The 447,107-nt window shown below is 64.9% G+C and carries 417 protein-coding genes, 1 tRNA gene and 6 pseudogenes (1 of these 424 only partly in view); 243 read left to right on the top strand and 181 right to left on the bottom strand.

What is annotated here, in order from left to right; genetic code table 11:
- Positions 1–2: 2 nt before the first annotated feature.
- From AB4Y42_RS02380 to AB4Y42_RS02185, 40 genes are all read left to right on the top strand, one after another.
- Complete coding sequence (locus AB4Y42_RS02380; protein ID WP_368693280.1) at positions 3–227, top strand: hypothetical protein; 225 nt, start codon at positions 3–5, stop codon at positions 225–227.
- The gene (locus AB4Y42_RS02375; RefSeq protein WP_368693279.1) at positions 224–424 is read left to right on the top strand and encodes a hypothetical protein; all 201 of its coding nucleotides are present in this window, start codon (positions 224–226) and stop codon (positions 422–424) included. The genes AB4Y42_RS02380 and AB4Y42_RS02375 overlap by 4 nt, the downstream gene beginning before the upstream one ends.
- A gap of 123 nt (positions 425–547) precedes the next feature.
- Positions 548–856 carry a hypothetical protein gene (locus AB4Y42_RS02370; RefSeq protein WP_368693278.1) on the top strand — a complete coding sequence of 103 codons (309 nt, stop codon included), beginning with the start codon at positions 548–550 and terminating at the stop codon, positions 854–856.
- On the top strand, positions 853–1,113 hold the full coding sequence (locus AB4Y42_RS02365) for a helix-turn-helix domain-containing protein (protein WP_368693277.1): 261 nt from the start codon (positions 853–855) through the stop codon (positions 1,111–1,113). Before AB4Y42_RS02370 ends, AB4Y42_RS02365 begins: the two co-directional genes overlap by 4 nt.
- On the top strand, positions 1,110–2,117 hold the full coding sequence (locus AB4Y42_RS02360) for a helix-turn-helix domain-containing protein (protein ID WP_368693276.1): 1,008 nt from the start codon (positions 1,110–1,112) through the stop codon (positions 2,115–2,117). The genes AB4Y42_RS02365 and AB4Y42_RS02360 overlap by 4 nt, the downstream gene beginning before the upstream one ends.
- A complete protein-coding gene (locus AB4Y42_RS02355) occupies positions 2,114–2,617 on the top strand; it encodes a hypothetical protein (protein WP_368693275.1) in 504 nt (167 codons plus the stop codon). Before AB4Y42_RS02360 ends, AB4Y42_RS02355 begins: the two co-directional genes overlap by 4 nt.
- A complete protein-coding gene (locus AB4Y42_RS02350) occupies positions 2,614–2,820 on the top strand; it encodes a hypothetical protein (RefSeq protein ID WP_368693274.1) in 207 nt (68 codons plus the stop codon). The genes AB4Y42_RS02355 and AB4Y42_RS02350 overlap by 4 nt, the downstream gene beginning before the upstream one ends.
- Positions 2,817–3,287, top strand: coding sequence for a DUF1064 domain-containing protein (locus tag AB4Y42_RS02345; protein ID WP_368693273.1), 471 nt, complete (start codon positions 2,817–2,819; stop codon positions 3,285–3,287). Before AB4Y42_RS02350 ends, AB4Y42_RS02345 begins: the two co-directional genes overlap by 4 nt.
- Positions 3,284–3,688, top strand: coding sequence for a hypothetical protein (locus AB4Y42_RS02340; RefSeq protein ID WP_368693272.1), 405 nt, complete (start codon positions 3,284–3,286; stop codon positions 3,686–3,688). The genes AB4Y42_RS02345 and AB4Y42_RS02340 overlap by 4 nt, the downstream gene beginning before the upstream one ends.
- A complete protein-coding gene (locus AB4Y42_RS02335) occupies positions 3,685–4,056 on the top strand; it encodes a DUF4406 domain-containing protein (RefSeq protein ID WP_368693271.1) in 372 nt (123 codons plus the stop codon). The genes AB4Y42_RS02340 and AB4Y42_RS02335 overlap by 4 nt, the downstream gene beginning before the upstream one ends.
- 14 nt (positions 4,057–4,070) lie before the next feature.
- On the top strand, positions 4,071–4,496 hold the full coding sequence (locus AB4Y42_RS02330; RefSeq protein WP_368693403.1) for a nuclease domain-containing protein: 426 nt from the start codon (positions 4,071–4,073) through the stop codon (positions 4,494–4,496).
- On the top strand, positions 4,493–4,789 hold the full coding sequence (locus tag AB4Y42_RS02325; protein ID WP_368693270.1) for a hypothetical protein: 297 nt from the start codon (positions 4,493–4,495) through the stop codon (positions 4,787–4,789). Before AB4Y42_RS02330 ends, AB4Y42_RS02325 begins: the two co-directional genes overlap by 4 nt.
- The gene (locus tag AB4Y42_RS02320) at positions 4,786–5,037 is read left to right on the top strand and encodes a phage portal protein (protein WP_368693269.1); all 252 of its coding nucleotides are present in this window, start codon (positions 4,786–4,788) and stop codon (positions 5,035–5,037) included. Before AB4Y42_RS02325 ends, AB4Y42_RS02320 begins: the two co-directional genes overlap by 4 nt.
- On the top strand, positions 5,037–5,300 hold the full coding sequence (locus tag AB4Y42_RS02315; RefSeq protein ID WP_368693268.1) for a hypothetical protein: 264 nt from the start codon (positions 5,037–5,039) through the stop codon (positions 5,298–5,300). The genes AB4Y42_RS02320 and AB4Y42_RS02315 overlap by 1 nt, the downstream gene beginning before the upstream one ends.
- Positions 5,297–6,013 (top strand): hypothetical protein, encoded by a 717-nt coding sequence (locus AB4Y42_RS02310; protein WP_368693267.1) that lies wholly within the window; start codon positions 5,297–5,299, stop codon positions 6,011–6,013. The genes AB4Y42_RS02315 and AB4Y42_RS02310 overlap by 4 nt, the downstream gene beginning before the upstream one ends.
- 193 nt (positions 6,014–6,206) lie before the next feature.
- Positions 6,207–7,187, top strand: coding sequence for a tyrosine-type recombinase/integrase (locus AB4Y42_RS02305; protein WP_368693266.1), 981 nt, complete (start codon positions 6,207–6,209; stop codon positions 7,185–7,187).
- A 534-nt stretch (positions 7,188–7,721) separates the two neighbouring features.
- Positions 7,722–8,285: a hypothetical protein gene (locus tag AB4Y42_RS02300; RefSeq protein WP_368693265.1), complete on the top strand. Its 564-nt coding sequence runs from the start codon at positions 7,722–7,724 to the stop codon at positions 8,283–8,285.
- A 119-nt stretch (positions 8,286–8,404) separates the two neighbouring features.
- Entirely contained in the window at positions 8,405–8,983 is a 579-nt protein-coding gene (locus tag AB4Y42_RS02295; RefSeq protein ID WP_368693264.1) for a hypothetical protein, read from the top strand.
- A complete protein-coding gene (locus AB4Y42_RS02290) occupies positions 8,958–10,943 on the top strand; it encodes a phage terminase large subunit family protein (RefSeq protein ID WP_368693263.1) in 1,986 nt (661 codons plus the stop codon). The genes AB4Y42_RS02295 and AB4Y42_RS02290 overlap by 26 nt, the downstream gene beginning before the upstream one ends.
- Positions 10,944–10,951: 8 nt before the next feature.
- The gene (gene gpW, locus AB4Y42_RS02285; RefSeq protein WP_368693262.1) at positions 10,952–11,221 is read left to right on the top strand and encodes a gpW family head-tail joining protein; all 270 of its coding nucleotides are present in this window, start codon (positions 10,952–10,954) and stop codon (positions 11,219–11,221) included.
- Complete coding sequence (locus tag AB4Y42_RS02280) at positions 11,222–12,856, top strand: phage portal protein (RefSeq protein WP_368693261.1); 1,635 nt, start codon at positions 11,222–11,224, stop codon at positions 12,854–12,856.
- Positions 12,853–13,737 carry a S49 family peptidase gene (locus AB4Y42_RS02275; RefSeq protein ID WP_368693260.1) on the top strand — a complete coding sequence of 295 codons (885 nt, stop codon included), beginning with the start codon at positions 12,853–12,855 and terminating at the stop codon, positions 13,735–13,737. Before AB4Y42_RS02280 ends, AB4Y42_RS02275 begins: the two co-directional genes overlap by 4 nt.
- 24 nt (positions 13,738–13,761) lie before the next feature.
- Complete coding sequence (locus AB4Y42_RS02270; RefSeq protein ID WP_368693259.1) at positions 13,762–14,388, top strand: hypothetical protein; 627 nt, start codon at positions 13,762–13,764, stop codon at positions 14,386–14,388.
- 28 nt (positions 14,389–14,416) lie between these two features.
- Positions 14,417–15,106, top strand: coding sequence for a hypothetical protein (locus tag AB4Y42_RS02265; protein WP_368693258.1), 690 nt, complete (start codon positions 14,417–14,419; stop codon positions 15,104–15,106).
- 77 nt (positions 15,107–15,183) lie between these two features.
- Positions 15,184–16,239, top strand: a complete 1,056-nt coding sequence (locus AB4Y42_RS02260) for a major capsid protein (RefSeq protein WP_368693257.1) — start codon at positions 15,184–15,186, stop codon at positions 16,237–16,239.
- The gene (locus AB4Y42_RS02255) at positions 16,239–16,520 is read left to right on the top strand and encodes a hypothetical protein (protein ID WP_368693256.1); all 282 of its coding nucleotides are present in this window, start codon (positions 16,239–16,241) and stop codon (positions 16,518–16,520) included. Before AB4Y42_RS02260 ends, AB4Y42_RS02255 begins: the two co-directional genes overlap by 1 nt.
- Positions 16,521–16,853, top strand: coding sequence for a hypothetical protein (locus AB4Y42_RS02250; RefSeq protein WP_368693255.1), 333 nt, complete (start codon positions 16,521–16,523; stop codon positions 16,851–16,853).
- A complete protein-coding gene (locus AB4Y42_RS02245; protein ID WP_368693254.1) occupies positions 16,850–17,422 on the top strand; it encodes an ABC transporter permease in 573 nt (190 codons plus the stop codon). Before AB4Y42_RS02250 ends, AB4Y42_RS02245 begins: the two co-directional genes overlap by 4 nt.
- A gap of 9 nt (positions 17,423–17,431) precedes the next feature.
- Positions 17,432–17,611, top strand: a complete 180-nt coding sequence (locus AB4Y42_RS02240) for a DUF2635 domain-containing protein (RefSeq protein WP_368693253.1) — start codon at positions 17,432–17,434, stop codon at positions 17,609–17,611.
- Positions 17,608–19,092: a phage tail sheath subtilisin-like domain-containing protein gene (locus tag AB4Y42_RS02235; protein WP_368693252.1), complete on the top strand. Its 1,485-nt coding sequence runs from the start codon at positions 17,608–17,610 to the stop codon at positions 19,090–19,092. The genes AB4Y42_RS02240 and AB4Y42_RS02235 overlap by 4 nt, the downstream gene beginning before the upstream one ends.
- Before the next feature lie 64 nt (positions 19,093–19,156).
- A complete protein-coding gene (locus tag AB4Y42_RS02230; RefSeq protein WP_368693251.1) occupies positions 19,157–19,534 on the top strand; it encodes a phage tail tube protein in 378 nt (125 codons plus the stop codon).
- A 3-nt stretch (positions 19,535–19,537) separates the two neighbouring features.
- On the top strand, positions 19,538–19,882 hold the full coding sequence (locus AB4Y42_RS02225; protein WP_368693250.1) for a phage tail assembly protein: 345 nt from the start codon (positions 19,538–19,540) through the stop codon (positions 19,880–19,882).
- Between the two features lie 129 nt (positions 19,883–20,011).
- Entirely contained in the window at positions 20,012–21,883 is a 1,872-nt protein-coding gene (locus tag AB4Y42_RS02220) for a phage tail tip lysozyme (protein ID WP_368693249.1), read from the top strand.
- Between the two features lie 9 nt (positions 21,884–21,892).
- Positions 21,893–23,320, top strand: a complete 1,428-nt coding sequence (locus AB4Y42_RS02215) for a DNA circularization protein (RefSeq protein ID WP_368693248.1) — start codon at positions 21,893–21,895, stop codon at positions 23,318–23,320.
- Positions 23,320–24,471 (top strand): phage baseplate assembly protein, encoded by a 1,152-nt coding sequence (locus AB4Y42_RS02210; protein WP_368693247.1) that lies wholly within the window; start codon positions 23,320–23,322, stop codon positions 24,469–24,471. The genes AB4Y42_RS02215 and AB4Y42_RS02210 overlap by 1 nt, the downstream gene beginning before the upstream one ends.
- The gene (locus AB4Y42_RS02205; RefSeq protein WP_368693246.1) at positions 24,468–25,094 is read left to right on the top strand and encodes a phage baseplate assembly protein V; all 627 of its coding nucleotides are present in this window, start codon (positions 24,468–24,470) and stop codon (positions 25,092–25,094) included. The genes AB4Y42_RS02210 and AB4Y42_RS02205 overlap by 4 nt, the downstream gene beginning before the upstream one ends.
- 112 nt (positions 25,095–25,206) lie before the next feature.
- Entirely contained in the window at positions 25,207–25,596 is a 390-nt protein-coding gene (locus AB4Y42_RS02200) for a phage GP46 family protein (protein ID WP_368693245.1), read from the top strand.
- A 1-nt stretch (position 25,597) separates the two neighbouring features.
- Positions 25,598–26,770: a baseplate J/gp47 family protein gene (locus AB4Y42_RS02195; protein WP_368693244.1), complete on the top strand. Its 1,173-nt coding sequence runs from the start codon at positions 25,598–25,600 to the stop codon at positions 26,768–26,770.
- Entirely contained in the window at positions 26,771–27,367 is a 597-nt protein-coding gene (locus tag AB4Y42_RS02190) for a YmfQ family protein (protein WP_368693243.1), read from the top strand.
- Positions 27,368–27,375: 8 nt separating this feature from the next.
- Positions 27,376–28,566 (top strand): hypothetical protein, encoded by a 1,191-nt coding sequence (locus tag AB4Y42_RS02185; RefSeq protein WP_368693242.1) that lies wholly within the window; start codon positions 27,376–27,378, stop codon positions 28,564–28,566.
- Positions 28,567–28,767: 201 nt separating this feature from the next.
- Here AB4Y42_RS02185 and AB4Y42_RS02180 read toward each other — a convergent pair whose 3' ends face one another.
- The 3 genes from AB4Y42_RS02180 to AB4Y42_RS02170 all read right to left on the bottom strand — a co-directional run bounded on the left by AB4Y42_RS02180 (position 28,768) and on the right by AB4Y42_RS02170 (position 31,346).
- Positions 28,768–30,261, bottom strand: a complete 1,494-nt coding sequence (locus tag AB4Y42_RS02180; RefSeq protein ID WP_368693241.1) for a hypothetical protein — start codon at positions 30,259–30,261, stop codon at positions 28,768–28,770.
- Positions 30,262–30,351: 90 nt separating this feature from the next.
- Entirely contained in the window at positions 30,352–31,059 is a 708-nt protein-coding gene (locus tag AB4Y42_RS02175) for a hypothetical protein (RefSeq protein WP_368693240.1), read from the bottom strand.
- A gap of 2 nt (positions 31,060–31,061) precedes the next feature.
- Positions 31,062–31,346, bottom strand: coding sequence for an XRE family transcriptional regulator (locus AB4Y42_RS02170; protein ID WP_368693239.1), 285 nt, complete (start codon positions 31,344–31,346; stop codon positions 31,062–31,064).
- A gap of 270 nt (positions 31,347–31,616) precedes the next feature.
- Between AB4Y42_RS02170 and AB4Y42_RS02165 the strand changes: the two genes are divergently transcribed.
- From AB4Y42_RS02165 to AB4Y42_RS02130, 8 genes are all read left to right on the top strand, one after another.
- A complete protein-coding gene (locus AB4Y42_RS02165; RefSeq protein ID WP_368693238.1) occupies positions 31,617–32,147 on the top strand; it encodes a hypothetical protein in 531 nt (176 codons plus the stop codon).
- Positions 32,148–32,305: 158 nt separating this feature from the next.
- The gene (locus AB4Y42_RS02160) at positions 32,306–32,554 is read left to right on the top strand and encodes a hypothetical protein (RefSeq protein ID WP_368693237.1); all 249 of its coding nucleotides are present in this window, start codon (positions 32,306–32,308) and stop codon (positions 32,552–32,554) included.
- A complete protein-coding gene (locus AB4Y42_RS02155; protein WP_368693236.1) occupies positions 32,551–33,012 on the top strand; it encodes a glycoside hydrolase family protein in 462 nt (153 codons plus the stop codon). Before AB4Y42_RS02160 ends, AB4Y42_RS02155 begins: the two co-directional genes overlap by 4 nt.
- Before the next feature lie 61 nt (positions 33,013–33,073).
- A complete protein-coding gene (locus AB4Y42_RS02150; protein ID WP_368693235.1) occupies positions 33,074–33,622 on the top strand; it encodes a hypothetical protein in 549 nt (182 codons plus the stop codon).
- Positions 33,619–33,846 carry a hypothetical protein gene (locus tag AB4Y42_RS02145; RefSeq protein ID WP_368693234.1) on the top strand — a complete coding sequence of 76 codons (228 nt, stop codon included), beginning with the start codon at positions 33,619–33,621 and terminating at the stop codon, positions 33,844–33,846. Before AB4Y42_RS02150 ends, AB4Y42_RS02145 begins: the two co-directional genes overlap by 4 nt.
- Before the next feature lie 69 nt (positions 33,847–33,915).
- The gene (locus AB4Y42_RS02140; protein ID WP_368693233.1) at positions 33,916–34,437 is read left to right on the top strand and encodes a hypothetical protein; all 522 of its coding nucleotides are present in this window, start codon (positions 33,916–33,918) and stop codon (positions 34,435–34,437) included.
- Positions 34,437–35,156: a hypothetical protein gene (locus AB4Y42_RS02135; RefSeq protein ID WP_368693232.1), complete on the top strand. Its 720-nt coding sequence runs from the start codon at positions 34,437–34,439 to the stop codon at positions 35,154–35,156. The genes AB4Y42_RS02140 and AB4Y42_RS02135 overlap by 1 nt, the downstream gene beginning before the upstream one ends.
- A 164-nt stretch (positions 35,157–35,320) precedes the next feature.
- Positions 35,321–35,680 carry a hypothetical protein gene (locus AB4Y42_RS02130; protein WP_368693231.1) on the top strand — a complete coding sequence of 120 codons (360 nt, stop codon included), beginning with the start codon at positions 35,321–35,323 and terminating at the stop codon, positions 35,678–35,680.
- A 350-nt stretch (positions 35,681–36,030) separates the two neighbouring features.
- On the opposite strand, the gene AB4Y42_RS02125 is transcribed toward AB4Y42_RS02130, so the two are convergent.
- Both AB4Y42_RS02125 and AB4Y42_RS02120 read right to left on the bottom strand, forming a co-directional pair.
- A complete protein-coding gene (locus tag AB4Y42_RS02125; protein ID WP_368693230.1) occupies positions 36,031–36,279 on the bottom strand; it encodes a hypothetical protein in 249 nt (82 codons plus the stop codon).
- 784 nt (positions 36,280–37,063) lie between these two features.
- Complete coding sequence (locus AB4Y42_RS02120) at positions 37,064–37,531, bottom strand: hypothetical protein (protein ID WP_368693229.1); 468 nt, start codon at positions 37,529–37,531, stop codon at positions 37,064–37,066.
- A 697-nt stretch (positions 37,532–38,228) separates the two neighbouring features.
- Here AB4Y42_RS02120 and AB4Y42_RS02115 point away from each other — a divergent pair.
- The 4 genes from AB4Y42_RS02115 (at position 38,229) to AB4Y42_RS02100 (ending at position 42,830) form a co-directional block, all read left to right on the top strand.
- On the top strand, positions 38,229–39,386 hold the full coding sequence (locus AB4Y42_RS02115) for a CaiB/BaiF CoA transferase family protein (RefSeq protein ID WP_368693228.1): 1,158 nt from the start codon (positions 38,229–38,231) through the stop codon (positions 39,384–39,386).
- A gap of 119 nt (positions 39,387–39,505) precedes the next feature.
- Complete coding sequence (locus AB4Y42_RS02110) at positions 39,506–40,807, top strand: CitMHS family transporter (protein ID WP_368693227.1); 1,302 nt, start codon at positions 39,506–39,508, stop codon at positions 40,805–40,807.
- A 35-nt stretch (positions 40,808–40,842) separates the two neighbouring features.
- Positions 40,843–42,009, top strand: coding sequence for an acyl-CoA dehydrogenase family protein (locus AB4Y42_RS02105; protein ID WP_368688109.1), 1,167 nt, complete (start codon positions 40,843–40,845; stop codon positions 42,007–42,009).
- Between the two features lie 68 nt (positions 42,010–42,077).
- Positions 42,078–42,830: an IclR family transcriptional regulator gene (locus AB4Y42_RS02100; protein WP_368688110.1), complete on the top strand. Its 753-nt coding sequence runs from the start codon at positions 42,078–42,080 to the stop codon at positions 42,828–42,830.
- Between the two features lie 65 nt (positions 42,831–42,895).
- Here AB4Y42_RS02100 and AB4Y42_RS02095 read toward each other — a convergent pair whose 3' ends face one another.
- Positions 42,896–43,114: a hypothetical protein gene (locus AB4Y42_RS02095; RefSeq protein WP_069266156.1), complete on the bottom strand. Its 219-nt coding sequence runs from the start codon at positions 43,112–43,114 to the stop codon at positions 42,896–42,898.
- A 239-nt stretch (positions 43,115–43,353) separates the two neighbouring features.
- Between AB4Y42_RS02095 and AB4Y42_RS02090 the strand changes: the two genes are divergently transcribed.
- Together AB4Y42_RS02090 and AB4Y42_RS02085 are read left to right on the top strand one after the other, a co-directional pair.
- Positions 43,354–43,530: a hypothetical protein gene (locus tag AB4Y42_RS02090; RefSeq protein ID WP_368688111.1), complete on the top strand. Its 177-nt coding sequence runs from the start codon at positions 43,354–43,356 to the stop codon at positions 43,528–43,530.
- An 11-nt stretch (positions 43,531–43,541) separates the two neighbouring features.
- Positions 43,542–43,721 carry a hypothetical protein gene (locus tag AB4Y42_RS02085; protein WP_368688426.1) on the top strand — a complete coding sequence of 60 codons (180 nt, stop codon included), beginning with the start codon at positions 43,542–43,544 and terminating at the stop codon, positions 43,719–43,721.
- Positions 43,722–43,740: 19 nt separating this feature from the next.
- Here AB4Y42_RS02085 and AB4Y42_RS02080 read toward each other — a convergent pair whose 3' ends face one another.
- Entirely contained in the window at positions 43,741–43,953 is a 213-nt protein-coding gene (locus AB4Y42_RS02080) for a hypothetical protein (RefSeq protein WP_342918612.1), read from the bottom strand.
- Positions 43,954–44,302: 349 nt separating this feature from the next.
- Between AB4Y42_RS02080 and AB4Y42_RS02075 the strand changes: the two genes are divergently transcribed.
- Positions 44,303–44,839, top strand: a complete 537-nt coding sequence (locus AB4Y42_RS02075) for a Uma2 family endonuclease (protein WP_368688112.1) — start codon at positions 44,303–44,305, stop codon at positions 44,837–44,839.
- 49 nt (positions 44,840–44,888) lie between these two features.
- Here the strand turns inward: AB4Y42_RS02075 and AB4Y42_RS02070 are convergent, their stop codons facing one another.
- Complete coding sequence (locus tag AB4Y42_RS02070; RefSeq protein WP_368693226.1) at positions 44,889–46,181, bottom strand: D-amino acid dehydrogenase; 1,293 nt, start codon at positions 46,179–46,181, stop codon at positions 44,889–44,891.
- Between the two features lie 180 nt (positions 46,182–46,361).
- On the opposite strand from AB4Y42_RS02070, the pseudogene AB4Y42_RS02065 reads away from it, so the two are divergent.
- The 3 genes and pseudogenes from AB4Y42_RS02065 to AB4Y42_RS02055 all read left to right on the top strand — a co-directional run.
- Positions 46,362–46,586: pseudogene (locus AB4Y42_RS02065) on the top strand (alkene reductase); the annotation flags it as partial.
- 473 nt (positions 46,587–47,059) lie between these two features.
- The gene (locus AB4Y42_RS02060) at positions 47,060–47,530 is read left to right on the top strand and encodes a ribonuclease domain-containing protein (RefSeq protein WP_368688114.1); all 471 of its coding nucleotides are present in this window, start codon (positions 47,060–47,062) and stop codon (positions 47,528–47,530) included.
- Between the two features lie 206 nt (positions 47,531–47,736).
- On the top strand, positions 47,737–48,000 hold the full coding sequence (locus AB4Y42_RS02055) for a DUF4148 domain-containing protein (RefSeq protein ID WP_368693225.1): 264 nt from the start codon (positions 47,737–47,739) through the stop codon (positions 47,998–48,000).
- 284 nt (positions 48,001–48,284) lie between these two features.
- Here the strand turns inward: AB4Y42_RS02055 and AB4Y42_RS02050 are convergent, their stop codons facing one another.
- On the bottom strand, positions 48,285–48,470 hold the full coding sequence (locus tag AB4Y42_RS02050; RefSeq protein ID WP_368693224.1) for a hypothetical protein: 186 nt from the start codon (positions 48,468–48,470) through the stop codon (positions 48,285–48,287).
- Between the two features lie 166 nt (positions 48,471–48,636).
- Here AB4Y42_RS02050 and AB4Y42_RS02045 point away from each other — a divergent pair, with 166 nt between their 5' ends.
- Complete coding sequence (locus AB4Y42_RS02045; RefSeq protein ID WP_368693223.1) at positions 48,637–48,861, top strand: hypothetical protein; 225 nt, start codon at positions 48,637–48,639, stop codon at positions 48,859–48,861.
- A gap of 87 nt (positions 48,862–48,948) precedes the next feature.
- Here AB4Y42_RS02045 and AB4Y42_RS02040 read toward each other — a convergent pair whose 3' ends face one another.
- From AB4Y42_RS02040 to AB4Y42_RS02015, 6 genes are all read right to left on the bottom strand, one after another.
- The gene (locus AB4Y42_RS02040; RefSeq protein ID WP_368693222.1) at positions 48,949–49,311 is read right to left on the bottom strand and encodes a copper resistance protein CopC; all 363 of its coding nucleotides are present in this window, start codon (positions 49,309–49,311) and stop codon (positions 48,949–48,951) included.
- Between the two features lie 28 nt (positions 49,312–49,339).
- Positions 49,340–50,221: a hypothetical protein gene (locus tag AB4Y42_RS02035; protein ID WP_368693402.1), complete on the bottom strand. Its 882-nt coding sequence runs from the start codon at positions 50,219–50,221 to the stop codon at positions 49,340–49,342.
- A 133-nt stretch (positions 50,222–50,354) separates the two neighbouring features.
- On the bottom strand, positions 50,355–50,744 hold the full coding sequence (locus AB4Y42_RS02030) for a DUF2946 domain-containing protein (RefSeq protein ID WP_368693221.1): 390 nt from the start codon (positions 50,742–50,744) through the stop codon (positions 50,355–50,357).
- A 163-nt stretch (positions 50,745–50,907) separates the two neighbouring features.
- Complete coding sequence (locus AB4Y42_RS02025) at positions 50,908–52,407, bottom strand: aldehyde dehydrogenase family protein (RefSeq protein ID WP_368693220.1); 1,500 nt, start codon at positions 52,405–52,407, stop codon at positions 50,908–50,910.
- A gap of 18 nt (positions 52,408–52,425) precedes the next feature.
- On the bottom strand, positions 52,426–53,376 hold the full coding sequence (speB, locus tag AB4Y42_RS02020) for an agmatinase (protein WP_368688146.1): 951 nt from the start codon (positions 53,374–53,376) through the stop codon (positions 52,426–52,428).
- 151 nt (positions 53,377–53,527) lie between these two features.
- Positions 53,528–54,358, bottom strand: coding sequence for a helix-turn-helix transcriptional regulator (locus tag AB4Y42_RS02015; protein WP_368693219.1), 831 nt, complete (start codon positions 54,356–54,358; stop codon positions 53,528–53,530).
- A gap of 170 nt (positions 54,359–54,528) precedes the next feature.
- Between AB4Y42_RS02015 and AB4Y42_RS02010 the strand changes: the two genes are divergently transcribed.
- From AB4Y42_RS02010 to ampC, 5 genes are all read left to right on the top strand, one after another.
- Positions 54,529–54,873 carry a cupin domain-containing protein gene (locus AB4Y42_RS02010; protein ID WP_028203028.1) on the top strand — a complete coding sequence of 115 codons (345 nt, stop codon included), beginning with the start codon at positions 54,529–54,531 and terminating at the stop codon, positions 54,871–54,873.
- 68 nt (positions 54,874–54,941) lie between these two features.
- Entirely contained in the window at positions 54,942–56,375 is a 1,434-nt protein-coding gene (locus AB4Y42_RS02005; RefSeq protein WP_368693218.1) for an NAD(P)/FAD-dependent oxidoreductase, read from the top strand.
- Between the two features lie 12 nt (positions 56,376–56,387).
- Positions 56,388–57,377 (top strand): LysR family transcriptional regulator, encoded by a 990-nt coding sequence (locus AB4Y42_RS02000; protein ID WP_368688150.1) that lies wholly within the window; start codon positions 56,388–56,390, stop codon positions 57,375–57,377.
- 100 nt (positions 57,378–57,477) lie between these two features.
- On the top strand, positions 57,478–59,043 hold the full coding sequence (locus AB4Y42_RS01995) for a cytosine permease (RefSeq protein WP_368693217.1): 1,566 nt from the start codon (positions 57,478–57,480) through the stop codon (positions 59,041–59,043).
- 88 nt (positions 59,044–59,131) lie between these two features.
- Complete coding sequence (ampC, locus tag AB4Y42_RS01990) at positions 59,132–60,304, top strand: class C beta-lactamase (RefSeq protein ID WP_368693216.1); 1,173 nt, start codon at positions 59,132–59,134, stop codon at positions 60,302–60,304.
- Here ampC and AB4Y42_RS01985 read toward each other — a convergent pair.
- From AB4Y42_RS01985 to AB4Y42_RS01940, 10 genes are all read right to left on the bottom strand, one after another.
- Positions 60,301–61,701 carry an ATP-binding protein gene (locus AB4Y42_RS01985; protein ID WP_368693215.1) on the bottom strand — a complete coding sequence of 467 codons (1,401 nt, stop codon included), beginning with the start codon at positions 61,699–61,701 and terminating at the stop codon, positions 60,301–60,303. The genes ampC and AB4Y42_RS01985 overlap by 4 nt on opposite strands.
- On the bottom strand, positions 61,698–62,360 hold the full coding sequence (locus AB4Y42_RS01980; protein ID WP_028203032.1) for a response regulator: 663 nt from the start codon (positions 62,358–62,360) through the stop codon (positions 61,698–61,700). Before AB4Y42_RS01980 ends, AB4Y42_RS01985 begins: the two co-directional genes overlap by 4 nt.
- Positions 62,361–62,448: 88 nt before the next feature.
- Positions 62,449–63,462 carry an Ldh family oxidoreductase gene (locus tag AB4Y42_RS01975; RefSeq protein ID WP_368693214.1) on the bottom strand — a complete coding sequence of 338 codons (1,014 nt, stop codon included), beginning with the start codon at positions 63,460–63,462 and terminating at the stop codon, positions 62,449–62,451.
- Between the two features lie 94 nt (positions 63,463–63,556).
- Positions 63,557–64,471 carry a dihydrodipicolinate synthase family protein gene (locus AB4Y42_RS01970; protein ID WP_368688155.1) on the bottom strand — a complete coding sequence of 305 codons (915 nt, stop codon included), beginning with the start codon at positions 64,469–64,471 and terminating at the stop codon, positions 63,557–63,559.
- 172 nt (positions 64,472–64,643) lie between these two features.
- A complete protein-coding gene (locus tag AB4Y42_RS01965; protein WP_368688156.1) occupies positions 64,644–65,426 on the bottom strand; it encodes a helix-turn-helix domain-containing protein in 783 nt (260 codons plus the stop codon).
- Positions 65,427–65,515: 89 nt separating this feature from the next.
- Complete coding sequence (locus AB4Y42_RS01960; RefSeq protein ID WP_368693213.1) at positions 65,516–66,784, bottom strand: FAD-dependent oxidoreductase; 1,269 nt, start codon at positions 66,782–66,784, stop codon at positions 65,516–65,518.
- Entirely contained in the window at positions 66,781–67,056 is a 276-nt protein-coding gene (locus AB4Y42_RS01955; RefSeq protein WP_368688158.1) for a 2Fe-2S iron-sulfur cluster-binding protein, read from the bottom strand. Before AB4Y42_RS01955 ends, AB4Y42_RS01960 begins: the two co-directional genes overlap by 4 nt.
- Positions 67,049–68,206, bottom strand: a complete 1,158-nt coding sequence (locus AB4Y42_RS01950; RefSeq protein ID WP_368688409.1) for an NAD(P)/FAD-dependent oxidoreductase — start codon at positions 68,204–68,206, stop codon at positions 67,049–67,051. The genes AB4Y42_RS01955 and AB4Y42_RS01950 overlap by 8 nt, the downstream gene beginning before the upstream one ends.
- Positions 68,206–69,165, bottom strand: a complete 960-nt coding sequence (locus AB4Y42_RS01945; protein ID WP_368688410.1) for a 4-hydroxyproline epimerase — start codon at positions 69,163–69,165, stop codon at positions 68,206–68,208. The genes AB4Y42_RS01950 and AB4Y42_RS01945 overlap by 1 nt, the downstream gene beginning before the upstream one ends.
- A gap of 118 nt (positions 69,166–69,283) precedes the next feature.
- Positions 69,284–70,000, bottom strand: coding sequence for a TetR family transcriptional regulator (locus AB4Y42_RS01940; protein ID WP_368693212.1), 717 nt, complete (start codon positions 69,998–70,000; stop codon positions 69,284–69,286).
- Positions 70,001–70,064: 64 nt separating this feature from the next.
- Here AB4Y42_RS01940 and shc point away from each other — a divergent pair, with 64 nt between their 5' ends.
- Positions 70,065–72,101: a squalene--hopene cyclase gene (gene shc, locus AB4Y42_RS01935; protein ID WP_368693211.1), complete on the top strand. Its 2,037-nt coding sequence runs from the start codon at positions 70,065–70,067 to the stop codon at positions 72,099–72,101.
- Between the two features lie 36 nt (positions 72,102–72,137).
- On the opposite strand, the gene AB4Y42_RS01930 is transcribed toward shc, so the two are convergent.
- The 10 genes from AB4Y42_RS01930 to AB4Y42_RS01885 all read right to left on the bottom strand — a co-directional run bounded on the left by AB4Y42_RS01930 (position 72,138) and on the right by AB4Y42_RS01885 (position 81,509).
- Complete coding sequence (locus AB4Y42_RS01930) at positions 72,138–73,817, bottom strand: purple acid phosphatase family protein (protein WP_368693210.1); 1,680 nt, start codon at positions 73,815–73,817, stop codon at positions 72,138–72,140.
- Between the two features lie 203 nt (positions 73,818–74,020).
- A complete protein-coding gene (locus AB4Y42_RS01925) occupies positions 74,021–75,193 on the bottom strand; it encodes a porin (RefSeq protein ID WP_368693209.1) in 1,173 nt (390 codons plus the stop codon).
- A gap of 257 nt (positions 75,194–75,450) precedes the next feature.
- Positions 75,451–75,627, bottom strand: a complete 177-nt coding sequence (locus AB4Y42_RS01920; protein WP_028203043.1) for a DUF1328 family protein — start codon at positions 75,625–75,627, stop codon at positions 75,451–75,453.
- Positions 75,628–75,863: 236 nt separating this feature from the next.
- Positions 75,864–76,160 carry a YciI family protein gene (locus AB4Y42_RS01915; protein WP_368688163.1) on the bottom strand — a complete coding sequence of 99 codons (297 nt, stop codon included), beginning with the start codon at positions 76,158–76,160 and terminating at the stop codon, positions 75,864–75,866.
- 12 nt (positions 76,161–76,172) lie between these two features.
- Entirely contained in the window at positions 76,173–76,457 is a 285-nt protein-coding gene (catC, locus tag AB4Y42_RS01910) for a muconolactone Delta-isomerase (protein WP_069266126.1), read from the bottom strand.
- A gap of 52 nt (positions 76,458–76,509) precedes the next feature.
- Positions 76,510–77,841: a short-chain fatty acid transporter gene (locus tag AB4Y42_RS01905; RefSeq protein ID WP_368693208.1), complete on the bottom strand. Its 1,332-nt coding sequence runs from the start codon at positions 77,839–77,841 to the stop codon at positions 76,510–76,512.
- Between the two features lie 68 nt (positions 77,842–77,909).
- The gene (locus AB4Y42_RS01900) at positions 77,910–78,890 is read right to left on the bottom strand and encodes a 3-hydroxyacyl-CoA dehydrogenase (RefSeq protein WP_368688164.1); all 981 of its coding nucleotides are present in this window, start codon (positions 78,888–78,890) and stop codon (positions 77,910–77,912) included.
- A 2-nt stretch (positions 78,891–78,892) separates the two neighbouring features.
- On the bottom strand, positions 78,893–79,594 hold the full coding sequence (locus tag AB4Y42_RS01895) for an SDR family oxidoreductase (RefSeq protein ID WP_368693207.1): 702 nt from the start codon (positions 79,592–79,594) through the stop codon (positions 78,893–78,895).
- A 45-nt stretch (positions 79,595–79,639) separates the two neighbouring features.
- On the bottom strand, positions 79,640–80,692 hold the full coding sequence (locus AB4Y42_RS01890; protein WP_368693206.1) for a cyclase family protein: 1,053 nt from the start codon (positions 80,690–80,692) through the stop codon (positions 79,640–79,642).
- Positions 80,693–80,765: 73 nt separating this feature from the next.
- On the bottom strand, positions 80,766–81,509 hold the full coding sequence (locus tag AB4Y42_RS01885) for an IclR family transcriptional regulator (protein WP_368688167.1): 744 nt from the start codon (positions 81,507–81,509) through the stop codon (positions 80,766–80,768).
- Positions 81,510–81,676: 167 nt separating this feature from the next.
- On the opposite strand from AB4Y42_RS01885, the gene AB4Y42_RS01880 reads away from it, so the two are divergent.
- The gene (locus AB4Y42_RS01880) at positions 81,677–82,462 is read left to right on the top strand and encodes a DinB family protein (protein ID WP_368693205.1); all 786 of its coding nucleotides are present in this window, start codon (positions 81,677–81,679) and stop codon (positions 82,460–82,462) included.
- Here AB4Y42_RS01880 and AB4Y42_RS01875 read toward each other — a convergent pair.
- Positions 82,459–83,424, bottom strand: a complete 966-nt coding sequence (locus AB4Y42_RS01875) for a LysR family transcriptional regulator (protein WP_069266119.1) — start codon at positions 83,422–83,424, stop codon at positions 82,459–82,461. The two genes, AB4Y42_RS01880 and AB4Y42_RS01875, sit on opposite strands and share 4 nt — an antisense overlap.
- 140 nt (positions 83,425–83,564) lie before the next feature.
- Between AB4Y42_RS01875 and AB4Y42_RS01870 the strand changes: the two genes are divergently transcribed.
- On the top strand, positions 83,565–85,850 hold the full coding sequence (locus tag AB4Y42_RS01870; RefSeq protein WP_368688169.1) for an NADP-dependent malic enzyme: 2,286 nt from the start codon (positions 83,565–83,567) through the stop codon (positions 85,848–85,850).
- An 83-nt stretch (positions 85,851–85,933) separates the two neighbouring features.
- Here the strand turns inward: AB4Y42_RS01870 and AB4Y42_RS01865 are convergent, their stop codons facing one another.
- Entirely contained in the window at positions 85,934–86,203 is a 270-nt protein-coding gene (locus AB4Y42_RS01865; RefSeq protein WP_368688170.1) for a hypothetical protein, read from the bottom strand.
- 354 nt (positions 86,204–86,557) lie between these two features.
- Here AB4Y42_RS01865 and AB4Y42_RS01860 point away from each other — a divergent pair, with 354 nt between their 5' ends.
- Entirely contained in the window at positions 86,558–86,911 is a 354-nt protein-coding gene (locus tag AB4Y42_RS01860) for a hypothetical protein (protein WP_368693204.1), read from the top strand.
- A gap of 19 nt (positions 86,912–86,930) precedes the next feature.
- Here the strand turns inward: AB4Y42_RS01860 and AB4Y42_RS01855 are convergent, their stop codons facing one another.
- The 4 genes from AB4Y42_RS01855 to AB4Y42_RS01840 all read right to left on the bottom strand — a co-directional run bounded on the left by AB4Y42_RS01855 (position 86,931) and on the right by AB4Y42_RS01840 (position 90,176).
- Positions 86,931–87,479, bottom strand: a complete 549-nt coding sequence (locus tag AB4Y42_RS01855; protein ID WP_368693203.1) for an N-acetyltransferase family protein — start codon at positions 87,477–87,479, stop codon at positions 86,931–86,933.
- Positions 87,480–87,532: 53 nt separating this feature from the next.
- The gene (locus AB4Y42_RS01850) at positions 87,533–88,123 is read right to left on the bottom strand and encodes a helix-turn-helix domain-containing protein (RefSeq protein WP_368693202.1); all 591 of its coding nucleotides are present in this window, start codon (positions 88,121–88,123) and stop codon (positions 87,533–87,535) included.
- Positions 88,124–88,225: 102 nt separating this feature from the next.
- Positions 88,226–89,617 carry a uracil-xanthine permease family protein gene (locus tag AB4Y42_RS01845; RefSeq protein ID WP_368688174.1) on the bottom strand — a complete coding sequence of 464 codons (1,392 nt, stop codon included), beginning with the start codon at positions 89,615–89,617 and terminating at the stop codon, positions 88,226–88,228.
- 109 nt (positions 89,618–89,726) lie between these two features.
- A complete protein-coding gene (locus tag AB4Y42_RS01840; protein WP_368693201.1) occupies positions 89,727–90,176 on the bottom strand; it encodes a hypothetical protein in 450 nt (149 codons plus the stop codon).
- Between the two features lie 71 nt (positions 90,177–90,247).
- Here AB4Y42_RS01840 and AB4Y42_RS01835 point away from each other — a divergent pair, with 71 nt between their 5' ends.
- The 9 genes from AB4Y42_RS01835 (at position 90,248) to AB4Y42_RS01795 (ending at position 100,643) form a co-directional block, all read left to right on the top strand.
- A complete protein-coding gene (locus tag AB4Y42_RS01835; RefSeq protein ID WP_254316502.1) occupies positions 90,248–91,027 on the top strand; it encodes a DeoR/GlpR family DNA-binding transcription regulator in 780 nt (259 codons plus the stop codon).
- Between the two features lie 303 nt (positions 91,028–91,330).
- The gene (gene glpD / locus AB4Y42_RS01830) at positions 91,331–92,881 is read left to right on the top strand and encodes a glycerol-3-phosphate dehydrogenase (RefSeq protein WP_368693200.1); all 1,551 of its coding nucleotides are present in this window, start codon (positions 91,331–91,333) and stop codon (positions 92,879–92,881) included.
- Positions 92,882–92,974: 93 nt separating this feature from the next.
- Positions 92,975–94,477, top strand: a complete 1,503-nt coding sequence (glpK, locus tag AB4Y42_RS01825; RefSeq protein WP_368693199.1) for a glycerol kinase GlpK — start codon at positions 92,975–92,977, stop codon at positions 94,475–94,477.
- A gap of 113 nt (positions 94,478–94,590) precedes the next feature.
- Positions 94,591–95,307, top strand: a complete 717-nt coding sequence (locus tag AB4Y42_RS01820; protein ID WP_028203061.1) for an MIP/aquaporin family protein — start codon at positions 94,591–94,593, stop codon at positions 95,305–95,307.
- Between the two features lie 219 nt (positions 95,308–95,526).
- Complete coding sequence (locus AB4Y42_RS01815) at positions 95,527–96,390, top strand: fumarylacetoacetate hydrolase family protein (protein WP_368693198.1); 864 nt, start codon at positions 95,527–95,529, stop codon at positions 96,388–96,390.
- Positions 96,387–97,139 carry an SDR family NAD(P)-dependent oxidoreductase gene (locus AB4Y42_RS01810; protein ID WP_368693197.1) on the top strand — a complete coding sequence of 251 codons (753 nt, stop codon included), beginning with the start codon at positions 96,387–96,389 and terminating at the stop codon, positions 97,137–97,139. The genes AB4Y42_RS01815 and AB4Y42_RS01810 overlap by 4 nt, the downstream gene beginning before the upstream one ends.
- A gap of 166 nt (positions 97,140–97,305) precedes the next feature.
- Positions 97,306–98,604 (top strand): MFS transporter, encoded by a 1,299-nt coding sequence (locus AB4Y42_RS01805; RefSeq protein ID WP_368693401.1) that lies wholly within the window; start codon positions 97,306–97,308, stop codon positions 98,602–98,604.
- Positions 98,605–98,628: 24 nt separating this feature from the next.
- Positions 98,629–99,807 (top strand): L-rhamnonate dehydratase, encoded by a 1,179-nt coding sequence (gene rhmD, locus AB4Y42_RS01800; RefSeq protein ID WP_133180329.1) that lies wholly within the window; start codon positions 98,629–98,631, stop codon positions 99,805–99,807.
- 53 nt (positions 99,808–99,860) lie between these two features.
- On the top strand, positions 99,861–100,643 hold the full coding sequence (locus AB4Y42_RS01795; protein ID WP_069266104.1) for an SDR family NAD(P)-dependent oxidoreductase: 783 nt from the start codon (positions 99,861–99,863) through the stop codon (positions 100,641–100,643).
- Positions 100,644–100,659: 16 nt separating this feature from the next.
- Here the strand turns inward: AB4Y42_RS01795 and AB4Y42_RS01790 are convergent, their stop codons facing one another.
- A complete protein-coding gene (locus AB4Y42_RS01790) occupies positions 100,660–101,652 on the bottom strand; it encodes a LysR family transcriptional regulator (RefSeq protein ID WP_368688180.1) in 993 nt (330 codons plus the stop codon).
- A 213-nt stretch (positions 101,653–101,865) separates the two neighbouring features.
- Here AB4Y42_RS01790 and rhaM point away from each other — a divergent pair, with 213 nt between their 5' ends.
- The 6 genes from rhaM (at position 101,866) to rhaS (ending at position 107,828) form a co-directional block, all read left to right on the top strand.
- Positions 101,866–102,180, top strand: coding sequence for an L-rhamnose mutarotase (gene rhaM / locus AB4Y42_RS01785; protein WP_368693196.1), 315 nt, complete (start codon positions 101,866–101,868; stop codon positions 102,178–102,180).
- Between the two features lie 20 nt (positions 102,181–102,200).
- Positions 102,201–103,106 carry an amidohydrolase gene (locus AB4Y42_RS01780; RefSeq protein ID WP_368688182.1) on the top strand — a complete coding sequence of 302 codons (906 nt, stop codon included), beginning with the start codon at positions 102,201–102,203 and terminating at the stop codon, positions 103,104–103,106.
- 28 nt (positions 103,107–103,134) lie between these two features.
- Entirely contained in the window at positions 103,135–104,676 is a 1,542-nt protein-coding gene (locus AB4Y42_RS01775; protein WP_368693195.1) for a sugar ABC transporter ATP-binding protein, read from the top strand.
- Positions 104,673–105,728 (top strand): ABC transporter permease, encoded by a 1,056-nt coding sequence (locus AB4Y42_RS01770; RefSeq protein WP_368688184.1) that lies wholly within the window; start codon positions 104,673–104,675, stop codon positions 105,726–105,728. The genes AB4Y42_RS01775 and AB4Y42_RS01770 overlap by 4 nt, the downstream gene beginning before the upstream one ends.
- The gene (locus AB4Y42_RS01765) at positions 105,721–106,740 is read left to right on the top strand and encodes an ABC transporter permease (protein ID WP_368693194.1); all 1,020 of its coding nucleotides are present in this window, start codon (positions 105,721–105,723) and stop codon (positions 106,738–106,740) included. Before AB4Y42_RS01770 ends, AB4Y42_RS01765 begins: the two co-directional genes overlap by 8 nt.
- An 80-nt stretch (positions 106,741–106,820) precedes the next feature.
- Complete coding sequence (gene rhaS / locus AB4Y42_RS01760; protein WP_324156578.1) at positions 106,821–107,828, top strand: rhamnose ABC transporter substrate-binding protein; 1,008 nt, start codon at positions 106,821–106,823, stop codon at positions 107,826–107,828.
- Between the two features lie 61 nt (positions 107,829–107,889).
- On the opposite strand, the gene AB4Y42_RS01755 is transcribed toward rhaS, so the two are convergent.
- Positions 107,890–108,585 (bottom strand): SOS response-associated peptidase, encoded by a 696-nt coding sequence (locus AB4Y42_RS01755; protein WP_368688186.1) that lies wholly within the window; start codon positions 108,583–108,585, stop codon positions 107,890–107,892.
- Between the two features lie 80 nt (positions 108,586–108,665).
- Between AB4Y42_RS01755 and AB4Y42_RS01750 the strand changes: the two genes are divergently transcribed.
- From AB4Y42_RS01750 to AB4Y42_RS01740, 3 genes are all read left to right on the top strand, one after another.
- Entirely contained in the window at positions 108,666–108,992 is a 327-nt protein-coding gene (locus tag AB4Y42_RS01750) for a hypothetical protein (protein ID WP_342918658.1), read from the top strand.
- A 201-nt stretch (positions 108,993–109,193) separates the two neighbouring features.
- Positions 109,194–110,039 carry an alpha/beta hydrolase gene (locus tag AB4Y42_RS01745; protein WP_368693193.1) on the top strand — a complete coding sequence of 282 codons (846 nt, stop codon included), beginning with the start codon at positions 109,194–109,196 and terminating at the stop codon, positions 110,037–110,039.
- A 248-nt stretch (positions 110,040–110,287) separates the two neighbouring features.
- Positions 110,288–110,452: a DUF1328 family protein gene (locus AB4Y42_RS01740; RefSeq protein ID WP_028210724.1), complete on the top strand. Its 165-nt coding sequence runs from the start codon at positions 110,288–110,290 to the stop codon at positions 110,450–110,452.
- Between the two features lie 124 nt (positions 110,453–110,576).
- Here the strand turns inward: AB4Y42_RS01740 and AB4Y42_RS01735 are convergent, their stop codons facing one another.
- The 7 genes from AB4Y42_RS01735 to AB4Y42_RS01705 form a co-directional block, all read right to left on the bottom strand.
- Complete coding sequence (locus tag AB4Y42_RS01735; protein ID WP_368693192.1) at positions 110,577–111,371, bottom strand: SDR family NAD(P)-dependent oxidoreductase; 795 nt, start codon at positions 111,369–111,371, stop codon at positions 110,577–110,579.
- A gap of 146 nt (positions 111,372–111,517) precedes the next feature.
- Positions 111,518–113,650 (bottom strand): phosphocholine-specific phospholipase C, encoded by a 2,133-nt coding sequence (locus AB4Y42_RS01730; RefSeq protein WP_368688189.1) that lies wholly within the window; start codon positions 113,648–113,650, stop codon positions 111,518–111,520.
- A gap of 102 nt (positions 113,651–113,752) precedes the next feature.
- Positions 113,753–114,274, bottom strand: coding sequence for a PRC-barrel domain-containing protein (locus AB4Y42_RS01725; protein ID WP_368693191.1), 522 nt, complete (start codon positions 114,272–114,274; stop codon positions 113,753–113,755).
- Between the two features lie 135 nt (positions 114,275–114,409).
- Positions 114,410–114,616 (bottom strand): hypothetical protein, encoded by a 207-nt coding sequence (locus tag AB4Y42_RS01720; RefSeq protein ID WP_368688191.1) that lies wholly within the window; start codon positions 114,614–114,616, stop codon positions 114,410–114,412.
- A 272-nt stretch (positions 114,617–114,888) separates the two neighbouring features.
- Entirely contained in the window at positions 114,889–115,239 is a 351-nt protein-coding gene (locus tag AB4Y42_RS01715) for a response regulator (RefSeq protein WP_342918663.1), read from the bottom strand.
- A gap of 167 nt (positions 115,240–115,406) precedes the next feature.
- Positions 115,407–115,709 (bottom strand): DUF2795 domain-containing protein, encoded by a 303-nt coding sequence (locus AB4Y42_RS01710; RefSeq protein WP_368693190.1) that lies wholly within the window; start codon positions 115,707–115,709, stop codon positions 115,407–115,409.
- Between the two features lie 140 nt (positions 115,710–115,849).
- Entirely contained in the window at positions 115,850–116,152 is a 303-nt protein-coding gene (locus AB4Y42_RS01705) for a putative quinol monooxygenase (RefSeq protein ID WP_368688193.1), read from the bottom strand.
- A 292-nt stretch (positions 116,153–116,444) separates the two neighbouring features.
- Here AB4Y42_RS01705 and AB4Y42_RS01700 point away from each other — a divergent pair, with 292 nt between their 5' ends.
- Positions 116,445–117,614 carry a GGDEF domain-containing protein gene (locus tag AB4Y42_RS01700; RefSeq protein ID WP_368693189.1) on the top strand — a complete coding sequence of 390 codons (1,170 nt, stop codon included), beginning with the start codon at positions 116,445–116,447 and terminating at the stop codon, positions 117,612–117,614.
- Between the two features lie 588 nt (positions 117,615–118,202).
- Complete coding sequence (cqsA, locus tag AB4Y42_RS01695; protein ID WP_342918666.1) at positions 118,203–119,504, top strand: alpha-hydroxyketone-type quorum-sensing autoinducer synthase; 1,302 nt, start codon at positions 118,203–118,205, stop codon at positions 119,502–119,504.
- 60 nt (positions 119,505–119,564) lie between these two features.
- Here cqsA and AB4Y42_RS01690 read toward each other — a convergent pair whose 3' ends face one another.
- From AB4Y42_RS01690 to AB4Y42_RS01675, 4 genes are all read right to left on the bottom strand, one after another.
- Entirely contained in the window at positions 119,565–120,590 is a 1,026-nt protein-coding gene (locus AB4Y42_RS01690; RefSeq protein WP_368688195.1) for a response regulator, read from the bottom strand.
- Positions 120,587–121,948, bottom strand: a complete 1,362-nt coding sequence (locus AB4Y42_RS01685; RefSeq protein WP_368693188.1) for a sensor histidine kinase — start codon at positions 121,946–121,948, stop codon at positions 120,587–120,589. Before AB4Y42_RS01685 ends, AB4Y42_RS01690 begins: the two co-directional genes overlap by 4 nt.
- Positions 121,949–122,232: 284 nt before the next feature.
- Positions 122,233–123,054, bottom strand: a complete 822-nt coding sequence (locus tag AB4Y42_RS01680; RefSeq protein WP_368688197.1) for an alpha/beta fold hydrolase — start codon at positions 123,052–123,054, stop codon at positions 122,233–122,235.
- Positions 123,055–123,068: 14 nt separating this feature from the next.
- Entirely contained in the window at positions 123,069–124,682 is a 1,614-nt protein-coding gene (locus AB4Y42_RS01675; RefSeq protein ID WP_368693187.1) for a benzoate-CoA ligase family protein, read from the bottom strand.
- Positions 124,683–124,811: 129 nt separating this feature from the next.
- Between AB4Y42_RS01675 and AB4Y42_RS01670 the strand changes: the two genes are divergently transcribed.
- The 5 genes from AB4Y42_RS01670 (at position 124,812) to AB4Y42_RS01650 (ending at position 130,951) form a co-directional block, all read left to right on the top strand.
- Positions 124,812–125,768 (top strand): helix-turn-helix transcriptional regulator, encoded by a 957-nt coding sequence (locus AB4Y42_RS01670; RefSeq protein ID WP_133180285.1) that lies wholly within the window; start codon positions 124,812–124,814, stop codon positions 125,766–125,768.
- Positions 125,769–125,894: 126 nt separating this feature from the next.
- The gene (gene boxC, locus AB4Y42_RS01665) at positions 125,895–127,571 is read left to right on the top strand and encodes a 2,3-epoxybenzoyl-CoA dihydrolase (protein ID WP_368693186.1); all 1,677 of its coding nucleotides are present in this window, start codon (positions 125,895–125,897) and stop codon (positions 127,569–127,571) included.
- Positions 127,572–127,610: 39 nt separating this feature from the next.
- Positions 127,611–129,038 carry a benzoyl-CoA 2,3-epoxidase subunit BoxB gene (boxB, locus tag AB4Y42_RS01660; protein ID WP_368688201.1) on the top strand — a complete coding sequence of 476 codons (1,428 nt, stop codon included), beginning with the start codon at positions 127,611–127,613 and terminating at the stop codon, positions 129,036–129,038.
- A 52-nt stretch (positions 129,039–129,090) separates the two neighbouring features.
- Complete coding sequence (boxA, locus tag AB4Y42_RS01655; RefSeq protein WP_368693185.1) at positions 129,091–130,350, top strand: benzoyl-CoA 2,3-epoxidase subunit BoxA; 1,260 nt, start codon at positions 129,091–129,093, stop codon at positions 130,348–130,350.
- A gap of 151 nt (positions 130,351–130,501) precedes the next feature.
- Positions 130,502–130,951 carry a PaaI family thioesterase gene (locus tag AB4Y42_RS01650; RefSeq protein WP_368688203.1) on the top strand — a complete coding sequence of 150 codons (450 nt, stop codon included), beginning with the start codon at positions 130,502–130,504 and terminating at the stop codon, positions 130,949–130,951.
- A 31-nt stretch (positions 130,952–130,982) separates the two neighbouring features.
- Here AB4Y42_RS01650 and AB4Y42_RS01645 read toward each other — a convergent pair whose 3' ends face one another.
- Entirely contained in the window at positions 130,983–131,894 is a 912-nt protein-coding gene (locus AB4Y42_RS01645; RefSeq protein WP_368693184.1) for a ketopantoate reductase family protein, read from the bottom strand.
- Positions 131,895–131,955: 61 nt separating this feature from the next.
- On the bottom strand, positions 131,956–132,813 hold the full coding sequence (locus tag AB4Y42_RS01640; RefSeq protein ID WP_368688205.1) for an NADPH-dependent oxidoreductase: 858 nt from the start codon (positions 132,811–132,813) through the stop codon (positions 131,956–131,958).
- A 271-nt stretch (positions 132,814–133,084) separates the two neighbouring features.
- On the opposite strand from AB4Y42_RS01640, the gene AB4Y42_RS01635 reads away from it, so the two are divergent.
- Positions 133,085–133,627: an SDR family NAD(P)-dependent oxidoreductase gene (locus AB4Y42_RS01635; protein WP_368693183.1), complete on the top strand. Its 543-nt coding sequence runs from the start codon at positions 133,085–133,087 to the stop codon at positions 133,625–133,627.
- 631 nt (positions 133,628–134,258) lie between these two features.
- Here AB4Y42_RS01635 and AB4Y42_RS01630 read toward each other — a convergent pair.
- Complete coding sequence (locus AB4Y42_RS01630) at positions 134,259–134,735, bottom strand: phage terminase small subunit P27 family (RefSeq protein WP_368693182.1); 477 nt, start codon at positions 134,733–134,735, stop codon at positions 134,259–134,261.
- Between the two features lie 192 nt (positions 134,736–134,927).
- Between AB4Y42_RS01630 and AB4Y42_RS01625 the strand changes: the two genes are divergently transcribed.
- Positions 134,928–135,635 carry a DUF2971 domain-containing protein gene (locus AB4Y42_RS01625; protein ID WP_368693181.1) on the top strand — a complete coding sequence of 236 codons (708 nt, stop codon included), beginning with the start codon at positions 134,928–134,930 and terminating at the stop codon, positions 135,633–135,635.
- 118 nt (positions 135,636–135,753) lie between these two features.
- On the opposite strand, the gene AB4Y42_RS01620 is transcribed toward AB4Y42_RS01625, so the two are convergent.
- The 7 genes from AB4Y42_RS01620 to AB4Y42_RS01590 form a co-directional block, all read right to left on the bottom strand.
- A complete protein-coding gene (locus tag AB4Y42_RS01620; protein WP_368693180.1) occupies positions 135,754–136,866 on the bottom strand; it encodes a phage major capsid protein in 1,113 nt (370 codons plus the stop codon).
- 140 nt (positions 136,867–137,006) lie between these two features.
- Positions 137,007–137,288 carry a hypothetical protein gene (locus AB4Y42_RS01615; RefSeq protein WP_368693179.1) on the bottom strand — a complete coding sequence of 94 codons (282 nt, stop codon included), beginning with the start codon at positions 137,286–137,288 and terminating at the stop codon, positions 137,007–137,009.
- Positions 137,289–137,358: 70 nt separating this feature from the next.
- Positions 137,359–137,736 (bottom strand): hypothetical protein, encoded by a 378-nt coding sequence (locus tag AB4Y42_RS01610; protein WP_368693178.1) that lies wholly within the window; start codon positions 137,734–137,736, stop codon positions 137,359–137,361.
- Positions 137,737–137,907: 171 nt separating this feature from the next.
- Entirely contained in the window at positions 137,908–139,206 is a 1,299-nt protein-coding gene (locus AB4Y42_RS01605) for an AAA family ATPase (protein ID WP_368693177.1), read from the bottom strand.
- On the bottom strand, positions 139,203–139,460 hold the full coding sequence (locus AB4Y42_RS01600) for a hypothetical protein (RefSeq protein ID WP_368693176.1): 258 nt from the start codon (positions 139,458–139,460) through the stop codon (positions 139,203–139,205). The genes AB4Y42_RS01605 and AB4Y42_RS01600 overlap by 4 nt, the downstream gene beginning before the upstream one ends.
- A 12-nt stretch (positions 139,461–139,472) precedes the next feature.
- Entirely contained in the window at positions 139,473–139,742 is a 270-nt protein-coding gene (locus AB4Y42_RS01595) for a hypothetical protein (protein WP_368693175.1), read from the bottom strand.
- A 268-nt stretch (positions 139,743–140,010) separates the two neighbouring features.
- On the bottom strand, positions 140,011–141,771 hold the full coding sequence (locus AB4Y42_RS01590) for a recombinase family protein (protein ID WP_368693174.1): 1,761 nt from the start codon (positions 141,769–141,771) through the stop codon (positions 140,011–140,013).
- Positions 141,772–141,792: 21 nt separating this feature from the next.
- Here AB4Y42_RS01590 and AB4Y42_RS01585 point away from each other — a divergent pair, with 21 nt between their 5' ends.
- The gene (locus AB4Y42_RS01585) at positions 141,793–142,209 is read left to right on the top strand and encodes an SDR family NAD(P)-dependent oxidoreductase (RefSeq protein ID WP_368693400.1); all 417 of its coding nucleotides are present in this window, start codon (positions 141,793–141,795) and stop codon (positions 142,207–142,209) included.
- Between the two features lie 9 nt (positions 142,210–142,218).
- On the opposite strand, the gene AB4Y42_RS01580 is transcribed toward AB4Y42_RS01585, so the two are convergent.
- Together AB4Y42_RS01580 and AB4Y42_RS01575 are read right to left on the bottom strand one after the other, a co-directional pair.
- Complete coding sequence (locus tag AB4Y42_RS01580; RefSeq protein WP_368693173.1) at positions 142,219–142,860, bottom strand: hypothetical protein; 642 nt, start codon at positions 142,858–142,860, stop codon at positions 142,219–142,221.
- Between the two features lie 14 nt (positions 142,861–142,874).
- Positions 142,875–144,269: a selenium-binding family protein gene (locus AB4Y42_RS01575; protein ID WP_368688219.1), complete on the bottom strand. Its 1,395-nt coding sequence runs from the start codon at positions 144,267–144,269 to the stop codon at positions 142,875–142,877.
- Positions 144,270–144,519: 250 nt separating this feature from the next.
- Here AB4Y42_RS01575 and AB4Y42_RS01570 point away from each other — a divergent pair, with 250 nt between their 5' ends.
- The gene (locus tag AB4Y42_RS01570) at positions 144,520–144,855 is read left to right on the top strand and encodes a DUF4148 domain-containing protein (protein ID WP_368688220.1); all 336 of its coding nucleotides are present in this window, start codon (positions 144,520–144,522) and stop codon (positions 144,853–144,855) included.
- 131 nt (positions 144,856–144,986) lie between these two features.
- On the opposite strand, the gene AB4Y42_RS01565 is transcribed toward AB4Y42_RS01570, so the two are convergent.
- Positions 144,987–145,544: a TetR/AcrR family transcriptional regulator gene (locus AB4Y42_RS01565; protein ID WP_368688221.1), complete on the bottom strand. Its 558-nt coding sequence runs from the start codon at positions 145,542–145,544 to the stop codon at positions 144,987–144,989.
- Between the two features lie 110 nt (positions 145,545–145,654).
- On the opposite strand from AB4Y42_RS01565, the gene AB4Y42_RS01560 reads away from it, so the two are divergent.
- The 3 genes from AB4Y42_RS01560 to pbpC all read left to right on the top strand — a co-directional run bounded on the left by AB4Y42_RS01560 (position 145,655) and on the right by pbpC (position 155,110).
- Positions 145,655–146,443 carry an SDR family NAD(P)-dependent oxidoreductase gene (locus AB4Y42_RS01560; RefSeq protein ID WP_368688222.1) on the top strand — a complete coding sequence of 263 codons (789 nt, stop codon included), beginning with the start codon at positions 145,655–145,657 and terminating at the stop codon, positions 146,441–146,443.
- Between the two features lie 355 nt (positions 146,444–146,798).
- A complete protein-coding gene (locus AB4Y42_RS01555) occupies positions 146,799–152,837 on the top strand; it encodes an alpha-2-macroglobulin (RefSeq protein WP_368693172.1) in 6,039 nt (2,012 codons plus the stop codon).
- A complete protein-coding gene (pbpC, locus tag AB4Y42_RS01550) occupies positions 152,834–155,110 on the top strand; it encodes a penicillin-binding protein 1C (protein WP_368693171.1) in 2,277 nt (758 codons plus the stop codon). The genes AB4Y42_RS01555 and pbpC overlap by 4 nt, the downstream gene beginning before the upstream one ends.
- Before the next feature lie 13 nt (positions 155,111–155,123).
- Here pbpC and AB4Y42_RS01545 read toward each other — a convergent pair whose 3' ends face one another.
- The 6 genes from AB4Y42_RS01545 to AB4Y42_RS01520 form a co-directional block, all read right to left on the bottom strand.
- A complete protein-coding gene (locus tag AB4Y42_RS01545; RefSeq protein ID WP_368693170.1) occupies positions 155,124–156,653 on the bottom strand; it encodes an efflux transporter outer membrane subunit in 1,530 nt (509 codons plus the stop codon).
- The gene (locus tag AB4Y42_RS01540; protein WP_368693399.1) at positions 156,650–157,630 is read right to left on the bottom strand and encodes an efflux RND transporter periplasmic adaptor subunit; all 981 of its coding nucleotides are present in this window, start codon (positions 157,628–157,630) and stop codon (positions 156,650–156,652) included. The genes AB4Y42_RS01545 and AB4Y42_RS01540 overlap by 4 nt, the downstream gene beginning before the upstream one ends.
- Positions 157,631–157,637: 7 nt before the next feature.
- Positions 157,638–157,847 (bottom strand): DUF1656 domain-containing protein, encoded by a 210-nt coding sequence (locus tag AB4Y42_RS01535; RefSeq protein ID WP_027818583.1) that lies wholly within the window; start codon positions 157,845–157,847, stop codon positions 157,638–157,640.
- A 37-nt stretch (positions 157,848–157,884) separates the two neighbouring features.
- Positions 157,885–160,023 (bottom strand): FUSC family protein, encoded by a 2,139-nt coding sequence (locus AB4Y42_RS01530; protein WP_368693169.1) that lies wholly within the window; start codon positions 160,021–160,023, stop codon positions 157,885–157,887.
- A 17-nt stretch (positions 160,024–160,040) separates the two neighbouring features.
- Positions 160,041–160,505, bottom strand: a complete 465-nt coding sequence (locus AB4Y42_RS01525) for a MarR family winged helix-turn-helix transcriptional regulator (protein ID WP_069266182.1) — start codon at positions 160,503–160,505, stop codon at positions 160,041–160,043.
- Between the two features lie 173 nt (positions 160,506–160,678).
- Positions 160,679–161,365, bottom strand: a complete 687-nt coding sequence (locus AB4Y42_RS01520; RefSeq protein WP_368693168.1) for an HAD family hydrolase — start codon at positions 161,363–161,365, stop codon at positions 160,679–160,681.
- A 223-nt stretch (positions 161,366–161,588) separates the two neighbouring features.
- Here AB4Y42_RS01520 and AB4Y42_RS01515 point away from each other — a divergent pair, with 223 nt between their 5' ends.
- The gene (locus AB4Y42_RS01515; protein ID WP_368693167.1) at positions 161,589–162,335 is read left to right on the top strand and encodes a class I SAM-dependent methyltransferase; all 747 of its coding nucleotides are present in this window, start codon (positions 161,589–161,591) and stop codon (positions 162,333–162,335) included.
- 32 nt (positions 162,336–162,367) lie between these two features.
- Here the strand turns inward: AB4Y42_RS01515 and AB4Y42_RS01510 are convergent, their stop codons facing one another.
- Positions 162,368–163,513, bottom strand: coding sequence for an alanine--glyoxylate aminotransferase family protein (locus tag AB4Y42_RS01510; protein WP_368688413.1), 1,146 nt, complete (start codon positions 163,511–163,513; stop codon positions 162,368–162,370).
- A gap of 346 nt (positions 163,514–163,859) precedes the next feature.
- On the opposite strand from AB4Y42_RS01510, the gene AB4Y42_RS01505 reads away from it, so the two are divergent.
- Positions 163,860–164,261: a PaaI family thioesterase gene (locus AB4Y42_RS01505; protein ID WP_342918690.1), complete on the top strand. Its 402-nt coding sequence runs from the start codon at positions 163,860–163,862 to the stop codon at positions 164,259–164,261.
- Positions 164,262–164,367: 106 nt separating this feature from the next.
- On the opposite strand, the gene AB4Y42_RS01500 is transcribed toward AB4Y42_RS01505, so the two are convergent.
- The 3 genes from AB4Y42_RS01500 to AB4Y42_RS01490 form a co-directional block, all read right to left on the bottom strand.
- Positions 164,368–165,162: an ABC transporter ATP-binding protein gene (locus tag AB4Y42_RS01500; RefSeq protein ID WP_368688229.1), complete on the bottom strand. Its 795-nt coding sequence runs from the start codon at positions 165,160–165,162 to the stop codon at positions 164,368–164,370.
- 1 nt (position 165,163) lies between these two features.
- The gene (locus AB4Y42_RS01495; RefSeq protein WP_342918692.1) at positions 165,164–166,060 is read right to left on the bottom strand and encodes an ABC transporter permease; all 897 of its coding nucleotides are present in this window, start codon (positions 166,058–166,060) and stop codon (positions 165,164–165,166) included.
- A gap of 149 nt (positions 166,061–166,209) precedes the next feature.
- Positions 166,210–167,199, bottom strand: a complete 990-nt coding sequence (locus AB4Y42_RS01490) for an ABC transporter substrate-binding protein (protein ID WP_368693166.1) — start codon at positions 167,197–167,199, stop codon at positions 166,210–166,212.
- A 1,023-nt stretch (positions 167,200–168,222) separates the two neighbouring features.
- Between AB4Y42_RS01490 and AB4Y42_RS01485 the strand changes: the two genes are divergently transcribed.
- The 5 genes from AB4Y42_RS01485 (at position 168,223) to AB4Y42_RS01465 (ending at position 173,148) form a co-directional block, all read left to right on the top strand.
- Positions 168,223–169,338 (top strand): branched-chain amino acid ABC transporter substrate-binding protein, encoded by a 1,116-nt coding sequence (locus AB4Y42_RS01485; RefSeq protein ID WP_321927790.1) that lies wholly within the window; start codon positions 168,223–168,225, stop codon positions 169,336–169,338.
- A 136-nt stretch (positions 169,339–169,474) separates the two neighbouring features.
- Positions 169,475–170,401 carry a high-affinity branched-chain amino acid ABC transporter permease LivH gene (gene livH / locus AB4Y42_RS01480; RefSeq protein ID WP_069266061.1) on the top strand — a complete coding sequence of 309 codons (927 nt, stop codon included), beginning with the start codon at positions 169,475–169,477 and terminating at the stop codon, positions 170,399–170,401.
- 7 nt (positions 170,402–170,408) lie between these two features.
- The gene (locus AB4Y42_RS01475; RefSeq protein WP_368688232.1) at positions 170,409–171,680 is read left to right on the top strand and encodes a high-affinity branched-chain amino acid ABC transporter permease LivM; all 1,272 of its coding nucleotides are present in this window, start codon (positions 170,409–170,411) and stop codon (positions 171,678–171,680) included.
- Entirely contained in the window at positions 171,677–172,447 is a 771-nt protein-coding gene (gene livG / locus AB4Y42_RS01470) for a high-affinity branched-chain amino acid ABC transporter ATP-binding protein LivG (protein WP_368688233.1), read from the top strand. The genes AB4Y42_RS01475 and livG overlap by 4 nt, the downstream gene beginning before the upstream one ends.
- On the top strand, positions 172,447–173,148 hold the full coding sequence (locus AB4Y42_RS01465; protein WP_028203114.1) for an ABC transporter ATP-binding protein: 702 nt from the start codon (positions 172,447–172,449) through the stop codon (positions 173,146–173,148). Before livG ends, AB4Y42_RS01465 begins: the two co-directional genes overlap by 1 nt.
- Positions 173,149–173,243: 95 nt before the next feature.
- Here AB4Y42_RS01465 and AB4Y42_RS01460 read toward each other — a convergent pair whose 3' ends face one another.
- Complete coding sequence (locus AB4Y42_RS01460; protein WP_368688234.1) at positions 173,244–174,455, bottom strand: helix-turn-helix transcriptional regulator; 1,212 nt, start codon at positions 174,453–174,455, stop codon at positions 173,244–173,246.
- A gap of 363 nt (positions 174,456–174,818) precedes the next feature.
- Between AB4Y42_RS01460 and AB4Y42_RS01455 the strand changes: the two genes are divergently transcribed.
- Positions 174,819–175,421 carry a DUF4337 domain-containing protein gene (locus tag AB4Y42_RS01455; protein ID WP_342918696.1) on the top strand — a complete coding sequence of 201 codons (603 nt, stop codon included), beginning with the start codon at positions 174,819–174,821 and terminating at the stop codon, positions 175,419–175,421.
- A gap of 4 nt (positions 175,422–175,425) precedes the next feature.
- On the opposite strand, the gene AB4Y42_RS01450 is transcribed toward AB4Y42_RS01455, so the two are convergent.
- Both AB4Y42_RS01450 and AB4Y42_RS01445 read right to left on the bottom strand, forming a co-directional pair.
- Complete coding sequence (locus AB4Y42_RS01450) at positions 175,426–175,962, bottom strand: hypothetical protein (RefSeq protein WP_368688235.1); 537 nt, start codon at positions 175,960–175,962, stop codon at positions 175,426–175,428.
- 93 nt (positions 175,963–176,055) lie between these two features.
- Positions 176,056–176,487 carry a DUF2501 domain-containing protein gene (locus tag AB4Y42_RS01445; protein ID WP_368693398.1) on the bottom strand — a complete coding sequence of 144 codons (432 nt, stop codon included), beginning with the start codon at positions 176,485–176,487 and terminating at the stop codon, positions 176,056–176,058.
- A 708-nt stretch (positions 176,488–177,195) separates the two neighbouring features.
- On the opposite strand from AB4Y42_RS01445, the gene AB4Y42_RS01440 reads away from it, so the two are divergent.
- Complete coding sequence (locus tag AB4Y42_RS01440) at positions 177,196–178,431, top strand: transposase (protein WP_368688237.1); 1,236 nt, start codon at positions 177,196–177,198, stop codon at positions 178,429–178,431.
- A gap of 59 nt (positions 178,432–178,490) precedes the next feature.
- On the opposite strand, the gene AB4Y42_RS01435 is transcribed toward AB4Y42_RS01440, so the two are convergent.
- Entirely contained in the window at positions 178,491–180,011 is a 1,521-nt protein-coding gene (locus AB4Y42_RS01435) for a mannose-1-phosphate guanylyltransferase/mannose-6-phosphate isomerase (RefSeq protein ID WP_368693165.1), read from the bottom strand.
- A 498-nt stretch (positions 180,012–180,509) separates the two neighbouring features.
- Here AB4Y42_RS01435 and AB4Y42_RS01430 point away from each other — a divergent pair, with 498 nt between their 5' ends.
- The 10 genes from AB4Y42_RS01430 to AB4Y42_RS01385 all read left to right on the top strand — a co-directional run bounded on the left by AB4Y42_RS01430 (position 180,510) and on the right by AB4Y42_RS01385 (position 193,401).
- Positions 180,510–181,889, top strand: a complete 1,380-nt coding sequence (locus tag AB4Y42_RS01430) for an undecaprenyl-phosphate glucose phosphotransferase (protein ID WP_368693164.1) — start codon at positions 180,510–180,512, stop codon at positions 181,887–181,889.
- A 77-nt stretch (positions 181,890–181,966) separates the two neighbouring features.
- Complete coding sequence (locus tag AB4Y42_RS01425; protein ID WP_069266050.1) at positions 181,967–183,382, top strand: UDP-glucose/GDP-mannose dehydrogenase family protein; 1,416 nt, start codon at positions 181,967–181,969, stop codon at positions 183,380–183,382.
- A 53-nt stretch (positions 183,383–183,435) separates the two neighbouring features.
- A complete protein-coding gene (locus AB4Y42_RS01420; protein ID WP_368688240.1) occupies positions 183,436–183,885 on the top strand; it encodes a low molecular weight phosphotyrosine protein phosphatase in 450 nt (149 codons plus the stop codon).
- The gene (locus AB4Y42_RS01415) at positions 183,882–185,057 is read left to right on the top strand and encodes a polysaccharide biosynthesis/export family protein (RefSeq protein ID WP_368688241.1); all 1,176 of its coding nucleotides are present in this window, start codon (positions 183,882–183,884) and stop codon (positions 185,055–185,057) included. The genes AB4Y42_RS01420 and AB4Y42_RS01415 overlap by 4 nt, the downstream gene beginning before the upstream one ends.
- Before the next feature lie 60 nt (positions 185,058–185,117).
- Positions 185,118–187,364, top strand: coding sequence for a polysaccharide biosynthesis tyrosine autokinase (locus AB4Y42_RS01410; RefSeq protein ID WP_368688415.1), 2,247 nt, complete (start codon positions 185,118–185,120; stop codon positions 187,362–187,364).
- A 40-nt stretch (positions 187,365–187,404) separates the two neighbouring features.
- Positions 187,405–188,331, top strand: coding sequence for a glycosyltransferase family 2 protein (locus tag AB4Y42_RS01405; protein ID WP_368688242.1), 927 nt, complete (start codon positions 187,405–187,407; stop codon positions 188,329–188,331).
- A gap of 34 nt (positions 188,332–188,365) precedes the next feature.
- Positions 188,366–189,511 carry a glycosyltransferase gene (locus AB4Y42_RS01400; RefSeq protein ID WP_368693163.1) on the top strand — a complete coding sequence of 382 codons (1,146 nt, stop codon included), beginning with the start codon at positions 188,366–188,368 and terminating at the stop codon, positions 189,509–189,511.
- 2 nt (positions 189,512–189,513) lie between these two features.
- Positions 189,514–190,995 (top strand): glucose-6-phosphate isomerase, encoded by a 1,482-nt coding sequence (locus AB4Y42_RS01395; protein WP_368693162.1) that lies wholly within the window; start codon positions 189,514–189,516, stop codon positions 190,993–190,995.
- Entirely contained in the window at positions 190,992–192,212 is a 1,221-nt protein-coding gene (locus tag AB4Y42_RS01390; RefSeq protein ID WP_368688245.1) for a glycosyltransferase family 4 protein, read from the top strand. The genes AB4Y42_RS01395 and AB4Y42_RS01390 overlap by 4 nt, the downstream gene beginning before the upstream one ends.
- A 31-nt stretch (positions 192,213–192,243) precedes the next feature.
- Positions 192,244–193,401, top strand: a complete 1,158-nt coding sequence (locus AB4Y42_RS01385; RefSeq protein WP_368693161.1) for a glycosyltransferase family 4 protein — start codon at positions 192,244–192,246, stop codon at positions 193,399–193,401.
- Between the two features lie 81 nt (positions 193,402–193,482).
- Here AB4Y42_RS01385 and AB4Y42_RS01380 read toward each other — a convergent pair whose 3' ends face one another.
- The 3 genes from AB4Y42_RS01380 to AB4Y42_RS01370 are packed head-to-tail and all read right to left on the bottom strand — an operon-like array spanning position 193,483 to position 196,601.
- The gene (locus AB4Y42_RS01380) at positions 193,483–194,439 is read right to left on the bottom strand and encodes a GDP-mannose 4,6-dehydratase (RefSeq protein ID WP_368693160.1); all 957 of its coding nucleotides are present in this window, start codon (positions 194,437–194,439) and stop codon (positions 193,483–193,485) included.
- Positions 194,426–195,469, bottom strand: a complete 1,044-nt coding sequence (gene gmd / locus AB4Y42_RS01375; protein ID WP_342918708.1) for a GDP-mannose 4,6-dehydratase — start codon at positions 195,467–195,469, stop codon at positions 194,426–194,428. Before gmd ends, AB4Y42_RS01380 begins: the two co-directional genes overlap by 14 nt.
- Before the next feature lie 37 nt (positions 195,470–195,506).
- Positions 195,507–196,601 (bottom strand): acyltransferase family protein, encoded by a 1,095-nt coding sequence (locus AB4Y42_RS01370; protein WP_368688248.1) that lies wholly within the window; start codon positions 196,599–196,601, stop codon positions 195,507–195,509.
- A 411-nt stretch (positions 196,602–197,012) separates the two neighbouring features.
- Between AB4Y42_RS01370 and AB4Y42_RS01365 the strand changes: the two genes are divergently transcribed.
- Genes AB4Y42_RS01365 through AB4Y42_RS01355 form a run of 3 tightly spaced genes read left to right on the top strand, consistent with a single transcriptional unit; the run spans position 197,013 to position 203,164 of the window.
- Entirely contained in the window at positions 197,013–199,184 is a 2,172-nt protein-coding gene (locus AB4Y42_RS01365; RefSeq protein WP_368693397.1) for a hypothetical protein, read from the top strand.
- Positions 199,185–199,214: 30 nt separating this feature from the next.
- Positions 199,215–200,681, top strand: coding sequence for a flippase (locus tag AB4Y42_RS01360; protein WP_368693159.1), 1,467 nt, complete (start codon positions 199,215–199,217; stop codon positions 200,679–200,681).
- The gene (locus AB4Y42_RS01355) at positions 200,678–203,164 is read left to right on the top strand and encodes a glycosyltransferase family 4 protein (protein ID WP_368693158.1); all 2,487 of its coding nucleotides are present in this window, start codon (positions 200,678–200,680) and stop codon (positions 203,162–203,164) included. Before AB4Y42_RS01360 ends, AB4Y42_RS01355 begins: the two co-directional genes overlap by 4 nt.
- 169 nt (positions 203,165–203,333) lie before the next feature.
- Here AB4Y42_RS01355 and AB4Y42_RS01350 read toward each other — a convergent pair whose 3' ends face one another.
- Complete coding sequence (locus AB4Y42_RS01350) at positions 203,334–204,518, bottom strand: acyltransferase family protein (RefSeq protein WP_368693157.1); 1,185 nt, start codon at positions 204,516–204,518, stop codon at positions 203,334–203,336.
- A gap of 199 nt (positions 204,519–204,717) precedes the next feature.
- On the opposite strand from AB4Y42_RS01350, the gene AB4Y42_RS01345 reads away from it, so the two are divergent.
- The 4 genes from AB4Y42_RS01345 (at position 204,718) to AB4Y42_RS01330 (ending at position 209,828) form a co-directional block, all read left to right on the top strand.
- Positions 204,718–204,861, top strand: coding sequence for a hypothetical protein (locus tag AB4Y42_RS01345; protein WP_165979327.1), 144 nt, complete (start codon positions 204,718–204,720; stop codon positions 204,859–204,861).
- A gap of 265 nt (positions 204,862–205,126) precedes the next feature.
- Entirely contained in the window at positions 205,127–206,017 is an 891-nt protein-coding gene (galU, locus tag AB4Y42_RS01340) for a UTP--glucose-1-phosphate uridylyltransferase GalU (protein WP_368688252.1), read from the top strand.
- A 363-nt stretch (positions 206,018–206,380) separates the two neighbouring features.
- A complete protein-coding gene (locus AB4Y42_RS01335) occupies positions 206,381–208,018 on the top strand; it encodes a protease pro-enzyme activation domain-containing protein (RefSeq protein WP_368693156.1) in 1,638 nt (545 codons plus the stop codon).
- A 136-nt stretch (positions 208,019–208,154) separates the two neighbouring features.
- The gene (locus AB4Y42_RS01330; protein WP_368693155.1) at positions 208,155–209,828 is read left to right on the top strand and encodes a S10 family peptidase; all 1,674 of its coding nucleotides are present in this window, start codon (positions 208,155–208,157) and stop codon (positions 209,826–209,828) included.
- A 37-nt stretch (positions 209,829–209,865) separates the two neighbouring features.
- Here the strand turns inward: AB4Y42_RS01330 and AB4Y42_RS01325 are convergent, their stop codons facing one another.
- A complete protein-coding gene (locus AB4Y42_RS01325; RefSeq protein WP_368693154.1) occupies positions 209,866–210,390 on the bottom strand; it encodes a nucleoside 2-deoxyribosyltransferase in 525 nt (174 codons plus the stop codon).
- Positions 210,391–210,531: 141 nt separating this feature from the next.
- Here AB4Y42_RS01325 and AB4Y42_RS01320 point away from each other — a divergent pair, with 141 nt between their 5' ends.
- The 9 genes from AB4Y42_RS01320 to recD all read left to right on the top strand — a co-directional run bounded on the left by AB4Y42_RS01320 (position 210,532) and on the right by recD (position 226,832).
- Positions 210,532–211,293 (top strand): MFS transporter, encoded by a 762-nt coding sequence (locus AB4Y42_RS01320; RefSeq protein ID WP_368693153.1) that lies wholly within the window; start codon positions 210,532–210,534, stop codon positions 211,291–211,293.
- A gap of 203 nt (positions 211,294–211,496) precedes the next feature.
- Positions 211,497–212,405, top strand: coding sequence for a glutamate/aspartate ABC transporter substrate-binding protein (locus AB4Y42_RS01315; protein WP_368693152.1), 909 nt, complete (start codon positions 211,497–211,499; stop codon positions 212,403–212,405).
- A gap of 163 nt (positions 212,406–212,568) precedes the next feature.
- Positions 212,569–213,810: an NAD(P)/FAD-dependent oxidoreductase gene (locus AB4Y42_RS01310; RefSeq protein ID WP_368693151.1), complete on the top strand. Its 1,242-nt coding sequence runs from the start codon at positions 212,569–212,571 to the stop codon at positions 213,808–213,810.
- Between the two features lie 299 nt (positions 213,811–214,109).
- The gene (gene ugpA, locus AB4Y42_RS01305) at positions 214,110–214,991 is read left to right on the top strand and encodes a sn-glycerol-3-phosphate ABC transporter permease UgpA (RefSeq protein ID WP_368693150.1); all 882 of its coding nucleotides are present in this window, start codon (positions 214,110–214,112) and stop codon (positions 214,989–214,991) included.
- Complete coding sequence (gene ugpE / locus AB4Y42_RS01300) at positions 214,991–215,836, top strand: sn-glycerol-3-phosphate ABC transporter permease UgpE (RefSeq protein ID WP_368688261.1); 846 nt, start codon at positions 214,991–214,993, stop codon at positions 215,834–215,836. Before ugpA ends, ugpE begins: the two co-directional genes overlap by 1 nt.
- A 25-nt stretch (positions 215,837–215,861) precedes the next feature.
- The gene (locus AB4Y42_RS01295; protein WP_368693149.1) at positions 215,862–216,938 is read left to right on the top strand and encodes a sn-glycerol-3-phosphate import ATP-binding protein UgpC; all 1,077 of its coding nucleotides are present in this window, start codon (positions 215,862–215,864) and stop codon (positions 216,936–216,938) included.
- Positions 216,939–217,201: 263 nt separating this feature from the next.
- Positions 217,202–220,786: an exodeoxyribonuclease V subunit gamma gene (recC, locus tag AB4Y42_RS01290; RefSeq protein ID WP_368688263.1), complete on the top strand. Its 3,585-nt coding sequence runs from the start codon at positions 217,202–217,204 to the stop codon at positions 220,784–220,786.
- A complete protein-coding gene (gene recB / locus AB4Y42_RS01285) occupies positions 220,783–224,619 on the top strand; it encodes an exodeoxyribonuclease V subunit beta (RefSeq protein ID WP_368693148.1) in 3,837 nt (1,278 codons plus the stop codon). Before recC ends, recB begins: the two co-directional genes overlap by 4 nt.
- The gene (gene recD / locus AB4Y42_RS01280) at positions 224,616–226,832 is read left to right on the top strand and encodes an exodeoxyribonuclease V subunit alpha (protein ID WP_368693147.1); all 2,217 of its coding nucleotides are present in this window, start codon (positions 224,616–224,618) and stop codon (positions 226,830–226,832) included. The genes recB and recD overlap by 4 nt, the downstream gene beginning before the upstream one ends.
- 81 nt (positions 226,833–226,913) lie before the next feature.
- Here the strand turns inward: recD and AB4Y42_RS01275 are convergent, their stop codons facing one another.
- From AB4Y42_RS01275 to AB4Y42_RS01260, 4 genes are all read right to left on the bottom strand, one after another.
- Positions 226,914–227,339 (bottom strand): organic hydroperoxide resistance protein, encoded by a 426-nt coding sequence (locus AB4Y42_RS01275; protein ID WP_069266029.1) that lies wholly within the window; start codon positions 227,337–227,339, stop codon positions 226,914–226,916.
- Positions 227,340–227,618: 279 nt separating this feature from the next.
- On the bottom strand, positions 227,619–228,185 hold the full coding sequence (locus AB4Y42_RS01270; RefSeq protein WP_368688266.1) for a TetR/AcrR family transcriptional regulator: 567 nt from the start codon (positions 228,183–228,185) through the stop codon (positions 227,619–227,621).
- Positions 228,186–228,286: 101 nt separating this feature from the next.
- Complete coding sequence (locus tag AB4Y42_RS01265) at positions 228,287–228,922, bottom strand: LysE family translocator (protein WP_254356757.1); 636 nt, start codon at positions 228,920–228,922, stop codon at positions 228,287–228,289.
- A gap of 112 nt (positions 228,923–229,034) precedes the next feature.
- Complete coding sequence (locus tag AB4Y42_RS01260) at positions 229,035–229,757, bottom strand: CerR family C-terminal domain-containing protein (protein ID WP_368693146.1); 723 nt, start codon at positions 229,755–229,757, stop codon at positions 229,035–229,037.
- 95 nt (positions 229,758–229,852) lie between these two features.
- Between AB4Y42_RS01260 and AB4Y42_RS01255 the strand changes: the two genes are divergently transcribed.
- The 3 genes from AB4Y42_RS01255 to AB4Y42_RS01245 are packed head-to-tail and all read left to right on the top strand — an operon-like array spanning position 229,853 to position 234,096.
- Complete coding sequence (locus tag AB4Y42_RS01255; protein WP_368693145.1) at positions 229,853–230,989, top strand: HlyD family secretion protein; 1,137 nt, start codon at positions 229,853–229,855, stop codon at positions 230,987–230,989.
- Positions 230,982–232,571: an MDR family MFS transporter gene (locus AB4Y42_RS01250; RefSeq protein ID WP_368693144.1), complete on the top strand. Its 1,590-nt coding sequence runs from the start codon at positions 230,982–230,984 to the stop codon at positions 232,569–232,571. The genes AB4Y42_RS01255 and AB4Y42_RS01250 overlap by 8 nt, the downstream gene beginning before the upstream one ends.
- A gap of 16 nt (positions 232,572–232,587) precedes the next feature.
- Entirely contained in the window at positions 232,588–234,096 is a 1,509-nt protein-coding gene (locus AB4Y42_RS01245; RefSeq protein ID WP_368693143.1) for an efflux transporter outer membrane subunit, read from the top strand.
- On the opposite strand, the gene kdgR is transcribed toward AB4Y42_RS01245, so the two are convergent.
- The 3 genes from kdgR to kduI form a co-directional block, all read right to left on the bottom strand.
- Positions 234,093–234,914, bottom strand: coding sequence for a DNA-binding transcriptional regulator KdgR (gene kdgR, locus AB4Y42_RS01240; RefSeq protein ID WP_368688271.1), 822 nt, complete (start codon positions 234,912–234,914; stop codon positions 234,093–234,095). The genes AB4Y42_RS01245 and kdgR overlap by 4 nt on opposite strands.
- 127 nt (positions 234,915–235,041) lie before the next feature.
- Entirely contained in the window at positions 235,042–235,812 is a 771-nt protein-coding gene (kduD, locus tag AB4Y42_RS01235) for a 2-dehydro-3-deoxy-D-gluconate 5-dehydrogenase KduD (RefSeq protein ID WP_368688272.1), read from the bottom strand.
- A 43-nt stretch (positions 235,813–235,855) separates the two neighbouring features.
- Positions 235,856–236,692, bottom strand: coding sequence for a 5-dehydro-4-deoxy-D-glucuronate isomerase (gene kduI, locus AB4Y42_RS01230; RefSeq protein WP_368688273.1), 837 nt, complete (start codon positions 236,690–236,692; stop codon positions 235,856–235,858).
- Between the two features lie 289 nt (positions 236,693–236,981).
- Between kduI and kdgT the strand changes: the two genes are divergently transcribed.
- A complete protein-coding gene (gene kdgT / locus AB4Y42_RS01225; protein ID WP_133180150.1) occupies positions 236,982–237,998 on the top strand; it encodes a 2-keto-3-deoxygluconate transporter in 1,017 nt (338 codons plus the stop codon).
- Positions 237,999–238,045: 47 nt separating this feature from the next.
- Here the strand turns inward: kdgT and AB4Y42_RS01220 are convergent, their stop codons facing one another.
- Positions 238,046–238,591, bottom strand: a complete 546-nt coding sequence (locus AB4Y42_RS01220) for a cytochrome b (RefSeq protein ID WP_368693142.1) — start codon at positions 238,589–238,591, stop codon at positions 238,046–238,048.
- Positions 238,588–239,646: a catalase family peroxidase gene (locus AB4Y42_RS01215; RefSeq protein ID WP_368693141.1), complete on the bottom strand. Its 1,059-nt coding sequence runs from the start codon at positions 239,644–239,646 to the stop codon at positions 238,588–238,590. Before AB4Y42_RS01215 ends, AB4Y42_RS01220 begins: the two co-directional genes overlap by 4 nt.
- A 223-nt stretch (positions 239,647–239,869) precedes the next feature.
- On the opposite strand from AB4Y42_RS01215, the gene AB4Y42_RS01210 reads away from it, so the two are divergent.
- Positions 239,870–240,268, top strand: a complete 399-nt coding sequence (locus tag AB4Y42_RS01210) for a GFA family protein (RefSeq protein ID WP_368688277.1) — start codon at positions 239,870–239,872, stop codon at positions 240,266–240,268.
- Between the two features lie 35 nt (positions 240,269–240,303).
- On the opposite strand, the gene AB4Y42_RS01205 is transcribed toward AB4Y42_RS01210, so the two are convergent.
- The 4 genes from AB4Y42_RS01205 to AB4Y42_RS01190 form a co-directional block, all read right to left on the bottom strand.
- Positions 240,304–241,746 (bottom strand): NAD-dependent succinate-semialdehyde dehydrogenase, encoded by a 1,443-nt coding sequence (locus AB4Y42_RS01205; RefSeq protein WP_368693140.1) that lies wholly within the window; start codon positions 241,744–241,746, stop codon positions 240,304–240,306.
- Positions 241,747–242,012: 266 nt separating this feature from the next.
- Positions 242,013–244,145 carry a phosphocholine-specific phospholipase C gene (locus AB4Y42_RS01200; RefSeq protein WP_368693139.1) on the bottom strand — a complete coding sequence of 711 codons (2,133 nt, stop codon included), beginning with the start codon at positions 244,143–244,145 and terminating at the stop codon, positions 242,013–242,015.
- A gap of 79 nt (positions 244,146–244,224) precedes the next feature.
- Complete coding sequence (locus AB4Y42_RS01195; RefSeq protein ID WP_368693138.1) at positions 244,225–244,671, bottom strand: hypothetical protein; 447 nt, start codon at positions 244,669–244,671, stop codon at positions 244,225–244,227.
- A gap of 157 nt (positions 244,672–244,828) precedes the next feature.
- Positions 244,829–245,176: a DUF1330 domain-containing protein gene (locus AB4Y42_RS01190; RefSeq protein WP_368693137.1), complete on the bottom strand. Its 348-nt coding sequence runs from the start codon at positions 245,174–245,176 to the stop codon at positions 244,829–244,831.
- A gap of 188 nt (positions 245,177–245,364) precedes the next feature.
- Between AB4Y42_RS01190 and AB4Y42_RS01185 the strand changes: the two genes are divergently transcribed.
- Positions 245,365–245,583, top strand: coding sequence for a hypothetical protein (locus AB4Y42_RS01185; RefSeq protein ID WP_028206128.1), 219 nt, complete (start codon positions 245,365–245,367; stop codon positions 245,581–245,583).
- A 43-nt stretch (positions 245,584–245,626) separates the two neighbouring features.
- Here the strand turns inward: AB4Y42_RS01185 and AB4Y42_RS01180 are convergent, their stop codons facing one another.
- Together AB4Y42_RS01180 and AB4Y42_RS01175 are read right to left on the bottom strand one after the other, a co-directional pair.
- The gene (locus tag AB4Y42_RS01180) at positions 245,627–247,762 is read right to left on the bottom strand and encodes a tetratricopeptide repeat protein (protein ID WP_368693136.1); all 2,136 of its coding nucleotides are present in this window, start codon (positions 247,760–247,762) and stop codon (positions 245,627–245,629) included.
- A gap of 330 nt (positions 247,763–248,092) precedes the next feature.
- Positions 248,093–249,157: an alcohol dehydrogenase gene (locus AB4Y42_RS01175; protein ID WP_368693396.1), complete on the bottom strand. Its 1,065-nt coding sequence runs from the start codon at positions 249,155–249,157 to the stop codon at positions 248,093–248,095.
- A 203-nt stretch (positions 249,158–249,360) separates the two neighbouring features.
- On the opposite strand from AB4Y42_RS01175, the gene AB4Y42_RS01170 reads away from it, so the two are divergent.
- On the top strand, positions 249,361–249,777 hold the full coding sequence (locus tag AB4Y42_RS01170) for a MarR family winged helix-turn-helix transcriptional regulator (protein ID WP_368693135.1): 417 nt from the start codon (positions 249,361–249,363) through the stop codon (positions 249,775–249,777).
- A 77-nt stretch (positions 249,778–249,854) separates the two neighbouring features.
- Positions 249,855–250,004, top strand: a complete 150-nt coding sequence (locus AB4Y42_RS01165; RefSeq protein ID WP_368693134.1) for a hypothetical protein — start codon at positions 249,855–249,857, stop codon at positions 250,002–250,004.
- A gap of 57 nt (positions 250,005–250,061) precedes the next feature.
- Here AB4Y42_RS01165 and zwf read toward each other — a convergent pair whose 3' ends face one another.
- Positions 250,062–251,537 carry a glucose-6-phosphate dehydrogenase gene (gene zwf, locus AB4Y42_RS01160; protein WP_368688284.1) on the bottom strand — a complete coding sequence of 492 codons (1,476 nt, stop codon included), beginning with the start codon at positions 251,535–251,537 and terminating at the stop codon, positions 250,062–250,064.
- A 229-nt stretch (positions 251,538–251,766) separates the two neighbouring features.
- A complete protein-coding gene (locus tag AB4Y42_RS01155) occupies positions 251,767–253,092 on the bottom strand; it encodes an Nramp family divalent metal transporter (protein ID WP_368693133.1) in 1,326 nt (441 codons plus the stop codon).
- A gap of 237 nt (positions 253,093–253,329) precedes the next feature.
- Here AB4Y42_RS01155 and AB4Y42_RS01150 point away from each other — a divergent pair, with 237 nt between their 5' ends.
- The 3 genes from AB4Y42_RS01150 (at position 253,330) to AB4Y42_RS01140 (ending at position 256,626) form a co-directional block, all read left to right on the top strand.
- Positions 253,330–254,316 carry a beta-propeller fold lactonase family protein gene (locus AB4Y42_RS01150; protein ID WP_321927609.1) on the top strand — a complete coding sequence of 329 codons (987 nt, stop codon included), beginning with the start codon at positions 253,330–253,332 and terminating at the stop codon, positions 254,314–254,316.
- A 13-nt stretch (positions 254,317–254,329) separates the two neighbouring features.
- A complete protein-coding gene (locus AB4Y42_RS01145; RefSeq protein WP_368693132.1) occupies positions 254,330–255,337 on the top strand; it encodes a sterol desaturase family protein in 1,008 nt (335 codons plus the stop codon).
- A gap of 167 nt (positions 255,338–255,504) precedes the next feature.
- Positions 255,505–256,626, top strand: a complete 1,122-nt coding sequence (locus tag AB4Y42_RS01140) for a 3-deoxy-7-phosphoheptulonate synthase (RefSeq protein ID WP_368688287.1) — start codon at positions 255,505–255,507, stop codon at positions 256,624–256,626.
- 5 nt (positions 256,627–256,631) lie between these two features.
- Here the strand turns inward: AB4Y42_RS01140 and AB4Y42_RS01135 are convergent, their stop codons facing one another.
- The 6 genes from AB4Y42_RS01135 to dbpA form a co-directional block, all read right to left on the bottom strand.
- Positions 256,632–257,279 carry a DUF2894 domain-containing protein gene (locus AB4Y42_RS01135; protein ID WP_368693131.1) on the bottom strand — a complete coding sequence of 216 codons (648 nt, stop codon included), beginning with the start codon at positions 257,277–257,279 and terminating at the stop codon, positions 256,632–256,634.
- Positions 257,269–257,916 carry an OmpA family protein gene (locus tag AB4Y42_RS01130; protein ID WP_342918752.1) on the bottom strand — a complete coding sequence of 216 codons (648 nt, stop codon included), beginning with the start codon at positions 257,914–257,916 and terminating at the stop codon, positions 257,269–257,271. The genes AB4Y42_RS01135 and AB4Y42_RS01130 overlap by 11 nt, the downstream gene beginning before the upstream one ends.
- On the bottom strand, positions 257,913–260,531 hold the full coding sequence (locus AB4Y42_RS01125; RefSeq protein ID WP_368693130.1) for a DUF802 domain-containing protein: 2,619 nt from the start codon (positions 260,529–260,531) through the stop codon (positions 257,913–257,915). The genes AB4Y42_RS01130 and AB4Y42_RS01125 overlap by 4 nt, the downstream gene beginning before the upstream one ends.
- Positions 260,532–260,553: 22 nt before the next feature.
- Positions 260,554–261,270: a DUF3348 domain-containing protein gene (locus AB4Y42_RS01120; RefSeq protein ID WP_368688291.1), complete on the bottom strand. Its 717-nt coding sequence runs from the start codon at positions 261,268–261,270 to the stop codon at positions 260,554–260,556.
- A gap of 161 nt (positions 261,271–261,431) precedes the next feature.
- Positions 261,432–262,082 (bottom strand): DsbA family oxidoreductase, encoded by a 651-nt coding sequence (locus AB4Y42_RS01115; RefSeq protein WP_368693129.1) that lies wholly within the window; start codon positions 262,080–262,082, stop codon positions 261,432–261,434.
- A 95-nt stretch (positions 262,083–262,177) separates the two neighbouring features.
- On the bottom strand, positions 262,178–263,584 hold the full coding sequence (dbpA, locus tag AB4Y42_RS01110; RefSeq protein WP_368693128.1) for an ATP-dependent RNA helicase DbpA: 1,407 nt from the start codon (positions 263,582–263,584) through the stop codon (positions 262,178–262,180).
- Between the two features lie 595 nt (positions 263,585–264,179).
- On the opposite strand from dbpA, the gene AB4Y42_RS01105 reads away from it, so the two are divergent.
- Positions 264,180–265,334: a porin gene (locus AB4Y42_RS01105; RefSeq protein WP_368688295.1), complete on the top strand. Its 1,155-nt coding sequence runs from the start codon at positions 264,180–264,182 to the stop codon at positions 265,332–265,334.
- A 194-nt stretch (positions 265,335–265,528) separates the two neighbouring features.
- Here the strand turns inward: AB4Y42_RS01105 and AB4Y42_RS01100 are convergent, their stop codons facing one another.
- From AB4Y42_RS01100 to AB4Y42_RS01065, 8 genes are all read right to left on the bottom strand, one after another.
- Positions 265,529–266,815: an MFS transporter gene (locus AB4Y42_RS01100; protein ID WP_368693127.1), complete on the bottom strand. Its 1,287-nt coding sequence runs from the start codon at positions 266,813–266,815 to the stop codon at positions 265,529–265,531.
- Between the two features lie 61 nt (positions 266,816–266,876).
- On the bottom strand, positions 266,877–267,686 hold the full coding sequence (locus AB4Y42_RS01095; RefSeq protein WP_368688297.1) for a siderophore-interacting protein: 810 nt from the start codon (positions 267,684–267,686) through the stop codon (positions 266,877–266,879).
- A gap of 65 nt (positions 267,687–267,751) precedes the next feature.
- The gene (locus AB4Y42_RS01090; RefSeq protein WP_368693395.1) at positions 267,752–268,396 is read right to left on the bottom strand and encodes a PadR family transcriptional regulator; all 645 of its coding nucleotides are present in this window, start codon (positions 268,394–268,396) and stop codon (positions 267,752–267,754) included.
- 374 nt (positions 268,397–268,770) lie between these two features.
- Positions 268,771–269,190 (bottom strand): hypothetical protein, encoded by a 420-nt coding sequence (locus AB4Y42_RS01085; RefSeq protein ID WP_368693126.1) that lies wholly within the window; start codon positions 269,188–269,190, stop codon positions 268,771–268,773.
- Positions 269,191–269,243: 53 nt separating this feature from the next.
- Positions 269,244–269,504: a hypothetical protein gene (locus tag AB4Y42_RS01080; RefSeq protein WP_368688299.1), complete on the bottom strand. Its 261-nt coding sequence runs from the start codon at positions 269,502–269,504 to the stop codon at positions 269,244–269,246.
- 109 nt (positions 269,505–269,613) lie between these two features.
- Positions 269,614–271,236, bottom strand: coding sequence for a chaperonin GroEL (groL, locus tag AB4Y42_RS01075; RefSeq protein ID WP_368693125.1), 1,623 nt, complete (start codon positions 271,234–271,236; stop codon positions 269,614–269,616).
- Positions 271,237–271,311: 75 nt separating this feature from the next.
- The gene (gene groES / locus AB4Y42_RS01070; protein ID WP_368693124.1) at positions 271,312–271,629 is read right to left on the bottom strand and encodes a co-chaperone GroES; all 318 of its coding nucleotides are present in this window, start codon (positions 271,627–271,629) and stop codon (positions 271,312–271,314) included.
- A gap of 169 nt (positions 271,630–271,798) precedes the next feature.
- Positions 271,799–272,443 carry a diguanylate cyclase gene (locus AB4Y42_RS01065; protein WP_368693123.1) on the bottom strand — a complete coding sequence of 215 codons (645 nt, stop codon included), beginning with the start codon at positions 272,441–272,443 and terminating at the stop codon, positions 271,799–271,801.
- A gap of 214 nt (positions 272,444–272,657) precedes the next feature.
- On the opposite strand from AB4Y42_RS01065, the gene AB4Y42_RS01060 reads away from it, so the two are divergent.
- The 8 genes from AB4Y42_RS01060 to AB4Y42_RS01025 all read left to right on the top strand — a co-directional run bounded on the left by AB4Y42_RS01060 (position 272,658) and on the right by AB4Y42_RS01025 (position 276,048).
- Positions 272,658–273,230 carry an Hsp20/alpha crystallin family protein gene (locus AB4Y42_RS01060; RefSeq protein ID WP_368693122.1) on the top strand — a complete coding sequence of 191 codons (573 nt, stop codon included), beginning with the start codon at positions 272,658–272,660 and terminating at the stop codon, positions 273,228–273,230.
- Between the two features lie 45 nt (positions 273,231–273,275).
- Positions 273,276–273,348: transfer RNA gene (locus AB4Y42_RS01055), tRNA-Lys, on the top strand.
- Positions 273,349–273,635: 287 nt separating this feature from the next.
- Positions 273,636–274,076: an Hsp20/alpha crystallin family protein gene (locus tag AB4Y42_RS01050; RefSeq protein WP_368688303.1), complete on the top strand. Its 441-nt coding sequence runs from the start codon at positions 273,636–273,638 to the stop codon at positions 274,074–274,076.
- Between the two features lie 34 nt (positions 274,077–274,110).
- Positions 274,111–274,524 carry an Hsp20/alpha crystallin family protein gene (locus AB4Y42_RS01045; RefSeq protein ID WP_368688304.1) on the top strand — a complete coding sequence of 138 codons (414 nt, stop codon included), beginning with the start codon at positions 274,111–274,113 and terminating at the stop codon, positions 274,522–274,524.
- A gap of 79 nt (positions 274,525–274,603) precedes the next feature.
- Positions 274,604–274,879 (top strand): DUF6566 family protein, encoded by a 276-nt coding sequence (locus tag AB4Y42_RS01040; RefSeq protein ID WP_368688305.1) that lies wholly within the window; start codon positions 274,604–274,606, stop codon positions 274,877–274,879.
- A gap of 105 nt (positions 274,880–274,984) precedes the next feature.
- On the top strand, positions 274,985–275,251 hold the full coding sequence (locus tag AB4Y42_RS01035) for a hypothetical protein (RefSeq protein WP_368693121.1): 267 nt from the start codon (positions 274,985–274,987) through the stop codon (positions 275,249–275,251).
- An 81-nt stretch (positions 275,252–275,332) separates the two neighbouring features.
- Positions 275,333–275,647 carry a metalloregulator ArsR/SmtB family transcription factor gene (locus AB4Y42_RS01030; RefSeq protein WP_368693120.1) on the top strand — a complete coding sequence of 105 codons (315 nt, stop codon included), beginning with the start codon at positions 275,333–275,335 and terminating at the stop codon, positions 275,645–275,647.
- Positions 275,644–276,048, top strand: a complete 405-nt coding sequence (locus tag AB4Y42_RS01025; protein WP_368693119.1) for an SRPBCC domain-containing protein — start codon at positions 275,644–275,646, stop codon at positions 276,046–276,048. Before AB4Y42_RS01030 ends, AB4Y42_RS01025 begins: the two co-directional genes overlap by 4 nt.
- A 126-nt stretch (positions 276,049–276,174) precedes the next feature.
- On the opposite strand, the gene AB4Y42_RS01020 is transcribed toward AB4Y42_RS01025, so the two are convergent.
- The gene (locus AB4Y42_RS01020) at positions 276,175–276,519 is read right to left on the bottom strand and encodes a cupin domain-containing protein (RefSeq protein WP_368693118.1); all 345 of its coding nucleotides are present in this window, start codon (positions 276,517–276,519) and stop codon (positions 276,175–276,177) included.
- Between the two features lie 366 nt (positions 276,520–276,885).
- Between AB4Y42_RS01020 and AB4Y42_RS01015 the strand changes: the two genes are divergently transcribed.
- From AB4Y42_RS01015 to AB4Y42_RS00980, 8 genes are all read left to right on the top strand, one after another.
- Positions 276,886–279,825 carry a GH92 family glycosyl hydrolase gene (locus AB4Y42_RS01015; RefSeq protein WP_368693117.1) on the top strand — a complete coding sequence of 980 codons (2,940 nt, stop codon included), beginning with the start codon at positions 276,886–276,888 and terminating at the stop codon, positions 279,823–279,825.
- A 435-nt stretch (positions 279,826–280,260) separates the two neighbouring features.
- Complete coding sequence (locus AB4Y42_RS01010) at positions 280,261–280,584, top strand: ArsR/SmtB family transcription factor (RefSeq protein WP_368688311.1); 324 nt, start codon at positions 280,261–280,263, stop codon at positions 280,582–280,584.
- A 12-nt stretch (positions 280,585–280,596) separates the two neighbouring features.
- Positions 280,597–281,073 carry an ArsI/CadI family heavy metal resistance metalloenzyme gene (locus AB4Y42_RS01005; RefSeq protein ID WP_368688312.1) on the top strand — a complete coding sequence of 159 codons (477 nt, stop codon included), beginning with the start codon at positions 280,597–280,599 and terminating at the stop codon, positions 281,071–281,073.
- Positions 281,074–281,096: 23 nt separating this feature from the next.
- Complete coding sequence (locus tag AB4Y42_RS01000) at positions 281,097–281,591, top strand: arsenate reductase ArsC (RefSeq protein ID WP_368693116.1); 495 nt, start codon at positions 281,097–281,099, stop codon at positions 281,589–281,591.
- A gap of 22 nt (positions 281,592–281,613) precedes the next feature.
- Positions 281,614–282,684 carry an ACR3 family arsenite efflux transporter gene (gene arsB, locus AB4Y42_RS00995; RefSeq protein ID WP_368688314.1) on the top strand — a complete coding sequence of 357 codons (1,071 nt, stop codon included), beginning with the start codon at positions 281,614–281,616 and terminating at the stop codon, positions 282,682–282,684.
- 30 nt (positions 282,685–282,714) lie between these two features.
- Entirely contained in the window at positions 282,715–283,437 is a 723-nt protein-coding gene (arsH, locus tag AB4Y42_RS00990; protein WP_368693115.1) for an arsenical resistance protein ArsH, read from the top strand.
- 3 nt (positions 283,438–283,440) lie between these two features.
- Positions 283,441–284,685 carry an MFS transporter gene (locus AB4Y42_RS00985; protein WP_368693114.1) on the top strand — a complete coding sequence of 415 codons (1,245 nt, stop codon included), beginning with the start codon at positions 283,441–283,443 and terminating at the stop codon, positions 284,683–284,685.
- 440 nt (positions 284,686–285,125) lie between these two features.
- Positions 285,126–285,860 (top strand): response regulator receiver protein, encoded by a 735-nt coding sequence (locus AB4Y42_RS00980; RefSeq protein ID WP_368693113.1) that lies wholly within the window; start codon positions 285,126–285,128, stop codon positions 285,858–285,860.
- Positions 285,861–286,236: 376 nt separating this feature from the next.
- On the opposite strand, the gene AB4Y42_RS00975 is transcribed toward AB4Y42_RS00980, so the two are convergent.
- The 9 genes and pseudogenes from AB4Y42_RS00975 to AB4Y42_RS00935 form a co-directional block, all read right to left on the bottom strand.
- Positions 286,237–286,944, bottom strand: a complete 708-nt coding sequence (locus AB4Y42_RS00975) for a RibD family protein (protein ID WP_368693112.1) — start codon at positions 286,942–286,944, stop codon at positions 286,237–286,239.
- Positions 286,945–287,563: 619 nt separating this feature from the next.
- Positions 287,564–288,085 carry an SRPBCC domain-containing protein gene (locus AB4Y42_RS00970; protein WP_368693111.1) on the bottom strand — a complete coding sequence of 174 codons (522 nt, stop codon included), beginning with the start codon at positions 288,083–288,085 and terminating at the stop codon, positions 287,564–287,566.
- Complete coding sequence (locus AB4Y42_RS00965) at positions 288,078–288,491, bottom strand: ArsR/SmtB family transcription factor (protein ID WP_368693110.1); 414 nt, start codon at positions 288,489–288,491, stop codon at positions 288,078–288,080. The genes AB4Y42_RS00970 and AB4Y42_RS00965 overlap by 8 nt, the downstream gene beginning before the upstream one ends.
- Before the next feature lie 245 nt (positions 288,492–288,736).
- Positions 288,737–289,209 (bottom strand): annotated as a pseudogene (locus tag AB4Y42_RS00960) (helix-turn-helix domain-containing protein); the annotation flags it as partial.
- A gap of 264 nt (positions 289,210–289,473) precedes the next feature.
- The gene (locus tag AB4Y42_RS00955; RefSeq protein ID WP_342918781.1) at positions 289,474–289,761 is read right to left on the bottom strand and encodes a DUF1330 domain-containing protein; all 288 of its coding nucleotides are present in this window, start codon (positions 289,759–289,761) and stop codon (positions 289,474–289,476) included.
- Between the two features lie 216 nt (positions 289,762–289,977).
- On the bottom strand, positions 289,978–290,787 hold the full coding sequence (locus AB4Y42_RS00950) for a DUF4377 domain-containing protein (RefSeq protein ID WP_368688321.1): 810 nt from the start codon (positions 290,785–290,787) through the stop codon (positions 289,978–289,980).
- Between the two features lie 307 nt (positions 290,788–291,094).
- Positions 291,095–291,322 carry a hypothetical protein gene (locus AB4Y42_RS00945; protein ID WP_368688322.1) on the bottom strand — a complete coding sequence of 76 codons (228 nt, stop codon included), beginning with the start codon at positions 291,320–291,322 and terminating at the stop codon, positions 291,095–291,097.
- Between the two features lie 235 nt (positions 291,323–291,557).
- A complete protein-coding gene (locus AB4Y42_RS00940; RefSeq protein WP_368688323.1) occupies positions 291,558–292,064 on the bottom strand; it encodes a GNAT family N-acetyltransferase in 507 nt (168 codons plus the stop codon).
- 517 nt (positions 292,065–292,581) lie between these two features.
- Positions 292,582–293,535, bottom strand: a complete 954-nt coding sequence (locus AB4Y42_RS00935; protein ID WP_368688324.1) for a LysR substrate-binding domain-containing protein — start codon at positions 293,533–293,535, stop codon at positions 292,582–292,584.
- A gap of 179 nt (positions 293,536–293,714) precedes the next feature.
- Here AB4Y42_RS00935 and AB4Y42_RS00930 point away from each other — a divergent pair, with 179 nt between their 5' ends.
- The 3 genes from AB4Y42_RS00930 (at position 293,715) to AB4Y42_RS00920 (ending at position 296,979) form a co-directional block, all read left to right on the top strand.
- Positions 293,715–294,836 carry a M20 aminoacylase family protein gene (locus AB4Y42_RS00930; RefSeq protein WP_368693394.1) on the top strand — a complete coding sequence of 374 codons (1,122 nt, stop codon included), beginning with the start codon at positions 293,715–293,717 and terminating at the stop codon, positions 294,834–294,836.
- A gap of 39 nt (positions 294,837–294,875) precedes the next feature.
- Positions 294,876–295,670, top strand: coding sequence for an ABC transporter substrate-binding protein (locus AB4Y42_RS00925; RefSeq protein WP_368693109.1), 795 nt, complete (start codon positions 294,876–294,878; stop codon positions 295,668–295,670).
- A gap of 121 nt (positions 295,671–295,791) precedes the next feature.
- Complete coding sequence (locus tag AB4Y42_RS00920) at positions 295,792–296,979, top strand: porin (protein WP_368693108.1); 1,188 nt, start codon at positions 295,792–295,794, stop codon at positions 296,977–296,979.
- A gap of 71 nt (positions 296,980–297,050) precedes the next feature.
- On the opposite strand, the gene AB4Y42_RS00915 is transcribed toward AB4Y42_RS00920, so the two are convergent.
- Entirely contained in the window at positions 297,051–297,236 is a 186-nt protein-coding gene (locus AB4Y42_RS00915) for a hypothetical protein (RefSeq protein ID WP_368688327.1), read from the bottom strand.
- Between the two features lie 443 nt (positions 297,237–297,679).
- On the opposite strand from AB4Y42_RS00915, the gene AB4Y42_RS00910 reads away from it, so the two are divergent.
- The 5 genes from AB4Y42_RS00910 (at position 297,680) to AB4Y42_RS00890 (ending at position 303,821) form a co-directional block, all read left to right on the top strand.
- Entirely contained in the window at positions 297,680–298,747 is a 1,068-nt protein-coding gene (locus AB4Y42_RS00910; RefSeq protein ID WP_368693107.1) for an asparaginase, read from the top strand.
- A 238-nt stretch (positions 298,748–298,985) separates the two neighbouring features.
- The gene (locus AB4Y42_RS00905; protein ID WP_368693106.1) at positions 298,986–300,365 is read left to right on the top strand and encodes an MFS transporter; all 1,380 of its coding nucleotides are present in this window, start codon (positions 298,986–298,988) and stop codon (positions 300,363–300,365) included.
- 76 nt (positions 300,366–300,441) lie between these two features.
- Positions 300,442–301,443, top strand: a complete 1,002-nt coding sequence (locus tag AB4Y42_RS00900; RefSeq protein WP_368688329.1) for a LysR family transcriptional regulator — start codon at positions 300,442–300,444, stop codon at positions 301,441–301,443.
- Entirely contained in the window at positions 301,400–302,836 is a 1,437-nt protein-coding gene (locus AB4Y42_RS00895; RefSeq protein WP_368693393.1) for an aspartate ammonia-lyase, read from the top strand. The genes AB4Y42_RS00900 and AB4Y42_RS00895 overlap by 44 nt, the downstream gene beginning before the upstream one ends.
- Before the next feature lie 190 nt (positions 302,837–303,026).
- Positions 303,027–303,821: a DUF899 domain-containing protein gene (locus AB4Y42_RS00890; protein WP_368688330.1), complete on the top strand. Its 795-nt coding sequence runs from the start codon at positions 303,027–303,029 to the stop codon at positions 303,819–303,821.
- A 28-nt stretch (positions 303,822–303,849) separates the two neighbouring features.
- On the opposite strand, the gene AB4Y42_RS00885 is transcribed toward AB4Y42_RS00890, so the two are convergent.
- Positions 303,850–307,164, bottom strand: coding sequence for an adenylate/guanylate cyclase domain-containing protein (locus AB4Y42_RS00885; protein WP_368693105.1), 3,315 nt, complete (start codon positions 307,162–307,164; stop codon positions 303,850–303,852).
- Positions 307,165–307,349: 185 nt separating this feature from the next.
- Here AB4Y42_RS00885 and AB4Y42_RS00880 point away from each other — a divergent pair, with 185 nt between their 5' ends.
- Positions 307,350–309,578 (top strand): SulP family inorganic anion transporter, encoded by a 2,229-nt coding sequence (locus AB4Y42_RS00880; RefSeq protein WP_368688332.1) that lies wholly within the window; start codon positions 307,350–307,352, stop codon positions 309,576–309,578.
- A 19-nt stretch (positions 309,579–309,597) separates the two neighbouring features.
- Here AB4Y42_RS00880 and AB4Y42_RS00875 read toward each other — a convergent pair whose 3' ends face one another.
- The 3 genes from AB4Y42_RS00875 to AB4Y42_RS00865 form a co-directional block, all read right to left on the bottom strand.
- Positions 309,598–310,959 (bottom strand): MFS transporter, encoded by a 1,362-nt coding sequence (locus AB4Y42_RS00875; RefSeq protein WP_368688333.1) that lies wholly within the window; start codon positions 310,957–310,959, stop codon positions 309,598–309,600.
- A gap of 242 nt (positions 310,960–311,201) precedes the next feature.
- Complete coding sequence (locus AB4Y42_RS00870; protein WP_368693104.1) at positions 311,202–312,881, bottom strand: AMP-binding protein; 1,680 nt, start codon at positions 312,879–312,881, stop codon at positions 311,202–311,204.
- Between the two features lie 142 nt (positions 312,882–313,023).
- Positions 313,024–313,566: a hypothetical protein gene (locus tag AB4Y42_RS00865; protein WP_368688335.1), complete on the bottom strand. Its 543-nt coding sequence runs from the start codon at positions 313,564–313,566 to the stop codon at positions 313,024–313,026.
- Positions 313,567–313,899: 333 nt separating this feature from the next.
- Here AB4Y42_RS00865 and AB4Y42_RS00860 point away from each other — a divergent pair, with 333 nt between their 5' ends.
- A complete protein-coding gene (locus AB4Y42_RS00860) occupies positions 313,900–314,907 on the top strand; it encodes an alpha/beta fold hydrolase (RefSeq protein WP_368688336.1) in 1,008 nt (335 codons plus the stop codon).
- 48 nt (positions 314,908–314,955) lie between these two features.
- Here AB4Y42_RS00860 and AB4Y42_RS00855 read toward each other — a convergent pair whose 3' ends face one another.
- On the bottom strand, positions 314,956–315,144 hold the full coding sequence (locus AB4Y42_RS00855) for a hypothetical protein (protein ID WP_110386691.1): 189 nt from the start codon (positions 315,142–315,144) through the stop codon (positions 314,956–314,958).
- A gap of 249 nt (positions 315,145–315,393) precedes the next feature.
- Here AB4Y42_RS00855 and AB4Y42_RS00850 point away from each other — a divergent pair, with 249 nt between their 5' ends.
- Complete coding sequence (locus AB4Y42_RS00850) at positions 315,394–315,693, top strand: hypothetical protein (RefSeq protein WP_368693103.1); 300 nt, start codon at positions 315,394–315,396, stop codon at positions 315,691–315,693.
- Between the two features lie 203 nt (positions 315,694–315,896).
- The gene (locus AB4Y42_RS00845; protein ID WP_368688338.1) at positions 315,897–316,517 is read left to right on the top strand and encodes a glycine zipper 2TM domain-containing protein; all 621 of its coding nucleotides are present in this window, start codon (positions 315,897–315,899) and stop codon (positions 316,515–316,517) included.
- 111 nt (positions 316,518–316,628) lie between these two features.
- Here the strand turns inward: AB4Y42_RS00845 and AB4Y42_RS00840 are convergent, their stop codons facing one another.
- Positions 316,629–317,561 (bottom strand): hypothetical protein, encoded by a 933-nt coding sequence (locus AB4Y42_RS00840; RefSeq protein WP_368693102.1) that lies wholly within the window; start codon positions 317,559–317,561, stop codon positions 316,629–316,631.
- Positions 317,562–317,723: 162 nt separating this feature from the next.
- Here AB4Y42_RS00840 and AB4Y42_RS00835 point away from each other — a divergent pair, with 162 nt between their 5' ends.
- Positions 317,724–318,629 carry a S1C family serine protease gene (locus AB4Y42_RS00835; RefSeq protein ID WP_368693392.1) on the top strand — a complete coding sequence of 302 codons (906 nt, stop codon included), beginning with the start codon at positions 317,724–317,726 and terminating at the stop codon, positions 318,627–318,629.
- A gap of 18 nt (positions 318,630–318,647) precedes the next feature.
- Positions 318,648–319,316: a LuxR C-terminal-related transcriptional regulator gene (locus AB4Y42_RS00830; RefSeq protein WP_368693101.1), complete on the top strand. Its 669-nt coding sequence runs from the start codon at positions 318,648–318,650 to the stop codon at positions 319,314–319,316.
- A gap of 175 nt (positions 319,317–319,491) precedes the next feature.
- On the opposite strand, the gene AB4Y42_RS00825 is transcribed toward AB4Y42_RS00830, so the two are convergent.
- Positions 319,492–319,749 (bottom strand): hypothetical protein, encoded by a 258-nt coding sequence (locus tag AB4Y42_RS00825; protein ID WP_368693100.1) that lies wholly within the window; start codon positions 319,747–319,749, stop codon positions 319,492–319,494.
- On the opposite strand from AB4Y42_RS00825, the gene AB4Y42_RS00820 reads away from it, so the two are divergent.
- Both AB4Y42_RS00820 and yfcF read left to right on the top strand, forming a co-directional pair.
- Positions 319,736–320,005, top strand: coding sequence for a hypothetical protein (locus tag AB4Y42_RS00820; protein WP_324159220.1), 270 nt, complete (start codon positions 319,736–319,738; stop codon positions 320,003–320,005). The genes AB4Y42_RS00825 and AB4Y42_RS00820 overlap by 14 nt on opposite strands.
- A gap of 98 nt (positions 320,006–320,103) precedes the next feature.
- Complete coding sequence (yfcF, locus tag AB4Y42_RS00815) at positions 320,104–320,736, top strand: glutathione transferase (RefSeq protein WP_368693099.1); 633 nt, start codon at positions 320,104–320,106, stop codon at positions 320,734–320,736.
- A gap of 51 nt (positions 320,737–320,787) precedes the next feature.
- On the opposite strand, the gene AB4Y42_RS00810 is transcribed toward yfcF, so the two are convergent.
- On the bottom strand, positions 320,788–321,342 hold the full coding sequence (locus AB4Y42_RS00810) for a flavodoxin family protein (RefSeq protein WP_368693098.1): 555 nt from the start codon (positions 321,340–321,342) through the stop codon (positions 320,788–320,790).
- A gap of 135 nt (positions 321,343–321,477) precedes the next feature.
- Here AB4Y42_RS00810 and AB4Y42_RS00805 point away from each other — a divergent pair, with 135 nt between their 5' ends.
- Complete coding sequence (locus AB4Y42_RS00805; protein ID WP_368693097.1) at positions 321,478–322,452, top strand: LysR family transcriptional regulator; 975 nt, start codon at positions 321,478–321,480, stop codon at positions 322,450–322,452.
- A 179-nt stretch (positions 322,453–322,631) separates the two neighbouring features.
- Positions 322,632–323,339 carry a carboxymuconolactone decarboxylase family protein gene (locus AB4Y42_RS00800; RefSeq protein WP_368693096.1) on the top strand — a complete coding sequence of 236 codons (708 nt, stop codon included), beginning with the start codon at positions 322,632–322,634 and terminating at the stop codon, positions 323,337–323,339.
- A gap of 150 nt (positions 323,340–323,489) precedes the next feature.
- Here AB4Y42_RS00800 and AB4Y42_RS00795 read toward each other — a convergent pair whose 3' ends face one another.
- Both AB4Y42_RS00795 and AB4Y42_RS00790 read right to left on the bottom strand, forming a co-directional pair.
- Complete coding sequence (locus tag AB4Y42_RS00795; protein ID WP_368693095.1) at positions 323,490–324,416, bottom strand: glutaminase; 927 nt, start codon at positions 324,414–324,416, stop codon at positions 323,490–323,492.
- Between the two features lie 108 nt (positions 324,417–324,524).
- Positions 324,525–326,096 (bottom strand): DHA2 family efflux MFS transporter permease subunit, encoded by a 1,572-nt coding sequence (locus AB4Y42_RS00790; RefSeq protein ID WP_368693094.1) that lies wholly within the window; start codon positions 326,094–326,096, stop codon positions 324,525–324,527.
- Between the two features lie 274 nt (positions 326,097–326,370).
- Between AB4Y42_RS00790 and AB4Y42_RS00785 the strand changes: the two genes are divergently transcribed.
- From AB4Y42_RS00785 to AB4Y42_RS00775, 3 genes are all read left to right on the top strand, one after another.
- On the top strand, positions 326,371–327,021 hold the full coding sequence (locus AB4Y42_RS00785) for an alpha/beta hydrolase (RefSeq protein ID WP_368693093.1): 651 nt from the start codon (positions 326,371–326,373) through the stop codon (positions 327,019–327,021).
- 359 nt (positions 327,022–327,380) lie between these two features.
- The gene (locus AB4Y42_RS00780) at positions 327,381–328,436 is read left to right on the top strand and encodes a rod shape-determining protein (RefSeq protein WP_368688349.1); all 1,056 of its coding nucleotides are present in this window, start codon (positions 327,381–327,383) and stop codon (positions 328,434–328,436) included.
- A gap of 237 nt (positions 328,437–328,673) precedes the next feature.
- Positions 328,674–329,459, top strand: coding sequence for an alpha/beta fold hydrolase (locus AB4Y42_RS00775; RefSeq protein WP_368688423.1), 786 nt, complete (start codon positions 328,674–328,676; stop codon positions 329,457–329,459).
- 98 nt (positions 329,460–329,557) lie between these two features.
- Here the strand turns inward: AB4Y42_RS00775 and AB4Y42_RS00770 are convergent, their stop codons facing one another.
- Positions 329,558–329,959: a hypothetical protein gene (locus AB4Y42_RS00770; protein ID WP_368688350.1), complete on the bottom strand. Its 402-nt coding sequence runs from the start codon at positions 329,957–329,959 to the stop codon at positions 329,558–329,560.
- 372 nt (positions 329,960–330,331) lie between these two features.
- Here AB4Y42_RS00770 and gltA point away from each other — a divergent pair, with 372 nt between their 5' ends.
- Entirely contained in the window at positions 330,332–331,633 is a 1,302-nt protein-coding gene (gltA, locus tag AB4Y42_RS00765) for a citrate synthase (RefSeq protein WP_368688351.1), read from the top strand.
- Between the two features lie 249 nt (positions 331,634–331,882).
- Entirely contained in the window at positions 331,883–334,162 is a 2,280-nt protein-coding gene (locus AB4Y42_RS00760) for a glycogen debranching N-terminal domain-containing protein (RefSeq protein ID WP_368693092.1), read from the top strand.
- Positions 334,163–334,208: 46 nt separating this feature from the next.
- On the opposite strand, the gene AB4Y42_RS00755 is transcribed toward AB4Y42_RS00760, so the two are convergent.
- From AB4Y42_RS00755 to AB4Y42_RS00740, 4 genes are all read right to left on the bottom strand, one after another.
- On the bottom strand, positions 334,209–335,306 hold the full coding sequence (locus AB4Y42_RS00755) for an asparaginase (protein ID WP_368693091.1): 1,098 nt from the start codon (positions 335,304–335,306) through the stop codon (positions 334,209–334,211).
- A 72-nt stretch (positions 335,307–335,378) separates the two neighbouring features.
- Entirely contained in the window at positions 335,379–336,287 is a 909-nt protein-coding gene (gene lhpI / locus AB4Y42_RS00750; protein ID WP_368693090.1) for a bifunctional Delta(1)-pyrroline-2-carboxylate/Delta(1)-piperideine-2-carboxylate reductase, read from the bottom strand.
- A 61-nt stretch (positions 336,288–336,348) separates the two neighbouring features.
- Positions 336,349–337,590 carry an NAD(P)/FAD-dependent oxidoreductase gene (locus AB4Y42_RS00745; RefSeq protein ID WP_368693089.1) on the bottom strand — a complete coding sequence of 414 codons (1,242 nt, stop codon included), beginning with the start codon at positions 337,588–337,590 and terminating at the stop codon, positions 336,349–336,351.
- Between the two features lie 102 nt (positions 337,591–337,692).
- Positions 337,693–338,604, bottom strand: coding sequence for a LysR family transcriptional regulator (locus AB4Y42_RS00740; protein WP_368693088.1), 912 nt, complete (start codon positions 338,602–338,604; stop codon positions 337,693–337,695).
- Positions 338,605–338,759: 155 nt separating this feature from the next.
- On the opposite strand from AB4Y42_RS00740, the gene AB4Y42_RS00735 reads away from it, so the two are divergent.
- Positions 338,760–339,785, top strand: coding sequence for a DUF1338 domain-containing protein (locus tag AB4Y42_RS00735; protein WP_368688357.1), 1,026 nt, complete (start codon positions 338,760–338,762; stop codon positions 339,783–339,785).
- A gap of 10 nt (positions 339,786–339,795) precedes the next feature.
- Here AB4Y42_RS00735 and AB4Y42_RS00730 read toward each other — a convergent pair whose 3' ends face one another.
- Positions 339,796–340,419: a helix-turn-helix domain-containing protein gene (locus AB4Y42_RS00730; protein WP_368688358.1), complete on the bottom strand. Its 624-nt coding sequence runs from the start codon at positions 340,417–340,419 to the stop codon at positions 339,796–339,798.
- Between the two features lie 473 nt (positions 340,420–340,892).
- Here AB4Y42_RS00730 and AB4Y42_RS00725 point away from each other — a divergent pair, with 473 nt between their 5' ends.
- The 6 genes from AB4Y42_RS00725 to AB4Y42_RS00700 all read left to right on the top strand — a co-directional run bounded on the left by AB4Y42_RS00725 (position 340,893) and on the right by AB4Y42_RS00700 (position 348,135).
- On the top strand, positions 340,893–342,044 hold the full coding sequence (locus AB4Y42_RS00725) for a branched-chain amino acid ABC transporter substrate-binding protein (protein WP_324157221.1): 1,152 nt from the start codon (positions 340,893–340,895) through the stop codon (positions 342,042–342,044).
- A 251-nt stretch (positions 342,045–342,295) separates the two neighbouring features.
- Entirely contained in the window at positions 342,296–343,795 is a 1,500-nt protein-coding gene (locus AB4Y42_RS00720; RefSeq protein WP_368688360.1) for an aldehyde dehydrogenase family protein, read from the top strand.
- Positions 343,796–343,901: 106 nt separating this feature from the next.
- Entirely contained in the window at positions 343,902–345,074 is a 1,173-nt protein-coding gene (locus AB4Y42_RS00715; RefSeq protein WP_368693087.1) for an NAD(P)/FAD-dependent oxidoreductase, read from the top strand.
- A gap of 186 nt (positions 345,075–345,260) precedes the next feature.
- Complete coding sequence (locus tag AB4Y42_RS00710; protein WP_368693086.1) at positions 345,261–346,481, top strand: PLP-dependent aminotransferase family protein; 1,221 nt, start codon at positions 345,261–345,263, stop codon at positions 346,479–346,481.
- A 279-nt stretch (positions 346,482–346,760) separates the two neighbouring features.
- Positions 346,761–347,486, top strand: coding sequence for a haloacid dehalogenase type II (locus tag AB4Y42_RS00705; protein WP_368693085.1), 726 nt, complete (start codon positions 346,761–346,763; stop codon positions 347,484–347,486).
- Between the two features lie 10 nt (positions 347,487–347,496).
- Positions 347,497–348,135, top strand: a complete 639-nt coding sequence (locus tag AB4Y42_RS00700) for an NUDIX hydrolase (RefSeq protein WP_368688364.1) — start codon at positions 347,497–347,499, stop codon at positions 348,133–348,135.
- Between the two features lie 41 nt (positions 348,136–348,176).
- Here the strand turns inward: AB4Y42_RS00700 and AB4Y42_RS00695 are convergent, their stop codons facing one another.
- From AB4Y42_RS00695 to AB4Y42_RS00670, 6 genes and pseudogenes are all read right to left on the bottom strand, one after another.
- The gene (locus tag AB4Y42_RS00695) at positions 348,177–348,575 is read right to left on the bottom strand and encodes an H-NS family nucleoid-associated regulatory protein (protein WP_342918827.1); all 399 of its coding nucleotides are present in this window, start codon (positions 348,573–348,575) and stop codon (positions 348,177–348,179) included.
- A 71-nt stretch (positions 348,576–348,646) separates the two neighbouring features.
- Positions 348,647–348,874 carry a hypothetical protein gene (locus AB4Y42_RS00690; RefSeq protein WP_368693391.1) on the bottom strand — a complete coding sequence of 76 codons (228 nt, stop codon included), beginning with the start codon at positions 348,872–348,874 and terminating at the stop codon, positions 348,647–348,649.
- Between the two features lie 62 nt (positions 348,875–348,936).
- The gene (locus AB4Y42_RS00685) at positions 348,937–349,242 is read right to left on the bottom strand and encodes a hypothetical protein (RefSeq protein WP_368693084.1); all 306 of its coding nucleotides are present in this window, start codon (positions 349,240–349,242) and stop codon (positions 348,937–348,939) included.
- 193 nt (positions 349,243–349,435) lie between these two features.
- On the bottom strand, positions 349,436–350,443 hold the full coding sequence (gene lhpH / locus AB4Y42_RS00680) for a trans-3-hydroxy-L-proline dehydratase (protein ID WP_368693083.1): 1,008 nt from the start codon (positions 350,441–350,443) through the stop codon (positions 349,436–349,438).
- 20 nt (positions 350,444–350,463) lie between these two features.
- Positions 350,464–351,585, bottom strand: coding sequence for a branched-chain amino acid ABC transporter substrate-binding protein (locus AB4Y42_RS00675; RefSeq protein WP_368693082.1), 1,122 nt, complete (start codon positions 351,583–351,585; stop codon positions 350,464–350,466).
- 82 nt (positions 351,586–351,667) lie between these two features.
- Positions 351,668–352,220 (bottom strand): annotated as a pseudogene (locus tag AB4Y42_RS00670) (hypothetical protein).
- A 308-nt stretch (positions 352,221–352,528) separates the two neighbouring features.
- Here AB4Y42_RS00670 and AB4Y42_RS00665 point away from each other — a divergent pair.
- A complete protein-coding gene (locus AB4Y42_RS00665; RefSeq protein ID WP_342918831.1) occupies positions 352,529–353,272 on the top strand; it encodes a GntR family transcriptional regulator in 744 nt (247 codons plus the stop codon).
- Positions 353,273–353,394: 122 nt separating this feature from the next.
- The gene (locus AB4Y42_RS00660; RefSeq protein WP_368693081.1) at positions 353,395–355,170 is read left to right on the top strand and encodes a phospholipase D-like domain-containing protein; all 1,776 of its coding nucleotides are present in this window, start codon (positions 353,395–353,397) and stop codon (positions 355,168–355,170) included.
- Positions 355,171–355,239: 69 nt separating this feature from the next.
- Here AB4Y42_RS00660 and dinB read toward each other — a convergent pair whose 3' ends face one another.
- Positions 355,240–356,385 (bottom strand): DNA polymerase IV, encoded by a 1,146-nt coding sequence (gene dinB / locus AB4Y42_RS00655; protein ID WP_368693080.1) that lies wholly within the window; start codon positions 356,383–356,385, stop codon positions 355,240–355,242.
- A gap of 598 nt (positions 356,386–356,983) precedes the next feature.
- Here dinB and AB4Y42_RS00650 point away from each other — a divergent pair.
- The gene (locus AB4Y42_RS00650) at positions 356,984–357,760 is read left to right on the top strand and encodes an enoyl-CoA hydratase-related protein (RefSeq protein ID WP_368693079.1); all 777 of its coding nucleotides are present in this window, start codon (positions 356,984–356,986) and stop codon (positions 357,758–357,760) included.
- A 31-nt stretch (positions 357,761–357,791) separates the two neighbouring features.
- Here the strand turns inward: AB4Y42_RS00650 and AB4Y42_RS00645 are convergent, their stop codons facing one another.
- Both AB4Y42_RS00645 and AB4Y42_RS00640 read right to left on the bottom strand, forming a co-directional pair.
- Complete coding sequence (locus AB4Y42_RS00645; RefSeq protein ID WP_368693078.1) at positions 357,792–358,226, bottom strand: MarR family winged helix-turn-helix transcriptional regulator; 435 nt, start codon at positions 358,224–358,226, stop codon at positions 357,792–357,794.
- A gap of 101 nt (positions 358,227–358,327) precedes the next feature.
- Positions 358,328–358,924 (bottom strand): DJ-1/PfpI family protein, encoded by a 597-nt coding sequence (locus tag AB4Y42_RS00640; protein WP_368693077.1) that lies wholly within the window; start codon positions 358,922–358,924, stop codon positions 358,328–358,330.
- A 90-nt stretch (positions 358,925–359,014) separates the two neighbouring features.
- Between AB4Y42_RS00640 and AB4Y42_RS00635 the strand changes: the two genes are divergently transcribed.
- The 3 genes from AB4Y42_RS00635 (at position 359,015) to AB4Y42_RS00625 (ending at position 362,439) form a co-directional block, all read left to right on the top strand.
- Positions 359,015–360,346, top strand: coding sequence for a PLP-dependent aminotransferase family protein (locus tag AB4Y42_RS00635; protein WP_368693076.1), 1,332 nt, complete (start codon positions 359,015–359,017; stop codon positions 360,344–360,346).
- A gap of 226 nt (positions 360,347–360,572) precedes the next feature.
- Positions 360,573–360,800, top strand: a complete 228-nt coding sequence (locus tag AB4Y42_RS00630) for a hypothetical protein (protein ID WP_368693075.1) — start codon at positions 360,573–360,575, stop codon at positions 360,798–360,800.
- Between the two features lie 451 nt (positions 360,801–361,251).
- Entirely contained in the window at positions 361,252–362,439 is a 1,188-nt protein-coding gene (locus AB4Y42_RS00625) for a TIGR03118 family protein (protein ID WP_368693074.1), read from the top strand.
- 341 nt (positions 362,440–362,780) lie between these two features.
- Here AB4Y42_RS00625 and AB4Y42_RS00620 read toward each other — a convergent pair whose 3' ends face one another.
- Positions 362,781–363,965 (bottom strand): porin, encoded by a 1,185-nt coding sequence (locus AB4Y42_RS00620; RefSeq protein WP_368688377.1) that lies wholly within the window; start codon positions 363,963–363,965, stop codon positions 362,781–362,783.
- A 390-nt stretch (positions 363,966–364,355) separates the two neighbouring features.
- Positions 364,356–365,171, bottom strand: a complete 816-nt coding sequence (locus tag AB4Y42_RS00615) for a hypothetical protein (RefSeq protein ID WP_368693073.1) — start codon at positions 365,169–365,171, stop codon at positions 364,356–364,358.
- A gap of 492 nt (positions 365,172–365,663) precedes the next feature.
- On the opposite strand from AB4Y42_RS00615, the gene AB4Y42_RS00610 reads away from it, so the two are divergent.
- The 4 genes from AB4Y42_RS00610 (at position 365,664) to AB4Y42_RS00595 (ending at position 370,827) form a co-directional block, all read left to right on the top strand.
- Complete coding sequence (locus AB4Y42_RS00610; protein WP_368693072.1) at positions 365,664–366,038, top strand: hypothetical protein; 375 nt, start codon at positions 365,664–365,666, stop codon at positions 366,036–366,038.
- Positions 366,039–366,237: 199 nt separating this feature from the next.
- Positions 366,238–367,743 (top strand): class II fumarate hydratase, encoded by a 1,506-nt coding sequence (locus AB4Y42_RS00605; RefSeq protein WP_368693071.1) that lies wholly within the window; start codon positions 366,238–366,240, stop codon positions 367,741–367,743.
- A gap of 208 nt (positions 367,744–367,951) precedes the next feature.
- Complete coding sequence (locus AB4Y42_RS00600; protein ID WP_368693070.1) at positions 367,952–369,964, top strand: FUSC family protein; 2,013 nt, start codon at positions 367,952–367,954, stop codon at positions 369,962–369,964.
- Positions 369,965–370,074: 110 nt separating this feature from the next.
- Positions 370,075–370,827: a phosphate/phosphite/phosphonate ABC transporter substrate-binding protein gene (locus tag AB4Y42_RS00595; RefSeq protein WP_368693069.1), complete on the top strand. Its 753-nt coding sequence runs from the start codon at positions 370,075–370,077 to the stop codon at positions 370,825–370,827.
- Between the two features lie 43 nt (positions 370,828–370,870).
- Here AB4Y42_RS00595 and AB4Y42_RS00590 read toward each other — a convergent pair whose 3' ends face one another.
- Positions 370,871–371,593: an enoyl-CoA hydratase/isomerase family protein gene (locus AB4Y42_RS00590; protein WP_368693068.1), complete on the bottom strand. Its 723-nt coding sequence runs from the start codon at positions 371,591–371,593 to the stop codon at positions 370,871–370,873.
- Between the two features lie 505 nt (positions 371,594–372,098).
- Here AB4Y42_RS00590 and AB4Y42_RS00585 point away from each other — a divergent pair.
- From AB4Y42_RS00585 to AB4Y42_RS00555, 7 genes are all read left to right on the top strand, one after another.
- The gene (locus AB4Y42_RS00585; protein WP_368693067.1) at positions 372,099–373,982 is read left to right on the top strand and encodes an ABC transporter permease subunit; all 1,884 of its coding nucleotides are present in this window, start codon (positions 372,099–372,101) and stop codon (positions 373,980–373,982) included.
- A gap of 62 nt (positions 373,983–374,044) precedes the next feature.
- Positions 374,045–375,328, top strand: a complete 1,284-nt coding sequence (locus tag AB4Y42_RS00580) for a sugar ABC transporter substrate-binding protein (RefSeq protein ID WP_368687014.1) — start codon at positions 374,045–374,047, stop codon at positions 375,326–375,328.
- A 43-nt stretch (positions 375,329–375,371) separates the two neighbouring features.
- Positions 375,372–376,808 carry an alpha-glucosidase/alpha-galactosidase gene (locus AB4Y42_RS00575; RefSeq protein ID WP_368693066.1) on the top strand — a complete coding sequence of 479 codons (1,437 nt, stop codon included), beginning with the start codon at positions 375,372–375,374 and terminating at the stop codon, positions 376,806–376,808.
- Between the two features lie 64 nt (positions 376,809–376,872).
- Positions 376,873–377,940 (top strand): LacI family DNA-binding transcriptional regulator, encoded by a 1,068-nt coding sequence (locus AB4Y42_RS00570; protein ID WP_368693065.1) that lies wholly within the window; start codon positions 376,873–376,875, stop codon positions 377,938–377,940.
- A 532-nt stretch (positions 377,941–378,472) separates the two neighbouring features.
- Positions 378,473–379,240 carry an H-NS family nucleoid-associated regulatory protein gene (locus AB4Y42_RS00565; RefSeq protein WP_368693064.1) on the top strand — a complete coding sequence of 256 codons (768 nt, stop codon included), beginning with the start codon at positions 378,473–378,475 and terminating at the stop codon, positions 379,238–379,240.
- Between the two features lie 71 nt (positions 379,241–379,311).
- Positions 379,312–379,956 (top strand): DUF429 domain-containing protein, encoded by a 645-nt coding sequence (locus AB4Y42_RS00560; RefSeq protein ID WP_368693063.1) that lies wholly within the window; start codon positions 379,312–379,314, stop codon positions 379,954–379,956.
- 91 nt (positions 379,957–380,047) lie between these two features.
- A complete protein-coding gene (locus AB4Y42_RS00555; RefSeq protein WP_368687009.1) occupies positions 380,048–380,563 on the top strand; it encodes a gamma-glutamylcyclotransferase family protein in 516 nt (171 codons plus the stop codon).
- Positions 380,564–380,598: 35 nt separating this feature from the next.
- Here the strand turns inward: AB4Y42_RS00555 and AB4Y42_RS00550 are convergent, their stop codons facing one another.
- Positions 380,599–380,784 (bottom strand): hypothetical protein, encoded by a 186-nt coding sequence (locus tag AB4Y42_RS00550; RefSeq protein WP_368687008.1) that lies wholly within the window; start codon positions 380,782–380,784, stop codon positions 380,599–380,601.
- A 247-nt stretch (positions 380,785–381,031) separates the two neighbouring features.
- Positions 381,032–381,907, bottom strand: coding sequence for an IclR family transcriptional regulator (locus tag AB4Y42_RS00545; RefSeq protein WP_368693062.1), 876 nt, complete (start codon positions 381,905–381,907; stop codon positions 381,032–381,034).
- Here AB4Y42_RS00545 and AB4Y42_RS00540 point away from each other — a divergent pair.
- The 6 genes from AB4Y42_RS00540 to AB4Y42_RS00515 all read left to right on the top strand — a co-directional run bounded on the left by AB4Y42_RS00540 (position 381,897) and on the right by AB4Y42_RS00515 (position 387,574).
- Positions 381,897–382,343 (top strand): type II 3-dehydroquinate dehydratase, encoded by a 447-nt coding sequence (locus tag AB4Y42_RS00540; RefSeq protein WP_368693061.1) that lies wholly within the window; start codon positions 381,897–381,899, stop codon positions 382,341–382,343. The two genes, AB4Y42_RS00545 and AB4Y42_RS00540, sit on opposite strands and share 11 nt — an antisense overlap.
- 141 nt (positions 382,344–382,484) lie before the next feature.
- Entirely contained in the window at positions 382,485–383,345 is an 861-nt protein-coding gene (locus AB4Y42_RS00535; protein ID WP_368693060.1) for a MurR/RpiR family transcriptional regulator, read from the top strand.
- 201 nt (positions 383,346–383,546) lie between these two features.
- Positions 383,547–384,626: a C45 family autoproteolytic acyltransferase/hydolase gene (locus AB4Y42_RS00530; RefSeq protein WP_368693059.1), complete on the top strand. Its 1,080-nt coding sequence runs from the start codon at positions 383,547–383,549 to the stop codon at positions 384,624–384,626.
- A 28-nt stretch (positions 384,627–384,654) separates the two neighbouring features.
- A complete protein-coding gene (locus AB4Y42_RS00525; protein WP_368693058.1) occupies positions 384,655–386,001 on the top strand; it encodes an aspartate aminotransferase family protein in 1,347 nt (448 codons plus the stop codon).
- Positions 386,002–386,101: 100 nt separating this feature from the next.
- Positions 386,102–386,668, top strand: a complete 567-nt coding sequence (locus AB4Y42_RS00520; protein WP_368693057.1) for a carboxymuconolactone decarboxylase family protein — start codon at positions 386,102–386,104, stop codon at positions 386,666–386,668.
- Between the two features lie 618 nt (positions 386,669–387,286).
- Positions 387,287–387,574, top strand: coding sequence for a YodC family protein (locus AB4Y42_RS00515; protein WP_368687001.1), 288 nt, complete (start codon positions 387,287–387,289; stop codon positions 387,572–387,574).
- A 110-nt stretch (positions 387,575–387,684) separates the two neighbouring features.
- Here the strand turns inward: AB4Y42_RS00515 and AB4Y42_RS00510 are convergent, their stop codons facing one another.
- Complete coding sequence (locus AB4Y42_RS00510) at positions 387,685–388,317, bottom strand: LysE family translocator (RefSeq protein WP_368693056.1); 633 nt, start codon at positions 388,315–388,317, stop codon at positions 387,685–387,687.
- 201 nt (positions 388,318–388,518) lie between these two features.
- Entirely contained in the window at positions 388,519–388,839 is a 321-nt protein-coding gene (locus AB4Y42_RS00505; protein WP_342920880.1) for a superinfection immunity protein, read from the bottom strand.
- Positions 388,840–389,010: 171 nt separating this feature from the next.
- Between AB4Y42_RS00505 and AB4Y42_RS00500 the strand changes: the two genes are divergently transcribed.
- Complete coding sequence (locus tag AB4Y42_RS00500) at positions 389,011–390,471, top strand: M20 family metallopeptidase (protein ID WP_368686999.1); 1,461 nt, start codon at positions 389,011–389,013, stop codon at positions 390,469–390,471.
- Positions 390,472–390,486: 15 nt separating this feature from the next.
- Here AB4Y42_RS00500 and AB4Y42_RS00495 read toward each other — a convergent pair whose 3' ends face one another.
- A complete protein-coding gene (locus tag AB4Y42_RS00495; protein WP_342920878.1) occupies positions 390,487–390,972 on the bottom strand; it encodes a Cd(II)/Pb(II)-responsive transcriptional regulator in 486 nt (161 codons plus the stop codon).
- 82 nt (positions 390,973–391,054) lie between these two features.
- On the opposite strand from AB4Y42_RS00495, the gene AB4Y42_RS00490 reads away from it, so the two are divergent.
- The gene (locus AB4Y42_RS00490; RefSeq protein WP_368693055.1) at positions 391,055–393,628 is read left to right on the top strand and encodes a heavy metal translocating P-type ATPase; all 2,574 of its coding nucleotides are present in this window, start codon (positions 391,055–391,057) and stop codon (positions 393,626–393,628) included.
- 33 nt (positions 393,629–393,661) lie between these two features.
- On the opposite strand, the gene AB4Y42_RS00485 is transcribed toward AB4Y42_RS00490, so the two are convergent.
- Complete coding sequence (locus AB4Y42_RS00485) at positions 393,662–398,260, bottom strand: DEAD/DEAH box helicase (protein WP_368693054.1); 4,599 nt, start codon at positions 398,258–398,260, stop codon at positions 393,662–393,664.
- A gap of 242 nt (positions 398,261–398,502) precedes the next feature.
- On the opposite strand from AB4Y42_RS00485, the gene AB4Y42_RS00480 reads away from it, so the two are divergent.
- A complete protein-coding gene (locus AB4Y42_RS00480; RefSeq protein ID WP_368693053.1) occupies positions 398,503–399,555 on the top strand; it encodes an aldo/keto reductase in 1,053 nt (350 codons plus the stop codon).
- Positions 399,556–399,651: 96 nt separating this feature from the next.
- Here AB4Y42_RS00480 and AB4Y42_RS00475 read toward each other — a convergent pair whose 3' ends face one another.
- On the bottom strand, positions 399,652–399,999 hold the full coding sequence (locus AB4Y42_RS00475) for a BON domain-containing protein (RefSeq protein ID WP_368693052.1): 348 nt from the start codon (positions 399,997–399,999) through the stop codon (positions 399,652–399,654).
- A 337-nt stretch (positions 400,000–400,336) separates the two neighbouring features.
- On the opposite strand from AB4Y42_RS00475, the gene AB4Y42_RS00470 reads away from it, so the two are divergent.
- Together AB4Y42_RS00470 and AB4Y42_RS00465 are read left to right on the top strand one after the other, a co-directional pair.
- Complete coding sequence (locus AB4Y42_RS00470; RefSeq protein ID WP_368686994.1) at positions 400,337–401,869, top strand: RNA polymerase factor sigma-54; 1,533 nt, start codon at positions 400,337–400,339, stop codon at positions 401,867–401,869.
- A 183-nt stretch (positions 401,870–402,052) separates the two neighbouring features.
- Positions 402,053–402,580 (top strand): annotated as a pseudogene (locus AB4Y42_RS00465) (TetR/AcrR family transcriptional regulator); the annotation flags it as partial.
- Between the two features lie 41 nt (positions 402,581–402,621).
- On the opposite strand, the gene AB4Y42_RS00460 reads toward AB4Y42_RS00465, so the two are convergent.
- Together AB4Y42_RS00460 and AB4Y42_RS00455 are read right to left on the bottom strand one after the other, a co-directional pair.
- Positions 402,622–403,908 carry a cation:proton antiporter gene (locus AB4Y42_RS00460; RefSeq protein WP_368693051.1) on the bottom strand — a complete coding sequence of 429 codons (1,287 nt, stop codon included), beginning with the start codon at positions 403,906–403,908 and terminating at the stop codon, positions 402,622–402,624.
- Positions 403,909–404,084: 176 nt separating this feature from the next.
- Positions 404,085–404,912, bottom strand: a complete 828-nt coding sequence (locus AB4Y42_RS00455) for a DUF72 domain-containing protein (RefSeq protein WP_368686992.1) — start codon at positions 404,910–404,912, stop codon at positions 404,085–404,087.
- Between the two features lie 184 nt (positions 404,913–405,096).
- Here AB4Y42_RS00455 and AB4Y42_RS00450 point away from each other — a divergent pair, with 184 nt between their 5' ends.
- The gene (locus AB4Y42_RS00450) at positions 405,097–405,501 is read left to right on the top strand and encodes a transposase (protein WP_342920871.1); all 405 of its coding nucleotides are present in this window, start codon (positions 405,097–405,099) and stop codon (positions 405,499–405,501) included.
- A gap of 32 nt (positions 405,502–405,533) precedes the next feature.
- Here AB4Y42_RS00450 and AB4Y42_RS00445 read toward each other — a convergent pair whose 3' ends face one another.
- Entirely contained in the window at positions 405,534–407,222 is a 1,689-nt protein-coding gene (locus AB4Y42_RS00445; RefSeq protein ID WP_368693390.1) for an AAA family ATPase, read from the bottom strand.
- Between the two features lie 204 nt (positions 407,223–407,426).
- Here AB4Y42_RS00445 and AB4Y42_RS00440 point away from each other — a divergent pair, with 204 nt between their 5' ends.
- Positions 407,427–408,404 carry an acetyltransferase gene (locus AB4Y42_RS00440; RefSeq protein WP_368686991.1) on the top strand — a complete coding sequence of 326 codons (978 nt, stop codon included), beginning with the start codon at positions 407,427–407,429 and terminating at the stop codon, positions 408,402–408,404.
- Between the two features lie 16 nt (positions 408,405–408,420).
- Here AB4Y42_RS00440 and AB4Y42_RS00435 read toward each other — a convergent pair whose 3' ends face one another.
- Entirely contained in the window at positions 408,421–410,856 is a 2,436-nt protein-coding gene (locus tag AB4Y42_RS00435) for a phosphoketolase (RefSeq protein ID WP_368686990.1), read from the bottom strand.
- A gap of 326 nt (positions 410,857–411,182) precedes the next feature.
- On the opposite strand from AB4Y42_RS00435, the gene AB4Y42_RS00430 reads away from it, so the two are divergent.
- The 8 genes from AB4Y42_RS00430 to AB4Y42_RS00395 all read left to right on the top strand — a co-directional run bounded on the left by AB4Y42_RS00430 (position 411,183) and on the right by AB4Y42_RS00395 (position 417,148).
- Complete coding sequence (locus AB4Y42_RS00430; protein WP_368693050.1) at positions 411,183–412,169, top strand: zinc-dependent alcohol dehydrogenase family protein; 987 nt, start codon at positions 411,183–411,185, stop codon at positions 412,167–412,169.
- A 155-nt stretch (positions 412,170–412,324) separates the two neighbouring features.
- Entirely contained in the window at positions 412,325–412,786 is a 462-nt protein-coding gene (locus AB4Y42_RS00425; protein WP_368686988.1) for a universal stress protein, read from the top strand.
- Between the two features lie 389 nt (positions 412,787–413,175).
- Complete coding sequence (locus AB4Y42_RS00420; protein WP_368693049.1) at positions 413,176–413,727, top strand: hypothetical protein; 552 nt, start codon at positions 413,176–413,178, stop codon at positions 413,725–413,727.
- Positions 413,717–414,463, top strand: a complete 747-nt coding sequence (locus AB4Y42_RS00415; protein WP_368693048.1) for a beta-ketoacyl-ACP reductase — start codon at positions 413,717–413,719, stop codon at positions 414,461–414,463. The genes AB4Y42_RS00420 and AB4Y42_RS00415 overlap by 11 nt, the downstream gene beginning before the upstream one ends.
- Before the next feature lie 252 nt (positions 414,464–414,715).
- Positions 414,716–415,147 (top strand): Hsp20/alpha crystallin family protein, encoded by a 432-nt coding sequence (locus AB4Y42_RS00410; protein WP_368686985.1) that lies wholly within the window; start codon positions 414,716–414,718, stop codon positions 415,145–415,147.
- Positions 415,148–415,383: 236 nt separating this feature from the next.
- Positions 415,384–415,596 (top strand): hypothetical protein, encoded by a 213-nt coding sequence (locus AB4Y42_RS00405; RefSeq protein WP_368686984.1) that lies wholly within the window; start codon positions 415,384–415,386, stop codon positions 415,594–415,596.
- A 158-nt stretch (positions 415,597–415,754) separates the two neighbouring features.
- Entirely contained in the window at positions 415,755–415,916 is a 162-nt protein-coding gene (locus tag AB4Y42_RS00400; RefSeq protein ID WP_368686983.1) for a hypothetical protein, read from the top strand.
- A gap of 242 nt (positions 415,917–416,158) precedes the next feature.
- Positions 416,159–417,148 (top strand): hypothetical protein, encoded by a 990-nt coding sequence (locus AB4Y42_RS00395; RefSeq protein WP_368686982.1) that lies wholly within the window; start codon positions 416,159–416,161, stop codon positions 417,146–417,148.
- A 68-nt stretch (positions 417,149–417,216) separates the two neighbouring features.
- On the opposite strand, the gene AB4Y42_RS00390 is transcribed toward AB4Y42_RS00395, so the two are convergent.
- Positions 417,217–418,098, bottom strand: coding sequence for an SH3 domain-containing protein (locus AB4Y42_RS00390; protein ID WP_368693047.1), 882 nt, complete (start codon positions 418,096–418,098; stop codon positions 417,217–417,219).
- Positions 418,099–418,379: 281 nt separating this feature from the next.
- On the opposite strand from AB4Y42_RS00390, the gene AB4Y42_RS00385 reads away from it, so the two are divergent.
- Entirely contained in the window at positions 418,380–419,702 is a 1,323-nt protein-coding gene (locus AB4Y42_RS00385; RefSeq protein ID WP_133186864.1) for a TIGR00366 family protein, read from the top strand.
- Between the two features lie 40 nt (positions 419,703–419,742).
- Here AB4Y42_RS00385 and AB4Y42_RS00380 read toward each other — a convergent pair whose 3' ends face one another.
- Positions 419,743–420,114, bottom strand: coding sequence for a DUF488 domain-containing protein (locus AB4Y42_RS00380; protein WP_368693389.1), 372 nt, complete (start codon positions 420,112–420,114; stop codon positions 419,743–419,745).
- A 42-nt stretch (positions 420,115–420,156) separates the two neighbouring features.
- Positions 420,157–420,756, bottom strand: a pseudogene (locus tag AB4Y42_RS00375) (uracil-DNA glycosylase family protein); the annotation flags it as partial.
- A gap of 211 nt (positions 420,757–420,967) precedes the next feature.
- Here AB4Y42_RS00375 and AB4Y42_RS00370 point away from each other — a divergent pair.
- The 5 genes and pseudogenes from AB4Y42_RS00370 to dld all read left to right on the top strand — a co-directional run bounded on the left by AB4Y42_RS00370 (position 420,968) and on the right by dld (position 428,027).
- Positions 420,968–422,026 carry a patatin-like phospholipase family protein gene (locus tag AB4Y42_RS00370; RefSeq protein WP_368693046.1) on the top strand — a complete coding sequence of 353 codons (1,059 nt, stop codon included), beginning with the start codon at positions 420,968–420,970 and terminating at the stop codon, positions 422,024–422,026.
- Entirely contained in the window at positions 422,023–423,510 is a 1,488-nt protein-coding gene (locus AB4Y42_RS00365) for a GntP family permease (RefSeq protein WP_368686979.1), read from the top strand. Before AB4Y42_RS00370 ends, AB4Y42_RS00365 begins: the two co-directional genes overlap by 4 nt.
- A gap of 91 nt (positions 423,511–423,601) precedes the next feature.
- Positions 423,602–425,146 carry a hopanoid C-3 methylase HpnR gene (gene hpnR / locus AB4Y42_RS00360; protein ID WP_368693045.1) on the top strand — a complete coding sequence of 515 codons (1,545 nt, stop codon included), beginning with the start codon at positions 423,602–423,604 and terminating at the stop codon, positions 425,144–425,146.
- A 116-nt stretch (positions 425,147–425,262) separates the two neighbouring features.
- On the top strand, positions 425,263–426,162 hold the full coding sequence (locus AB4Y42_RS00355) for a LysR substrate-binding domain-containing protein (RefSeq protein WP_368693044.1): 900 nt from the start codon (positions 425,263–425,265) through the stop codon (positions 426,160–426,162).
- 124 nt (positions 426,163–426,286) lie between these two features.
- Positions 426,287–428,027, top strand: a pseudogene (gene dld / locus AB4Y42_RS00350) (D-lactate dehydrogenase).
- An 82-nt stretch (positions 428,028–428,109) separates the two neighbouring features.
- Here the strand turns inward: dld and AB4Y42_RS00345 are convergent.
- From AB4Y42_RS00345 to AB4Y42_RS00325, 5 genes are all read right to left on the bottom strand, one after another.
- The gene (locus AB4Y42_RS00345; RefSeq protein WP_368693043.1) at positions 428,110–428,877 is read right to left on the bottom strand and encodes a DUF4410 domain-containing protein; all 768 of its coding nucleotides are present in this window, start codon (positions 428,875–428,877) and stop codon (positions 428,110–428,112) included.
- Between the two features lie 185 nt (positions 428,878–429,062).
- Positions 429,063–430,460 (bottom strand): ATP-binding protein, encoded by a 1,398-nt coding sequence (locus AB4Y42_RS00340; RefSeq protein ID WP_368693042.1) that lies wholly within the window; start codon positions 430,458–430,460, stop codon positions 429,063–429,065.
- Positions 430,460–431,173, bottom strand: coding sequence for a response regulator (locus tag AB4Y42_RS00335; RefSeq protein WP_342920852.1), 714 nt, complete (start codon positions 431,171–431,173; stop codon positions 430,460–430,462). Before AB4Y42_RS00335 ends, AB4Y42_RS00340 begins: the two co-directional genes overlap by 1 nt.
- Positions 431,174–431,189: 16 nt before the next feature.
- Entirely contained in the window at positions 431,190–431,495 is a 306-nt protein-coding gene (locus tag AB4Y42_RS00330) for a hypothetical protein (protein ID WP_028203600.1), read from the bottom strand.
- A 101-nt stretch (positions 431,496–431,596) separates the two neighbouring features.
- Complete coding sequence (locus tag AB4Y42_RS00325) at positions 431,597–432,544, bottom strand: hypothetical protein (RefSeq protein WP_368693041.1); 948 nt, start codon at positions 432,542–432,544, stop codon at positions 431,597–431,599.
- A gap of 332 nt (positions 432,545–432,876) precedes the next feature.
- On the opposite strand from AB4Y42_RS00325, the gene AB4Y42_RS00320 reads away from it, so the two are divergent.
- The gene (locus AB4Y42_RS00320; protein ID WP_368686972.1) at positions 432,877–433,818 is read left to right on the top strand and encodes a sterol desaturase family protein; all 942 of its coding nucleotides are present in this window, start codon (positions 432,877–432,879) and stop codon (positions 433,816–433,818) included.
- A 101-nt stretch (positions 433,819–433,919) separates the two neighbouring features.
- Entirely contained in the window at positions 433,920–434,630 is a 711-nt protein-coding gene (locus AB4Y42_RS00315; protein ID WP_368686971.1) for an SDR family NAD(P)-dependent oxidoreductase, read from the top strand.
- A gap of 88 nt (positions 434,631–434,718) precedes the next feature.
- Here AB4Y42_RS00315 and AB4Y42_RS00310 read toward each other — a convergent pair whose 3' ends face one another.
- The 4 genes from AB4Y42_RS00310 to AB4Y42_RS00295 all read right to left on the bottom strand — a co-directional run bounded on the left by AB4Y42_RS00310 (position 434,719) and on the right by AB4Y42_RS00295 (position 439,694).
- Positions 434,719–435,090 carry a hypothetical protein gene (locus AB4Y42_RS00310; protein ID WP_368693040.1) on the bottom strand — a complete coding sequence of 124 codons (372 nt, stop codon included), beginning with the start codon at positions 435,088–435,090 and terminating at the stop codon, positions 434,719–434,721.
- Between the two features lie 115 nt (positions 435,091–435,205).
- Complete coding sequence (locus AB4Y42_RS00305) at positions 435,206–436,723, bottom strand: PepSY-associated TM helix domain-containing protein (RefSeq protein ID WP_368693039.1); 1,518 nt, start codon at positions 436,721–436,723, stop codon at positions 435,206–435,208.
- 101 nt (positions 436,724–436,824) lie between these two features.
- Positions 436,825–439,221, bottom strand: a complete 2,397-nt coding sequence (locus tag AB4Y42_RS00300; protein WP_368693038.1) for a TonB-dependent receptor — start codon at positions 439,219–439,221, stop codon at positions 436,825–436,827.
- A 101-nt stretch (positions 439,222–439,322) separates the two neighbouring features.
- Positions 439,323–439,694, bottom strand: coding sequence for a DUF2946 domain-containing protein (locus tag AB4Y42_RS00295; protein ID WP_368693037.1), 372 nt, complete (start codon positions 439,692–439,694; stop codon positions 439,323–439,325).
- Between the two features lie 374 nt (positions 439,695–440,068).
- Here AB4Y42_RS00295 and AB4Y42_RS00290 point away from each other — a divergent pair, with 374 nt between their 5' ends.
- On the top strand, positions 440,069–440,659 hold the full coding sequence (locus tag AB4Y42_RS00290; RefSeq protein ID WP_368686966.1) for a YSC84-related protein: 591 nt from the start codon (positions 440,069–440,071) through the stop codon (positions 440,657–440,659).
- A 48-nt stretch (positions 440,660–440,707) separates the two neighbouring features.
- Positions 440,708–441,145 carry an acyl-CoA thioesterase gene (locus tag AB4Y42_RS00285; RefSeq protein ID WP_368686965.1) on the top strand — a complete coding sequence of 146 codons (438 nt, stop codon included), beginning with the start codon at positions 440,708–440,710 and terminating at the stop codon, positions 441,143–441,145.
- Between the two features lie 24 nt (positions 441,146–441,169).
- Here the strand turns inward: AB4Y42_RS00285 and surE are convergent, their stop codons facing one another.
- Positions 441,170–441,958: a 5'/3'-nucleotidase SurE gene (gene surE / locus AB4Y42_RS00280; RefSeq protein ID WP_133186902.1), complete on the bottom strand. Its 789-nt coding sequence runs from the start codon at positions 441,956–441,958 to the stop codon at positions 441,170–441,172.
- Positions 441,959–442,132: 174 nt separating this feature from the next.
- Between surE and ydiK the strand changes: the two genes are divergently transcribed.
- Both ydiK and AB4Y42_RS00270 read left to right on the top strand, forming a co-directional pair.
- Positions 442,133–443,215, top strand: coding sequence for an AI-2E family transporter YdiK (gene ydiK / locus AB4Y42_RS00275; RefSeq protein WP_342920906.1), 1,083 nt, complete (start codon positions 442,133–442,135; stop codon positions 443,213–443,215).
- Between the two features lie 200 nt (positions 443,216–443,415).
- A complete protein-coding gene (locus AB4Y42_RS00270) occupies positions 443,416–446,106 on the top strand; it encodes an ATP-dependent Clp protease ATP-binding subunit (protein WP_368686963.1) in 2,691 nt (896 codons plus the stop codon).
- Between the two features lie 37 nt (positions 446,107–446,143).
- On the opposite strand, the gene AB4Y42_RS00265 is transcribed toward AB4Y42_RS00270, so the two are convergent.
- Positions 446,144–447,107: the 3' portion of a type II toxin-antitoxin system HipA family toxin gene (locus tag AB4Y42_RS00265; RefSeq protein ID WP_368686962.1), read on the bottom strand. Its footprint extends 272 nt past the window's final position; the window shows 964 of its 1,236 coding nt (coding positions 273–1,236); the start codon falls outside the window, past its right edge; it ends in the stop codon at positions 446,144–446,146.

The following is a 447,107-nucleotide window of genomic DNA, read 5'->3' as shown; positions in this document are numbered from 1 at the left end:
TCATGTCACGTCGCACGGAGTACCGCAATGAAGTCAAGACGCGGTTGTCGGACCGCGCGTACGAGGGAATGCAGGCATTCAAGGCGTTGCACGGGATCGAAAGCGATTCGGCTGCATTGGCTCGCATCACAGACCTTTTGTTGTTTGGCACGGTTGGCAATTTGCCAGCGAACCTGCTCGAGCGCAGTGCCGTTTCGGCCCAAAGCGGGACGATGGTGGCCGCATGACGGATCGCAAGACCAGCCTTTTTGTAGAGCTTCCGGCTCCGGAGGCGGCTGATCTGGCGGTGCGTGCAGCAGTTGAAGGCGTTTCGACGCCCGAATTGCTTGGTTATCACGTGCTGAAGGGCGCTTACGGTGCACTTCACCCCCTCGTTGTTGCGTTCGAATCGCGGCCCAAAAAGGGACAGGCAGGGAAAGGATAGGCCGCTGCTGGCGGCCGGCATCACTGGGATCGAAACTGATCCGCAACAAGAGACGGTTGGCACTCCAGCCTTTTCCTGTTTCAGATTAGTAGTCCTTAGCGGCCATATCCGCAGGAGATCTCAATGCAGAACGAAGCCTACAGCCCGCGATCGGGCCGCCGCGTCGCCGAGACGCAGAGCAGCGCTTACCACGCGATGAGCGCAAAGACCTTGAGCACGAAACAGCGCATGGTTCTCGACGCGCTCGAGCTTCGCGCGCCGCTGACGCGCGAGGACATCGCTGCAATCACGAACATGAAACTGTCGAGCGTCTGCGGTCGCGTGCGCGAGCTGCTCGACGCTGGCCGTTTGCACGTTGTTGGCAGCCGCAAGGATCTTGCGACGCAGACCAGCCAGCAGCTTCTTGGCCTTGAGCCGAAGGCGGCTGCGTGAGCTTCCATCTCGTCAATCTCGCTTGGCAGAAAGACCTCTCGCACGCGCCGAAGATCGTCCTGCTGGCGCTGGCTGACTTCGCCCAGCAATCGACTGGCGAGTGCTTTCCGTCCATCCGCGTGCTGTCGGCGAGGTGCGGCCTCTCCGAGTCCGCTGTGCGCTCCCAGATCGCGTTGCTGGAGCGCGCCGGGTTGCTCGACATCGAGAAGCAGCCGGGTCGCACCTTGTACCGCGTAAAGCTCGGGGCTGCTGCATGAGCATCAAGGTCATGGACAAGGTGTGGGACCGGTATCCCGAGGGCGGCGGCGAGCTCAATCTCGCGCTCAAGCTGGCCGACTACGCGGACGACGACGGCACCCACATCTTCCCGAGCATCGAGACGATGGCGGCCAAGACGCGTCAGTCTGAGCGCGCGGTGCAGTACCAGATCAAGCGCATGGTCAAGCGCGGCTGGCTGATCCTCGTTGCGAACGAGGGCGGTGGCCGCGGCCGAGCGCGCGAATACCGCATCAGCCCTGAATGGCTAAAGGGTGCAGACCTTGCACCCATTTCTGTTGGCCCAAAGGGTGAAGAATCTGCACCGAATGGAAAGGGTGCAAACGGCGACGCAAAGGGTGCAATTGGCGACGTAAAGGGTGCAAACGAGAGCGCTAAAGGGTGCAAAGCTTTTGCACCCGACTCGTCAGGAACCACCACTGAACCGTCAGAGAACCGTCAAGGCGCGCGGCAAGCGCCGCGAATTGCGTTGCATGTCGAACTTCGAGCGCTCGAACTTCCCGACTGGCTGCCAGCAGAAGCGTGGCTCGACTGGTGCGAGCACCGCGAAGCCAAGGAGCGGAAATCGGACATCCCTTGGACTCGTCCTGCCGCGAAGGTCACGCTTAAGAAACTCGCGAAGATCCGCGACGGTGGCCGCGACGTGGTCACGGCAATCGAGGAGTCGGTGTTTCGCGGCTGGACCGGCATCTGGGAAGCGAAGGACGAGACGACAGGCGACGCGGCAACGGGCGGCGCTCCGGATGGCTGGTGGGCTGACGAAGCTGGTTGGCGCGAGCAGGGCAAGCGTCTCGGCATCGATCCATCGCGTTTCCAGTACTTCGAGCAGTTCAAGGCGAAGGTGTGCAAGTCACTCGGCCCGGGCGCATGGATGGAGTACCTCCTTGCCGCGGTTAGCCGCGAGAGCGAAGCGCGCGGCGAGGCCCTGTACGCCTACTTCAACGACATTCCGCGCGATCAGGTCGCGCAAAGAGAGGCAGCGTGAGCGTGATTCCGGAACAGCTCGAGGCAGCGTCGTTCGCTAAGGAGTCCGTCGACCAGTGGTCGTGGACGCCCGAGGAACTCGCCCCCTTCAACGCAAAGCTCGATAAGCGCTTCGGCGAAGTCGATCTCTGTGATCAAGCGCTCGCTTTCGCGCTTTGGAAAACCGGCCATCCGATCCAGTACCGCGACGCCGACGGAATCTGGCACACGATGAAGCAGCCGCTTTGGGGTGCGTTGGCGGTTTATCGGCTGCTGGCCAAGGCCGAAGCGATGGCGATGCCGTCAATCGACTGGAGTGCGGTCTCGCCGCGCCTGAAATGGCTCACGCAGGATCTGAGCGGCGTGATGATCCTCTTCGAGAAGAAGCCGTACGCGAACACCCACAACGGCAGCTGGACGACGGGCTGCGTCGGCCACCTCACGCATGCGGACAACTTCGCATCGGCAAAGCAGGGCCGCGGCCATTGGCGCGATCTGATCGTGGAGCGGCCCGCGCAATGAAGGCGACGATCACAGCAAAGGGAACGCTCGTCGTTGAGCCAGAGAACGAGCTCGAGGCATACGCGCTCGGCAAATGGTCTTCGGCGAACCTCACCGATTGGTACTCAGCTATCCCCCAAGGCCAGTTGAACATCATGGTGAATTGTGAGCGTTGGCCTGCAGCGCTGGAGCCGGTTCGCGCTGTTGGAGCGTTCAAGCCATGAGCACCCGCAGCAAGGTCTCGACCGCACTCCGCTATCCCGAGGGAACGACTCGCGTCGGCACGGCGCGCGTGCGCGAAATGCGGCTCGCCCGTCCGGCGCGCCCGGCCACGATGAAGGCGCCGGCCGCGCCGCGCGCATCGAAGTATGGCAACGCCAAGATCGAGCACAACGGCATCAAATTCGACAGCAAGCGCGAATGGAAGCGCTATCTCGAGCTCGTCGCGATGCAAGAGCGCGGTGAGATCAGTGAGCTCGAGCGGCAAGTGGTGTTCGTGCTGGCGGGCCCAGTGGTGATCGCCGGTCGCAAGCGCCCGGCATTGCGCTATATCGCCGACTTTGTCTACGAGCGCGCCGGCGAGGAACGCCAGATCGTGGAAGACGTGAAGGGTCATGTGACGGCGGAATACCGCATCAAGCGCCACCTCATGAAGCACGTGCACGGCATCGACATCGTGGAGATCAGGTGAGCACGCTTCGAATGACGGTTGCGGAATTCGCCAAGTTCGTGGGAGCGAACGAGCCAATCTCGCCGAATCGAATGGTCGATATAAGCGGCTACATACGGCAGGACATCGATCGTTACGTCCGACGTGCTCGTGATGAAAAGCTGATCTTCGTCTCGGGATATGGCCCAAGTCCGGTTAGAAAGGGGCGCCGCGTGAAGCTCTATTCATGCGGTGTCGGGCCTGACGTAGTTGCCCCTCCAATCGCGAAGAAAAAGAAGGTCAGAAAGCGCACTGGAACGCGTACATCACAGATTGCAGTCAGAGCGTCCGAAGAAAGAAAGCTGCGCAGAAAACGGGAACTGAACTTCATCCCTAAGCGCGATCCCCTCACCGAAGCATTTTTTGGCCCTGCCCCGACATGAAGCTTTACATCGCTGGCCCGATGACCGGTTACGCCGAACTCAACTTCCCGGCATTCCACGCTGAAGCGGCGCGCCTGCGCGCGCTGGGCTTCGAGGTCGTCAATCCCGCTGAGCTGAACACTGGCAGTGATGGCGACTGGCTTACCTGCATGCGCGTAGACATCGCCGCAATGATGACCGAGAAGTGTGATGGCGTCGCCCTGCTGCCTGGTTGGGAGAACTCACGCGGCGCGCCGATCGAGCACAACCTCGCGCGCGACCTCGGCCTGCGTGTATTTCAGGCCGGTCACCTGATTGGGCTGGCGGGCGATCTGCCGGTCATTTCGCAAGCGGCGGTCGTCGCGCAGCTGGACGTGGAGGCGTCTTGAAGCGTTCGGCGCCGATGAAGCGGACCGGCCTCAAGCGCAAGCCGGGTTCGCCATTCAGCAGCTTCGCGAGTCGCGCCACTGCGCTGCGCCGTTCGAAGATCGAGAGCCGAATGAGGAAGCCGACGGTGTCGGAAGGCTCGAAGTATCTGACTGCATGCCGCGGTGAACCGTGCTATCTGCGCGTGCCCGGCGTGTGCCGGCTGAACCCGGACGACGAAACGGTTGTGCCATGCCATTCGAACCTCCTCGAGCACGGGAAGGGTAAGGGCATCAAGGCGGACAACCGGTTCACGTTTCCCGGCTGCGGCGCGTGTCACTTCTGGTTGGATCAGTCGACGGTGCCGACGAAGGAGCAGCGGCGCGCCGCAACGCTCTCTGCGCTCGCGCGCTGGGAGCCGGTCCGCGCACAAAAGATGGAATTGACGGAGATGATCGCTTGAGACTGCTGATTGATGTGGACGTCGAGACGCGCCGTGGCACGCAGGTCCAAACGTTCGAGACAAACGTATTCGTGATTCAGCGCTCTGTCACGGATGGCGTCGCGAGCGAGGACGTCGTGCTTGTGGATGCATATATCCCGACGCGCTATCGCAAAGGGATCTCTGGGATGTTGCACACGTGGAGATCCAGCAGCGTGCTGCGCTGCACGGCCCGTGTCCGTCTCAACCGCAAATCGCTCGCAGAGTTTATGGCGAGCGGTAAAAGCAAGTTCATCGTCCCGGGGAAGCCATGAGTGCATACGCCTACATCCAGTACTCCGACGTGCCCGAGGCGCTCACAAAGTCGAGTAGCCAGCATCTCGACAGTGCGACGAAACATAAGGTCATCGCGTTCGACGGCTGCCCGCTGTGCGGCCACCTCGATGTGCTAGCCGATGGCCGCATTCAGATCGAATTCCCGTTTCCGCGCAGCGCCGAACTGCGCACGGCGCTCGTCGACTGGCTGATGCATTGGGGCATTCACTTCACGGTGGTGATGTGATGAGCGAAATGAAACCCATGAAGGGTGGCGAACTCGCCAAGTTGGCCGGTAGATGGTCGAACGAGCAGTCGTTCTGCGACTGGGTCGAGGTGATTCAGGCGAATCCATGCAATGGCAAGGAAGGCGCGGCGGCATTCATCTATGCAGTGTGCGGGATCGAGAGCCGCGCGCAGCTCGATCACGACGCCGCTGCCCGCGCGAAGTTTGACCAACTCATCCGCAAGCCTTACGCGAAATATCGTGCGTCGGCGGGTTGCGTATGAGGCGCGGCGACTTCCGCGATCCAGCCATCGTGCTGGAGGAGAAGCAGGACCTCACGTGCCTCGGGTGCGAGCAGATCAAGAAGGACACATGGTGCGGGACAACGAAGTTTGTATGCCGCATTGGAATGCAGAAGGCGTCGATCGACGTCTATGAAATGCCCCGCTGTAAAAAATTCATCGAACAAGGGAGTCGGCTCATGGGTGTGAAGGACCAGGTGGTGAATGCAACGCAATCGAGCAACCTGCGCTGGGAGGCCGAGTTTGTTCGCGCGATCGACCGCCTGACCGCACTCGGGATGTCGGATCCGCTGGGTTCGGCACTCTGGCGTGCAAAGTTCTGTCAGGACATTGCATCTGGGCGGCGCGCGCTTCTATTGCTCACGAAGAAGGTCGAGGCACGGCTTCGCGTCGAGCGAAGCTATGCGCAGCGGCTATCTGTGGCCGCGCTCAAGGAATGGATGCTCGATGCGTGTGAGAAGTGCGATGGCTTGGGCACTGTCACCGAAGGGGCGCATGTTTCGACGTGCTCGAAATGCAATGGCAGCGGTGTGCGCCGTTTCAGCGACTCCGAGCGCGCACTGGCCGCGGGTCTGCCTGTCGAGTCGTGGCAGAAGCATGCGAAGAAGTTCGACGAGGCGTTGATTTGCCTCGCGGGTGCATCGTCGGCGACGGCAGGCAAGGTTCGTGACCTGCTGAAAGATTCCGAAGGCTGATCGTATGGGCTGCAAACTCTTTCGCTGCGGCCAGATTTGGCACTACCGGTTTCAGATCAACGGCGTCCGCGTGCAGCGCAGCACGCGCGAAACCGTCAAGTATCGGGCCGAGGAGGTTGCCTCTCGCGCCTATGAGCATGCGAAGCTCTGGGCGCGCGGCGAGGAACCCATACCGACGCTGCGCGAACTGTTCGTGCAGTGGCTCGCGGCGCACGAGCCGATCGTCAGCGCGGCGCACATCAAGGCCATCGGCACGGTGGGGCGACTACATCTCTACGACCTCGGCGACGTTTCCATTGCAGCGTTGACGACCGCCATGATCGAGAACGCTCGCCTTCGGCACCTCGAAACCCATTCGCGCTCGAGCACGAACCATTGGCTCAAGGCCATCCAGCTGGTGAACCACTGGGCTGTGCGTCGGAAGCTGATTCCGAAGGTCCCGTGGACGGTGAAAGAACTCAAGGTTCAGAAGCGCCCGCGCACGATCCTGCCGATCAGCGCGACGACTGCGTGGCTCGCGGCGCTCGATGAGGCCGCGGGGAATCATGTGGGAGTGAAGATTGCCGTGCGCCTGATGCTTGGCGTCGGCCTGCGCGAGTCCGAGACGAGAACGGCGCGGTGGGAGTGGCTCGACTGGGAGCGCGAGACATACACGCCTGGCATCACGAAAGGGCGCGAGGCCGATCCTGTCCCGCTGCCGGCGTGGCTGCTCGACTACCTGCGCCCAATGCGTCAGGGCGATGGGCTGATGGTGGTCAATTCGCGTGGGCAGGCATGTTCGGCGGCATTCACGCGGCGCTCAATCCAGTCAGCCAACGCGGCTTGCGACGTGGTCGGCCTGACGCCTCACCGATTGCGCGGCACCTTCGCCACGCAGCTCAGCGAACAGGGCGTGCCGGTGCAGACAATCAAGCGCGTGATGCGACACAAGGATGTGCGCACGACGATGTTCTACCTCGAGACGAACCTCGGCTCAGTCGTCGACGCCCAGAATCGCATCGGTCAGCAGATGGGGCTGAACCCGTCAAAAGCCGAAAATGAGTGGCGAGAATCTGGCAATGAACGCCGTGCGAGCCTTGAAGATACGGCATTCGCAAAAAATAGTGAGTCATCTGTCGCGGGAGTTGCGCCCGCTGCGACTGCACACATTCAAGAAATTTCCGGGTCAAATTAGTTGCGCACGCGCGCGAGCGCGTATATGATCCGCCCTGAGTCGTCGGCAATGCTGAGCATTGCAAATGTGGCGCGTAGACAACGAGCCGCATGACGGTAGTGTCCTAGACGACACCCCACATCCACCTTGATGGATGTGCTCGCCTCAAAAAAGCCTGCCAAGCGAAAGCGAAGCGGGCTTTTTGCATTTCTGCGCCCTGCGCGAAGCGGCAGACTGCCGGTGAGACTGGCTGAGCGCGCCCCCGCGGCGGACGGGTTGGCCGCTTCGCACAGCGCACATCTCTTCGGATCTGGGCCATGAACCTAAACTGCATCGTCGGGCAGTATCTGAATGAATGCGCGCGCGGCGCGTGGCTTTGGTCGCGCTGGCTCGACGATTGGGCGCTGTGGCTGATGAAGCTCTAAACGTGTCTCCTCCCTCGCGATTGAGCATCGCGAGTTCGCCCGTTCTCCGCGGGCGCTTTCTCTTCTGCGCAGCATGTTTACGCTTTCCGTCAAAGCCGACATTCGCTCGGCCGCCAAGGCGCTCGACGACATGGCGCGCAAGCAGCTGCCGTTTGCCACGGCGCAGGCTATCAATGCGACTGCCGAGAAAGTTCGGCTAGCGCAGCGTGACAACATGCGCGAGGTGCTCGACGGCCCGACTCCGTTCACGCTGAACTCTGTCGCGATCAAGCGCGCCACGAAGGCGAATCCGGTTGCGCTGGTGTATGTGAAGCCTGTCGCAGCCGCGTATCTGCTGCCATATGAGATCGGCGGCAAGAACAAGCTCAACAGCAAAGCCCTGTTGAAGCCGATCGAAGCAAAGGTCAACCAGTACGGCAACCTGCCGCGCAATCTCGTGAAACGGCTTGCATCAAAGCCGAATGCGTTCATCGGCAAGGTGAAGACAAAGAACGGCATTGTTGATGGGGTTTGGCAGCGCACGAAGAAGACGCACGGCAAACAAGGCGGATTGAAGCTGATGGTGAAGTTCACAGATGCGCACGACGTGACGCAGCGGCTTGATTATCGTGGCGTGGGACGTCGTGTGGTCGCCGCCGCGTTCCGCGTTGAGCTAGATCGCGCGGTGGCCAAAGCGCTCGCGACGGCCCGCTAGGGGCGGGGCTAGGGCGTCGGGGTCCCTCCTAGGGAAAGGAGGGTCGGGGGCAATTGCGCACCGCGATTTGCGTCTAGGTATGAACTTTTGAAATTGGGTAACAGGGTAACAAATCGCGCATGAAGCAAAGTGCATTTGCCGAACTTCACGGAGTGAGCCGGAAGACGGTCACGAAGTGGAAGGAGCGCGGCTGGCTTGTGTTTGCGGGCGATGAGGTCGACGTCGAGGCGTCGAATGCGTTGCTCAAAAAATACCGCCGCGACGGTATTCCGGCTGTTACCCAGGCTGTTACCCAAACTGCCCAGGGTAACAAACGCAAAACCGTTACCCAGGCGGCGAGCGAGGTAACGCTCGGCGCGGGTGAGAGCGCAGACGAGGCGGCCGAGCGGATCCTGACCGGCAACGTTCAGCTGCTCGACTTCGATGAAGCGCGTTGCTTCAAAGAGAACTATCTCGGGCTGAAGGCCCAGCTCGAGTACGACCGGGATTCCGGTCAGGTGATTGACGTAGCCGAGGTGGCGAAAGCCGTCGGCAGCGAATACGCCAAGGTCAGAACACGCCTGCTCTCCATCCCCGCGGAGCAGGCGCCACGTTTACATCGGTGCAAGACGCCGGCTGAATTGCAGGACATGCTGCAGGAGGTCATCACCGAAGCCCTGGAAGAACTAACCCGTGACGGAGCTGGCAACCCAACATAACACGCGCCGGTACGCGCGCGGGTTTGCTGCTCTTCATGCTGGGCTTCTGGCGGCACGCCGCGAGAACCTGCTTCCACCTCCGAAGTTGACGCTCAGCCAATGGGCCGAGCGGTATGCAGTACTGTCGCGCGAGACGAGTGCTCAGACGGGGCGCTTCCGTGCGTTCGGATACCAACGCGGCATGCTTGATGCCGTGACGGATCCCTCGGTCGAGAAGATCAGCGTCATGAAGTCGGCTCGGGTCGGCTACACGAAGCTGATGGACCATGCGGTCGGGTACTTCATCCATCAGGATCCGTCGCCGATTCTGGTTGTCCAGCCGCGCGTCGAGGACGCCGAGAGCTACTCGAAGACGGAAATCTCGCCCATGCTGCGGGATACACCGGTGCTCGCGTCGATCGCGGGCGACCAGAAGGCAAAGAGCAGCGACCAGACTATCCTGGCGAAGACCTTTCGCAATGGATCGAGCCTGACGCTCGTCGGCGCGAATAGCCCGGCCGGCTTCCGCCGTATCACGTCGCGCGTCGTGATGTTCGACGAGGTGGACGCTTACCCGGTTGACGGCGCCGGCAACGAAGGTGACCAGATCGCCCTTGGCACGAAGCGGTCGGAGACCTTCTGGAACCGCAAGATCGTGCTCGGCTCGACGCCGACGGTGAAGGGGTATAGCCGGATCGAAAAGAGCTGGGGCGAAAGCGACCAGCGGCGCTACTACGTGCCATGTCCGCACTGCGGCGAGTTTCAGGTACTTGAGTGGGGCGGCCCTGACACTCCCCATGGAATGAAGTGGGACAAGGATGAGCAGGGCAACGGCATCCCGGAATCGACGTACTACGTCTGCAAGCACAACGGCTGCATCGTCTACGAAGTAGATAAGCCGGACATGATCGCTGGCGGCGAGTGGCGCGCCGGGAAGCCCTTCAACGGGCATGCTGGCTTCCATATCTGGGCCGGATATTCGCTATTTCCGAACGCGGCATGGCCGAACCTGGTAGCTGAATGGTTGCGCGTCAAGGATGACCCGCTCGCGCGGCAGACGTTTATCAACCTCGTGCTCGGCGAGCCTTACGAGGACCGCGGCGAACGTGCGCTGAATGAGGCGAAGCTCGCGGCGCGCGCTGAGGTCTGGGCCGCTGAGGTTCCCGACGGCGTCGCCGTGATAACAGCCGCTGGCGACGTCCAGGACGACCGCGTCGAAATCGAAACCGTCGGCTGGGGGAAAAACGAGGAGCGCTGGTCGATCGATCACACCGTTTTCGAGGGCGATCCCGAGAGCGATGAATTGTGGAACCGCGTCGACGAGCACCTCAAGCGCATATGGTTCCGCGCAGACGGCCGGCGATTCGAGGTGATGGCCGCCTGTATCGACTCGGGCGGCCATCACACGCAGAAGGTGTACGAGTTCTGCAAGGCGCGCCTCGGGCGGCGGATCTGGGCTATCAAAGGTGAGTCGGCGCGCGGCGGCGCGCGGTCGCCAGTGTGGCCAACGAAAAAGCCGACGGCGCGTACGAAAGCCTCATTTCGCCCGGTAATCATCGGTGTAAACGCCGCGAAGGACGTGATCCGGGCGCGATTGCATCTCGACGAGCCCGGTCCCGGATACATGCATTACCCGTCCGATCGCGACATCAACTACTTCGCGCAGCTCGTCTCCGAGCGATCGGTGGCGAAGCTCGTGAACGGTCAGCGGTTCAGGGTCTGGGAACTGTCGCCGGGGCGCGCGAACGAGGCGCTCGACCTTGCTGTGTATAGCTACGCGGCGCTATGCGGGCTGCTGCACTTCGGGCTGAAGCTGAATAAACGCGCTGAAGAGATCGCTCCGCCGCCGCTAGTGGTCGAGCCGGAACCTGACGAAGCACCAGGTGCGCCTGAGACGCCAGCATGGGTACCGGGCGTCGTGAAAGAGCCCAAGATCATCACGCAACCATCGAAGAAGACGCTTGCCAGCCGGCTGGCGTAGGAGCCGCTGTGTCCCTTTACAACCCGAGTACCAGTATCTTCGCTGGCATGTCGACGACCGCGCTGCAAACGGCTCTTGCCAATGCGCAGCAGGCGTATCTCGACCTGTCATCGGGCGCAAAAGTGGTGACGGCAACGTACGCGCAAGGTGACGGCACGAAGTCAGTCACCTACACGCAGACCAACATCGGCGATCTGGTGGCGCTGATCAAGCAACTGCAGGCTCAGCTGGGAATCATCCGCCGCGGGCGTCGCCCGATCGGCTTCAGGTACCGATAAATGGACAATCCAGTGCAGATTCTCGACTCGGCGGGGCGACCCATCGAGCTGAAGCGAAGCCGTGCGTCCATGCTCGTCGGTGGCGGAAATGTCCCGTACGACGCTGCCGATATTTACGGCGCGCACATGGCCGAATGGCGACCGTATCTCTGGTCGCCCGACGGCGAACTCAACATGTACCGCGACCGGATCGTGTCGCGCGTGCGCGATCTCGTCCGGAACGACGGCTGGGCCTCCGCAGCGGTCACGCGGACGGTCGACACGGTCATCGGCGCAGACTTCCGGCCCATCTCGAAGCCAGACTATGCCGCGCTGCGCGCGGCGACCGGGATCAAGGCGTTCGATCACGTCTGGGCCGAAGAATTCGGGCAAGCGGCCGAGGCTCATTGGCGCACGTGGTCGAACGATCCGGGTCGCTACTGCGACGCGCAGCGCAATCTGACGATCTCGCAGATGTTTCGCCTGGCGTTCCGTCACAAGATCGTCGACGGAGATGCCCTCGGTATGCTGCTGTGGCTGCCAGAGCGAGTTGGGATCGGGCGCGCGCAGTATGCGACCACGCTCCAGATCATCGATCCGGACCGCCTGTCGAATCCGCAGTTGCGCTTCGACCAGATGACGATGCGCGGTGGCGTTGAAGTGGATGAATACGGTGCAGCCGTCGCTTATCACATCCGTCGCGCGCATGCGGGCGACTGGTTCAGCGCAGCGCAGGCCGTGCACTGGGATCGCATTCCGCGCGAAACCGACTGGGGTCGTCCGGTCGTCGTGCACGACTTCGACCACGATCGAGCTGCGCAGCACCGCGGCGGCGCCGGCATCCTCGCGCCCGTGTTGCAGCGCCTGAAGATGTTGATCAAGTACGACGGTACCGAGCTCGACGCCGCGATCATCAACGCGATCTTCGGTGCGTACATCCAAAGTCCGTTCGATCCGTCTCTGGTTGAAGAGGCTCTGGGCGACTCCGAAAAGCTGAACGCGTATCAGCAGGAGCGCTCGGAGTTCCACGACCGTAAGAAGCTGTCGCTCGGCGACGTGCGCATGCCGATCCTGTTTCCGGGCGAAAGCATCAACACCGTCACAGCGCAGCGTCCGAACAGCAATTTCGCTGAGTTCGAAGCGGCGATGCTGCGCAACGTTGCAGCTGGTACTGGTGTGTCGACGCAGCAGATCAGCCAGGACTGGTCCGACGTCAACTACAGCTCGTATCGCGCCGCGATGCTCGAGGCGTGGAAGACGTTTTCGCGCCGACGCAGCGACTTCGCGCATGGTTTCGGGCAGCCGGTTTTCGCTGCCTTCCTCGAGGAGTCGATGGAAGTCGACGAGCTGCCGCTTCCGAACGGCGCTCCGTCCTTCATGGAGTGCCGCGTCGCGTACTCGCGAGCCAAATGGATGGGCCCGGGCAAGGGGTTTACGGATCCCGTGAAGGAAAAGCAGGGGGCGATTCTCGGCCTGGACGGCGGCCTCTCGACGCTGGAAGACGAGTGCGCCGACCTGATGGGTACTGACTGGCGTGAAGTTGCGGAGCGGCGCGCGATCGAGAGGTCGCATTACGAAAAACTCGGACTGCCGCCGCCGAAGTGGATGGTTGGCGCGGATGCGACCGAAACAATTTCTGAGCCGAGCGCTGCATGAACAATCTTTTGCCACGTCTCGGTCAGCGGATGTTCAACACCCCGCTGGCCCTTCATCCGCGCAAGGCGGAAGTCGTTATTGCCGCGCTATCAGATCGACTCGGCGTATCGCAGATGGTGCGCCTGGACGGCGCATCGATCGTCCCCGTTGCGATGGACGATGAGGACTATGGCTTCGCGGAGCCGGGCCGCGTCGCGCGGACCGGATACGACAACGTCGGCGGCGTCGCACTGATCGAGGTTCAGGGCACGCTGGTGCAAAAGCTCGGCTCGATCCGCCCGTACAGCGGCATGTCGGGCTATGACGGCATCCGGCAGAACTTTCTGACAGCGCTGAGCGATCCCGATGTGAAGGCCATCGCGCTTGACATCGACTCTCCTGGCGGAGAAGTGGCTGGTTGCTTCGACCTTGTCGACACCATATATCGCGCGCGCGGGACGAAGCCGATCTGGTCGATCCTGAACGAATCGGCGTACAGCGCCGCATACGCGCTCGCGAGCGCGGCGGATCGCATCGTTGTGCCGCGCACTGGAGGTGTCGGCAGCATCGGCGTGATCTGTGCTCACGTCGATCTGTCGAAGGCACTCTCAGCCGCTGGCGTGAAGGTGACGTTCATCACGTACGGCGACACGAAGGCCGATGGCCATTCGGAAATCCCGCTATCGGAGGATGCGCTGGCGCGCTTTCAGGCGGACATCAACACCATGGGCGAACTGTTCTGCGAAACGGTTGCCCGTAACCGGAATATCTCAGCCGCCACGGTTCGAGATACGCAGGCCGCGACGTTCATGGGCGACAAGGGTGTCGCGCTTGGGCTTGCGGACGAAGTGGCGGCTCCTGATGCCGCGTTTCGAGCGCTGATCAAGCAGATCAGCGCTTAAACCATCTCCCTGAAGGAACCACAAATGAAGCTCTCGAAGCTCGCGAGCGCGATGCCGTTCGCTCACATGCTGGGCCTTCCGGCCGCGGCAGCCCCCCGCGCGGAGGAAGAGGACGACGATCGCAAGCGCCTCGACGGCGAGTCCGACGACGACTACGCGAAGCGGATGGAAGAGAAGGACAAGGAAGACGAGGCGCGCAAGGCCGAGGAAGAGAAAAAGAAGGACGAAGCCAAGGCCAAGGGCGAAGACGAAGACGACGAAGAAGGCGACGCCAAGGCCGACGCTGACGAAGACGAAGAATCGGACAAGCGCTCGGGCCGCGCCAAGGGCGCGCGGCAGCGCGAGCGTGTTCGCTGCGCACGGATCATGGCCGCTGGCATCGCGACCGGCCGCGTGAAGCAGGCAGGCGTCTTCGCCTTCGATACCAGTCTGTCGGCGTCGCAAGCCATCGCGGCACTGAACGCTTCCGCACTGGATCAGGCGGCGCAGCCTGCAGCTAGCCGTTCGACGGGTCTGCGCGAACGCATGTCTGGCACGCGTTTGCCGAATCCCGGCGCTGACGGCGGCGCGGCCGCGCGTGATCCGAACGACCCGAAGGCGAAAGCTCTCGCGATCATCGAGGCCGGCAAGAAGCGCCGCGGCGAAGTTTAACCTCCCCAATCCATAAAGGATTAACACCATGACTCTGACGGTCAATCAGATTGGGGACAACCCCCAACAGCCCGGCATTTATGCCGAGTCGTACATCCCGGATCAGCTGATTGCGGGCAACCTGAAGCTCGTGACCGGCAACGGCACGCTCGGGTCCGGCACGCTTCAGCGCGGCGCGATTCTCGGCCTGCAAAGCGGCACCCCGGTCGCGGCAGCGGCAGCAACGAACACCGGCAACGGAACGATCGGTTCGATCACGAAGGGTGCGGACGTGCAGCCCGGCGTTTACACGCTGGTCGCAACGAGCGCGACGAACTTCACGGTCGCTGCGCCCGACGGCGGCGCGATGCCGAATGCGACCGTCGGTACGGCGTATGTCGGGGCGAACCTGAACTTCACGATCACCGCTGGCGGCACGGCATTCGTGGCGGGAGACGAATTCACGATCACGGTGCCGGCAGGCAACTACGTGTTGTCGAAGGCGACCGCGACGGACGGTAGCGAACTGCCGAGCGCGATCCTCGCAGACTACGCGGACGCGAGCGGCGGGGCGGTGGCAATCGGTGTCTACCTGATGGGCGAGTTCAACCAGAACGCGATTCTGCCGGACGCCTCCTGGGGCGCGACGTCGGCACAGTGGGCGCCCCCGCTCGCGCAGGCGATGCGCCAGTTCGGCATTTTCCTCAAGGCGGTCCAGACCGCAACCGACCCCACCTAACCGTATCTCCCCCCTAGAGAACCCCGCCTCGGCGGGGTTTTTCTTTTGGTGGGTACCGGTCGCTATCGGAGCCTCGAATGACCACGAACAATACGTTCATTTACGACACCAACACCCTGATTCAGACGGTCCCGAATCTGAAGCGGGCCCAGAAGTTCCTGCTCGACAAGTTCTTCCCGAACATCGTCACGTCCGATTCGGAATTCGTGTCGATCGACGTCGACGTCGGTATGCGCCGGATGGCGCCGTTCGTTTCGCCGCTCGTCGAAGGCAAGCTGGTCGAGCAGCGCCGCATCCAGACGAACGTCTTCAAGCCGGCCTACATCAAAGACAAGCGCGCCCCGGATCTGCGCAAGCCGGTTCGCCGCATGATCGGCGAGCGCATCGGCGGCGATCTGACCGGCCTCGAGCGCGAGATGGCGAACCTCGAGTTCGAGATGAGCGACCAGATCGACATGATCGATCGTCGTCTCGAATGGATGGCCGCCTCGGCGCTGAACGGCGGCACTGTCACGATCACCGGCGACGGCTTCCCGACCGTCGTGGTCGATTTCGGGCGTGACTCGACGCTGACGATCGCTCTCTCGGGTGCTGCCCAGTGGGGTCAGACGGGCGTCATCCCCTCGGCGAGCATCGAGACCTGGGGCCACCAGATGCTGAAGAAGTCGGGCGGCGTTGCGACCGATCTCGTCTTCACGACCACGCCGTGGGAACTGTTCATTCAGGACCCGGTGGTCAAGCAGACGATCTGGTATCCGGGCAACGGCGGTGCGGGTAACACGATCAACGTGGGTGCCCAGATCCAGCGCGGCGCGCAGTACAAGGGCCGCTGGGGCCAGTATGACCTGTGGGTCTACAACGACTGGTACGTCGATCCGGTGACCAACGTCGAAACGCCCATGCTGGCGGACGGCACGGTCATCATGAGCGGCGCTGACCTGATGGGTACGCGCGCCTTCGGCCAGATTCTCGACCCGAACTTCAACTACGAGGCACTGCCGTACGCACCGAAGACGTGGGTCGAGAACGATCCGGCTCAGCGCATCCTGCTGATGCAGTCGTCGCCGATCATCATCCCGAGCCGTCCGAACGCGTCGCTGTCGGCAACGGTCTGCGCGGCGGTGGTGAGCTAATGGCGGCGCCAAAGCTGGTGTCAGCCGTCGTCGCGCCCGGTCGCACCGTCTTCTCCGAGGCGGTCGTCTCGAAGGTATGGGACGCGGATGCAAAGCGCGACGTCGATGTGGTCAAGCCCGGCGACCCGAAGGGACCGGGCGAAACCGTGTCGCTCCCCGAACCCGAGGTGAAGCGGCTGCGGGCCCTTGGGTTCCTGCTGAAAGAAGGCGCAGAGCCCGGCGCGTCCGCGCCAGGCCCGTCATTCGGAACGACCGAAGGTCCGCAGATCAAGGTTGCGTAAATGAGCGTGAACTGGGATGCGTTGGTGATCGGCCCGCTGCAGCGCGTTTTCGGCGAGCCGGCTACCTATACACCGTTAGGAGGCGCGTCGTTTCAGATCACTGGCGTATTCGACGACGCATATCTGAAAGAGATCATGTTCGAGGATGCGACGGCCGGCGTGACGACTGTCTCAGCAGTACTCGGTGTCCAGCTCTCCCAGTTTCCCGCCATGCCGGCTCAGAACGACTCCCTGTGGATCGCAAGCAACGGCGCCACGTACCTTGTCCGCGAGGTGCGTCCCGATAGCCGTGGCGGCGCGAAGCTGCTGCTCAGCCGATCGAGTGCCTCATGACGACGTCAGCCGACATCCGAGCCATCGTGGTCAGTGGTCTCAAGGGTGCCACCGACGCCGGTCAGGCGATTTTCTCGCCGTTCGACTGGCCGACATCCCAGAACGCGTATCCGTGCATCCTCGTGCGCGCGCCGCGCGAGCGCAAGCATTCGCTCGGGAAGAACGCGCCATTGTTCTCGGTCACGACGACGGTTGAAATCGTCGCGCGGACAGTCTCCACCGCCTCGGTTGGCGATGAGGGCTCAGCAGTGGCTCTCGCCGCGGCGGAGAAGCTCAAAGGCCAGATCGAGGTCACGCTGATCAACAACACTTCATTGTGGGTTGATTCGAATGGCGTGCAGCTCATCGAGCAGTTCGCTTCGGTCGAGTCAGAGATCACGACGAGTTCCGAGGGCGATTGGCCGACAGCCGAATTGCAGATGCGCATGGAGATCGAGTTCACGCAGGGCCCCGAGGACTTCTATCCGATCGTCGGCGTACCGCTCGCGGGCATCGATATGCAAGTTGAGGAGCCGCCGGGGACGGTTCAGCCCGGCTTCTCGATCAACTTTCCACCCCCCATTTCGTAGGAGCGCCGAATGCGCATCAAACCTGCGCCGGGCCTGTCCGTACGGGACCCGGAGACGAAGCAATTGCTGCCGGCAGATGGCATCGACGTGCCCGACGACAGCATCCTCTGGAACAAGATTCTCAATGACGGCGACGTCGTGCGCGTGCTCGCGCCCGCAAGCACGTCGAAGGACGGAGGCAAGGCATGAGCGCAGTTCCCTTCAAGGTCATTCCCTCCGGTCTGCGCCTGCCTGGCTCGTTCTTCGAGCTCGACAACTCGCAGGCGAATACCGCCCAGGCGAACCAGCGCGCGCTGATCATCGGCCAGATCACGGCTAGCGGCATTGCGACGCCGAATGTCCCGATCATCTCGGGCGGCGTCGGTGACGCTGCAACGCAAGGCGGCGCAAGCTCGATGCTCGCGAACATGGTCGCCGCGTATCGCCTCAACGACGACTTCGGCGAGGTCTGGTATCTGCCGCTCGCTGATGCGGCCGGCGCGACCGCCGCGACCGGCTCGATTGCATTCACGTCGTCGCCGACGGCGAACGGCACGATCTCGCTGTATGTCGCCGGTATCGCCGTGACCGTGCCGGTAACTGCAGCGCAGGCGACGACTTCCATCGCGACCGCTGTCGCCGCAGCAATCAACGCCATCGCGAACATGCCGGTGACGGCAGTCGCGGCGACGAGCACGGTCACGCTGACCGCCGACAACAAGGGTCTCTGCGGCAACGAGATCAACATCCAGTTCAACTACTACGGCACGGCAAACGGCGAATCGACGCCGACCGGGCTGGCGTACACGATCACTGCGATGTCGGGTGGCGCCACGAATCCGACGCTCACGACGGCCCTGGGTAACCTTGGCAACATGACGTTCGACTTCATCGCGAATCCGTACACGGACGCGACGTCGCTCGACGCGGTCAAGCAACTGCTGAACGATCAGACGGGGCGCTGGAGCTTCAACCAGCAGCTTTACGGCCATTCGTTCGGCGCGTATGCGGGCACGTTTTCCGCCGGCACGACGCTCGGCCTCGCGCGCAACAACCAGCACGAAACGATTCTGCCGTTCAACGGCAGCCCGACGCCGAGCTGGCTCTGGGCAGCTGCTTTGTGCGCGCAGGTTGCTGTCAGCGTGCGCGCCGATCCGGGCGTTCCGCTGCAGTATCTGCCGCTGCAAGGTGTGCTGCCGCCGCCGGTGGCAAGTCAGTTCCTGCCAAGCCAGCGTGAGACGTTGCTGTATGACGGTTTGTCGACCTTCACCGTGACGCAAGATGGCACGGTGCAGACCGAGAACATCATCACGACGTACCAGACGAACGCGCAGGGCGTCGCTGACGACAGCTATCTGGAAGTCGAAACGATGTTCCAGCTCATGCTGGAAATCCGCACGCTGCAGGCAATGCTGACGTCGAAGTATGCGCGTTGCAAGCTCGCAGACAACGGCTCGAAGCCGCCGGCGGGGTCGAATCTCGTCACGCCGAACACGGTCAAAGCCGACATCATCGCGCTCTACCAGGAGCGGACCGACGCGGGCTACACGCAAAACGCCGCCGCATTCGCCGCGGCGCTCGTCGTTCAGAAGAACACGGTGAACCCGAACCGGCTCGACATCCTGTGGCCCGGTACGCCGGTCAATCAGATGCGCACGTTCGCGACGCTGGTCCAGTTCCGGCTGCAGTAAGCGAGCCACCCAACAGCAGTGAAGCCGCCTTCGGGCGGCTTTTTCGTTTTCAGGAGCGCATTCAATGTCCAGCAATCTGATTGCCGGCGTTGCGCAGATCACTGTCGACGGCGTGACGTACCAGCTCGAGGGGAGCCTCAAGTACTCGCCATCGACGGTCAAGCGCGAAGCCATGGTGGGTCAGGACGGTTTCCATGGTTGGAAAGAGACGCCGGTAACGGGGTCGATCTCGATGTCGATCCGGGACGCAGGCGACCTGACCGTCGCGGCGTTCAACGCTATGCGCAATGCGACCGTGGTCGGGGCACTTGCAAACGGCAAGATCGTCACCGGCCGGAACATGGGCACGACCGACGTGCAGGAAGTGGACACGGAGGATGCGAAGTTCGACGTCAAGTTCGAAGGTCCGCAGGTTTCCGAACAAACCGTCAGCGTGGGCTAAAGCATGAGCGCCATCATCAAACAGTCCGGCTTGCCTGTTCCGGATGAGCTGACGATCGAGCTTGCGAAGCCGATCACGCTCGGCGGCGGCGGAGATGAAACGGTTTATACCGAGATCACGCTGCACGAGCCGAACGTCTCTCAGCTCAGCCAGTTCATCAAGAAGACGCAGAAGGAAAATGCGATCGACTCGATGAAGTTCCTCATTTCGATTGTCTCCGGTGTCCCGCTTCCCGTGATCGATCGCGTCGGCGTGCGCGACTTCTACAAGGCGCAGGACTTCATGATCGTCTTCATCACGCCGCCCGAGCAGGACGACCCCGAGGGAAACGCGGCGGGCTCCCACTAGGGTGGGAGCGAGTGGTTGCGGTTACAGCCAAGTTTTACGGCTGGCAGCCGAGTGAAACCCGAAGCCTCACGTGGCGTGAAGTGAAATGGTGGGCCGACCAGGGCACCCGAATGAAATAAGGAGTCAGGTGTGGCTCAAGAATTCGTCATCCGTATCCGCGCGGACGATGCGGCGACGGCGACGGTCAACAAGATCAAGGCTGCGCTCGGGAAGGTTACTGATCCGATCGACAAGGTGCAGAAGCGCGTCGGCGCGCTCGGCGCTGCCGGAAACTCGAATCTGGCGAAGCTTGAGGGTGGATTCCGTCGCGCGGCTACCGCGGCAGGGAAGGTCGTCGACAAGATCGTCGAGATCGTGCCCGGCCTGACGGCCATCGGCGGCGCTGCGTCGCTCGCGGGTCTCTCGGCGTTAGCAGTGCGCTTCGGCTCGTTCGGCTTCACGTTGAACAAGAATTCGAAGCTGCTCGACATGAACGCGCAGAATCTTGCCGCGTGGCACGTAGCTGCGCGCCGCGCGGGGGTGTCGGCCGAGGAGTTCGATTCGAGCATGAGCGCGTCGCAGATGGCGATCCGCGGCGCCGCAAACGGCGCGGATCCGCACGCGATGCTCCTGCTCCAGAAGATGGGCGTGCAAATCGCACGCAACAAGGACGGCACCGTCGACTACTACTCGACGCAGATGCGCCTGATGAAGGCGATTCAGGGCCAGCGCTCGGTGCAGGCTCAGCGCGAGGCGGCGAACACCTTCGGCATGGGCAGTTTGCTGCCGATGATCCAGCAGGGAACGTGGGACGCCGACAAGGCGCGAGCGTACAAACAGGGCCTCGTACCGACCGACGCGGAGATCGCTCAGGCGAAGGCGTTTAACGAGGACATCTCAGACCTGCGCGCTTCGACGGAGGGGCTGGCCAACACAATCGGTTCCGCATTGATTCCGGTGCTCGACCCGGTCGTCAAGGCTGTTTCGCACTGGCTGAACGACAACCGTGCACAGATCGCCGACAAGATTTCCGGCGCCGTGCAGCGCTTCGTCGATTGGGTCTCAAAGATCGATTGGGATGCGGTTGCGTCGAAGGCCAGCGCCTTCTACGACGCGATCGGCGGAATCAAGGGCGTCGCTATTGCTCTCGCGGCCATCACGTTCGCGAGCCCGATTGCTGGCGTCCTGTCGCTGATTGGCGCTCTGGGCAGGCTCACCAGTGTGACTATCCCGGGGGCGGTCGGCGCGCTGGCACGGTTGGCTTCTGCTCCGCTGCTCGCGGGCATTCTCGCGCTGCTGCATTCGGAAAACCTGAACACTGGCGAATCGGATTATCTCGCTGGGAAACAGGGCGATAAGTGGGACGGCGACCCGGTCGGCCAGCGACGCGCGGCCGCGAATGCGCCGAATGGGGCGCTCGCCGATCGTCAGAGCTACCTCTTCGAGCGGCTCAAGGCGGCCGGCTACACCGCCGCGCAAGCGGCGGGGCAGATCGGCAGTCTGATGCAGGAGAACGGTGCACTCGATCCCAGCGTCGTCAACTCGAGCGGCCATGCCGGTATCGCCCAGTGGGGCAAGGACCGCGCGAAGCAATTCGAGAAGATGTTCGGTCACCGGGTCGAGCAGGGTACGTTTGGCGAGCAGACCGATTTCTATCTGTGGGAAATGCAGCACACGGAGCGCCAGGCGGATCAGCGGATCCGTATGGCGAAAACGCCCGAGCAGGCCGCAGAGATTCAGGCTCGGGAGTACGAGCGCCCGGGCGCCTCGGAAGCGAACATTGCGAACCGCCAGGCGTATGCGGAGGGGGTGTTCGATCGCCTGACTGGAAAGACGGATTCGGCGCAGTCGCCTGTTGGGCCGGCGGCGGATAGCGCGCACGACGCGCGCGTCGCGCAGATGCAGCAGAACACGCTGCACGTCACGTTCGACAACGTGCCTCCTGGTGTGCGGCCTGAGGCGAAAACGCAGGACGGCAGCTATCTGCCGACGAAGGTGAACTACCGGCTCGACGGTATCTAGGAGGCTTGATTGAGCACGATCACAGATGCCGTCAACGTCGCCGGCAGCATTGGCGGCCTCGCGTCCGCGATCGGCGATGCAGCGACTCTGATCACCGGGGACTGGTTCAAGCGGCTGGACAAAGCCAGCTACGGCAACTTCAAATTCGGCGTCGAGTCCATCCGGACAGCGGCGGGCCGGAAGACGTCGATCCATACGTATCCGTTCCGCGATGACGTGTGGGTTGAAGATCTCGGCAAGCGCCCGCGCCAATTCGAGGTGCTCGGCTTCATCGTCGAGGGTGATCTGATCACTGGCGGCGGCGACGTCATCTCGCAACGGAAGGCGTTGCTTTCCATCTGCGAGACGGCTGGCGGCCAAACGCTCGTGCATCCGACGCTCGGTACTGTGCAGAACGTCTGCTGCCTGGGTGTGGAGACGATCGAGCGCCGTGATCTGGGTCGCGCGTTCGAGATCCGCCTGACGCTTATCGTCTCGGGTAACCGGCTGTTCCCAACGGTCAGCACGTCGACCGGCGACGCGGTCACTTCGGCCGCAAGCGCCACCGGCATTCAGGCGCTCGCGAACTTCGTGACGAGCTCTGCCACGGCGATCGCTAATGGTGCGGCTGTTGTGCAGCAGGCCGTTTCCACCGTGGTGGGTTGGTATCAGATCGGCGTCACGGCGGTCAACGATGTGAAGCGAATTATTGGCGCGGTGTCGACGCTGGCGGGCAACTTCGGACGCCTGTTCGGCGGCGGCAACAGCGGGATCTCCGGGAGCAATCAGCAGGCGGCGACCAACACGACGGCGGCTGACCTGCTGTCGGCTTCGTCTGCCGCGCGTACATCGGTTCTGACGGCTGGTGCCGCGCTGCAGGCCGCCGCGCAAAACCCGTCGGATTCCGCGACCCTCGGCGCGGCCGCGCAGGCGTACGTCGCGGCAGTCGCCGCAGCGGCGACGGCGCCCGCCGATGCGGTGCGCCTCGTGAGCACGCTCGCGCAGTACTCGCCGTCGGCCGTCGTGCCGACCGGCCAGATTGGCGCGGCGATGGGCACCATGCAGACGGCCATGTCGGCGCTGCTCCGGCGATACGCGCTCGCGCAACTCGCGACGACGCTGACGACCTATCAGCCATCCTCCCAGGAGGATGCCGATACGGTGCTCGGCGCCGCTGTCGGGCTGATCGATGCCGAGTCCGACATCGCAGGCGATGCAGGCGACGATGACTCTTACATGGCCCTGCGCGCGCTGCGGCAGGTTGTCGTGGCAGATCTTCAGGCGCGCGGCGCGAACCTGGCCTCGATCGCGACGTTCACGTTCAACGCGCCGCTGCCATCGCTGGTACTTGCAAACCGCATCTATCGTGACCCGACGCGCGAGCAGCAGCTCGTGCAGCAGGTCGCACCGATTCACCCGGCCTTCATGCCGACGACGTTCAAGGCGCTTTCGAGCTGATGGCAGACGACATCACCCTGCGGGTATCGACGTGCACGCGCGATCCGAACCCGGCTGCCGGCGATCCCACGTTTTACGCTTCAAATGGTCGCGACATCACCGGCTGGACGTCGTTGCGCGTGTCGCGTGGCATCGAGCGGTGCCCATCTGACTTCGAGGTGTCGTTCACGGAGCCATATCCGGGCGTCTCGCAGGTCATCGTGCAGCCCGGCGACCTCGTGCAGGTTCTGCTCGGTTCGGACGTCGTGCTGACTGGTTTCGTCGATCGGTACATGCCGAGCTACAACGCACGCGAGCACACCATCCGGATCACGGGACGCAGCAAGTGTCAGGATCTCGTCGACTGCTCGGCAAAGTGGACCGGTGGCCAGTTGCTCAACCTGACGGTCGACCAGATCGCGAAGCGGCTCTGCTCGGTCTATGGGATCGACGTGAACGTGGCGAGCGGGACCGTGGTCGGCGATCCGATCCCGCAGCTGAACATCATGGTCGGCGAACCAGTGTACGAGGTGCTCGAGCGCATCTGTCGCTACCGCGCGCTGCTGCTCTACGACCAGCCAGACGGCAGTTTGCTTCTGGCAAACGGGGGCGCCGGGTCAGGATCGATCGGCACGCGTAAGGCGTCGAGTGGATTCACGGAGGGCGTAAACGTCACCTCGGCCGGCGCCATGTACAGCATGGACGGTCGCTTCTCCGACTACGACGCGGTGTATCAGGGCCTCGACACGCTCCAGGATATTGGCGACGGCGGCAACCTCATCGCGCACGTCACGGATCCGGGCGTGCCTCGGCTGCGCTATCGCGCGATCGTGTCGGAAAACGTCGCCGGTGGCTCGACGGTCGCGCAGCAGCGCGCCAACTGGGAGCTCGCGGCGCGCATGGGGCGCTCGATGCAGGTGCGCCTGTCGACCGATAGCTGGCGCGACGCGGCAGGCGTGCTCTACGAGCCGAACACGCTCGTCGGCATCGATCTGCCGGGCTTGAAGCTCACGCCGAAGACGTGGCTGATCGCCGACGTTACGTATCTGCGAAACGAGCAGGGCACGCGTGCAGATCTGACGATCATGCCGCCGCAGGCGTTCTATCCGGAGCCGGTCACGCTGTACCCGATCGCTCCAGACTACACAACGGTCAACGGTGTGAATTCATGATCGAAAACATGCTCGAGCGCGCGCGGCGCAACATCCAGTCGATTATCGGCCGCGCGCGTGTGAAGTTCGTCGACGACTCGGGCCCCGTGCAGAAGATGCAGGTGCTCATGAACGGCATCGAGACGCCCGACAACCGGCTTCGCGTCGCGGAGTTCGGCTTCTCGTCGAATCCGCCAATCGATTCTGACGCGATCACGCTTCACGTGGCCGGCGATCGGTCGGCCGGCGCGGTGATCGGCACGAACCATCAGCCGTCGCGCCCGAAGGGGTTGCAGCCTGGCGAGGCGATGATTTACAGCGAGGACGGCAAGTACGTCTACCTGACCGCGAGCGGCGGCATCGTCGTCGAGGCGAAAGGCCAGAACGTGGTGGTCAACGATGCCAAAAATGTGACGTGCAACGCCAGCGGCACGCTGACGGTCAATGCGCCGGTCATCGTGTTGAACGGCAACGTGCAGATCAACGGGAACATCGGCCAGAGCGGCGCGAGCGGTACGACGGGCACAGCGACGTTCACGGCGCCAATCACCGCGCCTGACGTGAACCTGCCGAATGGTTCGGTCAACGGCCACAACCATTACGTCCCGGCCGCGCCCGGCACCTCGAACCAGATGGCGAACTAGCTTTCGTCTAGTAGTTGACACAGCCCGCCGCGTGCGGGCTTTTTTACGTCCGAGCGCAATGGCAGACATCGCAATTTCGTGGGACTCGGCGAACAGCCGCGGCGACTGGACGATGAACGGCCCGGTGCTCGCCACCGGCAACGACATCGAGACCGCGATCCTGATCAGCATTTTCACCGATCGTATGGCGCAGCCCGGCGACGTCATCCCGGACGGGACGAACGACCCACGCGGCTGGTGGGCGGACGACGACGTGCCGATCGGCTCGCGCATGTGGCTTCTCAGGCGCGCGAAGCAGACGACGCAGACACTGCAGCTCGCGTACGACTACATCGCGGAAGCGCTCCAGTGGATGGTTGACGACGGCGTTGCATCTCGCTTCGACATCTCGACGCAATGGGTGCGCACCGGGATGCTCGGCGCGGTGATCGTGGCGTGGTCGCCGACCGGAACCTTACTTTCAAAAGGCCAGTACGCGTGGGCCTGGGCGGGGATCAACTGATATGCCTTACGCACGACCGACACTCACGCAGATCCGCGCGCAGGTAGCAGCCGATCTGCAGGTGAGCCCGGCCGGCTCGGATCCGCTGCTTCGCTTTTCGAGCCTCAATGTGCTCGGCCGCGCGCTGGCGGGTCTCGCCAATTCGCAGTACGGATACACCGACTGGGTCGCGCTGCAATCGAACCCGTTCACTGCCACCGATGAGTACCTCGAGGCGTGGGCGGCACTGAAGAACATCTACCGCGAGGCTGCGACGCAGGCCGGCGCGGAGACGCCCGGGCAGATCACCTTCCCGGGCACGAACGGCTACCAGATCCCGATCGGCACGCTCGTGACGCGCGGCGATGGTGTTGAGTACACCACGACCTCGCTGGGCACCGTCGTAGGCAAATCCGTGACGGTCAATGCCGAGGCGAATGCTGATCCCACTGGCTTGACCGGTGCCTTCGGCAATTGCGGGATCGGCACGGTGATGACGCTGGGCACCTCGATCGCGGGAATTTCGTCGACAGGTTCGGTGTCGGCAGCGTTCACGGGCGGCGCGGACATCGAGACCGATGACAGCCTGCGTTCGCGCATGCTGTTCGCCTACCAGAACCCGCCGCAGGGCGGCGCAGTGCCGGACTACGTCACGTGGTCGAAGGAAGTCAGCGGCGTTACGCGCGCCTGGTGCAATCCGAACGGGTTCGGCGCCGGGACGGTGGTCGTCTACGCGATGCTCGACAGCGCGGAGTCCGGAAACAACGGATTCCCAGTCGGCACAAATGGCGTTGCGACGGGCGAATGGCGCGGCGTTGCAGCGACCGGCGACCAGCTCACGATCGCGAACTCCATCTACACACTGCGGCCCGCGACGGCGCTCGTCTATGTGTGCGCACCGAATCAGCAGGTCGTGAATTTCACGATCGCGGGTACCGGCAACTGGAGCGCGGCGACGAAGGCTCTGGTTACCGCGGCGATCGCGGGCGTGCTCGTGATGTACGGCAACCCGATCGGCACGACGACCGGCAATGCTCAACCGACGACGAACGGCGCGATTGCACTCTCGTACATCGAGTCGGCCATCGCCGCAATCACCGGCACGACGGGCTTCGTGATCACGACACCGAGCGGGAACATTCAGGGCACTTTGGGGCAACTCCCGGTGCTCGGCACGATCACGTGGAACACGTAAATGGCCGCACCGAACTATGCAGCGAGCGACTTCGCAACGGCGATTCACGCGCTGATGCCTCGCGGGCTTGTGTGGCCGCGGGATCCGACGGCCGTGCAGGCGCAGGTGATAGCAGGGCTCTCGCAGACGTGGCAGCGCCATACGGCGGCGAATAACCAGCTTCTCGTCGATGCATTCCCCTCGACGGCCGTCGAGCTTCTTCCGGAATGGGAGTCGATGCTCGGCCTCCCGGATCCATGCGCTGGCGAATCGCCGACGCTGCAGGGCAGGCAGCAGCAGGTAGTCGCGCGCCTCACGAACAGCGGTGGCCAGTCGATCGCGTATTTCATCGCATATGCGAAGGCGCTCGGATACACCGTGACCGTGACCGAATTCGCGCCGTTTCGCGCGGGACAGTCGAGAGCGGGGCAGCCTACCGGCACGCAGGACTGGTTCTTCACGTGGCAGATCAACGCGCCGCTCAACACGGTCACGTATTTCGCCGCCGGGCAGTCATATGCCGGGCAGCCGCTCGCGTCGTGGGGCAATGCAGTTTTGCAGTGTGAGCTTATGGCCATCAAGCCGGCACACACCTATCTGAACTTCGGGTATCACTGAGGATTCGCATGTATCAAACCGATCAGGCCACCGCAGCGTCGTCGCTGCCGACACCGGCCGCCGCAGGCACGCAGGGCTACTTCACGAACGGCAATCCCGCGAGCGGCGTAGCCCCGACCATCGTCGATGCCGACTGGCTGAACATGGTTCAGCAGGAGCTCGTCAACGTCGCAACGTCGAATGGTCAGGTGCTGAGCAAGACGACATACACGCAGGTGCTCTCGGCGATTAAGGCAATGATCGCGCAGCCGCAGACGAATGCTGTGAGCGGCGTGGTGGGCCAGGTGCGCAACTTCGTGATGAACGTTGCGACGGCATCGGCGTCGGCTACACCGACGGCCGACGAGATCATCGTCGAGACGAATCTCGGCGGCACCCGCTATTGCATCCCATCGTTCAGCAAGACGATCAACCTTGCAACGACGGGCGCTGGCGGCATGGACACGGGCAGCGCGCCGGTATCGGGGTTTGTCGCGCTCTATGCGATCTACAATCCGCTCGCTGCCTCATTCACTGGTTCGATTAGCGGCACCACTCTGACAGTATCTGCCGTGGCATCCGGATCGCTGGCGGTTGGTCAATATCTCCAAGGCGCAGCTCCGGGCACAACGATTACGGCGCTTGGAACCGGCACGGGTGGCGTTGGCACGTATACAGTTTCGATTTCGCAGACCGTTGGATCCGTTCTGCTCACGACTGGAGCCGCAGCGCTACTGGCGACGAATGCAACAAGCGCAAAGCAGCCGAATGTGTATGGCGGCGCAAATATGCCTGCTGGCTATACGGCGAGTGCGTTGGTTTCAGTGTGGCCAACGAATGCAAGCAGCCAATTCGCATACGCGTATCAGTTTGATCGCACTGTTACCTTCGTCTCGATTACCGGAATCACATCGACGACCAACCAGTCATCCTATGCGGCACTATCGCTTGCGACATCCATCCCGCTAAATGCCCGCACGGTTTCGGGTAGTCTGAACTGTGCAAATTTGAACAACACAGATGCCACGCTCAGAGTGGCAGCTGACGCTAGCGGGCTCGGCGCCCAGATTCTTGCTGCGGCTCTGTCAACGACAGCAAGTCCGGCGCAATGCCCGTTCAACAAACTGCCTGTCATCACTCCCCAGACGGTGTATTGGTCATCAGCGAACACGACTGGTTCGGCGACCTACACGATGGGCATTAACGGTTACGATTTCTGAGGTCGAACATGAAGTCCACGATTTACATCGCATACACCGATAGTAGCCATTTAGCAATCGGCACCTGGTTTGGAGCGCCGCAAATTTCCCTCCCGTCAGGTGAGCCTGCGAACTATGGAGAGACAACGACTGCAGACCCGCTCTGGGCATCGTTTTATGATGCCCAGCCTGCGTTTGTCCAGCAGGTTCTCCCAACACCGATTACTGGCTGATGTCGGAGTATTCTTCGACTGTCACTGTCACTGACGCTGTGCGCTTACGGAATATCTCGGCAAGGAGCAAAACGGCAGAGATCGCCGCGAGTGAGAACCCCCAAAGCCAGATCAGGCCATGCTTCGCTGTTTCCCGGCTTCCATCGCCAAAAACTGAAGAGGCGATAGCGTAAAGCACCATGCCAGCACCGATCGCGAATAGTGCGCCGGCACCGCTTCCGTCAAATCGTTTATGGATGAGTTGCCAGACCATCCATGCGGCAGCAGGGATCGCCGCGATGATAGTGCCGGTAACTAACAACCAAAAGAGCGGACCAGGCAACGCATTGACCAGTGTCGAAAACGATGTAGCAGATGACAGCCGGTATGCAATGGAGTTTGCCGATGAAGGGTCTTCGAAGGGATAGTAGCGGTCTGGCAGGAATGGCCGCGCGTGCGCGATGCCATCTTTCATCGGGCCAAAAAATGTCTCGGGCTGCGTCGCAAACAATGGCAGCAGGTGAACGCGGCTTTCATTGAAGATCCCGGGACAAGGATAATCTTGGGTGAAGCCCGGCGTATAGAAGTTCCCGCCGATCCCGCGCACGCACTCATCCGGAAGATGAAGCGTAGCGACAGCTCTATGAGGATCGTGCGCGAACGGTAACACTTCGCCGAGGAATGTATCCATCGTGTTCGCTAACCGGATGCCATGGCTCAGGAGCCCCTCGTCGGACGGATTCATGGCTGCGAAGGCAATAGGACACGCGGCGGCGAGAACCGCGAAAGTGACGGCGGCGCGAGAACGCCAACGCCACGCGAAGAGAGCGCAGAATGCCAATGCGAACGCGCTAGCGAGTGGAACGTATTGCTGTTTGCTGAGGCCAAGCACCACTACGCCTGCAAGCGACATCCAAAGGGATAGGCCATCGGGTCTCGCACGCCTTGTCCACATGAGCCAGAACGAAACCGCACAAATGAACGCGCCGAGCATCACGGTAGGTTCATTGTAGAGCGTGTTGAAGAATCCAAGATATGCGAAATCACCGAATGCAGTGGTGAATAGCGCGGCGACAACCAAACGTTGCAACCATGTCTCTGCGACGAGCATCAGCATCGCAACGGCGGCTAGAGCGGCTAGTATTCTGAGGGAGCCGATCAATCGATAGTCGACATGCTCACCATGTGTATATAGCTTCGTCGCCAGATATGGAAACAGATCGTCGATCGAGACAAGACATAGGTCTGGATGATAGTCGCGATCAAGCACGAGATTATTGACCGGACCAGCCCAGTGAGGGTCCATCTTGTGCTCCCCGGTGTCTGGCCAGAGGCCCATACAACTCTCAACACGCAGAAAGTCGTAGTTGTTCGGATAGCCAATAATCGGCGACGCACCGACGATCGAAACCATCTTTGCGATCGTAAAAATGAGCAGAAATGCGATGACGACTTGATATAGCCGCGCTGTTGCCGCGCGGGTTCTTGATTGTGCCGATGCCATTCTCTCCAGCCGTTCTGGTTATGCCCGGGCAGGAAAGATTGCCCAGTGTAATAAGATGTTGTAAGCGCGGTATATTACCGCAACTTCCATTCAGTACCGGTACGTCCCCATGAGAACGTGTGTCGACTTCCATATCGGATTGTAAGGATTCGAGTTCGTCGCATTCCCCTGATTTCGGAAGTATGCGTATTCGATAGCGAAGTTACGGTAGATGATGCTCGCTCCGACCGTCCAGCCGAGCGCCCAGACGGGGCGCCATTTGACGTGATTGTCGATGGGTTGTGCGTCCGCGTTGGCGTACCAGTTCGCCACGTCCTCCGACCACGTCGAGCGGTGGATATAGGGCCCGGCGTCCACGCCGAACGTGATGCCATTCCACGTGTAGTGCGGCTCGAGCGTGAGCGCGAAGCCCATGTCGTGTCCGCTTCCCATGAAGTCGGAGAGGTTATTGCACGGGCCGCTGCAAGGGTCCGCTGCATTGACGCCGACCAGGTCAGGGCCGATCCATTGGCCACTGGTCGTGTTGGTTTTGGCGCTCGGGACTTTGGCATCCGTGTGTATCGTGCCGAGCCAGTAGTAATCGACGTGGTAGTCGATTCCCCAGGGTCCGCGCTGCCAGATGTTGCCGGTGACACCGAATTTGACCGAAGGGGCGGTCAGATCAAGGCGGTGATCGAACCCGTCCTGATACCAGAGGCCGTTCGGGCCATGCTGGTAGGCGCTGCCGCCGATGCCGGCCTCGAGCTGAAACCAGCTTTGCTGCGCGTGAGCGGATGCCGCGGCGCAACCGAGAGACATCGCTACGGCTGCCGCTCTCCATCTGGCACCGGGCTGAACTCGGCCCCTGCCTGGCGCATCCTTTCGAAGATGCGCTCTAGGGTTTCCTTGTCCAATTCGAGCTGCGCCATCAGGGTAAAGAGCATCTGCGCGCTCATAGGCCGAGGGTCGCGCGGATTGGTGTACTTGCGCCAGTGCTGATCGCCCGCAAGCCAGCAGAGATCTGCCATTTGCTTGCCCGTTAGACCGAGCTCTTGCTTGAGCGCCGCCAGATTCTGGGCGGGCGGATGCTTGTAATGAATGGGCATAGCCGGGCACGCGGCGCGCGCGAAATGTGAGCTTCATGATCGTCCTTTCGGGATAAGCGGGACTCGCGAATGCGTTTCCCTATGCGCACAAAGACAGCCCTAATAGGGCTAGTAGTCAAGCAGCAAATATTAATGAGTCACCCTCTGGTGGTGCCGTGCCTGAGGCATCAAGAAACCCCACAGAATTCGCACATTTTCCTTCCAGCACATTGGCATTTGCCTTGCACTTGCTGATAATCACCCCCTCAAACAACTACTACGGGGTGTGCGATGAGAAAACTATTGGGGCTTCTCTTCTTCTTTCTGGCCACGTCTGCTGTGCTCGCCGTCACGGACGAAATCATTCGAGAGCATACGGAGTCATTTTGGGCAAAGATCGCTTTCTATGCCGCATTGATTGCGGCAACTGGAATGCTTTGGGACCTCACAAAAGGGGTTCTGACTGACGAACTTTCGGTCGACACTGGCCGATTGGTTGCGATGGTCTCTTTTGGCGGCGGATCCATAATAGCCATGAAGACCGGACACCCCATCGGCTTCGGTTTCTGTGCGATTGGATGCGCGTGCACCGGGGTGTCAGTGCTCCGGAAAATTCAGAAGGAGCGATCGGCTGCCGAGATCGTGAAGGCGCAGACCGCACAAAGGAAACTGATTGAACAAATCGACGCAGTGATTTCCGAGGCCATGCAGACTGAAGAGGGAATGCAAGCGGGGCGGAAGCCTGGATCAACGGCGTCGACCAATGTGAAAAAGAGAACCGCTTCGGCTTCGCAAGTGACGGGTCTCGAGCGTATGTATTGACCACTCAAATATTGATTGACCACAAGCCACCTTCGGGTGGCTTTTTTCATTTCTGGCCGCCGTCGTAGCGGCCGCTTTCTACGGGGATCTCGTTGAGCCACGAATCGATCGACAGGCGCGCCTCGGACCATCAATGGCGCGTCGATATGGAATCCCGCATGATGAACTTCGAGCAGTCGATGGCGGAATACAAGGCAGCGCTTGCTGACAACACAGCGGCAACGCTGCGCGTCGAGTCAAACACGATGGAACTCGTTGAGCTGCTGAAGATGGCGAAGAGCGGAATCAGCTTCTTCACGGCGACAGGCCGCGTGCTGCGCAAGATCGTGATCTGGTGCGGTCCGTTCATTACGATCGCTGCCGCGCTGTGGGCGGTGGCTCATGGAAAGTGGCCGGGGGAATCGTGATTCTGACTCTTCTATACGCCGAACTTCGTCGCGACGAGGGCGTGCGCACGATGCCCTACAAGGATACGAAAGGCAGGTTGACGGTCGGCGTCGGGCACAACCTGACCGCTTCGCCGCTGCCGGCCGGCTGGAGTTTTCCGCTCTCCGCCGCACAGATCACGCAACTGCTGACGGTCGACGTCGCCAGCACGATGACGCAGCTCGACGCCAACGTTAGCTGGTGGCGCTCTCTCAGCGAAGTGCGTCAACGCGTCGTCGCCAACATGGCGTTCAACCTCGGCATCGCCAAGCTGCTCGGCTTCAAGAACGCGCTCGCTGCGATGCAAGCCGGCGACTGGAGCAGTGCAGCTGCGGAAATGCAGGATTCGGATTGGTACGGGCAGGTTGGCGCGCGCGCCGTGAGGCTTTGCCAGGCAATGCGAACGGACGTCATGCCTGTCGCGGCGGGTATTGCATAGCCCGATCAAATAACCGTCAAATGACCATCAAACAGCCGCATCGAGCGGCTTTTTTTACGCCATGACAAAAGCACAGGAAACGCACGAGACGCATCGCACGCTATCGGAAGACGTGTTCTATCCCGGCCACGATCCGCGCACTGAATCCGCGATCTTCCGCGCGAGCAAGCGCGAGATGAAGCATGAGGGCGGCTATGTCTGCGCGGTATGCGGCGACGAGGAAAAGGTCGAATCGCATCACCGCTTCTTCGAATGGGCGTTCAGCCACGCGATCAACTTCACGTGGATCCGTGGCGTCGCGCTCAACCAGATCGACACGATGTGGTCGCACAAGCTGCAGCGCGAAGTGCCGATCCCGAAGAAGCACCCGGTCTGGGACCTCATCAAGCTGACGCAGGGCTTCGACTGGGAGGCTTTCGATCCGACGAAGCCCATGACGTTCGTCGACTCCGTCTACAACCAGCTGCCTCTCTGCGAGCTGCACCATCGCGGCAAGGATCACGGCCGCCACGAAGAGAGCGATCCCGTCTGGAACGTCCAGGCATTCCTCATCAAGGGCTTTGTGTACTCGCCCGACGAACTCAAGGCACTTCACAAGGAGCATTCATGAACCAAACCTCGAGCATTCAAACCGGCGCGATCACGCTGACCGCCGCGTCTCTCGTGCCGATCATCGACTGGGCCGCTCAGGCGGCTCACGTCACGATCCCGATGGAAGCGCAACTGCAGATCTCGGCCTTCATCATCACGGGCGCGCACGCTGTCTACAACTACCTGATCGCGCGTGCGAACTCGAAGAAGGGCGCCGCGCCGGCAGCACCCGTTCAGCAGTAATCCCAGCGCGCTCGCGCGATTCAGCAGTCCGTTCGCCGCGCCTCGCGGCACAACTCCGAAGGAACCGAAATGAAGAAGCTGCTTCTCGCGGCAGGCCTCGCCGCGCTCGCTCTCTTTGCAGGCTGCGCGTCGACAGGCACCGGCACTGCGCCCAAGCTCATCGTCACGCCCCAACAGCTCGTGACGGACTTCTGTCCCGTCGTCAACGCCGATCTCAAGGCCATCGCTGCATCGCCGTTGCTCAGCGCGAGTCAGAAGCTGCTGCTCAATGGCGATCCGAGCGATGCGACGAAGCCCGGCATCATCGCGATCAACGCATCGGTCTGCACGTCCGGCGGAATGATCGACGTGACGAGTCTGAAAACGCTGAACGATACGGCGTTTCCGGCACTCATCAAGCTCGTTGGCGCGCTCCCGATGTTGCCGAACCAACCGGCGATTCTGCTTGGCCTGACGCTCGCGCAGCCGATCCTCAATCAGGTCCTCACGACGGTGCAGGCGCAGCAAACGGCAGCGGCTGCCGCTGCCGCCTCGGCTTCGACGGCCTCGGCTCCTGCCGCCGCGTCCGCGCCGATCGCCGCGAGCCAGTGATGGATTGGCAGGCGATCGCACTGGCGGCGAAACGAGCCAACGCCGCCTACGTCATTGACCCGATGCAATCGAAGGCTGCGTTCCAGGCGCTCGGCGACGTCTGGAGTGACATCTACAGCGACGCGAACAATCAGGCTGTGATGTCGGTGGACGCGGCAGGGCGCACGCATCTGAGCATTAGCGGCACGCGTGCGTCGAGCCTGAAGCTGGCCGACGTCTTCGACGACGTATCGCTCGTCCCGCATCCGGTCGATGGTGGATGCGTCACCGATGGCGTGATCTCGGGGATGGCGGACGTGTGGAAGTGGGCGCTCTCCGTCGCTCCGGCCGGTGCGGTGTTCAATGTGTGCGGCCACTCCCTGGGGGCGAGCCGCACGCACCTGACGCCGCTCTTCATCCCGGCCACGCAGATCGGCGCGCTGTATTCGTTCGAAGCGCCGAAGTTCGCGGATGCCCGGTTCTACGCCACGTATGCGACCCAACTCGCCGGAATGGTGTGTGTGCTAAACGGGCGCGACACCTGGGCGGCATGGCCGTGGGTTGATCTGCGGTGGCGGGCGAGACCGCAGCATGATCATGTGTGGCTCAAGAGTTCGGGCTTCGCGATGATCCCGGCCAGCCAGTGGCCCGGCGCCGGAAGCTTCGGCGATCATGACATCGACCTCGTGCAGGCCCGGTGCGAGAAGATCGCCGCGGCTGAAGTGAAGCCGGCTGCATAGCAGGGCAACAAAAAAGGCGGTGGCCAATTGGCCGGTCACCGCTTCCCTTTCACTTCCGCATTAGCGCCACGGTCAAGATATTTCCCCGTTGGTCGTTAACCAGTTGGAGCATAGGTCGCCCTATGCATGTAACTTGAATTGGCGTGCGATCACACGGGGAACGTATGGTAACAGTCTCGACTAAGAGCGAATTGGAAAGGGCGAAAGATAATGGTGAGCCGGAAATCATCGTTCTAGGCGCCTTGGCTGATAAGCTGAAGAACACAAAGAAAATCGCAACGCTTGGCGCAGCAGCAATTGCATCCCTCGTTGCCGTGGTTGGAGTTGCAACGGTGACGGCTCCCGAAACCTTCGGATTGTCTTACGCTGCGGTAGCTCCGGTAGCCGCGCTGACTGGCGTGGAGATTTCAGCCATTATCGTAGCCGCCTCTCTCGGGATTGCGCTGATTCTTGCCGTATTTAAGGAGTATGAAGAGATAAGCTATGAAGATGGCAAGCTTATCCTTAAGAAAAAATCGAAATGACAGGCCGGCAAACGCAGAGAAGCTGAGGCTTCGCATTGCCTTGCCGTACTACTTCTGTGCAGATTGGGCACGCCGGGCGCCTAGCTGAAGAATACGGAACTCGATTCGATCGCCGAAGAGATCCCGAGTGCATATCAGCAAATTGGCAGCGGGACGTAGCGAGCGAAGCGTAGGCTACGTCGGCTCCCATTGGCTGCGCAGTGATCCACGAAAAGAGGCCGCCGATTCCGAGCGAATGCGGCGGCCTTTAAGCATTGTCCAGCTTGGGAGGCGCTGGAGGTTGCGGGGTCTGGACGCAACCTATGTGTAAGGTATCAGTAATATTGTGCGCCGTCCACGTCCAAAAACAATTAGCTTTCGCGGCTATGCGGAAGGCCGCCGTGGTCCCATGGGTTCAGGGCACCCGTGCTGCTCGCACGCCAATCTGTATTGACCGCGTTCCTGTCGCGCTTCGTCTCGTCGAGGCGTTCAGTTCCCTGTATGCCGTAGGCCCACCATTTTTCAGCCTCGGCATCTGTCATATGGAAGTTCGTTTCCTTCCTGCCGCCCCAGTGGCCCGTCTCCACGAACGCCCAGCGGTACTCCCAGATCGATTCCATTTTCGCGCCCCGAGCACTGTATATAAACACAGTATCGTAGCGCAGGCTGGCGGATGTATTCGCCGCAAACTCTGCGGCGAATAGGGGCCTTATTCGCCGCACGGCCGGTAGAGTAAGGGATTGCGCATTGAGCGCGAATCACCCAATACCGTTTGAATCACCCAAAACAAAAAGGCCTCCGCGCTGGAGGCCTTGTGTATTCGGTGGCGGACGAACCCCCAATAGGCTATTAACCCATCCAGTCTTTGGCGGTTAGAGCGCTTCCGCGCTGGATGCCTCGACGTTAGCTATGCTCCCCCTTGTATGCTAATTGTGAGGAATGCTTCCGCTGCAATAGACCGACCATGTTCAAACCTGCTTCCCCCGACATAAAGGGCGGAGCTATCCCCGTGGATGTTCAAGCCGGCCGGCCGCAGGTCGAGGTCGGAGATTTCGACTTCGTCTTGTGATATTGCCTTGACGCGGACCAAAACGATAGGCGCAACTCTATGGTCGAGGGCAACTGTTTGAACGGTGATGACTCCGCCCATGGACGATATGCTCACCTGGGGACTCAGCGGGACATTCTCTCGCAAAATCGTTCGATACTTTGGACCGCTCGGCAGCGGGCCGGCAGTCATCCAGAGGCGCGGCTCTGGGCCGCGCGCGATAATCAATGGCGGAGGTCCATCGTTTCTCGCGATAGGGTACCGCGCGCCCGTGGCGACATTTGAGCAGATGCGTAGCACGCGATAGGGCTCGAAATCGGTAGGTAGATCGTATTTGCCGTCTTGGATTTGGAAGGTCATTGCACGCCTCCGGTGCGCCGCACGGGATTGCTTTTGAAGTGATTTTTTATCGCCTTCATCGTTCGGTTGTAGTTGCCCGGAAGTTTGCGCGCGCCAAACCATGCAACTGCAGCGAGCAAGCCAGTCAGCAGCGCAGTGTAGATAGACGGTAGATCAAGGCTCGTCGCCTGACCTGTGACGAGTCGACTGACGGCCTGCCCAGCGACAGTCAGCGTGGATCCAACCGCGGTTAGCAGTATGTTCACGAAAATTGATACTGCCAACGGCTGACCTGCAGCAATCCGTTCGTACTCGACTTCGGAAAGGTAGTAGGGCTCTTGAAAGAGGTAGATCGAAGGCTGGACCGCGACTATCCGCGCATCAACGGTAATGCCGTTCGCTGCCGAAGAGTCAGGCGCCTGGGCTGAGCTACCGAACCCGTGGATCTGATTTCCGGTTTTATCGCCACCCGCAAAATCTGACATTTGCACATCTCGCGCTGTATGCGTCTTTAGGTTATCAGACGCAAAAAAGCCCGCATCTAGCGGGCTTTCTTTTGCAGCGTATCTACGCAATCACCCGATCGCCCCGGCCCCGAGGCGCGACCTATTCATCTGGAAATTCTACCTTCCGAGTCCAGGGCGGGGGGCGAAAAGTTTTCCGCAATTTTCTTCGTGGCGTTGCCAGATAAGGCTCTGAAGCATGTTGAAATATACGATTTGCGGAACGATTTCAACGCTAACCGATTGAAATCTCTAATTATTTTCTTGGACTCATAATCCGCCTCCGAAAGGACGTCGTGGGTTCGAACCCCACCCGGCCCACCAAGGGTTTCAGCGATCGCTGCCCTGACCGCCACCAGAGCTCTCTCATCTGGTCGGCCTGAACTTTTCCCCTCGCCTTTTCGCTCTTGCCTGATTGTCCCGGGCTCACCCCTTGCCGCCGATAAAAGCCGGCAGGGCGACGGCCGTTGGCCATCCATCACCAGGGACATTCCTGGTGCGGCTTTTTGGGTTCCAGCTTGACCTCGCGTATTCCTGTGTGTGAATATTCATTCACCGCAGTGAATTTTTGTGCCTGCGCTCACGTTGAGCCAGAACGCAGGACATCCCCGTTCTCCACTGTCAGACACCACTTGGCAATTCAGCAATCGGCATCAATCAGTCAGTAGTACAGATCGAAATGGACACTCCTTCATCTCCAGCAGCTGGATCCCTGCACGGCCTGCGCGTCGTGGACCTGTCCCGTGTTCTCGGCGGCCCCTACTGTACGCAGATTCTCGCCGACCACGGCGCAGAAGTGATCAAGATCGAGCCGCCCGGCGGCGATGAAACGCGCGGCTGGGGGCCGCCGTTCGATGGCGAGACCGCTTCGTACTTCCAGGGCGTCAATCGCAACAAGCTGGGCGTCGTGCTCGATCTCACCCAGCCGGCGGAGCGCGAACGGCTGCTCGCGCTGCTCGAAACGGCGGACGTCCTCGTCGAGAACTTCAAGATCGGCACGCTCGAGCGCTGGGGGCTCGGTTACGACAGCGTGCTCGCCACGCGCTTTCCCCGGCTCGTCCATTGCCGCGTGTCCGGCTTCGGCGCGGACGGTCCGCTCGGCGCCTTGCCCGGCTACGACGCGGCGATCCAGGCGATGACCGGGCTCATGAGCGTCAACGGCGAGGCAGGCGGCGCGCCGCTGCGCGTCGGCGTGCCGATCGTCGATCTCGTGACGGGACTCAATGCGGCCCTCGGCGTCCTGATGGCGTTGCGCGAGCGCGAGGTAAGCGGGCGCGGCCAGTTCGTCGAATCCACGCTGTTCGATTGCGCGCTCTCGATCCTCCACCCGCACACGCCCAACTACTTCTATTCGGGCAAGGAGCCGCGGCGTACCGGCAACGCCCATCCGAACATTACGCCTTACGACATGTTCCACACCGGCAGCGGCGACATCTTCCTCGCGGTCGGCAACAACACGCAGTTCGCGGCGCTCTGCCGTCTGATCGACGTCGCGCACCTCGCCGACGATCCACGCTTTGCCGACAATCGCTCGCGCAGCCAGCACCGGAACGAACTGCGCGCGGAACTCGAACAACGTTTCGCCGGCTGGGATGGCCCACAGCTTGCCGACCTGCTCGTGCGCCACGGCGTGCCCTGTGCGCCCGTGCTCGGCGTGGGGGCGGCGCTCGCGCATCCGCACGTCGACCACCGCGCAATGAAGGTCGAGATGGGGACCTACCGCGGCATCGCCTCGCCGATCAAGCTGGGCCGCACGCCGGCCACTTACCGGAGCGCGCCGCCGGCACTCGACGAACACGCGGCGCAGGTCTTCGGCGAACGAACACGCGAGACCTAGCCCGCGCATCGACAGGCAGCCGGACATAACCACAACGGCGGCGCACGCAACGCCGCGCAGGAGACAGCAATGGCATCCACCCACGAGGCAAGCAGTCGTACGCACAGGGAGACCGGTTCATGCTCGCGCTAATTGGAACGCTCGCGATCATCGCCCTGTTCACGCTGATCATCACGAAGCGGCTCTCGCCGCTCGTCGCGCTGATCGCCGTGCCGATCGTCGCCGCACTCGCCGCGGGATTCGGGCTCTCCACCGCGAAATTCATCGTTCACGGGGTGCAGAACATCGGTCCGGTTGCGGGGATGTTCGTCTTTGCGATTCTTTTCTTCGGCATCCTGACGGATGCGGGCATGCTCGATCCGATCATCAACGGCGTGCTGCGCGTGGTGGGCTGCCATCCTCCGCGCATCGTCATGGGCTCCGCACTGCTGGCGCTGCTTATCCACCTCGATGGGTCGGGCGCCGTCACGTTCCTCGTCACGCTGCCCGCGATGATGCCGCTTTATACCCGCCTCGGTCTCGACCGCCGGATTCTCGCGTGCGTCGCCTCGATGGCCGCGGGCGTCAACTTCCTTCCCTGGGTCGGGCCCATGCTGCGCGCTTCCGCGGCCCTGCATATTCCGGGCACCGTGATCTTCTATCCGATGATTCCCGTGCAGATCGTCGGCCTGGTTTTCGTGTTCGGCACGGCGTACGTGCTCGGCAAGCGCGAGGAGAAGCGCCTTGGCCTCACACGCGAGCATGCCGCCGGCATTGCCGCCACCCCGCGCGTGCTCACGCCGGAGGAACTCGCGTTGCGCCGGCCCGAGCGCTTCTGGATCAATCTGGTGCTCACGCTGGTCGTGCTCGTGACACTCGTGTCGGGCGTCGTCGATCCCATGGTCATGTTCATGATCGGCACAGTGCTGGCGCTGGTGATCAACTATCCGGATGTGAACCAGCAGCGCGAACGCGTCGACGCGCATGCGAAGGCGGCCCTGATGATGGCGAGCGTGCTGCTTGCGGCGGGGGCGTTCACGGGCATCATGACCGGCACCGGCATGCTCAATGCCATGGCCGAAGTGGTCGTGCAGCATGTGCCCGCCGATCACGCGCGCCATATGCCGTTCGTGCTGGGACTCGTTTCGATGCCGCTCAGCCTGCTGTTCGACCCCGATTCGTTTTACTTCGGCATCCTGCCGGTTCTGGCAAAGAGCGGGGAAATGCTGGGCGTGCCGTCCGTGCAGATGGCGCAGGCGGCGCTCCTCGGTCAGATGACCACCGGCTTTCCCGTCAGCCCGCTCACGCCGGCGACCTTCCTGATCGTCGGCCTGACGGGCGTGGAACTCGCCGAGCATCAGAAGTTCACGATTCCATTCCTGTTCGCCGCCACGGTGCTGATGGTGTTCACCGCGGTGCTGGTGGGCGTATTCCCGCTGTAACACCGTATTCGTTTCTGCCTTGAGAGGAAGTCCGCATGAATTTCAACCTCAATGAAGACCAGCAGTCGATCGTCGCCGCAATCGAAAAGATCTGCGAGCGCTTCGACGACAGCTACTGGCTCGAACGCGACCGCGAAGGTGGCTTCCCGCACGACTTTCACCGCGCACTCGCCGATGCCGGCTGGCTTGGTATAGCGATGTCGCCAGAGTTCGGCGGCTCGGGGCTCGGCATGACCGAGGCGGCTCTGATGATGCGCACGATCAGCGCTTCCGGCGCGGGCCTTTCGGGCGCGTCGGCCGTGCATATGAACATCTTCGGGCTCAATCCGGTGCAGGTGTTCGGCAGCGAAGCACAGAAGCAGCGGTTTCTTCCGCCGCTCATCGAGGGCCGCGACAAGGCGTGTTTCGCTGTGACCGAGCCCGACGCCGGCCTCGACACGACACACCTGAAAACCCAGGCCGTGCGCGATGGCGATCACTACGTGCTCACCGGCCGCAAGATCTGGATCTCCACAGCGCAGGTCGCGAACAAGATGCTCATCATCGCGCGCACGACGCCGCTGGACCAGGTGGCGAAGCCGACCGATGGTCTGAGCCTTTTCTATACCGACCTCGACCGCACGCGCGTCGAAGTCCGCGAGATCGAGAAGATGGGCCGCAAGGCCGTCGATTCGAACATGCTTTTCATCGACGGCCTGCGCGTGCCGGTGGACGACCGCATCGGGGAGGAGGGCAAGGGCTTCCACTATCTGCTGCATGGCCTGAATCCGGAGCGCATCCTGATCGCTTCGGAAGCGGTCGGGCTCGGCCAGGCGGCGCTGCGCCACGCAACGCAGTATGCGAAGGACCGTGTCGTGTTCGGACGTCCCATCGGGCAGAACCAGGCGATCCAGCATCCGCTCGCGCAGGCGTGGATGGCGCTCGAGGCGGCGAACCTGATGGTGATGAAGGCCGCCACGCTGTACGACGCGGGCGAACCGTGCGGCGCCGAAGCCAACGCCGGAAAATACCTCGCCGCCGAAGCCGCGTTCCAGGCGTGTCAGACGGCCATTGCCACGCTGGGCGGCATGGGTTACGCGAAGGAATACCACGTCGAACGCTATTTGCGGGAGTGTATGATTCCAAGGCTCGCGCCCGTCAGCCCGCAAATGATCATGTGCTTCATCGCGGAGAAGGTGCTCGGGCTGCCGAAGTCTTACTGAACCGTGCAAGGGGGATCGCGCCGCCTTGCGATCGAATGCCCGACCCAAGCCCGACCCACGCCCGATCCATGGACGTCAAACTCGTTGCCCGCACGCTCGACCTGTTCGAGCTCTTCGCCGCCGAACAGAGGCCGCTGGCGCTCGCCGAAATGGCGCGGCTTCTGGAGGTGCCGTCGTCGAGTTGCCTCGCGCTTGCCCGCACGCTCGTGAGCCGCGGCTATCTCTACGAAGTGCGCAAGCGGGGCGGCTACTATCCCACGCGGCGTCTGCAACTGCTCGCCAACGCGATCAATGCCGTCGATCCGGTGGTGCAAATGCTGCATCCCCGGCTTGTCGAGCTGCGCGACGCGACGGGAGAAACCATCGTGCTTGGCAAGATCCATGGCACGCAGGTCATCTATCTCGACGTGGTCGAATCGGAGAAGGCCGTCCGCTATGCCTGCGCGCCCGGGTCACTGCGCCCGTTGCATGCGAACTCGATTGGCAAGGTGATTTGCGGCGAACTCGATGCGTCGACGCGCGAAGCACTCTGCGCGAAGCTCCATTTCGAGCGATTCACGGCTGCCACGGTCGCCGACTGTGCCACGTTCATCGATCAGGTCGGCGCTGCACATGAGCGAGGCTGGTACGCGAATATCGGCGAGAGCGCGCCCGAGCTTTCGGCGGTGGCCGTCGCTCTCGATTTCGGCGGCGACCTGTACGGTCTCTCGATTGGCGGCCCGACCGAAAGGATCCGTGACCAGCTGAGCGAGCACGTGGCGACGCTGATCACGGCGAAGCAGCAGATTCTTTTGACCTGGCAAAAAAGCGAGGCGGACTGAGCGTCAGCGTTGTGACGTTGACGCGCGGATCGAAATACCCGAGGAACCTGCGTTGCACCTGTGCGCTAACCGTGCGTGTCGACCCACGCCTTTGCCCAGGCGATTCCCGCGTCCTGCGCTTCTTCCTCCGAATCGAACAGGTCGAGGACGCCGGAAGTGCAGATGAGCTTGTTACCCTGGATGATGGTCCCGCCACCCGCGTAGCGCTCCGGCGTCAGCAGCTCTGCCTGTTGCGCGATGGCGTGACCCCACAAATCGTAGCCTTTGTATGTCTCTCGTTCCATCTTTCTGGTGCCCGAAGACGGGAGCCGTTGCCTATCTCGTTCTCATCTTAACTTCTCTCATCGACAAGGGCATACCGTCAAGCGCCGTGGCGGCAGCGTGCGCCGCCGAATCGCCGGCCAGGCAAGGCTTTCGACATGTCGGCGTTGTTTAAGCTCGATTTAAGTGACGCTACGTACTCTTCGAAAGAATCCTTGAGTGGACAACGACTTGAGGCATCCATAGATGCGAAGAGGTTCAAATGGTGTACCTGATTACCGACCTGACGATGGTCGAAAGCTACGGCCGCATCAAGGCTGACAGCGGCAAGGACGCGCTGGAAGCGTTTGCGCTCAGCAACGGCTTCGTCAACCTGATGGAGTTCGCCTCCGCCCGGCCCACGTTCGTCAACGACTTGATGGCTGTTCAACTGCAATAAGGAATACTGACGTGGCCATGACTTTGGGGCAGGCCCTCGTGCACGCTGAGCAGCTGGAAGTCTACGGGGTGATTTCCAGAACGGCGCAGGCGCTCATCCGGCTGAAGCAGGAGTACCGCGAGGTAGTCGGCGCGGAAAAATACGAGCAGATTATCGAGGAAGCGGGCCTGGCGCATCCGGACTCGCAGTGACCCCGGGGGGCGTCGGTCGCTACTTTTGCGACTCGAGCATGTCGAGGTTGGCTTGCGCGGTCTCCTCGGGATGCATCGAGCAGTAAGCGTCGAAGAGGGTCGAGCATAGTTGCGCGAGTGCCGCGAGATTCACAGCCTGGCCCGCATGTTCAACTTCCCCGGCGTTGAGTATGTCGTCAACGACGGGGGCGAGACGGCGCAGTCGCCGGAAAGTCTCCGCATCGATTTCCATTGCACTTCTCGTGTTCAAGCGCCAGGGCGCACTCGACAAACCCTTACGGTAACACTTCAACGACGCGCCCGCAGAATGCGGCTTCGGCAAAAGCTGAATACCCGACGCTGATCTTACCCTTTGGGGCGATGTTGACGCGTTGCACAATCAAGACGCACGCCAGTCAGATTCGGCCGCAGCGTCAGCATGGCGCTGAAGTGTCGGACCATCCGATATGGCCCGATAACGGGCACAAGATCGGATCCATCCACACCGGGTAGTTTATTGTGCAATGCACAGAAACAACGCCTTTTCACCGGCCGACAAAGGGAATACCCTTAGAGAATTCCCCTATCGGAGGCTTGTGGTTGTGTCGACTCTTCTCGAGCAGGACGGGCTGGTAGCGACCTGGCGTCGGATGCACCCCAGCGCAGATTCCGGGGCGTGGGAATGCTGTGAACTCGATGGCCGCGGTGAAGCGGTGCCGCATCCTAAACCCTCGGCACGGCGGCAGATCGTTCTCACCGACGTGTACTGCCAGATCGCCGAGCAGATCGGTCACGTGGCGGCGATGTCGGTTGCCGTGGCGACGCCGTCATTTGGCATCCGCGTACCCGACGTCGTCTGGATGCCGCCTGAAAAGTGGGAAGGGTTTGACCGGGACGATCCTGTTCCGTTTGTGCCGGATCTGTGCGTCGAGGTGCTCCTCGACCGCAAGTATGCGCATGACATCGGCGCGCGGGTCAGGGCGTATCTCGAGGGCGGCGCCCAGGAGGTCATCGTCGTCGGCCAGCGCGGAGAGCTGCAATTCTATGGCGCCAATGGACTGCGGCAAACTTCGCAGTTCGGCATCACGCTCACACTGGAGCGGATGTACTTCGAAGCGTTCGCTCCGTCTTCGCACTGATTCAAACGTGAGCGTCGGCCGACGCTCACCACTCCACCAGCAGTACTGACTAATCCAGCGCGAAATCCGCCGGGGCCTCCGGCTCCCTGGCGTAACGGAACACGTTCAAATCGTCGTGCTCGATAGCGGGCTTTCTACCTGAAATCAGGTCGGCGAGTAGCTGCGCCGAACCACACGACATGGTCCAGCCAAGCGTGCCATGGCCCGTGTTCAGGAAGAGGTTGGGCACGGCGGTGCGGCCGACAATGGGCGTGCCGTCCGGCGTCATCGGCCGCAGCCCGGTCCAGAACGTCGCCTTCGATGTATCGCCGCCGCCCGGGAACAGGTCGTTCACACACATTTCGAGTGTCTCGCGGCGGGCCTCGCGCAGGCGCTTGTCGAACCCGACGATTTCGGCCATGCCGCCCACGCGAATGCGTTTATCGAAACGCGTGATGGCGATCTTGTAGGTCTCGTCGAGGACAGTCGAGACAGGGGCGCGTGCCTCGTCCACGATAGGCACCGTGATGGAATATCCCTTGAGCGGGTAGACCGGAATCTTGACGAGGCCTGACAGGAAGCTCGTCGAATACGAGCCAAACGCGACAACGAACGCGTCGGCGTGAATGAGCCTGGTTCCGTGACGCACGCCAACGACCTTGCAGTCTTCGACGACGAGCGTATCGACGGCCGTGTTGTAGCGGAACGTTACGCCGGCCTCCGCGGCGAGAGCGGCAAGCCGGGTCGTGAACAGTTGGCAGTCGCCTGTCTCGTCGCCGGGCAAGCGAAGACCGCCGGTCAATTTATGCGAGGCCGCGGCGAGGGCCGGCTCGGCCCGCGAGAGTTCGCTTGCAGTGAGCAACTCGTAGGGAACGTTCGCCTCTTTCAGCACGGCGATGTCCTTTGCCGCGCCGTCGTACTGCTGCTGCGTCCGGAAGACCTGCAGCGTGCCGCCGGTCCGTCCTTCGTACTGGATACCGGTTTCCGCGCGCAGCGCCATCAGGCAATCGCGGCTGTACTGCGCGAGCCGCACCATGCGGTTCTTGTTGATGGCGTAGCGCTCCGCCGTGCAGTTCTGCAGCATCTGCCACATCCACTGGAGCTGGAACTGCTTGTCCGCGTCATCCGGGCGGATGGCGAGCGGGGCATGCTTCTGGAACATCCATTTAACGGCTTTGAGCGGCACGCCAGGGGCCGCCCACGGCGCCGCGTATCCCGGAGAAATCTGCCCGGCGTTCGCGAAGCTCGTCTCTAACGCGGGACCTTGCTCGCGGTCGATGACAGTGACTTCATGACCGGCGCGCGCCAGATAGTACGCGCTCGTCACGCCGACGACCCCGCTACCCAATACCAGAACTCGCATATCCGTCGTCTCCCCAGCCAGGAGGCCGCACATATCTGACAAACGCCGCCGGTATTCGATCCGGCAGTCGATGTATGAATGCTAGCGACATGCGAGCAGTTTTCAATAATGTTTAGTTGGCCCTTTCTGGTTGAAATAGCCATGCCGACTGGAGGAGGCCGGATGTTTTCAAACCGGCACGCGGCCGGCGGCTTCGACGGCGAAAAGACCGAAGCGATTCTGCAGGGCGGCGATGCCGATCTGGTTGCGTTCGGTCGTCACTTCATTGCGAATCCCGATCTTCCGGAGCGGCTCCGTCGCAAGCTGTCGCTCAACCCGTATGACCGCCCGACATTCTTTGGCGGCACACACATCGGTTACACGGACTACCCGTTCTATCGGTCGGAGGCACAAGCGATAGCCTGAACCAGGAGCCACCCAATTGCGCGAACTCGGCGCGATATTGGGCTCGTTTCGGGCAATTGGTTCAGCGCGTCTACGCCTACACTGTCTTTCATGGAGCGAGACGTTGGCTTCATCCCAGGATTCCCCTCCTGCGGTCGAGTTGGACCATACCGTGTACCCGTTGCAGAACAGCAGTCCGGCAGTTGTCGTCGTAGGTGGCAGAGTTGAGCGGTCAATGTCGAAGCACGACGCTGTCAAATCAATCAGGAGTGCAGGTCATCACGCAGTTGAAGTACCGCGTCATTCAGGCATCATGTGATTGCAAGTCCAGGCCGCTTACATCGGAACGGGTGTGAGCGGCCGCCGCGCATCGGCCGGGGGTGTCGTGTACCGAATGCCCGTTTCCGGCCGAACATTGATTCGCTGCGCCATTAGCGCTACCTTTACGTCTATCCTGGTCGTCGAGTTCCAATCAACGCGGGGAGAGTCGTTTCGTGAAGAGAGCGTGGGTTTTCCCTTGCGTCGTCGCCATGAGCGCGATCCTTGGCGGATGCGGCAAGGAGAGTTCGCGAAACGCCACCGAGGCGTCGGGCGCCTCCGCGAGCCAGGCGCCGGGTCAGCCGGCGCAGGGCGCAAGCGGTACTCCCGCCGCATCAGGCACGCAAGCGCCTGGCGCGCTGGGCACCATCACCAAGGCACAGTTGCCGGGCGAAGCGGCTGAGACACTGCGGCTGATCAAGGCGGGCGGCCCCTTTCCTTTCGCGGACGACGGCGTCCTGTTCCGTAACACGGCGCAATTGCTGCCGAAGCATCCGCGCGGCTACTACCACACATACACGGTGCGCACCCCGGGCATGACGGATCGCGGGCAGCGCAGGATCGTATGCGGCGGACCGCGCAAGCAGACCAGCGACTGCTATTACACCGACGACTACTACGTCAGTTTCAAACGCATTGCCGAATAAAGGCGAATCCTGATCCTCGTAGTTGACGACGCCTTGCGGCCTCTCGCCTCCGCCTGCCGCCATGCCCCGCCGTGCCTTAACGAAACACTCAACGCGTCGGCGTTTTAATTCAATAGCCTAAGTATTTACCCTGGTGTCGAATACTAACTTCGTTGCTGCAGCAAACGCTGCGGCCAAACTGAAGTTAGAAGGGTAAGAACATGAACATGTCGATCAAAGCCGCTTTCGTCACCGCCGTCGCTCTGCTTCCCGCGCTCGCATTCGCGCAGTCGAACGAGCCGCTCACTCGCGAGCAGGTTCGCGCGCAACTCGTAGAACTCGAAAAGGCTGGCTACAATCCGCTCGCCGATTGCACGGCGGAATGCCCGGAAGGCCTGCTCCGTGCCGAGGCGCGCGTCGCGCAACAACGGGCCAATGCAAACGCGGGCTATGGTCCCGGCTTGAATGGCACGGTCGAGTCCGCGAAATGAGCGGGTATCACGCTGACCGCAGCTTCACGGCCACGCCTTAACCCTATGCGCAAATGTCCGGAAAGATTCAAAGACTGGCTGGCCGTGATGCACTGGAAAAATTCGGTTCCCTAAATAACTATGCGATGCATTCTCACTGTCTCAGGATTCATCCTGGGACGAACGTACGTGCGACGATTTGATTGAAGCCTATGCGCAGGCACGCGTTCAGACTCCATCGCCATACGACATCCCCTCGCACAGCGCGAACTTTAACCGTTCACTCAAGCGCGACGCTTTTTTTCTCAATAGACATGCAGCGGCGCGCTGGCAAAATTTCGTTGCGTTACAAAGAAACCTAAAAGCTGGCCCACACCGAGGCAGTGACTGATTTTAGTCTGCCGCCAAGGCGAATCGAGGCCATACAAGGAGACAGCAACGATCATGAAGTACACGACCGCAATATGTGCTTGCGCGGCGCTGATGAGCATTGCGCCGACGTGGGCACAAGCCGGAAATTAAACATAACTAAGCATTTCGAGGCGTCGGCGCATGCCGCATTGCGGGAACGAAATCGAATCGCCCCCGTTTTTTTCGTCAGCATTTCTGCGCCGTTCCCCTTAAAATTGCCTGATCCTGCCGTACCGGAGCACTACCATGGAACGAAAGAAAGCTGAACACATCCTGCTCGAAGCCGACGAGATCGCCGGCCTGGTTCTCAACGGCTTCGACATGACGATGGAAACCGACGCCGGGCGCGCGCTCTACGAGCGTACGTTTAACGCCTATATCCACAACGAAATCGGCGATTTGCCCGTTGGGGAGCTGTACGACGCCTTGAGCGGCTCGCCCGAAGCCTTTACCGCCACCACGCCGCATTAAGCCGGCGCCCTACCGGATAACCCACCCACGAGCCACGCTGCGAATGCGCAAGAACTCGCAGCATGGCCTCCTCTCGTCGTTACGCGTTCACTTCACGTCGAACGAGTAATGTCCGGTCGTGCGATGCCCATCGGCGGCGACCGCGACCCACACCACCGAATACTTTCCAGGCGTCAGCGCGTTCAGCGCAACCGACATGCGCTTGTTGTTGCCCGCATCGACCTTGGCCTTCTCGCGAATGACCGATTTGCCCTGCGCGTCGGTCACGTCGATGGAGCTGAAGGCGGGCTCGAGCCCATCGTCGAAATCGATCACGACGGCGTTGAGCGTGGCCGGCGCGGTCGATCCCGCGGGCGGTTCCTGATGCTTCGGATAGGCGTGCGCCCACGCCAGGTGGGCGGCGAGCAGCGCGATCGAAGCGACGGCCGTGCGCAAAGTAACGAGTTTCATGGCGAAATTCCTGTGTGAAGGTGCGGGCTTACTGGAACAGCGGCTTGCCGATCGTGCGCGGCGCGACATCGTCGAAGAAGATGTGCACCTGCGCGAGGATGCCGACGTGCGAGCCGCTCGCCCGGTTGATCGGGATCTGCGCTTCGATGCCGAGCTGGCCGTAACGATTCATCCAGATGAAGCCGGGGTTGACGGTCCCGGTCGTTTGTCCCTGGCTGCGCGAGAGGGGCACTTCGACCAGCGGGATGAGGTTCGAAAACGGCTGCGGCAGGCCGAGGTCGTGTACGTGCTGTTGCAGGTAGGGCAGGCTGTACTGGAACGTGAAGCCGTAATCGAACGAGTTCGGCTGGCCGCCGCCGGTCGTGAACGACGGTCCCGCTTCGCCCGTGATGGCGATGGGCCGCAGCCAGGCGAGCGAGTCGGGCAGATCGCCCATGCCCTTGCCGGCGAAGACCGTGGGCGAGATCGTCGAGAAGTTGTTGGCGATCGCGCGGCTGCCCGTGCCGCCGAGTTCGGCGTTCACGCCGACCGAGGTCATGAATTCATGCGCGTCGTTCACGTAGAGCAGGTACTTGAGTCCCACGCCGAAGTTGTCGAAGCCGCGCGCGGTGGGGTTGTTCTGCATGACGTAGCCGCCGTCCACGGAGAAGGCGAGCCGCGGCGTGATGAGCTTGTCGTACTCGAAGCTGAACGTGTTGATGCTCTGGTCGCCGGCGTCTCCCGGCACGCGCTGGTGCCCGAATTCGAAGTTGGCTTCGTCGCCGACGCCGGGGTCGTCGACGGAGAGCGTGGAAGGGAAAACGCGGTCGCCCGCGATGGCGTGAGCATGGGCCGCGCACGGTCCGAGCAGCAGCGCGCAGCCGAGGAGCCGGCTCAGTGCGCGAAGGTTGGCAAGAACGCCCGGCGCCATGCGGCTGGAAGGCGATTGGTCAGACATGAGTTGTCCTGTCGAGGAGCGAGGCACGCGCGCGAGCCAGGGCGGCGCGCGGGCAGGCCCGGCGACACGCTGGGCGCGTCGGCCGGGATTGGCATGATCGATCGAGTCAGGACAGGGGCGGGGCGCGTGCGTGGATGTGGCCCGCGGGCGCGACGAGGCGAACGCTCTCGAACTGCGCCGCGATACGTGCCTGCACGAGCTGGCCGACGACGAACAGCGCCACGGGTACGCCGGACACGACGGGCAGGTGCGCGAAGAAGCTGCAATAGCCGCAGTCCTGCATGTCGCCCGACGTGGCGTGCGCGCCCGCCGTGCCGCTCGCGCCGTGCACGTGGTGCTCCATCGAAGGCATGCCGCAGGGCGCGCGTTCCACCGTGCCGGGCGCCATCTGCATGGCCTGGGCGGCAAGCAGGTGCGAAACCACGGGCGCGAGCGTCGCCATGAGGAGCGCAAGCGTCCCCAGTAGACTGCCCAGCCTGAGATGGAATCGGCGCACGGCGTGAAGTGGCGGAAATATTGCGGGGATTATGCCACGCAGACCGCACCCCCGCCGCGCCGCTTACGGCAGCGCCGCCCGTCAAAGCGTCGCGGCCGCGCACGTGGCGTGCGAGGCCGCGATCGAGCCCGCGCGAGGCGGGCATGCAGCCGGTATGAAGCGATCAGGCGCGCAGGCCGACCGTGTGCCGCAATTCCTGGTAGCTGCGCAAGCCCGCGACGCCCAGTTCGCGGCCGATGCCGCTCAGGCCGAAGCCGCCCCAGCACACTTGCGGAAAGATCAGCTGCGGGGTGTTGACCCAGACGAGCCCGGCGCGCAGCTGCGCCTTGTAGCGTCGCGCGGCCTTGTCGTCGCTCGTCACGACCGTGGCGACCAGTCCGTAACGCGTATCGTTGGCGAGGGCGATTGCTTCGTCATCCGAACGGAATGATTTCACGCATGCGACCGGGCCGAAGATCTCGTCGGTCCACAGCACGTTGTCCGCCGCGGGCTCCGCAATGACGACGGGCGCCATGAAGAAGCCATCGGCGCAGGCGGGATCGAGCTGGCCCGCGAACGCGATCTGTGCACCGGCTTCGACGCCTTGCGCCACGAGGGAGGCCACGCGCGCGTGCTGCGTCGCGCTGATGAGCGGCCCCATCGCTGCGTCCGCACCCTGAGGCGGCGCGACCACGACGGCTCGCACCGCTGTCTCGAACGCGGCCATGAACTTGCGATACACGTTGTCGTGCACGAGGATGCGCGCGGTGGCCGAGCACATCTGCCCGGCGTTGGTGAAAGCACCGCCCACCGCGAGCGAGACGGCCTGCACGACGTCGGCGTCTTCGCGCACGATCAGCGCGGATTTGCCGCCCAGTTCGAGCGTGAGGCGCTTCATGTCCTGCGCGGCGGCCTGCATGACCTTGCGGCCCGACGCCGTGCTGCCGGTAAACGAGATCTTGTCGACGAGCGGATGCGTCGTCAGCCAGGCGCCGACTTCGCCGCCGCCGTTGACCACGTTCACGACGCCATCGGGCACGCCCGCTTCGCTCACGATTGCGGCGAGCATGTGCTCGGTGGGCGAGGTGAATTCCGAAGGCTTGATGACGACCGTGCAGCCCGCGGCCAACGCGGGTGCGAGTTTCCATGCCGTCGTGACCATCGGGAAATTCCACGGCACGATCAATGCCGCGACGCCCACCGGCTCGTGCATGCGTTCGGCCTGCAGCGCATCGTCCGGCAGCGCGACCGGTTCGGCGGCGAACACCGACGCGTCTTCGCACAGGCCCGCGTAATAGTTGAACGTCGCGATGGCGTCGCTCACGTCGAGGTCCGCTTCGAACGGCGGCTTGCCGCTCACCTGCATCTGCATGGCAGCGAGGCGTGCGCGGTCGGCTTCCAGCAACTCAGCGATCTTGCGCAGCAGCTTGCCGCGCGCGGCGGGCGTCGTGTGCCGCCACGCGATGAGCGCATCGTGCGCGGCGTGCACGGCGCGATCGACCATCCCGGCTGTGGCGTGCTCCTGCCAGCCGATCGTTGCGCCCGTGGCCGCATTGCAGATGCGCGTGCACACTTCGTTGTCCGCCGCGCAGAAGGTTGCGCCCGCAATCGTGGCGGCGGGCAGCACAAAGGCCTCGCCGTCGATCCGACGTTCGGCGATTTGACGTTCATTATTCGTAGCCATGATGGGTCTCCTCGCGCCCTAGCGGTAAGCCACGCCGGGCATGATGCAAAGCATTTCGAAGGCCAGATTCGCGCCCACGAGCGCGGTCGTGCCGGCCTGGTCGTACGGCGGCGAGACTTCGACGAGATCGGCGCCCACCACGTTGAGCCCCTTCATGCCGCGCACGATTTCGAGGCCCTGGTGCACGGTCAGTCCGCCCACCTCGGGCGTGCCGGTGCCGGGCGCGAAGGCGGGATCGAGCCCGTCGATATCGAAGCTCAGGTACACGGGCGTGTCGCCCACGCGCTCGCGCACCTCTTCCATGAGCGGCGCGAGCGAGCGGTTCCAGCAGGCCTCGGCCTGCACGACGGTGAAACCCTGCTTGCGGCACCAGTCGAAATCTTCGGCGTGATAGCCGGTGCCGCGCAGTCCGATTTGCGTGACCTTGTCGCATTGCAGGAGGCCATCCTCGACGGCGCGGCGAAACGGCGTGCCGTGCGCGATCTGTTCGCCGAACATGGTGTCGTTGACGTCGGCGTGAGCGTCGATGTGGACGACCGCGACCTTGCCGTACTTCTTGTGCAGCGCGCGCAGGATCGGCCATGCGATCGTGTGGTCGCCGCCGAGCGTGATCGGGCGGCAGCCTGTTTCGACGATGCGATCGTAGGCCGCTTCGATCAGACGAATCGAATCCTTCAAATCATATGGGTTCGTTGCGACGTCACCGATATCGGCCACCTGCAGCGAATCGAACGGCGCCGCGCGCGTGGCCATGTTGTACGGGCGCAGCAGCACCGATTCCGAGCGGATCTGGCGCGGCCCGAAGCGCGTGCCCGAGCGGTTCGAGGTGCCGATATCGAGCGGCACGCCCACGAAGCAGACGTCGAGGCCCTCGGTGGTCTCGGCCTGCGGCAGACGCATCATCGTGGCGATGCCGCCGAACCGCGGCATCTCGTTGCCGCCCAGCGGCTGGTTGAACTGGCGTTCCATCTGGTATGTCTCCGATCGTTAGAGTCAAATCGATCGGGCGATGGTAGGGGAGATCCCGCGCGGCCAGATATGGAAGTTGAGATGTTTACATCGATGGAAATCGATGTATGCAAGCCCTTAATCGGTCAAACGCCGCGCTTAAACGGCCTGCTTAAACCGCGGCGTGGCCCCAGGCGATCAGCTCGCGCTTGGTGCGCACGCCCAGCTTCGCGAAGGCGCGCTTCACGTACGACTCGGCGGTAGCCACCTGCACGCCGAGGATCTGCGCGGCTTCGGGCACGGTCTTGCCCGTGATCAGATGCGCGCAGGTTTCGTATTCGCGTTTGGACAGTCGCACGGTGTCGGCCGCAATGCGGGCGTCGAACTGCGCGAGCGGATGCATGAAGGGAGCCGCATGGGCAATACGCCGGGCCGCGCTCGTCGAGGCGTGCAGTTCGAGCAGCGGAAACAGAAACTCGCTCACGCTGCGAAAACGGTTCATTTCCACGAGCGTAAACGGCGGTTCGCGCAGACCGCGTTCGAGCGCGATGGAGTCCTGCGCGTGGCGCGTCCCGCGAGCGAGCACGCATTCGTGGGCAATGCGCGCCTCGTCGAAGAGCCGCTGGCGGAATTCGCCCGGCGGTATCGCGCCGATGTCGCGCACCACCAGCATCGTGCCGAGCTTGCCGCGAATGCCCGCGAACAGCGGATCGCTTTCGTAGAAGCGGTCGTAATACAGGGTCATCACGTCCGAGATCGCGCCCGAATCCATTCCGACCCCGCCACTGCCGATCCATTCGCAACGAAAGCCCGTGGGCATCGTGCTATCCGCGCGCGAGCGCTCGATATGCACGACATTGACGGGCACGACCTCGTTGAGCAACAGCGTGAGACGCGGCACGAAATCGGGCGTGCCGACGGCCTCGATCACGTTGCCGAGGGTCTTGAACGAGAGCGGAAAGTTCGGTTGATCGCGGTTGAGCGCGGGGACGTTGAGCAGCATGGCACGCCCATTCGTAATGGCTGATTGATTATAGCCGAAGGCTATTGGCCGCCAAAAATGCCCAAATCGGGCAGCAAAACACCGCTTGCCCCCCCTGAGGGGGGGCATACCGCAACCGCGCCAGTCGGTAACTTTGGCGTCACTCAATCAATCAACCGGAAGTGACGCAAATGAGCAAACTGATTCAGGACATCGTGCCGCTGGGCGCCGGCATCGGCGAATTCACCAGGCTGGAATATGGCATGGACGAAAGCGACTGGCGCGCGACCGTCGGCAAGAACAATAACTACGTGATCGGCTGGTGGGAAGGCAAGGTCGGCGCGGTGGACTTTCCGGCTACGACCGCCGACGAAGCGGTATGGCTCGTGGAAGGCAAGATCGCCCTGACCGACGCGAACGGCGCCCGCAAGGAATTCACGGCGGGCCAGGGCTACCTCCTGCCCGCCGGCTTTGCAGGCCGCTGGGAAACCCTCGAGGACGCGAAGAAGTTCTACGTCGTGCTCGAACAGGCCTAAGGACCATGGCGAGCCGCCTTCCACGGGAGGCGGCTCTGTTTCTCCCGTTCCGCGCAGTGAAGCCAATCATGAGTACCCCTGCAGAAGTTGAAGTCGAATCGCGCCCGGGCGTCACGCTCGGCGTGCAAGAGGCGCTTTCGCGCACACGGTTCTTTCCGTACTGGCTCGACAACCCCGCCGAGCCGCCGACTGAGCCCAGGCTTACCGCCAATGTAGAGGCCGACCTGCTGATCATCGGCGGTGGTTTCACGGGGCTTTGGGCCGCCGTGCAGGCCAGGGAGCAGATGCCGCATCTGAACGTCGTGCTGATCGAGGCGGGCAAGGTTGCGCACGGCGCGTCGGGCCGCGCGGGCGGCATCATCTCGACTTCGGTGATGCATGGACTGCCCAATGCCGTCCGGGTATTCCCCAACGATATTGCGCAACTCGAAGCATTCGGCCATCACAATCTCGACGGCTTCGAGGAAACGCTCAAGCGCTACAACATCGACGCCGACATCGAATGGAACGGCGAAATGACCGTTGCGGTCGATCCCGAGCATATCGAGCATTTGCGCGGCGACTACGAGCTGCACCAACGCTACGGGCACGACGTCGTGCTGCTCGATGCCGAAGCGACGCGCGAGCAACTCGATTCGCCGTTGTTCGCCGGCGCGCTGTGGTCGCGCAATCGCAGCGGCATCGTGCATCCGGCCAAGCTTGCGTGGGGCCTCAAGCGCGCGGCGCTTTCGCTCGGCGTGAAGCTCTACGAGCACACGCCGCTCATCGATGTCATCGACGAAGGCCAGACTGTTTACGTGAAGACGCCCGAAGGCAGCGTGCGCGCACCGCGCGTGGTGTTCGGCAGCGGTACGGCGAAGGTCGGCATTCCCGATATCAACCGGCGCGTGCTGCAGGTGCGCGACCACGTGCTCGCCACCGAACCGCTCACCGAAGAGCAGCTCGCGCGTATCGGCTGGAAGAATCGCCAGGGCATTTACGACACGCGCACGCAGCTCAATTACTTCCGCCTCACGAAGAACAACAACATCATCTTCGGCGGCCTCGTGAGCTATCACTTCGACGGCGATCCGAATCCTCCGCAGGACCAGAAGGCCGAGACCTATTATCGGCTCGCGCAGGCGTTCTACCGCACCTTCCCGCAGCTTGCCGACGTGCGCTTCTCGCATGCGTGGGGCGGCCCGATCGACTACTGCTCGCGCGGCTCCGTGTTCGCGAAGCGCTATCTGAACGACAAGGCCGTTTTCGTAGCGGGCTACACGGGTTTTGGCGTGGCGGCGAGCCGCTTCGGCGCCTTCATGGGCCTGAATATTCTGTTCGACCGCAACAGCCCCGAGCGCGCGCTCGATATCGCCAACCAGAGCCCGACTTATATCCCCCCGGAGCCGGTGCGCTGGCTGGCCGCCAAGGTGACGTTCCATGCGTTCGACGGCGCCGACGCCGAAGGCGGCTGGAAGCGCGCGTGGATCAAGGGTATCAAGGCGATGGGCTTTCCGATGTGAAGGATGAGCGGCATGTTCTCCAATACCTCCGATCTCGATCTGCGGCTCATCCGCGTGTTTCTCGCCGTGGTGGACGCGCGCGGCATCACCGCGGCCGAAGCGACACTCGGCGTGCGGCAGTCCACCATCAGCACGCAGCTCTCGGCGCTCGAGGCGCGTGTGGGCTTCAAGCTCTGCGAGCGCGGGCGCGGCGGCTTTCGTCTCACTTCGAAGGGCGAACGCTTCGTGCCCTCGGCGCGCGCGCTCGTTGCGGCCACCACCGAGTTCGTGGCGCGCGTGCGCGATATCGACCGCAAGCTCGTCGGTACGCTCGGCATCGGCCTGATTGGCCAGGCTTCGCACGTCGAGAACGCGCGGCTCGCCGAAGCGATAGGCGCATTCCGCCAACGCGATCAGGCCGTGCGCTTCACGATGAAGGTCGCGGCCCCGCAAGAACTCGAAGAAAGTCTCGTCAACAACCACCTCGACATTGCAATCGGCTACTTCTGGCATCGCGTGGCGGGCCTCGATTACACCGAGCTGTTCAGCGAGCGCCAGGTGCTGTGCTGCGGGCGCGGGCACGCGCTGTTCCACCATGCCCCGCACGTCAACGTCGATGACCTGCGCGAGCACGACTGGGTCTGGCGCAGCTATCCGATACCGGAGGAGCTGGCCGGTATCGGCGACCGGCAGGTGACGGCGATTGCCGACAGCATCGACGCCGCCACGGTCCTGATCCTGTCGGGCAGCCATATCGGCTACCTGCCCGCGCATCACGCCGAGCCGTTCGAGCAGCGCGGCCTCATCCGGGCGCTCGGACGCACCACGTTCGGCTTCGACGTGCCGATGCATCTGGCCGTCAAGCGCAGCTCTGCGGAAAAGCCCATCGTGCGCGCGTTCTGCGACGATCTGCTGGGCGTCTATGGGCAGCATGCCGCCGTGCCGGAGCGCTCGTTGAATGAAAGAAGCGCTGCGTGCCATACATTGGCTGCGCAAGATGTAAACGTATGGAATGCAGAATAATTAGCCCACTGCGATCGATTAAAGTGGGCGAGAGACGTTGATAGTGCGTTGACCGGTTGCTTGCAAACACAACCAGATTGGCGCGGCAAGGAGTGAGACAATGAGCAATAACAGCATTACCCAGATCGAAACATTCGGTTTCGAACGCATTCCCGATGCATCGCGCTACGCGCGGCCCATCGATCTGTTCCGGCTGCTGTTCGGCGGCTGCAATACCTTCTCCACCTCGGTGCTGGGCAGCTTTCCGGTGCTGGTCGGCCTCTCGTTCAAGGCCGGCGTGTGGTCCATCGTGCTCGGCGTGCTCGCCGGCACCTGCATTCTCGCGCCCATGAGCCTGTTCGGTCCGCGCAACGGCACGAGCGATCCCGTTTCGTCGGGGGCGCACTTCGGCATTCACGGGCGGATCGTGGGCTCGTTCCTCGCGCTGCTCACGTCGATCGCGTTCTTCGCACTCGCGGTCTGGAGTTCGGGCGACGCACTCGTGGGCGGCGCGCACGACATGGTCGGCGTGCCGGTCAACACCTGGACGCTCGGCACGGCCTACATGGTGTTCGCCGTGCTCGTGGTGGTGGTATGCATCTACGGCTTTCGCTTCATGCTGTGGGTGAACAAGATTGCCGTGTGGGCAGCGAGCCTCATGTTCGTGGTGGGCGCCTTCGCGTTCGCAGGTGCGTTCGATCCCGGCTATGCCGGCACGCTGCATGAGGGCGGCGCGGGATTCTGGGTGGCCTTCGTGAGCGCCGTGCTCGTCGCGTTGAGCAACCCCGTGTCGTTCGCCTCGACGCTCGGCGACTGGGCGCGCTACATTCCGCAGCACACGCCGCGCCACCGCGTGATGGGCGCTGTATTCGCCGCGCAGATCGCCACCTTCGTGCCGTTCTTCTTCGGCCTCGTCACGGCCACGCTCATCGCAACGAAGGCGCCGAGCTATATCGCCTCGAACGACTATGTGGGCGGACTGCTGGCCGTGTCGCCGCGCTGGTTCCTGCTGCCTACCTGCCTCATTGCGATCATCGGGGGCATGTCCACCGGCACGACCGCGCTCTACGGCACCGGCCTCGACATGTCGAGCATGTTCCCCAAGCTCCTGAACCGCGTGCGCGCGACCATGCTGATCGGCACGCTCGCCATCGGCTTCATCTTCGTCGGCCGCTTCGCGTTCAATCTCGTCGAAAGCGTCTCGACGTTCTCGACGCTGATCTGCACGTTCAGCTGCCCGTGGATGGCGATCATGGTGATCGGCTTCATGACGCGCCGCGGCCACTATCTCGCCGACGATCTCCAGGTCTTCAATCGCGGCGGCCGTGGCGGGCACTACTGGTTCACGCACGGCTGGAATCTGCGCGCGATGGGCGCGTGGCTGCCGGCGGCGTTCCTCGGTCTTTCGTTCGTGAATCTGCCGGGGCAATTCGTCGGTCCGCTTGGCTCGCTGGCGGGCGGCCTCGATCTGAGCGTGCCGGTTTCGCTGGCGGTGGGCGGCATCATCTACGTCGTACTGCTGACGATGTTCCCAGAGTCGGATGCCGTGTATGGCCGGGAAGGGCGCCGCTTCGTACGCGGCTCGCGCGGGCAGGCACTTGAACCGGTACATGCTCAACGCATGCGCGAGGAGCACACGGCTGGCGCGGTGCATGAACTGCAGCGCAGCCCGGAGTACGCCGAGTAAGTCTGTCAGCACGGGTCGCCTCCCCGGAGGCCGCTGCGCGCAGACCGGGTAAGATCACGGCTTTTGCGCACCGCGTAAGGAGGCGATCTTGCTTCGTTCACTCGTAAGGGGCTGTGCGGGCGTTCTACTGTTCGCCATCACGCTCAACACCCCTGCCTTTGCCGCTGAACCCGCCACCGGCAGCGACGCACAAATCCGCGAAGCTGCGCTCGCGTTCATGCGCGAGAACGGCATCCCAGGTCTCGCGATTGGCGTCGCCGTGAACGGCACGGAGCGCTTCTACAACTTCGGCGTCGCATCGAAGGAAACGGGCGCGTCGGTCACGAATGAAACGCTGTTCGAACTCGGCTCGATGAGCAAGACGTTTGCGGCCACCCTCGCCGGGTGGGCGCAGGTGAACGGCAAGCTCTCGCTCGATGCGCCGGTGAGCACCTATCTGCCCGAGATGCGCGGCACGCCGTTCGGCGCGCTTACGCTCGTCAATCTCGGTACGCACACGGGCGGCGGCTTCCCGCTGCAGGTGCCCGATGAAGTCACGAACGACGCACAGCTGACGGCGTGGCTCGTGGCATGGCGGCCGCGCTATCCGGCGGGCACGCAGCGCACCTATGCGAACCCGAGCATCGGCATGTTCGCGCGCATCACGGCGCAGCAGCTCGGTATGAGCTACCCGGATGCCGTGGAGAAGCTGCTCTTTCCGAAGCTCGGGCTCGCGCACACGTTCATCCGCGTGCCGGCATCGGAGCGCGCGGCCTATGCGCAGGGCTACAACAGCAAGGACGCGCCGGTGCGTCTGAATCCCGGCGTGCTCGCCGACGAAGCCTACGGCGTGAAATCGGATACGCGCGACATGCTGCGCTTTCTCGAAGCGAACCTGGGCCAGGTCGTGGTGGAGCCGGAGTTGCAGCGCGCGCTGGAGGCCACGCATGTGGGCTATTTCCGCACGGGTCCGTTCATTCAGGACCTCGTATGGGAGCAATACACGCAGCCGGTGGGCCTGAACGATCTCGTGAAAGGCAACGCGAACGTGATGGTGCTGGAGGACAACCCGGCCACGGCGTTGAACCCGCCGCTGCCGCCGCAGCCCGATGCGTTGCTCGACAAGACGGGCGCGACCAATGGCTTTGGCGGCTATCTGGCGTTCGAGCCTTCGCGCAAGACGGCCATCGTCATTCTCGCCAACCGCAATCACCCCACCGAGTCGCGCGTGCGGTTCGCATATCGTGTGCTGGAACTGGTGCAGGGCGCGCCTGCGCCTTAGGCCGAATCGCTCGTCGCGCGGGCGGTTCGGCTCGCGGGCGCATTCGTTTTGGCCGCCGGGCTGTCGTGCACAGGCAGCCCGCTCACCGCGGCGGTGAGCCCGCGCCCACCGGGGTTGTTGCGCAGTGTGAACGTGAGACCATGACGCTGCGCGATGCGCGCCACGATCGAGAGACCGAGCCCGCTGCCCGTGCCCTGGGCATGATCGCCGCGAAAGAAGCGGTCCAGCACGCGTTCGAGATCGGCTTCGGGAATGCCGGGCCCGTTATCGATGACTTCGAAGCCGAGCGCGTCCTGCGAACGCGTGAGCACGAGATCGATCTTGCCGCCTGCCGGCGTGTAGCGAATCGCGTTGTCGAGCAGGTTGTTCAGCAGGGTGTTCAGGCCGTGCGCGTCGGCGTTCACGTTGCAGATGCACTCGGGCGTCACGGGCGGCCGCGACTCGAGGCCCAGGTCGATGCCTTTCTCTTCCGCGAGCAGCGAGAAGTCGCCGATGGCCTGCTCGCCCAGCCGCCGCAGGCTCACGACGGTGGCGGGCGTGCTCGCCTGTGCATCTTCGCGCGCGAGCGTGAGCAATTGCTGCACGAGGCGGATCGTGCGGTTCAGGCGCGTTTGCATGCGTTCGAGCGTGCGCGGCTCGCCGTTGAGCGTGCCGTCGTGCAGCGCCGCCTGCCATTGCAGCTTGAGCGCGGCGAGCGGCGAGCGCAGCTCGTGCGCCGCGTCGGCGATGAAGGTGCGCTGCGCCTGCGAGGCCGTATTCAGGCGGTCCAGCAGATCGTTGAGCGCGACGACGAGCGGGCGCAGTTCGACGGGCACCGAGCCGTCGAGGCGCAACGGCTCCAGCTCATGCGCCGAGCGCGAGGCGAGCAGCGCCGACAACGCGCCCACCGGCGCGAGCCCGCGCGTCACCACGAACAGCAGCAGCACGATGGCCACCGGCACGAGCAGGGCGAGCGGCCACAACGTATGCAGCGCGAGGTGCAGCGCCAGCCCGTCGCGCACGGAAATGGGCTGCGCGACCTGAACGAAGCGGTCCGGTTGCGCGATGCCGTACACGCGCCAATGCACCTCGTCGTGCTCGATCGTGCGAAAGCCCGTGGCCTGGCGCGGCAGCACGGGCGTTTCCTGCGAGCGGTAAACCAGCTTGCCGTCGCGGTCCCAGATCTGGATGAGAATGCGGTCGTCGGCGATCTCGTCGAAGCCGGGGCCGGACTGCTCCACCTCGCGTGCCGTCGCGGCGCTCGCGGGCATGGATTGCGCCACGGCATGCAGCTCGTAATCGAACAGCTCGCCCGCTTCTTCGCGCGCACTGTGAAAAATGCCGAAGCCGGCCACGAGCGAAGCGGCCGCGAACCCGCAGATGAGCCAGCCCAGCAGGCGGCGGCGGATGGAGTTCATTCCGATCTCTTGAGCCGGTAGCCCACGCCGCGCACGGTCACGATCTGGTCGGTGCCGATCTTGCGGCGCAAGCTGTGCACGTGCACCTCGATCGCGTTGCTGCCGACTTCTTCGCCCCAGCCGTACATGCGCTCTTCGAGTTCGGCCTTCGTGAACACGCGCGCAGGCTGCTCGATGAGCACGCGCAGCAGCGCGAATTCGCGCGGCACGAGCGCGACGCTTTCGCCGTCTTTCGTTACCTCGTGCGCGGCGGGGTCGAGCGCGAGGCCGCTGTGCGTGTAGACGGGCTGTTTCTGGCCCGTGCGCCGGCGGAGCATGGCGCGCGTGCGGGCGGCCAGCTCGTCGAGATCGAAGGGCTTGATCAGGTAGTCGTCGGCGCCGGCGTCGAGCCCGGCGATGCGGTCCGTCACCGAGTCGCGCGCGGTCAGGATCAGCACGGCCGCTTCGCCGCCCTTGCGGCGGTAGCCGTTCAGCACCTCGATCCCGTCTTTCTTCGGCAGCCCGAGGTCGAGCAGCACGAGGTCGTACACGTCGTTGTCGAGCGAAAGCTCCGCTTCCCGCCCGTCGCGCGCCCAGTCGACGGCATGACCCTCGCGGCGCATCGAGTCGAGCACCGTTTCGGCAATCATTTCGTCGTCTTCCACCAGCAACAGGCGCATCGCTCGCTCCCTCAATTTCCAGCCTTACATTGTCGCTCATCCCGGCTTAACCGGTGCTTAAGCGGCACGCTGAAAGGGAGCCTGGCAATCAGTCGAGGAGTTTCAGCACGTCGTCATAAAGTGTGCGCGGCACCGTCACGCCATCGCGTTCGCTGCGCTCGCGCGCCTCGAAACGGCGCTGCGACGGCAAGCGCGCGCCCTGGTCGGTGATGGCGGCGAACAGCCGCTCGGCGCGCGCCTGGCCGGCTGCGTAACCGTCGCCGCCAAAGCGCCGGGGATCGATGGCGATGACGAGTTCGCCATGGCAAGGGCTCGCGCCCGCGCCACCGTCGAAGGCCTGCGACTCCATGCTCGTGAGGTCGCCGATCAGCGCGCCCGCGAGCAGCTCGATCATGGCCGCGAGCGCCGAGCCCTTGTGGCCGCCGAACGTCTGCATCGCGCCGTCCAGCGCGGCGCGCGCGTCGGTGGTGGGCTGGCCGTCGCGGTCGAGCGCCCAATGCGGCGGAATGGGCTTGCCCTCGCGCGCGTGGAGTTCGATGTCGCCGCGCGCAATCGCGCTCGTGGCGAAGTCGAACACGAACGGCAGGCCGCCTTCGCGCGGCCACGCGAACGCGAGCGGATTCGTGCCGAACACGCCGCGCGTGCCGCCGGCCGGCGCGACCCAGCTATGGCTCGGATTCGTGACGATGCCTACGAGCCCTTGCGCCGCGATGGCTTCGACCTCGGGCCACAGCGCCGAAAAATGAAAGCAATGATTGATGGCCATCGCCGCGATGCCCTGGCTGCGCGCTTTCTGCGCGAGCACGGGCAGGCCGGTTTCGAAGGCGAGCAGCGAAAAGCCATAGTGCGCGTCCACGGCCAGCACGCCGGGCGCGATATCGCGCAGCGTGGGCTCGGCGCGCGCATCGACCTTGCCGCTCTGAAGCGAACGTGCGCAGACGAGCAGGCGATAGATGCCATGCGAATGGCATTCGTCGCGCTGGCCGTGCGTGATGACGCGCGCGATCGCATCGGCGTGCGCCTCGGACATGCCGTGCCGCAGCAGCACGTTGCGCGAGAGCGTGAAGACTTCGTCGAGCGTGAGGACGATGGTGGCGGACATGGCATCCCGTGTAAAAAGACAAACCGGGCCAACGTGGCCCGGTTTCGGTGATTCGAATGAAGATTGGGAGAGAGGCGCGCTGAATGCGTAACGCTTACAGACCGACGTCCGGCAGGGCGGGGCGCGTGGCGAGCGCCTTCTCGACCACGGCCTTCACATGCGCGAGCGCTTCGCCTTCGAGCGGCAGGCGCGGCGGACGCGTGACCGCGCTGCCGCGGCCCACCAGTTCCTCGCACAGCTTGATGCATTGCACGAGGTCCGGGCGCGCGTCGAGGTGCAGCAGCGGCATGAACCAGCGGTACAGCGCGAGCGCTTCGTCAAAGCGCTTTTGCCTGGCGAGGCGGAACAGCGTTTCGCCTTCTTTCGGGAACACGTTCGACATGCCCGAGACCCAGCCTTGCGCGCCCACCGCGACGCTCTCGACCACCACGTCGTCGAGGCCCGCGAACAGCACGAAGCGGTCGCCCACGGCGTTGCGCAGATCGATGAAGCGGCGCGTATCGCCCGACGAATCCTTGAAGCAGACGATATTTTCGCAATCCTGAAGAGCGATCAGGATGTCGGGCGTCACGTCGTTCTTGTAGATCGGCGGATTGTTGTAGACCATCACCGGCACGTCGGTGCTGGACGCCACGGCGCGAAAATGCGCGGCCGTTTCGTGCGGCTTCGAGGAATACACGAGCGCCGGCATGACCATCACGCCGTCCACGCCCACGCGCGCCGCTTCTTTCACGGTTTGACGCGCGAACTCCGTGGTGAATTCGGCGATGCCCGCGATCACCGGCACCTTGCCGCCTGCCGCGTCGCGCGCGGCCTCGATCACCGCAATCTTTTCATGCGTCGCGAGCGAGGTGTTCTCGCCGACGGTGCCGCACACCACGAGGCCCGACACGCCGTCCTTGACGAGATTGCTCACCACCCGGTGCGTGGCGTCGATATCGACCGAGAAGTCCGCCTTGAACTGCGTGCTGACGGCGGGAAACACCCCGCTCCACTGGATAGCGCTCACTGTGACTCACTCCTTGAATGCGTAGCGGCTCGCGCCGGTACCTGTTGAATATGAGTGAAGTATCGCTGTCCAGATGGTTTGACGCTTGGGGCCTTTCGCGCCTCAAAAAGACGAAATCTGCATAGTCCAGCGCTTTCTTAAAGCAGTCCAGGGACAACCCTGGGCGCGAGGCTCAAGCGCCGGACGTCTGCGCGCTTGCGGGCGTTTGCAGCAGCGCGCGGTACTGGCTCGGCGTGACGCCCACCGTGGCCTTGAATTGCCGCGTGAACGCGCTGTGATCGTTATAACCGCACTGCGTGGCGATGTCGGTGATGCTCAGGTCGCTCGCGAGCAGCACCGAGGCCGCGTCCAGACGCGTTTTCAGCAGCATCTGGCGGGGCGTGAGGTGAAAGATCTTGTGGAAGTAGCGCTCGATCTGCGCCACCGACATGTTGATGAGCTTCGCCAGGTGCGCGAGCTTGAGCGGTTGCGCATAGTTGTCCTGGATGTACTTCGCGGCGACCGCGAGCCGCTGGTAAGCGGGATGCGTGCCTTCGGCCGCCTGCAGATCGCGCGAAATGCCCGCCACGCCCAGCACGCGGCCGCGCGCGTCGTGCAGCGGGACTTTCGAGGTGAGACACCAGCCCGGCTGCCGGCCCGGATACAGATGCAGTTCGAGCTGGTCGATGAGACTGCTGTCGAGCCGCACCACGGCCTGGTCCTGCGCGGTATAGCTGTGGCCGAAGCGCGAGGGAAAGACCTGCTCGGCTGTCTTGCCGAGCAGCGCGCGCTTCTCCTTGAAGCCGCAGCGCGCGGCGAGCGTGGTGTTGGCGATCACGTAGCGCGCCTCGTGATCCTTCACGAAGAACACCACGTCGGGCATGGCGTCGAACAGCGGTTCGAGCATGGTGAAATGCGCGACCATCTGCGCAAACGTGGCGTTATCGAGGGCGGCGGGCAGGACCAGTTCGGGCATCGCGAGGCGCCTGGGGCGGGATCGGCGGAAAATACCATTGTGCCGATTTGCGCACGCGCGCGCATCTGCAACAAAAAACGGCTGTGGCGCTATTGCGCCGTTTCTGCGTGCAGCAAGGTGTCGATGCGCGCCGGCGAGAACGGCGGGCGCTGGCCGTTTTGCGGCCAGCCGAAGCAGAACGCCGCCGCTTCGCCGCAAATCTTGCCCTGGCAGGGGCCCATGCCGCAGCGCGTCTGCAGCTTGGCGTCGCGCCACGACGCGTGGCGCGCAACGTCGCGATACGCGACGTCCTCGCAACGGCAGAACACAGTGTCGGGCTGCGGCAGCGTCCGCAACGCGGGGGCGAGTTCGAACGCTGCGTGCAGGCGCATGGCGAAACGGCGGTATCGCTCGCGTTCGGTGGACAGGCGCCGGGCGTTCGCGAGGTCGCCGAGCGCGGCGTACGCGGCGATGCGTCCTTCCACTGCTGCGAGTTCCATGCCGCCCACGCCCGTGCATTCGCCGGCCGCGTAAATGGCTTCGGCGGAGGTCTGTTGCCACTCGTTCACGGCGATGGCGGGAGAGCCCGCATGGGTTTCGAGGCGGCAATCCAGCGCCGCGCCGAGGCCCGTATTCGGCACGAGGCCATAGGCGCACGCGATCCGGTCGCAATCGACCAGCACGTCGTCGTTGCCGCGCCGCACGCGCGCCTGGGTCACGCGCGTCGTGCCGATGGCTTCGGCAACGTAGGCATCGCACCAGTAAGGCGTGGCGCGCAAGTCGAAGCGCATGCGCAGCGCCTGCACGAGCTTCGCGGGAGTATGGACGAGGCCTGCCGCGAAGCGACGCACCGCCTGGGGCGGCGCCTGCTCAACGATCGCGGCGATCGTTGCGCCATGCTGGCGCGCGGTCACGGCGGCGGCCCACAGCAGCGGCCCGCTGCCCGCGATGACGATGCGTTCGCCGCGCACGGGCATGCCGCCCATGATGAGCGCCTGCAAGCCGCCCGCGCCCGTGACGCCCGGCAAGGTCCAGCCGGGATAGGGCAGGAAGCGCTCGCGCGCGCCCGAGGCGACGATGAGCTTGCCGTAAGCGAGCGTGAGCGCACGGTCGGGGCTCTCGGCGAGCAGTTGCCGCGCGGGCAGCGCCTGCACGATGCGGGTTGCGCTCAGCAGCGTGACGTTGGTGCGTGCGGCGAGGGCGTCGAGCACGATGCGCGCGGGGCCAGTGGCGCGATGACCGGGACCCTGACGCCAGATCTGGCCGCCGGGCAGGGCATTGTCGTCGACGATGCCGACGCTCGCGCCCGCCTCGGCGGCGATGCGCGCGGCGTTCAATCCGGCCGGTCCGGCGCCGATGATCAGGATATCGAACTTCATGGTGCCGCATTCCCGGTGACGACCTTCATGCCCGCGACGCAAACCGTCTGGCAGGCAAGCCGATGCGGCACGCCGTCGATGGTGACGCGGCATTCCTGGCAGATGCCCATGCCGCACAACGGCCCGCGCAGCGTGCCGCTCACCGAGCGCCGCGTGACGGGCGCCGCATGTTCCGCATGTGCGGCAATGGCGATGGCGGCGGCAACCGAGCTGCCCGGCGCGACGCCCACCTTGCGCCCGTCGATCGTCAACGTCGTATTGGCTTCAGGCATGCACGGCCCCCTGGTCAGCGAAGCGCGCGGGGAGATAGGGCGTCGCGTCGATCTCGGCGGCGCGTTCGAGCATTTGCGCAGCAATCAGCTTCGCGGTGCCGAGCGCCGTGGTGACGCCGAGGCCCTCGTGTCCGGTGGCGAGCCACGTGGACGGATGGCTGTCGTCGTCGGCGAACGAGGCCGCGGGGCCGATCAGCGGCATGCCGTCGCTCGATGCCGGGCGAAAGCCCGTCCATGCGCGAATCGCGTTGAGGGCGGGCAGTTGCGGCAGATATTCGGCGGCGCGGCGCAGCATGCGCGCGAGGATCGCCGGCTCGACGGCGGGGTCGGTAGTGTCGAACTGGCGCGACGAGCCGATCAGCAATTGCCCGGTCGGCCGCGGCTGCACGTTGAACGCCACCGAGGTGCCGCTCGCGTTGTGCGCGCTCTTGATGTAGCCGAGTTCGAGAATCTGATGGCGAATCGTGCCGGGATAGCGGTCGGTAATGAGCAGGTGTCCCTTCTTCGCCTGGAGCGGCAGGCGCGGCAGCAAATCGAGCGCCGCCAGGCCGTTCGCGATCAAGACTGCGCCCGCGCCGACGACCTCGCCATCGGCGAAGTGCACGCCCGCGCGATCGATACGTGCGACCTGCGTTTGCGTGCGGCAGGTCAAGCGGCCGCTAACGGGCTGCTCGAGCAGCCATGCGGCTACGGCCGGCGCGTAAACCACGGCGTCGTTGTCGACGATCATGCCGCCCACGAGGCCCTTGCGCAGCCCCGGCTCCGCTTCGCGCAACTGGCGCGCGTCCAGCATCGAGCACGCCACGCCCTGGCGTTGCAGCGCCTGCTGACGCGTCTGCGCGAGCGCCAGTTCTTCTTCGTCGGCGGCGACCCAGAGCGTGCCGCAGCGCAGGAACGCATGGCGCGCGTCGAGACGCGGCGCCAGCGCGTGCCACAGCGCCAGCGACCACGCGCTCAGCGCGAATTCGGCGGGCGTGTCGTCCATCACGACGAGGTGGCCCATGCCGGCGGCCGTCACGCCGCCGCCTATGCCGGCGCGCTCGATGACGAGCACGTTCAGGCCCTGCGCCGCGAGTTCGTGCGCGCAAGCCGCGCCCACGATGCCTGCGCCGATCACGACGACATCGTATTGACCGCTCGACCCTTGCATCACGCGGGAATGCCCCACGCGAACGGATCGTCATCGGAGAAAATCAGTTTGGACTCCGCGCTGATATGCGCGCTGCCGCGTATGCTCGGGCGAATATGCCCGGCGGGGAGTTCGGGCGTGATTTCATAGCAGGCTTCGAACACGCTGCCGATGATGCTTTCCTGGCGCCACTGCGCGCCGGGCGCGAGCTTGCCGTCCGCGGCGAGGCACGCGACCTTCGCGCTCGTGCCGGTGCCGCACGGCGAACGGTCATAGGCCTTGCCGGGACACAGCACGAAATTGCGGCTGTCGATGCCCGCGACGTCCGGGTGCGCGAACAGTTCGATATGGTCGATCGGCGCGCCGTCCGCGCCGGTAATGCCGTTCGCCTCGAGCGCCTGGCGCATGGCCCACGTGGCTTCGGTGAGCGCTTCGACGTTGCGCGCTTCGAGCGTCAGGTTGTGGTCGGCGACGAGGAAGAACCAGTTGCCGCCCCAGGCGATATCGCCGTGTACGCGGCCGTAGCCGGGCACGTCGAGCGGCACGGCCTGTCGGTAGCGATACGCCGGCACGTTGCGCACGGTGACGCTGCCGTCGGCGTGCAGTTCGGCTTCGACGTTGCCGACCGGCGTTTCGATGCGATGCACGCCGGGCGCGATGCGCCCGAGATGCGCGAGCGAGGCGATGAGGCCGATGGTGCCGTGCCCGCACATGCCGAGAAAGCCGACGTTGTTGAAGAAGATCACGCCCGCGGAACAGGACGGATCATGCGGCTCGCATAGCAACGCGCCGACCATCACGTCGGAGCCGCGCGGCTCGTTGACGACGCCCGCGCGCACGCGGTCGAAGTCGCGACGGAATACGGCGAGGCGTTCGGCGAGCGGGCCGCGGCCCAGCTCGGGGCCGCCGGCGATCACGAGGCGCGTGGGCTCGCCGCCCGTGTGGGAGTCGATAACGGTCAGGGTTTTCATGGCGACAATCGTAGGTCGCGCCATTTTGGCCGTCTTGCTCGAACGACCCATGCGCGGTGACGATTTCGGCATAGTGCGCCGGGCGTGAATGCGCGGCGCTCCGGGGGAACCCTGGCGCGTGCTTTCTTCAGTCTTTCACGAGCGCCAGTTGCTCCAGCTGTCGCACGACTTCGGCGCGCAGGCGCGGCGGCATGTTCTGGTAGCCGAGCAGGTCGGAGATCCACAGGCCGTCCGCCGCGAGCCGGCAGATCATGAGCCGCGCGGCGGCTTCGAGCGGCAGCGGGTCGGGGCGCGTCCACTTGCGCATGGGCGCGGCGTAGCGCTCGCGAATCGCGGGGTCCGTCATCATCGCGGCCACCAGCACGCGCAGCACGTTGGTGCTGGCGGCAGGGCTCGTTTCGTCGAGCGTGGTGTGCAGGTAGGCGCGCGCGGCGGCGCCGTGTTTCGGCGCGCCCTGCGCCACGCCTTCGTCGATGCGCGTGTGCATCTGCTGCTCGAAGCGCGTGAGCGTCTGCTCGAAGAGGGCATCGAGCAAGCCCTGCTTGTTGGCGAAGTGATACTGCAGCGCGCCCTTGGTCACGCCCGCGCGTTCGGCCACGGCATCGAGCGTCACGGCGGGCACGCCTTGATCGGTGGCGATATCGGAAGCCGCTTGCAGCAACTGCGCGCGCACCTGGACCGGGGCTTTCTTGCGGCGCGTGCCGGCGGCGGGCGCCGCGTCCTTGCGTGGGGAACGGGACTTCGGGGCCGGAGAGGCCGGTGGAGCCGAGGGGGCCACTGCGTCAGCCGCCTTCGCGCTGCACCTTGTCGCGCGCGCGGGCGCCTTGACGGAGGAGTCTTTCATGGCGGCGATCATACCATTGCAGGCGTCGCTGCTAAACATTCCGTACGGATGGTATGATCCGCCGATGAAAAATTCCAACCCGCCTTTTACCGCCTCTGCAGCCGCCATGGCGACGCTCGACGCCTCGATCGTTCGCGGCCGCGAGGCGCTCGTGCGAGAGCAGGACGCCGATGGAAGCTGGTGCTTCGAACTCGAATCGGACGCTACGATCACCGCCGAATACATCCTCATGATGCATTTCATGGGCAAGATCGACGTGGTGCGTCAGGAGAAGATGGCGCGCTATCTGCGCGCGATCCAGCGTTTGCAAACGCACGGCGCATGGGACCTCTACGTGGATGGCGCGCCCGATGTCTCGTGCAGCGTGAAGGCGTACTTCGCGCTGAAGGCGGCGGGGGATTCGGCGAATGCGCCACACATGGTGCGTGCGCGGGAGACCATTCTGAAGCTCGGCGGCGCGGCGAAGTCCAACGTGTTTACGCGCATTCTGCTCGCCACCTTCGGTCAGGTGCCATGGCGCGCCACGCCGTTCATGCCGATCGAATTCGTGCTGTTCCCCAGGTGGGTGCCCATTTCGATGTACAAGGTCGCCTACTGGGCGCGCACGACCATGGTGCCACTGCTCGCGCTCTGTTCGCTGAAGGCGCGCGCGGCCAATCCGCATGACGTGTCGATCGCCGAACTGTTCGTGACGCCCCCCGACGAGGAGCGCGAATACTTTGCGCGCGGCAAGGGCATCCGGCGGTTCTTTCTCGCGGCTGACCGCGCGCTGCGCCATCTCGAGCCGCTGCTGCCGCGCGCGCTGCGCCAACGTGCCATGAAGCACGCCGAGGCCTGGTGCGCCGAGCGCATGAACGGCGAGGACGGCATGGGCGGCATCTTTCCGCCAATCGTCTACAGCTACCAGATGATGCAGGTGCTTGGGTATCCTGAGGATCATCCGTTGCGCCGCGATTGCGAGAATGCGCTGGAAAAGCTGCTCGTCGAGCGCCCGGACGGCAGCGTGTATTGCCAGCCGTGTCTCTCGCCGGTGTGGGACACGGCGTGGAGCACGATGGCGCTCGAGCAGGCGCGCACGGTCGCGCCCGCCGATCCGGCGTCGGCCGCGATCAGCGACACGGAACTGCAGCAGCGCATTGCGCGCGCGTACGACTGGATTGCCGAGCGCCAGGTGGAGGACGTGCGCGGCGACTGGATCGAGAACGCGCAGCCCGACACGCCGGTTGGCGGCTGGGCCTTTCAGTACGAGAACCCGTACTATCCCGACATCGACGATACGGCCGTGGTCGCCGCCATGCTCCATCGGCGCGGCCTTGGGGAGGCGCGCAAAACGGGCGTGGACCCGTATGCGGCGCGCGTCGCGCGCGCGCTCGACTGGATGCGCGGCCTGCAATCGCGCAACGGCGGCTTCGGAGCCTTCGACGCCGATTGCGACCGTCTCTATCTGAACGCGATCCCCTTCGCGGATCACGGCGCCTTGCTCGACCCGCCTACCGAAGACGTGTCGGGCCGCGTGCTGCTGTGCTTCGGCGTGACGGGCCGCGAGGAGGACAAGGCCGCGCTCGCGCGCGCCATTCAGTACGTGAAGGCCACCCAGCGCGCCGACGGCAGCTGGTGGGGCCGCTGGGGCACCAACTACATCTACGGCACGTGGAGCGTGCTGGCGGGTCTCGCGCTCGCGGGCGAAGACCCAAATCAGCCGTACATCGCACGCGCGCTCGCCTGGCTGCGCGCACGCCAGCATGCCGATGGCGGCTGGGGCGAGACCAACGACAGCTATCTCGACCCGCGTCTTGCCGGCACCAACGGCGGCGAAAGCGCGTCGAACTTCACCGCATGGGCGCTGCTCGCGCAAATGGCCTTCGGCGACTGGGAATCCGAGTCGGTGCGGCGCGGCGTGGCGTATCTGCTATCCGTGCAGCAGGAAGACGGATTCTGGTGGCATCGCTCGCACAATGCGCCGGGGTTCCCGCGCATTTACTACCTCAAGTATCACGGGTACACGGCCTATTTCCCGCTGTGGGCGCTGTCGCGTTACCGGCGGCTCGCGGGCGGTGCGGTCGCGGTGCGGGAAGCGGAAGAAGCCGCGCTCGCAGTCTGAATGCGAAACGGGGCGAAAGCGCCCCGCGCGGTTCGCTTAGCGTGACTTCGCCAGCGTAATCGTTTCGAACAACTCATAATTGCCGGTCGGCGTTTGATCCGCACCGGGCGCGTGATAGTAGTTCATCGTGATCGTCGTCTTGCCGCCGTGCGAGCCGGGATCGACGTCGAACACCGCAATGCCGTAGCCCGTGCCCGTATCGCGCTGCGCCGACCAGATCGCGTCTTCGAGCGCATCCGCCGTGGGGCGTGCGAACGTGCCCGCGGTCGTGCCCGCCACCGGGTGGTTGGGCTTCGTGAACACCTGGGCCTGCGGATTGCCGTTGCCGGCGTCCACGCCATACACGTCGAGCGGCGCGCTCGTGCCGCCGCCGCCGAGGATCAGGTGGATCGTGCCGTGGCTCGTGTCGAAGGTGTTGCCCGTGCCTTGGGCGTGCGTGACGGGACGCGGCTGAAGCGTGTCGACGCTCGCGCCGGTCTTCGCATCGACGCCCGCGTGATGATTGCAGCCGCGCACCGGGTAGCTGCGCTCGTAGTCGTGATCGTGGCCGCACACCACGAGGTCCACGCCATAGCGGTCGAAGAGGGGCAGCCACGCTTCGCGTATGCCCTTGTCCGAGCCGTTGCCAGTCTTCGACGAACTGAGCGCGTCCTGGTGCATCTGCACCACGATCCAGTCGATATCGTCGTCCTCTCTTGCCAGCTTCAGGGTTTGCTCTAACCAGCGCGTCTGCACGCCGTTGCTGTAGCCGCGCACGTAGAACGACGTGCCCGGCTGAACCGGCGCGTTGCCCGTGCTCGCCGCGGGCACGAGCGGCGACGGGCCGGCCACGAACGCGGCGGCGTCCTGGTAGACCACGTCGTCGGCGTCGAGCGAGACGAACAGCACGTTGCTCACGCGGAAGCTGTACCAGCGGCCCGAAAACTGCGTGCCGTTATGCGGCAGCGTATAGCGCGTGAGATACGAATTCAGACCCTGCGGGCCGTTGTAGAACTCGATCTCGTGATTGCCGGGGCAAGGCATCCACGGACGATTCGCGGACGACGTCTGATTGTTGTTGCCGAAGTCGCGCCACACGTCGGTCTGGTGCGCGGGATTCAGGTTCGCGTAGCAGAGGTCGCCATTGAGCAGATGAAAGAGCGGCTGGAAGCGCTCCACGGCCTCGACGGCGAAGCGGCTTTGCGGCGACGACAGCACCCAGCCCGTGTTCGGCGTGGCGAGGTCGCCGTAGCTCGTGAAGCGGAACTTGGCGCGCCCGCGCGGCGCCGTGGTGAAGCTCGACGAAAACGGGCTGCCCGCGTGGCTGTCGTTATCGGCGGTGACTTCATAGCGGTAGGTGGTGGCCGGGTCCAGCCCATGCAGCCGCGCGTGATACGTGAAGACGACGACGCCGGTGAGCCCGTCGGTATAGGTGCGTTGAATGGCGTGCACCGTCTCGCGTTTGCCGCGATCGGCGCTGTAGATCACGCGCGGATTCGTGGAGGAGGCGAGCGATGCCCACGAAACGACGACTTCGCGTGTCGGGTCTTCGCCCCAGGTGAGGTGGATCTGCTCGGGCGTGCCGTCGGGTGTGGCGGCGTCGGCTTTCGCACTGCCCGCGAAAGCGCCGGCCGCGCTCGCGAAGCCGGAAGCGCCGGCAAGCTTGAGGAAGCCGCGGCGCGAGACACTGGCGCCGCTTTCGGTGGATGCATTCTCGGGGATGTCTTTATTCGTCATGTCGTCTCGCCTCGGGAGCAGAAGGCGAAGCCTGCGCTGGCGGACTTGCATGACTGACGCGCGCGGGCGCAAGCATCGCAGGGTGAGTGTCTGCGCAACGATGGCGCGCTTGCATGACCTGGCGATGACACTGCCCTTATTTTACGCAGCACGACGGGCCGCGCTTGGATCGCGCGGCCCTCGCCTAGCCGTTAAGCATGGGCTTAGAACTTCAGGCGCATGCCTGCCGCGACGACCGCCTGCGTATTGCTGGACGAAGCCGCGAGGTTGTAGATCGACGCATTGCCGAGCACCGGAATCCCTTGCGCGCCCGAAACGCGCTGATAGACGCCTTCCAGATACACGTCGGTGCGGCGGCTCAGCGCGTAGTCGGCTTGCAGCATGAACTGGTTCCAGTGCGGCGACGCGTTGCCCTCCGCACGGCTGACCGACCCGTCCGTATACGTATAGGTGCCGCCCAGGCTCAGTTGCGGCGTGAGCGCGTAACGCCCGTTCACTTCGAAGTTATTGAACGTCAGGTAGTCGGCGTCGAACGCATTGAGCGAGCCGCCCTGGGCGATCTGCGTGGGCTCGGCGACCATCGTGCGCGTGAACACGAGGCCCACCTTCGCCGGCCCGATCGTATAGCTGCCGCCCGCACCGAGCGTGCGCGTGCGTGCCGCCACGAACATCGGATCGTTGTCGGTGCCGCTGCCGGCGCTCAGCGCGCCGTTGGTGGTCGAACCGGGCTCGTTGCCCTGGAAGTACGCCACGGCCAGGTCGATCGGGCCGCCGTTCCACGAAGCGCCCATCGTGTAGGCGTTATTGTTCGCGAAGCCGCCGCCCTGGTTGCTGAACGCGTAGGCGCCTTCCACCTGGAAGCCCGCGTAGGTTGCGCTGCGGAACTTGACGGCGTTGTTCATGCGCACGTCGTTGTTGAGGTTGTCGTTGTCGAACGGGTGCATCGCGATATTGCCGCCGAAGCCGGAGCCCGTGGCCGACATGGGCGCGACCATGTCCACGAGCGCGTCGTACTGGCGCCCGAGCGTGAGGGTGCCGTACTGGTCGCTGGAGAGACCCAGCCACGCCTGCCGGCCGAACAGATAACCGCCGTTGGAGCCCTTGCCGTTGACGACCGAGAAACCGTTCTCGAGGTCGAAGATCGCCTTGAGGCCGCCGCCCAGGTCTTCCGTGCCACGCAGGCCCCAGCGGCTCGTGCTCACGTTGCCGGACTGCATGCCCCACGTCGTGCCATGATCCGTGGGCGACTTCTGATTGCTGACGTAGTCGAGGCCCGCATCGACCGTGCCGTAGAGCGTCACGCTGCTTTGTGCGTGAGCGCTCGTGCAGGCGGCGGCCGCCGCGAGCGCGAGGAGATTCAACAACGCTTTTTTCATTTCGGTTCCGTTGAGAAGGAGAATGCTTCGTGTGTGGCGGAACCGGAAATTTAGGCGAGGGCGATTACGCGAACGTGTCGAAAATGGCCCCTAAAATGAAACTTCGTTCAGGTTCTTGATACGTTCGGTTCATGGGAAAATCGCGTCGCCATATTTTGTTGATAAGTCAACCATAGATGCCACGGCTTCCCGTGCGCGGGTGCGGCTTGATGGGGCCCAAGGCAGCGCCGGCGCCCCGGGCGTCGTTCGCGCTTCGGTCAATCGACGATCTTCTTCGTCACCACGAGCGCGATCACGAGGAACACCACGCACAGCACCACAAAGATAAAGAACAGGATCTTCGCAATCGCGGCCGCGCCGGCCGCAATCCCCGTGAAGCCAAACAGGGCCGCGATCACGGCGATCACGGCAAAGAACAGGGCCATTTTTAGCATGATCGGTTTCCTCCTCGCGTGAAGGCGCCGCCACATGGGCCGCGCTGCTCGATGGACGACAGCGCACCTGTCCAGCAATCGATGTGCCCGGCGGGGGCGCCCAACCGGGCGGGAAGGAAAAACGGCCCGGCGTGCGGAGGCACACGCCGGGCCAACACGGCGCCGCACAGGGGAGCACGGCGCCGTCGAGGGTCGAAAACGAACTGAATGGTCGCGCGACTGCAGGCGCGTAGCGCTTACAGGAAGGACGTCCCGTCGATATAGGCCTTGCGCCAGCGCACGATCTTCACGCTCTCGAACAGGCCGACGTGCGTGAACGGATCCTGCGCGATGAAGCGTTCGGCTTCCTCGCGGGTTTCGAGGTCGACGATATAGATGCCGCCGCCTGCGCTGCTGCCGTCGTCGTTGAGCTTCGCGCCGCAGGCCAGCAACAGGGCCTTGTTTTGCGCGAGAAACGCCAGATGCGCATCGCGCTCGCGTGTCCGCACTTCGGCGTGACCGGGCTTGTCGAACGTTTCGATCAGAAAAGGCATGGCGCGTTCCTCTCAGTTGGGCACGATGGCCGACGGATGCTGGGCGAGCGGCGTCACGCTGATCTTCAGGAACGGGAAGAGCGGCAACGCGGTAAGCAGCGTATGGAGTTCGTCGTTCGATTCGACATCGAACACGCTGTAATTCGCGTATTCGCCGGCCACGCGCCACAGGTGGCGCCACTTGCCTTCTCGTTGCAGCTTCTGCGAAAACGCTTTTTCCTCGGCCTTGAGGGCGTCGGCGAAGGCGGCGTCGGTGCCGTGCGGAATCTGCACCTGCATGTGCACGAGAAACAGCATGGATAGTCTCCGGTGAGGATGGGGTTCAGTAAGGGGCGCCGATAAGAGCCAATCAGCCCCAGGCGAGAATCGCAACCGAATACACGATGCCGATCCAGAACATCATGATGACCGTGTAGCCCATGATGTCCTTGAGCTTGAGCTTCGAAAGCGCGAGGGCGGGCAAGATCCAGAACGGCTGCACGAGGTCGTTCCAGGCATTGCCGAGCATCACGGCCGTGGAGGTATGGCCCACGGAGGCGCCGATGGTCTTCGCCGCTTCGATCATGAACGGTCCCTGGATGACCCAGTGGCCGCCGCCCGAAGGCGCGAAGAAGTTGATGACGAACGAGCTGATCAAGCCCCAGAACGGCAGCGTGGCCGGCGTCGCGATCTTCACGAAGGCTTCGGAAAACGTATTGACGAGACCCGAAGACGCCATGATCGCCATGATGCCCGCGTAGAACGGGTACTGCAGAATGATGCCGCTGATCGTGCGAATGCCTTCGTTGAGTTTCTCAACATAGCGGATCGGCGTGCCGAGCAGCAGGATGCCGAGGAACAGGATGAAGAAGTTGATGAGGTTCAGGTCGATCGAGCCGCCCTGCACGAAGTGCAGCGCGACATAGCCCATGCCGATCAGGCCGATCACGTAGCTCAGCAGACGGCTGTTGTTCAGGCGGTTGGCGAGCGTGTTGCCTTCGTCGAGATCCACGCCGAGCGCCGCGGCCTTCTGCTGCTTTTCTTCCTGGGCGCGGTCGATTTCCTTGATCGGCTGACCGGGCTTGGGGTGCAGCCATGCGTTCAGCAGCGGCAGCGTGATGAGGGTCACGAGGCTCGTGATGAGCATGGTGGGCGAGAAGATCGTTTCGGAGAGCGGAATGACGCCCATTTGCCCTTCGAGTGGATGGCCCTTGGTGGAGATCAGCACGGGAATGCTGGCCGAAAGCCCGAGGCCGTAGAGCGTAAAGCCGCTATACGCCGAAGCGATGATGAGCGGGTAGTGCACGCCTTTCACACGCAGCGCGAGCTTGCGCGCGACGATGCCGCCCACCACGAGGCCGAAGCCCCAGTTCAGATAGCTGCCGATGCCGCCCACCAGCGTGGCGACGACGATCGCCATGCGCGGATCGTTCACGCGCGCCACCAGGCGGTTCAGAAAGCGGTCGGTGAGCGGGGCGGTCGCGAGCACGTAGCCCATCGCGAGAATCACCGCCATTTGCGTGGTGAACGCGAGCAGCGCCCAGAAGCCCTTGCCCCAGCTCGTGGTGAGCGCCGTGACGGCTTGTCCCTGCACGATCACGGCAAGGGCCATGGTCAGCAAGGTGAGGCCGATCGCGAACACGAACGGATCGGGCAAATACCGGCGCATCAGCTCGGTAAAGAAAGCGGTGACTTTCTGCATGGAAGTGTCTCTATTTGAATCGTAGTAGTTGTCGGGTCTCTTCGGCTCTCGGCGCGCGTTGGACGCGCTTATGAGTCGTCGTGGCTTTGGGTCTTGCGATGGCGGGCGAGATGCATGAGCTGGCGGTCGCGCCAGCCCACACGCTCGTCCCATTGATCGAGCGGCAGCGCCGCGCGCCTCGCCGCCTCGACCTGGGCGACGAGTTCGGGCGTCCACGGGTCGTGCTGGCCGCGTTCGGCGCCCATGCGTGCGTACGAAGGGCCCATCTTCTGCGCATGCGAGGCGATGCCGCCGCGTGTGTTCAGATCGACGGTCTCGAATGGGCCGATCACCGACCAGCGCGGGCCGAGGCCTTCGCGCATCACGGTGTCGATGTCTTCCACCGACGCCACGCCGTCGCGCACGAGGCAATACGCTTCGCGCAGCACGGCGCCTTGCAGGCGGTTGAAGATGAAGCCTTCCACTTCGTGCTTCACGCGCACGGGCTTCATTCCCGCTTCGGCGTAGAGCGCGATTGCGCGCGCGGCCGCCGCTTCGGACGTGAACGGTGCGGGCACGACCTCGATCACGGGCACGAGGTAGGGCGGGTTGCCGGGATGGGCGACGAGGCAGCGCGCGCGACCGGGCAGCGTAGCGTCGACGAATTTCGAGGCCGCGAGAAACGACGAAGCGCTCGCGAGAATCGCTTCGGGCGGCGCGGCGCGGTCGAGCTGCGCGAAGAGCTCGCGCTTGAGTTCGGCGCGCTCGGGTGCGCATTCCTGCACGAGATCGGTTTGCGCCACGGCGGCTTCGAGCGTCTCGACGATCGTGACGCGCGCGGCGATTGCCTGCGCGCTTTCGTCGAGCAGGGCGTATTGCGTGAGATCGTCGAGACGCAGCGCAATCTCTGCACGCGCCGCGGCGCGGCGTGCGACGTCGGGATCGTAGAGGCGCACGCGCCAGCCGGCCCGCGCAAAGCAGATCGCGAACGCCACGCCGATGCTGCCCGCGCCGATAATGCCGGCGCGTCGTGGTTCGCAGGCTTGCACAGGCGTTTGGGGAGCCGCCATCGTCAAACTCCCGCGACGCCGACGGTCATGCCGCCGCACACGTAGAGCACCTGGCCGGTCACGAAGCCGCTGCGCGCGTCGAGCAGATACGAGGCCGCGTGCGCGACATCGTCGGGCGTGCCTACGCGCTTGACGGGCACGGCGTTGATGATCGCTTCGGTGCGCGGCGCGCCGGGCGGGTTGGCGCGGTCGAACAGTTCGGTGCGGATCGGACCCGGGCCAATGGCATTCGCGGTCACGCCGAGTGCGCCGAGTTCGAGCGCCCATACGCGCGTCATGCCGATCAACGCGGCCTTGGTGGCCGAATAGGCCGTACGCAGCTCTTTACCGAGCGCGGCGCGCGACGACATGTTGACGATGCGCCCGAAGCCCGCGGCCTTCATGCCGGGCAACAGCGCCTGCATGCACTGCTGCGCGCAGCGCACGTTCAGCGACCATGCGCGTTCGAGTTCTTCGAGCGACTGGTGCTCGGCGTCGTTGGGCAGGACCACGCCCACGTTGTTGATGAGGCGCGTGATCGGGCCGCCTTTGAGCGCGCGGGCGAGCGCGGCTGCCGTGGCCTCGATGTCGGAGAGATCGGCGATGATGCCGTCGCCCACGCGGTCGATCACAACGGCCTCGTAGCCGTCGGCCTCGCAGCGCGCGGCGCAGGCGGCGCCGATGCCGGCAGCGCCGCCGGTAATCAAGACTCTTTCTTTAGCCATGTCTTTCGGGAATACGGATAAAACAGAGGAAAGCGAAGCAGTTCGTCAAACCGTGGCGACAGGCGTGACGGGCGAGCCCATGGCGCCCGGCAGCCGCAGCGGCGGCGCGGTGAGCATGAAGCGCGAGCGCTGGTGCTCGCGCAGCCACTGGGCGAGATCGCGCAAGTACCAGAGCTCGCCCAGCGGCAGGCCGAGCTTGAACAGGCAGTGGTGATGCAGCGGCATGAGCGGGTGATCGCCGGGTGTGGCGGGCGCGCGCGCGGGATAGCGTTCGACGGCGTAGTTGTCGGCGGCGAGCGCCGCGATGCCCGAATCGGTGATCCATTGCAGCAGGCGCTCGTCGCGCCCGTCGAGTGCGCTGCAGTGGCTCGACAACACGGCTTCGTCGGGCTGGCGGTTCATTTCGAGCACCATCTCCGCGAAGCCGGTGCGCAGCACGAGCATGTCGCCGCGCTCGACTTCCACGCCGTCGGCCTCGATCACGCGCATCAGGTCGTCGTAGCCCACGGTGCGAAACTCACGGCCAAAATGCGCGGCGAAATCGATCAGCACGCCGCGGCCTTGCATGCCCTTCACGGCAAGATGCTCGATGCCGAGCACATCGGCATGGCTATGCTCGCCGCCGCACGCGTGAGGCGCGAAGTTGTCGTCCGCGCGATATTCCATCGGGCCGACCACGTCCACGTTAGCGCGATAGCCGTTGTAGTAGACGCTCTCGGCCACGCCGTCGCCGTTGGCGTCGAAGCGTGCGCCCACGTGCGCGAGCGAATCCCACTGCGTGGAGTACTGGAGCGAGAGCAGCACCTGATCGTCGCTCACCACGTCGGTCGCACCCGCTTCGTTGCGAGCGAACGGGAAGTTCACATAGGGCAGGCCGTCGCGGAAGGTGGGACGCAGCACCGGCGGATGGCGGCGCACGTTGAGCTTGCTGTCGCCGGGAAAGTCGAGCGGCAGCGAAAGGGTGAACGTGAGACCCGCGCGAATTTCCTGCGCGCCCTTGAGCACCTGCTCGGCGCCAATGAGATTGGGGCGCCCCAATTGATCGTCGGGACCGAAGTCGCCCCAGTTCGAGCCTTCCGGCCGGTTCTTCCAACGCATGCTTGACCCTCCACTTCAGGAATTTCGCGCTACGCGCCTCGCTGCATTCAGCGCCCGAGGCGCTCGATGTGCCTCACGCGGCCAGCAGCGTTGGCGGAATTTGCGCGTACACCTCGAGCAGCGCCTTCACGGCGTGCTGCTCGTTCTTGAGAAGACGCGCCTTGGGCGCGCCGATGACGAGCGCAAACGCCTCGCCATGAATCAGGAAACCGCGCGCGAGGCCGGCTACGTCCTCCACGCTCTCGCCCGTCGAGCGATGCCAGCCGTCCGTCACGCCCTGCTCGACGTCGCGCTCGAACGCACCGCGGTCGATCACCGCGCCGTTGGCCGAGTGCAGCTGCGGCTCGCAGCTGTCGAGCAGTTTGCGGCGCGCGGCCGGGGCGAGCGCGCCGAGCAGCGCCTTGCCCGCGGCGCTCGCAATCGTCATGAAGCCGCCCGGCTCGTCGCTGTAGCGGATCTTCTGGCGCGACTCCATGACGTCGAGATAGACCACGCGGTTGCCCGCAAGCGTGGCGAGCGCGGCGGTTTCGCCGGTCGCGTCGCGCAACGCCGAAAGCAGCGGCTGAAACATCAGCGTGAGCGGGTCCTCGCTGCAGATGTCGCGCGCCACGTGCAAGAGACGCTGCGTGGGGTAGTAGCCCGCCTTCACGCCCGGCGCGTACAGATAGCCTTTGGCCACCATCGTCTGCAACAGCGCGTGGCAGCTCGACAGCGGGATCTCGGTTCGACGCGCAATCTCGCTGTAGATCATCGGTTGCCGGACTTCGGCAAAGAGGTTGATCACGTCGAAGACGCGCACTGCAGTTTTCACATCCATGAGAGTATTATCGGCATACCGATAACCAGCTGACAATACGATTACGGGTAAACACCTAAATCGTCGCAGCGATCGAGCCTGCGCCCGTTTGCGTTCAAGCACTTGCGTCTTCGCGTTTTGTAACGTATCGTTTTGATACGTTATGATTCGAGCCGTTAGGAGGCAACGTGCATTCACGCTTCGACCGTTTCAAGGCGACGCCGCTCGCCAGCCAGCTGGAAGCCTTGATCGACGCGCCTGGGCGCTATGTGGAGTACGCGGTGCTCTCGCGCGTCGGCGTGGCGGCGATTGCCGCCGTGGCCGAGGAGATCGCGCAGAAGTTTCCGGAAATCGGCGCAGACACCACAGCGCGCCAGTACTGCGGCGCGCTGGTTGCCGAGGTGATGCGCCGCCACGGCCACGAAGTCGCGCAGGCGCGCGGCCGCGTGAGCGGGGCACTGTTCAGCTATGGCGCCGTGTTCAGCGCGCAGCCGGTCGTCTTGCCGTTCGAAGCGGTGATCGAAGCGCTCGCAACCATGCCGGAACGCTTCGAGGCGCTCGTCAAGCGCGTGCCCACGAACCAATGGGGGCGCCGGCCAGGCGGCACGGGCTTCTCGTTGCTCGAACACGCATGCCATTTGCGCGATCTCGACGCCGTTTTCGCCGAGCGCTTCAGCGTCGTACGCAAGGCTCAGCTGCCGGAAATCGCATCGGTGGACGGCACGGCGATCGCGGAAGAACGCGAATACATGAAGCAGGATCTCGCCGCCGCGATGGGCGAATTCAGCGAAGGGCGGCGCCGTCTTTGCACCTCGCTCAAACGTCTCACGCCCGAGCAGCGCTTGCGCTGCGGGCTGCGCGACGGCGTGCGGCGCATGACGCTGGAAGAACTCGTGCGCGAGCTGCTCGACCACGACCGTACGCACGGCCTGGAGCTGGAAGAGCTGGAAAGCGAGCTGCAGGAAGCGGCTTAACCCCGCGCCTTCTCCGCCTCCTGATACAGCTCGCGCAGCGACTGCCCGAAAGTGGCGTCGACATCGCGCAGCACGCCCGCGCGCGTGAACATCGCCACCGGCGGCAGCGTCCAGTCGAGCGTGTACGGCACGATCGCCACGCCCGCGAAGTGCACGAGTTCCTCGGCAATATCGGCGGGCACGATCGACACGGCGTTCTCGTTCGTGCTGATCATCTCGCCGATCAGCCGCGACGTGTAGCTCTCCACGATCGGCACGGGCGGCGCCACGCCCGCATGCAGGAAGAGGTCGGAAATCTGCTCGCGGATGGGCGTGTGTGGCGCGCCCAGGATCCAGTCCAGTTCGACCAGCTTTTCCCAGTCGAGCTTGCCGCGCGCGAGCCGCGCCGCGAGCCGGCGGCTGGCAATGAGCCGCGGCTTTTGCTGATGCAGCACCTCGAAACGCAACTGCGAGACGTCAACGGCCGAGGACGCTCGCCCGATCACGATATCGAGCGTATGGTCGCGCAGCTGCGGCAGGAGCGCGTCGCTCGTGCCTTCGTGAATCGTCATGGTCACGCGTTGCGGCAGCCGCGACTGCGTGAGGCGAATGGCGGCGGCGAGCGTGCGTCCCGAGATGAACGGAATCACGCCCACGTGCACGCGCGTGGCGTGGCCGGCCACCACGGCTTCGATGTCGCGCGCGAGGTGGTCGAGGTCGTGCAGCATGGCCTGGGCGCGTGCGAGCACCACGTTGCCGAGCGCCGTGGGCGTCATGCCGCGCGGCGTACGGTCAAACAGCGGCGCGCCGAACATGCTCTCCATTTCAGCCAGCGCGTTGGTGACGGCGGGCTGGCTCGTCGCCATGTGTTCCGCCACGCGCGTGAGCGAGCCGTGCTGGCGGATCTGCAGGAGCAGGACCAGATGGCGCATTTTCAGGCGCGTATTCAACCGCCTCGTCACGTCGTCAATGCTGAAAGACACGATTCCCCAGGGTATTACCAAAAAATGATGGCCCCATACTAAATCAAAATGGACACGTTATGAGGGCTCTCTAGAATCGCCTCATTCGAACACGACCGCCGCGCCTTCCGTGCGCGGGGCACACCACCAGAGTGAGGAACATGAACAAGACCGATCGTCAGGCCGCCCTCGAATATCACGAATTCCCCACCCCGGGCAAGATTTCGGTGACGGCCAGCAAGCCGCTCGTCACCCAGCGCGACCTCGCGCTCGCCTATACGCCGGGCGTGGCCGTGGCCTGCGAGGAGATCGTCGACAATCCGCAGAACTCGTTCCGCTACACGGCGCGCGGCAATCTGGTGGGCGTGATCACGAACGGCACAGCGGTTCTCGGTCTCGGCAACATCGGTGCGCTGGCCTCCAAGCCGGTCATGGAAGGCAAGGCGGTGCTCTTCAAGAAGTTCGCCGGCATCGACGTGTTCGACATCGAAATCACCGAAAGCGACCCGGACAAGCTCGTGGACATCATCGCGAGCCTCGAAGCCACCTTCGGCGGCATCAATCTGGAAGACATCAAGGCTCCCGACTGCTTCACGGTCGAGCGCAAGCTGCGCGAGCGCATGAAGATTCCGGTCTTCCACGACGATCAGCACGGCACCGCCATCACCGTTTCGGCCGCGTTCATGAACGGCCTGAAGGTGATCGGCAAGGACATTTCGAAGGTCAAGGTCGTGACCTCGGGCGCGGGCGCAGCGGCGCTGGCCTGTCTGGACCTCATGGTGGATCTGGGCCTGCCGCTCAAGAACATCTGGGTGACCGACATCGATGGCGTGGTCTACCAGGGCCGCACGACGCTCATGGACCCGGACAAGGAACGCTTCGCTCAGGACACCTCGGCGCGCTCGCTCTCCGACGTGATCGAAGGCGCGGACGTGTTCCTCGGCCTGTCGGCCGGCGGCGTGCTCAAGGCCGAAATGGTCAAGAAGATGGCGGACAAGCCGCTGATTCTCGCGCTTGCCAATCCCACGCCGGAAATCTTCCCCGAGGTCGCGCTCGAAGCGCGCCCGGACGCGGTGCTCGCCACGGGCCGTTCGGACTTCCCGAACCAGGTCAACAACGTGCTGTGCTTCCCGTACATCTTCCGCGGCGCACTCGACGTGGGTGCAACGACCATCACGCGCAACATGGAAATCGCGGCGGTGCACGCGATCGCCAAGCTCGCGGAAGAAGAGCTGAACGATTCGGTGGCGGCCGCCTACGGCGCCTATGATCTGCGCTTCGGCCCGAAGTACCTGATTCCGAAGCCGTTCGACTCGCGTCTGATCGTGCGTATCGCCCCGGCCGTCGCGAAGGCGGCGATGGAAGACGGCGTGGCCACGCGCCCGATCGACGACTTCGGCGCGTACACGAACGAGCTTCAGCAGTTCGTGTATCACTCGGGCGCGTTCATGAAGCCGATTTTCGCGGCCGCGAAGCAGTTCGTGCGTGACGGCGGCAAGTCGCGCATCGTGTTCGCCGAAGGCGAGGAAGAGCGCGTGCTGCGCGCCGTGCAGGTGATCGTCGACGAGAAGCTCGCGCGTCCGATCCTGATCGGCCGTCCGGAAGTGCTGCTCGCCCGCATCGAGAAGTTCGGCCTGCGCCTGAAGCTCGGCGAAGACGTGGAAGTCACGAACCCCGAGTACGACGAGCGCTTCCATCAGTACTGGACGACCTATTGGGAACTGCGCTGCCGCGACGGCATTTCGAAGGAAATGGCACGCGTGGAAATGCGCCGCCGCCTCACGCTGATCGGCGCGATGATGGTGCGCCTCGGCGACGCGGACGGCATGGTGTGCGGCACGGTGGGCGCGTATCACGACCACCTGCGCTTCGTCGACGAGGTGATCGGCAAGCAGCGCAACGCGAATACGTATGCGGCGATGAACATCCTGCTGCTCGACAAGCGCACGGTCGCGATCGTCGACACGCACGTGAACGACAACCCGAACGCCGAGCAGATCGCCGAGTTCACGCTGGCCGCGGCGCGCCAGATGGAATGGCTGAATCTGCAGCCGAAGGTCGCGCTGCTCTCGCGTTCGAACTTCGGCTCGGGCAGCTCGGCCTCGGGCACGAAGATGCGTGAAGTGCTCAAGCTCGTGACGGAAACGAATCCCGATCTGGAAATCGACGGGGAAATGCACGGCGACTGCGCGCTGGACGAGGCCCTGCGCCTGCGTATCCTGCCGCATTCGAAGCTCAAGGGCGCGGCGAACCTGCTCGTGTGCCCGAACGTGGACTCGGGCAACATCGCCTACAACCTGCTCAAGACGGGGGCGGGCAGCAACGTGGCGGTCGGCCCGTTCCTGCTGGGCGTGAACGCGCCGGTGAACGTGCTGACGTCGAGCTCGACGGTGCGACGCATCATCAACATGGCCGCTTTGACCGTGTTGCAGGCGAACCGCGACTGAGTGCAGGCATAGGACGCACGCAGTGCGTCCCGATAAAAAACGCGCGACGGCTTCTGGCTGTCGCGCGTTTTTTCTTTGGCGGGTCAGGGCGCCGTTGCGGCGAGCTGTTCGTCGATCAGGCGGCGGGCCTCACTGTAGCCGCCCATCAGGGCGTCGATATCGGAGTGGAAGGGCAGCCCGGCGGCGTTGTCGATTTTCAGGGGCGAGGGGAAGGCGCGCTCGTCGAGCGCCGCGATACTTACCACCGCTGCATAGCGAGGCCGTTCGATTTCCAGGCGCTCGAGCGGGACCGTGCCATTTGCTTCGACGCCAACGCGGATTGCGTAGCCGCGATATTCATAGGTGCGATTCATGACTGCATTGCCGTACGGATTACAACCTGCAAGGGTACGGCGTGCGAGCTTAAGTCAACCTTAGGTAAGCACTGCATGAACCGGAAGAGACCTTTCTGCGTTGCACACGAATCGAGGCAAGACGAAAGGCGCTGAAAGGCGTTGGTCGGTAAGGTGCGCAAAGAATTATCGTCCGACGATAAAAGCGTTATCGCAGGCGCCTTTCCTTAAGGTTCTCTTCAGCTTGGGGCAGGCACGATCCCATGATCGCTGCCCAGCTTCGCGCGTTGCCATGCGTATGACATTCGCGAGGCGTAGGGTGTAACCAGCCAGACTCGATATCGTTGTCCGCGCAACTTTCTGGAGTGCAGCCCCATGAAGCCGCCGACCGATCGCCTGCACGCCTACCTGTTCGTCGCTTCACTTTCGGCGATCCTCATTCAGGTCGCCGTGTTCATTTCCATTCTCCTGCTGCACGTGCCGGAACGCGCCTTCGAGTCGTCGCCGTTTCGCGTGGCCGTGGTCGCGGCCATCGTCTGCGCGCTGCTCGTCGTGCGCCGGCAGGCGCGGCGTGCCACGCGCGAGGCCGAGTCCCGCAACCGCAGTCAGGCGAAGCTGCGTGCCACGCGCGCGGCGTGCGCCTCGAAGCGCGCGGCCCGCGCGCCGCTGCGGGCGCGCCATATCCGCAACGCGATGACAGTGGCTGCGGCCCGTTCCAGCGCACGTTGAGGCGCCGGGCGCGCGAGCGTCAGCCGTCCACTGGCGGGGCGGGCATCTCCAGATTGAGCTGGTAGAACGCGGCGTCGAGCCAGCGTCCGAACTTGAATCCTGCTTCCTTGATCGTGCCCGAGTGCGTGAAGCCCAGCTTGTCGTGCAGCGCGATGCTGCCGGCATTGGTGGCGTCGATGCAGCCGACGATCACGTGAATCTGTTCCTCACGGGCGCGGCGGATCAACTCGAGCAGCAGGCGTTCGCCGAGGCCACGGCCGCGCTGGTCGCGGCGCACGTACACGCTGTGCTCGACCGTGTACTTGTTGGCGGGAAACGCGCGAAACGTACCCCAGCTCGCGAAGCCGAGCAGCGTGCCGGCCTCGTCTACGGCGCCCACCACCGGAAAACCGTTCTCGCGCTTGGTGCCGAACCACGTGACCATCGCCTCGGGCGGACGCGGCTTGTAGTCGTAGAGTGCCGTTGAATTGACGATCGCGTCGTTGAGGATCTCGAGAATCGCCGAGGCGTGGTCCGTTTCGTTGCAATCGATGAAGCGGACGCCATCGCTGCGTGAGTTCGAATTCATGGGGAATCCTCTTTAAATGTATAGGGTGAAAGATCGCGGCGTATGACGCGGGTTCAAAGACCGCTTGCGTCGCAAATGGCGACGACGTAGCGCGCGGCCTGCGAGCCCGGATTGCTGAAGATGAGCGGCTGATCGAGCCGCATGGCGAGGCAATCGCCCGCGTGAAGCGCATGCCGTTCAGTGCCCAGTTCCACGTCGATCCGTCCTTCCATCACCCAGACCTGCTGGTGAATCACAGTCTCGCGGCTGCCCGTTTCGTAGGCTACGCGCGCGCCGGCCGGGAAATCCACTTCGACCAGCTGGATCGGCGAAGGCCAGTTGGGCGGCGACACGCTCCGGCGCGTGTAGCCCGATTGCGGGTCGCGCCAGTGCGCCTGCTGTGCGCGGCGCACCAGCGGCTCGGCGGGCGCGCTCTCGCCGCTAGCGCCGAACAGGCTCGCCATCGAGACCGACAGCCCCGCCGCGAGCTTTTCGAGCACCACGGCCGTGGGGCTGGCGGCGCCGCGTTCGATCATCGAAATCATCGAACGGCTCACGCCGCTGCGCGTGGCAAGCGCGTCGAGCGTGAGGCCGCGCGTGGCGCGCAGGTCGCGCACACAGCGGGCAATGCGCTCGTTGATGCCGGCGTCGGTCGGGGTATCCATGGGGTTTGTTTCCAAGATGATGGAGTCATTATCCAGCAAATTGGAAATTAAGGTCAATAAAAAAGCGTGCGGCCCAGTATCAGGGCCACACGCTCCGCAGGGTTATGCCTTTTCCGGCAGGAACCAGTTCATCACGAGCGCACAGATGCCGCCCGTTGCGACGCCCGACTCCAGCACGTTCTTGAGCGCATGCGGCAGGCTCGTCAGAATCTCCGGTACCTGCGAGACGCCGAGGCCCAGCGCGAGCGACACAGCGATGATGAGCAGCGCGCGGCGGTCGAGGCGCGTGCCCGCGAGGATGTTGATGCCCGAAGCGGCCACTGCGCCGAACATCACCATGGCCGCGCCGCCCAGCACGGGCTCCGGTACGGCCTGCAGCACGCCGGCCACGGGCGGGAAGAGGCCCAGCACGACGAGCATGCCCGCGATCCAGAGCCCGACGTGGCGGCTGGCAATGCCGGTGAGCTGGATGACGCCATTGTTCTGCGCGAACACGGAGCTGGGAAACGTGTTGAAAAAGCCAGCGAGCAGCGAGTTGAAGCCGTTCACGAGCACGCCGCCCTTGATGCGCCGCATCCACACGGGACCTTCCACCGGCTCCTTCGAGACCTTGCTGGTGGCGGTGACGTCGCCGATCGCTTCGAGCGAGGTCACGAGGTAGATGATCAGCATGGGCACGAAGAGCGACCACGAGAAGCCCAGGCCGAAATGCAGTGGGGTCGGAATCTGGAACAGCGCGGCTTCGCGCGCGCCGGTGAAGTCGAGCCGACCCATTGCGCCCGCAACGATGTAGCCGATGGCGAGGGCGATGACGAGCGCCGTGCTGCGCACCCAGACGACGGGCACGCGGTTGAGCACGATGATGGCGCCGAGCACGAGGCCCGAGAGCGTGAGGTTCTGGACGCTCGCGAAGTTGCCTTTGGCGATGGCGCCATAGCCGCCGCCCATGCTGATGAGGCCGACCTTGATGAGCGTGAGGCCGATCAGCAGCACGACGATGCCGGTGACGAGCGGGGTGATGAGCCGCTTGATGAAGGGCAGGATGCGCGACACGGCCATTTCGACGAACGAACCCGCAATGACGACGCCGAAGATGGCGGCCATCACGGTTTCGACGGCCGTGCCCTGCTTGACCATCAGGCTGCCGCCCGCGATGAGCGGGCCGACGAAGTTGAAGCTCGTGCCCTGCACGATGAGCAGGCCCGCGCCGAGCGGCCCGACGCGCTTGCATTGCAGGAACGTGGCGATGCCGGAAATCACCAGCGACATCGAGACGATCAGCGTGGTGTCGCGGCTGGAGACGCCCAGCGCCTGGCAGATCAGGAGCCCAGGTGTCACGATCGGCACGAGGATCGCGAGCAGATGCTGGAGCGCGGCCACGAAGGCGATGGTGGGCGCGGGGCGGTCGTTGGGGCCGTAGACGAGGTCGTGGGTGAGTTCGGTGTCGTTCGCGTCGCGGGTAGCGGCGGGCGAGGTCGATGGAGCGGAGTGCATCGGGCGCGGCGGGTGAAAAGGGAAAGCGCAGCATTTTAACGGAAGCTCAGGGGGAACCCTGGGCGCGCCTGCTTCAGGGCGCGCCCAGGAACGGCGCGCCGGCGTCCCGCTATTTGCCGTTGCGCTCCCGCGCCTGCTCGGCGAGCGCCTTGTAGTCGTAGGTCGGATAGAACTCCGTGCGATAGCCGCCCCACGCGGTCTGCTCGATCGCGCGGTTCACCTCGCGCAGCCGGTCGGCGGGCACGCGCAGCGTCACGACCTGGCCGATCCCCATCATCACGTACCACGAGACCACTTCGATGCCGGGCGGCGGAAAGGCCTTGTAGAAGCCCTGTTCCGCGAGTTGCTGATTGATCTTCGGCAGCGGCTTCGACTCGTCGTGCTTCAGGAAGATCGTCAGGAGGAAGGTGCCGTCGCCGGCGGGCGTGGCGGAGGCGGCGGGCGCAGCCGGGGGCGTCGCGCCGGGGTTCGTTTGCGCGGCGGCGGGCAGCGGGGCCCACAGCGGGGCCAGCATGGCGGTCACGGCGGCGCCTGCTATCCATTTGCGTACGGCATGCATCGGCTTTCTCCTGATTCGGGTGGGCAAGCCCTTACAATAGGTCGGTCCTCACTTGCCTGCCAAACGAGCCAATGACACGAGATCCTCGCCTCACCCTGAACGCGCGCCAGCAGGAAATGCTCGAATGGGTGCAACGCGACGGCTTCGTCACGGTCGACGATCTCGCCTCGCATTTCGACGTCACGCCGCAAACCATTCGCCGCGACGTGAACTGGCTCGCCGACATGAATCTGCTGCGCCGCTATCACGGCGGCGCGAGCCTGCCCACGAGTTCGGAGAACGTCTCGTACAGCGCGCGGCAGCACATGTTCCATGATGAGAAGCGCCGCATCGCGGCGCTGGCGGCCCAGCACATTCCCGATCAGGCCTCGCTCTTCATCAACCTCGGCACCACGACCGAAGAAGTCGCGCGCGCGCTCAATCATCATCAAGGCCTGCGCGTCGTCACGAACAACCTCAACGTGGCGAGCGTGATGAGCGGCTACCCCGACTGCGAAGTGATGATCACGGGCGGCGTCGTGCGGCCCTGGGACAAAGGCATCGTCGGCGAGCACACCATCGACTTCATCCGCCAGTTCAAGGTGGATTACGCGATCATCGGCACCTCGGCCATCGAGACCGACGGCACGCTGCGCGACTTCGACACGCGCGAAGTCCGCGTGGCGCAGGCCATCATCGAGCATGCACGCACGGTCTATCTCGTAGCCGACCATTCGAAGGTCGGCCGCCCGGCGCTCGTGCGCCAGGGGCATCTGAGCCAGATTCACGCGCTCTTCACCGACCAGCCGCTGCCCGAGGAAATGAACGAGGCGGTGCTCGCAGCGGGCACGCAGGTTCACGTCGCCGCGTAAGCCGCGGGATTTTCGTCCGCGCCTTTTCCGGGCGCGTCGTCCGCGCGTTTTCTCCGTCTTCGATCTGAAATCCGGCGCGTTTCGCGAATGGGCGAGGTGTTGCCCATCGGATGCGCGTGCCAACGCGCAAGGCCCCGTTTTCATTCGCGCCTGACGACCGTTCGATCCTGTTCGGTGCATGCTCGTTTACGCACTGCTTTCGGTCAATTTCCCGTAAAACGAAACTTTACTTTTTCGTTCATGTTCGATAAATTTCGAATTCGAACATTTCGAGGTTCGTTTTTCTTTCAGGGACACAGCAGGGTGACTCAACAGAACCGGTACGATCTGCTCGTCGTGGGCGGCGGGATCAACGGCGCGGGCATCGCGCGCGACGCGGCCGGCCGCGGGTTGTCGGTGCTCCTTTGCGAGCAGGACGATCTCGCTTCGCATACCTCGTCGTCCAGCACCAAGCTGATTCATGGCGGGCTGCGCTATCTCGAGTACAAGGAATTCGGGCTCGTACGCAAGGCGCTGCAGGAGCGCGAAACGCTGCTGCGCGCGGCGCCTCACATCATGTGGCCGCTGCGTTTCGTCATGCCGCACATGCCGAATCTGCGCCCTGCCTGGCTCATTCGCATGGGCCTGTTTCTCTACGACCATCTCGCGAAGCGCGAATTGCTGCCGGGCTCGCGCGGCATCGACATGCGCCGCCATGCGGCCGGTGAGCCGCTCATCGACTCGATCCAGCGCGGCTTCGTGTATTCGGACGGCTGGGTCGACGACGCGCGTCTCGTCGTGCTCAACGCGCTCGACGCGCAAGAGCGCGGCGCGCAAATCCTCACGCGCACGAAGCTCGTTTCCGCCGTGCGCACGAGCGCCACGAACGGCGCGGATAGCGAATGGGAGGCGCTGCTGCGCCGTCCGGACGGCAGCACCTTCAACGTGCGCGCCCGCGCCATCGCCAACGCGGCCGGGCCGTGGGTGGGCGAAGTGCTCCACGGTGCGCTCGGGCGCGGCGCGCAACACAGCGTGCGGCTCGTGAAGGGCAGCCATATCGTCACGAAGCGCCTGTTCGAGCACGACCACGCGTACATCTTCCAGAACCCGGACAAGCGCATCATCTTCGCGATTCCGTACGAGCACGACTTCACGCTCATCGGCACGACCGACGTGGAGTATCACAACGATCCCGCGAAGGTCTCGATCGACGGCGACGAAACGCGCTATCTGTGCGAGTCGATCAACCGCTATTTCAAGCGCAAGATCTCGCCGGCCGACGTGCAATGGACCTACTCGGGCGTGCGTCCGCTGCTCGAGGAAGAGGGCGCGGAGAATGCGTCCGCCGTCACGCGCGACTACAAGCTCGAACTCGACGAAACCGCTGGCGCGCCGCTGCTTTCGGTGTTCGGCGGCAAGATCACGACCTTCCGCAAGCTCGCGGAAGAAGCGTCCGACATGCTGTGCCGCGTGCTGGACCACGCCGCGCCTTCGTGGACGGCGGGCGTCCCGCTGCCCGGTGGCGATATCGCGAACGCGCGCTTTGAGCCCTTCGCAGAGGACTTCGCGAGACGCCATGCGTGGCTGCCCGCCGCGCTGGCGCGCCGCTACGCACGCGCCTACGGCACGCGCGCCGAGCGGCTGCTCGACAACGCGCAATCGCTCGCGGACCTCGGCGCCGAAGTCGCACCGGGCATCTTCGAGGCCGAATTGCGCTACCTGCGCAACGCCGAATGGGCCACGCGCGCCGACGACGTGTTGTGGCGCCGCTCGAAGCTGGGCCTCCATGTCGCGCCGGGCACGCTCAACGGCGTGGCCGCCGCAATCGATCACTGGTTTGCCGCAACAAGCGCGACGGCGACCGCGCAGCACTGAAGTTCGCCGGCAGCACGCAAGGTAGGTCACGCACCCCCCACGCGCCGTCCCCGCGGCGCGTCATCACAACTAGTACAGACGGAGATGAGAGACATGCAGGAACAGTACATTCTTGCGCTCGACCAGGGCACCACGAGTTCGCGCGCCATGCTTTTCGACCGCCAGGGCAACATCGTTTCGGTCGCCCAGAAAGAGTTCGAACAGATTTATCCGCAGCCGGGCTGGGTCGAGCACGATCCGCAGGAAATCTGGTCGACCCAGGCTGGCGTCGCTGCCGAGGCCGTGACGCGCGCCGGCATGAACGGCACCAACATCGCCGCGATCGGCATTACGAACCAGCGCGAGACGACGATCGTCTGGGACCGCGAGACGGGCCATCCCATCTATAACGCCATCGTGTGGCAGGACCGCCGCACGGCCGACTTCTGCGACTCGCTCAAGGCGCGCGGCCTCGAAGAGAAAGTGCGTGCGAAAACAGGTCTGCCGATCGATTCGTACTTCTCGGCAACCAAGATTCGCTGGATTCTCGACAACGTGCCCGGCGCACGCGAAAAAGCGCGTCAAGGCAAGCTCGCGTTCGGCACCGTGGACAGCTGGCTCGTGTGGAACTTCACGAAGCACGAACTGCACGTGACCGACGTGACGAATGCGTCGCGCACCATGCTCTTCAATATTCACACGCGCCAATGGGACGACGAACTGCTCGACGCGCTCGAAATTCCGCGCAGCATGCTGCCCGAAGTCCGTTCGTCATCCGAAGTGTACGGTCCGACCAAAACCACGGTGTTCGCCTCGAAGATCCCGCTGGCCGGCATCGCGGGCGACCAGCAGGCCGCGATGTTCGGCCAGATGTGCACGAGCACGGGCATGGTGAAGAACACCTACGGCACGGGCTGCTTCCTGATGATGAACACGGGCACGCAGCCCATCGAGTCGAAGAACAACCTCGTCACGACGATCGCATGGCAGATCGGCGACGAAGTCAACTACGCGCTCGAAGGCAGCATCTTCATCGCCGGCGCGGTGGTGCAGTGGCTGCGCGACGGCATGGGCATCATCAAGAGCGCGCCGGAAATCGAAGCGCTCGCCGCAAGCGTGCCGCATACGGATGGCGTGTACCTCGTGCCGGCGTTCGCGGGCCTCGGCGCGCCGCACTGGAACGCGCACGCACGCGGCACGCTGTTCGGCGTGACGCGCGGCACGACCTCGGCGCATCTCGCGCGCGCGGCGCTCGACTCGATCGCGTACCAGTCGCTCGACGTGCTGGCGGCCATGGAAGCGGATTCGGGCATCAGCGTGGGAGAGCTGCGCGTGGACGGCGGCGCGAGCGCGAACAATCTGCTCATGCAGTTCCAGGCGGATCTGCTCGGCGTGGATGCGGTGCGCCCGAAGATCACCGAAACCACGGCGCTCGGTGCGGCCTACCTCGCCGGCCTCGCAACCGGCTACTGGCAGAACGTGGGCGAACTGCAGAGCCAGTGGAAGCTCGACCGCCGTTTCGCGCCGTCGATGCAGGGCGCGCAGGTCGACGCCTGTCGCGCGGGCTGGCAGCGTGCGGTGCGCGCGGCCAAGGCCTGGGCGGACGACTCGCACTGAGCAGCGCAGTCAGTTTTACAACCTACAAGCATAACTAATTAACATAACCCGCAGCGGGATCGCATACGCTTCGTGCGCATGCACCGCGCGGGCAGAGAGAGACTACGACAATCATGTCACCCTATATTGCGGAATTCATCGGCACGGCCATTCTCGTGCTGCTCGGTAACGGCGCCGTTGCAAACGTGCTGCTGGCAAAAACGAAGGGCAAGGGCGCCGACCTCATCGTCATCGTGATGGGCTGGGCAATGGCCGTGTTCGTGGCGGTCTACGTGACCGCCTCGTTCAGCGGCGCGCACCTCAACCCGATCGTCACGATCAGCCTCGCGCTCGCGGGCAAGTTCGCATGGTCGAAGGTCGGGGGTTATATCGCCGCGCAGATGCTCGGCGGCATGGCGGGCGCGCTGCTCGTGTGGCTTGCCTATCGACAGCACTTCGCGAACGAAGCCGACCCGGATATCAAGCTCGCGGTGTTCTGCACGGCACCCGCCATTCGCAGCAAGCGGCACAACGTGTTGACGGAAGCGATCTGCACCTTCGTGCTGATCCTCGGCGTGCTCTATCTGGCCTCGCCGCAGGTGGGACTCGGCGCGCTCGACGCGCTGCCCGTCGGCCTGCTCGTGCTCGGCATCGGCATTTCGCTCGGCGGCCCGACCGGCTACGCAATGAGCCCGGCGCGCGATCTCTCGCCGCGCATCATGCACGCGCTGCTGCCGATTCCGGGCAAGCGCGACAGCGACTGGCGCTATGCGTGGATTCCGGTGTTCGGGCCGCTTGCCGGCGGTGCCGCGGCGGCCGGTCTCTATCATTACCTGCACGCCATGCACTGACCCGCACCGCGCCTGCGCGACAGGCGCGTTGCAGTGCACCAAGCCCGCGTACGCCCCGGCGTTCGCGGGCTTTTGTTTTTCTGCGCACCCACGGCGCATCACCGTGCAAAGGGCGCGATCCGGTTTCGCTATCGCCTCATGCGGCTTTCGGATTGTTCGGCTATCGCGGCACCCCTATATTGGCTGTCAACGATCCATTCCAATCTCAGGAGACGCCGCATGAAGCTGGTCCGCTGGGGCAGTAAGGGGGCTGAAAAGCCGGGTGTGATCGATAACGAGGGGCGCGTGCGCGATCTCTCCAGTGTCACCCCGGACGTGGCCGGTAAAGGCCTCGGCGCGGCCGCGCTGCGCCAACTCGCCGGCTGCGATCTCGCCGCCTTGCCGCTTGTTCCCGCCGACACCCGCCTGGGGCCTTGCGTGGGCAGCGTCGGCAAGATCGTCTGCGTGGGCCTCAATTATTCCGATCACGCCGCCGAATCGAACATGCCCGTGCCCACGGAGCCCGTGCTCTTCCTCAAGGCAACGAGTTCCATCACCGGCCCCAACGACGACGTGCTGATTCCCCCGGGCGCGACGAAGGTCGACTGGGAAGTCGAGTTGGGCGTGGTGATCGGCGAAGCAGCGCGCAACGTGCCGCGCGAGCGCGCGCTCGATCATGTGGCCGGTTATTGCGTCGTCAACGATGTTTCCGAGCGCGCGTGGCAGATCGAGCGCGGCGGCCAGTGGGACAAGGGCAAGGGCTACGACACCTTCGCGCCGCTCGGCCCCTGGCTCGTCACGCGCGACGAAGTCGCCGACCCGCAGGCACTCGACATGTGGCTCGAAGTCGACGGCAAGCGCTACCAGAACGGCAACACGCGCACGATGATCTTCGACGTGGCCACGCTCGTTTCCTATATCAGCCAGTTCATGAGCCTGCAGCCCGGCGACGTGATCTCGACCGGCACGCCGCCCGGCGTGGGCATGGGGCAGAAGGCGGAGCCCATCTATTTGCGCGCGGGACAGACCATGCGGCTGGGCGTGAGCGGTCTGGGCGAACAACAGCAACGCCTCGTGGCGGAACAAGGAGGGCAGGCGCAATGAATCAATTGGATCTGAACAATCGAGTGATGGTCGTGACGGGCGGCGCGCGCGGTCTGGGTTATGCCGTGGCGCAACGCGCACTGCGCTCGGGCGCGTCGGTCGCGCTCTGGGACATCGACGTCGAACGGCTCGAACGCGCGCGCGCCGAATTGTCGGAACTGGGCAACGTCTCGGTGGTGACGGTCGAACTGACCGACGAAGCCTCGGTCGAGGCCGCCGCACAGCAAACCGTGAAAACGCACGGCGCGATTCACGCGCTCGTGAACAGCGCGGGCATCACGGGCGGCAATGGCCTCACGTGGGAACTGCCCGTGGACGTGTGGCGCCGCGTGATCGAAGTGAACCTGATCGGCAGCTACCTGACCTGCCGCGCCGTGGTGCCGCGCATGATCGAACAGGGCTATGGGCGCATCGTCAATATCGCCTCCGTGGCCGGCAAGGAAGGCAATCCGAATGCTTCGCACTACAGCGCATCGAAGGCCGGGCTCATCGGGCTGACCAAGTCGCTCGGCAAGGAGCTGGCCACGAAGGGCGTGCTCGTCAACGCCGTGACGCCGGCGGCGGCCAAGACCGAGATTTTCGATTCGATGTCGCAGCAGCATATCGACTACATGCTCGCGAAGATCCCGATGAACCGCTTCCTGATGCCGGACGAGGCGGCTTCGATGATCGTGTGGCTCACGTCGGAAGACTGCGCGTTCAGCACCGGCTCGGTGTTCGATCTTTCGGGCGGGCGCGCGACCTACTGAGGCGGGAAGCAGGACACGCGCGCATCGGCCGGACCACGCGCGGGATCATGATAACGGCGCGGTGGTTATAGAAAAGCGCCGACAGGAGACATCGATGTCGATCGAGGCACCTACCCTGGCACCCAAGCTGGCAACTACGCTGGCAGAAGCCGCGGGCCGCAAGGCCATGCGCCGCCTCCTGCCGTTCCTGCTCTTGATGTACGTGCTCGCGTTTCTCGACCGCGCGAACATCGGCTTCGCGCAAAAAGCGCTGCTGCACGATACCGGCCTTTCGGACACGGCATTCGCGTTCGGCGCGGGCGTGTTCTTCGTCGGCTACGCGCTCTTCGAAGTGCCGAGCAATCTCGCGCTGCACCGCGTGGGCGCGCGGATCTGGATGTGCCGCATCATGGTCACGTGGGGTTTGATCTCCGCGGCGATGGCGTGGGTGCAGTCGCCCACTTCGTTCTATGTACTGCGCTTCCTGCTGGGGGTGGCCGAAGCGGGTTTCTTCCCCGGCATCATCTATTACCTCACGCAGTGGTTTCCGCAGTCCTCGCGGGCGCGCGCCATCGGCCTGTTCTATTTCGGCGCGCCGCTGGCGTTCATCTTCGGCGGACCGTTGTCGGGGCTTCTGCTCGAGATGCACGGCACCTTCGGCCTCGCGGGCTGGAAGTGGCTCTTTCTCGTGGAAGGCGGCCTGGCCTCGGTCGTGGGCGTGTGGGCCTTCTGGTATCTCGTCGACAAGCCCGCGGACGCGCGCTGGCTCTCCGCCGACGAGCGCGGTGCGCTTACGGGCGCGATCCAGCTCGACGCGCGTGAAGCCGCCGCACACGGTCCGCGCGATGCGCTCGCCGCGCTGTTCGACCGCCGCGTGCTCGCCTATGCCGGCATCTATGCGCTGATCCAGATGAGCGTGTACGGCGTGATCTTTTTTCTGCCGCAACAGGTGGCCTCGCTCGTGGGCGCCTCCGTGGGGTTCAAGGTGGGCCTGCTCGCGGCCGTGCCCTGGCTGTGCGCCGTGGCGCTGACGTGGATCGTGCCGCGCCGTGCGGACCGGCTCGGAGGTCATCGCGCGTGGGCTGCGCGGCTGCTCGTGATGTCGGGTGTCGGCATTGCCGTGTCGGGCCTGGCGGGAGGCCTTGGCGGCACCGCGGGCGCGATCGTCGCGATGCTCGGCCTGTGCTGCGCGGCGAGCGGCTTCATCGCGGCGCAGCCGCTCTTCTGGACCTTCCCGGCGCGCGACCTGGCGGGCGCGGCCTCGGCCAGCGGCATCGCGCTCATCAATTCGCTCGGCGGTCTGGGCGGCTTCATCGCGCCGATGCTGCGCGCCGCCGCCGACCGACACTTTGCTTCCCACGCGGCGGGCCTCGAACTGCTCGGTCTTGCCAGCATTGCCGCCGCGCTGCTCATTCTTGTCGTCGCGCCGCGCGCCGTTGCGCCGGCGGCTCGCTCGTTCGAGCCGCCCGTGCGGCGCGCGCGCTAATCCTTTACCCAGGAGCTACGTAACATGGCCATGCCAACCATCAAACACGTGCGAGCCTTCACCGTGCGCGGCGGCGGCGCCGATTATCACGATCAACCCGACGGCCACTGGATCGACGACCATATTTCCACGCCGATGGCGCGCTATCCCGAGTATCGTCAGAGCCGCCGCTCGTTCGGCATCGACGTGCTCGGCACGCTCGTCGTGGAAATCGAGGCAAGCGACGGCACCGTGGGCTTCGCCGTGACCACGGGCGGCGAGATCGGCGCATTCATCGTCGAGAAGCATCTCGCGCGCTTTCTCGAAGGGCAGCGCGTGACCGACATCGAGAAGATGTGGGATCAGATGTACTACGCCACGCTCTACTACGGCCGCAAGGGTGTCGTGCTCAACACCATCTCGGGCGTCGATCTCGCGCTGTGGGACCTGCTCGGGCAGATCCGCAAGGAGCCCGTGTATCAGCTGCTCGGCGGCCCCGTGCGCGACGAATTGATGTTTTACGCGACCGGCGCGCGACCCGATCTCGCGAAGGAAATGGGCTTTATCGGCGGCAAGCTGCCGCTGCTGCATGGTCCGGCCGAAGGTGAGGAGGGCCTCAGAAAGAATCTCGAACTGCTTGCCACGATGCGCGAGCGCGTGGGCGACGACTTCTGGCTCATGTACGACTGCTGGATGAGCCTCGACGTGCGCTATGCCACGCGCCTTGCCCAGGCCGCGAAAGAGTATGACCTCAAGTGGATCGAGGAATGCCTGCCGCCCGACGACTACTGGGGCTATGCCGAACTGCGCCGCAATGTGCCGCGCGGCATGATGGTATCCACCGGCGAGCACGAGGCCACGCGCTGGGGCTTTCGCATGCTGCTGGAAATGGGCTGCTGCGATCTGATCCAGCCCGACGTGAACTGGTGCGGCGGCATGACCGAACTCATCAAGATCTCGGCGCTCGCCGACGCCCACAACGTGCTGGTGGTGCCGCACGGCTCCTCGGTGTACAGCTACCACTTCGTCGTGACGCGCCATAACTCGCCGTTCGCGGAATTCCTCATGATGGCGCCGAAGGCCGACAAGGTGGTGCCGATGTTCACGCCGCTGCTGCTCGACGAACCGGTGCCGGTGAAAGGACGGCTCAAGGTGCCGGACGCACCGGGCTTCGGCGTGCGGCTCAATCCGGACTGCAAACTTTCGCGGCCATACACGCACTGAGCGCACCGAACGCGCACCAGGCGAGGTGCATCACAAGCTACGAGGAGAAACACGTGCTGCTCAAGGACAAGGTGGTGATCGTCACCGGCGGTTCGCGCGGCATCGGCCGCGCCATTGCGATTGCGAGCGCCCGCGAGGGCGCCGATGTCGCGATCAACTACTGGGGCGACAACGACGCCTCGTACGGCCGCCGCTCGGCGATCGACGAGGTGCTGGGCGAGATCGAGCGGCTAGGGCGTCGCGCGATCGCGCTGGAAGGCAACGTGGCCGCGCCGCAGACGGGCGTGGATCTCGTGCGCCAGACGGTGGAGCGCTTCGGCAAGGTCGATGTGCTCGCCAGCAATGCGGGCATCTGCCCGTTCCACTCGTTTCTCGACATGCCGCCCGCCGTGCTCGAACGCACGATCGGCGTGAATCTGAACGGCGCGTTCTACGTGACCCAGGCCGTTGCGCGGCAAATGAAGGAGCAGGGCACGGGCGGCGCGATCGTGGCGACGAGTTCGATCAGCGCTTTGGTGGGCGGCGGCATGCAGACGCACTACACGCCCACCAAGGCCGGCGTGCATTCGCTGATGCAGTCGTGCGCGATCGCGCTTGGACCCTATGGCATCCGCTGCAATTCGGTGATGCCGGGCACCATCGCCACCGACCTGAACGCCGAAGACCTCAGCGATGAAGGCAAGCGCGCGTACTTCGAAAAGCGCATTCCGCTCGGGCGGCTGGGCGCGCCCGAGGACGTGGCCGAATGCGTCGTGTTTCTCGCCTCGGACCGCGCGCGCTATGTGACGGGCGCAGCGCTGCTCGTGGACGGCGGGCTGTTCGTGAATCTGCAATGAGCCCAGGGCCAGCGTTTCAATGAGGAGCGAGCGCGGTCGCGTGCGAACCATCGTGAGCGATATCGTCCATCTTGAAGGGCTGCGAAAAGCGCCGCAGCAAGCCGACGAAATGCTCGGCGGGCTCGGCGAGCGGCTCGTTCTTGCGCGTGAGCACGCCGTAGCCCGGCAGGCTCTTGCCGATTTCGAGCGGCAGCACGACGAGCAGCTTGCCGCGCACATGGTCGCGCACGACCGACTCGGGCAGCATGGCCACGGCGTCGAAGCTTTCGAGCAGCTGCAGCGTGGCGAAGATCGAGGCCGACTCGGTGAGATTGGCGGGCGTGCCGAGACCGGCGCGCGCGAGTTCGCCTTCGAACAACTCACGCGCGGGACTCGTGATGGGCTGCGCCACCCACGGCCAGTCCATCAGTTCCGCGAGCGTGACCTGTTCGCGCCGCGCAAGCGGATGGCGCGCGCGCACCACGAGCACGAGCGTTTCCCGCGCGATCGGTTCGAAGCTGAAGTCGTTGTGCTGCAGCGGCGTGGTGAGGCGCCCGAGGGCGAGATCGACTTCGCGGCGATGCAGCAGCTGCACGACCTGGTCGCTCGTTTCGCCGAGAATGCGCACGTGCAGCAGCGGCCGTTCGGTCTTGAGCGTTGCGACGGCTTGCGCGAGCAGGTCGGGCGCGGCGCCCATGATCGCGCCCACGGTGAGCTGGCCGTGACCGCCGCGGCGCTTGACGTCGAGGTCTTCGGCGAAGCGCGTGAGTTCGGCGAGCGCGCGGCGCGCGTAGGCGAGCGTGACGACGCCGAGCGCGGTGGGCTGCATGCCGCGCGCGTTGCGCTCGAAGAGCCGGAAGCCGAACGCTTCCTCGATGTCGCTCAGCATGCGGCTCGCGCTGGGCTGGGCCACGTTGATGGCGTCGGCGGCCTGATGAACGTTGCGCGCGTCGTCGAGCGCGACGAGCAGGGCAAGGTGCTTGAATCTGAGCCGGTTGACGAGTGCGACGACGGAAGTGTGATGGTTCATGGAGCGATCCGGTTTGTGCATCGCCCGATCCCAACATCGGATTGGTTGGCTATCGATGCGGGAATTATAGTCGGATCACAACGCAGCTAACCACGTAAAAAACGCGTGCTATCGCGCGCCGCGAAGCCAGGGCAAACACCGAGTCGACGCCTGCACCCGGTCACACAAGCGGCATGAGCGCACGACGTAACAAGGCTGGACGGAGACACGATCATGGAGACAATGGCGTTTCGCATGCAGCTCGATCCCGGCAAGCGGGACGAATACGAGCGGCGTCACCGCGAAATCTGGCCCGAGCTGGCGAGCGCGCTGCGCGACGCGGGCGTGAAGAATTACCGCATCTTTCTCGACGAAGCGACCCACCATCTCTTTGCCGTGCTCGAACGCCGCGACGATCACACCATGGACGCGCTGCCCGAGTTGCCCGTCATGCGCAAATGGTGGGATTACATGGCCGACATCATGCAGACGGATGCGCACAACGTGCCGCTGCAACAGCCGCTCGTGCAGGTCTTTCATTTGCCTTGAGCTCACGCGAGGAGCATGCCATGCAGGTCGTCGATCCACACGTCCACTTCTGGAACCTCGATACGCATCATTACCCGTGGCTCGCGAATCCGGGTACGTCGTTCGTCTGTGATGCGCGCGAACTCAAGCACAACTATCTGCCCGCCGATCTGTTGCGCGAGGCCGGCGACATTGACTTGCTCAAGGTCGTGCACGTCGAAGCGAATCACGATCCGGACGATCCGGTGGAAGAAACGCGCTGGCTGGAAGGGCTCGCGGACATTGCCGCGAACGCGGGGGAGGCGCGCGCGTTGCCCGACGCGATCGTCGCGGCCTGCGATCTCAGCTCGCCCAATGCGCCCGCGGTGCTGGAGGCGCATGCGGCGTTTGCGCGTACACGCGGCATTCGCCAGATTCTGAATGTTCACGAGAACAAGCTCTACGACTACGTGGGGCGGCATTACATGCGTGAGGCAAGCTGGCGCGAGAACTTCGCGCTGCTGGAGAAGCACGGTCTTTCGTTCGACCTGCAGCTTTATCCCTCGCAGATGGAGGAGGCCGCCGCACTCGCGCGTGCGCATCCCGGCATTCAGCTCGTGATCAACCACGCGGGCATGTTCGTCGACCGCAACAGCGTGGCGGGCTACCGCGCGTGGCGCGACGGCCTGCGCCTGCTTGCGGCATGCCCGAACGTGGCCGTGAAGATCAGCGGACTGGCGATGTTCGACCATGCGTGGAGCGTCGAAAGCCTGCGCCCTTATGTACTGGAGACGATCGACGCATTCGGCGCGGAGCGCGCGATGTTCGCCTCGAACTTTCCGGTCGACCGCCTGTTCGGCGGCTATTCGAAGCTTTGGCAGGCGTATGCGTCGATCGTGAGCGGCGCGAGCGAGAGCGAACACACGGCGCTGTTTCGCGGCAACGCGGAACGTATCTACCGCATTTGAGCGTGCGCGCAACGACAGGGAGACAGGCGTGGAAGCAGAAGCAAACAGCAGGGCCGATGACACTCCGCGGCTCGAACTGCGAAACGCGAGCAAGGCGTTCGGGCGCGTGCGGGCGCTCATCGACGGCAGCTTGAGGCTCATGCCCGGCGAGGTCCATGCGCTGCTCGGCGAAAACGGCGCGGGCAAGTCGACGCTCGTGAAGATTCTCGCGGGGGTGTATCAGCCCGACGGCGGCGAGATGCGCATCGACGGCGTGGAGCGCGCGTTCGCGACGCCCGCCCAGGCACGCGACGCCGGTATTGCGGTGATTTATCAGGATCCCACACTGTTCTTCGATCTGTCGATTGCGGAGAACATTTACATGGGGCGTCAGCCCGTGGATCGCGTGGGCCGTATCGACTACGACACGATGCATCGCGAGGTCGCGGCGCTGCTCCAGTCGCTCGGCGTCGAGCTGAAGCCCGAACGGCTCGTGCGCGGCCTGTCGATTGCGGACCAGCAGGTGATCGAAATTGCGAAGGCGCTTTCGCTCAACGCGAACGTGCTCATCATGGACGAGCCCACGGCCGCCCTCTCGCTGCCCGAGGTCGAGCGGCTCTTTACGATCGCGCGCACGCTGCGCGACCGTGGCGTGGCGATTCTCTTCATCACGCACCGGCTCGAAGAAGTCTTCGCGCTCACCCAGCATGTGACGATCATGCGCGACGGCGCCAAGGTGTTCGACGCGCCCACGGCCACGCTCAAGACCCAGGACATCGTCGCGAAGATGGTGGGACGCGACCTCGCCACGTTCTACCCTAAGGCGGACGTGCAGCCGGGCGAAGTGATGCTGCGCGTGCGCGGCCTCACGCGCCGCGGCGTCTTCAAGGACATTTCGTTCGATGTGCGCGCCGGCGAGATCGTCGCGCTCGCGGGGCTCGTGGGCGCGGGGCGCAGCGAAGTGGCGCGCGCGATATTCGGCATCGATCCAACCGACGCGGGGCAGGTGCAGATCGCGGGCAAGCCGCTGGCGTCCGGCATGCCCGCTGCCGCCGTGAAGGCCGGGCTCGCGCTCGTGCCCGAGGACCGGCGTCAGCAAGGTCTCGCGCTCGAACTGAGCATTGCGCGTAACGCCTCGCTCACGGTGCTCGGGCGACTCGTGCGCTTCGGCCTCATCTCCACGGGGCGCGAAGTGGAGCTGGCCGGGCAGTGGGGCAAGCGCCTGCGCCTGAAGGCGAGCGATCTGAACGCACCCGTGGGCACGCTCTCGGGCGGCAACCAGCAGAAGGTGGTGCTCGGCAAGTGGCTCGCCACCGGGCCGAAGGTGCTCATCATCGACGAACCGACGCGCGGCATCGACGTGGGCGCGAAGGCCGAAGTCTACGGCGCGCTCGCGGAACTCGTGAAAGAGGGCATGGCCGTGCTGATGATTTCGAGCGAACTGCCCGAAGTGATCGGCATGGCCGACCGCGTGCTCGTCATGCACGAAGGGCGCATCACGGCCGACATCGCACGTGCCGACGCCAACGAAGAGCGCATCATGAGCGCCGCGCTCGGCGAAACCAACATTCATCTGGGGCACGCCGCATGATGCGCCATTCCACTTCTCCTCATCCCCTGCACGGCGGCGAGCCGCGCCCGCAGCGGCGCAACGCGGGTGCGTGGGCCGAAGCGCTGGCGCGCAGCCGCGAGACCACGCTTTTCGTGGTGCTGCTGCTGATCGTGGGCGGCACGGCGCTCGCGCGGCCGCAATTCCTCAACCTGCAGAATCTGCGCGACGTGCTGCTCAACGTCTCCATCGTGAGCTTGCTCACGGCGGGCATGACGATCGTGATCCTGATGCGCCATATCGATCTCTCGATCGGTTCGACGGTCGGCATCAGCGCCTATGGCGTGGGCAGTCTCTACGTGGCGTTCCCGCACATGCCCGTGCTCGTGGCTCTGGTCGCGGGGCTCGCCATCGGACTCGTGGCGGGCGCGATCAACGCGCTGCTCGTGGCGGTGGGGCGCGTGCCGTCGCTCGTCGCGACGCTCTCCACGCTCTACATCTTCCGCGGCGCCGATTACGCGTGGGTGCATGGCGGCCAGATCAACGCCACGAGCCTGCCCGACGCGTATTCGCGGCTCGCCACCGGCTCGGTGCTCGGCATTCCGGTGCTGGCGCTCGTCGCGATCGTGCTGCTGGCCGCGCTCTCCGTGTATCTCAAGCAGTTCCGGCCGGGCCGCGAGTACTACGCGATCGGCTCGAACCCGGAAGCGGCGCGCCTCGCCGGCATCAACGTGGAGCGGCGCGTCGCGACGGGCTTCTTGATCAGCGGCGCGATTGCGGGCCTGGCAGGCGCGCTGTGGCTCGCCCGCTTCGGCACTGTGGACGCGAGCACCGCGAAGGGCATCGAGCTGCAGGTGGTCGCGGCCGCCGTGGTCGGCAGCGTGGCGATCACGGGCGGCGTGGGCACGATACTCGGCGCGACGCTCGGCGCGCTCGTGCTGGGCGTGATCAGCATCGCGCTCGTGGTGCTGCACGTCTCGCCGTTCTGGGAGCAGGCGATCCAGGGCGCGCTGATCGTGGCCGCCATCGCCGCCGATACGCTGCTCGCCCGCTCAGTGGCAAAACGCATGATGAGGAAACGCGACCATGGCTAAGAACGCCCCGAAACCCGACGCCGCGCTGCTCACGCGCAAGCCCGGCCTGCCGCTCAGCTGGGAGGCGCTGCTCGTCGTCATTTTCATTGCATCGCTGGTGGTGGGGCGCGTGCTCTCGCCTGTGTTCCTCACGAGCGCGAACATCAGCAACGTGCTCGCGGACCTCACCGAAGTCGCGCTCATGGCCTTGCCGATGACGCTCATCATCGTCGCCGCCGAGATCGATCTTTCGGTGGCCTCGGTGCTCGGCGCCTCGAGCGCCTTGCTCGGCGTGCTCTGGCACATGGGCTTGCCGATGCCGGCCGCCATGGCGCTCGTGCTCGTGGCAGGCGGCCTCGCGGGCCTCTTCAACGGGCTCGTGATCGTGAAGCTCAATCTGCCTTCGCTCGCGGTGACGATCGGCACGCTCGCGCTGTTTCGCGGGCTGGCCTACGTGTTGCTCGGCGACCAGGCGATTGCCGACTTCCCGCCGGGTTATACGCTATTTGGCATGAGCAACCTGGGCAGCACGTTCATCCCGTTGCCGTTCCTGATCGTCGCGGCGTGCGCCATCGTGTTCGCGATATGGCTGCAGGCCACGGCGTTCGGCCGCAGCCTCTTCGCGATCGGTGCGAACACCACGGCCGCGTCGTTCTCGGGCATCGACGTGCCGAAGATCAAGCTGCGCCTCTTCGTGCTCTCGGGCGTCATGAGCGCGCTCGCGGGCATCGTCTATACGTTGCGCTTCACGAGCGCGCGCGGCGACAACGGCGAAGGCTTCGAGCTTTCGGTGATCGCGGCGGTGCTGTTCGGCGGCGTGAGCATTTTCGGCGGGCGCGGGTCGATGTACGGCGTGCTGCTCTCGCTCCTGATCGTCGGTGTACTGAAGAATGCGCTCACGCTCGTCGACGTGTCGAGCGAAACGCTCACGATCGTGACCGGGGCGCTGCTGCTGGCTTCGGTGCTGATCCCGAATCTCGCCGCGCGCTGGCGCACGATGCGCGACCGGCGCGCGCTGGCGCGGGCGGCGTGAACGTGGTGTGAAGAAAGGCAAGGAAGTCAAGAGGCAGTCAATCAGCCGGACGCGTCCGGTACCCATCGAGGAGACGATTCATGAGAAAGCCAGTACGTCACGTGTGCACGGCCTTGCTGTGCGCGATGCTAGTGGGAGGCGGGGTCGCGGCGCATGCGGCCGGCATCAAGGAGGGGTTGAAGATCGCGTTCGTGCCCAAGCAGATCAACAACCCCTACGAGGTGATCGCCGATAACGGCGGTCTGGACGCGATCAAGGAGTTCAAGGGCGAGGGCAAGGCGGTCGGACCTTCGGACGCGGGCGCGTCCTCGCAGGTTTCGTACATCAATACGCTGACCACGCAGCACCAGGACGCGATCGTCATCGCGGCCAACGATGCGAATGCGCTCGTGCCGTACTTGAAGCGCGCGATGGATCAAGGCATCAAGGTCGTTACGTTCGACTCCGACACGGCGCCCGAAGGGCGGCAGATCTTCGTGAACCAGGCGAACGCGGAGAGCATTGGCCGCGGCCAGATCCAGCTCGTTTCGAAGCTGATGGGCGGCGAAGGCGAGTTCGCGATTCTCTCGGCCACGCCCAACGCGACGAACCAGAATACCTGGATCAAGTGGATGCAGGAAGAGCTGAAGAAGCCCGAGTACTCGAAGATGAAGCTCGTGAAGATCGCCTACGGCAACGACGACGACCAGAAGTCCTTCGTCGAGACGCAAGGCTTGCTGCAGGCGTATCCGAACCTGAAGGCAATCGTTGCGCCCACCTCGGTCGGCATCGCGGCGGCGGCGCGTTATATCTCTTCGTCGCCGAGCAAGGGCAAGGTGGCGGTGACGGGCCTCGGCACGCCTAACCAGATGCGCGCGTTCGTGAAGAACGGCACCGTGAAGGCGTTCCAGCTTTGGGACCCGGGTGCACTCGGCTATCTCGCCGCGTATGCGGCGGCCAATCTTGCTTCGGGCACGATCACGGGCAAGGAAGGCGAGTCGTTCGAGGCGGGCAAGCTCGGCAAGCGTACGATCGGCAAGAGCGGTGAGGTGATTCTCGGGCCGCCCACGACGTTCGATGCTTCGAATATCGATAACTTCAACTTCTGATTCACATTGCTGGTTTTATCGATGTGGAATGCCAAACGACCCGGCTTTGCCGGGTCGTTTGTTATTGGCCGTTCGAATCGGGCTTCGGGCTCGCGCGCGGGGGCAGGGGCTGAGGCTCGGCCGCCATTCCCTCCACCGGATAGAGATTGAGAAACGACCTCGCCTCGTCCATCGAACGGCTCGCCAGCCAGTTCTCATACTCGGAAGGCGGCACGATCACCACGGAACGTTTCTCGTCCCCGGGCTTGTGGAAACGCTTCATGAGCGGATGATCGCTCGCATTGACGGTAAGCATCGTGAACGAGTACGCCTTGCCGGCCTCGCCTTCGTCCCACTCGCGCCATAAGCCGGCAATGGCAAACGGCGCGCCATCGGCAAGACCAATGCGCCAGCGCACCGCCTTGCCGGTCTCGTAGCTCGGCTCAAAAATCGCCTCGCAGGGAATCAGGCACAGCTGCAGCTTCTTCCACGCGCCACTGAAGCTGCGCTTCTCGCCCACCGATTCGGCGCGCGCATTCATCGTGTCGAACACCTTCACACCGGGCGGAATCTGTTTGCGCGGCACCATGCCGAATGTCGCGAGCAGGGCTTCGCGTGCATCGGGCGTCACGGGCGCATGGGGGGTTGGGCCAACACGGCGGATCACCGGCGCGGCATAGTCCTTGAAAATCTCGTCGCGCCACGGGTCGTCCGGCGGCAGGACGCCGTAGTGCCTGAAGAGGTAGTCACGGCGTGCGGCGGCGTAGTTCGTGCACATGGTCGTCTCTCCGTCCCGTCCTTCAGAATCATTCTGACATGTGATAGGCTGTATAAATATACAGTGTTTTGGGGCGGAAAATGGGACGGGATCATCGTCACTTCCCTCCGCTCACGGCGGCGGAACTGGCTGAAATCTACGACCGGCATCCCTTGCCCGTCGTATTGCGGTTGCTATGGGAAATCCACCGGTTGCGCTCCACCATCAGCCGGGCAAACCAGATCCGGCTCACGATCGGCACGCGCGTCGGTAAGGCAAATACGCCTGCGGGCATGTGGGAGCGTTTCGAGCAGGAACTCGACGCGGAGCCGTGTTTGACCGATCCGCTCACGGCGCGTCAAAAGGGTTTGCTGCACGAGGGCGAGCCCGAAGGGCGGCTGAAGCGCCGGCGGCGCAACGGCGATTGAGGGTTGGCCTGCACTGCGGAGCTTCAGAGATAGAGGGCTCTCTCGAAAATGCGGCGTGCGGGGTTTCATCTCCCATCATGTGGGCTCGCACACGCTTGCCAACCATTCGTATGGCACGCTGAAATTTGGCTGTAAGTGGCGCTTGTTAGAGTCCATGAAAGCAGTTGTCTTTCGTGGCAGTCAACACAAGAGCGACTTCTCATGGCCATTCTCCGCGCATGCTGGTTCGTTCTGGCGCTGCTTCTCAGTGCTCCCGTCTGGGCCTACCAGACACGTGTCGTGTCGATCCCCAGCGCCGCAATGGAGCGCTCGTTCGACGCGACCGTCGTCTTGCCCGACGACTACGCACGCGGCAACCACGCCGCGCGCTTTCCGGTGATCTATGTGCTGCACGGTTCGGGCGGCAGTTATGCCGACTGGACCTCGAACACCCGCATAGGCAAGCTCGCCGACCGCTATCACGTTGTGCTCGTGATGCCGGACGGCGGACACGAGAGCTGGTATATCGACAGCCCGTTCGATCGCAGCAGTCGTTATGAAACGTATGTGGGCAGCGAGGTCGTGTCGTATATCGACATGCATTTCCGCACGATCGCCACGCGCGAGGCGCGCGCGATCACGGGTTTGAGCATGGGCGGTTTCGGCGCGCTGCGCATCGCGCTGGACCGGCAGGAGACCTTCGGCGCGGCCGGCAGCATTAGCGGCGCGGTCGATCCGCGCAACTGCGAAGACGAGCCCGGTATCGATCACGTGTTCGGCGATCCCGCGCGGCACGCGTCGTTCTGGAACAGTAATGCGATCGTGGATAGCGCACAGGACTTCGAACGAGCCCATATCGCGCTGACCATCGACTGCGGCGTGAGCGACTTCTTCGTGCAATCGAACCGCACGCTGCACGAGAAGCTCGTCGAACTGGGCGTGCCGCACGATTACGCAGAACGTCCAGGCGGCCATACGTGGTCCTACTGGTCGAACTCGATCCGCTACCAGGTGCTCTTCTTCGCCACGGCGTTCCAGCGCGCCGGCTGGCATCCGCAAGTGGTGTGACGCATCACGAAGCGCGCGCTTTTCCTGCGCGCGCGTGTTTGCCAACGACTTTTCAACCTCATTCCGTCACACCATTTCCCGAGAACCCCTGCCCGGTCTCGGGCACCGCGCTTGCTGTCATGATCCTGCAGGGGCGGGCGCGTCGATCCGTCCTGCTCAACCAGATGCCGGGCATCAGGCGACCGCACGCGGCGCCGGGGCGCGGCGACCACCCTTGAGCCGGTTCGCACCGGATGCAGGAGGACGTCATGCTTCAATACGCTGTCATTTTCTTTATCATCGCGATCATCGCGGCCGTGTTCGGTTTTGGCGGCATCGCGGCGGGTGCGGCATCGATCGCCAAGATCCTGTTCTTCATCTTCCTCGTGATCTTCCTCGTCACGTTGGTGCTTGGCGTCGTGAGACGGGGCTGATCAACGAACCCCCTTTGTGCAGTTGAATCGCAGCCCGCTCGTGCGGGCTGCGTTTTTGTATTCGACAGCTGCGTCCGGATACTTCGTATGACGAATTAAATAATCTCGCTGGCAGCCTGATGCATCACGCGATCGTATCGACCACGCCGCCGTCCACGCGCAAGGCCGCGCCCGTGGTTGCGGACGCCTCTTTCGAGCACGCGTAGACGATCATGTTCGCCACTTCCTCCACGCTCGCCGCGCGCCGGATGATGGAAGAGGCGCGATGCGTCTGCACGAACTGCGCGGCGACTTCCTCGACGGATTTGCCCGAAGCGGCCACTTCGTCCTTGAGCATGTGCGTCACGCCATCGGAGAGTGTCGGACCCGGCAGCACCGAATTGACTGTGACGCCCGTACCCGCAAGGCGCTTGGCGAGGCCGCGTGCGAGCGCGAGTTGCGCGGTTTTCGTCATGCCGTAGTGGATCATGTCGGCGGGAATGTTCAATCCCGATTCCGACGAGATGAACACGATGCGCCCCCAGCCGCGCTCGACCATGGCATTCGCATAGGCGCGCGAGAGCCGTACGCCCGACATCACGTTCGTTTCGAAGAAGCGCAGCCACTCGGCATCGGAAATCTCGAAGAAGTCCTGCTGCTGAAACACACCGAGATTGTTCACGAGGATGTCCACCTGCGGATGCGCTTTCATGAGCGCGTCGCATCCCTGGGCACTGGAAAGATCGCCGACGAAGCCCTGCACGCGCGCGCCGGGCGCAGCGGTACGCAGCGCCGCTTCGGCTTCGCGCACGTTTTCGGTGTGACGGCTGCTGACGATCACGTCGGCGCCCGCGAGCGCGAGGCCCTTGGCCGCGGCAAGGCCGATGCCCGCCGCCGAGCCGGTGACGAGCGCGAGTTTTCCAGTCAGATCGATTTTCATGCGGGCTCCTCGAGGAGAAGGCTGGCCACGCTTGCGAACGCCCATTGAACGTGTGTCGAACGTTCTGGACGCAACGTCGCGCGCGGCCATCGTGAAGGGAACGGGCAGTGTACTGCGCAGGCGCTCCGGATGCGTTCTGAGGCGTCTCACGCACCCATCGCCGGATCGCTCACGCTGTCCCTGCCGGTTTCCACCCGGCCCGCGAAGCGCCTTAGCACGCCGTTCTCCGCGCTCAGCGTGAAGTCGTACCAGCCGCCCGAATCCGCGAGCGCCCAGTTCGACTGAACCTGCTCGCCGGCGCGCAACGCGTAGGTCCAGGGGCCGTCGCTGCGGTAGGCATTGGCCGCCAGGCTCACATTCGACGCCGCGCTCGCGCGGTTCGCGATGCTCAGCACGAGCGCATTGCTCGCGGCGTCGTAGCGCACGCGCACTTCGGGATTGGGCCCATGCGCCGCCGCGCGCACGTTGCCCTCGAAGGCGCGATGGAAACCGTTCGGGCCAAGCACCCACAGCCGGTATGCACCGTCGTCGGCGGCGCTGGGCGTCCACGTGTCGCGCAGGGTCTTGCCGGCTTCGACGGTGTAGCGGCGCGGCGACCTGTCGAGATGAAGCGTGTCGTACACGTGAAAGACGGCGCCGGTTTTGCCTTCGTTGCCGAACTCCAGTTGAACCTTGTGATGTCGCCCATCGACGCTCGCATCCACGTCGAGGCGGTACGGCAGCGCGCGCGAGGGCCGCGCCTTGCGCGCCTGCTGCGGCAGGGTCTGCATGTCGGGCTGCGGCACGGGCACGGGCTTGAGCGCGTTCTGCTGCTTGTTCAACGCATCGGCGTCGGCCTTCGTGGGCGCGGAAAACGCCTGCACGGGCTTTTCGTTCGGCGTGCTGAAGTTGAATGCCGAGGTGAGATCGCCGAATACCGCGCGCCGCCACGGGCTGATATTCGGCTCGCGCACGCCGAAGCGCGCCTCGATGAAGCGCAGCACCGACGTGTGATCGAAGACTTCGGAGTTCACATAGCCGCCCGTGCTCCACGGCGAGACGACGATCATCGGCACGCGCGGCCCGGGCCCGAACGGCAAGCCGTCTGGCTTGACCGGCTTGCCGTCGCCGGGCGGGTTCGGCATGGTGAAGTATTCGTGGCGCGTACTGGCCGTGGATTTGCCTGCATACTCGCCGTCCTTGATGGGCGAGGGCGGGCAAGGCGGCGGCATGTGATCGAAGAAGCAATCGTTCTCGTCGAAGTTCACGAAGAGCACGGTCTTGCTCCAGACGTCCGGGTTGCGCGTCAGCGCTTCGAGCAGCTTCTGGAGATAGTAGGCGCCCTGGCCCGGTGTCGAAACGGCAGGGTGTTCGGAATAGGCCTGCGGCGCGATGATCCAGCTCACCTGGGGCAGCTGGTTCGCCGCGATGTCGTCATCGAGCGCCTGCAGGAAGCCGCCATCGGGCATGGTATTGCCGACGCCCTTGTAGAGCGGCTCGCGTGCGTCGAGTGCCTCGGTCCACGGCACGTTGGGCGAGCCTTCGATCGTCTCGAGCACCTTGCGATAGCTCGCGAATCCGATGAGCGGATTGTCGGTGTAGTTATCGGGCTGGTTTTCGTAGACCTTCCACGTCACGCCTGCGGCCTGCAGGCGTTCCGGATAGGTCGTCCATTTCAGGCCCGTGGACGGCGCGCCGATGTTGTCCCAGCCATTGTTGTCGACCACGGCATAAGGGGAGGCCGTGGGGCCGTTGGTGCCGGTGAACAGAAAAAGCCGGTTCGCATTGGTGCCGCCGTGCAGCGAGCAATAGTAGGCATCGCAGATCGTGAAGGCGTTGGCGAGCGCAAAATGAAACGGCAGGTCGGAGGCCTGAAAGTAGCCCATCGAGGCATCGCCCTTGAACTTGGGCCAATGCGTCATGCGGCCGTGGTCCCAGGCCGCGTGGGCGTCGGCCCAGTTGTGCGCGCCGCCCGCGAGCAACGCGTTGCCCTTGCGGCTGTCCAGGTAGAACGGCAGCAGCGTGCGGGTGCCGTCGCTCTGTTGCCATACATTGGCGCCGTCGGGCAGGGGAATCGTGATGCGGTCCGAGAAGCCGCGCACCCCGGGCAGCGTGCCGAAGTAGTGGTCGAACGCGCGGTTCTCCTGCATGAAGACGACGATATGCTGCACGTCTTCAATCGTTCCGGTTGCGTCGTTGGCAGGAATGGCCAGGGCCCGCTGGATGGCGGGCGAAGCCAGGGTGAGCGTCGCGCCCGCGGCGGCGGCGCGAAGGAAATCACGGCGGTCCATCGAAGTCATGGTGGGTTCGCGTTGTTGTCGTTGTGCTCGCGACCATTAGCATGACACGTTGGCGCCGCCGCGGGTGCTCGATGAACGGTTGCGGGTGCGCGTGCGCGCCCTTTAGAGCTTCACGCCGCCGGTCTCCGGCGGCTCGCGCCCCGGCTCGTCCAGCGACAGTCTCGCGGCGTCGTCGCTCCAGTACGGCTCCCGGCCGTAGTACTGGTGCACGGAACTGGCCCAGGTGCGATCGGCCATCGAGGGCCATTCGTCTTTGTCGAAGCCCGGTGCGTTCTTTACGCGCTCGGAGTTGAGCGCAATCACGAAGCACTTGCGTGCCGCGTCGAGCGTGAGGGCATTCCACGGCACCGCGAGCAGTTTGTCGCCGATGCCGAGAAAGCCGCCGCTCGACATCACCATGTAGGCGATGCGTCCGCTTTCCACGTCGAGCATGATCTCCTTGACCTTGCCGACTTCGTCGCCGTCCGAACTCATCACGCGGTCGCCGTCCAGCGTACTGGCCGCCATCACGTCGGGGCCGGGGCCACGCGTGTCCGACTGGTCGCGGCCGACGATACGTGCACCGTCGCGTGCGTCGTCGCCGCTGGGCGACGCTGAACCGATCGGGGTTTGCGAGTAGGCCATGATGTTCTCCTTGTTCACGATGAAACACGCACGCCGGGGGTCTCCCGCGCGCGGCGCGCGCCGGTTATGCAGCAGATTGCGCAAGTTGAGGGCGCACCCATGCGCCCTGGCGGTCGTGGTGGCTCGAAGGAAGATTCAGCGGCTCTTGCCGCCGCCGTCCAGGCCGGCGCCTTTGCGCCACACTTCCTTGCCTTGCTCAGAGAGCTCGCCGCTGCTGCGGGTGGCGTCGGGCTCGGTGCCGTGTACGGCCATATCGCCGCCTGGCGGCTCCGTCGCCCCTTTCTTCTCGCGCTTGCGTTGCGCCACACGCTCGTCGTGCGAGCGGCCTGCGTATTCGCTCATTTCGACCTCCCTCGGTTATGCGCATCGCATCACGACGCAATGCGGCTAGGGTTCGATCCCGTGCCGGCCTCGAAATGGACCGGCCACGCCGATTCCACAGCATCGGTCATGCCGTGGCGCGCGAGGCGCGGCGATCGACCGACAACCGGTCAGGATGCCGAATCAAGGAAACGCCCGCGAACCGCCGCGTTGGGCGCCCCGGTGTCGCGTCAGTCGCTACAACGAGGATGTAAATCGTTCATGCGGCGCAGGAGGCAGGTGGCTCGAGCCTGTCAGGGCGTGGCGACCCGATGGAGGATGTCGAGCAGCTGCGAAACCGCGAAGGGCTTGCGCAGGAAGCCCACGACGTCGGCGTCGGGGGGCAGGGTGACGAGCGCGGAGACGAGTACGAGCGGCACACCCGCGAGCTTGCTGCTGCGCCTCATTTCGCGCATGAGGGAGAGACCGTCCATGCGCGGCATCATGCAGTCGGAGATCACGACATCGGGAGGGTCGTCGAGCGCGCTTTGCAGGGCATCCGAACCGTCTGCGGCAGTTCTGACCCGATAACCTTCCTGCCCGACCAGTTCCTTGAGCGCGTCGAGCGCGTTCGTGTCGTCGTCGACTAGTAGTACGGTAGCCATACGTTTCTTGCGTGAGCGGCCCGGCCGATCGTGGCGGCTGGGCCTTTGTTCTTCGCGATCGCGTCGCGGCGGGCCGAGGGTGTCCGGCGGCCGTCCCGCAGCGCGCAATTTCTGTTCCCGCGGCGCGCAATTGCGATCCGCGCTCGGCATCGTCGCCGTTTCGTTCGTCATCCTTGCGTCGCCGCGCCGCGTTGCGCGGTCGAGCCGCGCGCGCCCAGTTGCGCCGCGACGATGAGTGCCGAGACTTCGGCAAAGCTGCCGAACGCCTCGTCGGGCAAGCGGCGCAGGGCGTCGATCACGTCGCGCGGCGCGCCGCTGCGCTCGGCGGTTTCGATCAGCGTGGCGGGGTGTGCGGGCCAGGTGACGCGTTCGAGGGCGTGCAGCACGCGATCGCTCAGCGCCTCTGCGTTCGAACGCGCCTCGTCAGGGGTGTCAGATCGTGCGGCCTCGCAAGCGGAAGCAGGCTTCATCGGCTCCTCCTTCGAAGATCGCGACGCCTCCCGCAGTTGCCGTTCCCGGCGCCCATTACCTGTGCGCGCCGTGCACCGTGGTTACAGGCTGAGAGAGGACGTGGCCGCGCGCGCGTCCTCCCGGGCAATCGGGCGGCCGTTCAGGCGGGAAGCTTGTCGGCGAGCACGTCGGCGCGGCGGATCTGCGGCGGCGCGGCCAGCAGTTCGCCTGCGCGCGCCATCAATGCCGCGGCCACCTGGCCGTTCAGATGCGCGCTGCGGCCGGCTTCGTCGTCGAATGCGTCGAAGATCGCAAACGTCGTGGCGTCGAAGCGCACGCCGAACCAGGCCGGCGTGCCGGGCTCCGCATCGACCAGCGGCTTCGCGCCCGCGAGAAATGCCGCGAGTTCCTCTTCCTTGCCGGGCTGCGCGTGCAGCTCGACGTACAACGCATGCTGGGTCATGACATGGCTCCTGTTACGTCGTGGCGTCAAAGGCATGGTCGCGGTCCTGCGGGGCGTTCGTCAAGCGCCGGGAGGGTGCGGCGGGTTTTTCCCGCCTGCCGCGTGAGAATTACGATTCGTAGTCCAAATAGAGCCCGGGGGGTTTCATGGTTTTGTCTGACTACGCCGGGGGCACCGGCGCACTTCGGCCGGCCAGCCATGCGGTTTTGAATAAACCTTCTACACGCGGCCAGGGCGAATGTTTTTCAAATTGATGCCGTAAACTCAGGCATATCTTCAGACCACGCCGTACATGCTAGATCCGGTCAATATCCTTCTCGTCACGGTGCTTTCGAGCATCATGAGCCTCGCCATTCTCGGCTCGCTGCGGCCTGCGGGTATTCCCGGTGTCGGGCGGTGGATCGGCGCCTATTGGATGGCCAGCGTGGCGCTCCTGCTCGCGGGCCTGCAACGGCTTGGTTTTCCCATCCTCACCGTGTTCGTTTCGAACACTTTGCTGGCGCTCGCCGTCGTGCGGCTGCTCGAGGGCTGCCGTCAGTTCTTCGGGCTCAAGCCGCGTGTGCCGCTCGCCTACGCGGGAACCGTTGCGCTCGCAATGGGTATTGTGTGGTGGTATTGGGTCACGCCCAGTCTCGGCGCGCGCGTGGCCGTCGTCTCCGCGTTTCATGCGGCTATCTACGCGTCGCTCGGCTGGCTCTCGCTGCGTTGCCGCCCGCCTGAGCGCCCCGTGTACAGCTATCGGTTCGTGACCCTCGCGGCGTGGCTGGGCGCGTTCGCGCACGCGCTGCGCGGGGTGATGTACGGCAGCGGCTTCGTGAAGCAGTACGGGCTGCTCGACTTCACGCCGCTCAACGTCGCGTGGCTCGCGCTCGGCATTCTCGTGCTGCCTTCGCTTTCGATCGGCATGGTCCTGCTCGCGCACGATCGCATGGCCGAGCGGCTCGAACGCCTCGCGAACCAGGACGAGCTGACCGGCGCACTCACGCGCCGCGCCTTTCTCGCTCAGGCGAACGCGTCGCTCGAAGCCGCGCGCGAGAAGGGCCAGCGGGTCGCGTGCGCGATTGTCGATATCGATCACTTCAAGTCGATCAACGACCGCTACGGGCACGCCACAGGCGACCGCGTGCTCGCGCAGTTCTGCCGCGTCGTGAAGGGCGGCGTGCGCGTGGAGGACTTGTTCGGCCGCCTCGGCGGCGAGGAATTCGCGCTGCTCTTCGTGGGCATGACCCGCGACGATGTCGTGACGCGCCTCGATGAATTGCGCGTGTTGACGCTCTCCGTGCGCCGCAGCGCCGACGCTCACGCCCGCGAATCCGGCGAGGAGCCCCACGACGGCCTGACGTTCAGCGCCGGCGTGGATGAACTGCAGGCGCAAGACTCGCTCGCCACGTTGATGGCGCGCGCCGACGCCGCGCTATACGTCGCCAAGTCACGCGGGCGCGACCGCGTCGTGGCCATCTGACGATTCCGTCGGTCTCCTCCACGCAATCTATGCGTGGTGAATCAGCGCTCGCGCCCTTTCGCGGTGCGACGGGCAATCCTTGTCGAAACTCCATGCGCTACGCATAGTTGCGCAATGCGAGGCGCTTAACAGCGCTGTTTTTAAACGATAATTATCAATGGCGCGACTGACGTTGCGTGCAGCGTGAAGGCGCTTTCGCTGCATGACGTGCATGTCCAGGTGGCCTGCGTGGCGCGCCTCAAAAATTTTCGGGCGGGCGTTTCTTCCCTTGTAACCAGTGGCGATCAAGCGAAGCGGGATTCGTGCGGATACGAAGGCGCCTGCTCCCGGCGCCCCGCGCCCGCATTGGTTTTCTCTCGAGCGCGCTCTGGCGCCGCCGGCCGTGACCACTCCCCGCCGCGCGCCGCGACTCACGCGCTCGCCAGTCATTGCATCACCCACATTCATAAGTCCGCTGCCGGAATGCGCACGTCAGGCCTCATCGCGCGTGTCGTTTCGTTGCGGGCACATTACGGGCCTGCCTTTCGGAATCCTTCCTGACCAGACAAGTCGCCTCCGGGGCCGGCCTTTAACCACAAGGAGCCTGAGATGAAAGTTGGCAGCAACTGGCGTAACGCACATAACAACGACGCGGCATTGCCCGCATTCCTCGCAGCACGTGTCGATCGCTACTACACCGAGCGCGTGCAGGAAAGCTGGGCCGGGGGGCACATCATGAAGGGACGTGTTGCCGATGCGGATGCCTTGCACCTTTCGAGTAATGACTACCTCTCGATTGCACGCCACCCCGAGATTCTCGATGCAATGTGCATGAGTATCCGCTCGGAGGGCAACGGGCTCCTGATGTCCGGTGTGTTCCTGCACGGCGACGACTGCCCGCAGCTCGCGCTCGAAGACCGCTTCGCGTCATACATGGGGGCCGAAGCGAGCGTGCTGTGCCAGTCGGGTTTTGCCGCGAATACGGGGCTGATCCAGTCGATCGCCAATGCGCAGACGCCGGTGTACGTCGACATGATGGCGCATATGTCGCTGTGGGAAGGCATCCGCAGCGCCGGTGCGCGGGCGATTAGTTTCTTCCACAACGATGTTGATCACCTCGAGCAGCGCATCCAGCGCTACGGGGCCGGGATCGTGATCGTCGATTCGGTGTACAGCACGAACGGCAGCGTGGCGCCGCTCACGGCGATCGCCGAAGTGTGCGCCGAGCACGACTGCGTGCTGGTCGTCGACGAGTCGCATTCGCTCGGCACGCACGGCCCGCACGGTGCGGGCATGGTGGCCGAGCTCGGGCTCATCGACCGCGTGCATTTCCGCACCGCGAGTCTCGCGAAGGCGTTTGCCGGGCGCGCGGGCATCATCAGCTGTTCGCGGCGTTTTCAGGAGTATTTCAAATGCGAGGCGCTGCCCGCCATTTTCAGCTCGACGCTGCTGCCGCATGAAACGGCGGGTCTCGCGGCGACGCTCGACGTGATCGAGCGCGAAGACTGGCGGCGTGCGCGTGTCGCGGCCAACGCGCGTTACGTGCGCTCACGGCTGGCCGAGCTTGGCTACAACCTGAACGGCAGCGAAACGCAGATCATCGCGCTCGAAGCCGGGCCGGAGCCGCAGACGATCGTGCTGCGCGACGCGCTCGAGGCACGCGGCATTTTCGGTTCGGTGTTCTGTGCGCCCGCCACGGCGCAGAACCGCTCGCTCGTGCGGCTCTCGCTCAATGCGGCGCTGTGCGAGGAAGAACTGGAGCGGCTCGTCGAAGTGTGCGCGGAGATTCGCGACGAGGTGCAGATGTGGAACTGGCCGTCCACGCGCCGCAACGAACGCAACGCGGGCCGTGCGCGCATGCGTCTGCCGCAGGCCGTGGTGAACATGCCGATGGTGGCCGTGGCGGCCTGAGCCGTGCGCGATTGAGGCGGCGTGGAGCGAGACAGCGGTAGCGTGGGGTGCGCCCGGCTATCAGGGCGAGTCCCACGCCGCCTGGATCTCGCGGTCCAGCTGGTCGAGATGCCGGTCGTAGGGCAGCACGTTGTCGAGCGCGAGCCCCGCCGGCTTCTTCACCACGGCGTAGAGATAGCGGCGGTCGCCGTGAAACTCCGATGCGGGGTGCATATACGGCTGCCATTCCGCGCACTGTGACGGGTAATAGCCTTCCGTGCGCCAGAAATAAGGCAGGCTGCGACGGCTGTCGAGCTCGGCGAGGAAGCCTGTGGGCGCACCTTGTTCGACGGCGATTTCGCGCACGCCGCGCAGCGATTCGTCGGTGTGAATGACGAGCAGATACGCGGTGCCGACACCGTCGAACATCAGGAGTCCGTGCGGTTGATACGAGAGATAGTGCTCGACGATGCCCAATGAATCGGCAATGCCCTTCACGTGCGCGGCGAGCGCATGGTCCTTGAGGAAGGCATATTCGGAAACGGCGAGCGCGTCGAGCACCGTTCTGCAGCAGCGGTCGAAATACGCACGCTGCATATCGTCGATCGCCCGGTTCAGCGTTTCCACCGCATCGACTTCATGCTTGCGGATGAAGCGGTCGATCAGCCCTTCGTTGAAGCTCTTTACGGCCACGTGCTCATCGGCTTTGCCGGTCAGCACGATTTTCCTGATCGACGGGTCGGTAATGCGGCGGCAAAACTCCATGCCATTGAGTTCGGGCATGTCGTAATCGACCACCACGACCGAAACCGACTCGAAGCGCGAAGCGTTATGTACGAGACTACGTATCGCATCGACGCGCATGGCGATGACCTGGTGCGCATCGTTTTCTTCCGTGCGGTCCAGATAGGGACCGAAGATAGGCTCCGCCGCGCGGTCGTGAGGCGTACGGCCATTGAGGAACTTCAGCGCCTCGTAGGGCGAACTGAACAGGCGGAAGGCCAGGTCGGGGTCGAGTTGCAGGCTCAGGTTCGAAAGGAACGCGGCGCTGTCGTCGACGAAGGCGACGGTGGTCGGATAGGAGAACGGCTGAATGGCTTTCGTCATGGCGCAGGGAATGTCAAAACGAACTCGGTGTATTCGCCTTTTACGGAAGAGCAGGTGATTGCTCCACCCATCGCTTGCATGACATCGCGGCAGAATGCCAGCCCGATTCCTGCTCCGAGCGTCACGTCATCGGTGGCGGTTGTCGAAGTATAAAAGCGCGTGAAGATGTGCGGCAATACCTCAGGGGAAATACCGGTGCCCGTATCGCTGAAAATCAATCGATTGGCCCTTTGCCCTGATTCAAGACGAATCAAAATCTGCGCGCCTTCGATGCTGCCCATATGCCGGAAGGCATTTTTGAGCAGATTGAAGAGCACGTGAACGGTTAGCATTTCAGATCCGTGGAACTCGAAATCGGGGCGCAGATTGCAGATTACCCGGCGCCGGTCGCCTTCGCGAAACGGAAAACGCGCGAGCGCGGTTTCCACGCAATGTACGATCGAACATAGCGTTGCGTTTTGCATGTTGCCGCCCGTGAAGCGCGCCGTGGCGAGCAGCATGTCGATGATCGCATTCGAATGCAGTGCTTCCTGTTCGATGCGGCCTACCACGCCTTGCAGGGAATGCAGATGCGCCACGCGTATCTTGGGCACCGGCAAGCGGCTGCGCTGGGCGAGTTGATAGGTGTCGAGCAGCGCGGGCAAATAGCGCATGAGGCCCGCGGCGCCCACGCGGATCGCCACGAGCGGCGTGCGCAGTTCGTGCGCCACACTGCCCGCCGTGGCCAGCATGGCGCGCTCCTGTTCGATCTGAATGCGGTCCTGATCGTAATTGGCCACCGCGCCGATCGCCACCGCAAACGAAAAGATCGCCAGATGCGTGAGGTAGTTCGGCCCGAGCACGATGGGGTAGGTGGTGAGGCAGTACGCGATCACCGCGAGGCTGATGCCCACGAGGAACTGCAGCACGAGCATGAGCCAGTCGAGCAGCAGCACCATCACGAACGCCGCGATCAGCGCGCTTTCCACCCACACTTCGTTGCCGTTGTTCTTGAGCAGCATGAACGTGAAAAAGAACGGCAGTGCGTAGAGCGTGCAGAAGTACCAGTACCACGGCAGCAGCTTTTTGAGCGCGGCGGGCCAGCGCTCGAACGCCAGGATCGGTATGAACAGAAACGAGCCGATCAGGCGTAGCGTGAGATTTTCATACGGCTGAGGAAAGAGGTCTTTCCAGACGTAGTAGTAAAGCGGGAAGCCCACGCTCGCTACCACGGCGAGCGGGCGCATGCGGCGCTTCACGTATTGCAGGTTGCGCAGCGCGGGCGCGAAGGCGCGCACGAAGCGCGGACGCATCGACGCCCAGGCTCGCCTCAGTCGCACCGAGGTTCTTGAAACGTTCATCAGGATGGAATCGCTCATCGTTCTGGCCGGCGCGCGTGATCCGGCCGGTCTTCTTGCGTCTCGCTTTTTTTGGTGCCCGTTCTGCCGTTGGGTTCGCGTGGTCGGACCCCGTCTCCACCCCGCAAAGAAAGACAATATCACCAAAGGATTGCCGCGATGAGGCGGGTTTGGCCCTTAGTTCGGCCTGCGATGGGCTTCGGCGCCGCGTTGACGGGGGAATGTTATGCGCGGTGCATCGATTCGCCCCTGTCTGGAGGCGTTCGATGGGCGCTGGAGGGTCCTGCGGGGGCGCTGGGGTGTGTTCAGGCCGTGGGCTTGCGTGGTGCGGAAACGAATTGCTCGATGATGTCGTTCAGGGGCTGCGGCGCGTCGCGATGCGGGGAATGGCCGCCCTGCGCGAGCGCGTGGACGCGCGCGTGCGGCACGGCCGCGCCGATCGCTTCGACTTGCGCCATGGTGCCGTAGTGGTCGTCGAGCGCCTGCACCGCGAGCAGCGGCACGCGTATCGACGCCAGCTCGCCGACGATGTTCCAGGACCGGAAGGCGGGATCGAGCCAGATATCGTTCCAGCCGTAGAATGCGGAATCGACATCGTCGTGATAGCGCGCGAGCTTTTCGCGCAAGCGGGTCGTTTCGTACGCAACCTTCGCCTCGCCGATGCTGTCGACCGAAATGTCTTCGACGAACACGTGCGGCGCAATCGCCACCGCGCCCGCGAGTGCTTCGGGGAAAGCGGCGGCGTAGAGCAGGGCGATGGAGGCGCCGTCGCTATGACCGATCAACCACATGCGCGCGCGGTCGGCCGCGCCCACGCCAAGCGAGTCGAGCAGCGCGGGTAACACGTCGCGCGCCTGCGCCGACATGAAATCGACCGGCCATTTCACGCCTTGCGCGCGTGGTGTGGAACGACCGTAACCCGGACGCGAATAAACGAGCCCGCGCATGCCGAGGCGCTCGCAAAGCGCGGCGGGCCAGTCTCTCCACATCGCGATCGAGCCGAGACCCTCGTGCAGGAACACAGCGAGCGGCGCGTCGCTGGCGGCCGCGGCGATCCAGCGATATTCGATGCGCAGCGCATCGCGCGTGGACGTGGCGGGCAGATCGGCGAAATCGCTTTCGTTCATGGCGTTTGTCACTGTCACGACTGAAACTGCTGACGCAGCCGGAAACGCTGGATCTTGCCGGTCGCGGTCTTGGGCAGATCGTCGACGAACAGAATGTCGCGCGGATACTTGTGCGGCGCGAGCCGCGTTTTCACGAATGCCTTCAACTGCTCGGCCAACGCGTCGTGCGCGGTTTCCATGGCTGTTTGCTTGAGGACGACGAACGCGCAGGTCTTCACGAGCCCGCCCTGATCGACGCCGATCACGGCCGCTTCGAGCACGGCTTCGTGCTGCATGAGCACCATCTCCACTTCGATGGGCGAGACATACTGGCCGCTCACCTTGAGCATGTCGTCGCTGCGGCCCGCATAGACATAGGCGCCGCCTGGCAGGCGCCGGTACTTGTCGCCGCTCCTCACCCAGTCGCCGAGGAAGGTCGCGCGCGACTTCTCGCGATTGCACCAGTACATCACGGCCGCGCTCGGTCCGCGGATGAAGAGGTCGCCGATCTCGCCGTCGGCCACGAGCGCGCCGGTTTCGTCGCGCAGTTCGATTTCGTAGCCCGGCACGGGGCGGCCCGTGGTGCCGTATTCGACCGCGCCTGGCCGGTTCGAGAGGAAGATGTGCAGCATTTCCGTGGAGCCGAGGCCGTCGAGAATGTCGCTGCCGAAGTGCTCCCTGAAGCGCTCGCCCAGTTCGCGCGGCAGCGCTTCGCCCGCGGAGGTGCACACGCGCAGCGCGACGTCGGCGCGTGCGGGGAGATTGGGTGAGGCCATCATGCTCGCGTAAAGCGTGGGCACGCCGTAGAACACCGTGGGCCGATGCTGCACGAGGCGCGCGAAGACGGCGCTGGCGGTGGGGCGTTCGGCCATCAGGATCGTGGTCGCGCCGACCGAGAGCGGAAACGAAAGGCCGTTGCCGAGGCCATAAGCGAAGAACAGCTTGGCTGCCGAAAATACGATGTCGTCTTCGCGTATGCCGAGTATCGGCTTCGCGTAAGTCTCGACGGTCCAGTAGAGATTGGCGTGCGTATGCACCGTGCCTTTGGGCTTGCCCGTCGATCCCGACGAGTACAGCCAGAACGCGATGTCGTCACAGCCCGTTTGCGCGGCGCGCGGGGCGGGCTCGGCGCGTGCGATCAGATCGGCGAGGACGTGTTGGGGTTCGTGCGGGAGCGACTGTGAAGCAGCCAGAGAAGCAGGCTGCGAAACGATTAACTGGCAGTCCTCACATTGTGCCTCGGCCAGCGCGGCACTCACGGCGGGCAGCACCGCGCCCGAGGCGATCGCCGCGCGCGCACGGCTGTGCGTGAGCATATACACATAGTCGGCCGGCGTGAGCAGCGTGTTGACGACCACCGGCACGATGCCCGCATAGAGCGCGCCGAGAAACGCAATCGGCAGCTCGACGGTGTCGAGCATCACGAGCAGAACGCGCTCTTCCGTGTGGACGCCCAGCGCGCGCATGGCGGCCGCGAAGCGGCGGGCCTGCGTTTCGAGTTCGCCGTAGTTCAGCGCGAGCGTGTCGTCGATATAAGCAGTCTTCGCGGCGCGCGCGGCGTTGAGCGAGAACAGGTGCGAGGCGAAGTTGAATAGCGCGGGCGGCGGCGCGGCCGCGGCGTGTTCCTGCGACGCTGCTGGGATGGGCACGGTGTTGTCTCCGCTCAGTCTGATTCGATCCGATTTGTCGTCGATCAACCTTTTCGCGGAAAATTAGCCGTTAGCAAAATGCATGTCAAGCACTATAGTACACAAACACGGGTTCAGGGATTCCCTAAGATGAAGCAAACTTACATTGCCGAGCCGCCGGCGGAAGCCGCCGACGACGCCTCGCGCGGCGAGCGCACCGAACGCGATCCGTTCCTGACCGCCATGGGCGAGCGCGTTCGCATGCTGCGCGCGCGGCGCGGCATGACGCGCAAGACGCTGGCGGCGGAAACCGGGCTCTCGGAGCGGCATCTGGCGAATCTGGAGTCCGGGGTGGGCAATGCCTCCGTGCTGGTGTTGCGGCAGATCGCGACCACGCTGAACTGCCCGCTCGCCGAGGTGATCGGCGACGTCACGACTTCGTCGGCGGAATGGCTGCTGATCCGCGAGTTGCTGCAGGGGCGCGATCCGGCGGCCTTGCAGCGCGCGCGCGTGGCGCTCGCCGAGATGTTCTCGCACACGAGCGCCGACCCGCACCGCAACGAGCGCATCGCGCTCATCGGCCTGCGCGGCGCGGGCAAGTCCACGCTCGGGCGCATGCTCGCGCAGGAGCTGAAGGTGCCGTTCGTCGAGCTGACGCGGGTGATCGAGCAACTGGCGGGCTGCCCCCCTTCGGAAATCCATTCGCTGTATGGCGCGAGCGCTTATCGCCGCTACGAGCACCGGGCGCTCGAGGCCGTGATCGCGGAGCACCCGCGCGCCGTGATCGCCTCGCCGGGCGGCCTCGTTTCCGAGCCCGCCACGTTCAATGTGCTGCTCGCGCATTGCTTCACCGTCTGGCTGCAGGCCGCGCCCGAAGAGCACATGCGCCGCGTCGTGGCGCAGGGCGACCTGCGGCCCATGTCGGGCAACTCGGGCAACAGCGAGGCGATGGACGACCTCAAGCGCATCCTGGCCGGCCGCAGCGAACTCTACGGCCGCGCCGACATGACCTTCGACACCAGCGAAAAGACGCTCGCCGACGCCTATCTGCAACTGCGCGACCGGCTTGCCGCCCGGCTGGCCGCGGAGGCGCCCCGCATCGAGTGAGGGGCGGGCGCGGATTAGGGCATCGCGGGTTTACCCCTTTCATGCATTAAAATGCATTAATGTGCTTTACATGAGCAATCTATTGCACTATCGTTCATTGAAACGATGTGTAGACAGGAGACGCTCATGGCCGCAGCCGAAACCGCCGTCGCCCCGCAGCGGGTCGATTACCGCACCGATCCCTCGCAGTACCGGCACTGGAAGCTCACGTTCAACGGCCCGGTGGCGACGCTCGGTATCGACATCGCCGAGGACGGCGGCATTCGCGACGGCTACAAGCTGAAGCTGAACTCGTACGACCTCGGCGTCGATATCGAACTGCACGATGCCCTCCAGCGCATCCGCTTCGAGCATCCGGAAGTGCGCACGGTCGTGCTGACCAGCCTGAAGGACCGCGTGTTCTGCTCGGGCGCCAACATCTTCATGCTCGGCCTCTCCACTCACGCCTGGAAGGTCAACTTCTGCAAGTTCACCAACGAAACGCGCAACGGCATGGAAGACTCGTCGCGCCATTCGGGCCTGAAGTTCATTGCGGCCGTGAACGGCGCGTGTGCCGGCGGCGGCTACGAACTCGCGCTCGCGTGCGACGAGATCCTGCTGGTGGACGACCGGTCGTCGTCGGTGGCGCTGCCGGAAGTGCCGCTGCTCGGCGTGCTGCCGGGCACGGGCGGCCTCACGCGCCTCACCGACAAGCGCCGTGTGCGCCACGACCGCGCCGATATCTTCTGCACCGTGGTGGAAGGCATTCGCGGCGAGCGCGCGAAGGCCTGGCGCCTCGTGGACGATGTCGTGAAGCCGAACCAGTTCGGCCAGGCGGTGCAGGCGCGCGCGCTCGAGCTGGCCGCCGCGAGCGATCGTCCTGCAGACGCGCGGGGCATTGCGCTCCCGCGCATCGAACGCGTGGAGCACGACGGCGGCTTGAGCTATGCCACCGTCGATGTCACGATCGACCGCGCGAAGCGCACCGCGACGTTCACGGCGAAAGCGCCCGCCGCGGCGCCTGTTTCGGATATCGAAGCAATCGTCGCCGCCGGTGCAACGTGGTGGCCGCTGCAGTTCGCGCGCGAGCTGGACGACGCGATTCTCTCCATGCGCACCAACGAGCTCGACATCGGCACGTGGATTCTCAAGACCGCAGGCGACGCCCGCACCGTGCTCGCCGCCGACGCCGCGCTGCTCGCGCACCGCGACCACTGGTTCGTGCGCGAGACCATCGGCATGCTGCGCCGCACGCTGGCGCGCATCGATATCTCTTCGCGTTCGCTGTTCGCGCTGATCGAGCCGGGCTCGTGCTTCGCCGGCACCTTCGCCGAACTCGCGTTCGCCGCGGACCGCACGTACATGGCCGCGCTGCCCGCGAACGAAGACGAAGAACCGGGCATCACGCTCTCGGAAGCGAACTTCGGCCTCTACCCGATGGTCACGCATCAATCGCGTCTCGCGCGGCGCTTCTATGAGGAAACCGAACCCCTCGATGCCGTGCGCGCGAAGATTGGCGAAGCGGTCAAGCCGGTCGAGGCGGAGCGCCTGGGCCTCGTGACGGCCTCGCCCGACGACATCGACTGGCCCGACGAAATCCGCCTCGCGCTGGAAGAGCGCGCGGTCATGTCGCCCGACGCGCTCACGGGCCTGGAGGCGAATCTGCGCTTCAACGGGCCCGAGACCATGGAAACGCGCATCTTCGGCCGGCTCTCCGCGTGGCAGAACTGGATCTTCAACCGGCCCAACGCCGTGGGCGAGAAAGGCGCGCTCAAGGTGTACGGCAAGGGCAGCAAGGCGCAGTTCGACGTTGCCCGCGTTTGATAGCCGTCTCTGCCAAGGCGTTTGCCACAAGGAACCGCAATGTCCACGATCAATTACAGCGAAAAGATCCCGAACAACGTCAACCTCGCCGACGACCGCGCGCTGCAGCGCGCGCTCGAACAGTGGCAGCCGAACTTCCTCTCGTGGTGGGGCGACATGGGGCCCGACGGCTCGCACGGCTACGACGTCTACCTGCGCACGGCGGTGAGCGTCGACGCGGGCGGCTGGGCGCACTTCGACCACGTGAAGATGCCGGACTATCGCTGGGGCATCTTTCTCACGCCGGGCGACGCGGATCGCAAGATCCATTTCGGCGCGCACAAGGGCGAGGCGGCGTGGCAGGACGTGCCCGGCGAGCACCGCGCGAACCTGCGCCGCATCATCGTCACGCAAGGCGACACGGAGCCCGCCTCGGTCGAGCAACAGCGCCATCTCGGCCTCACCGCGCCTTCCATGTACGACCTGCGCAACCTGTTCCAGGTGAATGTGGAGGAGGGCCGGCACCTGTGGGCGATGGTGTATCTGCTGCATCGCTACTTCGGCCGCGACGGTCGTGAGGAAGCCGAAGCATTGCTGGAGCGCCGCTCGGGCGACGACGACAACCCGCGCATTCTCGGCGCGTTCAACGAGAAGACGCCCGACTGGCTGGCGTTCTTCATGTTCACGTACTTCACCGACCGCGACGGCAAGTTCCAGCTTTCGGCGCTGTCCGAATCCGGCTTCGACCCGCTCGCGCGTACGACGAAATTCATGCTGACCGAAGAGGCGCATCACATGTTCGTCGGCGAGTCGGGCATCTCGCGCGTCGTGCAACGCACCGCGCAGGTCATGAACGAGCTGAAGACCGACGACGTGAACCGTTTGCGCGCCGCGGGCGTGATCGACCTCGAAACGATCCAGCGTTACCTGAATTTCCACTACTCGGTGACGATCGACCTGTTCGGCGCCGATCACTCGTCGAATGCCGCGACCTTCTACAGCTCGGGTCTGAAGGGGCGCTACGAAGAGACCAAACGCGACGACGACCACCAGCTCGAAGGTCAGCAGTACCGCCTGCTCGATGTGCAGGACGGCAAGCTCGTGGAGCGCGAAGTGCCGATGCTCAACGCGATGAACGAAGTGCTGCGCGACGACTACATCAAGGACTCGATTGCGGGTGTGAACCGCTGGAACAAGGTGCTGGAAAAGGCTGGCATCGATGTTCGCCTCAGCGTGCCGCACAAGGCCTTCAACCGCCAGATCGGCACCTTCGCGGGCGTGCGCGTGTCGCCGGACGGGCGCGTGATCGGCGAGACCGAATGGGCCGCGAACCAAGCGAAATGGCTGCCCACCGCGGAAGACCGCGCCTACGTGGCCTCGCTCATGGGCCGCGTAATCGAGCCAGGCAAGTTCGCCAACTGGATCGCGCCGCCGGCCATGGGCATCAACCGGCAGCCCGTCGATTTCGAATACGTGCGCTTTAACTGAGGGGAGCGGCGGCGCGCAGCCACGCGTTTGCGCGCCGCGGTGGGAGACAATCATGAACGGTCCGCTACCCGTGGAAATTCTCAGGCAACACCTGATCGATCCTGAAATCTGCATACGCTGCAATACGTGCGAGGAAACGTGCCCAGTCGACGCGATCACGCACGACGGCACCAACTATGTGGTGAAGGCCGATGTCTGCAACGCCTGCATGGCGTGCGTGCCGCCTTGCCCGACCGGCGCGATCGACAACTGGCGCAACGTGCTCAAGGCCGAGACGTACAGCATCGACGAGCAGTACACGTGGGACGAGCTGCCCGCGCAGAATCCATCGTTGGGGGCGCCAGTCGTTGCGGCGGAAACGGGCGATGCGGCGAGCGTTGCACAAGCGGCGCCGAATGCCGCCGATGCGCCTGTGGGCGGCTCCGACATGGTGCGCGGCTCGACCGTGCCGCCGTGGTCGGCGGCGCGCCCCTATGTCCAGCTCTACACGCACAAGGCGCCCACCACGGCGACCGTGGTCGGCAACTATCGCCTCACCGACGACGCCACCGAAAGCGACATTCATCACATCGTGCTCGACTTCGGCGCCATGCCGTTCCCGGTGCTGGAAGGCCAGTTCGTCGGCATTCTGCCGCCGGGCGCGACCCCTGAAGGCCGGGCCCATCATGCGCGCCAGTATTCGATTGCGAGCCCACGCGATGGCGAGCGCCCCGGCTACAACAACGTTTCGCTCACGGTGAAGCGCGTGACGCGCGATCACAGCGGCAACGCCACCGACGGCGTGTGCTCGAACTATCTCTGCGATCTGAAGAAGGGCGACGTGGTGACCGTGATCGGGCCGTTCGGCAATACCTTCCTCATGCCGAATCATCCGAACTCGCATCTGCTGATGATCTGCACGGGCACCGGCTCCGCGCCCATGCGCGCGATGACCGAATATCGCCGCCGCCGCAGGCTCAAGGGCGCCACCGGCAAGCTCATGCTCTTCTTCGGCGCGCGCACGCAGCAGGAGTTGCCGTACTTTGGACCGCTGATGAATCTGCCGAAAGATTTCATCGACACGAACCTCGCCTTCTCACGCACGCCGGGCCAGCCGCGGCGCTACGTGCAGGACGCCATGCGCGAGCGCGCCGTGGACGTCGCGCAACTGCTCAAGGACGACAACACACACGTCTATGTTTGCGGATTGAAGGGCATGGAAGATGGCGTGCTGCAGGCGCTCCAGGAAATCGCCGAAAAACACGGCATGGGCTGGGAGGCGTTGTGGGATCGACTCAAGCGGGAAGGCCGTCTGCATCTCGAGACGTATTGAAACATCCGGCGCAGTGAAGCGAGGCCTGAATCGAAACGGGTGAGAGGCTCGCGATATTTTAAGCACGATCGTTCGAAAGGCGTTACGATGGCGCATCGTACAGGCGTGCACAGTCGCGAAGAGACGCGCGCCATAGACGGAGATCGCCTCGATGAACCTCGTTGCTGAAATGCCCGCCGGCCTGACCGGCGTCGAACAGTTGCAGCGCATGCTGCACGGGAGCCGTGGCCCGGCCATTGGCGAAACGCTTGGCTTCAGGCTGGTCGAAGTCGAGGAGGGCCGCGTCGTGTTCGAAGGCACGCCCGGTCTGCACGTGTACAACCCCATCGGCACGGTGCACGGCGGTTATGCGGCCACGTTGCTCGATTCCGCGTGCGGGTGCGCCGCGCACTCGCGGCTCGGCGCGACTCAGGGCTACACCACGCTGGAGCTGAAGGTCGCGTACCACCGGCCCATGACCGCCGACACCGGCACCGTGCGCGCAGAAGGGCGCGTGCTCAGCATCGGCCGCCGCGCGGCCTTCGCGGAGGCCAGCATCACGGATGCGCAGGGCAAGCTCTACGCGTCCGCCACTTCCACCTTGCTCGTGTTCGACCGCTGACGCAGCGCGAGCGATGCATGAGCGGCGCGCGCTAGATCGCCGCGCGCGCCTTGTCCTCGATGAGCCGCACGAGCGTCTGCAGCATCCGGTTCGCGGGCGTGGGCACGCCGAGCGCCGCGCCGCGTTGCACGACATAGCCGTTGAGATGATCGATCTCGCTGACCTTGCCGCGCGCGAGATCCTGCGCCGTGGACGAGTATTGGCCCGGCATGGTCTGCGCGATGCGCGTCACGGCGCTGTCCATGTCCGGCGGCAGCGTCACGCCGTCGGCCTGCGCGACGGCCATGCATTCGCCCACGATATCGCGCATCGTCTCGCTCACGCCCGCCCCCTTCACGAGACGACCATAAGGCAATTGCGTGATCGCCGAGAGCGCGTTGTACGCGCAGTTCACGATCAGCTTCGCCCACAGCGCGCCGCGCACATTCGGTGAGATTTCCGTGGGCACGCCCGCGTCGATGAGCGTGCGCGCAACGGCGTTGCTCGCTCGCGAAGGCTCGATCACCAGCTCGCCGCGGCCGTGATGGCGTACGTGGCCCGGCCCCGCCATCTCCGTGGCGACATAGACCACGGCGGCCGCCACGTCCTGCGGGATCACGGTGCGCAGACGCTCGGCGTTATCCGCGCCGTTCTGCAGCGTGAGCACGAGCGTGGCGGCGCCCAGGTGCGGTTTGAGCGCGGCGCCCGCGCTTTCGGTGTCGGTCGACTTCACGCAGAACAGCACGAGGTCCGCACCCGCCACGGCGCCGGCTTCGGTGCTGGCCGTGAGATGCGGCGCGCCGATGCGCTCGTCGAACTGCTGCGCTTCGAGGCGCAGCCCGTCGCGTGTAATGGCCTCGACATGCTGGGGCCGGCCGATCAAGACCACATCGTGTCCCGCGCGCGCGAGCATGCCGCCGTAAAAGCAGCCTACTGCGCCTGCGCCCATGACGGCGACTTTCATTTGCGTCTCTCCTGTGTGGCGTGCTTCGTTGCCTGAAATGTCCCGCGGCGTGCCGGTGCGCTCAGCGCAGCTCGAAGCCGAGCGCGTTGAGCGCGTCGCGCAGGCGGTCGCGGCCGTGCAGCGACTCGCGGCTGCGCCAGCGCGCGAGCGATCGCACGGTCCAGCCTGCCGCGCTCAATCCCTGGGCGGTCTGGAAGCCGCCCATGACTTCGTCGTAGCGGGCAATCGCGGCCGCCTGCGAAGGCGCGTCGTATTGCTCGCGGTGGAGCACGACCTCCTGCGGCAGGCGCGGCTTCACATCCGCAGGGCGGGTTTCGTCGGGATAGCCCACGCACAGGCCGAATACGGGGAGCACGCGCGGCGGCAGGCCCAGTTCCGCGGCGACCTGTTCAGGCTGATTGCGGATGCCGCCGATATACACGGCGCTCATGCCGAGCGATTCGAGCGCGACCACGGCGTTTTGTGCGGCGAGCGCCGCGTCGATCATGCCGACGACCAGCGTCTCCATATAGTGCAGACCTTCGACGCTCGCCCCGCTGCGCGTGCCAGCCGCTTCGAGGCGCGAGAGGTCCGCGAGCCACACGAGAAAGAGCGGCGCGGCGCGAACGTGCGACTGGCCGCCCGCAAGCTCGGCGAGGCGCGCCTTGCGTTCGGGGCTTTCGATGGCAACCACGCTCCACGTTTGCAGGTTCGACGAGGTCGAGGCCGATTGCGCCGCGGCGATCAGCGTTTCGAGCGTGCCAGCGGGCAGCGGACGGTCCGCGTAGTTGCGCACCGAGCGGTGCGCGAGCAGCGTGTCGAGCGTTTCGTTCCAGGCCGGCAGCGGCGCGGACCACGGCGTGCCATAGCGCGCTTCGAGCGCGCGCACGGCATCGGCGAGATCGGCAGCGGGGCGTGCGGGCGTGGTGACGGTGGACATCGGGTTTCTTCTCCGGCAAATGACAGTGGGTTCGTGGCGCTGAAATTCGGGGCGCCAGGCGCCGTATGGTACATGGCCCGGGCGATCGGCGCAGGCGTTCATCGGCACGGGCCCACGGACCCACGGGCGCGCCAGCAGAGTTCGTGCGTGACCGGTATCATCGAAGGCTGCGCATGCGTTCGAAAGCGACCTGCTTCGTGCGGCGGCGCCATCTTCCGCGTTCCCCTGTCTTCGGCAGCCCTGTCTGCCCCTTCTTCCGGGAGGCCTTCCCATGTCCGTTGATTCCCCGAATGCGTCGCCGGTCTGGTTCGTGACCGGCTGTTCGACCGGTTTTGGCCGCGAGCTCGCCCGCGCGGTGCTCGCGCGCGGCTGGCGTTGCGTGGCGACCGCGCGCAACAAGGCGTCGCTCGACGATCTCGCGCCCGAGGCCGGCGACTGCCTGCTGCCCGTCTCGCTCGACGTGACCGACGCCGCGCAAATCGACGCCGCCGTCGCGACCGCGCAGAAGCAGTTCGGCGCGATCGACGTGCTCGTCAACAACGCGGGCTACGGCTATCAGAGTTCGATCGAAGAGGGCGAGGAGCGCGAGATCCGCGCGCAGTTCGACGCCAACGCGTTCGGCCTGTTCGCGCTCACGCGCGCGGTGCTGCCGGGCATGCGCGCGCGCCGCAAGGGCCACGTCATCAACATTACGTCGGTGGCGGGGCTCGCGGGCTTTCCGGGTTCTGGCTACTACGCGGCCTCGAAGCATGCAGAACGCCATTATATACCGACGCAAACCCAGGCCCAGCAAGGCTTTGCGGCTCTCGCCTGAATAGCGGCTCACAGGGCCGCCGAAGGGCTTCAGGGTGTCTTTGTACCAACCAGGGGCCGCGAGAGCCGCCAGCGTCGAATCTTCCCCCATGCCGCCGCTTCTGGAGCTTCCCGCTACCTGCACCCCATTGCGCGGTGATGGGTTCGCTTTTGTCCGTAATGGCCGCTTCGAAAGTTTCATCCGGCACCTGTGCAAGCTCCTGCCATTGCGACGATTGTTTTTTGCTGATACCTGAATCGGCCAGTCTCGGCGTTGCCTTAGATGGTGCCGCGCGGGAACCATCTAAGGCTGCTCCCTTGCCACCATACTCACCGCCGCTTGCTTTCGGCATTGCATGCAGGAGCTTGCCCGCCTGCTTCTCGGCCCGCACCCGGATTTCAGCGGCAGTGCGCTCGGCTTCGAAGTTTTGCGCCTGGCGTGCGTACACCTCAAGTGCCATGGCATTCTCGCAAGCTGTTGCCACTTCATCGACTGCTTTTTTGTGATGCCGTGATCAGCAAGCGTGGAAATAACCGGTTCCTCAAGAGAACCGGTTTTCTGAATTGGCCTGCCCCCTTCGGCTTTCGGCATGACAAGCAGGAGTTCGCCCGCGCGGCGCTCGGCTTTGAAGTTTTGCGCCTGGCGTTGCGTGTCAGAAATAGCCTTCGGTGCGATCGCCCTTTTTGGGTAGTGGCGGATCAGGCATGCCGATGCTCGCGCGTGATGCGGGCGTCAAACCAAACTCGCGCGCGAGCTTGAGGTAAAGCGCCGCCGCGCGGTTGGCAATGCCGACAAGCGGCGATGGAAACGCGACGCCATTAGCCGCATGCGCGACCATGCCGCCATTCACCTTGTCGCGCTCGGCGGCATGCATCAATGCGCGCTCGGCCTGCGTCATGCGCGAGAAGGCCATGCACAGCGCGGCCAGTGCGCCGCGATCGAGCGGTGTGAGCACACCCATGCCCGCCAGAATGCGCGCCATGCGCCGCCACTCGGCGCGTGCCGTGGCATCAAGCCATGCTGGCGGCCCAGGCACTTCGCGCGGCTCGCGTGTCGATGCGCCGTGCCGGTTGGTGCGGAAAGTCTTTTCGACTACGTGAAGCGCAACGGGTTTGCGTGGCCTGGCCATGGCAACCCCCTTCGAAAATTTCGGCGCGCAGCGAGAAAAAGTGTCAGGTGTTTTCGCGCGCACCGATCCAACTTTTGCTCCGCCCCTCCCCAGCCCCTCGATCCGAAACTTTGGTTCTTCACGAATTTCGGCGGAATGGGCTGCCCTTGCCAACCCAAAGCGGACATGAGATACATTAGCACTTCGTCTTAGATGGACAACCTAGCTGTCATTCAACTTTCGACGTTAGATTTCATCAAAATCCTCATCATGAAGCTCTACCGATACCGACAGATCAACACGAATACCTTCAGTGAGATTGCCGAAGAGCGAGCGTGGTACTCGAAATACTCCGAGCTTAATGATCCGTTTGAAGGGATATATGTCAACAGGTCGAACGATATTGCATTCGATGCCTTAATCCAGAAGTTTCGCGTCTGCTGCTTCAGTAAGCGCAACGACAATCTTCTGTTGTGGGCTCACTATGCAGAGAATCACAGAGGAATTTGCCTTGAATATGACATCCCTGATGATGTTCATAAGAAGACTTTCTTCCCTATCACGTATAGCGAATCACAGCCGGTGCTGGAAAAGGTTGAGCGATTTCCGGCAGGTGACCCTAATGCCGGCGCGCTTTCTTTCAAAATTGAAGATGCTGTCTTCCTAACCAAGAGCGCAGACTGGAAATATGAAGAAGAGTGGAGAACTTTGCGTATTACAGACAAACCGCAGGCGAAGGGAGAGATGCATGCCATTCCCGGGAAACTGACGGCCGTGTATTTCGGACTTCGCACCAGTGAAGCAGCCAAGAAAATCATTCGCAGACTAGCGCCTTCTGAATCCCGCATCCAGTTCTTGCAGGCAGCGTTGCAAGCAGGTCATTTTTCGCTTGAGTTTACAAGTTCTAGTCCAGCGGTCTAGCCGCCCACTTGCCATAAGTAATCGTACATGACTGATATGCTAAAAAGGGAGCGCCGCGTCGGCAGGAGTACCGGGCACGGCGCAAACCATCCATCAAACATCGCACAGGCACACGCAGTCACTTCGTTGCGGGCTTGGTGCTTGTGCTTGTCACCTTCGTGCCAGCGGGCATGAGTGAGCCCGTGTAGACCAGCTTCACCTGCTGCACAACGGTCGCGGCGCGCATCTCCATCAAAAACGTGATGAGGTTTTGCGTGAAGTTGCTAGCATGTTCACGCGACCATTCGAACGCAAAACCTTTGCGCAGTGCCACGAATGCACCTGCCGGACTCGCCGCCGCAACAAACTCGCCTTGTGGCACAGCGTTGGTGGGTGCGATGGTTGCGCCCGCCACGCCATTGATGAGCCCTTGCAACGGGTTCACCAGGTACGCGCCTGATGAGTCTTTCGCGGTGAGCATGCCGATCCAGTCAAGCGGGTTCAGGCCAACCACGATGCCATTGCCTCCCGCCCCGTACATTGCGCCGATCACGTTGAGCACGGCATCGATCACGGTGCCACCTGCGGCAGGGGTGTACTCGGTCGAGTTGGCTTCGAGCGCGGCCACGCATGCGGCATCCATCGCATCGTTGCAGGACTCGAGAAGCTCGCTTTGCAAAAATCCTTCCAGTGCAGGTGCATCCTCGAACAGTTGCCAACTCAACGTTTTGTGTACCGCGATGGTATCGACCGGGACCAGGCGCGGTGATGGCTTGTTGACAAGCTCAGGCTTGGTCGAGCCTTCAGGGGCCACCGCCGCACCGCCTTCCGGGTTCATGTCGATCACCTGCAGCGCGTTCGAACCGGTCGGCGTGCTTGCGAGCGCAGCCCACAGGCGCGGCGGCCTGAGCGGTGCAGGCAAAACCTGTTGCGGCAATACCGGATAGCCGTTGCCCGCATCGGCGACGGTCGAGAGCAGTGCGGCCTTCACATCGAGGTCTGGCACATCGGCGCGCACGGTGCGCGCTCCTGCGCGGAACGTTGCGAGCGCATCGTGTTTGAGAATGAGCGCGGCCATCGAGCGGGCATCGCTGCCGCGCACGATACCGCCTTCGCCCAGGCCAGCGAAGCGTTGTCCGAGATCGATCAGGCCAACCTCCGCGGCCTTGATGCGATCCTCAAGCTTGCGTTGAAATGTCTTGATATCACCGAATGACGAATCGAGCATCGCCTTGATTTCACTGAGGTCCATTTCGGAGTCCCCTTCAAACATTCGTTGGCCACTTCGGTCGTTCGCTAGAGGCACTGCATCACGCAGTCAGCGCACGCGCGGCCTTGCGCGTCACCCTCACTGTCTCATCGCATCACGCGCGAGCGCAGTGCGGCAGGTTTTCAGCCGTTCTTCGGTAACTCACCTGCATGCCTTAACTGATAGATTCGCTCCCTGCCGTCGCGCGCATTCACCGAGCCGAGCGCCGCGCTTTGTCCTGTGCGCCAGTCACATAGCGCAACCAGCAGGCCACTCTGGTCCGTGACCAGGATGATCCGCTGGCCACATTCAATGGCGTGAGCAACGATCTCACTGGTTGCATCATCGAGCGCTTCACACACGAATTGCACCGCCTCACGATTCACGCGCAGCACGTTTGAGTAAAACCGCATTGCCTCGTCCATTGCGTCGCTCCGGCAGGTTTGCGCTCGTCGCACGATTCGCTTGCATGATCGCGCGACCAACGTCGCAGCGTCAATGCAGCGCGCCGGACTGCGTTGCTTCGTCCTGCAGATGACCCATGAAATCGCCTAGCCAGTGGATCACCTCCTGGGCCCATCGCGATTGCGCGTTGTGGTTGTGGTAAGCCTCACGCATGGTGGATTCGTCGGCGCTGTCTGACTTCGGCACGCCTGCACTCATGAGCGCGATATACGCCCGGCGTGCCAGTTCAAGGCGCGCCGCTTCGGAGTCGATCACCACGCACGCGGCGGTGTGGAGATCGAGCGCGAAACGCGCAGGGTCCGGCACATGCACCTGATCCAGCGGCGTGTGCCAGTACATACGGAAAGCGTCCGAGAGCAGATCGAGCGCGACGCGTTGCGCGTCGCTGAATTTTTCCAGGTGGCTCATGGCATTTCCTTTCACTGTTGAAAGCACCGGACAAAACGGACAAACCGGACAAATGTCCGCACTTGTCCGCCGTGTCCGATTGGGGAAGGGTGCGGACAAAACGGACAGGACGGACACACTTTCTTTAGAAAGTGTCCGTCTGTCCGTTGTCCGTCCCCCCCCGTATCACGGTCAAGCATCCGGCTTCGTCCGACCCATGCGCCAGGCGTGCACACCATTCGCGCGCAGGATGTTTTCGGCGTACAAATCATCGCGCGCTCTATCAAACTCCTTGCGCTTGGCTTCGCGCCGGTTTTTGGCCTCTTTCGGATCGTCGGTGGCTTCGGTCGCGAAACGATGGTAATAGCGTGCGCGCCAGTCGTCGAGTTTCACGCCCTTCACGCCACGCGGGGCAATGCTGGTCTCTGCAAGCACTTCAGCCTTGGCGGCAAACAGTTCATCGAAGATCGACAGCGCGTTTTTCGCGTGGCGTGAGAGCTTCGGGCCGGTCACTTTCGGCGTGCGCGGGCCAGGTAGCGGCGCATCGGCGCTTTCGATCACGCTCGCGGTTTGCGGCTTTCCCCACTGATCGACCCCGATCTCGAAGGGGACAAACTTCGCGGCAAACTTGCGGCCAGTCGTGCCAAGGTCGCGCTGCTTGCGCACGGTGAGCACGCGCACGCCCACGGCTTCATCGAGTGTGACTTCGATCTCCACATCGATCGCACCGCGAATCGCAGAGGACCCTCGATACTCGCCTCGCGCGTTTTTTGTTGCGTGATGCACCGCGAGCGTTGCAGCGCGTGCTGCCTGCGCAATGTTCTGCAAATTCCGCAGCACCTTGCCCATATCACGCGACGCGTTTTCGTCGGCATCGCCAATCGACATAGCGAGCGTATCGATGATAATCAACCCGACTTCCACGCCCGTTTGCTCCTCAAGCGTGTGAGCCGCATCGACAATGCGATCGACGTCCACCACGCCCGCAAACAGGTCGATTGATGCGGGCACAATCGCGAGCGGCATATCGTCGTGCCCGTAGTGGCGCATGAGCGCATGCAGGCGCTGACGCACGCCCGCCGCTTCAGGCGCGACATATAGCACACCGCACCTCACCGTGCGCTGCCCGAGAAAGGGCGTGCCTGTTGCCACACACGCAGCCAGATGCAGTGCACACGTCGATTTGCCTGCTTCAGGCTCACCCCACACAAGGCCGGTTTCACCGCGGCAGATCAGGTCCTCAACGATCTGCGGCGGACTTTCAGGCACGCCCAGCACATCACGCGCGAAGATCATCGGCAACGCCTCGCGCTTTCCGTCGCTCTCTTCAGGCAGTTCGAATGCATGACCATTCGCCCTTTCTTTTCGCTTCGCTTCGTAAAGGCGTTGTTCGGCATTCAACTGCTGCACGCGTCGCGTTTCGTTGCGCTCGATCAGGTCGGCATATTTGGTTGCGTCAGCATCGATTTTCACATCAGGCTCGGCGGTCATAACGCACCCCGATCAGCGCGTGCGCGCAGCGCATCGAGCAGCGAAGCGCGGGCGTTTTCCTCAATCCACGCGCAGTGCTCAACCCACTCGGCTTCGCTCATGAATGCACAGCAACGCGAAAGCTCGCGCGCTATGCGCGACTCAAACCACGCGCGTAGCGCTTGCGGAGATTTAAAGCGCGGCTTACGATGGGTGCGTTTTTCGCTCGTATCCATTGGGCCCGCCGCGAGCGGGCCTTCTTTTCTTGTCTTCATGTGCGCCTCCTCTCATGCGCCGCTCGCGGTTGTCCCGGCATCGCACTTTGCAGACCGCGGCGCACGCCGCTCGCGCTTCCCCTCGGCGGCACTTGTCGCGCCGCGCGAAGCGCCTTCGCAAAGCCACGCATCGAGATCCGCGATGAAATACCACACGCGGCCACGCTTCACGAACGGCGGCCCCTTCCCCTGTGATCGCCACATGGCAAGTGTTTTGACGGTGTATCCCGAATAAAGGGCCGCGCCCTTGGTATCCGTGCGGCCATCGGGCAAAATATTCACAACGCTCATTGCAACCTCCCCAAGGCACTGCCGGGATTTTTAATCACAATTGCAGAATATTCGCGCGGCGATTGCGGTGGAAATAGTTGGAAACTATTTCGGCACGGGCGATCATTGCACCGACCATAAAAGATCAATTAATCGACGTGAAATGATCAATTAAGATCAATTTCTTACAATGTCTTTCGAGGGTAAATCCCAGGTAAAAAAAATGCCCCGTGAGGGGCATTCGTCGTGAAGGGCATTCGTCGTGAGGTGCAGTGATCGCTCACGCGGTGGCGGCACGCTCGCGCGAGTTTACCCGTGGTAGCGCACGATTCTCGATCCCTTCGATATTGGCATCTTCAATCACGATGCACTCACCGTCGCGGCGATTGATCACCAGGTGTCGGGCCACACCGTGTCGCGAAACAACGCGCATGCCGATGCACTTGCTTGTGTCGAGGCCCTCGTATCCGGCAACCGTTCCGGGAATGCGCAGCCACACATCAATGCGCGAGAAAGTCTCCACGATCATCTTGCGCACCTGCATGCGCGCATCGGTGTCGAGATCGAGCGCAGCCTTGCGAAGCTTTGCCCACTGGCGCGCAGTGCTCGGCTTGCGGTGTGTGTCAATTGAGGCTTCACGTTCAAGCCGCGCGACTTCCTGCACCGCGCGTTCGAACGCCGTCTCAGTGTCGGCCAGTACCTTGCGTTCGGTGCGCGTGAGCGGATCATCTTCATCCTGCATGCGCTTTTCGTAACGCGCCAGCTTCGCTTCAAGCGATATCACTTCGGCGCGCCTGTCGGCAAGCTTTTGCATTTCCGGGCTTGTGCAATCCTCAACGGAGAGCAGCGCATCAAGGTTTGCCTGAACGCCAACAAAGTCGAAGAGTGCGCGCTCAACGATCTCCGCGTTGCAGCTATCGACGTCGCCTTCGCACTTCACGCCGCGGGCGTAGGCATGCGCGCAACGCAGCCTGCGCTTGACGTATTCATCACCGTTGGCCTTTGTGGCGCGAACGTTTTGCGAGACGAGAGGGGAGCCGCAGAAGCCGCAGTGCGCGAGCTTCGTGCCTGTGACAAGCGCCGGTATCTCACCCTTGCCCTTACGGATGCCGCGCTTCGATGCCAGCAGTTGCAACGCGTCATACTCTGCGGGCGTGATGATCGGGGGATAGTAGCCGGGCAACTCGTAACGCTCGCCATCGGCCAGCACGACTTTCACGCCCATGAGCGCGGGCGTAGCGATGATGCGCTGGACTTTCGAGACTGGCCACGATTCGCTCAACGCCAGGCCTTCATCCTTGAGCCGCCGCGCAATCTCGATCGAGCCGTAGCCTTGGCGGTACAGCGCTAGCACGCGACGCACGGCACTAGTTGCAGGCTCAACTAGTTCAAAGCGCTTCGTTTCGCGGTTGTAAAGCGTCCACCATGGATCGGTGCCATTGGCGATGGTGCCTTTCGAACTGATCGCGCGCGGTGCGCCGATGAGAAAACCGCGCTCGCCCTTGAGCCAACGCTGGCACTTCGCGCGGTATGCGCCGCGTATGCGCTGCGACTTCGAATCACTCTCGTCGTGCGCGCGCATCCACAGGGCATCCACGACAAGCAGCAACGCGCGGTTTGCGCGCAGCGTCTCGCGTGAGTACGCCTGCGAATCATTGCTCGTAATGATCGAGACGCCCGCACGCACGATGCGCCCGAAAAGCTCCTGCGAATCGAGCGGTTCAGCGCGGCTCAGACGGTCGAGATTTTCAACGATTAACGCATCGCCGGGAATCACGTTGCCTGTCTCGATCTCATGCAGGAACGCACCGAGTGCGCCGCCCTTGCGCAGGTGAGCGCCCTTGTATGCGCTTCTGCCGTGATCCTCCATGCGCAACGAGCGGTCGAGCGTCAGGCCGTTCTCTTTCGCCCATCGCTCGGCATAGGCATCCTGCCGTGCGATCGAACTGCCGTCGCCCTGCTGGGCACTGGAAAAACGGGCGTAGGTGTAAACCCGTGGCGGGCGGGCCAGAGCCTTCTGTGGCTTGGTTTTCATGAGCATGGGGAACCTCCAAGAGGTTGAATCGAGTATATACATTGGGTATCCGCATGCAAGCACGCCGTGGAGGGTTTCTCCGATTCGCTGCTGGCGGAAGTGGCGCCGCTCGGCATCAAGGTGACCTGCGTGGAGCCGGGGCCGTTTCGCACGGACTGGGCAGGCCGCTCGCTCGTGCAAACGGCGAACCGTATCGACGACTACGCCGAAACGGCGGGCGCGCGCATGCAGCGCACGGCGCAAGGCAGCGGGCATCAGCCGGGCGATCCGGTGCGCGCGGCGCAGGCGATGATACGCATCACGGAAACCGACAAGCCGCCGCGGCATCTCGTGCTCGGTGCATTCGGCGTCGATGCGGTGGCGAACCGCTTGCGCGCGGCGCTTGCCGATATCGAGGCGTGGCGCGAGTCGAGCCTCGGCACGGACTATCCGGCGAAGAGTTGAGCCGGCGGCTCACGCCGTGGCGATCATCAGCGTGCCGGTTGCCACGAGCGTCCCGCGCCAGAGCCAGTCGAAGTTGATCCAGCCTCGCCGCAGCACGCCGAGACCGAGATACTCGTAGGCGAGCAGCGCGATGACGGCCGTGGTGGCGAGCGTCGTGGCGGTATGCAGCGCGGTGAACGCAAACGAAAGCGCAAGCGGGTTCGCAAGGCCCGCCGCGCTGCCCGCCCCACCGCACAGCGGCAGCATGGCGGGCATCAGCATGAGTCCCGCGCCGTGCAGCGTGGCCATTAACGCGGACCACGCCACAAGCCCGGCAAAGCCGACGGTCATCCCCACGCGCACGCGGTGCCGATGCCCATACGCGTACTGCCATGCGGCCCACGCGATCAGGAGTGCGCCCAGGCACCCGTGCAGCGCCGCGCCCGGCAGATGCGCGCCCAGCGCCGCCGTGGAACTCGTGAATAGCAGAATGGACGCGGCGTGACCAAGCGCGATGGGCGGCAAGGCGAGCAGCAACGCCGTGCGGCTGCCGCGCTGCAGCCCGAGCGCGGTCGCGAAGAGCCAGCCCATCGCCGGATTCACGCCGTGAAAGACGCCGCTGCCCACCACGGCTGCCCAGGCGCCCCAGTGCGCGCCGAAGACCTCCTCCATATCGTGCTCCGCGCTTATGGGTAGCAGTACGAATCGGATGAGCAGTCGCCGCCTTCGAGCCGGATCTGGTGCGGCCGGTGCGACTTCGGCCATTCGACGAAGAAGCGCTCGTCGAATTCGAGCCCGCCTTCGGGCGCGGCGTCGAGTTTCACCATCCAGCCGTCGATGCCTTCGGGATAGAACTGCGCGTCGATCGCACCATACAGCGAGTTGCTGAAATAGACGCGCCGGCCGTCGCGGCTCACTTCCACCATTTGCGGGCCGCCGTTCAGCGCGCGTTCGGGCGCGAACGGATGCGCCGCGCGCGCTGCGATGCCGCCGATGCGCACGCAACCCGTCAGGCGCGCATTCTCAGGGTCCGACACATCATACTGGCGCAAATCGCCCGTTCCCCAGCACGCCGCGTAGAGGAAGCGGTCGTCGAGCGAGAGCGCGATATCGGTGACGAGCGGCGGCACGGCCGCAAATCCCTTGAGCATGGGCGGCAGATGCTCGGGATCGGCCGGCTCGGCTGGAATTTCGATGATCTTGCGTGCGGCCCACTGGTCGCCGTCGAGATACCACTGCCAGATCGAGGCCGAGAGGTCCTTCAGGCTGATCACGGAGTTCACGAAACCGTAGGGCCGCGTGGGGTTGTGCGCGGGGCGCAGCTCGAACACGAGCTGGTTTTCGGCGCCGAAGTCGAGCACCTGCTTGTGCTGGCGCGTGTGCAGATCCCAGAAATGCAAACGATGGCCATACTGGCCGCCGAGCAGGACCTCGGGCACGAGGCCGTTCTCGAAGGTCGCGGGCAGCCCCCACTCGCTCGTCACGAGCGTGTCGTAGCCGAGGTGCCACCAGCCGTCGTAGGCGAGCTGCTGCGGGCCGCGGTCGATCTCCCACTGGCCGAGAATGTCGAAACTCTCGTGATCCATCAGGAAGACGCCGCCGGGCGCCTCGCCCTGCGCGTTCGCAAGCGACGTCACATAAATGCCATCCGGCCCGCAATGCACGGTGTGCGGACGCGTGTAGCCCGCGCGCTGCGCGACGCTCTCGGGCTCGTGCACGCGCGCGATATGCGGGCGGCGCGCGTCAGGCCGGGTATCGACGATATGAATGCGCGAGGAGCGCAGCCCGGGCACGACGAGATAGCGGCGCTCGGTATGCGCGTGGGGGGCGTTGGGGCACAGGCACGAACTGCAGGCATTCCAGCCGAAATGGTGGAGCTCGTCGCCGACGTTGGGCATTGCCAGCCGATGCACGATGCGCCCGAATTCCGGCGAGCGCGGGTCCAGATCGACCACGTCGAGCGAATCGGGCACGCTGCGCGTGGGATCGAAGCTGGCGACGTATGCCAGGGTCTCCGGCGGGGCTTCGCCTGCCATGCGCGCAGACGGGTAGAAGGTCGGGTCCGGTTGCCACGTCGCCATTGCTGCCCCCTCATCGAAGATTCGGAAGAGCCCCTATCATGCATCAGAGTGGCACAGTGCGTCGCATACGTGTTCCATATTCCATCCGGATAGAAGCTTATGCATTGAAGCAATGAAAGCCGATTAGGTGCGCTGCGGGAATAGTAAATTCGCTTTTGCAGCATTTATTCGCGAGGCCAACGTTCCTAGACTTGTACTCAACGGATGCAGACAAGCAACTGCGCCGATTTCAAGTTACTGGAGGTTAGTCATGAGAACGCTCATCAAGGCCGTTGCGATCGCTGCCGTGCTGGCAGTGCCGGCCATTTCGTTTGCACAGTCGCAAGGCACCAATGGTCCTGTGACGCGTGCCCAGGTGCGTAGTGAGCTGAAGCAGCTCGAAGCCGCGGGTTATCGTCCCTCGGTGAACGATCTGTATTATCCCGCGGATCTGCAACAAGCCCAGGCGCGAGTGAACGCACAAAACGGTGGGGCCGTTGCGCAGGCAACCGGCTATGGTCCGGCTACGAGTGGCTCGTCGCAAAGCGGTGCGCGTACCGATGGCGCGGTTAGCAGCTATTCGCCGCCGGTATATAACGCGCATTGAGTTTTACGGCGGCAGGAAGCCGATTCATGCCGCATGATGACTATCGGCCCGCAACGGTGCGAAGGCGCACCGTTGCGGGCTGATTCGTTTCCCGCCTGCGCATGCGGCACACAGAGCGGCCACGTTCAGTCTCAGTCTCGCGGCGCCGCACGCTCGACTATCCACAGGCGCGTGGACTCGAGGATCTCGTTCGATAGCGCGGGATCGTCGCACAGCCGCGCAAGCACGACTGCACCCACCATCGCGGCCCAGCCGCCGATCGCCGCCTGGCGCGCCACCGCGGCGCCGGCGCCATTCATCCCCCCGCTCAGACGCTCGATTTGACGCTCCAGACCGGCCGCCATGACGGCGCGCGCTTGCGGCGTTTGCCGCGCGGTTTCGGCGGCGAGCGCCGCGGTCGGACAGCCGTCCGCCACGTTGTCGCGATGCTCGGCACTGAGGTAGCGCGCCGCATAGCGAACCAGATCGGAATCGCCGCCTTCGCCCTGGGCGAAGACGTGGGCGAGCGTTTGCGCGATCAACTCGTCCTTCGACTTGAAATAGCCATAGAAGCCGCCGTGCGTCAGCCCGGCGGCACTCATCACGTCCGCGACGGTCACCGCATCGTAGCCGCGCTCGCGAAAGAGCCGGCCGGCGGCTTGCAGGATCTGCTGGCGATTCATTTCCACCTGTTCGCGACTGACCCTCATTGTTCTCTCCGCTTTCCATCATTCGACGCTTGACATTATACATGATGGTCATCATGATTCCGTTTACATGACGTTCATCATGTAAACGGAATCCCCAAGGAGAAGTTTCGATGTCTGCTAAACCTGCTGTCCTGATCACTGGCGCGTCCACGGGCATCGGCGCCGTCTACGCCGACCGTTTCGCCAAGCGCGGTCATGACCTCGTGCTGGTGGCGCGCGATCGCGCCCGCATGGAAGACCTCGCGGCGCGCCTGCGCGAGCGCGATGGCGTGAACGTGGAAGTCGTGCGCGCCGATCTGGCCTCGCACGCCGACCTTGCGCTGCTGGAGGCGCGCCTCGCCGACGACGCACGCATCGGTGTGCTGATCAATAACGCGGGTGCGAGCCTGCCGGGCACCTTCGTCGAACAGGCCCCGGACGCCGTGGCCGGCCTCATCGGTCTGAACGTCACGGCGGTTGCGCGCCTCGCCGCCGCGGTCGCGCCGCGTTTCGCGCGCGAAGGCAAGGGGGCGATCGTGAATATCGGTTCAGTCATTGGCCTCGCACCCGAGTTTCGTTCGAGCGTGTACGGCGCGACGAAGGCGTTCGTGCTGTATTTCTCGCAGTCGTTGAATCTGGAACTCGGCGGCAAGGGCGTGTACGTGCAGGCCGTCGTACCCGGCGCCACGCGCACCGAAATCTGGGAGCGCTCCGGCAAGGACGTGAATGCACTACCGGCCGTGATGGAAGCGGACGATCTCGTCGACGCGGCGCTCGTGGGCTTCGACCGGCGCGAGACGGTGACGATCCCGCCGCTGCCCGACGCGCAGCAGTGGGACGATTACGAAGCCGCGCGGTCCGCGATGTTCGCGAACTTCGGCCAGTCGCAGCCGGCGGCGCGGTACCGCGAAGCCATGTAGTCCGATGTATTGCGGGCGGCCAGTGGTCGCCCGCGGTCCATGGCGAGCCGCGAGGCGCGGCCGCCGTCCCAGCGCATCCTCACTCCCACTCTCACCGGCTCGCGTCCGCAAGCCCGGCTAGCCTCTTCCCCGCAGTCCTCCCTTCGCTTTAGCCCGTTCGCAATTTCAGCGGTTTCCGATATCGCGATTTCCCGATTCGCGGCAAGCTGCGCGCCGGCGCTCGCGTTCTTCGCGAGCCGCCCGCATGGGGGCGCGGGCGGCCATTCCTGGCGCGCGGGCGCGCGGCGCCCTGTACCATTCACCGCACGCCGCCCGGCAATGGCCACGCGGCGCGCGCGCAAACGAGGACCGGTCGATGCAACGAATAACACGAACAACTCGCGGGTGGTGGACGTTGGCGCTTGCCCTGGTGCTGGGCTTGAGCATGGCTTGGGCGTGGCGCGCCTATGCCGCGCGCGCGGTGAGCGTGTCGCCGCAGGGCACCGTGGCGCAGGTGCGCCAGGTGGTGGTGAAGTTCGACGAGGCCATGGTGGCGTTCGGGGCGCCCGATGCGAAGGACCCCGCGCGCCTGCAATGCAGCAACGCGGCGGCCAGCGCGGGCCAGGGTCGCTGGATCGACGGGAAAACGTGGGCGTACGATTTCGCCGCCGATCTGCCGCCCGACGTGCAATGCAGCGTCACGCTCGTCGACGCGCTCAAATCGCAGGCGGGCAACGCAGTGACGGGCGTGCGCCGTTTCACGTTCTCCACGGGCGGCCCGTTCCCGCTGAGCGTACGTCCCTACGGTGGCGAAATAGAGGAAAACCAGGCATTCGTGCTGAAGCTCAATGGCCCCGCCACGCCGGCTTCCGTGCGCGAGCACGTGTGGTGCGAGTCGGGTGGACTTGGCAACCGCATTCCGGTGCAGCCCGTCGATGCGTCCACGCGCGCGGTGCTGCTCAAACACTTCCGGCTCGAAAAGGCCAGCGCGAGCGTGCTCACGCTCACCTGCCAGCAAACGCTGCCTTCCAGCGCGAAGATGCAACTCGTGTACGGCAAGGGCGTGCTCGGACCGAACGGCACGCCCAACGACGTGGAGCGCCGCTTCGATTTCACCGTGCGCGAGCCGTTCACCGCGAGCATGAGTTGCGAGCGCGAGAATGCGAAGGCGCCATGTACGCCGCTGCGGCCCCTGCGCATCGACCTGAGCGCGCCGATTGCGCGCGCCGACGCGCAGAAGTTCCGTCTGCAAGGGCCGAAGGGGGAAGTCGCGCCGACTTTCCGCCCCGACGACAGGAACAACGAGGTCAGCTCGATCTCGTTCTCCGCGCCCTTGCCCGAGCGCGCGACGCTCACGATCACGGCGCCCGCCGGCCTCGAGGACGTCAGCGGCCGTGCGCTCGCGAACGCCGATCTTTTCCCGCTGCATACGGCGACCGCGCCGATGCCGCCGCTCGCGAAATTCCCGTCCTCGACCTTCGGCATCATCGAGCGCTATGCGGAGCCGGGCACGCCGCCGCTCGTGCCGGTCACGCTGCGCAACGTCGAAGCCGACCTGCACGTGCAGGGGCTCAACGCGGGCGAGGCGAAGTTCGCCAGGCTCGCGGTGCAGTCCGATACCGACATGCGCCGCTGGATGCGCCTCGTCGACCAGTTCGACAATTTCGGCATGAGCGAAACGTCGATCGACAAGCTGATGCCGGGGCTGCTCGCGCGCGCGAAGTCGCCCGTGGTGATTCCGCGCACGACGGGCGAGGGGAACGACGACGCGAAGGCGCGCATCATCGACGTGCGCTCGCTCTCGCTGCTCGACGGCCAGCCCGGCGTGCAGACCCTCACGCTGCCCAAGGCCGACCCGAAGGTGTTGCGGCCGTTCGAAGTGGTGGGCATACCCGTGCCGAAGCCGGGCTTCTACGTGATCGAACTCGCTTCGCCTGCGCTGGGAGCGTCGCTGCTCGGCAAGACGGCACAAATGTACGTGCGCACGGCCGTGCTCGTCACCAATCTGGGCGTGCACCTCAAGCAGGGTCGCGAGAACAGCGTGGTGTGGGTCACCTCGCTCGACAAGGGCGAGCCGGTCGCAGGCGCCGACGTGCACGTATCGGATTGCAATGGCGAGACGATCGCCACGGGAAAGACGGATTCCCATGGACTCCTGACGATAGACGGGCCGCTGTCGAATCGTCGCGACTGCGGCGAAAACAGCTTTAGCGGGCTGTTCGTTTCGGCGCGCATCGACGACCCGAAAACGGGCCCCGACATGGCCTTCGTGCAATCGGACTGGAATCGCGGCATCGAGTCGTGGCGCTTCAATGTGCCGACCGACACGAGCCTGCAGCCCACGGTGCGCGCGCATACCGTGTTCGACCGCACGCTGCTGCGCGCGGGCGAGACGGTGTCGATGAAACACTTCATCCGCGCCCAGACGATGCGTGGTTTCGCGCTCCCGCAGCAGTACCCCACGCGCGTGACGATACGCCATACCGGCAGCGGGCAGACCTGGCATCTGCCGCTCAAGTGGGCCGCCGACCATACGGCGGACTCGACCTTCGTGTTGCCACCCGAAGCGAAGCTCGGCGAATACGACGTCTCGCTCGACGACGGCGACGCGAACGCGAGCACGGCCAGCGACGGCAACGACGAAGCGGACAACAGCGCGGACGCCATTCATATGAGCTACGACAGCGGCAGCTTCCGCGTGGAAGCCTTCCGCTTGCCGGTGCTCAAGGGCACGATCGCGGTGCAGAACGAGAAGACGTCGCCGCTCGTCGCCGCTACCCAGGCGAGCGTGGCGGTGCAGATCGATTATGTGTCGGGCGGCGCGGCTTCGAATCTGCCGGTGCAGGTTTCGGCGCTCGTGAAGGACACGACGCCGTCGTTCGCCGGCACGTACAGCGATTTCAGTTTCGCGCCGTATGTGAGCGCGAACCAGGCCGACAACACGTCCGGGGACGAGGACAGCGGCCCACGGGAGGACAACGAGGTCGCGAAGCTCGTGGCCGACAAGGAGCCGCTCACGCTCGACCGCAACGGCGCAGGCACGCTCGTGCTGAAGAACCTGCCGGCCGTGGACGCGCCGAAGCGCCTCGCGCTCGAAGCGACTTTCGCGGACCCGAACGGCGAGGTGCAGACCGTCAGCGGCGCGGCCACACTCTGGCCCGCTGCCGTGGTGGCGGGCATCAAGTCGGGGCATTGGGTCTCCGTGGGCAATACCGTGCCGGTCACCGCGCTCGCGCTCGATCTGCAGGGCAAGCCGCACGCGGGCGTGAAGCTCGAAGTGCGCGGCGTGGCGAAGATCACGACGACTTCGCGCAAGCGCATGGTGGGCGGTTTCTACGCCTACGACAACCACACGGAAACGCGCGATCTCGGCACGCTGTGCAGCGGCACGAGCGACGATCACGGCTTGCTCACCTGCGACGCGAAGCTCAAGGAGGCGGGCAACATCCAGCTCGTGGCTACGGCGCGCGACGGTGACGGCCATGCCTCCACGGCAACGACCTCGGTATGGGTCACGCGCGAGGACGAACTCTGGTTCGGCAGCGAGAACACGGACCGCATCGACGTGCTGCCCGAAAAGACGAGCTATGAACCCGGCGAGACCGCGCGCTTCCAGGTGCGCATGCCGTTCCGCTTTGCGACGGCGCTCGTCGCCGTGGAGCGCGAGGGCATCATCGAAACGCACGTGGTGCAGCTCGACGGGCGCGACCCGACCGTCGAGTTGAAGGTGAGCGACGCGTGGGGGCCCAACGTCTACGTCTCGGTGCTCGCGCTGCGGGGGCGCATTCACGAAGTGCCGTGGTATTCGTTCTTCACCTGGGGATGGAAAGCGCCGCTCGAATGGGCGCGTGCGTTCTGGTACGAGGGCCGCCAGTACGAGGCGCCCACGCCGCTCGTCGATCTTTCGAAGCCGGCTTTCCGTTACGGCCTCGCGCAAATCCGTGTGGGCGACGCGGCGCACCGCCTCGCGGTGAGCGTGACGCCCGACGCGAAACGCTACGCGGTACGTGCGACGTCGCATGTGCAGTTGCGCGTGCAGCTTCCGGGCGGTCAGCCGGTGCCGGCGGGTACGCAGATCGCCGTGGCGGCCGTGGATGAAGCACTGCTCGAACTGATGCCCAACCGCAGCTGGGATCTGCTCGACGCCATGCTGCAGCAACGCGCCTACGGCGTGGAGACGGCGACGGCGCAAATGGAGATCGTGGGGCGGCGGCACTTCGGGCGCAAGGCGGTGCCGGCGGGCGGCGGCGGCGGGCATGGCGCGACGCGCGAACTCTTCGACACGCTGCTCTACTGGAACCCGCGCGTCACGCTCGATGCGAGGGGCGAGGCACAAGTGAGCGTGCCGCTGAACGACTCGATCACGCGTTTTCGCATCGTCGCGATTGCGGCGAGCGGGGTGGCGCGCTTCGGCACGGGCAGCGCGACCATCGAGAGCACGCAGGACCTGCAGCTGATCTCGGGCCTGCCGCCGCAGGTGCGCGAGGGCGACACGTTCCGCGCGCAGTTCACGCTGCGCAATACGACCCCGCGCGCGATGAAAGTGCTGGTCACGCCGAACGTGCCGCCGCTCGCGCTTGCCGCGCAGAGCGTGGACCTCGCACCCAATTCCTCGCGTGAGATTGCGTGGACCGTCGCGGTTCCCGACGATCTCGCCGAAGCGGAACGGCCCGCGCTCGCGTGGAACGTGAGCGCAACGGAGCAGGGCGGCGCGCATGCGGCTGATGCGGTGAAGCTCGCGCAGCAGGTGAGCGCGGCGATACCCGTGACGGTACAGCAGGCCACGCTCGCCCAAGTGGACGGCACGCTTTCGATTCCCGTTGCGCCGCCGGCCAACGCGAGCGTGACGCATGCAGGCGTGGTGCGCGGTGGCATTGCAGTGTCGCTGCAGCCGAAGCTCGCGGACGGCCTGCCCGGCGTGCGCCGCTGGTTCACGCGCTATCCGTATTCCTGCCTCGAGCAGCAGACGTCGATCGCGATCGGCTTGCGCGACCCCGCGCGCTGGCAGGCGGAGCTTGCGCGCCTGCCGGTGTATCTGGACCGCGACGGCCTCGCGAACTACTTCCCGCCCGCCGACGACAGCGCGAGCCGTGGCAGCACCGCGCTCACCGCGTATCTGCTCACGGTGAGCGACGAGGCGTCGAAGCTCGACCCGCGCTTCGCGCTTCCCGACGCCTTGCGCAGCAAGATGGTGGAGGGCCTCACGCGCTTCGTGGAAGGCCGCATCGAGCGCAATGCGTGGGCGCCGCGCCGCGACCTCGATCTGCGCAAGCTGGCCGCTATCGATGCGCTGTCGCGCTACGGTGCGGCGAACGCGCGCCAGTTCGGCTCGATCGAGATCGCGCCGAACCAGTGGCCCACGTCGGCGGTGATCGACTATGCGGAAAGTCTCGCGCGCATGCGCGACGTGCCGGATCGCGCGGAGAAACTGGCGCAGCTCGAGCAGATCCTGCGCGCGCGGCTCACGTGGCAGGGCACGCAGCTGACCTTCTCGACGGCCGCCGAAGACGACTTGTGGTGGCTCATGACGGGCACGGAGGTCAACGCGGCGCGCCTCGCGCTGGCCTTTGTCGACAACCCCGCGTGGAAGGAGGAAATGCCGCGGCTCGTGGCGGGCCTGCTCGCGCTGCAACGCAACGGCGCATGGAGCACGACGACGGCGAACGCCTATGGCTCGCTCGCGGTCGAGCGCTTCTCGCGCGTGTTCGAGCACGATCCGGTGACGGGCGCGACGAAGATCCAGCTCGGCGATACGTCGCGCATCATCGGCTGGAACGCGGCGGCGCAAGCGTCGGCTCAAGCGGCGTCGGGCGCCAGCGGGGCCACGGCGGCGACGCGCAATTCGCCCGCGCGCAGCACGCTGCTCGCATGGCCAAAGCAGAACGCGGCCGTGCCCCTCACGTTGACACAGGAAGGGAGCGGCAAACCGTGGGCCACGGTGGAAAGCCTCGCGGCGGTCGCCTTGCGTGCGCCGTTCGCGGCGGGCTATCGCATCACGAAGACCATCACGCCGGTGAGCGCCGCCGTGAAGGGCGTGTACACGCGCGGCGACGTCGTACGCGTGCGCCTCGACATCGACGCGCAGACCGACATGACGTGGGTCGTCGTGAACGACCCGATCCCCACGGGCACGACGATCCTCGGCTCCGGGCTCGGGCGCGATTCGGCCGTGGCCACACAGGGCGAGAAGCAGGACGAGAACGGTCCGTGGCCCGCGTTCATCGAGCGCGGCTTCGACGGTTATCGTGCGTATTACGAGTTTCTGCCGAAGGGCAAGGTCACGGTGGAGTACACGGTGCGGCTCAACAACGTCGGCACCTTCGGGTTGCCGCCCACGCGCGTGGAGGCGCTCTACGCGCCGGCCACGTTCGGCGTCGCGCCGAATGCGCCGGTGGTCGTGAAGGCGGCGCCATGAGCGGTCCCTACGCGCTCCGGCATCGCGCGGCGGGGGCACTCGGCGTTGCCGCGCTGTGCCTCGTGCTGCTGCCGCTGCCCGCGTTCGCCCTGCCGACTTTCGATGATGTGCGCGGCCAGTGGCAAAGCTCCGACTGGGTGCTGCTGGCGCGCGACGGCACGCCGTTGCAGCGCACGCGGGTGGAGCATACCGCGAGGCGCGGCGACTGGGTCGCGCTCGCCGACGTGTCGCCGGCGCTGCGCGAGGCGATCGTCGTTTCGGAGGACAAACGATTCTACGAGCACAGCGGCGTGGACTGGCGCGGCGCGACTGCCGCCGCGTGGGCGAACCTCTGGAGTACACGCACGCGCGGGGCATCCACGGTCACGATGCAGCTCACGGGCCTGCTCGACGACGACCCGCAGCACTCGGGCCAGCGCTCGCTCGCGCAAAAGGCCGTGCAAGCCGTGGACGCGCTGCGGCTCGAACGCACCTGGCGCAAGGACCAGATTCTCGAGGCGTATCTGAACCTCGTGCCGTTCCGCGGCGAGACCGTGGGTCTTGCCGCGCTTTCGCAAACGCTGTTCGGCAAGGCGCCGTCGGGGCTCGACGAACGCGAATCGGCGGTCGCCGCCGCGCTGATCCGCGCGCCCAATGCGCCTTATACGAAGGTCGCCACGCGCGCGTGCCGCATCCTGCGCGATATGCAGGCGGTGAACGTCGATAACGGCTGCCCGAATCTCGATGCCTTCGTGCAGATGGCGTTCGCGCGCCCGGCCATCGCCGCCGACGATCCCTCGTTCGACGGGCGCAGCGAAAACTCGCCGCAGCTGGCACCCCACTTCGCGCGCCAGATCGCGAACGCCGTGCATCCCGCGCCCGGCATGCGCGTGCGCTCGACGCTCGACGCGAACCTGCAACGCTACGCGCGCGACACGCTCACGCGCACGCTCATCGAACTCAATGCGCGCGCGCATCCGCGCAACGTGCAGGACGGCGCGGTCGTCGTGCTCGATAACGCAACCGGCGAAGTGCTCGCGTGGGTCGGGTCGTCTGGCGGCCTGTCGAAGGCGCGCGAAGTCGATGCGGCGCTCGCGCTGCGCCAGGCGGGTTCGACGCTCAAGCCTTTTCTCTACGCCGAGGCCATCGACGAGCGCCGCGTGACGACCGCTTCGCTGCTCGACGACGCCCCGCTCGATCTCGCGGCGGGCGGCGGCCTCTACATGCCGCAGAACTACGACAAGGGCTTCAAGGGCTGGGTGAGCGTGCGCACTGCGCTCGGCTCGTCGCTGAACGTGCCTGCCGTGCGCACGCTCGTGATGGTGACGCCGCATCGATTCGCGAAGACGCTCACGGCGCTCGGCCTGCCGCTCACGCAGGCGGGCGACTACTACGGCTTCAGCCTCGCGCTGGGCAGCGCGGATGTGAGCCTCGTCACGCTCACGAACGCGTATCGCGCACTGGCCAATGGCGGCGTCGCGAGTCCGATCGCCGAATTGCCTGCGCCTGCGCAGGCCGCATCGAATAGCGTGTCAAAGCGGGTTTTCAGCCGCGAGTCCGCGTTCATCGTCACCGACGTCCTCGCCGACAACAATGCGCGCACGCGCACTTTCGATTTCGACAGTCCGCTGGATACGCGCATGTTTTCCGCGGTCAAGACGGGCACGAGCAAGGACATGCGCGACAACTGGACCGTGGGCTTCACGTCGCGCTATACGGTGGGCGTGTGGGTCGGCAACGCCGATGGCTCGCCCATGTGGGACGTCTCGGGCGTGACCGGTGCGGCGCCGGTGTGGGCCGCCATCGTCGGCTATCTGCATCGGCGCGTGCCGAGTGTCGCGCCGGCCGCGCCGCCGGGCGTCGAGCGCGTGCGCGTGCAGTTCGCCAATGCCGTGGAGCCGTCTCGCAACGAGTGGTTCATCGCGGGCACGTCCACGCCCCTAGTGGGCCTGGCATCGAATGCCGCCGATCTCGCACGTGGCCCCGCGCAAATCGGCAGCCCCGTGGACGGCACCATTTTCGCGCTCGATCCCGACATTCCCGCGCAGCGTCAGCGCGTCTGGTTCGAGCGTGCCACGGGGTCGACTGCGCGCGTGAACTGGCGGTTAGACGGGAAAACTTTTGGCGGCGCCGCGCGCGTCGCGTGGCTGCCCTGGCCGGGCAAGCACACGCTCGAACTCGTCGATGCGAGCGGGCAGGTGACCGATACCGTGCGCTTCGAGGTACGCGGCGCGCTTGCGAAGCCACAGAAGTCGATGGGCGCCGACGCCGCGCAAGGCGGCGTGGCGCGCTGAAGGAGAGGCCAGCTTAATTCGCGGGTGCAGTCGCGGCGGTGGCCGCCGGTGCCGCTGATGCCGGTTGGCTGCCTTGCGCCCCTTGCTGCTGCAGCGTTTGCTGATTGCCTTCCCAGCCGCCGCCGAGCGCGAGGAACAAGCGCACCTGGTCGAGCGCGACCTGACCTTCGGCCGCGGCGACCTGCGCGTGCACAGTGGTGAGCGTGCGCGTGGCGTCGAGGTCGGAGAGGAACGGTTCGCGGCCCGCGGCATAGAGACGATGCGTTTCGTCCGCCGACTGCTGCGCGGACGTGTAGGCCGTGCGCAGCGCATCGGCGCGCTGGTCGTCGGCGGCATAGGTCGCGAGGCTCGACTGCGTTTCGCGCAGCGCATTGAGCACCACACCGTCAAAGTGCGCGAGCGCGCCGCCCGATGCCGCTTCTGCTTCACGCACTCGTTCGCGCTGGCCGTTGACCGGGAAGGTCCAGCTGATCAGGGGTCCGAACGACCACGCATTGGTCGCGGGGGTGAACAGGTCGCTCGTCAGGCCGACCGTGCCTACGCCCGCGCCGAACGTGACGTCGGGGTACATCTGCGCGATCGCCACGCCAATGCGCGCCGTCGATGCCGCGAGCTGGCGTTCGGCCTCGCGCACGTCGGGGCGGCGCTTGAGGAGCGCGGCGCCGTCGCCGACGGGAATCGGCTGCTTGAGCCTGGGCAGGCGTTTGCACGCGAGCGCGGCTGGCGGCAGGTCCCTGGGCGCGCGTGCGAGCAGCATGGCGAGCTGATACTGGGCCACGCGCCGGCGTCCCTCGAAGCGCGGGATATCGGCGGCGATCGTGTTGGCCTGGGTCTGCCCCCGCGTCACGTCGGGCTGGTTGCCGCGGCCCGCGTCGCGCAGGCGCTTCGTGAGCGCCACGCGCTCGTTCTGCAGCTTGAGCGATTCCTGCGCGATCTCCAGTTCCTCGGCGGCCGAGCACGATTCCACGTAAGCCTGCGCCACGTTGGCGACCACGGTGATGCGCGCGAGGTCGGCCGCGGCTTCCACGGCCGCGTCGTCGGCGCGCGCGGCTTCCACGCCGCGCCTAAGCTTGCCGAACAGGTCGAATTCATACGAGATGTTGACGCCGAGGTCGCCCAGCGTTGCGACAGGCACCTTTTCGAACAGGAGGTACTGCTCGCCCGACACTTGCGCGCGCTCGGCGGTGGCATGTGCACTGCCCGAGAAGCCGCCCTGCGCGTTGGCGATGTCGACCGCCGCACGCGAGCGCGCGAGGTTCGCCGCCGCCACGCGCAGGTCCGTGTTCGACTTCAGCGCTTCCTGCACGAGTTCGTTGAGCGTGGGGTCGTCGTAGAGCTGCCACCAGTTGGCGGGCACGCCCAGTTGCGAGACGGGCGCATGGTCCGCGCCGTCGATCGGGCCCTGCGCGAGCGGCGCATTGACCACGGCTTCCTGCGGCACGTGGTAGTTGGGGCCGAGCATGATGCACGCGCCCAGCGCGAGCGTGAGCGGCGCGAGCGCGAGGTTGGGCCAGGGGCGGCGCCAGAAACTACGGCGTGTCATTGCGAAGCTCCGGCAGCCTGGGAAGCGGCGGGGGCGCTCGCGCCCGTGGCGGGCTGCGAAGCGACGGCGCCGCTGGCGTTGTTCGCGTGGGCGGCCTGGCGGTCGTTGTTCGCTTCGGTGCGCACGGCCACGGTTGCCGTTCGGCCCGCGATCATGCGGAAATCGGCGGGCACTTCGTCGAGCGCCACGCGCACCGGAATACGCTGCGCGAGACGCACCCAGCTGAACGCCGGATTCACGTTGGGCAGCAGGTTCGGCGCCGCCTGGCGGTCGCGGTCCTCGATCGCTGCGACGATGCTCTGCACATGACCACGCAGCGGGCGCGTCTCGCCCATCACCGTGATCTCCACGGGTTGGCCGATCTGAATGCCGTGCAGGCGCGTTTCCTCGAAGTAGCCATCGACGCGGAACGAATGCATGTCCACGACGGCGACCACTGCGCGGCCCGCCGTGACGTACTCGCCAGCACGCGGCGCGCGGTCGTTCAGATAGCCGTCCACGGGGCTCACGATCGTCGTGCGCTGAAGATTGAGCCTGGCGGTGTCGACCTGGACCTGGGCGTCGGCCGCTGCGGCTTCGCCCTGATCGACGCGCGTGCGGCTTTCCTCGAGCGTTTCCGCCGCCACGAGATTGCCGAGCGCGATATTGCGCGCGTATTCGCGCTTGGCCTGCGCGAGCGTGGCCTTGCGCTGCTCGAGCGTGGCCTCGGCGAGGCGCAGCGCGAGCGAGTAGCGCGCCTGGTCGATCACGAACAGCACCTGGCCTTGCTTGACCTGCTGGTTGTCGGCAACGTCGACGCGGGTGATGAGTCCGCCCACGTCGGGCGCGACCTGAATCACGTCGGCGCGCACGCGGCCGTCACGCGTCCACGGCGAGAACATGTAGTAGTTGACGATGCGCCACAGCACGAGGGCGGCGACCACGACGACGATGAGCGTCAGCAGGATCTGTCCTGCGGAGAACCAGGTTTTTTTCACGTTCACGTTAATTCACGAAGCGATGCGACACGATGATGACGGCAGCCAGCACGAAGACATAGATACCGAGATCGAAAATGGAACGATGCCACACGAGCCGATAGAAGCCGACACGCGTGAGCACCTTGCCGATCACGACATTGATGAGGTACGCGATCAGCATCAGCACGAGCACGGCGGGCACGAACACGCCAAAGATATCGATTTCGCCGATCATGATGCGGGTTTCGAAAAAGGATAAGAGGGACGCACGCTCATACCGCGGCCTCCGGATCGGATGGCGACTGCGCCGCAAGGGCCGGATAGAGCGCGATGCGCAGGCCTACGAGCGCGTGCAGCGTGTCGCGCAGCCAGCGCTGCGAGACGAGCGCGCGCGGCGCGGGCTGGGCATCGGCGTCGGCAAGCGTGGCGGGCGGCAGTTGCGCGCGCGCGCGAGCCGCGACGCGTCGCATGGCGTCGTCGATGCTGGAGAGCAGCGCGGACGGGGCGTCCTGGCGCTCGCTCGCACGCGCACAGCGCGCATAGTGGTCGCTGACGCCCGCGAGCACGCGGTCGATCGCGTCGGGCACGTCGCCGTCGAGCTTGTGGCGCGAACGGCGCAAATCGAGCGAATTGAGCGCGATACGCAGGTCGCGGAAACTCTCGATCGACGGATGGCGGTGCTCGTCGGAAGCCGCGAGACGCGGAATGAGCTGCATGAGGCGATCGACCATGCGCGAGGTGAGATTGCGCTGGTCTGCGATCGGCGTGGGCGATGCCGACAGCGCGACATCGCTCCAGCTCGAGCGCAGGAGGCGCCGCGCCGCGAGTTCGGCGCCGAACGGGCGCGTGACGCGCGTCCACAGGTAGGCGAACAGGAGGCCCGCCACGCCGGCAATATTGCTGTTCAGGAAGACAAAGAAGTCCGACTCGTAAGCACTCTGCACGCTGATGAAGGTGGCCGTGTTCACGGCCACGAGCATCGTCACCATATTGAAGGCCGGACGCGGAATGAGCGTGCCGATCAGGATGAACGGGCCCGCGAACAGCAGCACGAGCATCGCGAAGTCGTGCACCTTGGGCAGCGCGACGAAGAGATAGAGCCCCGCGAATACCACGCTCGCCGCGGTGGCGAGGAAGAAGCGGAACACCAGCGGCGCGGGCTCGTCGGATGCCGCAAAGAAGCAGCAGGCCACGGCCGCGAGCGTCACCGCGCCGGCGCCGTCGTGCCAGCCCGAGCTGACCCATAGCCAGCAGGCCACGAGAATCGCGCTCACCGGCACGAGGCACGAGAACACCATGAGGCCGCGATCGTAGAAGCGTTCGGTGCCGCCAAGGCGCCAGTGGCGATAGCGCGGCCGCCACGTGCCGATCCTGGCTTCGTGCGCGATAAGCGCGCGTAGCGCGCGGCAGTCCTGCCACACGTCGATCACCTGACCAAGCCGCCAGAGCGCGTTCGAGAGCAGCGCGCCCTCCCAGCTCGAAAGCGCGTCGCGCGCGGGCTGCAGCGTCGCGATGCGCTTGCGCAGATTCTCCGCGGTCGGGTCGCCCGCGTCGTCGTGCATCTCGGCGGCGCGTGTGGGCAGCGGCTCGTCGAACCAGCGCGCCGCGTCGGCGAGCAGGCTGTCGAGGCCCTCCGGCCACACTTGCAGATCGCGGCGCAGCGCGACGAGCGGGTCGGCGAGCGCGGAGATCATCGGCAGAAAGAGCTGCATGCGCCCGCGCAGCGACTCGGCGCGCTCGAGGATCTCGGGGTGCGTGTGGTCGTAGCTCAACTGGCTCAGCAGGAATTCGAGCTGGTTGACCGTGGCGGCGAGACGTTGACGGCACGCCGAAAGCGCCTTGCCCGCAATATGGCCCGAGAGCGTTTCGCTGCCGTACCAGGCGGCGTCGCGGAACCATGCGTCGGCGCGCTCGATGAGCGTGGGCGCGAGGCGGCTAGGCAGGATGTTGCTGCCCACCACGCTCGCGCAAATGATGCCGACCGTGATTTCCTGCGTGCGCGCGATCGCCACGTCGAACACGGTGGTGGGATCGGTTACGGTGGGCAGCGCGATGAGCGGCATCGTATAGCCCGCGAGCATGAACACGTAACTGCGCGCGGTGCGGTCGGAAATCGCCAGATAGAGCAGCGTGCCGGTCCAGGTCGCGATGATCGCGCTGAAGAGCAGCGGCGTTTCGACGAAGGGCGGCACGAGCGCGATGGCGGCGGCCGCGCCGAGCGCGGTGCCGAGCGCGCGGTACAGGGCCTTCGAGCGCGTGGCGCCCACGAACGGGTTCGAGACGATGTACACGCTGGCCATCGCCCAATAGGGGCGCGGCAGCTGGAATTTGAGCGCGATATAGAGCGCCAGCATCGACGCGGCGAAGGTCTTGACCGAAAAGAGCCAGTCGCGGATGGAGGGGTAGGTCATGAGTCCGCTGTCTGCTTTCAGTCGTGTAAGGGGCGGTCAGCCTGGTCTGCGGGGGGAACTGCGTTGAACGCGTTGAGCACGCGCAGCGTCGCTTCGAGGTCGGCGCGGCTCACGCCTTTGAGCACGCGGGCGCGCAGCGAGCGCAGCTCGTCCTCCATGCGCTCGGTCACGGCGCGGCCTTCGCTCGTGAGCGAGATCGTTTTTGCGCGGCGGTCGTCGGGGTCTTCGTCGCGGCGCACGAGGCCCGCGGCGCAGAGCTGGTCGAGCAGGCGCACGAGCGAAGGGCCTTCGATGCCCACGTGCTCCGCAAGCGTCACCTGGCGCACGGCTTCGCCAAGGCGCCCGGCGGTGAGCAGCGGCGCGGCGCATGCCTCGGAGACGTTGTATGCGGTGAGGGCGCCGTGCGTCGTGCGCCGCCATTTGCGTGCCGCCACGACGAGCGTGCTGCTGACCGCAAGGCGTAAAGTATGAAGATTCGACATCGGCGGATCATAGCCCAAAGCGATTCGATAGCAAACTATCTTTTTCTTTCGCAGCGCCACGAATCGGATGGTATGCGACTCATCGGCGGCCTGCTTTCTATCTGGTGCGGGGTGATGCGTACGGCCAACAGTGCGCGAAGCGCGCGGCTTTTTTGGCGTTGTTTTATACGCGCTTAACTATTTGACCAGCGGGAAAGCAGGGCGGGAAGTTGCACCATGTCGGTGAATACGTGCGCAACGCCCGCCTCGAGCAGCGCGTGCGCGCTGCTGTGGCCGGGCTCGGGCGGGCTGTAGCCGAACACGGTGGCGCCCGCGGCGAGGCCCGCACGCGCGCCCGTGACCGTGTCCTCGATCACGGCGCAGCGGGCAGGCGCCACGCCGAGGCCGGCCGCCGCCGCGAGGTAGACGTCGGGATGCGGCTTGCTGCGCGGCGTTTCGTGGCCGCTGTAGATGTGGCCGGCGAAGCAGCCGAGCAGGTTCGCCTTGCGCAGTTGCAGCTCGACCTTGCGCCGGTCCGCACCCGAGGCGACGGCGATGCGCCCGTTCATGGCCGCGTACACCGCGCGCACGGCCGCGGGCGCGCCCGGAATCTCGACGAGATCGCGCTCCAGCGCTTCGTTGCGGCGCGCGCGAAAGCCTTCGAGCCAGGCATCGGTAATCGCGAAGCCCGTATGCGCCTCGATGCGCGCGGCCTCGTCTTTCACGGCCTTACCGACGAAGATGCCCATGGCTTCGTCTACCGTGAGCGTCCAGCCGAGTTCGCCCAGCATCTGCGTGAGCACCACGTGGGTAATTCGCTCTGAGTCGACGAGCACGCCGTCGCAGTCGAAGAGGATGGCGTCGAAGGGGATGGGGGACATCGTTTGCCTGCGGTTGCTTTCAGTTGCCTGCGGTTGCGTCATGCGGCGCGCATCGGGATCGCGCACGCAAGAGCGCGATGATAACCGGGGTCGCGTTTGCGTGGGCTTTTGGCGGGCAAGCCGCGAAGGCGGCCCGGGGCGGGCCGCCGTGCAGGGCGCGGCGTTGGTCGGCCCGTGCGAAACGATGGACAATAGCGTACCCAATCGCTACCCGACCGCTTTGATGTCCACCGACGAAAAGACCCCCAACGAACTCCCCGGCCGCGCCAACTACACACAATTCGCCGACCGTTACGCGGAGCGGGCGCCCGTCAAGCCGCACAACGCGCTCTACGAGCGGCCCGCCACACGCTCGCTGCTAGGCGCGGTGGCGGGGCTCGACGTGCTCGACGCAGGCTGCGGGCCCGGCATCGTGAGCGCGGAGCTGGCGGGCGAGGGCGCACGCGTGCAGGCCTTCGACGTCACGCCCGCGATGGTCGAACTGGCGAAGGCGCGTTGCGCAGGCCTCGCGGTCGATTTCGCGCAGGGCGACCTCGGCCGGCCGCTCGACTGGCTCGCGAGCGCCTCGGTCGACCGCATCGTGTGCTCGCTGGCCCTCGACTACGTCGAGCACCTCGCGCCGACATTTCAGGAGTTTCACCGCGTGGCGCGCCCCGGCGCACTGCTGGTGTTTTCGATGTCCCATCCCATGCGCGACTGGATCGACACGCGCACGCGCGGTTCGCGCACCTACTTCGAGACGACGCGGTTCGGCCTGCATTGGGGCGGCTTCGGCGAGCCGAAGCCGTGGGTGGAAGCGTTCAGGCGCCCGCTTGCCGATATCTTCAACGCGCTCATGGAAGCGGGCTGGGCCATCGACCGCGTGCTCGAACCCATGCCACAACCGGAAATGAAGGCGGTGTCGCCGGCGCTGCATGCGGAACTGGCACAGGCCCCGGCGTTCATCTGCGTGCGCGCACGGCGCGTTTGACTGGTCGAGCGGCGCCATGGCGCCGCAAGCGCTTAGCGCCGCGCTTCGCGCGAGCCGGCCGAAAGCGACTCTTCGAGCGCGGCAACTCCGGCGGGCAGATCGACCTTCACGCCGAGATCGCTCATCGTGCGGCCAAGCGCGTGCACGGTGCGAAAGAGGTTGTGCTCGCGGCACTGCTCGCCCATCTGCCCGATACGAACGATCGGGAGACCGAACGATCCGGCGATCTCCACCTGGTAATGTTGCGAGATGTGATTGCACACCTCGCGCGCGGTGGCGCCCTCGGGCAGTTCGATGCCGACCACGGAATTCAGGCGGCACGTTTGCGGCGTATAAAGCGCGAGGCCCAGCGCGCTCACGCCGCTTTGCAGCGCGAGCGAGCAGCGCAGGTGGCGCGCAAAACGCTTTTCGAGCGTTTCCGTGCACACGAGGCGCAGCGCTTCGTGTAGCGCCAGCACGCCCGAGACGGGCGCGGTGTAGTGATAGCCGGCGTTGTGCCAGAAGTTTTCGGCGAGCATGGCGTCGAGGCACCAGTGCGTGTTCGGCGCGGTGCGCGTGCGCACGCGCTCCCAGGCGGCATCCGAGAAGGCGATGAGCGACACACCAGGGATCGAGGAGAGGCCCTTTTGGCCGCCCGTGATGACGACGTCGATGCCCCAGGCGTCCATTTCCAGCGGCATGGTGCTCAGCGTGCAGACGGCGTCCACCACCACGAGCGCGCCGGCGGCCTTGGCGAGCGGCACGATTTCCTTGAGCTCGCGGTTCCATACCGTATTGGAGGTTTCGCCGTGCACGATCGTGACGACGGCCGGGCGCGTGCGCTCGATGGCTTGCGCCACGGCTTCGAGCGAGGCGATCTCGCGGTTCGCCACGTCGAGCGTCGTGACCTCGGCGCCCACGCGGCCCGCCATTTCGGCCATGCGCTGGCTGAAGAAGCCGTTGACGATGGAGAGCACGCGGGTGCCCGGCCACGCGAGGTTCGAGATCGCCATTTCCATGGCCGCCGAGCCCGGGCCGGCCACGCCGAGCACCCAGTTCGAACGCGTCTGGAAAACATAGCGCGCCATCGTCTTCACCTGGTGAATGACGCGCGCCATGGTGTCGCCGAGGTGATTGATGACGACGGTGTTGGCCTTGGCCACGGCGTCGGGAATCGGCACGGGGCCCGCACCCATCATGAGGAGCGGTTCCTCGGGCAGGATGCGGTCGAGCGTTTCGACGCTGGGGCAAGGCACGGGCGCGGCCTCGGCCGCTGCCGCCGCTGTGCGCGAAGTGGCCAGCGGGTCGGGGTGGAGCGCGTTGTCGTTCATCTTGAGTACCTGGTTTGACCTGGAAAGGGGTTGCGTGAGACGCGCGCGATCGGCGCGCCATCAGGCAGTGTTGTGCGGCGCGGCAGCGCTGGCCATGTACAGTTGCGCGGAATTTCGCTGAACAGTCGGATGGGCGGCGCTGCGGTCCGCTGCGGCGTTGCGGCAGCCACCCTATAATCAATCGCATCGCCCGATAATGCAAGGAAGACAGCGTATGTCGCAATTCGCCGTGGACAATCCGTTTCTCGAAACGCTCGGCGTGAGCGTCGCGCAATGGCGCGAAGGCTACGCGGAACTCGTGATGCCCATCGACGCCTCGAAGCTCAATCGCCAGGGCGTGCTGCAAGGCGGCGCGATTGCCACGCTGCTCGACGCCGCTGCGGGCTACGCGGGGCTCTTCGCGCCGGTTGGCGACCCGCCGCGTCATGGCTTCACGCTCTCGCTCACGACCAACTATCTCGACAAGGGGCTTGGCCAGTTCGTGCGCGCGAAGGGCTTTCTGGAGCGCGGCGGCCGCTCGATCTTCTTTGCGCGCGCCGAGGCGTGGGTGGACGATCGTTTGCTGATCGCGAGCGCGCAGGGGACGTTCAAGTACTCGTATCCTAAGCAGGCGTGAGCGAAACGTCTTCCGGTTGAATCGGTATCCGAAGTAATTTCGCTGAAAAGCCAAAGCCCGCCGCTTCGACCGAAGGGCGGGCTTTTTTAACGCTGCGCCCGGACACTTATCCCAGCAGCAGCGCGTCGTCGTCGAGCTTCTCGTGGCGGGTCTGCTCGAACATGCGCAGCAGATCCGGCACGTCGAGGCCGCGGCGCGCATCTCCCGAAACGTCGAGCACCACCTGCCCCTGGTGCAGCATCACCGTGCGCTGGCCGTAGTCGAGCGCCTGGCGCATGCTATGCGTGACCATCATGGTCGTGAGCCTGGCCTCTTCCACGATGCGTGCGGTCAGCTCCAGCACGAACGCGGCCGTTTTCGGATCGAGCGCTGCCGTATGCTCGTCGAGCAGCAGGATGCGCGAAGGCTGCAGCGACGCCATCAGCAGACTCACCGCCTGGCGCTGGCCGCCCGAAAGCAGGCCGATGCGATCGGTCAGGCGGTTTTCCAGGCCCAGATTCAAAAGACGCAGCTTCGCGCGAAACAGCTCGCGATCCTGCTTTTTGAGCGCGGGGCCGAAGCCGCGGCGCTTGCCGCGCGCCATCGCGAGCGCCATGTTTTCTTCGATGGTGAGCGCCTCGCAGGTGCCGGCCATCGGGTCCTGGAACACGCGTGCCACGAGATGCGCGCGGTCCCATGCCTGCTTCTTCGTGACGTCCTGGCTGTCGATGGTGATCGTGCCGTCATCCACCCTCTGGTCGCCGCTGATCGCGTTGAGGAAGGTGGACTTGCCCGCGCCGTTCGAACCGATCACGGCCACGAACTGGCCGCTCGGGATCTCGAGCGTGAGGCCGCGCAGCGCGCGTGTTTCGATCGGCGTGCCGGGGTTGAAAGTCAGTTTGAGGTCTTTGGCGCTGAGCATCTCATGCCCTCCCGTTCTTGCGGCCAAACAGCTTTTTGCGCGTGGCGGGCAGCACGAGCGCGATCGTCACGAGCACGGCGGTGACGAGGTTCAGGTCCTGCGCCTTCAGGCCGATGAAGTCGCTGTTGAGCGCAAGCGCAATGAAGAAGCGATAGAGAATCGCGCCGAGCACGGCGGCGAGCGTGGTCAGCATGAGCCGGCGCGCGGGCAGGATGCTCTCGCCGATGATCACGGCCGCAAGCCCGATCACGATGGTGCCGATGCCCATCGAAATGTCCGAGCCGCCCTGGGTTTGCGCGAAGAGCGCGCCGGCCAACGCGACGAGCGCGTTGGAGAGCGCCATGCCGGCGAGCGTCGCGCGGCCCGTGGCGATGCCCTGTGCGCGCGCCATGCGCGGGTTCGCGCCGGTCGCGCGCAGCGCGAGGCCGTATTGCGACGAGAAGAACCAGTCCACGCCGAACTTCGCGGCCAGCACGACGACGAGGAGCGCGAGCGGACGCAGCACGTAGTCGGGCAGCCAGGCGGGCTGGATGATCGTGAATACCGTCGATTCGGAAATGAGCGGCACGTTCGGCGCGCCCATCACGCGCAGGTTGATCGAATAGAGCGCGATCATCATCAGGATGCTCGCGAGCAGATCCATGATCTTCAGGCGCACGTTGAGCCAGCCGGTGATGAAGCCGGCGATACCGCCCGCAACGATCGCGCAGGCGGTGGCGAGAAACGGATCGTGACCGGCCGCGATCAGCGTGGCGGCTACGGCGCCGCCCAGCGGGAAGCTGCCGTCGACGGTGAGGTCGGGGAAGTTGAGGATGCGAAACGAGATCAGCACCCCGAGGGCCACGAGACTGAAGATCAGGCCGATCTCGAGCGCGCCCAGAAGCGAGTAGAGGGACATGGGGAAGAATCCTGTTGCAGTCTGCGGCGGCGGTGCGCCGGAGTCGACGCGCGGCGCACCGCCCGGATGGGGCGGCGTGCCGTTGCGCACGTAAGTGGCCGTTATCGGGCCTGGCAGTGCGGCTGCGTGTGATGCGCCATGCCTGCGCCTTACTTCACGACCGTGGTCGCGTCCTTGAGCAGATCGGCCGAGAGCGTCACGCCCTGCTTTTGCGCGGCGGCGGGGTTCACGAACAGTTGCAGCTGGCTGCTGGTTTCCGAGGCGATCGTGCCGGGCTTCTCGCCCTTGAGAATACGCACGACGACCTTGCCGGTCTGGTGGCCGAGGTCGCTGTAGTCGATGCCGAGCGCCGCGATGGCGCCGCGCTTCACGCTGTCCGTATCGGAGGCGACGAGCGGGATCTTCGCGTCGTTGGCGACCTTCACGAGCGCTTCGTAGGCCGAAACGACGTTGTTGTCAGTGTTCGTGTAGATCACGTCGACTTTGCCGATCAGGCTCTTCGCTGCGGGGCCGATGTCCACGGTACGCGGCGCGGCGGCTTCCTTGAGCGTCATGCCCTGTTGTGCGAGCAGTTCCTTGAGCGCCTTCACGACGACGACCGAATTCGCTTCGCCGGGGTTATAGACCATGCCGACGGTCTTTGCGTTGGGCACGACGCGCTTGATGAGCGCGACCTGCTTGTCGAGCGGCAGCTTGTCGGATACGCCGGTCACGTTGGTGCCGCTAGGCGTCCACGTCTTGACGAGCTGCGCGGCCACCGGATCGGTCACGCCCGAGTACACCACGGGCACGGACTTCGTTGCGGCCACAACGGCTTGTGCCGAAGGCGTCGCGATGGCGACGATCGCGCTCGGGTTGTCGCCCACGAACTTGCGGGCGATCTGCGCGGCGGTGCCCGTGTTGCCCTGCGCGCTCTGGTATTCCCACTTGAGGTTCTTGCCGGCGTCGTAGCCCGCGGCCTTCAGTTCGTCGCGCACGCCGTCGCGGATTGCGTCGAGCGCGGGGTGCTCGACGATCGACACCACTTCCACAGTCGCGGTCTCGGCGGCGCGTGCGGCGGCCGAAGTCAGCGCGAGTGCGGCGGCGCCGGCGATCAGGGAAAGGGTGGCGGCAGCGGCTGCCTGCTTGAAGGTCTTCATTCTGTTTGATCTCCCCCGAGTGCTGGGTTCTTGCGGTTTTTTCGGATCTGCACGGTGCGGCGTCGCCGGCTTCACGCGTGGCGCGAGAGCACGCGGCATGCGCCGTAGTGGTGCATGCGGGCGCGGCGAGGGAGCGAGGATACCACCGTCTCTTGCGGGGCTGGAACGCTGTGGAAGGTCAGTGAGGCGGGCGCGCGACGGTGTCGCGCAGATTAATTCGAAACTGGGCGATCCGATTATGAGAAAAATTCGCGCTTTGGCGAGAGCTTTCGCGGTTTGGGAGTGAAAGGCGGAAAGTAGGGGTGATGCGAGATTTATGATGGCAGTTCAATGAATATAAAAATTCAATTTTAAGGCTTTCGTAATGTTTGTGCTTTGAAATCAATGATTTGGCGCCTTTTGCATTTAGGGTAATCCCGGCTGATCGATTATTGGATGGGCGATTTTATCGCGATAAAAGATTAACTTTGAGCTTTGTTGCAAGATGCAATTCGCCAATCAGATTTCGTTAAAATTAAAATAACGATCGAGGGCGCGTAATAATCAAAAAAGCCAGTAATTCCAGATACCCGCACCAGCCGGTCATCTCAGCCGCGATGGTGCTCCACCACCCGCCTGAAAGACCATTTTCCCGAGCGTTTTCAAGCGCTTTCCAGCATGCCCCTCTATTGACCGATGTCAAAACTCAACTCGATATCCGAAAAAACCCTTGGTTGCGATGAAATGGGATTATTGATAGCATCCGCGGGTCGCTGATTCAGGCCGGTCCACCTTTCCGGTACGAATTGCAGCGAACGGGGCAGGCGGAATGCTTGCGCAACAGAGTCTGTAACTCAGCAGTCTCTCCGAACTCAGCCGCCTATCAGGGCGCTGATACACGCCGGGCCCCGTCACGTCTTTTTCTCTGGTGCTCGTTGTGGTTGTTCCCCATTGAAACTCATTGGGGCGCTGTTCGTTTGCGCAGGTCATCCCGTCTGACCGGTTGACCCAAAAACAATCGAGGAGCTCCTGATGATGCCGCTGTTGTCCCTTAACCGCCTTACCTCCGTTTCCGTGGCCGCCGCGCTGCTCGCCTTTGGTGCAAGCGCAAACGCCGACACCGTGAAGATCGCCATTGCCGGCCCGTTCAGCGGCCCGGTCGCCCAGTACGGCGACATGGTCAAGGCGGGCGCGCTGACTGCGATCGAGCAGATCAACGCCGCCGGCGGTGTGAACGGCAACAAGCTCGAAGCCGTCCTGATGGATGACTCGTGCGAGCCGAAGCAGGCTGTCGCCGTCGCCAACAAGATCGTTTCGCAGCACATCCAGTACGTGGTCGGCCACGTCTGCTCGGGCTCGACGATTCCCGCTTCGGACATCTACGAGAACGAAGGCGTCGTGATGGTCACGCCGTCGGCCACCGCGCCGCAGCTGACCGAAGGCAAGAAGCGCCAGTTCATCTTCCGCACCATCGGCCGCGACGACCAGCAAGGTCCGGCTGCTGCCGCCTACATCATCAACAAGGTCAAGCCGAAGAAGGTCGCGATCCTGCACGACAAGCAGTCGTACGGCCAGGGCATCGCCACCTCGGTCAAGGCCGCGCTCGACAAGGCGCACATTCCGGTCGTCGTGTTCGAAGGCATCAACGCCGGCGATTCGGACTACTCGGCAGTCGTCACGAAGCTCAAGTCGCAGGGCGTGGACTTCGTCTACTTCGGCGGCTACCACCCGGAAATGGGCCTGCTCATGCGCCAGTCGCGTGAACAGGGCGTGAAGGCCACGTTCATGGGTCCGGAAGGCGTGGGCAACAAGGACGTGACGGCCATCGCCGGCCCGGCTTCGGAAGGCATGCTCGTCACGCTGCCGGCCGACTTCGCCTCGGACCCCGCGAACGCCAAGCTCGTGAAGGCCTTTGCCGACGCGAAGCGCGACGCCAATGGCCCGTTCCAGATGCCGTCGTACGCAGCAGTCGAAGTGATCGCCGACGGCATTGCCGGCGCGAAGAGCACGGACCCGACCAAGGTCGCGGCCTACCTGCACAAGAACGCGTTCAACACGCCGATCGGCAAGGTCGAATACGACGCACAGGGCGACCTGAAGTCGTTCCGCTTCGTCGTCTACACGTGGCACAAGGACGCCACCAAGACCGCCGCGAACTGATCCCGGCGCTGCACGCTGCCAACGCCCCGCCTTTCCTCGTGGCGGGGCGTTTTCATGGCGGTTGTGCGCGCAACTAAAAAAGGGTTGGTACGGTTCCAAAGGTCTCTCATCGGCTTCACGGCCGCGGGGCTTACGCATGAATGATTTTCTTCCTCAGTTCACCCAGCAGCTCGTCAACGGGCTCACGCTGGGTGCGATCTATGCGCTGATCGCCATCGGCTACACGATGGTCTACGGCATCATCGGCATGATCAACTTCGCTCACGGCGAGATCTACATGATCGGCGCCTATGTGGGCCTTGTCACGCTCACGGCCATCGGCACCTCGGCGGGTTATCCGCTGCCGCTCGTGCTGGGCGCGGCGCTCATCGTCTCGGTGGTGGTCACCGGGCTCTACGGTTTCGCGGTCGAGCGCGTGGCGTACCGGCCGCTGCGCGGCGGCCCGCGCCTCGTGCCGCTCATCTCCGCCATCGGCATGTCGATCTTCCTGCAGAACTATGTGCAGATCGGGCAGGGCGCGCGCGACGTGTCCGTGCCGATGCTCATTTCCGGCGCGCTCGACTTCAACATGGGCGGCAACTTCGAAGTGACGGTTCCGTACTCGCGCATGCTGATCGTCGGCGTGACGCTCGTGCTGATGATCGCGCTCACGCTCTTCATCTCGCGCTCGCGCATGGGCCGCGCGTGCCGCGCCTGCGCGGAAGACATGAAGATGGCGAACCTGCTCGGCATCGACACGAACCGCGTGATCTCGTTCACGTTCGTGCTCGGAGCCATGCTCGCGGCGGTGGGCGGCGTGCTGATCGGTCTCACGATCGGCAAGCTCAATCCGTATATCGGCTTCATCGCGGGCATCAAGGCGTTCACGGCCGCGGTGCTGGGCGGCATCGGCAGCATTCCGGGCGCAATGCTCGGCGGCGTGCTGCTCGGCCTCGCCGAAACCTTCGCTTCGGGCTACATGCCTGCGGAGTACAAGGACGTCGTGGCCTTCGGCCTGCTCGTGCTCGTGCTGCTCTTCCGTCCCACCGGCCTGCTCGGCAAGCCGGACGTCGAAAAGGTGTGAGGTCGAAATGAGTCAGACTGTTTCGGTTCGCGTGGCCGCAGAGGGCCCGTCCTCGTCGCAAACGGTGAAAGGCGCGCTCGCCGCCGCCGTGGCGACCATCATCCTCACGGCCCCCATTCTCGGCCTGCAGCTCACGCTGGACGGCTATGAGGTCGTGCTGCAGCAGCACTGGCGCCCGGTGTGGATCGCGGCTGCCGTGGTGTTCGTGTTCCAGCTCGTCAAGCCGATGTTCGTGCGCGCCACGAGTCAGGTGCGCTTGCCCCGGGCCCCCGCGCTCGGCGCGCGTCAGCAGCGGGTGGCGATCTGGGTGCTGCTCGCGTTCGGCGCGGTGTTCCCGTTCCTCGGTTCGCGCGGCGCGATCGACGTGGCGACGCTCGCACTCATCTACGTGATTCTCGGCCTCGGCCTCAATATCGTGGTGGGCTTCGCGGGTCTGCTCGACCTCGGCTACGTGGGCTTCTATGCGGTGGGCGGCTATACGTATGCGCTGCTCAACCAGTACTTCGGCTTCACGTTCTGGGAGTGCCTGCCGCTCGCCGCGCTCGCCGCGGCCACCTTCGGTTTCGTGCTCGGCTTCCCGGTGCTGCGCCTGCGCGGCGACTATCTGGCCATCGTCACGCTCGGCTTCGGCGAGATCATCCGCCTGCTGCTCAACAACCTCACGAGCATCACGGGCGGCCCGGACGGCATCTCGAGCATTCCCAAGCCCACCGTGTTCGGCTTCGAAATGGCCCGCCACGCGAGCGTGGAAGGCGCGAAGACGTTCAACGAGCTGATCGGCATCGAGTACAGCGGCGAGCACATGGTGATCTTCCTGTACCTGCTCGCGCTCGTGCTGGTGGCGTTCACGCTGTTCGTCACGAGCCGCCTGCTGCGCATGCCGATGGGCCGCGCCTGGGAAGCGCTGCGCGAAGACGAGATCGCGTGCCGCTCGCTGGGTCTGAACCCCACGCGCATCAAGCTCTCGGCATTCACGCTGGGCGCGTCGTTCGCGGGTCTCGCCGGTGCGTTCTTCGCGGCGCGCCAGGGGCTCGTCACGCCCGAGTCGTTCACCTTCATCGAGTCGGCGCTGATACTCGCCGTGGTGGTGCTGGGCGGCATGGGCTCGCAGCTGGGCGTCGTGCTCGCCGCGATCCTGCTCACGGCGCTGCCCGAAGTGGCGCGCGGCTTTGCCGAGTACCGCATGCTGATCTTCGGTCTGGTGATGGTGCTGATGATGATGTGGCGTCCGCAGGGCCTGTTGCCCGCGAGCCGTCCGCACGTGGAGTTGCCGCAATGAGCGCACAAGCGTTGTTGAAAGTAGCCGGCCTGCAGATGCGCTTCGGCGGTCTGCTGGCCGTGGACGGCATCGACTTCGACGTGCGTCCGGACGAAGTCTTCGCGATCATCGGGCCGAACGGCGCGGGCAAGACCACGGTGTTCAACTGCGTGGGCGGCTTCTACAAGCCCACCGCGGGCGACATCGTGCTCGAAGGTCACGCCATTACCGGCCAGCCGAGCCACCAGGTCGCGCGCCGCGGCCTCGTGCGCACGTTCCAGAACATTCGCCTCTTCAAGCAGCTGACGGTGCTGGAAAACCTCATGGTCGCCCAGCACCTGAAGGTCAACCGCAACATGCTGAGCGGTCTGTTCGCGACGCCCGCCTATCGCCGCGCCGAACGCGCCGCGCTCGAGCGCGCCGCGTACTGGCTCGAGCGTGTGGGCCTGAAGCCGGTCGCGAACCGCGAGGCGGGCACGCTCTCGTACGGCCATCAGCGCCGGCTCGAAATCGCGCGCTGCATGATCACCGATCCGCGTCTGTTGATGCTCGACGAACCCGCGGCGGGCCTGAACCCGCAGGAAAAGGTCGAGCTGCAGCAGATGGTCGACGGCTTGCGCAACGAGTTCGGAATCTCCGTACTCCTGATCGAACACGACATGAGCCTCGTGATGGGCGTGTCGGACCGCATCCTGGTGATGGAGCACGGCAAGCCGATCATGATCGGCAAGCCCGACCAAGTGCGCAACGACCCGCGCGTGATCAAGGCCTATCTCGGAGAGGACTGATGCTGAAGCTGGAAAAGGTCCATACCCATTACGGCGCGGTGGAAGCGCTGGCGGGCGTGTCGATCGAAGTGAACAAGGGCGAGATCGTCACGCTGATCGGCAGCAACGGCGCCGGCAAGACCACGCTCATGATGACCGTGTGCGGCACGCCGCGCGCATCGGCCGGGAAAGTGACGTTCGAAGGAGAGGACATCACGCGCATGCCCACGCATGAAATCATGCGCAAGGGCATGGCGATTTCGCCGGAAGGCCGCCGCGTATTCCCGAGCCTCACGGTGCTCGAAAATCTGCAGATGGGCGGCTTCTTCGCCTCGCAGCACGAGATCGATGCGGGCATCGAGCACGTGTTCAAGCTGTTTCCGCGCCTGAACCAGCGTGCGAAGCAGCGTGCGGGCACGATGTCGGGCGGCGAGCAGCAGATGCTCGCCATCGGCCGCGCGCTCATGAGCAAGCCGCGTTTGCTGCTGCTCGACGAGCCCACGCTCGGCCTCGCGCCGCTCGTGATCGCGCAGATCTTCGACATCATCCGCACGATTCGCGAAGAGGGCGTGACGGTGTTCCTCGTCGAGCAGAACGCGAACAAGGCACTGCACGTGGCCGATCGCGGCTATGTGCTCGAAACCGGACGCGTGGTGCTCGCCGACAGCGCCGACAATCTGCTCGCCAACGACAACATCAAGCGCGCCTATCTGGGCGGTTGATCGTCGCGAACAAGACCGCACTGCGGCCCGCGTCATCCGCGTTCATGGAGCGTGGGAGGCGCGGGCCGCTTCTTTTTGCGTCGACGGATGTCGAATCAATCGCCGCGCGCGATCGCAAGCTGCGCGATCAAGCGCATCAGCTCGGCCTGGCGGCGCGTGGTGGTTTTCGCGAACACGTGATGCAGATGCGTGCGCACGGTCGAGGGCAGCACCTGCAGCGCTTCGGCCACGTCTTTCGGGTTGAGGCCCTTGCCGACCTCGCAGGCCACCCGTGCTTCCGCGGGCGTGAGGCCGAACAGCGCGATCAGGCGCGTTTCCACGCCGCGCCGCGACGATTGCGGATCGATCACGATGAGCATGGCCGTGCCGGCGCGCGCGCCGTGGGCGCAGTAGTCGGCGTGACGGCGTTCGCCTAGCGGCGAAACGAGCGCCTGCAGCGGCTCGTCGGGCGGCTGGCGGGCGATCAGCATTGCGCCGCCGCTGCGCCCGCGCCCGTCGCGCCCCGCGGCTCGCGCGATCAGCGAGCGTAGCTGTTGGGTGGCGGCAGCCGTGGCGGCGCTGAGCGCGGCGTGTTCGGTACGCAGCCCGTTTGCGCGCGCGAGCTGCGCCGTGGCGGCGCGATTCGCGAACACGATGTGCGCATCGGCGTCGACGATCAGCACGCCATGCGCGAGCGCGTCGAGTGCGTCCGCGGGGGCATTCGCGCTTTGATCGCGCGAGGCGAGGGTGCGGGCCGTGTGCCGCTGCACGCGCAACGCATTGCGCAGATGCGGCAGCAGCGTGCGCAGCGCATCCAGTTCGTCCTCGCTATAGAAGCGTGTTTCATGGCGCAGCGCGCCGAGCACGGCGGCCATATCGCCTTCACGCAGCACGTTTGCGAAGGCCACCGTGTAGAAGCGCTGCGGGCGCACCCACTCCTGCACGAAGGCGCTGCGTTGCAGACTCCCCTGCGGGTGGATCATCGTGTCGGTGACGAGCGTGCCGGCGGCCCAGCGGCGCACCTGCGGCACGAGCGGATCGAAGCTGCCGTAGTGCTGCGCGTACGATTGGGCAAACGAAGCGTCGATGCCGTCCCACTCGGCGAGCGAGAACGTGCTTTCGGGCGGCAGCATGGTGAGATTGACGTGTTGCGCACCGATGCGTTGCGCAATGCGCGCGCACACATCGGGCCAGCGTTGCGCGTCGAAGCCGGCATCGTAGATCGCGTCGATCAGGCAGCCGGTATCATCCGGCTCGCCGTACCGCACGCGCGCGCTGTGTGCCACAGTATCGATAGCCGCGGCGTGTGCGGCCGTGGTGGGCCCCATGATGGTCTCCGGGCTGAAATTTATTAACGCAGAAGGCCTCAGGGCAGGCCGCGCGAGGTTGCATATAGGGCCATGTGGCACTGCAGCGACGCGAGGGGGCGCTCAGGCGCAAATCCACGTTTGCAAACGGCAGGCGGGAGGGGATGCACTGCAACATCCCGGGGTACCTATTCTGAATGAATAGACGATAAAACCTACGATTCGCTTTCGTCGGGAGAGATTTCGGGTTTCGTTACATCCGATGCATTCCGGGTACTGGACAAGCGCGCCGCGCTCACGATAATTGAGCGTCCAAACAGGCGCGCCGCACGGGGAAAAGGCGGTGCGCGCCAGTGAAAGTCAGAGATAGCGGAGAGTCCTTGGATGTCTGAAGAGTACGAAGTGCATGGGCCGCACGACCACGCGGTCGAACACGCCGCGGCGGGCCATGGCGGGCACGGCGAGGGCGATCCGTTCCCGGGCCGCATGGCGGTGATGACGGCGATCCTCGCTTCGATTGGAGCGATCTTTGCCTATCAGAGCGGCAACAGCGAGAACCAGGCGCTCTATTACAAGAACGAAGCGGCGATCCGCAAGACCGAAGCCGCGAATCAATGGGCCTACTATCAGGCGAAGGGCGAGAAACAGAATCTCGCGGAGCTGGGCGCGCAACTCTCGGCGCTCGCGCCGAATTCGGACGCCGCGCAGAAGCGCTTCGCCGCCGACGCCGACCGCTATCGCCAGCAGAAGGAGCCGATCCGCGCCAAGGCGGAGGCGCTCGAAAAAATCGTCGAGCAGGACGATGCGCTGAGCGAGCACGTGCTGCACGGCCATCATCGCTGGGCTCAGGCCACGACGCTCATCCAGATCTCGATCGCGCTCACGGCGATTACGCTGCTCACGCGGCGGCGCTGGCTGCTCAATACGTCGGTGGGCGTCGCCATCGTCGGGGTGGGGCTGGGCGCGATGGCGTTCTTCGGCGGCTGAGCGCTTACCCGCCGCACACGATCGCCGTGAGCAGCAGCGGCACGACCGATTGCACGGTCGCGTCGCTGTTGGCTTCGCGCACGCGCGAGCGCACCTTTTCCGCGGGCGCGGACACGACCACGCCGTAGAGCGGCGAGGTGATCTCCTTGCCGGCGCCGCGCCTGAAGAGCGTGTCGTCGCGGTCGTAGCCGAGCACCACGTAAATGGGGAAGCCGAACGCGCTCAGGCGGGTGCCGCGCACCGGGCTGAACGCGTTGACCGAATTCGCTTCCACTCGGCTCGGCTGGGGATCGATGGATTTTTCGTCTATCAGCGACGAAATGAACGTGTGGGGATCGGACTTGCAGTCGAACTGCTGGTCGTGTGCGGCGGATTGCGTGGATTGCGCATGCGCGGCCACCGGGACCAGCAGGGCGGCAAAAGCGGCAAGGCCGCTCAGCGCGTTCCGCAGCGTGCTGGCCGGGAACGCGAGTATCACGGGAGTGTGGCGCTTGGTCATGGCTACGAGCAGCAATGCCGGGAGAAGACCGGTTGATTCCATTCGACAGCCGGACTTCGTTCGTGTTCAAAGCTTACGGCACATAAATTGCGCGGGCGGTGCGCCCGCGCACATCCGCATACCGGATCGGGGCGGCTAGAGCATCGACTTCGCCTGGCTCAGGATCTTGTCGCAGACCTGCTTCGTGGCCTCCTCCTTGAGGCCGCCGCCCGTGAGGTCGAGCTTCTGTCCGTTGCCGGCCGTGAGGATGCCGCTCGTGCCCTGCGTATAGCCGCTATCCGTCGTGTTCGCGCCGCCGGGCAGCTTGCCGAGCAGCGAGTCCTTCACGTTGCTCGCGGCGTCGGCGTTCAGGTAATTGTTCTTGATGCAGTACTGCAGCACGCCGGTGACATTGCCGAGACTGTTCGAGGTGAGCGAGGGCGCCGATAGCGAGTTGCCGAGGCCGCCCAGATTGCCGAGCGCGCCCTGTGCCGAACCGCTGTTGCTGCCGCCCTGGTTGAGCAGGTTGCCGAACTGCGCCTGTGCGGCACCCCAGGGGGCGAGCAGCGCCAGGGTCAAGGTGGCCATCAACGCCGTGCCTTTGCGTGGCGTAGCGACGCCCGGAACAGAGGTTTGCATACACGAATCTCCGTGGTGGTTCAGTGCGCCCTTACTATAGACGGATTCGTTTACCCGGCTTCGCTACGTGACGCCGCACGAGCGTTCGGTTAGCGGCGGTGCAACCGGTGCGAAGTGCGACCGCCGGGTCTCGCGTGAAGGTTTCATGATGCGTCCGATGATTTCATCGGCATGTCATTTGTTGCGGGCACAACGATAACGCTGCAGAAGCAAACCCGGCATCCGCCGGGGCGGATGTGTCTTAAGTGGTATGCATGCGTTCGGAATTGTGTAGGGCACACAGCGTGTGCCGGCTACGCAACGATTGAGCCTGTTACAAGTGTATCTACGCTGTAAAACACTGCGTTTTCAGGCCTTTTTCGGCGATCTTCGCGGCTATTCAAGGTGGAGATTGTTTCTAACCGTAACACTTATTACGGCCCTCCTCATCGGCTGGTTTCAGGTGGTATGCTTCCTGCACAAATTCTCCCTTGCACGAGTGAGACCACGTGTATTGCGTCAATACAGTGAAAGAACGCACTGCCAGAGTGCGCATCGCGACGCAAATGAACACGTCATACAAGCATATGGTGCAACCGAGCTAGCCAAGGCGGGCAACAAGATCCGCAAGCCAGTGCTCCGTCACTGCAGCCCCGGTCCGGCTGCGTGGAGAACAGCATGAATTTCGAAGAACTGAGCGACGACGAGTGGATGCAGGTGTCTTCGCTCGTGTCAGATGAACCTCCAATCAGACTCAACCGGCGCGGCCGCCCTCGTGCCGAGCCGCGCGTCGTGGCCAATGCCGTCCTCTGGATTCTCACCACCGGTGAGTCGTGGTCGCGCTTGCCCGCGCGTTATCCGTCCGGGCCTACCTGCCGTCGTCGTTTCGAGGAATGGCACGGCAGCGGCACGCTGATCGAACTGGTCGAGCTGCTCTCGCAGCGCGGCCGCAAGTTCGTGTATGTGCCGCAGCCGGCGCAGGCCGATGCGCAACCCGTTGCAGTCGCAGTCGAGGAAGTCGCCGAGGACGATGGCCAGCCGGCCGTGTTCTGGAAGAGCCCCGAAGCCTGGCAGGCGCCCGCTGCGCTCGCCGACGCGCCGCTTGCCGATCCCATGGAAAGCATGATGCGTCAGCTCGCGGGCGGCGAACCGGCATTGCCCGTTTCGATCGACGCGCCTGTCGTGTCGGCCGCAACGAGTGCAACGACTGTTGCGAGTGCGACGCGTTCGCAGAGCGATGGGCCGTTCGCACCGTTCTCGCCTTCCCGCGTGAGCAAGCCCGTTGCGACCCGCGCGATGCCGCGCGACGCGTCGCATCGCAGCGCGCACCCGGCGGGCGGCGTGGTGCAGGTCGCGGAATGGCGCGGCTACACGATGAGCCTCACCGTGCAGCCCGTGCGCAACCGCATGTTCCGCGGCGCCGTGGAAATCCTCAAGGACGGCAAGCGCATCGAGCGCTCGGGCCTGATCGGGCCGCCGTTCCAGGATCGCGAATCGGCGCGCAATTTCGCCTTCGACTGGGCGCGTGAATGGCTCGATCGCGAAGGCATGGCCGAGTCCGCGTCCGGCGCTACGTGGCCGGGTTCGCCTCTCGCCAAGCATGCCGCGTCGAAGGGCGCTGCACAGAGCGCTTCGCAAACGGCGTTGCCCGGTGCCGCACCGCACGCGCCCATCCAGGCGCCAGGCGTGACGCGCGGCGATCCGTCCAATGCCGCCGCCGCACGCGCGTTGCCTGCGGCCGTGCCGGGCAGCGTGCGGCTCGCGCCGCTGCCAGCGCCGGTACAGCGTTACACGGCTACGGGCGCACTGCTCACGGGCAGTGAAGCGCGCGATGCCAATACGTCGTCGTCCGGCACTGCCGAGCGACGCACCGTCGGCACCACCGGAACGCGCTACCGCACGCTTTCGCGCTGATCCTGCAAGGCCGCGCGCATTGCGCGCGCGGCCTTCCTGCATTGCCTCTCCTGCTTGCTTCACTGCCTGCCGTACTGATCGTCGAGACGCACGATATCGTCTTCACCGAGATACGAGCCCGACTGCACCTCGATGATCTCGAGCGGCATCTTGCCGGGATTTTCCAGTCGATGCGACACGCCGAGCGGGATGTACGCCGACTCGTTTTCCGAAACGATGAAGCGTTCTTCCCCACGCGTGACGAGCGCGGTGCCGCGGACGACGACCCAATGCTCGGCGCGATGGTGGTGCATCTGCAGCGAGAGGCGTGCGCCCGGTTCGACCACGATCCGCTTGACCTGGAAGCGCTCGCCGCTGTCCACGCTGTCGTAGTGACCCCACGGGCGATGCACGAGGCGGTGCGCCACGGCTTCGGTGCGGCGTTCCTGCTTCAGGCGCTGCACGATCTTCTTGACGTCCTGGGCGCGCGAGCGGTCGGCGACGAGCAGGGCGTCCGGGGTCTCCACGACCACGAGGTCCTTCGTGCCGAGGCAGGCCACGAGCCGGCCGTCCGAATGCGCGAAGGTGTCGCTGGCGCCTTCGAACATCACGCGGCCGTGCGCGACGTTGCCTTCGTCGTCCTTGGGCGAAACCTGCCAGACGGTGTCCCATGAACCGAGGTCGGTCCAGCCGGCCGTGAGCGGCACGACCACGCCGCTTGCGATCGTCGGGTCGCCGGCGAGCGGTTCCATCACGGCGTAGTCGATCGAGTTCGAAGGCGAACGTGCGAACGCTTCGCTATCCACACGGAAGAAGTCGCCGTCTGCCTTGCCGTGCTCGATCGATTCCGCGCATGCGGAGTAGATGGCCGGATGGAAATGGCGAATCGCCTTGAGCCAGGTCGATGCGCGCACGATGAAAATGCCGCTGTTCCACCAGTAGCGCTGCGAAGCGACGTACTGCTGCGCCAGCTCGAAATAGGGCTTTTCGACGAAGCCGTTCAGACGCCGCGCACCGTTGGGTTCGGCGTTCGCGAGCGGCTCGCCCACGTGAATGTAGCCATAGCCCACTTCGGGATGCGTGGGCACGATGCCCATCGTCACGATCTGGCCGTTCGCCGCGTGACGCACACCTTCGGCCACAGTGTTCTGGAACGCTTCGAGGTCGGCAAGCGCGTGGTCGGCCGGCATCACCACGAGAATGCCGTCTTCCTGCTTCGCGACCACCGACATCGCGGCGATCGTGAGCGCGGGCGCCGTATCGCGGCCCACCGGCTCGAGAATCAGACGCGCCTGCTTGCCCGCCGCGCGAACCTGGTCGGCGGTGGTGAAACGATGTTCTTCATTGCAGACGATCAGCAACTCCTCTGCGAGCGTTACGCGCTCGGCGAGCGCATCGAGGCGGCCCGCGGTGTTGGCCAGCAGCGACTGCTCGCCAACGAGGTTGATCATCTGCTTCGGATATTGCTCGCGCGACAGTGGCCACAGCCGCGAGCCCGCGCCGCCCGCAAGCACCACAGGGCACACCTGCAATGCACTGCGCGTTTCGGCACGCGTCTGCGACGCGTTTGCCGATGCCGTAGCGGAACCCGTATCCGTCATCTCGCTCTCCTGAAAAAGGTATCGGTGATGCGATTTGTAGCATGCTTAAAATCGTCATAAATAGATTCGTAAAGAAGAAAACGAAAAATATTCGAATTAAATTTAAATCACGCTTCCGTCATAGCGAAATTCCGATAAAAAATTCAATAAAAATTCCGCTGCCGGCCGCCGCAATTTCTTGTCGGAACCCAAAATCAGGCGTCCAGGCAGGAAAAATCTGCCGGAATGACCGGGGTTGTGAGCCAGTGCGGGTGTGAGTGTCGGCAATCTTTGCCGACAAAAGTCGCGAAAAATTGACCCGAAAGGGGCGAAACAATTGGAGATACTTTTGAGGCTTGCGGCCGGAATTTTTATCGCGCCTTATTAGGGTTTATTCGGATCAGAATTCGCGACGCCAGACGTTTTTCGCGGCGACGCAGTCCCAGAAACTTTTGAAGCGACCGGCCATGATTTGCAGTGCGTGGCCGCGTTTCATTTTTTAAACCCGAGGTGCCGGACATGCTCAGCGTTCTAGCCAGAATTTTCGACGTTGCCGCCATTGCCGCTGGAGCGCTGCTCGCGGCCGCCTTGCATCGTGGCCAGTTCGTGCCGCTCACCGACGCGGAGAGCGTGGCGCTCGCGTTCAACTGCGTGCTCGCGATCTGGATGTTCCCGGCGTTCGGCATCTACAAGTCGTGGCGCGGCAAGTCGCTCTACGTCCTCTTTGCGCGCGTGTGCGCCGCCTGGCTCGCCGTGGAGGGCACGGGCATCCTGCTGAGCTTCAGCCTGCACCGCGCCGATTCGCTCTCGCGCCTGTGGCTCGCGTACTGGGTCGTCGCCTCGGTGGCCCTGCTGATCGTCTCGAAGGCGCTCGTGCACATGGTGCTGCGTGGCATTCGCCGCGAGGGCTACAACCAGAAGGCCGTGGCGGTGGTGGGCGGCCCGCGCTACGGGCGCTTCCTGATCGAGCACATGCGTTTTCACCCGGAAGCGGGCTTTCACCCGGCGCTCGTGTTCGACGAGGACAGCGACGCGGACGGCGACGCGGCAATCGACGGCGTGCCCGTGGAGCGCAACCTCCAGGCGATGCTCGAATTCGTGCGCAAGAACGAGGTCCGCGAGCTGTGGCTCGCCTTGCCGATCACCAAGGAGCGCACGATCCATCGCATCGTCACCGCTTTGCGCAACGACTTCGTGAACATCCGCTTCATCCCGGACGTGCGCAGCCTGTCGTTCTTCAGCCAGCCCGTGGTCGATCTGCTCGGCGTGCCGGCCATCAATCTCGCGGCCTCGCCGGTCACGGATCTGCGCGTGCTGCCCAAGCGCTTGTTCGACATCGTGTTCGCGGGCGGCGTGCTGGTCGCGCTGGCGCCGCTGCTGGCGGTCATTTCGCTCGCCGTGAAGCTCACGTCGAAGGGTCCGGTGTTCTTCAAGCAGCGCCGCAAGGGGCTCGATGGCAACGAATTCGAAATCTACAAGTTCCGCTCGATGAAGGTCCATGCGGAAGTCGCGGGGCAGATCACCCAGGCGCGCCGCAACGATCCGCGCGTGACGCGCGTGGGCGCGTTCCTGCGCCGTACGAGCCTCGACGAGCTGCCGCAGTTCATCAACGTGCTCAAGGGCGAGATGTCGGTGGTGGGTCCGCGCCCGCACGCGCTGGCCCACGACGACATCTACAAGGACCTCGTGCGCGGCTACATGGCGCGCTATCGCATCAAGCCGGGCATCACGGGCTGGGCGCAGGTCAACGGCTTTCGCGGCGAAACCGATCGCGTGGAAAAGATGCGCGACCGCGTGCGCTTCGATCTGCACTACATGCAGCACTGGAGCTTCGCGCTCGACCTGCGCATCGTGGCGATGACCATGTGGAAGGGCTTCGCAGGCCAGAACGCATATTGAGGCGAAGCGAGTGCGCGCGATGCTGGTGTGCGCAACGTTTCGCGTGACATGAAGAATCAATCACTTTTGAGGTGGGCATGAATCTGACGATCATTGGCAGCGGTTATGTGGGTCTCGTGACGGGCGCCTGTCTTGCCGACATTGGCAACGACGTGTTTTGCCTCGACGTCGACGAACGCAAGATCGACCTGCTCAATCAGGGCATCGTGCCGATTCACGAGCCGGGCCTGAAGGAAATCATCGAGCGCAACGTGCGCGCGCGCCGGCTGAAGTTCTCGACCGACGTGGAAGCGGCGGTCGCGCACGGCGACGTGCAGTTCATCGCCGTGGGCACGCCGCCCGACGAAGACGGCTCCGCCGACCTGCAATACGTGCTGGCGGCCGCGCGCAACATCGGCCGCCACATGACGGGCTTCAAGGTGGTGGTGGACAAGTCCACGGTGCCGGTCGGCACGGCCGCGCTCGTGCACGACGCGATCGCCTCCGAACTGCGCAAGCGCGGCGAGAGCCACATGTTCTCGGTGGTCTCGAACCCCGAGTTCCTCAAGGAAGGCGCGGCAGTCGAGGACTTCGCGCGGCCCGACCGCATCGTGCTGGGCTGCAACGACGACGTGCCCGGTGAGCGTGCGAAAGAGGTGATGAAGCGGCTCTATGCGCCGTTCAACCGCAATCACGAGCGCACGCTCTACATGGACGTGCATTCGGCCGAATTCACCAAGTACGCGGCCAACGCCATGCTCGCCACGCGCATTTCGTTCATGAACGAACTCGCGAATCTCGCCGACCGCGTGGGCGCCGATATCGAGGCCGTGCGCCGCGGCGTGGGCTCGGACCCGCGCATTGGCTACGACTTTCTCTATGCGGGCTGCGGCTACGGCGGCTCGTGCTTCCCGAAAGATGTGAAGGCGCTCATGCGCACTGCCGAGGATTTCGGCGAGCCGCTGCAGATCCTGCGCGCCGTGGAGTCCGTCAATGAAGCGCAGAAGCAGGTGCTCGCACAGAAGATCGTTACGCGCTTCGGCTCCGACCTCACGGGCCGCACGTTCGGCGTCTGGGGGCTCGCGTTCAAGCCGAACACCGACGACATGCGCGAGGCGCCGAGCCGCACGCTCATCGCCGAACTGCTCGCGCGCGGCGCCACGGTCAAGGCTTACGACCCGGTCGCGACCGCCGAGGCGCAGCGCGTACTCGCGCTCGATCTCGCGCACGCGCCGGAACATCAGGCGCGGCTGTCGTTCGTGAACGACGCGATGGAAGCCGCAAGCGAAGCCGATGCCGTGGTGGTCGCCACCGAATGGAAGGTCTTCAAGGCGCCCGACTTCGAAACGCTCAAGTCGCAGCTGAAGATGCCGATCGTGTTCGACGGCCGCAATCTGTACGAGCCGTCGGCGCTGCAGGAACTCGGCATCGAGTACCACGCCGTGGGCCGCGCCAGCGCGACCCAGGCAAGCCGCGCGCGCGCCGAAACCGCCGCAACGCAGGCAGTGGCCTGAGCGTTGCCGGGCTTCGCGCATAGCGTCATGTAAAGGAAGGGAGTCACGCGATCATGATCAAGAACGTGCTCATCGTCTGCCACGCCAACGTCTGCCGCTCGCCGGCGGCGGAACAGCTCTTTCGCGAGCGTCTGAGCGAACAGACAGGTTCACGGCCGGAATCGTTTCAATCGGCGGGCCTGCGTGCGCGCGATGGGGACGACATGGACCCCGTGATGCAGTGGCTCCTTGCCGAGCGCGGCATGAAGGTGGGCGAGCATCAGTCGCGCCGCCTCACCAGCCGTCTCGTGCGCTCCGCAGACCTCGTGCTCGTGACCGAGCGCCGCCAGGTCGCCGCGGTCGAGCGCATTGAACCCACCGCGCGCGGCAAGGTGTACGCGCTCGGTAATTGGGAGAACTCTGATGTCAGCGATCCGCATGGGCTCCATGAGTCCGCGTATCGCCAGAGTCTTGAATTGATGGATCGTATGGTTAAGGGATGGTTGAGCCGAATATGCCAATGACAAAACTGAAACTGACGGCTGTGGTCGCGTTGAGCGTCTTCGTTTCCGCGTGCGCGACGGCGCCCGGCAATTATCTCGACACGTCGAGCCTGAAAGAACAGCCGAACAACCAGCCGCAGCAGCAATTCAACGTGACGCTCATCACGCAGCAAGTCGTGCTGCAGCAGGCGCAAGCGGCCGCAGCCCAGCCGAAGGCGCCGCTGCCGCCCTCGAAGTTCTCGAGCGCTGCCGACTACACCTATCACATCGCGCCGCAGGACATTCTCGGCGTGACCGTGTTCGATCACCCCGAGCTGTCGACGCCGCAGGGCTCGACGTTCTCCACGGGCGGCAACACGACGCAGACGGTGGGTCAGGCGCTCACGCAGCCCTATACCAACGCGCTGCCGGGCCAGGCCGACCCGTACGGACAGACCGTGGCCAAGGACGGCACGATCTTCTTCCCGTTCGTGGGCCGCATCATGGCCGCGGGCAAGACGCCCGGCCAGATCCGCGACCAGCTCGCGTCCGGCCTCGGCCCCTACGTGAAGAACCCGCAGGTGGACGTGCGCGTGCTCGCGTACCGCAGCCAGAAGGTGCAGATCACGGGCGACGTGAAGACGCCGGGTCCGCTCTCGATGAGCGACGTGCCGCTCACGCTGGTGGACGCCATCACGCGCTCGGGCGGCACGACCGACAACGCCGACATCAACCGCGTGCGCCTCACGCGCCACGGCAAGCTGTACATCCTCGATGCGAACCGCATGCTCGACGGCGGCGATTCGACTCAGAACGTGCTGCTGCAGGACGGCGACGTCATCAATATTCCGGATCGTTCGGATAGCAGAATTTTCGTGATGGGCGAAGTGAAGACGCCGCTGCAGACGAACCTGATTCGCGGTGACCTCACGATCGCCGACGCGCTCACCCAGGCGGGCGGCATTCTCGATACCGACGCGAACCCGCGCCAGATCTTCGTGATGCGCGGCATGAAGGACAACCCAACGCAGCCAGAGATCTACCGTCTCGACATGACCAAGCCCGACGCGATCATGCTTTCGTCGCAGTTCCAGCTCAAGCCGCTGGATGTGGTGTACGTGGGCACGGCCGCTTCGACGACCTTCAACCGTGTGTTGCAGCAGGTGCTGCCGACCATCCAGACCGTCTTCTATCTGAAGCAGATCGCGAAGTAACAGCGTGATCGAAACGCTTCGAAAGAGGATGCAGGAGCAACACCTAAACAACGGGATTGAATCGTGACCATACAAGCCAATAGCCAGGCGGCCCCGGCGGCCCGCACCGAGGAAGAGGACGTCGTCCTCGGCCAGTTGCTGCGCGTCATCATCGACGACATCGGCTGGCTCATCGCGATCGCGGCGGCGGTGATCGCCATGGCCGTGTTCTACTGCTTCATCGCCAAGCCGGTCTATACGGCCGACACCCAGGTTCGCGTGGAGCCTTCCGACTACACGTCGCAGGCCCTCACGCAAACGCAAACCGGCGCGAACATCAGCTCGGGATCGTCGACGGGCAGCCTGCCCACCGACGCCGAGATCCAGATGATCAAGAGCCGCAGCGTGGTCGAACCGGTGGTGAAGCAGTTCAAGCTGAACACCACCGTCACGCCGGTCATGCTGCCGTTGATCGGCAGCCTGTCCGCGCGTCTCGCGACACCGGGCACGCCCGCGCGTCCGTGGTTCGGGTTGAGCAACTGGCTCGGCAACTTTGCGTGGGGCGGCGAAGTCATCAACATCGACTCGATCGAGGTCACGCCCGAGCTCGAAGGCAAGAAGCTCTCGCTGACCGCCCTCGACAACGATCGCTACGTGATTTCGACGCCGGACGGCGCGCGCCTGCTCGAAGGCACGGTCGGCCAGGTCGAGCAGGGCGGCGGTGTCAAGCTGCTCGTCAACAAGCTCGTTGCGCGTCCGGGCACCCGCTTCAATGTCGTGCGCCTGAACGACCTCGATGCGATCAGCGGCTTCCAGAACGCGATCCAGGTTCAGGAGCAGGGCAAGCAAACGGGCGTGATCGACATCTCGCTCGAAGACAACGACCCCGAGCACGCGGCCGCAATCGCGAACGCGGTGGCGCAGTCGTACCTGCGCGAGCACGTGGCGACCAAGCAGGCCGACGCGAGCAAGATGCTCGACTTCCTGCGCAGCGAACAGCCGCGCCTGAAGTCGGACCTCGAGAACGCCGAAGCGGCGCTCACGGCTTACCAGAGCAAGTCGGGCTCGATCAACGCAAGCGACGAAGCGAAGATCTATCTCGACGGCAGCGTGCAGTACGAGCAGCAGATCTCGGCGCTGCAACTGCAGATCGCCTCGCTCCAGCAGCGCTTCGGCGACCAGCACCCGGTGCTGATCGCGGCGCGCCAGCAGCTCGCGCAGCTGCAGGGCGAGCGTGCGAAGTACGACACGAAGTTCCGCGACCTGCCGGCCACGGAAGTGAAGGCCGTGCAGCTGCAGCGTGACGCGAAGGTGGCCGAGGACATCTACGTGCTGCTGCTCAACCGCATCCAGGAGCTTTCGGTGCAGCGCGTGGGCACGGGCGGCAACGTGCATATCGTCGATCCGGCCCTGCGCCCCGGCAACCCGTCGAAGCCCAAGAAGCTGCTGATCGTCTCGGCGGCGTCGCTGCTCGGCGTCATTCTCGGCACGGGCTTCGTGCTCATGCGCCGCAACATGTTCAAGGGCATCGTCGATCCGGATCAGATCGAGCGCTCGTTCCAGCTGCCGGTGTACGGTCTCGTGCCGCTTTCGCCGGAGCAGCTGGCGCTCGAAAAGCGCGCCCCGGTGCGCGGCGGCACGCGTCTGCGTGAAGTGCTCGCGAACTCGCGCCCCAAGGACCTCACGGTCGAAAGCCTGCGTAGCCTGCGCACCTCGCTGCAGTTCAGCGTGATGGACGCGCGCAATCGCGTAGTCATGCTGACGGGTTCGGTGCCGGGCGTGGGCAAGAGCTTCCTGACCGCGAACCTCGCCGTGCTGCTCGCGCATTCGGGCAAGCGCGTGCTGATGATCGACGGCGACATGCGCCGCGGCGCGCTCGAGCGTCATCTGGGCGGCCCCCAGGAAAACGGCTTCTCCGAGCTGCTCTCGGGGCAGATTTCGCTGGACGAGGCGATTCGCGCGACCGAAGTGGACAACCTGCACTTCATGTCGTGCGGCCGCCGTCCGCCCAATCCGTCCGAGCTGCTGATGTCGCCGCGTCTGGGCCAGTACCTCGAAGGCCTGTCGAACCGCTACGACGTGCTGCTCATCGATACGCCGCCGGTGCTCGCCGTGACCGACGCCGCCATCATCGGCGGCCATGCGGGCTCGACGTTCCTCGTGCTGCGTTCGGGCATGCACACCGAAGGCGAAATCGCCGAGGCGCTCAAGCGACTGCGCAACGCCGGCGTGCGGGTGCAGGGCGGGGTGTTCAACGGCGTGCCGGCGAACACGCGCGGCAACTACGCCTATGGCTACGCGAACGTGCGCGAGTACCTGAGCGCATGACGCAAACGCCCTCATCAAGCACAGCAAAGGAGAACTCGCGATGAAAGTGACCGTGCTCGTGCCGACCTATCGGCGTCCTGACGATCTGTCGCGCTGTCTTTCGGCGCTGCTGCGCCAGCAGCGCGCGCCCGACGAGATCGTGGTGGTGGCGCGCGCCGACGACGAGGCGACTCACGCGTGCCTCGCCGAACACGTCACGCCCCGCGTGCTCAACGTGGCAGTGGCCATCGTCGAAGAACCGGGGCAGGTGGCGGCGCTCAATCGCGGCATCGAGGCCGCGACGGGCGACGTGATCGCCATTACCGACGACGACGCCGCGCCGCGCGCCGACTGGGTCGCGCGCATTGCGGCGGCCTTCGAGGCCGACCCGAAGCTCGGGGCGCTGGGCGGCCGCGACTGGGTGCATGAAGGCGGCCGCGTGATCGACGGCGAGCGCACGCTGGTGGGCAAGCTGCAGCGCTCGGGCCGCATTATCGGCAACCATCATCTGGGCGCGGGCGGTGCGCGCGAAGTCGATCTGCTCAAGGGTGCGAACATGAGCTATCGACGCGCGGCGATCGGCGACCTGCGCTTCGACCGGCGCCTGCGCGGCACCGGCGCGCAAACGCACAACGACATGGCGTTCAGCCTGAGCGTGAAGCGCGCGGGCTGGAAGCTCGTCTACGACCCGCTCGTGGCCGTCGACCATTACCCCGCGCCGCGCCCGGGCGAAGACCCCCGCAACGCGCAGACGCTCGCCTCGATCCGCAACGCCGCCTACAACCTGCATTTGATCCTGCTCGGCCATCTCACGCCGCTGCGCCGCGAAACCGCCTGGTGGTGGTACGCGCTGGTCGGCACACGCGTGTATCCGGGCCTCGTGCACACTGGCCTGAGCGCCGTGCGCGGCGATTCCGCGGGCGCGGCGTTCGCACGCTGGCGCGCGGTGCGCGGCGGCGCACGAGAGGCGCGCCGCGCGCTCGTTTGACTGGCGCGGCCAACGACTACAGGGAGGACCCCGAATGAGCAGTACGCAAGTCCACGTCCACCTTTTCTATGGCGCCGATCCGCGCCGCTATCGCAAAGGCGAGAACATCGGCAGCCTGTATGGCTACCACCACGCGGAATCTGCGGAATTCGCCCTCAATTACGCGCAGGACGCGAGCGAAAGCACGCCCATGCGCTTCATGCGGCGTGCGCTGAAGGCCGCGGCCGGTTTCGACTTCATTCACGCCTGGCGCAATCGCCGCGCCATTCTGCAGTCCGACGTCATCTGGACGCACACCGAGCAGGAGCATCTGGCTGTGGCGCTGGTGCTGCTGATGAACGCGAAGAAGGGCGGCGCGCGCCCGCTGCTGCTCGCACAAAGCGTGTGGCTGCTCGACCGCTGGCCCGGCTACGGCGCGCTGCGCCGTGCGATCTACAAGCGGCTGCTCAAGCGTGCCGATCTGCTCACCACGCTCGCGAGCGAGAACGCCGCGCTGTGCGGCGAATATTTCGGGCGCGAGGCGCGTCACGTGCTCTATGGGCTCAATACCAGCGATTTTCCGCTGCGTCCGCCTGCGCAGTGGACGCCGCATACGCCCGTGCGCGTGGCCGCGATCGGCAACGACCGCGACCGCGACTGGACCACGCTCGTCAGTGCGCTCGGCAACGATCCGCGCTATGAGGTGCGCATCGCCACGCGCCGTCGCATGCCGGCATCGGCGCGCGCGGACAACGTCGAGATCGTGCGCGTGTCCGGCATCAAGCAACAGCATGCGCTGTACGACTGGGCGGACATCGTCGTCGTGCCGCTGCGGCCCAACACGCACGCTTCGGGCATCACGGTGATGCTGGAAGCCGCGGCGCTCGGCAAGCCGATGATCGCGACGAAGGTGGGCGCGCTCGAAGACTACTTCGACGACAACGCCGCCTCGTATGTCGAGCCGTTCAACGCCCAGCAGCTGCGTGACGCGGCGAATGCGCTGGCGGCCGACCCGGCACGTGCGCTCGCCCAGGCGCGCGAAGCCTGCGAGCAGCTGCGCACGCGCGATCTCACGACGCAGCACTTCGCACGGCAGCACGCGCAGCTCACGCGCGAGATGCTGCACGAGCGCGATGCGCGCAACGGCGAGTCAATCGCGAGCGAACCCCAAGGCCGGGGCGTCGCTGCGCGCGGGATGTGATCATGGACGTCACGACCGCTATCCCCGCACCCGCGCCGGCGAGCCAGCCGGGCCGCCGCCGCGGCGGCCTGCGCGGCCTGTTCAGCCGCGATACGCTGCCGCCGTTCGCGTTGTGGCTATTGACGGCGCTCCTGATCGGCGCGCACCAGGGCACCGTGCTGACGCTGGCGTTTCCCGTGCTGTCGATCGCGGTGGGATTCTGGCTCTACTTCGTGAACCCGGTGCGCTATATCGGCTTCATGTGGTGGCTGTGGTTCCTGAGCCCCGAAGTGCGGCGCCTCGCCGACTACGGCAAGGGCGGCTTCACGCCCACCAGCCTCATTCAGGTCGCGCCGCTCGCCGTCACGATGATCAGCGGCATTTCGCTGCTGCGCTACTACCCGATCCTCGGGCAGCGGCGCGGTCTGCCGCTCCTGCTCGCGCTGCTCGGCATCGGCTATGGGTTCGTGGTGGGCGTGGTGGGGAGCGGCCCGGCCGCGGCTGTTTATGACCTTGCCAACTGGATCTATCCGTTCCTGATCGGCTTTCACATCATGGTGCTCACGCGCCAGTATCCCGAGTGCAGCAAGACCATCATCAACACCTTCATCTACGGCATGCTCGTGATGGGCGCGTACGGTCTCGTGCAGTTCTTCATCATGCCGCCGTGGGATGCGATGTGGATGATCGGCTCGGACATGAACTCGCAGGGCGACCCCGTGCCGCTCGGCGTGCGCGTGTTCAGCACGATGAACTCGTCGGGCCCGTTCGCGTTCGCGATGATGGGCGCGATGGTGTTCGTGATGGCCGCGAAGCATCGGGTGCGCTGGGTCGCGGCGGCGTTCGGCTTCTTCTCGTTCGCGCTCTCGCTGGTGCGCTCCACCTGGGGCGGCTGGGCGATCGCCATGGTGATCCAGCTGATGAAGTCGAGCAACAAGGTACGCATTCGCATCATCGTCAGCGCGCTCGTGCTGGCGGGCGTGTGCGTGCCGCTGCTCACCTTCGGTCCCGTGGCGGACCGCATGCAGCAGCGTCTGAATACGCTCGTGAACCTGAAGGACGACCAGAGCTACGAGGCGCGTAACCAGTTCTATGCCGACTTCGCGAAGAAGGCCTTCACCGACGTGACGGGCGAGGGCCTCGGCGCCACCGGCGCATCGACCAAGCTCTCCAGCAACAACGGCCAGCTCGGCCAGTACGGCAGCTTCGACAGCGGCGTGATGAACATTCCGTTCGTGCTGGGCTGGCCCGGCACGCTGCTCTACATGTCGGGCGTGCTGTGGCTGCTCGTGCGCGCGGTGCGCGTATCGATGCGTTTTCCCGAGGACCGCTACGTGTGCGCGTGCCTGAGCCTCGCGGTATCGATCTTCGCCATGCTCGTGTTCACCAACTCGCTAGTGGGCACCGGCGGCCTGCTGCTCTTTTCGAGCGTGTTTTCCATTCTCAGCGCGGGGCACTGGGCGAAGCTGCAACGCCAGGCCCTTACCACGGAGGTCTCCGATTGAGAGTCGCAATCGTCACGCATGTCGTGCGCCACAATGACGGCCAGGGCCGCGTCAATCATGAAATCGCGCGCGCCGCGCTCGACGAGGGGTTCGAGGTGACGCTGGTCGCCTCGCATGTCGCGCCCGAGCTGCTCGCCCACCCCAAGGTGAAATGGGTCAATGTGCAGCCGTCGCGCGCGTGGCCCACCAACCTGCTGCGCCAGCAGGTATTCGCGGTGAAGAGCGCGCTGTGGCTGCGCCGCAACCGGCGCGCCTACGACGTGCTCCATGTGAACGGCTTCATCACCTGGGCGCACGCCGACGTCAACACCGCACACTTCGTGCACGGCGGCTGGGCGCGCAGCAAGTACTACCCGTTCGGTCTCACGCGCGGCGTGTGGTCCGCTTACCAGTTCGTCTACACGCGTGCCAATGCGGTGCTGGAGCGCTGGGCGTATCGGCGCTCGCGCGTCATCGCGGCCGTTTCGCGCAAGGTCGCCGACGAAATTCGCGCGTCGGGCGGCAACCCTGTCGAGCGCCTGGACGTGATCTACAACGGCGTGGACACGCGCGGCTTCTCGGCCGCGAGCGCGGACCGCGCGAAGTTCTCGCTGCCCGCCGAAGCGTTCCTGCTGCTGTTCGTGGGCGATCTGCGCACGCCGCGCAAGAACCTCGGCACGGTGCTGCACGCCATGAAGCAGATGCCCGAGCACGTGCATCTGGCCGTGGCGGGCTACCTGCCGGGCAGCCCGTATCCCGATCTTGCGCGCGAGCTGGGCATCGAGAAGCGGGTGCATTTTCTCGGCCTCGTGCGCGAGATGCCCACGCTCATGCGCTCCGTCGATACCTACGTGTTTCCTTCGCGCTACGAAGCAATGAGCCTTTCGCTGCTCGAAGCGATGGCGGCGGGCCTGCCCGTCGTCACCGCGCGCACGGCCGGCGGCGCGGAAATCATCACACCCGATTGCGGCATTGTGCTCGAAGACCCCGACGACGTGCCGGCGCTCGCCAACGCCGTGAAGACGCTCGCCACCGACACGTCGCGCCGGCTCGCGATGGGCGAGGCGGCAGCGGAACTGGCCACGCAGTTCGGCTGGGCGCGCATGGCCGCGCAGTACATCGCGCTCTACCGGCAACTGGCCGGCGACGCGAGCGAGGCCGTACGCCGCGAAGAACCCGCGTTCGCTGCTGCGACGCTGCCGGGCGGTCAATCGCTCCAGCGCGCAGAAACCCCCTGATAACCGCATACATGCAGAATAAGGACACGCGATGACCACACAATCCATTCAATCGCTGCAGATCGGCATGCACTGGTTTCCCGAGCGCGCTGGCGGTCTCGACCGCATGTACTACTCGCTCGTCGGCGCGCTGCCCGGCGCGGGCGTGCGCGTGCGCGGCGTCGTGGCCGGCTCGCCCAAGGTGGCCCAGGACAGCGGCGGCGCGATTCACGGCTTCGGCTCCGCTTCGCGCTCGCTGCCGTTTCGCCTGATGGACGCGCGCCGGGCGCTGCGCAGCGAGATTCGCCGCCACCGTCCCGACGTGATTTCCTCGCACTTCGCGCTCTACACCTTCCCCGGGCTTGACGTCACGCGCGGCATTCCGCAGGTTTCGCACTTCCAGGGGCCGTGGGCCGACGAGAGCTTCGTGGAAGGCGCGGCCACGCTGAGCCAGCGCATCAAGCACTCGCTGGAGCAGTCGGTGTATGAGCGTTCCTCGCGGCTCATCGTGCTCTCGAAGGCGTTCGGCGACATTCTCACGCGCCGCTATGGTATCTCGCCCGAGCGCGTGCGTATCGTGCCGGGCTGCGTGGATACGGCGCATTTCGACCCGGCCTGCACGGCGGCGGAAGCGCGCCTGAAGCTCCAGCTGCCGCAAGGCCGCCCGATCATCCTCGCCGTGCGCCGCCTCGTGCGCCGCATGGGCCTCGAAGATCTGATCGACGCGATCAAGATGGTGAAGCAGCGCCACCCGGACGTCCTCCTGCTGATCGCGGGTCGAGGCCGTCTGGAGTCCGAACTGCAGCAGCGTATCGACGAAGCAGGCCTCGCCGACAACGTGAAGCTGCTCGGCTTCGTGCCCGACGCGCACCTGCCTGCGCTCTATCGTGCGGCCACGCTGAGCGTGGTGCCGACGGTCGCGCTGGAGGGCTTCGGCCTGATCACGGTGGAGTCGCTTTCCGCGGGTACGCCGGTTCTGGTGACGCCGGTAGGCGGTCTGCCCGAGGCGGTGGCGGGTCTGTCACAAGACCTCGTGCTGCCGAGCACGGGCGCGAACGCGATCGCCGATGGCATCGACGGCGCGCTCTCGGGCCGCATCAAGCTGCCGGATGAAGGGGCATGCAAGGCGTATGCGCGCGAGCACTTCGATAACGCCGTGATCGCGAAGCGCGTGGCCGGTGTCTACGCGGAAGCGATCGCCGCGCACTGAAAGCGGGTCGATCGACCCAAAGAAAACCGCCGCTCGGGAGAGCGGCGGTCTATTTGTAGAACAGAGCAAGCGAGCAGGGCGCTATTGCGTTTCGGGCACACGTTCGCGCGCTTCTTCGTACATCCAGCGCAAGGTTTCTTCGAGGTGTTTGCGCGAGCTGTCGCCGACGATGGCACGCAGCTTCGCATTCGACCCGATCAGCTGACGCACTTCGTTGGCGCGGACGAAACGCGGATCGACGTGCACCTCGATCTCGTAGCCGGCGATGCGCGCGAGCATGTCGAGCAGCGCGCCGAGCGTCTGACCGGTGCCCGAGCAGACGTTGACGATGGTGCCGCGCGGCGCGACTTCGACGAGCCGCGCATAGGCGTTCACGACGTCGCGTACATCGGAGAAGTCGCGGGCCACGTGGAGGTTGCCGAGCGAAATCTGCTTCTCGCCGCGTGCGTAGTGCTCGACGATCTTCGGGATCAGGAAGTCCGGCGACTGGCCCACGCCCGTGTAGTTGAACGGGCGCGCGATGATGATCGGCAATTGCGCCTGGAAGCGCCTCGCGACGTATTCCATCGCGAGCTTGCTGACTGCATAGTCGTTGGCGGGCTGGGGCTCGACATGCTCGTCGATCACGCCGTTGGTGGCGTTGCCGTAGACGTTCGCGCTGCTGGCCAGCAAGACGGCGCGCGGCACGTGCTTCTGCTGCGCGAGCGCCTCGAGCAGATTGCGCGTGCCGACGACGTTCACGACGTAGGTGCGCGCCACGTCGCTGTCCGCCACGTGGGCCACTGCGGCGAGATGCACGACCACGTCGGGCTGCACGGATTCGAGCGCATGGGCGATCGCGGCGCGGTCGAGCAAGTCCGCTTCGATGGCGGTGGCGCCGAACGGGAAGGCTTCCGCGTCCAGCGATTCGCCCGTCCGCACGGTGCCCCACACGCGGTAGCCGTCCGCCGCGAGGCGGGCGGCCATATAGCGGCCCGTAAAGCCGCCAATGCCCGTGATGAGCGCGCGCGGACGGCTAGCGGGATCAGAATGTGTCATGGCGTTCGTTGCGCGCAAGGTCGGCCGTGACCATCATCTGGCAGAGCTGCTCGAGCGAAGTCTGCGGCTTCCAGCCGAGCTTCTCCTGCGCCTTGGTCGCGTCGCCAATCAGCAGGTCGACTTCGGCGGGGCGGTAGTAGCGCGGGCTCACGCGCACGAGCGTGCGGCCCGTGGCGACGCAGATGCCGGTTTCGCGCTCGCCCTTGCCCGACCATTCGAGCTGGAAGCCGGCGGCGGCGAAGGCCATCTTCACGAAGTCGCGCACGGTTTCGGTGCGGCCGGTGGCGAGCACGTAGGTGTCGGGCTCGTCGGCCTGCAGCATGCGCCACATGCCTTCGACGTACTCGGAGGCGTAGCCCCAGTCGCGCTTGGCGTCGAGGTTGCCGAGTTCGAGCATGTTCAGCTTGCCGAGCTTGATCTTGGCGACGCTGTCGGTGATCTTGCGCGTGACGAACTCGCGCCCGCGCAGCGGCGACTCGTGGTTGAAGAGAATGCCGCTCGTCGCGAAGATGTCGTAGGACTCGCGGTAGTTGACGGTGGACCAGTGCGCGAACAGCTTGGCCACGCCATAGGGGCTGCGCGGGTAGAACGGCGTGTCCTCGCATTGCGGAATCGCCTGGACCTTGCCGAACATTTCGGAGGTCGAAGCCTGATAGAAGCGCGTCTTCGGATTCACGACGCGAATCGCTTCGAGCATGTTCAGCACGCCGATGCCGGTGACTTCGGCGGTCGTGGCGGGTTGGTCGAACGACACGCCCACGAAGCTCTGGGCGGCGAGGTTGTAGACCTCCTGCGCCTGGGCGCGTTCGACGAGGCGCAGGGTCGAGCCCGCGTCCGTGAGATCGTGTTCGACGAGATCGAGCGACGGATGGTCGAGGATCCCCAGCTCGTTCATGCGCCAGAAGTTCACGGAGCTGGTGCGGCGATAGGTGCCGGTGACGTTGTAGCCCTTGTCGAGCAGAAGGCGCGTGAGGTAGGCGCCGTCCTGGCCGGAAACGCCGGTGATGATCGCTTTGCGACGTTCGTTCATGTGATGTGCCTTTGAAGTGTCGAACGGGATTCAGGAATTACGATTGCGGGCTCGACTGGCTCACGCGTGCGGTGAGGTCGACCGGCTCAGCCGCTGAGCGGCGGCGCGGGCCGCGTGTGAGGCGGCGCTCGAAGAGGAACCAGCTCGCGCTTGCATAAGCGAGCGTGAGAACGAGCGCGATCGCGGCGCTCTTGATGCGGCCGTAATGGAGCGGCCACACGGCATAGAGAATCGTGAGGTGAATGAGGTAGATCGTGTAGCTGATCGTGCCGACATACACGAGCACCGGGTTGGACAGCAGGCGCCGCACGATGCCTTTCGACTGCAGCGCGAACACGACGATGGAGGTGCAGAGCACGAGCGAAACGCTATAGAGCATGGCGTTCGAGAGCGGCGTGTTCATGCCTCGAAAGCGCGGGTAGTGCAGATGCAGCCAGGCCAGCACGCCGAGCGCCGCGAAGAAAAGCACGGCGGCGGGCCACTTGAAGGGCTCGAGCGCATTGCGGTCGCGGCGCACGAGCACGGCGAGCAGTGCGCCGGCGGCCAGCAGGTCCATGCGGAACGGCGTGAGGTAGTAGATCGGCCAGTACGAGTCGAACCACGGCGTCGCGACGGCGCGCAGCACGGGCACGACAAAGATGAGCGCGGCCGCCACCACGGCCATGAGCCGTTGCGGCAGGAGCAGCACGACGAAGGGCCACACGATGTAGAACTGCTCTTCGACGGCGAGCGACCAGAGGATGTTGAGGCTGTCGTGCCCGCTCTGGCCGAGTGCGTCGCCGATATTGGTGGCGAAGAATGCGTACCACGGCCAGTAGTGCGCCCAGCCGAAGCCGAACAGCAGCGACGAAACGATGAGCAGCAGCAGGTAGGGCGGCAGGATGCGGCGCACCCGGCGCGCATAGAAGTAGCTGAAATACGATTGCCCGCGGGCCTTGCGCTCGAGCAGGATGCCGGTGATGAGAAAGCCGCTCAGCACGAAGAACAGGTCGACGCCCATCCACAGCGGCGCGCGCAACGCGTGCTGCGCGAACACGGCGAGCACGGCGAAGGCACGCAGACCGTCCAGCTGGACGATGCGGTGGGAATGGCCGGCGGGGCCTTGTTGACTGACGGGGCGGCTAACGGTCATCGATTCTCCGGTGGGTTCATGCATGCGCGATTGCTTCGCGGTTCATTCTAGAAAGAATTAAATGTTCAAAAAGCCGAAATATATTGATTCCGGATTTTTGAATTTGAATGCCGGAATTTGCGCGATATGAAATACGCATTACCGTATGGAAATCGGGCTTGGCCTCGCTGAACACCGCACCGCACGGCCTTTTCGGCGTGGTATCGGCGTTCGGGAATTTATTTCCGGATGGCTCGGAAATGGGTCATAAATACTGAATTTTTTTGAATTATTTTCCCTTTTTTGGAGGCGATTTTTCATCGGGTTTGTACGGCATGATCCTGGCAGATTGCCGTCATCAGACCGGAGGAATTTGCCTTGCCGTTATCGAATCCCGATCGCCGCTTGCGCAGGACGTTGGCACTGGCCGCGATGTGCACGTTTATCTGCACGTCGTCGGTTCAGACCATCGCCGCGCCGCAACTCAACTTGACGACCTCGTGGATCGGCAATAGCTTTGGCAACGGCCAGGGCACGTGGATGCAGATCAACGTGACGGCCATCGCCGTCACGCCCGAAGGCAAGGTGTTCACCAACGCGCCGTGGGACGAGAGCGGCGCCGAGATCAGCGCGTACCAGGACGGCAAGCCGCTCGGCTTCGCCGGCGGCACGCATGGCTGGGGCGGCGCAGGCGGCAACGCCGTGGCCGTGAATCATCGCTATCTGTATGCGGCGGTTGGCGTGGGCAACGAAAAGGGTCATCTGGTCGGGAGCGGCATCTGGCCTGCGAAGGGCAGCCAGTGGTACGGCATCACGCGCCGGCCGCTCGACGAGCCCAAACGCGCCGCCGCGTTTCAGGCTTCACCCGATCCGCTCAATCCGCATGCACAGCTTTCCGCGTCGTTCCTGAAGATCAATGAGGTGCCCACCGGCACGCATGCCGACATCGGCGGACTCGCCGCGACGGATTCGACGCTCTATGTGAGCAACACGCCGATGAACCGCATCGAGGTGTACGACGCGAACTCGATGCAGCGCAAGGGGCAATGGGACGTGCAGGCGCCGGGCCGCATCGCGCTCGCGGCCGACGGGTCGGTGTGGGTGCTGACGGGCGCCGAAGCGGGCAAGGTCGCCGCGCACGCGCGCGTCGAGCATTACTCGGCGGACGGCAAGCGCCTCGACGACACGCTCGCGCTGCCCGACGATTCGGTGCCGGTGGATCTCGCGTTCGATCCGCAGCAACGCCTGCTGATCGCCGATAACGGGCCGCGCCAGCAGATCCTCATCTTCACGCGCAACGGCAAGACGTGGACGCAGAGCGCCACGCTCGGCGAGCGCGGCGGCATTTTCTCGGGCGTCGCGGGCCGGCCGGGTCCGGGCCGTTTCAACGGCCTCACGGGCGTCGGCACCGACGCGCGCGGGAACATCTACGTTTCGACCAACGGCGTCGGGCCGCAGCACGAAGACAACATCGGCGCGGGTCTCGGTGCAACGCTGGAGGCCTATACGCCTGCCGGCAAGCGCTTGTGGAGCCTGGAAGGGCTGCTGTTCGTGGATGGCGCGTGGGTGGACCCGCAGCGCCCCAACAGCGTCTATACGGGCAACAAGCGCTTCGAACTCGACTTGTCGAAGCCGCCAGGGCAGGACTGGAAATATGTCGGATTCCTGTCCAATCGGTTCCGCTATCCCGACGATCCGGTCTTTCACACCGACCAGTGGCCGGGCCTGCCGACCGCGCGCGTATTGAACGGGCACACGTTCCTGTTCCTCACCGACATGTACGCGGACCACCTGAAGATCTACCGCTTCGACGCGCAGCGCGACGGCGAGACCGCGATCCCGTCGGGCTTCATCGCGGGCCGCGGCCGCGGGGTGCAGAACGTGCCGAACGCGCCGCCGCCCGGCGGCGACTGGATCTGGCGCGACGCGAACGGCAACGGTGCCTTCGACGCCGACGAATTCACGCGCAATCCGGGCCGCGACCATCTGGCGGGCGGCTGGGGCTGGTGGATCGACACGCGCGGCGACATCTGGCGCGCGCGCGACGACAAGGGCATCTGGCGCTTCCGCTTTGGCGGGCTCGACGCGAAGGGCAACCCGATCTACTCGTACGACAAACTCGACAAGTACGCGGTCCCCGCGCCGTTCACCGAAGTGCATCGCGCGATCTACGAGCCGCAGACCGACACGCTCTACGTGACGGGCTACACGGCCGATGCGCCCCACGAGCCCGGCTTCTGGAAGGAAGCGGGGCGCGTGCTGGTGCGCTACGACAAGTGGTCGAGCGGCCACCCCGAGCAGCACTACATGCTGCGCCTGCCGTGGGACCCGAAGGCGAAACCGCCGGTCACGCCCGCGGGGCTCACGGTGGAAGGCCAGTACGTGTTCGTGGTCGAGCCCGCGGGCAACGTCCACGTGTACGACAAGGACAGCGCGAAGGAGATCGGCACCTTCGGCCCCGGCGCGGAAGTGGGCAACACCTCGGGCTGGGTCGACGTGCCGTTCGGGATCACCGCGCATCGCGAAGCGAACGGCGAATACCTCGTGTTCGTCGAGGAAGACGCGCGCGGCAAGGTGCTCATGTACCGCTGGAAACCGGCCTGACCCGCTACGGGCCACGCAACTGGATACCTAATGGATAAAGGCATACTGCGCAACGTCGCAATCAATCTGTTCGGTCTCGTGCTGCCGACCTTCGTGTCGCTCGTCACGGTGCCTTCGTATATCCGCCTGCTCGGCGTGGAGCGCTACGGCGTGATCGCGCTCGTCTGGACCCTGATCGGCTACTTCAGCGTGCTCGATCTCGGCATGAGCATGGCCGCGCAAAACCAGATCTCGAAGGCGTATGCGTCGAAAGACGCCGACGCCTGCGAGCGCGTGTTCTGGAGCGCGTTCTGGCTGAACTTCACGACCGGCGCGATCGGCGGCCTGCTGATCTATTCGGGCGGCGCGCTCTATACCGCGTATTTCACGCACGTGACGCCCGAATTGCGGCACGAAGTCTATCTCGCGCTGCCCTGGCTCGCCGTGGCGATTCCGGTGGCGAACGTCTCGTGGGTGTTCGCGGGCGCGATCAACGGTGCGGAGCGCTTCGGCATCTACAACACGAACCAGACGCTCGGCACGTTCCTGTTCCAGTTGCTGCCGCTCGCCGCCGCCTGGGCCTACGAACCGAATCTGCAGACCGTGCTGGCCGCCGCCGTGTTCGCGCGTCTCGCCGCCGCGATCCTGCTCGGTCGTTCGGCGCTGCGCGTGCTCGGAATACGCAAGGTGCGCGGGCCGCGCCTCGATACCTCGAAGGCGCTCTTCAATTTCGGCGGCTGGATGCTGGTCGCGAGCATCACGACGATGGTCGCGGATTCGCTCGACCGCATGATGCTGGGCGCGGGCCTTGGCGCGCGTTTCGTCACGTACTACACGGTGCCGCAGAACCTCGTCACGCGCCTGAACATGGTGCCCAACGCGCTCGTGCGCACGCTGTTTCCGCGCCTTTCCGCGCTGGGCCGCGAGCATGCCGATGAAATCGCCGCGCAGTCGCTGCAGTTTCTCAATGCCGTGTTCACGCCCATCGCCATCGGTGCGATCGGGGTGCTCCAGCCTTTCCTGCATGCGTGGGTCGGGCCCGTGATCGCCGAGCATGGCGCGCCGGTCGGGCGCGTGCTGATCATCGCCGTGTGGCTCGTGGGGCAGGCGGGCGTGACGCGCATTCTCATCCAGTCGCAAAACAATCCTGCCGCCGCTGCGCGCGTCGGGCTCGTGGAGCTGCCGCTCTTTGCCGGTCTGCTGTGGCTCGGCATTTCGCGCTTCGGCTTGCCGGGCGCAGCCGCCGCCGTGCTGTTTCGCGCCCTGTTCGACTACGTCGTGCTGCTGTGGCTTTCGCGCATTCATAGCCGCACGATCATCGTCGATATGTTTGCCCACCTGAGTTTTCTCGCCGCTGCGCTCGCTCTTGCGTGGTGGCTGCCGGACGCGCTGTACGCAATCGGCGCCGGTGTCGTGCTCGCGCTTGCCAACGTGGTGTGGTCGGTTGCGACCACGCCGATGCTGCGCGGCTACGCCCGTTCCCTTCTCTTTCGACTGAATTCACGGAAAAGCGCATGAGTCACGAACTGATCGACGAAGCGGCGCCGTCCGAAAGCGCCGCCGCGCCCCTTCAACGGCGCGACGCCACCAAACCGCGACGCCCCGAGTCGGGCGCCGTCATGCCGCTGCGGCCACTGCGGCCGGCGCTCGCCGCCGGCCGTGCGCCGCGCGTGGCCATCGTGCACGACTGGCTCGTGACCTACGCGGGCGCGGAGCGCGTGCTCGAGCAGATTCTGGCCTGCTTTCCCGATGCGGACCTGTTCTCGGTCGTCGACTTCGTCGATGCGAAGGACCGCACGTTCCTGCGCGGCAAGCGCGCCACGACCTCGTTCATCCAGAAGCTGCCGGGCGCGCGCAAGCGTTATCGCGCGTACCTGCCGTTCATGCCGCTCGCCATCGAGCAGCTCGACGTGTCGGGCTACGACGTGGTGATTTCGAGCAGCCACGCGGTGGCCAAGGGCGTGCTCACGGGACCGGACCAGTTCCATATCAGCTACGTGCATTCGCCGATCCGCTATGCGTGGGACCTCCAGCATCAGTACCTGCAGGAGTCGAGCCTCACGCGCGGGCCGAAGTCGATGCTCGCGCGCCTGATCCTGCACTACATCCGCAACTGGGACGTGCGCACGGCGAATTCGGTGGACCAGTTCGTCGCCAACTCGGAGTTCATCGCGCGGCGCATTCAGAAGGTGTATCAGCGCCAGGCCGAGGTGGTCTATCCGCCCGTGGACATCGACGCGTTCGAGCTGGAGACCACGAAGGAAGACTTCTATCTGACCGCTTCGCGGCTCGTGCCGTACAAGAAGATCGACCTGATCGTCGAGGCGTTTGCACGCATGCCCGAGCGGCGCCTCGTGGTGATCGGCGACGGCCCCGACATGCACAAGGTACGCGCGAAGGCGACGCCCAACGTGGAAGTGCTGGGCTATCAGCCGTTCGCCGTCCTGCACGACCGCATGCGGCGCGCCAAGGCGTTCGTGTTCGCAGCGGAAGAAGACTTCGGTATTTCCGTGGTCGAGGCGCAGGCTTGCGGCACGCCCGTGATTGCATTCGGCAAGGGCGGCGCCCTCGAAACGGTGCGCGACACCGGTTCGCGCCCCACGGGCCTCTTCTTCGAAGAGCAAAACGCAGACGCGATCATCGATGCGGTCGAATCGTTCGAAAGCGATCCAGGCCGATTCCGCGCGGAGGATTGCCGCGCGAATGCCGAGCGCTTTTCTTCGCGGCATTTCCGCGAGCAATTCTTCGCGCGCGTGGCGAAGGCGGTGCCGGCGATTGCGCAGGCGGGCTCGGCACACGGCGCGGCTCCGTACGAGATCGAAGCGGACGCAGCGGAAGCGCCGCGCGTGCTCGCCATCGACCAGAGCGGCGTGCTGGGCGGCGCCGAGCTATCGCTGCTGGAAGTGGTGAAGGGCTTGCGCTCGCGTATCGACGTGCTGCTCTTCAACGACGGTCCCTTCAGGGAGGCGCTCGACAAGGCCGGTGCGCGCGTGGAGGTGCTCGATTCGGGCGCGTTGAACAAGGTGCGCCGCGATGGCGGCACCGCGCCGCGACTGGGCGTGCTTGCGGGCATCGCCGCGCTCGTGCGCGAGACGCGCCGCCGCGCGCGCGAAGCCGACGTGCTTTACGCCAACACGCAGCGTGCCATGGTGATCGGCGTGCTCGCGGGCAAGCTCGCGCGCAAGCCGGTGGTCTGGCATTTGCGCGACATTGTTAGCGACGAGCATTTCGGCCGCGTGCAGCGTGCCGTGATCAAGGGCTGCGCGAAGCTGGGACTCGCGCACGTGATTGCGAACTCGCATGCATCGGCGAAGGTGTTCGCGCAGCTCACGCGCTTCGACACGAAGCGTATCGACGTGGTGCACAACGGCGTGGATGAATCGCCGTTCCGTGCGCTTGCGCGGGTGCCGCAGGCTCAGTTGCGGGCGCAGATCGGGTTGCCCGAGGATGCGTTCCTGGTTGGTGCTTTCAGCCGTCTTGCGCGCTGGAAGGGCCAGCATGTGCTGCTCGAAGCGTTGCTCGACGAGCCGCGTGCGCATGCTGTGCTCGTGGGAGCGCCACTGTTTGGTGAGGATGCTTATGCCGCGGAGCTGCGTGCGTTCGTCGAAGCGAACGGGCTGCAGCAGCGTGTGCATTTTCTCGGCTTCCGGCATGACATTGCGGCTTGCATGCGGGCCGTGGATGTGATCGCGCATACGTCTATTACGCCTGAGCCGTTTGGGCGGGTGGTCGTTGAGGGGATGCTGGCGCAAAGGCCGGTCGTTGCCTCTCGTGATGGTGGTGTGACTGAGATCGTCGAGCATGGTGAGAGCGGGCTGCTCTGTACGCCAGGTGATGCGAAGGAACTGGCTGCCACTATCGGCAGGTTGCACGACGACGCGGCGTTGCGGGATGGGCTTGCTGCGCAAGGGCTGGCTACTGCCCGGGCGCGGTTTGGGAAGCAGCAGTATGTCGATGCCGTCGAGCGGGTGCTGGATGGGGTTGTTGCTCGGGGCAGGTAAGTTTTTGCGCTTTTAGGCCTTTTTTCGCGGCTTCTGGCCGCTTTGGCCTTTCCTTGTTTTCGCGTCGGTGTGCAGGTGTTGCCCCTTTGTGGGTGTCCAAAGAGGCTTGACCACTACACACTTGCATACCGACGCGAAAACAAGGAAAGGCCAAAGTGGCCAAAGAGGATCAAGCGACAACCCGCTTCCGAAGCCGAGCAGCAGCATGAAGCGCGGGCTTTTCGAAGATCCGATAGAACATCCAGGCAACGGGAATCACGGCCAGCGTGAAGCCGAACGAAGGCCATATCGAAGTCTGCAGCTCCGAGCGGAACAATAGCGAGCCGAGCAATACGAAGAGCGGCAAGTGAATGAGATAGAGCGAGTAGCTGAAATCGCCGATCCTGGAGAACAGCGACTGCAGAAAGCCAGGGGAAGCAGGCGCAGGCCGCGCAAGCGCTTTGACGAGATAGCAGGCAAACGCACAGGCCCAGAGCTGAAACGCCCCAAACTGCCCGAAGTGAAACGCCACGCAACCGGCGACAGCGAAAAGCGCCGCAGCAGGATAGGCGAACCGAAAGCCAGAAGACCCGCGCAAACGCACTTCGGCAATCCATGCGCCGAGCATCCACGAGAACCAGTACGAAGTGAAAACGATGATGTCGTGCCGCTCCAGCGTCAACGCGGAAACGACGTTGATGAGGGCCACGGCGGCAAGCACGACATTCAGGCCAAACCGGCGCCGCGCAGCGAACAGCAGCGGATACAGCAAGTAAAACTGCACTTCGAGCGAAAGGGTCCAGAGCGCGCCGTTCGACCCATACGTCTTACCGGCCACGCCCTGCAGCGAGAACAGGTTCACGAAGAAATCGCGCGCCCCGATCTCGTTGATCTTGTGGCTCACCGGAAGCAGCGAGAGGCTGACCGAATCCACTGCCAGCGTGAGCAGCAACGCGGCGAGCAGCACCGGATAAATGCGCACGAAACGCCGCAGCCAGAACTGCCGCGCGTCGAGCCGGAAATCGGGGTTCGAGAAGAGCCGCGCGGCGCCGCTGCGGTGAATGCAATAGCCGCTGATGACGAAAAAAATCGGCACGCCCGCCGATCCCCACGCAATCGGGAACGTCAGCCACGCGGCAACGGTGCCGGGGCTCGCGAGGCTGGCATGCAGCTGGTGGAACGCGCCCATGCCGATCCAGGTGACCTGGCGGCAATGGAAATACGCCACCAGCAGGGCCGCAAAGCCACGCAGGGCTTCGATCAGATGCTCGCCGGCCAGCTCGCGGGCCGCGGCTACGGGCCGCGCTGCAGAGGCAGCGGCGGCGGGCAGGGCGGATGCAGGCGGCATGGCGGTTTGGAGTACGGGATCGCTCATCGGTGTCAGCCGGTCCTTGGGGAGAGTACCCGGCGATCTTAGGGGCGCGCGCGCGAGGGAAGTAAGGAAAAGATTTTCAAAATGTATTCATGATGAAATGAGAAATGGAGAAATAAATGGATTGAAAAACAAAGCGGTTTATTTATCGAATTTGGAATGCTAGTTTGAGTGTGATCGACTATGGTCGCTGGAGAATCCGATGAACCTGCACTTGCTGGCCGGCGTGGCCGTGCTGTTGATACTCGTGGGGGTGTCCGCGTATCGCGAGGCGTTGCGCAATGAGCCCATCCGGCGCGCACGCACGCGCTCCGGCGCCTTGCCGCCCGTCGACGAGGCGGAGTAGACTGCGCCCGAACAAGACGCGTCATTGACACAAGACGGAACAGGAAATTCATGCCGATCCGGTTGGAATTATTCTGTGTGAGTGGCAATAATTTCCGGTGTTATGCCGGAAGCGAGTCATCCGAATTTATTGGCCTTTTTTTATTCCTTAAAAGGCGCTAAACAATCTCATTCAACACAAGAATCTGCCACGGCAGAACCTCGGGGAAGTCGGCTTGCCTCGCTGCGAGACCGAGACTCAAACGAACGATCTGGGAATGGACATCATGCTGAAAGTAACCAAAGCGGTATTTCCTGTTGCAGGCCTTGGGACGCGCTTCTTGCCCGCCACCAAGGCGAGCCCGAAGGAAATGCTGCCGATCGTCGACAAGCCGCTCATTCAGTACGCGGTGGAAGAGGCGATCGCTGCGGGGATTACCGAAATGATCTTCGTGACCGGCCGCAGCAAGCGCGCGATCGAAGACCATTTCGACAAGTCGTACGAGATCGAATGCGAACTCGAAGCCCGCAACAAGCAAAAGCTGCTCGACGTCGTTCGCAGCATCAAGCCAGCCAATGTGGACTGCTTCTACGTGCGCCAGGCCGAGGCGCTCGGTCTGGGCCACGCCGTGCTGTGCGCGGAAAAGCTCGTGGGCGGCGCGCCATTCGCCGTGATTCTCGCGGACGACCTGCTCTACAGCCCCACGCCGGTCATGAAGCAACTCGTGAACACGTTCAATCACTATCACAGCTCGGTGGTGGGCGTCGAATCGATCGCGCGTGAAGACAGCGCATCGTACGGCATCGTCGACGGCCGCGAATGGGAAGAGGATGTGTTCAAGCTGTCGGGCATCGTCGAAAAGCCGGCGCCGGAAGTCGCGCCGTCGAATCTCGGCGTCGTGGGCCGCTACGTGCTGATGCCCACGATCTTCGAACATCTGCGCGCACTGAAGCCGGGCGCAGGCGGCGAACTTCAGCTTACCGACGCCCTGCAGTCGCTGCTCACCGAAGAACAGGTGCTCGCGTACCGCTATATGGGCACGCGTTTCGACTGCGGCAGCAAGCTCGGCTACCTCAAGGCGACGGTGGAGTTCGCGCTGCGCCATCCGGAGGTCAAGGACGAGTTCGAAGCCTATCTGCAAGCGCATCTGCCGGCGGCGCTGCCCGCTGCAGCATAAAACTCCATAGCGCCACAATCACGCTACGGGGTACTTCAAGCGCGCGGGCTCGACGCCCGCGCGCGTTTCGCCCATCTCGCATCACTTCCCGACATTCTCCGCGACCTGGCCTTCCCGCGTCGCCGTGACAACTTTGCAATCGTCACCGGTGTATAACGGTTCTGGCGGGCATGCCGAATGCGCTCAGCGCGTCGTTTGCGTTCGTGCTGCGTGGCGGGCCGCTCGTGCGGCGGCCATGCTGCGTGAATATCCCAACGATTCTGTACGGCATTCCGGGCCGGTTTGGCGCGCGGAACTCCCGTCATTCAACGCGTGTCCGAAGGCCAGAATCCAGGCACGCGCTTCAAGGAGGAGCAACCGTCCATGACCAGGCACCTTCCCGTGGCAGGCAGTGAACATCCCGCGCCCGCTGGCGCGCAGTGCGTCGGCGCTTGCGACCCGGCGGAGCGTTTCAGGATCGTGCTGATCCTGCGGCGTCAGGCGTCGGCAGAATTTCACGAGCTGGTGGACCGGCTCGCCGCGAACGATCCCGCCGCGCAGCCGGTTTCGCGCGAGGAATACGAGCGGCGCTTTGGCGCCAGCGCTGCCGACATCGAACGTGTCGAGCAGTTCGCGAGCGCGCATGGGCTCACCGTGGATCTGGCCGACGGCTCGGCGCGCCGCGTCGTGCTCTCGGGCACGGTGCAGCAGTACAACGCCGCCTTCGGCATCGACCTGCAGCGTTTCGAGCATCAGGTCGGCAAAACCACCCATCACTTTCACCAGCCGAGCGGCCCCCTGCACTTGCCGGAAGACATGCACGAGGTCGTCACCGCCGTGGTGGGGCTCGACAATCGCGCGAAGGCGCAGCCGCACTTTCGCATCGTGCCGACGAGTCTGACCAACGCGCCGGCAGACGTGCCAGGCACACCCGGTGCACCGATCCGTCCGCCTATCCGCGCCGCGCGCGCGGTAACCAGATCGTTCACGCCTTTGCAACTAGCGGAGCTTTACAGCTTTCCCGCGGGCGACGGCAGCGGCCAGTGCATTGCCGTCATCGAAATGGGCGGCGGCTATGACACGGCAGACCTCAGCGCGTATTTCAACGAGTTGGGGGTGAGCGCGCCGCGCGTGGAGGACGTGTCCGTCGATCAGGCGACGAACGCGCCGACCGGCGACCCCAACGGCCCCGACGCCGAAGTCACGCTCGACGTGGAGATCGCCGGTTCGCTGGCGCCAGGGGCGCTCATCGCCGTCTATTTCGCGCCGAACAGCGAGGCAGGTTTCGTCGATGCGGTGAGCGCCGCGCTGCACGACAGCCAGCGTAAGCCTTCAGTCATCTCGATCAGCTGGGGCGCGCCGGAGTCGGCGTGGTCGCAGCAAACGCTCGGCGCGCTGAACGACGCGCTGCAAACGGCTGTCGCGCTCGGCGTGACCGTGTGCGCGGCTTCGGGCGACAGCGGCTCGTCGGACGGCGTGAGCGACGGCGCCGATCATGTCGACTTTCCCGCGTCGAGCCCTTACGCGCTCGGCTGCGGCGGCACGCACATCGCGGCGTCGAACGGACGCATCTCGCAGGAAACCGTGTGGAGCGAAGGCGATAACGGCGCGACCGGCGGCGGCGTGAGCGCGACGTTCGCGCTGCCGGACTGGCAAAAAGGCCTGCGCGTCGTGCGCGGCAGCGGCGGGGCGGGCGCGCTGGTGCGGCGCGGCGTGCCCGACGTCTCCGCCGACGCCGATCCCGCCACGGGCTACGAGGTGCGCGTGGCGGGCGCGGATACGGTGGTGGGCGGCACGAGCGCCGTCGCGCCGCTGTGGGCGGCGCTGATCGCGCGCATCAACGCGGCGCGCGGCACGCCCGTGGGCTTCGCGAACGCGAAGCTCTACGCGCAGCCCGGCGCCTTCAACGACGTGACGAGCGGCAGCAATGGCGACTTCTCGGCGGCGCCGGGCTGGGACGCCTGCACGGGCCTCGGCACGCCGGTGGGCAGCAAGGTGGCAACCGCGCTCGGCTCGGCGTAGGATGAGCGCGGCACGCCGCCGCGACGCGAGTTGAACACGAGAGCCAGGCGGCGGGCGCGATGCGGGTTGCATGAGAGGTTGCATTCGAAGTTGCATTCACTGTCTCAAACGCACACACACAGAAAGTGGAGACGACATGAACGACGAAGCGCAGTCCACCAAGGGCAACGGCGGTGCTCAAGGGGCCAGCCCCGCGAGCGGCAACGGCAAGCATCGCTCCCAGGCCGACCAGCCGTGCTTCGATCCCACCGCTTACGGCAACGGTCCCGACGACTTCGTCACCGACATGACCGAGAACGCCGCGGTCACGCATCACGCCATCCAGATCGGCAAGGAAGTCATTACCTATACGGCAACGGCCGGTCACCTCGTGACGGTCGATCCGAGCAGCTCGCAGCCCAACGCCAGGATCTTCTACGTGGCGTTCACGAAGGACGGCGTGCAGGCGCAGGACCGTCCCGTCACATTCTTCTACAACGGCGGCCCGGGCTCGTCTTCCGTATTCGTGCTGCTCGGCTCGTTCGCGCCCAAGCGCATCAAGACCTCGATGCCGGGCTTCACGCCGCCCGCGCCCTATACGCTCGAAGACAATCCGGACAGCCTGCTCGACAAGAGCGACCTCATCTTCATCAATCCGGTGGGCACGGGCTATTCGGCCGCGATCGCGCCGCATCACAACCGCGACTTCTGGGGCGTGGATCAGGACGCGGATTCGCTCAAGCAGTTCATCAAGCGCTACCTCACGGCGAACGATCGCTGGAATTCGCCAAAGTTTCTCTACGGCGAATCCTATGGCACGGCGCGTAGCTGCGTGCTGGCCTACCGGCTGCACGAGGACGGCGTGGATCTGAACGGCATCACGCTGCAGTCGTCGATTCTCGATTACACGCAAAGCGGCAATCCGGTGGGCGCGCTGCCCACGGCGGCCGCCGACGCGTGGTACCACAAGCGCCTCGGCATGACGCCCGCGCCGAAGGACTTGCAGGCGTTCGCCGCGCAGGTCGCGCAATTCGCGCGCACCGATTATTTGCAGGCGCTGTCGAAGTTTCCCGATCCGAACGACAAGGGCATTCCTGCCACGCTCAAGACCTTGTCGCAATACACGGGCATCGACACGGAAACGCTGGAGTCGTGGAATCTCGACATCGCCTCGTACGACAGCCGCGGCAATTCGCTTTTTCTCACTTCGCTCCTGAAGGACAAGGGCGTGGCGCTCGGCTCGTACGACGGCCGCGTGACCGCCATCGACACGGGCATTGCCGGCAATATCGACCCCAACTCGGGCGGCAACGATCCCACCATGACGGCGGTGAGCGGCGTCTATACGGCGATGTGGAACAGCTACCTGAATGAGCAGCTCAAGTTCCGCACGAACTCGTCGTTCACGGACCTGAACGACCAGGCGTTCAAGAACTGGAACTTCGGTCATATCGATCCGACGGGCGCGCAAAAGGGCGTGGACGCGCAGGGCAATATCGTGCTTTACACGGCCGGCGATCTCGCGGCAGTGATGGCGCTGAATCCGGATTTGCGCGTGCTTTCCGCGAACGGCTACTACGACTTCGTCACGCCGTTCTACCAGACCGTGATCGACCTGCAGAAGATGCCGCTGCTCGACCAGAAGGTGCGCGACAACCTGAGCGCGCGCTTTTATCCTTCGGGTCACATGGTGTATCTCGACGCCGGCTCACGCACGGCGCTCAAGGCCGATCTCGCGAAGCTCTATCAGGTGGCCGTGACGGACCGCCCCGCGGTGGCGCGCATTCGCGCGCTCCAGCGGATGAGCACGATGAGCACCATGCATCACTGATTCTTTCGCAGGCACCGGCGCAGGCGTTTGCACGCGGTTATGGCGTGCGCCCCTGCGCCATGGCTTCGAGACACACGCGCGCGTCGCCCTGCACGAGACGCGCCGCGCACGCGATCATCAGGTTCTTCGCCAGGCCGAAATCTTCCACCAGATAGCCGCGGTCGCACACGCGCCCCTGCGCGTCGGGCACGGAAGGCACGCGTTCGATGAGCGTGCCCTGGTCGGATGAGTAGGCCCAGATTTCCTTGCCGAGCGCGGCCGCATAGCCGATCTCGAAGGCGGTGCCCGAGTCGGGCTCGCCGGGGCCGCGAAAGTCATTGACGTTTGCCATCACGATATCGGCGGCGCGGATCGATTCGACGTTCGCGCGATAGATCCACGCGGCCTGGCGCGGGCCGTCGAGGTCTGCGGGCGCCTGCGCATCGAGCGGATAGACGCCCTCGAAGCCGAATTCCGCACAGGCGGCGACGAGGCGTGCGCCGTGCTCGAGCGCATCGCGCCGGAAGACGTCGAAGCCGGCGAGATACACGCGCGGGCGGCGGGGCAACGGGGTCGAATTCATGGCGCGCGGTCCTGCGGTGCAAGGGGTTCGTCGAGACCCCGGTTCGACGATTCTAGCGCCTGGTCCCGCGCGTACGAGATTTCGTGCGTCTTCCTGTTGCTTACAGACGATTGACAACATTTGTTGCCTCTCGCTACGATCATGCACTTTGCATCGTGCCGTGCGCCGTTGTGCGGCATCTGGATTTGCACCATGCTGGGCGTGATTACGCTCTTCTATCTGCCCAACGGCATTCGCGCGGCGAATTGGCTCTCGGACGACGAGAAGGCCGTGCTCGAACGCAATATCGCGCAGGACCAGGCGGGCAAGGGCCACGCATCGATCGGCTCGGTGTTCGCCAATGGCCGCGTGTGGCTCATGGCCGTGATTTACTTCTGCTGCATGATGGGTCTGTACGGCATCAGCTTCTATCTGCCCACGCTCATCAAGGCGAGCGGCGTGAAGAATGCGCTCGACGTGGGCTTGCTCACCGCCATTCCGTACGCGTGCGCCGTGTTCAGCATGCTGTTCGTCGCGAAGAGCGCCGACCGCACGGGCGAGCGCCGCTGGCACTTCGCGATCGCTTCGCTGGTATCGGCAATCGGCCTGTATCTGAGCACCGTGTTCGGCAACAACGTGCCGCTCGCCATGCTCGCGCTTTCGGTGGGCGCGGCCGGCATGCTTGCCACGATGCCCGTGTTCTGGACCTGGCCGAGCGCGATTCTCGCGGGCGGCTCGGCGGCCGCGGCCATCGGCATGATCAACTCGATCGGCAATCTCGCGGGCTTCGTGAGCCCGTCGATCATCGGCTGGATGAAGGACGTGACGCAAAGCACGAACGCGGGCATGTACTGCGTTTCGGCGGCCATGGTGCTGGGCGCGGTACTGGCGCTGCTGCAGCCGAGGAAGCGCGTCAACGGCTGATCGCATTCACCGTGACGATTGCGCAGCATGAGCGATGAAAGCAGCGGCCATGCACGCCTGCTTTTTTCCATGATCGGCTTAACATCGCGGGAAACGCGTGGTATTTCCCACATGTTGCGCGATGATCGATTGTGGCGACAAATGGATGCTTCGACCGCGCGAAATAACAGCGGCAGACGAAGCGTGACGACGAGGACCGACCCATGAACCGACTGAAGCGGCTGTCACTGGCTTGCTGGGCCATCGTGCCGTGTCTCTCTCTGCTGCAGCCCGCGGCCGCCCAGGTCGCGCAGCCTACGCTCGAGAAGATCCGCTCGGCGAACATCATCGCCATTGGTTATCGCGAGACTTCGGTGCCGTTCTCTTATGTGATCGGCGACAACCAGGTGATCGGCTTTTCGCAGGACATCTGCGACAAGGTCATCGACGCAGTCAAGCTCAGGACGAAGCGCCCGAACCTGCAGGTGCATTTCATTCCCGTCACTTCGCAAAACCGCATTCCACTCGTGCAGAACGGCACCGTGGACCTGGAGTGCGGCGTCACGACGAACCTGAAGGCGCGCCAGGCCCAGGTGAGCTTCTCCAATACGTTCTTCGTCGCGACCACGCGCCTGCTCACGCGCAAGGACTCGGGCATTCACGACTTCGCCGATCTCGCGGGCAAGACCGTACTCACCAACCAGGGCACGACGTCCGAGCGTATCTTGCGGCGCATGAACATCGACAAGCAGATGAACATGCGCATCATCAGCGCGCGCGATTATGGCGAGGGGCGCGCCACGCTCGAGTCGGGCCGCGCCGTGGCCTACATGATGGACGACGTGCTGCTCGCCGGCACGCGCTCGCTCACAGCGAAGCCTTCCGAATGGGTGATCGTGGGCACGCCGCAATCGTCGGAAGCCTACGCTTTCATGATGCGCAACGGCGACCCCGAGTTTCGGCAGCTCGTGAACGACACGATGGCGACGCTCATGAAGAGCGGCGAAATCAATGCGATGTACGCGAAGTGGTTCGAGAAGCCGGTGCCGCCCAAGGGCGTGAACTTCGCGTTTCCGATGAGCGAACAACTGCGCGCGCTCTATGCCGCGCCGAACGATCGCGCCTTCGACTGATTGCCGTGTGCAAGTGCGAACCATGAGATGATCTCGTTCCTGACGCGGCGGACGGCGCGGGCGGCTCATGGGCGCGAGGGTTCACGCGTGCGTACGAGTCGTGGCCGCCGATGCGCGCAATGAATCAATCAACGGGTAGAAAGCGGAAAAAGCGGGAGCGGACATGCAAGAAGACGGCGGCACGGTGGTGATCGTTGGGGCAGGGCACGCGGGCGGCAACGCCGCTGCGCTGCTGCGGCAATACGGGTTTGGCGGCCGCGTCGTGCTGGTCGGCGAAGAACCGGTGCCGCCTTATCACCGGCCGCCGCTCAGCAAGGCCTATTTGAAGGGCGAGGCCGACGTCGAGCGCCTGTGGCTCAAACCGCGCGCGTTCTACGACGAGCAGCGCATCGAGCTGAAGCTCGGCGCGAGCGCGCAGTCGCTCGACCGCGCGAGCCGCACGCTCACGCTCGCCGACGGCAGCCCGCTGCAATACGACAAGCTGATTTTCGCCACTGGCTCGACGCCGCGCGCGTTGACGGTGCCGGGCCACGATCTCGCCGGCGTGATCGCGCTGCGCTCGCTCGCCGACGCCGACGTGCTGCGCGAGCGCGTGAAGCCGGGCGAAAAGCTCGTGGTGATCGGCGCCGGTTATATCGGCCTCGAAGCGGCCGCGGCGGCGCGCCAGCTCGGCCACGAGGTCACCGTGCTCGAAGCCGCGCCGCGCGTGCTGGGCCGCGTGACGGGCGAGGCCGTTTCCGCGTTCTACGCGAACGAGCATCGCGCGCAAGGCGTGGAACTGCGCCTGAACGCGAAGATCGAGGCGCTCGTGGGCGAGGACGGCAAGCTCACCGGCGTGAAGCTCGCGGACGGCGAGATCGTCCCCGCCACGCTCGCGCTGGTCGGCATCGGCATCCTGCCGAACGAGGCGCTCGCGAAGGCGGCGGGCATCACGTGCGCCAACGGCATTCAGGTGGACGACGACGCGCGCACGAGCGACCCGGACGTCTTTGCGATCGGCGATTGTGCGCACCGGCCGCTTGCACATTATGGCCGCGCCGGGCGCCTGGAAAGCGTGCACAACGCGGTGGAGCAGGCGAAGCTCGCGGCCTCTGCCATCGTCGGCAAGCCGCGCCCCGCGTGCGACGCGCCGTGGTTCTGGTCCGATCAGTACGACCTCAAGCTGCAGACGGTGGGCCTGCTCGAAGGCCATGACGAGGCCATCGTGCGCGGCGACCCGGCAGCGCGGCGCTTCGCGGTGTACTACCTGAAGGACCGCGTGCTGCTCGCGGTCGACGCCGTCAATTCGATGCCCGATTTCCTGTGCGGCAAGAAACTCGTGGGCAAGGGCGTGAAGCTCGACCTCGATGCGCTGCGCGATCCGGCCACGGACATGGGCAAATTCGCCGCTGCGGCGCTTGCCTGAGCGGCGAGTCGAACGATGAAGCCAGGGGGCGGCGACGTCCCCGCTGTTTTCACCGACCGGAAGACGCTGCGCGCCGGATCGACCCTCCGCGCAGCCCTCTCGCCCCATACCTCCCCGCGTCAATCCCGCTCCCGGCGCCCGAGCGCGGCCTCCACTCCCGTGCTTTGACCCGCATTGTCACGAGTCTCGGCTAGAATGCGAACGCGGCGCCGCCCATGAGGCGGCTCAATTCGATCAACAAGCCGCGTCAACCGGTGTTCGCGCTCGTCCGAACGCCGCCACTCGAGGAGAGTGACGCAATGGAACAACGCTCCCGTTTTGGGGCGAGCCTGCTGCCGTACCTGCTCGTCGGCCCGCAGCTTGCGGTGACCGTGATCTTTTTCCTGTGGCCGGCCGGGGTGGCGCTGCTGCAGTCCACCCAGGCCCAGGACGCCTTCGGCACGTCGTCGGTCTTCGTCGGCGTCGCCAACTTCACGCGGCTCCTGCGCGATCCGCTCTATCTGGCCTCGGTCCAGACGACGCTCGTGTTTACGGCGCTCGTCACGTTCGGCGGCCTCGCCATTTCGCTGCTGCTGGCGGCCATGGCGCACCATGTGACGCGCGGCAAGCGCTTTTATCAAACGTTTCTGATCTGGCCGTATGCGGTCGCGCCCGTCATTGCCGCCGTGTTGTGGGGCTTTCTGTTCAACCCGAGCATCGGCCTCGTGACCTTCGCGCTCGCACGCTTCGGCGTGACGTGGAATCACGCGCTCAACCCGGGGCAGGCCATGACGCTCGTTGTGATCGCATCGGTCTGGCAGCAGATCAGCTACAACTTCCTGTTCTTCTACGCGGGCCTGCAGTCGATTCCGCAATCGCTGTTCGAGGCGGCCGCCATCGACGGCGCGGGCCCCGTGCGGCGCTTCTTCGGCATTGCGTTCCCGCTGCTTTCGCCCACGAGCTTCTTTCTGCTCGTGGTGAACGTGGTCTACGCGCTCTTCGACACCTTCCCCGTGATCGACGCGGCAACCGGCGGCGGGCCCGGCCAGGCCACGCGCACACTCGTCTACAAAATCTTCGACGAAGGTTTCCGGGGCCTCGACATCGGCAGCTCGGGCGCGCAGTCGGTCGTGCTGATGGTGATCGTGACGGCGCTCACGATCTTCCAGTTCCGCTTCATCGAACGACGGGTGCAGTACTGATGGTCGAGAATCGTAAGTACTTCAACCTGTTCTGCCACCTCATGCTGCTGCTCGGTGTGGCGGTGGTGGCCTTCCCCGTGTACGTGGCGTTTTGCGCTGCCACGATGAACGAGAAGGAAGTCTTCTCGGTGCCACTCTCGCTCGTGCCGGGCACCCATCTGTTCGCGAACATGGCCACCGTGTGGAATGTGGGCACGGGCAGTGCGGCGAGCCCGTTCGGCGTGATGCTCATGAACAGCGTCATCACGGCGCTCGTGATTTCGGTGGGCAAGATCGCCATATCGATCATTTCGGCCTATGCGATCGTGTTCTTCCGCTTTCCGTTCCGGCGCCTCGCGTTCTGGCTGATCTTCGTGACGCTCATGCTGCCCGTGGAAGTGCGCATTTTCCCCACGGTGCAAGTCGCGGCCACGCTGCATCTCACGAACACGTACGCGGGCCTCACGCTGCCGTTGATCGCCTCGGCCACGGCCACGTTTCTGTTCCGCCAGTTCTTCCTCACGCTGCCCAACGAGTTGATCGAGGCCGCGCGTATCGACGGCGCGGGGCCGCTGCGTTTCTTCTGGGACGTGGTGCTGCCGCTTTCCAGAACGAACATCGCGTCGCTGTTCGTCATTACGTTCATTTACGGCTGGAACCAGTATCTGTGGCCGATTCTCATGTCGAGCACGGCTTCGATGACGACCGCCGTGGTGGGCATCAAGAGCATGATTTCGAGTGGCGACGCGGCGACGCAATGGCATCTCGTGATGTGCGCGACGATGATCGCCATGCTGCCGCCGCTCGTGGTGGTGCTGGCCATGCAGCGCTGGTTCGTGCGCGGCCTCGTGGACGTGGAGAAATAAGCATGAAGGCAATTCGGGGGACGGCATGGCGGCATTGAGCATACGGGGCGTCACGAAGTCGTACGACGGCGCGCAACAGGTGTTGCACGGCATCGACGTGCAGGTGGCGGACGGCGAGTTCATGGTGCTCGTCGGGCCTTCGGGCTGCGGCAAGTCCACGCTGCTGCGCATGGTCGCGGGGCTGGAGACCATCACGTCGGGCGAGATCGCCATCGGCGAGAAAGTGGTCAATCGCGTGGAGCCCAAGGATCGCGACATCGCCATGGTGTTCCAGAACTACGCGCTCTATCCGCACATGACGGTCGCGCGCAACATGGGCTACAGCCTCAAGCTCCAGGGGCTCGACCGCACGACGATCGATGCGCGCGTGGCGGCGGCCGCCGAAATCCTCGAACTGGGCAAGCTGCTCGAGCGCAAGCCGCGCGAGCTTTCGGGCGGCCAGCGTCAGCGCGTCGCGATGGGCCGCGCGATCGTGCGCGAGCCGTCGGTGTTCCTGTTCGACGAGCCGCTCTCGAACCTCGACGCGAAGCTGCGCGTGCAGATGCGCCTTGAAATCCAGCGTCTGCATGCGCGCCTGCGTACGACGAGCCTGTACGTCACGCACGACCAGATCGAGGCGATGACGCTCGCGCAGCGCGTGATGGTGCTCAACGGCGGGCGCGCGGAGCAGATCGGCACGCCCAGCGAAGTGTACGACCGGCCCGCTTCGATGTTCGTGGCGAGCTTCATCGGCTCGCCGGCCATGAACCTGCTGCGCGGGCGCGTGAGCGACGACGGGCGGCGCTTCGAAATCGCGGGCAACGGGCCGCATCTGCCGCTCGGCGATGCGCCGGCCTGGCTGCCGAAGGGCGCCGAATGTGTGCTGGGCGTGCGGCCCGAGCATATGCACGCGCGCGGCGCCAACGAGCCGGTCACGCTCGAAGTCGAGACCTGTGAATTGCTCGGCGCGGACAATCTCGTGCACGGCCGCTGGGGCAGCGCCGATGTGGTGGTGCGTCTGCCGCACGAAACGCGGCCCACGCCCGGCGAGCGGCTGGCGGTGCACCTGCCGCCGGCGCGCCTGCATTTCTTCGATCCGGCTACCGGCAAGCGTTTGGGCTAGGTCGCGCCTGCCGGAGTCCACACCGCAGCCTGCGCATGAAAGCGGCGCTCGCCGCGGTCCCGATTGTCGTAAACTGTTGCATCGCGCGGGCGCAATGCCGTCTGCGCCATTCATATCGGCAAATACCGGCGCGCACCAGCGCGTACCGGTATGTACCGGCACCAAACACGAACAGGCGACATGGCCGCAATTCCTTTTCTCCGCTTCCTCGCCCCATCTGCCCAACCCGCGCGTAACCTGTGTCAGGCGTGCCGGAGCCTCGCTTGAGCGCGCGCGAGCTGCCCACCGGGCTGATGCTCGTTCACGGCAATCAGCCTGAGCGCATGCGCGACCTGATCGTGAGCTGGATCGGCCAGAACCCGATCGCGCCGCTCGAAAAGGAAATGTTCCTCGTGCAGAGCAACGGCATCGCGCAGTGGCTCAAGCTCGCGTTTGCCGCCGATCCCGAGGAGGGCGGCTGCGGGATCGCGGCGGCGTTCGAAATGTCGCTGCCGTCGCGTTTCCTGTGGCAGGTGTATCGCGCCGTGCTCGGCAACGACGCGGTGCCCGCGGTCTCGCCGTTCGACAAGTCGCGCCTCGTCTGGCGTCTCATGCGCATGCTGCCGGCGCTGCTCGACGAGCCGGGCTATCAGCCGCTCAAGCGCTTCATGGCCAACGACGAGGACCAGCGCAAGTGCTTCCAGCTCGCGCAGCGCGTGGCGGATCTGCTCGACCAGTACCAGGTCTATCGCGCGGACTGGCTCGCAGCGTGGGCCGCGAACGAGGACGTGCTGATCGACGCGCGCAACGTGCGCACACCGTTGCCCGAGGAGGCGCGCTGGCAGGCGGCGCTCTGGCGCGCGCTGCTCGCGGATGTGGGCGCGCAGGCGCAAGACGGCATCGGCCTGCGTGACACCGGGCGCGCCGCCGTGCACGAAGCGTTCATGGCGCGCGCGCAGTCATGGCAGGAGGGCGACGCCCGGCCGAAAGGCTTGCCGCGCCGGCTCGTGGTGTTCGGCATTTCGAGCCTCGCGCGCCAGTCGGTGGAAGTCCTCGCGGCGCTCTCGCGCTGGAGCCAGGTACTGATGTGCGTGCATAACCCCTGCATGCACTACTGGGCCGACATCGTCGCCGACCAGGACCTGCTGCGCGCACGCCACGCGCGCCAGCGCCGCCGCGCGGGCGCACCGAACCAGCTCGACGAGGCGCAGCTGCATCTGCATTCGCAGCCGCTGCTCGCGGCCTGGGGCAAGCAGGGGCGCGACTTCATCGGCCTGCTCGACGAATACGATAGCGACGAAGCGCGCGAGACGTACACGCCGCATTTCACGCGCATCGGCCAGCGCATCGATCTGTTCGACGGCGAGGACGCGCTCACGCTGCTCTCGCAATTGCAGGACGACATTCGCGATCTGCGGCCGCTCGGCGAGACGCGCGAGCACTGGGAACCGGTCGATGCGCAGGAAGACGAATCGATTCGCTTTCACATCGCGCATAGTGCGCAGCGCGAAGTGGAGATCCTGCACGACCGCCTGCTCGCCGCATTTGCGGCGGACCCCACGCTGCGTCCGCGCGACGTGATCGTGATGGTGCCCGACATCGAGGTCTACGCGCCGCATATCCAGGCCGTGTTCGGCCTGCTCGACGGCAACGATCCGCGCAGCATTCCGTTCAGCGTGGCCGACCGCGCGCAGCGCGCGTTCGATCCGCTCATCGGCGCGCTGGAAATGCTGCTTGCGCTGCCGTACTCGCGCGTGACGGTGAGCGACGTGCTCGATCTGCTCGAAGTGCCGGCCGTGCGCGCGCGCTTCGGCATCGACGCCGAAGACGTGCCGACGCTGCGCAACTGGATCGACGGCGCAAATATCCGCTGGGGCCTGCACGCGGGCCAGCGCGCGAGCCTCGGGCTCCCCCAGGCCGACGAACTCAGCGCGCCCAACAGCTGGGCGTTCGGTCTGCGCCGCATGCTGCTGGGCTACGCCGCGGGCGAGCGTGCGGGCGCATGGCGCGGCATCGAGCCGTACAGCGAAATCGGCGGGCTCGACGCAGCGTTGCTGGGCCCGCTCACGCGCCTCGTGGATGCACTCGACCACGCATGGCGTACGCTGCGCGAACCGGCCACGGTGGAAGCGTGGTGCGAGCGTCTGCGCGCGTTGAAGGCGGCCTTCTTCGCGGCGCAGGACGAAGACGCCTACACGCTCGATCGCCTCGACGGCGCGCTCGAAACATGGCGCGAGGCCTGCGATGAAGCGGCGCTCACGCAGACCCTGCCGCTCGCCATCGTCGCGGAAAACTGGCTCGCGGCGCTCGAAGGCGGCGGCCTCTCGCAGCGCTTCTTCGCGGGCGCGGTGACTTTCGCCACGCTCATGCCGATGCGGGCGATTCCGTTCCGGCGCGTGTGCCTGCTCGGCATGAACGACGGCGACTATCCGCGCAGCCGCACGCCGCTCGACTTCGACCTCATGCGCCGCGACTATCGTCCCGGCGACCGCTCGCGCCGCGAAGACGACCGCTATCTGTTTCTCGAAGCGCTGCTCTCGGCGCGCGACCATCTGCATGTGTCGTGGATCGGGCGCAGCGTGACCGACAACACGCCGCGCCCGCCTTCGGTGCTGGTCGGACAGTTGCGCGACCATCTGAAGGCCGGCTGGCGGCTCGAAGGCGATGAAGACAACGATGGCGAAGCGCTGCTCGACGCGTTGACCATCGAGCATCGCCTGCAGCCGTTCAGCCCGGACTATTTTCCGCCGCGCCCCGAAGAGGCGACGCTCTACACGTATGCGCACGAGTGGGGCAAGCCTGCCCAGGTGCGGCCTGCGGCTGAAGCGAACGCCGAAGTCCTCGCGCCGACTGAACGCGACGAGCCGCTGTCGATTCGCGAACTCGGCGAATTCCTGCGCGAGCCGGTTCGCAGCTTCTTCCGGCAGCGTCTGCGCGTGGCCTTCGAAAGCGAAGATGCGGCGAGCGAAAATCACGAGCCCTTCGAGGTGGACGCGTTGCAGGCGTGGCAGCTCCAGGGCGAGCTGATCCACGCGCAGGTCCTGGCGATGGAGCGCGGCGAAGACGATCTCGAACCGGCCGCGCTCGCGCGCCTCGAACGCATGCATCGCAGCGGCGACCTTGCGACCGGCGGCTTTGGCGAGGTGATCGGCGAAGAACTGCTCGCGCCCATGCCCGAGCTTTTCGCCGAATATCGCAAGGCGCTCGCGCGCTGGCCCGAACCGCTCGAGCATCAATACGAAATTCGTCTCGATGCGACGCTGGAAGGCCGCATCGTCTCGCTCGACGACTGGCTCGACGATTTGCGCGCGGGCCCGGACGGCGCGCTCGGCCGTGTGATTCTGGAGCCGGGCACGCTCGTGAAGGACAGCCGCTACCGCAGCGACCGTCTCGTACCTTATTGGGTCGCGCACGTGGCCGCGCAGATCGCGGCCGGTCCGGTGACCACGGTGATCGTGAGCAAGGTGGGCGTGGTGGAGTTCGCGCCGCTCGACGCGCAGGTTGCGCGCGACTATCTGCTCGCGCTGCTGGCCGCATGGGACGACGGCGCGCGCCGGCCCTTGCCGCTCGCGGTGAAGACCGCGTTTGCATGGCTGCGCAAGTTGCCCGATCCATTCGACGGCACACGCGCGATGGTGCCAGCCGAAGCGTGGGAAGCCGCACACGTGGCCTACGAGGGCAATGCCCGCACGCCGGGCGAGCGCGAGACGAACGCGTATTTGCGCCGCGCTTTCCCCGATTTCGATGCGCTCGTTGCCCACGACGATTTCATCACGCTTGCCACGACGCTGCTGCTGCCGGTGAGCCGCGCGCCGCTCGCGTCGTCGCGTGCGAAGCGGGGCTCGAGCGAGGCAGGAGAGACAGCATGAATCCGCTCGGGAACATGGACGCACAAGTTCTGGAGCCGCTGCGCTTCCCGCTTTACGGCAGCCGCCTGATCGAAGCGAGCGCGGGCACCGGCAAGACCTTTACGATCGCGATGCTGTACGTGCGCCTCGTGCTGGGGCACGGCGCGCTCAACGCAGCAAGCGACGAAGCGGATTTCGATGACGAGGCACGCACGGCAGGCCGCGCGCTCACGCCGCCCGAAATTCTCGTCGTGACCTTCACCGACGCGGCCACGAAGGAACTGCGCGAGCGCATTCGCGCGCGCCTCATCGAAGCCGCCGAATGCTTCCGCGTCGAGCCCGAAGACGTGCCCGGGCGCGAGCCGGGAGAAGACCTGTTGCACGATCTGCGGGAGGACTACGCGCCGGAGCAGTGGCCCGCGTGCGCGCGCCGCCTGCAACTGGCGGCCGAATGGATGGACGAGGCCGCGGTCTCGACGATCCACGGCTGGTGCAATCGCATGCTGAGCGAGCACGCGTTCGACAGCGACAGCCTCTTCTCGCAGACGCTCGAAACCGACCAGACGGAATTGCGCGCCGAAGTCGTGCGCGACTACTGGCGCACCTTCATGGCGCCCCTCGACGCGGCTAGCGCCGCCGAAGTGAGGGAATGGTTCGCGAGTCCCGACGAATTGCACGACGCGATACGCGGGCTGCTCGCGCACGCCGATCTCCTGCCCGATGCATGCGACCCCGACGCGGCGCTCGCAGACGCCCGCCAGCGCGCACGCGACGAACTCGAAACGCTGAAGGCGCCGTGGCGCGTCTGGATCGACGAGGTCGAGGCCTTGCTCAACGCGGCGCGCGCCGCGAAACAGTTCGACGCCAGAAAGCTCAATTCGAAGCACAGCGAAACATGGATCGGCAAGCTGCGCGACTGGGCCAACGATCCCGAATCCGCGCATCCGGGCTTCGACGACAAGGCCGCCGCGTGGACGCGCCTCACGCCCGCCGGTCTGGCCGAGATCTGGGTGAAGGGCGAGCCGCCCGTGCATGCGGCCTTCGTGGCAATGGAAAGCTTGCGCGAGTCGCTGGCTGCGCCGCCCGAGGCGAAACAGGACCTGCTGTGTCACGCGGCGCGCTGGGTGGCGAAGCGCTTCGAGGAAGAAGAGGCGCGCCGTTCGCAAATGGGCTTCGACGATCTGCTCACGCGGCTGCGCGCGGCGCTGCTGCGCGAGAACGGCCCGCGTCTCGCGGAAATCATCCGCAAGCAGTATCCGGTCGCGCTGATCGACGAGTTTCAGGACACCGACCCGGTTCAGTACCAGATCTTCGATGCGGTCTATCGCATCGCCGAACACGACACCGAAACGGCCATCGTCCTGATCGGCGATCCGAAGCAGGCGATCTACGCGTTTCGCGGCGCGGACATCTACACCTACCTGCGCGCGCGTCGTGCCTGCGAAGGGCGGCTCTATACGCTCAAGAAGAATTTCCGCTCGACGCGCGCAATGGTCGAGGCGGTGAACCGCTGCTTCGAAGCGGCGGAATCGCGGCCCGAGGGTAGCGGTGCGTTTTTGTTTCGCAGCCCTGATGGACGCGAAAACGCGTTGCCGTTCGTGGCTGCCGATGCGCATGGACGGCCCGAGAAGCTGGTTGCCGCCGGTGCGGCGCTGCCCGCGCTCAACGTCTGGTGGATGCCGCCTCCCGCGGATGGCAAGCCGCTCAGCAAGGGCGCGTATCTCGCGGGCATGGCCGGCAGCTGCGCGACCGAGATGGTGCGCCTGCTCAATCTCGGCCAGGAGCAGGCAGCGGGTTTCTCGGGCGAACGCGGCATGCGGCCGTTGCAGCCCGCCGACATGGCGGTGCTCGTCAACAACCGCAGCGAGGCGCAGGCGATACGCGAAGCGCTGGCCGCGCGCGGCGTGCGCAGCGTCTATCTCTCGGATCGCGACTCGGTGTATCAGACGCCGCAGGCCGAAGAACTGCGCTTCTGGCTCGCAGCCTGTGCCGAGCCCGACGACGGCCGCCTCGTGCGCACGGCGCTCGCCACGCCCACGCTCGGGCTCGCATGGGCCGAACTCGACCGGCTCGGGCACGACGAGATCGCGTGGGAGTCGCGTGTGCTGCAGTTTCGCGAGTACCGCGAATGCTGGCGCCGGAAGGGCGTGCTGCCGATGTTGCGCCGCTTGTTCAACGACTTTCACGTGCCGCAGCGCCTGCTTGGCGAGGCGGCTGGCGCAGGGCTCAATGGCGAGCGCGCGCTCACCAACCTGCTGCATCTCGCCGAACTGCTGCAACAGGCGAGCACGCAGCTCGACGGCGAGCACGCGCTGATCCGCTATCTCGACGAGCAGCGCGAAGACGAAAGCGCGGGCGGCGGGGGCGACGCGCGCCAGTTGCGTCTGGAAAGCGATGCAGGACTCGTGCAGGTGGTCACGATCCACAAGTCGAAGGGCCTCGAATATCCGCTCGTGTTTTTGCCGTTCGCGTGCGCGCACCGCGCCGTCAAGCCCGACGACGTGCCGTTCAAGTGGCACGACGACGAAGGCGAATTGCGCGTCACACTCGAGGCCGACGCGCGCGTGCTGCGTCAGGCCGATCGCGAGCGCCTCGGCGAAGATCTGCGCAAGCTCTACGTCGCACTGACGCGCGCGCGTTATGCGACGTGGGTCGGCTATGGACCGGTGCAGGGCGTCGAGGCGAGCGCGTTCGGGTATCTGCTGGGCGGCGGCGCGGCCATTCCTGCTCAGGAAACCGAAGCATGGCTCGACACGTTGCGCGGCCCGTGCACGGACATCGCCGTCGCGCCTGCGCCCCACGCGCGCCGCGATGTGCTCGCGCTGCGCGACACCGGCGCCGTGCGCGGCGAGGCGCGCACGCTCGCGCATCGCGAGCGCGAACGCTGGTGGATCGCGAGCTATTCGAGCCTGAAGACGCTCGAAACGTCGATCGGTTCGGGCGTGCCCGTCGAAGCGGACGATGCGCGCAGCGCGCCCGACACGCGCAGCGAGGACGTGTTCCTCGAACTGCTCGAGGCGAGCGTGCCGCCTGAAGACGACGAAGCCTTCGCCAGCGCCGGCCAGACGCTCGTCGCACCCGCGCTTGCGCCGATGCACGGGTTCGAGCGCGGCGCGGACGCGGGCACCTTCCTGCACGAACTGATGGAATGGGCCGCCAACGAAGGCTTCGCCGAAATCGCGCAGGACGAAGCGCGCGTGCGCGACATGGTCGCGCGCCGCTGCAGCGTGCGCGGCTGGTCGCACTGGATCGAGACGCTCACGGCGTGGATGCTCGAACTCGTGCGCACGCCGCTGCGTCTGCCGGACATCGAAGGCGAGCGCGTGGCGCCCGTGGCGTTCGCGCAGTTCGAACCCGGTGCGTATATGGCCGAGCTGGAGTTCTGGGTCACGGCGCATGCCGTCGATACGCTCGCAATCGACGCGCTCGTCACCGAATTCACGCTGGACGGCGAAGCGCGCCCCGCGCTCGACGCCGCCACGCTCAACGGCATGCTCAAGGGCTTCATGGATCTCGTGTTCGAACACGAAGGCCGCTACTACGTGGCCGACTACAAGTCGAACTGGCTCGGTCCGGACGATGCGTCGTACACGAGCGCGAAAATGCGCGCGCAGATCCTGCATTCGCGTTACGAACTGCAATACGTGCTCTATCTGTTCGCGCTGCACCGTCTGCTCAAGTCGCGCCTGCCCGATTACGACTATGACCGCCACGTGGGCGGCGCCGTGTATCTGTTCCTGCGCGGCGGCCGCGCGCCGGGGCAGGGGCTGCACTGCGAGCGGCCGCCGCGCGAGCTGATCGAACGACTCGACGCGCTGTTTGCGCGTCGCAATGCGCTGGAGGACGTGGCATGACGAGGCGCCGCACGAAAGGGCAGGACGGCCTCACCGGCGATCTGTTCGAGCATCTGGACATGCCGGAAGCCGCGCCGGAACCGCGGCCAGTCGCCGCACGCGAAACGGCCGGGCAAATGCTCGGCGTGCTCGACAATTGGGTCGAGCGCGGCTGGCTCCGTACGCTCGATGCCGCATTCGCACGCTTCTTGTGGACGGAAGCGCCGCACAGTCCGCCGTTGCTGCTGCTGGCGGCCGCGCTGGCGAGCCATCAGCTTGGGCGCGGTCATGTGTGTCTCGACCTGAAGGCCACGCTGGAGGATCCGGCATTCGCGCTGTCCCTGCCGCCCGACGGGCCGCAAATGCTGGCCGCGGTGCCGGCGCAGCCGCCTGCCGAAGTGCTCGCGGGCGTGACACTCGCGCAGTGGCGCGCAGCGCTCGCGGTGCCCGATCTCGTGAGCGAGGAGACAGCGGTTGCCGACGTGGCGCAAGGCAATGCGCCGCTCGTGCTGGCGGGCACACGGCTCTATTTGCGGCGCTACTGGCAATACGAGCAGGACGTGCGGGAGGGCATCGAGCGCCGCCTCACACGCGCTTCGCAGCTCGAAGCCGCGTTGCCGCTCGATATCGCGCGCGCGGCGCTCGACGCGCTGTTTGCGCCACGCGCCGGTCAAGTTGCGCGCGCCGCCGACTGGCAGAAGCTCGCCTGCGCGCTCGCCGCGCGCAGCGCGTTCAGCATCGTCACGGGCGGCCCGGGCACGGGCAAGACGACGACGGTCGTGAGATTGTTGGCACTCCTGCAGACACTCGCGCTCGGCCGTGCGGAGCAGGGAGCGCGTGCCGCGCGGCCGTTGCGGATCCGGCTTGCCGCGCCCACCGGCAAGGCCGCGGCGCGCTTGAACGAATCGATCGCGGGCGCGGTGGAGCGGCTGCCGTTCGACGCGCTGCAGGCGCACGTCGACGCCGTGGCGCTGCGCAACGCGATTCCGACCGTCGTGACCACGCTGCACCGCGTGCTCGGCACGCGGCCCGGCAGCCGGCGCTTCAGGCACGACGCCGCGAATCCGCTGTCCGTGGACGTGCTGGTGATCGACGAGGCCTCGATGGTCGACCTCGAAATGATGGCCGCCGTGCTCGACGCGCTGCCGCCCTCCGCGCGGCTCATCCTGCTCGGCGACAAGGACCAGCTCGCTTCGGTCGAGGCCGGCGCGGTGCTGGGGGAATTGTGCGACCGCGCGCGCGAAGGGCACTACACGCAGGCGTCGCGGGCGTGGCTCGAAGCGGCCACGGGCGCGCGCGTCGACGCGACCATGCTCGACGCGCACGGCCTGCCGCTCGACCAGGCCATCGCGATGCTGCGCGAGAGCCATCGTTTCGCATCGGAGAGCGGCATCGGCGCGCTGGCCGAGCTCGTCAACCTGGGCGATGCGGTGGGAGTCGCGAAGATCTGGTCGCGCGGTTATGAGGATCTCGCGCGCCTCGTGTGTCCCGCCGATGATGACGGCCCGTTGCGCTCGCTGATCGTCGATGGCCGCGTGGGCGAACACGGCGCCGCGCACGCGCAGCGCCAGGGCTACCGCCACTACCTCGAAACGATGCGCACGACCCGGCCCGAGCCCGGCGCGACGCCCGAGGCGCTTGCCGGCTGGGCCGCTGGCGTGCTCAAGGCGCATGGCGCGTTTCAGCTGCTGTGCGCGCTGCGGCGCGGACCGTGGGGCGTCGAAGGCCTGAACCGCCGCGTGGCGCGCCTGCTGCACGAAGAAGGGCTCATCGATCCGCACGGCGACTGGTATGCGGGCCGGCCCGTACTCGTCATGCACAACGACTACGAGCTCGGGCTCATGAACGGCGATATCGGCATCGCGCTGGAACTGCCCGTTGCGGCGGGGGAGCCGCCCGTGTTGCGTGTGGCGTTCCCGGCCGGCGATGGGTCGGGCGGCGTGAAGTGGGTGTCGCCGAGCCGATTGCAGGGCGTGGAGACGGTGTTCGCGCTCACCGTCCACAAATCGCAGGGCTCGGAGTTCACTCACGCCGCGCTCGTGCTGCCCGATACGTACAGCCCCATTCTCACGCGCGAACTCGTCTACACCGGCATCACGCGTGCGCGTTCGTTTCTCACGCTCGCGGTGCCCGAGGGGCGCTCCGTGCTCGATCGCGCAGTGCTCGCCAAAGTGCAGCGCGCAAGCGGTCTCATGGCGGGACTCGCGCGCGACGCTCAGGCTGCGAGAACCTGAGTGAACCCGCGTGAGCGGCGGGCAAAAAAGCCGAGGGCCGCTTTTGGCGGCCCTCGGCGCGTGCTGCATGCGGCTCGCGGCTTAGACGATCGTGAGCGTCACGTCGATGTTGCCGCGCGTGGCGTTCGAGTACGGGCACACGATATGGGCCTTGTCGACGAGCGCCTGGGCAGCCGCGCGATCCATGCCGGGCAGCGAAATCTTCAGTTCGACTTCAATGCCGAAGCCATTCGGAATCTGGCCGATACCGACATTGCCGGTGATCGAGACATCGGCAGGCAGGGCAATCTTGTCGCGCGCCGACACGAACTTCATCGCGCCGATGAAGCATGCGCTGTAGCCCGCGGCGAACAGCTGCTCGGGGTTCGTGCCGTCGCCGCCCGCGCCGCCGAGTTCGCGCGGCGTGGTGAGCTTGAGGTCCAGGTTGCTGGCGGGAATGACGGCACGGCCGTCGCGGCCGCCGGTGACGTTGGCTTCGGCGCGGTAGAGGACTTTTTCGATCGACATGACAGGCTCCTTTGAGCAAAGACGGTTCGTTGAAGGTACGGCGGAGTACGGCATTCAATTTAGTGGTGCAAGGCGACAGCCATGTGCACCAGGGTCCAGCAGAAGAGCAGCGCTTGCGAATTTCCGGTCGTCAATTTCTGCATTCTATCTATTACCAGATAGATTTCCGGCCGTCGAAACACGTTCATGATGCTCCTCTTTCTAGCTATCTATCAGAAGATAGAATTCGCGACCCAATAAAAGGGCGATGAGCCGCCCCGTATGACAGGCCAGAGTACGTTACTGAGCCACGCGCCACATGGCTTCGACATCTTCGAGGCGCGACTTCGTGTGGAACAGCCGGCTCGCCAGGACGCTGCCCTGCAAGGCCGCGAACAGCGTACGGGCCGAGCTTTCCGGCTTGCCCCGCACGACCAGCGTGCCTTCTTTCGCGCCTTGAGCCAGCACCTCGGCCAGCCAGCTTTCGTTGGCGCGGAAGAACGTCTGCACGGCGTGACGCACGGTTTCCGGCAGCGACTCGATGTCGGCGGCGAGCATGCCGCACAGACAGATCTGGTTGCCGTCGCCCAGCGTCTTGCCGAACAGCCGCGTGTACGTAGCGAGCTTTTCGCGCGCCGGCAGCGCCGCGTCGATCGACTGCAATCCCGCCATGACTTCGCCGCTGTACTGGCTCACCGCTTCGAGCACCAGGTCGTCTTTCGACGGGAAGTAATAGTGGATGCTCGACGTTTTCACCCCCACCAGTTCTGACAGGTCGCGGTAGCTGAACCCGTTGTAGCCGCGCAGCATCATGAGGGTGATGGCGTGGTCGAGAACCTGCTCCCGCACTGTCAGCTTCGTGTTCATGGGCTCCAATTTATCTACTGGAAGATAGATTGTCAAGCGCCTCACGAAATAAATTCCGGAGCGCGGGGCGCGACCTGCTGGCCGCGTCCGGCGGGGCGACGTCAGATCCCGCGATGCCCGGCGCTGAAAATCAGGCGCAGGCCCAGCGCCCCGATCGCGCCGGCCGCAATGCGGTCGATCCAGCTCTTGGCGCGCAGATAGAGATCGCGCGGACGTTGGCTCGAAAAGCACAGCGCGACGACCGTGTACCAGCCGGTTTCGATCGCGAAGACGAGCGGCGGCAGCGCGAAGTAGCACCACAGCGGCGGGTTATGCGGCAGCAGCGCCACGAAGATGCCGCCGTAGGCAATGGCCGTTTTCGGGTTGCTCAACTGGGTGGTGAGGCCGCTCCAGTACGACTTGCCGGGGCGCTCGTCCGGTGTGGCCGTCCTGCTCACGGTGACGGGCGAGCCCGCGCCGCGCCAGATGCGCGAAGCGATGTAGAGCAGATAGGCGCCGCCAGCGATCTTGAGCGCGGCGTACAGCCAGGCCACGGTGGCGAGCAGGGTGTAGAGCCCGGCGAGCGCGATGCCCGCGAAGCAGATCGCACCCGTGCCCATGCCTAGCGCGGTGGCGACGCCGTCGCGGCGCGAGAGACCGATCGAGTTGCGCGCGACGAGCACGAAGCTCGGGCCGGGACTCATGGCCCCGAGTAGAACAGCGAGGAGAATGCTGGCAACGGCTGCGAGGGGTGACATGCTGGCGGCTCCATGCGGGAGGGAATCCCGCACCCTAACATGGGCGCGGAGGCGCCACGTGGATTCCCCACTGGCGCCGCGTGATCGTGCCCGCCGCCTGAATAGTGCTTAGTTATCTTGAGCGATTGGGCTTGTCGCGCTCGCGATTCCAGTGGCGCAACAGCACGCGCGTCTGTTCCGCGATGCTCACCTTCAGAAAATCGGCCTTTGCCCTGTCGATGTCGTCCCAGCCGAGCATCGTGAGCGTGGAGCGGCGCGCGATGAAGAACAGCAGAAACTGCCCATACAGGCTGAACATGCGCACCACGGTGAGCGGATCGTCGGCCGGCATGCCGGTAATGCGTTCGAGCAGTTCCACGTTGATGGTGTTCAGCGGCGAGCGCACGCGCTCACGCAGGATTTCCGAGCCGATCTCCGGTTCGCCGCCGCCCTGTTCGCGCGCGAAGAAGAGACGCTGGTCCGGCCCGTGCTGCTTGACGAAGGAACGGTCGGCCACGGCCGACTGGATGTCGAGGAAGGCGTCGATCAGCGCTTCGGTGTCCGCATTGCGCTCGAGCGCTTCGCGCGCGCGCTGCACGGCCGGCTCGAACGACTGCCACGATTCGTCGGCGATCGACTCCGCGCAGGCGCGGTAGAGGCCTTCCTTGTTCTCGAAGTAATACTGCAGCGCCGGTGCATTCACGCCCGCGCGCGCGGCGATGTCGCGCGTGGAGGCGCCGTCAAAGCCGTGCTGCCCGAACAGACTGATGGCCGCCTCGATGATCTTGCGACGTGTCTCGTCGCCACGCGCATAGCCTCCTTCGGGCGAACGTCGCAGTTTCTTACCTTCGCTCATGCATTTCCTTTCGTATCCCTGCGAAATATAACACTTGACACAATTTTTCCAGGTGGAATAATTTTGCCGACTGGAATAAATTGAGAATCAACAACATGTCTACGACTGCAGGCGCGCCCGGACGCGACGTGCCGGACGCCGCCGCTGCACCTGCGCGCAGCGGCGCGAAACGAACCCTTCTGATCCTGCTGGGACTGGCGGCGCTCGTCGCCGCGGCGGTGTGGCTGGGCCACTGGTGGGTCGTCGGGCGCTTCATCGAATCCACTGACGACGCCTATCTGCAGGCCGACAGCGTGACGATCGCGCCGAAGGTGAGCGGCTATGTGACGGACGTCTACGTCGCCGATAACCAGGCCGTGAAGGCGGGCGATCCGCTCGTGAAGCTCGACGCGCGCCAGTATCAGGTGGCGCTCGACCAGGCGCAGGCCACCGTCGACGCGCGCACGGCGGACATCGAGCATGCACAGGCGCAGATCGAGCAGCAGCGCGCGAACGTCGCTCAGGCACAGGCGCAGCAGGAAGTCGCCCAGGTCAGCCTGCGCCACGCGAACGACGAAGTGGCGCGCTACGCGCCGCTCGCGGCCACGGGTGCGGAAACGACTGAACGGCTCGCCGAACTCAAGAGCGAACGCGACAAGGCGCAGGCCACGCTCGCCGCCGACGCAGCCGCCGTCACGTCCGCACGCTCGCAGATTTCGGCGCTGAACGCGCAGCTCTCGCAGGCGCGCGCGCAGCTCGAGGCGGCGCGTGCGAACGCTGCGCAGTCGCAGCTCGACCTCGACAACACTGTGGTGAAGAGCGCGCTGGCGGGCCGCGTGGGCGACCGTAGCGTGCGCGTGGGCCAGTACGTGCAGCCGGGCACGCGCATGCTGACCGTCGTGCCGGTGCAGCGCACCTACCTCACGGCGAACTTCAAGGAAACGCAGATCGGCCGGATGCGCGCGGGCCAGCCCGTGGAGCTGCACGTCGACGCGCTGCCTGGCCACACGCTGCACGGCGTGGTGGACAGCTTCTCGCCGGGTACGGGCGCGCAGTTCGCGCTCTTGCCGCCCGAGAACGCCACCGGCAACTTCACGAAGATCGTCCAGCGTGTGCCGGTGCGCATCCGCCTCGAAACCGGGCCGGAAACGCGCAGCGTGCTGCTGCCGGGCATGTCGGTGACCGTCGATGTCGACACGCGCTCCGCGCGCGAGGACGACCGCCGTATCGACCAAGAGAACCACCGTGGCTAATACGGCTCGCGCAGCGGTGCCGCATCCGCATGGCGAGCGCGCGAGCGCGGCGGACTGGATCGCCGTCGCGGCGGGTGCGCTGGGCGCGTTGATGGCCACGCTCGACATTTCCATCACGAACTCGGCGCTGCCGCAGATCCAGGGGCAGATTGGCGCGACCGGCACCGAGGGCACGTGGATCTCCACCGGCTACCTGATGTCCGAGATCGTGATGATTCCGCTCGCCGCGTGGCTCACGCGGGTGTTCGGGCTGCGAAATTTCCTGCTCGCGAACTCGGCGCTCTTCATTACCTTTTCGATGATGTGCGGCTGGTCGACCACGCTCGGCATGATGATCGCCGGGCGCATCGGCCAGGGCTTCACGGGCGGCGCGATGATCCCGACCGGGCAGACCATCATCCGCACGCGCCTGCCGCTCTCGCAGCTGCCCGTGGGCATGACGGTGTTCGGCCTGATCGTGCTGCTCGGCCCGCTGCTCGGGCCCGTGGTGGGCGGCTGGCTCGCGGAGAACATCAGCTGGAGCTGGTGCTTCTTCATCAATTTGCCGGTGTGTCTCGCGCTCATCACGCTGCTTATCGTCGGCCTCGAACCCGACCGGCCGCACTGGGAAGCCTTTCTCAAGGCGGACTGGCTCGGCATTACCGGGCTGGCGGTGGGCCTGAGTTCGCTGACCGTCGTGCTCGAAGAGGGCCAGCGCGAACGCTGGTTCGAGTCGAACTTCATCGTCACGCTCACGTGGATCTCGCTCGCGGGCATGGTGCTCATCGCGCTTTCGCAGTTCACCGCGAAAAAGCCGATTCTGCGTCTGTCGCTCATGCGCAATCCGCGCTACGCGAGCGTCATCATCATCGTGTTCGCGGTGGGCGCCGGGCTTTACGGCATTTCGTACCTGCTGCCGCAGTTTCTGAGCCTCGTTGCCGGCTATAACGCGCAGCAGTCCGGCGCGATCATGCTGCTTTCGGGGCTACCCGCGTTCCTCGTGATGCCGATTCTGCCGCGCCTGCTGGGCAAGGTGGACTTTCGCATCCTGGTGGTGTCCGGGCTGCTGCTCTTCACGCTGAGCTGCATGCTCGACATTTCGCTCACGGCGCAGAGCGTCGGTCACGATTTCGTCTGGTCGCAGCTCGTGCGCGGCGTGGCGCAAATGCTCGCGATGATGCCGCTGAACCAGGCCTCGATGGCGGCGGTGTCGCGCGAAGATTCCGGCGACGCGGCCGGGCTCTACAACATGGCGCGCAATCTGGGCGGCTCGGTGGGGCTTGCGATCATCGGCACGCTCATCGACCGGCGCGAGGCGTTCCATACGGCCGTGCTGCGCGAATCGCTCAGCGCCAACTCGGTCATCGGCCAGGAGCGTGTGGCCGGGAGCGCGGCCAGCTGGTTCACGCAGACGGGCGACATGGCGCACTCGCAACTGCAGGCGCTCGGCCAGATCGCGGCGCAAATCGCGCAGCAATCGATGGTCATCACGTACTCCGAAACATTCTGGGTGCTCGGCATCGCCCTGGCGGCGTGCGTGCCGCTCGCGCTCCTGCTCAAGAAGCCGCAGCCTGGCGCACAAGCGCCGTCTGGCGGCCACTGAAGATTATCACTGACTCATGACGGCAACCCGTTACTTCCGACTCTCCTATGCCGCGCTGAGCGCGTGCGCCGCTGCCTGCGCGCTGGCAGCCTGCACCGTCGGCCCCGACTATCACGGCGCACCGGCCGTCGCGCCCGAAGCGGCGAATGCCACTTCGTTCCTGCGCACGCCCGCGCAAGGCGTGACGCCCGCGCGCGCACCGAGCCAATGGTGGCTTGCGCTGAACGACCCGCAACTGAACACGCTGATCGACGCGGCGCTCGCCCACAATCCCGATGTGCGCGCGGCGCAGGCGCGTTTGCGCGCCTCGCGCGCGCAACTGCAGCAGCAACGCGCCGCCGAACTGCCGAAGGTCGGCGCGAGCGCGGCGGCGATCCGCATGCGTGAGCCAAACCTGAGCGCCTTGACGTCGTCGAGCAGCAGTTCGGGGCAGGGCGGCTCTTCGGGCGGCGGCCCGATCACGTTCTACACGGCGGGCTTCGATGCCTCGTGGGAAATCGATCTGTTCGGCGGCACGCGCCGCGCCGTGGAAGCGGCAAGCGACGAGGCCGATGCCGTGGACGCCGATCTTGCGGACACCCAGGTATCGCTCGCGGCCGAAGTCGCGCAGGCCTATATCGACCTGCGCGACGAGCAGCAGCGCCTCGCCATCGCGCAGCACACGGCGCAGCTGCAGCAGGAGATGCTCACGCTCACCGAGCAGCGCCGCGCGGGCGGCACCGCGGCCGAGGTGGACGTGGAGCGGCTCACCACCCAGGTGGAAAACACGCGCTCCACGATCACGCCGCTCGCGGCGCAAGTCGAAATATCGCTGGATCAACTGGCGGTGCTCACCGGCAAGGCACCTGGCGCGCTCGATGCGGAACTGGCACAGACGCAGCCGCTGCCCACGATGCCCGCCAGCGTGCCCGTGAGCGATCCCACCACGATGCTCGCGCAGCGCCCCGATATTCGCGCGGCGGAGCGGCGTCTCGCCTCGAGCAACGCGCAGATCGGCGAGCACGTGGCGGACTTTCTGCCCAAGCTCACGCTGTTCGGCGACCTCGGCTTTACGGCCGCGGAGCCGGGGCACCTGTTCCGCAAGAGCAATTTCAGCTGGGTAGGGGCGCCGTATCTGCAATGGAACGTGTTCGACTTCGGGCGCACGCTGGGCGCGGTGCACGGCGCGCAAGCGTCGCGTGACGAAGCCGAAGCGCATTACGAAAAGGCCGTGCTCGCGGCATTGCAGGACGCCAACGCGTCGCTGTCGCGCTATGGCTATCAGCGCGAGCATCTGGTGACCTTGCAGAAGGTGCAGGTTTCCGCCGAGCGTTCGGCGACGCTCATGCGCCAGCGCTACCGCGCGGGGGCGTCGAGCCTCGTCGATCTGCTCGACACGCAGCGCACGGAATTCGCCGCGCAGCAGAACGTGGTGTCGGGCCAGGCCGATTTGCTCAAGGACTTCGTGTCGCTGCAGAAGAGCCTCGGTCTCGGCTGGCGGACCACTGCGGCAGCCACGGCGGCGACCGCCGCCACGCCGGGCTAGCCGGGTTCGGCGGGCGCATGCTCGTGCGCGGCCGGCTCGCGATAGCCGAGCCGCGCCGAGATCGCTGCGCCCGCGCGCTTGAGCAGGGCGACGTAGTGCGCTTTCGTGTCCGCGCCGCAGCGCATGGTCGGAAACGAGATCGAGAGGCCGGCGATCACATGCCCGAAGCGGTCGAACACCGGCACCGCCAGGCACTGCAAACCATCTTCCTGCTCTTCGTTGTCTTCGCCGTAGCCTTGCTCGCGCACGTGCGGAAGAATGCTCAGCACCGCGTCGGCGGAAGTGAGCGTTTTCTGCGTCGACTTCCTGAATTCCACATGCGAAAGCGTTTCCTGCGCGTCGGCGGGCGGCATGAACGCGAGCAGTACTTTGCCGATTGCCGTGCTATGCAGCGGATTGCGCCGCCCGATGCGCGACTGCATGCGCAGGCCGTAATCGCAGTCGATCTTGTGGATGTAGATGATCGCGTCTTCGTCGAACGCGCCGAGATGAACCGCTTCACGCGTGGCTTGCGCAATGCGTCGCATCTCGATGTCGGCCTCGCGCACGAGGTCGACGCTTTCGAGCGCCTTCGCGCCGAGTTCGAACAGCCGGATCGTCAGACGATAGCGGTCGGTTTCGACTTCCTGCGCGACGTAGCCTAGCGCCTTCAGCGTTTGCAGCACGCGGTGCACGGTGGTTTTCGAAAGCGCAAGACGCTGCGAAAGCTCGCTAATGCCGATCGGCCCGTTCTCGCCCAGCGCGCCGAGGATCGCAAACACGCGGCCGATCGACGAAACCGATTCGCCTTTCTCCGTGCCGCCGTCCATTTCGTTCATTGCGTGCTCCTGTGCGCTGCGCTGCCCCTTGCCCGGATTTGCCGTTTTTTCTACGCCTGCTGCCATTGTTGCTGGTCCATGTGACTCCCTGACGGGAGCATACCGCGTCCCGTGCGCGCCGCGTGGGCTAGCGCGCAAGCCAGCCGCCGTCCACGGCGAGCGTATGGCCATGCACGTAATCCGCTGCCGCCGAGGCGAGAAACACCACGGGGCCGGCGAGATCGTCCGGCTCGCCCCAGCGCGCGGCGGGAATGCGGCTGAGGATCTCGCCGTTGCGCTGGGTGTCCTCGCGCAACGCGGCCGTGTTGGCGGTCGCCATATAACCGGGCGCGATCGCGTTGACGTTGATGCCGTGGGCGGCCCATTCGTTGGCGAGCAGGCGGGTGAGGCCCAGCACGCCGCTTTTCGAGGCCGTATAGGAAGCCACGCGAATGCCGCCCTGGAACGACAGCATCGACGCGATATTGATGATCTTGCCGCCGCCGCCCTGCGCGACGAACCGGCGCGCGGCCGCCTGAGCGAGAAAGAACACGCTCTTGAGGTTGACGTCCATGACGGCGTCCCAGTCGTCTTCGCCGAAGGCGAGGGCGTCTTCCCGGCGAATCACGCCGGCGTTGTTCACGAGGATGTCGATCCGTCCACAGGCTTCGACGGCGGCGCGCACGATGTCCTCCACGGGCGCGATCGAGCCGAGGTCGGCGCGCACGTCGACGAAGCGGCGCCCGAGGGCCTCGACACGCGCAGGCGTGTCGCCGGGCTCGCCCCTGCAAACGCCGACGATGTCGCAACCGGCCTGCGCGAGCGCGAGCGCCATGCCCGCGCCGAGGCCCGTGTTGCTGCCGGTGACGATGGCGATCTTGCCGCTGAGATCGAACGGATTGAAGGTGCTGGATGCCATGTATGCGCGGACCTCGTGTCGTAGGTCGATGCCGGTGTGGAGTTCAGCGCAGATCGCGCACGGCGAGATGGTCCATGTCGCCGAATACCTGGTTCTCCCCGACCATGCCCCAGATGAACGTATAGGCGCGCGTGCCGACGCCCGAGTGGATCGACCAGCTCGGCGAAATCACGGCCTGTTCGTTGTGCACGAGGAGGTGCCGCGTTTCGTGCGGCTCGCCCATCATGTGGAAGACGGCGGCGTCGTCGGCGACGTTGAAATAGAAGTACACCTCCATGCGCCGCTCGTGCGTGTGGCACGGCATGGTGTTCCAGAGGCTGCCGGGTTCGAGCTTGGTCATCCCCATCGAAAGCTGGCAGGTGGGCAGCACCTCCGGCACGATGAACTTGTAGATCGTGCGCCGGTTGCTCGTGGCCGCCTCGCCGAGCGCTTGCGGCGATGCTTCGGATAGCGAAATGGTGCGCGTGGGATACGCCGTATGCGCGGGTGCGCAGTTGAGGTAGAACTTCGCGGGCCGCACCGCATCGTCGCTGCCGAATGCGACGGCCTGCGTGCCCTTGCCGATATAGATCGCTTCCTCGTTGCGTACCGCGTGACGCACGCCGTCCACGTCGACCCAGCCGTCGCCGCCGATATTGATCGCGCCCAGTTCGCGCCGCTCCAGCAGATAGCTCACGCCGATCGACTTGCCGAGCGCGGCGCTCACCTCGACCGCGCGCGTGGCGGGCATCGCGCCGCCCGCGATGATGCGGTCCACGTGGCTGTAGGTGAGCGTCAGCGCATCGGACTCGAACACGCGTTCGATGAGGAACTCGCGGCGCAGTCCCGCCGTGTCGAGCGTCTTCGCGTATTCGCTGTTGAGGCTTTGTCTGACTTCCATGCCATGTCTCCGTCGGATGGGCGGTGCCCCGTCTCTCGTGGACTATAGTGCAGATTCGAATTTTCGGAACATCGGTCCGGAATGTTGCGACGCCATAGTGTGTTTGGCAAGCGCTCTGCCCACATAGTGAGGCGTTAGCGGGTAAACGTGGACGATTTTCCACGTAAAAATCGGAACGGCGTTCCTTTCACGCTGCTATCCTGTTTCCGGAAAGGGAGCACCGCGAGAAAAAAGCCGGACGCGCCGACGTGCCGATCCGGCAACCGGATGCAAAGTCCACGGAGGAGGCATGAAGCTGAAGAAGGCCATAGACCGCATACCAGGCGGCCTGATGCTGGTGCCGCTGCTGCTCGGCGCCTGTGTTCATACGTTCGCGCCGGGCGCGGGCAAATACTTTGGTTCGTTCACCAATGGATTGATCACCGGCACCGTCCCGATTCTCGCGGTCTGGTTCTTCTGCATGGGCGCGACGATCGACCTGCGCGCGACCGGCACCGTGCTGCGCAAGTCCGGCACGCTGCTCGTCACGAAGATGATCGTGGCCTGGGTCGCCACGCTGGTCGCCGCGCATTTCATCCCCGTCGACGGCGTGAAAACCGGGCTCTTCGCCGGGCTCTCGGTGCTCGCCATCACGACCTCGATGGACATGACCAACGGCGGCCTCTACGCGGCCGTGATGCAGCAATACGGCACGAAGGAAGAGGCGGGCGCGTTCGTGCTGATGTCGGTCGAGTCGGGGCCGCTCGTCAGCATGATCATCCTCGGCGCGACCGGCGTGGCCTTTTTCGAGCCGCGGCTTTTCGTGGGCGCCGTGCTACCGTTTCTGATCGGGTTTGCCTTGGGCAATCTCGATAGCGACCTGCGCGAGCTGTTCGGCCGCTGCGTGCATCCGCTCATCCCGTTCTTTGGCTTTGCGCTTGGCAACGGCATCGATCTCAACGTGATCGTCACGAGCGGCATTCCGGGCGTGGTGCTAGGGCTTGGCGTGATCGTCGTGACCGGCATTCCGCTGATTCTTGCCGATCGCCTGATTGCGGGCGGCAACGGTGCGGCGGGGCTCGCGGCTTCGTCCACGGCGGGCGCGGCGGTGGCGAATCCGGCCATCATCGGCGAGATGATTCCGCGTTTCAAGCCGCTCGTTCCAGCGGCAACGGCGATGGTCGCCACCGCCTGCCTCGTGACCGCGATCCTCGTGCCGATGCTCACGGCGCTATGGGTGCGCCGCCGAAGCGCGCGCGAGGCGCTGCTTCAGGAACTCATGGAACCGCCCGTGCCGCCAGTGGCCGGGCGTGATGCGCACGTTTGATTCACAGGCCGGGTTCCTGCGCGCTTTGCACGCGCAGGAACTGCACGTCAACTGCGTGCCTCTCCGCGCGCCATGCTGGCGAGCACGCCGTCGCGGCGAATGAGCGCGTGAAAGAGCGCGGCGCCCAGATGCAGCAGCACGGTCGCATAGAGCGCCATGGCGAGCCATGTATGCGCGGCGCGCAGCCATGCATAGAGCGTCACGTTATGCGGCACGATCGGCGGCAGGTGCACACCGCTGAACATCATGATGGGATAGCCGCCCGCCGATAGCATCGACCAGCCGATCAGCGGCATGGCGATCATCAATGCATAGAGCGCGAGATGCGAGGCGTGCGCGCCGAGGCGCTGCCAGATGGGCAGATCGGCGGGCAAGGGCGGCGCGCCGCGTGTGAGCCGCACGGCCAGGCGCAGCAGCACGAGCGCGAGCAGCGCGATACCCAGCGGCCGGTGGAACGCGATCAAGGTGTCATGCAGCCTCGAGACGGTCGAGACCATCCCCACGCCGACGAACAGCATCGTGACGATCAGGACTGCCATCGACCAGTGCAGCAGGCGCTGGAGTGCGCTGAAGTGTTGGCCCGGTTGTTTCATGGCTGCGCGCCTCCATGCGTTGGCGCGAGGTTGGCTTCCTCGCGCGTGCGTCGATTGAACGAAACGGCATACGCTGCCGAACGGGCGGCGAGCAAGGGGTCGTCAGAAGGCTTCAGGCCGTTGGGCAGGATGGTCGGATCGTAGTTCACGTCGCGGCACATGCCGTTGGCTTGCGGCTCGGCGCGCTGCAGGACCAGCGTGCCGGCGTCGATCTGCTGGCGGTCCGCGGGCCATGACTGCGTGGCGTCGTTCGTGGGGTCGCCGGGTGCGGCGACCGTGAGCACCAGATGCCAGCGTAGCGGTCCTCCGGCGAAACGCGTAGTGAAGTCGTCGGCGAGGAAGTTCGGGTCGGCTTTTTCTGCCGGCGTTTGCGGTGCATAAGCCACCTCGGGCACGGTCTGCCAGCGCACGGCATGCTGGTTGCCAGCGGCATCGGTCGCGACGAACGCGTTGACGCTATAGAACGCTGTATTCGCAAAACTGGAGGCGGGCGGGTGCGCCTTCAGCCACTGGCGGAACGGCAGCGTCTCCGGGTTAGCCTGGAAGAAGGCGTCGAGCTTTGCGGGGTCGGGCTTGCCCGTTGCCGGGTCCGGTTTCGAGGCGACCAGCTGGCTATAGAACTGCTTCGGGGTACGAACGACGAAGATCGGTACGGAATTCATGCCGGTGCGCCACTGCTCGCCGTCCTGCAACTGGAACAGCAGCGCCATGCTGCGCACGGGCGTGCTTGCATCCGGCGCGGCCGGGTTGCTGCCGGGAATGGCGAAGCGTCCGATCACGGGCGTGCGTCCGGGTGCGAACACGGCCGCACGCGAGACCTGCGCGCCGTTGCCGTTGCTTTCGAACCAGCCATCCACGCAGAGCCCCTTGGCGTGATTGCGCCGATAGCCCGTATGGATGCCGTAGTTCGACTCGAACGTATTGATGATATGCGGCGCGGTGAGGCGCTTCGGAGTGAGCCAGCCGGCCGTCCATGCAAATGCCGCGCCAGCGCAACCCACCACCACCGCAATGGCCGCGAGCCGGCATGGCATGCAGATCGGGGCACGGTTCACGGGCGGGCTCCGCTGCCCGCGCGCTGCAACGCATGCGAAAGCGAAAAGTGTGCGAGTGTATGCATGATGGATCCAGTCGATGGCCCGAGGGGCGTTACTGGCGTCAACAACACGTCACTGCGGTTTATTCCATGCCCAAATCGAAATCGTGCAACGATGCTCGGGCGGGCGGGTTTGCAGCGCTGAAAGTGTTAAGCGAAACAGATGCGCGAAGGAGAGAGCGATGCTGACTGGCGGCTGTTTATGCGGCAAGGTCCGCTACCAGATTTCGGCTGCGCCGGTTGGCAGCACGGTATGCCATTGCGCGGATTGCCGGCGCGCAACGGGTGCGCCGTTCGTCGGCTGGCTCAGTGTGCCGTGGAGTGCATTCCAGCTCGTTGCGGGCGCAACGAAAACGCATGTGTCGAGTCCCGGTGTCGAGCGCGCGTTCTGCGCCGATTGCGGCACGCCGCTCACCTACCGGCATGCGGCGTTCGCGGGCGAGATCGACGTCGCGACCGGCACGCTCGATCGTCCCGACGACGCGCCGCCCGAAAATCACAGCTGGACCTCGCAAAAGCTGGCCTGGGTGCATCTCGCGGACGGCTTGCCGCAATATCCGCGTACGCTTCCCGGGCCGTAAGCCAGAGAAGCGCGCGCGTTTTCAGCGTGAAGCGATCAACGATGCTCGGTCACGAACTTCGTGACGAGATAGGCTTCCATCGCTTCACTGCCGCCTTCCGAGCCGTAACCCGAGTCCTTCACGCCGCCGAACGGCGTTTCCGGCAGGGCGAGGCCGTGATGGTTGATCGACAGCATGCCGGTTTCTACGTCGTCGGAAAGTGCGGCCGAGGTCGCGCTCGAACGCGTGTAGGCATACGCGGCGAGACCGTACGGCAGACGGTTCGCTTCGACGATCGCGTCCTTGTAGCTCGAGAAACGCGAGATCGGCGCGATCGGGCCGAACGGCTCTTCGTTCATGATGCGCGCGGAAAGCGGCACGTCGGTGAGCACGGTCGGCGCGAAGAAGTAGCCTTCGCGGCCCACGCGCTCGCCGCCCGTCAGCACCTTCGCGCCCTGTTCGCGCGCGTCGGCCACGAGGCGTTCCATGGCGGCGAGGCGGCGGTCGTTCGCGAGCGGGCCCATCTGCACGCCGTCTTCGAGACCATTGCCGACCTTGATCGCGCGCGTCGTCGCGACGAAGTGCTCGACGAACTCGTCGTACGCAGCGTCTTCCACCATGAAGCGCGTGGGCGAGATGCACACCTGGCCCGCGTTGCGGAACTTCGCGCTCGCGAGCAGCTTCGCGGCGCGCGGCACGTCGGCGTCGGCGAACACGATGGCGGGGGCGTGGCCGCCCAGCTCCATCGTGGCGCGTTTCATGTGCTCGCCGGCCTTCGAGGCGAGCAGCTTGCCCACCGGCGTCGAGCCCGTGAACGAGATCTTGCGGATCGCCGGATGCGCGATCAGGTACGACGACACTTCCGCGGGCACGCCGAACACGAGGTTCAGCACGCCGGCGGGCAGGCCCGCGTCGGCGAACACCTTCACGAGTTCGGCGCAGCTGGCCGGCGTTTCTTCCGGTCCCTTGAGCACGACGGTACAGCCCGAGGCGAGTGCGGCCGACACCTTGCGCACGGCCTGGTTGAGCGGGAAGTTCCAGGGCGTGAACGCGGCGACCGGACCCACCGGCTCGCGCGTGACGATCTGGCGAACGGCGTCCGAACGCGACGGGATCACGCGGCCATAGGTGCGGCGGCCCTCTTCGGCGAACCAGTCGATCGTGTCGCCGCCCGCGAGCGTTTCGAGCTTCGCTTCGCCGAACGGCTTGCCCTGTTCGCGCGTCATGATCGCAGCGATGTCGTCCGCGCGGTCGCGCAGCAGCTGCGCGGCGCGGCGCATGAGCTTGCTGCGCTCGAGCGGCGAGACCTTGCGCCATGCGCGGAAGGCGCGCTCGGCCGCGGTGGCCGCATCCGAAAGATCCTGCTCGCTGGCGAGGCTCAGGCGGCCGATTTCCGCTTCGGTCGCGGGGTCGATCACGGCAATCGTCTTCGCGCCGGCGCGCCATGCGCCGTCGATGTAGATCTGGGTGTCGGGATAGGGCTTCACGCTGGAACTCATGATGGGACGATCCTTGTCAACGGTTCAACGACAGGCGCCCGCCGCGCGCACGGCAATGCGCGCGGGCGGGCGCCGGAAAATGCGGAGCGCCCATTGTGCCACTGGTTTGCCGAGGCTGCAGGGCATGCCATCGCGAAGGTGTCGTTGGCCCCTTTTACCCACACTTTGAGACGAAGCGGATCTTCTGCGCAAAAAAAAGCGGCGCCCGAAGGCGCCGCAAATAGAGAAACAGAAAAGAAATCGTAAAACAGTGGCTTGCGTCGGGCTCAGTTCAGCTTTGTGACCGGCGCAACGGCCGCCGGATCGCTGATGCTCGGCCGGCCGTTCTCGATGTGTCCGGCGAAGCGCCAGGCGAACGTCGCGTCGTCGCGGCTCGTGACCGTGAGGTCGTACCAGTGATGGCTCGAGGCGAGGACCCAGACTTCGTCGATCTGCGCGCCGGCCGGCACGACCACGTTGCGCTCGTGCGCGCCATAGGCGTTGTCGCTCACGTTCAGGTGCGCGACGCTGCTGCCCGCGTTCGAGAACCTGAGGAAGAGGTTGCCGTTGGCTACGTCGTAGTGCGCCGTCACGGTAGGCTCCGGGGCGCGGCCCGACTTGCCCGGACCCGATTGCGCGGCCGTGCCCGCAAAGCGGCGCAGGAAGCCGTTCGGGCCATGCACCTCGAACGCATAGACGCCGTTCGTCACGGTGAGGCCCCACGTCTCGTCGAGCGCCTTGCCGGCTTCGACCGTATAGCGCCACGGGCCGTCGCTGCGGTTCGTGCCGTACACGTAGAAGTGCGCGCCCTGGCGGCCCTTGTTCGCGAACGTGATCGACAGCGTGTTGTTCTGCGCTTCGGCCTTCCCGTTCACATGTAGCTCGTAGGGCAGCGCGCGCGCGTAGCGCACGCCGGGCTCCTGCGCGTCGATCGGCAGCGGCGTGGCCGGCACCGTGGGTGCCGAGTTGGCCGAACACTGGTTGTCGGCGAGCGCCATGTAGTTGCTCGTGTCGGGGAGCGTGGGCATCGTGGCGTCGGGCGTGCGGAAGTCGAAGCACGTGGTGAGGTCGCCGCACACCGCGCGGCGCCACGCCGTGATGTTGGGCTCCTGCACACCGAAACGCGCCTCGATGAAGCGGATCACCGACGTGTGGTCGAACACCTGCGAGCAGACGAAGCCGCCCTTGGTCCACGGCGAGACGACCGTCATCGGCACGCGCGGTCCGAGGCCGTAGGGCAGGCCGTCGGCGGTGTACTTGCCGCCGCGGCCCGCCGGGTTGATCACGTTGTGAATTTCGCCGTCCACGCTCACCGTCGACTTGCCCTGCGTGGACGTCGTGGGCGGCTGCGGCGGCACGATATGGTCGAAGAAGCCGTCGTTCTCGTCATACATGATGAAGAGCACGGTCTTGCTCCACACATCGGGATTCGAAGTCAGCGCTTCGATGATCTGCGAGGTGTATTCCGCGCCATAGGCCGGCGTGTACTTCGGGTGCTCCGAGAACGCAGCGGGCGGCAGCAGCCACGAGACTTGCGGCAAATTGTTCTGGAGTACGTCGTTTTTGAGGTCGGCGATGGTGCGCACCGTCTGCGCGCGCTGGTAGAGCGCCGAACCGGGCTGCGCGTTGATGAAGTTCGCGAAGTTCTGCAGGATGTTGGTGCCGTAGTTGCCGTTCAGCGGGTCGCTGCCGTTCGTGCCCTGCTGGTAGATCTGCCAGGAGATGCCCGCGGCCTGCAGGCGCTCGGGGTAGGTCGTCCACGAAAGCTCCTGGTACGTGGGCGGCACGTCGCCATCCACGTAGTCGTTGTTGTCCAGCAGCGGGCCGCCCATCGTGCCGGTCGGATCGACCATGCCGGTCATCAGATACGAGCGGTTCGGGTGCGTCGGGCCAGGCAGCGAGCAGAAGTAGTTGTCGCACACCGTGAAGGCGTCGGCCAGCGCGTAGTGGAACGGAATGTCCGCGCGCAGGTAGTAGCCCATCGTCATGTCGGTCTTGTACTGCGGCCACTGGTTGTACAGACCGTTGTTGATCGCGTACTGCGTCGGGTACCACGAGTGGTCGAGGTCGCCCACGCATTGCGCGCTCGTCTTGAACGTGTCGAGGTGGAACGGCAGCACGGGCTTCGTGGCGTCTTCCTTCGACGGCTGATACCACACCGGCAGGCCGCCCGGCAGCGGAATGGGCAGGCGGTCGTTATAGCCGCGCACGCCGCGCATATGGCCGAAGTAGTGGTCGAACGAACGGTTCTCCTGCATGAACACGACGATGTGCTCGACATCGCGGATCGTGCCCGTGCGCGAATTGGCCGGAATGGCCAGCGCATTGCGAATCGATTCGGGAAGAACGGTCATCGCTGCGGCGGCGGCGCCCGATTGCGCGACGGTCTGCAGGAAACGGCGACGGCTGTTTGACGTCATTGTTGCTCACCTTTCTGCTTGGGGTTGGAGTGTCGTGCCCCGACGGCGCACTGGCGCAAGGGCACGCAGGTGCAATGCTTCAATGGCTGGATGTTGCGGGACTGCTGGAATCGTTGCCGTTGCTGGCCTGGGTCTGCGCGTTGTCGCCAGGCGCGTAGCTCAGGACCGGCGTGACCTGGTCGCTGTCGGCGGCGAGGCTGGCCTGTGCGCCTTGCACGGGGTCGCTCGCGGTGTTCGCGGCGGTTGCCGCGTTCGCGCCATAAGCGGGTATGGCGCTCGGGTTCGCAGAGGTGTTTGTCGATGCATTCGCCGCCGCATTCGTGTCGGTCGGCAGCGGCGTGATGCGCGCGCTGTTCGCCAATGGCGATTGCGTTGCGGCGCTCTGGCTTTCCGATGGATCGGGCGTCGACGAAGCCGCCGACGAGCCGTAGCCCGGGCCGCATGCATCGAGCATGATGGTTGCGAGTACAACGATCGCCGCGGTCGACAGGGTCGTCGGCACGCGGTTGGGACGGCGTATTCTCATGTGCGCATCCGTTCTGTGGGGATGGGTCGCGCACAGTTTCGCCGTCGATGAAGAAAGAATTGTGAAACGCACGAAAACGTTTGCAGGCGATGAATTTCCTTTGCAAACGTGCCGCGCGAAAAGCATTCGCTGCTGGTTGCGAGCTAACGAAATGCTTTCACTTCGCCGAGCCGTTTTCGTGGGCGGGACGCAGCACATCGGTCGCGCGATGCGGCATCTCGACCTGATCGATCAGGAACACTTCGCCGCGCGAGTGCTCCGCGCGCAGCGGCAGGATCGCCTGATAGGCGCTGGAGCGATACCACGCGCGCGCGATCTCGCGGCTCGCAAATTCGATCATGATGAGGTCGCCGGAAAACTTGCCCTCGAGCCGCTCCACGCGGCCTTCGTGAATGACGAAGCGGCCGCCGAAAGGGGCGAGCGTGGCGTCGATCTTCTCCAGATATTCGACGATGGCGGGGCAGGGTTCGACGTCGCGCAGGTGGGCAATGGCGTAGGCGGTCATGGCAGGTCTCGTGAGCGTGAAAGGGTGGGGCCACGCTTGCGAGAATAGGGCGCGCCGGGCACGGAATCGATTACCTGGGAGGTAAAGACCGCGGGTGCGGTGGGCTTAGGCTGAAGGCGTGCCGCGGGGTAAAATACCCACCATCCGCACTCCGGATCGAGACGCCTTCGCTTTCCGCCATCGCCGCCATGAACCCGTCACCCGAGAATAAACCCGCGCGAAAGCAGCCGCCCACGTGGCTGCTGAACACCCTCACGGCGCTCGTGGGCGTGCTCACGCTCGCGCTGGGTATCGGCTGGATCGTCTACAAGTGGGTCGTCGATCTGGAGATTCCGTACTTCGCCATTCCGCTTGTGATGTGCGTGCCGGTGATCGCCGCCGTGGCGTTCCGCAACATCTGGGATTGAGGCGCGCGAGCGCCTCCCTCATCCCCCGAAATCCCGCGAAGTTTCAAACGCCGAAGCGTTCCGCGCACGCCGCGCGCACGCGCTCCACGACGGCGCTCCACGCTTCGTTCATGCGCTGGCGGAACAGGCGCATCGTGCCCGGATACCACGGCGAGTCTTCGCGCTCGTGCATCCAGCGCCAGTCGAGGTCGTACTGCGGCAGCAGCACCCAGCACGGCTTGCCGAGCGACGCCGCCAGATGCGCCGTGGACGTATCCACGCAAATCACGAGATCGAGCTGCGCGATGATCGCCGCGGTGTCGACGAAATCGTGCACGTCGCTGCCGAGGTGCAGCAGCGGCAGGCTCGCAGGCGGATTCTGCGCTTCGTCTTCGCCCTGGCCTTTTTGCAGGCTCACGAACTGCACGCCCGGCAGGTTCCAGAGCGGGGCGAGCGCGGCCAGCGAGGGCAGCGAGCGGTGCGTGTCGTTGAAATGCTTCGGGTTGCCCTTCCAGACGATGCCGATGCGCGGGCCCGGCGCGAGCGTGGCGAGGCGCGCGCCCCAGTGCTCGACTAGCGCCGGCTCGGGCATGTAGACGAGCGGCGCGGGGATCGTCTCCAGCGTCGTGCCCAGGCGGTGGGGCACGCTGATCGGGCTCACCCAGTAGTCGAACTGGCCGGCTGCCGCCGCGCCGGCTTCATGGCCGAGCACGACGTCGATGCCGTCCACGCCGCGAAAGAGCCGCTGCAGCGGCGGCTGGCAGGCGAACGCGACGTGCGCCGCGCCCTGTTCCTTGAGTACGCGCGCATAGCGTCCGAATTGCAGCATGTCGCCGAGGCCGTCCTCCTGCCACAGCAACAGCGCTTTGCCGGCGAGCGGCTCCCCCTGCCAGGCGGGACACTGCAGCAGACGCTGCGTCGCGTGATGCACGAAGCCGGGCATGGTGTAGCGGCATTCGTAGCGCGCGAAGCCTTCTACGAAGCGGCCCATGCTGATGAGCAGTGTGGCGAGGCGGAATTTCGCATCGCCGTATTCCGGGTTCGCGTCGAGCGCGCGGCGGTAGCCGGCCTCCGCTTCGTCGAGCCGGCCGTACTCCTTGTGCAGGCTCGCGATATTGAAGTGCGCCTCGGCGAAATCGGGCCGCACGGCCACGGCTTCGTGGAGCACCTCGAACGCTTCGGCGCGGCGCCCGAGCGCCATCAGCACACAGGCGAGATTGTTATAGGCCTCGACGCGGCCCGGCAGGCGGCGCAGCGTTTCGCGGTACGCCGCCTCGGCCTCGGGCAGCCGCTCGAGCGTATGCAGCGCGACGCCGAGGTTGTACTGCGCTTCGGCGTGATTCGGCGCGAGTGCGAGCGTCTGGCGGAACGCCACCTCCGCCTCGGGCACGCGCTTGAGGTCGGTGAGCACGCAACCGAGGTTGTTCAGCGCATCGATGAAGTTGGGGCGAATCTGCAGCGCCAGACGAACCGCGAGTTCCGCTTCGGCGAGCTTGCCGGACGCCTTGAGCAGCGTGGCGAGATTGTTGAGTGCCTCCGGATACTGCGGGTGGATCAGCAGGGCCTGGCGAAAGGCCTCGGCGGCTTCATCGCCGCGCGCCTGATCCCGCAGCAGGGTGCCCATTGCGTTGTACGCCTTCGCATGGCGCGCATTCGCGGCGATGGCACCGCGAAACGCGCTTTCGGCTTCTGCGTGGCGGCCTTGTCCCTGCAGCAGGAGGCCGAGGTTGTAGTGGGCGTCGGCGTGCGTGGGACAGTCCGCGAGCACGGCGCGAAAGACGGCTTCCGCTTCTGCGTGGCGCGTCTGGCGCTGCAGGACGACGCCCAGGTTGCTGCGTGCGTCGGCATCGGCGGGCGTGAGGCTCAGCAGCCGTTCATAGAGCACCTGGGCCTGATCGAGGACGCCGAGCGCCGCAAAGAGTGCGGCGAGGCCGCTGTACGCTTGCGCGAAGTCGGGCTTTGCCGCGAGGCAGCGCTGCCACAGCGCCTGGGCGCGCGCCGCGTCGCCCGTGCCCATCGCGCTCAGGGCCGCGAGATTGAGCGCCGGCGCGAGCGCGGCGTCGTCCGTTGCCCCGGGTTGGCCGCCGACATGCGGTTCGAGCAACGCGAGCGCGTCGGCGAAGCGGTGCGCTTCGCAGTGCGCATTGGCTGCGCGCAGGATGTCGTCGAGGGCGGGCGCGAGGGGCGTCGAAATGGTCACAGTGAAAATCGTAAGAGACGGGGCGCGGCGCGTGGGCGACACGGACAATGCGGCAGTGTCGAGATTACGACAGCTCGTGCTCAGTCAACGGCGCGAATTGAGCGCATCCGGTGCGCTTATTCGGGCGATAAGCGCATCTGGCCCGCAAAAGCTTGCAGATGGCTTGCAAAATGGAGCGAGCACCGGGGGTAGGCCGTAGGAGGGCTTCGGGGGGCGCTTGCGCGCGTAGAACGGGGGATCGTCACCGTGAGCCGATCTCCCCGATTGATTCGAATTCCGAACGATTCATCATCGCGCGCGGCCGAATGAGGCCGCGCGCGATGCCACGCATCAGGGCACCAGTATTTGCCGCCCGACCACCTTGCCCTGCACGAGCGCTTCGAACGCCTCGTTGATTTCCGTGAGCGGCCGCGTGGAGACGGGCGAAGGCTGCATCTTGCCTTCGCGCATCAGCGTCACGAGTTCGCGCAGCTCGGGCAGCGTGCCCACGTAGCTGCCTTCGATCTTCAGCGGCCGCATCGGGATGATGGGCAGCGAGACCGTGAGGTCGCCGCCCATCAGCCCGACGATCACCACGTGGCCGCCGCGCGCGCAGGCGTCGAGCGCGAGCTTGACAGTGGGCGTCGCGCCCACGAGGTCGAGCACCGCGCGTGCGCCGCCGCCCGTTGCCGCGATGATCTGCTGCACGGCGTCGTCCGCGCGCGCATCGATGGCCGCGAGCGCGCCCGCCGCCAGCGCGGCTTCGCGCTTGGCGGGGTCTACGTCCACGACGATCGCGCCTTGTGCGCCCATCGCCTTGAGCACTTCGAGCGCCATCATGCCAAGGCCGCCCGCGCCGATCACGACCACGGGGCCTTCGTGGATGCGCGCGCCGAACTTCTTCACGGCCGAATACGTCGTCACGCCCGCGCAGGCGAGCGGCGCGGCCTTGACGGGATCGAGGCCGGCGAGATCCACGAGATAGCGCGGATGCGGCACGATCACGTAATCCGCAAAGCCGCCGTCGCGCAGCACGCCGAGCGACTGCGGCTTCGCGCAGATATTCTCTTCGCCGCGCTGGCAGGCCGCGCATGCGCCGCAGCCGATCCACGGATGCACGACTGCCGCCGTGCCTGCCGCGAGCGCCTCCGGCGCGCCTTGCGCGTCGGGGCCGAGCGCCGCGACCTCGCCACAGATTTCATGGCTCGGCGTGAGCGGCAGCTTGATGCCGCGGTCGGCGAGCGAGAGCTTCTTGCCGCCGCCCAGGTCGTAATAGCCTTCCCAGATGTGCAGATCGGAATGGCACAGGCCCGCGGCCTTCACACGCAGCAATACCTCGGTGCCTTTGGGCTCGGGCACGTCGCGCTCGACCAGTTCGAGCGGCTTGCCGTGATGGATAACGCAGTAACAGCGCATTTGCATCGATGTCTCCGTGAGTGTTGTGTACGGCGGCCATGCCCGCCCAGACGATTGCGGCGTCTTTGCATCATAGCCGATGCGATCTAAATTCGTCCGGTCGTTCTATTTTGTGCTGCTGTGCGCTTGATTTGTCAGCGGGCAGACATGCGCTTTCTGCGCAGATCGTTGCATAGCTAACTATATTGGGTTATCCTGTGCGCATGTTCGATCATTGCCTTTACTTCAACACCACGGCGCTCGCGCGGCGCCTGGAGCGCGAATGGGCGCAAGCCTTCGAGCGCTTCGAGCTCTCGCCGCCGCAGGGTTTCATGCTGCGCGCCGTGCTGGAGCGTCCAGGTTTGCCGCAGCGCGAACTGGCGGAGCTGCTCTCCATCGCGCGGCCCACGGCCACGCGCGTGCTCGACGGCCTGGAGGCGCGCGGCTACGTCGAGCGCCAGCGCACGGATGGCGACGGCCGCGAAGTGGCGATCGTGCCCACGGCGCAGGCCATCGCGATACGCGAGGCGCTCAATGCGGCGAGCGCGACGGTCGCGAGCCGCCTGAAGCGCACGCTTGGCGGCGAGGCGTTCGTGGATACGGTGTCGCGTCTGCGCACGGCGCGCGCGACATTGGGCTGATGTTGGGTTGAAATCGCGCGGCACGCGTTATGCGCAGCCACGCTTCAGAAGGGCATTAAAGAGTAGGGAGTGGCATCATGCGGCGCATCGGCGCTTTCTGTCTTTCAACCTGGCTTGCGGCCGGGGTTCTTTTTCTCGGGCGTCATTCGGTGCCGTTGATGGCGCTCAGCGGTGTGATCGTATTCGCGGGCTTCGATCTTTTTCGTCCGGATTCGGGCGATCAGTAAAGCCAAAAACATGCTGCGAGCGCCCCGCATGCAGCGCGGCGCTCGCGGTCCTTCACATTACATCTCTTCGGCCCACGACATGTTCTCGCGCGCGAGCAGCGCCGACGATGCCGCCGGTCCGAACGTGCCCGCCGTGTAAGTGCGCGGGCGGTCGTTCAGTTCCTTCCAGCCGTCGAGAATCGGCTCGACCCACGTCCATGCGGCTTCCAGTTCGTCGCGGCGCATGAAGTGTGTGAGACGGCCGCGAATCACGTCGATCAGCAGGCGCTCATAGGCCTCCGCGCGGCGCTCGGGAATGGCCTGCTGCAGGTCGAGATTCAGGCTCACGGGCAGCATGTTCATGCCGCTGCCCGGCTCCTTCGCGAGCATCTGCAGCTGGATCGACTCTTCCGGCTGAAGCTGGATCACGAGACGGTTGCCGTAATTGCGCGGGCCGCTCGGGAAGATCGAGAACGGCAGGTCCGCGAATTCGATCACGATTTCCGACTGGCGCTTCTGCATGCGCTTGCCCGTGCGCAGGAAGAACGGCACGTTGGCCCAGCGCCAGTTGTTGATGTGCGCGCGCAGCGCCACGAACGTTTCCGCCTTGCTGTCGGGCGGCACGTTGTCTTCCTGCAGATAGCCCTTCACCGGCTGGCCGTCGACGGCGCCCGCCGCGTACTGGCCGCGCACGGTGTCGCGCGCGATATCGGCGAGCGACATGGGGCGCAGCGAGCGCAGCACCTTGAGCTTTTCGTCGCGCACGGCGTCCGGGTCGAGCGAGACGGGCGGCTCCATCGCCACGATGCACAGCAGTTGCAGCAGGTGGTTCTGTACCATGTCGCGCAGCGCGCCCGTGTGATCGTAGAAGCCCGCGCGGCTGCCCACGCCCACCGTTTCCGCCACCGTGATCTGCACGCTGCGGATATACGGCGCTTGCCACAGCGGCCCGAAGATCGGGTTGCCGAAGCGCAGCACCATCAGGTTCTGCACCGTTTCCTTGCCCAGATAGTGGTCGATCCGGTAGATCTGCGATTCGGAGAAATGCCGCCCCACCGACTCGTTGATCTCCTGCGCCGAGGCGAGATCGTGGCCGAGCGGTTTTTCGAGCACTACGCGCGAGCTGCCGTCGATCAGGCCGCCCGCCGTGAGGTTGTCGCAAATCGTCGTGAACAGTTCCGGCGAAGTCGAGAGATAGAACACGCGCAGGGCATGCTCGCGCGACGCCGCCTTCAGGTTCGCGTAGTTGCCGGGATCGTTCACGTCGATGATCACGTACTGGAACAGGTTCAGATAGCGGTCCCACGCTTGCGCATCGAACGCTTTCGCGTCGATGAACGGACGCGACTGCTCTTCCATGAACTTGCGATAGTCGTCGATCGTCCAGTTCTTGCGGCCCACGGCGATGATGCGCGTTTCCGGCGGCAGGTTGCCGTGCAGGTGCGCCATGTAGAGCGCGGGCAGCAGTTTGCGCGCGGCCAGGTCGCCTCCGCCGCCGAAAATGATCATGTCGACGGGCTGTTCGGGCAAGGCTTGGGCAGGCTGATTCGTCATGGCAGGTCGGAGGTGACGCGCGCTCGGGCAACGTGGTTGAGCACGACCGCTAGCGCGCGGTTGCAGAACCCGCACCGGTCGCAAGAGCGGGGCGCGGCGAAAACGCTAATGGTGCATGGTTTCGCGCGAGTTTGCACGCATGGCGCGAACGAGGCGTCGCGCGAGACGCCCTGTCGTCGATAAACCGACCGGCCGTTCATGCATCCATCGCGCGGTAGCGAGCCGATCCTTACCCGAGCCCCGGCACCGCCACGCCGAAGGTCGTGAGCACCAGCACGACATTGAGCGTGAGCACCGCCGCCGCACCCGCCACGGCTGCCGCAGCCGTGAGCGCGCGGTTACGATGGGACCCCATCACGTCGCCGCGGCACGTGAACCACACGAGCGCGGCCATCGGGAACGGCAGCGAGAGGCTCAGCACGACCTGGCTCATGACGAGCGCGTCGGTGGCGTTCACGCCCAGCGCCACCACGACAAAGCTCGGCACCATCGTCACCGCGCGGCGCAGCCACAGCGGAATGCGAAAGTTCACGAAGCCTTGCATGATCATCTGCCCCGCGAGCGTGCCGACCACCGAACTCGAAATGCCCGAGGCGATCAGCGAAACGAGGAAGATGCTGGCGGCCGCCGCGCCCAGCAGCGGCGCGAGCGTGCGGTAGGCGGTCCCGATTTCGGCGACGTCCGCGTAGCCTTGGTGGAACGCGCCGGAGGCCATCACCACCATCGCCATGTTGATGAGCCCGGCCACCGAAAGCGCGACCACCACTTCGACGTTAGAAAACTTCACGAGCCGCTTGCGCTCGGCGTCGTTGCGCGCGAGCACGCGCGCCTGGGTGAGCCCCGAGTGCAGAAAGAGCGCATGCGGCATGACCGTGGCGCCGATGATGCCGACCGCGATCGTCACGGCCTGCGCGTCGGGCAGGCGTGGCGTGGCGAGGTGGCGCAACAGGCTTTGCCACTCGATCGGCGTGATGAAAAGCTCCAGGATGTAGCAGATGCCGATCACGCCCACGAGCGCGCCGATCAGCAGTTCGAGCGGCCGGAAGCCCGCGCGCTGGAGAAACAGCAGCGCGTAGGTCACGACGGCGGTTACCGCCATGCCCGCGAACAGCGGCAGATGAAAGAGCAGCGCAAGGCCGATCGCGCCGCCGAGGAATTCGGCGAGATCGGTGGCCATGGCCGCGATCTCGCTCACGCCCCACATGAGCCACACGAGCGGCGAAGGCAGGCTATCGCGGCACAGCTCGGCGAGATTGCGTCCCGTGGCGATGCCGAGCTTCGCGGAAAGCCCCTGAAACAGCATGGCGATGACGTTGGCGAGCAGCACGACCCAGAGCAGCGCGTAGCCGTAGCGCGCCCCGGCCTGGATGTTGGTCGCGATATTGCCGGGGTCGATATAGGCCACCGAGATGACCACGGCCGGACCCGCGAGCGGCAGCAGAAGGGCGACGCCGCGGCGGCGTCCTTCGAGCGCTTCGCGCACCGCGGCGGCCGTGTTGCGGGTGAGGCCGTCGGGGGCGCGCTGCACCTCGTCATCGCGGGCGCGATGATCCATGCAACTTCTCGCGCGTGCCGGGGTCTGATGGCGCAGCCCATCGCCCTGTGGCACGCATCGAGCATTTGTGAATACGTTGAAAGTGCGTCATCGGAATCGGGCCCTCACGCGTTAAGCAGGCAATCCGCGCGCCTGCCCTGGCGCTATCTCAGCACAAACCGGCGCGGCGCGCCTTCGCTGCTCTCTTTCCCTTACGAAATGCCTGAATTCCCGATCTTTTCGTTTACACCGGTCCGTATGAAAAAACCGTTCGCGACTGCGCTGCTGATGGGCGGCCTCGCATGGGGCGCGCTCGCCCACGCCGACGACAAGGTCATCGTGCTCGACTCGGGCGAGGCGAAGCTCTCGCTCATCGACCAGGCAAGCCGCACCGTGGTCGGCACCGAGCCCACGGGCAAGGAACCGCACCACCTGATGATCACGCCCGACGGCAAGTCGCTCATCGTCGCCGATTCGGTGTCGAACGACCTGCTGTTCCTCGACCCGCATACGGGGCAGGTGCAGAGCCGCCTCGAAGGGATCGAAGATCCGTACCAGCTCGGCTTTTCGCCCGACCATAAATGGTTCGTGACCGCGGGCCTGCGACTCGACCGCGTGGACGTCTATCACTACGACGGCAAGAACCTCACGATCGCCAAGCGCATTCCGCTCGGGAAAACGCCGAGCCACATCACGTTCGCCTCCGACAACAAAACGGCATTCGTCACGCTGCAGGACACGGGCGAAGTGGCCGCCATCGACCTGCCGACGCAAACGGTGCTCTGGAAGCTGCACGTGGGCAACACGCCCGCGGGCCTGTGGATGACCCCGGGCGACAAGTACCTGCTCGTGGGCATGACGGGCGAGGACAACGTGGCCGTGGTGGACTGGCACAACCGCACGGTCGTGAAAAAGATCCAGACCGGCCGCGGCGCGCATAACTTCCGCAATCTGGACGATGGCAAACATATCGCCGTGTCGAATCGCGTGGAGAGCACGATCAGCATTCTCGACTACACGACGCTCACGAAAGTCGCCGACATCACGGGCCTGCGCCCCGGTCCCGACGACATGGAACTTTCGGCGGACAAGCGTTACCTTTGGGTGACGTTCCGTTTCGCGAAGCACGTGGGCATCATCGACCTGAATACGCGCAAACTGATCGATACGATCGCGGTGGGCCGCTCGCCGCACGGTATCTACTTCGCGAACAGCGCGCCGGTGTACGCGCCGAACCCGGATTGATTGAGGAGTCTCGATGCTCGATACGCTGATTTCGCAGGCCGACAACCTCGTTTCGTGGCTGCAGACGCTCGTCTACGTGGACGTGGTGCAGCCGATCTTCTACAAGGTCGGCCTGATGGGCTACGACGAGGACACCTATGACGCGCTCTACTGGGTGATCGTCGGCGTGCTGCAGATTTGCGCCTCGTATGTGCTGCTGCGCCCGCTCGAAGCGCTGCGGCCCGCGGAAGACTGGGGCGATCGCCGCGCGCTGCGCGCCGACGTCTGGTACACGTGGATCGCGAAACTCGGCATTCTGAACATCGCGTTCTTCTTTCTGCTCACGCCCGTGTTCAATCACTGGCAGAGCCTGATGGCGATCTACAGCGTGCCGAACATCGACGTGGACGGCCTCTGGCCCGGCCTGACCGACAAGCCGATCGTGTCGTTCCTGATCTATCTCGTCGTGCTCGACTTCGCGGGCTACTGGTATCACCGCTGGCAGCATCGCTTCGGCGTGTGGTGGGAACTGCACGCCGTGCATCACAGCCAGCAGCAGATGTCGTTGTGGTGCGACGATCGCAACCACTTCCTCGACGACATCGTTCAGGCCGCGTTCTTTGCGGGCATCTCGCTCTTTATCGGCGTGCCGCCCTCGCAGTTCGTCGTGCTCGTGGCCGTGAGCAACTTCATGCAGAGCGTGCAGCACGTGAACGCGCGGCTCGACTTTGGCTGGCTGCTCGAGCGCATCGTCGTGAGCCCGGCGTTTCATCGCCGCCATCATGCGATCGGCTATGGCCACGAAGGCACGCGCTACGGCTGCAACTTCGGCGTGCTGTTTCCGTGGTGGGACGTGATGTTCCGCACGGCGTCGTGGAACAAGGAGCATGAGCCGACCGGCATTCGCGACCAGTTGCCCGCGCCGCACGGCCGGGGCGCGAACTATGGCGAAGGCCTGCTCGCGCAGCAGTGGTTCGCGGTCGTGCGCATCGCGCGGCGCCTCGCGGGCAAGGGGTATCCGCTGGGGGACGCGGCGCGCTGAGCTGCGCGGCGTTCGTTGGAGTTCCTCGTGCGAGGCGGTCTTCGGGCCGCCTCGTTGCGTTTCGGGATGACGTTTCCGGATACCGACGGCGCGCCGGATGCGATAATCGCGCATTCATCCCCCACACATGCATGATGCGCGCGTCAAAAGCGCAGTTGGAGAACATCTTGAGCCGTATCGACAATCCGCAGCACGACCAGGAAGTCGGCGTGGCCGACGCCACCCAGGACACGACCCGCATCGACGACACGCGCATCGGCGCCGTGCGCCCGCTCATCTCGCCCGCGCTGCTGCTCGACGAGCTGCCGGTGCCGCAGGAGACGCAAACGCTGGTCGAAACGAGCCGCAGCGAGATCGCCGAGGTGCTCGCGCAGCGCGACGACCGGCTCGTGGTGGTGGTGGGCCCGTGCTCGATCCACGACCACGACCAGGCGATCGAGTACGCGAAGCTGCTCAAGGCGAAGGCCGATACGCTCGAGGACGACCTGCTGATCGTCATGCGCGTGTACTTCGAGAAGCCGCGCACCACGGTGGGCTGGAAGGGCTATATCAACGACCCGCGTCTGGACGGCAGCTTCCGCATCAACGAGGGCCTGCGCGCCGCGCGCCAGCTGCTGCTCGACATCAACGCGCTCGGCCTGCCAACGGCCACGGAATTCCTCGATCTGCTGAGCCCGCAATTCATCGCCGACCTCGTGGCGTGGGGCGCGATCGGCGCGCGCACGACCGAAAGCCAGAGCCACCGGCAGCTCGCCTCGGGCCTCTCGTGCCCGATCGGCTTCAAGAACGGCACCGACGGCGGCGTGCAGGTGGCCGCCGACGCCATCGTCGCGGCGCGCGCGAGCCATGCGTTCATGGGCATGACGAAGATGGGCATGGCCGCCATCTTCGAAACGCGCGGCAACGACGACTGCCACGTGATCCTGCGCGGCGGCAAGAGCGGGCCGAATTACGATGCGGCTTCCGTGGCGGCGTGCTGCGCGGCGCTGGCGAAGGCGGGGCTGCGCGAGCAGGTCATGATCGACTGTTCGCACGCGAACTCGAACAAGGCGCATCAGCGCCAGATCGAGGTGGCGCGCGATATCGGCGAGCAGCTGGCGGGCGGTGACAAGCGCATTGTCGGCGTGATGATCGAGAGCCATCTCGAAGAGGGGCGCCAGGACCAGAAGCCGGGCGTGCCGCTCAAGCGCGGCGTGTCGATCACCGATGCGTGCATCAGCTGGGCACAGACGGCCCCGGTACTCGATGGGCTGGCCCAGGCCGTGCGCGAGCGCCGCAAGGCGGGGTGAGGGCGCTAGCGCCCCTTGCGCGAGCCTTTCTTCGCTGACGTTGCCCGCGGCGCCTCTTTCACCGGCGCCGCCACTCCCACGCTCGCATTCAATTGCTCGAGCCACGAAAGCGCATCGGCATAGGCGAGAAATTGCTGCAGGTAGCCCGGCGAAACCTCGCGCATCAGCGAGAGCGCGCGATGCACGAGGCTGCTCGAATTGAGCGGCCCCGCGTTTCTCGGCACCTGGTCCAGCGACTGCCGCAGCTGCTTTTCTGATCGCACGCGCGACCACGTCTGCCGGAAGTATTCGACCAGCTCCGGGTCCGGCTCGTGCCGCACACGCGTCGCCGGTTGGGCCGGTTCCGCACGCGCGAGCGAATCGACGAGGCGGCCCAGTTCGCTTCTCTGCGTATTTGTGTCGAGCCCGTGCGTGATTTTCGATGCCTCGCGCGCGAGGTCGTCTGAAAAGGCTTTCAGTAGTTGTGCGAGTCGCGCGTCGAGGAGCCGGCGCGCTTCACCCGCGTGTGCGGAGGCGCGGCGTTCCAGCGCCTCGATGAAGTGAAAGCGCACGGGGTCGAGCTGGTCGGCGCCGCGGGCGCGCCAGGCATCGAGCAGGGCGCGGGCGTCGGGCGCAGCGGTTCGTTCGACCTGCAGGCCCGCGTCATTGAGCATGCTTGCCCTCGCCGACGGTCGGCCGCGGTACCGGCGCGATCTCCACCCGGCGGTTCTTCGCGCGGCCGGCTTCGTCCGTGTTGGCGCTCACCGGCTGCTCGGAGCCGAACGCGGCCGCGAACACCGACGACGCGGGAACGCCCGCGTCGATGAACGAGCGCGTGACCGTCAGCGCGCGTTCGGCCGAAAGCTCCCAGTTGTCGGCGAAGCGGCGGTTGCCTGCGTGGACCTGCTGGTCGTCGGCGAATCCGCTCACCATCAGGATTTCGTCGCGGCTCTTCAGATACGCCGTGAGCGGCCCCGCGAGGCTCTTGAGCAGATCGCGGCCTTGCGGCGTCAGCTGGTCCGAGTTCAGCGCGAACAGCACGCTGCCGCTAATGCCGATGCGTCCGTTCACGAGCGTCACGCGCCCCGCCGCGAGCGGGCCCGCGAGCGCCTCTTCGAGCGTCTTGCGGCGCGCCGTTTCGGCCTTGCGCTGTTTCACTTCGTTGGCGAGCCGGCTCGACAGTTCGAGCTGCATGCCGACCACGCCCACGAGGATCAGCAGGAACGCGCCCAGCAGCACCGACATCAGGTCGGCGAACGCGGGCCAGACCGGCGCAGCGGGGGCCGCGCCGCCGTCGATTTCGTCGTTCATGCCGCGTCCGCTCCGGCGGTGGCGCGCTGGCTCGCGAGCTGCTGCAGGTTCTCGACGATCTGCTTCTGCGACAGCATGCTCAGGTCGATGACCTCACGCGCCTGCGCCACGTAATAGGCGAGCTGGTCGTCGCTGCGCGCGAGCGACTTGTCGAGCGCGGCCTCGATGCGCTCGAGATGCGCCACGAGCTTGTCGTTCGATTCGCCGAACACGCTCACGGCCGCGCCGAACGCGTCGCCGAGGCTCGCCACTTCCACGGCGCTGCCGCTCACCTGCGCGGCGATCGCGCCGAGCTTGCCGCTCTGGGTTTCGACGCTCGCGCTGAACTGGCCGCCCACGCGCTCGAGCAGATCCGACGACGTGGAGACGAGCGCGTCGATCGCCGAGCGCTGCTCGGTGGAGGCACGGTTCACGGCGTCGAGCAGCGTTTCGAGCGTGGCGAGCAGGCGGTTGCGCTCGTCGAGCATCGCGGTGTCGCGGACCATGCTGTCCGACAGTTTCTGGCGCAGCTCGGCGATGACTTCGGCCGCGGCCTGCGGCGCGGCCGACGCGGCCCGCACGAGGCTGCCGATTTCGGCGATCGTGCTGGCGTTATGAGCCTGCGATTGCGTGGTGATGTCGCTGGCGGCCTGGGCGAGCGTTGCGCAGATTTCCTGCTGGCGCTGCGCGGTGGCCGCGCTCGTGGCTTCCCATTCCTCGCGCAAGGCGGCCGACATCGTGGCAAGCGACGCGCTCCATGCCTCGAGGCGTTGCTCGTCGCGCGAGGAGATTTCCGCGTGCAGGTTCGCGGCGGCCTTCGGCGCGTCGGCGGCGGCGTCGACCAGACGATCGATCTCGGCGATCGTCTTGCTGGCGTGCTGCTGCGATTGCGTAGCGATTTCGTTCGCGGTTTGCGCGAGCGTCGCGCAGATTTCCTGCTGACGCTGGGCGGTTGCCGCGCTGGTTTCTTCCCACTCTTTACGCAGCCCGGCGGCCATCGTCGCGAGCGATGCGGTCCACGTTTCGATGCGCTGATCGTCGCGCGCGGAAATCTCCGCGTGCAGGGTTGCTGCGGCCTTCGGCGCTTCAGAGGCAGCTTCGACCAGACGATCGATCTCGGCTATCGTCTTGCTGGCGTGCTGCTGCGATTGCGTAGCGATTTCGTTCGCGGTTTGCGCGAGCGTCGCGCAGATTTCCTGCTGGCGTTGCGCCGACACCGCGCTGGTCGCTTCCCACTCCGTGCGCAAGGTGGCGGCCATCGCCGCGAGCGCTTCGGCCCAGCTCGCGAGGCGCGCTTCGTCGCGCGCGCCGAGCTTCGTCTGCAGGTCCGCGTGGGATGCATCGACCGCACGCAGCAGCGACGCCGCGTGCTGTTCGAACGCGGCCGCTGCCGTGGCGAGCGCCTGCTGGTTGCCCGCGGCGAGCTTCTCGCCGGCGCGTTCTTGTTGTTCGAGCGCTGCCTGCCACGCCTGCGACATCGTTCCCGATGCGCTTTCGAAGCGCGTCGACACGCCATCGAGCAGGCCTGAGGCACGTTGCTCGAAGCTTGCGTTGAAGCGCTCCAGCGCGCCGCCCAGGTCGGCGGCAAGCGTCTCATTGGTCTGGCGGTGCTGCGCGAGCGCACGGCTCCAGATCTCGGCGACGTTTGTCGTCGACGCCTCGAAGCCGCGCGAGAGCCCTTCGAGCTGTTGCTGCACGGCCTGCGTGAGCGCGCCCTGCATCGATGCCGATTCGCGCGCGAGGCCCGCCATGGTCGCTTCGACTACGGGCTGCAGCGCCGCGCCCGCGGCGCGTGCGCTTTCGGCGGCGCTCGACAAGAGCGACTGGCCCACGGAAGCCGCGAGGCGGCTCCAGGCGGCTTCGGCGTTTGCGGCAAAGGCCTGTTGGGTCGCGATCTGCTGTTCGTGCTGCGCGGCGCCCTGGCGTTCGATCAGCGTCATCAGCGCGCCGAGTTTGTCGACCAGCGCGGGCATGGCGTCGGCCTGGCGCTGCAGCAGCTTGAACGAGGCTTCGCGTTGATGGGCCGGCGAAAAGGCGCGCAGCGTCGTCGCGATCTTCACGTCGAGCTGCTGCCCGGCTTCGATGCGTTCACGGCGGCAAAGCGCCGAGAGCAGGCCGAGCATGGCGGAGGTGGCCACGCCGGCGATCGAGGTGCCGAACGCGAAGCCGAGGCCGTTCACCGGCGCGGCGAGCGACGCGCGGATGGCATCGAGGTCGGTGGCGCTTTCCAGCGCCGCGCCGGTGCCCTTGAGCGTGACGACCATGCCGAGCAGCGTGCCGAGCATGCCGAGCAGCACGAGCAGGCCCGTGAGATAGGGCGCGAGCGCCGGGCCCGGCAGGGCCACGCGCTCGCCTTCGATGCGCGCGCGCACGGCGTTGCGCAGACCCGGATGCAGCGTGTCGAGCCAGCCGGCCAGGCGCGCGGGCGGCGCGTTCAGTTGCGCGACGGCCCGGGCGAGCGTGGTCGTGGCCTGCTGGAAGCGATAAAGCTCCCAGGCGCCCGTGACATAGCACGCGCCGATCAGCAGCGTGACGGCGCTCGCAAGCGGGTTCGTGACCGCGTAGCCGGCGCCGATCCAGCACACGGCGGCGAGACCGACGACGAAGACAACAGGTTCAATGCGAAAACGGGACATAGCGCGGGACATAGCGTTTGGGTTAGCTGGTGCGAAGGGCGGCAAGCAGCCCCTCCACCGGTTGAAACCGAATCTCAAGTTCGGCGAGCAACACGCTCTGCATATCTTTGCGAAAGCCGGCGAGCCAGGCGTGCGGCGCCGCGCTTTCTCCGGCGGACTCCGCCGCGGCCGCTGCGGCTGCACGCTGCCGCTCGAAATGCGCGCCGAGCAGCGCGGGCACGCCGGCGAGCAGGCTGCGCTCGCGCGTGCCGAGCGCCTGCTCCATCACGGCGTCCACCGTCGCGAGGCGCGCGAGCGCAGGCGCACGGGCGGCCAACGCGGCACGCAGGCGGGCGCGCAGCGTGGCGATGTCGGTCTCCATCGCCTGCTGCAGGGCGAGGTAGCGCTGGCGGAAATCCGCGAAATCGGGTTCCACATCGGCAGGCTGGCTGGCGGCCTGCGTGCGTCGTCCGTCGCGCCGCGCAGGCGCACCTTCGCCCGCAATGGCCTTTCTCAGCGTTGCGCGCACGCGCTCGCTCTGGCTTTGTTCGGCGCTGGCGCCCACGCGCGTGGCTGGCTCGCCGCCCGGCGTCTGGACGCTCAGCGCCGTTGAAAGCGCGATGGCGTCCGTCCAGCCGAGCCACTGGCTCAGCTGGTCCGAGATCGATTGCCGGGATTCGGGCACTTCGGCGTCGCCGAAGCGGGCAAGTAAGCGAACGAGCGTCGGGCCGCTCAACGCGAGGCGCTGCGGGGCTAGCACTTTTCCACCTGGGCAAAAAACCCGCTAGTTTACACGCCCGCGAGGGGGCGGCCGGCATCGGCCGTCTGCCGGGCGCCGGAACGACGGCGCGGCGGCCCGTGAAAGCGCGGCGCCCGCGGGCGCGAGGCCGCGCCGCGCGGGGGCTTCAGGCGCCTGAGCCGTCAGGCCTTGGCGCTCTCGGCCAGGATCTGCTGGATCGCCTGCTCGAAGGTTTCGACGGGCTGGCCGCCGCTGACCAGATACTGCTGGTTGAAGATGATCGCCGGCACCGACTGGACACCGGCCGCCTGGTATTCGTGCTCTTCGGCGCGCACCTCGTCGGCATACTGGCCGCTTTCGAGGACGGCGCGCGCTTTGTCTGCGTCGAGCCCCACGGACTGCGCCGCCGCGACGAGCATCGCATGGTCGCTCGTGTCCTTGCCTTCGCCGTGATACGCACGCAGCAGCGCCAGCTTGAGCGGCAACTGCTTGCCTTCGATGCCGGCCCAGTGCAGCAGACGGTGCGCGTCGAAGGTGTTGTAGACGCGCTCGCGCGGCCCGAACGCGAAGCCGACGCTCGCGCCGCGCTCGCCGATCATGGCCTGCGTTTCGGCGATCTGCTCGGCCGTGCGGCCGTACTTCTTGCCGAGATACTCGACCACGGATTCGCCGCCCGGGCCCATCTGCGGATTCAGTTCGAAGGGGTGCACGACGATCTGTGCGTCGACGGTGTCGCGCAGCCGTTCGAGTGCGAGGTTCAGCGACGAGAGGCCGATGGCGCACCACGGGCACGCGATGTCGGAGACGAAATCGATTCTGAGCGGTTGTTTCATGGATTTCCTGATCCGGTTGAACGCCGGGCAACTGAGGCGCGGTGCAGCGCGGGTGCGCAAGCAGCGTGCGCACCCGGCGGGGAGGATTCGTCAGTTCATTCGTCCATCATACGGGCTTTGACCTTCTTGCCCTTGACCTTGCCCGCGTTGAGCTTGCGCAGCGCGTCGCGCGCGATGCTGCGCTCCACGGCCACGTAGGTCGAAAAGTCGGTCACGTTGATCTTGCCGATCTGCGAGCCGCTGAAGCCGGCTTCGCCCGTGAGCGCGCCCAGCACGTCGCCGGGTCGGATCTTTTCCTTGCGGCCGCCCAGGATCTGCAGCGTTTCCATCGGCGGCAACAGCGGCTCGTTGCTGGCGGGCTTCAGTTCCGCGAGCGGGCTCCACTCGACTTCGCGCTTGAGCGCCTGCTCGATGCCGCCCACGCGGCCCATCTCGTCCATGCTCGCGAGGCTGAGCGCCCAGCCGTCCTGGTCGGCGCGGCCCGTGCGGCCGATGCGGTGCACGTACACCTCCGGGTCGGGGGTGACGTCCACGTTGATCACGGCTTCGAGCTGCGCGATGTCGAGCCCGCGCGCGGCCACGTCGGTCGCCACGAGCACCGAGCAGCTGCGGTTGGCGAACTGGATCAGCACCTGGTCGCGCTCGCGCTGGTCGAGCTCGCCGTGCAGCGCGAGCGCGTGAAAGCCTTGCGCGCGCAGCACGTCGAGCAGGTCGCGGCATTGCTGCTTGGTGTTGCAGAACGCGAGCGTGCTCACGGGGCGGAAGTGGTTGAGCAGCATGCCCACGGCATGCAGGCGCTCGTCTTCCGTGACCTCATAGAAGCGCTGGCGGATCTTGCTGTCGTCGTGATGCTCTTCGAGCTTGACTTCCTTCGGGTTCCGAAGGAATTGCTGGCTCAGCTTCGTAATGCCTTCGGGATAGGTCGCCGAGAAGAGCAGCGTCTGGCGCTCCTTGGGACATTGGCGCGCCACGGTGGCGATGTCGTCGAAAAAGCCCATGTCGAGCATGCGGTCGGCTTCGTCGAGCACGAGCGTATTGAGCGCGCCGAGCGCGAGGTTGCCGCGCTCCAGATGGTCCATGATGCGGCCCGGCGTGCCCACGACGATATGCGCGCCATGTTCGAGGCTCGCCGCCTGCGGACGCATGGGCGTGCCGCCGCACAGCGTCAGCACCTTGATGTTCTCTTCCGCGCGCGCGAGGCGGCGGATTTCCTGCGTGACCTGGTCGGCCAGCTCGCGCGTGGGGCAGAGGATCATCGCCTGCACGTCCTGACGGCGCGGGTCGAGGCGCGACAGCAGCGCGAGCGAGAAGGCCGCCGTCTTGCCGCTGCCGGTCTTGGCCTGGGCAATCAGGTCGTGGCCCGCGAAAGCGATGGGCAGGCTCGCGGCCTGGATCGGCGTCATGTCGACGTAACCGAGGCGCGTGAGGTTCTCGAGCATGGCGGGCGCGAGCGGCAGCTCGCTGAAGGGCTGGGCTTGCGTAGGAGTGGCTTTGTTTGTCATGACGGGGTCTCGCGCCGGACGGGTGAGGGCGACGCGGCCGTTCGGTAGAAGTGGCGTCGATGCGGATGGCGCGCTCGCGGTGCGCGCGCGTTCCGGGATTTTAACGGATGCGCGCGCCCGCGCCCGCGCGCGTGCCGCGCGAGGGGCGACGGCGAGCACCGTAGAGGAGGCCGAAAATCATCCGTTTGTTAATCGTGATTTCGCGCAATAATAATCGCCGTATATAGCAATAATGCACGCGCGCGATATGACCAAGATCATGGTCATAAAGTTTCATCGGCCGCGAAGATTTTAACCTCGCGAAATCGCCTGCGATTAATCCAGTTTCCACAATAATCGATTTTCCACGCTGAAGCGGGCGTCGCGTGCTTGCCACACGGCCTGTTCGGGCCGGTCTGGGTATTACTCCGTATTTCCTATTTGCCACAATGACTTACGGATTACTATTCCGATATTTCCAGATTCAGCAAATAACTGTTACATCGTTTGCCAAGGCGATTTAAAGCCTTTGACACGTAGACTTCGCCCGGGATTGCCGGTGTGGCTCCAATACCCGGAGCCGCGTCAGCGCGGTCTGAATGTCATAAGGAAAGTCATGAAGAATACTTTGATTATCGCGGGCGTCCTCGGCGCATTCGCAGCCTCCGCTCACGCACAAAGCAGCGTTACTCTCTACGGCGCACTGGATGCGGGTATCGTCTACGCGAACAATGCAGGCGGTCACGCCGCATGGAACCAGGGTAGCGGCACCGTCGGCGACACGTACTTCGGCCTGAAGGGCAGCGAAGACCTGGGCGGCGGTCTGCATGCGATCTTCACGTTGGAAAACGGCTTCAACCTGAACAACGGCAAGGACACCGAGAGCGGCACGATGTTCAACCGCCAGGCGTTCGTCGGTCTGCAAAGCGACCGCTTCGGTACGCTGACGCTCGGCCGCCAGTATGACTCGATGGTCGACTACCTGGCACCGCTCTCGGCAACCGGCAGCGGCTACGGCAACAACCTCGCGGCTCACCCGTTCGACAACGACAACCTCGACCACTCGTTCTCGATCAAGAACTCGGTCAAGTACCAGAGCGTCAACTACCAGGGCTTCAAATTTGGCGGCCTGTATGGCTTCAGCAATGACGCCGGCCAGTTCGCGAACAACCGCGCATGGAGCGCAGGCGCATCGTACGGCAACGGCCCGCTGAACTTCTCGGCTGCCTACCTGCAGATCAACAACACTCGCACCGGTAACACGAACGGCGCGAGCTCGGCATCGAACGGCAACAACTTCAACCTGTCGGCTCAAACGCAACGCACGTTCGGCGCAGGCGCGAACTACAACTACGGCCCGGCAACGGTTGGCTTCGTGTGGACGCACACGCAGTACCAGAACCTGATCGCCGGCGGTCAGGGCGGCACGACGTTCTCGATCCCCACGGGCACGAACCTGCACCTCGACAACTTCGAGCTGAACGGCGCCTATGCACTGACGCCGGCTCTCGCCCTGAACGCGGCGTACACGTTCACGGACGGCAAGGTCACGGGTTCGAACGGTTCGGGCGATCCGAAGTGGCACACCGTCTCGCTGACGGCTGACTACTCGCTCTCGAAGCGCACCGACGTCTACGCCGGCGCTGTGTACCAGCACGCTTCGGGCGAACTCGGCGACGCCGGCGCGAACGTTGCGATGATCAACACGCTGTCGCCGTCGACCTCGCAGAACCAGGTCGCCGCAACGGTGGGTCTGCGTCACCGCTTCTAAGCATCGTTGGCTCGCTCCCTCGTGGAGCGACGCAGCGCGGAACCCGATCGGCCGGTCGGGTCCCGCGCTGCACGCGGGCGAATCTACCCGAGGCCCGTGGTTTCATCCGCTTTCTACCTGAAGCACGACCGGTTCGCGGTGCGTGGCGCGCTCATGAGGCGCGCCACGGCTGCGAACCGGTTTTCTTTTGTAGCTCAGGATTTTGCGGCCGCCGCAGCAGCGGTCGCAGCCGCAGGCACTGCACTTGCCGACACGGCGACGTCATTCGGCACGTCTTCCGATGCCCCCCGCACCCGCGAAACCCACAGCACCGCCACGCACGTGAGCGCCGCGGCAATCCACCCGTTCTGCCCGAAGCCGATGATCGCGCCATGCGCGCCATTCGTGAGCCACTGGCCGCCCAGCCACGCGCCGATGCCCGTGCCGAGCGCCTGCACCGCACTGTTGGCGCTCAGGAACGCGCCGCGCCGCGCGGGCTCGGGAATCGTCGTGAGCAAGGCCTGCATCGGCACCATGCGGCCCGACATCGAGATCATGAACAGGGCGAAGAACGCCACGAGCGCGAGGAACGGCAGCGTGGGCAGATGGGTGACGAACAGCACCGGCACGAGCGAAACGAGTGCCATCACGCGGAACACGCGGCGCTTGCCGTAGCGGTCCGCGAGACGGCCCACCGCGCGCGAGGTCACGAACGTCGCCGCGCCGCCCGCCATATAGAGCCACGAGAGCTGCTGCGGCGCGATGCCATGATTGCCGACGAGCATCGGCGCGATGAACGGGATCACGAGCATGTGCCCGGCCATCATCGTGAAGGTGAGCGCAAAGGCCTTCAGGTGACGCGGCAGTGTGAGCAGTCGCCAGAGGTTCGGCAGCACGTGCGCGAGCGGCGTGCGCTGGCCGAGATGCGCCGTGAGCGACGGCACGACGCGCGAGCCCGCGAGCCAGATCGCCGCCGAGAGCACCACGAGCAACATGAACGGCGCGCTCCAGCCGTAGTGCGCGCCGAGCAGCACGCCGGCCGGCACGCCCGCGATGGCGGCGATGGAGAACGCCGTCATGATGACGCCCGTGGCCGCGCCGCGCCGCGCGGCGGGAATCACGTCGCTCACGATCGCCATCACGATCGAGCCGAGCACGCCGCCGGTGAGACCCGCGAACGCACGCGCGGCGAGCAGCAGATGAAAGTTCGTGGCGAGTGCGCAGGCGAGATTGGAGAGCGCGAACAGCGCGTAGGCCACCTGCAGCAGGCGGCGGCGATCGAAACGGTCGATATACGTCGCAGCAAGGAGTCCTGATAGACCCGAACAGAGCGAATACGCGGACACGGCCGTCGCGAACGCCGCGGGCGTGATCGCGAACGCGTGCATGATCTGCGGGCCGAGCGGCATCATCACCATGAAATCCATGATGACGGTGAACTGCGTGAGCGCCAGCAGCCAGAGCAGGGTGCGTTCGCGCAGCGGTGTGAGAGAAGTGGTCATGTATGGGCTTGGCGCCTGAAAGTAAAAAGGCGCGGCAGTGTTGCCGCGCCAGCGTGATCGATCAGTCGTCGATCGTTTCGTGGGCCCCCTGCGCGCCGCGGCGCCAGTAGGCGGAAGCGCGAATGCGCTTCTTTTCGACGCCGCGCTCGTTGCACAGATGCGCGCGCACCGCGCGGATCGCCGAGGCTTCGCCGGCGGCCCAGACGTAGCCCTCGCCCGGCGGCAGCCAAACTTCGGACACGCCGTCCACGAGCGGATGCTCCGACTCGCTCTCGTCGCGATAGCACCACGTGGCGTAGAGATCCGCATCGGTGGGCAGTTCGATGCGGGCCTCGCGATTCGCCACTTCGACGACCACCGCTACACGCGCGCCGGGCGGCAGCTCCGTGAGGCGGCGCTGAATGGCGGGCAGCGCCGTTTCGTCGCCGATCAGCAGATGCCAGTCGAAGCCCGTGGGAATCACCATGGAGCCGCGCGGGCCGCCCACGCCGAGATACTGGCCGGGCTGCGCTTGTGCCGCCCATGCCGTGGCCGGGCCGGCTTCGTGCAGCGCGAATTCCAGATCGAGTTCATTCGCCTGCGTATCGAAGCGGCGCGGCGTGTAGTCGCGCGCCGCGGGGCGCTCGACGCCTTCGGGGAACACGACGCCGTCGGGACCCAAAGTTGGCAGTACTGGCTTTTCCTCGCCGGCGGCGGGAAAGAACACCTTGATGTGATCGTCGAACGACGCCGAGACGAAGTCGCTCAGATCGCCCGTGAGCGTCACGCGAACGAGCGAGGGCGAGAGCGCCGTGACGCGCGCCACACGCAACAGTCGGAACTTCAGCGGGTGACGCACACGGACGACTTCGAGTTGGGACGGGTTCTGCATGTAGGGCTCCGATGATGTTGGGGTGGCGCGGCGCGGGCCGCCGCGTGGCGCGTGCAAGCGGACGGTCAAACGTCGCTGTTGTCGCTGCCGGTTTCGATTTCCTCGGTGGCGCGCGCAAGAATCGCGGCGATGCGGCGCTGCTCTTCCGGCGCGGCGTCGGTACGGCGCAGCAGCGCGCGCTTGAGCGCGCGGCGCGCCTCGATCAGCTCGCGCACCCAGCCGCTGCCTTCGGCCGGATCTTCGCCGGCCATGGCGCGGCGCATGACTTCCATCTTGCGGCCGAAGTGCGTGAGTTTCGCGAGGATCAGGTCCGCGCGTTCGCGGTTGGTCTCGAGGTACGCGCGGCCTTCGGGCGAAAGCTCGTAGCGCTTGCGGTTGCCTTCGAGCGTGACGCTCACATTGCCCAGTTCTTCGAGGTACGTGAGGGCCGGGTAGACCATGCCGGGGCTCGGGCTGTAGAAGCCGTTCGAACGCGCGTCGAGTGCCTTGATGAGCTCGTAGCCGTGGCTCGGGCGCTCGGCGAGCAGCACGAGCAGCATGAGTTGCAGGTCTTCGGACGTGAACTTGCGGCCACGGCCAAAACCGTCGCCGTCGCCGAAACCGCCGAAGCCGCGGCCGAAACCCTCGCCGAAGCGATCGCCAAAATCGCCAGGACCGTCGCCGCCGCGATGACGGCCAATTGCGTGGCGCAGCGCGTGAAGCGCCTGCATGGCCGGGTGGCGGCCGCCGAAGAAGTCGCGCGGATCGCGCGCGGGGTGGCCCTGACGGCCGGTGTGACCAAAGTGCGGATGGTGGCGCATAGGGCCCCCTTGTCTGGTGAGTGTCTTAAAACATGTCTTAAGATATATATCGTAAGAGCGTTTGTCAAAGAAAATATTTGGGGTTATCGGCGCACAAGGCGACGGTTGCGGTGCTGCATGATGTGGGGTCGGAATCTGGGTCGGCGCTGAAATAGACCGGCGGGCGGGTACAGGCAGGCGGAAATCAATCCGATCTTTGTATTGCCTGAGGGCCAGGGCGTACGGGCCGCGGATGGCGTTGCGGTGATCGGGCAGATTTTTGCGGAGGTCCCGCAACCCGGGCACTAGCACGTGTTGCCAGCAAACGCTCGGGTGGGCAGTACGCTCAGGTCGCCGCCAGATCCAAGGTTGCTCAGCGCGTACTCCACGGCACTGATACTCCAGCCCGGTTCGATTTCGCACCAGAATTCCTGATGGCTGGCATCGAGGCGGCGGGCTGCGAGATAGCGGTGCAGATGACTGGCGACCCAGAACTGGCAACCATCAAAGAAGACTTTCATTGCCGGGCGCGCCCTGCGCATTGCGCCGCAGCGGATAGCATTCGTCGCTTCCACCAGTCTGTCGTCGTCGACTGCCCTGTCGCTCAGCGTGAGCAATCGATCGTCGATACGCAGCTGCAGAAACTTGAGGTAGTCGCACCCGAGCACGCCGGGAGGAAGTCTCGTTGATGAGCAGAGGCGCGCCCGGTTATCGTCGGATTTCATACAGGAATGCCAATAGAGTCACGTGCGGCCAGCGTATTATTTCGGCTGTCTGCTCACGGTGAATCGTCAGCCATCAGATGGCGGATTATGAGCGCCGGGTCAGCAATGTCCAGGATCAGCCGGCGAAGGATGCGTCTGCGCATGTGTTCCTCGTCAAGGATCCACGGCTCACCCTTTTCACTGAGATAGCGTGCGAGGGCATCCTGGTTGTCTGCGCCTGCCGGCAGGTCAAGCCGCACGGCCAGCAGTCCCGCCACGACGTCATCGATCTCGATGTCGAGCGGTCTTGAGTCAATATGAAGTTCGAGTTTCATGACGGTTTAGGGCAAAAAGCGGCACTGCCCCCGCGAAGACTAAAAGAACAGTGCCGAAGAAAATGCACCGGCCGGGCTGGACGACCGGTGCAGAGCGGAACCGACGCGGTCAGTACTCCAGTTCCGGCGCGCTCGCCTGCGCCGGCTTCTCGTCCTTCGGCGCGTCGGCGACCGTCGCATCCGTCGTCAGGATCAGCCCTGCGATCGATGCGGCGTTCTGCAGAGCCGTGCGCGTGACCTTGGTGGGATCGACCACACCCGCCTCGACAAGATCGCCGTATTCGCCGGTGGCCGCGTTGTAGCCGAAGTTGCCCTTGCCCTCGAGCACCTTCGCGATGACCACCGAAGGCTCATCGCCAGCGTTCGAGGCGATCACGCGCACTGGCGCTTCGAGTGCGCGCAGCACGATTTGAATGCCCGCGTCCTGATCACTGTTGACGCCTTTCAGGCTCGTCACAGCCGAACGCGCACGCACGAGCGCGACGCCACCACCCGGCACGATGCCTTCCTCGACCGCCGCACGCGTGGCGTGCAGCGCATCGTCGACGCGGTCTTTCTTCTCCTTCATTTCAACCTCGGTGGCCGCCCCGACCTTGATCACGGCCACGCCGCCAGCGAGCTTCGCGACGCGCTCCTGCAGCTTTTCGCGATCGTAATCGCTCGTCGCGTCCTCGATCTGCGCACGGATGGACTTCACGCGCGCCTCGATGCGCTTCGGGTCACCGGCGCCATCGATGATGATGGTGTCGTCCTTGCGGACCTCGACGCGTTTTGCCGACCCGAGATCCTCGAGCGTGGCCTTCTGCAACTGCTTGCCGGTCTCTTCCGAGATGACGGTCGCGCCCGTGAGGATGGCGATGTCCTCGAGCATGGCCTTGCGACGATCGCTGAAACCGGGCGCCTTGACGGCGGCGACCTTCAGGATGCCGCGCATCGCGTTGACCACAAGCGTGGCCAGTGCTTCACCATCAATGTCTTCCGCGACGATCAGCAGGGGCTTGCCTGCCTTGGACGTGGCTTCGAGGACCGGGAGCAGGTCCCGGATATTCGAGATCTTTTTGTCGTGCAGCAGGATCAGCGCGTCGTCGAGATATGCGGCCTGCCTGTCGGGATCGTTGATGAAGTAGGGGCTCACGTAGCCGCGGGCGAACTGCATGCCCTCGACCACGTCGAGCTCGTTCTCGAGTGACTTGCCGTCCTCGACCGTGATGACGCCTTCCTTGCCGACTCTCTCCATCGCGTCAGCAATGATTTTCCCGATTGCCTCGTCGGAGTTGGCCGAGATGGAACCGACCTGAGCGATTTCGCGGTTCGTCGAAATCGGTTTGGACAGCTTGCGCAGTTCGTCGAGCACGGCGGCGACAGCCTTGTCGATACCGCGCTTCAGATCCATCGGATTCATGCCCGCGGCGACGTGTTTCATGCCTTCCTGCACGATCGCCTGGGCAAGCACGGTGGCTGTGGTGGTGCCGTCCCCCGCCACGTCGGCGGTTTTCGATGCAACCTGTTTTACCACCTGCGCACCCATGTTCTCGAAGCGGTCCTTCAGCTCGATTTCTTTCGCGACCGACACGCCATCCTTGGTGATGGTCGGCGCACCGAAGCTGCGCTCGATCAGCACGTTGCGGCCTTTGGGTCCGAGCGTGACCTTCACGGCGTCGGCGAGCACGTTCACGCCCTTGACGATACGGGCGCGGGCGCTGTCATGGAATTTGACGTCTTTTGCACTCATGTTGTTGCTCCGGGTAAAGTCGTTGACTCAACACGTCGCGAACGACCGGGCGGGTGTCCGCGAGCGGTCGAAAGTTCAGGCGGCCTTGCGGGCGGCGCCCGCGTCGGCCTCGAGGACGCCCATGACGTCCTCCTCGCGCATGACGAGCAGTTCCTCGCCATCGACCTTGACGGTCTGGCCTGAGTATTTGCCGAAGAGCACCCGGTCACCGACCTTCAGCTGGAGCGCGCGCAGCGTTCCATCCTGCAGCAGCCGGCCGCTGCCGGTTGCGACAACTTCGCCCTGTTCTGGTTTTTCTGCCGCTGAATCGGGAATCACGATGCCCGAGGCCGTCGTCCGCTGCGTTTCGATTCGCTTGACGATAACCCGGTCGTAGAGGGGACGAATCTGCATTTCCATCTCCTGAGCGATTAAAGGATCACCAATAAGGGAATCCGGCTGCGGGTGCCGCGGCGCGCAGTGCGCTGCGGTGCAGCCGTGCCAGTGTCTGGCGGAAAGCGAAATAGAGGCGCCGCTTTCAAGGTTCAAGAGGGAGCGCGAATCGCAAATGTAACAAAATATTTCAAAGCGGCAAAAGGATACGGCCGACAGTCCCAAGGCGGTAGACCGTACGTCCGGGGGCGCGCTCGCGCGCGCTGCGCGACTGCGGCTCCACGGGGCAGGGCGGCTGCCGACCGCCGTCCGCATCCAGGCTGTCGTCGGCTTCATCAAGCGCCCGCCACACGCCACTCTTCACCGGTCGGAAGAGCCACCGCACGTAGCCGCGTCGCGCGGCCAGTCGCATCAGGCCATCGCGATCATTCGCACCGTCAATGAGTGCCTCGTCGGGCGGGATGTCGCTTCCGTAGTCGCCAAACGCTTGGCGGCAGGCGAGCGCTTCGGCAGCGCCGGCGCCGATCGTATTGCAGCCGCGCCGCTCGATGCGCTCGACCTCCCACGCACCGAACTGCCAGGCCGCGTCGAGCAACATGGCGTCGACGGCTTCGACGCTCTGCCAGGGCGCCTCGATCTGGACGGCGGTGCAGGGGACTGGCCGCGCCGGTATCTCCACGCCGGGCAGCATGAGCGGCGTCGCGCGCCGGAAACCGTGCCAGTGAAGTATCGCGACGAGCGGCGTATTGACCTGCGCAGCGGCGCTGACGGTGACCGCGAAGAGCGGCAGGCGCACGCTTTCGGCCTGTTCCCGAAGTCTGTCGAAAAGGTCCATGAAGCCTCCCGTGGCGTGTTGCAAGGGCCACTTGAAATTTCCGTTCCATGGGCTATTTTATGCATCGCTCAGGTAGACGCGACAAGGCTTGCTGTCGTGCAGCCGTAGGCGGAGCACCGCCTATGGCTGCCCTTCACAGGCCGTGAAGTCGCCAGGCGCGTTTGGCGCAATCGATGCAGTCCGGTTGTCCTTCCAGAACGTAGAGGAGGATACGATGAGTCCTGATCCGAAAAGGTGGAATCCCTTCAAGTTCCTTCGAGCAGCCTCCCGCAAGTCCGATGCACGAGGCCCGGAAACGCCGCCGCCGGCGAGCGAAAGCGAACCATTGCGCACGTCCTTGCCCGACATTGCGCGGTTGTTCACCCGCGAACCATGGCGCGCCGTGGAGGAGTTTTTTCTTGACCCGCTTACCGGCCGTGTCGCACTCGATCGGTGGTTTGGCGACTTCAGTTCATCGCGCTTCCAGCCGCGTATCGATGTCGTCGATGAAGGACCGGTGCTGCGTGTGACTGCCGAGTTGCCCGGAGTGGACCGCGAAGACTTGCAGGCGAGCGTCGAGGACGGTGCGATCGTGCTGCGCGGCGAGAAGAAGCAGGATGTGCGCAGTGAGGAGAACGGCTGCTATCGGCTGGAGCGTGCCCATGGACGCTTCGTGCGCACGATTCCGATGCCGGAGTACGCCGATCCCGGGCGCGCCCTGGCGAAGTTCGACAATGGCGTTCTCACGTTGACCATTCCGAAAATGGAACCGGCGCCGTGCGCGAGCCGGACGATCGATATCGGTTAGGGCAAGCACGCGAAAGCGTTGAGACAGTGACGGTAAAAGTGGACCGGGTCGTTAGCTCAGCTGGTAGAGCAGCGGACTTTTAATCCGTTGGTCACTGGTTCGAATCCAGTACGGCCCACATCAAACCGGGAGTGTGCGCCGCAGCGGCCACCGGACGCAGCGCCGCGCACGCTCGGGCACCGTTCCCGACACCTGTCACCATCGTCCATGAAACGTCGCTCTTGAGATGCTGCGGGACCTCTTGAAATTTTCGTTCCATGCGCTATTTTATTCATCGCTCAGGCAGTCGCGATAAGCGCTGCGTGTTTCGATTTGTTTGTCGGCGGGGTTTCCCACGGACATGCGGACTGGAGCGCGTGGTTCCATTCGTCCTCCGTGTCGGCCCCGGTTTTCCAGGAGCCAGTCATGAGCGATCCCTTCTTCAGTACCGATCTGCTGGGCGAATTCGACCGCCTGCAACGGCAGATGGCCAGCCTCTTTCCAGCCTTTCCCGCAAGCCTGCGCGCCACGCGCAGCCAGACGTTTCCGCTTATCAACATCGGCAGTACCGACGACAGTGTGGAGATCGTTGCCTTTGCACCTGGGCTCGACCCGGCGACGATCGACGTCTCGATTGACAAGGGACTGCTGACGATCAGTGGCGAACGCAGGCCGCCGGAGCGGCAAGCGGGTGACGATGCACGCGTGTACGCCAGCGAACGCTTCATGGGGGCGTTCCGGCGCGTCATCGAGCTGCCTCAGCACGCGGATCCCGGGAACGTCAATGCGCGCTACGCAAATGGTTGCCTGACCATCAGCGTCGGACGATCCGAGGCATCGAAGCCGCGCGCGGTCACCGTGCAGTGAGCGCGACGTGAACCATGAGACCACGGAGGACATCATGAACGACAGCACTGAACTGGCCACGGGTGCGGCGCGCAACGACATCTCCGCAGATGTGCGCGGCGAACCGTCGAAGCAGCTCACCCGTATCGCGCCCGCCGTCGACGTATTCGAGGACAGCCGGGGCATCACGCTGTATGCGGACCTGCCGGGTGTGCCGCGCGAGAATCTTGATGTGCGCGTACAGGACGGCAATCTGACCATCGAGGCCGAGGCGGTGATACCGACACCATCCGGGCTGAGGCTGCAGCATGGCGAAGTCCGCCACCCGCATTTCCGGCGCGCCTTTGCGCTCAGCCCGGACTTCGATGTTTCGCGCATCGACGCGCAACTGCGGGATGGCGTGCTCAGGCTGACCATCCCTCGCCGCGAAGAAGCGAAGCCCCGTCGTATCGAGGTGAGCGTTGGTTAGGCATATGCACAGGAATGTTTCCGGTCGTGCGGCGCGGGCCGCCGGGTCCGCGCCGTTTTTGGCATGCGCTCAGACAACCATGGACGATACACGCAATCAGAACTGGAAGGGCTTCGCGATCGAAACCAGCGCTATTGCTGTGCGGCACTGCGTACTCCCGCAGGGATCAGGCAGATACGTGGCCATTGTGCGTATCCGGCGCGGCGAGCAGACGGTCGAGGACTGGCATCTGCCTTGCGTCGCAGAGCGCTGGCCAAGCGCGGACGACGCACATCGGGAGACGGTCGAGTACGCCATCCGCGCGATCGATGCGGGACGCTTCGCAGATACGAGGCGACGGGAATCATCCGGGTGAAGATGCCCCTCTGCAGGGTAGCAATGCCCGCGTCCGCTGTTTAACACGTTTCGCTTTTCCGCACCGTGCCCCGGTTCACGGTTCCATTCTTGACGGGAGACGTCGATGCTCAGTCCACACGAATTTGCAACCCTGATGCTGGTTCGCCACGCACCGGACCAGCTCGACATGAACCGCGCCGAACTGGACGCGCTCCTCGAACGGCAACTGGTGATGCTGGAACACGGCTCCGTGGGCAGGCGTCGCGCGCACCTGACGGAAAGGGGCCGGACGGTCCTCGACGTGCTGCATCCGGACAGCGTTGAGTGGCGAAATCGCGCGCCCGGGGCTAACGCAGGCGGGGACGCCAGGGACGGAGTTTCCGGGGTGTGAGTGCGCGATAGGGCCTACGGCCAAGCGGAAGGGCAGTCTCAGGCAATTGACGCGTCGGAGATTTCCGACGTATTCTATGCCATGACTACGACCGATGTCTTTGGGGCGATTGCAAACCCGACGCGCAGACGCATCCTCGAGATGCTGCGCGGCGGCCCGCGTGCAGCCGGGGAAATCGCGTCCGCGTTCGCCGTGAACCGCCCGGCGGTTTCCGAGCACCTGCAGGTCTTGCGTCTCGCGGGCCTGGTCACGGAACAGGCGAGCGGACGTCAGCGCCTTTATGGATTGAACGCAGGCAGGCTGAGGGAGCTCGCGGAGTGGCTGCATCCGTTCGAGCAGTATTGGGAGCAACGTCTCGATGCACTCACTGAAATACTCGACAAGGACACGCAATGACAGAACCCGGTCTCATCCAGCTCACCCGCCTCATTCCGCACTCGCCGGCGAGGGTCTGGACTGCCCTGACCGACCCTGCGATTCACGCCAGATGGTGGGCGGCTGGCGATGTGCGCGCGGTCGTCGGGCATCGCTTCACGCTGGATATGGGACCGTGGGGCCAGCAGCCTTGTGAGGTCGTCGCCGTCGAGCATGAACGGCTGCTGTCCTATTCGTTCGCACCCGGCACGCTGAACACGACGATCACATGGCGGCTCGAAGCCGAAGGAAGCGGTACCCGCCTGTCGCTCGAGCACAAGGGCTTCGACCTCGATTCGCCGCTCGGCAAGGCAGCTTTCCAGGGCATGGGCAAGGGATGGCCGGACGTCATTCAGCGGCTCCAGGACGTACTGCACGTGTGAGGGCGTGGGTGCTTGCACTCCTGGTGCAATGCCCGTTATTCTCGCTGCGTATTACCTGGTAGTCCTGCCGGCGACTTCGATTTGCCAGACAGGCCTCGATTGCTCCGGCGTTCGACCTTAATGTCGTCACCCTTCCCGGGGAGCGTCACAGCGGATCGTCGTGGCATTGGCTTTTTCCACCGTCAGGTTGATCGAGCGTGCGCCGCCGGGACGCGTGCGGTGGCGCACGCCTGCGGGAATGGTCAGCAACTGACCCGCGCGCAACTCTATTGCCCCTTCTTCAAAATCGATTATCAATACGCCTTCGATTCCGATGAACGTCTCATCGGAATCGGGATGGAAATGCCAGAAGTACGGCACCTCCATCACGCTGACGTGAATGTCGTGATCGTTGACCGTCGTGACGACCTCATTGCGATAACCCTCGCGTAGGTCAGCTGTCATGGCCAGAAAGTCAGTTGGTTCTATCATGCGCTCGCTCCTGCCTATGGGCTGATAAAAACGCCAGGTACGCATCGATTGTTCCTGCCACCGTTCCGGCACTTTTAGCGCAGTTGCGCGCCTGCATAACAATCTGACACACGTGAACTCAGTCGTCTTCGCCGTGAACATGCTCGTACATGTTAGACCGATTATGCGAAGCGACTAACACGCGAAGTTGCGTCAGGAATTCGCTTGTTTAGTAATTTCTGATAAACACAAAACGCCAATAGATAATCAATTGACGCCATTCAAATGTCTCGTATAGCATGACTTCGAGCCAGATACCACATGCTACCTCGATAAACAGGATAACTAAACAAATTAGATACGCGTAGTGATACTCAGGAGACAGCCATGATAGATTTACGCCGTCTTGCGGCCGCCATGATCATCATTGGTTCTTTGGCGGGTTGTGGAGGAGATAGTCCAGGCCAGTCCGGCTCCGCCGCTGTCGCGGCTGACCAGCTTCAGGGAACGGCTCAGAGTAGTCCCGGTGCGGGTTCCAGCAATGCAAACGCGGCTGTCGCCGCCGCCGAGGAAATTCCCGCTTCCGATCATGGCACCACGCAATTGACGCGGTATGTCAATCCGCTGATCGGCACGTTGGCCAGCAACTCTCCGAACCCAGTGCCAGCAGGGCAGGCTGGCAGTGTCGTCCCCGCAGCGGGCCTGCCGAACGGCATGGTGCAGTGGGCACCCGATACGAATACCACCTCGGCTCCCTCGAACAGCGCGGAGCCCGGTTCGCCGGCCGGTTACTACTACGACATCGGCTCGATCCAGAGTTTCAGTCTCACCCATATGAGCGGCGCCGGTTGTTCCGGCAACGACGGCGAATTCCCCGTCATGCCGACGCTCGATGCCAGCAAGCCGCTCGCGCAGACGTTTAGCCATACCAACGAGAAGTCGGTAGCAGGCGCCTATTCCGTCGTGCTCGATAACCAGGTCAAGGTCGAGTTGACTGCAACCCTGCGTACCGGCTTTGGTCGCTTCACGTATCCTGACAATCAGCCTTCGACGCTCGTGCTCAACACGACGTATACAAACACACAGACGAGCGTAGCCGGCTCGGTCACGCAGGTCGACGCGAGAACCATTTCGGGCAGTACCACGGGTGGACATTTTTGCGGTAATTCAACGAATGTTCCGGTGTACTTTTATGCGGAATTCAGTCAGCCATTTGTAAAGACGTCATCTTTCAACAATGGCGTTGCCATGATGAATTTCGGCAAAGGCGCCACTGTCATGATGAAAGTCGGTATTTCATATGTGAGTGTCGCAAACGCCAAAAATAATCTCCAGAAAGAAAACCCCTCCTGGGATTTCGACGGTGTCAAGAAGGTCGCCGATGCGATATGGAATCAGCGCCTCAACACCATTCAGGTAAGCAGTAGCGATACCACGGCGTTGACGAAGTTCTACACGGCTTTCTATCACGCATCATGGGCGCCGAGCGTATTCAGCGATGTGAACGGCCAATATATCGGCTTCGATCAGAAGGTTCATCAGGTCAGTGCTGGCCATGCTGCGCAGTACACCAGCTTTTCGGGTTGGGACATCTATCGTTCGCTGATACCGCTCAAAGCCACGCTATTTCCTGAGGAAACGAGCGACATGGCGCAGTCGCTCGTCAACGATGCGGATCAGTGCGGGGCAATTCCGCATTGGGTCAATGACAACGTCGAAGACGGCGTGATGCCGGGCGACGCCGGCTCGATCATCGTGGCGGGCGCGTATGCCTTCGGTGCGCGCAAGTTCGATACGGCGGGCGCCTTGAGCCATATGATCCAGATGGCCAACATTCCCGGCACCGCGTGCAACGGCGTGACGACCAACGGCGGGCGCGCCAGCTATCTCCAGTTCGGCTACATCACGAACGGTGAATGGGGACAGGCTTCGTCCACGCTGGAGTACGGCAGCAGCGATTTCGCGATCTCACAGTTTGCCGGTGCACTGGGCAACACGGCGATCCAGAAAATGCTGCGTAGCCGCTCGGCTTACTGGCAGTACCTGCTCAACACTTCCTTGACGCCGCCTCTGATCGCCGGACGCAACTCCGACGGCACGTGGATTGCGGAGAACCAGGGCAGCACCGACAACTACGTGGAGGGCAACGCCGAGCAGTACACGTGGATGGTGCCGTTCAACCCGGCCGGGCTGTTCGCGCAACTGGGCGGAAATACGGCGGTGGTGTCGCGGCTGAATACGTTCTTTACCGTGCTGAACGCGGGGACGACGCTGCCCAACTTCTATATGGGCAACGAGCCGACCTTCGAGGTGCCCTGGTTGTATAACTGGGCGGGTTCGCCGTCGGGCACGCAGAATGTCGTCCAGCAGATCATGGCGAGCGCCTTTGGCACAGGGCCGAACGGTTTGCCCGGCAATGACGACCTGGGCGCCGTGTCGGGCTGGTATGTGTGGGGCGCGCTGGGCCTCTATCCGGAGATCCCGGGTGTCGGGGGCTTTGCGATCGGCAGCCCGCAATTCTCCTCGATCGTCGTTCATCTCGGGAACGGCAAGACCTTGCGCATCAATGCACCCGGCGCGCCTGGCGCGAATTATGTGCAGGGGCTCACCGTCAATGGCAGCGCTCACAATAGTTCCTGGCTGGACGTCGACGCACTTGCCAACGGCGCGACGCTGAACTTCGTGATGGGTTCGTCGCCTTCGCAGTGGGGCGCGAACCCGGCCGAGGCGCCGCCGTCCTATGGGGTGCCGGTTGCGCGCAACGTGGCGGATGCTTTCAACAACCACGGCATCAGCGCCGACGGCAGCACCGACACCGACGGCCTCGGTTCGGACTTCGACGGCTCTCTGTTCAGCTACTCGTCGACTGCGTTGGCGGCGGCCGGCGCGACACCGGGCAAGCCGTTCGTCGTCGGCGGAGCAAGCTTCGTTCTGTCGAATGGACCGCTCGATAATGCGGTGGCGGTAGGACAGACGATTGCGATGCCGCCCGGCACGACCGGCCATTCGCTGGTTCTGCTGGGTTCGGCCAACAACGGCCCCGGCTCGGGCGCCGCGCTCGTGACCTATACCGATGGCACGGTCACGCCGTTCACGCTCGCGTTTGACGACTGGACCCTGAATGGCGGCAGTGCGGCACCGGTGGACCCGATCGCGTTGACCACCGCGTATCGCAATGGCGGCAATGGTTCGACCGACGGCGTCAAGACCTATCTGTTTGCGCAGTCGGTGCCGTTGACACCCGGCAAGCTGGTGGCGAGCGTCACATTGCCGAGGCAGTCCAGCGAAGGCAAGTTGCACGTGTTCGGTATCGCGGCAGCGCCTTGAACACGTTGGGCGCCGCGCAGGCGGCGCCCAACGTGCACCCGATATCGCCGATGCAGGCGGGTGGGCTAGCGCATAATCGGGACCCTGTGCGGCCAGGGATCAGCCTGACGTCGCTTGCCGATTGGCTCGTGTGATCGCAGCCGCTTCTCCAGGCCGACGCATTGTGGGCCGTCGGGGCTTTCCGCCTGGCGTTGGCAAATTGAGCGAGCTCACTGGAGGTTGAATCCGCCACCCTGAGCGGTCCTTCGACCACCGTCCCGTTGACGTCCGCTCTCAAATCGATAGCCGCCGTTGACCTCACTGCGTCGGCGTTGCCATCCGTCGTTTTCTAGCTAGCGCGGCGTTTTGGCCGCGCATGGAAGTCAGAGAGCGTATGTTCCCGGTGAACCGCCGCAGTGGCTTGCTTTCACGCAATATTTCGAATATATTGGAATTATGGAAGATAAAGACGTTATCCGCGCCCTCGCGGCGCTCGCCCACGAACTGCGCCTGCGTGTGTTCCGCATGCTGGTCGTCGCTGGTCCGACCGGCTCGACGCCGGGCGCCATGGCGGAACAGCTCGACGTTCCCAATGCGACGCTCTCCTTTCACCTGAAGGAGCTGATGCACGCGGGGCTCGTCACGCAGGAGCGCGACGGGCGCAGCCTGATCTATCGGGCCGCCTATGACCAGATGAGCGCGGTCATGGGTTTCCTGACCGAAAACTGCTGTCAGGGGCAGCCTTGCCTTCAACCTGGCGCGGACTCATGCAAATGCTGACGGAGAACCACCATGAAGCGGTTTCACATCCACGTCCACGTTGACGACCTCGCAGCCAGTATCGCGTTCTATTCGAAGCTGTTCGCCGCAGAACCGGCGCGCGTCGAGGTGGACTACGCGAAATGGATGCTGGACGATCCTCGCGTGAACTTTGCGATTTCAACGCGCGGCACGAAGGCCGGCGTGGACCACCTCGGCTTCCAGGTGGACGACGCGGCCGAGCTTGCCGAACTCGCAACGCGGGCAGAGGCGGCGGACATGGCCCTGCTCGACCAGGGCGAGACAACCTGCTGCTATGCGCGCAGCGACAAGCACTGGGTTCTCGATCCTCAGGGGATTGCCTGGGAGCACTTCCATACGCTGGACGGCGCTCCGGTATATGGCGAGAGCAGGCAAACATCGTCGTCGGCAGGGGCAACGTCCTGCTGTGCCCCGAGCGGCAAACCCGTTGGCATCCCTGTTAAACCTGCCGGTTCGGCCTGCTGCTGATCACGCTGCCCGCTGATAAGACAATGACCACGAACGTACTGATCCTCTGCACGCACAATTCCGCGCGCAGTGTGCTTTCCGAAGGCATGCTGAACCACTGGGCGAAGAAGCTCGGCAAGGACGTCCGCGCGTACAGCGCGGGCAGCGCCCCGAGCGGTCGCATTAATCCGTTCACGCTCGAAGCGCTGACGAACGCCGGTATCGATACGCAGGGCTATCGCAGCAAAAGCTGGGACGAATTCGCGCAGGACGGCGCACCGCAGATGCGCATCGTCATCACGGTTTGCGATAGCGCCGCGGCCGAACAGTGCCCGTTCTGGCCGGGTAGCCCTGTCAAGGTCCACTGGGGCTACGCCGATCCGTCGAACGCGCCAGGCGGCGATGAAGGCAAGCGGCACGCGTTCGAACTCACGCGCGAAGCGATCGGCTACCGCATGCTGCAACTGCTCGCGCTCCCACTCGAAAGTCTGGACAACACCGAGTTGCAGCAGGCGCTAAACGACATCCTTCAGAGTTGAATCCTCTCCATCAAGTCACCCAATGAACACCCCCAATGTTGCCGCTTCGGGGAAGTCGGCCGCGAAACCGGCCATCAGCTTCTTTGAGCGATACCTGACCGTCTGGGTCGCGCTGTGCATCGTCGCCGGCATTCTGCTTGGGCAAGGCCTGCCTGGGGTCTTCCAGGCGATCGGCCGGATGGAATATGCACACGTCAATCTGCCGGTGGGCCTGTTGATCTGGGTGATGATCATCCCGATGCTCGTCAAGGTCGACTTCGGCGCGCTGCATGAGGTGCGCGAGCACGTCAAGGGCATCGGCGTGACGCTCGTCGTGAACTGGCTGGTCAAACCGTTCTCGATGGCATTGCTCGCGTGGCTCTTCATCAAGCACCTGTTCGCGCCGATTCTGCCTGCAGAGCAACTCGACAGTTACGTCGCGGGCCTGATCCTGCTTGCCGCCGCGCCCTGTACGGCGATGGTGTTCGTCTGGAGCCGCCTGACCGGCGGCGATCCGCTCTTCACGCTTTCCCAGGTCGCGCTGAACGACAGCATCATGGTGGTCGCCTTTGCGCCGCTCGTCGGCCTGCTGCTCGGCATTTCCGCGATCACGGTGCCGTGGGCGACGCTGCTCACGTCGGTCGTGCTCTACATCGTGATTCCGGTCATTCTCGCGCAGATCCTGCGCAAGGTGCTCCTTGTCAGAGGGCAGGCCGCATTCGATGCCGCGATGGCAAAGATCGGTCCATGGTCCATCACCGCGTTGCTGGCAACGCTGGTGCTGCTCTTTGCGTTCCAGGGCGAGGCCATTCTGAAGCAGCCGCTCGTTATCGTACTGCTCGCTGTGCCGATCCTGATCCAGGTGTTTTTCAATTCGGCTCTTGCGTACGGGCTCAATCGCGCGGTCGGCGAGAAGCACAACATTGCCTGTCCGTCGGCACTCATCGGTGCGTCGAACTTCTTCGAACTGGCCGTCGCCACCGCAATCGGGCTGTTTGGATTCAACTCAGGGGCCGCGCTCGCGACGGTCGTGGGCGTGCTGATCGAGGTACCCGTCATGCTGCTCGTGGTGCGCATTGTGAACCGCTCAAAGAACTGGTATGAGTGCGCCTGACGGATATGGAAACGATCACAGAGGGCAAACGTGTCCGATCTCACGACTGACCTCCCGCAGGTGGACCCGGCACTGTTTCGCGTGCCCGATATCAATCGCCTGCAGCCTGCAAAGGCGTCGCCGCATCCGCCGCGTTTCCTGCTGCTCTATGGATCGCTGCGCGAGCGCTCGTTCAGCCGCCTGCTGAGCGAGGAAGCTGCACGCCTGCTCACGGCGATGGGTGCCGAAGTGCGCACATTCAAACCGAGCGGCCTGCCGCTGCCGGACGACGCGCCGGACAGCCATCCCAAGGTGGCCGAGCTGCGCGAGCTGGTGCAGTGGTCGGAGGGCATGGTCTGGTGCTCGCCCGAGCGGCACGGCGCGATGACCGGCATCATGAAGGCGCAGATCGACTGGATTCCGCTTTCGGTTGGGGCGGTGCGGCCGACCCAGGGCAAGACGCTCGCCGTGATGCAGGTTAGCGGCGGCTCGCAGTCGTTCAACGCCGTCAACCAGATGCGCGTGCTTGGGCGATGGATGCGCATGCTGACCATCCCCAACCAGTCGTCGGTGGCCAAGGCCTTCATGGAGTTCGACGAAGCAGGTCGCATGAAGCCTTCAGCGTATTTCGACCGCGTCGTTGACGTGATGGAGGAACTGGTCAAATTCACGCTGCTGACGCGCGACATCGGTCCGTATCTTGTGGACCGGTACAGCGAGCGCAAGGAGAGCGCTGAGGAACTGATGAAGCGCGTCAACCAGACAAGCATCTGACCCATGGCGCCCCCCGCTTCGGATCGAAAGCCAGGCGAGAACACCGCGACATGGGCGCTGGCCGTCGCCCAGCTCGTCGCATGGGGAACGGTCTATTACGCCTTTTCGCTCTTCGTCGTACCGATGGAGTTCGAGCTTGGATGGAGTCGGGCGTCCACCAACGCAGCGCTGTCGCTTGGCCTCCTCGTTTCCGGATTGGCCGCATATCCGGTCGGTAGATGGATTGACCACGGCCACGGCCGCGTGGTGCTGACGGCGGGGTCGCTGCTTGCGTCCGTCATGCTGGTGCTCTGGTCGCAGGCCGGAAGCCTTGTGACGCTCTTTGCTGCCTGGGTGGGCCTGGGAATTGCGGTGGCAGCGACACTCTACGATCCGGTGTTCGCGATTCTTACCCGTAACTACCCACACAGCTTTCGAACGAAGATCACACTGGTCACGCTCGTCGCGGGATTCGCGAGTACGGTGTTCATTCCGCTTACGCAGGGGCTGATCGATTACCAGGGATGGCGACACGCGCTGCTCTCGCTCTCGGTAATCAACTGCTGCGTCTGCCTCCCGATCCATTTAACGGCACTGCGCGACCGCGCGACTACGACGCTCGGCAAAGGGACAGTCAAGGCCGAGAACGACGAGTCCGTCAGGCGGGCTCTCCGTACACCGGTTTTCTGGGGGCTCGCGGTCTGCTTCACTGCCTACTACGCGACGTTCGCCGCGCTGACCTTTCACCTGGTCCCGCTGATGGTTGAACGTCACGTAGCGCAGCCCGTCATTCTCGCAACGATGGCGGTTATCGGCCCGGCGCAGGTTTTCGCGCGAACGCTATGGTTCACCGTTGGGCGAAACGTGTCGCCGAAGATCGTGGGCTTGACGGTCACCTCTGCCTTTCCAGCATCGGTTGTGATCCTTCTGGTTGCCGGTACATCGCCTGCGGCGCTGATCCTGTTCGCGCTGATTTATGGTGGTGCCAACGGCATGATGACGATTTTGCGTGGAACCATTGTCCAAAACATCCTCTGGACGGAAGGGTACGGCGCGGTGAGCGGCCTGCTTTCGATGCCGTCGAACATCGCGAAGGGCATTGCGCCGATCTCGGCAGCGGCAATCTGGACAATGACCGGTAACTATCTTCCCGTCGAATGGGCTGTTTTGGGCGTGTCGCTGGTATCGGCGTGCGCCTTTATGTTCGTCGTGCGCTCGACGGCCGATGCATCAAGGAAGGTTGCTGCACGGGAACGGAGCACGCTATGAAAATAAGGTCCGCCAAAGATGACGATCTCGTCGGGATCAAAAGCCTGCTGGCAACGTGCAAGTTGCCAACAGAGGACGTCACGACCGTGCTGCTACCGGGGTTTCTCGTTGCAGTCGACGAAGGGGCAGCGATAGTTGGAAGCGTCTGTCTGGAACCTTTGGGCGCTGATACAGCGCAGTCAAGCGGACCGAAGTACCGGATGAGGTGCGTGAAACGGCACAATTCATACGGCTCTGCCCGTCTACCGCCGTGTGCATGAGGAAGCACTTCGCGTGAGCAATCACGCTACGCACCATCGAGCGTGACGAACGGCTCATCGACCGCCGTCAACGACCGCTAATAGATTCAAAAGAGCCCGCGAAGTGCGCCGGACGGTTAATGTGAAGAAAGCGTCGCCCGTCGCTGGATTGCTCGAATTCTTCGCTGATCATCAAAGTCCATGGCGTTCTTCGCCCATCGGACTATGCTGCACAGGTACGAGATCGCGAGCACGATTTGTGCTATTGCGATTGAGAGTTGTTCAACTTCTCCTTTGCTGACCCCCATGCTGAAGCCAGAAGATACGCTCGCATTCGACACTGCGGTCGCTGAACTGAACAAGGCAACTCAGGACCTGCAGCGCCTGGAGCACGACCCAACAACGTCCCTCGCTGGGCTTGCGAGGGCGCACGACCGTTATTACCTGTCCAAGCTGGAGTGGCTGCGCCGTGAGTGCCGACTACGCGCGTCTGCAGCTCTTGAAGTACCGAAACTACCGCCGGGCGCTGGCCCCACTGTGATTGTCGGCTACGACAAGTGGGTCCGGGATTCTTTAGCCGTTCTACTTGGGGTAAAGGGATACGGGCGGCCGAAGACGCGCGGATTCGACAACTGGCATGAGGCCTGGCTTGAACCGTCGCAACTCTTCGTGCTCGACGTTTCACTATTTTCTCGCGGCGCCTCCATGTTGTTGGTAGATGGCTTTAATACCAGCATCGAAAGGCCACACATCATCGCGTTGGTGTGGCCGCAGGATGCGTCGAGCTTCGCCGGCAAAGTAGACGAGGTTGTCGCGAAACCACTGGTCCTCAATGAGCTGACAGACGCGATAGACAGAGTCATTGCAGCGGCCTCGGCGTCAAGCGCATTGCGACTGGCAGCCGGCCGGAGCGGGCCAACTGCAGCAGTTTCATAGCCGATACGATCAAACGTATGCCCGCTGTCTCATCAAAAGCTGACATAGTTTCGACGACGGCGAATGTCGCTAGCGGGTCGAGAGTACGCATCCGACCGCAGTGAGACGTTCGTGGTCATGCAGTTGCGGATGGCTGAAGAGCGGCCTGAAGCAGCCCTACGAACGGCGACAACTGAATGTCAGCAAAGGCCGATGACGCGACGCTGTCACACGGCGATTGGATGACCGTTTGCGAAGTGGAGCGGCCATCTGAACGTCTTTGCGATGCATCAAACGAAGGTCCTTTCATGGCCCCGTTTGGCGACCAAATCACTTGCATCCGGTCGCTTTCACTGCGGTGCAATTCACCAATCAATCGCCGAATACGGATGCCAGATCACGCCAGGGATTCGACGCTATAACGCACCCATACACTGCCGCCCTCGAGCGTCTCGACCGATTTGAAGGCGAGCGATCGACCGTAACCGGGATTTCCCTCTTCGGGGCCTTCGAAGATCGTCTGGACGCCTCGCACGCCGTCGATTCCCGGACAGATCAACACACTTACTTCGTCGATCAGACCGGCTTTCAGAAAAGCCGCGTTGATAGCGGCACCGCCTTCGAGAAGCAGTGTCTTGATACCCAGCGTTTTACCCAGCGCCTCGACACCGGTCTTCAGATCGTGTCCATCCTTACCCGCGAACACGTATGAGACGCCGCTTTGTCGCAACTCGGCGAGATAGTCGTCCGAGACGTGCTCGCCGAGCACCGCGGCGATCTGGTCGTCACCCACGGTCGGGCGCGCGTAGTGAAGCTTGCCATCGGGGTCGAGGCCGATCGCGAAGGTCGGTTTGCGATCGGGATTGAGCCATGCTTTGCGCGTGCCGACATCGCTCGTTGCGATCGAAGCGCCGCGTTCGTCCTTCACGATTTCGGCCATCGTTACGCGGCCGACGAGCCAGCCGTCTCCGCCGAGACCCGCGGCCACGTTTTCGTATTGCGTCACGAAATGACGCCGGTCGAAGCCGTGCGGCATCGAATAGCGGCTCGGATGCAGTTTGCCGTCGATCGAAGACATCATGTGGCAGATGATTCGGGGGCGCATGGTTGACTCCTGGCTTCTTTCGCAATGGCTTGCTGGGGGAATCAAACGGAATCGCTCAGGTTGCAATTCGCGTACCTGGGGGGTGCCCAGGCTTCATCATTCAACCCGGCATGTCCGTGAATTGTGGTACGTCCAGGTGCTTTGTCCATTTGAATCGCCGTTTTGTAAAGGTGGTGCCTCGGACAACGATCCGGCCGCATTGTCGCGCGAGCTTACAAAATGAGGCGCGCGACCGTGCGATATCGCAAGACCCGGTGTCAATCGAACATTGGGTAGGGCAGGAGAAATCAGGCAGGTGCGCCGCGGCCTGGCCTGGCGCGCCTGAGCGCGGCACCCGTTAGAAGATCGCGACAGCCCGCCCGACGAGACGCCGTATCGCGGACTCAAGAAGCTGCTCAAAGCCGATGCGCTCGGCCCGAATCGCGTGCTCGTATGCAAAGAAACTGCACAATGCGCGGCAACGCATCCCGTTGCCTGAATTATTTCATGCTACGGCCCTCAAGCACGCACTCACTGCTTTCAGGTCAACAATCCTGACTGACGTTAGAAGGCAGCTTGCTTGAGGTCACACGAACGGAAGAGGCGCACCTAAAGTGCGCTTCCTTTTTTGTCTCTCGACTCAGCGCTCGGCTTGCTGCTGCGTGAGGTACTTGTCGAGCGCGTCCATAGTTCCGCCCCAGCCTTGAGACATACTGCCATGCGACGCGTCGAAGATGGCTTCCTCGGCTTCGCTGGCGTCCAGCGCGCGCCACTCGAGGTGCATTAGCGTGCCACCCTCGACTTCGCTGAGCGTCGTCGTCGATAGCGTATAAAGCGGCCATTGTGCCGACATCGGATGTCGCGTCACGCCGCCTTCGGCATCACTAAACTGCACGACGACGACAATGCGCTCGGGGGGCGTCAATTCGCGGAACGTCCACTTGCCCCACATCGCGGGAGCGTCGGGCACGCCGCGTGGCTTCATCGCGTAGTGGAAAACGCCACCGACTCGCGCATCTACTGTGCAGTGGGACATTTCCATCCCGGGTGGGCTCATCCACGTACTCAAATGCTCAGCTTCAGTGAGCGCGGCGTATACCAGTTCGCGCGGCGCAGCGAAGCGGCGCTCGATGACGAAGGGGGCCGAAAGTTTGTCAGTCATGGCGGCGAGTCTTCCTGGTTCGAGTTGGGGTAACGTTGGACGTGGTTTTCGGCGCAGGCTTTCCGTGGGAGTCCCTGGCAGGCTTCTGTTGCAGTTGTTGCAGGTAGCTATCGAGCTGGTCGAGGCGCTGCTCCCATAGGGCGCGATACTGCAGTGCCCAGTCGGCGGCCTGCTTGAGCGGCTCAGGCGCGATGCGACACGGGCGAAACTGGCGATCGCGCCCCTGAGTGATGAGGCCGGCTCTTGCGAGAACGCGCAGGTGCTTGCTGATGGCCGGCGCACTCATATCGAAAGGGCCGGCCAGATCGCCAACCGTGGCTTCGCCTTGCGCCAGCCTGGCGAGGATGGCGCGTCGCGTTGGGTCAGCCAGCGCGGCAAACGTGGCGCTGAGGTGGTCCGCTTCCAATTATTTTTCCAATTGGTTAATTAGCTGATAGGTTAATCATGGTGCAAAGCAAATCCGCTTGTCAAGCTATCTGTGCAGGGTCGGTCCAGTCCGGAAGACCCCTGGCGGTTGCACAGCCGACACTGGGGTGGCCCGGCAGAGTCCCGACCAACGTCGGGCAGTCGCCAGCGGTGACATCTGGAGCGCGGCACAAACGCAATACCGAGTTGATAGCGCCCACGGCTGGCCGCGCACTGTACCTGCGATCAGCGCGCGTCGCGGCGCAATTCACGCACGCCTCGTCCGAGGCGTTTGCGAAGCAGGGTACGGAGCGTCACGCCATCGGCGCAGCCGACCTCGGCGGCGATCGCCTCGATATCCAGGTGAGTCGTCCTAATCAGGTGAAGTGCACGCTCGACGCGCAAATCCTGGAAGTACGCCAGAGGCGATTTGCCAAGCACCGACTCGATACGACGCTGCAGGGTTCGCTTGCTCGTCGCGAGAGCGTCGGCCGCCGATTCGAGCGAAAAGCCTTCTGCGAGCCGCGAACGGGCCCAGCGCTCAAACCGTTCGACAAGTGGATCTGCGCGCGCCAGATGCTCCGGGATCATGTACGGCGCCTGCGACGGCCGCCTGTCTACCAGCATATAACGTGCAACAAGAGTGGAAAGCTCGGGCTCGACTGACGTATCAGCCACAGTGCGAGGTCGAGATGGCCCATTGCGGCTCCCGCTGTGACGAACTCGCCCGCCGATGTTCGCGACCTGTACGCATCTCACGCCCACATCGAGAAAAATCACGCCGGCGATCACCCCTGCAATCGTGTGTGCGCATCAGCGTGCGGTGTGGTGATTCGCCCCGGACCTGATCTCGTCGTCGACCAGCCGTTTTTCGCCAGGGCGTGGGTGCCGCCGTTCGTTGGGGAACCCCTGACGGACGGCCGCGTCGATGAGATCGTCTTTGCGCTCGATGGATAACTCCGCGGCCGAACTTCGTCGCCTTGTCACACGCCTTCGACAAGAACGGCGCGATAGCGCGCGCCCTTGAACCGGTGCTGCGCGACTTCCTGGTACGCCGGGCTGTCGTACCACGCACGGGCGGCCGCAGTCGATGGAAACTCTACGATCACGACACCCTCTGGCGCTTCGCCCTCAAGAACCTGTTGAGGTCCGTAGGCAGCGAGAATCTTGACCGGATGACCTTTGAAGGTCTCGCCCACCTTGCTTTGGTAGATGTCGAGCTCACTCTGATCCTGCGTGCTTTCCTTCGTGAAGACAATAAAAGTCGCCATCGTGTCGCTCCTCGGGTTGTGTGAAGGTCCGCACGATGATGCCATGAAACCGCATCGGGCATCGATACGCAGTGTCGGCGCGGATGTCGACCCATGATGAAAACCCGACTGCTGAAACTGACTGGTCGGGAGATTCACCGGCGCGTTGGACTCGGCACGTGCGACTACCGACGCTATGCTGCGCAGTTTCTCAAGCGCCGAGCGTGAAGCGTCGAGCTAGTCCTCAATCTTTTCCGATTCAACCACCATGTCCAGCACGTATGCAATGGCGGGTCCGTCGGCGGGCGGGTTCTTGATGGTATAGCGCTTGACGCGCAGTACATCGCGCATGCCAGGCGTGTGGGTATAGCCCTCGATATCCTGATACAGCGGTTGCCATGCACCGGGTGTTCCGGTTGGCAAACCGTGCTCGTCGAAGTGGCGCTCACGCACCAGCAGACAATGCTTGTCCGGAATGAGCGGATGATGGCACTGCACCGCTTGCGCGGCCACTTCGAGGAAGGCCGTTTCACCGGGGCCGCCGAAGCGCGTCTGGGCAGTGGGCACACCCGTAAATGTCAGCGTGTCGCCGCTATCGGTGAGCAGTTGCATGCGGGGGGTATCGCTACGGGCCAGCAGGCTCACGCCGAGGCTGCCACGCAGGCGCCGGGCAATAGCGTCGTCGAGTGCGGCGCGAGCGGCGTCAGGGCAAGCCATCATGGTGCTCACCATCTGGCCAATCTGCAGCCGTCCTTTCTTGACGCTGTAACTGGCTCCCATATTGTTGCAGCTGTTGACTACGTTTAAGCGGTCGGTGCTGAAGTCCAGTTGCACTGGCTTTTCTGCACTGACAAACAACGCATCAATGCGCATGCCTTTGCTGTCAAATGCGTCGCTGAGTTGCCAGTGATACTGACTGAGGATCCCAGGTTCGATCGCCGGTAGCGCGCTCGCTGCGGCAGCAGTCGACGCGCTCGTTGAAGGCGCCGGGCCGCTCGCGTCGGGTATTTGCGAGCATGCGGCAAGGGCGAGCAGCAGAAAGAGCACGTTGCACTTCACGGCGGTACCTCAGCTGGTTCGGTGGATGTTTCAGGCAGCTTGTCGCGTGAAATAAGCCGCGACATAGTCCAATCGCAAATGGGGAGACCGGGGGAACTAGTGAATGATACAACCCCGGGGCGTTGCGCCCCGTTGATAAAGTCACTGCGAGGCGAGGGCGTCTTCTAACGCGGCGGCGCCGTCGGCATGGCGCACCGGACCGGGCATGGCTCGCCACGCCCGGACTAACCCGGCGACGATCCGTGCATTACGGCGCGTTTCGTGACTATTGCCGCCGGCGCGAACCTCGGCCCGATCAACTCAACGACGCCAGCAAGATCGACAGCTTGCGGATATGCGTCCTGAACGCTTCGGTCATCTCGCGGTTGTGACCGTCGCTCAGATGCGGCGCTTCGGCCAGCTCGACCTGGCCGTGGAACTCCTCGGAAACTTTGCGCCGTTCGTCGGGCGGAAGTATGCGGATGAGGGACACCATCAGGAGTTCCTGCGCATGGATGATACCGAGCACGGATTGTTCGTTCATGTCGACCTCCGTCTGAACGCGGCGATGCCAGCGGCTGAACAGCAGGACAAAGCGGGCAGGTGACGGCAGCACCAGGCCGGTGCTGTCTTCGATCCGCCTTTTTGCCCGTCCATACTAGCGCAAGGATCGGGTCATCTGCTCGCCGGCTGACCCTACGAGCCGCGAATCGAGCAAGAGCGTTTCCATCCCCGGTTTTGTCTGGTTGAACAATCTCAGTGAGCAATCGCTCTGACATTCAGCCAGCGCGATTCCATTCCATTTTCTGCACGATGATGCCGGGTTGATTGGCTAGCGCTTCTCGTTCGGGCAACAACTGGAAACCATGTCGGCGATAGAGACCTACCGCGCGGGTGTTGTCTGGCGAGACTCTCAACACGACTCTCCGCTGTCCGCGTTCGATCGCGCGCGCCTGGATTGCATTGACCAGGCGACCTGCAACTCCCAGGCCTCGGTACTGCGAGTGAACCCACATGGCAATCAGGTTGTATTCGCGCGAGCGGGTTATAGCGTCGCCGATAAGACCGACTGCTTGCCCTCGCACCATGGCTACCAGATATTGCGGCTGCGTCTGACCTGAAGCACATTCGCGCCATTGCTGCTCGCTAAACGCAGCCGCGGTGGCGTAACTCAGGCCGAACGCCGTTGGGCTGTCGAGCAGCGCAGCAAGGAAAACCGTCTTCAAGATTTGCCAGTCGTCTTCCGAGGTCGGGCGAATAAGAGCAGGGCTCGACGCTGTGTCCATCAGGATTCCCGGGAGTTGAAGCTTATCATTTCGGATATCTAAAGGTAGCGCGGTCACCGGACTGCAGCACCGCCACGCCGAGACTTGCGCTTACGCGGTATTCGCTGCCATGCACGTTGACGCTTTCGTGCGTCGACATGATCCTGAAAAAAGGGGCCTTGCCCTTCGTTTTGCTGCACCGTTATAACGGCAGGCTCGCCCGGAAGTTGATGGTCATTTGTGAACCGGCACGGACGTGCTGGGTCTGGCGCACGGTGGAGGTGACGTTCAGGGAAAATTTCGGAGGAGAAAAAGGCGCGTCATGCGGGTGGGCACGACGCGCGAAAGACATCCCTGGGACGTGTATCAGGCACCAGGAAAATACCGATCTCGATTACGCTCGTCAAAGGTCAGCGGGGGTTGGCGCGTTTTCCTATCGCCGCAGAATCAATAGCCAGACGCATGCACAGATAATCTCGCGAAATCACAATGGCCGTTCGCAGTGGACCGGTCGCTCGCTGATGAGCAGTCTCATGTACTAGATCAACAGCTCCAACGTCTCGAACAAGGCGAGGTCTTCTTTTTTCGCCGAGCGCGCATGTCGGCGTATGACCTGCAGCAGGCAGTCGATGAAGGCGGCGGCAGCGCGGCTCAACGTGCTGTTGCGGCGTGTGACGATGCCCAGTTGTCGGGGCTCGAACGCTTCACGCAATGCGAGCGGCCGCAGGCGGCCGCCGAACGGCGGCACATGGCTCAGGATCGTCGGGCTCCACGTGCACATGTCTGCCTGCTCGACCATGGTCTGCAACGTCGCTACCGACTGCGCGCGGACAATACGGCGCTCGTCTATCTGCGCGCCATGGCGCGTGAAAAGATAGTCGATGAGATCCCGCTGACCGTCCGGTGCGAAATTGAGCACCCAGTCCTCGTCCAGCAATTCGTGGATGGAGCGCGCCCGCGCCTTGCGATGGCCTTCGCGCACCATCACCGTTGACTCGTAGGCCAGCAGCGGCTCGCATGCGAACTCCTGCGCGCTCGCGCCGGGCTGTAACTGGCCGACGGCAAAGTCCATGCTGCCTTCGCGCAGCAGCGGCTGCGCGACTGCCATCAGTCCTTCGATCAGTTCCAGGCGGATCTCGGGCATGCGCTTGCGAAAGCGTTGCACGGCTTCGGCAAGAAAGGTCAGCGTAATCCACGGCGTGACGCCCACCATGAGGCTGCCTTCCATGCGTCCCCTCAAGCGCTCCAGATCGCTGTGCGCGTGCTCGAGCTGGTTGAGCACGAGGCGCGCGTGCGTGAGGAGCACCTTGCCATGCTCGGTGAACGTGATGCCTTCGGGCGCGCGGATCAGCAGCGGAAGACGCTCGCTCGCCTCCAGTTCGCGCAGGGCGCGCGTGACGGCGGCCTGGGAAAGCCCGAGCGCGCGGGCCGCGCCGCGGATGCTGCCGGCGTCCGCGCTGGCGACGAGCGCTTCCAGTTGATGCAGTTTCATTTGCGCAGAGACGCCCGACTGGCGCAGGGTGACAACAGAAGGTTGTCATCATAACAAAACGCTGGCTGTTCCCAGCAATTTGCGCTGCATACGATTCGCTCCACGATGCACACAAGGGTGAGGGAGGCGAATTGGGCAGACAGTGGGTGTTGCCGGAAGTGGCGGCGATAGAAGCCGAAATGATCGCGTTGCGCCATGAACTGCACGCGCAGCCCGAGCTGGGCTTCGAAGAGCACGCGACGAGCGCGCTCGTCGCCGCGAAGCTCGAGGCGTGGGGCTATCGTGTGTCGCGCGGCGTGGGCGGCACGGGCGTGGTCGGGACGATGGAGCGCGGGCGTGGGGCTAACCTCGGGCTGCGCGCCGACATGGACGCGCTTCCGATTCACGAGGCGACGGGCCTTCCCTATGCCAGCCGCAACGACGGCGTCATGCACGCGTGCGGCCACGACGGCCACACCGCGATGCTGCTGGCGGCCGCTCGATGTCTTGCGCAAAAACCGCGATGGCGTGGCACGCTGCACCTGATTTTTCAACCGGCCGAAGAGGGCCTGGGCGGCGCGCTCAGAATGATCGAAGACGGCCTGTTCGAGCGCTTTCCCTGCGACGCCGTGTTCGCGATGCACAACGTGCCGGGCTTCCCGGCGGGAACGATCGGGTTTCACGGCGGTGCGTTCATGGCCTCCGCCGATGAGGTGACGATTCGCGTGATCGGCCGCGGCGGCCATGCGGCCGCGCCTCAGCAGACGATCGACCCGGTCGTGGTCGGTGCGTCGATCGTCATGGCGCTGCAAAGCGTGGTGGCGCGCAACGTGGCGCCGCAAGACCAGGCCGTGGTCAGCGTCGGCGCGCTGCACGCGGGTAGCGCCTCGAACGTCATCGCGCCTCATGCCGAGCTGCACCTGAGCGTGCGCGCACTTTCGGCGCAGGTGCGCACGCTGCTGGAGCGGCGCATAACCGAAGTTGCCGAAGGGCAGGCCGCAAGCTATGGCGCGCGCGTGGAGATCGACTACCGCCATTGCTACCCGGTGCTCGTCAACCACGAGGACGAGACCGAACTGGCCCGTCGCGTCGCGCTCGAGTGGGGCGGGGCGCAGATGCTGATCGACGGGCTGCGTCCGCTCATGGCGAGCGAGGACTTCGCATACATGCTGGAGCGTTGCCCGGGCAGCTACCTCTCGATCGGCAACGGGGACGGCACGCAGCATTGCTCGCTGCACAATCCCGGCTACGACTTCAACGACGCGAGCCTCGCGATTGGCGCGAGCTACTGGATCAAGCTCGCGGAGCAGATTCTGCAGTAACCCCCGCAACAACTGAAACGACAGCAAGGAGACAGGCAAATGAAGAAATGGACGATGGCGCTTTCACTGGCGCTCGCGGCGGCTGCAACGGCCGGCTCCGTACACGCGGCGGATCTCAAGGGGCGGCAAATCAGGCTGGCGGTCGACCCCACCTATCCGCCGCTCGAATACAAGACGCCGGACGGCACGCTCACGGGCTTCGGCGTCGATATCGCCAATGCGTTGTGCGCGCAACTGAATGCGCATTGCGTATGGGTGGAAACCAGCTTCGACGGCATGATTCCCGGCCTGATCGCGCGCAAGTTCGACGTCATTTCGTCGTCGATGACCATCACGCCCAAGCGCATGGAGCAGATCGCTTTCACCAACAAGATCTCGAATGCGCCTGCGCGGCTCGTCGTGCGGCGCGGCTCGCCGCTGCTGCCCGATGCGGCCTCGCTCAAGGGTAAGCGCGTGGGTGTCGAGCAGGGCACGAGCCAGGAGGACTACGCACGCGCGAAATGGCAGGCCGCCGGCGTGGAGATCGTCGCCTACCAGAACCAGGATCAGGTATACGCGGACCTGACGTCGGGCCGCCTCGATGCGGCGTTTCAGGCCTCCATTGCGGCGAGCGACGGCTTTCTGAAGCGACCCGATGGCAAGGACTTCACCTTCGCCGGAAACGCCATCGACGATCCGAAGTTCTTCGGTCAGGGCGACGGCCTCGGTCTGCGCAAGCAGGACACTGCGTTGCGTGACGCGTTCAACGCTGCGCTCGCCGAAATTCTCGCGAATGGCACCTACGCGCGCATCAACAAGAAGTATTTCGACTTCGACATTTACGGCGCGAAATAACGCAGACCAGACCGAGTAGCCGGCGTGGTGGGCGCAAGGCATGCGGCCCGCCACAGCGAAGGGAAAAGGGGGCACGCCTTCGTTTACATCTTTAGCATGCCTTATAAAAAACGGAAACCTGATGAAGAGGAAGATCTTTTGCGTCATGGCGCTGTGCGGTGCGGCGGCGCCTGCGTTCGCGCAAAGCAGCGTAACCCTTTACGGTGTAATCGACGAGGGTATTGACTACACGAACAACGTGGGCGGCCACGCCGTGTACGAAATGACGAGCGGCTATGCGCAGGGCAGCCGTTGGGGACTCAAGGGCACCGAAGACCTGGGCGGAGGCGACAGCGCGATCTTTCAGATCGAAAGCGGCTTCAACGCGAGTAACGGAGCGCTTGCACAAGGCGGCCGCGCTTTCGGGCGGCAGGCGTTCGTCGGCCTCGCCAATGAGCGTTACGGCACGCTGACGCTCGGGCGCCAATACGATGCCGTGGTCGACTATCTTGCACAGACCACGGCGAACGGCAACTGGGGCGGCTACCTGCTTTCGCACCCGCTCGACAACGACAATACCGACAATACCTTCCGGCTCAACAACACGATCAAGTACGCGAGCCCGACGTACGGCGGCTTCTCGTTTGGCGGCACGTACAGCTTCAGCAACGATACGAACTTCGCGAACAACCGGGCGGTGAGCGTGGGCGCGCAATACACGGTGGGCGGATGGCTCATCGCCGCCGCGTACCTGAACGCCAGCAACCCTGCGCTGACCTCGGGCGGCGCGATTGCGGGCGCGAGCAGCACGAACGGCGCGGACGGCAATTTCGCTTCGTCGCGGTTGCAGATATTCGGTGCGGGCGTGAACTACACGGCTGGATCGGCAACGGTCGGCTTCGCGTACACCAATACGTACATCGGCCAGCCCGTGGCCAACGTTGGGTATCTCACAGGCGACGAGACGATCCAGCCGGTGACCGGACCGCTCGCCGGCGGCCACGTGACGTCGCTCAGGTACCAGAATTTCGAGGTCAACGGCAAGTACCAGTTCACGCCGGCCTTCTTCGTCGGAGCGGACTACGTTTACACGATCATGCACTACGATGCGACGACCGGTAGCGTGCAGCCTTCGATCCACTCGGTGGGCCTGATGGCCGACTACAACCTCTCGAAGCGCACGGACGTCTATCTGCAAGGCGCCTTCCAGCTGGTTGCGGGTGACAGGTCCGGCTCGTCGCTCGACCAGGCATACGTGCCCGGTGCGCAGGATCTTTCCTCGACTTCGCGCCAGCTCGTCGTGCGTGCTGCCATCCGGCACAGCTTCTGAGTTCGGACCACGCCTTGTGCTCCGTTCCAACGGAGCACAGGTCGAACTGTGTCGGCACCTGCGATGCTGAATCAGTTGTCGTCGCTTCTGGACGGGAGATGCTCGTGAGGCTCGGGCTCCGCCGCGTCGGCATCAGGAAGGTCGTCTGGGGCCGGATTTTTCAGGCCCTTTGGATCGGGCTGGCGCGTCTTGTGGACGGACGTTTGCGCGGGGTTGAGGGAGTTGCCGGTCGGCTCCCTGGATGGATTCGACGTCATGATGGGCTCCTGCGCTGATGAATACAGCTCCCTCTCATGATAGTCCGCCTGGCCGCCTTGGGCAGATGTGCCGATTCCGATTGGGATGCCTGGCTGCACCGCTAAACACGCGGACATCGCTAAACATCCAACGGCGTAGTCACGCTGGTCCATCGAAGGCTCGCCGCCATCGCCTCGAGCCGACCAGTAGAGTCGAATGATGTTTGAGTGCGCGCTTGCCCCAAAAAAAGGGGCCACGAAGCGTTTGCCGCAGTGGGGCTAAGCGGATCACATCTTCATCTTCCGTACTCCGCACTATCAGTTTCTTTAATGGTGCCCCGTGCCTGATTTGATTTCCTGAATGTGTCACTACACTCGTCTTCAGCGATACGCCAATTTTGATGGCTATCGAGGGTTCCACACTTCCAATCTGGAGACATCCCGTGAGACACAACCATGCTCATATGAGCGACTACTTAGGCCGGCTGTTAGCCGGTCTTGCGCTCTGCCTGTTCTCAGTGGCGCCGGCCATGGCGCAATCCACATCCCCCGATAAACTGCCCCACGTAGCGGTGCTGGCAACCGGCGGCACGATCGCAGGTACCGCGGGGAGTGAAACGCAGACGACGGGCTACAAACCGGGCGTACTGACGGCCGACGCGCTTCTCAAATCGGTCCCGTCACTGGGCAAGATTGCCCAGGTGTCCGGCGAACAGATTTCGAATGTCGGAAGTGAGAACATCACCAACGATATCCTCCTGAAACTGGCGAAGCGCGTGAATCAGCTGCTTGCTCAACCGGATATCGCGGGTGTCGTGGTGACCCACGGCACCGATACCCTTGAGGAAACCGCCTATTTTCTAGATCTCGTTGTCAAGAGCGACAAGCCCGTGGTGGTCACGGGATCGATGCGGCCGTCGACGGCCATCAGTGCCGACGGTCCGGGCAATCTCCTGCAGGCAGTCACGGTTGCCGCCTCGCCGGAGGCGCGTGGCCACGGCGTCATGATCGTGCTGAATGACCGGATCGGCTCGGCTCGCTACACCACGAAGACCAACGGCACGACGCCGGATACGTTCAAGGGAAACGACGCGGGTTACCTGGGCACGCTGGTGGACGAGGTTCCTCACTTCGAGACGTCCGTACTGAAACGCAATACCACGGCTACGCCATTTGACGTATCGAAACTCGATGCTCTGCCGGAAGTCGATATCGTCTACGGCTATCAGAATGACGGCGGCTACCTGTACGACGCCGCAGTCGCGCACGGAGCGAAGGGCATTGTCGTCGCCGGCGTTGGAGCAGGCAGCGAATCGCTTCTCACCCTTCCGTCGATCAGGAAGGCGATCGCCCAGGGGGTGATCGTGGTCCGCTCTTCCCGCACAGGAGGCGGATTCATTCCGGAAGATCCGGCCTATGTGGGTCTTCTCGGTGACGATCTGAACCCCCAGAAGGCCCGCATTCTCCTGATGCTTGCGCTCACGGCGACCAAAGATCCGTCGAGCATCCAGGCAATGCTTCACCAGTTTTGACCGGCTTCCGCCGGCTGAGCACCGGTGAAGATGATTCGTTCAGGCGCGGCGGTGCTGTTCCAGGAGCCTCAACCGGTTGGCGTACGTCGAGGTGCTCTACTTCAGCCTCCGCGTGACATAGTATTAGAGTTACTGATACTGACACCGGACATGCTGTTTTCTTGAATCTGAGTCCCTACACTGGTTTCAGAAGGCGCAGGCAGGCGCCTCGCTGATAACCAGAGTCCAGGAGACGAAAGTGAGCAAGCAGATATTCATGGAGGACGTTCCGCTGCGCGGTTTCCACTTGCGTGTGGCCTTCAGCGGGACAGGCGGACAGTTCAGCGACGGTTTCGTGCTGGGCATCATCGGCATCGCGGTGAGCATGGCTGCAGGGGCGCTGCACCTGAACGCGCTCTGGATGGGAGCACTCGGTGCGGCGTCCCTTGCCGGCCTGTTTTTTGGCAGCATGTTTGCCGGGCCCGTGGCAGACAGATATGGCCGGCGCACCATTTTCGCCTTCGACATGCTGCTCTTTGCGGCGATTTCTGCAGCGCAATTCTTTGTGACGTCGCCGACCCAGCTGCTGGTGTTGCGCGTGCTGCTTGGCCTCATTCTCGGCGCCGACTATGTCGTGAGCAAATCGCTCGTCACGGAGTTTTCGCCACGCCGCTATCGTGGCCGTCTCCTGAGCGTGCTCGCGGCGGCCTGGGCGGCGGGTTACGTCTGCGCGTACCTCGCGGGCTTTGCCATTCGCGACATCGGTCCCGACGCATGGCGGATCATGCTGGCCGCCAGTGGATTGCCGGCACTGCTGATCCTGCCGTTCCGTCTCGGCGTACCCGAGTCGCCCATGTGGCTGATGAAGCGCGGCCGGAAGGACGAGGCACTGAAAATCATCCGCGCAAAGTTCGGTCCGGAAACCATTCTGCCTGCACCGGCAGCCGAGACCCAGCGACGTCGTGGTGCCTGGTCAGAACTGTTCTCGGCCCGCTGGAGAAAAAACACCCTGGTCGGCTGCGTGTTCTACACGTGCCAGGTCATCCCGTACTTTGCGCTCGGTACCTTCTCGCCGAAGGTACTGCAAGCCTTGCAGGTCAAGGACGGCTTTGTCGGTGGACTCGTTTATAACGTGCTGCTCTTCGCCGGAGCCATCTTTGGACTGCTGATCGTTGACAGGCTCTCGCGCCGCGCGTTCCTGATTGGCAGCTTCTATCTCGCGGCTATCGGACTGGCGGTGCTCGCCTACGCCGGGTTCGGTCCGCTCGGCACGATACTCTCGTTTGGCATTTTCGCCTGCATTCTCTCGGCGGCGGCGAACCTCGAGTTCGTCTATCCGCCCGAGCTTTTCCCGACCCACCTGCGCGCGTCAGGCGTCGGGCTGGCCGTTGCCTCCAGCCGGTTCGGTTCCGCGATCAGCACGTTTCTCCTGCCCGTGGCCGTGCAACAGGTTGGCATTCACGCTGCGCTCGGTGTGTGCGTGGCCGTATTGGTGTTCGGTGGCGTGTTTTGCCATTTGTTCGCACCGGAAACCGGCAAGGAGAGTCTTTCGGATATGGGTTCTGGTCAGGGCGGCAACGAGCCGGCGGTGGACGGCGCCCAGAACGTGAGCCTGCACACAGCGGGACATCGCCACTGAAGCCCAGGCGTCTGACGCTCCCACGTTGGCGCACTCATGGCAATGTCTGCTGAACGCAACTGTGGGAGAGTCCATCGTGTCGCTCAACAAGCCAATTGATATGTATGCGGTGCAGGTCTTCGTCGCCGTGGCGGAGGAGGGCAGCATGTCCGGTGCGGCTGCACGCATGGGCATTTCCCAATCGGGTGTCTCGCAGATCGTCCGCCAGCTGGAAGACGAACTGGGGGTCGTGCTGGTCAATCGCACGACCCGTCCGCTCGCGTTGACGCCATACGGCATCGCATTGAGGAACCGCGGAGCGGTGCTCAGCGAGGAGATCGCCAATCTGAAGGCGCAGGTCGTCGAAGCGGGGCGAGGCATCAAGCCTGATCTTCGCATCGGATTTGTCGACTCGTTCGCGGCCACCTGCGGCTCGGCTTTTACGAAGCGCCTGCTGGAGAAGGTATCGCAACTGTCCATCCGTACGGGATTGAGCCCGCAGCAGGGCGAGGCGCTGCTGCGGCGCGATCTGGACCTCATCGTCACGAGCGACGCGCTGATCGACGCCAATGACGTCGTGCGCTTCCGGCTCCTGTCCGAGAAGTACCTCGTCATCACGCCGCGGGATTTCCGCAAGTCGGTTCGAACCGTGGAAGACATCCGGGCCTTGGCCGACGCATTGCCCATCGTGCGCTTCAACCGGAAATCACAGGTCGGCATGCAGATCGAGCGCTATCTGCGTCGCATTGAGGTGCGCACGCCGACCAGGCTCGAACTCGACAACGCTGACGCGCTGACTTCGATGGTGGCCGAAGGCATCGGCTGGGCCGTGACCTCGCCGATGTGTCTGCTTCAGGGGGCGGCTTACGCGGACGGGGTGACTCGCCACGTCGTCGACAGACTGGGCCTCGAACGGTCGCTGTATCTGGTCGCGCGGCGCGACGAATACAGCGCCTTTTTCGAAGACGCATGCGATACGGCATCCGAAGTGATCGAAACATCGTTCCTGCCGCGAGTGAAAAAGGCTCTCGGCCAGGAAATTGAACAACTGATTGATGTTGGAAACAGGAACTCAAATGAACAGTCAAGCCAAAGCTGAAACGCGTACCGAACGCGATTACGTTGGTGAAGTCGAAATTCCGGTCGAGAAATTGTATGGCGTCAACTCGGTGAGGGGTGTTGACAATCTGACGGTTTCTCCTCTCAGCATTGCCCACTATCCGGCGTTTGCGGTGGCTTTCGCGCAGTGCAAATGGGCGGCCGCGCTCGCGAACCGGGACACCGGTGTCATCACGCCGGAACAATGCGATGCAATCAGCCGTGCGTGTCAGGAAATCATCGAAGGCAAGTTTCGTGACTCACTGATCGTCGATCTGCTCGAAGGCTCGGGTGGCACGTCGACGAACATGAATTTCAACGAGGTGATCGCCAATCGGGCGCAACAGCTTTTGGGGCACGCGCCCGGGTCGTACGACGTGATCCATCCCAACGATCATGTCAACCGCTCGCAGTCCACGAATGACGTGTATCCAGCCGCGCTGAAGATTGCGACCTACGCCATGCTCGGACCGCTCATTGCGGAAGTCGAGAAACTGGCGGCGCAGTTCGATCGCAAGACGATCGAGTTTGCCGACGTCCTTCACCTCGGCCGTACGTGTCTGCAGGATGCGCAGCCGATGCGTCTCGGTCAGCTTTTCGGCGGTTATGCGTCGCTTGCGCGACGTCTCGCGGAGGAACTGGTGGCAGTGCGCGACAAACTGCGGACGCTGCCGCTCGGTGGTACGGCCATCGGTACGGGTTTTGGTGCGCCGGCTGGGTATCGATCCGCTGTCTATCGACACCTCTCGGAAATCGTAGGCGTTGACTATGTCGCGCCGGCAAACGCGTTCGACGCGATGCAGAACATGGACGTGTTCTCGCGCGTTTCGGGCGAGCTTCGCACCTGTGCGGCGTCCATTGCAAAAATTGCATCGGACTTGACGGTTCTCTCCTCCGGCCCTGTGGGCGGAATTGGCGAACTGCGCCTGCCGGAAGCGCAGGCCGGCTCGTCGATCATGCCGGGCAAGGTGAATCCCGTGCTGCCGATGGCGATGATCCAGTTGAGCTTTGCCGTTATCGGCAATGATGTCGCTGTGGCTCAGGCGGTTCAGTATGGAGAACTGGAAATCAATCACTTCGAGCCCGTAGTGGCCTCCCGTGTGTTCGACAGCATCATGCTGCTGACCAACGGCATCGAGAGGTTCACGCAGAAGTGTATCGCCGGCATCACCGCCGACGGTGCATGCAATGAGCGACACCTGATGGACTCGATGGCTGTGGCCACAGCGCTCGTGCCGAAGCTTGGATATGCTCGTGTCAGCAAGCTGGCGCGACAGTCGGTTGCGGAAGGTCGGCCACTCGTTCAGATTCTCGACGAATCCGGGCTGCTTTCGCGCGACGATACCCTGTCGCTGATCGATACGGCCTCGTACCCGGTATTCGAGCCGAGGTAATCGACCCTGGATTGAGGCAACGTGGACTCAGCCCGGCGACCGCACTCAGCACTCCCTCGAAATGCCGCCACACTTGTTACTCCCAACCGCCGATTCCCGGTAGCAAACTACTCACGTCACCCAACGAGCGACGCGTAGCGGACGCAATCGCGCCGCAGGAATTTGCCCAATTCAGGAGGTCGCAAAAGCCATGAGTTCAGCAACCGAAAACGGAAGGAAAGGCGGACAGCCCGCCATGCGCACACCACCGGTCGTCTCGTCGCAGGCGTGGGAAGAGGCGCGCCAGCAGTTGCTCGTGAAAGAAAAGGCGGCGACCCGGGCTCGGGACGCCCTCGCCGCCGAGCGCCGCCGCATGCCCTGGATGGCGGTGGAGAAGGCCTATGCATTCGAAGGGCCTGCGGGCAAGCTCAGCCTGCTGGATCTGTTCGACGGCCGGCGTCAGCTGATCGTCTACCGCGCGTTCTTCGAACCGGGCGTGTTCGGCTGGCCCGATCATGCCTGCCGGGGCTGCTCCATGGTGGCCGACCAGGTCGCCCACGTCGCGCACCTGAACGCGCGCGACACCACGCTCGTGTTCGTCTCGCGTGCGCCTCAGGCCGACATCGCGCGACTGAAGGCGCGCATGGGCTGGGAGATCCCGTGGTTCACCATCACCGACAGCTTCGACGCCGACTTCGGCGTGGACGAGTGGCACGGCACGAACGTGTTCTACCGCGACGGCGAGCGCGTAGTGCGCACCTACTTCATCAACAACCGCGGCGACGAACAGATGGGGGGCACCTGGAACTACCTCGACATTACGCCGCTGGGTCGCCAGGAGGTCTGGGAGGACTCGCCCGAGGGCTATCCCCAGACCCCAACCTACAAGTGGTGGAACTGGCACGACAACTACAGCGCAGACGCGCCGCCCGACAAGAAGTGGGTCGAGGTATCGGACGCCGGCGAGGCGGCGTTCCGCAAGCAGGACCAGCAAGGAACGCCTTGAGCGAAACGTGTTCGGTCAGGCGTGTGCCTCAAGCGGCAAGCGCGGCATCGACCGCGGCCAGGTAGTGCTGGAAGCCTGCCTGCAGCAGCACGGTTCGCACGCACGCGAGTTCGCCTCGCGCGGCTTCGTCCGCAGGCGCCTGCAGGACGCGCGCGAGCGCGCGTCCGCGCGCCGCGAACAGCTCGGCCCAGGGGAGCGGCTCGCGCCGCGTGTAGTGCTCCAGTGCGCTCGCGTAGCGCAGCACGCCGGCCGGATCGCGGGCCGCCAGCATCGCTTCGATCGCGTCGCGGTAGAACCACAGATGGTTGTGGCCGACCGCGCCGAGGCGCAGCAGGTCCGCGCCTTCTGCCAGCAGGCGCGTGCGCTCGTCATGCTCGTCGACCGCGCGAGCGAGGGCGCTCAGATTCTTCGGCGCGGAAAACTGCGTGCCCACCTCGCGCGCGATCGCCAGCGCCTCGCGCAGCGCCTCGATGGCTTCGCCGCGGCGCCCGTCGGCGAGCCAGACACGTCCCTGCATTTCCACGTTCTGCGCTTCGAACCGGCGCGCGCCCAATTGCCGGATCACGCGCCTTTCCTGCTCCAGATGGACCTGCGTAGCCGGCATATCGCCTAGCTCGTAGCAGGCGAACACGCCGAGCGTCTCGCCCAGCAATTGCGCGCGCGGCTGCCCGATCAGCGTGGCGGCGCGCACGGCGGCAACGGCGTCTTCGCGCGCCTGCCGCGGCTCGTTCAGATAAATGCGGCTGAAGCCCTGCATCGACAGATTGGCGACTTCGATCCGGCCGCACCCGTGCTCGCGGCTCAACGCCACGCAATCGCTGAAGTGGCGGAACGCGGTCCGCATCCGCCCTTGCGCGTAGGCGGCATCGGCAAGGCCGCCGAGCGCCCGGGCCTCGGCCTCGGGCAGGCCAAGGCGCCGCGCGTATTCGAGCCCGCGCTCGTGCTCGGTGCTGCAGGCATCGATCTTGCCGAGCGGAAAGTAGATGTTGCCGCGCAGATAGTGAAGGCTCGCGAGCTCGGCCACCCGGTCGTCGCGTTCCGCGAGCCGCTGCGCAGCCTCGAGCAGATCCAGCGCTTCGTCGAGGCCTTCGCTCACCCGCAGGCCTTCCGCGAGCCCGAGCTGGCAGCGGCACAGACTGGCGTCGTCGGGGGCGACCGCGAGCGCCGCGCGCCAGGTCGCGATCGATCCCGCGATGTCGCCGAGGTCGCGCTGCAGTTCGCCTTTGCAGCAGTTCAGGCTGTGGCGGTCCGTTTCCGTCTGCGCGATCTCGAGGCCCCGCTCGGCGAGGCGCAGCGCGGCCTCGAGCAGGTGCGCCGTGCGCTGCGCGAGCGCGGCGGCCAGGTAGGCCTGCGGCGCGCGTTCGTCCTCGGCGCGGTCGAGATGCTGGGCGTGCAGCGTGGGGTCGCCGTGCGCGAACCAGTCGGCCGCGCGGCGGTGCAGCTCGCGCCGGCGCGCGCGCAGCAGCGTCGAATAGGCGCTCTCCTGGATCAGCGCATGGGCGAACAGGTACTCTTCGCCCTCCGGCAGCACGAGCGCATTGGCGAGCAGGCCGTCGCAGACGTAGCCGGGGTCGTCGATGAGCCGCCGCAGCAACGCGATGCCGAACCGCTGCCCGATCACGGCAGCCGCCTGGAAGGCCAGGCGGTCGCGCGGCGCGAGCCGGTCCATCCGCGCGAGCACGAGGCTGCGGATCGAGCCGGGCACGGCGTTGCCGCTGCCTTCCTCGGCGTTGCGCAAGAGCTGCTCGAGGAACAGCGGGTTGCCGCCCGCGCGCTCGATGCAGGCGAGCGCGACCCGCTGCGTCGCGTCGATGAAGTTGCCCGCGAGGCTCAGTGCCTCGTCCTGGCGCAACGGCCCGAGGTCGAGCGTCGCGAACGGGGTGTCGCGGCAGCGCGCGCGCCACGCCGCATCGATCGGGTCGCCTTCCACGCGCGAGGTCGTCACGAGCAGGCCCGGGCCGTTCGCGATGCCCGAGGCGAAGGCCGAGAGATAGTCGAGCACTTCGGGCTCGGCCCAATGCAGGTCTTCGACGACGATCAGCGTGGCCGCCCGCCTGCAGGCGTCGCCGGTCAGTCGCGCGGCGAGCGCCTGCTTGCCGCGCTTGCGCGCGCCGTGGTCCATGGCGTCGTAGACGGTTCGCCATTCGTCCGCGAGCGGCAGGTCGAGGAGGTCGTGGAGAAACGCGTGCTGGCCGGCCTCGAGGCTGCCTTCGGCGGCGAACCGCGCGGCGGCGGCGCGCCGCGCGTCGCTCGGTGCGCCGCCCGGCAGGCCGAGCAGGCTGCCGGCGATCGTGTGCACGGGATCCTGCCCCTTGCCCACGCCGAAGTCGAGCACGAGGCCCCGGTGGATCTCGAAGCCCTGCGACTGCGCATAGCGGCGCATCTCGTCGACGAGACGCGTCTTGCCGATGCCCGCCTCGCCGCGCACATGGATGATATGGCCGGCCCGCCTCGCGACGCACGCGCGGACGATCCCGTGAAACTGCTCCAGCTCGGCCTCGCGTCCGACGAAAAGGCTCTGACCCGTCTTCGCCGATTCGCTCGCCGGGTCGCTCGAAATCGCGCGCAGCCGCCATGCGCGCACCGGCGTGTCGATGCCCTTGAAGTGCTGCTCGCCGAGCGCGTCGCAGACGGCGGCGTCACCGAGTGCGCGCGCCACGTCATCGGAAAGCCAGGTCTCGCCGGCGGCCGCCGCGACCTGCAGGCGCGCGGCCAGGTTCACTGGAGTGCCGGTCGCGGTGTAGTCGCGCGCGTCGACGCAGCCGAGCGCGCCGGCGACGACTTCGCCGCTCGCGATACCGATATGGGCCTGCAACGTGCGTGCCGCCTGCATGCTCAATTGCGTCAGCGCCTCATGGATGTCGAGCGCCGCGCGCGCCGCGCGCAGCGTGTCCGTCTCGTGCGCGCGGGGCGCGCCGAACAGCGCCATCACCGCGTCGCCGATATGCCTGTCGGTCGTGCCGCCCCAGGCGAGCACGATGCCGTCGACGAGCGCCGTGAAGCGGCCGATCAGCGCGCGCAGCTCCTCCGCATCGAGCGTACGCGAGAGCGCGGTGAAGCCGCAGAGATCGGCAAACAGGACGGTGACCTGCCGGCGTTCGTCCGTGGGGAACTCCAGCGATTGGGGTGCGACCGGCGCTTGCGCCACAGGTGGAGCCGCGGCTGGCGGATTCGGCGCGGCGGCAGCGAGGATGCGTTTGCGGTGGCCGAGCGACTGCACCCCGAGTTCCCGCAAATCCGCGTCGGTCAGCTGCGCGAGCAGCGAGAGATCGATATCGTTTGCCGCGAACGCCTGCGCGTACTGCTCGAGTCCCAGGGCGCGCAGCCATTGCTCAATATCCATGTTCGCCGCCTGGATGCGATGCCGGTTGCCTGATGCGAACCGCTCCGAGCCCGTCGGGATCGTGCCGGTGAATTTCCAGTGTAGGCGCGCGCCACGGGCCGCGTACGGCGTTTGACAGGCTTTCCGGCGCGGACGGATACTGGATCGCTCCCCATCGCGCCTCGCGCATTCCACCGGGAATTCACGTGAAGCCGGGCAAGACCGTTACTGTCGCCGACGTCCCGCCGCGCTCGCGCGTCGCGGCGCTGCCCGGCGATCTGGCGGCCGGCGCGGTATCGGCGCTCGTCATGCTGTGCTACGCGATGAGCCTCGGCACGATGATCTTCAGCGCCGATCTCGCCCGCTACGCCATGCTCGGCGTGCCCACTGCGCTCGTCAGCTGTGTCGTCACGGCGCTCGTGATCGCTTTGACGAGTTCGATGCGCCTGAACATCGGCGGCCCCGACAGCAATGCGGCGGCGTTTCTCGCGGGCGTGGCGGCAGGCGTCGCGAGCAGCGTGCGTGCGGACGGCGGTTCGCCGCAAACGCTGCTGCTCACCGTGCTAATCGCCATCGCGCTCTGTTCGCTCGTGACCGGCATCGTGCTCTATGCGATCGGTTCGTCGAAGCGCAGCCGCTCGCTGCAGTTCCTGCCTTACCCGGTCCTCGGCGGGTTCCTCGCCGGCACGGGCTATCTGCTGCTCGCCGGCGCGTTTCGCGTCATGACGGGCGAGCCGCTGCAATGGCACACGCTCGCGGTGTTGACGCATCTTCACTGGCTCGCATGGCTGCCTGCGCTCGTCGTCGGCGTGCTGGCCACGATCCTGATGCGCAGCTGGAAGCACGTTGCCGCGCTGCCGCTCACGCTGGCGTTCGGCATCGTGCTTTTCTACGTACTGCTGCGCGCCGCGGGCCTGTCGATCGACGAAGCGCGTGCCATGGGGCTGCTGCTGCCGCGCGCGGCGCTGCGGCTCACCGGGCTACCCGAGCTGCACCTGCGCGCGCAGCTCGGGCAGGGCGGCATCGACTGGACGGCGATCGCCGCGCACCTTCCGGAGAGCCTCGTGGTCACCTCGGTGTCGGCCGTCACGATCCTGATGAATTCGACGGCGATCGGCGCGGCGACGGGCGAGGAAGTCGATCTCAATCGCGAGATGCGGGCAGCGGGCCTCGCCAATCTCGCGAGCGGGCTGTTGGGCGGCATGGTCGGTTACCAGTCGTTCAACCGCTCGATGCTCAACGCGCGCGTGGGCGCGACGAGCCGGATGGCGGGCGTGTTCGCCTCGCTCGCGTGCCTCGTGGTGCTGGCGGCGTCGCCCGGTTTCGTCGCGCTCTTTCCCGTGCCGGTGCTCGTCGGCCTCCAGCTTTTCATGGGGCTGCGCCTCATCGTGCAGTGGGTGGTCGGCGCCTGGGCGAAGCTCGCCTGGTACGAGTATCTGCTCGTGCCCGTGATTCTCGGCACGATCGCGGCCTGGGGCGTGCTCATCGGCGTGGCCGTGGGCGTGATTGCCGCGTGCGTGATGTTCACGCTGCTCTATGGCCGCGTGAGCTGCATCCGCATGGCGTTCGACATGCGCACCCGCACTTCGAACGTCGAGCGCAACATCGAGGAGACCGAAGCGTTGCGCGGCCTCGGCGCCCAGGTGTGCGGCATGTGCCTGCAAGGGTTTCTCTTTTTCGGCACGGCCAATTCGATCCTCCAGCGCATCCGCGAGCGCCTCGCCGCGCGCGATCCGGTGCGGGTTCGATTCGTCGTACTTGATTTCGCATCGACCCAGGGCATCGACGCGTCGGTATCGATCAGCTTCGTCAAGCTGCGGCAGCTCTGCGCGGCGACGGACGCGGACCTGATCCTGACCGCGCTGCCGCCGCGCTCGCGCGATCTGCTGACGAAAACCGGCACGCTCAATTTGCGGATTCGCGAATTCGACACGCTCGATGCGGGCCTGGAGTGGGTCGAAGACCAACTGCTCGCGTCGAGCGCGCTCGCGCCGAAGCCCGGTGACGACCTTCACGCGCTGCTCGCGCCGCATTTCACGGCCAGCGCGATGAAAACGCTCTCAACGCGACTCGAAGTGCAGGATCTGCGGGCGGGCCAAGCGCTGTTTCATCGTGGGGACCCGGGCAACGCGCTGTACCTCATCGAGCGCGGGCGCGTCGCCGTTTCGCTGCCGCTCGGCAACGGGCGGTCGGTGCGGGTGCGCGCCTGCCTGCCGGGCACGGTCATCGGGGAAATGGCCGTGTACACGCAGCAGCCGCGCAGCGCGGACGTGTTTGCCGAGGCGCCGACGCGGGTGCGCAGGCTGTCGCTGGCGGCGCTCGTTGCGCTCGAGCAGGACGACCCTGCGGCCGCCCAGCAATTTCATCGCTTTCTGGTGAAGGTCATTGCGTCGCGCCTCGCCCTTGCCACGGAGGCCCTGCGCGCGGCCTATTGAGCGGTGGAGGCGTGCCCGCTCAGACTGAATTGTGCGGTGCGTCTTGCAGACCTCGCGCCGTGGCGCGCTCCGTCACGCCTTCATGCGGGTGATCGTCAAGCGAAATCCGCGACGTTTCGGGCAGGGACATCCCGCCAACGAGTGCCAGCAGCGAGACCGCGATCAGGTAGTAAGCGGGCGAGATGCTGTTGCCCGTCGACTCGATCAGCCAGGTGGCGACCAGCGGCGCCGTGCCGCCAAAGATCGTATAGGCCAGGTTGTAGGTGATCGCCGAAGCCGTATAGCGCGTGCGGGTCGGAAAGATTTCGGAGAGCAGTGCCGCCGTGACCACCCCCGACAAGACCGCGCCGAGCGCAAGCATGCAGGCGCCGGCGATCGCGGAACGAAAATCCCCCGAGCCTCCCAGCGCGAAAGCAGGGTAGACCGCGGCGATCAGGATGGCGCATGCCGTGAAGACGGTTTTGCGTCTTCCCACTGCGTCCGAGTAGAGGCCGGCAAGCGGGCAGATGGCCGCGGCGAATACCAGCGCGATGACCGTTACCAGTAACGCGCTGGCCCGGCTCAGATGGCCGACGACCTGCAGATACGTCGCAAAGTAGGTCGTGAAGGTATAGAAGGAGAGCGCAGTCACGGACACGAAGGCACCGAGGCGCACGATCGCGCCTGCCTGGGTCCTGAGCGTTTCGCGCAGCGGGGCGTGCGCCAGCTCGTGATCGTGCTCGACTGCGGCAAACGATGGCGTTTCGCCAAGGCGCGTGCGCAGATACAGTCCGACCAGACCGATAGGCGCCGCGGCGATGAACGGGATTCTCCAGCCCCAACTGCTCATCGCCTCGGGCGACAGCATGGCGTCCAGTCCGGACGCCACCACGGCGGCGCTCGCGAACGACAGGAACGTGGAGACCGGCAGAAAGCTCCCGTATCGCGCGCGCTGGTGCTTCGGCGCATGTTCCATCAGATACGCGCAGGCGCCCGCGTATTCGCCGCCGGCGGAAAAGCCTTGCACGCAGCGCACGATCGCGAGCAGCAGGGGAGCGAGCATGCCGACCGATGCGTAGGTCGGCAGGAAGCCGATGACCGTTGTTGCACCCGCCATGATCAGGATAGTCAGGGCGAGCGTTTTCTTGCGGCCCACCCGGTCTCCCACCACGCCGAAAAAGACGCCGCCGAGCGGCCTGAATGCAAACGCGACGGCGAACACCGCGAAAGTCTTCATCAACGCGATCGCCGGGTCGCCATTCGGGAAGAACTGGCGAGTCAGCAGGGTTGCCAGAAATCCGTAAACGGCAAAATCGAACCATTCGACGAAATTGCCTACCGCAGCGGCAACGATCACCTTGCGAAGCGTCTTTGGGTCTACCTTGGGCTGATACGCTTTCATGATCTGGCCGTCCCTTGTGCGTTGAATAAGGCGTGCGTATCACCCGGAATGGCGAAGCCATGGGAGGCGAGCGGTTTAGCGCTGAAATCGCACGGTAATGATTCGCACAGTTAATGCGACCAGAAATGTCGCACCTAGAACGAAGCCGACATGGTGACGCGCTGGAAGCGACATCGGACTGGTGCTGTCGCAGGAGGGCAAGATAACGTCGTTTTTCGAATGATTTTCCGGCGCCGGGCCAGTCAGATTTGATTCACCAACCGGTCTCGCAATTGTCGCCGCAGCACTTTTCCAACCGGCGTTTTCGGCAGATCGCTCACGAAGACCACCTGCCTCGGCACCTTATAGGCGGTGAGGCTCGTGCGCGCGAACTCGATCACGTCCGACTCGGTCAGCCCTGCTTCCTTTTTCACCACGAAGGCGACCGGCGTTTCGCCAGACTGCGAATCGACCACGCCGACGACCGCGACCTCCAGAATGCCGGGATGCCGGAAGAGCACGCCTTCCACCTCGTTTGGATAGACGTTGAAGCCGGAGACCAGAATCATGTCCCGCTTGCGGTCGACAATTTTGATGACGCCGCGCTCGTCCATGATCCCGATATCGCCGGTCGCGAAGAATCCATCGGTGCCGATCGCATGCGCCGTTTCCTCGGGCCGGTTGAAGTAGCCTTGCATGACGACGGGCCCCGCAACGAAGTTTTCGCCCGGCATGCCGGCGCGCACGGCCGCGCCGTTTTCGTCGCGGATTTCAATGCGCACGGAAGGCAGCGGCACGCCGATCGTGCCTTCGAAGGCAGTCTGCGTGACGGGATTGGCCGTCACCGCGCCGGCGGCTTCCGAAAGCCCATAGGCCTCCACCACCGGCGTGCCGGTGAGTTTCTGCCAGCGTTCCGCAACGGCCGGCTGGGTCGCGGTACCGCCTCCGAACGTGCTGCGCAGCGCGGAGAAGTCGAGCGCGCCAAAGGCCTCGTTGTTCATCAGCGCGGTAAACAGCGTGTTGAGGCCGCCAAACACGGTTGGCCGGTGCGTGGCGAAGTCCTTCACGAGGGAGGGAATATCGCGTGGGTTCATCACCAGCACGCAGCGGGTGCCCAGATGAAACGAGACGAGGCACTGGCACACGAGGGCCGCCACGTGGTACAGGGGCAGCGCGACGAGCGTGATCTCGCCGCTCGTCCGGAACACGGGCTTGACCCACGCGGCGAATATCAGCACGTCCGCGACGACGTTGCCATGGGTTAACACGGCCCCTTTGGGGTCGCCGGTCGTGCCGCCGGTGTATTGCAAAAATGCCCTTGTCTCGCGGTTCAGCGCCGTCCTCGTGAAGTCCGCCGCCGGGCGCGCGGTCATCGCGGTCCGGAAGGCGATCGCACCGGCAATCGTCCAGTCCGGGACGAGCTTTTTCTTCTTTCGTACGATGTAGTCGACAAGGATGGATTTCGGGAAGCTTTGCATCTCCGCCACGCGCGCGACGATCACGTGCTCGATGGCGACATGGGCGAGTGCCCGCTCGAGGGTGGCGGCGGAGACCTCCATCACCACGATCGCCCGCGCACCGGAATCCTTGATCAGATTCGCCAGTTCCGGCGCGGTGTAGAGCGGGTTGACGTTGACCACGGTGAGCCCGGCCCGCAGCGCGGCAAACATCGCGATGGGCTGTTGCAGGGAGTTCGGCAACATCAGCGCGATGCGCTCGCCGGGTTTCAGCTGCAGGTCTTTCTGGAAATAGGCGGCGAGGCGCGCCGAGTACTCGTCCAGCTCGCGATAGCTGAGATTCACGCCGAACTGATGAAAGGCGATCCGGTCGCCGAAGCGCGCGACGGCCTGTTCCAGCAGGGCGGACATCGAGGGGTAGTCGTCGAGGGCGACGTCCGCCGCGACGCCAGCGGGATATTGCGAAAGCCAGGGCAAGTTTGACATTTCGTCCTCCGCGGGGCGACTGCTTAGGCGTTCGCTGCTTCTAATTTTGGACTCCTAGCGTATTCTCGCTACGGCTTCCCAAGTGTGCTGTAGCGCACGTACGCGCACGATCGGATACGCATTCCTGCACGGCGGGATATGGCTATTCGACGGGAGCCGGCTGAACGTTGATTTCCAGCGGTTCGCCAGGCATTTGCGACGCGGGCGCGGCGTCTTCTTCCGGCGTCGGCTGGGCGGTCTGAACGGCGGGCGGCGGGACGCCCTTGCCCACAACGGGCGCCTCGGAAACGGGCGCAGGCGCTCTGGGCTGCGTGCTATGGGCGGCGGTCATGCCCGTGCCGACGTTCGAGCCCGTGCTGTTCGCGCTTTTGAGGAGACCGTGCGAGTCGAACAGGAACACGGCCGCCGACGAGTGTGTGTCGGAGCCGGCGACCAGCGAACCGATGAACGGGATATAGCTTTCCGGGTGCGGACGCGATGTCACGTAGGTGTAGACGAGCAGCGTCGAGCCGTCGTCGAGCGCGGTCTCGACCGACGCCGGGCCGAGCGCCACGATCACGTCCTGCAGCGTCGTGACGCCGTGCCTGAAGTTTGCCATCTGTTCGGGCCTGACTTCGACGCCGGCCGTCACGCAGCCGGCGAGTAGTGCGCCGCACAGCAGCCCAGTGACCACTTCGCGCTTCATGTCGCCTCGCCCCCTGACAGGAATTCTAGGACGAACTCGCGTGGCCGGCTGACGTAAAGAGCGCCTGCCTTTCGTCGCCGTACGACTCCAGGAGGTCGTCGTCGTGACCGGTGAACTGATCGAGGCCTGCACGTCGATACCGTACGGTGCGTCGACATGGATACGCCCGCCGATTACCTGAGCGCCATTGCGCGGGTGGAGGGCCGCACGGCACGCGTCGATCCTTGATATCCCGGCTCACGCGCAAAACGACCGATGTGGTTGAAGCATTGCGGCGCTGCATTCACAATGAGCGCCGGGCGCTTTCCCATCGCGTGAGACGAGGTCGACTCCATGATGAACGGGCTGCAAGAGAAGTTCGCGTACGTCAACGGCATCCGCATGCACTACGTCGAAAAAGGCACGGGTCCGCTCGTGCTGCTCTGCCACGGCTGGCCGGAGTCGTGGTACGTGTGGCGCTGGCAGATCGACGCGCTGGCGGCCGCGGGCTATCGCGCGGTTGCGCCGGACCAGCGCGGATACGGGTTCACCGATGCCCCGGAAGCCGTCGAGGCTTACGATATCCTGAACCTGGTCGGCGACCTGGTCGGCCTCGTCAAGGCGCTCGGCGAAGAGCGGGCGATCCTGATCGGCCATGACTGGGGGGCCGCCGTCGCCGCTTACGCCGCGCTGTTGCGCCCCGACCTGTTTCCCGTTCTCGGCCTGCTGAGCGTGCCTTACATGCCTCGGCGTCCGGTGCGTCCATCGGTGCGCCTTGCGCAGATCACGCAGGAGTGTCACTTCTATCAGGACTATTTTCAGTTGCCGGGACGCGTCGAGCGTGAACTGGACGACGATGTCCGCCGCTCGATGCTTGGCATTCTCTACACGGCGTCGGGCGACCCGGTGGTGAAAGGGCAGCCGGCCAATTTCGCGATCTTTCCCAAATCGACTCGATTCGTGGACAACCTCACGATACCCGACGAGCTTCCGCCGTGGTTGACCGAAACGGACCTGCAATATTTCGTCGCTCAGTTCGAGCGGAGCGGGTTTCGCGGGCCCATCAACTGGTATCGGAATATTGACCGGAACTGGGCGCTGACCAGCTTCCTCGACGGCGCCCGGATCATGCAGCCGACGCTCTTTCTCGCGGGAGAACTGGATGGCGTCGTGAAAATGGCCGCGAAGGATTACGACGCGCTCGAGAGCAACGTGCCCAACCTCTGGAAGAAGCAGCTGATTGCGAAGGCGGGGCACTGGGTGCAGCAAGAGCGTCCGGACGAGGTGAACGCGTTCATCCTGAACTTCCTCGCCGGATCGGCTCACGCGCTGGCCGGCGGCGCAGCCGAAAGCCAGCCGTAAGCACCGGCTGGCGAGTTCCGGTAAGGCGAGGCGGAACAGCCTTGCGCGTCAGTGTGTGGCAACGCTGACGGCGACGATTTCGTATCCGGGGTCGGCGTGCACGGACGCCGCCTTTTCGGCTTCCTCGTAGGAGACGAAGGACTTGGCTCCGCCAATCTCCGGCGCCATGCCGATATCGCCGTCCTCTGCGCAGCAGAGGTACTGCTCGCCAGTCTTCACCACGTAGACAGTCGTCATGATTCCCTCCATGGTTCGCGGGGGAACTTCCAGTCTAGCAGGTCGAAACCGTGCCCGAAGCCGGGTCGATTGCCTCTACGCTATCGGCTGGAACCTTCGATTCTATTCGCTTCACGACGGACGGCAACCCTTCCGTTGTTTCGATCCCAACACCGGCCTTCGTCTCCGGCAGATTTGTTCCGGATGTGCAACGATAGGCGTGCAACTCGCAGCTGTCTGACGAGCTGGACAATCCAACGGGGAGGGTAGATGAGAGAGAACGCCGAGACGCTATTCGTCGCTTCCGAAGACATTGCAACCGCGTTGAACCTGCTGGAGAGCATCGAGGTCGAGGTCGGCTTCGACAGCGACGATCCGGAGAGTATCGAGCAGGCGATTCTCGCCGTCGAGGAGGCGATCGATACTCGCCTGAAGGGCCATCGCGGCGACGCACGGGTCGAATCCGCGATCCTTCGCGTCAAGTTCGACTTCCGCTGCGCGATCATCGAACAGGCCGCGTCCGACGATGCCGATGCCGACACCATCGGCAGCGTCCAAACCCTGCATTGAAACTTTCGGGGAATCCGGCGCCAGCTTGATTCCAACGGATGAATGGCACCGCGCTCGGCGCGCCGCCATTCATCCGGCAACGGACTTTACACGTTGTTACCCGCGCGCAGCGGACGTCCGGGCGGGCTTTGCTTATACTGCCGCGCAATCGCCACTCCTCCTCATGCTTGTCGTGCCCGCAGCGGCGGCAACGCGAACCCACCGTGACGTTCATGCTCTCTATCAAGTCCGCCCTCACCGCCGCGCTTGTCGCGGCAGCCAGTCTGTCGTTGTCCGCATGCGTTGCCCCAGGCTACTCGCCGAACGGCGCGCAGCAAGGCTACCAGGGCCAATATGCGGCGCCTGCGTATAGCCAGCCCGCTTACGCACAACCGGGCACCGTGCAGCAGCCCGCCTATGCGCCTCCGCCCGCGCCGCAACAGCCGTATGACACGCAAGGCAACGGTCAGCACGGTGCGCAGTACAACTCGCAATACGGCAATCAATATGGCGCGCAGTACGGCACGATCTCGAGCATCCGGCCGTTGAGCAACGCCACCGGTGCTTCGGGCATTGCCGGAACCGTGGTCGGCGCGCTGGTTGGCGGCGTGCTCGGCAACCAGGTCGGCGGCGGCCACGGCCGCGACGCCGCGACCGTCATCGGCGCGCTCGGCGGAGCCTATGCCGGCAACCGGATCGGCCAGCAGATGGGCCAGCCCGCAGGATTCCAGATCGACGTGCAGCTGAGCGACGGCTCGACACGCGCGTTCAACGTGCCGACGCCCGGCGACCTGCGCCCAGGCGACCGCGTGCAGGTCAACGGCAGCCAGTTGGCGCGCTACTGATTTCGCCGGCTGTCGGTGGCGCTGCCTTGCACATGTGTCACTGGGCCCTTGATGCGGTTTGCCAGTCGATCGGACAGGTGACGCCCGCGCGCTGCGCGGGCTCTACGCGCACTACTGCGCAGTCTGCTGACGCTGATATTCGTTGTGCTTCATTTGCATGTAATCGGCGCGGCTGACCTCGTGCAGTTGCCGCGGATACTGCTCGGTCGCGTCGAACCACTCGGCGAGGCGTTTGTCGAGGCGGGCATTGGGCGGGCTGGAAAGCGCATCGAGATACGCTTCGATGGCGAGGTAATAGCGCATGGTGTTGCGTTCGACCAGACCGCGCACGCCGCCGATGTATCGCGTCTCGTTCGTCGACGGATCGCGGGTCGTGGAAAAGCCGACTTTGTCGCTGCCTATCGTCGCCAGATAGGCTTTCATGGCAAGCCGCCCCGCCGTGCCGTAACCGTAGGCGTAAGTCAGATGAATAAAGGTGCGATCGTTACCCACGGAGATGGCCTCCAGCACGATCCGGTAGTCTTTCGTGCTCAGCGGACCGGTGGCGGCGGTAAGCTCCACGCGAAAATAGTCAGGGCTACTCACCGCCTGCTGCCAGGCGAATTGCACGCGGTAGGATGAGGACAGCGATTCCTCGGTTTTCTTGCCGATATTCACGGCGAGCACCGTACCGTTCGCGCCGGTCGAGGCATGGCAGTACTTGATGTTCAAGTGCAGGATCAGCACGTCGCACCAGTTCGCGGGCCCTTCAGTCGGGTGGTTGAGCGTGTCGTTGACCGTCGCGAAAGGGAAGTTGACCACGCCGTAAATATCGCCTTTGAGTGCCGATGGCAACTCCTGCGATTCGAGGTACAGCGGGCGCTGGAACTGGTTTTGCGCGAGTTGCTGCGTGAGACTCTGGTACTTTTCGCGCAGGCTCGTCGCCCTGGCGTCCGCTTGCGCGAATGCGCCCTGGCCCAGCAAACAGAGCGCCGCGGTCATCACGGCCATCCACCACTGGCGCGTGCGCCGGAGGCCTGATGCGAATTGGGCAAGCGTACTCATGGCCTTCCTCCCGTGTTGACTCCGTGTGCACTGCATCGATCCGACTACCCATTTGGGTGGTGTGCGCCGCCTGTCCTTCTGTCATTGTGAACCCACGAATGGTGAACCCACATTGGCAGGAGACTTGAAATGGAAACGACATCCTCGAGCGCAAATCCTTTAGTGGTTTTCTCGGACGGTCTGGCCGACATTGTCGCGCGAGTCGGGCAGAGCGTCGTGGCAATTCACGGCCGGCATCGCATGCCGTCGAGTGGGGTAATCTGGCGCCATGGCGTCGTCGTGACGGCTGCCCACACGATCCGGCGCGAGGAGGGGATCAAGATCACCCTGACCGACGGTCGTACGGTCGCCGCGATCCTCGCAGGCCTCGATCCGGGCACCGACCTCGCCGTGCTGAAGCTGGACGGCGTGGACCTCGACCCAGTCGAGTCCGGCGATGCGGGCTCACTGAAGCCGGGTCATCTGGCGCTCGCGATCGCGCGTACCGACGAACTCGGCGTCAGCGCCGATTTTGGCGTGATCGGCGGCACGGGCGGTGCCTGGCGCACGTGGCGAGGCGGCCAGCTCGACGCGTTCGTGCGGCTCGACGGCGGTCTGCGCCCGGGATTCTCGGGCGCGGCGCTCGCCGACATGCGCGGCCAGGTCGTGGGCATCTGCACGTCGGGGCTGATGCGCGGCGCCGGCATGGTGATTCCCGCGACGACGGTGGAGCGCGTCGCCGACGAACTGCTGGCCAAGGGGCGCGTCTCGCGCGGCTATCTTGGCGTCGGCACACAGCAGGTCAGCCTGCCGAACGCATGGGTGGACAAAATGAACCTGTCGTTCAATAGCGGATTGCTGATCAGTTCGCTTGCGCCGGGCGGTCCCGCGGAACAGGCCGGTGTGCTCATCGGCGATGTGCTGATCGAACTGGCCGGCCAACCTTGCCGCGACATGGGCGACCTGCACGCCGCGCTGGGCTCGACGGGCATCGGGCAGCCGTTGCCCGTCACGTTGATCCGGGGCGGCGAGCGCCACGCGTGCACGGTCACCGTGGGCGAACGGCCCCAACGACACGCATGCAGGTGAAGTCCGGGACGTGGCGAAATGGCGGATGGAACGATGGAAGACATGGGGCCGGTGCGGGTCGCGGTCATTGCGGCGTCATCGCAGCTGCGCGCGAGCCTGCAGACGATCGTCGAGTCGGACCCGGCACTCGCGTTCCTCGGTAGCGCCGCCGACGCTGAAACGCTCGCCGCTTACCTCGCCGGTTCGGTGCCGGATGTCGTCGTAGCCGACATCGAGCCTCAGGCGAGCGACGCGCTCAAGACGCTGTTCGACCCAGGCCACGCACCGGCGGCGCTGGTCCTGTTGCTCGACGACCCGGATAGCGACGCATTCCTCGACGAACTGCCCGCCTATGCGACGGCGATCCTGTCGCGCGACGTGACGCCCGCCGAAATCGTCGCGGCCATCGAAGCCGCTGCCGCTGGCCTGTGCGTGCTGTCGCCCGATATCCTCGCAAGGCTGCTGGCCGGACGAAAACCGTTGCGCCAGCCGGCATCCGGCGGACCGTTCGAGGCCTTGTCGCTACGGGAGATCGAAGTGCTGGCGATGCTCGCCGACGGGCTCGGCAACAAGGAGATCGCCCGGCAACTCGACATCTCGGACAACACGGTGAAATCCCACCTCTCGTCCATCTTCGGCAAACTCGGCGCGACCAATCGAACCGAAGCGGTGATGCTTGGTATGCGGCACGGATACATCATGGTGTAAGCAGGCCACGACCGCCCCGCGATAAAGGCGGCACGGACAGCGCTCAAGAAACCTTCAGGCTTGCCGATAACACACGGATAAGGCGTTATTCGGCAGCGGCGCAGCCCCTGACTTACGGCGAGAAAGATTCCATGCAGATTCAACCCATTACCGCGACGACGACTGCGACGACTGCCTACGGCGGCGGCACGCAGGCTTCGACGGGCGGCGCGGGCAACGGCGCTTCTTCGGGCGCGGCATCGTCGAATTCAAACGGCGACAGCACGACGAGTTCGTCGACGAGCGCGTCGAGCAGCGGCACCACCTCGGCTTCGACTTCGACTTCGACTTCGACGCAAAGCACTTCGGCCTCTTCGAAAGCGGGCGGTGGTGGCGGCGCGGCATCCTCCAGCAGTTCGTCATCGAGCGAAGTCGAGGAATTGAACGCGCTCATCGCGTCGCTTCAGGCCCAGCTCGCGCAGGTGTCGTCGCAGACCTCCAGCGCCGCGGCGCAAGGCTCGAACTCGGGCGAGATCAGCCAGATCAAGGCGCAGATCCAGAATGCGCAGAGCGCGTTGAGCTCGGCGTCGCAATCGGACACGAGCCAGGTCAGCCAGATCGCGTCGCAACTGGCGAGCGTGCAGACTTCGCTGGCGCAGTTGATGGTCGCGAGCGGCAAGACCACGGGGCTGGTTTCCACGACGGCGTGAGCGGAGCGGGGCGGGGCCGATTCGATCGGCCTGTCGATGATCGAGCGCAACGGCGGCTGCGCTTGCTACTATCGTCGGCGCCAATAACGGAGCCGACTGTGACCCACCCCACTCTCCACCTCTACGCCGACGCCCAGTACGCCAGTCCCTACGCGGTGTCCGTCTTCGTCGCGCTGCACGAGAAGGCGCTCGCGTTCGAGCTTTCAACCGTCGATCTCGGCAAGAGCGAAAACCAGCAGCCGGAATTCGCGGCGATCTCGCTCACGCGGCGCGTGCCGACCCTGATCCACGACGGCTTCGCGCTCTCGGAGTCCTCGGCGATCACGGAGTATCTGGACGAAGCCTTCCCCGGCGTGGCGCTCTATCCGGCGGATCGCCAGCAGCGCGCCCGCGCGCGCCAGGTGCAGGCGTGGCTGCGCAGCGATCTCATGCCGATTCGCCAGGAGCGCTCGACCGAAGTCGTGTTTTACGGCCCGACCCCGGTGCCGCTTTCCGGCGCGGCGCAACTCGCGGCAGAGAAGCTCTTTGCGATGGCCGAAGCGCTGCTCGCGCAAGGCGAAAAGCATCTTTTCGGCGAGTGGTCCATCGCCGACGTGGACCTGGCGCTGATGCTGAACCGTCTGGTGCTGAACGGCGATCCGGTGCCGCATCGGCTGGCGCAGTACGCCCTGGCTCAGTGGCAGAGGTCTTCCGTGCAGCGCTGGCTCACGCTCGAGCGGCCGCCGCTCTGAGGCTGCGTCGTCGCGGCCGCATCTGTGAATGTAAGCGCCCGCCTTCGAGAATCAACTCGTCGACTTCAGGCGGCGTGCCAGGTCGGCGACGCGTTGCCCGAGATGCGCTGCCGTTTGCAGGTCGCTCGCAATCGGTGAGATCTCGGGCGAGACGTCGTCGGACTGTGCCATGGCGCCGAGCCAGCCGCCCAGGCGGTTCATGTCGTTTTCTCCGCGGCCCGGGAGCATATCGACACCGACCCAGATCATTCCGTGCTGGGCAGCGAACATTGCCAAAGCAATCAGCGTGTTCAGCTTGTCGCCGCTTTGTGCGCCGGAGTTCGTGAAGCCTGCGGAGATTTTGTTGCGCCAGGCCATCGGCAACCATGCGGGACGGGTGCTTGCTTCCATGAACTTCTTGAGTCGTGAGCTCAGGGTCCCGTTGTACGTTGGCGACCCGAAAATGATGGCATCACTCGCTGCCAAAACGTCCCAGGGAGCAGCGCCGTCCGCCACGGCGATGAGGTTTGCTTCAGCCCCCGGCACGCGCTGGACGCCCTGTGCCACTGCCTCAGCTTGCTTTGCGGTGTGGCCATATCCGCTGTCATAGACGATGGAGATCATCATGGTCGTGCCATTCCTTTAGTTTGTCGGTCCGGAAAATTGTGGCCGTTCGCACGCGTAGCCGGAAGTTGGGGCGGGGTTGAACTTCCCTAAACTTAAGGTTGATAATGTCCCGACCTTTTTCCGGTAGCGGAGTCGATGGATTCGTCCCAGCGAGTGCGTGCAATACTGTCCTTCGTTCATGCTGCAGACGCGGGGAGCTTCTCCGCCGCAGGACGAAATCTCGGCATTACGTCTGCAGCAGTCAGCAAGAACGTCGCAAGTCTTGAGAAAGCACTGGGCGTACGACTGATGAATCGTACGACGCGTGTTCTCCAGCTTACCGATGAGGGCGATGCCTTCTTGCACCGGGCCCGTGTCGCTCTCGATGCGCTCGATGTCGCTGTCGACGCCGTTGCGGTGCGACGCGAGGGGCCAAGCGGGAGGATTCGCATCTCGACAAGTTCGGCGTTCGGCCGGGATCACCTCATGCCCGCGTTGCCTGGCCTGGTAGCGCTTTATCCGGAGTTGTCGGTGGAAGTCGATTTCGACGACCGGGTTGTCGACTTCGTTCGAGACGGCTATGACATTGCTATTCGGGGTGGGGCCATTCCGAATTCAAATCTCGTATCCAAGCCGGTATTCCGAATGAGCCTGGCTCTGGTGGCCTCACCGGAATACCTTGCGCGTAGAGGCGTGCCCGGTTCGTCCGAGGACCTGATGAAGCATAAGCTCATTGCGCGGCGCTTTCTGGGCGGCAAGATGTCGACTTGGGGATTTCGCGGAGACGATGGCAGCGTTATTTCGCTGGACCCGTCAGCATCTGCCGTCTTGATCCTGTCGGCTCCCGAGGCGGTACTCCAGGCGGCGCTTGCGGGGGTAGGCATTGGGCAGGTGGGTTTGCATCTGGCATGGAAACATTTGCAGTCAGGGGCGTTGAAGCTGGTCTTGCACGAAGTCCATCACACCGGCTCGTACGAGATGGTGATGCAATATCCGCACAGGGCATTGATCGCGCCTCGCGTCCGGGCAACGCTCGATTACCTGTCTGACGCATTCGCCGCCGACCCCGCCTTGCATCTCCCCGTCGAGTCGTTGGATGCGTTTGCGGCGTCAAGGCAAGTTTCAACCTGAGGTTGAAACACCAACGACCTGAACGCCCGATTGCCTGCCGGTCTCATCGCAGATAATGGAATCCCGGTCCATGCCCACAAGCGCGCCGTCCATGCTTCCAGTGCAAGGCCCTGATTTGATTGCAAGCGGCTGAGTCGCGTTTTTCGGCGAGGACCTTTTCACGGTCCAGGAAGAGAATCATGGCAGCTAGTGTTTCGTTTGATGATGTCACTGCAGTTGCGCCTGCACTCAACGCTCATACGCGCTCTCGTATCGTTGAGGACCTCTGGAAACGCCCCGGACTTTCGCCACGCGATCGTAGCCTTGTCACACTAGCTGCGTTGATTGCGCGCAGCCAGGCGGTAGGCTACCCGCACTACGTCGAATTGGCTCTTGAGAATGGCGTTACACCGCGCGAACTCTCAGAACTCGTCACGCATCTGGCGTACTACGCGGGCTGGCCGAATGCGCTCTCCGTAGTCCCAGTGATCCGTGAGTGTTTCTTGCGGCACGGCGTCGACACTGCGGCCGTCCCGCTGGCAGATCCCAAACTCTTGCCGCTTGATGAAGTCGGCGAGTCACAGCGTGCCGAGCGGGTGTCCGAGCTTTTTGGCGATCTTTTTCCAGGCGTGGTGCAGTACACCACCGACGCGCTGTTTCGTGATCTCTGGTTGCGCCCGGATCTCGCGCCGCGTGACCGAAGTCTCGTAACGGTCAGCGCGCTGATCGCGCTTGGCCATGTGGCGCAGTTGCCATATCACCTCAACCGCGCAATGGACGCAGGGCTGTCTCAGTTGGAATCTGCCGAAGTCGTGACGCAACTGGCGTTCTACTCGGGTTGGCCTTGTGCATTTGCGGCGATGCCTGTGATTAAAGAGGTGCTGGAAAAGCGGGTGAAGCCGGGTTGATGCTGTGGGAGCCGCGTTGAGCAAACGGGGCCGATGACTTGAGATCTCGATCGACTGACCTCAGCCCGCCTCGACATCCGTGTGATATCGCACCGTCGCGGCGGGTGCTTCGCCGCGCAACGCGTCGACGATGAACGGTTCGCCGCACCCTCAGAAAATCGAGCGGCCGGTGCGCGTCGTCAACCACTCCAGCGCCAGCGAGCCGACCAGCGAATTGCCCGTGGCGTCGAGGCCCGGCGACCACACGCACACCGCGAATTCGCCGGGCAGCACCGCGATGATCCCGCCGCCCACACCGCTCTTCGCAGGCAAGCCCACGCGGTACACGAAGTCGCCAGCCGCGTCGTAGGTGCCGCAGGTCAGCATCAGCGCAGAAAGGCGCTTGGCCGAGCTCGCGTCGAGCACGGGTTCGCCGCTCGCGGGCGAAACGCCGCCGTTGGCCAGAAAGAGCGCCGCGCGCGCGAGTTCCACGCAGCTCATCGAGATCGCGCACTGGCGGCAATACGCGTCGATCACGGTATCGGCGGGCATCTCCAGATTGCCGAAGCTCGCGATGAAATGCGCCATCGCACGGTTGCGCTCGGCGTGCGCGAGTTCCGACTGCGCGACGCGCAGGTCGTAGCCGATGCCGGGCTCGCCCGCAAGCCGCCGCATGAAATCGACGAGCGCGGTTTCCGCCTGCACGAAGCGGCGGCACAGCACGTCGGTCACGACCAGCGCGCCCGCGTTGATGAACGGGTTGCGCGGCTTGCCCGCCTCGAATTCGAGCTGCACGAGTGAGTTGAATGCCGTGCCCGACGGCTCGCGGCCCACGCGCTGCCAGAGTGCGTCGCCGAGCAGCTGGAACGCGAGTGTGCAGGCAAACAGCTTCGAAATGCTCTGGATGGAAAAGCGCACATCGGCGTCGCCGGTGCGGTACACCTGGCCGTCCACCGTGACGATGGCCATGCCGAAGTGATCGGCGCGCACCGTGGCGAGTTCAGGGATGTAGTCGGCCACGCGGCCCGTGCCGATATACGGCTGCAGGTCGCGATGGATGGCGTCGAGGATGGGCGTGTAGTCGAACGTGTGAGTCATGGGAGGGAGCCAGGCAATCGCGGCGGAGCGCCCGTCGCGGTCCCGCGATTGTAGCGGCTTGCGCTTACCGCCACGGCTTCATTGCGCGCCCCGAGTCGACCTCGCGCGTCAATGCGCTCCCGCCGCGCCGCCGCCTCCGCCGCCCTTCGTCGACTTCGTGATCCAGATGAGCGGAATGATCACGAGAAAGATGATCGCCGAGATATGGAAAATGTCGTTCAGCCCCATCATGGCGGCCTGCGTGGTGAGCTGAAAGTCGAATAGCGCGCGCGCGGAGGGCTCGCTCAAATTCAGCACCTTCTGGGTCTGGTCCATCGCCTGCACGAAGGTCGGGTTGTTGACGGAGGCCTGCTCCGTGAGCCGCGCGTGATGCAGGATCGTGCGGTTGTTCCAGGCGTTGGTCGCGATCGAGGTGCCCACCGCGCCGCAGAACACGCGCACGAAGTTCGAGAGGCCCGCCGCCGCCGGCACGCGGCTCGGCGGCTGCCCCGCGAGAATGATCGCCGTGAGCGGCACGAAGAAGAGCGCCATCGGGATGCCCTGCAGCAGCGTGGGCAGCACGAGATGGAAGGTGTCGATTTCGATCACGTACAGCGAACGCATGTAGAACACCCCCGCGAACATCACGAACGCGATCGTCGCGATGATGCGCGCGTCGGAGCGCGGCAACAGGCGCCCCACGACCGGAGACAGGATCACCGCGAACACGCCGAGCGGCGCGGTCACGAGGCCTGCGTCCACGGAGCGATAGTTGAGGTACTCCTGCATCCATTGCGGCAGCAGCACCAGATTGCCGAAGAACACCGCGTACGCCACTGAGATCGCAATCGTGCCGCCGAGGAAGTTACGTTGTCCGAACAAACGCAAATCGACGATCGGGTGCTCCTCGGTCAGCTCCCACACGAGGAAAAACGCAAAACTGATGAGCGCGAGGATGCCGAGCGTCACGATCACCGGCGAATTGAACCAGTCGAGGTCCTTGCCCTTGTCGAGCATGATCTGCAGCGAAGCAACCCAGGTGATGAGCAGACCGAGGCCCACGACGTCGATAGGCGGCTTGCGCGTGGGTGACTCGCGGTTGCGATAGATCGTCCACGTGACGAAGCCCGCGAAGAGGCCCACCGGAATGTTGATGTAAAAGATCCACGACCAGTTGTAGCTATCGGTGATCCAGCCGCCGAGCGCCGGTCCCGCGATCGGGCCGACGGTCGTGGTCATCGCCCAGAAGGCGAGCGCTGTGGACGATTTGTCTTTCGGCCAGGATCCGAGCAGCACGGCCTGGGAAAGCGGAATGAGCGGGCCGGCCACGGCGCCTTGCAGCACGCGCGCGACGAGCAGGAATGGCAGGGTCGGCGCGATGCCGCACAGCCACGACGCCAGCACGAACGAGAGGATCGAGGTGACGAACAGGCGGACCTGGCCGAAACGTTGCGTGAGCCAGCCGGTCAGCGGAATGGAAACGGCGTTGGCCGCCGCGAACACGGTGATGACCCATGTGCCTTCGTCGACGGACACGCCCATGTCGCCGGAGATGGTCGGAATGGCGACGTTGGCGATCGACGTGTCGAGCACGTTCATGAAGGTCGCGAGCGAGACCGCGATGGTGCCGAGGACCAGGCTGCCTCCCTGGAGCGGGGGCGGTGGCGCGGGCGGCGCCGATGATGCGGCGGGCTGGTTCAAGCGTGTTCTCCGCGGATTCGGTTTGCGGCACAGGATACCTGTAATCGCCCTTCGCCATCGCCGGCCGCGGAGCATCCCCATGCGGTGCAGGGTCATGGGGCTTGCGAATGGCTTTCGCGCGATCGTGCTGCGGTTGCGGCTTTATGTAATGCCGGGAAATGGAGTCTTTCGTACACGCGCGGCGTGGCGAGCGTATCCTTGCGCCTGCCGCGCGCCGCGCAAAAAGCGTGCGCTGGACACACAATACGATCGTCAGTACAGGGGAGGTCCGACCATGAGCTGGGAAGCATTCGAAGGGGGCTGGCGTCTGGCGCCGGCCGATGGCGCCGCGCACGCGCTCGTCGTGCTGCTGCACGGAGTAGGCAGCAACGCACAGGACCTCACGCCGCTCGCCGACGTATGGCGCGATGCGCTGCCGGGCGTCGCGTTCACGTCGCTCGACGGCAGCGAGCCGTTCGACGGCGGCTTTGGCGGACGCCAGTGGTTCAGCCTGCGCGACATCAGCGAAACCAATCGCGAGGCGCGTGTCGTCGTCGCCTCGCAGGTGTTCGAGCGGCGGCTCGCCGCCGAACTCGCCCACTGGGGGCTCGGCCACGACGCGCTCGCGCTGGTGGGCTTCTCGCAAGGCTCGATCATGTCGCTCTACCACGTGGCCACGCAGACGGCGGGCGCGGCGGCCGTGGTCGCCTATGCGGGCCGGCTCGTCACGCCCGTCATCGCGAAAAGCCGCACGGTGCTCACGCTCGTGCACGGCGAGGACGACGAAGTGATTCCGGCGAGCGAACTGGAGCGCGCCGCCGCCGCGTTCAGCGACGCGGGCTTCGCGGTCACCGCGTTCGCGCTGCCGGGCGTTGGCCACACGATCACGCCGCAAGGCGTCATGCTCGGGCGCGACGCCCTGGTGCGCGCGCTCGCGCGCGGCTAACCGCGTCCGATCCGATTGCTGGCGGGGACGAGGTCGGTCCCCGTTAATCAGCGTGAATCGGCCGCGATCCGGTGCCATCAGCGGGCTAAATCGGTACAAATTGGCAGTCGCACAAGCCCGCAGTGTCGTATTTCGGCCATATTTTCCGGATAGGCTATGCAGTTGTTTTTCGACCGGCTAAAGTTCGCGCCGGTCGCGGCCGTTATTACGGGGAGTCGCCGCGACCCTGTGGGCCGCGTAGGCCCGTTCCGCCCGGCGCGCGGCTGGTTCGCGCTGCCTGGACGAGGCCGCCATCGGGAATGCCATCCGGCGGCGCGTCGTCTGCCGGGTCGCCAAAAAGAACCGAACTTCAGACCAATATGGCCCGAGCCAAGCCGCAATCCATTTTTTCCAAAAGGCTGTTCCGCCAGGACGTGGCGCTCGATCTCGGTACGGCCAACACGCTCATCTACACCGCCGACAAGGGCATCGTGCTGAACCAGCCCTCCGTGGTCTGCTTCGAGCGGCGCGCGGGTGCGAACGAGACGACGGTGGCCGCCGTGGGCCGCGAGGCGAAGGATCTGCTCGGCCGCGCGCCGGCCAATATGGAGACGGTGCGGCCGCTCTCGCACGGCGTGATCGCCAATTTTTCCGCTGCCGAACACATGATGCGCCGCTTCGTGGCGATGGCGCAGCCGCGCCGTCTGCTCGGCCGCCGTGCGGCATTCACGGTGTGCGTGCCGGCGGGCGCGACGCGCGTCGAACTCCGCGCGATTCGCGAGGCGGCCTTCGCGGCGGGCGCTGCGAGCGTGAACCTGATCGGCGAGTCGCTGGCTTCGGCGCTCGGTGCGGGTCTGCCGGTGCACGCGGCGACGGGCTCGATGGTCGTGGATATCGGCGGCGGCACGACGGAAGTGGGCATCGTCGCGCTGGGCGGCGTGGCGTGCAGCGGCTCGGTGCGCGTGGGCGGCGACCAGTTCGACCGCGCCATCGTCGACCATGTGCGTACGCTCTATGGCGTCGTGCTGGGAGACCAGACCGCCGAACACGTGAAAAAGACGATTGGCTGCGCGCTCTACGGCGAACCCATCGAACGCATCCGCGCGACCGGGCGCAGCATGGAAGACGGTCTGCCGCGCACGGTCGAGATCACGAGCCACGACGTGGTGGACGCGCTGGCCGCGCCGTTGCGCGTGGTGATCAACGCGGTACGGCAGGTGCTCGAGACGGCGCCCGCCGAACTCGTCACCGATATCGCCGATAGCGGCATCGTGCTCACGGGCGGCGGCTCGCTGCTCGGCAGGCTCGACCAGTGCCTCGCCGCCGAACTTGGCGTGACCGTGCGGGTGGCCGACGAGCCGCTCACCTGCGCGGTGCGCGGTGCGGGCGCGGCGGCCTCGCTCATGAGCGAGCACGCTTTCGAAATGGTCGAATAACGGCGCAAGCCGGCGCACGAGGCAACGGCGCTTCTCCGGGGCGCCGGCGTGCCCGGTGTTCGCGCCGCGGGCGTGGGACAATACGCCACTTTGCCGGCGTGCGCCGCGATGGACTGCCCGTAGGCCGTTTTGTCCTTTCAATGTGCCGCTGTCCCGTTGTCTCCACCTCGTCCAGCCGTGAATCCAGCCGCTTTTCCGGCCCCCGGTACGTTCATCGAACTGCCCGGCGGCCTGCCCATGCCCTATGTCGAACGGGGCGAGGGCGAACTCCTTCTCTTCGTGCACGGCTCGCTTTGCGATTACCGCTACTGGCAGCCGCAGCTGGCCGGCCTCGCGCAACAATATCGCTGTGTATCGGTGAGTCTCACGCACTACTGGCCCGCCGCGGACGCTGCGCGCGGCCTGCCATTCAGCTGGCGGCAGCATGCGGATGAACTCGCGGCGTTCATCGAAGCCCTGGGCGCCGGCCCGGCGCATGTGATCGGGCATTCGCGCGGCGGCCTCGTGTCGTTCCAGTTCGCGCGGCGCCATCCGCAGCACGTGCGCACGCTCACGCTCGCCGATCCTGGCGGGCCGGTCCAGCAGCCGGGCCAGACGCTCGCTACGCTCCCCGAGAACGTCAATGCGCTGCGCGCCCGCGCCGTGGCGCTGATCGAGTCGGGCCAGGTGGACGCGGGGCTGGAGTTGTTCGTCGATTCGGTGAGCCGGCCCGGCTTCTGGGCGAAGAGCACACATGGGTTTCGCCGCATGGCCACCGACAACGCACACACGCTTGGGCCGCAGTTTCAGGATCCGCTGCCTGCGTACTCGCGCGAGCAGGCCGCCGAGGTGCAATGCCCCGTGCTGCTGATCGACGGCGAGCTGAGTCCGGAGGTGTTTCACCGGGCCGTGGCCGCGCTCGATGCCTGGCTGCCCGATGCGCGCCGCGCAAGTGTGGCGGGCGCATCGCATGGGATGAATCTGGCGCGGCCCGCCGCGTTCAACGAGTTGATCGATCGCTTCGTGAGCGGCCACGGGCGCTGACGCGCGCAGATTCACGCGATGCGAAAAAGGGGCGGCCACGCGATGCGGCCGCCCCTTTTCGTTGCTGCGAGAAATACCGTAGTCCGAAGGACTCTCGCTTAGTCTCGGCCGTGCGCGTGGGCGTCGAGCGTGTGCTCGGCAGCCTCGCCGACGAGGCCCGCGTAATAGAGGTGCACACCGATCGCGAGCGAATCGTTGCGGATTTCGTGGAAGGCCTTCCATGCCTTCACCGGATCCTTGAACACGAGATAGTGCGCTTCCTGCGAAACGAGGCGGGCGACCTGGTGCAGGCCGTGGCCGTTGAGCGCGTCCACGAGGTGATCGAGGCTGCGATGCGTGCGCGCGTCGGTGCGCGGATACAGCATGTGCAGCACGGCCACGCGTTCGCTGGCAAGCGCAGCGGACAGTGCGACCACGATGTCCTGGTGATTGAGTGCCGTGACAACGGCGCCCTCTGCTTGTTCGTCTTCTGCGAACAGGGTGTCGACCGAGATGTTCATCTGTTGCTTCCTTACGTTTTGCTTTAAGCGCGTGTGGCGGTGAAAACGGCCGCCCGTGAGATCAGGCTGGATTACAAAATGCAAGTAATGGAAAACCCTTGCATGTCAAGCAGTATCGCAAAGATGGGGTGCGACATGTTGCGCTGCAAGAGCAAAATATTGTTGCAGGAATCGGCGTTAAGGAAGCCGCAAGCCTGGCAGTGTTGCGAGCTTGAAGAGGGATTGTTGCTGGCTGTGCTATCAATCGATGCTGCACCGCGCCGTAGAATGCGGCAAGCGGTCGCAGCGATGCCGGCCTTTCCGGCGGCTGCGTCCTGTTGCGCGAGGTTTTGCGCGAAGTATTGCGATGTGACAGCAATTCAAGGACAGAAAATGATCGACTCGAAGACACACGCCACGCTCACGATCCCCGGCCACGCTGAAGGCGTGCAGTTGCCGGTCTACAAGGGCACCCAGGGCCCGGACGTGATCGACATCCGTAAGCTGTACGGCCAGACCGGCATGTTCACGTATGACCCGGGCTTCATGTCCACGGCGTCGTGCAACTCGGCGATCACGTATATCGACGGCGACAAGGGCGAGCTGCTCTACCGCGGCTACCCGATCGACAACCTCGCGCAAAACGCCGACTTCCTCGAAAGCTGCTACCTCCTGCTCAAGGGCGAGCTGCCCACGCAGCAACAGAAGGACGAATTCGTGGCCTCGGTGACGAACCACACGATGGTTCACGAGCAGATGCACTTCTTTTTCCGGGGGTTCCGCCGTGACGCACATCCGATGGCGATTCTGGTGGCGGCGGTCGGCGCGCTGTCCGCGTTCTATCACGACTCGCTCGACATCAACAACGAGAAGCATCGCGAGGTGTCGGCGATCCGTATGATCGCGAAGCTGCCGACGCTCGTCGCCATGGCGTACAAGTATTCGATCGGCCAGCCGTTCGTGTATCCGCAGAACGACCTGTCGTACAGCGCGAACTTCATGCGCATGATGTTCTCCGCGCCGAGCGAAGAGTACAAGGTCAACGACGTGCTCGTGCGCGCGCTCGACCGCATTCTCATCCTGCACGCCGACCACGAGCAGAACGCTTCGACGTCTACTGTGCGTCTGGCCGGTTCGTCGGGTGCGAATCCGTTCGCGTGTATCGCGGCCGGTATCGCCTGCCTGTGGGGCCCGGCGCACGGCGGCGCGAACGAAGCCGCGCTGAACATGCTCGAAGAAATCGGCTCGGTCGATAACATCCCGAAGTTCATCGAACAGGTGAAGGACAAGAACTCGGGCGTGAAGCTGATGGGCTTCGGCCACCGCGTGTACAAGAACTACGACCCGCGTGCGAAGCTCATGCGCGAAACGTGCTACGAAGTGCTCAACGAACTGGGCCTGCACGACGATCCTTTGTTCAAGCTCGCCATGCAGCTCGAAAAGATCGCGCTGGAAGACGAATACTTCGTGTCGCGCAAGCTGTACCCGAACGTCGACTTCTACTCGGGTATCGTGCAGCGCGCGCTGGGCATCCCGACCTCGATGTTCACCTGCATCTTCGCGATGGCGCGTACGGTGGGCTGGATCGCGCAGTGGAACGAGATGATCGCCGACCCCGAGCAGAAGATCGGCCGTCCGCGCCAGCTCTTCATCGGCGAAACGCCGCGCGTCGCGAAGCCGATTTCGCAACGCTGATCCTCGAGCCGCGCGCCGCTTCCGGCGCGCGAGCGCATTGCCTCCACGGGCGCCCGCACGTTACGTCGTGCCGGCGCCCGCAATTTTTTCCGCGCACGATCCTTGCTCTCGCCGCGATTTGCCACCGATTTTCGCGCGTATCTTTCGCCCGTTCTTCGCGCATTCGCCCAACGCGTGCGCCGAAGCCACTACAATCAACCGCAAGCGAACCGTACCGTAACCCTTTGCATGGGACCCAGGAGGCACGCAATGCAGGATCCTGAAACACTCGGCGGCGTCACGCGCTCAAGCGGCGTGGATCATCCCGACCAGGACACGCGAGAAACCGACGGCGCGTTCATCGCGCCCGAAACACCCGAGGTCGCAAGCGCCGACCAGCATGTGCTGAAGTCGGGCGGCACCTTCATCGTCAACGATCCGCTCGGCGACATCACCGGCATCGACGACGGCCTGTTCGTCAACGACACGCGCGTGCTCTCGTCGCTGCGCCTCACTTTCGGTGGGCGCGTGCCCTCGCTGCTCTCGGGCAGCGTGAGCAGCGACAACGCCGTGTTCACGGCCCACCTGACCAATCGTCCGCTGCCGCCGCTCGGCGGCACGACCACGCCCGAGGGCGTGATTCACGTGCAGCGCGAGCGCGTGCTCTCCGGCACGATGATGACCGAGGCCATCGAACTCACGAACTACGGCACCGAAGACGCCGTGGTGCCGCTTTCCATCTCGTTCGCGAGCGACTTCCGCGACATGTTCGAAGTACGCGGCCTGAAGCGCGAAAAACGCGGCACGCTCATGCCGCCGCGAGTCGAAGACGGCGAAGTCCGGCTCGAATACGTCGGCCTCGACAAGGTCGCGCGGCGCGTGCGTATCGAGTTCTCGCCCACGCCGAACAAACTCCTCGCCGATCGCGCCGACTTCACGGTCGATCTGCCCGCGCAGGCCTGCGTCTCGATCTATCTCACGGTGGCGATCGAAGTCGAGGCCATGCCCGGCGCCGCGCCCGGCACGCAGAGCGCGGGCATCTTCCAGCCGCCGCATTGCCTCGCGGACTCGCAGGAGCAGCGCGTGGGCCGCGCCGCCCAGCGCGCCGCGCTGGTCGACTCGCATATCGTGATGCGCGAACGCCGCCGCGCGGCGGCGCACTTGCGTTCGAGCAATCCGCTCTTCAATGCGTGGATCAACCGCTCGATCGCCGACCTCGGTCTCTTGACGACCGACCTGCCGACCGGCCCGTATCCGTATGCGGGCATTCCGTGGTTCTCCACGCCGTTCGGCCGCGACGCGGTCATCACCTCGCTGCAGACGCTGTGGCTCACGCCCGCGCTCGCGCAGGGCGTGCTGCGTTTTCTCGCGGAACATCAGGCGCGTGAGGATTCGGCGTTCCGCGACGCGGCGGTCGGCAAGATCATGCACGAAATGCGCAAGAGCGAGATGGCCGCCACGGGTGAAGTCCCGTTCGCGCTCTACTACGGCGGGGTGGACACCACACCGCTGTTCGTCGTGCTGGCGGGCGCTTATGTCGAACGCACGGGCGACACCTCGCTGATCGACGAGTTGTGGCCGGCGCTGGAGCGCGCGGCGGCCTGGGTCGCAGGTGTATGCGACCGCAACAAACTCGGTCTGCTCGACTACCGGCGCGAATCGGAAGGCGGGCTTGCGAACCAGGGCTGGAAGGACAGCCACGACTCCGTCTTCCACGCGGACGGCCGTTTCCCCGATGGACCGATCGCGCTAGTCGAAGTGCAGGCGTACGCGAGCGCGGCGTTCGAGACGATGTCGCGTTTCGCCACGCATCGCGGCCAGGTCGAAGACGCGGCGCGCTACGCCGCGCGCGCCGCCAAAATCCGCCGCTGCGTGGAAGAGAAGTTCTGGATGCCGGAGTCGGAGTTCTACGGCATCGCGCTCGATGGCCACGGCGATTTGTGCCGCGTGCTCGCGTCGAACGCGGGACATCTGCTCGCCTTCGGGCTGCCCGAGGAGGCGCGCGGCCGCGCCGTGGCGGAAGTGCTCGAATCGGCGCTGTTTCACACGGGCTGGGGCGTGCGTACGCTCGCGGCGGGCCAGGCGCGCTTCAACCCCATGGCCTACCACAACGGCTCGGTCTGGCCGCACGACAACGCGCTGTGCGCACGCGGTCTCGCGCGCTATGGCCGCAAGGCGGCAGCGGTGCGCCTCCTGCAGGCGCTGTTCGAGGCCGCGGTGACGTTCGACATGCGTCTGCCCGAACTGTTCTGCGGGTTCCCGCGCCGGCGCGGCGAGCCGCCCACGGCGTATCCGGTGGCCTGCCTGCCGCAAGCCTGGGCTGCGGGTTCGCCGTTCATGATGCTCGAAGCGTGTCTTGGCGTGACGATCGACGCGGCGCGCAACGAGGTGCGGGTCGAGCAGCCCATGCTGCCCGAAGGCATCGACTGGCTCGAAGTGGGCGATCTGCGCGTGGGCAAGCATACGGTGACGCTCATGTTCCGCCGTGTGGACGGCAAGGTCGTGGCATCGGCCGATCGCAGCGACGTGAAGGTCGTGGCGTTGCTGTGAATCTGGGCGCGGGCTTGCAAAGCCCGCGCGCCTATTTCTGCGCTGATTACGAAGCGGCGCGCTGCAGCGTGAACTGCGGCGCGACGTAACCCGTCTCGACGCCCATCGTGTTGACGATGCGCGGGGCGTCGAATTTCGTTAGTTGTGCCAGCTGTTCCGGCGTGCCGATGCCCAGTTGCCTGAGCACTTCCACGACGGTGGCATGGAGCGCGGTCGGATCGCCGTCTTCGATCTTCACCGCGATACCCAATGCCGGGCCGCCCGTATGCGGCGCGGTCGCCGCGCTTGCACGCACGCCAATCGCATAGCTGCCCGCCGCGCCGAGCTTGCCGACGAGCGCGCCTTCGAACGCGCGCATGAGCGCCGTGCAGAAGCGGCCTTCGCCCGCCACGAGTTCCGGATACGACGTCATCGCGCGATAGATGTGGGCGAGCGCCTGCGAGCGCGCGTCGGCCGCGGCCGAGCCCGCTGAGGCCGCTGAGCCCGGGAAGCCCGCGCGGTCCTGTGCATCGGCGAGCTTCACGAACAGGCGGGCGAGCCGGTCGAGCGGAAAGGCCGGCGTGGGCAGATTGCAGCCGTCGATACCCCACTCGACGCCCGTCTCGGGAAGATCGCACACATCGGCCACGACCTGCTTCACATGTTGCTGCAAGGGGTGCGAAGGCAGATGGTAATCGGCCAGCGCCGCGCCGATCGCGCGCGCGCCCGCAAGCATGCCCGCGTGCTTGCCCGAGCAGTTGCTGCACACGGCGCCCGGCGTGAAGTCGCGCTTGATCCACGCCTTGTAGACGGCGTCGGAGATCGGCACATGGCCGCCGCAACGCAGGTCCGATTCCGTGGCGGACACCTTGGCGAGCATCGCGCGCGTCCGCTCGATATGGCGGTCCTCGCTGCTATGCGAGGCGCACATGAGCGCGAGATCGGCGTCGTCGAAGCCAAAGCGTTCGAGCGCGCCGGTTTCGGCCACGGCGAGCGCCTGCGCGGGCTTGGCCGCCGAGCGCACGAGCGTTATGCGATGCGGGTCGCCCAATGCGTAGAGCAGGCGGCCCTGGGTGTCGACCACGGCAATGTGGGCGATATGCGTGGTTTCGATGACACCGCCGCGCAGGACTTTCACGGCGGATTGGGGGGCGCTCGTCGTCATGGTGCTCTGCCTTGGTTCCCGGATGGGACCGCGCTGCGCGGTCGATGCGCGATTCTATGCCGCGCGTGCGGGTCAGCGCATTTGCCGGGCTACGCGGCACGCCGCGAGATCCCACGCACCGCTGCCAACCGTCTTCAGGAGCACAGGACTGCCGTCCTGTGCCGCGCCGTTTGCCACAGCGGAGCCGATCGTGCGCACGTTCGCCCAGTCGACGCCGGCCTGCAGCAGGTCGCCGGCTTCTTCGCGCGCGGCGGCGAGATCGTCGACGAAGACGCGGCTCGCCCGCACCGTTTCCTGGCCGATTTCGGCCGCGTCGGGCGTGAAGGCGCCCACGCCGATCACGAGCCGGTCTTTGCGTGCCGCTTCGTCGTACACGGGCGTCTTGCTCGTCGTCGCGGCGATCACCACGTCGGCTGCTTGCGGGACTCCGCTATGCGCGGGCGTTACGTCCACGCCGGACTGCGCGAAATGGGCGCGGAATGCCGCTTCGGACGCTTCGGTCCGGCCTTTCACGTAGAGCGTCGCCGCCGGATAGAGCTGGCCGATTGCCTCGGCATGAAAACGCGCCTGCTGTCCGGTGCCGATCACCAGAAACGCGCGCGGCGCGCCGGGGTGAAAGAGGCGCACGCCCAGCATGGAGAGCGCCGCGGTGCGCCGCCCGGTCACGGTCGGGCCGTCGAGGATGAACTCCGGCTGCCCCGTCGCGCCATTGCACGCCGTCACCGCGCCGAAGATGGTCGGCAGGCCGAGCGCCGCGTTGGCGGGGCACACGCTCACGAGCTTGTGGATGGCGATGTCGTCGGCGCTGGCGGGCATCGAGAGCATGACGCCGTTGCCCTTGAGCGGCACGCCCGTGCGCACGGGCGCGTGCATGCGGCCCGCGTCGTGGTCCTGCGCGGCCGTGGCGAGGGCGTCGACCAGCACGCCGAAGTCGAGCAGGCGCGCCGTGGCGGTTGCGTCGTAAATCGCGATGGGCTCCATCGAATCTTCTCTCCTGATGAATGATGCGTAGGTGGGGCGGCGTGCGTTCCGGCCGCCGGCCTCAAAAGCGGTCGATGCGAAACGGCGCGAGATCGACGGCGGGGGTCTCGTGCGCCATCAATTGTGCGACGAGTTCGCCGCTGAGCGGCCCGAGCGTGAGGCCCAGATGCTGATGGCCGGTCGCGACGAACACGTTCCGTGCGCCGCGCATCTCGCCGATCATCGGCAGATAGTCGGGCAGCGTGGGGCGCTCGCCGTACCAGCGGCTCGCGACCTGCGCCGCCCGCGCGCCGGGAAAGAGCGTCTGGAACTGCGTGGCGAGCATGTCGGCGCGGCGCCAGTCGGGTGCGCCGCGCGCGCCGAGTTCGACGGTGCCGGCAAGCCGGATGCCTTGCGCCATCGGGTTGCAGGTGAAGCCGCGCTCGACGAAGCTCACGGGCACGCGCAGCGTGTCCTGCGAGGGCGCGTCGAGCTGGACGTGATAGCCACGCTCGTTGGTCAGCGGAATCCTCGCGCCGAGCTGCTGCGCGAGCTCGGCGCTCCGCGAGCCAGCCGCGATCAGTACCTTGGCAACTGGGTGCGTCGCGCCGTTCAGCGTGACGTCGATACGGCCGTCGGGCAGGGCGCGCAAGGCATCGACGGCCGCGCTCGTGAATCTCGCGCCCGCTGCGAGCGCGGCCCCGAAAATGCGCTCGACGACCTGCTGCGGATGCGTGACCGAAGCCATGCCGGGAAAGTAGCGCGCATGGCTGATATGCGGCGTGAGCGACGGCAGATAGTCGCGCCGCACCTGCTCCGCCGTGAGATTTTCGTAGCGCACACCGTGCCGGTCGAGCAGATCGAGTTGCGCGCGTTCCGTTGCGTGCGCAACGGGTTGTTCGAACACGTAGAGCGAGCCGACGTCGCGAAAGAGGTCGACGGCGATGTGCTGATCCAGCAGACGACGCCAGGCTTGCGCCGCACCGGTCACGAGGCTCGCGAGCGCACGCGTATTGCGCCGGAAGCGCGGGCGCTGCGCCTGCGCGGCGAACTCCAGCACCCACGGCGCCATGCGCGGCAGGCTGCGCTTGTGCAGGCGCAGCGGGCTGTCGCGGCGCAGCAGCATGCGGGGCAGGCCGGCCATCGTCTCGGGGCTCGCGAGCGGCGCGACATGATCGACCGCGATCAGGCCCGCGTTGCCGAACGAGCAGCCCGAACCGGGCGGGCCGCTGTCGACGATATGCACGCGCATGCCGCGCTGCGCCAGGTTGAGCGCGGCGCTGGCCCCGATGATGCCCGCACCGATGACGACGACGTCTTCCATGTCAGTCTCGCGACGAAGAAGTGATTTCGTCCGATGCTAACCCAACTATTTCCTATAGGAAACTTTTTTCTGATTGTGCATCTCGCGTGTTCGACCTGCCGATCAGCCTTGCGCTTGTGAAGCGTTGTAGGCGCTCGCCTGCTCGAGCAGCCACGCGCGGAACAGTTCCAGTGGCTTGCCGTGGCTGAGTTCGGTGGGATAGACGAAGTAGTAGCCGCCATCGGCAATCGCCGGGGCTTCGAACGGCATGACGACGCCGAACCGCTCGAGCTGGCCTTCGACGAAGAACTTCGGCACGAGCGCCACGCCGAGGCCGGCGGCGGCCGCGGCGATCAGCATGGTGTGCAGTTCGTAGCGCACGCCGTGCATGGTGGCGTTGTCTTCCACGCCGAGGTCGGAGAACCAGCGCGTCCATGCGTCGGGGCGCGTGGTGGAGTGCAGCAGCGGGTAGGCGAGCAGTTCATGCGCCTTCTTGACGGGGCGCGCGAGCAGCGACGGCGAACAGACGGGCACCACTTCCTCGCCGAACAGAAAGTCGGACGACGTGCCGGGCCAGGTCGGCTTGCCGTAGTGGATTGCGGCTTCGAAATGCGATTCCTCGAACGAAAACGTCTCGGTGCGCACGCCCATGTTCACGCGCACGTCGGGCGTGCGGTCGTAGAAGTCCTTGAGGCGCGGAATCAGCCACTCGGACGCGAAGGTCGGCAGCACCGCGAGTTCCAGATAACCGCCGCCGCTGCCGTGCGCGATGATGGAGAGCGTATCGCGATCGAGGTTTTCGAGCGCACGGCGCACCTGGGTGCTATAGAGCCGGCCCGCGCGTGTGAGCACGACCCGCTGTTTGGCGCGCACGAAGAGGCGCACGCCGAGATTCGATTCGAGCGTAGCGATCTGGCGCGAGACCGCGCTTTCGGTGAGAAACAGCTCCTTGGCGGCGTGAGTGAAGCTCTCGTGCCGCGCCGCGGCTTCGAAGGCCGTCAGCGCGCCGATGTTCGGGATCTTGAACTTGCGCATGGTGATTCCAGAAACTCATCAAGTGACAATTTAATCTCGCTTTACGCGGCGCGCAACCATTTGAATAATGCGTTTTACGTATAGTTGGCCGAAACCGATGGCCAGAGGCCCGTTTGATGACCGCTGCCACGCGGTCGTTTCCTGTGAGATTGGTGATGCGCAATTCGAACGTAGAACGCTTGTTGTCCGCACTGCTGGGCCGCGAGAAAACTGAAACCCTCTTTGCAACGCTGAACTTTCCGTCGACGCTCGCCGACTGGGAAAGCGGCACCGTCACGCGCGCCGAACTCGCCCAGGCGATGAACATGGCGCTGTTCGAAGACCTGCTCGAGCGCTCGCCCAACGGCCGCACGTACACGAACGACACGGTGGCGCAGGGCGGCGCGGTGTACTTCGACCATGGCGCGCTGCGCACGGTGCGCTGGGCGCAGAGCGGTGCGCTGCCGCCCGGCGAAGCGGCGTTCACGCGCATCCTGCGTCCGCTCGGCTTTCGCCTGAATGGCCGCTATCCGCTGGACAAGCTCGGCATGACGGGACGCGCCTACGCCCACGAAGACGCGCCCGACGAGATCGCGCAGTTCTTCGTGAGCGAGCTGCACCCCGAGCGCTTTTCGGCGGCGTTCCAGCAAGCTGTGACGAACGTGGTGGGGGCGTCGAAAGACCCGCTTACGCCGCTGGCCATGGCGCAGCTCTCCGAACTCGAACGCGACGGCTCGCTGCCGCTCGACGCGGCGCTGCAGCTGCTGCCCGTGATCGTCGGGGCGTTCGCGCGACAGCACGAAGTGCCGTCTATTTCGGACTACGAGACATTGCTGCGGGAATCGGCGGAAATGGCGTGGATCGCAACGGAAGGCAATGCCTTCAATCACGCGACCGACCGTGTGGAAGACGTATTCAAGCTTTCGGACGACGAGAAAGCCAAGGGGCGCCCGATGAAGCCCAGCGTCGAGACCTCGCGCTCGGGCCGTGTGTTTCAGACGGCGTATCGCGCCGACACCGTGCAGCGCGAGTTCCGCGCGGCGGACGGCGAGCGCGTGACGCGCGAGGTGCCGGGCTCGTTCTACGAGTTCATCACGCGCAAGCGCACGTTCGATCAGGCCACGCGGCGCTGGCAGACCGATTTGCGCTTCGATGCGGGCAACGCCACGGGCATCTTCAAGATGACCGCGAACGCCGCATAAGCTTGAGGGATCACACGCCCGGCGCGCCGTCCTGCGTGTCCGGGTGTGGCTCGTTGATGAGCCAGAGGACTTCCGCGTCCTCTTCGCTCGTGGAGACGGCCGCGTGCCCCGTGCGGCTGTCGAAATAGAGGCTGTCGCCGGCTTCGAGATGCGTCGGCGCGTAAAGCTCGGAGTAGAGGCAGACCGAGCCGCTCAACACGAAGAGAAATTCTTCGCCTTCATGCCGGCCCCATTCCGTGAACTCGTCGAGCGAGTGCGCCGTCACGCGAATGCGAAACGGGTGCATCGCCTTGTGGGCGAGTTCCGTGGCCAGCAACTCCATCTGATAGCAGCCTGCCGAATGCTGCTGCCCGCCGCCCTTGCGGGTGAGTGCGCGGCGTCCGCTCGCGCGCGGCCTGGGCGCCGAGCCGAACAGTTCGCCGAGGTCGATCTTCAGACCGTGCACGATCTTCTGCAGCACGTCGAACGTGGGCGACATGACGCCGTTTTCCACCTTCGAGAGCGTGGAGCGCGACACGCCGCACACGCGGCTGGCGGCCTCGAGCGTGTAATCGAGCTTCAGCCGGGCCGCCTTGACGCGCTTGCCCAGTTCCGCCGAAGCATTCTCGGCGGGCTTGAGGGACGGGGTTTCCATTCGGGAACTCGGGGTGTTCGCTGGTGGTTCGTATCGTACTCTATGTTTCCGATAATAACATTTGCGTATCGCGCGAGTTTGCTGCGTCATGCGGAGATTAACAAGCATGGCTAAGTAAATCGACCATCCGGAAGTTGATGATTTCTGAGGCAAACCCAGACGGCGCAAGGCATGGCGCGTGCACAACGCGCTTTCGCATGACACCCACGCACAAGCGGGCATATCGGCGCTATCGGGTATCTCCCAATGCCTGCGGGGCTGCGTCACGCGTTGCCGTATTCCCCGCGTGCACGGGCTTGATGAGAAAAGCGCATTACGTGGTGATTAGATTTCGTTTGATGCCACCGAAACGGCTGCCGACAATCCGCTTACGTCCCGCCGCTCAGCATCGCGGGACGAATCCAGTGCGCCGAAGGTCCGCGCGACCATTCGGACGCATCACGTGCCGGCTCCGGATCCCGAAGGAATTTCGCATGTCTCCTCGTTTCCTCGCTTCTCGTCGTGGCTGCGCGATCGCAGCGTCGTTGATGTTGGTTGCCGGCGCGGTGAGCGCGCAGGAAATGGTCGTGAAGATCGGCGTGGCCAGCCCGCTCACGGGCGGCGGCGCCGCGTATGGCAAGGACATCGAGAACGGCGTGCGTCTGGCCGTGGACGAAGCCAATGCCGCGCATCCCACCATCGGCGGCAAGCCGGTCAAGTTCGTGATCGATTCGCAGGATGACCAGAGCGATCCGCGCATTGGCGTGCAGGTCGCGCAGCAACTCGTGGACGACAACGTGGCCGTCGTGATCGGCCACTTCAATTCGGGCACCACGCTGCCGGCCTCGAAGATCTACGCGAAGGCGGGCATTCCGATGATCACGCCGGCCGCCACCAACCCGGCCATCACGCAAAGCGGCGCGCCGACCATCTACCGCGTGATCGCCACCGACTCGCAAAACGCCGGCAACGCGGGCAACTATGCGGCGACGGTGACGAAGGCGAAGCGCATTGCCATCATCGACGACCGCACGGCCTTCGGCCAGGGCGAGGCCGACGAGTTCGAGAAGGCCGTGAAGGCAAGCGGCGGCACGATCGTCGCGCGCGAGTTCACGAACGACAAGGCGGTCGATTTCAGCGCCCAACTCACGAGCATCAAGCGCACGAATCCGGATCTCGTGTTCTTCGGCGGCCTCGACGCGCAGGCCGCCATGATCGTCAAGCGCATGCGCCAGCTCGGCCTGAAGGCGCAATTCCTCGCGGGCGGCGGCGTCATGGACGCGAACTTCATCAAGCTCGCCGGCGATTCCGCCGATGGCGCCTCGGTGTGGGAATACGGCCAGCCGCTCGGCACGCTGCCCAAGGGTAAGGGCTTCGAGGCGAAGTTCAAGCAGAAGTACGGCATCGACATGCTCGCCTACGCGCCGTTCGCCTACGACGCGGCGTGGGTCGCGATCACGGCGATGGAGAAGGCCGGCTCGGCGACGCCCGCGCAGTTCAACGCCGCGCTGAAGGCCACGAACTACGACGGCATTACGGGCAAGATCGCCTTCAATGCCCAGGGCGACCTGAAGAGCCCGAGTTCGACGCTGTATCAGGTCAAGAACGTGGCGTGGGTGCCTGTCACGACGCGCACCGCGGACTGAGATCACTCGCCTCTGCTACCTTGAAGGGCGCCGGCACTGCCGGCGCCCAATCCATTGTTTCCAACAGGAAATCGAGGGCCCGCCCGCAGGGCGGCCTCATGCCATTTTCATGGCGAAAAGCCGGGCGGAAGCGATACACGCGACATGGCGAAATTCCCGAGGATTTTCGTGTTGTCGCCGCAAAATTGCGCGTGTATAGTTTCCTAAAGTAGCAATGTTTCGTATCGGAAATTTTTTAAGGGATTCTACCTATGAAAGCCTCCTCCATCCTCTCGGATCTCGGTATTTCCCAACTCGCGGAAGCGGGCGACATCGCCGTGCATTCGCCGATCAACGGCGAGCTGATCGGCCGCGTCGCGAGCCAGTCCGCCGCCGACGTCGACGCCGCGCTCGCGAAGGCGCAGGAGGCGTTCAAGAGCTGGCGCAACGTGCCCGCGCCGCGTCGCGGCGAACTCGTGCGCCTGCTCGGCAACAAGCTGCGCGAACAGAAGCGCGCGCTCGGCAGCCTCGTCTCGCTGGAAACCGGCAAGATCTTCCAGGAAGGCTTGGGCGAAGTGCAGGAAATGATCGACATCTGCGACTTCGCGGTCGGCCTCTCGCGTCAGCTTTACGGTCTGACCATTGCATCGGAGCGTCCCGGCCACCGCATGGCCGAATCGTGGCACCCGATGGGCGTGTGTGCCGTGATTTCCGCGTTCAATTTCCCGGTCGCCGTGTGGTCGTGGAACGCCGCGCTCGCGCTCGTGTGCGGCAACGCCGTGGTCTGGAAGCCTTCGGAAAAGACGCCGCTCACCGCGGTTGCCGTCAACAAGATCATGCAGGACGTGCTGAAGGAATTCGGCGACGCACCCGAAGGCCTCACGAGCCTCGTGGTGGGCGGCCGTGAAGTGGGGGCCAAACTCGTGGCGGATCCGCGCTCGAACATCGTCAGCGCAACGGGCAGCACCGAAATGGGCCGCACCGTCGGCGTCGAGGTCGCGCGCCGCTTCGGCCGCTCGCTGCTCGAACTGGGCGGCAACAATGCGGGCATCGTCTCCGCCACGGCCGATCTCGAACTCGCGCTGCGCGGCATCCTGTTCTCGGCGGTCGGCACGGCCGGCCAGCGCTGCACGTCGCTGCGCCGCCTGTTCGTGCACGAGAGCGTGTACGACAAGGCAGTCGAGCGCCTGAAGACGCTCTACGGCAAGGTGGTGATCGGCAATCCGCTGGAGCAGGGCACGCTGATGGGGCCGCTGATCGACGAGCAATCGTTCGCCCGCATGCAGTCGGCGCTCGAGCAGGCGAAGCGCGAAGGCGGCAAGGTGTTCGGCGGCGAACGCCATTCGGTGGCGGGCAACGAGAAGGGCTTCTACGTGCGCCCGGCGATCGTCGAGATGCCGTCGCAAACCGAAGTTGTCCTGAAGGAAACCTTCGCGCCGATCCTTTACGTCCTCAAGTACAGCGACTTCGGCGACGCCATCGACGCCAACAACGCCGCCCACCATGGCCTGTCGTCGTGCGTATTCACGACGGATCTGCGCGAGAGCGAGCGCTTCACGTCGGCCGCGGGCAGCGATTGCGGCATTGCGAACGTGAACATCGGGCCGAGCGGCGCGGAGATCGGCGGCGCGTTCGGCGGCGAGAAGGAAACGGGCGGCGGTCGCGAGTCGGGCTCCGACGCGTGGAAGGCGTATATGCGCCGCGCGACCAACACGGTCAACTATTCGTCGGCGCTGCCGCTCGCACAGGGCATCGACTTCAACGTCGAATAAGCGCATTTGAAGTACGGGACCGGGGGCATCGTGCACCCGGTCGAGGGATCGATTCGCGCAAACCCCATCCATGCGCGCCGCAGTTTTCTGCAATCTGGAGCAAGTCGTGAGTTCTCAAGTCGTTATCGTTGGCGGCGGGGTAATCGGTAGTTCTATTGCTTACTTTCTGCGCGCAGCCGACCCAACGGTTTCCGTGACGGTGTTCGAGCGCGACCCGAGCTATGCGCGCTCGTCGTCGGCGCTTTCTGCCGCGTCGATCCGGCAGCAGTTTTCCACGCCGCTGTCGATCCAGATGTCGCTGTTCGGCATCGAGTTTCTGCGCGGCATTGGCGAGCGGCTCGAAGTGAACGGCAGCCGTCCGTCGATCGATCTGCACGAGGGCGGTTATCTTTTCCTCGCCACGGAAGCGGGCGATGCGACGCTGCGCGAAAATCACGCGCTGCAAACGCGTCTTGGCGCGGACATCGAACTGATGTCGCGCGACGCGCTGCACGCGAAGTTTCCGTGGCTCAACGTCGAGGATCTCGCAAGCGGCGCGTATGGCCGCAGCGGCGAGGGCTGGTTCGACGGCTACGGCCTCGTGCAGGCGTTGCGCAAGAAGGCGCAGTCGCTCGGCGCGCGCTACGTGCCGGCCGATGTCACCGGCGTCGTGCGCAGCGGCCGCAAGGTCACGCACGTGATCGCGAGCGACGGCGAACGCCATGCGTGCGACACGCTCGTGAACGCAGCCGGCGCGTGGGCGCGCAAACTCGCGGAAATGGTGGACATCGACATTCCGGTGTATGCGCGCCGCCGCAGCATTTTCAACGTGTCGTCGCCGGCGCGGCTCGCCGCGTGCCCGTTGCTGATCGATCCGTCCGGCGTGTATTTCCGCCCCGAGGGCAAGACGTACATCACCGGGACGTCGCCGAGTGCGGAGAACGACCCCAACGATCTGCCGCTCGACGAAGTCGATCACGCCATCTTCGACGACGTGATCTGGCCCACGCTCGCGCACCGCGTGCCGGGCTTCGAGGCGCTGCGCGTGGAGAACTGCTGGTCCGGCTATTACGAGTACAACGTGCTCGACCAGAACGCCATCATCGGTTATCACCCGGCCATCGACAATTGCGTGTTCGCCAATGGTTTCAGCGGGCACGGTCTGCAGCAGGGGCCGGCAACCGGGCGTGGCGTGAGCGAGTTGATCCTCAACGGCCGCTACACGACGCTCGATCTGTCTTCGCTCGACTGGTCGCGCGTACTGGAAAACCGGCCGATCGTCGAAAAGAACGTCGTATGACTGCGGGGCAGTTAGCCTGCACAAAAAAGGAGCCCGTGATTTCACGGGCTTTTTTCATTGCGCGACGGCTTGATGAGCAAACCGCATGACGTGGTGAATAGATTTCGTTTGATACGCCCGTGAGGGCTGACCACAATCGAAGCTTGTCCGTTGCCGCGCTTAACCGCCATCGACTCCATGTCCGCCATGTACGATTTCACCGCGCCCTTTCAGCATCCCGCCGGTTCGCCCATTCGCGAGCTGTTCAAGTACCTGGGAGAGCCAGGCATGATTTCCTTCGCTGGCGGCTATCCGGCCAGCGACCTGTTCGACACCGATGGCCTGCAGGCGGCAGCGGCGGAGGCCTGGCAGGCTTCCACGCGCTGCCTGCAATATGGTCCGACCGACGGTTTGCCCGAACTGAAAACGCAACTGCTCGCGCTGATGGCGCGCCGCGGTGCGACCTGCGCTCCTGAGGAGATGCTCGTCACAACGGGGTCGCAGCAAGGCCTCGACCTTTTGTTGCGCGTGCTGCTCAATGCGGGCGACACGGCCTTGACCGAGCAGCCCGCCTATCCGGCCACGCTGCAGGCGCTCAGGCTCCAGCAGGCGCACGTCGTGACGATACCGGTAGACGGCGACGGTCTCGACGTGAACGAACTCGCCGCGCGGCTCGCTTCGGGCGCGATCGTCCGGCCAAAGCTGCTGTACACGGTGCCGACCTTCGCGAATCCCACCGGGGCCACGCTCACGCGCGAGCGGCGCCTTGCGCTCTTGCGTCTCGCCGTTCAGTACCGCTTCGTGATCGTCGAAGACGATCCGTACGGCGATTTGCGTTTCGCGGGCAATGCGGTGCCGTCGATGCTGGCGCTGGCGAGCGAGGTGCCGGGCGCGCGCGATTGGGTCGTGCACTTCTCGAGTCTTTCGAAAGTCGTCGCGCCTGGTTTGCGCGTGGGCTGGACCGTCGCGCCCGCCGAAATCGCGCGGCGCTGCGTGATCGCCAAGCAGACCGTCGACCTGTGCAGTACGCCGTGGACCCAGGCCATCGCCGCGCACTATCTGGCGGCGGGCGCGCTCGAACGGCATCTTCCGCACATCACGCAGGCGTATCAGCGCAAATGCGAGGCGCTTTGCGATGGCTTGCGCGCGCAGTTCGGCGACGAGATCGCGTTTCATCAGCCCGAAGGCGGCATGTTCGTGTGGGCGCGTATTCCGGGCGTGGCGATCGATGCGCTCTTGCCGAATGCGATTGCGAACAAGGTGATCTTCGTTCCCGGCAAGGCGTTTTTCGCCGACGCGCCGGATACCGCGTCGCTGCGCCTTTCGTTCGCTGCGCCGAACGTGGACGAGATTCGCGAGGGCGTGGCGCGTTTGAAGCGGGCCACGCATGCCACGCGCACGGCGGACGTCACGTCGACACCTGTTTAAATTTCGCGCGGCTCCAATGCCGCGCGTTTCCCGTTACGCAACCGACTGCGCAAGCTCGACGAAGCGCTTCACGTAAGGGCAACCGCCTGGTTGACAGCTCAAAGGAAGCGGCCGACAGTGAGGTGCCGAGTTATCGACCAGCGGAACAAGGAAGATCATCGTCGCGATTGCGCGTAAGGACACCGATCTGGCCGAGAAGCTTACGCGCGAACAGTCGATGCTTTCCAGAAACGCTTCCTCGACTGCGATCACCGCCATGCACTTCCGAAAGGAGTACCCGTGGAATTGACCGACTTCGACACACTGACTTTTGACTGCTACGGCACGTTGATCGACTGGGAAAGCGGCATCTTCGCCGGCCTCGAGTCCCTGATCGAACGGGCCAGGACGCCGCTGTCGAGGGACCAGGTTCTGGAGGCCCATGCGCGCCACGAGTCGTCGCAGCAGAAATACACACCGGCCAAGCGATACCAGGAACTGCTACCGATCGTCTACAAGCGACTGGCTGAGGAATGGGGACTGTCGTTCACGCACGAGGAGTGCATGGCGTACGGGCGGTCGGTGCGGAACTGGCCGGCATTCGAGGACACCGTAACCGCGCTTCAGTACCTGAAAAAGCACTACAAGCTGGTCATCCTCTCCAACGTCGACAACGAGACCTTCAGCTACAGCAACGCAAGGTTGCAGGTCGCGTTCGACGCCATTTTCACGGCGGAAGATATCGGCTCGTACAAGCCATCGCCGCGAAACTTCGAATACATGCTCGAGAAGTTGGGCGAGCGTGGCATCAAGAAGGAAAAAATCCTTCACACTGCCGAAAGTCTTTTCCACGACCACAAGCCTGCCAGTGAGTTTGGTCTGGCGTCGTGCTGGATTTACCGCCGTCATTCGCAGCCGGGCTTTGGCGCGACCATGAATCCCGGCTGGCAGCCGAACGTCGCCTTCCGCTTCAACAGCATGGCGGACTTTGCGAAGGCGCATCAGAAAGCCGCGGCGAAGAAGTAAGGCGGTATAAATGCCCACGCCCGCCGAACAGGAATCGCTGAGAACACGTCTTGCGCAGGCGCGCCGGCTACTGGCGCTTGCGCAATCGGGTTTGCATTACGCGACGAGCCCGTTCGACACGGAACGGTATACGGAAATCGCCGGCATCGCGCATCATCAACTCGCGGAAATGGCGTCGATGCAAACCGGCGATGTCGCCGCGCTCTTTGCTTTCGAAACGGGATACGCGAATCCTAAACTCGATGTCCGATGCGCCGTCTTCAATCCGTCCGGTCAGATCCTTCTCGTGCGAGAGGCCGTGGATGGTTTGTGGTCCCTGCCCGGCGGCTGGGCCGACGTAGGCGTTTCCCCCGCTGAGAACGCGGCAAAGGAGGCGCGTGAAGAAAGCGGCTACACCGTGAATATCGTTCGACTATTGGCCGTGTGGGACATGCTCAAGCACGGACATCCGCCTTCCGTGTTTCACATCTGGAAGCTGGTTTTCCTCGGGGAAATCGTGCGCGCAGGGGAAATAGCCGGCGCCGAAACCGACGCCGTTCAATTCTTCGATATCGATGACCTTCCAGCCTTGTCGCAAGGCCGGATTCTGCCGGAACAAATTCGACGACTGGATGCGCTGCGCAATAACAGTGGCGTCGAATTCGACTGAAGTTTCTCGTTGACGCCGGGGCGGCAGCTAACGGTGATGCTTCAGGCGGCGCCGGAGTGTTCCGCTCTGACGGTTGCCAGGCGGCTGCCGGCAAAGGGGTCCTTGCGCCAATCCACGCTTGGGGTTTTCACTGACTGCTGTTCAGGTTCAGCCGCCTCGCCGACGGCAAAATGCTCGAGCGACTGCCCCGCGCTCGTCGCCTGCACCACCCACCGCGGGGCGTCGCCCTTGCCGTCCCACGTGTGGCCAGCCGCATCCCGGTAACGTGCGGCGCGCATTTGCGCGGCGTCTGCCGCAATGGATGCGGCGATATCTTCGGGTTCAATACCAAATTCGGCCATCCGACGCCGCAGATAGGCCACGATGCTTTCGCGTTTTCGTTCGTCCATTTCTAGTTGTGCTTCGCTCTGAATGCAACTCTTGAGCAGAATATAGCGCAAGTCGCGTGCCGCCAGGATATCACAGCTTGAATAGGCGTCCCTGGCGGCGGTAGCGAAAGGTCCAGCGGGAATCAGGTGCTTGGCTTCTGGGAGCGTTCGGCTTCATGTTCCGCGGCCCGATCCTCCGCATGTTTTTTCGCAACGTGATGTCCCACGATGCAGCCGCCAACGGCTCCAGCAACCGCGTGGTGGCCCGCATAATGTCCGGCTACGCCACCCACGACAGCGCCTTTGAGGCAGCCGGCGGCATGTGCGCTTCCGGCGGCCGCCAGTCCCAAAGTGGCCGCCGCGGCAAGCATTCTAATTCGATTATTGACGTTCATGATAAACACTTGTGTGAGATTTGAGTTCTGGAACCGGCTCAGTTGCCCCAGCGGCCATTGTCGTGCCACTCGCGCTCACGCCATTGGTGTTCGCGACGCTCGTGTTCGCTCCATTCGTGCTCCCGCCACTGACGCGCGCGCCAGTCATCGTCGCCGCGCCAGGCCACCGCGACCGGAGGAGGCGCGTAGGCAACGGGCGGCGGAGCAACGTACACCGGTTCAGCCGGGGCGTAGGCGGCGCCAGGCAGGTTGACCCCCACGGCCAGATCGACATGCGCAAACGCTGCGCTCGAAGCAGCCAGTGCGGCCGCGCCCAGTACCACGCCGAGAATCGTCCTTTTCATTTCACTACTCCTCCGCACGTGTCGTGCGTTTCTGGTCAGCACGGTTCGGAGTGTAGGCGGCGGGACCGGACACAAGTGCAACGGCGGTGCGAGTTTCGTAACGGCGCGTTATTTCGATTGTTGCGATACGTAAAAAAGCGCGGACGCTGATTCACAGCGTTCCGCGCCAACGGGTACCACGAGGAGGAAGGGGCTAGCGGACCAGGAACCCGTAAGTCAGCGGGTCGCGTTCGTCGACGATCCAGGTCGCGAAGCCGCACACGAACGCGTTGCCTTCGACTTCCGGGATCACTGCCTGGAAGTCGCCGACGGTCGTCTCGCTGAGCACGCGACCTTTGAAGACCGTGCCGATAATGGACTCGTTCACGAGCGTCTCGTCCTTGCCGAGTTCGCCACGCAGATACAACTGGGCGACGCGTCCACCCGTGCCGGAGCCGGTCGGCGAGCGGTCGACTTCGCGGTCCGCGAACACGCAGCAATTGGCTTGCGTCGAGCCTTCGTGGCGCGGCGCATTGGCGATAATGGTGCCGTAAATGTGGTTGATTTCGGGGATCTCGGGATGCTCGACAGGGTAGGCCCTGTTCGCGGCTCGCTTCACCTCTGCGCCGAAGCGGATGAGTTCCTCGACCGACGACTCGCGCACGGCGAGGCCATGCGGTTGACCGTCGGCGTAGAAGTAAAACGCGCCGCCGAAAGCGATGTCGCCCTTCACCGTGCCGAAGGACGGCGTCTCGACAGTGACATCGCGCTTCCAGATGAACGAGGGGACGTTCACGAATCGCACGTTGCCGGCGTGTTCGCCATCCCACTGAACGAACGCTTCGATAAAGCCACAGGGAGCGTCGATGCCGACACGCGTTTCCGGAACACTGCGCTGCACCCAGCCAAGCTCGACCGCTGCGGTGGACAGCGCGATCACGCCGTGTCCGCAGTGGTCGCTGTAGCCCTCGTTGTGCAGGAAGATGATGCCGAAGTCGGCGGTGGGGCTGACCGGTTCGGTCAGATAGCCGCCGTACATGTCGGCGTGACCGCGCGGCTCGAACATCAACGCGGTGCGGATTTCGTCGGCGTTTTCCTTGAGCCACGCACGACGCTTCACGATCGTGTCGCCGGGCAGGCGAGGCAATCCGCTGGTGACGATACGGAACGCTTCGCCGCCGGTATGCACTTCGACGGTCGTAATGGTACGAGTAGTCTTCATGATGTCTTTACGCTATTGGCTCACTGACCGTACGGAACCGGCAGGCCGTCCTTGATGATGTAGACGGTCGTCGGCGCGCCCACGAGGTCGCCGTTTGCATCGAATGAGTAAGTGCCCGCAACGCCCTTGTAGTCGGTCTTCGCCAACTGGGCGACGAGCTTCGCCTTGTCGGTGGTGGTGCCGGCCTTGACCATTGCGTCGGCGAGCAGCTTCACGCCGTCGTAGTAGTTGACGGCATAGACCTGCGTGTCGGTGTGGTAGGTGTCCTTGTACTTCTTCAGGAAGTCACGGCCCGCCGCAGTCTTGTCGAGCGCGACGCCACCCTGCGCGCAATACACGATCGACGCGGCTTCGCCCGCGACCTTGCCCATGTCGGCCGAGCAGATGCCGTCGCCGCCCAGCAACTTCGCACGCAGTCCGCGTGCGCGCATCTGCTTGGCCATCGGGGCGCCCTGAGCCGCGTATCCGCCGAAGAAGATGACGTCGGGATTCTTCGCCTTGATGGTGGTAAGGATGCCCAGGAAGTCGGTCGCCGACGAGTTGGTGAACTCCCGGTCGACGATCTGGATGCCGTTCGCTTTCGCCTCCTTGATGAACTGCTCCGCCACCCCTTGCCCATACGCCGTGCGGTCGTCGATCACCGCCGCGGTTTTCGCCTTCAACGTCTTCGCGGCGAACTGGCCCATCGTGCCGCCCAACTGCTCGTCGCTTGCGCCGATACGGAAGATGTTCTTGAAGCCTTGTTTCGTCAGCGCCGGATTCGAAGCGACGGGGAGAATCGGAATGCCGGCGGTGTTATAGACACGCGATGCCGGAATCGCCACGCCGGAGTTGTATGGACCCATGACGGCAACCACGCCGCTGTCGACGAGCTTTTGCGCGACCTGGACGCCGACCTTCGGGTCCGCCTGATCGTCTTCCGAATCCAGTTTGAAGGTCACCTTCTTGCCGTCGACCGTCACGCCGCTCTTGTTCAGTTCGTCGATGGCGAGGCGGGCGCCATTTTCGTTGTCCTTGCCGTTCGGCGCCTGCGGGCCCGTTAGCGGCGCCGAGTGACCGATGGTGACGACAGTTTGAGCTTGTGCGGTGAGGGCGAAGCCGGCGGCCGTGACGACGGCGAGGGTGGTGGCGAGATGGCGCATGATGTCTCCGGATTATTGGACTGCCAGGCGAAAGCGGACTTGCACTGCTGCTGTGACGGCGCGGCGCCGTCACGAACGACGTTTAGCGCAGGGCGTCGCGAGCGACCCGGCATGCCGCCAGGTCCCATGCTGCACAGCCTACGCTCTTGAAGAGAATGGGTTTCGTCGCGTGGAATTCTCCGGAGAGGGCGTTGGCCAGCGGGGAAACAGCGTTCCAGTCCACGTTGGCCTGGATGAGGTCACCGGCTTCGTGTTTCGCGCCGACGGGGTCATCGACCACCCAGGCACTGCCATCGCAACGAATTCGTCCGCATCGGCCTTCGAACGGCCCTTTGCCCGCAACTGCGCCTCCGGGAAGATGGCCGCGAGCGCTTCCGCGTGATTGGCGGCAACTGTCGACTGGTGTTGGTCGGGCAGACATTGACCAGCTTGTGAATGGCGATGTCTGGCGCGCTCGCCGGCATGGACAGCATCAAGCCGCCTTGCTGGATGGGGATGACCAGACGCTCGGGGCTGACGACCTTGCCGGCGCCGTATTCGACGACGGTCTCGGCCAGCGCGCGTACGAGAAGGCGGTAGTCCAGCAGCGCAGCCGTCGCGGCCGCGTCGAAATTTCGGACGTCGCGTGAGGTCATTCGGAAGCCTTGGGTTCTGGGCGTCGAAAAGCGGATGCATGCGGCCAGGGGCTTTCTGGCTTCAGTCCGGCCAATTTCTCGGGGAGCGGTGTGGAACGAATCTATACCACTAGTGGGTGAATGGCAAGCCAATCTGTGCCGATCTGGTGTCGACGTGGGCTTTTATCCGACCAAAAAGTCGCAATGGAGGCGGAAAGGTGGTTCGGAGTTTCCCGATTTTTAGCGTGGACGCGCCGTAGTGGGCATCAGGAAGTGGTCGCGAAAGTGGTATATTTGAGAACCACCTCACGCCGCACCGGGAACACACGATGGCATCCGCTCGCTTCGAACTTGAAGGCAACTTTCGGCCCCTGCAGATTTACGAGCAGGTGTCGGAAAAGATCCGGGCCGAGATCCGCAGCGGCCGATTCCTGCCCGATGCCCGGTTACCGTCGGAGCGCGAACTGGCCACGCTGTTTGGCGTTGGGCGGCCTGCCGTGCGCGAAGCCATCGGACAATTGCAAAACGAGGGCCTGGTTGTGACGAAGCGCAACTCGGGCACTTACGTGGCATCCACGGCCGACCAGATTCTCGCCGCAGCGCCGAGCGTGGAAACGCAGCCCGGGGAATCCACATCGGACTTCAGCCCGTCGGCGACGCTCGACGTGCGCCTGATCCTCGAGCCCGCCATTGCAAGGCGAGCGGCGGCACGCAAACAGCGAGACCGGCTGGCCGAGCACTATCTGGACCAGATGGAGACGTTGACGGACGTGGCGACGCCCGAAGAGCGCGCGCTGTGGAACAACAGCGACCGGCTCTTTCATCGTCAGCTGGCGGTGATGACGGGGGATGCGTTGCTAGCGAAGCTCGCGGAAGAAATCGCATCGACCATGGACCAGTCGCTGTGGAAGCGGCTCAAGGACGACGGGATTTACGACCCGGCTCGCATTCGACTGTACGTTGCCGAACATCGGCTGATTTACGAAGCCATTGTCTGCGGAGACGCCGATGCGGCGGCGTTCTATGTCGAGCAGCATATTCATCGCGTGCAAAGAGATATCACACCGCAGTAGTGAGTTTGTCGCGTCTCTGGGCAGCGTCATCGAAACGACATCCAGGCAACATACTTCGTTCACCGTTTCAACAAACTGATGGTTGAAACTGGGGCCTTTGGCTAACACAGCAGAGGTCAACGATGTCGACGAAGGTCCGCAGCTATCTCTCCCCGACGCTGGTCTTACTCGCGCTCGACTGGCCAGACGGTGCGACACGTGCCGACTTCCTCGGTTTCGCCATTGAGCGGGCCCCGGGTTTCACGAGCCCGGACGGAAAGACCCATGAGGCGAGCAGCTGGCTCCCCAATCGAATCACCTTCAACGGGCCGGTGCCGGATGGGAAGCCCGATGCGCCTTCGAACATCGCGCCGATTCAAAAATTCATGTGGTGGGACGCGCGTATCGAAGAGGCCGACAGAGGCAAGCAGTTCAAGTACACGGTCTATCCGGTGGTCGGTACGCCGGACAATGTGAATCTGTTGACCGCGGAGGCGAGTTCGGTTGACGTCACGCTTCCGGCGCATATCGAAGACGGCGTGGGTACCTGGTTCAACCGTGCGGTGGTGAGCTCACAGGCTTTCGCACGACAGGTGAAGGCCATGGGAATCGACCCGCATACCGCGCCGCCGGCCGCACAGGCGCTTGAACTTCGAACATGGCTCGCCAACGACATGCAGCTCGTGTTCAAGGAAATATTCCTGGACGCGTCGCGCGCGGCGGCTGCCGTCTATCACCTGACCGACCCGCTTTGGGCGATCCCGGCGTTCAAGGAGTTTGGGAGTGCTCACGGCAAAGCGAATGTCGCCGTCGTCTACGACTCGCACCTGGTTCGCGAAAAAGGCAAGCCGCCCGCACCATCACCGAATCAACCCGCGGTCGATGAACTAGGCAGCGTCGTGACGTTCTGCCCGCGCGACAAGACGCATATCATGCACGACAAGCTCATCGTGACGGATCGGGGCGATCGGCAAGGCAACCCGGCGTTCGTCGTGGCAGGGTCTGCGAATTTCACGACGGAAGGCATCACGGAACAGGCCAACGTGCTTCACCTGTTCGATTCGGCCGACCTCGCGAAACTGTACGACGACAGAACGAAAGCCATCGCCAGCAATCCGCCGATCAACCAGACCGCGGAACTCACGAATGGCTGGTCCGATTCCGTGACGGTGGGAAGCGCAGCGGTGCGTGTTTGCTTCTCGCCGGAAACGAAAACCCGACGTACCCAGATCGATACCATCGTCGAAGCGATAGGAAAGGCGCAGCACTCCGTCCTATTCTGCCTCTTCATGCCGACCGACGAACCGCTTCGCGACGCCTGCTTTGCCGCCGGCGACAAGGGGCTGATGATGTTCGGGCTCGTCAACAATATTAGCGAAAAGTCCGCTGAGAATGCGCAAGAGGCGCAAAAAGCGGGCGAAGCCGTGAGCACGACTGCGCTGGCAAACCTCGCGCTCTATCATCGAAGCAGGGAAAACCGCGACGTCATCGACGCATCGTACTTTTCCCCGGCAACCGTGCCCGAAGGATTCGAACCCGAGCTGCGGCTCTTTCCTGGCGAAGTCGCGCCCAGTTACGCTCCGGTCATCATCCACCACAAGTTCATTGTGATCGACGCCGAAGGAGACAATCCGATTGTCTACACGGGCTCGGCCAACATGAGCAACAACTCCGAGCATTTCAACGACGAGAATCTGCTCGAAATAAAAGACACGCGCATCGCCGGCATTTACCTCGCTGAATTCATGCGGCTCTACGAGCACTATCGTGCCCGCGCCGTTGGCATCGAGGAGCAGCAGCATAGAACCGTGCAGCGCCTGTTGTTGCAGCCTGACCGTAAATGGGCCGACAAGTATTACAAGGCGAATAGTCCAGAGGAGAAGGCACGGATTGCATTGGCATCGGATCCGGCCAGTTGATGCATTCGCTTCGGTGTTTGCGTAGTCACCGCGCACGCCTCGCACGACGGGGGCGCTGCGCGTTGCCGGCTAAAAATCCAGCGTGAATTGAGGCGACTCGTTACCAGAAACTTCTCCGGCGTGCTGGAGGTTGCCGGCCTTGACGCCCAGCAGCCTGATGGATTTAACGAGTTCGACTCTTTTCAGGCACTCGGTCGCCGCGCGCCGCAACGCTTTCGCGTCATCAATAGGCTCAGGAAGCGTGACGTCACGCGTGACTGTCTTGAAGTCATTGAAGCGCAGCTTGATGCCGATCTTCCTGGCCAGATAGCCCTTGCGCTGGAGGTCGAGCGCCACCTGTTCGCATAGGCGGGTAAACGCTGCGCCCAGTTCCTGTCTGTGCCGTACCGCGTGTAGATCGCGCTCGAATGTGGTTTCGCGACTCATCGAGACGGGCTCGCTATACGTCACCACCGGCCTGTCATCTAGTCCGTGTGAGACTCTGCGAAGCCACGCACCGTAGCTTCGTCCAAAGTTTTCGACGAGCCAGTGCTCGTCGCGCGCAGCGATCTCACCGATCGTCGCGATTCCAAAAGACGCGAGCCTGGCGGCCGCCTTGGGGCCGACGCCGTTGATCTTGTTTGCGGCCATTGGCCAAATCCTCGATTGCACGTCCTCCAGCGTCAGGATGGTGATGCCGTCCGGCTTTTGCATATCGGAGCACAGCTTGGCAAGCAGCTTGTTTGGCGCGATGCCGACGGAGCAGGTGAGATTGGTGGCTTCGAAGACCGCGGACTTGAGCTTGCGCGCGATTGCCTCGGAATCCCCATTCGTGAGTGAAACATCTGCGTAGACCTCGTCGATTCCAACGTCTTCCATGCTCGAACTGATTGACCGGACGGCATCCTTGAACAGTCGCGAGTAGGTTCGGTAGAGGTCGAAGTTCACTGGAAGGAGAATCGCATCCGGCGCTAACCGGGCGGCCTTCATGGCGGGCATGCCGGAATGAACGCCGAGTGCGCGAGCCTCGTAGGTCGCGGTCGTCAGAACCCCTCTGCCCACATAGTCGCGTAGCCGCGAGAACTCGCGTGTGCCGTCCGGCTTCGTTCGGGGCGCGTCCGAGCGACGACCGGCAACCACCATGGCTTTGCCTCGTAGTTCGGGATACTGCGAAAGTTCACACGACGCAAAGAATGCGTCCATGTCGATGTGGGCTATGCGCCGATCATCTGGCATGCCTTGGTACTCAAAAATAGCTCTCGATGGCTCCGCGTGATCGACACGCTACGTTGCGTTTTGCGGATATTCCCGGAACTGTACATTTATACAGTAATTTTGTCAGGATGCTGAATCTGATTCGGAGATATTTTTTGAGTGCGCAAGGGTTCGCAAACGTCTTCTTATGTGGCCTCCCCACAAACCTGGGCGCGGAAACAAAAAAAGCCCGCCGGCGTGGCGGGCTGCTGCGACGAGGCCGGTGAAACAGCCTCTCATGGTGTCAGTCCTGGCGCGAATGCAAACGCCGGTAGACGCTCCAGATCGCCACGCCGGCGATCACGATAACGGCGGTGAGAATAAGCATGTTCAGTCCTCCGGTTGCTTGTCTGTTTCGTAATGCCTCAATGCTACGGAGCCTGCGTGCGGGCGAGGAGTGGCGCGACGTCGCGAATGGAGTACCTGGTCGAATTCCGGGCCGCTAGAGATTCAGCATTCACACGTCATCAGGAGCGGGGTTCGCGAGCCGGCCCCAAATTGCATGGCATCGACCCTCCGGTTTACTTTGCATGCGAACTACCTATATACTTCGCATGCAAACTAAATTTCAGGAGCGCACATGAGCGCGGAAATTCACGTCGATCAAGCCGTCGGCATTCTGACGATTACGCTTGCCCGACCGGACAAGAAGAATGCATTGACGAATGAGATGTATGGCACGCTGGCCGACATCATCGAGAACGCGGAGCACGACAGCCGTGTGCGCGTATTGCTGGTGCAAGGGGACGGAGACATGTTCACCGCGGGCAACGATGTGGGCGAGTTCGCAGCCATAGCATCGGGTAAGGGGCCCAGTGAGCGACACGTGCATCGCTTTTTGCATGCGCTGGCGAAGTCGAGCGTGCCTATTATCGCGGCGGTCCAGGGCAAGGCGGTCGGTATCGGCACGACGATGCTGCTGCACTGCGACTACGTTCTGCTCGCGCCGGACGCAGAACTGATCACCCCGTTCGTCAATCTCGCGCTCGTCCCCGAGGCGGCGTCCAGTTACCTGCTGCCGCTGCGCGTGGGCCACGTGCGGGCCTTCGAGATGTTTGCGCTGGGCGAGTCGCTCGACGCGCAAACCGCTGTCGCGTGGGGTCTTGCCAACAAGGTCTGCGCAAAGGAGCAACTACGCGACGATGCACGCAGGATGGCCGAAAGAATCGCCGCCAAGCCGGCCGGTTCATTGAGCGCCATGAAAAAGCTGATGCGCGAAGCCGAAACGCTGGTTGCGCAAATGGACAGCGAGAGCGCGAAGTTTCAGGAGCGGCTGAAGAGCGCCGAGGCAAGGGAGGCATTCGCGGCCTTTGCCGAGAAGCGCAAGCCGGACTTCGCGAGGGTTGCCCAGCACTAGCCAGTGCCTTGCTGACCGGCCACGGTCGGGGTTACGCGTCGCCGTCTTCGGCGAGCGGAAACTTCGTCTGCAGGCTGGTCAGCCACCGCGCCACGACGTCGATCTCCGCTTCCGTAAAGCCTTCGGTCAATCTGGCGTTCAAGTCTTTCATGCGCAGCTTCGACTTTTGGCGCGCGGTACGTCCTGCCTCCGTCAACCACAGCCGCGACGCCCGGCCATCGGTCTCGTCGGCCCGACGTTCGATCAACCCTGCCTTTTCTGTCCGGTCAGCGAGACCGCTCATGCCTGGTGCGCCCAGATCCAGCGCGGCAGCGGCTTCGCTCATGAGTGCGCCGTTGTGCTCACCCAAAAAAAACAGCAGCCCCGCCTGGGCTGCTGTGACGCCGCCGCCGGCCGCATGTGTTTGCGACCACCGTTGCAGCCGGCGCTGTCCCACATTCAATAGAAAGACGAGGCGATGTTTCATTTCCGCGCAGATAAAATATGTGCGATTTAGTTCGCGTGCGAATTATATCATGCGGTGATCGGCCCTTTCGATGAGGCGCATAGACGGTCAGTGGCTTGCGATTAAAGGAACGGCGAAATGTTCGCGATCGCGCGGGTCAAGTAGGTTTCCTTCTCTCCCACTGGCGCTATATGGTGGATCACGCTGCGCGCAGCTTCGACGCCGGCGAGGCGCGCGATCACCCAGGCCGCGAGATAGTGCGATGCGAGACACCCGCCCGCCGTCGCGACATTCCCACTGGCCACGAACGGCTGATTGAGCACGGCTACACCCGCCTCTTCGACCCACGGCGTAGTAGTCCGGTCCGTGCATGCGGGAACGCCCTGCAGCAGGCCCAGCTTCGCGAGTATCAGCGTGCCGGAGCACTGCGCGCCAAGCAGCTGGCGCGTTGGGTCGAGCCTGAGTTGCGACATCAGCGCGGGATCGGCGGTGACGTCGCGCGTCCGTACGCCACTGCCGATCAACACCGCGTCGGCTCCGCATGCTTCGTTTAGCGAAATTTGCGCCTCCAGCACGAGCCCATTCATCGAACGCACACTGGACGCCGGGCTGGCAATCGAAACCCGCCAGTCGGGTTGCCGGACCCGGTTGAGGAGGTTGAATACGATCAGCGAGTCGAGTTCGTTGAAGCCTTCGAAGGTCAGAATGGCGATGTGCATGGCGCCCTCATACGGTGGAAGCGGTTGTGTCGAGCCATGGTAGGGCGGACAATCAATACAATCAAATTATTGTCATGGATACATTGGGCCATGCCGGAACCCCGCTACAAACCGCTGGTCGATCGGCTCGCCGCCGAAATCCGTGCGGGCCGTCTGCGTCCCGGCACGCGTCTGCCCACGCACCGCGAGCTGGCTGCGCGCGAGGGCCTGGCGTTGGTCACGGCAACGCGTGTCTATGCCGAGCTGCAGGCGATGGGGCTCGTCAGCGGCGAAACCGGCCGCGGCACCTTCGTCAAGGAGCCGCTGCCCCGCGGACAAGGCATCGATCTGCATGCGTGGAGCGCAGACACCGTGGACCTGAGCTTCAACTATCCGTCGTCGCCCGATCAGACCGACCTGCTCAGGGCAGCACTGCGCCAGCTCGCGGCGGCCGGTGACCTGGAGTCGCTGCTCCGCTACCAGCCCCACGGCGGGCGCGAACACGAGAGGGCGACGGCGGCGCGTCACCTGGCCCGCCGGGGCCTGGAAGCCAGCGCCGAAACCACGCTGTTCGTGAGCGGCGCGCAGCATGGACTGACGACGACGGCGATGGCGTTATTCGAACCCGGCGACGTGGTAGCGGTGGACGCGCTGACCTACCCGGGGTTCAAGCTGGCTGCCGAGGCGAGCCGGCTGGAACTCGCACCGATCCCGGCCGCCGGACGCGGCCCGGATCTGGACGCATTGGCGGCCTTGTGCAAGCGGCGCAAGGTGCGCGCCGTCTACACGATGCCGACCCTGCACAATCCGCTCGGCTGGGTGATGAGCGCGACGCGGCGCCGCGAGCTCGTCGCCATCGCACGACGACATGGGCTGATCCTGATCGAGGACGCCGCTTATGCGTTCCTCGCGGACGATGCGCCGCCGCCGCTGGCATCGCTCGCGCCGGAGACAACGGTCTATGTGTCGAGCCTGTCGAAGAGTGTTGCGACGGGTCTGCGCATCGGATTCATCCACGCATCGCACGAATGGGTGCCGAGGTTCGAACGGACGATCCGGGCGACGACGTGGAACACGCCGGCGACCATGACAGCCATCGCGTGCGGCTGGATGGAAGACGGCACGGCAGCGAGGCTCGAAGACGAGAAGCGGCGCGATGCTGCGATACGTCAGCGCCTTGCCGCCGAAGTGCTGGGTCCGCTTAAGAGAATAGGGCACCCAGCGTCGTACTTCATCTGGATGCCACTCGAACCCGAGGTCCGCGCCGACGCGATCGCGATGGCGTTGATGCGCGAACGAATTTCCGTGGCGACCGCACTGCCGTTTTCGACGTCGGCTTATGTGCCTCACGCCATTCGCCTCGCCATCGGTTCCGTCGATCTGGCCACGCTCGAGCGGTCGCTGGAGACAGTGGCTCGTGTGGTTGCCGAATATACGTATTGAACGGAGTGCGGGATGGCGGGATATGTCTGGCAGGTTTCGGGTACATCCCCGAAGGCCGCAAACAACCCCTGACGGACGAACGTCGCCTCGTTCAAAAAACGGCTGCTTTCGAGGTTCAACAGCCATTTAAACCGCCAGTTCGGAGAGTGCTCGCGCAAATCGGCTGTGCGAGCTTTTTCAAAAGTGGTCTTTTTGAACAGATGTCCTCACCCTGACGCCGGATCTGATGGTCGAGGAGTATCACGATCATCATCACGCTGATATCTCGACGTTGTTCGATCACGATAGCCTCGCCATCATGGATTTCGAGGAGTCGCTCAACTATGACATCAAGTTGCTTCGTGCGAGCCCGGCAGTGCCGAAGCACGTCAAGCTCTATGGTTTCTTCTACGAAATCAGCTCGGGCAAGTTGACCGAGGTGGTGCGGGACATTCCGGCAGAGATCGCGGTGTGAACGAGTGAATGCGGCGGTGCCGTGGCGGCGCGAGACGAAAGGGGCGAATAACACACAAGTCGAACCTGCTGCCACCGTGCCACATCTCGATGGGTACTGCGCGACCGCGATCGGCAGCGTGCTATCCGTTTCAGGCCGCCTAATAGCGCTGTCCAAAAAACCAAACGGCCTCTGTCGTTCGACAGCGCACTCATCTGTCCCATTCAACCGCATTAAATCTGGACTTTGGATGAGTCATCAACGACGACGAATTGTGAATAGCGTCGCCACGAGCCTGCAAACAGGGTGAAAACCGTCATGGGCATGCCCCCACTCGCTCGTCTCTGGCTCGCGCAACCATGCCCGCGACCGGGTGGCTGGCGGAAATTTTTTGCGTCGAGCGGGAATATTTGAAGTGCAGCGGTCGTTTAGCCTGCGGCGATATCTCGCCAGTCAGACGAGGAGGGAAGTTATGTCTCAGATCTCGTGGGGTCTCAAAGCGGCGGCCGTGATTGTTTTCGCCGCCGGTTTCACAATCGGACATGCTGCTGCCGATGAGGCTTACGTCGTCACACCGCTTGTATCCAACCTGGCAGGCTCTGCCCCGAAGGTCGACGGGGTACTGCAGAACGCCTGGGGTATCGCCTTTAGTCCGGCAGGCAGTCCATTCTGGATCAACGACAATGCCACAGGCTGCTCCACGCTCTATGACGGCCAGGGGGCAAAGGTGGCGCTGCAGGTCTCCATCCCGCTGCCAGGCAACGTCATACCGGCCGGCGCATGTCATCCCGTCTTTGCCAACAATCCACCGAAACCCACGCCCGCGGCGCCAACCGGGATAGTTTGGAATCCTTCGTCGTCTTTTCTCGTCCCAGGTACCAACATCCCGGCCGTATTCATCTTCGCGACCGAAGACGGCACGATTTCCGCCTGGGCCGGTGGGTTGAATCCGGCGAACAATGCTGTGATCGCGGTCGATAATTCGTCCAATCCCTCCGCCGCCAGCGGGGCCGTTTACAAAGGGCTCGTCTTCGGAGTGAATGCGCAAGGGGGATTCCTCTTTGCGACGAACTTCCGTGCGGGCCGGATCGATGTATTCGGACCGAACGGTTCGAACGGCTTGTTCGCGCCCGCGACGACGGACGGTGGCTTCGCCGACCCGAACATCCCGGCCGGCTACGCCCCGTTTGGTATCGCGAACATCGACGGAGACCTGTTCGTCACATATGCGCAGCAAGACGGCCCGAAGCATGACGACGTTGCAGGCCGTGGTCATGGATTCGTCGATGTATTCGATACCGACGGCCACCTGCTGCGCCGCTTTGCGAGCCAGGGGCCGCTCGACTCGCCCTGGGGCGTAACGCGAGCGTCGTTTGCGTTTGGGCGCTTCAGCGGCAAGATCCTCGTTGGCAACTTCGGCAACGGCCGAATCAATGTCTTCGACAATGACGGCACGTTCGTCGATCAACTGGAGAATGAGTTCGGCAATCCACTGGCTATCGACGGCCTGTGGACGCTGACACTCGGAGGAGGGCGCAATTCGAGCCCGGACACGCTGTACTTTTCGGCAGGTCCTAACAAGGAGTCGAATGGACTCTTCGGTATCATTGCGCCAGTAAATGGCACCAAAGGACGAACGTCCGCTCAGAACGGGCAATGATCCGCAGCGTGGTTCCCCGGTGATGCCGAATCGAATTGAGCCGAAGGACTCCACTTCAGCCGGTCGCGGAACTCGCTAGACGCGGCCGGCTCTTCCCGGTTAGACGGGGATCTGCCTGTTCACTGCCGATCGCCCAAAACGCCGCGATGCGAATCGCCGGAACGCAATGCCCGGCCGTGGCTCGTGCAAACGTACGTGCGCAGTGGCAGCTGATGAAATAAATTGCCCACCAACGCGGCGGGCAATTTTCTACGCCAATGCCGAATGCGATATTCCTCGTCTCGCAGTCCTTGTACGACGATCCGCCTCGATGGCCGCGGGATGAAGGTTCTGACGGCCGCTTAGAAGCGGGTCAGCATGCCGATCGCAGCCATCACCTGATTGCTCGTCGCCGAGAAACCGCCGGCGTTGTACATCACTGCGACGTTGTTGTGACCGATCGCGCGCTGGTACATCGCTTCTCCATACACTTCCGTGCGCTTCGACAGCGAGTAGCGCGCAATCGCGTTGACCTGATTCCACTTCGGATCGGAGCCGACGTTCGACTTGCTCACACCGTTCAGATGACCGTCCGTGAAAGTATCCATGAGGCCGAGATTCAGCGCCGGCGTGAGGGCGTACTTGACGTTCAGTTCATAGTTGTCGAAGTGCGTCGAACCGCTCACCGGGTTCAGGCCGAATGCGGACGTGTTCTGGTACTGGCTGTGCGTATAGACGAAGTTGACCGCCGCCGGGCCGAACGTATAGCCGATGCCTGCACCGACCGTGCGCTGCACATCCGCCGTCAGGTTGCCGCCGCCTGCGGTCGACTTGAACTCGCTGGGGTCAGCCGCAACGTTCTGGTTCGCTGTGCCCGCAGGGGTGCTCGCCGCTGCCGAGCCGTTGATCTGGAGGTAGGCCGCGGCCAGTCGCAGCGGGCCGTTGTTGTAGCTCACGCCAGCACTGTACGCACGATCGACGGCGAAGCTGGTGCTGTTGCTGAATGCGTACATGCCGCCAAACTTGAAGCCGGCGTAGTCGATACTCGCGAATTTCACCGAGTTGCTGAAGCGGACCGTATGTTGCAGGTTGTCGTTGTCGTACACGTGCGCGAAGCCTGAGTCGCCGAACGTGCCGGCCGTGCCGGACAGCGGCGCCACGTAGTCGACCATCGAGTCATACTGGCGGCCCATCGTGAGGGTGCCGTATTGATCGGTGCTCAGGCCGACGAACGCTTGACGGCCGAACATGCGACCACCCTGGCCGAGCGTGCCGTTGTTGACGTTGAAGCCGTTTTCGAGCACGAAGATCGCATGCAGACCGCCGCCGAGATCCTCGCTGCCGCGCAGACCGAAGCGGCTGCCGCTGATATTGCCGCTTGCGAGTGCGACGCGCGAGCTACCGTGGCCGGGCGCGCCGTTCTGAACGTTGTTCGTATAAGAGATGCCCGCGTCGATCAGGCCGTACAGGGTGACCGAGCTCTGAGCACTGGCCGCCGACGCTGCAGATGCTGCGCAAACGGCGACGGCAATGGAAATCTTCTTCATGAGATGACACCCGATGGCGTAAGAGGAAACAATCGCGCCAGTCTATAGCCGCGTCCGGAGCAGAAGCCGAATCGCCCTTGAAAATAATTACTGCAAGCGAATTGACTCATTCATAAAATTGCAGCAATTGAGCCGCGATTTGACTTTGCGACCTGTGGCGAGACGAGTGGCAAACCTATTCGTTTCCATAACGAGTTGTGCCACCGCAACAGCGTTGGGTTAAGTAGGCGTTTCCTGCGTGGACGCGATCGAGTTTTGCTCGCGGTCGATCATTCGTTAAAGCGCTGTCGAAACTGCGCGCATTTTGTTGCTTTAGGGGTCAGTCAGGACGAGACCTGTTTACGCATCCGGCGGCAGACGGCGTAGCGCTCAGTGCGCCGGTCACCAACGCTAGCTGGACGAAGCCGCGCGCGACGTCGACCATGTCAGTGTGAATCGGACGCTGCCGCGCGTGGGAACATAGAGCACGCGAGTATGCTCCACGCCGTCGAATGTGGCCACGACGCGATAGTGGCCAGGGGGCAACCGTGCGAACAGGTAGGGGCCGGCTGATGTGCCAGCGAAGACGACCTTCCCGTTGGACCCGAATATCTGCACGGCGACACCCGACAGATACTCGCCTGATGCGGCGGTGAATGTTGCCCGCATGCTATAGCCGGGCGCGAGCCTGCGAAGTGCAGTGGCTTCATCCTCCCCCACGCCGCCCGTGACATAGGCGATACCGCGGTCGTGTCCGACCGGTATGTCGCTGGCTGACGTCTCCTGAGCAGGCGTCTTGCCGGGTGGCGGCTCAGTGGGGGGCGTCTTGTGGGCGGGTGCCTGCCGCGCAGGCGCGACGGCCTGTGCGTGAAGTCTGCCGATACCCGATTCGCAATCCAGTCCGGGTATGCTGCCATTGGGGCCGCCGAACCCGTTCGTCGGACGTCCTTCCAGCAACCAGCGCGGGAGGGAAAGATCTTGTGCTTTTGCGCGGGGAATGAGCGTATTGCGCATGCGCTCCACGACCACCCGACGTTCTTCGGGCGTCGGCGCACGGTGCATCTCCGTGCAGAACTCAATGCGTTCGTCGTCGCTCAGTAACAGGGAGGAAATCGGTTCGGGGGGCACCTGTGACTGCCTCGCATGCCTGGCGAAGGCTGCCGTCGATGCAGTACACACAGCCACAACCAGGACGGTTCTCGACAGGCGGGAAAATGTCGTGAACATGATGAACCTCCGGGCCAATCTCGGGAGTGCGGCACCGGGTCCGTCCCGGAGGCGCCTGTGAGCGCCTCGACTTGCTTCAGACGTTTCAGACGGGCAACGGCGATTGACGTGTGTTTTACGTGATGAGATGCAACAGGCGCAAGTACCACCGCAGTGTAGCAAGTCGAACGCACAGAAGCCGGCCGGCTGGTCCACCGGGTACGCGAGCGGTCGTGTGAGGCAGGGCTCGATCCTGCGGCGAACTCTCGCAGAAAGCCAAAAATTCATCCCCCGACAATCCGCGGATGTAATCTGTGCGCCAGGTTCGAATGCGACAGGGCGAGAAGAACTGGGGGGATGGACACTACGGTTGCATTTGATATTGCCGTCAGGAGAGGCCATGAATGCGAACCGCGCAACAGAAGAAGAGGAAAGTATCGTTTCGCTTAATTCATTCCTTATACTAATGCTCTACTGCCGCAGAGATAAATAGGCAGAGCAAATAAGCACGCGGTGGAGGGCTGGTCGGATTCGCTGCGCGCGGAACTGGAGCCGCTTGGCATTGGCGTGACGTGCGTGGAGCCCGGTCCGTTCCGCACCGACTGGGCGGGCCGCTCGCTGCGCCAGACGCTGACCCGGATCGACGATTACGCGGAAACGGCCGGCAAGCGCCACACCGGCACGAAGCAGACGAGCGGCACGCAACCGGGCGACCCGGTGGCGGCCGGCGAAGCGATGATTTCCATCGCGCGCAACACAGAAGCGCCGCGTCATCTGGTGCTGGGCGCATGGGGCTTCAATACGATCGTCGATTACCTGCAGAAGCTCACGAAGGATATCGAAAGCCAACGCGATTTGAGCTTCTCGGCCGACTTCGACAGCAATTAACGCATCATGGTTGCCAGGGAGGCCGCCGCGAATCCGGATGGTGATCGGATTCGCAGTGGCCCTTGCCGCATTCGCATACCAGAATTGACTCCCGCAAAGCGATCGACCTTGAATTCCAGTGCGTTTCAGGAAGATCGACGCGCGAAACGGCCCCATACTTTCCTCGACAGGGTGGGTAGCACCCATAAGAGGCAAGCAAATGAACCGCAGACAAATGATGCAAACGACGCTCCTCGCATCGCTTGCCGTGGGTGGCAGTTCCGCGTGGGCATCGGCCGAGGGCGCGGAGCAAGCGGAGCCCGCCGCGGGCTTTCGTGAGGAAAGCGATAGTCTTGGCGTCGTCAATGTACCGGCAGACAAACTATGGGGCGCACAAACCCAACGCTCGCTTCAGCATTTCAGCATCGGCGACGATCTGATTCCGCGTGAAATGATCATCACCTACGCGATCCTGAAAAAGGCGGCGGCCAACGTCAATTTCGAGGAACAGCGGCTTGGCGCGACTCAGCACGATCTCATCGTCAAGGTCTGCGACGAGATACTCGCCGGCCAGCATCACGACATGTTTCCGCTGCACGTATGGATGACTGGAAGCGGTACGCAGTTCAACATGAACGTCAACGAGGTGATCTCGAATCGGTGCTGTCAACTCGCCGGCACGCCGCTCGGCAGCAAGACACCCGTGCATCCGAACGATCATGTGAACATGTCGCAGTCGTCGAACGATTCGTTTCCGAGCGCCATGTACATGGCGGCGGCAATCAACGTCAAGGAGCGGCTCGCGCCGACCGTTACCGCACTGCGCGACGCGATTGGAGTAAAAGCGGTTGCCTGGAAGGACATCGTCAAGATCGGGCGCACGCATATGCAGGACGCGACTCCGATCACGTTGGGTCAGGAGTGGTCCGGCTACGAGGGTATGCTCACCGACAACCTGGAGCGGCTCGACGATGCGCTAAAGGGCGTCTATCGCCTTGCGCTCGGCGGCACGGCGGTTGGCACGGGCCTGAATTCCACGCCCGAATTCGCGGGCGCCGCCGCTGCCGAGATTGCCCGCCTGACGAATCTTCCGTTCGTCACAGCCCCGAACAAGTTCACGGTGCAAGGCGCGCACGATGCGCTCATTCATCTGTCGGGCACGATGCGCACGCTCGCGTGCTCCCTCTACAAGATCGCCAACGACATTCGGCTGATGTCGTGCGGGCCGCGCGCCGGATTCGCAGAACTGATCATTCCGGAGAACGAGCCGGGCTCGTCGATCATGCCGGGCAAGGTCAACCCCACGCAGGCCGAGGCGCTCGCGATGGTCGCAACGCAAGTGATCGGCGACGATGTGGCAACGGGGATCGGGGGCGCAAGCGGCTATCTGGAGATGAACGTCTACAAGCCGCTGATCATCTTCGACATCATGCATTCCATCGCCATCATGAGTGACTCATGCACGAACTTCCGCAAGTTCCTCGTGGAAGGGACGAAGCCGAACCTGGCGAAAATCCAGCAAGATGTCGACCGCTCGCTGATGCTCGTGACGGCGCTTTCGCCGGTGATCGGCTATGACAAGTCGTCGAAGATCGCGCACTATGCGTACGACAACGATCTCACGCTCAAGCAGGCCGCCTTGAAACTCGGCTATGTGACCGAAGCGCAATTCGACCAGATCGTCGATCCGCGGAAAATGGTCAAGCCGTATGTTGCGCATCAATAGATTGCCGATCGCGGTTACGGCCTGCACGGCCCACACGCCACCTGGCAGCCGCACGCGCGCACGAATGGCGCGGCTTTCCGTGCTACGCTAGGCGCGCTTCGAAAGCGCGCGAGCGCGCCGGGCTGCCGTTTCCCGACGACGCGCGCAAATTCATCGCTTCGAAGGGGTCGTGCCATCCAGTTCCACGTCTGCATAAAGCGAAGGCGTCATGGACAACCTTGCCAGGCTGGTGTCGATCGTCAGTCGCCGGACTTCCAGGGCGGAAGGCCATGTCTTTGCCGTCACGCCCGAGCGCGTGGCGATTGCGGAGGGCGTGCGTGCCGCCCTGGCGATGGCGCCGATGCTGGCCGCGGCAATGCTGCTGGCACGACCCGAGGTTGCGCTGGGCGCCGTTGCGGCTTTCTGGAATTGCCTGTGCGATCCCCAAGGCGGGAAAGCCGCACGCCTCAAAGCGATGGGCACCTTCACGATCCTGGGGGGCATCGTCATGCCGCTCGCTGCCTACACGGCGAGCTGGGGCTATATCGCGAGCCTCGTCACGTTGTTCGTCCTGGTCTTTCTGTGCGGACTGGCGCGATCCTACAAACCGGCTCTCGGGCCGATGCCCACGCAGGCAGGTCTCGTTGCCTCGCTCGCCGTCGTGATTGGGGTTGCGTTGGCCAGACCTTTGCCCGGCGCGCTCGAGCTGGCCGGATATTTCCTGCTTGGTTCCGTCTGGACCATGCTGTTTTGCGTCTTCCTCTGGCCGATTCCGTTCCGGCAGTCCGCCAATCTGATGCTGTCGACGATCTTCGGAAGACTGGAGCTCATGGCCGGCTTTTTGCTCGCGCTGGATCCGCTCCCAGGTATGAATGTCACCGGGTGGGAGGAGTTCGATACCGTGCACCGCCGGGGCGTACGTATGTCGATCGAACGGGGAAGGGCATTGGCGGCGCTCGACACCAGCAGTGGATCGCGCCTCGGGGCGTATATCGATACGGCGGCCAGAATCTTTTCTGCGTTGATTGCCCTCGGTCATTCCCGGCGCATTTCCCAGGCGCCCCTCAGCGCGAAATCGCGGCAGCTGCTGCAAGGACTGCAGGAGGTGCTTCAGGGGTTGAGCGCCCATGCCCTGCTGGATCGTCCGCTGCCCGATGCGCTGGTCATGCAGTCGAACGCGCTCGTGCGCCAGGATGCCGGTCAGGACGAGATGGCAGCGCGTTCCGTGACGTTTGCGGCGAGCGCCATTGTCCGCCTCGCCGAGGGTGGCTTCGCCCGGGTCGTCGGCAGCAAGGCGTCTCCGGTCGCCGAAGCGCGTACCCGCCAGATCGTGGATTCGCTGGTTTGGCGTCACGCCCTGAGAGTTGCGATGGCAACCGTGGTCGCTTTTGTCATCGGCACCTGGCTGAACGTCGCGCTCGCCTATTGGGGCGCGCTCGCGGCCATCATCGTGACACAACCGATTTCCTCCAACACCTGGCTGCGCGTTCTGGAGAGAGCGATCGGCAGCCTCCTTGGCGGACTGATTGCCGCGGCACTTCTGGCGACGTTGCCGGGTCCGGGCGCCGTCCTCGTCGCCATTCTGCCGCTTGCCGCTGCGGCCATTGCCTCGAGGCTGGTGAGCTACGGCTTGTTCGTGGTCTTTCTTTGCCCCATGTTCATGCTGGTTTCCAACTTCATTCACCCGACTGGCGGTTTGATTGCTGCACGCTTTTTCAATGAAATCATTGGCGCCGTCGTGGGCGTGGCAGCCAGCTTCCTCCTGTGGCCCGAGCGGAGCAGCGACACGCTTACCGCAGCCGTTTCCGCGGCGATTTCTGCCAACATGCGCTTCGCGTCGGCCGCGCTGCGGCTGGACGCTGGTGCGGCAAGCACGCTGGATGACCTGCAACGAGATGCCGGACTCGCGAGCACTCGCCTGGAAGCGGCACGAGAGCGCATGCTGCTGGAGGGACGTTGGCGAGCCGCGTGGCTCGAGCGCCTGCGGGACGTCATCGTGGCCTTGCGTTCGGTTTGCGGTGCTGCCGCGGTGCTCGAGGTCCTGCGGGAAGGGGACCCCGGCGCGCTTGATCGCCAAAGAGCTGACGGCTACGACGCGATGACCGTTCAGCTGCTGCACGCGCTGGCTTCCCGGGCCACCTGGCCGTTGCCGGCGGCTCAACCGGCCGGCGTTGCCGAAGACGACCTCGGGCAGGCAATCCGTAACTTGATAAGCGCTTTCAATGCCTACGTTTCCAGATAGCCGGGAAACGTGCAGTTTGACAAAAAGCATATTGTTTTCGTCATCGCTACTTTGCCGATCCACATAGAATGACTTCGGCCTCATGTCTTCGCACAGGAAAGGGGGTAGCCATGGCAAAGCAGAATCTGACGTTTCTTCTGAACAGGAATCTGGATTTTCCCGTTGCCGCGGAACCCTGGACAAGTCTGTTGTCAGAGGCAGGCATGAATGCCGAGGTGACGACGGACATTCCGGAGATGAACCGGCTGCTCGAGGCGGGCCGCCCGAATATGGCCTATGTTCCAGGGGCGGGTTTCTGCGTGATGATGCGAAAGGGTAATCCGCACTATCGCGGACTCGTCATCGCAACATCGAAGTTCTCCGGTCAACCGGCTCAACGCACGCTGCTTGTGGTGCGTCACGACGATCAGGCAAATACGCTCGACGACCTTGAAGGATCGACGTACGGATACCTGAACCGGTCCTGTTCTTCCAGTTTCTTTCCGCCTGCCATCATGTTGAACGAGAAAGGAAAGAAGCTTGAAACCTTCTTCGAACTCAAGCAGGTTGCGGGATGGCAGGACCGGGTCGATGCGGTTGTCGCGAAGTCCATTCGCGCAACGATGATTCTGGAAGACGTATGGAAGATGACACCCGCGAACGTGCAGACGACGAAGGTCATCGGCCAATATGATACTTGCGTACCCGCGGTTCTGATCGTACGCAAGGATCTCAGTCCGGACGTCGCGACAACATTTCGGGAACATCTCTTGAGCTACATGCCGGACTGGAAAAACGTCTACGGGGCGTTCCGCCCATTTTATTTCGCCGATATCCAGACCTTTTACCACCAGGTTTGCCAGCTGCCTGACGATGAGGTTTGATTGGCGTGATGTCGGGGCCGAAGGCAAGACGGTTGATACACCGCTAACCGTGCTGCTCAAGCGCAAATCCGGGCGAGAACTGTGCGGCCTCGACGCTGTTCAATAGTTTCTTCGCTGCGCGCTGCCGATCGGACGGCAGCTCGAGCAGCTCTCCAACCAATGCATTCGTTGCGTCTTCGAGTTCGCTGTCCATCGCGAATTCAGTGGCAATGCCCCAGTCATAGGCCTGCACCCCACATATCAGTCGGGAGCGCATGACGATGTCCTTTGTACGCCCGGTGCCGATCAAGCCACGCAGGCACGCCGCGCTTTCGAAGCCGACGACCCGGCCCGTGGTTTGCTCGGGAAGTCCGTAAAGTGTCGTTTCCGTGGCGAGCCGAAGGTCGCACGCAAGAGACAACTCGAACGCCGCGCCGAAGCAGTAACCTCTGTTTGCGGCAATGACCGGCTTGCTGCAACGCGATGGTGAGCTCAGCGCCCACGCGAGCCGCGACTCATGGTCTGTCGATACGTCAATACATTCGTGCTTGAAGTTCCCGCTGGAGAAGTGTTCGCCCGCGCCGCGCAGCACGATCACGCGGACGGCCGCGTCAGCGTCCAGAGTCTCGAATACGTGACGTATCTGCTCGCATTGCTTGAGGGACATCCGGTTGAAGGGCGACCGGTCGAGAACGATTTCGGCACTTGAGTTCTTCGGACTGAATTCGACGCGGAAGCCGTCGAACCGGGTTGGCAATCCGGGTGCCTGAAAGGCAAGCGTCGTCATGGTTTCCTCAGATGCTAAACCGCCCATCCTCGAGCGACGTATTCATATGAACATGCGAGGTGCTACCGGAATACGGGTGCGAATTCCGCTGATGGTGCGCTACAAGTGCGTAACACTCAATACCAATCTAACACGAGTTAGTCAATTTTCAACCGCGAAGTCACTATGAGTGAAGATGAGAAGATTTTGAGCGATTCAGCCTTGAAATCGCGAGCGACGAGCAATCGGCAATAGACCTTCACGCGGACCTGCGGTATTTCCTTCCTCGCGTCGCGAGCCGACTTCGCGAGGTTTGCAAATGACGCGCCCCAAACCGGACCGGCCCAAACTTCGCCTCCTCGTGCCGTTGACCTCTACCGCTCGCCGTACTTGAATGTTCCTCGCGAATTGGCTAGCCTGAATGCAGGCCTCGTCAGGAAGGCCGCGTTTATGCACGGACGCACGAAGGCGTCTTTTTTTGCATCCAGGGCTAACGCGCGTTAGCCCTGCGATCTTCAGGAATGCCATGGCAACGGCTCCGGCAACAAGCGGTCGGTCGCTGATAGCAACCGTGCGTCCATCCACGCGGCAGCGCAACGGGGAAGCGCTCACGGCGTGGATGATGATCCTGCCTTCGCTGATCGGTCTCGTCGTGTTTTATCTGGTGCCAACGGTGAGGGCCATAGGTGTCAGCGCAACCGACTGGAACCTCATGTCTGCACCACGCGGCGTCGGACTGGATAACTATCGCGCAATGCTCACCGATGGCGAATTCTGGCACGCACTGATTCTGTCTGCATACTATGTGATCCTGAATATTCCGCTGCAGACCGCGTTCGGACTGCTGCTCGCCGTGCTGATGGACCGTCTATGTGGAGCGATTGCAATCCGCGCGATCGTGCTGTTGCCATTTCTTCTCTCCAATGTGCTCGTCGCGCTGATGTGGGTATGGCTTCTCGACCCAATGCTCGGTTGGATCAATGCGTTGCTCGGGGCAATCGGCCTTGCAAACCGGTCATTCTTCGGCTCACCGGTCGAGGCGCTCGCCACAGTCGCGGCCGTCAATACGTGGCGATATACAGGCATGGTCGCGTTGCTGTTTCTGGCCGGCATGCAGCGCATTCCCCGCTGCCTTTACGAGGCAGCAATACTGGATGGCGCCGGCGAATGGCAGCTGTTTCGCAGAATTACGGTTCCGCTGCTGCGGCCCGTGATGTTGTTCGTGATCGTTACGAGCATGACCGGTGCGTTCCAGATCTTCGACACGGTCGCCGTGGCGACACATGGCGGGCCGGCCAGCTCGACGCGCGTGATCGTCTACTACATCTACGAAAACGCGTTCAGGTTCCACAGGATGGGCTATGCGTGCGCCATGTCGATCGCATTGCTGTCCATCATGGCCGTGTACACCGTGGTGCAGATGCGGCTTTTTCGTGCAAGCGAGTCCGAGCTTGCTCTCTTGAGTTCCGATCTCGGCGCGCTCGATCACGCGGTCGCTGCGCCAACACACGTACGGCATATCAGCATGGGGCGAGTGCTTGCCTGGTGTGTGCTCGCGGCGATGATCGCCGTGACGGTGGTTCCGCTCCTGATGGTCCTGCGCACCGCGCTGACGCCGCCCACTGATGTGTATACGTCAACGGGAAAATGGTTGTCGCCGGCATTCACGCTGGAGAACTTTCGTCGCGCCCTTGGATGGGTGAACGACGACGTCGCGCTTGCCGATGGGGGATCGGGCGGCAACATCGATTTCCTGAGAGCGTTGCTGAATTCGGCGATCTTTACGGGGCTGATCGTCATCGGTCAGGTCGTGTTCAGCGCCATGGCCGGCTATGCTTTCGCGCGCTTGCGTTTCCGGGCGCGCGAGCCGTTGTTTGCACTGTTCCTCGTCTCCTTGATGCTGCCGAATATCGTTCTGTTCATTCCAAACTTCATTCTGATCAAGGAACTAGGTTGGCTCAACACCTATGCAGGCATGGTGGCGCCGTTTTTTCTTGTATGGGCGTTCGCGATCTTCTTTCTCCGCCAGGCATTCTTGTCGATTCCTCGCGACTTGGAGGAGGCAGCGCTGCTCGATGGGGCATCGCACTGGAAGATATTCTGGCGCATCGTGCTTCCGGTCAGTTGGGCGCCGATTGCGACCGTCGCGATTCTATCGGCCGTCAATGCCTGGAATGAATTCCTTTGGCCGTTCATCGTGGCGAACGCCGACGGCATGCAGGTACTGACCGTTGCCTTGCAGGCGTTCAAGTCGCAAGCGCCCCAGGGCGCTCCCGACTGGACCGGCCTGATGGCTGCCGCATGTCTGGCCGCTCTTCCGATGCTCGCTTTGCTGATTGCTTTCGGGCGCTATGTGGTCGACAGGCCGGCGGCAAAGAATGAGTGGCTTCGAGTCCGGACGCGCATATGAAGATTCCTTCGTTCCGCAGCAGGCGATATCCGATCCCGCAGGTCGTTGCGGTGTTTACGGCGATGGCCACGGCGATCGTCGCGCATGCGGCTGGCACCGTCGAAATCAGGTACGCGCTCTGGGATGCGAATCAGCGACCTGCCTATCAGGCGTGCGCCACGCAGTTCGAGAAAGAGAACCCCGGAATCCATATCAGGATCTCGCAAGTCGGATGGTCCGACTATTGGACGGTGCTCACGACGCAGTTCGTGTCAGGCACGGCGCCCGATGTATTCGCCAATCACTTGATGAAATATCCAGAGATGGTCACCAATGGGCAACTCGTCGATCTGGCTCCGTACATCCAGCGCGACAAGGTCGCGACTGGCGGTTTCTATCCCGCATTGCTGTTGAACTGGTCGAGGAACGGACATCAATACGGCTTGCCGAAGGACTGGGATACCGTAGCGCTGGTCTACAACAAGCAGATGTTCAAGGATGCGGGCATCGACCCGGCAGCGATCTCGGGCTGGACATGGAATGACCGGGACGGCGGTACATTCGGGAAGGCAATCGCGCGGCTGACGATCGACGCCAACGGCAATCGCGGAGATTCGAAGCAGTTCGACGCGCAGCACGTCAAGGTGCGCGGGTATCAGATCGGACGGGCGGGCGGCATGATGGGGCAGACCGAATGGAGCGCGTTCGCGGTGTCCGAAGGCTTCAAATATAACGATGGCCCCTGGACCACTCACTACTATTACGACGATCCGCGTCTGGCGCGCACGCTAGATTGGATCGTAGGCCTGATGAAAAAGGGCTATTCGGCACCTTTCGACGAAGCCAGCAAGCTGGGAAGTTCGGCCATGCTTGCCGCGGGGAAGGTGGCAATGGTGAGCGACGGCTCGTGGATGGTCAACTGGTACGCGCAGAACGCGAAGTTCGAGGTCGGATACGCGGTGCTACCCAAAGGTCCGGCCGCGCGCGCGACCATGTTCAACGGGCTGGCGGACTCGATCTGGAGCGGCAGTGCGCATCGGGAAGAGTCGTGGAAGTGGGTCAGGTTCCTGGGTTCCGCGACTTGCCAGAAGATCGTTGCACAGACTGGCGTCGTGTTTCCGGCAATACAGGGCCTCGACCGGATCACGGTCGACGTTCATGCGAAACGCAATATCGACACCCAGGCCTTCCTCGATATGAGGCAGGCAACGACCTACCAGCCTCCCGTCGCAACGGGTGCCGCGCAGATCGACGCGATCATGGATGCGACCATCGAATCCATTTTTTTGGGCCGCGCCGACGCCGCCACAGCGCTCAAAGAGGCCAATGAGAAGGTTAACGCGGTCGCGCGACACCAGGGCGATTGAGTCACGCGCGCTCACCCAGGCGCACACAACGGAGTAGACGTGCATGCCATCGAGACAGCCAGTCAAGATCGCCTTGATCGGAGCGGGTAGCACGGTATTCGCGCGCAATCTGCTCGGCGACATTTTCAGCTATCCGGAACTCGCGGACGCGAGCATTGCCCTGCACGATATCGATGAGCGCCGGTTGGAACTCTCAGCGCTCGTTGCGAGCAGGGTGGCGGGACAATTGCAGGCGAGTCCCCAGATTGTGGCGACGACCGATCGCGCACGCGCGCTCGATGGCGCCGACTACGTGCTGAATCTGATTCAGGTAGGCGGCTATAAGCCAGCCACCGTGATCGACTTCGAGATTCCGAAGCGCTACGGACTCGAGCAAACGATCGGTGACACGATCGGCATCGGCGGGATCATGCGAGGGCTGCGCACCATTCCGGTAATGCTCGAATTGCTCGCAGAGATGGAGCGCGTCTGTCCCGATGCCTTGCATCTGAACTACGTGAATCCCATGGCGATCGTGTGTTGGGCGATGAACCGCGCGTCGTCGATCCGCACGATCGGGCTATGTCATAGCGTGCAGGCCACCGCGGCGGAGCTCGCGAAGGACATCGACGTGCCGTTCGATGAGGTCCGCTACACGTGCGCCGGCATCAATCACATGGCGTTCTTCCTGACCTTTGGGCGGCGCGGCGAAGATCTCTATCCTGCGCTGCATCGGGTGCGAGCGGAAGGGCGTGTCCCCGACTCAAATCGCGTCCGATACGAGATGCTTCATCGGCTCGGCTATTTTCCGACGGAGTCGAGCGAACATTTCAGCGAATATGTGCCGTGGTTCATCAAGCGCGGACGCGATGACCTGCTCGAGAGGTTCAATATTCCAGTGGACGAATATCCCGGCCGCTGCGAGGTCTATGAAGCTTCGAGGGAGTGCCTGGAACGAGAACTTCGTGAGCCGGGGTCGCAGGACCCGGAGGGCTTGCGAGCCACGTTACTCGCGCAGCGGTTCAAGGTCATGGACAAGCGTCATGATGATGCGGTGGCGCGTCTCGAAGGTCTGCGCACGATGACGCGCTCGCAGGAATTCGGGGCGACGATTATCCACTCGATAGCGTCCGGCACGCGCAACGTGATCTATGGCAACGTGCCCAATACCGCGCTCATCGATAACTTGCCGCAGGGATGCTGCGTCGAGGTCCCCTGTCTCGTCGATGCGAATGGCGTGCAACCGACCCATATCGGGGCCTTGCCGCCCCAGCTTGCTGCATTGATGCGCACGAATATTGGCGTGCAGGAATTGACGGTCGAGGCAGCGCTCACGGGACGCCGCGATCACGTTTATCATGCCGCGATGCTGGATCCGCATACGGCGGCGGAACTGGATGTCGACCAGATCGTCGCGCTGGTCGACGATTTGCTCGACGCGCATCGCGACTGGCTTCCTCTGAGTCTGTCGAGGCGCGTGCATGGCGGAGTCGGGAACTGATGCGCAAGTTCAGCGCAACGCATTCGTGCGTGCGCCGTGCGCCGCCCCGGTTGTGCATATAAAAATGAGCCCGAAAATCACCACAACGAGAGTCACAAGCAGCCAGGTCGCAAAGCTAGCGGGCGTCTCGCGCACAACTGTCTCATTTGTTCTCAACGATGTCCCGCACATGGGAATCAGCGAGGAGACGCGCGAACGCGTGCTGAACGCTGCCCGTCAGTTGGGCTATGTGCCAAACGCGGCTGCGCGTTCGCTGGTGAGCGGCGCAACCCGCACTGTGGCGCTCGTGACGCCGCATAGCGAACACCTGAGGGTCGATGCGTTCATTCCACGCATGCTTGCGGGCGTGAACGACACCTGTCACGCGCACGGATACAAGGTGATATTCGAGCCGATCATCGAGACGGGACGTTCGGGTGGCAGCTTCATCGAGCTGGTCGACAGCCGCCGTATCGACGGACTCATTGCCATCAATACGCCGCGCTCCGATGATGTCCATCTCGCGCGTCTCGCGTCCGAAGGCTTTCCGCTTGTGGTCTTCGGATCGAAGCTTGCCGAACACGCGAACATCTATAGCATCGACGTCGACATGCGCGAAGCCTCGCGCGTCGCAACGCGGCATCTTCTCGCGCTTGGGCACAAGCGGGTCGCCTACCTCGGGTTTGCGTCCGATGAGTACCACGGGGTCACGGAGCGCCTCTACGGATATCGCGACGCCATGCGGGAGTTCGGTTTCGGCCTGGAAGGCGAGTGTGTCGGATTCGCGAACTTCAACGCACAAAGCGGTTACGACGCCATGAACGCAATGCTCGAGCGCGGTCCATCCTTCACCGCACTGTTTGCAGGCAACGACACCGTCGCATTCGGTGCGATGGCCGCATTGCGCAAGGCTGGCTTACGCATACCTGATGACGTTGCCGTCGTCGGATATGACGATATTCCACTGGCCGCTTTTGCGACGCCGCCACTGACGACAATGCGGACGTCGCCTTATGAGCAGGCATGCGAGGCATCTAGCCTGCTGGTACGCCTTATGGCTGGCGAACGACCCGACGAGTTGCATTCGATGATGGCGGTTCCGCTTATCGTGCGCGAGTCTTGCGGCAGCAGAATCGGACAGGCGTCGCCCTGACGCGGCATTCGCAGCACTCGTCTATTCTGCGCGCACTTTGAAGGCAGGACAATCGCACCGGGCGCGAGCGGTGCGGCCTTCATCATGCTCATCGGCCACACAAGGCACTGTATGTTTAGACAGTATCCTGCCGAACGCGGCCGCGCCGCTAACTTCCTTCAGCAAATAGCAGATAGAAGACGTAGTTGTCTCGTGCCAACGGGATTTGCGTCGCCCGTTGCACGCAACAGGTCGCCGACCAATCTCCGATGGTTTGTCGCGAGTATGAGGTATCGCGAGAGCCTATTGATATTCCTATGGTCAATTCGTGTACCCGCCCGCCTTCGCATAACGAGTAAGAGCACGCTGAATTGAAGTGAAGGGGCGAAAAACGCGATGGCACTTCCACGCCGACAGTCAGACAACTTATCGATCTTGAAATAGAAAGTAATGTTTCTCACTGCCTGGCGCAAACTAATTCGACACCAAATGTTGTATTCGTCGTCCGATGTGGCATAGTGGGAAAAACTAACTTATCAAAGGAATTCCACGAATGGCTACGCTCCAATCGATTCAGGCAAGAATCGCAAAGCTGCAGGCTCAAGCAGAATCGCTGGCCACAACGAAATCGTCGGCGGTACTCGAGAAGATTCGCGGCCTGATGGACAAGCATGCAGTGACGGTCGCCGACATTGAGGCATTTGTCGGCAAACGGCGCGGCCGCAAGCCGGGAAAGACGGTCGCCGCGAAGCAGGGCTCGTCGGCAGCGAAATATCGCGATCCCAAAACCGGCGCGACCTGGACCGGCCACGGTCGTGCTCCCGCGTGGATTGCAAATGCAAAGGACCGCAGCAAGTTTCTGATTGCAGGCGCGGCGCCGAAATCGGCCGCTGCTGTGAAAGCGCCTAAGGCAGGTAACTATGTGCGCGGACCGCAGCCGCCGAAATATCGCGACCCGAAAACCGGCGCGACGTGGTCCGGTCGTGGCATCGCACCGGCATGGCTCGCCGGCGCGAAGGACCGGTCGAAGTTTTTGATCGAAAAGGCTGAGCCTGCAGCGAAGACGGCCAAGGCGCCGGCAGCGAAGAAAGCCGCTGCAAAAAAGAACGCTGCAACGAAAAAGGCCGCTGTCAAGAAGGTGTCTGTGAAGGCGGCGGCATCGCCGGCACGGAAAGCTGCGCCGAAGAACGGCGCAGCGGCGAAATCACCGGTCGTCCGAAAAGCCCGTGCGCCGAAGCTCGTGGTGAAATCACCGGCGCCCGTCGAAGCTGCTGCGCCCGCGGCGGCCACTGAAGCTGTGAGCACGGCCGCTGCGGCCTGAGTGGCACGCGCCGGGCTCCAGAAGCCTGCTTCCAGCCCGGTTCAGCGCTTGTTACTCGTGGCGGGGACCGCGTGAACACACGGACGGTTGCTGGCATCGACGTGGGCGGTGACAAGAAGGGCTGCCATCTGGTCATTCTGGAGGGCAGCCGTGCTTTCCGGCCTGCCGACACGAAAACCCCACAGGAGATGCTGCAAGCGTGCCTCGAGTATGACGTCCAGGCCGTCGGGATCGACGCGCCTTGCCGATGGGGTGTCGAAGGCGAAGGGCGGCGTGCGGAACGCGAGCTTGCGCATCAACGCATCTTTTCCTTTGCCACGCCAACCCGAAAGCGGGCCGATGAAAACCCCAGTCGCTTCTACCGGTGGATGTTCAACGGAGAAGCCATTTACCAGGCCTTTTCTTCCGCCTATCCGCTGCTGTCATCTCGCGATTTCCAGGGCGGGCGTGTCAGCTTCGAAACGTTTCCCCATGCCGTGACCTGTGCCCTCCGGGGCAAAGCGGGGACGTCTGCGAAGGAGAAGCGCCGGCAGCGGCCTGAAGTCCTGGAAAGCGCTATGATCGACGCCTCTGGCTTGAAATCGATCGACGACTTCGACGCCGCGCTGTGTGCGCTGACCGCGAGATACCTGGTCGAGGGGCGCACATTTGCTTACGGCGACGTGGACGGTGGTTACATTCATGTTCCGATTCCGCTTTCGTTGAACACGTATTGACGCGAATACCGTGCCGCCGTGTGGGAAGGCGTTGCAGGTGGCTTGCCGTGCGTTATGTCCCACTGCAGTTGTCGCGAGGGCAATCCCAGCTATGCACTCGAGCAGCGAATTTACCTATTTCGCGTACGGCTCCAACATGTCGGTACGACGCCTCGTCGTGAGGCTGCCGTCAGCGAGGGTCGTCACCACGGGGTTCGTGACAGGCTACAAACTCGCGTTCGACAAATTGAGCAAGAAGGACGGCTCGGGAAAATGCGATTGTGAGCACACGGGAAACGTCGGTGACAGAGTCTATGGCGTCATTTTCTCGGTCGTGCGTGGCGAACGGGAGGCGCTCGACACATTCGAAGGAGCGGGTAAGGGTTACGAGCCTTTGAGTGTCCGGGTCGAAACCTCGACCGGCGGAGTGTATGCACTGACCTACGTCGCTACGAAAAAGCAGCCCGGCCTTCAGCCCTACCATTGGTACAAGCAGCATGTATTGGTGGGCGCAAGGGAGGCGAATTTGCCTGAAGACTACGTGCGAGCCATCGAGGCAATTCACTCTATCGACGATCCTGATTCAGCCCGAAGCGAGACGGAGCTTCGGGCTTACTCCGCGACTTGACGGCTCGCGACGACACTACCGCGGCAAACACCAGTTCACCGACTGAGGTTTTGCCAAAAAGCCGTCGCTTTTGCCACCCCGGCGCTGAGGAAGTTGTCGGTGGCGGTTTGGTCCAGATTCCCGTTCGCATCCCTCGTATAGGAATCCATGAGGTCGTTGAACACCTGGCTTGCGCTCTTGATACTCGTGCTCACGCCCTCGACAAACTCAGTCAGCGACACCTGACCATCGTCGGATGTGTCGAAGCTCCTGAAAAGCTGCTTTGCGGCGTCGGCCGCGACGCCGGCTCGTGAGAGTTGGGCCTGAGTTCAGACTGCTTGCAGATGACACGGACATAGCAGGATCCTTTGGCAGTGAATTGATATTGGATAGGGCAGGAAGCTGCATGCCGACGCTGGTACCCGGCTGTATTGCGGTTGCACTTCAGGTGACTTTAGATTTTTTAAATATTGGCTGAATTCCGCGTTCTCATCCCTTTCCGAGCGGCGGCCGATGTGAGAATCCCGCCATGTTGCTCAACTGGGCCAACTCATTGGCCGCCTCGCGTAGCAGTCCCGAGTACTGGTGAATTTTCCCGGTCGTTAGCCGTACCCGGGGACCGGCCAGGCTGATGACGCCGACGCAGCGCGTACCGCTCACCACGGGCGTCGCCACTGCCGACATGCGCGGGGCAAACACCTCGTCGATCATCGCGTAGCCGCGCACGCGCGCCGCATGCACGAAACCGAGCAGCGCTTTGAGCGTCGTCGGCGCATTGGGTCCGAACTCATTCGGCTGTCCGAAGCCTTGCTTCAAGACGAGCGCGGCCGCCTGTTCATCGGTCATCGTCATGAGCCATGCGTGTCCGGTCGCCGTGCAGGAAAGTTGTGCCGCCTGGCCCATGTCGGGATCGTAGCGAAAGCCGGAGCGTTGTCCGTCCGCCTTGCCGACCCAGATGATCGCTTCGCCATCCACCAGCGACAGCCGCGCGAGTTCGCCCGTCTGTGCAGCCACGCGTTCGATGATCGGCTGGGCGATATCAGCGATGCCCGTGAGGCTCAGGAATTCGAGTCCGTTCGACGTCATGCGCATTGTCAGGATGTAGCGGCTGTGATCGACCCGTTGCCTGACATACCCGCTTTCAACGAGTTCGGCGAGCAGGCGGTGGCAGGTGCTGCGCGGCAGCGACAAGGCATCGGCAATGGCCACGAGGCCCGCACCTTCGCCTTTCACGGTTCCCCGTGGGCCATCGTAGCGGTCTGCGGCTCGCTGAACCTGATCTCCTTCCTGGCGATCGCAATGTCCCGGGAAACCAAGGACACGGTCCTCGAACGCTCTTCTACACACTGACACCATGACGCGCAAACTCTACATCCTCAATGGTTCCAACCTGAACATGCTGGGCGCGAGGGAGCCCCATCTTTATGGCAGCACTACGCTGAAGGACATCGAACAGAATTGCCTCACGCTCGCCGACGCTCTCAAGTTCGACTGCGTATTTCGTCAAACAAACAGCGAAAGCGAGTTGATCGACTGGATTCAGGAAGCGTTCCTGCAGGACGCCGCGCTGATTATCAATCCGGCCGGCTTTTCATTCGGTCGCATTCCGGTGCTCGACGCAGTCAAGCTCATCCGCCGGCCAGTCGTGGAATTGCATATCACCAATATTCATCAACGCTCGGAGGAATATCGTCACTCGACGATTTCGGTGGCGGCCACAGCGGTAATTTGCGGGGCGGGAGCGGACGGATACTTGCTGGCGATCCGCGCGATCGACGATCTGTGGGGTAAGCAGACTTGAGCCGGCTCCTCCATTTATGAAGTACGCGGGCTCCTCGATGGAGCCCGCTTCGGTCGGCATGCGCCACATCATCTGTCCCGACTTGCAACATCCGGCAACACCGGTGGTAACATTTGTTGTCACCCACTGCCCGAGCGACGCATGCCAGACAGTTTCGACCAGCTCGCCGCGCTGATCCGCGCGCGTTTCTCCGACTTGAGCCCGCAGTTCCAGACCGGCGCTGCCTTCCTGCTCGACCATCCCGACGAAGTGGCCGTCTCGTCCATGCGCAAAGTGGCCGAGCGCGCCCGGGTGCAGCCCGCTTCGCTCGTGCGGCTTTCCCAGCAACTGGGCTTTCCGGGCTGGAACGAGCTGCGGGACCTGTTCGTCGCGCGCGTGCGCACGCGGCCGGAGCCGCTTTCCTCGCGGGCCCGCTCGCTCGTGGCGGGCCATGCGAAGGACGGCCTGGCGCGCGACCTGCTCGTGGCGCAACAGCACAATCTGGAGGCGAGCGCCGCGCACAACACGCGCTCGATGGTCGAGGCGGCGCGCGTGTTGCGCCGCGCGAAGCACGTGCACGTGGCGGGCTTTCGCTCGTGCTATGCGGTGGCGTTCGGGCTCGTCTACGGTTACCGGCTGTTCCGGCCTTCGGTTTCCTTGCTGGGCGGCGAGGCGGGCACGCTGGAAATGCAGTTGCTCGGCATCGAGCGCGACAGCGCAACGATTGTTGTCAGCTTCGCACCGTATTCGGTCGAGGCGGTGCGCGTGGCCGAGGCCGCGCTCGCCAAAGGCAGCCGCCTGATCGCGATTACCGACAGCGCCGTCTCGCCCATTGCGCTGAACGCCGACAAGGCGCTGATCTTCACGCACGAAAGCCCGTCGTTTTTCCCTTCGCTCGTCGCTGCGACAGCGTTGGCCGAGTCGCTCGTCGCCCATCTGCTGGCGCTCGAAGGCTCGGGCGCGATCGCGCAGCTCGAACAGGCCGAGCGTTCCCTGAATGCACGCGGCGCTTACGTGCCCTGAGCGCCGCACCGGCATTTCCGCGCCGTTTCACGCCTGTTTTCCCGCAGCTGGATGCCGTTGTGAGACGGCATCCGGTTTTGTCTCGTCCGTATCTATCGCATTTGTTGTAACCGATATTTAAATTGACAACATATGTTGTTGAGGCGTATAAAGCGCACTATAGGAAGAGGCAGGCCCATCGGTAGCAAAAGCGAGAAACAGATGCAGGAACTCAAGACATTCCGGGGCGCGGCCCTCAGCGCGGCCGGCTCGCCCGAGGCGATCGGCCGGCAGCTAGGCGCACATGTGAAGCCGATGTTTGCCGGCTACATGGCGCAAAGCAGCGCCTGGCAGGCGGTGAGCCGCTGGCGCGGCAGTGCGTTCGCGCAGCAGCTCCGCGCCGCAGCCGTGCGGCATTTCCCGGCCTACGTCGCGGAAATCGACGCAATGGCGCAGGCGCTCGACTGGTCCGCGGACGACCTGTTCCTCTGGAATTGCCGCGGCGAGCTGATCCACAACGCGCCGGACGGCTGCACGACGCTTGCATCGTGCACGCCGGGCGCGGGCCTCATTGCGCACAACGAAGACGGCGACCCCTGGCTGCATGGCCGCTGCAGCGTGGTCGAGGTCGAACCTGAAGGAAAACCCGGTTTCGTGAGCTTCTACTACCCAGGTTCGCTGCCGGGGCATACCTTCGCAGCCACGCGCGCGGGACTTGCGCAAGCGATCAACAACGTGCGCATCCGCGAGCCGCGCGTGGGCGTGCCGCGCATGATTCTGGCGCGCGCCGTGCTCGATTGCGCGACCCTGGAAGAAGCGCTCGCGCTGCTGCGCGACACGCCGCGCGCGAGCGGCTTCCACCACACGATCGGCGGGACCGACGAGGCGGGCGAGGTGCGTGTGGTTAGCGTCGAAGCGACCGCGCAGCGCGCTTCGATGCGCGAAGTGAGCGCGCCCTCGGGCCACGCGAATCACCTCATCCACACGGGCTGCGAGCACGAGGCGCAGATCGTCACCGACTCGTCGCGCGATCGCCAGACCCGTCTCGCCGAACTGTTACCCGCGCTTGGCGCGCAGCCCGACGGCGCAGCTTTCGTGCAGGTGCTGCAGGATCGGGCGGGCGCAGGCCTGCCGATCTTCCGCGACGACCCGCACGACCCCGACGACGAGAACACGCTCGCGACCGCCTGCATGCGCATCGAGCCACGCGGCGTGGCGTTCGACGTCTGGCAGGGCGGCGAGCGCGTGCTCGGCCGTTTTATCGATTCGAACGCGCGCCATGTGGACGGCGCAACCCGCTAATCATTCACGGACTTCATCGAGGATCCATATGACCAAGGTGTTTCACCGGATGCCAAAGCAAACCTTGCCCGTCGCGGTGGCGGGCGAAGGCATCGAAATCATCGATTCGACCGGCAAGCGCTACATCGACGCAAGCGGCGGCGCCGCGGTTTCATGCCTCGGCCACAGCAACCAGCGCGTGATCGACGCGATCAAGCGTCAGGCGCAGCAACTGCCGTACGCGCACACCTCGTTCTTCACGACCGAGGCCTCGGAGCAACTCGCCGATCACCTCATCGCCGCGGCGCCCAAGGGGCTCGACCATGTGTACTTCGTGTCGGGCGGTTCGGAGGCGATCGAGGCCGCGCTCAAACTCGCGCGCCAGTACTTCGTGGAGAAGGGGGAGCTTGCGCGCCGCCACTTCATCGCGCGCCGGCAGAGCTATCACGGCAACACGCTCGGGGCGCTCGCGATCGGCGGCAATGCGTGGCGCCGCGAGCCGTTCCTGCCGATCCTGATCGAATCGCATCACGTGAGCCCGTGCTTTGCGTACCGCGAGCGCCACGAAGGCGAAACCGACGAGGCCTACGCGCAGCGTCTTGCCGACGAACTCGAGCAGAAGATTCTCGAACTCGGACCGGAGACGGTCGCGGCCTTCGTCGCGGAAACCGTGGTGGGCGCAACGGCCGGCGCGGTGCCGCCCGTGCGCGAGTACTTCCGCAAGATGCGCGCGGTGTGCGACCGCTACGGCGTGCTGCTGATCCTCGACGAGATCATGTCGGGCATGGGCCGCACCGGCTATCTGTTCGCCTGCGAGGAGGACGGCGTTGCGCCGGATCTGCTGACGATCGCGAAGGGCCTGGGCGCAGGCTACCAGCCGATCGGCGCGACGCTCGTGAGCCAGCGCATCTACGAGACGATCGTGGGCGGCAGCGGCTACTTCCAGCACGGCCACACCTATATCGGCCACGCCACGGCCTGCGCGGCGGCGCTCGAAGTGCAGCGCGTGATCGCCGAAGAGAAGCTGCTCGACAACGTGCTCGCCCGTGGCGAACAACTGCGCGCGCGTCTGCGCGAGCGTTATGCGGACCATCCGTACGTCGGCGACGTGCGCGGCCGCGGCCTGTTCGTGGGCGTCGAGCTGGTGAAGGACCGCGCCACGAAGGCGACCTTCGACCCGGCGCTGAAGCTGCACGCGGCGATCAAACGCGAGGCGTTCGCGCGCGGCCTGATGGTCTATCCGATGGGCGGCACCGTGGACGGGCGCAACGGCGATCACGTGCTGCTCGCGCCGCCTTTCATCTGCACGGAGCAGAACATCGACACGATCGTCGAGCGGCTCGCCGCCGCGGTCGACGGTGCGCTCGACGCAACGGGCGTGGCGCGCCCGGCATAAGCTTCACCGTATGGGATTGAAGTGCAACTAACTGTCCGCCGCTAGCGGCGACCGCAAACGGTCGCGCGCGGCCGGCCATGACCTCCAACGGAGTCCACCCATGACGCAAAACCCGACCTCGCGGCTTCCCGCATTCGACGCTGCCCAGGCTTCGCCGGAACGGAAGGCGGTGCTGGACGAGATTCTTTCCGGTCCGCGCGGCAACCTCAACGGCCCGTTCCTCGGCTGGATCCACAGCCCGGAACTGGCGCAGCATGCGCAGCGCCTTGGGGCGTTCTGCCGCTACCAGACGGGCCTGTCGCTGCGCCTCTCAGAACTGGCGATTCTCGTCACGGCCGCACGCTGGCAGGCGCAGGCCGAGTGGTACATCCACTATCCCATCGCGCTGAAGGCGGGCGTGCCCGAGGCGCTGGCCGAGCAGATCCGCACGGGCGCCACGCCCCGGTTCGACGAGCCCGACGACGCGCTGATCTACGCGTTCACGACCGAGCTGTACGACACGAAGCGTGTGTCCGACGCGACCTACGCCCGCGCCGTCGAGCGCTTTGGCCACGAGACCACGATCAACCTGGTCGGGCTGCTTGGCTACTACGCGCTCGTCGCGATGACGCTCAACGTCTTCGGCATGCGCGCGGAAGGCCAGACGACCTTGCCGTTTGCCGAATGAGCGCGTCCTGACCGCGTCCTGCTCACGCGCTGCCCCATCCGGTTTTGCCGGATGGGGTTTTTTTTGCACCGCACTGCAATTCCATTTAAGTGACAACCGTATTTCAAGTGCATAAATTTTGAGGTCATCCGGTAAAACATGAGGATTTGCCCGCAGAGGAACAGTTGAGTGCGGCGTGAGCGGATTAATCGAACGGACGGTTTATTGGTGCAGAAAACGTTTCCACTTGCTCTGGCCGGGCTTACGGTTTATGGACGAAATCGTTAATGCAGCCTCCGCGTGCCATGTTTATTGCCGCTGCATTGCGGTATTTTGTGGCTATGGATTCGAAATAATATGACTGTTTCGTGGGAAACCTTGCCCGGTAGCTTTTGCCAGCCGTGTACGGCTTTCCGCGTAAATTGTGCGGAACGGGATTAAGCGGGGGTTTCGCTGTGCGTCGAATAACAGGGTTTTCAGCAGGTTTAATGGAAACCACTTGCACGCATTAATTCGAGTTGTTAGTCTTGCCAAACTTATTAATGACCGCCCCATTCTCATTATCGAAAGGGCGGGAGGGAGCCGGGGGCTAACCCGCCCGGTTTTTTTCTCTGTGCGACATTTTTAACGGGGAACATCATGCTTGATACGACCATCGACGTAGCCGAAAAGCCGCTCGCTGCCATGGCCGGAATTGGCGACGTTGTCACCCTGAAATCGGGCGGTCCGCGTATGACCGTCATGTATGCCGGCCCGGTTGGCTTTGCCAGCGGTCACTGGCTGATCTGCCAGTGGTTCGACGAGCAAGGCGAACTGCGCCAGGACATGTTCGCTCAGGACATGGTGCAGCTCGAACCGCGCTCGATTCCCGCGGCATTCGTCAAGATGCGCAACCCGGCTGGCGGAAGGGCCCTCGGGGGGTTCTGAAGCGTAGGCCAGACTGCCCTGCGCACACGCACACGCGTCGCGGGCGTGCCAGCCAGGGACGAAGACGGACGAAGAATAGCGGCCGGGCCAGATGCGCCCGGCCGTTTGCTTTAGCGCTGGCCTTCGGCGGCGATACGCACGGCGAGTCCGGCCAGCACCGTACCCATGAGCCAGCGCTGAAGCTTGAGCCAGCCCGGCCGGTCGCCGAGAAACGTTGCAATCGTACTCGCCGTCATCGCCACGGCGGCATTCACGCTGATCGAAAGCGCGATCTGCACGCTGCCGAGCACGATGGACTGCGCGAGCACGCTGCCGTGATGCGGGTCGATGAACTGCGGCAGCAGCGACAAATACAGAATGGCGATTTTCGGATTCAGCAGATTCGTGACGAAGCCCATCAGAAAGAGCTTGCGCGGGCGGTCGGCGGGCAGCTCGCGCACCTGGAACGGCGAGCGGCCGCCGGGCTTGAGCGCCTGCCATGCGAGCCAGAACAGGTAGAGCGCACCGCCCAGGCGCAGCGCGTCGTAGGCGAACGGCACGGCCATGAGCAATGCGGTAATGCCGAAGGCGGCGCACAGCATGTAGAACACGAAGCCGAGCGCGACTCCGCCCAGGGAGATCAGGCCCGCCTTGCGGCCCTGGCAGATCGAGCGCGAGATCAGGTAGATCATGTTCGGTCCGGGCGTGAGCGCCATGCCGAGTGCGACGGCGGCAAAGGCGAGCAGCGGGGCGGCGTGTGGCATGACGGGGCTCCGTGTTGAGGGTTGCTGTCAGGTGTGAGGGTGACTCGAGCGACGGGCGCAGGCCGGTGCGCTTCAGCGTCATCTAGCGCGATCAAAACGGCCTGGCCAACGCAGCTAGATTCCCGGTGATTATTTCATGCGACGGCGGCGCTTGCGCGCCATGGCCTGCAGCGTTAGCCAAACGGACAAGCGGGAACGGCCTCAATGCGAGGAGCGCTTGCTCTCGGCGGCGCGGGTTTCGCGCGCCTGGACCCGATCGTCGAGCCGGCGCGAGAAGAGCAGCATGCCCAGCCGGCGGTTGCGGACCCGGGTCTGGCCGCCGAGATCCTTCGGCGGATTCGGTTGCAGCGCCCAGAAGAACGCCAGCAGCCAGCCGAGCAGCGTCCAGCCGAGCACGGCATTGAAGACTGCGATGACCAGCAGGTCGTGACGCTGGCGCCTGTCGGCGATCAGCGCTGGGAGAAAGTAGAGCGCGACCACCGCTGCGAGAACGACGATCTCGAAGAGGGAACGGCTCACCATAGTTCCAATCTCCAGAAAAAGGGCGGAATATGCCCGATTCATCATTGTCGCGCGGATTGGCCCTGAGCGCACGCCATGCCCTGGCCGGACGGCCGACACCGGGCGCGAGGGGTGTCGGCGAGCGGGGGTTCGGGTCTATCATCGGGTTTTTCATCGCTGGGAACCCACACCATGATCTCCGACCCCTCCGAGGCCACCCGCCAACTCGACCACGACGAACTGCGCGCCTTCGTCGAACGCAAATGGCATGACGAGATCGTGCCCGCGTTGACCGACTACATCGCGGTGCCCGCCAAGAGTCCGGCATTCGACCCGCAGTGGGCCCAGCATGGCTACCTCGAGCGCGTCGTGCAGGATGCCGCGAAGTGGGCGGAACAGCAGCCGGTGCGCGGCCTGAAGCTGGAGATCGTGCGCCTGCCCAATCGCACGCCGGTGATTTTCTTCGAGGCGCCCGCCACGCGCTCGGGTAGCAGTGAGACGGTCGTGCTCTACGGCCACCTCGACAAGCAGCCGGAATTCGCGGGCTGGCGCAACGACCTCGGCCCCTGGACGCCGAAGCTCGAAGACGGCCGCCTCTACGGTCGCGGCGGGGCTGACGACGGCTATGCGATCTACGCGAGCGTCACGGCGCTCGCCGCGCTCGACGCGCAAGGCATCGAGCGTCCGCGCTGCGTGGGTCTCATCGAAACCTGCGAGGAGTCGGGCAGCTACGACCTGCTGCCTTATGTCGATGCGCTGCGCGAGCGGCTCGGCAACGTCGGCCTCGTCGTGTGTCTCGATTCGGGCGCGGGCAACTACGACCAGCTCTGGCTGACCACGTCGCTGCGCGGGCTCGTGGCGGGCGACCTCGAAGTCGAAGTGCTCGAGGAGGGCATTCACTCGGGCTCCTACGGCGGCATTGCGCCGTCCAGTTTCCGCGTGATGCGGCAACTCTTCGAGCGTCTCGAAGACGCCGCGAGCGGCACGCTGCTGCCCAAGGGTTTCCATTGCGCGATTCCCTCGCAGCGCCTGAGCGAAGCCGAGGCCACGGCGAAGATCCTTGGCGAAAGCGTCTGGAAGACCATGCCTTGGGCGTGCGGCCAGGACGGCCGCCGCGTGCTGCCCACCACCACGGACCCGCAGCAGGCACTGCTCGATTCCACATGGCGGCCCTCGCTTTCGGTCACGGGCGCGGCGGGCCTGCCGGCACTGGCCGACGCCGGCAACGTGCTGCGGCCGCGCACGGCATTCAAGCTCTCGCTGCGCCTGCCGCCGCTAGTCGAGGCTTCGAAGGCCGTCGCCGAACTGAAGGCGCTGCTCGAACTCGATCCGCCGTATAACGCCAAGGTCACCTTCAAGCCTGACGCGGGCGCAGCCAACGGCTGGAGCGCACCGGAACTCGCCCCGTGGCTCACCGAAGCACTCAACGCCGCCTCGCGCACGCATTTCGGCGCGGACTGCGCTTATCTCGGCCAGGGCGGCACGATCCCGCTTATGAACGTGCTGCAGGCTGGGTTTCCCAAGTCGCAGTTCATGGTGTGCGGCGTGCTCGGCCCGAAGTCCAACGCGCACGGGCCGAACGAGTTCCTGCATGTGCCCTACGCGAAGAAGCTCACGGCCACGGTGGCCGAAGTGATCGCCGCCGCGCCGTGAGTCGCCCTTGAGCGGCTAGTGGCGGTGAGGGGCGGGCGCGCCGTCTGCGGGCGGCGCGTCCTGTGCGGCGTGCCCGTCGCCATGGCATGAACAGCTTTCGTCATCGATAGGCTGTTCGAGACTCTTCATGATCCCGCACTCCGCGCTGCTGCTCTGGTGGGCATGGCAGCTCTCGCGCAGCGTTCGTAACTGCTGCTCGAGCACGCGCATCGCTTCGATCTGCTGATGAATGCGCTCGATCTGGCTGTCGATCAATTCGTTGACCTCGTCGCAGGGCTGGCTCGGGTCGGCCTGGAAGCGGCGCAGCATGCGGATGTCCGCGAGCCCGATGCCCAGCGACCGGCAATGGCGGATGAAGTTGAGCTGCGCGGCGTGCACGGCCGTGTAGCTGCGGTATCCGTTGGTTTCGCGTGCGGGCTCGTCCAGCAGGCCTTCGCGCTCGTAAAAGCGCACCGTTTCGACATCGCAGTGCGCGCAGCGCGCCAGTTCACCAATTCGCATGGTCGCGGCTCTCCCAAATGACTTGACCCTGTAGTGGCTACAGGCTGTTCAATGATTGTGTCACTTTTGGGAGAAACCGGCTATGAACCAGAGCTACGTGTCGCGGCTCGGCATTGCGCAGCGCCTGCGCGCGCGTGATGAGGAGCGGACGGCGGGCGGTGCGCACGGGGCTGGCGGCGTGGGTAGCGTGGGTGGCGTGGGCGGCGGTCACGGGCATGACCATGGCCCGGATCAAGGGCACGCTCATGATCATGCCCACGGCCACGAGCATGACCATAGCCACGGCTATGAGCACGCCCACGAGCATGACCACGACCATGCGCATGCCGGGTCGAAAGACCACGCTCACAGCTGCTGTCACGGCGGCGCGGCACACAGCACGCCACCGCAAAACCGGCGCGACACGGCTCCGGCGCCCGAAGGCACGCGCCGCGCACGCTGGCGCATCGAAAACATGGATTGTCCGACCGAAGAGCGTCTGATCCGCAACCGGCTCGAACCCATGCCGGGCGTCGTGCGCCTCGACTTCGACCTGCTCGCGCGCGAACTGACCGTGCATCATCGGCTCGACGACACTCAGCCTGTCGTGGCCGCGCTGCGCGCGCTCGACATGGCGCCGCGTGCGCTGGACGATAGCACGGCCGCGCAAGCCGCCCCGCCTGGGTCTGTCGGTCTCGCGCTGCGCCAGAAGCTGCTGCTGGCGGCGAGCGGCGTGGCAGCCGCAGGCGCCGAGGTGCTCGCCTGGAGCACCGGCCGGGAAACCAGTCCGCTTGTACTCGCCTGCGCAGTCATCTCGATCGTTTGCGCGGGTCTGCCCACGCTGCGCAAGGGCTGGATCGCATTGCGCAATTTCACGATCAACATCTATTTCCTGATGTCGCTTGCGTTGATCGGGGCCGTTGCGATCGGCAAGTGGCCCGAAGCGGCAATGGTGGTCTTCCTGTTCGCCCTCGCGGAGGAAATCGAGGCGCTTTCGCTCGAGCGCGCCCGTCAGGCGATCCGCGCGCTCACCGCACTCGCGCCTGAGACCGCCGAAGTCTGGCAAGCCGGCGATGTCGCACCCGGACAAGGCGAATGGCGCGAGTCCGCGGTGGGCGATGTGGCGGTCGGCAGCCGGATTCGCGTGCGCACCGGCCAGCGCGTGCCGCTCGACGCGCGCGTGATCGCCGGCCGGGCCGCGCTCGATCAGGCGCCGATCACGGGCGAAAGCCTGCCTGTCGACAAGGAGACCGGCGCGGCACTTTACGCGGGCAGCATCGTCGTCGATGGCGTGGTCGAGGCGCTCGTCACCGCGGCCGCGAAGGACAGCACGCTCGCGCGCATCGCCGCGGCGGTGCAGGAGGCGCAGGCGCAGCGCGCGCCTACGCAGCGCTTCGTCGACCAGTTCGCGCGCTACTACACGCCGGCCGTGGTCGGGCTTGCCGTGGTGCTGGCGCTGGCCGGGCCGCTCGTGTTCGGCGGCGCGTGGAGTGCGTGGCTCTACAAGGCGCTCGTGCTGCTCGTGATCGCCTGCCCGTGCGCGCTCGTCGTCTCGACGCCGGTGACGGTCGTGAGCGGCCTCGCCGCCGCCGCGCGCCACGGCATGCTCGTGAAGGGCGGCGTGTGGCTCGAGCGCGGTCGGCTGCTCAAGGCCGTCGCGCTCGACAAGACCGGCACGCTCACGCGCGGCGAGCCTGTCCTGACCGATGCGCTCGCGGCGCCGGTTCGAGCGCTGGTCAGCGCAGGGGAGTCCAGGGAAGCGCCGCTGTCGGCGCAAGCAGCACTGCGCATCGCCGCGAGCCTCGACGAGGCCAGCACGCACCCGGTCGCTCGCGCAGTGGTCGCGGGCTGGCGGGCGCGTGAGCCTGATGCGCGCCTGCTCGCGGTCGATCAGTTCGCGGTGCTGAACGGTCGCGGCGTGCAAGGCCGCATTGACGGCACGCTTTGGCGCCTCGGCAATCACCGGCTGGTGGAGGAGCTGGGTTTGTGCTCGCCCGAACTCGAAGCGCAGCTGGCAGCGCTGGAACTGGCGGGCAAGACGGCGATCGTGCTGTGCGCGCCGCACGAGGCCGTCGCCGTGTTCGCCGTGGCCGACGCGCTGCGTACCGAAAGCGCACCGGCCGTGCGCGCGTTGCGCGCGCTCGGCGTGACGCCCGTCATGCTGACCGGCGACAACGCGTCGACCGCGCGGGCGATCGCCGATCAACTCGGCATCGACGACGCGCGCGGCAATCTGCTGCCGCAGGACAAGCAGGACGCGGTCGCCGCGCTCTCGAAGCAGTACGGCATGGCGGCAATGGTCGGCGACGGCGTGAACGACGCGCCCGCGCTCGCGCGCGCCGACATCGGCTTCGCGATGGGCGCGGCGGGCACCGCGACCGCGCTCGAAACCGCCGACGTCGCGATCATGGATGACGATCCGCGCAAGATCGCCGCGTTCATCGGCCTCTCGCGCAAGACCGCGGGCGTGCTCAAGCAGAACATCGCGCTTGCGCTCGGCATCAAGGCCGTGTTTCTCGTGCTCGCGATGGCGGGCGAGGCCACGCTCTGGATGGCCGTGTTCGCCGACGTGGGTGCGAGCCTGCTCGTCGTGGCGAACGGTCTGCGCGTGCGACGGCATTTCGACGGCACGCGCAAGGTCACGAAGCCTTCCGTGCACGCAGCACAACGCAACTAACAGCCAGTCCAGCGCGCACCCGCCCAGCGCGCCTCACCAGGGCTTGGCGAGCCGCGCGCGGAGTTCGGCGCGCGTGCTCTCGTCGAATTCGCCGAGAAAGCCGAAACGGCCGGCAATCAGGGTGGCGACCGGCACGCCGTCGCGGAACACGATGCGGTTGCCGGCGAGCGCGGGCACCTTTTCGCCAGGCAGCAGCGTGCCGAGGAGATTGAGCGGATCGGCGGCACTCACGCAAACGAGCGCGCCGCTTTCGCCTTGCGCTGCTGCACGCCGCCGCACATCGCGCAGCAGCGCCACGGCTTCGGGCAGCGCGAACTGTTCGCCCGAAATCCCGGTGACGAAGCGTCCGCCTCGCACCTCGCCGCGCGCCTCCATGCGATGCAGCACGCGCAGCAGGTCGCGCCACGGCGGCAGCCACGCCGCCTCGCGTCCGAGCAGATGCCAGCTGATCACGCCGTAACGGCGCAGCAGCACGTTGGCGACGTGCTCCAGCAATTCCGGGTCGACGGGCGGGCGGCGCGCGGCGCTGGCGGTCGTTTGCCTTGCACGCGCAAGCGCCGGCGAGCGCAGGCCCGCTGCTGCGTGCGAAGTCGAGTCAGCCAGTGCCGTCGCGACGAGCGCTGCTTCATCGTCCAGATCCGGAAGCGGAGCGACCGACGCATCGGCCGATGCATTGGCCAGCGCAACACGCCGCAGCGTCGCCCAGCGCCCCGCGTCGGCCATGCCGCCCGCGAGCGGCCCGAAGCCGCGCGGCCGGCGGCGGCCGTGATGCGCGCTGCGCTGCGCGGCCGGCTTCACGAGCGCGCGCAGCCCGGCAAAGCTGTCCGCGTTGACGAGGCCCGCCGCCACCAGTTCGCCAAGCGCGTTCTCCAGCTCGACGCCGAGCAGGTGCGCGTCGGCGGCCAGTTCGTCGAAGAACATCGCACCGTGCCTCAGCAGCGCCTCGTAGACGCGCTGCGCGCGCGCCGACAGGCCGGCCGTGTCGGTCGTTTCGACGAGCGCCATCCAGCGCGCTAGCTCGCGCCGCGCGAGCAGCACGACCGGCGTGCTGCGCACCGTCGATGCGGCCGCCGCGCGCGCGGGCAGCCGCGCCCAGGCGAGGCGCCCCGAGCGGCACAGCTCGTCGAGCAGCATGGGCGTGTAATCGTCGATGCGTGCCGGCAGGAGTTCGTCCTCCCACGCGAGCGCCGAGGCTTCCCAGCCTTCGAGCTGGTCGAGCACGGCGGCCAGCGCGTCGCGGCCCGAGCCGCGCGTACCGGGCGCCACGCGCTGCCATTCGAACAGGAAGCGCATGAAGTCGTGACGCTCGACCGGCTCGATTTCGCGCCGCAGCTTGCGCACCGTGTAGCGGTGGATGCGCGCGAGCAGATGGCGTTCGCACCATTCCTCCTGGCCGCCGCCCATCGCTTGCGGCGTGAAGCGTCCGCGCATCACGGTGCCTTCGGTTTCGAGGCGCGTGAGCGCGAGCGCCGCCACGCTCGCCTCCAGCGCGAGCGGCCGCGCCACCTGAGCGACGGTGAGTGGTCCGAAGCCCGACAGGCGTGCGCGCACGATCTCGACGAGCGCTGCGTCCTCCGTCCACGTCTCCGCGTATTCAGGCGGCGGCGTGAGCGGCGGCTCGCACCGCGCCTGCGGGTAGATGGCCTGCACGCAGGCTAGCCGCTCGATGCCCACCCACAACGCGTCGTGGTCCGCAACGGGCAGCCGCGTCGCGCGGCCCGCCGCCGCCAGACCGGCGAGCCATGCGAGCCACTTCGGCTCGTGCTGCGCCTCGCTTTCGGCCAGCGCGCCGAGGCTCGTGAGCGCGTCGTGCATTTCGTCGGCGTCGCGCACTTGCGGCCACGCTTCTTCGCGCACACTCGCAATCGCTTCGGGGTCCAGCGCGCCGAGATCATCGGTGGATTCGGGGTCGCTCCAGCGCCGCGACAGCACGGCTTGGGTGCGGCGTTCTTCGATCGGGGCGTCGTCGAGGAACGCATACGGGCGCGCGGTGAGGATTTCGGCAGCGAGCGGCGAGGGCGTGGGCAGTTCGCGCACTACGAGCTTCAGGTCGCCCGCCTCGATGCGCCGCAGCAGCGCGATCCATGCTTCGGTATCCATAGCATCGTGCAGGCAGTCGTCGAGCGTCTGGTCGACAAGCGGATGGCGCGGCACTTCGCGCTCGCCCGCGATGTTTTCGACGCACGCCACCTGGTCGGGAAACACGGCCGCGAGCAGGTCTTCGCTGCGCATGCGCTGGATCTGCGGCGGCGTCTTGCGCCCGCCGGTCTGACGCGGCAGCGCGAGCGACGTGGTCGCATTCCAGCGCCAGCGCACGCCGAACAGCGGCGCATCGAGCAGCGCCTGCACGAGCAGATGCTCCGCGGAATTCGAATGGAGATAGCGCCACACCTCGTCGAGCGCGAAGCTGTGCGCGCCGGTGAGCGAGAGGATGATGGCGTCCTCGGTCGCGGCGGCCTGCAGCTCGAAGTTGAACTGGCGGCAAAAACGCTTGCGCAGCGCGAGACCCCACGCGCGATTCAGGCGGCTGCCGAACGGCGTGTGGATCACGAGCTGCGTGCCGCCGGCCTCGTCGAAGAAGCGCTCCATGACGAGCGTGTCCTGGGTGGGCAGCACCGTGAGCGCGGCGCGGGCGCGTGCGAGATATTCGACGATCTGGCGCGCGGCGGCATCGTCGATCTCGAGCGAAGCGGCGAGTGCCGCCGTAGCGCGATCGACCACGGCGGGCGAAGCTGCGTCATCCGTCGCGCCAGCGTTCGCGCTCGCGTCGATCAGCGCGGCTTCCACCTGCTTGCGCAGCCGCGAAATCGCGAACGAAAGCTCGTCGCTGCGGCCCGGCGCCTCGCCGAGCCAGAACGGGATATTGGGCGGCTGCCCCTGGGCGTCTTCCACGCGCACGCGGCCCGCCTCGATGCGCAGGATCCGGTACGACGCATTGCCGAGCTGGAACACGTCGCCCGCGAGGCTTTCGACGGCGAAGTCCTCGTTGACGGTGCCGATCTGCACGCCCTGCGGTTCGAGCAGCACCGAGTAGTCGGCGTTGTCGGGAATCGTGCCGCCCGACGTGAGCGCGACGAGCCGCGCGCCGCGCCGCGCACGCAGCGTATGGCTCACCACGTCGCGATGCAGGTAGGCGGCGCGCGGCCCGTGGCGGCTCGTGTAGCCTTCGGCGAGCATGCGCAGCACGGCGTCGAACTGCGCGCGCTCGAGCATCGACCACGGCGTGGCGCGCCGCACGAGCGCGTAGAGCGCGTCTTCTTCCCAGGCCTCGCAGGCAACCTCCGCGACGAGCTGCTGCGCGAGCACATCGAGCGGCGCCTGCGGCAGCGCGAGGCGATCGAGTTCGCCGCGCCGCACGCTATCGAGCAGCGCCGCACATTCGATCAGGTCATCGCGCGAGGTGGGGAAGATCCGTCCCTTCGGCACTCCGCCGACCTGGTGGCCCGAGCGCCCGACGCGCTGCAGGAAGCCCGCGATCGAGCGCGGCGAGCCGATCTGGCACACGAGATCGACGTCGCCGATATCGATGCCCAGTTCGAGCGACGCCGTCGCCACGAGCACGCGCAGATCGCCGCTCTTGAGCCGCTGTTCGGCGAGAAAGCGATGCTCGCGCGCGAGGCTGCCGTGGTGCGCGGCCACGGCTTCGGCGCCCAGACGGTCGGTGAGATGGCGCGCCACGCGCTCGGCCATGCGGCGCGTGTTGACGAACACGAGCGTCGTGCGGTGCAGGGCGACGAGTTCGGCCATGCGGTCGTACACGCGTTCCCACACGTCGTTCGCCATTACGGCTTCGAGCGGCACGGGCGGTATTTCTATCGCAAGGTCGCGCGTGCGCGTGTGGCCCACGTCGACGATCTCGCACGCGGGCGGTCTTGCGTCCGGATCCTGCGCCGCGTCGCCCATGCCCACCAGAAAGCGCGCGACGGTTTCGATCGGCTTTTGCGTGGCCGACAGCCCGATGCGCAGCAGCCGCGAGCCGCACAACGCATCGAGCCGCTCGAGGCTCAGCGCGAGATGGCCGCCGCGTTTGTTGCCGGCGAGCGCATGAATCTCGTCGACGATCACGCTGCGCGCGCTCGCCAGCATGCGGCGGCCCGATTCGGAGCCGAGCAGCACGTAGAGCGACTCGGGCGTCGTGACGAGAATGTGCGGTGCGCGTTTTCTGAGCGCGGCGCGCTCGGGCTGCGGCGTGTCGCCGGTGCGCACCGAGGTACGGATTTCGACCGGCGGCAAGCCAAGCCGCACGAGTTCCTCGCCGATGCCTTCGAGCGGCCGTTCGAGATTGAGCCGGATGTCGTTGGAGAGCGCCTTGAGCGGCGAGACATAGACCACGAGCGTCGTGTCGGGCAGCGCGCCGCCATTCGCGAGGCCCTCGCGCACCAGTTCGTCGAGCGCGGCGAGAAAGGCGGTGAGGGTCTTGCCCGAGCCGGTCGGGGCGGCCACCAGCGTCGCGCGCCGGCTCGCGATGAGCGGCCATGCGGCGCGCTGCGCGGCAGTGGGCGCGTCGAAGCTGCGCCGGAACCAGCCGGCCACGGCCGGATGAAAGCGCGCGAGCACGTCGACTGGCTCGCCGTCGCGATTGGCGGCGGCTCGAGGGGCGTGCGGATCGGATACGGGCGAAGGCGTTGTCATGCGGGCGGTGTGCGGCAAAAAAAGCGGCAGAGGCGGCGGCATTGCACGTCTGCCAGTCTCGCAGCTTTCGTGCGCGTCTGCCTGACGCGGGGCGGTCCGGGTGCGGGCGTGGCAGGGCGTAAGCAGGCATGTACGGCCGTCTTGCGGCGTTTCAAGCCGTGGCGGCCGTCCGGCAGGCGCGTCGCGAACGCAGTATCCTCGCCGCGTTGGACTTTCCCTCGAACCCACGACGGAGTCACACCATGCGTTACAACCCACTGGGCCGCACCGGCCTGTTCGTTTCGGAACTTTGCCTCGGCACGATGACCTTCGGCGGCGGCGCCGGCATCTGGAACCAGATCGGCGATCTCCAGCAGTCCGACGCCGAACGGCTCGTTGGCCGCGCGCTGGACGCTGGCGTCAATTTCATCGATACCGCCGACGTCTACTCGCAAGGCGTTTCCGAGCAGATCACCGGCCAGGCGCTCAGGAACCTCAAGATCCCGCGCGAGCAGGTGGTGATCGCGACCAAGGTGTTCGGCGAAATGGGCTCGTCGCCGAACGAACGCGGCGCCACGCGCTATCACATCATGGACGGCGTGAAGGCGAGCCTGAAGCGCTTGCAGCTCGACCACATCGACCTCTATCAGATTCACGCCTTCGACCCCGTCACCCCGATCGAGGAAACGGTGCGCGCGCTCGATACGCTCGTGCAGCAGGGGCACGTGCGCTACGCCGGCGTTTCGAACTGGGCGGCCTGGCAGATCGTGAAGGCGCTCGGCATTGCGCAGCGCGAAGGGCTCGCGCGCTTCGAGTCGCTGCAGGCCTACTACACGATCGCCGGGCGCGATCTCGAACGCGAGCTCGTGCCGATGCTGGAGAGCGAGGGGCTCGCCCTGATGGTCTGGAGTCCGCTCGCGGGCGGGCTCCTGAGCGGCAAGTACGGGCGCGACCAGCAGGGCGAGGCGGGCAGCCGCCGCACGACCTTCGATTTTCCGCCCGTGAACCGCGAGCGCGCATGGGACTGCGTGGACGCGATGCGGCCGATCGCGCAGGCCAAAGGCGTGTCGGTCGCGCAGATCGCGCTTGCGTGGCTGCTGCATCAGAAGGTGGTGACATCGGTGATCATCGGCGCGAAACGCGTGGACCAGCTCGACGACAATATCGCCGCGACGAAAGTGAAGCTCAGCGTCGAGGAGCTAGGCGTGCTGGGCGAGGCGAGCGGGTTGCCCGCGGAGTATCCGGGCTGGATGCTCGCGCGTCAGGGCGAGCAGCGGCGCGCGCAACTCCGGCAATCGCAGCAGGAAGAGGATTGACGGCGGGAATGAAGCTGAAATGAAAAGCGCCGGCGGTGGAAGCCGCCGGCGCGGTCTGGCCTGAAACTGGCTCGATCCGGTTGCCCGGCCGATCGGTCAGCTCGCCGCCGAGACCTTCAGATGGTTCTTCACCGAGGTCACGCCCGAGACGCCTTCCACGACCTGCCTGGCGTTATCGCGGTCCTCGGCGCTCGGCACGGTGCCGGTGAGCGAGACCACACCCTTACGCGTCTTCACGTGGATGTGCTCGGACTTCACGTTCTTCGCGCCGAGCAGTCCGGCCTTGACCTTGGTCGTGATGGTTGCGTCGTCGACGTGCTGGCCCATGGACTCCGAACTGGCCGCGGGTGCGGCGCTGTTCGTCGTGGTCTGCGCACCGGCGAGAAGTGCGAACGTCATGCAGGCGGCGCCAGCCGCGGTCTTGAGGATCAGGATGCGCTTCATGGCTACTCCCTTTCTGGTTGTGGTCGCAGCTTCCCTCCGCAAGGTGCGTGCCTCGCCGCGTCCGTGCTCGCTGCGCGCGCCGTTGAAAGCCTGCTGGAAGCCGTCTGCGTAGTCCACTATGCCGGTTCGCCGCCGCTTCACGCGGCCACCGTTTTCCCGACCGGCACGCGCAAAAATTTTTCCGCACCGTTGTAAAAATCTCCACGGTGGGGTCGGAAAAGAGGCTCGCGCAGTATGCGTTGCAAGTGCCGATCCCGTTTCAAAACAGTGCGTTGTAAAAACTGGCATGGCTGTTGCATGAGGGGGTTACCACTCAATTCAACAAAACGGGATTGCCATGCCTTCCATCGCGTTACACGCGCGCCAGCATCTGGCGCTCACGCCGCGTCTTCAGCAGGCGGTAAGGCTGTTGCAACTGTCGTCGCTCGAATTCCAGCAGGAGCTGCGCGAGGCGCTCGACACCAATCCGTTCCTCGAATATGTCCCGCCCGCCTCGGAGACCGGCGAGGCCGCCGAAGCGGCTGACGGCGCGGCGGGCATCGGCTCCGCGGCAGCGCCCGCGGCCGAAGCCCCTGCCATGGCGACCGAAGGCGCGGGCGAGTCCGGCCTCGATGCCGGCATGGGGCAGGAAACGTCCCCTTACGCCGAGAATTCGTACGCCGAGGCCAGCTACAACGACGAAGGCTCGGGCTATACCGCCGAGATGCCGACGCCTGGCGCGTTGCGCACGTCGAGCTATCGCGGCGGCGAGGACGGCGATTCCGAGGCCTCCGACTGGGTGCGCGTGCCGATCACGCTGCGCGAGCAGCTGCACGAGGCGCTGCGCCTCTCGCCGCTCGATGACCTCGACCGGATCGCAACGCAGATCGTGATCGAGGCGCTCGACGACGACGGCTACCTGCGCCAGGATCTCGCCGAACTCGCCGACGTGGAGGGCGCGGGCGACACGCTCGACGAGGACCGTCTGCGTGTGGCGTTGCGCGTGGTGCAAACGCTCGATCGCCCCGGCATCGGTGCGCGTTCGCTCTCCGAATGCCTCGTGCTTCAGCTCGAAGCGATGCCGCACGACACCCCGCATCGCGAACTGGCCCTCCAGATCGTCTCGCAGCATCTCGAACGCCTCGCGCGCCGCGAGCACGGGGAGCTGCAGCGCCAGCTCGGCTGCGACGCCGCCTCGCTGCAGGCCGCGAGTGCGCTCGTACGCCGCCTCGATCCGAAACCGGGCAACCACTATGGGCGCGCGGACGGCGGCTACGTCATTCCTGACGTGATCGTGCGCCAGGTGCGCGGCAAGTGGGTGGTCAGCGTGAACCCGGCCATCGAGCCGCGCGCGCGCATCCACAAGCTCTATGCGGAAATGTTCGCGCGCTCGGATCAGACGAGCCGCTCGCCGCTCGCCCAGCAGCTGCAGGAAGCGCGCTGGCTGATCCGCAACGCGCACAAGCGCTGCGAGACGATCCTGCGCGTGGGCGAGTGCATCGTCGCGCGTCAGAAGGCGTTTTTCCAGTACGGCGAAATCGCGTTGCGGCCGATGCTGCTGCGCGACGTCGCCGACGAACTGGGCCTGCACGAGTCGACCGTCTCGCGCGCCACGGGCAACAAGTACATGGCCACGCCGCGCGGCATCTTCGAGTTCAAGCGCTTCTTCCCGCGCGAGCTGGAAACGCGTACGGGCGGCACCTGCTCGGCGGCTGCGGTGCGCGCGCTCATCAAGGAAATGATCGACGCCGAAGATCCGCGCGACCCGCTTTCCGACGTCATCCTTACGCAGGAACTCGAAAAGCAGGGCGTGCAGGTGGCGCGCCGCACGGTCACGAAGTATCGGCAGATGATGAAGTTGCCGGCCGCGGAAATGCGCCGGCAGATTTGAGGCGCGCGGTTTCATCGGCGTGCCGGAAGACGGGGGAAGGTCAGCGGCGCGTGACCGGCGTAACGGGACGTGTGGCAGCGCGTGGGCTGCACGTTGCGTTACGCGCGCCGCTTCAATGCGACACTTCAAGGCGATTTCCGGCGGGCGCGCCGAGGGCGGATAAAATGCGAGCCATTGCCCACCATGACCCAGACGCCCCGCGGCCGAAGCCGCCCCGCGCCGCTCGACGCGCGCAAGCGGCCCGCGCAGCGCCGTTCCGCCGCCACGGTTGACGCGATCCTCGAAGCCGCCGCCCGCATTCTCGAAAGCGCGGGCCTCGCCGGCTACACCACGAACGCCATCGTGGCGCGCGCGGGCGTGAGCGTCGGCTCGCTCTATCAATATTTCCCGAATCGCGACGCGCTGACCGCCGCCTTGATCGAGCGCGAGAGCGCACCGCTCCTTGCCGAGGTCGAGGCCGCCGCCGCGGCGTCGAACTGTGAGGCGGCGTTGCTCAGGCTGATTCGCGCGGCGGTCGCGCACCAGATGCGACGCCCGGAGCTGGCGCGACTGCTCGATTTCGAGGAGCGGCGCCTGCCGCTCGACGAGCGCGACGCGCGCGCGGGCGAGCGCATCCACGCGGCGCTCGTCGGCGCGTTCGGACGCCCCGACGCGCCGGCCATCGACGACTTGCAGACCGCCGCGCTCGACGTGATCGCCATCGTGCGCGGCCATGCCTGCCTGCGTGCGCGGTTGGGGCGAAGCGCCGCGCGTCAGCCGGAAGTGTGTGGCGCGATGCCGAGCCAGCGCGCCACCCGCCCCAACGTGAGGCCGTTGCAGAGCAGATTCAGCAGCACGAAGGCAGCGGCCATGGCGGCCGCGAACGCGCGGGTGTCGGGCGATAGCGCGTCGTTGCGCGCGACGCAGATCGCGAGCGTGAGCGTGACCGGCCCGCGCACGCCGCCCCACGCGATCAACCATTGATGCGCGCGCGGCAACGGCTTGCAGATGCCAAAGCGGCTCAGCAGCGGCACGAAGATCGTCAGGATGCCGAAGCGGCTCAGGGTGGCGGCCAGCAGCGCGAGCCCGAGCGGGAGGGCGTCGCGCAGATGCAGCTTGTGCACCAGACCGGGCACGCGCGCCGACGCGAGCAGAAAGACAGCGGCGGAGGCGATGCCAGCCTGGTACGCCCAAAGCTGGCGAAACAGCCCCTGGCTCGCGGCGGGCTGGCGTGTTCGCATGAGCTGGCTGGCCGCGAGGCCCGCGCACACCACGGCGGCCACGCCGGAAACGTGAAGCCCGTGTTCCGCGGCCGGATAGAGCAGCGTGGGCAGCGCGAGCGAGAGCGCGTACTCGGAAAACGGCAGGCTGCGCAGCGCGCTCGACGTCGCGACGAAAAGCGCTCCCGCGAGCGCCCCGAACGCACAGCCGCCGACGAGCGAAACGAGGAAGCCTGCGAGCGGATAGCCGTGCGTGTGCGCAGCGGACGGCGTGAGGATCAGCGCGCCAGTGAGGAGCGTGGAGATGCTGATGGCGGCGGCATCGTTGAGCAGGCTTTCGCCTTCGACCAGCCGGATCAGGCGGTCGGGCGCGCCGCTGTTGCGAAACAGCGCGATCACGGTGGACGGATCCGTCGTGCTGACGATGGCGCCGAGCAGCAGGCACACGATCAGGCTCTCGCCGCTGCTGATCCACGTGGCGAGGCCAACGGCTGCCGCGGCGGCCACCACGGCGCCGATCGCGAGCAACAGGATGGGCGCGAGATCGGCGAGCAGTCCGCGCGTATCGACCTGCAACGCCGCTTCGAAGAGGATGGGCGGCAGGAAGATCCAGAGATAGGCCTCGGGCGGAAGCGATGGCGTGAGCAACGGGACGACGCTCGCAGCGGTGAAGCCGGGCGCGACGTGGCCCAGGGCGAGGTAGCCGGCGCCGAGCAGGACGCCGGCGCTGGTCAGGCCGAACGAATCGGAGAGGCGAAAGCGCTGTGCAGCGGCATGGCAGAGCGCGATGATGAGGAGCAGGATACCGGCGCGGATGGTGAATTCGATTGCGGTTTGCAAAGGCAGGACACTCCGTGGTGCGGTTGGGCGGCGGGAGCGACAGTGCCCGCACGCATCGATTCAGTATCCCGCTGCGTTGCAAGTTTGCATGTTGATACATATCAACTCGCCGCTGACGAAGTCATGACGGCGGCGTTACGGTCTTTTACGTGTCGGATGAGATGCGCCGTGCGCGGCTAGCTCGCGCCGACGCGCTCGATCAGCGCCATGGCTGCCGCCGGGTTGCGCTCCTTGAAGCCGCTGATGACGTAGAGATACACGTCCCGGCCGGCCTTGGCGGCGAGCGGCTTTGCGTAGGTGGCGAGGTCGTCGGGGGTATCACCGTGCGACCACGCGAGCGCGCGCTTCGCCCAGAGGTCGAGGTCGGCGGGAGCGTAGCCCTGCGGGTGGCCCTGCACGGTTCCCATGATGCGGGCATAGACGAACGGGGCGCTCGTGTCGCCGATCAGCGGGTAGCTGGAATCGCCGCTGATGACGATCGCCGCCTTGTGCTTGCGCGCGAGCGCGACGAATTCCGGCGTGCAGAAGCTCTCGTCGCGCACTTCGAGCGCATGGCGCAGCGGGCGGCCTTCGGCTTCGTCCGGCAGCAGTTCGAGAAATCGTGCGTAGTCCTCGGGATCGAAGCGCTTGCCTGGCGTGATCTGCCAGTTGATCGGCCCGAGCTTGTCGCGCAGGTTCAACACGCCGCCGCTCAGGAAGCGCTCGATCGTGACCCCGGCTTCGGCCAGCACGCGGCGATTCATTGCGAAGCGCGGGGCCTTCAGCGAGAACACGAAGTCGTCGGGTGTTTCGTCGTGCCAGCGCGTGAAGCTTTCCGGGCGCTGCGCGCCGTAGTACGTACTGTTGATTTCCAGCGTCGAGAGATGACGGCTCGCATATTCGAGCTCGCGGCGCTGCGCAAGGCCGTCGGGATAGAACGCGCCACGCCACGGCGCATAGATCCAGCCGCCCACGCCGACGCGTATCCGGCCGTGCCGGGCTTTTGAAGTGGATGAGGGCGCCATGGGAAATCCGTCATCGAAGCCGGGATGGCGCAGTGTAGCGCAGCACCGGCCACGGCCGCTGGTTAGCGTGCCGATTCCGAACCGGCGAGTTCATCTCGATTTTTAGGCATAGTCCGATATTTTCTTGTGCGTTGTGAGGCTACTTTAGTCCTGTTGTGTCAGATAACTTTACAGGGACCATCAGATGTCTTCCCGCATATCTCCGGAACTTACCGATGCGCAGTGGCGCAGCATCGCGCCCATGTTTCACGAAATCCGCGTTGACGGTCGCCGCCGCGGGCGCCCGGCGCACAATCCTCGTCACGTTTTCGCGGGCATCCTTTGGGTACTGGCCACCGGCTCGGTCTGGTCGAAATTGCCCGAGCAGTATCCCGATTTCCGCACCTGCCATCGCCGCTTCAAGCTGTGGTTCGACGCCGGTCTCGTGCATCACGCCATGGAGCGACTGCACGGCGAGGAAGGCCTCGCCCTGTGCGCGGCCATGGCGGCACGCATGCAGCCTTGGCGCGCGCCGGCCGGCCGCAAGCCGCGCTTTCCGGTGGCGTCCTCGCTGCGCTGGCCGCTCGCGCGGCCTTTCGTGGAGCGATAAGCGGGCACGGCGCCGCCTTCTGCGGCGGATCATCAGTCCGCCGCAGCTTCAGATCTCCCCATCCTCCGCACCCATGCGTGCGAACAGCGGGCCCACCACGGCTCGCGCGAGAACGCCCCGATTTCCACGTCGGTATTGAGATCAACGGTGCGCTGCCGTTCGCGCGCATCGAGTGGATCCGCTTGCGCCAATTGTGCGGCGAGCACGTCGGCGCCGGCGTCGGAAGCGTCGCGTGGCCCGCGCGCGCGAACGTTCACGCGTTCGGCGAGCCGCGCTTGCGGCGCGTGAAAGTTCAGGATCAGCATTGGCCGGTTCAGCTCACGCGCGAGCGCTGCGAAACGCGCGCGATGCGTTGCCTTGAGAAACGTCGCGTCGACTAGCGCCGTGTAGCCCGCGTTCAGCACGTCGCGCACGTGGGCGACGAGGCGTTCGTAATGCGCGTCGACTGCGGTTTGCGTGTAGGCGCTTGCCGGCAGCGCCTCGAGCGAGGGCGGCGCGAAGGGCTCGAGCCGCTTGCGTTCGAGATCGCTCGACACGCGGATCGCCCCGCTCAATTCGGCGAACGCGCGGCTTGCCACCGACTTTCCCGATCCCGAAAAGCCGTGGCAGAGCAGAAGCCAGGGCGCGGGCTTGCGCACGGCGCGCGCTTCGCCGGCCGCGAGCGCCAGGTAGCGCGTGGCGGCGCCTGCGCCCGCTTGCGCGTCGGACCGCGCGCGCGATCCCGCCTTGAGCATCGCGACCAAAGCCCGCACCAGCGCGCGATAGACGATATTGAGCCGCAACGCCGCGAGCCCGGCGAAATCGCCCGTCGCTTCGAGGTAGCGATTGAGCAGACGGTGGGCATAGGCGGCGTGGCCGTGCGCGCGCAGATCCATCAGCAGGAACGCAAGATCGCAGGTCACGTCGATCCAGCGCAGTTCGTCGCTGAACTCGATGCAATCGAACATCAGCGCGTGTCGCCCGTAGCGCACGATGTTGTCGAGATGCAGGTCGCCGTGGCAGGCGCGCACGAATCCGTCCGCGCGGCGGGCGTCGAGGTGCGGCGCGAGGCGTGCGAGTTCGCTTTCGCAAGTCGCGCGCAACGCGGCGCTTGCCACCGCGTGTGCCGTGCGCGGATCCGCTTCGAGGGGCGCGAGTGCCGCGAGCACCTGGTCGCGCAGCAGGGCTGCCGAGCCGAGGCGCGCCGCGGGCGCCATCGGTCCGCGTCCGGCCCGGCGCGCATGCCGATGGCTCGCGGCGAGGCTGGTTGCGGCCGCATCGATATCGGCCGTGCCCAGTTCGCCGTGCGCGAGCAGGTTCGAATACAGCAGACGCTGGTCGAAGCGGCGCATACGCACCGCATAGTCGATGACTCTGGCGTTGCCGCGCACGCCGCGCCTGGGCCTGAGCCTGCAACGACGGCCATCAAAAAATAGCTCGCCCGTGTCGCGATAAATCGGTCCCGCGAAGGGCGCATTCAGACGAATCTCTGCTTCGCAGCAGCGGAGTCGGGCATCGAGCCGCACAAAATTGACGAAGCCGAAATCGACGGGCTTCATGATCTTGTACGCATACCGCCCGGCGAGATACACCACGGAAATATGCGTTTCGATGCGCACGATGCGCCCGGCCGGGTGCGCATACGTGGAGGCACGCGAGAGCGCGGCGTCCACGAGGCGACTGTGGCGGCGCGCCGTGCGCTGACGGTTGAGGACATGGTGTGAGATCGGCGTGTCGGACATCGGCGTGGCTATCGTGGGAATGGAGGGATACGGGGCGATACGCGTCGGAACCAGCATACCGCGAGCCAGCGCGGGAAGACCGTCGCGCGGCATGTCAAGGCTTGATCGAAGCGATCTGCGTGGGCATCGGCGTCTCGTACCTTTTGTGCAATCCGGGGAGGCTGCGCGATACTGTCAAGTTCAACCCAACGGAATTCCGGAGACATGGCGCATTTCGACGTATTCAATGGCGACGCAGACGGTATCTGCGCGCTGCATCAACTGCGGCTCGCAAGGCCGCGCGAGGCGACGCTCATCACCGGCGCGAAGCGCGACATCGCGCTCGTCGAGCGCGTGCCCGCCCAGCCGGGCGATTCGCTCACGGTTCTCGACATTTCGTTCGACGTGAATCGCAAGGCGCTCACCGCGCTGCTCGCGAAGGACGTCGCGGTCGAATATTTCGACCATCACCACGCGGGCGACCTGCCTGTGAACAGGAATCTCGTCGCGCACATCGACACGACGGCGCAGGTCTGCACGAGCGTGCTCGTCGACCGCCATCTCGCCGGCCGCTACCGGCCGTGGGCGATCGCGGCGGCCTGGGGCGACAACCTGCCCGACACTGCGCAGGCGCTTGCCCAGCAGGCCGGGCTCGATGCCGCGCAGGCCGGGCAGCTGCGCGAGCTTGGCGAGTCGATCAACTACAACGCTTACGGCGACTGCGTCGAAGATCTCATGATCGCGCCGCTCGATCTGTACGCGGCGATGAAGCCCTATGCCGACCCGTTCGATTTCATCGCCTCGGAGCCCATCGTCGGACAGCTCGCCCGTTGCCGTCACGGCGATCTCGAACTGGCCCAGGCGATCGCACCGCTCGTCGCGCTCCAGTACGGCAGCGTTTGCGTGTTGCCCGACGAGCCGTGGGCGCGCCGCGTGCGCGGCGTGTTCGCCAACGTGCTCGCCAACGAGGAACCCTCGCGCGCGCACGCGGTGCTGAGCGTGAACGCGGACGGCAACTACGCGGTGAGCGTGCGCGCGCCGCTCACGGAACCGCGCGGCGCGGATGAACTCTGCCGCGCGTTCCCCGGCGGAAACGGCCGGGTGGGCGCGGCGGGCATCGATTGTCTCGAATCGAACCGGCTCGACGCGTTCGTCACCGCGTTCGCGCGCGTGTTTGGGCGTACGAAGCCGGCTGCGACCTGAGCGGCGCAAGGCGCAACTACGCCGTGTCGCCCGAACCCTGCGCGCCGCGCGCCGCCGGCCAGCGCCAGTTACGGATTTCGGGCATGTCGTCGCCGTACTCGTCCACGTAGCGGCGGTGCGCGGCCAGCTTGTCGTGCAGCGTCTGACGCAGGTGCGCCGCGCGCTGCGCGAGTCCGTCCACACGGTCGATCACGGCTTCGCACAGGTGAAAGCGGTCGAGCCGGTTGAGCACCGTCATGTCGAACGGCGTGGTCGTCGTGCCTTCCTCGATGAAGCCGTGCACGTGAATGTTCGCGTGATTGGCGCGCCGGTAGGTGAGCTTGTGGATCAGCGTCGGATAGCTGTGGTGCGCGAAGATCACCGGCTTGTCGGTCGTGAAGAGCGCGTTGAAATCGGCGTCGGGCAGACCGTGCGGGTGACGGTCGGCGGGTTGGAGCGTCATCAGGTCCACCACGTTCACCACGCGGATCTTCAGGTCGGGCAGGCAGGTGCGCAGCAGATCCACGGCGGCCAGCGTCTCCATGGTCGGGACGTCGCCAGCGCAGGCCATCACCACGTCGGGCTCGCCGTCGTCGTCGTTGCTCGCCCATTGCCAGATGCCGATACCGTCCGCGCAGTGGCGAATGGCGGCGTCCATGTCGAGCCATTGCGCCTGCGGCTGCTTGCCCGCCACGATGATGTTGATGCGGTTCCAGGTGCGCAGCACATGGTCCGTCACGGCGAGCAGCGTGTTGGCGTCGGGCGGCAGATACACGCGCACCGTGTCCGACTTCTTGTTCACCGCATAGTCGATGAAGCCCGGGTCCTGATGGCTGAAGCCGTTATGGTCCTGGCGCCACACGTGCGAGGTGAGCAGATAGTTGAGCGAGGGCAGTGGGCGCCGCCACGGAATCTCGCGGATCACCTGCAGCCACTTCGCGTGCTGGTTGAACATCGAATCGATGATGTGGATGAACGCCTCGTAGCACGACATGAAACCGTGGCGGCCCGTGAGCAGATAGCCTTCCAGCCAGCCCTGACAGGTGTGCTCGGAGAGGATTTCCATCACGCGGCCGTTGGTGGCGAGCTGGACGTCGTCGGGCGTGACTTCCGCGAGCCACGTGCGCGACGTCACATCGAATACATCGCTCCAGCGGTTCGACGCGGTTTCGTCGGGGCCGAAGATGCGGAAGTTGCGGGTGGCGTCGTTCACGCGCATCACTTCGCGCAGGAACGCGCCCATCACGCGCGTGGCTTCGGCGTCCACCTGACCGGGTGCGGGCACCGCCACGGCGTGGTGCTCGAAGGGCGGCACGCGCAACTCGCGCACGCGGCCGCCGCCGTTCGAACGCGGGTTCGCGCTCATGCGCTTTTCGCCTTGCGGCGCGAGCGCGGCGATGTCGGGCACGAGGCGGCCTTGCGCGTCGAACAGTTCCTCGGGCTTGTAGCTGCGCATCCAGCCTTCGAGCAGCGCGAGGTGCCCCGGCTTCGAGATGTTGGCGAGCGGCACCTGGTGCGAGCGCCACGAGCCTTCGGTCTTCTGGCCATCCACGGTTTTCGGGCCCGTCCAGCCCTTGGGCGTGCGCATGACGATCATCGGCCAGCGCGGGCGCACATAGCCGGGCGGCAGGTTGCCGTGTTCGTCCGCGAGTTCGCGCGCAGTCTTCTGGATGCGCGCGATGTCGTCGAACGCGGTGTCGAGCGCGGCGGCCATCAGGCGATGCGCGACGTCCGGCTCCTCGGCCTCCACGAAAATCGGCTCGTGGCCGTAGCCCTTCATCAGCGAGGCGAGTTCGTCGTCGCCGATACGCGCGAGCACGGTCGGCCCCGCGATCTTGTAGCCGTTCAGATGGAGGATGGGTAGCACCGCGCCGTCGGTGGCGGGATTGAGGAACTTGTTCGAGTGCCAGGCAGTGGCGAGCGGGCCCGTCTCGGCTTCGCCGTCGCCCACCACGCAGGCGACGATCAGATCCGGGTTGTCGAACACCGCGCCGTAGGCGTGCGAGAGCGCGTAGCCGAGTTCGCCGCCTTCGTGGATCGACCCCGGCGTTTGCGGTGCGACGTGGCTCGGGATGCCGCCCGGAAAACTGAACTGCTTGAAGAGCGCGGCCATGCCTTCGACGTCGAGCGGCACGTTCGGCCAGGTTTCGCTGTAGGTGCCTTCGAGCCAGGTGTTCGCGACGACAGCGGGGCCGCCGTGGCCCGGCCCCGCGAGAAACAGCACGTCGAGATCGCGCGCGTTGATGATACGGTTCAGGTGCGTGTACAGAAAGTTCAGGCCCGGCGTGGTGCCCCAGTGGCCGAGCAGGCGCGGCTTCACGTGCGCGAGCTGCAGCGGCTCGCGCAACAGCGGATTGGCGAGCAGATAAATCTGGCCAACCGAGAGATAGTTGGCCGCGCGCCACCAGGCGTCCATGCGGCGCAGCAGGTCGTCGGAGAGCGGCGGGTAGGCAGGGGTGTCGGTGGCGTTCATGCGGAGCTCCGGTTGCGCGGCGGCGGAAGGCGGACCGAGGCGGACTGCGTGCGCGACGCGGCGGTGCGCGTGGCGCGAGCGTGCGGCCCTCACGGCGGACGGACTCCGCGCGCGAGGCCGGGCGGCGGCCCTCGTGTCCTGTGGGATTCGTCTTATGGTGCCACGATCGCGCGGCACGCCACGCGTGGATGTCCTGTGGCGGCGTGTCGCATCGCGGTAGCTGCGCCGCAGCGCGCAATGCACGACAGCCCGCGGTCCGATTGCATAACATGCTTTTATGGTGATCGATGCGGCGGGTCCGCCGCGTTCCGGCGAGGAGGAAAGCGATGCGGGCAATGCTGTTCGACGGCGAGAATCCGCGGCTGCGCGAAGCCGATCTACCCGATCCGGTGCCGAGCGCGGGCGAACTGCTGATCGACGTGCGCGCGTGCGGCGTGTGCCGCACCGACCTGCACGTCGTGGACGGCGATCTCGCTCAGCCGAAAAAGCCGCTCATTCCCGGCCACGAGATCGTCGGCACGGTGGCGGCGCTCGGGGCCGGCGTGACGGGTTTCGCGCCCGGCGACCGCGTGGGCGTGCCGTGGCTCGGGCACACCTGTGGCCATTGCCGTTTCTGCGCCGACGGGCGCGAGAATCTCTGCGACGCGCCCGGCTTCACGGGCTACACGATCGACGGCGGCTATGCCACGCGCACCGTCGCCGACGCCCGCTACTGCTTCCATCTGCCGCGCCAGTACAGCGACGTCGAGGCCGCGCCGCTCCTCTGCGCGGGACTCATCGGCTATCGCTCGCTCGCGATGGCGGGCGATGCACGGCGCATCGGCATCTACGGCTTCGGCGCGGCGGCGCATATCGTCGCGCAGGTCGCCCGCCACCAGGGGCGCACGGTCTACGCGTTCACGCGTCCGGGCGATGCGGCGGCGCAGCAGTTCGCGCGGCGCCTCGGTGCGACGTGGGCGGGCGGCAGCGACGAGCGCGCGCCCGAGGAACTCGACGCGGCACTGCTGTTCGCGCCGGTCGGCGCGCTCGTGCCCGCCGCGCTACGGGCGCTGACGAAGGGCGGCACGGTCGTGTGCGGCGGCATCCATATGAGCGACATTCCCTCGTTTCCTTACGCATGGCTGTGGGAAGAGCGGCGCATCGTCTCGGTGGCGAATCTCACGCGCGAGGACGGCACGACCTTCATGGCGATCGCCGCGCGGCGCAAGCTCGAAATCGAGACCACGCCGTACCCGCTCACGCGCGCGAACGAGGCGCTGGCCGATTTGCGCGAGGGACGGCTCACGGGCGCGGCGGTGTTGACGATGCGCTGAGCCGGTCGGGTGGATCACGCTGCCGACGCAGCAGAGACAACGGGTCGCACTGGCCGGGGCGCGCATCCGTACCCAAATGCGCTACAACGAACTTTATCTAGATAGCGCGCGCCGGGAGCCGGTGCGCAACATGGGCAAGGCCCGGGAGGTCCACGATGTACAAGCAGATTCTGGTAGCGGTCGATGGCAGCCGCAGCGGCCGGCGCGCGCTCGATGAGGCCGTGAAGATCGCGAAAGCGACGGGCGGCGCCGTTCAGGCGCTGTGTGTCGTGCGGCATCCGGCGCGGCTCGTGGACGTGAGTTCGGGCTTCGCCGAAGAACAGGCGCGCCATTCGGCGGAAAACGACGCGGCAACGGCGGCGCTCGAAGAAGCAAAACAGGTGTTCGCCCAGGCTCAGGTGCCGGGCACCACGCGCGCAGCCGATTCGAGCGGCGAGGAGATCGCCGCCGTGATCTCGCGCATCGCCGCCGAGGACGGCGCGGACCTCGTCGTGATGGGCACGCGCGGCTTGTCAGGCATGAAGCGCATCTTGCTCGGCAGCGTGGCCGAATCGTTCCTGCGCATGGCGGACCGGCCGGTGATGCTGGTGCGCGCCGAAGAGGCGCCGGCCGCCTGACCGGGGCACCCGGGTCCACCGGCCGGTTCGCGTCGAGGGCGCGATCGGCCGGGCAGCGTTCCCGCCCTTACAGTCCGTCGCGAAATACCCGCAATGACAAGCCTGGTTTTGACTCGCTGCGCATCAGCTATCTCGAAATGTGACATCGATCAAGCGACAAATCGCCCATTCGGCGCGCGGGCGCCCGTCTTACTGCCTATGATGTTGGCTTGAGCCGGCTGTCTTGCGAACACACGGCACTCCGAAGCATCCCGTTCCCCATCGTCGCGCGTGAAGCGCTTTTATTTCGCTCGCCGCAGCCCGCGTCCCGTCGCGGTCCACCGCGGTCCCTTTGGCAGCAAACGCATCCGGCCGCGCCGGGCGAAAGCTACATAAGGAGGAGATTGACCATGGCAACCGCTTCCCATCCCTCATTCGACGCCGCCTCGCTCGGCAACGCGATGGGCGCCTCGTTCGACACTTACCGTACCAACACGTCGGCCGCGCTGCGCTTGCTCGCCGGGCAGCAGCAGTGGCGCGAGCAGATGTTGAAGCTGGAGCAGCGCCGCATCGCGCGCGACCGCGAGGCGGTCGAAGGCCTGCTCGAATCGTTGCGCACCGCGCGCGACTGGACCGATTTCGCGGTAGCCACGCAATCGGTCTGGCGCGACTATCTCGGCGCCAGCACCACGCTCTGGCAAGAGGGCGTCGCGGCGGCGATGCAGGGCGCGAGCACGTGGTCCGACAGTGCACGCGACTTCACGCAGCAGTGGCAGGAGGCCTGCGCGGGCGCGCAAGCCAGCGCTTCCAAGGTGCCGGGCGCGTTGCCGATGCGCGAGTGGATGAACGCCTTCGAGCGCGCGATGAGCAGCGCCGCCAATGGCGCCGCGCATCCGGGCAAGGCGGCGGGCGCAGGCCGTGCGCAGGGCGCGAGCGCGGGAGGAGGCCAGCATGGCCACTAAGCGCGTTGCTTTCGTCACGGGCGGCATGGGCGGACTCGGCGAGGCGATCAGCCGGCGCCTGCACGACGCGGGCATGACCGTCGCCGTCTCGTGCTCGGCGGCGAACACGCGCGCCGATGCCTGGCTTGCCGCCGAACGCGCGGCGGGCCGCGACTTCGGCTGCCACCAGATGAACGTCGCCGACTGCGATGCCTGCGAGCGCACGGCGCAGCAGGCACTCGACGATCTCGGCCAGGTGGACGTGCTCATCAACAACGCGGGCATTACGTGCGACCGCAGCTTCGTGAAGATGTCGAAAGCCGATTGGGATTCGGTAATGCGCACCGATCTCGACGCGCTCTTCAACGTGACGAAGCCGTTCCTGCCCGGCATGATCGCGCGCGGCTTCGGGCGCATCATCAATATCGGCTCGGTCAACGGCTCGCGCGGCGCTTTCGGCCAGACCAACTATTCGGCGGCGAAGGCAGGCGTGCATGGCTTCACGAAGGCGCTCGCACTGGAAGTGGCGAAGAAGGGCGTGACGGTGAACACCGTGTCGCCGGGCTATCTCGCCACGCAAATGGTGGAAGCCGTGCCGCAAGACGTGCTGGACGCGCGCATCCTCCCGCAGATTCCGGTAGGCCGTCTCGGCCAGCCGAACGAGGTTGCGGCACTGGTGGCGTTCCTCTGTTCGGACGACGCGGCGTTCATCACCGGCGCCGATATCGCGATCAACGGCGGCATGCATATGCAATGACGCGCCGCGCTGCGATGCAAATATTTCGCGTGCGGCGAAAAAAAGGGGCTTGCAAACACGCGAGGTGCCTTCATGTTGGAACGGTAAGCGGCAGCGACCGCGCCGCGCGAGCGGCGCGCTTCGTTGCCGGCGATTCTCCGTCGTTGGCCGCAGAGAAGTCGTGCATCTGCGCCATCTGACAGTGAATTTAGGAATCCGATGCAACGTCGTCGTTGCGTCGACACGAAAATCGTTCAGCCCATGGAGGCATCAATGAGCACTATCTCGCGTTACGATCCGTTTTCGATGGAAGGTGTGCCCGATCTGTTTCACGGGCTGTTCCGGCCGTTGCGTGCCACGAGCGGCGTGGAAGGGCAGGTGGCGAGTATCCGCATCGACGTGACGGAAGACGAGGCCGGTTTCACGGTGAAGGCCGAAATGCCCGGCGTCGACCGGAAAGATATCGACGTGAAAATCGATGGCAATCTCGTGTCGATTGCCGCGAAAGTCGAGCGCGGCAGCGAGCTGAAGGAAGGTGAGCGCGTGGTGCGTCGCGAGCGTTATGCGGGCAGCGTGAGCCGCGCGTTCACGCTCGCCGCGGAAATCGACGATGCAAAGGCGAGCGCGCAATACAAGGATGGCGTGCTGACGCTGACGCTACCGAAGCGGGCCGCAGGCGCCAGTAAGCGCCTCGAAATCAACTAAGGCTCAAGAGGCGTTGAGCGGGCGGCGCGCAGGCTGCATATCGTGCAGCTGCGCGCCGCTTTCTTGCTTCAGACACCGGCGCGTAACACAGCGAAACACGACTGTAGCGAAACTGTACGATTGACTCGCTATGCTGGGATGACTCAAGCCCACGGCCCTTCGGTCGATTGCTTTTCGGGCAGGTGGCTGGAATCGGTGCTTACGCTTCGATTCAGGCCAACAACTGGAGAGACCTGATGCTCAGTCACCACGAACTAGCGACCTTGCTGCTGATCCGTGATGCGGACGCGCCGATGCAGATGCTCGATTCCGATTTCCTGGCGCTGCAGCGCTATCGTCTCGTCGAAATGGACGAGGCTGCCGGCGACCCCACGCTGCGCCTCACCACCCGAGGTCGCGAACTGCTGCGGCGCCTCACACACGACGAGGGTGGCGAGCCGACTATGTGAGCGGCCGCCGTGCCCGGTCCTGCGCAGCAAGGCGTGTCAAGAGCGTTTCATCGAGCGCTACGCCCGTTACATCCGTGTAATACGCTGCGGAACACTCTGCGATACAGTGCTGGCTTTTGATTCCCACCCACGCTGTTTTCAGACGCAAGAGCCGAGTCATGAACGCCGTTACCAAGCCCGCTGTCCGCCTGTTCGCCCTGATTGCGTGCGCCGCGCTGTTCGCGCCGCTCGCCGCCGTCGCCCAACCGTACCACCACGAAGTGTGCCACGTCGAGCACGTTCACCATCACGCTGAGCGCGTCTGCCATCACGTGCGCTGATATTGCGCCGAGCGCGAAGCTGACTGCAGGAAAACGCCGCACTTTTTGTGCGGCGTTTCTTTTTTATTCATGTAATTAGGATGGCGAAATAAATATCGGAAGTTTGTTCTGCGTCATCCCGTAATTAATTGAAAGAGTGGGTTCACACAAAAAATGTCACGGCGCGGTATGCTCCGCGTTCCGTTGCATACGTTTTCCTTGCAGCGAGTCACGTCATCCCAACCGCAAGGCCAACGCACGCAATGAAGAACATCACGTCGCTAGCCGCAGCCGGTGTTGTCGGCAGCGCGCTCGCCATGGCTTCGGGGTCGGTTTGTGCGCAGGAATTCACGCTCTACACAGGGCCGCTCAAAAGCGGCGCCGATCACACCTATTCGTGGCAAATGGATTACACGGAGGGTTTCGGCCAGTATTTTGCCGGCAGCATTGCGTGGTTGAACGAAGGCCATATTCCGAACCATCACCGCGACGGCCAGGCGATCCAGGCGTGGGCGCGTTTGCCGCTCGCGCAGCGCCGCTTCGTGTTCGCGCTGGGTGTCGGGCCGTATCGCTATTTCGATACCGAGGCCGCGTCGCAGGGCCAGGGCTGGTCCGATACGCACGGCTGGGGCGTGCTCTACAGTGCGCGCGCCACGTGGTACTCCACGCATCGCTGGACGGCGAACCTGCAGCTCAACCGCGTGCAGGTGTCGCGCGGCCCATCGACGACATCGCTCATGCTAGGCGTGGGCTATCAGCTCGACGCGCCTGACACGCCCGGCCCGCGCGATTTCGCGTTGCCGCGCACGCAGAAGGTGACGAACAACGAGATCACGCTGATGGCGGGCGAGACGATCCTCAACAGCCTCGAATCGCAGACATCGGCGGCCGAGGCAATCGAGTACCGGCGCGGCATCAATTCCTTTCTGGACGCGACGGTGGGGTATCTGCACGAGGGCAATGGCATCTCGGCGCGACGCGATGGCGCGACCGCGCAGCTGTGGCTCACGCGCGCGTTCTTCGACGAGCGTCTCACGCTCGGGTTCGGCGCGGGCCTCTACGCGGCGATCCATCACGGTGAGCATCCCGACGAGCGTGATACCGGCGACGGGATTCTCTCGGGACTCGTCTCCATCTCGGCGTCCTATCGCTTCACGCAGCACTGGGCTGCGCGCGTCACGTGGAACCGCGTGGTCACGCGCTATAGCCGCGATACGGACGTGATCCTGGGTGGTATCGGCTACCGGTTCTGAGCGATGGTGATGTGGCCGGCGCGGGCATGCCGTGGTTTGGCATGGACTTGCTCGCGCGCGTCGCGACGTTAGCTACCCTGAGGCGGACGGCCACCACCACCGCCACCACCAGGCCCGCCGCCACCACCGCCACCACCACCGCCACCACCACCGCCACCACCACCGCCACCACCAGGCCCGCCGCCACCGCCACCGCCTCCGCCACCAGGCCCGCCACCACCGCCACCACCAGGCCCGCCCCCACTGCCCTGTGGTCGATTACTCCCGCCGCCGGACGGCCGCCCGCCGCCTTGCCCCTGCGGCCGGCCACCGCCTTGCCCAGGCGGACGAGCATTGCCTTGTCCAGGCGGCCGCGCGTTCGCTTGACCGGGTGGCCGCGCGTTGTTGTTGCCGGGGCCTGCGCCGGGTGGCCGGTTTCCCTGGCCGGCATTGTTGTTGGGCGGACGATTCCCGCCGCCCTGGTTAGGCGGCCGTGCGCCGCTGGGCGGACGACCGACGGGCGGACGAGGCCGCACGGGCGGCGGCGGCACGGGCCGCGGCCCTGGATGGCGCGACCAGCGCGATTGATTGGAGTACCAGGGCCGATCGCGGTAGTGCATGCCCCAGTACGCGCCGAGCGAGAACGTCACGATGGGCAGACCGATGCGCGGGCCATAGTTCATCACCGGCACGCGCTGTCCTTGCCACGGATAGCTGATGAAGGTGCCGTAGACCCAGCCGCGCAGGCCCGGAAAACCGATGTCGCACCAGCTGAAGCCGGCGACGCAGCCCCATACCGTTACCGCCACGCCACCCGGAATCTGGGCGACGATAGGAAAGTCGGCCGCAGGTCCTGCGTAGATGTTGACGGTCTGATTCGTGAATGCCTGCGACTGGGCGTGCGCGGGCGGCGAAGCCACGAACAGGCCGGCTAGCGCGGCGAGCACGACACCGAGAAACTGCTTGCGCATTGCTGCCTCCAGCTGGGTGGAATCACCCGGACATTTATTGAGATAGCAACCATAACGGTAGCAGATAAGACTTTTAGGGCGCGCCCAAGCATGTAACGGCTTATTTCGTGGGGGCGCACAATCACCGGTCAGGCGCGCGTTCGGCGCACATTCGGCGCACATTCAGAAATTCGCCGGCGTGGCGCACGCATTGTGCCGCGCTGTGCAAAAATCGCGGCCTCGGTTCGCAAAGAAGAAAACAGGCGACCGGTTCCGTATCAGCAGACGAGGAGCAGACCACCGTGATTCAGCGTATTTCCCAATTCTTTACCGGCGTAGTGCATCGGATCCTGCCGGATCCGCTCATCTTCGCCATCCTCCTCACCGTCGTGACCTTCGTGCTGGCGTTCGCGCTCACGCCGCAGCCGCCCGAAGCGCTCGTCTTGATGTGGGGTTCGGGCTTCTGGAACCTGCTCGCGTTCGCGATGCAGATGGTCCTGATTCTCGTGACCGGCCACGCGCTCGCCAGCTCCGGCCCGGTCAAGCGCATGCTGGTGGCGCTGGCGAGTTGCGCGCGCACGCCGGCCCAGGGCGTGATGCTGGTTGCATTCGTGGGTGCGATCGCTTGCGCGATCAACTGGGGCTTCGGCCTCGTGCTCGGCGCGATGTTCTCGCGCGAAGTGGCGCGGCGCGTGCGCGGCGCGGACTACCGGTTGCTCGTCGCCGCCGCGTACATGGGCTTTCTCACGTGGCACGGCGGCCTTTCCGGCTCGGTGCCGCTCGTCGCGGCTACGAAGGGCAACCCCATGGAAAAGGCCGTCGGCCTGATCCCGGTCTCGCAGACCATCTTCACGGGCTACAACGCGTTCATCACGATCGGCCTGATCGTGCTGCTGCCGATTCTCGTGCGTCTCATGATGCCGAAGCCCGAAGATGTCGTCTCGGTCGACCCCGCGCTGCTCGAAGATCCGCCGAGCGTCGAGCGCAAGCTCGGCCCCGACGCGACCTTCGCCGAGCGCATCGAGGAAAGCCGGGGGCTTTCGCTGCTGGTGGCGGCGCTGTGCTTCGTGTTTCTCGGCTTCCGCTTTCACACGAAGGGCTTCGCGCTCGACATCGATACCGTGAACCTCGTGTTCCTCGCGGCGGGCCTCGTGCTGCACAAGACGCCGATGGCCTACGCGCGCGCCGTGGCCGGCGCCGCGAAGGGCGCCTCGGGCATCATGATCCAGTTTCCGTTCTACGCGGGCATTCAGGCGCTCATGGACCACTCGGGTCTCGCGGGCGTCATTACGAAGTGGTTCGTCGATATCGCGAACGTGCACACGTTTCCGCTGCTCGTATTTCTCAGCTCGGCGGTGATCAACTTCGCGGTGCCTTCGGGCGGTGGCCACTGGGTCGTGCAGGGGCCGTTCGTGATGCCGGCGGCGCAGGCGCTGGGCGCGGACCTCGGCAAGTCGGCGATGGCGATCGCTTACGGCGAGGCGTGGACCAACATGGCGCAGCCGTTCTGGGCGCTGCCCGCGCTCGCGATCGCAGGCCTCGGCGTGCGCGACATCATGGGTTACTGCGTGACTACGCTGCTGTTCTCGGGCGTGGTATTCGTCGCGGGGATGTATCTCTTCTGAGCGTCGAGCGTGAAACGGACGGCGCCTGCGCGCCGTCCGCTCACTTGTGCTTCACGTGCTTCGCCAGATACTCGCGCAGCACGATCGCGTGATTGCGCTGGGTGTCATGGGAGCCATAGAGCAGGGTGATGTGCCCGTTCTCGGCCGCTTCGGCGAGCGGACGCCAGGCGTCGGGATTGGCGTTCAGCTCGGCCAGATAGCGCTTTTTGAATTCGGTCCACTGCTCCGGGTCCTTGTGGAACCATTGGCGCAATTCGGTGCTCGGCGCCACCGCCTTCAGCCATTCCACGTTCGCGAGTTTTTCCTTGCTCAGGCCGCGCGGCCACAGCCGGTCCACCAGATAGCAGTGGTGTCCGTCCCCGGGCAGCGGTTCGTAGACACGCTGGATATCGATTGCCGGTTTCGTCGTCATCGTCGGCTCCTTTTTAGTAGTGTGCGCGTGGCGGCCCGCGGGTGCCAGCAGTGCTTTTACGCGCTCCTGCAGTGCGGGCAGGACGTCGAGTTCGAACCACGGGTGGCGCTTGAACCATGCCTGATTGCGTGGCGACGGATGCGGCAGCGGCACGAAATTGGGTGCGTAGTCGCGCCAGGCCGCGACCGTCTCGGTGAGCGAGCCGCGGCGCTCGCTGCCCAGAAAATAGCGCTGGGCATACTGGCCGACGAGCAGGGTCAGGCGCACGCCACGCAACTGCTTGACGAGCCGCGCGTGCCACAGTGGGGCGCATTCCGGGCGCGGCGGGTTGTCTCCGCCGCCGCCGCGGCCGGGGTAGCAAAAGCCCATCGGCACGAGCGCGACCTGAGCGGCGTCGTAGAACGTTTCGCTGTCGATGCCGAGCCACGCGCGCAGCCGTTTGCCGCTCGCGTCGTCCCACGGCACGCCCGAGGCATGGACCTTGGCGCCCGGCGCCTGGCCGACGATCAGCAGGCTTGCCGTATCGCTCGCCTGCAGCACAGGGCGCGGCCCCAGCGGCAGCGCGTCGGCGCAGGCATGGCAGGCGCGGATTTCGGCGAGCAGTTCGGGAAGCGGGCTCGAGAGCGAAAGCGGCCCCCGCAGCGGATGGACATTCGACACAGCAAGGCGGGAAAGCGTGACGGGAGATCCAGTCTACCAAACGCCCTGGTGCGCCGCTGCGACCCGCCCGCGGCGTGCCGGCCGCAGCGCGATGCCAGCGCGCGTGAACCAGATTGCGCGCTGCGTCATTCTCGTGCGGCCGTTTACGCTTTTCCTGTAATCTCGCCCGTGGTCTGTCTGCAACGGAGCCGCAATGCCTGCCGAAGCCGAGACGTCAACCCGCACGACCCGCACCGAGCCCTTGCTCGTCGATCTCGCGCTGCAAGGCGGCGGCTCCCATGGCGCATACACATGGGGCGTGCTGGACCGCCTGCTCGAAGAGCCGTGGCTGCAGATCGAAGGCATTTCGGGCACCTCGGCGGGCGCGATGAACGCCGCCGTACTCGCGAGCGGCCATGCGCTGGGTGGCGCAGCCGGCGCGCGCGAGGCGCTCGAACGCTTCTGGCGCCGCGTGGCCGACGCCGCGCGCTTCAGCCCGTTCCGGCGCGGCCCCGTCGACATCCTGCTCGGGCGCTGGACGCTCGATCATTCGCCCGTGTTCGTCGCGCTCGACATGATGGCGCGCGTCGTCTCCCCGTATGACCTGAATCCGGGGCGGGTGAACCCGTTGCGCACGATCCTTGCCGACACGATCGACTTCGACGCGTTGCGCCGCTCGCGCATCAAACTCTTCGTCACGGCGACGCGGGTTTCGAACGGCCAGGCGCGCGTGTTCCGCAACGCCGACCTCACACCCGACGCGCTGCTCGCGTCGGCCTGCCTGCCCACGCTGTTCCAGGCCGTCGAGATAGACGGCGAACCCTACTGGGACGGCGGTTACGCGGGCAATCCCACGATTACGCCGCTGATTCGCGAGACCGATTCGGACGACACGATCCTCGTGCAGGTGAACCCCGTGGAACGCGCGGGCACGCCGCGCTCGGCGCGCGACATCATCAACCGCGTGAACGAGATCGCATTCAACTCGCCGCTAATCAAGGAGCTGCGCATGATGGCGCTGCTGCACAAGGTCGCCGACGCAGGCAGCGAGGAGGGACGCCGCTGGGCGCATATGCGCCTGCATCGCGTGCATAGCGCGAAGCTCGTCACGCTGGGCTCGTCGTCGAAGCTCAACGCCGAGTGGTCGTTCATCACGATGCTGCGCGACGAAGGCCGCCGCACCGCCGAGGAATTTCTCGCGCAGCATGGCGCGCAGATCGGCGAGACGTCCACGTTCAATTTCGAAGCGCTGCTCGAAGGGGTGCTGCAATGAGCGCGGGCACGCTCGTTATCGGCCTCGGGGGCATGCTCGCGAGTCTCGCGCTGCTGATCTGGCTCGCGTATCGCGGCTGGAGCGTGCTGCTGCTCGCGCCGCTGTGCGCCATGCTGGCCGCGCTCATTTCCGGCGAGCCGGTGCTCGCGCATTGGACGCAAACATTCATGTCGAGCACGGGCCGATTTCTCGCCCAGTTCTTCCCGCTCTTCCTGCTCGGCTCGCTGTTCGGCAAGCTGATGGAAGACAGCGGTTCGGTGGATGCCGTGGCGCGCCTCATGATCGACAAGCTCGGCACGCGCCACGCACTCGTGGCCGTGGTGCTGGGCGGCGCGCTCGTCACCTATGGCGGCGTGAGCCTGTTCGTCGCGTTCTTCGTGCTCGCCCCCATGGCGCAGGCGCTGTTTCGCTCCGCCGATATCCCGCGCCGCCTGATGCCCGCTGCGATCATGCTCGGCACGGCGACCTTCACGATGTCGGCGCTGCCCGGCACGCCCGCGCTGCAAAACGCCATTCCGATGCCGTTCTTCGGCACGACGCCGTTCGCGGCGCCGGGCCTTGGCGTGATCGCGAGCTTCGTGATGGCGGGCTTCGGCCTCTGGTGGCTCGGGCGCGCGGCGGCGGCGGCGCGGCGCAACGGCGAGGGCTTCGTCGAGCCCGACAACGGCGGCGCCGATGACGAAGAGCGTGGCAAGTCCTCGCTCGTGCGCGAGCGCGCGACCCTCGCACAAGCCTTCGATCCCGCCGAGATCGGCGGCGCTGCTGTGCCGGACCATGCCGGGCCGCCGTCGCCCTTCGCCGCGCTCGCGCCGCTCGTGGTCGTCGTGGGGATGAACTTCGTGATGAACGTCGTGGTGTTTCCGCGCATCGACGCCTCGTATCTCGCCGAACCGCGCTGGGGTGCGACCACGCTTTCGGCGGTGGCGGGCGTGTGGGGGGTCTCGGTTGCGCTCGCGCTCGGCATCATCGTGCTGGTGGCACTCAATCGCGGGCGGCTCGGCGCGCTGCGCGAAAGCGTCGATGCGGGTGCCAACGCGTCGGTGTTGCCCGTGCTGAGTGTGGGCAGCCTCGTGGGCTACGGCGCCGTGATCGCCGCATTGCCCGCGTTCGGGGCCGTGCGCGACTGGGTGCTCGGCATCGGCGGCGGCCCGCTCGTCTCGCTCGCCGTGGCCACCAACCTGCTAGCCGGGCTCACGGGCTCGGCCTCGGGCGGGTTGACCATTGCGCTCGACGCGCTCGGCGGCACCTACATGCAGCTCGCCGCCCAGCATGGCATCGATCCCGCGTTGCTGCACCGCGTGGCCGTGATGTCGTCGGGCACGCTCGACAGTCTGCCGCACAACGGCGCCGTCGTCACGCTGCTGGCCGTGTGCGGCTCGACGCATCGCGAAAGCTACCGCGACCTCGTGGTGGTGAGCATCGTCGGCGCGCTCATCGCGCTCGGCGTGGTGATCGTGCTTGGTTCGCTGTTCGGCAGTTTCTGAACATCGTTCCTGCGCGAGACACGCCGCGGCGCAGCGATCCGCCAACGCGCGTAGACTCTCGCGAAGCGGCGGCCCTTCGCAAGGAGGCTTCATGAAATTGCTTGCTGTCCACCCGAGCGGACTGATGTACACGCGCGTGTTCCTGCGGCTCGAGCCGCTGGGTCTCGAATCCGTGGCCGGCACGGCGCGCGATGCGGGGCATGACGTGCGCCTGCTCGATCTGCAGGTCGAGACACACCGCGACCTCATGCGCATGGTGCGTGACTGGCAGCCCGAGGCGCTCTGCTTCTCGGGCAACTATCTGGCCAACATTCCCGAGATCATCGACCTGTCGAAGGCCGTGAAGGCCGCGCTGCCCTCGTGTTTCGTCTTCGTCGGGGGCCACAGCGTGTCGTTCACCGCGCACGATCTGCTGCGCCATGCCGAAGGCGCGATCGATTGCGTGCTGCGCGGCGAGGGAGAAGCTTCGGTCAACGAACTGCTCGAAGCGGTGTCGCGCGGCACCGACCTGCTCGCGGTGCCCGGCGTCCTCACGAGCCACGGATCGGGGCCGCCGCCGGGCTTCGTCGAGAATCTCGATCCGGTGCGGCCCGCGCGCGACCTGCTGCGCCATCGCCGCAAGTATTTCATCGGCACGCTCGATCCTTGCGCCTCCATCGAGTTCGCGCGTGGCTGCCCGTGGGACTGCACGTTCTGCAGCGCATGGACGTTCTACGGACGCAGCTACCGCACGCGCAGCCCCGAAGTCGTCGTGGACGAACTGGCGTCGCTGCGCGAGCCGGGCGTGTTCATCGTCGACGATGTGGCGTTCGTGCACGCCGAACACGGCATGGCGATCGGCGAGGCGATCAAGCGGCGTGGCATCGACAAGCGCTACTACCTGGAAACGCGTGGCGACGTGCTTCTGCGCAACAAGGACGTGTTCCGCCTGTGGCAGTCCATTGGCCTGAAGTACATGTTCCTCGGTCTGGAGGCGATCGACGAGGAGGGACTCAAGGCGTTTCGCAAACGGATCAGCCTCGACCGGAATTTCGAGGCGCTCGAGTTTGCGCGTTCGTTGGGGATTACCGTCGCGATCAATCTGATCGCCGATCCGGACTGGGACCGCGAACGCTTCGAGACGATCCGCCAGTGGTGCCTGGAGATTCCCGAGATCGTCAATATCAGCGTGAATACGCCGTATCCGGGCACGGAGAACTGGCAGCGCGAGGCGCGGCGCCTCACGAGCCTCGACTATCGTCTTTATGACATCCAGCACGCCGTCGTGCCGACGAAGCTTCCGCTGCCCGAGTTCTACGCGGAACTCGTGCGCACGCAGCAGGTGCTCAATCGCAAGCACATGGGCTGGACCGCGCTGCGCGGCGCGGCGGGGCAGGCCACGCATCTGCTGTTGCATGGCCAGACCAATTTCGTGCGCATGCTGTGGCGCTTCAACTCGGTGTTCAATCCGCGCCTGCAGATGGCCGACCACGCGCGCGAGGTCCACTACGAGATGACGCCGCCGCCCGGCATGAGCGGGGCGACGCAGATCGATATGAAGACCGTCTACATCCATGGTCCCTCCGGCCGCAAGGGCCGCAAGATCGACGACGCGACAGAGAAGTTCGTCGACGAGACGCGCATGGGTCTCGGCTGATTTTTAGGCCGGCGCCGTCTTGACGCATACCGGTTGCGCACGCGTCCTGCTGTCGGGATTGGACGCGCGCGCGTAGCGGGTTCACAATCCACCGGTTGCATCAAGACGAAAACGATATGGAATTCCGGCAACTACGCTACTTTCTCGCCGTCGCGGAGTATCTGCATTTCAGCGAGGCGGCAGCCTTTCTCGGCATGGCGCAGCCGCCGCTCAGCCAGCAGATCCTCAAGCTCGAAAAGGAAATCGGCACGCGGCTCTTCATTCGCCACTCGCGGCGCGTGGAGTTGACCGAGGCCGGGCGGCTCTTTCGCGAGCGCGCGCAACGCCTCATCGACGACGCGGATCTGGCGCTCGCCGAGGCGCAAAACGCGGGGCGTGGCGAGACCGGCAGGCTCGTGCTCGGCTTCGCGGGATCCACGGTGTTTCATCCGCTCGTTGCGACCGTGCTGCAGCGCTTTCGCAGCGCGTATCCCGGTGTCGTGATCGGGTGCGAGGAGAGCAACAGTTCGGTGCTGCTGGAACGCGTGAGCGAAGCGAAGGTGGATGCCGCCTTCGTGCGCCTGCCGCTCGATTGCCGCGGCCTCGCCACGCAGGCGCTCGTGGAAGAGGACGTCCTCGCCGTGCTGCCGCCGCGCCATCGCCTCGCGCGCCGCCGCCGCCTCGATCTCGGCGATCTCGCGGGCGACCCGCTGATCCTCTTCCCACGCCCGATCGGCCCCGATCTCTACGACTCGATCATCAGCGCGTGTCACGCGGCGGGCTTCATTCCCGTGATCAGCATGGAATCGCCGCAGATTTCCTCGACCGTCAACATGGCGGCGGCGGGATTCGGCGTCACGCTCATTCCTTCTTCGATGCGCCAGATCCAGGCCAAGGGCGTGACCTACCACGACCTCAAGGGCGGTACGCTGCACACGACCATCGCGCTCGTGCACCGTCCGCGCGAAAAGGCGCCCACGGTGCAGAACTTCGTGCGCGTCGTGCGCGATGCGGCGCGGCATGCGCCGCAGGGCTGATTCGGCGGGTTCAAGGGTCGATCCATATCTTTTTCGTCTTGATCGTGCGTGGTCGCGATATTGGACGTAATGGATCGCGGGTTCTATCCTTCCGCGATCATCGTTTTCCGCAGGAGCCGTTCGCATGTCCATCACGCACCCAAGCGCCGCTCGCGAGCCGCTTGTCGCGTCGTTGCGCGCCGTCGTCGGCCGCCAGCACGTGCTGACCGGCGCCGAAGCCACGCGGCGCTACCGCAAGGGTTTTCGCTTTGGCGAAGGGAAGGTGGCGGCGGTCGTGCGGCCAGGCACGCTCGTCGAGCAGTGGCGGGTGCTGCAGGCTTGCGTCGCCGCGAACGCGATCGTCATCTCGCAGGCTTCGAACACGGGCCTCACGGGCGGCTCCACGCCCGACGGCAACGACTACGACCGCGAGGTCGTGATCGTGAGCATGACGCGCATGCGCAAGGTCTACGTGATCGACGGCGGCAAGCAGGTGGTCTGCCTGCCGGGCTCGACGCTCGACCAGCTGGAGCAGACGCTCAAGCCGCTCGGGCGCGAACCGCATTCGGTCATTGGCTCCTCATGTCTCGGTGCATCGGTCGTGGGCGGCGTGTGCAACAACTCGGGCGGCTCGCTCGTGCGGCGCGGCCCGGCCTATACGGAAATGTCCGCGTTTGCACAGGTCGATGCAGAGGGGCGTCTTACGCTCGTGAATCATCTCGGCATCCGGCTTGGCGAGACGCCGGAAGCGGTGCTCGGCCGCCTCGATCGCGGCGAGCTGCCCGAAGCCGATATCCTCCACGACGCGGGCGCGGCTTCCGACCACCGTTACGCGGATCACGTGCGCGACATCGAAGCGGACACGCCTGCGCGCTACAACGCCGACCCGCTTCGTCTGCACGAAGCGGCGGGCTCGGCGGGCAAGGTCATGGTGTTCGCGGTGCGGCTCGACACGTTTCCCATCGAGCGCGGTGCGAAGGTGTTCTACATCGGCACGAACGAAACAGCTGAGCTGACCGACCTGCGCCGCGACATGCTCGGCAAGTTCTCGAAGCTGCCGATCGCGGGCGAATACATCCATCGGGACGCCTTCGATATCGCCGAGCGCTACGGCAAGGACATGTTCCTCCTGATCCAGCATCTCGGTACGCGGCGCCTGCCCGCGCTGTTCGCCTTCAAGAGCCGCTGCGACGCGTTGTTCGAGCGGCTGCCGTTCTTTCCCGCGCATTTCCGACCGCGTGGCGCAGGCCGTGAGCCAGTGGTTTCCGGGCCATCTGCCCGCGCGGCTCAAGGACTACCGGCAGCGCTACGAACATCATTTGATGCTCAAGGTATCGGCCGATATGGTGGACGAAACGCGTGCTTACCTGAACACGTTTTTCGGCGTGGCGAGCGGCGACTTTTTCGAATGTACCGACGAGGAGGGCAGCAAGGCGTTTCTCCATCGTTTCGCGGCGGCGGGTGCGGCGGTGCGCTATCGCGCGGTGCATGGCGACGAAGTGGAGGATATCGTCGCGCTCGATATTGCGCTGCGCCGCAACGATCGCGACTGGTTCGAGCGACTGCCCGAGGCCGTGGAAAAGCCCATCGCGATCAAGCTCTATTACGGGCATTTCTTTTGCCATGTGTTTCATCAGGACTACATCGTGCGCAAGGGCAATGACTGCCTCGCACTGGAACACGAGATGTGGAAGCTGCTCGACGCGCGCGGCGCCGAATATCCCGCTGAGCACAATGTCGGCCATCTCTACGATGCGAAGCCCGCGCTGAAGTCGTTCTACGAAACGCTCGATCCGTGCAACTGCTTCAATCCGGGGATCGGCCATACGTCGAAGTTCGCGCGCTATCGTGAGCCTCAGGCGCAGCGCGAGCCGCTGGCCCAGTAAACAAAAAGACGGCGGCGGTATCGAACCGTCGCCGTAAAGGGCACGTACCCTCGCGCAGCGCAGCGCTGCGCGCTTCCCCCTGTTAGCTCTTCGTCGTCGTTGCCATCCAGCCGTTCTGCGTGCTGATCTGCGTGATTTCCTTCGCGATCGAGCGGGCCAGCTTGCCGGCATCCGACGAGAGCGTGTCGCGCTTCGCCTCCGAGGCGCCGTGCAGACCGCCGCCCACCACCGCCGCCGTCGCCACATGGCCGGCCGCCGCGCCCACGCCCGCCGTCTCCGCCATGCCAGGCATATGGCCGCTATCGGCCTTCGTCTGGAAGCTCAGGAGCGGTTGCGGTTCGCCGCCGTTGGCGGGCTGGAACAGCACCGCGATCGTCGCGCCCACTTCGCTCTTGCCCGCGCCGAGACCGATCAGCATGCGGCGGCGGCTGCTGCCCGCGTCCATCGTGTCGATGCGGCCTTCCACGATCAGCGCGTTGCGGCCGGCGGGCGCGGGACCGTCCATGCGCACGGCGGGCAGGCCCATCTTCTGAAGTTCGCTCACGAGTTGATCGGCGAGATGCTCGCGCGTTTGCAGCGCGGCCTGCTGTTGCTGCTGCGCCGACGACTCGCCGCTCGTCATCGTCTTGAGCTTGTGCAGCATGCCGGTGCTGTCGAGCTTCACCTGGTCGGCGGCGGCGTCGAACGTGTAGACGTAGACGACGTCGGCGTGCAGTTGCGGGAGCGGTCCGTTCGTCTGCACGACCGGCGCAGCCGATGCGCAGCCGCTCGCAAACAGCGCGCCGGCGAGGAAGGTGGCGCCCGCGATGCGCTTGGCCTTGTTGACGAGGAAGTTGATGATCGTTTGCATGTCGATGTCCTTTTGCCTGAAAGAGTGTCTCGTGCCGATACTCGCAAATCATTCAGGATGGCGAACTATCGACTATGGTGCTTCGGCGTCTGGGCTTCGGTTTGTTCTGCTCCGTTGCTCAGGCTCAGGCGCAAGTATGGGGGGAAGGGCGCGCGAAATCCACGCGCAAATTATGTCGAGTCATGTCATGCGTGCGCGGCCGGCGGCGCGCCGTTCTGGCTCGATGGGGGACGGTTCAGCGGCAGGCGTACGACGGCTTCGAGGCCGCCGCCTTCGCGGTCGCGGAACGTGAGCGAGCCGCCGTGCAGCCGCGCGATCCGCTCGACGATGGCAAGCCCGAGGCCCGAGCCGCCCGAATGCGTACGGGCGTTCGCGCCGCGGCTGAAGGGCGATTTGAGGCGCTCCAGTTCCTCGGCGCGGATGCCGTTGCCGCGGTCGGCAACGATCACGCAGGCGGCGTCGCCGTCGCGCCACGTGCGAATCGTCAGACCTGTGCGTCCGTAGTTCACGGCGTTCTGCATGAGATTCATCAGCAGACGCATAACGGCGATCGGCCGGAACGCGAATACGGGCAACTCGCCCTCGTCGAAATCGAATTCATGGCCGAGCCCTGCGAAGTCGGCGACGAGCTGGCCCGCGAGCGCGTTGAGGTCGCCCGCTTGCGGCGCTTCGCGCTCGCCGCTGCCGGCGTAGTCCATGAACTGCTGGAGGATCGTGTCGATCTGGTCCAGATAGCTCTCGGACGAGGCCACGAGCGCATCGTTGCTGCCGCGCGGCAGGGCCATCGCGATCGCGAGGCGCAGTTTCGTGAGCGGCGTGCGGATGTCGTGCGAGACGCCGGCCAGCATCAGCGCACGCGTGGCCTCGGCCTGCTTCAGCGCTTCGGTCATCTGGTTGAAGGCGCGGCTCACCTGGGCGATTTCGGTCGGGCCGTCGGTCGGTAGCGGCGGCGGCGTTTCGCCGGCACTCACGCGCCGTGCCGCGCGCGCGAGCTTGCGCAGCGGCCGGTTGATGTGGCGCTGCAACAGGTAGCCGGTGAGCGCGGCGAGCAGCGCGAGCGCGGCGGAGAGGATCAACGCCGTGGTGATGCCGCTCGCGCGCGCGTCGGCGGTGACCGGCAGGGCGATCCAGACCGGTTCGCCTGCTGCGTGAAGGCGGATCCACAGGCGCTCCTGCGCGCCTTCGCCATCCGCTGCGGGTTCGGTCTCGTCGTGGCTCGCGTCCCAGCGCACCAGCAGCTCGGGCGGCAGATGGCTTTGCAGCGCTTCGACGAACACGTCGCGCTGCCAGGTGCGGAAAAAGTCGACGAGGCTCGGATGGGTTTCGGCGGGCGCTTGCGGCGGCGCCGCACGGCGCGCATCGAACCGCGCGGCCGCCGCGCGCCCTGCGTCGGGCGGCATGGAAGCGAGCGTGGTATCGAGCAGCTTGACGTAATCGGCGAAGATGATCGAGGCGCGTTCGATGCGCGGGCGCTGCACGAAGTGCAGCAGCACAATGAGCGAGCAGATCTGCGAGAGCGCGACGAGCGCCACCAGCAGCGCGATGTTGCGCGAGAGCAGCGAGCGCGGCAGGCGCAAGCGCATTACGCTTCGACGCCGGCCACCAGCATGTAGCCGATGCCCCAGACGGTCTTGATGAAGCGCGGCTTGGCGGGATCGTCCTCGACGATCTGGCGCAGGCGCAGGATCTGCACGTCCACGCTGCGGTCGAGCGCGCTGTGGTCGCGCCCGCGCGCGCGGGCGAGCAGATTCTCGCGGCTCACGGCGCGGTTCGGCGAGGAGCCGAGCGCGTGCAGCAGCAGCATCTGCGCCGAGTGGACCTCGATGGGCGCGCCGTCGCGGTAGAGCGTTTGTTTGCCAACGTCGAACTGAAAGTCGCCGAAGCGCAGCATTTGCGAGGTGACCGTGGGTTCGCCCGAGGCCATCTTCTGGCGGCGCAGCAGCGCGCGAATGCGCGCGACCAGTTCGTCGGGAAGAAACGGCTTGGCGAGGTAGTCGTCGGCGCCGGTTTCGAGGCCGATCACCTTGTCGGCGGCGTCGCCCTTGGCGGTGAGCATGAGGATCGGCAGCGTCTGGCCTTCGGCGCGCAGGCGGCGGCACACCGTGAGGCCGTCTTCGGGTTCCATCATCAGATCGAGCACGAGGAGGTCGTAGGGCTCGCGCTGGAGCAGGCGGTCGAGGCGCTTGCCGTCGGCGACGGCGCGCACCTCGAAACCCTGGCTCGTGAGAAAGCGCTGCAGCATGTTGCGCAGTTCGGCTTCGTCGTCGAGCACGATGATCCTGTTTGCCTGCTCCATGTGAGGCCTCCGGCGTTCATCGGGCTGCTGCGCGCGCTCGCATGAAGTCCTCGATCTGCGCGAGGGTGACGAAGCCGGCCTTTTGCGTGTCGATTTCGTCGAAGTGCTGCGCGACCTTCGGCATGCCCGCCTGCGCCTGTTCGCGCGTGAGCTTGCCGTCGTGCGTCGTGTTCGCGGCGGCGAAGCGCCCTTGCAGCTGCGCCATCATGCGTTCGACGCGGGCGCTGTCGCCTGAGCCGCCCGGCAAGGCCTGAGCCGATGCCGGCACGCAAACCGCTGCTGAAACGATACACAAAACGAGGGCAGCAATCATCTTCTTCATGGTGTTCTCCGTGAGGTGGCCGACGTAGCGGCCGGCCGGTTGATCAAGCGAAAGAGGCGGGCGGCTGCGGGTCATGCGAATGCTCAGCCGCCGGTGATGGTTCAGGCCCAGTGGGCGGGCACCCACACGCGGCCGACCCAGTGGCCGGGAACCCACACGGCGGGGCGCGGGGCGATGTACACGGCGCGCGGCAGCGGCTGGCCCACGTAGACGACCTTGGGTGCAGCCGGCGCGACGTAGACGGTCTTCGGTGCGGGAGGCGCGACATAAACCGTCTGCGGTGCAGGTGCGGGCGCGACGACCACCGTCTTGGGGGCGGGCGGCGGCGGGGCGACATACACCGTGGTGCTGGGCGGCGGCGTGACGACGACCGGCGCGGGCACAGGAGCCGGGGCGCCCACGACGGCGACCGTCGTCGTGCCCGTGGTCGTGACCGTGCCGGTGGTCACCGTGCCCCCGTGGACGACGGTCGTGCCGCTGCCCGTGGTCACCACGCCGGTGCCGACGCCGGTGGCACTGCCCGAGTGGTAGACGCTGCCGCCCTGCGAGCCGGTGACGGTGCCCGAGCGATTGCACGTGTTGCCCGCGCAGTTCGTGGACGCCGAGTGCCCGTAGGTGTTGCCGTTGCCCGTCGTGACCGTGCCCGTCGACGAGTACTGGCCCGGCGCTGTGCGCGTCACGCTGCCCGAGGTGCTCGCGCTGCGGCCATCCGAGCCGTTGAGCGAGCCGGTGTGCGAGCAGGTGCCGCCCGCGCAGCTCGTATCGCCCGAATGCTGGACCGAGCGGCCGTTCGGGCCGTAGGCCGTGCCGCTGTTGCTGAACTGGCCCGGTGCGGTGCGCGTGACGGAGCCGCTGTTGGTGGCGACGCCGCCCCAGGGACCGGCTACGCCGCCCGCATGCGAGCAGGTGCCGCCGCTGCAGGAACCGTAGTGCGCGCCGTTGTACGTGCCGTGCGGCGTGTACGCCGTACCGTGGCCGGACCAGCCGGCGAAGGCGGGGGCGCTGGCGAAGCCGATGAGCGCGGCGACGACGAGGGGGAGCGTTTTCATCAGAGGTCCTTGCGGTTCGTTTCGGGGGGCACGCTGCGGCGTGTCAGCGGAACGAACTATAGGGCTGGGCCCGGCGCAAGTCGCGTCATAAACCATGTCACGGTGTTACACGTCGCGCGGCCTCTGGCGCGACCGCCCCGCGCGTGCGGCGCGGCAGGCGTATTGGCGTGTTTCGCGCACCGCGCGCGTGACATACCCCGACATACTTTGCGCGTGGTTTTTCCCGCTGCGCGCCACTACAGTGCCCTTCATCCGACGCGCCGCCGCGACTCCTGCGTGCCACACGCGTCTTTCTTCACCGCGCAAGACGCGCCTATTGCACACGATCCATCATGCTCACCACAGGAAAACTCGCGTTTTATGTCACGCTGTTCGTCGTTGCCGTCTCGCTGATCGAGGCATGCGTGCTCACCTTCAGGAAACGCCGCGAAGCAGCGGGCGATGCCGCGTTCGATTGGTCTGAAGTTTGGCTCTCGCTCGCCGACCTCGCGGGCCGCAAGCTTCTCGCGTTCCTGCCGCTTTCGCTCGCCGCGCCGATCCTGGATTTCGCGTGGGAGCATCGCCTCTTCACGCTGAATATCGACACGGTTGCGCTCGTGCTGCTGGTCTTCATCGGCCAGGAGTTCTGCTATTACTGGTATCACCGCGCGTCGCACCGCATCCGCTTTTTCTGGGCCACGCATGCCGTGCACCATTCGCCGAACCAGTTGACGCTTTCGTCGGCGTACCGGCTCGGGTGGACCGGCAAGCTCACCGGCCCGGCCATGTTCTTCGCGCCGCTCGTGTGGCTCGGCGTGCGGCCCGAAGTCGTGCTCGCCATCCTCTCGCTCAACCTGCTCTATCAGTTCTGGCTGCACAACACGTGGATCCCGAAGCTCGGCTGGCTCGAGTACGTGTTCAACACGCCGTCCAACCACCGCGTGCACCATGCCTCGAACGTCGACTATCTCGATGCGAACTATGGCGGAGTCCTGATCATTTTCGACCGCCTGTTCGGCACCTATGTGCCGGAGCGCGCCGAAGAGCCTTGCCGCTACGGGCTCGTGACGCCCGTGCGCTCGCGCAATCCGTTCGTCGTCGAACTGGAACACTGGGCGACGCTCGCACGCGACGTCGTGATGGCAAAGGACATCTGGACCGCCGTGCGCTATGTTTTCCTGCCGCCGGGCTGGCGCGCAGACGGCGGCGGTGACACCACGGAGAACCTGCGCAAGCAGCACGCGCTAGCCACGGTACGCACGGATGCCCGGCGCGGACGCCCGAGCGCGGGTTGATGGAAGGCCGCGCCTCGCGTAACGTGACGCCAGCGGCGCCCGCACCGATCGCGCGGGCCGCATCGAATTCAGGTTAGTGAAGCAACGAGAGGAACAAGCGCATGGAAAACGGATTGAACGGCAAGGTCGTCGCAGTGACGGGTGGCTTCGGCAGCCTGGGTTTGGCGACGGCGCAATTGCTGGCCGAGCGCGGCGCCCGCGTGGCGCTGATCGGCCGCGGCGCGGCCCCCGATGCGGCGGCGCTGCCCGCCGCGCTCGCGGGCGCGCTGTGCATGGGCGGCGTCGATCTCGTCGACGCGAACGCGGCCCAGACCGCGTTCGGCACGTTGCACGGGAAGCTGGGCGGGCTCGACGCGCTCGTCAACGTGGCGGGCGCGTTCCGGTGGGAGACCATCGGCGACGGCGACGCGCGCACGTGGGATCTGATGTTCGATCTGAACGTGAAGACGGCGCTCAACGCCTCGAAGGCCGCGCTGCCTCAGCTCGTACAGAGCGGCACGGGGCGTGTGGTCAACATCGGCGCGGGCGCGGGAGCCAAGGCGGGGCTCGGCATGGGCGCGTATTCGGCGTCGAAGGCGGGCGTGGCACGCTTGACGGAAGCGCTTGCGGAAGAACTGAAGGACAAGGGTGTGACGGTGAACGCGATTTTGCCGAGCATCATCGACACGCCGCCAAACCGTGCCGACATGCCGGACGCCGATTTCACGCGCTGGGTGCAGCCGCGCGAGATCGCGACGGTCATTGCGTTTTTGCTGGGTGCGGACGCGCAGGCCATTACGGGGGCGCTGATTCCCGTGAACGGGCGCGTGTAAGCGGGGCGCCGCGCTTGCGCGCACGGCGCGGGGGCCGCTTCAACAGAGCGGTCCCACCGTGATCGCGCGGTGGGACCGCAGTGGTCCGTCAATGGCCGTGGCCGCCGCCGGCTCCCATGCCACCGCCGCCGCCTTGCCACGTGCCGCCACCGCCTCCATGCCAGCCGCCACCGCAGTGCCCACCGCCTCCGTGCCAGCCGCCACCGTGCCAGCCGCCGCCATGGCCGCCGTGCCAGCCATGGTGATAGCAGCATCCGCCGCCACCGCCCCAGATGGCGACGCCGCCATAGCCGCCGCCGAAATAACCGGGGTAGTAGTCGTAACCGTAGGCGTACGGATAGCCTGAGTAGTAGGGGTAGCCGTAGTCATAGCCGTCGTACCCGGGGTAGCCGGGATAGGGCGCGATCGCGCAGCCCGCGAGCACCGCGGCCGCGCCCAGCGCCGAAATTAGCCGCCACACGATAATCTCCGCATATACGTTTGAAACCGTTTGGCGCAGCCAGGTTCAGACGCAATTGTGTCCGCAGATTACCGCAGGGCCGCCGCGGCCGCCGATGCCGGCAAGACGACAGCTTCTAGGCGCGTCGGAAGGCTGTGCGGTCGAACAGCCAGACCGCCACGAGCGTCGCGCCCATCAGCGGAAACACGATGCCGAGCAGCACGAGAGCAGTCTTCCAGGCGCGCAGCGGCGGCGCGGCGCGCTCGCGTGGCGGCGCGGCCAGCGTCGATGCGCCCTTCGCGCGCGCGGGACGGCGCATCCACCACATCACGAAGCCGGTCACTGCGAGCGCGCCGAGGCCCAGCGAGATCGCCGCGCAGATCAGCTGGTTCGCGAGGCCGAAGTAGCGGCCCATGTGCAGCGACGTGCCATAGGAAATGGCTTGCGAGACTGCGCCGTAATCGTCATAGCGAATGTCCCGGAGCACGGCGCCGCTGTACTGGTCGATATACACCGTGCGCTCCGCTTTCGGATCGGGCGGAAAGTACGAGACCGTGTAGACGCCATCGGGCGTGGCGGGCAGCACGATGTCGTAGCCGTCGCGCACGCCGAGATCGCGCATCTGGGCGACGACCTGAGCGAGCGTCCAGTGTTGCGGTGCGCCGGACGCGTCGGGCGAGTGCGGCACCGGAACCGCGCCGACGGCCCAGGGCACGAGCGGCAGCGGCATGTCGTCCATCACCATGCCCGGCATCGACGCCATCTCGTGGCCCGCGTGCTCTCCGCCGTGTTCCTGTCCGCCGGCGTGGCTTGCGGGCGGATTCGCCGCTGCGCCGCTAGCTGCTGCGGTCGCGGCAGCTAGCGGCGCACCCGGCAAGGCCGACTTCACCCCGAGGCCGCCGCCCCACGCGCCGCGCGGCGCGCCGAGGCTCGCGCGGGTGGCGAGCGCCTTGAACTGCTTGCCCCACGAGCCCGTCCACGGCAGGCCGCTCAGCACAAACGCGAGCGCGCCCACGGCGAGCCAGATGCCGACGCTCGCGTGCACGCTCTTCCAGAACGGTCGTCCGCGCGCTCCGCAGCGAGGCAGCAGCGCGGCGCGCCACGACGCGCCCGCGCCCGGCCACCAGAGCGCGATGCCCGTGGCGATCATGACGAGCGTCCAGCAGGCGGCCAGCTCCATGAGCAGTTCGCCGGGCTTGCCGAGCAGGAGCTTGCGATGCAGCATGCGATCGACCTGCATGAAGCGGCGATCGACGTCGAGCGTGCCGAGCACCGCACCATCGTAAGGATTCACGTAGACGCTCTCTTTGGTCCCGCCGGGCAGCGCGAACACGAATTCGGCGCTGCGCGCGGGATTCGACTCGACGTGCGCGCGCAGCGCCCGCGCCTCTGGCGGCAGCGCGGCGCGTGCGCGGGCCAGCAGGGCATCCACTGGCAGGCGCGGTGTCGCCGCCGGCGCGACTACCAGCCGATGCGGGTAAAGCAGGGGTTCGATCTGCGGCTGGAAGCAGTAGATCGTGCCCGTAATGGCGAGCACGAGCAGCAAGGGCATGACGAAGAGGCCAGCGTAAAAATGCCAGCGCCACAGCGTGCGGTAGCCGGGCTGCACCGCGCGGGCAGGCGGTGCGCTGACCGGGGCGGATATCGTGGACATCGGGGACTCCTTGTCGAGCCGGCACGGCTCGAGTACATGGATGATTCAGACGAAAACGCGGACGGAAATGCGAACGGAAGCGAAGGCCGCGAGCGAGCCGCTCAAATGCCGAGCTTCGCTTCGACGTAGTACGTGCGGCCGGGATACGGGTGATAGACGAAGTAGCGCGCGTCGAACAGGTTGTCGATGCCCACGCCGATCTCGCTCTTCTTCGTCGGCCGGAAGGTGTACTTCACGTCGGCGACCGTGTAGGTGCTCGTGCCGCCGAATACGTTCGGGTTCGTGTCGGTGTTCGTGAGCGTGTTGTACTGGCGCCCCGAGTAGCGCGCGGCGAGCGTGAGCGCGGAGCGCGCGTCGAACCGGTAGGTCGCGACGAGATTCGCGCGCCACAGCGGAATGCGGTAGAAGTACTTGCCGACGCTCGCCGGATTCTGCGCGTTCTCCAGAATCTTCGACTGCGTATACGCCACGCTCGCCGCGAGATCGAGCCCGCGCACGATGACGTCTTCTCCCTGATAGCTCGTTTCCACGCCGCGCGAGCGCACCCGGCCGATGTTCTGGAAGTTCGTGACGTTCGGAATGACCGTCGTATCGGTCTGGCTGAAGATCGTGTTTTTTACGTCGTCCTGAAAGAGCGTCAGGCGGAACAGGCCGTTCCAGTGCGCCCATTCGGCGCTCACTTCCTTCGAGAGATCGTCCTCGGGGCGCAGGTTCGGATTGTTGTTGACGATGGACGAGCCGTTCACCTGCCCCTGGAACAACTCGCTCACGGTCGGGAAGCGGTAGGCGCGCGCAATCGATGCGCGCAGCGTGAGGTCGTCGGTCACATCGAACGAGAGCGAAGCCTTCGGCGAGAAGTGATGGTCGCCCACGTTCGCATACGGCACGTTCACGCCGCCGAGCGCCTGATAGCCGTCGAAGGCGCGCCAGTTTTCGTAGCGCACGCCGTACACGAGCTTCCAGCGCGGCAGGAAGCGCCAGGCGTCCTGTGCGTAGAGCGCCTGGGTTTCGGTCTTGCCGGCGAAGGCGTTGGCGAAACTGTTCGCGCCGCCGTCGCGCCACGCGAGCGTGTTGTACGTGCGGTTGTCGATAGCGTAGTCGTCGTAGTGATAGCCGAAGGTGAGCCAGTGGGCGGCGAGCCCGGCGTCGGGCGTGGCGGGTGTCCACGTCGCCTTGAGGTCGAGCGTCTTCCAGCCGGTGCCGTCGCCGAGCGTCATGACGCCGGGGCCGTTGCCGGGTCCGCCCGCATTCGCCGTGCGTGCCACGCTGTTGCTTACGTCGTAGTACGAGGCAATGGCCTCCGCGTTCCAGCCGGTGGCCTGATGCGTGCGCAGTGTCGCGCCATACAGCCAGTTTTCGCTCCAGCCGCGGCTCGGTGCGAACGCGGCCGCGGGAATGGTGTACTCGTAGCCATTGATCGACACCTTGCCGCTGTACACGGGGTTGCCGTTCGCGTCGTACAGGAAGGTCGAGGTGGCGTTGTTGTAGGTCTGGTGCCAGTAGCCGAGCGTCACGCCGCCTTGCACGGTGGGCGTGAAGTCGTACTGCATGCGCAGCTTGAACTGGTCCTGCACCGTGTGCTGCATGCCTTCGCCGTTCACGCCGAGCACGACCGTGGGCGTGTTGGTCTGATTGTTGTAGAAGTACGCGCCACGCACGGGCACGTCGCCCGGTTGCGCTGGCTTCGTCGACTGCGCAAGCGTGGCGAACTGCAGCGGCTGGCTCGTGTTCTCCAGGTGGTTCACGCCAAGCAGATACGAGAACTTGCCGATGCGGTCGCCGATCGAAGCGCTCATCTCGCTGCCGTTGAAGTTCTGGTTTACGCCGAAGAGGCTGAAATGCTGGGTGAACGCCTTCACGTCCGCGTTCGCTTCGAACGCCTTCGGCATGCGCGTGGTGATGAGCACGGTGGCGCCGAGCGAGTTGCCGGGATAGAGCGCGGAATACGGCCCATAGATCACATCCACCTGCTGGATCTGGTCGGGGAACACCATCGACCAGCGCGGCGGAAAACTGTAGCTGTTGCCGAGCAGGTTCGAGAGCAGCAGGCCGTCTGCGTAGACGAGGCCGCGCGCGCTTTGCGTATTGCTCGTGCCGCGCACGGCGATGATCGAGTTCAGATCGCCCACGTAGCGCTTGCGCACGGCGAGATTGGGCAGGTACTTGAGTACGTCCTCGGTGTTGACGACGTTCCAGTTCGAGAACTGCGCGGGCGTGACGGTTTCCACCGTCGCCGGCAGGTTGGGGTCGACGGCGGGCGCCACGGCGCTGGCAGAGGTGGCGCTGACCTTGACGGTGGGCAGCGTCGCGGACGAGGCGGCATCGGCGGGTTGCGCCTCGGCAGCCTGGGCTGCATGAAAGACGAGGGGGGCAGCGAGAGGCAGCGGCAAGACGCGCGGCAGCATGGCGAGCGCGAGGCGCCCGGCGTGCCGCAGCGCGCGCGGCGTTGCGCGTTCGCGCGAGCGAACGCCAGCGCCACGCGTGGTGAGCGTGGACATGAGGTGCTTTCCTGAAAACGGGAATCGAGCAGCCGCGCGCGGCGTGCGTGCTCGTTGCGCACGCAATCAGATTGCGATCGGCCGGCCGGTGAAGGCGTAACTCAGGAAAGGACGGGTGGGGCGCGCGGCCTGCCCGAAGGGTAGGCGCCTAAGGGGAGGTCGTGGGTGACGGGCGGCGCGATCGTCTCGCGCGCGAGCACGAGGGCGGCAAGCGGTGTGGGCGCGGCGACCGAAGCCATCGCCACATGATGCTCGAGCAGATGGCAGTACCCGCAGGCGCCGAATGCATCGTCGTGCGAAAGATGCGGCGCGGTACCGGCCTGCGCCGGCTGCATGGCCGAGCAGAGCGTGGCGTCCGGCTCGTGCGCATGCTGCGCGGCGACGAGCTGGCTCACGAGCGGCGCTAGCACGATGAGCCACATGGCGACGAGGCCAAGCCATGCGGTCAGCAGTGAATGCTTGCGAGAATTCATGAGAATGAGAATGATTGCGCGGCGGAGTCTAACACGGCCTTTCGCGTTTGCCCACGCGGGGCCGTAGCCCTGATAGCGGCAATCAGCGCGGTGCGATGTCGCGGCCGCGGCCGCTGTTGCGTTGCATCGAAACGCCCGCTGCTGGGGATTTCCTTACATCTTCGCGCGAACTCGATGCCCGCTGCATGGTCCTATACCCCCAAGGATGAGCGGTCATGGCCGCCGCAGGCGGCCGGGTGCCCACGCGCCGGATTGCGGGTTTGCCCCGGCGACGGCCATGCGCGCTATCCTGTAGCGCTTTGCGCGCGGCCCGGACGTCCACGATCGGGCCGGCGCGGGCACCCGAAGCCCCATTTGCACAGGAAAACCACGCAATGCGCCGACGTCAATTTCTTCTCAGCTCCAGTGCCGCTCTCGCCGCCAGCGGCCTCGCGCTTGCCGGCTGCACGACCACGCCGCTCGGCACGCAGAACAACGCTTCGCAAAACACGGCGAAGCGCAATTCGATCGACGCGGGCGTCGACGCCACGCTCTCGCGCCTCTTCAGCACGGTGAGCGGCTCGCAGGAGCTGGTCTCGAAGGCGAGCGGCGTGCTCGTTTTTCCGCAGGTGCTTTCGGCAGGCTTCTGGATCGGCGGTCAGTACGGCACCGGCGCGCTGCGCGTGGATGGCCGCACGACGGGCTACTACAGCACCATTGCGGGCTCGTTCGGCCTGCAGATCGGCGCGCAGTCCAAGGCCATCATCTTCGCGTTCATGAACCCGGTCGCGCTCAACGATTTCACGAGCAGCCAGGGCTGGTCGGCAGGCGCGGACGCCACGGTTGCGCTCGTTACGGTGGGCGCGAACGGCAACGTCGATACCTCGACCGCGACGAGCCCCGTGGAAGCGTTCGTGCTGACCAACGCGGGCCTCATGGCCGGGGTGTCGCTGGAAGGCGTGAAGGTGTCGCGGCTCGTCATTTGACGGTGCCGCGCGCAGTTACGAGTTGGCATGGAAGGAGACACACGCATAATGGCGACGCCCACCTACCGCCGCAAACACAAGATTCACTTCTCGGAGTGCGATCCCGCCGGGATCGTGTTCTATCCGCAGTATTTCGTCCTCTTCAACGATCTCGTCGAGTCGTGGATCGACGAGTTGTTGCCGCAGGAGGGCTATCACGGCGTGATAGGCGCTCGCCGCGTGGGCATGCCGACCGTGCGGCTCGAAGTGGATTTCAAGGCGGTCAGCAAGATGGGCGACGAGGTCTGGCTCTCGCTCGACGTCGAGCGCCTGGGCGGGGCGTCGCTCACGCTCGCGTGGGCCTGCACGGGCGTGGACGGCGTGCTGCGGATGGCGGCACGCCAGACCATCGTGACCACCTCGCTCGACACCCACAAGTCGATTGGGATTCCTGATGACATCCGCGACGCGATCGCGCGGGCGATGACGGCCGCCGCGCGCGACTGATCGCGACGGGTCATCGAGCCATGGTCAGGCGGCCGCGCCCAGCGCCGCCTGCAACGTGACGAACGTCTTTTCGTCGGTGCGCTCGAAATGCAGCGGCGTGACCGAAACGCGGCCGGAGTTCACCACGGCCGTTTCGCTGTCGGGCCCGTTTTCGCGCGGGCCGCGGTTGAAGCGCAGCCAGTGGTAGTCCATGCCGCGCGGGTCGATCTGCGGCACGACGTCGATGCCCTGCACGAGCCCGACGCCCTGGCGCGTGACCGTGAGCGGGCCCGCGGCGCTCGCATCGATATCGGGGAAATTCACGTTCAGGCAGACCGGTGCGTCATGCGCCACGGCGGCGAGGCGGCGGATCACGTCCGGCGCGAGCGCGCGGGCGGTGTCCCAGCGCACCCGCTCGCGGTCGCGGAAGGTCTGGCTCAGGGCGATGGACGGCAGGCCGAGCAACAGGCCCGTCATCGCTGCGCCCACCGTGCCCGAGAACATCGTCTCCACGCCGAGGTTGCCGCCGCGGTTGATGCCCGAGAGCACGAGCGAAGGGCGCACGTCGCCCATGAGCTGGCGCACCGCCATCACCACGCAGTCGCCCGGCGTGCCGAGCACGCCGAAGCGCCGCGCGCCGCGCCGGCTCACGCGCAGCGGCGTATGCAGGCTGATCGAGTGCGAGGTCCCGCTCTGGTCGTGTTCGGGCGCGACGACCCAGACTTCGTGCGCGAGTTCGGCGGCCACGGCTTCGAGCACGGCGAGGCCGGGCGCGTCGATGCCGTCGTCGTTGGTGAGGAGCACGCAGGGCAGTTTCGTATCGGTTGCGGTCATGGCTGGCTCTTCTTCGTTGCAGGTCGGGGAAAGGGCCATTATTCCAGAGTGCGTTGCGGGCGGCAGGCGTGCGGGACCTTTTTAAACGGATTCGTAGCCTATCCGATATAGACTAGCGCGTCGGCGCCGTGAGGCGCGCCCTGCCGTGAGGAGAAGTACGTGAAGCCGCAAGCCATGCCGGACCTTGCCCGCATCCTGTTCGTTGTTGCCATACTCTGCGCGCTGACGATCGGCAGCCTCTACGTCATGCGCCCGTTCCTGCCGGGGCTGATCTGGGCGACGACCATCGTCGTCGCGACCTGGCCCGCCATGAAAGCCATCGAGCGGCGCTGCGGCAACCGCCGCTGGCTCGCCACGCTCATCATGCTGCTGATCCTTCTGGTCGTGATCGTGCTGCCGCTCTATGAAGCCATCTCGACGCTCGCGGTGCACGGCGGCGAGATCATGGAGCTGATCCGCAAGCTGCCCGACTATGCGTTGACCGCGCCGCCGCAGTGGGTCAGCGACATTCCCGTGGTTGGCTCGCGCATTGCCGCCAAGTGGCAGGAGTTTTCGGACGCCGGCCCAGGCGGCCTGCTCGCGCAGCTCGAACCGTATGTTTCGATCGCGGCGCACTGGCTGATCGGCCACGCCGCTTCGGTGGGCGTGTTCGTCATGCACATGTTCATCACCGTCATCATCACGGGCATTCTGTACAGCAACGGCGAGCAGGCCGCCGACTACGTCACGCGCTTCGCCATGCGCGTGGCGCCCGCTTACGGCGAGCAGGCCGTCAAGCTCGCGGGCGCTTCGGTGCGCGCAGTGGCGCTCGGCATCGTCGTGACGGCGGTCCTGCAGTCGGCGCTCGGCGGCATCGGCCTGTGGGTGGCCGGCGTGCCGGGCGCGGGCGTGCTCACGGCCGTGATGCTGATGCTGTGTCTCGCGCAGATCGGCCCGACGCTGCCGCTGCTCGGCGGCGTGATCTGGCTGTTCGTGCACGACGCGCACATTGCGGGCAGCCTGCTCGCGGTGTGGTCGGTGATGGTGGCCATGCTCGACAACCTCGTGCGGCCGGTGCTGATCCGGCGCGGCGTCAATCTGCCGATGCTGCTGATTCTCTCCGGCGTGCTCGGCGGCCTGTTCGCCTTCGGCATCGTCGGGCTCTTCATCGGGCCGGTGATCCTCGCCGTTTCGTCCACCTTGCTGAGCGCCTGGATACGCGACCCGGCGGCGCAGGTCCGCGGGGCGTCCAGTTCGGCTGCCCAGCAGGACGTTTGACGCCGCGCACGTAACGCCATCGATTAGCAAACGTCTCCTCTTGCCGACGCGCAGTTCGATTCGACGTTACGATGACGTCTGAACTTCGCTTCGGCATTCGTTAGAGCATTCATGCGGCACTCGCGTGGGCATGCCTCGTGCCATTCCTGGTCGTGGGCAGCGCAGCCGCGCGCGCCGCGCATCGCTTCCAAGGAGACGAAATGGCTCAGTTCAACTGCGATATCTGCGGCGTGCGCCCCGCTACGGTGCGGGTCGCCGTGTTGCAGGACGGCAGGCGGCGTTTTCTCGATGTCTGCGACTATCACTACGCGCAACTCACGCGACATCAACGCACCTTGAGCCCGCTGGAGGCGCTGTTTCGTGCCTCGCAACAGGCGGACGGCGCTGACGACGCCGGCGGCCCGGCGGCCGAACCCGCGCCACAGGCCATGGAAGCGGGCGACGGCGCCATCGTCGAGCGCTATTTCAGCGACGTGGCGCGTGAATTGCTCCAGCGCGCGGCGGAGCGGGCGGTGCAGTTCGGGCGGCGCGAGGTCGACACCGAGCATCTGCTTTACGAACTCGCGGGCAATGATGCGGGCGCGGCGATCCTCAAGCGTCTCGGCATTCAGCCCGACGATGTGCGCGCGTTCATCGACGCCAACGCGCAGAAGCGCGAAGGCGCGCCCGCGCCCGAGGACGGCCGCATCGGCGTCTCGCCGCGCCTGAAGGGCGCGCTCGACCGCGCCTTTCTCGTCTCGCGCGAACTGGGTCACAGCTACGTCGCGCCCGAGCATCTGCTCTTCGGGCTCACGCAGGTGCCGGAAAGTTTTGCGGGCCATCTGCTGGGCCGCTACGGCGTGACGCCCCAGAAGGTGCTGCAGCGGCTCGTGGAGGCCCAGGGCGACAAACGCGAGCGTCCTGCCGCGAAGGGGCCGAGCGCGACGCCGCAACTCGACCAGTACAGCCGCGATCTCACCTCGCTCGCGAGCGAGGGCAAGCTCGACCCCGTGATCGGCCGCTCGAGCGAGATCGAGACCGTGGTGGAAGTGCTGGCGCGCCGGCGCAAGAACAATCCGGTGCTGATCGGCGAACCGGGGGTGGGCAAGACCGCGATCGCCGAAGGCCTCGCGCAACGCATGCTCAACGGCGACGTGCCCGAATCGCTGCGCGGGCGGCGGCTCGTCGAGCTGAACGTCAACGGGCTGATCGCGGGCGCGAAGTATCGCGGCGAATTCGAAGAGCGCGTGAAGGGCGTGATGGAGGAAATCTCGGCGCAGCGCGAAAGCCTCGTGCTGTTCATCGACGAAGTGCACATGATCGTCGGCGCGGGCCAGGGCGGCGGCGAGGGCGGGCTCGACATCGCCAATGTCTTCAAGCCCGCGATGGCGCGCGGCGAGCTGAACCTGATCGGCGCCACGACGCTCTCCGAGTACCAGAAGTACATCGAGAAAGACGCGGCGCTCGAGCGGCGCTTTCAGCCCGTGTTCGTCTCCGAACCGAGCGTCGATCAGACGATCAACATCCTGCGCGGCTTGCGCGACAAGCTCGAAGTGCATCACCACGTGACCATTCGCGACGACGCGCTCGTGTCGGCGGCCGAGCTGTCGGACCGCTACGTGATGGGGCGCTTCCTGCCCGACAAGGCCATCGACCTGGTCGACCAGGCGGCGGCGCGCGTGCATCTTTCGGCCACCTCGCGGCCAGCGGCAATCCTCGAACTCGAAGCGGAGCTGGCGCAGCTGCGTCGCGAGCAGGACTACGCGGCGACGCGCAAGAACTTCGAGCGCGCCCATACGCTGGACGAGCCGATCGCCGACAAGGAAAAGGCACTCGCGCAGGCCACCAACGATTGGAAAGGGCAGCTCGGCACCGTGACCTCCGACGTGACGAGCGAAGACGTCGCGGAGATCGTCTCGAAGCTCACGGGCGTGCCGGTCACGCAACTGACCGCCGAGGAGCGCACGCGGCTGCTCGAAATGGAACAGCGGCTGCATGAGCGCGTGATCGGCCAGGAGCAGGCCATCGTCGCGGTCAGCGACGCGGTGCGCCGTTCGCGCGCCGGGCTGCGGCGCGGCCGGCGGCCCACGGCGGTCTTCCTGTTCCTCGGACCGACCGGCGTCGGCAAGACGGAGCTTGCGAAGGCACTGGCCGAAGTGGTGTTCGGCGACGAAGACGCCATCGTGCGCATCGACATGAGCGAGTACATGGAGCGCCACGCCGTGTCGCGGCTGATCGGCTCGCCGCCGGGTTACGTCGGCTATGACGAAGGCGGCCAGTTGACCGAGAAAGTGCGCCGTCGCCCCTATTGCGTGATCCTGCTCGACGAAATCGAGAAAGCGCACGCCGACGTCTACAACGTGCTGCTGCAGGTGTTCGACGACGGCCGGCTCACCGACGGTAAGGGGCGCGTGGTCGACTTCAGCAATACGGTCGTGATCGCGACGAGCAATCTCGGCTCCGACGTGGTCTCGGGGCAAAAGCGCTCGGGGCCGGGTTTCCTCTCGAGCGCCGAAGGGTCGATGCAGGGCGCCGTGATGGGCGAGCTGCGGCAGCATTTCCGGCCCGAGTTCCTGAATCGCATCGACGAGATCATCATGTTCCAGCCGCTCACCAGCGACGAGCTGCGCGCGATCGTGCGGCTGCAGCTCGAACAGGTCCGGCGCATGGCGCGCAGCCAGGACATCGAGCTGACGTTCGACGACAGCGTGATCGATTACCTCGCGGCGGAGGGGTATCGGCCGGAATTCGGCGCGCGCGAGTTGAAGCGCAAGATGCAGCAGGCGGTGGAGAACGAACTCGCGAAGGAAATGCTCAAGGGCGGCGTGAAAGAGGGCGCCAAAGTCGTATGCCGTTACGACGCGGCGGGCAAACGCATGGCGTTCGCGTTGCAGGGGGCGGCCGAAAGCTGACGCGGGCGGCCGGGCGTGGTTGCCCGTGCTCGCGCGCCTAGCGCACCAGCTTCGGGCGCGAGACGGGTTTGACTCCCGGACGTTCGACGGCCCGCCGGATCCTGGCGAGCAGGTCGCCCTCGTGGAATCGCCGGTCCTCGGCGAAGCGCTCGGCGACCGTGAGATAGGCGCCGTGCAGGCGGCTCATGATGTCCTCGCCTTCGGACTGCCGCAGGCCGAGGCGCCGGGCGAAGGCATGGAGCTCCGCCGGCAGCGGGAAGGTCTTGCTCCGGTTGAGGTTGAGCGCCATGCGCCCGTCGAGATCCGGATAGATGTCCGTGCAGACCACGTCGAACACCGGAGCGAGCCGGCGCGGACCGGTCGGGTCGATATAGAGGATTCCCAGGTTCTTCATGTGCGCATCGCCGTCGCGCAACAGGCACGAGAGGGCGATGCGCTCGAACAGGCGGCGTTTCTGCGCCGGGTCCGAGCGCGTATAGATGTCCACCGCCTTGGCGATCATCTCGTAGCTGCCCTCGTATTTCGCCTTGCCGGTGAGCACGCTCATGTCCTCGAAGCCGATGGGCATGCCGTCCGGCTCGCGATCGAAGCGCGACATGACGAACAGCTTGCCGTCTTCGGAAAGCCAGAAGTCGGGGACTTCGAGTGCCGCCTCTTTCGCCACCGACATGCAGAAGTATTCGTTGCGCGCGAGCCCGGGGAAATCGTCGCCTTCGGCCTTCACGATCACCGTGCGCAGGGGCAGTGCCGTGTGCTCGGCGGGACGCGCGGCGGCTTCGTGGGCGAGCGGAACGACCGCCTTCGGCTGTACGCCGGAGATGCCCGAGCCGAGCGCGTAGCGGTCGATCAGGCGCTCGAACAAACGGCCCGACGGCGAGGAAAGCAATTCGTCCAGACGTTCGCCGTCGCTCTGCGGCACCCGTTCTCCCGGCACGGAATAGGTGAGCCGCCCGATCTGATTGGTGCCGGCGAGAAAGAGCAGAAACATGTCGCTGGGCGCG

This window comes from Paraburkholderia sp. EG286B (assembly GCF_040965655.1).
Lineage (GTDB): Bacteria > Pseudomonadota > Gammaproteobacteria > Burkholderiales > Burkholderiaceae > Paraburkholderia.
Note: the sequence above shows the minus strand (reverse complement) of the source record. Positions and strands in the feature narration are given on the sequence as shown.

What these genes read in the sequence shown, in the direction of transcription:
- AB4Y42_RS02380 (WP_368693280.1), top strand. Translation starts at nt 3, where the DNA reads ATGTCACGTCGCACGGAGTACCGCAATGAAGTCAAGACGCGGTTGTCG.
- AB4Y42_RS02375 (WP_368693279.1), top strand. Translation starts at nt 224, where the DNA reads ATGACGGATCGCAAGACCAGCCTTTTTGTAGAGCTTCCGGCTCCGGAG.
- AB4Y42_RS02370 (WP_368693278.1), top strand. Translation starts at nt 548, where the DNA reads ATGCAGAACGAAGCCTACAGCCCGCGATCGGGCCGCCGCGTCGCCGAG.
- AB4Y42_RS02360 (WP_368693276.1), top strand. Translation starts at nt 1,110, where the DNA reads ATGAGCATCAAGGTCATGGACAAGGTGTGGGACCGGTATCCCGAGGGC.
- AB4Y42_RS02350 (WP_368693274.1), top strand. Translation starts at nt 2,614, where the DNA reads ATGAAGGCGACGATCACAGCAAAGGGAACGCTCGTCGTTGAGCCAGAG.
- AB4Y42_RS02345 (WP_368693273.1), top strand. Translation starts at nt 2,817, where the DNA reads ATGAGCACCCGCAGCAAGGTCTCGACCGCACTCCGCTATCCCGAGGGA.
- AB4Y42_RS02335 (WP_368693271.1), top strand. Translation starts at nt 3,685, where the DNA reads ATGAAGCTTTACATCGCTGGCCCGATGACCGGTTACGCCGAACTCAAC.
- AB4Y42_RS02330 (WP_368693403.1), top strand. Translation starts at nt 4,071, where the DNA reads ATGAAGCGGACCGGCCTCAAGCGCAAGCCGGGTTCGCCATTCAGCAGC.
- AB4Y42_RS02320 (WP_368693269.1), top strand. Translation starts at nt 4,786, where the DNA reads ATGAGTGCATACGCCTACATCCAGTACTCCGACGTGCCCGAGGCGCTC.
- AB4Y42_RS02315 (WP_368693268.1), top strand. Translation starts at nt 5,037, where the DNA reads ATGAGCGAAATGAAACCCATGAAGGGTGGCGAACTCGCCAAGTTGGCC.
- AB4Y42_RS02310 (WP_368693267.1), top strand. Translation starts at nt 5,297, where the DNA reads ATGAGGCGCGGCGACTTCCGCGATCCAGCCATCGTGCTGGAGGAGAAG.
- AB4Y42_RS02300 (WP_368693265.1), top strand. Translation starts at nt 7,722, where the DNA reads ATGGCGCGCAAGCAGCTGCCGTTTGCCACGGCGCAGGCTATCAATGCG.
- AB4Y42_RS02295 (WP_368693264.1), top strand. Translation starts at nt 8,405, where the DNA reads ATGAAGCAAAGTGCATTTGCCGAACTTCACGGAGTGAGCCGGAAGACG.
- AB4Y42_RS02280 (WP_368693261.1), top strand. Translation starts at nt 11,222, where the DNA reads ATGGACAATCCAGTGCAGATTCTCGACTCGGCGGGGCGACCCATCGAG.
- AB4Y42_RS02275 (WP_368693260.1), top strand. Translation starts at nt 12,853, where the DNA reads ATGAACAATCTTTTGCCACGTCTCGGTCAGCGGATGTTCAACACCCCG.
- AB4Y42_RS02270 (WP_368693259.1), top strand. Translation starts at nt 13,762, where the DNA reads ATGAAGCTCTCGAAGCTCGCGAGCGCGATGCCGTTCGCTCACATGCTG.
- AB4Y42_RS02265 (WP_368693258.1), top strand. Translation starts at nt 14,417, where the DNA reads ATGACTCTGACGGTCAATCAGATTGGGGACAACCCCCAACAGCCCGGC.
- AB4Y42_RS02260 (WP_368693257.1), top strand. Translation starts at nt 15,184, where the DNA reads ATGACCACGAACAATACGTTCATTTACGACACCAACACCCTGATTCAG.
- AB4Y42_RS02255 (WP_368693256.1), top strand. Translation starts at nt 16,239, where the DNA reads ATGGCGGCGCCAAAGCTGGTGTCAGCCGTCGTCGCGCCCGGTCGCACC.
- AB4Y42_RS02250 (WP_368693255.1), top strand. Translation starts at nt 16,521, where the DNA reads ATGAGCGTGAACTGGGATGCGTTGGTGATCGGCCCGCTGCAGCGCGTT.
- AB4Y42_RS02245 (WP_368693254.1), top strand. Translation starts at nt 16,850, where the DNA reads ATGACGACGTCAGCCGACATCCGAGCCATCGTGGTCAGTGGTCTCAAG.
- AB4Y42_RS02240 (WP_368693253.1), top strand. Translation starts at nt 17,432, where the DNA reads ATGCGCATCAAACCTGCGCCGGGCCTGTCCGTACGGGACCCGGAGACG.
- AB4Y42_RS02235 (WP_368693252.1), top strand. Translation starts at nt 17,608, where the DNA reads ATGAGCGCAGTTCCCTTCAAGGTCATTCCCTCCGGTCTGCGCCTGCCT.
- AB4Y42_RS02230 (WP_368693251.1), top strand. Translation starts at nt 19,157, where the DNA reads ATGTCCAGCAATCTGATTGCCGGCGTTGCGCAGATCACTGTCGACGGC.
- AB4Y42_RS02225 (WP_368693250.1), top strand. Translation starts at nt 19,538, where the DNA reads ATGAGCGCCATCATCAAACAGTCCGGCTTGCCTGTTCCGGATGAGCTG.
- AB4Y42_RS02210 (WP_368693247.1), top strand. Translation starts at nt 23,320, where the DNA reads ATGGCAGACGACATCACCCTGCGGGTATCGACGTGCACGCGCGATCCG.
- AB4Y42_RS02205 (WP_368693246.1), top strand. Translation starts at nt 24,468, where the DNA reads ATGATCGAAAACATGCTCGAGCGCGCGCGGCGCAACATCCAGTCGATT.
- AB4Y42_RS02200 (WP_368693245.1), top strand. Translation starts at nt 25,207, where the DNA reads ATGAACGGCCCGGTGCTCGCCACCGGCAACGACATCGAGACCGCGATC.
- AB4Y42_RS02195 (WP_368693244.1), top strand. Translation starts at nt 25,598, where the DNA reads ATGCCTTACGCACGACCGACACTCACGCAGATCCGCGCGCAGGTAGCA.
- AB4Y42_RS02190 (WP_368693243.1), top strand. Translation starts at nt 26,771, where the DNA reads ATGGCCGCACCGAACTATGCAGCGAGCGACTTCGCAACGGCGATTCAC.
- AB4Y42_RS02185 (WP_368693242.1), top strand. Translation starts at nt 27,376, where the DNA reads ATGTATCAAACCGATCAGGCCACCGCAGCGTCGTCGCTGCCGACACCG.
- AB4Y42_RS02180 (WP_368693241.1), bottom strand. Translation starts at nt 30,261, where the DNA reads ATGGCATCGGCACAATCAAGAACCCGCGCGGCAACAGCGCGGCTATAT.
- AB4Y42_RS02175 (WP_368693240.1), bottom strand. Translation starts at nt 31,059, where the DNA reads ATGTCTCTCGGTTGCGCCGCGGCATCCGCTCACGCGCAGCAAAGCTGG.
- AB4Y42_RS02170 (WP_368693239.1), bottom strand. Translation starts at nt 31,346, where the DNA reads ATGCCCATTCATTACAAGCATCCGCCCGCCCAGAATCTGGCGGCGCTC.
- AB4Y42_RS02165 (WP_368693238.1), top strand. Translation starts at nt 31,617, where the DNA reads ATGAGAAAACTATTGGGGCTTCTCTTCTTCTTTCTGGCCACGTCTGCT.
- AB4Y42_RS02160 (WP_368693237.1), top strand. Translation starts at nt 32,306, where the DNA reads ATGATGAACTTCGAGCAGTCGATGGCGGAATACAAGGCAGCGCTTGCT.
- AB4Y42_RS02150 (WP_368693235.1), top strand. Translation starts at nt 33,074, where the DNA reads ATGACAAAAGCACAGGAAACGCACGAGACGCATCGCACGCTATCGGAA.
- AB4Y42_RS02145 (WP_368693234.1), top strand. Translation starts at nt 33,619, where the DNA reads ATGAACCAAACCTCGAGCATTCAAACCGGCGCGATCACGCTGACCGCC.
- AB4Y42_RS02140 (WP_368693233.1), top strand. Translation starts at nt 33,916, where the DNA reads ATGAAGAAGCTGCTTCTCGCGGCAGGCCTCGCCGCGCTCGCTCTCTTT.
- AB4Y42_RS02135 (WP_368693232.1), top strand. Translation starts at nt 34,437, where the DNA reads ATGGATTGGCAGGCGATCGCACTGGCGGCGAAACGAGCCAACGCCGCC.
- AB4Y42_RS02130 (WP_368693231.1), top strand. Translation starts at nt 35,321, where the DNA reads ATGGTAACAGTCTCGACTAAGAGCGAATTGGAAAGGGCGAAAGATAAT.
- AB4Y42_RS02125 (WP_368693230.1), bottom strand. Translation starts at nt 36,279, where the DNA reads ATGGAATCGATCTGGGAGTACCGCTGGGCGTTCGTGGAGACGGGCCAC.
- AB4Y42_RS02120 (WP_368693229.1), bottom strand. Translation starts at nt 37,531, where the DNA reads ATGTCAGATTTTGCGGGTGGCGATAAAACCGGAAATCAGATCCACGGG.
- AB4Y42_RS02115 (WP_368693228.1), top strand. Translation starts at nt 38,229, where the DNA reads ATGGACACTCCTTCATCTCCAGCAGCTGGATCCCTGCACGGCCTGCGC.
- AB4Y42_RS02110 (WP_368693227.1), top strand. Translation starts at nt 39,506, where the DNA reads ATGCTCGCGCTAATTGGAACGCTCGCGATCATCGCCCTGTTCACGCTG.
- AB4Y42_RS02105 (WP_368688109.1), top strand. Translation starts at nt 40,843, where the DNA reads ATGAATTTCAACCTCAATGAAGACCAGCAGTCGATCGTCGCCGCAATC.
- AB4Y42_RS02100 (WP_368688110.1), top strand. Translation starts at nt 42,078, where the DNA reads ATGGACGTCAAACTCGTTGCCCGCACGCTCGACCTGTTCGAGCTCTTC.
- AB4Y42_RS02095 (WP_069266156.1), bottom strand. Translation starts at nt 43,114, where the DNA reads ATGGAACGAGAGACATACAAAGGCTACGATTTGTGGGGTCACGCCATC.
- AB4Y42_RS02090 (WP_368688111.1), top strand. Translation starts at nt 43,354, where the DNA reads ATGGTGTACCTGATTACCGACCTGACGATGGTCGAAAGCTACGGCCGC.
- AB4Y42_RS02080 (WP_342918612.1), bottom strand. Translation starts at nt 43,953, where the DNA reads ATGGAAATCGATGCGGAGACTTTCCGGCGACTGCGCCGTCTCGCCCCC.
- AB4Y42_RS02070 (WP_368693226.1), bottom strand. Translation starts at nt 46,181, where the DNA reads ATGCGAGTTCTGGTATTGGGTAGCGGGGTCGTCGGCGTGACGAGCGCG.
- AB4Y42_RS02055 (WP_368693225.1), top strand. Translation starts at nt 47,737, where the DNA reads ATGTCGATCAAAGCCGCTTTCGTCACCGCCGTCGCTCTGCTTCCCGCG.
- AB4Y42_RS02050 (WP_368693224.1), bottom strand. Translation starts at nt 48,470, where the DNA reads ATGCTCATCAGCGCCGCGCAAGCACATATTGCGGTCGTGTACTTCATG.
- AB4Y42_RS02045 (WP_368693223.1), top strand. Translation starts at nt 48,637, where the DNA reads ATGGAACGAAAGAAAGCTGAACACATCCTGCTCGAAGCCGACGAGATC.
- AB4Y42_RS02040 (WP_368693222.1), bottom strand. Translation starts at nt 49,311, where the DNA reads ATGAAACTCGTTACTTTGCGCACGGCCGTCGCTTCGATCGCGCTGCTC.
- AB4Y42_RS02035 (WP_368693402.1), bottom strand. Translation starts at nt 50,221, where the DNA reads ATGGCGCCGGGCGTTCTTGCCAACCTTCGCGCACTGAGCCGGCTCCTC.
- AB4Y42_RS02025 (WP_368693220.1), bottom strand. Translation starts at nt 52,407, where the DNA reads ATGGCTACGAATAATGAACGTCAAATCGCCGAACGTCGGATCGACGGC.
- speB (WP_368688146.1), bottom strand. Translation starts at nt 53,376, where the DNA reads ATGGAACGCCAGTTCAACCAGCCGCTGGGCGGCAACGAGATGCCGCGG.
- AB4Y42_RS02015 (WP_368693219.1), bottom strand. Translation starts at nt 54,358, where the DNA reads ATGCTGCTCAACGTCCCCGCGCTCAACCGCGATCAACCGAACTTTCCG.
- AB4Y42_RS02010 (WP_028203028.1), top strand. Translation starts at nt 54,529, where the DNA reads ATGAGCAAACTGATTCAGGACATCGTGCCGCTGGGCGCCGGCATCGGC.
- AB4Y42_RS02005 (WP_368693218.1), top strand. Translation starts at nt 54,942, where the DNA reads ATGAGTACCCCTGCAGAAGTTGAAGTCGAATCGCGCCCGGGCGTCACG.
- AB4Y42_RS02000 (WP_368688150.1), top strand. Translation starts at nt 56,388, where the DNA reads ATGTTCTCCAATACCTCCGATCTCGATCTGCGGCTCATCCGCGTGTTT.
- AB4Y42_RS01995 (WP_368693217.1), top strand. Translation starts at nt 57,478, where the DNA reads ATGAGCAATAACAGCATTACCCAGATCGAAACATTCGGTTTCGAACGC.
- AB4Y42_RS01985 (WP_368693215.1), bottom strand. Translation starts at nt 61,701, where the DNA reads ATGAACTCCATCCGCCGCCGCCTGCTGGGCTGGCTCATCTGCGGGTTC.
- AB4Y42_RS01980 (WP_028203032.1), bottom strand. Translation starts at nt 62,360, where the DNA reads ATGCGCCTGTTGCTGGTGGAAGACGACGAAATGATTGCCGAAACGGTG.
- AB4Y42_RS01975 (WP_368693214.1), bottom strand. Translation starts at nt 63,462, where the DNA reads ATGTCCGCCACCATCGTCCTCACGCTCGACGAAGTCTTCACGCTCTCG.
- AB4Y42_RS01965 (WP_368688156.1), bottom strand. Translation starts at nt 65,426, where the DNA reads ATGCCCGAACTGGTCCTGCCCGCCGCCCTCGATAACGCCACGTTTGCG.
- AB4Y42_RS01960 (WP_368693213.1), bottom strand. Translation starts at nt 66,784, where the DNA reads ATGAAGTTCGATATCCTGATCATCGGCGCCGGACCGGCCGGATTGAAC.
- AB4Y42_RS01955 (WP_368688158.1), bottom strand. Translation starts at nt 67,056, where the DNA reads ATGCCTGAAGCCAATACGACGTTGACGATCGACGGGCGCAAGGTGGGC.
- AB4Y42_RS01950 (WP_368688409.1), bottom strand. Translation starts at nt 68,206, where the DNA reads ATGCAAGGGTCGAGCGGTCAATACGATGTCGTCGTGATCGGCGCAGGC.
- AB4Y42_RS01940 (WP_368693212.1), bottom strand. Translation starts at nt 70,000, where the DNA reads ATGAAAGACTCCTCCGTCAAGGCGCCCGCGCGCGCGACAAGGTGCAGC.
- shc (WP_368693211.1), top strand. Translation starts at nt 70,065, where the DNA reads ATGAAAAATTCCAACCCGCCTTTTACCGCCTCTGCAGCCGCCATGGCG.
- AB4Y42_RS01930 (WP_368693210.1), bottom strand. Translation starts at nt 73,817, where the DNA reads ATGACGAATAAAGACATCCCCGAGAATGCATCCACCGAAAGCGGCGCC.
- AB4Y42_RS01925 (WP_368693209.1), bottom strand. Translation starts at nt 75,193, where the DNA reads ATGAAAAAAGCGTTGTTGAATCTCCTCGCGCTCGCGGCGGCCGCCGCC.
- AB4Y42_RS01920 (WP_028203043.1), bottom strand. Translation starts at nt 75,627, where the DNA reads ATGCTAAAAATGGCCCTGTTCTTTGCCGTGATCGCCGTGATCGCGGCC.
- AB4Y42_RS01915 (WP_368688163.1), bottom strand. Translation starts at nt 76,160, where the DNA reads ATGCCTTTTCTGATCGAAACGTTCGACAAGCCCGGTCACGCCGAAGTG.
- catC (WP_069266126.1), bottom strand. Translation starts at nt 76,457, where the DNA reads ATGCTGTTTCTCGTGCACATGCAGGTGCAGATTCCGCACGGCACCGAC.
- AB4Y42_RS01905 (WP_368693208.1), bottom strand. Translation starts at nt 77,841, where the DNA reads ATGCAGAAAGTCACCGCTTTCTTTACCGAGCTGATGCGCCGGTATTTG.
- AB4Y42_RS01900 (WP_368688164.1), bottom strand. Translation starts at nt 78,890, where the DNA reads ATGGCGGCTCCCCAAACGCCTGTGCAAGCCTGCGAACCACGACGCGCC.
- AB4Y42_RS01895 (WP_368693207.1), bottom strand. Translation starts at nt 79,594, where the DNA reads ATGGCTAAAGAAAGAGTCTTGATTACCGGCGGCGCTGCCGGCATCGGC.
- AB4Y42_RS01890 (WP_368693206.1), bottom strand. Translation starts at nt 80,692, where the DNA reads ATGCGTTGGAAGAACCGGCCGGAAGGCTCGAACTGGGGCGACTTCGGT.
- AB4Y42_RS01885 (WP_368688167.1), bottom strand. Translation starts at nt 81,509, where the DNA reads ATGGATGTGAAAACTGCAGTGCGCGTCTTCGACGTGATCAACCTCTTT.
- AB4Y42_RS01870 (WP_368688169.1), top strand. Translation starts at nt 83,565, where the DNA reads ATGAACAAGACCGATCGTCAGGCCGCCCTCGAATATCACGAATTCCCC.
- AB4Y42_RS01865 (WP_368688170.1), bottom strand. Translation starts at nt 86,203, where the DNA reads ATGAATCGCACCTATGAATATCGCGGCTACGCAATCCGCGTTGGCGTC.
- AB4Y42_RS01860 (WP_368693204.1), top strand. Translation starts at nt 86,558, where the DNA reads ATGAAGCCGCCGACCGATCGCCTGCACGCCTACCTGTTCGTCGCTTCA.
- AB4Y42_RS01855 (WP_368693203.1), bottom strand. Translation starts at nt 87,479, where the DNA reads ATGAATTCGAACTCACGCAGCGATGGCGTCCGCTTCATCGATTGCAAC.
- AB4Y42_RS01850 (WP_368693202.1), bottom strand. Translation starts at nt 88,123, where the DNA reads ATGGATACCCCGACCGACGCCGGCATCAACGAGCGCATTGCCCGCTGT.
- AB4Y42_RS01845 (WP_368688174.1), bottom strand. Translation starts at nt 89,617, where the DNA reads ATGCACTCCGCTCCATCGACCTCGCCCGCCGCTACCCGCGACGCGAAC.
- AB4Y42_RS01840 (WP_368693201.1), bottom strand. Translation starts at nt 90,176, where the DNA reads ATGCATGCCGTACGCAAATGGATAGCAGGCGCCGCCGTGACCGCCATG.
- AB4Y42_RS01835 (WP_254316502.1), top strand. Translation starts at nt 90,248, where the DNA reads ATGACACGAGATCCTCGCCTCACCCTGAACGCGCGCCAGCAGGAAATG.
- glpK (WP_368693199.1), top strand. Translation starts at nt 92,975, where the DNA reads ATGCAGGAACAGTACATTCTTGCGCTCGACCAGGGCACCACGAGTTCG.
- AB4Y42_RS01820 (WP_028203061.1), top strand. Translation starts at nt 94,591, where the DNA reads ATGTCACCCTATATTGCGGAATTCATCGGCACGGCCATTCTCGTGCTG.
- AB4Y42_RS01815 (WP_368693198.1), top strand. Translation starts at nt 95,527, where the DNA reads ATGAAGCTGGTCCGCTGGGGCAGTAAGGGGGCTGAAAAGCCGGGTGTG.
- AB4Y42_RS01810 (WP_368693197.1), top strand. Translation starts at nt 96,387, where the DNA reads ATGAATCAATTGGATCTGAACAATCGAGTGATGGTCGTGACGGGCGGC.
- AB4Y42_RS01805 (WP_368693401.1), top strand. Translation starts at nt 97,306, where the DNA reads ATGCGCCGCCTCCTGCCGTTCCTGCTCTTGATGTACGTGCTCGCGTTT.
- rhmD (WP_133180329.1), top strand. Translation starts at nt 98,629, where the DNA reads ATGGCCATGCCAACCATCAAACACGTGCGAGCCTTCACCGTGCGCGGC.
- AB4Y42_RS01790 (WP_368688180.1), bottom strand. Translation starts at nt 101,652, where the DNA reads ATGAACCATCACACTTCCGTCGTCGCACTCGTCAACCGGCTCAGATTC.
- rhaM (WP_368693196.1), top strand. Translation starts at nt 101,866, where the DNA reads ATGGAGACAATGGCGTTTCGCATGCAGCTCGATCCCGGCAAGCGGGAC.
- AB4Y42_RS01780 (WP_368688182.1), top strand. Translation starts at nt 102,201, where the DNA reads ATGCAGGTCGTCGATCCACACGTCCACTTCTGGAACCTCGATACGCAT.
- AB4Y42_RS01770 (WP_368688184.1), top strand. Translation starts at nt 104,673, where the DNA reads ATGATGCGCCATTCCACTTCTCCTCATCCCCTGCACGGCGGCGAGCCG.
- AB4Y42_RS01765 (WP_368693194.1), top strand. Translation starts at nt 105,721, where the DNA reads ATGGCTAAGAACGCCCCGAAACCCGACGCCGCGCTGCTCACGCGCAAG.
- rhaS (WP_324156578.1), top strand. Translation starts at nt 106,821, where the DNA reads ATGAGAAAGCCAGTACGTCACGTGTGCACGGCCTTGCTGTGCGCGATG.
- AB4Y42_RS01755 (WP_368688186.1), bottom strand. Translation starts at nt 108,585, where the DNA reads ATGTGCACGAACTACGCCGCCGCACGCCGTGACTACCTCTTCAGGCAC.
- AB4Y42_RS01750 (WP_342918658.1), top strand. Translation starts at nt 108,666, where the DNA reads ATGGGACGGGATCATCGTCACTTCCCTCCGCTCACGGCGGCGGAACTG.
- AB4Y42_RS01745 (WP_368693193.1), top strand. Translation starts at nt 109,194, where the DNA reads ATGGCCATTCTCCGCGCATGCTGGTTCGTTCTGGCGCTGCTTCTCAGT.
- AB4Y42_RS01740 (WP_028210724.1), top strand. Translation starts at nt 110,288, where the DNA reads ATGCTTCAATACGCTGTCATTTTCTTTATCATCGCGATCATCGCGGCC.
- AB4Y42_RS01735 (WP_368693192.1), bottom strand. Translation starts at nt 111,371, where the DNA reads ATGAAAATCGATCTGACTGGAAAACTCGCGCTCGTCACCGGCTCGGCG.
- AB4Y42_RS01730 (WP_368688189.1), bottom strand. Translation starts at nt 113,650, where the DNA reads ATGACTTCGATGGACCGCCGTGATTTCCTTCGCGCCGCCGCCGCGGGC.
- AB4Y42_RS01725 (WP_368693191.1), bottom strand. Translation starts at nt 114,274, where the DNA reads ATGGCCTACTCGCAAACCCCGATCGGTTCAGCGTCGCCCAGCGGCGAC.
- AB4Y42_RS01720 (WP_368688191.1), bottom strand. Translation starts at nt 114,616, where the DNA reads ATGAGCGAATACGCAGGCCGCTCGCACGACGAGCGTGTGGCGCAACGC.
- AB4Y42_RS01715 (WP_342918663.1), bottom strand. Translation starts at nt 115,239, where the DNA reads ATGGCTACCGTACTACTAGTCGACGACGACACGAACGCGCTCGACGCG.
- AB4Y42_RS01710 (WP_368693190.1), bottom strand. Translation starts at nt 115,709, where the DNA reads ATGAAGCCTGCTTCCGCTTGCGAGGCCGCACGATCTGACACCCCTGAC.
- AB4Y42_RS01705 (WP_368688193.1), bottom strand. Translation starts at nt 116,152, where the DNA reads ATGACCCAGCATGCGTTGTACGTCGAGCTGCACGCGCAGCCCGGCAAG.
- AB4Y42_RS01700 (WP_368693189.1), top strand. Translation starts at nt 116,445, where the DNA reads ATGCTAGATCCGGTCAATATCCTTCTCGTCACGGTGCTTTCGAGCATC.
- cqsA (WP_342918666.1), top strand. Translation starts at nt 118,203, where the DNA reads ATGAAAGTTGGCAGCAACTGGCGTAACGCACATAACAACGACGCGGCA.
- AB4Y42_RS01690 (WP_368688195.1), bottom strand. Translation starts at nt 120,590, where the DNA reads ATGACGAAAGCCATTCAGCCGTTCTCCTATCCGACCACCGTCGCCTTC.
- AB4Y42_RS01685 (WP_368693188.1), bottom strand. Translation starts at nt 121,948, where the DNA reads ATGAGCGATTCCATCCTGATGAACGTTTCAAGAACCTCGGTGCGACTG.
- AB4Y42_RS01680 (WP_368688197.1), bottom strand. Translation starts at nt 123,054, where the DNA reads ATGAACGAAAGCGATTTCGCCGATCTGCCCGCCACGTCCACGCGCGAT.
- AB4Y42_RS01670 (WP_133180285.1), top strand. Translation starts at nt 124,812, where the DNA reads ATGAAGCAAACTTACATTGCCGAGCCGCCGGCGGAAGCCGCCGACGAC.
- boxC (WP_368693186.1), top strand. Translation starts at nt 125,895, where the DNA reads ATGGCCGCAGCCGAAACCGCCGTCGCCCCGCAGCGGGTCGATTACCGC.
- boxB (WP_368688201.1), top strand. Translation starts at nt 127,611, where the DNA reads ATGTCCACGATCAATTACAGCGAAAAGATCCCGAACAACGTCAACCTC.
- boxA (WP_368693185.1), top strand. Translation starts at nt 129,091, where the DNA reads ATGAACGGTCCGCTACCCGTGGAAATTCTCAGGCAACACCTGATCGAT.
- AB4Y42_RS01650 (WP_368688203.1), top strand. Translation starts at nt 130,502, where the DNA reads ATGAACCTCGTTGCTGAAATGCCCGCCGGCCTGACCGGCGTCGAACAG.
- AB4Y42_RS01645 (WP_368693184.1), bottom strand. Translation starts at nt 131,894, where the DNA reads ATGAAAGTCGCCGTCATGGGCGCAGGCGCAGTAGGCTGCTTTTACGGC.
- AB4Y42_RS01640 (WP_368688205.1), bottom strand. Translation starts at nt 132,813, where the DNA reads ATGTCCACCGTCACCACGCCCGCACGCCCCGCTGCCGATCTCGCCGAT.
- AB4Y42_RS01635 (WP_368693183.1), top strand. Translation starts at nt 133,085, where the DNA reads ATGTCCGTTGATTCCCCGAATGCGTCGCCGGTCTGGTTCGTGACCGGC.
- AB4Y42_RS01630 (WP_368693182.1), bottom strand. Translation starts at nt 134,735, where the DNA reads ATGGCCAGGCCACGCAAACCCGTTGCGCTTCACGTAGTCGAAAAGACT.
- AB4Y42_RS01625 (WP_368693181.1), top strand. Translation starts at nt 134,928, where the DNA reads ATGGACAACCTAGCTGTCATTCAACTTTCGACGTTAGATTTCATCAAA.
- AB4Y42_RS01620 (WP_368693180.1), bottom strand. Translation starts at nt 136,866, where the DNA reads ATGGACCTCAGTGAAATCAAGGCGATGCTCGATTCGTCATTCGGTGAT.
- AB4Y42_RS01615 (WP_368693179.1), bottom strand. Translation starts at nt 137,288, where the DNA reads ATGGACGAGGCAATGCGGTTTTACTCAAACGTGCTGCGCGTGAATCGT.
- AB4Y42_RS01610 (WP_368693178.1), bottom strand. Translation starts at nt 137,736, where the DNA reads ATGAGCCACCTGGAAAAATTCAGCGACGCGCAACGCGTCGCGCTCGAT.
- AB4Y42_RS01605 (WP_368693177.1), bottom strand. Translation starts at nt 139,206, where the DNA reads ATGACCGCCGAGCCTGATGTGAAAATCGATGCTGACGCAACCAAATAT.
- AB4Y42_RS01600 (WP_368693176.1), bottom strand. Translation starts at nt 139,460, where the DNA reads ATGAAGACAAGAAAAGAAGGCCCGCTCGCGGCGGGCCCAATGGATACG.
- AB4Y42_RS01590 (WP_368693174.1), bottom strand. Translation starts at nt 141,771, where the DNA reads ATGCTCATGAAAACCAAGCCACAGAAGGCTCTGGCCCGCCCGCCACGG.
- AB4Y42_RS01580 (WP_368693173.1), bottom strand. Translation starts at nt 142,860, where the DNA reads ATGGAGGAGGTCTTCGGCGCGCACTGGGGCGCCTGGGCAGCCGTGGTG.
- AB4Y42_RS01575 (WP_368688219.1), bottom strand. Translation starts at nt 144,269, where the DNA reads ATGGCGACGTGGCAACCGGACCCGACCTTCTACCCGTCTGCGCGCATG.
- AB4Y42_RS01570 (WP_368688220.1), top strand. Translation starts at nt 144,520, where the DNA reads ATGAGAACGCTCATCAAGGCCGTTGCGATCGCTGCCGTGCTGGCAGTG.
- AB4Y42_RS01565 (WP_368688221.1), bottom strand. Translation starts at nt 145,544, where the DNA reads ATGAGGGTCAGTCGCGAACAGGTGGAAATGAATCGCCAGCAGATCCTG.
- AB4Y42_RS01560 (WP_368688222.1), top strand. Translation starts at nt 145,655, where the DNA reads ATGTCTGCTAAACCTGCTGTCCTGATCACTGGCGCGTCCACGGGCATC.
- AB4Y42_RS01555 (WP_368693172.1), top strand. Translation starts at nt 146,799, where the DNA reads ATGCAACGAATAACACGAACAACTCGCGGGTGGTGGACGTTGGCGCTT.
- pbpC (WP_368693171.1), top strand. Translation starts at nt 152,834, where the DNA reads ATGAGCGGTCCCTACGCGCTCCGGCATCGCGCGGCGGGGGCACTCGGC.
- AB4Y42_RS01545 (WP_368693170.1), bottom strand. Translation starts at nt 156,653, where the DNA reads ATGACACGCCGTAGTTTCTGGCGCCGCCCCTGGCCCAACCTCGCGCTC.
- AB4Y42_RS01535 (WP_027818583.1), bottom strand. Translation starts at nt 157,847, where the DNA reads ATGATCGGCGAAATCGATATCTTTGGCGTGTTCGTGCCCGCCGTGCTC.
- AB4Y42_RS01530 (WP_368693169.1), bottom strand. Translation starts at nt 160,023, where the DNA reads ATGACCTACCCCTCCATCCGCGACTGGCTCTTTTCGGTCAAGACCTTC.
- AB4Y42_RS01525 (WP_069266182.1), bottom strand. Translation starts at nt 160,505, where the DNA reads ATGTCGAATCTTCATACTTTACGCCTTGCGGTCAGCAGCACGCTCGTC.
- AB4Y42_RS01520 (WP_368693168.1), bottom strand. Translation starts at nt 161,365, where the DNA reads ATGTCCCCCATCCCCTTCGACGCCATCCTCTTCGACTGCGACGGCGTG.
- AB4Y42_RS01515 (WP_368693167.1), top strand. Translation starts at nt 161,589, where the DNA reads ATGTCCACCGACGAAAAGACCCCCAACGAACTCCCCGGCCGCGCCAAC.
- AB4Y42_RS01510 (WP_368688413.1), bottom strand. Translation starts at nt 163,513, where the DNA reads ATGATGGGTGCGGGCCCCGTGCCGATTCCCGACGCCGTGGCCAAGGCC.
- AB4Y42_RS01505 (WP_342918690.1), top strand. Translation starts at nt 163,860, where the DNA reads ATGTCGCAATTCGCCGTGGACAATCCGTTTCTCGAAACGCTCGGCGTG.
- AB4Y42_RS01500 (WP_368688229.1), bottom strand. Translation starts at nt 165,162, where the DNA reads ATGCTCAGCGCCAAAGACCTCAAACTGACTTTCAACCCCGGCACGCCG.
- AB4Y42_RS01495 (WP_342918692.1), bottom strand. Translation starts at nt 166,060, where the DNA reads ATGTCCCTCTACTCGCTTCTGGGCGCGCTCGAGATCGGCCTGATCTTC.
- AB4Y42_RS01490 (WP_368693166.1), bottom strand. Translation starts at nt 167,199, where the DNA reads ATGAAGACCTTCAAGCAGGCAGCCGCTGCCGCCACCCTTTCCCTGATC.
- livH (WP_069266061.1), top strand. Translation starts at nt 169,475, where the DNA reads ATGAATGATTTTCTTCCTCAGTTCACCCAGCAGCTCGTCAACGGGCTC.
- AB4Y42_RS01475 (WP_368688232.1), top strand. Translation starts at nt 170,409, where the DNA reads ATGAGTCAGACTGTTTCGGTTCGCGTGGCCGCAGAGGGCCCGTCCTCG.
- livG (WP_368688233.1), top strand. Translation starts at nt 171,677, where the DNA reads ATGAGCGCACAAGCGTTGTTGAAAGTAGCCGGCCTGCAGATGCGCTTC.
- AB4Y42_RS01465 (WP_028203114.1), top strand. Translation starts at nt 172,447, where the DNA reads ATGCTGAAGCTGGAAAAGGTCCATACCCATTACGGCGCGGTGGAAGCG.
- AB4Y42_RS01460 (WP_368688234.1), bottom strand. Translation starts at nt 174,455, where the DNA reads ATGGGGCCCACCACGGCCGCACACGCCGCGGCTATCGATACTGTGGCA.
- AB4Y42_RS01455 (WP_342918696.1), top strand. Translation starts at nt 174,819, where the DNA reads ATGTCTGAAGAGTACGAAGTGCATGGGCCGCACGACCACGCGGTCGAA.
- AB4Y42_RS01450 (WP_368688235.1), bottom strand. Translation starts at nt 175,962, where the DNA reads ATGGAATCAACCGGTCTTCTCCCGGCATTGCTGCTCGTAGCCATGACC.
- AB4Y42_RS01445 (WP_368693398.1), bottom strand. Translation starts at nt 176,487, where the DNA reads ATGGCCACCTTGACCCTGGCGCTGCTCGCCCCCTGGGGTGCCGCACAG.
- AB4Y42_RS01440 (WP_368688237.1), top strand. Translation starts at nt 177,196, where the DNA reads ATGAATTTCGAAGAACTGAGCGACGACGAGTGGATGCAGGTGTCTTCG.
- AB4Y42_RS01435 (WP_368693165.1), bottom strand. Translation starts at nt 180,011, where the DNA reads ATGACGGATACGGGTTCCGCTACGGCATCGGCAAACGCGTCGCAGACG.
- AB4Y42_RS01430 (WP_368693164.1), top strand. Translation starts at nt 180,510, where the DNA reads ATGCTCAGCGTTCTAGCCAGAATTTTCGACGTTGCCGCCATTGCCGCT.
- AB4Y42_RS01425 (WP_069266050.1), top strand. Translation starts at nt 181,967, where the DNA reads ATGAATCTGACGATCATTGGCAGCGGTTATGTGGGTCTCGTGACGGGC.
- AB4Y42_RS01420 (WP_368688240.1), top strand. Translation starts at nt 183,436, where the DNA reads ATGATCAAGAACGTGCTCATCGTCTGCCACGCCAACGTCTGCCGCTCG.
- AB4Y42_RS01415 (WP_368688241.1), top strand. Translation starts at nt 183,882, where the DNA reads ATGACAAAACTGAAACTGACGGCTGTGGTCGCGTTGAGCGTCTTCGTT.
- AB4Y42_RS01405 (WP_368688242.1), top strand. Translation starts at nt 187,405, where the DNA reads ATGAAAGTGACCGTGCTCGTGCCGACCTATCGGCGTCCTGACGATCTG.
- AB4Y42_RS01400 (WP_368693163.1), top strand. Translation starts at nt 188,366, where the DNA reads ATGAGCAGTACGCAAGTCCACGTCCACCTTTTCTATGGCGCCGATCCG.
- AB4Y42_RS01395 (WP_368693162.1), top strand. Translation starts at nt 189,514, where the DNA reads ATGGACGTCACGACCGCTATCCCCGCACCCGCGCCGGCGAGCCAGCCG.
- AB4Y42_RS01385 (WP_368693161.1), top strand. Translation starts at nt 192,244, where the DNA reads ATGACCACACAATCCATTCAATCGCTGCAGATCGGCATGCACTGGTTT.
- AB4Y42_RS01380 (WP_368693160.1), bottom strand. Translation starts at nt 194,439, where the DNA reads ATGACACATTCTGATCCCGCTAGCCGTCCGCGCGCGCTCATCACGGGC.
- gmd (WP_342918708.1), bottom strand. Translation starts at nt 195,469, where the DNA reads ATGAACGAACGTCGCAAAGCGATCATCACCGGCGTTTCCGGCCAGGAC.
- AB4Y42_RS01370 (WP_368688248.1), bottom strand. Translation starts at nt 196,601, where the DNA reads ATGACCGTTAGCCGCCCCGTCAGTCAACAAGGCCCCGCCGGCCATTCC.
- AB4Y42_RS01365 (WP_368693397.1), top strand. Translation starts at nt 197,013, where the DNA reads ATGTGCACGTTTATCTGCACGTCGTCGGTTCAGACCATCGCCGCGCCG.
- AB4Y42_RS01360 (WP_368693159.1), top strand. Translation starts at nt 199,215, where the DNA reads ATGGATAAAGGCATACTGCGCAACGTCGCAATCAATCTGTTCGGTCTC.
- AB4Y42_RS01355 (WP_368693158.1), top strand. Translation starts at nt 200,678, where the DNA reads ATGAGTCACGAACTGATCGACGAAGCGGCGCCGTCCGAAAGCGCCGCC.
- AB4Y42_RS01350 (WP_368693157.1), bottom strand. Translation starts at nt 204,518, where the DNA reads ATGAGCGATCCCGTACTCCAAACCGCCATGCCGCCTGCATCCGCCCTG.
- AB4Y42_RS01345 (WP_165979327.1), top strand. Translation starts at nt 204,718, where the DNA reads ATGAACCTGCACTTGCTGGCCGGCGTGGCCGTGCTGTTGATACTCGTG.
- galU (WP_368688252.1), top strand. Translation starts at nt 205,127, where the DNA reads ATGCTGAAAGTAACCAAAGCGGTATTTCCTGTTGCAGGCCTTGGGACG.
- AB4Y42_RS01335 (WP_368693156.1), top strand. Translation starts at nt 206,381, where the DNA reads ATGACCAGGCACCTTCCCGTGGCAGGCAGTGAACATCCCGCGCCCGCT.
- AB4Y42_RS01330 (WP_368693155.1), top strand. Translation starts at nt 208,155, where the DNA reads ATGAACGACGAAGCGCAGTCCACCAAGGGCAACGGCGGTGCTCAAGGG.
- AB4Y42_RS01325 (WP_368693154.1), bottom strand. Translation starts at nt 210,390, where the DNA reads ATGAATTCGACCCCGTTGCCCCGCCGCCCGCGCGTGTATCTCGCCGGC.
- AB4Y42_RS01320 (WP_368693153.1), top strand. Translation starts at nt 210,532, where the DNA reads ATGCACTTTGCATCGTGCCGTGCGCCGTTGTGCGGCATCTGGATTTGC.
- AB4Y42_RS01315 (WP_368693152.1), top strand. Translation starts at nt 211,497, where the DNA reads ATGAACCGACTGAAGCGGCTGTCACTGGCTTGCTGGGCCATCGTGCCG.
- AB4Y42_RS01310 (WP_368693151.1), top strand. Translation starts at nt 212,569, where the DNA reads ATGCAAGAAGACGGCGGCACGGTGGTGATCGTTGGGGCAGGGCACGCG.
- ugpA (WP_368693150.1), top strand. Translation starts at nt 214,110, where the DNA reads ATGGAACAACGCTCCCGTTTTGGGGCGAGCCTGCTGCCGTACCTGCTC.
- ugpE (WP_368688261.1), top strand. Translation starts at nt 214,991, where the DNA reads ATGGTCGAGAATCGTAAGTACTTCAACCTGTTCTGCCACCTCATGCTG.
- AB4Y42_RS01295 (WP_368693149.1), top strand. Translation starts at nt 215,862, where the DNA reads ATGGCGGCATTGAGCATACGGGGCGTCACGAAGTCGTACGACGGCGCG.
- recB (WP_368693148.1), top strand. Translation starts at nt 220,783, where the DNA reads ATGAATCCGCTCGGGAACATGGACGCACAAGTTCTGGAGCCGCTGCGC.
- recD (WP_368693147.1), top strand. Translation starts at nt 224,616, where the DNA reads ATGACGAGGCGCCGCACGAAAGGGCAGGACGGCCTCACCGGCGATCTG.
- AB4Y42_RS01275 (WP_069266029.1), bottom strand. Translation starts at nt 227,339, where the DNA reads ATGTCGATCGAAAAAGTCCTCTACCGCGCCGAAGCCAACGTCACCGGC.
- AB4Y42_RS01270 (WP_368688266.1), bottom strand. Translation starts at nt 228,185, where the DNA reads ATGAACACGAAGCTGACAGTGCGGGAGCAGGTTCTCGACCACGCCATC.
- AB4Y42_RS01265 (WP_254356757.1), bottom strand. Translation starts at nt 228,922, where the DNA reads ATGTCACCCCTCGCAGCCGTTGCCAGCATTCTCCTCGCTGTTCTACTC.
- AB4Y42_RS01260 (WP_368693146.1), bottom strand. Translation starts at nt 229,757, where the DNA reads ATGAGCGAAGGTAAGAAACTGCGACGTTCGCCCGAAGGAGGCTATGCG.
- AB4Y42_RS01255 (WP_368693145.1), top strand. Translation starts at nt 229,853, where the DNA reads ATGTCTACGACTGCAGGCGCGCCCGGACGCGACGTGCCGGACGCCGCC.
- AB4Y42_RS01245 (WP_368693143.1), top strand. Translation starts at nt 232,588, where the DNA reads ATGACGGCAACCCGTTACTTCCGACTCTCCTATGCCGCGCTGAGCGCG.
- kdgR (WP_368688271.1), bottom strand. Translation starts at nt 234,914, where the DNA reads ATGAACGAAATGGACGGCGGCACGGAGAAAGGCGAATCGGTTTCGTCG.
- kduD (WP_368688272.1), bottom strand. Translation starts at nt 235,812, where the DNA reads ATGGCATCCAGCACCTTCAATCCGTTCGATCTCAGCGGCAAGATCGCC.
- kduI (WP_368688273.1), bottom strand. Translation starts at nt 236,692, where the DNA reads ATGGAAGTCAGACAAAGCCTCAACAGCGAATACGCGAAGACGCTCGAC.
- kdgT (WP_133180150.1), top strand. Translation starts at nt 236,982, where the DNA reads ATGAAGCTGAAGAAGGCCATAGACCGCATACCAGGCGGCCTGATGCTG.
- AB4Y42_RS01220 (WP_368693142.1), bottom strand. Translation starts at nt 238,591, where the DNA reads ATGAAACAACCGGGCCAACACTTCAGCGCACTCCAGCGCCTGCTGCAC.
- AB4Y42_RS01210 (WP_368688277.1), top strand. Translation starts at nt 239,870, where the DNA reads ATGCTGACTGGCGGCTGTTTATGCGGCAAGGTCCGCTACCAGATTTCG.
- AB4Y42_RS01205 (WP_368693140.1), bottom strand. Translation starts at nt 241,746, where the DNA reads ATGAGTTCCAGCGTGAAGCCCTATCCCGACACCCAGATCTACATCGAC.
- AB4Y42_RS01200 (WP_368693139.1), bottom strand. Translation starts at nt 244,145, where the DNA reads ATGACGTCAAACAGCCGTCGCCGTTTCCTGCAGACCGTCGCGCAATCG.
- AB4Y42_RS01195 (WP_368693138.1), bottom strand. Translation starts at nt 244,671, where the DNA reads ATGAGAATACGCCGTCCCAACCGCGTGCCGACGACCCTGTCGACCGCG.
- AB4Y42_RS01190 (WP_368693137.1), bottom strand. Translation starts at nt 245,176, where the DNA reads ATGACCGCCTACGCCATTGCCCACCTGCGCGACGTCGAACCCTGCCCC.
- AB4Y42_RS01185 (WP_028206128.1), top strand. Translation starts at nt 245,365, where the DNA reads ATGAACCCGTCACCCGAGAATAAACCCGCGCGAAAGCAGCCGCCCACG.
- AB4Y42_RS01175 (WP_368693396.1), bottom strand. Translation starts at nt 249,157, where the DNA reads ATGCGCTGTTACTGCGTTATCCATCACGGCAAGCCGCTCGAACTGGTC.
- AB4Y42_RS01170 (WP_368693135.1), top strand. Translation starts at nt 249,361, where the DNA reads ATGTTCGATCATTGCCTTTACTTCAACACCACGGCGCTCGCGCGGCGC.
- AB4Y42_RS01165 (WP_368693134.1), top strand. Translation starts at nt 249,855, where the DNA reads ATGCGGCGCATCGGCGCTTTCTGTCTTTCAACCTGGCTTGCGGCCGGG.
- zwf (WP_368688284.1), bottom strand. Translation starts at nt 251,537, where the DNA reads ATGACGAATCAGCCTGCCCAAGCCTTGCCCGAACAGCCCGTCGACATG.
- AB4Y42_RS01155 (WP_368693133.1), bottom strand. Translation starts at nt 253,092, where the DNA reads ATGGATCATCGCGCCCGCGATGACGAGGTGCAGCGCGCCCCCGACGGC.
- AB4Y42_RS01150 (WP_321927609.1), top strand. Translation starts at nt 253,330, where the DNA reads ATGAAAAAACCGTTCGCGACTGCGCTGCTGATGGGCGGCCTCGCATGG.
- AB4Y42_RS01145 (WP_368693132.1), top strand. Translation starts at nt 254,330, where the DNA reads ATGCTCGATACGCTGATTTCGCAGGCCGACAACCTCGTTTCGTGGCTG.
- AB4Y42_RS01135 (WP_368693131.1), bottom strand. Translation starts at nt 257,279, where the DNA reads ATGCTCAATGACGCGGGCCTGCAGGTCGAACGAACCGCTGCGCCCGAC.
- AB4Y42_RS01130 (WP_342918752.1), bottom strand. Translation starts at nt 257,916, where the DNA reads ATGAACGACGAAATCGACGGCGGCGCGGCCCCCGCTGCGCCGGTCTGG.
- AB4Y42_RS01125 (WP_368693130.1), bottom strand. Translation starts at nt 260,531, where the DNA reads ATGTCCCGTTTTCGCATTGAACCTGTTGTCTTCGTCGTCGGTCTCGCC.
- AB4Y42_RS01115 (WP_368693129.1), bottom strand. Translation starts at nt 262,082, where the DNA reads ATGAAACAACCGCTCAGAATCGATTTCGTCTCCGACATCGCGTGCCCG.
- dbpA (WP_368693128.1), bottom strand. Translation starts at nt 263,584, where the DNA reads ATGACAAACAAAGCCACTCCTACGCAAGCCCAGCCCTTCAGCGAGCTG.
- AB4Y42_RS01105 (WP_368688295.1), top strand. Translation starts at nt 264,180, where the DNA reads ATGAAGAATACTTTGATTATCGCGGGCGTCCTCGGCGCATTCGCAGCC.
- AB4Y42_RS01100 (WP_368693127.1), bottom strand. Translation starts at nt 266,815, where the DNA reads ATGACCACTTCTCTCACACCGCTGCGCGAACGCACCCTGCTCTGGCTG.
- AB4Y42_RS01095 (WP_368688297.1), bottom strand. Translation starts at nt 267,686, where the DNA reads ATGCAGAACCCGTCCCAACTCGAAGTCGTCCGTGTGCGTCACCCGCTG.
- AB4Y42_RS01090 (WP_368693395.1), bottom strand. Translation starts at nt 268,396, where the DNA reads ATGCAGGCGCTTCACGCGCTGCGCCACGCAATTGGCCGTCATCGCGGC.
- AB4Y42_RS01085 (WP_368693126.1), bottom strand. Translation starts at nt 269,190, where the DNA reads ATGAAATCCGACGATAACCGGGCGCGCCTCTGCTCATCAACGAGACTT.
- AB4Y42_RS01080 (WP_368688299.1), bottom strand. Translation starts at nt 269,504, where the DNA reads ATGAAACTCGAACTTCATATTGACTCAAGACCGCTCGACATCGAGATC.
- groL (WP_368693125.1), bottom strand. Translation starts at nt 271,236, where the DNA reads ATGAGTGCAAAAGACGTCAAATTCCATGACAGCGCCCGCGCCCGTATC.
- groES (WP_368693124.1), bottom strand. Translation starts at nt 271,629, where the DNA reads ATGCAGATTCGTCCCCTCTACGACCGGGTTATCGTCAAGCGAATCGAA.
- AB4Y42_RS01065 (WP_368693123.1), bottom strand. Translation starts at nt 272,443, where the DNA reads ATGGACCTTTTCGACAGACTTCGGGAACAGGCCGAAAGCGTGCGCCTG.
- AB4Y42_RS01060 (WP_368693122.1), top strand. Translation starts at nt 272,658, where the DNA reads ATGAGTCCTGATCCGAAAAGGTGGAATCCCTTCAAGTTCCTTCGAGCA.
- AB4Y42_RS01050 (WP_368688303.1), top strand. Translation starts at nt 273,636, where the DNA reads ATGAGCGATCCCTTCTTCAGTACCGATCTGCTGGGCGAATTCGACCGC.
- AB4Y42_RS01045 (WP_368688304.1), top strand. Translation starts at nt 274,111, where the DNA reads ATGAACGACAGCACTGAACTGGCCACGGGTGCGGCGCGCAACGACATC.
- AB4Y42_RS01040 (WP_368688305.1), top strand. Translation starts at nt 274,604, where the DNA reads ATGGACGATACACGCAATCAGAACTGGAAGGGCTTCGCGATCGAAACC.
- AB4Y42_RS01035 (WP_368693121.1), top strand. Translation starts at nt 274,985, where the DNA reads ATGCTCAGTCCACACGAATTTGCAACCCTGATGCTGGTTCGCCACGCA.
- AB4Y42_RS01030 (WP_368693120.1), top strand. Translation starts at nt 275,333, where the DNA reads ATGACTACGACCGATGTCTTTGGGGCGATTGCAAACCCGACGCGCAGA.
- AB4Y42_RS01025 (WP_368693119.1), top strand. Translation starts at nt 275,644, where the DNA reads ATGACAGAACCCGGTCTCATCCAGCTCACCCGCCTCATTCCGCACTCG.
- AB4Y42_RS01020 (WP_368693118.1), bottom strand. Translation starts at nt 276,519, where the DNA reads ATGATAGAACCAACTGACTTTCTGGCCATGACAGCTGACCTACGCGAG.
- AB4Y42_RS01015 (WP_368693117.1), top strand. Translation starts at nt 276,886, where the DNA reads ATGATAGATTTACGCCGTCTTGCGGCCGCCATGATCATCATTGGTTCT.
- AB4Y42_RS01010 (WP_368688311.1), top strand. Translation starts at nt 280,261, where the DNA reads ATGGAAGATAAAGACGTTATCCGCGCCCTCGCGGCGCTCGCCCACGAA.
- AB4Y42_RS01005 (WP_368688312.1), top strand. Translation starts at nt 280,597, where the DNA reads ATGAAGCGGTTTCACATCCACGTCCACGTTGACGACCTCGCAGCCAGT.
- AB4Y42_RS01000 (WP_368693116.1), top strand. Translation starts at nt 281,097, where the DNA reads ATGACCACGAACGTACTGATCCTCTGCACGCACAATTCCGCGCGCAGT.
- arsB (WP_368688314.1), top strand. Translation starts at nt 281,614, where the DNA reads ATGAACACCCCCAATGTTGCCGCTTCGGGGAAGTCGGCCGCGAAACCG.
- AB4Y42_RS00985 (WP_368693114.1), top strand. Translation starts at nt 283,441, where the DNA reads ATGGCGCCCCCCGCTTCGGATCGAAAGCCAGGCGAGAACACCGCGACA.
- AB4Y42_RS00980 (WP_368693113.1), top strand. Translation starts at nt 285,126, where the DNA reads ATGGCGTTCTTCGCCCATCGGACTATGCTGCACAGGTACGAGATCGCG.
- AB4Y42_RS00975 (WP_368693112.1), bottom strand. Translation starts at nt 286,944, where the DNA reads ATGCGCCCCCGAATCATCTGCCACATGATGTCTTCGATCGACGGCAAA.
- AB4Y42_RS00970 (WP_368693111.1), bottom strand. Translation starts at nt 288,085, where the DNA reads ATGACTGACAAACTTTCGGCCCCCTTCGTCATCGAGCGCCGCTTCGCT.
- AB4Y42_RS00955 (WP_342918781.1), bottom strand. Translation starts at nt 289,761, where the DNA reads ATGGCGACTTTTATTGTCTTCACGAAGGAAAGCACGCAGGATCAGAGT.
- AB4Y42_RS00945 (WP_368688322.1), bottom strand. Translation starts at nt 291,322, where the DNA reads ATGAACGAACAATCCGTGCTCGGTATCATCCATGCGCAGGAACTCCTG.
- AB4Y42_RS00940 (WP_368688323.1), bottom strand. Translation starts at nt 292,064, where the DNA reads ATGGACACAGCGTCGAGCCCTGCTCTTATTCGCCCGACCTCGGAAGAC.
- AB4Y42_RS00935 (WP_368688324.1), bottom strand. Translation starts at nt 293,535, where the DNA reads ATGAAACTGCATCAACTGGAAGCGCTCGTCGCCAGCGCGGACGCCGGC.
- AB4Y42_RS00930 (WP_368693394.1), top strand. Translation starts at nt 293,715, where the DNA reads ATGATCGCGTTGCGCCATGAACTGCACGCGCAGCCCGAGCTGGGCTTC.
- AB4Y42_RS00925 (WP_368693109.1), top strand. Translation starts at nt 294,876, where the DNA reads ATGAAGAAATGGACGATGGCGCTTTCACTGGCGCTCGCGGCGGCTGCA.
- AB4Y42_RS00920 (WP_368693108.1), top strand. Translation starts at nt 295,792, where the DNA reads ATGAAGAGGAAGATCTTTTGCGTCATGGCGCTGTGCGGTGCGGCGGCG.
- AB4Y42_RS00915 (WP_368688327.1), bottom strand. Translation starts at nt 297,236, where the DNA reads ATGACGTCGAATCCATCCAGGGAGCCGACCGGCAACTCCCTCAACCCC.
- AB4Y42_RS00910 (WP_368693107.1), top strand. Translation starts at nt 297,680, where the DNA reads ATGAGCGACTACTTAGGCCGGCTGTTAGCCGGTCTTGCGCTCTGCCTG.
- AB4Y42_RS00895 (WP_368693393.1), top strand. Translation starts at nt 301,400, where the DNA reads ATGTTGGAAACAGGAACTCAAATGAACAGTCAAGCCAAAGCTGAAACG.
- AB4Y42_RS00890 (WP_368688330.1), top strand. Translation starts at nt 303,027, where the DNA reads ATGAGTTCAGCAACCGAAAACGGAAGGAAAGGCGGACAGCCCGCCATG.
- AB4Y42_RS00885 (WP_368693105.1), bottom strand. Translation starts at nt 307,164, where the DNA reads ATGGATATTGAGCAATGGCTGCGCGCCCTGGGACTCGAGCAGTACGCG.
- AB4Y42_RS00875 (WP_368688333.1), bottom strand. Translation starts at nt 310,959, where the DNA reads ATGAAAGCGTATCAGCCCAAGGTAGACCCAAAGACGCTTCGCAAGGTG.
- AB4Y42_RS00870 (WP_368693104.1), bottom strand. Translation starts at nt 312,881, where the DNA reads ATGTCAAACTTGCCCTGGCTTTCGCAATATCCCGCTGGCGTCGCGGCG.
- AB4Y42_RS00865 (WP_368688335.1), bottom strand. Translation starts at nt 313,566, where the DNA reads ATGAAGCGCGAAGTGGTCACTGGGCTGCTGTGCGGCGCACTACTCGCC.
- AB4Y42_RS00860 (WP_368688336.1), top strand. Translation starts at nt 313,900, where the DNA reads ATGATGAACGGGCTGCAAGAGAAGTTCGCGTACGTCAACGGCATCCGC.
- AB4Y42_RS00855 (WP_110386691.1), bottom strand. Translation starts at nt 315,144, where the DNA reads ATGACGACTGTCTACGTGGTGAAGACTGGCGAGCAGTACCTCTGCTGC.
- AB4Y42_RS00850 (WP_368693103.1), top strand. Translation starts at nt 315,394, where the DNA reads ATGAGAGAGAACGCCGAGACGCTATTCGTCGCTTCCGAAGACATTGCA.
- AB4Y42_RS00840 (WP_368693102.1), bottom strand. Translation starts at nt 317,561, where the DNA reads ATGAGTACGCTTGCCCAATTCGCATCAGGCCTCCGGCGCACGCGCCAG.
- AB4Y42_RS00830 (WP_368693101.1), top strand. Translation starts at nt 318,648, where the DNA reads ATGGCGGATGGAACGATGGAAGACATGGGGCCGGTGCGGGTCGCGGTC.
- AB4Y42_RS00825 (WP_368693100.1), bottom strand. Translation starts at nt 319,749, where the DNA reads ATGAGCGCGTTCAATTCCTCGACTTCGCTCGATGACGAACTGCTGGAG.
- AB4Y42_RS00810 (WP_368693098.1), bottom strand. Translation starts at nt 321,342, where the DNA reads ATGATGATCTCCATCGTCTATGACAGCGGATATGGCCACACCGCAAAG.
- AB4Y42_RS00805 (WP_368693097.1), top strand. Translation starts at nt 321,478, where the DNA reads ATGGATTCGTCCCAGCGAGTGCGTGCAATACTGTCCTTCGTTCATGCT.
- AB4Y42_RS00800 (WP_368693096.1), top strand. Translation starts at nt 322,632, where the DNA reads ATGGCAGCTAGTGTTTCGTTTGATGATGTCACTGCAGTTGCGCCTGCA.
- AB4Y42_RS00795 (WP_368693095.1), bottom strand. Translation starts at nt 324,416, where the DNA reads ATGACTCACACGTTCGACTACACGCCCATCCTCGACGCCATCCATCGC.
- AB4Y42_RS00785 (WP_368693093.1), top strand. Translation starts at nt 326,371, where the DNA reads ATGAGCTGGGAAGCATTCGAAGGGGGCTGGCGTCTGGCGCCGGCCGAT.
- AB4Y42_RS00780 (WP_368688349.1), top strand. Translation starts at nt 327,381, where the DNA reads ATGGCCCGAGCCAAGCCGCAATCCATTTTTTCCAAAAGGCTGTTCCGC.
- AB4Y42_RS00775 (WP_368688423.1), top strand. Translation starts at nt 328,674, where the DNA reads ATGCCCTATGTCGAACGGGGCGAGGGCGAACTCCTTCTCTTCGTGCAC.
- AB4Y42_RS00770 (WP_368688350.1), bottom strand. Translation starts at nt 329,959, where the DNA reads ATGAACATCTCGGTCGACACCCTGTTCGCAGAAGACGAACAAGCAGAG.
- gltA (WP_368688351.1), top strand. Translation starts at nt 330,332, where the DNA reads ATGATCGACTCGAAGACACACGCCACGCTCACGATCCCCGGCCACGCT.
- AB4Y42_RS00760 (WP_368693092.1), top strand. Translation starts at nt 331,883, where the DNA reads ATGCAGGATCCTGAAACACTCGGCGGCGTCACGCGCTCAAGCGGCGTG.
- AB4Y42_RS00755 (WP_368693091.1), bottom strand. Translation starts at nt 335,306, where the DNA reads ATGACGACGAGCGCCCCCCAATCCGCCGTGAAAGTCCTGCGCGGCGGT.
- lhpI (WP_368693090.1), bottom strand. Translation starts at nt 336,287, where the DNA reads ATGGAGCCCATCGCGATTTACGACGCAACCGCCACGGCGCGCCTGCTC.
- AB4Y42_RS00745 (WP_368693089.1), bottom strand. Translation starts at nt 337,590, where the DNA reads ATGGAAGACGTCGTCGTCATCGGTGCGGGCATCATCGGGGCCAGCGCC.
- AB4Y42_RS00740 (WP_368693088.1), bottom strand. Translation starts at nt 338,604, where the DNA reads ATGCGCAAGTTCAAGATCCCGAACATCGGCGCGCTGACGGCCTTCGAA.
- AB4Y42_RS00735 (WP_368688357.1), top strand. Translation starts at nt 338,760, where the DNA reads ATGCGCAATTCGAACGTAGAACGCTTGTTGTCCGCACTGCTGGGCCGC.
- AB4Y42_RS00730 (WP_368688358.1), bottom strand. Translation starts at nt 340,419, where the DNA reads ATGGAAACCCCGTCCCTCAAGCCCGCCGAGAATGCTTCGGCGGAACTG.
- AB4Y42_RS00725 (WP_324157221.1), top strand. Translation starts at nt 340,893, where the DNA reads ATGTCTCCTCGTTTCCTCGCTTCTCGTCGTGGCTGCGCGATCGCAGCG.
- AB4Y42_RS00720 (WP_368688360.1), top strand. Translation starts at nt 342,296, where the DNA reads ATGAAAGCCTCCTCCATCCTCTCGGATCTCGGTATTTCCCAACTCGCG.
- AB4Y42_RS00710 (WP_368693086.1), top strand. Translation starts at nt 345,261, where the DNA reads ATGTACGATTTCACCGCGCCCTTTCAGCATCCCGCCGGTTCGCCCATT.
- AB4Y42_RS00700 (WP_368688364.1), top strand. Translation starts at nt 347,497, where the DNA reads ATGCCCACGCCCGCCGAACAGGAATCGCTGAGAACACGTCTTGCGCAG.
- AB4Y42_RS00690 (WP_368693391.1), bottom strand. Translation starts at nt 348,874, where the DNA reads ATGCTTGCCGCGGCGGCCACTTTGGGACTGGCGGCCGCCGGAAGCGCA.
- AB4Y42_RS00685 (WP_368693084.1), bottom strand. Translation starts at nt 349,242, where the DNA reads ATGAAAAGGACGATTCTCGGCGTGGTACTGGGCGCGGCCGCACTGGCT.
- lhpH (WP_368693083.1), bottom strand. Translation starts at nt 350,443, where the DNA reads ATGAAGACTACTCGTACCATTACGACCGTCGAAGTGCATACCGGCGGC.
- AB4Y42_RS00675 (WP_368693082.1), bottom strand. Translation starts at nt 351,585, where the DNA reads ATGCGCCATCTCGCCACCACCCTCGCCGTCGTCACGGCCGCCGGCTTC.
- AB4Y42_RS00665 (WP_342918831.1), top strand. Translation starts at nt 352,529, where the DNA reads ATGGCATCCGCTCGCTTCGAACTTGAAGGCAACTTTCGGCCCCTGCAG.
- AB4Y42_RS00660 (WP_368693081.1), top strand. Translation starts at nt 353,395, where the DNA reads ATGTCGACGAAGGTCCGCAGCTATCTCTCCCCGACGCTGGTCTTACTC.
- dinB (WP_368693080.1), bottom strand. Translation starts at nt 356,385, where the DNA reads ATGCCAGATGATCGGCGCATAGCCCACATCGACATGGACGCATTCTTT.
- AB4Y42_RS00650 (WP_368693079.1), top strand. Translation starts at nt 356,984, where the DNA reads ATGAGCGCGGAAATTCACGTCGATCAAGCCGTCGGCATTCTGACGATT.
- AB4Y42_RS00645 (WP_368693078.1), bottom strand. Translation starts at nt 358,226, where the DNA reads ATGAAACATCGCCTCGTCTTTCTATTGAATGTGGGACAGCGCCGGCTG.
- AB4Y42_RS00640 (WP_368693077.1), bottom strand. Translation starts at nt 358,924, where the DNA reads ATGCACATCGCCATTCTGACCTTCGAAGGCTTCAACGAACTCGACTCG.
- AB4Y42_RS00635 (WP_368693076.1), top strand. Translation starts at nt 359,015, where the DNA reads ATGCCGGAACCCCGCTACAAACCGCTGGTCGATCGGCTCGCCGCCGAA.
- AB4Y42_RS00630 (WP_368693075.1), top strand. Translation starts at nt 360,573, where the DNA reads ATGGTCGAGGAGTATCACGATCATCATCACGCTGATATCTCGACGTTG.
- AB4Y42_RS00625 (WP_368693074.1), top strand. Translation starts at nt 361,252, where the DNA reads ATGTCTCAGATCTCGTGGGGTCTCAAAGCGGCGGCCGTGATTGTTTTC.
- AB4Y42_RS00620 (WP_368688377.1), bottom strand. Translation starts at nt 363,965, where the DNA reads ATGAAGAAGATTTCCATTGCCGTCGCCGTTTGCGCAGCATCTGCAGCG.
- AB4Y42_RS00615 (WP_368693073.1), bottom strand. Translation starts at nt 365,171, where the DNA reads ATGTTCACGACATTTTCCCGCCTGTCGAGAACCGTCCTGGTTGTGGCT.
- AB4Y42_RS00605 (WP_368693071.1), top strand. Translation starts at nt 366,238, where the DNA reads ATGAACCGCAGACAAATGATGCAAACGACGCTCCTCGCATCGCTTGCC.
- AB4Y42_RS00600 (WP_368693070.1), top strand. Translation starts at nt 367,952, where the DNA reads ATGGACAACCTTGCCAGGCTGGTGTCGATCGTCAGTCGCCGGACTTCC.
- AB4Y42_RS00595 (WP_368693069.1), top strand. Translation starts at nt 370,075, where the DNA reads ATGGCAAAGCAGAATCTGACGTTTCTTCTGAACAGGAATCTGGATTTT.
- AB4Y42_RS00590 (WP_368693068.1), bottom strand. Translation starts at nt 371,593, where the DNA reads ATGACGACGCTTGCCTTTCAGGCACCCGGATTGCCAACCCGGTTCGAC.
- AB4Y42_RS00585 (WP_368693067.1), top strand. Translation starts at nt 372,099, where the DNA reads ATGGCAACGGCTCCGGCAACAAGCGGTCGGTCGCTGATAGCAACCGTG.
- AB4Y42_RS00580 (WP_368687014.1), top strand. Translation starts at nt 374,045, where the DNA reads ATGGCCACGGCGATCGTCGCGCATGCGGCTGGCACCGTCGAAATCAGG.
- AB4Y42_RS00575 (WP_368693066.1), top strand. Translation starts at nt 375,372, where the DNA reads ATGCCATCGAGACAGCCAGTCAAGATCGCCTTGATCGGAGCGGGTAGC.
- AB4Y42_RS00570 (WP_368693065.1), top strand. Translation starts at nt 376,873, where the DNA reads ATGAGCCCGAAAATCACCACAACGAGAGTCACAAGCAGCCAGGTCGCA.
- AB4Y42_RS00565 (WP_368693064.1), top strand. Translation starts at nt 378,473, where the DNA reads ATGGCTACGCTCCAATCGATTCAGGCAAGAATCGCAAAGCTGCAGGCT.
- AB4Y42_RS00555 (WP_368687009.1), top strand. Translation starts at nt 380,048, where the DNA reads ATGCACTCGAGCAGCGAATTTACCTATTTCGCGTACGGCTCCAACATG.
- AB4Y42_RS00540 (WP_368693061.1), top strand. Translation starts at nt 381,897, where the DNA reads ATGACGCGCAAACTCTACATCCTCAATGGTTCCAACCTGAACATGCTG.
- AB4Y42_RS00535 (WP_368693060.1), top strand. Translation starts at nt 382,485, where the DNA reads ATGCCAGACAGTTTCGACCAGCTCGCCGCGCTGATCCGCGCGCGTTTC.
- AB4Y42_RS00530 (WP_368693059.1), top strand. Translation starts at nt 383,547, where the DNA reads ATGCAGGAACTCAAGACATTCCGGGGCGCGGCCCTCAGCGCGGCCGGC.
- AB4Y42_RS00525 (WP_368693058.1), top strand. Translation starts at nt 384,655, where the DNA reads ATGACCAAGGTGTTTCACCGGATGCCAAAGCAAACCTTGCCCGTCGCG.
- AB4Y42_RS00520 (WP_368693057.1), top strand. Translation starts at nt 386,102, where the DNA reads ATGACGCAAAACCCGACCTCGCGGCTTCCCGCATTCGACGCTGCCCAG.
- AB4Y42_RS00515 (WP_368687001.1), top strand. Translation starts at nt 387,287, where the DNA reads ATGCTTGATACGACCATCGACGTAGCCGAAAAGCCGCTCGCTGCCATG.
- AB4Y42_RS00510 (WP_368693056.1), bottom strand. Translation starts at nt 388,317, where the DNA reads ATGCCACACGCCGCCCCGCTGCTCGCCTTTGCCGCCGTCGCACTCGGC.
- AB4Y42_RS00505 (WP_342920880.1), bottom strand. Translation starts at nt 388,839, where the DNA reads ATGGTGAGCCGTTCCCTCTTCGAGATCGTCGTTCTCGCAGCGGTGGTC.
- AB4Y42_RS00500 (WP_368686999.1), top strand. Translation starts at nt 389,011, where the DNA reads ATGATCTCCGACCCCTCCGAGGCCACCCGCCAACTCGACCACGACGAA.
- AB4Y42_RS00495 (WP_342920878.1), bottom strand. Translation starts at nt 390,972, where the DNA reads ATGCGAATTGGTGAACTGGCGCGCTGCGCGCACTGCGATGTCGAAACG.
- AB4Y42_RS00490 (WP_368693055.1), top strand. Translation starts at nt 391,055, where the DNA reads ATGAACCAGAGCTACGTGTCGCGGCTCGGCATTGCGCAGCGCCTGCGC.
- AB4Y42_RS00485 (WP_368693054.1), bottom strand. Translation starts at nt 398,260, where the DNA reads ATGACAACGCCTTCGCCCGTATCCGATCCGCACGCCCCTCGAGCCGCC.
- AB4Y42_RS00480 (WP_368693053.1), top strand. Translation starts at nt 398,503, where the DNA reads ATGCGTTACAACCCACTGGGCCGCACCGGCCTGTTCGTTTCGGAACTT.
- AB4Y42_RS00475 (WP_368693052.1), bottom strand. Translation starts at nt 399,999, where the DNA reads ATGAAGCGCATCCTGATCCTCAAGACCGCGGCTGGCGCCGCCTGCATG.
- AB4Y42_RS00470 (WP_368686994.1), top strand. Translation starts at nt 400,337, where the DNA reads ATGCCTTCCATCGCGTTACACGCGCGCCAGCATCTGGCGCTCACGCCG.
- AB4Y42_RS00455 (WP_368686992.1), bottom strand. Translation starts at nt 404,912, where the DNA reads ATGGCGCCCTCATCCACTTCAAAAGCCCGGCACGGCCGGATACGCGTC.
- AB4Y42_RS00450 (WP_342920871.1), top strand. Translation starts at nt 405,097, where the DNA reads ATGTCTTCCCGCATATCTCCGGAACTTACCGATGCGCAGTGGCGCAGC.
- AB4Y42_RS00445 (WP_368693390.1), bottom strand. Translation starts at nt 407,222, where the DNA reads ATGTCCGACACGCCGATCTCACACCATGTCCTCAACCGTCAGCGCACG.
- AB4Y42_RS00440 (WP_368686991.1), top strand. Translation starts at nt 407,427, where the DNA reads ATGGCGCATTTCGACGTATTCAATGGCGACGCAGACGGTATCTGCGCG.
- AB4Y42_RS00435 (WP_368686990.1), bottom strand. Translation starts at nt 410,856, where the DNA reads ATGAACGCCACCGACACCCCTGCCTACCCGCCGCTCTCCGACGACCTG.
- AB4Y42_RS00430 (WP_368693050.1), top strand. Translation starts at nt 411,183, where the DNA reads ATGCGGGCAATGCTGTTCGACGGCGAGAATCCGCGGCTGCGCGAAGCC.
- AB4Y42_RS00425 (WP_368686988.1), top strand. Translation starts at nt 412,325, where the DNA reads ATGTACAAGCAGATTCTGGTAGCGGTCGATGGCAGCCGCAGCGGCCGG.
- AB4Y42_RS00420 (WP_368693049.1), top strand. Translation starts at nt 413,176, where the DNA reads ATGGCAACCGCTTCCCATCCCTCATTCGACGCCGCCTCGCTCGGCAAC.
- AB4Y42_RS00415 (WP_368693048.1), top strand. Translation starts at nt 413,717, where the DNA reads ATGGCCACTAAGCGCGTTGCTTTCGTCACGGGCGGCATGGGCGGACTC.
- AB4Y42_RS00410 (WP_368686985.1), top strand. Translation starts at nt 414,716, where the DNA reads ATGAGCACTATCTCGCGTTACGATCCGTTTTCGATGGAAGGTGTGCCC.
- AB4Y42_RS00405 (WP_368686984.1), top strand. Translation starts at nt 415,384, where the DNA reads ATGCTCAGTCACCACGAACTAGCGACCTTGCTGCTGATCCGTGATGCG.
- AB4Y42_RS00400 (WP_368686983.1), top strand. Translation starts at nt 415,755, where the DNA reads ATGAACGCCGTTACCAAGCCCGCTGTCCGCCTGTTCGCCCTGATTGCG.
- AB4Y42_RS00395 (WP_368686982.1), top strand. Translation starts at nt 416,159, where the DNA reads ATGAAGAACATCACGTCGCTAGCCGCAGCCGGTGTTGTCGGCAGCGCG.
- AB4Y42_RS00390 (WP_368693047.1), bottom strand. Translation starts at nt 418,098, where the DNA reads ATGCGCAAGCAGTTTCTCGGTGTCGTGCTCGCCGCGCTAGCCGGCCTG.
- AB4Y42_RS00380 (WP_368693389.1), bottom strand. Translation starts at nt 420,114, where the DNA reads ATGACGACGAAACCGGCAATCGATATCCAGCGTGTCTACGAACCGCTG.
- AB4Y42_RS00370 (WP_368693046.1), top strand. Translation starts at nt 420,968, where the DNA reads ATGCCTGCCGAAGCCGAGACGTCAACCCGCACGACCCGCACCGAGCCC.
- AB4Y42_RS00365 (WP_368686979.1), top strand. Translation starts at nt 422,023, where the DNA reads ATGAGCGCGGGCACGCTCGTTATCGGCCTCGGGGGCATGCTCGCGAGT.
- hpnR (WP_368693045.1), top strand. Translation starts at nt 423,602, where the DNA reads ATGAAATTGCTTGCTGTCCACCCGAGCGGACTGATGTACACGCGCGTG.
- AB4Y42_RS00355 (WP_368693044.1), top strand. Translation starts at nt 425,263, where the DNA reads ATGGAATTCCGGCAACTACGCTACTTTCTCGCCGTCGCGGAGTATCTG.
- AB4Y42_RS00345 (WP_368693043.1), bottom strand. Translation starts at nt 428,877, where the DNA reads ATGCAAACGATCATCAACTTCCTCGTCAACAAGGCCAAGCGCATCGCG.
- AB4Y42_RS00340 (WP_368693042.1), bottom strand. Translation starts at nt 430,460, where the DNA reads ATGCGCTTGCGCCTGCCGCGCTCGCTGCTCTCGCGCAACATCGCGCTG.
- AB4Y42_RS00335 (WP_342920852.1), bottom strand. Translation starts at nt 431,173, where the DNA reads ATGGAGCAGGCAAACAGGATCATCGTGCTCGACGACGAAGCCGAACTG.
- AB4Y42_RS00330 (WP_028203600.1), bottom strand. Translation starts at nt 431,495, where the DNA reads ATGAAGAAGATGATTGCTGCCCTCGTTTTGTGTATCGTTTCAGCAGCG.
- AB4Y42_RS00325 (WP_368693041.1), bottom strand. Translation starts at nt 432,544, where the DNA reads ATGAAAACGCTCCCCCTCGTCGTCGCCGCGCTCATCGGCTTCGCCAGC.
- AB4Y42_RS00320 (WP_368686972.1), top strand. Translation starts at nt 432,877, where the DNA reads ATGCTCACCACAGGAAAACTCGCGTTTTATGTCACGCTGTTCGTCGTT.
- AB4Y42_RS00315 (WP_368686971.1), top strand. Translation starts at nt 433,920, where the DNA reads ATGGAAAACGGATTGAACGGCAAGGTCGTCGCAGTGACGGGTGGCTTC.
- AB4Y42_RS00305 (WP_368693039.1), bottom strand. Translation starts at nt 436,723, where the DNA reads ATGTCCACGATATCCGCCCCGGTCAGCGCACCGCCTGCCCGCGCGGTG.
- AB4Y42_RS00300 (WP_368693038.1), bottom strand. Translation starts at nt 439,221, where the DNA reads ATGTCCACGCTCACCACGCGTGGCGCTGGCGTTCGCTCGCGCGAACGC.
- AB4Y42_RS00295 (WP_368693037.1), bottom strand. Translation starts at nt 439,694, where the DNA reads ATGAATTCTCGCAAGCATTCACTGCTGACCGCATGGCTTGGCCTCGTC.
- AB4Y42_RS00290 (WP_368686966.1), top strand. Translation starts at nt 440,069, where the DNA reads ATGCGCCGACGTCAATTTCTTCTCAGCTCCAGTGCCGCTCTCGCCGCC.
- AB4Y42_RS00285 (WP_368686965.1), top strand. Translation starts at nt 440,708, where the DNA reads ATGGCGACGCCCACCTACCGCCGCAAACACAAGATTCACTTCTCGGAG.
- surE (WP_133186902.1), bottom strand. Translation starts at nt 441,958, where the DNA reads ATGACCGCAACCGATACGAAACTGCCCTGCGTGCTCCTCACCAACGAC.
- ydiK (WP_342920906.1), top strand. Translation starts at nt 442,133, where the DNA reads ATGCCGGACCTTGCCCGCATCCTGTTCGTTGTTGCCATACTCTGCGCG.
- AB4Y42_RS00270 (WP_368686963.1), top strand. Translation starts at nt 443,416, where the DNA reads ATGGCTCAGTTCAACTGCGATATCTGCGGCGTGCGCCCCGCTACGGTG.